The organism is Bradyrhizobium sp. SMVTL-02 (assembly GCF_051853005.1).
Taxonomy (GTDB): domain Bacteria; phylum Pseudomonadota; class Alphaproteobacteria; order Rhizobiales; family Xanthobacteraceae; genus Bradyrhizobium.
Window position 1 is genome coordinate 3063698 of sequence record NZ_CP182469.1, and the last position, 461373, is coordinate 3525070.

Sequence of the window (461373 nt, forward strand, 5' to 3'; positions counted from 1 at the left end):
CTGCTGTGTTCGGCACGGGAACTAGTGCCGGTATCGGGAATGCACTCAATACCGCGATGGGTCACGTCCTCGATGCGTTCGCTGCCGCGACCCCGTAAAGCGGCGGTCTGACGTTAGAGGAGGCACGGCCTCTGGCCCCCCGGACGATGGCACGCAAGAGTTCTGCGAGCCACCGCAGGAGCAGGCCGAAGTTGTAGCCGGCCGCGGTACCCTTTGTACATGGATGCGGCGAGCCGCCACGCCGGTGAGCTTCTCCATGTTGGCGACCACGGCCGAGCGTGTCTCCGTCGAAGGATTGCCGTGCAGCGCCTTGGCATAGAGCACGAACTGTCCGCCCTTCGGACCTTGCAGCCGAACTCGTAGGGCGCGCGGGCTTTCCCCTTGCCGATGCACTCGACCTCCGGCGCGTGTAACGCATAAGACGAACAGAGCGCGAGCTATGCAGGATTTTGGGTGACGAGGCGATCAGGCGGCGTGGTTTGCCGGCATGTGGATGACCTCGATGCCGTCGTTGAATCTGACACCTGCGATGAGCTTCGGCAACTGATTTGTGCCTTTGAGCCGCCGCCACTTTTTTGATGCGGCGATAACCAGCTTGAACACCATCAGCCTGGCGGTCGTTGAGGACAGCGATCCTTTCGTTCGCACGGTTCTGTGTCGCACGGTCGCGAACACGCTTTCGATGGGGTTGGTCGTGCGCAAGTGATCCCAATGCTCGGCAGGAAAGTCGTAGAAGGCCAGCAGCGCGTCGCGGTCCTTTGCGAGGCATTCGACCGCCCGGCCGTACTTGGTGCGGTATTTCTCGGCGAAGACGTCGATCGCCACTTCGGCGGCCGCCCGGTTTGGCGCCCAATAGACTTCGCGCAGGTCCTTCTTCATGTTGGCCTGCACCGAGAGCGGGACCTTGTCCAGGACGTTGACGGTCTTGTGCACCCAGCAGCGCTGGTGCCGCGTGCCGGGAAACACCTCGTCAAGCGCCTTCCAGAAGCCGAGCGCGCCGTCACCAACGGCAATTTCCGGGGCGATTTGCAACCCGCGTTGCTTCACGTCGATCAGGAGCTCACGCCAGCTCTGCGCGCTCTCCCGGACACCGACCTGAAAGCCGATCAACTCCTTCTTGCCTTCCGGCGTCGCGCCGATCAGCACCAGCATGCACTCGCCGTGGTCTTCCATGCGTGCCTGCAGGAAGACGCCATCGGCCCACACATACACGTACCGCCGCGCCGAGAGATCGCGCTTCTGCCAACGCTCATACTCGCCCTGCCATTCGGCCGTCAGCCGGGAAATCACCGCCGGCGACAGGTTCGGCGCGTCCTTACCCAGCAGGGCCGTCAGCGCCTCCTGGAAATCGCCCGTCGAGATGCCACGCAGGTACAACACCGGCAACAGCGCATCCAGGCTCCTGGTCCGCCGCGCCCATAGTGGCAGAATCGCCGAGCTGAAGCGGATCCGCTCGCCATCGCCGGCTGCACCGCGGTCCCGGATCTTCGCCCGTGCGACCTCGACCGGTCCGATGCCGGTCGCAATCGTTCGAGCCGGGCCGTAACCATGCCGCACGACACGGGCGCGCCCGTCGGCAAGCTTCAAATCTTTCACCGTGGCAAGAAACGTCTCGACTTCGATCTCCACGGCCTGCGCCAGAAGCTGCCGAGCACCAGCTCGCAAAATATTGGTCAGTGGATCGTCGATCTCGTCGGGCTGACGAAGGGCAACAATATTGCTAGTCTCGTTCATGGCGTATCGCTCTCCTTGAGAGGTTCTGGCAGGCTCGACACCCGCCTCGATACGCCGCCTATCTCATTCCGTCATCACCCAGCTTCACGCATAGCTCACAGAGCGCTAACTAACGCACAAAGGTCGCGTACCGGGCTCGACGCGGAGCGTGCAAAGCGGGCGTTCCAGCGCGCGGCAGGATCAATGATCGCGTGATGCAGTCGACGCGATGACTACCCTCGCGAGCCTGCTGCGGCTTCGAGCGAATAGATGGCCCCGCGCGATGATCTCAGCGGATCTCAAGCGCGCCCGGCGCCAACTCAAGTTCCTGCGGACGCGACTTGGCCGGATCATCCGCGACATCCGCAAGATTGGATGAGCGCGATGTTGGCGCCAAAGAACAAAGTACGCATCCGACAGGGGTCGTCTTGCGTGACGGCTGGTAATTCGCGAAGCGTGTGGCCTTAAGTCTAGCTTTAAGGTCATCAGGCGATGCGGGTCGAGGTTTTGGGCGGGCCGGAGCGGCGGCGGCGCTGGTCGCAGGACGAAAAGGCACGGATTGTCGAGGAGACGTTGGCGCCGGGCGCGAAGGTGACTGAGGTTGCGCGTCGCAACGGAGTAGCGGCCAGCCTGGTGTTTACCTGGCGTCGACAAGCACAGACATCGGAACAAGTTGTACCATCTTTTGCGCCCGTGCAGATCGCCGCCGCAGCGGCGTCGGCTGAGGAAAATCCGAAGCTTTTGCCTAGGGCTGATGGCCGAGTTCGCTCCGTGGCAGCCGCGCGTACTGGATTGATAGAGATTGATCTCGGCAACCGACGGTGCGTCCGGGTGGATGCGCACGTCGATCCGGAGGCGCTGGCGCGGGTCCTCAATGTGCTTGGACGCCGATGATTGCTATACCGGGGACTGTGCGAGTGTGGCTCGCGACAGGCTACAGGGATATGCGCAGAGGCTTTCCGTCGCTGGCACTCCAAGTACAGGAGGTGCTGCGCAAAGACCCGCTCAGCGGTCATCTGTCGTCTTCCGCGGTCGCCGCTCTGGCTACGCCATCTGCTGCTGATCGACGGCCGGAATTCGAGGCCGAGCTTTGAGCGGATCGGCCAGAAATTCCGCCAGCCACCTCGTCGACGCCGGCCATGGGCGGCCGCGTCCGACTCCGATAGCGATTTCCAAGGAGGAGAGTCTCCCGTCTTACTCAGCGGGCAGTTTCGATTATCTTTGCGGCAGCATTTGCCCGCTTGACGGCTGCGACTAAGAGGTCCGCGTCGGCCGGCGCGATCTGGCCCGAAAGCTGAGAACAATGCGGCCAACGTGGTGAGCGTAGTGGCGCCCCGAATGTCCTGAGTAACTCGGAAGGGGTACTCTGACCTCAGGCGCGTCGCCCCGTACAAGTACGGCAAAGCCGCCACAGGTAAGGTTAAAAAACGATTACCAGGTGACAGGTTTCGAGCCGGAGATTAAGATCAAAACGTTGGCAGGGGCTTTGTCTTGTCGGCGTATTTGTAAATTCACATTAGTAAGAAGGATACTCTCCTATGTTGAAGTACTACACCAAGACCACCGGAGCGTTGAAGCGTTTGTGGACGGACAAGGACGGCGTGGTGTCGTTCGAGTACATCATCGTCGCGTTTTGCGTCGTCGCCGCAGTAGCTGCTGTGTTCGGCACGGGAACTAGTGCCGGTATCGGGAATGCACTCAATACTGCGATGGGTCACGTCCTCAGTGCTTTCGCTGCCGCGACCCCGTAAAAAGGCGGTCTGACAGGGGGGCACGGAATCCCACTTTTGGGCGTGCTTGAATGTGCCCCCCCCTTTTCGGGGATGAATTTTGAATGTGCCCCCTTTTTTTCTAAGGCGTGCATTTCATGAGTTGGATTGCTCCCTCAGCCGCGTTTCTGGAAATCCTATTGTTGCTATATGTTGCAACGATCGATATCGCGACACGATCGATCCGAAATGAAATTTGTCTGGTGCTGGCGCTGCTCGGGATCGCCGGGCAATTTGCCAGCCCGATGCAGGTCGTGGAATCCCTGATCGCCGCGACAATTCTGTTTCTGGTGCTGATCATCATCTATCAGCGCGGATGGATGGGTGGCGGCGATGTTAAGCTGCTGGTTGCATTGGCGATTGGTCTCCCCTTGATGGGCGTGATCCAGTTGTTGACGATAACCGCGTTGGCTGGCGGCGTCCTTGCCGTGGTGCATCTGACGATGCGCCTCCTGCCAAATCCCAGGCTAGCGCCCGCCGGATCGTCGTTCGTACGTCGTGTCTACGCGATCGAACGTTGGCGCCATTTGCGCCACGCGCCGCTACCTTACGGGGTTGCCATCGCGTGCGGCGGTATTTGGACCGTTTCACAGGGGCTATGAACATGTCGTCTACGTTGCGTCTCTCGATTATCATGGTTCTTTTGCTCGCCAGCACCGCGCTCGGGCTTATTGCTTACAACATGAATTTGCCGAAAGCAGAGGCCCCGCTGGTACAGGTCACGGAGAAGGCGCCAGCGCCTCTCACTAAGTACCTGGTCGCGGCACGTCCGCTGAAGCCCGGTACATTGACACGCGACGACGATTTCCGCGCCGATCCGTTGGAGAGCGTTCCAACCGGGGCGATCCGAGATACAACGGAGGATAGGAGCAGGCTCCTCGGTTCTCTGGTTCGCAAGAACCTCGACACGGGCAGTCCTATCACATCAGAAAACGTGTTGCCGCGGGGAGATCGGGGTTTCCTTGCCAGCGTCTTGGAACCGGGTACCCGCGCTATCAGCATCAAGGTCGACGCCGAATCTGGCGTCTCGGGCCTAATCAAGCCAGGTGACTATGTGGATGTCGTGTTGACCCAGGTGGCCGCGCACGCGGATGTCGCGCGTCGCGCCCTGAGCGAAACCCTGCTCCAAAATGTTCGCATTATCGCGATTGACCAAGAGATTGTGCAAGGCGGCGGCGCCAATAACGCCACGGCCGCGAAGATTGCGCAAACTGTGTCACTGCAGCTTGCGCCTGAGCAGGTCAAGAAGGTTGCGGTCGCAAAAAATCTCGGATCGCTCTCCCTGGCGATGCGGTCAGCGGTCGAGTTACGCGATAGCGCGGACACTCGCACCATTTCCAGCTGCGATGTGTCGTCGGAAATAGCCCGGCAGAATGCAATTGCCGGCCAGAGTGCCGCGGTGGTGGTTTATGGCGGCGGCAAGGTTCAGGAATACACCGTCAGGAAACAAGATTCAAACGTCGGCTGCGGTGTGTCGGCAAACACGGCCGGCCAGAGTGCAACGGTGGTGGTTAACGCAGCCGATAAGGTTGAGGCAGTCAAGCCGGCGGAGAAACAGTGATGAGCATGGCAGTGGTCGATCCGCCGGAACAAGCTGCGTCTGTTGTAACGCGTAACCGAATTGTCTGTTTCGTGAATGACGAGTTGAGTGCAGCGGCGCTGCGCAAAGGGCTTGACGGCAGCAACTTGTCGATCAAGCGTGGCACCATCCGCAACGCCATACGGATGCTCGAGAGCGACACCGAGCTATTCGCGCTGGTGGTCGACATCAGCGGAATCGATGATCCGTTTACTGAACTGGAAAGGTTGTCCAGGGTCTGCCCACCCGATGTCCTGGTGGCCCTGATTGGTGAGAGCCGAGAAATCACTTTCTACCGCGAGCTTTTGGAACTCGGTGTGAGCGAGTACCTTCCGAGGCCACTCACGCGCGATTTGGTGCTAGACCAGCTACGCCCGAAGCTGCTTGGCGACGTGAGGCCCGGTCCGAGCGATCGCGGCGGGCATGTGATCTCCATTTGCGGCGCGCAGGGAGGTGCCGGAGCCACGAGTATCGCGATCAATCTCGCGCTGCAACTGGCTGAGACCACGAAGGCCAAGGTCGCGCTGCTCGACCTTCATCTACAAAACGGCGAAACAGCCGTGATGTTGGGTGTTCGGCCCGGGCCGGGGCTGCGCATCGCGCTGGAAAACCCGATGCGGGCGGACACGCTGTTCCTCGAACGCGCGGCAATCGAGATCAACGATCGCGTTTGTCTGATTTCCGCTGATGAGGACCTGGATGCGCAGTTGGACATCACGGAGGCGGGCGTCAGACATGTACTGGGTCTGCTCCGGCAGCGGTTCAATTACATCGTTGTCGATATACCAGTCCCGTTCGCGCCGTCCATCCATCCGGTGATCACCCAATCTCGCCACGTGCTGGTGCTGCTGGAAGCGGAGGTGACGGGACTTCGCAATGCCCATGCACTTCGCGCCGCCGTCACTAACATCGCTGGCAAAGATCGAGTCTTTACTTTGCTCAACCGTGCCAATCGTGCCGGCGGGCTACCGAGGGAAATGATTGTCAAGGCGTTAGGCGCTGAACCGGACATGGTGATCCCCGATTTAGGGAAGGGGATGACCCAGGCGGTCAATCTCGGAATTCCAGCACTGAAGCACGTCAGAGGACTGCGACGTCACCTCGCCCCGATCGTACGGGAGATCGCCGGTGTCGGCGCCCAGCGGAAAGGATGGTTGAGGAGGTTGTTCCGGTGACGAAAAAATTCGGTACGCGCGAAGAAGGTGGTACGCCAACGGCTACGCCCGCATTGATGCCAACAAGGCGCGACGAACCTTCGACCGAGCAGCCCGTGGTGCCGGCTCCGCGACGCGAAGGGGTCGTGATGCCCGCTTCGCTGCGCGAACGGGTCATTGAGCAGATTGAGCCATCGGTGGCGGCAACTGTTTCCCGCGATGTGCTGCGGCGGCAGATTGAGGAAATCATCCATGGCATCGCCAACCAGGAGCGGCTCGAACTGTCAGGCCGCGAGCAGTTTCAGCTAGCGGATGAGATAGCGGACGACATGACCGGCTACGGGCCGCTGCGTCCGCTGCTGATGGATCAATCGATCAACGATATCATGGTCAACGGACCAAGTAACGTTTATGTCGAGCGAAACGGCAAGCTGGAACGGGTCGCGATGCGATTCCGCGACAATGACCACATCGCATCGGTTGCGCAGAAGATCGCGTCGCAAGTCGGACGGCGCATTGACGAATCCAGTCCGATGGTGGACTGCCGCTTGCCGGACGGCAGCCGGGTCAACATCATTTTCCCACCACTAGCGATCCATAGCCCCTGCATTTCCATCCGAAAATTTCCAAGTCGCCGTTTAGATATTGCCGGAATGATCGAAAACGGCACAATGACTGCGGCGATGGGACGGTTACTGGAAGTTGCGGGCCGGTCTCGACTGAATATTCTGGTCTCCGGCGGCACCGGTTCGGGCAAGACGACGCTACTGAACGCCATGAGCCAATTCATCGATCACAGTGAACGCATTGTCACCATCGAGGATGCGGCCGAGTTGCAGCTTCGACAGCCGCACGTCATCAGCCTCGAAACCCGGCCGCCCAGCCTCGAAGGCACGGGGCAGGTGACCCAGCGCGATCTGGTGTGGAATGCGCTGCGCATGCGCCCTGACCGGATCGTCGTCGGCGAGGTGCGCGGCGCTGAAGCGTTTGACATGCTGCAAGCCATGAACACCGGCCATGATGGTTCGCTGTCCACGGTGCATGCTAACTCTGCCCGCGACGCCCTGACCCGTATCGAAAACATGGTGCAGATGGGACAGCCAAACTTGCCGCTGCGGGCGATCCGAACTCAGATCGTTGCTGCGTTGGACATCATCGTGCAAATCGAACGCATGCGGGATGGGCAGCGTCGCATTGTCCAAATTAGCGAGGTGATCGGCCTGGAAGGTGATGTGATCACCACCAATGACATCGCAGCGTTCGAGTACCAAGAGGAGGATGTTCACGGGCGAATTATGGGGAGCTATAGGTCCACCCACGCAACCCCAAAATTCAAGTCTCGTCTGACCTATTATGGGCTTGATCGAACTTGGGCTGAGGCAATGAGGCAACTATGATACCGTCGTTCGTGATCAACATTGTCCTGGGGCTGCTAATATGCGCAGCGGCCGTGTCGTTGTGGCTGGACGCGCGCGAAAGACGCATCAATCGTCAGCTCGCGATAGCTCTCCCGACGTCACATTCGGCGAACCTGCCCTCCATTCGTCGGTTACAGGCCGGGTCCCGGGGCCGGTTTCTGCACCGCTTAGCCAATTACAACGCAGAAATAGCCTACGCGTGGCACCCCGCTTATGTGCTGCTTGCCGGTGTCATCGCCGCAGCGGCAATCTTCTATGCCAATAGCCTGTTGAAGTTTCCCAATCTTTACGGGTCGCTCGCGGCTGCAATTGTGGCCATCATGGTAGTACGAGGTCTGCTTGGATGGCAGCAACGTCGCCTCGCCAAACAGCTTTTTCAACAGCTACCGGACACGATCCAGCTGGTGACAAGTACGGTTCGATCGGGGCTGCCTGTGAACGAAGCATTTCGCACCATCGCGCGCGAGATGCCACAACCAACCGCGGGGCAGTTTGCGATCGTATGCAGCGAAGTGAATCTGGGAAGACCTGCAGAAGAAGCCGTGGAGGCTGTCTATCGGCGAACGGGCGTTGTCGAGTATGGGATCTTTGCGGTGACACTTGCCGTCCAGCTCAAGACCGGCGGCAGTTTGAGCGAAACCTTACAGACGCTGGGAGACACGGTGAGGCAGCGTGTGGCGCTAGCGGCTCGCGCGAGGGCGCTGGCAGGAGAGGTGATCTTTTCCTCCCGCGCACTTTCGTGCGCGCCCTTGATTACAGGTGGGTTACTATACTGGATCAGCCCGCATACCATTGATCTGCTGTTCACTGATCCGACTGGAAACATGCTGCTGGCTTACGCAGTAGCCTCCGTGCTTATTGGCTCCCTGGTGATACGGTGGATGGTCCGAAGGGAAACAGAATTATGAGTTCTAGTCTCATTCCAATCGCCCTCGCCATAGTGGTTGCGACTGCCACCTTGGTGATGATTATCCGCGAAATGCACCTTCGTGCATTGAATACACGGGTGTCAAACGCCGTGCTGGGCCTTCCTGGCAAGTCAGCTCCGATCCAGGACATGACGGGTTGGTTTTCATCGCTCGGCATGCGGTATCGGCGCTTCTACGCGCCGGAAAACCTCGAACAACTACGAACGGTTCTTCAATCATCAGGCTTCAATCGCCATCGAGCCCTGCCGATCTGGATCGGTGTCAAAACTGTCAGCATGTACCTTTTCCCGATCATTGCCTTTTGCGTTGCTCAGTTTGCTGGGAGGCCACTAACGGATGTGCTGATCTTCACGCTCATTGGCGTGGTGATCGGAATTATGGGGCCGCGATTGGTTCTGTTGGTGATGCGACGACGTTTTGATGCCGCCATTCGGCTCGGCACCCCGGATATGATCGATTTGCTGGTCGTGTGCAGCGAAGCGGGAATGGGTCTGGAGAGTGCGCTGGAACGCGTGGCGCAAGAAATGAACGAGACTAATCCTGCCATGGCCCGGGTCGTATACGGTCTTCTCGATGATCTCCGGATGTTGGCAAATCGCAGCGACGCATTCGAGAACTTGGGAGTTACCTCTGATGGACTTCGCCGTTTTGGCACCATGATCAGCCAAAGCCTGCAATACGGAACGCCGTTAGGCCAAGCGCTACGCAGTATTGCGGAGGACCTTAGGCGAGAACGTATTACCAAGCTAGAAGAAAGAGCACATAAGTTGGGCGCCAAGCTGACGATTCCAATGGTGTTGTTCCTGCTTCCAGCCATGTTCGTCATTTTGGGTGCAAGTCCGTTTCTGCACCTCATACGTACGTTCTCAAGCATGGGTGGACATTGATGGTGTGAATATCTGCATCCTCTAAACTGGAACGAAGGTTTCAATTGCTATTGCTCCGGGATCCGAGGTCATCAGCGGCACTGTCTGTCGAGGTAGACTTATGAGCCATAGAGATTCTATCATAGCGGATGAACGGTTCCGGGGTTCGAAATCCCTGCTATCGGATCAACGCGGCGCCGTGGCGTTTGAGGGGATCATCGTTTACTTTTTCTTGGGGGTGAGCCTGCTTCTGCCGCTTGCCGACGTTGCTGTCGCTGGCTTTCAGTACATATCTGCGTGGCAGGCATTGCGTGCCTTTGGGCAAAATGTCTTGTACAACCCTCCACCTGACGTCACGAAGGCGTCCGCATGGACGACCGACGCGAAGGTAGTCGCCAGGGCAAACGCGAATACCGCTTTTCCAATCACCAATATTCAACTCTTTTGCGGTGATACAAATTCTGTGTGCTCCGCGGGCAACGTTGCTTTTCCTAGATACTCTTCGTACACGACGACCGTCTCCTTGGCGCCCATGGTATTAAGATCGGTGTTGTGCACGAGCGCTAGCGCCAATCCATGCTCGTTCACACTGGGTTACTCAGAACAGTTTGAATAGGTGTTCCATGAAGAGCTTGCTCCGTTGCCGTCGAGGTTCAGTCGCATTAGCAACCGTCGTCGCCCTGGTGCCGCTAATCGGAGTCGTCGCACTCGGGGCCGAGGCGGGGTCGTGGTACGTTACCAGGCAGCACGCGCAAAATGCCGCCGATGCGGCAGCCATCGGGGCTGTCTGGCGGCTGATATGCACTCAGCGTGGTTCCTGCACCGATACTAATTCGGTGGACTATCGCGGTAAGCAATTTGCAGCCCAGAACGCGTTCTGCAACGCCGGGGACACCACTGCCTATCCGGGTCGTAATTGTGTTACCACGCTCCCTACAGGAATCTCGCAGACTGTCCAGATCGCGGTCAACGGAAGTCAGGTTCAGGCCACTGTTAGCCAGCAACAGCCAGCGTACCTGGCAGCGGTGCTTGGCTTGTCAACTGTCAATATAGGCGCCACAGCCGTTGCCAAAATTCAAGTTTTGACGAACCCGTGTATTTTGTCTCTAACGGGTTCCGTCGATTTTCAGGGCAGTCCAAGCGTATCTTCTCCAAACTGCGGCGTGGCGTCGAACGATACCGCCTCAGATGCGTTTGTCTTTAAGGGCAACGGCGGGCTCAGCATCAACGCCCCAATGTTCTCCGCAGGTGGCTGTTCTCAGACGGGGGGAGCCCAATGCGATAACGTGAACCAACATGCGGCACCGGTACCCAATCCATTGAGCGGGTTGGATGCAGCGATCGCATCGCTGACAACCTCCAACTTCCCAGGGGGGCAGTGCAGCAGTTTAAAAGCGTATGATACGGGTAATTGTTACAACGCAGGCAACCAATCCTTAAGCGGTACCTTAACGGGCACCTACTACTTCTCTAGCGGACAGATCAGTATCGGGAGTGTAAGTGGAACAGCGACGCTGATACTATTTGGAAGTGCAACGTTGCCAAAAATTACCGGGAATCCAACTATCCAACTTACGGCGGTCAAAAACCCAGCGGTACCATCGGCACTATCGTCAGTTAGCGGGCTGATGATAGATCTTCTCATCTATGATCCCGAGACAGTCGCGTCAAATAAAAGCGTCACCATTCTGGGCAACGCCAGCAGCTACTTTAATGGCACCGTCTATGTGCCAAATTCTCCTGTGACATACGGGGGCAATAGCGCTGTGGGGACCCCCAACCCCGGCTGCTTCCAGGTCATAGCAAAAGCCGTTACATTGTCCGGAAACACTCAACTCGATAATTCGAAATGTATTTCGGATGGGGCCAAGACGCTTCAAGTCTTTGTACCGCGTTTGGTGCCATCATGAGAAAGCTAGATCAGCGCGGTGTCGCAGCGCTGGAATTTTGCCTTGTCGCCGTGCCGCTTTTCATTTTGATGTTCGTCATCTTCGATCTAGGACGTTATGCAATCACCATGCAGTCATTGCGGGCGCTCGCCGGCGCTGGCGCTCGGGCAATGATGATCAACGACTGCTACGTCAATAGCGTAATCAATAGAACGTCACCCACATGCAGCGGCGACCCCTTGCCGACCGATGCAGCCAAACAAGCCGTTGCCCCTTTTTTGTACGCCGGAGGTCTCACGCCGACGCTGAACGTACCAGCGCCCGCTGCGGGAGCCACTGCACTTACTGTTACGGCGTCTCAAACAGGTTTCACCATGCTGATGCCGATATGGGGTACGGCCTTAAACGCGCCGAGCGCGTCCACGTCAGTTCCGTTCTAGCAGCCTGCAGGCATCGTCCTGGAACCGAAATGTTAGAGAAACGCGGTTCTGAACAGTTTCCATCGATCAGATCGAGCTTCTGCCGGGGTTAGGCCGCCGAGCGGAGGGGCGGGAGGTAGCACTGGCCAAACAAGCCCTTTAACACTTAACACAAATTGGTGCACTAAGTTGGTCCGGCCGCCATCGGGCGACCGGCGCCAAGGCGCTCGCGCTGAGTACCCTGAGCCGGTTACCGAAAGTGGTGCTCGTTGGCAACATTGGAGAATTATCTCTGGTGTCACGCCAACCCGGTGAAGGTCTTCCCTTGCCAAATGACGCGCATGACGGATGATGATGCGCTGGAGTCGAACGGCGGGCACCCCTTGTGTGTCCTGAGCCGGCCCGGCTTTGTGCTTAATACCGGTGCCCGCAAGGTGATACGAAGGTAACAATTTATAACGGGACCGATTGTAAGCTCTACCACGCTGTGCGCGAAGGAGAGTTGTTAGGAAGTTGAAGGCCGGGGACGGCCGTGGTGGATTGCGGCGAGGGGGATTGGAATGGGTGGCGGTCACGTTGCGAGGAAGGAAGGACGAAGGCTTCTTGCCTTGAGCGTGATGGGTCTTGGCGCTGCACTTGCCGCATTTGGCACGGTGGACGGCGCGGGGGCGGCAGACCGGCAAGGCTCCTCCAGCGGCGTCTTCGTCAGCGAAATGGGCGACGTCCAGCGCGTCAAGGTGATCCTGAACAAGTCACGCACCTTTAGGGTCGACACAGCTTTTTCGACGATTGTATCGGGTTCGCCCGACATCGCCGAGGTGAGGTCACTGAGCGATCACGTGATCTACGTTCAGGGCAAGCAGCCGGGCTCCACGAACGTCATCCTGTTCGATAATTCGATGAAGCAGATCGGGATCCTGGACGTTGATGTCGTGGAAGATACTGGGAATTTGCAGCGCACTCTGCAGCAAACCATTCTCGCAACCGGCACCAGCGGCATCCGTGTCACGGTCTCGCCGGGCCAGGTGATCTTGAATGGAACAGCCGCGGACGCGGTCGCCGCCGAGCGCGCCGCGTCGATTGCTAGCGCTACCGTCCCGAAGGAATGGAAGGTCGTCAACGCCCTGAATGTGGCGAGCCCGCAGCAGGTCATGCTGGAGGTTCGCTTCCTCGAGGTATCGAGATCGGCTGGCCGCGAACTCGGGGTCAACCTTTATGCTGGGAATGGCAACCTAACCGACGTTGGAAACAGCGGAAAAGCCATCCCCCCTGGCTCCGCGCCGCTGGCCGCCCGGACTCCGCAGGGAGTTCCTCTGGTGGGCGCGACGGCGTCGCTGCTCGGTACTGCAACTCAACCATTCGGTAACTTGTTAACGAACATCCTGAAGCTGAATAACGGGACGTCCGTCGATCTGTTTGTGCAGGCTCTCGAGGAGAAAGGGCTGGTACGCCGCCTGGCCGAACCCAATCTCATGGCTTTGTCCGGGGACGCAGCACGCTTCCTGGCGGGTGGTGAATTTCCGGTACCGGTTGCATCCAATACCACAAACGGCTTTCCCACCACCACCATCGAATTCAAGAAGTTCGGCGTCGAGTTGGGCTTTGTACCGACGGTTCTCTCGCGCGGCGTCATTAACCTTCGTGTTGAGCCGTCTGTGAGCGAACTCGATTTCGCTAATGCCGTTCAGATCCAGGGAACGACGATCCCATCATTGACCAGTCGCAACGCGCGGACCACTGTTGAATTACGCGACGGGCAGAGCTTTGCGATCGCCGGCCTGCTGCAGACCCGAAATGCGCAAGAAGTCAACCAATTGCCGTGGATCGGTTCGGTGCCAGTTCTCGGCGCGTTGTTCCGAAGCGCATCCTATCAGCAGAGGGAAACGGATTTGGTCATCATCGTGACGCCGAGGCTGGTCGCGCCCGCCGTGCCCGGCCAGCAACTGGCCTCACCACTGGACTCGCGCCTGCCGGCCAGCGATGTCGACTTCTTCCTCAACGGACAGATGGAAGTGAAGAAGCGCTACAATGACTACGTCAATTCGGGCGGGGACCTTAAAGGTCCATATGGCCACATTATTGCGCCCGAGCTGCGCGCGCCGGCGCCCGCGGTTGCAGTCGACCAACCCGTTGTGAAGACCCTTAACTGAAGGACGACCAAGATGGGATGTACGGCGTTATTTGCGGTCTTCACGCTGGGGGCCTGTAACGGCCTTTCCGGTCATGACGAGGTGGATCGATACTACCAGCGCTCTGACACGATCACTCTGAGCGCCGGGGACGCCAAGCAAACTAACGCCGCGATCCACACCATCAATCCCTGGCCGAGCTACGTCGGTGATCGCCGGATCGTGTCCCAAGCGGCGAAGACTGATGGCGCTATCAGACGCTATCGTGTCGGCAACCAACCGCGCGATCCGTTGCCGGCGTTTGGCGGAGACGCGCCGGGCTCGGCGCACCCGCCGATGGGACTGGCCGGCGCAATTGGAGCAGCAGTGGATGCCAATGGTAGTAGCATTCTCGTTGGGAGCGGCAGTGGTTTGGCGGCTGCAGGAGCCGCGACCCAACGTTGAAGAGACCCACGGATTGTTCAATCGGTTTTTTGGGGCGGGGACTAGGTGATGCAGCGCCTTTTTGCTTGGCTAGCTTGCGCCTCGCTTGCCACGGCCTTGGCAGGTTGCGATACGGTGCAAGAATACACCGTGCGTGACGCCGCTGTCGTTGCGCCCGGCGCTCCAGCCGGTCCAGACCCCGTGCAGGAGCCGACCGACGTTAAATATTATCCTTCCGATGAACCTGTGCGCATGGGGTTGGAGCACTACAATCGCGGGAATTTCGGACTGTCCCAGCGCTATTTCAAGGAGGCGGTTGAAAAGGCGCCGAAGGACGTCACCGCCTGGATCGGGCTTGCGGCGAGCTACGATCGGCTGCGCCGCTTTGATCTCGCAGATCAGGCCTATGCACAAGCGATTCGGCTGGGCGGTGAAACCGTTCAAATCCTGAACGATCAGGGATATTCGTACATGCTGCGGGGCAATCTGACTGCGGCGCGGCGAAAGTTCGACAGGGCCTATTCGCTCGATCCGGGCAACCCCGTGATCGCCAACAACCTCGAGCTTCTCAATGGCAGCCGGCGGTTCATCGAAAGGCCGCCGAACAATCAGCCATAAGTTTCAATTATTCGTTTGATTTTTATTGATATGGGCAAAAGCGCGTGCCCGCGCCGGGGAACAATTAAGGCAACCTAAACGTTTTTGACGTAAGCCAGACGAAGCTTTTCTTGGCCTACTGGGCATTCGTCTCATGAATCGTCTTTTCAGGTTGCAATTCCTCGGACCGTTGGCGCTCTTTGTCGCTACGCTTTGCGCCGAACTGGCTGCGCTTGCTCTTCAATATGCCCCCAGCTCCGAACTTCTCTGGTTCATCAATCTGAGGATCTTCGGCATCTTTCAGCGCAGTGACGCACTCTTGAGCTACATCGTCACGATTGACGGGTTTCAGTTCTTCGGGATTGCGCTGCCGATTTTCCTGCTGGCCTGCCTTGGGCTCGCTGCCAGGTCCAGGCTCCCGTTCACGGTCGCAACCCACTTGAGCGTTGTCTATGCGGGCTTTTTGGTCCTCGCCTGGCAGGCTGGCGTCGTACCAACCACTACGCAGGCATCGCTCGGACCCATTGCGGTCCCGTCGGGCGCCGGCCTGTACGTGATGGCGACGATTTTGGGCACTTGTGTTCTGTCCTTTGCGATCACGCACCTTCTCTATTTCCTTCACGTGCGAAAGGAAATACACGCTTTGATAAGTTGGTTGCGAACTATCTCGTCTCGTCCAACAACCGCATGATGTCTTCGTAACTTCGAACTGAGTGGAGCCTCCGCGGTTCGGCCGTAACCGGCATGAGGCCCCACCTCGCCATTGCGCGTTTCGCCTGCGATACAGCCTGGCATGAACTGATCGGTGGAGGTGAAATGGACCCCGATTGTGGGACCACGTGCTTAGTTGGAAGGGGCTGCTCCGTTTGATAGACGGAGCGCATGATGACAACGAAGACGAGACGCAAGATCGACGCGGCACTGAAGGCAAAGATCGCGCTGGAAGCCGTGCGGGAGCAGACGACGGTGGCCGATCTGGCCCAGCGCTATGAGGTTCACCCGAACCAGATCTATGCCTGGAAGAAGCAGCTGCTGGACCAGGCGGCCCGGGCCTTTGACGCGGGTGTCGGGCGGGAGAGCGAGGACGCTCGCGAACGAGAGATCGAGAAGCTGCACGCCAAGATTGGACAACTGACAGTCGAGCGCGATTTTTTAGCGCGGAGGTCCGGAAGATGAGCACGCCGGACCGTCGAGGAATGCTCGATCGCGCCGACATGGCGCTGTCGATTCGCCGGCAATGCATGTTGCTTGGTATCGCCCGCTCTGGGGTCTACCGGCCGCCACGGCCGGCCAACGACAACGACCTCGCCCTGATGCGGCGCCTCGACGAGCTGTTCACCGCCTGGCCGTTCCTGGGCTCGCGGCGAATGACCGCGATGCTGAAGGCTGAGGGGCTTCAGGTCAATCGCAAGCGTGTGCAGCGGTTGATGCGCAAGATGGGCATCGCGGCGCTGGGACCAAGGCCGAACACGACAAAGCCGGCGCCGGGCCACAAGATCTATCCCTATCTGCTGCGCAACATGACGATCGACCGGCCAAACCAGGTGTGGGCGGCCGACATCACGTATCTGCCCATCGGCCGCGGCTTTCTTTATCTCGTCGCCATCATCGACTGGGCGAGCCGTGCGGTTCTGGCGTGGCGGTTGTCGAACACGATGGACGTCTCGTTCTGCGTGGCGGCTCTGGAAGAGGCGCTGGCGAAGTACGGCACGCCGGAGATTTTCAACACCGACCAGGGCAGCCAGTTCACCAGCGTGGCCTTCACCGGCGCGCTGGCGGCCGCAAAGATCAAGATCTCCATGGATGGCCGCGGTCGTTGGATGGACAACGTCTTCATCGAGCGGCTGTGGCGGTCTCTCAAGCATGAGGACATCTATCTCAAGGGCTATGCCGACGGCCGCGAGGCCAAGGCAGGGATCGCGAGCTGGATCGCCTTCTACAATGATCGTCGCCTTCATCAGTCCCTCGGCTATCGCACGCCGATGGCGGTCTGGCGCGAACGGATCCAGGCCGCGAAGGCTGTGGACATGGTGGACAACGCTGACGCGTTGACCACATGCCCACAGCAACAGCAGCAGACAGAGTCTCTGGCAGCGTGATAGAAAGGATCAGGAGCGGTCAGTTTCCAACTAACAAACCGGTTCAAGCGGTCCCGCTCCGCGGGTCCATTTCAGAGGTGCAGCGATGGCAAATGCCATGCAATGCGGTCTCACCAAACTTTAGTCGCGCCAGTCATCATCTTGTGCTGCTCGGCTTTGAGCATCGCCACTCTTGTGATGGTCGGGGCGTGGTGAGTTCGCTGGCGAAACGTACATGCGTGAGGAATTTACGTCTCTTGCCTTTCTGGCGGTTACGCTCGCGGGCATCGTCCTGCTCCGGTCTGCTCGCACTGATCATTTTGGATTAGAGCGCGACGAGACGCACTGTAGACTTAGTCAACGCACTGCCGGACCCAGTAACCACCGCTCACCCGTATCCATTGGCATGGACTAGGGGGAGGCTCTTTGACGATCGGCCAGCCGTGAATGTCGATATTTGTCGGTGCGGTTATGCCGCGCCAAAACACCGCGTTGGCGTCAGAGGAACGGAAAAGCAGGGCCGCCGCAAAGCAGGTCACGGCAACGCCGACCAGGAGCACTCGATGCATTGGTTCTATCCGCCGGAGCAATGAAGCCCCAATGCTACGCCGAGTCCGCGGTCAAGCCAAGAGGTTCCCACGTGTTTCGAAGGGAGGGGTACCGTCGAAAGCGCTATGGCGTTGGTGACGTGATCTCTTTTTAAAGGGCGCACGCCAAATGACACGTCGCGGGCCGCAACAGGCGATAGCGTTAACGCGCCGGCAAATGCAAGTGAGGTTATAATTGTCGAGATTCATCGTCTTGGGCTGCCCATTCTGGGCGAAACGCCCATCCTTCCGTGACCCCGATGGCGGCGGTCGACGAAAAACCAGCCGCCGTATGTTGAGTCCCATGCCGGATAGGTTGCATAGGCGAGAGCAGCTTGCTCGCGCTGAAGCCTAAGTCGCTCATTCTCGGCTTCGATTTGCTGCTTCTCGATCGCGCGCCGTTTTTCAAGCTGTGCTCTCTCAAGAGCGCGCTCGTTTCGTGCACGCAGCTCGGCATCGTCGAGGACCTCACCGCCAGGCCCATAGATATGCTCAGTATCCCCCGTGATCACCCGCACCTGCTGGGCAACCGAGGGCGATGCTACGGTTAGACAGGTCGCAATGAAGATTGCTGGCGGCAAGAGAAATACCCTTGTTGCGTCTTGAGTGAGCCGTTCCTTGGTCAAAATGTATCTCCGTAACCGGATCTGGCTTGCTTTCGTGCGGCAGCGCAGTATGTCGCGAGGGGGCTGAGCCGAAGTATTTTTTCCGAGTTGCGATCACTTTCGCTGCTGTGGTGATGGGCACTATAATTAACGGCCGACCTACCAGATTGCCGAAATGCGCGTCGAACAGTGGAATGGGATCAATCTCGGCAAATGCCACCTACTGAGGATGCATTGTTCCAATGGCCGGTTCGGACCGGTGACACCTTCGATGCCGTTCGACGTCGCTGCCGGATTGGCGAAGCCGTCGCCTCGTGCTCGGCGGTGGCCGCGCGAAACTAGCAAAGTCACTCCGCGAGCGCATCTGCTGGCGGCGTCGGATGGGAAGTTCTGATGCAAGCACCCCAGCATTGAAAGTCGTGCTTGTGCACGCCTTCACTTCATTCGTACGGGACTGTGATGCGACAAGAGTAAATCCCCGGCATCGTCCGTCACCCGACGGTCAAAACTACCCAGGATACGGATGCGGCAAAGAGTGCTTGCGAACTGATGCCCAGCGGCCAACTAAGCCTCCGCTTGGTGTGGGCCCATCTGTGAAAACGTTGCAAGGTCGTCAGGGGCTGCTTCGGAATCAACCTGTGCACGACCTGTAGGGGATCGGGCAACATGCCTGCGAGGGCGCCGAGCACGATCACTCCAATCGTTGCCGGCGTCGCGAAAAGCCAAATTGCTATTAATAGACCCGCGCAAGCATCGCAGCCGATAAGAGCCAAATCGCGGAATATGTTCTGATCTGCTAGCAGGCGGTGATTGTTGCCGCGGGACTTTGACGTGATCGCTCGAAGTGGATAATCCCAATGCGGGATCGCATCCATCGCAAAGTGGCTTGCGAAGGCCGCAACCGCAACCAGGATCGGGTGCGACGGGAACAGGCAAGCGATGGCGCCGCCGACAACTGCGTGGGTGCTTAAGATCATATCGGCTCGGCTCGTCTGGCCGCACGGTCGTGCAGCGATCTCCCTTGCTCCATCGTTTCGCATTCAGCCGAGTTCGTCCAGCCTGTTCTGCTCGGCCCGCGCGGGCGCCTTGGCCAGTTGCTTGGTTGTGGCACTGTCGACGATACCGGATGGAGCTTAACGATAGCTCCAATTGGCCGCGCGCTCTAGGGGTTTCTCGGGCCGAAGGCTAGTTTGATGCGTCGTCCCAATGAAAAAGCTCGCGCCGCCTGTTTTCCGGACCACTTTGCTCTTCTGAAATCCGGCGCGTTGGGGGTACTCCCTGGTTCACGCGCGCGAAGGAGCGGGAGGTTCGGCTATATTCTTGCCTGGTCGAGGTTGCCGAATCGGCGTCCTGGATAGTTCTAACCGTCGACTGAGGAATTAACGCGCGATGAGGGGAAGGACCGTGGATCACGACAAGCTCAACGATCGCCTCACGTATCTGGAAGGGCAGGTCTCGCGGTTGCTAGTTGCTCTTTGCTGCGCGCTTAGCGTCATCCTCGTGTTTATCTTCTATCAGAGAGCGCCATTTTCTTTCGATCAGGACGTGGGTGACGCCGTCGTAAGAATGATCGGTGCGGTCGCGTCGTCCTTCGTAGTGGGCTGGCCAATCGTGAGATGGGTCGTCGGCAAAAAGGAGCTATGCAGGATTTTGGGTGACGAGGCGATCAGGCGGCGTGGTTTGCCGGCATGTGGATGACCTCGATGCCGTCGTTGAATCTGACACCTGCGATGAGCTTCGGCAACTGATTTGTGCCTTTGAGCCGCCGCCACTTTTTTGATGCGGCGATAACCAGCTTGAACACCATCAGCCTGGCGGTCGTTGAGGACAGCGATCCTTTCGTTCGCACGGTTCTGTGTCGCACGGTCGCGAACACGCTTTCGATGGGGTTGGTCGTGCGCAAGTGATCCCAATGCTCGGCAGGAAAGTCGTAGAAGGCCAGCAGCGCGTCGCGGTCCTTTGCGAGGCATTCGACCGCCCGGCCGTACTTGGTGCGGTATTTCTCGGCGAAGACGTCGATCGCCACTTCGGCGGCCGCCCGGTTTGGCGCCCAATAGACTTCGCGCAGGTCCTTCTTCATGTTGGCCTGCACCGAGAGCGGGACCTTGTCCAGGACGTTGACGGTCTTGTGCACCCAGCAGCGCTGGTGCCGCGTGCCGGGAAACACCTCGTCAAGCGCCTTCCAGAAGCCGAGCGCGCCGTCACCAACGGCAATTTCCGGGGCGATTTGCAACCCGCGTTGCTTCACGTCGATCAGGAGCTCACGCCAGCTCTGCGCGCTCTCCCGGACACCGACCTGAAAGCCGATCAACTCCTTCTTGCCTTCCGGCGTCGCGCCGATCAGCACCAGCATGCACTCGCCGTGGTCTTCCATGCGTGCCTGCAGGAAGACGCCATCGGCCCACACATACACGTACCGCCGCGCCGAGAGATCGCGCTTCTGCCAACGCTCATACTCGCCCTGCCATTCGGCCGTCAGCCGGGAAATCACCGCCGGCGACAGGTTCGGCGCGTCCTTACCCAGCAGGGCCGTCAGCGCCTCCTGGAAATCGCCCGTCGAGATGCCACGCAGGTACAACACCGGCAACAGCGCATCCAGGCTCCTGGTCCGCCGCGCCCATAGTGGCAGAATCGCCGAGCTGAAGCGGATCCGCTCGCCATCGCCGGCTGCACCGCGGTCCCGGATCTTCGCCCGTGCGACCTCGACCGGTCCGATGCCGGTCGCAATCGTTCGAGCCGGGCCGTAACCATGCCGCACGACACGGGCGCGCCCGTCGGCAAGCTTCAAATCTTTCACCGTGGCAAGAAACGTCTCGACTTCGATCTCCACGGCCTGCGCCAGAAGCTGCCGAGCACCAGCTCGCAAAATATTGGTCAGTGGATCGTCGATCTCGTCGGGCTGACGAAGGGCAACAATATTGCTAGTCTCGTTCATGGCGTATCGCTCTCCTTGAGAGGTTCTGGCAGGCTCGACACCCGCCTCGATACGCCGCCTATCTCATTCCGTCATCACCCAGCTTCACGCATAGCTCGGCAAAAAGTCAGAATAACCGCTTGCCCGTCCGCACTGCTATGACCTGTCCAGCCCGTCCTGCTCAGCCAGCGCGAGCGCCTTCGGCCTCTTGCTCGACCGTGGTGCTATCAACCAGCTCGGGGCGCGTGCGGCGGCGGCTAGGAGGTCGTCCCAATGAAACATTTGGACGGCCGCACGTCCGGAAAGTCCGGCCCGATCTTGCCCTGCTCGAACGGCGCACGGAAGATGCCGTCCGATTGGCGGCGCAGGAGCTGCGCCAGGTTCTGTTTTCGTAGCAGCGACAGCCGCCGAAGATCGTCGCCGCCTCAGCCTAGGATGTCAAAGGCGTAGAGCTGAACCTCATGGTCATGCTCGCGCAAGTTTAGCGCGTTGGAATCGGAACTCCGGTCGACACCCAGCACATCAGCCAGCCGCGGGGAGCTTCTATCCTCGTTTGGTACGCGGCAGCTTGCTTGAGATAATCCTCCCGCACGGGGAGCACTTGTAAATGCGAATCCTGGGCCAATGCGACACGTCGGGCAATTCGCCCAGAAGCGACATTCGGCGCGAGCACTTTTCACAAACTGGACCCTGGACATCGTCGTCGTCGGAGCGCGTCATAAGAGAGCCGAAACCGGAAGAACTACTCCTATTAAACTTCGGACCGACCGTCGGCCAACCGAATTCGGAATAGTCCGTGCTTCTACTGCTTCTTAGGGCGAAGATGCCCGCTCCATGGGCGCCTGGGAGATGCCGTCCTGATCCATAAGGGCGCCTCCCACCCCGGCGATCCATGGTTGGGCGACGCTACACAATGCCTTTCAAGGCGTGCGATCTGGCGGGCTCCACAGGTCCATTGTTCGCAAATCGCTTTGCTCTCTGGGGCTCGGAGATATGGCACCATTCTTCCGGCGAACTCGCCCTGATGATCTTGAAGGGCCCCGACGTGTAACATCGTCGGGGCCTTTTGCTCGTCGCGTTCACCCGTTATTTCGCGGCCTGCTTGCTCGGATCATCGGCCGGATTGACATAGGTGATCGAGAACGGCCCGGGTCCGGCGATCTGTACCACGGTCTCCTCCGTGGTCCAGGCATAGTGGTTCATGCCTGCTGGCATTTCTGCAAAAGCTCCGGCCTTGAGGGACTGCCCTTTGTCCATATCGAGCTTATCGCCGAGACCGACACGGAAGTCGCCTGAGATAACCGTCACGAACTCGTCGGTGGGATGATTATGGGCTGGGACTTTATAATTGGCCGGCATCTTTAGCCGCATCGTGAACAGCCCCTCCTTGCTGGGATCACCAGCGACAACGGCGAGTTGCGCACCGGCCGGGATGGTCGGTGGTGCCGGACCCCACTTGATGTCGTCCACATTAACCGGAGGCATCATTTTCATCTCGGCGGCGTGCAATGCGGGCAAGATTTGAGCTGCTGCTACGACAGCAAGGCCAGAAGCAACAGTAAATGATACGATTGATCGCTTCATTCCTTCCCTCCTTGGCTTACGTCTCACTTCACTAAATCCAGAACTAGGGGGGCGGGCATCCCCACCTTCGAGCCCTCAATGGCCTCCACGCTCGATGACGCGAAAATCGAGGTCGTTATCATCCTACTATGTTTGGCCGGCACGGTCACTTGCGACTGCAACATCGGGGGCGATGTCGCTCGCCTCAGCTGTCGTCCATAGCTTGCTTCACCGCCGACGCGAGCACGTCAAGGTGTCCGGTGGGACCAGTTCCAGAATTAACCCGCAACAAGGACATCAAGCTTAATTCTAGAGCGTGATTGCGGCCGCGCTCCGGAGCCTTAGTGTCTCACACACCGGAAATTGCCTTGTCCGGTCCCGACCAGCGAACTGGCTGCACCAGTTCGTCACAGCTTGGCACGCGCGCATGAGAGAACAGCCAGAACGCGAAACGCTTGATCTCATCGAGATGCGTCGCCAACTTACGGCACTACGTTCAAAACACTCGGACAATCTTTTGATTGCGTCGCTACTGAACCGGTTTTTCGTGAAAGTCGCATTTCTGGTGGAGCCGGCAGACCTTGCGCAAGAGCAGTATCTCCTATCGGAATTCGAACGAACGTTGACGAAAGTCAAGCAGATCGCGGCACGGACGAAATCTAAGTAAGCCACATCGATTGCTGATCATCTATTCCGGCTTGCGGCTGCCGGCTATCTCTCGCGCAGACAAGCTAAACTCCAGCTCTCTGATCTGTTCGATCAGCAATTCGACAATCTGTTCATAGTCGGAGGGCAACAGCGAATTCACGCCGCGCAATCGCATCTGCTCTTGCAGAATGTTAGCCATCAAGGCTTTGACGCTCATGCGTTCTCGTCGAAGAATTGGATGTTCGCAAATCAATCGGAAGTAGATGCCAAAGATAGAGGTGCCAACGGCCAAACTCGCGCGTGATCACCGCCGGACTGCGGTCTCCAAGAACTCGTGCACAGAACTTGGCACCTCATCGTATTCGACAAAACGGCGGCGCAACTCGTCGGCAATATCCATCGTCACGTCACGGGACCAGCCCTCGGCGGTATTGAACGCAACTATCCGCACCGGGTGGCTATATTGGTCGTCCAACAGCCGGCGGAGAAGCGTCTCCCGATCAGCGCCTTCTTCGTCAGCCTCGCACCAGGCGCGCCCGAGCCTGCCAAAATCGTTCAGCACCAGATAGGTGTCGTGATCGACGCGAGGTACGATGGACGGCGAGCGAGGCATACACAGCAACTCACGCTGGGGTCGAACGGAAATTTAGCGTGTTCCCGGCTCCCTGTGTAGCTGGGCACTCGGAAATTCCGAGGTACAGGGGCTTTCCCCGGAGCTATGCGTGAAGCTGGGTGATGACGGAATGGGATAGGCGGCGTATCGAGGCGGGTGTCGAGCCTGCCAGAACCTCTCAAGGAGAGCGATACGCCATGAACGAGACTAGCAATATTGTTGCCCTTCGTCAGCCCGACGAGATCGACGATCCACTGACCAATATTTTGCGAGCTGGTGCTCGGCAGCTTCTGGCGCAGGCCGTGGAGATCGAAGTCGAGACGTTTCTTGCCACGGTGAAAGATTTGAAGCTTGCCGACGGGCGCGCCCGTGTCGTGCGGCATGGTTACGGCCCGGCTCGAACGATTGCGACCGGCATCGGACCGGTCGAGGTCGCACGGGCGAAGATCCGGGACCGCGGTGCAGCCGGCGATGGCGAGCGGATCCGCTTCAGCTCGGCGATTCTGCCACTATGGGCGCGGCGGACCAGGAGCCTGGATGCGCTGTTGCCGGTGTTGTACCTGCGTGGCATCTCGACGGGCGATTTCCAGGAGGCGCTGACGGCCCTGCTGGGTAAGGACGCGCCGAACCTGTCGCCGGCGGTGATTTCCCGGCTGACGGCCGAATGGCAGGGCGAGTATGAGCGTTGGCAGAAGCGCGATCTCTCGGCGCGGCGGTACGTGTATGTGTGGGCCGATGGCGTCTTCCTGCAGGCACGCATGGAAGACCACGGCGAGTGCATGCTGGTGCTGATCGGCGCGACGCCGGAAGGCAAGAAGGAGTTGATCGGCTTTCAGGTCGGTGTCCGGGAGAGCGCGCAGAGCTGGCGTGAGCTCCTGATCGACGTGAAGCAACGCGGGTTGCAAATCGCCCCGGAAATTGCCGTTGGTGACGGCGCGCTCGGCTTCTGGAAGGCGCTTGACGAGGTGTTTCCCGGCACGCGGCACCAGCGCTGCTGGGTGCACAAGACCGTCAACGTCCTGGACAAGGTCCCGCTCTCGGTGCAGGCCAACATGAAGAAGGACCTGCGCGAAGTCTATTGGGCGCCAAACCGGGCGGCCGCCGAAGTGGCGATCGACGTCTTCGCCGAGAAATACCGCACCAAGTACGGCCGGGCGGTCGAATGCCTCGCAAAGGACCGCGACGCGCTGCTGGCCTTCTACGACTTTCCTGCCGAGCATTGGGATCACTTGCGCACGACCAACCCCATCGAAAGCGTGTTCGCGACCGTGCGACACAGAACCGTGCGAACGAAAGGATCGCTGTCCTCAACGACCGCCAGGCTGATGGTGTTCAAGCTGGTTATCGCCGCATCAAAAAAGTGGCGGCGGCTCAAAGGCACAAATCAGTTGCCGAAGCTCATCGCAGGTGTCAGATTCAACGACGGCATCGAGGTCATCCACATGCCGGCAAACCACGCCGCCTGATCGCCTCGTCACCCAAAATCCTGCATAGCTCCTTTCCCCGAAGCATTACCCGGCGTCGTGGCACGGCGGCTCGATGTCCCCAGCGGATAGCCGGACCACGCTGATCCGACCCTGATGTCGGCTATCGCATTTCTTCAGTTCGTTCTCTAAGTTGAATGCGCTTTCGAGGCTAAGACGGTCTTGAGCGAATAACTTCTTCTATCGCAGTCAAGCGTCCTGGCGTTTTCACACACAACCTTCTCGCAACTCAGCCTGCCCCTGCGCCGCGACCGCCTCTTCCGGCGCGTGAGCGCACGTGGTTCCACTCTCAGGAACGGCATCAGTAATATTCGGAAACCAACTTTTCACCAATAATGATGATTGCGCCAGCTCTGAGATTGCAACCGGATTGTGGAGGCGATAAACTTCCGGGAGTGCTGCCGGAAATTGCACGTGCAGTGGATTGGGAATTGAAATGTTCAGTGCTTCGCTGTTTGAGAGAGCAAACTGTGCTGCCAACGAGGAGCGGCGTTCGGTCAGTCACCAGGAACGAAGGATTGCAAACAGGCTGCAGCTGGTCAACTGGTGTCTGGTGGCCGGAGGTGCGCTGGCACTTTGCACCGGGCTTGCCGTAACGACCTTCACGCTGGAAGGTTTGATGAGCAGGGAAGTCCTCACAGCGCCGGCACTGGCGATTGCGGGGGTGTGGCTCATGCAATGGCGCTGGGGCGAGCGGCCGGCGTCCGCCATGATCGCGTTTTCGCAAATGGGATGTTTCGTGATCTCCGCGGCGCCGCTGTCGTATATCGGCTTAGGGAGCGCGATGCCGCTGCAGGACGCGAGGTTCGCCGAGCTTGACCGATTGCTCGGCCTGGATTGGCCTGCATATTTCCACTTTGCGACAGCGCGTCCGGAATTGCTGATCTACGCCAAGCTCTTTTACGCAATGATCCTCGTGCCGGCCGTTGGCGTGCCGGTCGTACTGGGATTGACGCGGCAATTTATCCGCCTGCAGCAGTTCGTGACGGCGTCTACATTGGCGTTGTGCGTCGTGATTGTCGTCTCCTCCTTGCTTCCGGCGATCGGCACCTATTTCGAGTTCGGACTGCCCCCCGAGACCGAACTATTTGTGGCGAATGGATATGGAGGACAGGCGCGCGACATACCGATGCTGCGCGATGGCACGTTGCGAGCTCTTAACCTCGCGAAGCTCGGCGGCATCCTCACCTTTCCCAGCTTTCACGCTGCCATGGCGCTTCTCAGCATCTGGAGCTTATGGACCATCTGGTGGCTGCGTCCTGCCTTGCTGATACTGAATGTTGGGATGCTCGTCTCGACTCCGCTGGTCGGGGGGCATTACTTTGTGGATGTGATCGCAGGTGTTGCGGTGGCTGCGCTGACGATCCAGGCATCTAAACGCCTGACGGAAGTCGTCGTTGCAAGTCCACTCGCGCTCTCGACGCAGCCGAAATCGGAGATCACCGGGGCGACTGGTCGTTATTTCCTTGGCCGCTATATTTGAGCGGACTATTTCCTGGCGCGATACGCCTATGAACGTTTGCTTAAGTGTCCCATCCGCCGCTCGTCGCGCCAGAGCGGACCAGATTTGCTCGACCTGAGTGCTTCGCATTTTGACCCAAACCGTCCATTGACCAAACACCAGGCCATCCGGATTATTGGAATGGTTGGCTGGCAGCGGTGGTGTAAGACAATGCTGACGCAAATTTACGAAGTTGCGACACCTGCGCAAGCCGAGGCAATATCGGCGATCGGCGTGGATCATATAGGCGTGCTCGTAGGCGACGGTGCCTTCCCTCGCGAGCTTCCGGTTCAAAAGGCGTTAGCCGTTATGAAGATGATCCGCGCGCCCTCCGTGCTTTCCGCGCTGTTTCTCTCGGCCGATGTCGCCGTTATCGAACGGATGGCACGGCAGCTTGATCCGCCCATAGTCCATCTTGGCGCATCGAACGAATTGCTTACGCCTGATCTCGTGCTCGCACTTCGAAAGTCTCTGCCAAGGGCCAAATTCATGCGCAGCGTACCAGTTACGGGACCCGAGGCGCTAAGTATGGCGCAAGCATACGATCGAATTGTCGACTGGATCTTGCTTGACAGTCATCGCATAGGTGACTTGCAAATCGGTGCTCAGGGCATGACGCATGATTGGAGCATCAGTCGAAAGATAGTGGAGAGTGTTCGTACCCCAGTAATACTTGCTGGGGGCCTCGGACCAGATAATGTCAAAGAAGCTATTCGGTCGGTGCGGCCTGCCGGCGTTGATTCAAAAACAAGAACCGACCAAGAAGGCACTCACTCAAAAGACCTAGCGAAGGTGGAAGCCTTCTATCGCGCTGCGACGAGCGATTAAATTGCACGTCTCTTTCGGGCCCGAAGGCGAAGATTGTGACTTCGTAGGGGCGCGCGTCGGCATAAGCGGAATAGCGCTGCGAGGGCAGCCTTTGACGCGTAGCATCAGGGCTACGCGCATTAGCGCGATGCAGCAGATCCGATCTCCAGTTCAAGCTTAAAAATGCACAAATCTTCGCCTCAGGGGATTGTTTTGCTGCCCACTCTTAGTGCTATCCTCAGGCATTCTTTGGTTCAGAATATTTGAGGTAGTCATGAATCGGCTTCTCGCGCTCGCCGGAGCAGCGTTGTTGTCATTTGGTTGCGAAATAGCTGAAGCCCAAATCTCGCGGCAGGCGTTTTATTCGATCCCATCCGAGACCGTCTCGGCCGCAGATTTTCTGATGGGGAAGAAAGGCGCGCCTGTCGCGCTCGCAGGTCAATTGCGTTTTTCCAAGTCGGGTCCGGCGAAACAGCCTGTCGTCATTCTGCTTCATTCCGCGAGCGGCCCTATCACGGAGGGCGCGCCTTACGAGGAATGGCCGCGAGTCTTGAATGAAATTGGCATCGCGACATTTGCGGTCGATAGCTATGCCGGTCGCGGGCTGGTCAACTATCCAGCCGATCCAGGCAAGATATCCTTTCCGACGAGAATTGTGGACGCCTATCGCGCGCTCGAAGTTGTCGCCAAGGACCCAAGGGTCGATCCATCGCGCATTGCGGTAATGGGCTTCTCGCAGGGCGCAGCCGCCGCTCTCTATTCCGCCATGGCACGGTTCCAGAAAATGTACGGGAATCCGGACCTGCAATTCGTCGGGCACATTTCCGCGTACGCCATCTGCAATACGCGCTTTCGCGACGACGAGGACGTGAACAAGCCGATATTCATGCTGCACGGAGCAGCCGACGATCTGACTCCCATCGCGCCGTGCCGCGACTACGCGGAGCGGCTTTCGAAAGCAGGCAAGAGCGTGCGCCTCATCGAATACCCTGAGGCATTTCATCAGTTCGACGCCCCGATGTACCGAACCGCAGTCAAATCTGAGCAAGGGCCCACGACAAGGCGGTGTCGCCTTGCGGAAGGCGAGAGCGGCGCGATTCTCAACGAGGAGACTAGGCAGCCATTTACGCCGAGCGATTCCTGTTACGAAAAGGGCTTCACGGGCGGCTACTATCAGGAAGCAGCGGCGAACAAATCCCACGACGACGTGAAGGCTTTCTTGAAAGACCTCTTCCACCTGCAATGACCAACCTTTCGGTTCGTCAAGGTCCGCCGGAGAAGACGTCCGCCCCGTTGAGGTCTGGTTCGCAGAGTTCAGCAAACGCGAACTGCTCGGGTTGAGCTTTTCTCAATTTGACCCTGGGCGCGGAGCTTAGCGTTCTCATTCCGTGCCCACGTCGTCGCATTCTAGAAGCGGCTCGAAACGAACTAATTTATTTCGAGCAGCGAGAGCGCGAGTTTCGAAAGAAGGACCGAGAGCAGCGCGCTGCAGAGCAGCGGCTTTCTCTGGAGGAAATCAACGTTCACTGATTATGCCGCCTCAGCTGGCGGTCGCTTTCGTTTCAGCTTCACGTTGACATCCGCTGCTGGCCATCTGCGGAGTTGCGCTGCCTCTGACGAGGGTGCCGTCACCCTCCGTAGAGCGGACGCGGAACCGGATTCATCGGCATAGCGACGGCTTCTAGCTGGCCGACACAAGGTGGGGCGAGCGGGCGCGTGGCAACCTGTTTGCATTCGCGCCTTGAGGCGGGCGGATCGATGGTGGCCGAAAGCTTTCTTGTCTGATCTGCTACGCTTCAGCCATCCGCGACCGCGGAGCGCTCGCGGCAGTCCGAATGCCAAGCCGTACAAAAGGCGTCGGGGTGGGTTTCCCGTCCCTTCTCGGTGGCGGACAGCGATCACTGGAACTCCGTAGAAACCCGGGGCTGAAGGCGTTTTAAGCCGATGGTCCTTTGAGAAATGCCCTCCGAGGCAAGCCACATTAAAAAGCCAGTTAATGATTAAACAAAAGTAGCTGCCTACCGTCTGGACGAGCGCGCAAATTTGCGGCAGATTGCTCGCAAGCTAGTTAAGGGATCGTTAACTGCGCGTGCCGGCATCACGTGTCATCGGCTATCGGCACGGGCGGAAAGCGATCCCACCAAGAAGGTCTTTAAGCGCCGAAATTTTAACAACAGGTCATTTGCGACGTGTCCACGGTTTGTGGGGTCGAACACGAAGCGGGCAGGGGAAGACAGAGCGGACTCATTTCGCATTCGTTGATTGCCATCGAGCAGGTTTTAGGAGGCGGTGAACTGCTCCTGGCTGCAAGCGCCCAAACCGACTTCAACCGGGCGCGGCGACATCTGGTGTGAACTGAACTTATCCGAGCTGTTGCGCCTCTCCTCGCGTCGCTGACGCAAGGGAGTTTGAGCGTTGGGTCGCGTTAGCTTTGGTCCGCACGGGTTATCGAGCAGTACGCCGACAAACCCACATAGCAACTGGTTCCATCTTGAAGCAGAGCGTGGCGATGTCGCCGGCTCGTCATCTCTCAACCTGTTGGCGCCGCTTTGCGCGATCCCGACAGGCAAAAGCCCGAAAAAAATCTCTATTCAACAGAAACGCTAGACGACCTCCAGTCGAGTCGATCTGGCACGCAGAGTTTTTGAGTTCGAGGACAGCAATATGGCTATTCAGACCACAGGCACAGGCGGCGGCAGCACAACCTCGTTCAGCAATACGCCGCAGGCGCAGAGCGATCTATTTACGACTGCCCAAACCGGGCTGACGGAAGACAGTGTCGCGATCGTGTATCTGAATGTCATGGCGAACGACCTTGGTGGCAACGCCAAAACACTCTGGTCAATCGACAACGGCATTAGCACCGGTGGCTCTAGCCCGACTGACCTTTTGACACAGGATACTGCTCGTGCAGAGGCCACGAGCAGCGACTACAGTTTGAATGGCGCCCACATCTGGATCACATCCGATGGCCAGGTGGGATACGACACTCTTACCCTGTCCGATTCATTCAAAGCCTCACTGCAGGCGCGGCAAGCAGGGCAAATTCTCACCGACTCATTTACTTATGCTATCCGGCTCGGCAATGGCACTCTAAGCTGGACGACCGCGACCGTACAATTCGCGGGGATTAACGACGCGGCGGTGATCAGCGGCATCACCACCGGCTCGGTTGTCGAGGCTGGCGGCGTGAACAACGCCATCGCGGGGACTCCGATCGCGACTGGCACCCTGACCGACACTGATGTGGACAATGCCGCCAACACCTTCCAGGCGGTCGCCGCCGGCGCTGCCACGGACAATCATTACGGTACCTTCCAGATGTCGGCGGGCGGGGTGTGGACCTACACGCTCGATAATACAAGCGCTGCCGTCCAGGCCCTTAACGCGGGCCAGCACCTGACCGACACCTTCACGGTTCACACGATCGACGGCACCGCGCAGCAGATCACCGTGACGATCAATGGCACTAACGACGCGGCGGTGATCAGCGGCACCACGACAGGCTCGGTTGTCGAGGCTGGTGGCGTGAACAGCGCCATCGCGGGAACTCCGATCGCGACTGGCACCCTGACCGACACTGATGTGGACAATTTCGCCAACACCTTCCAGGCGGTCGCCGCCGGCGCTGCCACGGACAATCATTACGGTACCTTCCAGATGTCGGCGGGCGGGGTGTGGACCTACACGCTCGATAATACAAACGCTGCCGTCCAGGCCCTTAACGCGGGCCAGCACCTGACCGACACCTTCACGGTTCACACGATCGACGGCACCGCGCAGCAGATCACCGTGACGATCACCGGCACCAACGACGCGCCGGTTGCGCAGGCCAAGACGGATGCAGCCACCGAAGGTGGTGCGACCATCACCGGCTCCGTTGTCGCCACCGACGTGGATGACGGCGCCACGCTGACCTACAGCCTGACCGCGGCGGCTCCGGCCGGCCTGACGTTCAATGCCGACGGCGGCTACAGCTTCGACCCGACCGTGGCGGCCTACGACCATCTCAAGGCCGGCGCCACCCAGGACGTCGTGGTCAGCTACAAGGCCAACGACGGCACCGCCGACTCCAACATTTCGACGCTGACCATCACCGTCACCGGCACCAACGACGCGCCGGTTGCGCAGGCCAAGACGGATGCAGCCACCGAAGGTGGTGCGACCATCACCGGCTCCGTTGTCGCCACCGACGTGGATGACGGCGCCACGCTGACCTACAGCCTGACCGCGGCGGCTCCGGCCGGCCTGACGTTCAATGCCGACGGCAGCTACAGCTTCGACCCGACCGTGGCGGCCTACGACCATCTCAAGGCCGGCGCCACCCAGGACGTCGTGGTCAGCTACAAGGCCAACGACGGCACCGCCGACTCCAACATTTCGACGCTGACCATCACCGTCACCGGCACCAACGACGCGCCGGTTGCGCAGGCCAAGACGGATGCAGCCACCGAAGGTGGTGCGACCATCACCGGCTCCGTTGTCGCCACCGACGTGGATGACGGCGCCACGCTGACCTACAGCCTGACCGCGGCGGCTCCGGCCGGCCTGACGTTCAATGCCGACGGCAGCTACAGCTTCGACCCGACCGTGGCGGCCTACGACCATCTCAAGGCCGGCGCCACCCAGGACGTCGTGGTCAGCTACAAGGCCAACGACGGCACCGCCGACTCCAACATTTCGACGCTGACCATCACCGTCACCGGCACCAACGACGCGCCGGTTGCGCAGGCCAAGACGGATGCAGCCACCGAAGGTGGTGCGACCATCACCGGCTCCGTTGTCGCCACCGACGTGGATGACGGCGCCACGCTGACCTACAGCCTGACCGCGGCGGCTCCGGCCGGCCTGACGTTCAATGCCGACGGCAGCTACAGCTTCGACCCGACCGTGGCGGCCTACGACCATCTCAAGGCCGGCGCCACCCAGGACGTCGTGGTCAGCTACAAGGCCAACGACGGCACCGCCGACTCCAACATTTCGACGCTGACCATCACCGTCACCGGCACCAACGACGCGCCGGTTGCGCAGGCCAAGACGGATGCAGCCACCGAAGGTGGTGCGACCATCACCGGCTCCGTTGTCGCCACCGACGTGGATGACGGCGCCACGCTGACCTACAGCCTGACCGCGGCGGCTCCGGCCGGCCTGACGTTCAATGCCGACGGCAGCTACAGCTTCGACCCGACCGTGGCGGCCTACGACCATCTCAAGGCCGGCGCCACCCAGGACGTCGTGGTCAGCTACAAGGCCAACGACGGCACCGCCGACTCCAACATTTCGACGCTGACCATCACCGTCACCGGCACCAACGACGCGCCGGTTGCGCAGGCCAAGACGGATGCAGCCACCGAAGGTGGTGCGACCATCACCGGCTCCGTTGTCGCCACCGACGTGGATGACGGCGCCACGCTGACCTACAGCCTGACCGCGGCGGCTCCGGCCGGCCTGACGTTCAATGCCGACGGCAGCTACAGCTTCGACCCGACCGTGGCGGCCTACGACCATCTCAAGGCCGGCGCCACCCAGGACGTCGTGGTCTTCAATGCCGACGGCAGCTACAGCTTCGACCCGACCGTGGCGGCCTACGACCATCTCAAGGCCGGCGCCACCCAGGACGTCGTGGTCAGCTACAAGGCCAACGACGGCACCGCCGACTCCAACATTTCGACGCTGACCATCACCGTCACCGGCACCAACGACGCGCCGGTTGCGCAGGCCAAGACGGATGCAGCCACCGAAGGTGGTGCGACCATCACCGGCTCCGTTGTCGCCACCGACGTGGATGACGGCGCCACGCTGACCTACAGCCTGACCGCGGCGGCTCCGGCCGGCCTGACGTTCAATGCCGACGGCAGCTACAGCTTCGACCCGACCGTGGCGGCCTACGACCATCTCAAGGCCGGCGCCACCCAGGACGTCGTGGTCAGCTACAAGGCCAACGACGGCACCGCCGACTCCAACATTTCGACGCTGACCATCACCGTCACCGGCACCAACGACGCGCCGGTTGCGCAGGCCAAGACGGATGCAGCCACCGAAGGTGGTGCGACCATCACCGGCTCCGTTGTCGCCACCGACGTGGATGACGGCGCCACGCTGACCTACAGCCTGACCGCGGCGGCTCCGGCCGGCCTGACGTTCAATGCCGACGGCAGCTACAGCTTCGACCCGACCGTGGCGGCCTACGACCATCTCAAGGCCGGCGCCACCCAGGACGTCGTGGTCAGCTACAAGGCCAACGACGGCACCGCCGACTCCAACATTTCGACGCTGACCATCACCGTCACCGGCACCAACGACGCGCCGGTTGCGCAGGCCAAGACGGATGCAGCCACCGAAGGTGGTGCGACCATCACCGGCTCCGTTGTCGCCACCGACGTGGATGACGGCGCCACGCTGACCTACAGCCTGACCGCGGCGGCTCCGGCCGGCCTGACGTTCAATGCCGACGGCAGCTACAGCTTCGACCCGACCGTGGCGGCCTACGACCATCTCAAGGCCGGCGCCACCCAGGACGTCGTGGTCAGCTACAAGGCCAACGACGGCACCGCCGACTCCAACATTTCGACGCTGACCATCACCGTCACCGGCACCAACGACGCGCCGGTTGCGCAGGCCAAGACGGATGCAGCCACCGAAGGTGGTGCGACCATCACCGGCTCCGTTGTCGCCACCGACGTGGATGACGGCGCCACGCTGACCTACAGCCTGACCGCGGCGGCTCCGGCCGGCCTGACGTTCAATGCCGACGGCAGCTACAGCTTCGACCCGACCGTGGCGGCCTACGACCATCTCAAGGCCGGCGCCACCCAGGACGTCGTGGTCAGCTACAAGGCCAACGACGGCACCGCCGACTCCAACATTTCGACGCTGACCATCACCGTCACCGGCACCAACGACGCGCCGGTTGCGCAGGCCAAGACGGATGCAGCCACCGAAGGTGGTGCGACCATCACCGGCTCCGTTGTCGCCACCGACGTGGATGACGGCGCCACGCTGACCTACAGCCTGACCGCGGCGGCTCCGGCCGGCCTGACGTTCAATGCCGACGGCAGCTACAGCTTCGACCCGACCGTGGCGGCCTACGACCATCTCAAGGCCGGCGCCACCCAGGACGTCGTGGTCAGCTACAAGGCCAACGACGGCACCGCCGACTCCAACATTTCGACGCTGACCATCACCGTCACCGGCACCAACGACGCGCCGGTTGCGCAGGCCAAGACGGATGCAGCCACCGAAGGTGGTGCGACCATCACCGGCTCCGTTGTCGCCACCGACGTGGATGACGGCGCCACGCTGACCTACAGCCTGACCGCGGCGGCTCCGGCCGGCCTGACGTTCAATGCCGACGGCAGCTACAGCTTCGACCCGACCGTGGCGGCCTACGACCATCTCAAGGCCGGCGCCACCCAGGACGTCGTGGTCAGCTACAAGGCCAACGACGGCACCGCCGACTCCAACATTTCGACGCTGACCATCACCGTCACCGGCACCAACGACGCGCCGGTTGCGCAGGCCAAGACGGATGCAGCCACCGAAGGTGGTGCGACCATCACCGGCTCCGTTGTCGCCACCGACGTGGATGACGGCGCCACGCTGACCTACAGCCTGACCGCGGCGGCTCCGGCCGGCCTGACGTTCAATGCCGACGGCAGCTACAGCTTCGACCCGACCGTGGCGGCCTACGACCATCTCAAGGCCGGCGCCACCCAGGACGTCGTGGTCAGCTACAAGGCCAACGACGGCACCGCCGACTCCAACATTTCGACGCTGACCATCACCGTCACCGGCACCAACGACGCGCCGGTTGCGCAGGCCAAGACGGATGCAGCCACCGAAGGTGGTGCGACCATCACCGGCTCCGTTGTCGCCACCGACGTGGATGACGGCGCCACGCTGACCTACAGCCTGACCGCGGCGGCTCCGGCCGGCCTGACGTTCAATGCCGACGGCAGCTACAGCTTCGACCCGACCGTGGCGGCCTACGACCATCTCAAGGCCGGCGCCACCCAGGACGTCGTGGTCAGCTACAAGGCCAACGACGGCACCGCCGACTCCAACATTTCGACGCTGACCATCACCGTCACCGGCACCAACGACGCGCCGGTTGCGCAGGCCAAGACGGATGCAGCCACCGAAGGTGGTGCGACCATCACCGGCTCCGTTGTCGCCACCGACGTGGATGACGGCGCCACGCTGACCTACAGCCTGACCGCGGCGGCTCCGGCCGGCCTGACGTTCAATGCCGACGGCAGCTACAGCTTCGACCCGACCGTGGCGGCCTACGACCATCTCAAGGCCGGCGCCACCCAGGACGTCGTGGTCAGCTACAAGGCCAACGACGGCACCGCCGACTCCAACATTTCGACGCTGACCATCACCGTCACCGGCACCAACGACGCGCCGGTTGCGCAGGCCAAGACGGATGCAGCCACCGAAGGTGGTGCGACCATCACCGGCTCCGTTGTCGCCACCGACGTGGATGACGGCGCCACGCTGACCTACAGCCTGACCGCGGCGGCTCCGGCCGGCCTGACGTTCAATGCCGACGGCAGCTACAGCTTCGACCCGACCGTGGCGGCCTACGACCATCTCAAGGCCGGCGCCACCCAGGACGTCGTGGTCAGCTACAAGGCCAACGACGGCACCGCCGACTCCAACATTTCGACGCTGACCATCACCGTCACCGGCACCAACGACGCGCCGGTTGCGCAGGCCAAGACGGATGCAGCCACCGAAGGTGGTGCGACCATCACCGGCTCCGTTGTCGCCACCGACGTGGATGACGGCGCCACGCTGACCTACAGCCTGACCGCGGCGGCTCCGGCCGGCCTGACGTTCAATGCCGACGGCAGCTACAGCTTCGACCCGACCGTGGCGGCCTACGACCATCTCAAGGCCGGCGCCACCCAGGACGTCGTGGTCAGCTACAAGGCCAACGACGGCACCGCCGACTCCAACATTTCGACGCTGACCATCACCGTCACCGGCACCAACGACGCGCCGACGCTGTCAAATCTTTCTATCGCTCCGACCAGCATCGGATTCACGGCAACCGATCCGGATAACGCAACCCTCGCACTGACCAACCCATTCGCCAGCGCTTTTGCAAATCCGACCGTAGTGAGCGGATCGCTCACCAGCTTGACCCCTACCGCTCAATCTCCAGCTGTCTCGGGTACTTTGCAGGTGACCGACGGCACCGCCACTGTAGATGTGGTCGGGCTATTCTTGGGCACCAACGGTTCCGACAGCTTTGCTGCGACCTCAACTGCAACAGCGATATACGGCTTCGATGGTAACGACACCCTCACGGGGGGGACCGCCTCTGATTGGATCTTCGGTGGACAAGGGGACGATACGATAAAGGGGGGCGGCGGTAATGACACACTCGATGGGGAATCCGGGAATGATGTCCTCGACCTATCCGATGCTTCCGCAGGCCTTACGTTTACTTTCCACGGCGGATCAAATGGTGGTGCTTACTGGACGACTGGAGCTTTACCCGGAATCGGCAACGACAGTTATCGAAACTTCGAAGGTCTGCTGGGAACAGCCTTTAACGATTCGGTCACGCTAGGTGAATCACTTGTAGGGACGATCGACCTTGGGACCGGCACCGACAGCCTGACGCTGGCCAATGGGGGCAACACGCTGACGGTGAAGAACACCGAGACGATCACCGGCGGCACTGGCAACGACGCCATCGCGCTGGGTGCGGCCCAGGCCTCCGGGACGATTGACCTTGGGACCGGCACCGACAGCCTAACGCTGGCCAACGGCACCAACACGCTGACGGTGAAGAACACCGAGACGATCACGGGCGGCACGGGCGACGACACCATCACGCTTGGGGCGACTCAAACTTCCGGTACGATTGATCTTGTCAGCGGCACCGACACGCTGAATCTGGCAGCCGGCTCGAATACGCTCTCGATCTCGAATGTGGATACGGTCAACGGCAGCTCGAGCAACGACACCTTGACGCTGACGGCGGCGTTCACCGGCGGCACCATTGACCTTGCCGGCGGCACCGCTGACGTGTTGAACCTGGGTAACTTCACCAACACGCTGACGGTGAGCAACACCGAGACCATCACCGGCGGCACCGGCAGCGACGCCATCACGCTAGGTGCGGCCCAGGCCTCCGGGACGATTGACCTTGGAGCCGGCACCGACAGTCTGACGCTGGCCAATGGCGGCAACACGCTGACGGTGAAGAACACCGAGACCATCACCGGGGGCACCGGCAACGACGCCATCACGCTGGGTGCGGCCCAGGCCTCCGGGACGATTGACCTTGGAGCCGGCACCGACAGCCTGACGCTGGCCAATGGCGGCAACACGCTGACGGTGAGCAACACCGAGACCATCACCGGCGGCACCGGCAGCGACGCCATCACGCTGGGTGCGGCCCAGGCCTCCGGGACGATTGACCTTGGAGCCGGCACCGACAGCCTGACGCTGGCCAATGGCGGCAACACGCTGACGGTGAAGAACACCGAGACGATCACCGGCGGCACTGGCAACGACGCCATCGCGCTGGGTGCGGCCCAGGCCTCCGGGACGATTGACCTTGGGACCGGCACCGACAGCCTAACGCTGGCCAACGGCACCAACACGCTGACGGTGAAGAACACCGAGACGATCACGGGCGGCACGGGCGACGACACCATCACGCTTGGGGCGACTCAAACTTCCGGTACGATTGATCTTGTCAGCGGCACCGACACGCTGAATCTGGCAGCCGGCTCGAATACGCTCTCGATCTCGAATGTGGATACGGTCAACGGCAGCTCGAGCAACGACACCTTGACGCTGACGGCGGCGTTCACCGGCGGCACCATTGACCTTGCCGGCGGCACCGCTGACGTGTTGAACCTGGGTAACTTCACCAACACGCTGACGGTGAGCAACACCGAGACCATCACCGGCGGCACCGGCAGCGACGCCATCACGCTAGGTGCGGCCCAGGCCTCCGGGACGATTGACCTTGGAGCCGGCACCGACAGTCTGACGCTGGCCAATGGCGGCAACACGCTGACGGTGAGCAACACCGAGACCATCACCGGGGGCACCGGCAACGACGCCATCACGCTGGGTGCGGCCCAGGCCTCCGGGACGATTGACCTTGGAGCCGGCACCGACAGCCTGACGCTGGCCAATGGCGGCAACACGCTGACGGTGAGCAACACCGAGACCATCACCGGGGGCACCGGCAACGACGCCATCACGCTGGGTACGGCCCAGGCCTCCGGCACGATCAACCTTGGGGCCGGCACCGACAGCCTGACGCTGGCCAATGGCGGCAACACGCTGACGGTGAGCAACACCGAGACCATTACGGGTGGGACGGGCGCGGACAGAATAACCGTAGACGCGACAGATAGTACCATCAACACGGGCCAAGGCAGCGACACCGTCTTTATCAGTGCAGGGACGACACTACATACGTGGGCGGTCGATCTGGGAAGCGATTCCGTTACGGATAAAGTTGTATTTTCACATGCCTCTGTGGGCGTTGGCGATAACACCCTTGCTACAATTTCAAACTTTAATGTAGCGAACGACCAAGTGGCGGTCACGTTGAACAGCACGCAGATTGCAAATGGTGCTTTTCAAACGATCAGTTCGCTTTCTACCAATGCTACGGGACAAGTATTAGAAATTGTTACCAACACGAGTGCTTCGCTCACCGTTGATTCTGATGGCGGAGCCATCGAGGGCATTATCGCTTCGGCGATAAAAAATCTCGCAAAAGGGGATTATACCGTCGTTGTCTATTCCTCCAATCTCGGAACTGCTGATGCGGGCATCTATACAATGAATGTCCCGAACAACAGTGTGCAGAATGGCGACGCAGGAACCGCGGACTTCAGCATTGAACACATTATGACTCTCAGCGGGGTCGGTTTCGGGAATCTTGGAAGCACTAATTTCTCGGACAATACTCCGGCGCCTGCCGGTGCGGCTGGCTCTCCGATCAATCTGGGCTTGATTGATCCTGCGGCTGGTGTCAGCCCGGTTACAGTAAACATCGCTGGTGTTCCAATCGGCTGGAGTCTAAGCGAAGGAACACTCAATGCCGACCTGAGTTGGACAGTATCGACGTATGACGTTGGATCACTTTCTATCACGTCGCCGCTCGACTTCACTGGCGCTCTGTTGCTGAACATCACGGAGACTTGGTCGAACGCTGACGGTACCAGCGGATACGCCACGAGCGTTGACAATGTCGAAGCCTATGCTCCGGGCTCGCCTATCTTTGCGTGGTCCGGCAACGACACGCTCACCGGCTCGACCGGACAAGATCTTTTTGTCTTTTCGCAGCCGATCGGCAACGACGTCGTGCACACATTCGACGTCTCCTCCGACGTTATAGACCTGATCAGCTATGGCTGGCAGAGCTTCAACGACGTCCAGACCCACACAAGCGAGGATGCCAGCGGCAATGCCGTGATCATGCTCGCAGACGGCCAGACGATTACGCTGGAAGGCGTGCATACAAGCGACCTGACTGGGTCGAACTTCGAATTCGACGTCACTCCCCAGGTCGATAACTCGGGCGCGATGACGATCGGAAATGGCGCCATGCTGCCACTCTCCGGCGATATCCATAACACCGGCACAATCGAGCTCAACTCGAACGGAGATACAACCGATCTGCAGCTGATCCAACATGGCATCACGCTGCACGGTGGCGGCACCCTTGTTCTGTCAGACAGCAACGGCAACCTCATCGAGGGCACAGCCGCGGATGTCACCCTCACCAACGTGGACAACACCATCAGCGGCGCAGGTCATCTCGGCAACGGGTTCATGGTGCTGATCAACGAGGGCAACATCATCGCAACCGTCACCAACGCGCTGGAGATCGACACCGGCGCTAACACGATTACCAACTCCGGCACCCTGGAGGCGACCGGGACGGGCGGTCTGGTGATCGACAGTGCAGTTTCCAACACCGGCCTGCTCTGGGCCAATGGGGGCAACATCACCGCCCACGCCGATGTCAATGGCGGGTCTGCGCTGATTACCGGTTCAGCCACCCTTGAACTTGGTGGCGCGTCGTCAACCGGTGTCACGTTCGACGCGGTCGGCAATGGCCTGCTGCAGCTCGATCACGCCATCAACTTCTCCGGCCTGGTGTCAGGGTTCAATGCTGGCGATCAGATCGACCTGCACGACATCCTGTCCGCTTCCGGTGCATCGGCCTCGTACACCGCGAATGATGCCGGAACGGGCGGGACGCTGAGCGTGACCGACGGTGTCCATACCGCGAATATCGGGCTCCTTGGTCAGTACACCTCAGATGAGTTCGAGCTCGCAAGCGATGGAGCAGGTGGGACACTGATCAAGGTGCACGTCTCAGCGTAGATGCCGGGTGGGGCCATCTCGCGACAAAAATGGGTCGGCCTCACGTATTTCGTAATGTCGCGCTATCCCGGATCGTTGGCGGGACGATCCGATTGCCATCCTGGGAGCGCGGGCTCGACGGATCCTTCCACAAGCTCACACCCAGGACGCGGGTTTCGAAATGCGCACTTGGATCGATGAATTCCATTACGCCTGGGCACGCGCGTGAGTTTCCGTCCACAGCTGATGAGCGATCATGGTCGGCTCAATGCCCAGTCGTGCCCACCATTCCATCTCTTTGCTGGCCCGATGCAGTTCCCGGTGATGCGCCCGGCAGAGCGGCACCGTAAACTCGTCACTGACTTTCTGTCCCAGCCCGCGCGACTGGGCGAATCTCAGGTGGTGGGGGTCGCTCGGTGTGCGGCCGCAGACCAGGCACGGCTGCTGCGCCACAAACCGCAGATGGTGGCGATCGCGCTGGCGCAGGGGCTTCGGGATGGCGAGGCCGCCAGGCGTTGTGCTTCCGTTGAGCTGACCAGCCATTGGCTCAGGCTCCGCTTCCTTGCGCAGCTCGGCCAACCGGGCTTCGAAGGCTTGGCGGACGTCGTCTGCATCAGCAAGGCGCAACCTGCTGAGGCCTTTCCAGGCCCGCACCGCCCAATGGTCAAGCGCCGCTTCGCTGGTGATCAGGGCGAGTTGTGACTTGAGTTGTTCGGCGAGCTCCTTTGAGGCCTTGACCGATATGGTTGCGGGCAGCGCAGTTCCCTGTGCTCGAGCCTTTGGGGTGGAGGCGCCTTTCCCAACCGCGGCAGAGGCTGCGATCCTGCTGATTTGGCTGGGGTGAGCCGCTGACTCCGTCTGAAGTGGGCCTGCCAGGTCCGGCGCATCCAGATCATCCTCGCCGGCGATGCCGACCAGGCTGAACAGCGAATAGCGCCGGGCGTACGTGAGGGCGGCACCCATTCGGTGCGGGGCTGCGGTCTCGCCGACCGGGCACACCGGCCAGTCCGAGGCAATCCACTCGCCGGAGCTATGGATGAGGCTGGTGGTCAGCTTGACGAGCCCGGTGTCGGCCTCAATGTCGGTGGCCTGGACCGTTGCAATCTCCTGCTTGGAGAGGCATTTGCGCACGATCTCGAGCCCGCTCGCGAGCGAAGCATAGCGAAAGCTGCGGTTGTCCTCACGGGGGAACGGCGAGATGATGGTGGCTGATAGGGTCTTTTCAGGATTTTGCAGTTCGGCCTGAGCACGGGCCAGCGCGCCGGCAATCTGGCCGATGGTCTCACTTGCTTGGCGCATGGAGCGGCTCCTTTCGTGAGACCCGATCAGGTTTGTCGTTCCGCAAGTCGGATTCGAGCGATAGCAGGAGTCCGCCGATCTCGAGTTGGCGCCGCTGGTGATCGATCAGAGCCGTGAGCACCCGGTCGGATTGATGTTTGGCGCGGAAAGAGCCGAGCTTGGCCCAGAGCTCCATAAACAGTTCAAAGGCCTCAACGAGCTCCTCGGCAGGATCATCGGAAGGGTCGAGATGCGGAAACTCGAAAGGAATTTGGTAGGGCATCCGTAGCTCCTTTAGCTGGTTGTGATCAGGTCGAGGGTGATTGCCCCGGACTTTGACCGCCGGGCCCGAACCCCGTGTCCGCTCGCCTCCCTGGCATCCTCCGGGACCAGGGATTTCAGCTCACCCTTTGCCCGTTCATGGCCCAGCGCGGCCTCCCGGGTCTGTCGGAACAGGCAAGCAAACTCCGCCCAGGCGTTGGATGTCGTCATGTCGACGATCCGGAAGGCCTCGAGCCTCGGTCGGGGTGGCTCGATCCCGAACAGAGCAGGGGGCTCGCCGCGCTCCACGCAGCGCCAGAACTTCTTCTCGGCCGTGAGCAACAGATGCTGGTAGAGCGGATCGGCCGAGATGCTGATCTCCACCCATTTGCCACCGCCGGTGATAATGGATAGGACCGCGGCGCGGGAGGCCGTCACCCACATGTTGTGCTGCAGCTGCGCCATGTGCTTCTCGGCAGCCGCTTCTTCGGAGAAATTCCAGGGCAGCATGAACTTTGCCTCGAACACTGCCCCGGTCGCTTCGATCCGGCCGTCGAGGGTTGCCGCCATCCAGCGGTGCACCGGATGAAAGACTTGCCGCTGGGCATCTTCCACGGAATGCCCTGTGTTCTTCTCGTACCAGCGGCGATTAAGGCCTTCGGTGACACTGCCGAGCTGAACTAACAGATCGCCCGACAAGTCCGGGGGCTCTGCTTCTCCGCGCTTCTCGCGCCAAAGCCTAAGAAGATCTGCCTCGTTATCGCCCATGATGATGCGGGCGTCTGAGCCACCGACGAAGCATTGTCGGGCCAGTAGGCTAGTTTTCAGAAGCTTTTTCCCAAGAATCACAGCAAGCTCCTCCCAACATCAAACAGGCGATCAACATTAAATGTTGATATCCCAGAGCAGAGACGCCGTCAACATAAAATGTTGAAAAAGCTTTCTCCCCCTCAATGCCGGGCTGCTCGGTCACTTCTCGATATGACCCAACCTGAACTCGCCCGTCGAGCCAACGTGGGCTTGTCGACCGTGGTGGACTTCGAACGGGAACGGCGGAGTCTGTCGACTGAGGCGATAGAAAAGCTGCAGCAGGCCTTAGAGGCCGCCGGCATAGAGTTCATTGAAGAGAACGGTGGAGGCGCTGGCGTCCGTTTTCGAAAGCGTGCAAAGCCACAGCCCAAAACAAAATGAGCGGCTCTCGAACTGGCGCGTTCTGACGACGCCAGAGTTACGCGCCGCTTCGTGGGTCGCGACGCGGTTTCACTGTCCCAGCCGCGAGAGGCCGAACTCCAGGGTGATACCGTTACTGCAGGGTTAAGTTGTGACGGCTAGGGCCTCTTCTTGGCTGTGCATAATCCAGCCAAAACAAAACCCTTAGAATTGCATTTACCTTTGGTCCTTCAGGATCAGCATGAGCCTGACTCGGCAGTCAGGCGCTCCCGGGTGCGGCTGTGTTGGGAGTTTTGTTCGACGTTCGCTCGAACTGCTTGCAACCTTGGGAGCGCAAAAATGACGTACCACCGGAAGAAATCGAAATCGGCGCTCTTCGGACGCGACGCGCTCGCGAGTATCGATGCGGCTGAAGCGTTTGCGAAGCTGCATGCTGCCCTGATGGAGGAAGTCAAACCGACCGGCGTGATCGAGAATATGTATCTCGACACGGTCGCTGATTTGGTGTGGCAGATTGCCGAGCTCAGCTCCGCCGCATCAAACGAGATATCGCCCGCATCTCCTTTCAGGCCGCACTGGAAAACCTATTGAAGCAAGTGCTGCGCAATCCGGTATTCATACTGCGGGACGATGACGAGGAGAAGGCCTACCGGCTCGCGTCGCGCTGGTTTCAGCGTCGCGGTTCCAAGCGTGAGGTTCGTAAGATCTTGCGGGAGCGGGGCCTTGACGAAGAAGCCATCCATGCGGAGGCCTTTCGTCTTCGACTGGACGAACTTGAAAAAATTGAAAGCGCGATCGCGGATTTGGAACGGCGCTTTGACCGAACGCTGCGTCAGATCGCGCGCTACCGCAACGAACTCGCCGTAACGGTCCGGCGCAGCTCAGAGCGCGTGTTGCAACAAATCGATCTCAAAGCGTCTGGACCCGATGGTGGTGAGGAGGAGGCAGCAGACAATGACAACGGAGCATCAGCGAGCAGCCAATAGGCGCAATGCAAAAAGCTCGACCGGACCGCGCTCTGCAAACGGAAAGAGGCGGGCAAGCCGCAATGCGGTGAAGCACCGTCTCAGCGTCAGGTGCGACGATCCGAACTTTGCACGGCGGGTCGAGGCGCTCGCGCGCCAGATCGTGGCACAATATGAGGTGGCCGGCGGCGCGGACAGCGCATTGATCATGGCGTTGGCCCGAACCGCGGCCGAAGCGGAGCTCGAACGGCAGCGCGTTCAGGCCATCAGAGCTGAGTTTCGCAATCGGGCGTTTCTGTTCGGCAGCTTGGAGCCCCCGCAGTACTTCCGCAACGACATGGCGGCGGTCAAGTGGGCTCAAAGTATGTTCCGTTGCTTGATTTCGAAGGAGCAGCGACGGCGCCCCCGGCAGCCCAAGATGATCAATTCGGACGAGGACATGCCTACCCAACCGGCGGAGCGGATGGCCGAGGGCACCCGGCGTGTGCTCGACCACCTTCTGCGGTTGGACGGCTATGCAGCCAGAGCCATCGGCCGCCGCGACCGGGCGCTCAGAAGCATAACTCGGCAGATCGGGAGTGCGCGACAAACTCTGCAAAACGAACCCAATTAATACAGTGTTATCAAGGCTCCCGCGCGATGCACCTTCGAAAACCGGCGCTAAATTACTCCGTTTTCCTGAAAGGAGGAGAAAGCCGTCGCGTGGGGTAGGGTGACTTCTCGTTCCGCTGTCAGCTAGCCGCCCTTTTATGTCCGCCTCGGTCTACAGTTCGAGCACCACTACGCCCGAGACCGCATCCGTTACGCCGCGACCGTTGCCTTGATCTTCGCACGCTACGGAAGCTGTCGAGTGTCTCAGGCGGGGACCCTTTGTGCGTTGGTCCCTCGTGAAAACGCCAAGGGTATGCAGGTAAGTGCCTATCGTTGTACCACATGCCTCCAAACTAAGCGGGGCGGCTGACGCGCCATTCAGGTCGGGAGGCAGCACCACGACTGAGCAAGCCAGATCAGAGGCGGAGGTAGGCAAGCGGTCGCTTAAATTTGGCCTGTCTTGTGCGCGCAACATTCGTCTGCTTTGATGCCGTGTTGCCCCTTACATGAACATTATAGCTCCTGCCATGAACACGTTGAGTTCGCGCTGGCGCGTACACCAGACCAACATTCATCGCTATGAGAACATGCTCAAGACCCAGCTGAGCGATCAGGAGCGGCAGTTCGTGGAGACGCGCCTCGCGGAAGAGCGGATCGCGATTAGCGTGTTGGAGTTCTTGGACACGCCTGCGAACTCCAGCCGAAATGAGCAGCCTCTCGCGCGCTGACCCTATGTTGCAGCGGCGCCACATCTAACGGCACCGATAAAAGATCGGAACAGAGCTGCTAGCCGCCGTGACGCTAGCAGTGCCACGATTTTCGTTGATCAAGATCAAGATCTGTCTCCGCCGCCAGCTCAGCCTATGTGAGCTGCGCGCCCGACAGCATCGCTGTCCGATCTCTGTAGCGCATAGTTGCTCAAAGGAGTTTGCGGATGGGAATATTGGATCAATTGGGGGTCGGCGAGGGCCGCCTCAAGGAATACAGCGACTTCGTCAACCGCTACGAACAAGGCCATCCTTCACAGGGGTATTCGGATCAGGAGGTGCTGACGCGATATGGGGAGGTCGCACACGCCGCATCGGCCGACCAATACGCTCAGGCGGCACAGAAGGCCTTGAGCAAACTGTCTCCGGAAGAACGGGCGGACATCCTGAAAATGCTGCAAGAACGCGCCGCCGCTCGCGGGGTTGCCTTGCCGACACAGGTCCCTGCAGAGCCGAAGGAATTGGGCCAGGTGATCACCGATCTGCACGGCAAGCCCGGCCAGCTGCGCGACATGCTCGGTGCCAACGCCATTGAGGCCCAACAGCAGGGATCAGGTTCAAACCCGATCATTGAGGTTCTATCCTCCCCAGCGGCCAAAGCGCTGCTCGCCGGAATTGCGACGATGCTGATCAAGCGGGTCATGGCGAGATAGCCCGCCCCGTCGTTGAAAGAGGGAGGCCAAGATGCGCATCGATGACTTGCCCGAGAGCGAGCGCATTGAAGACCGTCGCGGCGGGGGATTACGTGGCCTTCCCGGAGGTGGCGGCGGGCTTGGTATCGGCACCATTGTCGTACTCGGCCTGATCGGTTGGGCTCTGGGCATTGATCCGCGCGTGCTGATCCAAGGAGCGGAAACAATATCGGGGAACGATAGCGCCCAGCAGCAAACCAGTGCGGCCCAGTCGGGCACGCCTTCCGATGAAATGGGCCACTTTGTTTCTGCGGTGCTCGGCAGCACCGAAGTGCAATGGACCGCCATTTTCTCTCAAGCCGGCAAACAGTACGAGCGGCCAACGCTGGTGATGTTCTCGGGGGCAACGACCTCTGGCTGTGGATCGGCACAATCCTCGATGGGGCCATTCTACTGCCCGCTCGATCACAAGGTGTATCTTGACACCAGCTTCTTTCAGGACCTGGAGCGGCGTTTCAAAGGCTGCGACGCAGGAAGCAAAAGCTGCCAGTTTTCTCAGGCCTATGTGATCGCCCATGAAATCGGGCACCACGTTCAGAACCAGCTCGGCGTCTTGGCCGGGGTGCAGGAGCAGCAGCGCGGGATGGGCAAAGCCGAGGCCAACGCCCTGCAGGTCCGGGTCGAACTGCAGGCTGATTGCCTCGCCGGGATCTGGGCCAATCGCGCGGAAGAGAAGTGGAAGTTTATTGAGCCTGGCGACGTTGAGGCAGCGATGCAAACCGCGTCAGCGATTGGCGATGATCGATTGCAGCGGCAGTCGCAAGGTTACGTCGTGCCGGACGCGTTCACGCACGGCACATCCGAGCAGCGCACCCGCTGGTTCATGGCTGGTCTAAAGTCTGGAGAAGTCGGCAGCTGTGACACCTTCCGTACCTCGCGGCTTTAGGTGACGTGTTATGCCGAGGGAGGCTACAGCCTAATGGAGGGTTGCACTATCATGACCGGCGGACCGCTTGAGCCGGGCGCCCCACTCCCGTGTCGCTGGTGACAAGGCCACGCGCTCAACATGTTGAAGGGCGATGACTTGGATGAGCACCTCAAGCAATTGTAAGATGAAGTCACCGCGCAAACCTCTCCCTCTGGCTGACTGCGTGCCCTTGAGGTATTCGAATTAACATTGGAGCGACCGGATGAGTGAACTTGTCGTCATTGCTTTCCCGACAGAGGCGAAGGCGGAAGAGGTTCGGCAGAAACTTCTCTCTATGCAGAAGGAGTACCTGATCGAGCTCAGCGATGCGGTGATTGCTGTGAAGGACGCTCAAGGCGCGGTGAAGCTGAATCAACTCCTCAATACGACCGCAGCCGGGGCCGTATCCGGCGCGTTTTGGGGCAGTCTCATCGGGCTGATCTTCCTATCGCCGCTTCTCGGCGCCGCGCTCGGTGCCGCGTCTGGCACGCTTGGCGGATACCTGACCGACGTCGGCATTGATGACAAATGGATGAAGGAAACCGCGGCCGCCATCCAGCCTGGCTCAGCGGCCTTGTTCGTGCTGGTGCGCAAAGTGACCGGGGATAAAGTGCTCGAAGGTCTCAGAGGTGAAGGCGGCACTGTACTGAAAACATCGCTCGATCACACCAAGGAGGCCGCGCTGCAAGCAGCCCTGGCCGGCGCTCAGGCGGCCGCGCCTCCCGCTCCCCCAGCGTGAATGGCTGCGCGCGAGCGCCCAAACGCGCCCGCCGAGCACGATACGGGCGCCGTCGAGAGCTGGGGTCGTTGGACTGGCTTCGGTATAGAGGCCGGCGCACTTCGGCGTCGGCCCGGTCTGCTCTTTGTCTGGATCTTGTCGGCGTTCCAGCCGATCGCGGGAATGTAGGTCGCGAGGACCGAGACAAAGAATGGAATCGCGGCTCACGTTCTCCACGGGCTGAAGCGCGCTCGCCTTCTTCCTTTTTTCGCTTCATCAGAACCGCGCCTTTTCACTTGATGATACGGCGTATGGCATGATCAAGCCCGAGCAGAGCCGCGGTGTCGTCCTGCGCCAGACTACTCGCCCATAGTTCCTGCGCAATCGGAAGCGGGGAGATCTGCTGATCGGCCCACCGCGCCCGCGCATTGCCGCCGGTGCAGGGCTTGATGATGCGCGCGACACCGGGGAACGGTGAACTCCTCGCTGACCTTGCGCCCGGGGAACGCCCTTGCGCAAACTTCAAATGATGCGGATCCGACGGGCTGCAGACAAGACACGGTTGGGCACGGACGAAAAGCGAGATATGGCGCGACAATCAGGATGAGAGCGGCGCGTCAATCAAGATGAGACAAGGCGGCCGAGATCGTCATGTCCACCCATTTGCCACCCCCGGTGATGATGGACAGCACGGCCGATCGAGAGGAAGGCCACCCACTATTGTGCTGCAGCCCGCGGCTTCTTCGGAAAAAATTCCAGGGCAGCATAAACTTGGCCTCGAACACAGCGCCGTCTTCGATGCGTCCGTCCGGGGTCGCCGCCATCGCCACGGTTTATTTGGCTTCCGTACCGATCTTGAGTGTTTCAGGTCGGATTGTAGACTTTGCGCCAGGGGAACGATGGTTCTTGATCTCCCTCATTAGCAGCAACCGTTTTGTTTGCGCGGCGTTCAGCAAGCCCTCGAACAAGACGAAGATCTCGCGCGTCTCCACGTAGACTTCGGCATTGATGGCCTCTTGATCGAAGCCGTAACGAGCAAGCCGCGTGTCGATCTCTGTTGCAGCGATTGGATCGGTCCGCCAGCTCAGTGCGTTTTGCAACGTGTAGTACTCCGCTTCCGCTTCGAACTGGGGGACGATTCCGATCATGTCGATGTGGCGAAGCGCTGCTTCAATAGCTTTTTGGCGATGCGTCTCAAGCAGCTTGTGGCGCAATAGGCGATAGCGTTGGATCTCCCAGGACAGTTCGGCGATATCGATGGCGAGCAGCCATTCGATGGCGGATCGCGGTGCTAGGTCGGCGAAGATGGCCTGCCGCAGCGCCTGGTAGTGCTCGAGGCTCTCGCCCGGCAGCAGCAAAGGCGGCGGCACCAATGCCTCAAACTCGACCGGTAGCGCGGTCGCAGTCAGCTGGTGCGTGGTAGGGAACGGCCAGTTCATGGCGAGGCCCCCGAGCCGAGTTGTGCCGGCAAAGCCGCGCTCGCCATTCCGGCTTTGGTTTGATCGTGGACTGGGCTAGCCGCCCACAGCTCCCGCGCGACTGCCAGCGGCGCGATCTGCAGGTTCGCCCACCAGGCGCGCTCGTTGCCGTGGCGGTGCAGCTCCTGGTGATGAACGCGGCACAGCGGCACCGTGAACTCGTCGCTGACCTTACGGCCGAGCGCCCTGGCTTGGGCGAATTTCAGGTGGTGAGCGTCGGTCGGCGTTTGCTGGCAGACTAGGCAGGGCTGCTCCCGGACGAACAACAGGTGCGCCTTGCTGCGCTTGCGGAGCAGCTCCTTGGGATGGGCGAGCCCAACCTCGTGGGCAGGTCGCAGAGATGGCTGCAGCCCGGCCTCGTTGCCCAAGGCAGCTGCCCCGAGCGGCTCTGCCGACGCGGGTTGCGCTCGATCTAACGCCGGCGCTTGCTCGGCCGTGGGACGGGCGGCGGCCTCCTCAAGCTTGCTCTGAAAGGCGGCTTCAACGAGCCGGGCGTCCGGTTCAAGAAGGGTGTTCTTGAGCGGGAGGGTGGCCTTGGCCCAACCCCAAGCGAGCTCACCAGCGGGCAGAGCTGCGAGCTGGCTCAGAAGCTGCTCCCGCAGCTCGGCAGATTGTGCTGGGCCCAGCACCGGCGGGCGATGCAGAACGCCCTTGGCCGGCTTGGGTTTGGCGCTCAGGGGCGCTTGCTGCGGCTCCGTGCCCGGCGGGCCAACGCTATCAGGCGCGTCCAGATCGTCCTCGCCGGCAATCCCGACCAGCGCGAACAGAGCATAGCGGCGGGCATAGGTCAGCGCTGCGCCCATCCGGTGCGGCGCCTCGACGTCCCTGACGGCGCAGACCGGCCAGTCCGAGGATCCACTCGCCGGAGGAATGGGCGAGCAGCGTGGTGAGATGGATGGTGCCGGTGGACGCCTCGACCCTGGTGGTCTGGATGATGGCGATCTCCTGTTGGCTCAGAGTTTTGCGCACGATCTCAAGTCCCGAGGCCAGCGAGGCGTAGCGAAAAGTCCGGTCGTCATCGCGTAGGAATGGCGAGCGGATCTGAGCGGTGAGGGTCTTTTCCGGGTTGGTCAGTTGGCCTTGCGCTTTGGCCAGCGCCACTGCGATCGCGCCGATATGCTCACTGGCCTGGTGCATGGACGCGCTCCATCTCAACCGGATCAAAGCTGACGGCGCCGGCCTTGGAGCGCTTGGCGCGAACGCCGTGGCCAAACGCTTCCTTGGCATCCTCCGGCATGAGCTTCTTGAGCTCGGCCTTGGCGAGTTCGTGCTCGCCATGCGCGTCCCGGGTGCGCAGATAGGTCGCCGCGCATTCGGCCCACAGATTGGAGGCGGTCATGTCGATGACCTTGACGGCGGCAAGCCGCGGGCGCGGCGGCTCGATGTTGAACAGGAGCGGCGGCTCGCCGGTCTGCACGCAGCGCCAGAACTTCTTTTCCGCCGTCAGCAACAGGTGCTGGTAGAGCGGATCGGCATGCACGGTGATCTCGACCCATTTGCCACCACCGGTGATGATCGAGAGCACGGCCGAACGGGCGGCGACCACCCACATGTTGTGCTGCAGCTGCGCCATATGCTTCTCGGCCGCAGCCTCTTCGGTGAAGGCCCAGGGCAGCATGAACTTGGCCTCGAACACCGCCCCGGCCGGCGCGACGATGCCGTCGAGCGTTGCCGCCATCCAGCTGTGGACGGGATGCCGCACCCGCTTCTGAATGTCGGTGATCGCCTGTCCGGTGCAGCGCTGGTACCAGCTGCGGTTGAGCTCTTCGGTGACGGTGCCGAGCTGAACGATCAGGTTCTGCGCAAAATCTTGCGGCGCGATCTCGCCGCGCTTTTCCCGCCACAAGCGAATGAGTTCGTCCTGATCATCGCCCATGTGCGCATTCCAGGGATGGTGATCAGGTGTTCCAGGCGATGGTGATCACGGATTCCAGCGATCGTGATCAGATGCGGAGGCGAACACGACTGACGGGTTTATGTGTGCTGGAAATGGTCTCCTGGTCAAGGCTGGCGGGTTGGTTCGGAGATCGTTCCGGCGGTCCATGGGAGGGCCCCGTGCGCGGCGCGGAGTGCCCCCATGAGCGACGGAGCGACGCGCGCGGGAGGGGCCTGTGGGCCGGCGGGGCGATCGTGCGCGAGGTGCTCACGGTTTTTTCTTTTCGCCAGCCTGACGCCGTAGACTGTCGCCTTTGAGCTCGAGGCGGTGCGCATTGTGAATGATGCGGTCCAATATCGCATCGCCAAGGGTGGGATCGGCAATGACGTCGTGCCATTGCGACACGGGGACCTGACTTGTGATCAACAAGGATCCCTTGTCGTAGCGATCATCGACAATCTCGAGCAGATCGCGGCGCTGGTCGGCGGTGAGCGGTTCGGGTCCCCAGTCGTCATATGTGGACGGCCTCTGATGGCAAGCACAATTTGGCACTTCGAACGACTTGGACGGCTGCGATCGTATGTCCGGCCTTTAGCGCGGATCATATCTCCGCTGGCCCTGATGAAGTCCGAGAACCAAGGGGTCACATCAAGGATGCGAGCTTTGAGGCTCACACGACTGGTCGGGTTTTCCTGGTTTTCGGTGGCGACCGTTGTCTTTCATCATGCCTTTCTTGCACTTACCAAGCTTATAACTCTTCGATGCGGCTGTCCGACACTCAAAGTTTGGCGAACATCTCGGTGCGGAAGCATTCTCCGGTTTTCATCATTGCCCAGATGATCCGAGCAAGCTTGTTGGCGAGGGCGACGGTCACAAGCCGCGCCGGCTTTTTAGCCAAAAGCCCGACAATCCAGTCGCGCAAGCCGCCGCGGCGTTTTTCCACAACGTTTAGAAGCGATGTTGCTCCGAGAACGAGTAACTTCCTTATATATCGATTACCCGCCTTGGTGATGGTTCCGAGAGTTGGTTTACCCCCGCTTGAAATTTGCCTGGGCGTCAGACCCAGCCAGGCAGCAAAATCCCGTCCCGAATTGAATACGCTTGGGTCTGGTACACTGGCTGTAATTACCGAGGCAACAAGCTTGCCAACGCCGGGAATTTCTCCGAGCGAACGGCTCGTCTCGCTGAGCGCGTGAGCCTTGGCGATCTCCCTCTCCAAATCATCGAGTGCGCCTCCGAGCGCATCAATTTGCTGACCGAGAACCTTCGCGGCCAGGACAGCGGCGTCGGGAAGAGTCGCGTCGCCTTCTGCGAGGCCTAAAAGCTCGTCGACGCGGCCGGTGCCCTTGGCGACGACAAGACCGAATTCGGCCAAATGGCCGCGTAGAGCGTTCACGCTCATCGTTCGCTGTTTGACCAGCAGCTCGCGCGTCTTGTGCAACATCAGGGTCGCTTGCTGATCAGCGCTCTTGATCGGCACAAAACGCATGGCAGGGCGCGAGACCGCTTCACAGATGGCTTCCGCATCGACGGCATCGTTCTTACCTCGTTTGACATAGGGCTTTGTGTAGGCCGGCGGCATCAGAGACACATCGTGTCCCATGTCCTTCAGTTCGCGCGCCCAATAGTGCGCTGAGCCGCAAGCCTCCATGCCAACGCGGCACGGCTCGATCCTCGAGAAGAACTCGCGCATCGTCCGGCGCGTCAGCTTGCGCTTTACGGCTGGTGCATCCTCACTAGACAGCGCATGAATCTGAAAATAGTTCTTGGCGAGATCAACGCCTATTCTAATAAACTTCATCTCGGACGGTCTCCCTTCTTTGTGGCGCTCTGGTGACCACGCCTTGGCACTATGATGCCGTTGAGGTGAGGCCGTCCACACCATCAAGGATGAGGAGATTGACGCGCTCGAGCGCGGCGATCAGGCGCGCCAGACGGCCTTCGCCGCGCGCCTGGGCGAGATCGGCGAACAGGCGGGATGTTCGCTTGTAGAGGACGGAGAAGCCGTCGCGGCAGGCCTTGTTGCCGAGCGCACAGGCAAGCCAGGACTTGCCGGTGCCGGTTGGGCCGACGATGACCAGGTGGTTGGCCTCACGGATCCATTGGCAGGTGGCGAGGGTTTGGAAGAGCGAACGGTCAAGGCCGCGAGCGGTGCGATAGTCGACGTTCTCAATGGCGGCGGCTTGCCGGAGCTTGGCACTGGTCAAGCGGCGCGTGAGGCGGCGGTTGTCGCGGGCGGTGACCTCGCGATCGACGAGGAGGCCGAGCCAATCGGCGTGCGGCATCTCGGCCGCCTCGGGGTTGTTCTGCAGTTCAGTGAGGGTATCGGCCATGGCGGCGAGGCCGAGGGCGCGCAAGCGATCGACGGTGGGGTGAATAAGCATGCTGATCTCTCCTGATCAATTGTAGTAGCTGCGGCCACGGATGTTGGCGTGGAAGAGGATGGGCGCCTCCTCGGCGGGAGGCGCGGTTCTGTCGGTGCCGTTCTTGAGGATGGCGGCGACCGATTTGTACGAGCGGGCGTTGAGCAGCAGGGCCCGGGCGCAGGCGGCGTCGACGCGTTCCTGGCCGTAGCGCTTGACCAGCCCGAGAATGCCGATCGCGGAGCGGAAGCCCTGTTCCGGATGCGGCCGCGACCGCAGGATGACGTCGATCAGGGTGTCGGCGTCGGGGCCGACCTTGGCGGCTTCGGAACGAATACGCTCATGGGTCCAGTCACGATAGCGGCGATGCGAACTCGGCATATGCTCGGCAATCGTGGTCGGGCGATGCGGCAAGGTGCTGCGCAGATGCGAGGCCACGCGCTTGCCACGGAGGAAGATCTCGACGGTCTTTTGGGTGATGCGAGCCTCGACCTCCTGATGCAAGAGGTTGTGAGGGACGCTGTAGTAATGCTTGGCGATCTCGACGTGATAATCGAGGTTGACCCGGCAGCGCTTCCACTCGGCATACTCGTACGGTTCATCCGGCAAGGGGGTGAGCGCCTGATGATCGAACTCTTCGAACAGATCGCGCCGACTTCGCCCCCAGCTCCGGAGAGGTCGATCGTTCAGCTCGACAAGGAGGCTGTGGATCGCCTCGTTGAGGGCGGCGAGCGAGAAGAAGCGGCGGTTGCGCAGACGCGCCAGAATCCATCGCCCGACGATTTGGACCCCGACCTCGACCTTGGCTTTGTCGCGCGGCCGATACGGCCGCGCCGGGACGATGGCGGTGCGGTAATGGCGGGCGAGATCGGCATAGGTCCGGTTGACCATCGGCTCGTGAAAGCAGGCCCGGGTGATGCCGGCCTTCAAATTGTCGCTCACCGTCTGCCGGGCCACACCGCCGAAAAAGGCAAAGGCCCGCACGTGCGAGGCGATCCAGTCCGGCAGGCTCTGGGTGAGGCTGGCCTCGGCGTAGGTGTAGTTCGAGGCGCCGAGCACGGCGACGAAGATCTGCGCGCTGCGCACCTCACCGGTGAGCCCGTCAACTACCTCCATGGTGTGGCCGGAATAGTCGACGAACAGCTTCTCGCCGGCGACATGGACCTGGCGCAGGGTCGGCTTGAGGCGGCCGGCCCATTCCTTATAGCGTTCGCAGAACCACGCATAGCTGAAGCTGTCGGAGTTTGCGTCGCAATACTCCTCCCACAACAGCATCAGCGTGACGTTCGGGCGCCGCAGCTCGCGATGCACGAGCGCCCAGTCCGGATGCGGACGCTCGTCGCTGGGCCGATCGGAAGGCGGCGGAAACAGGCGGTTCTCGAGCTGGACGTCGTCATCGAGCTCCGTTGGCAACGGCCAGGTCAGACCGGCGCGGCGGGCTCGGTTGACGTACTTACTGACCGTGCCCTGGGCCAGACCGAGGCTGCGGGCAACGGCGCGTTGCGACATGCCGACGCTGTAGTGCAGGCGTAGAACTTCGCGAATGTGGCGCATGGACAGTCTCTCTGTCGGCATCTCGATCCTCTGCGGTTGGGCAAAAGACCGAGCTACCCCGGTTGCAGACTGTCAGCGGTGGGCGCCTCCTGGTTGTCCCCGATCATGATCGCTGGAAATAGCGATCACGATCGGCTGGAAACGGTGATCACGATGCTCTGGAATGGGTGATCACGATGGCCTGGAATCGGTGATCACGATCGGCTGGAACGCGCACCCATGATAATGCGGGCATCCGAGCCGCCGATAAAGGCGCGCCGGTCGCTGGGATTGAACGTGATGATGCGATGTGGCGCCTCGGCGTCTTGCACTGAGATCGTGGCCATCGGTATCTCCTTAGGTTGACGCGGCCTGCCGCCGCACCAGCAAAGGCCCCGAACCTGCGGGGTGAGATACCGGGGCCATGCGCTGCGCCCGGTCTATTCAGTAACGCTCCTTTTGCCGCGGAATGCCAGTCCTTTTGCAGCAAGTTTGTTGCTCTTTTTGGCTAGAAAAATCTTGAAGTTACAAGAGGTTGGAGCGAGTTTTTGGGGTGTCGCGACAAGCACCGGCCACGGACCTCGGCGATGGCGTCACATCGACAAATCGAAGCCAATCGCAGCAATGCGAAGCGCAGCACCGGGCCCAAAACGGTGCATGGCAAGGCCAAGTCCAGCCTCAACGCCTTGCGCCATGGACTGGCCAGCACCTGCAAACAGGACGACCCAGCGTTCGCGACGCTGATGGTCGCAATTGGCTCGGGCCTCCGGTGCGAGATCGGATCGTATGCGGCAGCCGCCATTGCGGAGGCCAAGTGCAAGCTCTGGCGCGTGCGACGGGTCCGCCAGGCGCTGTTGGCCGCTCTATGGGATGGCCCGGCTGCGGATATCGTGCCGCGGCTCGACGGGCTTGAGCGCTATGAGCGCAGCGCGCTGGCCGCGCAGAAGCGCGCGGTGCGGTCGCTAAGGTCACGGGGCGGGTAGGTTTGCGAACCGGGATTGGCTTCGTTTTGGAGAAATCTCGAGATACGCCCCGGCCGTTGACGGGGCTATGGGTAATTATAGTCGTAGTCGCCTCGGGCGCCCGAAATGACGTCAAGTTGGATGGCATCGAACTCTCCCTAGGTTAGCATTGATCTGGGGAAATTCGCGCCCACCAAAGGGATGGGCCACCCCCCCCCCCGGCCCCTGCGGGAATTTCGCAGGTTGGAGCGCGCCTGCCGCGAGCACGCGCCAATCGCTCCCGTGGAGCTTGAGCGCGATGCTCTTCTGCCGGTGGCTGAGTATTACCGGAGCGCTATCGAGATTCTCCAAATACCGTCCGTCCCCGACCAGGCGTAGTTCTTTCACGATCGAAGCGCCGCCGACGTGAACCGGAAGACTCGATTGTGCGGTGGGCCGCGCGAACTTAGACCGGACAACCCTGAGCGCGGCACGCAAACTGCTGGAGCTCTCGCCAAGAGCGAGGCGGTCCAGGACGGCATCCATGTCGAGAAGATCAACGCGCCGTTCTTTCGAAGAACGGTTGCAAGGCGACGTGCTGACTCGGCGCCACCTTCAAGTTCGCCTTCCTGCTCGCGGCCGGCGGGCTCGTCGCATTGGCTACGCCACTCGGCACTGCCTTTCGTAATGCGGGTGAAGGAAGACGTAGGCGGCCAGACACCTTCATTATCAACGATATGGACCGGTGCATAGCGTGTCGCCAACCAGTGCTGCATCGGTTAGCGCTCTCTTTGGAAAACCATCGACTGATCTCCGGACTTCGCCAAGAAGCACAATCGCAGTTGCCCATTTTGGACACTTTGCCGGATTGACTTGAGGCGAGCCGAAGCCGCGTTTGTCCGGCATCACTAGCGCCTGGCTCAACTTCCACTCGATCTTTTTGGACGTCGTCGCAGATCGAGGGCAGACCGGAGCCGGCCGATGCTATTAGCGCCTGCTTTTGACAGACCCAACTTGTTCCCTTTCGCGACCACAGCGAAGATCATTCGTCAGGGAACGCGGTTTTGAGTATGGGTTCTGTGTTCTTGGTAGAGGATGAAGTCCTCATTCGGATGATGGTCGCTGATATGGTGACGCCTTGGGCACCCTGTGGTGGCGGAAGCCGGGCAACTGCCGTCAGCATTGGAGCTCGCCAACAAGGCCGTCTTTGGCGTAGCAGTGATCGATCTGATGCTAGGCAGGGACCACAGTGAGCCCGTGGCCAAGACTCTCATAGAACGCAATATTCCATTCGCGTTCGCAACCGGCTTTGGGACTCAAGGGGAGCTGAAGAATTTCGCGGACGGCCGTGGTTACAGAAGCCTTTCTGATAGAGCAGCTCCAACGCTGCTTGGCGGAATTGCCTCGCCGGCCTTCGAGGCGGAACTCATCTTAGCTCCGGACGTTAGGGCGAGTTTTGGTAAATCGATTTCGGACGATGCCGCGTTACTTCTTCAACATTACGCACGAGCGCTCGGTCACGGACCATGTGGGTGAAGAGTTGCCTGATCAGCATGCCGCGTGGAAAGAGGCCACGGTCATTGCCGGCCAGATTCTACAGGGGCTCGAAGGCCACCTGAGGCTCGGTCGCGAATGGCGGATGGAAGTCACCGATGAATTTCGGAATCCCCTTTTTGTGTTGCGCGTCAGCGTCGAACGCGCTGTTCCCTAAGGGACGACAATGACAATTCAGCCTTCGATGGCGCACGCGCTGGCGTGGGGTGCAGCCGCCCTAAGCTTGGCAGCCATCATCTCCATGAGCATGTAGGGGCCGGCTCGGTGGCCTTAAGATCCCCAGAGACGCGCAGAGCTGCACGTCCTCGTCGTGCGGGCGCGAGTGCAGGGCATAGAAGTCGGACACGCCGTCGACGCCGAGCACCACGGCCTCGCCGGCGGCTTGGCGAATGCTTATGCAATCTTGCGGGTCGGATTGGGACCCGCAAGATTGGGCGTCACGCTCTTTCCATCCGCCCCTATTGAGGCCATGCCTCAGTTCGCGCGTGACGGAAAGCTCGCGATCTTGCGCGTGAGCTGCCAAAGCTCAACAGCGTAGGCCTCCGCAAATTGCAGCGCACGCTGTTTAGCGGCTTCCTCGTTCGCGCAAATCAGCCTTATCGTTTGCACGATACGCCCGTCCGGGCCAAATAGATAGGCCGTAAACTCTTCCATGGAAGCTTCCCCGGTCGGCGCGGCCGCGCGCCAAGCTTTTGGGATCTAGAACAAGAACGAGTAGGCGGTCCCCGGTAACACAAGCCTGCATTGAAGCGCCGTCGCGCCGCAATTAGCACGAACCTTTTGGCTCGGTCTACTCTCCCTTGGCCCGTTCCTGCTCGATGGCGTTTTGCAGGCGTGGGGTCGGCCACGACTCACAGGTGAGCTGCTGTCCACTCGCATTTGGAATCGCGACATCAAAGTCTAGCGGAACGTTCTGAGGACCGGCCTCCCCTAGTTCGCATGCAAAATGTTCGGAATAACCAGAGGCAACAGCTCAATGATTTCAAGATGTCGATGAGCGTCCTTATTCAAAGCTTCATATCGTTGTCGCTGAGGACCGTGATGAACTTATCGCCTGGCGCGGCATCTCCCGGAAATTGCTGACGTATCTGATGGAGCAACCGCGCAGCGCCGACATCCTTTATTGAGAGCGAGAGTGTGGATCTGGCGCAGAAGTGCCTCCCAGCGGGTCATCATCACCTGGCCACCGTCGAGTTCAATTGTGATCTGCTCATTGGCAACCTTGCGGAACAGCATGGCGATCGACACCCGACGCACGGCTTGCCGAGGTCGTCCTGCTGCATTGCCGGAGTGGCCCTTCTTGAACCGGCTGCCTTTCGGCGGATTTCCGTACCCGGCGCTCATTTTGGATCTCTCAGTGCCGCATTCAGTTCGCCGATGCGCGCTTGCCAGTGGGGCCCGAAACGCCGTGCCGCCTCAGTTGCGCTGATGAGCTCGTATCCCGAGGCCCCCCGCGCCTCCGGCGCGAAGTATTCCGTGGCCATTTTCACAAGAAGTCGCGCCGTGCCAAGATCTCCTTTGATTGCCTTCGCGAACGACTGGCGAAATTGGATTTCAGCTTTTGTCATCCGTTTGCGCTTGCCCTTCTCGACCACAATGATCTCTTCGTTATCGATCGCCTCCAGCAGCTTGCCGGGCTGGAGCAGCTGGGGAACCTTTTTCCCTTTCCCGCTCGGATTGCCGGACCGGCCCTTCTGAAAGCGCGTCGCGACCGGCGGCTTTCCGTATCCGACCTCATATGTTTTTTTTCCGTCACCGGTCATCGCTGTGCTCCTTCTCGGCCTCGATGTGGCGGAAGAGCTTGCCATCCGAAAGCCGCACCGCATCGCGGCCGGTCAAATTCTGCCAACGCCGGATCGCAGTATCGACGTAGAGCGGATCGAGTTCGATCCCGCGACAGATGCGGCCGGTTCGCTCGGCGGCGAGCAGCGTCGTACCGCTACCCAGAAACGAGTCGAGCACAAGCTCGCCGCGGTTTGAGCAATCGAGCAGCGCATCCATTACGAGCTGGACCGGCTTCGCCGTCGGATGCAGCTCGAGCAAATTGTTGCCCTTGCGCGCCTGGGTACTGGCGCTGTTGTAGTGCCAGACATTGCTGCGGTTGCGCCCATATTTGCCGAGCTCGATATTGTTGGTGTGGCGCCCGGTGCCGGACTTGAAGACGAAGACAAATTCGTGCCGAGAGCGGTAAAGCGATCCCATGCCCCCGTTACTTTTCACCCAGACCACGATGTTTTTCAGCTCGCAATAGACACCGCGACCGGCCGCAAGCAAGTCGTCAGCATGTCGCCAATCCATGCAAACAAAGTGAATTGCTCCCTCTTTACTGTATCTTGCCAGCAACCCGCAGCTCTGCATCAGAAAGCGGGAGAACTCCTCCTGGCTCAGCTCTCCGGCGCCTTGAGCGAACTCGCGGTGACGGATCTTGCCCTTTCCAGAGACGTGACCGTTGATCGGGACATTGTAAGGTGGATCAATGAACACCAGGTGCGCGCGTTCATCCCGCATCAGGTTCTCGAAAGATGGCTCCGATATCGCGTCACCACAGAAGATGCGGTGGTTGCCAACTTGCCAAACATCACCTGGGCGACACACAGGCACGCCGGACGCTGCGTCAGTATCATCACTCGCCTCGAGGGTGACCCCGTCGTCAATCGTCTGAATCGCTTGATCGATCTCGGGCAAGGCGAACCCCGTGATCGAAAGGTCGAAATCAAGATCGAGCTCTTTCAGCTCTAGGAAATTCTCGCCGAGCAATCGTTCGTCCCAATGCGCATGCTGGGCCAGCCTGTTGTCCGCGATCCGAAGCGCCTTTAGCTGCGTCGCCGACAGGTGTCTGATCTCGACGACAGGCACGCGCGACATCCCAAGCTTTCTGGCGGCGAGTACCCGGCCGTGCCCGATCACCACCTGCCGGGTGTCGTCGACCACGATCGGCATGACAAATCCGAACTCGCGGATGCTGTCCGCAATCATATTGACCTGAGTTTGAGAGTGTTGCCGCGGGTTGCGGGCATCGAGAACGAGATCTTCCACCGCGCGATATTGGATTTGGATCTCGATCAAACCGGCGTTGGTCGCCGGATTGCGGCGGGTACCTGGTGCTGGTTTCGTTGTCCGGCGCCTCAAGGGGGGGCGCCCGGTGGGGTCTTGATTGGGGGATGTCATTTCTAATGCTCCGACAGATTTATCGAAGCACCCCAACTACCCCAGCAGCTGCGGTAGAAGTCTACAATTAATTCGCAACAATATTTCCTCGGCTTCCGACACGCCACAGCGTTCGTCCTCGGGGAACGGCCCAACGCGGTTTTTTGATCGGGCGACCCAGCATTTGCCGGCCAAGATTCATCCAGGCTAACCGCACATGCCGGCTGGAGCTGGCCAATTCGTTTGCCGCGCTATAGCGAGCTGCCAAGGTCGGCGCGTGTGTGATCTTGTGGCTTGCAAAAATGGTCCCGTTCGCGCCCGGTGAGCCGCCGGTAGCCAGTTGCAAGCGATGCCAGCTCTTCTTTCTTTTGGCATTTACCCGCGCCAAGACGCGTCGATCCCCGCCAACAACTGAAGCAATTCCGCCTTGAGCCGCTAATAAGCGACAAGCCCGGCTGATAGAGGGTGTTTTTCCGGTCCGAATTCTTTCGCAGATCAGGATAAGCTGAACGTTCACCCAGAGTAGGGCAAGAGTGTCCGGGGGTACGACAATCGATCTAGGTGGTCGTCCTCGACGGCGGTTAATTACCTCCTCCATAACTCCTCCCGGGTTGTCCGAACGGGTTCATCACCGAGATTTAGGATCGAAATCAAAGGATAAAAGATGCAAAGATTCGCTCGGCGATCGTTGTGGAATGGGTCTTGTCCGAAAGGCGGCGAAAGTATCCTTAAGCATTAGTATGCGATAAATAAAGCCACAAGTTGCAGACTTGGAATGTACTCTGCGTTGCACAGATCTGCACCACGGGTGCGCCAAAGCCCTCGCCGTTTCGCCGGGCTGCCGCGTATCAAGTTGGAAGACACCGTCGCCGCGGCGCAGGGGCTAGATTGGATGCGCATCGGCGTCGATTTTGCGGATGGCCTGCATTTGGCCAAGGCGGAAGGATGTGAAGCCTTCATCAGCTTCGATCGAGATTTCGTCAAGGCCGCTCACGCTCTTGGCAGCATCAAGGGGCGGACGCCGTAGCGGGCGCTGACAAAGAACCTGACGGCTTCCGCCAATTCATTTGAAAGTCTCTGCGCTCGCTGCGCTGAACCGCGCATCGCGGCTTGGCCCTTTGCAGCCGGGATCAATACCGTCATCTCAAATCTCGAGAAGACTTCTGATGAGGCCTTCATCGAGAATGCTGCCGACGATTGTCTTCGAATTCTAAACCGCCGCAAGCCTGCACCAATCGACGAGCTATTCTCTCTGGCTCCGTCACTCCTTGGCCGCCTTCATCCGTCCAACCAATAAATCCGCCAGTGACCACCCGGTGACCGAAGCCAGGGGTATGAGCGTGAGACTGTAGCCGCGGCGCCCGGATCTTCACGTCGTCTGTCAGTCGCCAATGCTCAATACCAGCGCTCAACAGCGGACCGTCTGCTCCAGGAACGGACAAATAGCCTTCGGGGATAATACGGCAGAATGGTTCCGCACTGGCCGGGAATTTGAATGAACGAAGTGTCTTCGTACACACGACATCGCTTCGTCGGGTAAATCGTGTCCGCCTGAGCCGTCATCGCAGATCCGAGGAGCGAAACGGCGACGAGATGTGAAGAGCATCTTCATCTGAACCACCTCAATCGGCGACGGTCCAAAAGCAACGCAGTACAATAGGTCGGATCTCTCTTTACCTCAACTCTAGCCGAGCTGAAGGCGCGCTGCACCACGGCCAAAACCGCGTCATCTCTCGTTGGGAGCATGAGCACGTCGTGGAGAATGTCCAGAAGCGGCTCGACGCTGATCCTCAGGCGATGCGCCGCCGTCGCGAGACGCTCGAGCACCCGTTCGGCACACTGAAGATGCGCATGGGCGCGACGCACTTCCTGACGAAGCGCTTGCCGAAGGTCGCCACTGAGATGGCGCTCCCCGTGCTCGCCTACAATCTCGCGCGCGTGATGAAGATCATGGCCACTGGTGCGCTGATTCGCGGCGATTCAGGCCTGAGCCAGGATCGCTGTCGCGTGCGTGCCACCCACCTCATCGTCAATCACAGCGGCTCGGCTCGGGCAAGCGCGCCGTCGCGATGATCGGTACTGTGGTACAGCGCTGCGGCTTGCAGCTCAATTGACATGGCGTTCGCTTACAAGCAAACGATTAGTCAGCTTCCCTGTCTAATGTGTCTTGGCAGCAACAGCCCGTGAGAACTTCGAGCCATCCATCCTCACGCCTTCGTTGTGGCAAATCCAAAAGGTTAAGTCGCTGCGGGATTGGGGCTCCCGGTTGAACACGGGGATCTGTGGCTAGATTTGAATGGGAGGCCGCGGCCGCGCGGCTGGCGACGTTGAAGATTTTGCAAGCAGGCTGTATTGCTGGCGCGCTGACGGCGACTTCGCTTGCCGCCCTTGGTCAGATCGCGGTATCGCGCCCGAGCATCGCAACGCCGAACGCGAGAGTTGCTGATGCATTCAGCGGCATCCCGCTGAATGTGACGATGGTCCTGACAAATGCCAGCGCGGCGTTTCCGACCCCGGTCATCGAGGCGAAATTCGATACAGGATTATCGGCTAATGCGATCGTTGCGGCGGGCTTCAGCGCCGCCGCGCCGGACTCGGTGCTGCCGTCCGATGTGGCCAGTTCGCAAGGGCCAATGTTGCAAGTCGCCAGCCTCGAGGCGGCGCTGCCAGAAAAGGACACAAGGCCACAGCAGGACCGTCCGCCGGCGGCTTCGCTCAATCCGGGCGAAGGCAAGCCGTCCTCTCTGAAGTACTACGTCTACTCGGAGATTCCGCCGCCTGAGAAACCCGCCAAGATCGCCTTGTCGGCGTTGAGCGGCGTTCCGCTTGGAACGCCCGTCCAGGAGATCGAACGTGCGGCCGAAGCGTTCGATGTCGATGTCAATTTCATGAAGGCGGTCGCCAAAATCGAATCCGATTTCAATCCCAAGCAACGCACCGGCTCCTATATCGGTCTCTTCCAGCTTAGCAAGTTTGAGTTCAGCAAATACGGATCGGGCGACATCCTCAATCCTCGCGACAACGCCATGGGTGCCGCCTACAAGTTCCTCAGCGAGGCCGCGCTATTCGAAATAATGACGCACAAGAAGGCGACCTTTTCCGATCTCTACCTGATCCACCAGCAGGGTTGGGAAGGAGCCGCACAACACATCAGCCATCCGCAGCGGATTGCCTGGAAGTCGATGTGCGCAACCCGGGAGGGCTCGGAAAAAGGCGAGCGATGGTGCAAGCGCGCCATCTGGGGCAACACGCTGCCGGCGGTCAAACGCGAATGGAAGTCGGTCGATAGCCTCACCTCGGGCGCGTTCGTGGCGATGTGGCGGGACCGCGTCGACACGCTCTATGCCCGCTACCCGGTGCTAACTGCGGCGGCCGAGCGCTCAAAATAGAACAGCTTGCGACCGCCCCCACGCACACGTCCTGGCCCACATTCGTTTCGTCGAGAAGGCTAGTCGGCAATCTACTTTTCGGCGCCGGGCAGGTTTGCGTTCCACGTAAAGACTGGGTGGTTGTTCGGCTCCGGCGGCCGGCGTTGATCCAAGCACCTCGAACAGTGCCGCTCCGAGGCCCGGCCTCCTAGATTATTCACAAGCAATCTCGCCGGCTTTTGGCCCGGGGCTGCTGTTCGGCAACGCGGCAAAGGTTGCCCGAAGCGGGACATTGCCCCTAGCCGACGAGCGGCCCGCCGTGCGTTGAAGCGGCGCTGCACTGACGCAGGCAGAATGCGACCTGGACATAGACGTGGAGGCGAGGTTGCGAGCGTCCGACAGGGATCTGGGCGAGAGCTCGCAGCACATCAACGGGGGCTGGACCCAGTGATGGCCGTGATCGGATCGAGAGGGATCGGTTGAAGAACGTCAGCTGTTTGGCGTCGTGCGCATCCATGAGCATCGCCAGCATCTTGCCGCGGAACAGGCGCGCCAACACGTTGACGTGGACGAGGAAGTTGGCGCGCGAGGCGATCCATCGTGCGACGTCGAACGAGAGTCCTCCGCGCGGCACGATCATGTGTACGTGTGGGTGATGGGTGAGCGCCGAGCCCCAGGTGTGGAGCACGGCCGTGATAACGATCCGTGCACCGAGACGTTTGGGTCAGCGGCGATGGCGAGCGTTGTCTCGGCCGCCGCCTTCATCAGCAGGTCGTAGATCACGCGCTTGTTCTGGTAGGCGATGTCGCGCAACTCGCTCGGCAGCGTGTACACGACATGGAAGTACGGCACCGGCAACAGCTCGGCTTCGCGGTCGGCCAGCCCTTGGCGTGACGCCGCAGCCTGGCACTTCGGGCAAGGCCGGTGGCGGCAGGAATTTTAGGCGATCTCCGTATGGCCGCATGCTACGTTCTCGCAGCGTGCGACATGCCCGCCGAGCGCCGCCGTGCGGCAGCGCTCGATGGCACTCATCACCTTCAACTGATCGAGGCTGACATGCCCGCGATTGGCCTCGCGCCACGCAGGTCGTGATCGCGGAGAATGTCCGCGAGCTCCAGAGCTGGTCGAGGGCCGATAAGGCCTGCCGGGTGCGGCAGTACCGGATTGGCGGAGCGGTCCGTGTGGAAAATCCAGCCTCTCTGGGGAAAACAGACGAATAGCCCTCGGCGTGTCTTGGCGGGTACAGGCGCTTGCCCCTGCAGGTTCTAGGCTGCTGTCCAGTGTGAGATCGATTCAATACTGAGCGAAGACGTTCTCAAGCACTATCGAGATTGCGCAAGCGACATTACGGACATCGCAGATCCGCTCGCGGACCGAGGCCCGCTGCACTGGTTCGGCCGTACGAAGAGCAAATGGTCGGAGACTAGGATGAAAATCAATTTCAAAGCTGCTGTGGCTACGCCGTTTTGCCCGTGCGAACTCTGCCTGGAGCCAATGAAGTTTTTGGGAGAGCACGGCGGCTCCCGGCTGTTTAGGTGCGATGAGTGCGCCCTCGTAAGCAACCAACGTGCAGGGGCTTTGCCAGCTCGGCAGCCGGAATTTGCGACGAGGAGACCGTCCATGTGGCGCTGACAGGAATGCCCTGAGTTTATACGATCACGCAAGCCATCAGTTCTTCGGCTGCACACTGGTCGGCCACTTGCGTGCATTTGACCGTCCGAGGCCAGAGATCGGCTTGGGAGAACGATTTCGACTAGCATTCAAGTCGACGTCCGCTCTCTGGAGCGAATTCGACGTCCAAAGGCTGTAGACCAAGTTTCTGATTTTGGAGAGCCTGTCGAAAATCGAGACGACGACCCGGACGTTGGCGGCCGGCAATCTTGACGTCGAGATCGAGGAGACCGAACGTCACGATGAAATCGGCATCATCGCGCAGTCGATGGTGGAGTTCCGCGACGGGCTGAAGCGCGCCAGGACCTTGCAGGCCGCGGAGGAGGCCGAACGCACCGCGAAAGACCGCCGCGCCAATCTGCTCGACAGCCTCGTAAAGCGTTTTGAACAGGCGATGCATCAGATCGTCGGCAGCGTCAGCACCGCCTCATCGGAGCTGGAATCGACCGCCAGCTCTTTGACCAAGACGGCCAACCACACCCAGCAGCTGGCGGGCGTCGTGACCGGTGCTTCGGAGAATGCCTCACCAATGTCCAGTCGGTGGCATCTGCGACAGACGAACTCACCGCCTCGATCCACGAGATCAGTCGCCAGATGCAGGAATCGACCCGGATCGCAGCCGCCGCCGTCGAGCAGGCCCGCGCCACCGACGACCGGATCAACACGTTGTCCGATGCGGCGAACCGGATCGGCGACGTGATCAAGCTGATCACGACGATCGCCGAGCAGACCAATCTTCTGGCGCTCAACGCCACCATCGAGGCCGTCCGGGCGGGAGATGCGGGTCGCGGCTTCGCCGTCGTGGCGCAGGAAGTGAAGGAACTCGCGGCCCAGACCGCGAAGGCAACGGGGGAGATCGGGGGGCAGATTACGTCAATCCAGAGCGCGACCAACGATTCCGTGGTCGCCATCAAGCAAATCGGCGATACCATCGCCCAGATATCCGGCATTGCCACCACGATCGCGGCCGCGATCGAGCAACAGGGCGCGGCGACCACCGAGATCGCCCGCAATGTGCAGAAGGCATCCGACGGGACCCGCGAGGTCTCAGGCAGCATCACCAAGGTCAATGCCGGCGCGCAGCAGACCGGCGCGGCGTCATCGCAGGTGCTGGCCTCCGCCAAGTCGCTGGCCGCCGAGAGCAGCAGGCTTCAGGCCGAAGTCGCGCAATTCCTCAGCGAGGTCCGTGCGGCTTAGCTCATAGCCGCGAGGCGATCAGAGCAGCAACTGACGATCAGCCGCGAGTTTCTGCTGATTGCCGACGACGTGATTGAATGAAGACGCTGTTGGCAGAGTGTATGAGTCCGGCATTGGCCCGATTGTTGCGTGAAGGCCGTTCGTGTCCCAACATCCCGCGATGACTCATGCACTTGACGCAATTGCGACACTATCGGGACAGACCTAGCCATACAGTGAGTCCGTGGTCGCCGTTTGAGCCAGCTGAAATGGACCCGCGGAGCGGGACCGCTTGAACCGGTTTGTTAGTTGGAAACTGACCGCTCCTGATCCTTTCTATCACGCTGCCAGAGACTCTGTCTGCTGCTGTTGCTGTGGGCATGTGGTCAACGCGTCAGCGTTGTCCACCATGTCCACAGCCTTCGCGGCCTGGATCCGTTCGCGCCAGACCGCCATCGGCGTGCGATAGCCGAGGGACTGATGAAGGCGACGATCATTGTAGAAGGCGATCCAGCTCGCGATCCCTGCCTTGGCCTCGCGGCCGTCGGCATAGCCCTTGAGATAGATGTCCTGATGCTTGAGAGACCGCCACAGCCGCTCGATGAAGACGTTGTCCATCCAACGACCGCGGCCATCCATGGAGATCTTGATCTTTGCGGCCGCCAGCGCGCCGGTGAAGGCCACGCTGGTGAACTGGCTGCCCTGGTCGGTGTTGAAAATCTCCGGCGTGCCGTACTTCGCCAGCGCCTCTTCCAGAGCCGCCACGCAGAACGAGACGTCCATCGTGTTCGACAACCGCCACGCCAGAACCGCACGGCTCGCCCAGTCGATGATGGCGACGAGATAAAGAAAGCCGCGGCCGATGGGCAGATACGTGATGTCGGCCGCCCACACCTGGTTTGGCCGGTCGATCGTCATGTTGCGCAGCAGATAGGGATAGATCTTGTGGCCCGGCGCCGGCTTTGTCGTGTTCGGCCTTGGTCCCAGCGCCGCGATGCCCATCTTGCGCATCAACCGCTGCACACGCTTGCGATTGACCTGAAGCCCCTCAGCCTTCAGCATCGCGGTCATTCGCCGCGAGCCCAGGAACGGCCAGGCGGTGAACAGCTCGTCGAGGCGCCGCATCAGGGCGAGGTCGTTGTCGTTGGCCGGCCGTGGCGGCCGGTAGACCCCAGAGCGGGCGATACCAAGCAACATGCATTGCCGGCGAATCGACAGCGCCATGTCGGCGCGATCGAGCATTCCTCGACGGTCCGGCGTGCTCATCTTCCGGACCTCCGCGCTAAAAAATCGCGCTCGACTGTCAGTTGTCCAATCTTGGCGTGCAGCTTCTCGATCTCTCGTTCGCGAGCGTCCTCGCTCTCCCGCCCGACACCCGCGTCAAAGGCCCGGGCCGCCTGGTCCAGCAGCTGCTTCTTCCAGGCATAGATCTGGTTCGGGTGAACCTCATAGCGCTGGGCCAGATCGGCCACCGTCGTCTGCTCCCGCACGGCTTCCAGCGCGATCTTTGCCTTCAGTGCCGCGTCGATCTTGCGTCTCGTCTTCGTTGTCATCATGCGCTCCGTCTATCAAACGGAGCAGCCCCTTCCAACTAAGCACGTGGTCCCACAATCGGGGTCCATTTCAAGCCCCCAAACGTCGCCATTTAGTACATAGGCCGCCTCAGTGGCGGCCTCTTTCATTTAAGAAACGTCGTCTCCTATCCGCCTCGAGCGGTGTCGGAATCCAAAGGGGCCACCTCTCGGCAGCCCCTTGCCGGTTGCAAATTGTTCGGGATGAAATACCAGCCCCGGCCCTCGTATTCCAACTGATCCAAGTCACCCTGTGGAGTCCGGGATAACACGGTGTTTCAATACCGGAACTTGTCTTCTGCCCCCAGTTACTCTCCCTATTTGACCTTAGGTTGGAGAGTGTGATTCGATCGTCTTAATTGGCCGGCTTGACCGTTTTCGGCTTTTGCCTAGATCAAATCTATTCCAACGCACAGATCCCAAGCTCGTGCTGAGCGATACGACCGAACCGGAAGCCCGAGGAGTTGTCGCTCAAGCTTACCAGCGAGGCGAGATCCGATGGCGTCGCATACGTTTTCCTTTTTCCGTGCTTCCGGAGAACAGATTCCATGTCGCCAACGAATTCCCTGTTCCGGTGGGGCGCATCGCGCCGCGTCGTTTTGGAATTTCCGCGGATTTTCAGGTGTTTTTTGCCAGTTCTCGTTGCGAACACGGCCCCGCGACGGGCATTTTCCCTGTAAACTTTCCTGTTGGCAGGGAAACGATAGTTTTGCTTTCCTTGATTAGCTTTTCGATTGGCCCGATCACAACATCAGCGTGATGGACGATGCCGAGCGCCTTGTAGGCGTCAGCGCCGAGCAGACATGATGCGATCTGATCTGACTAGGTCGGGGGCCGGAGCCCGGGAGAATTGACCCACTCATCTATGTGGGCCGCCGTGTCGGCTTGGTTGGCCTTCCTCTGAAGCTCCTCTCTGTCCTCGCCGGCAGGCTTTGTTTTCGCGCGCTCACGGCTCTCCTGCGTGACTTTCGAAAGCTGGTCTTGAGGAGAGACTGTCTGCCCAAAAACGTATCGCATGACGCTACTCCCGCGTTGGCGAAATCGCGACTTTCGAATTTACGGCTGACGTGATGCTGGTCGAACGAAGTTTCTACCTTCCTGCTCCCGAACGCCAGTTCTTTTTTAATCGGCTTCAAAAGAGGCGACCATTGGCACCTGCATGTTGTCCTTTGCCATCACGCATCTGCTCTATTTCCGTGCCGGTCATCAGGAAATCGGAGATCTGGTTCGCACGTTGCGAAGAGCTCGCATCGTTTACGAGCCCGGTCAATTGATCGCAGAACCCTTTGGCATGACGGCATTTTGCGTCTCGCGTTGAGCATTGATCGAAGCTGCGGGTCGTAAATCACGACCTTGTCCCGGAGGAGATGGTCGAGATCGACGGCGCTCGCATGCGGCGCCCGATCTTGACAACCATTAAAGCAGAAATAACGATCAGCCCGTCGCGTTCAGACGGACCGCGCTTGTTTCGGGTTTGTGCCGAAGGTGGCAAATGAGTACCGATAAATTACAGGCGTTGAGCGATACCATTGCCGGCATACTCAACGACCCGCCATCACCGGTCACTTATTTTGATCCCGAGCCCCATGACGAGGCCTCGGCCGGCGAACGCGCAGCAAAGGGTTTTGACGACCTTGCGCATGGCATTGACGCTCCGAAGGGAAGCTTCGGAAAGCTGAGCTCCCGCGAAGCCGGCATTTCAGGACATCCGGCGCCTGAAGCGCAAATTGAGAGCCAGCGCAGAGCTTCGGACCACGTCGATGTTGCGGCGGGCCCGGGACAACCATCGAAGCTGGAAGCCGCAAGCCTCCGGCGGAACCCTCGGGCACCGGGCGTCGACTTGGTTAGGCCGGCGGTCTCGGGCCGTCGGACTTCGCTGCGCCGCTGGGGTGCGTTCGTCCTGGCGGCGATCATGCTGGCTACCGGACTTGGTGTCACGGCTGTTGTCTGGTTGGGGCCGTCCGGAGACGCCGCGAAGGCGAATTCGCAAACCTCGCCTGCGATCGCGGCCGTGTCAGCGGCTCTACCGCCAGAGTTGGCGGCATTGCTGCAGTCGATGTCGCACGATCTCGCAAGTCTGAGAGGCGATATCGAGCAGCTGAAGCGTGGTCGCGAACAGATGGCCCGCGACAGCGCCGACTTCGGCGAGCAGTTCAGGGCCAGCCAGGATCAGTTGGGCCGCTCCGTCGCCAGGCTTTCCGATCAAGTGAAGGCTGGTCAGGAGTTGGCGGAGCGCGACAATGCGAACGCAGCCGAGCAGATCAAGGCTGTCAGGGATCAACTGATCCGTCTGGAGCAGAATGCGGCGCCCAAGAAGCTCACGCCTCCGCAGCCGCGCGTGGCAGGCTCCGCTGCGCCGGCCCCCGCGCCAACGGCCTCGTCGCCGCAGGCTGCAACGCAGCCGGCGGCCGCAAAACCAAAGCCGATGCCGACGCGGGCGGCTCCGCCAGCGGCCGTGCCCGCACCGCCTGCGCGCTGACCAGAGGTTCCACTGGCGGGCCGGGCCGTCCTGGCGCCTGGGCCGGACGTCAAAATATGGCAGTATGGTTCACCGTAGTAGAACGGAATCCACATGGCACTTCAGTACCGGTAGGGTGTTGATGCCGGGGCTGGCATTTCAGTACGGACAAGCATTTCAACCGGCAAGGGGCCGCTCTCTGAGCGGCCCCTTTCAGTTTGGCCAGGTCAATGGAAAGGAAGCCCGCCTCCGGCAAAAAGCGGTGGAGGCGGGCCACGTCCGTTTTGCGGCGCCGGTCCACCCGGGGCTGGCGAGGGCTCCGTCGCGCGCGAGTGGAACCCTAGCACCATGGAACCCTGCGTCGAAATCCGCAGGAATACCGAGGCATAAAACCAAGTTAAGCACTTTTACGGATGGCTGACGCCTGACGATCATGAATCCGGTTCGAAGAGGGGCGCTGCGACCGTTCCCATCGGCGGCTTCGTCCCAAGCCGAAGCAAGCCGGGGCTTGCGGTTGCGATTTGCCGAAATCCGACCGGCTCATTAGTCTTTCCTGAATTTTTGTCCGGCACTATCAGGACGACGCGCCAATTTCAGCGCCGTGTGCTTCGGCCGGCGGCCGAGGAGTGCCTGATTTCGCAAGGGCGTCTCGCGTCGGCGGGGCTGATTGGTCCGGCAGGCGGCGGGCTGCGACTCGATTGAATTTTCAAATCCGGGTTTCGTCCTGATATGTCTCATTCACTACCACCCGAAAAACGCGCAATGGCACGGGTCGAGTTCTCGCGCGGCGTCGACGTGCATATGGTGGCCATCGACGGAACGTGGAGCCGGCGATGTCAGATGACCGACGTGGCCGAAGCCGGAGCGAAGCTCAAGATCGAAGGATCGATCGAAGGTCTTGCGCTGAAGGAGTTCTTCCTGCTGCTTTCGACGACCGGGGCGGCCTTCCGCCGCTGCGAGCTGGCCTGGATCAACGGCGACCAGGTCGGAGTTCACTTCCTGCGCGGCAAGAACCTGAGCAAGCGGTGAGTTGTCGTGGAGGAACGTCGCAGGCAGCAGCGCGCGACAGTCGACGAGGTCGCATACATCGCCGGCGACGGATCCAGCATGCGATGCCGCGTGGTCAGTCTTTCCGATCTCGGCGCCGCCATCGAGATGGCGGACAAGGTCTACGTCAGATCCCGCATCAAGCTGATGCTGGAGAAGGATCGCATCATCCGGGATTGCCGTGTCGTCTGGTCCAGCGGAAATCGTATCGGAGTTGAATTCCTGGACTAGGATCACATGGTCGGTGCCTTTGGGTTCCCCAAAACCGTTCAGGAGAAAATCGGAACCAATGCCGGGTGCCGGGTGGGCCGGGCCCTTGCTCAACGACCAAGATTTAGGCTTGCATCGGGGGATGGCCTGGACAAGTGTGACTGATCCATGGGCACATTTTACCCTTCGGATGGCGAGAGAATTTAGGCGCATCGGTTTTTTGGATTTTACGAATGAGAACGCTGTTCATCATCCTCGGCATTTGGTTGCTGATCAACGTTCTCTTCGTCCTCGTGATGATCCCGCCGCGTAAGCCGCGGACCGCGAACGTCGCCGGCAGATCGCACGACGCCACCCCTGTCGCAGCCGGGATGAACTACGGCGCGGCCGAAACTCAGGACGAGAGCGTTTCGCTGCGCCATGTCGTCATCGCCATTGCGCTTGGCGCGTTCTTCTCGTTAACGCCGCCGCTGCTCGAAGCCTACGATGCAGTCAAGGGATTGGTCGGCAAGCGCCTGCCCGGATCGAAAGTGAGCCGGGGTGGACCCGATGGGGACGCGCAAGCGGGAGAGGGCTGACATGCCTTCTCTGCCTGCGCGGCGCTGGCGGGCCGCGCGGCAGCTCGGTCGATCACTTCACCAATAGGGGTTGATGCGATATGGCCGCGGATACTGGCCGCGATAGAAGATGATTCCGGGTCCAGCGACGGGTCGGTGTCGGAAGCGCGAATTGGAGAGGTCGACGGCGATCGCTCGCACGTCGTGGCCCACGAAAACGGGATACTCATAACTGAAGACGTAGCCGTCGTCCGCAACGGGCGCATATTGCCCATAGAAGGACGGGCCCTGGCCGTATCCAGGCCCCCACGCATTTTCGACGGTGGGAAGGCCGCCCGTTCCCATCCGCGTTCCGCCAGCAGCGGCCGGTCCTGATGTCATGAGGGTGCCGATCCCAAGAAGCGCGGCAGCCGCCAGGATGTAAGAAGTGCCTCGCATCGCGTTTCTCCTCAAATTGGTGTCAGAAACAGGAGTAGACACAGCTGAGGCTATCCGCTCTCGAATGATAACGGTAGCGATTAGGGGCGCGTGCCTGGCCCTGAGTTAGCAGTTGCAAAAACGATAACGCTTGCCTCGGTTAATCGGATCGATAGTCTTTGTCACTTTAAAGATGTTCATTTCAGCAGGGGCTTCGGGTGACAAACGATACCGCTGTGTTTGATGCGTTGCGCTTCGATCCACAAGAAGGCCAGATAGCGACCGGAAGGATAGGAACGCGCGAGGCAATTCTGCGAGACGGTCTGCTGATCGATCCATCCACGCTTGCTTATTGCCCGCATCAATGGATCGACGGCAGCGGTTACCTCGATCTCGATCTGACGAGGCAATTTCCTTACTCGCTCGCGCTCTGATGGACTGCGCTCAGTTCGGCCCAAGGACAGCGTCGATCTGACGGCTGTCCCTTCTGACGATGATGATGGTTCCGTTGCGGATCGCGAATCTCGCGCCCAGCAGTTTGGGCACTTTTTCGGTGACCGGCGAAGGGAAGGGGATCGTCGCTCCGGGAAGCGGATCGCCAACCGCCGGCGCCGCGGAGGATCCGGCGGCTGGTGCCGGTTTGATATAGTCGCGAATGAGTTGAATCTCCTCCCGCGACAGAGTGAGAGGCGCTTGCTGCAGCGGATTGTCTGCTGCCCGTTTGCTGCGTTCTTCCCGCGCCTTCTCGTCGGCCTGCCGTACTTTTTCTGCCTCGAACCGCGAAAGCCGCTCCTTCATCGGCGACAGCTCTCGCTGCAGGGAGGAGATCTCCGTCTGCAGCGACCTGATCTGTCGCAGGGCAATTACGGCGCCGGCGCAGATGATGACGACCAGCAGGCTGATGAGCGCAACGACGATTCCATTGACGCTCGTTCCCCGGCTGACCGTCCGCGCTTTCGGCAGATCCTCCTCGATGTGCCGCCGCCACAGCGCGGCCAGCCGATGCAGCAGCCGGGCAATTGCTTCGAACGTGCGCGCTCGCCAGTCGCCATTGTCCGGTGCAGGATCTGGTTCGCGTGAGGGGAGGCGGCGGGCCGTTGCGTCTGTCCCGGGAGCGTCCGAGCCTTGGCCGGAGTGGGGTTCGGTCTCCTCGCGGAGATCAGGATTGAGCATCCTCGAGCGCACTTCGGGGCCAGTCAGATGATCGGTGTTTTCAAGCGACTTCGACTGAGGCGACGACCGATCGGGCAGGGCCTCGATGACCGACCGGCCCGCTTGCGTGATCTCCAGGCTGTCGCCATTCACGACGGCAAGCCCGGCCTCGATCAGCTCGATTCCGGCGGAGACCTGCTGCTCTATCCGGTCCTCGATGTCCCCATTCTCGTCGTGCGCCTGGAGTTGCTGCTCGAGCTCGGCAAACGCAATCCGTCCGTTCGGACGACTCGCAAGTGCAGCAAGGATGGCGAGATTGGCTTGCACGGCGACCACGTTGATCAGGCAGGAGGCCGAAGCCGGCGAAACAAGCGAGCAACCCGGTCGGCGCTCAACTATTCGCCCGCGAAGGCCTTGATTGGAAACTCCCGCTTTGGCACTGTCGCGCATTAGCGCATGAAGATCGAGGGCAACATGCCGAAATTGCTGGCCGCAACCGCCATTTCCCTGACAGTTATGTTCGTTTCAAGCGCCGCTCACAGCGATCCCTATCCCTTCGGCGACGAGCCGTATCGTCTGGATTTCGGTCCCGCGCCGCAGATCGACGCAGGCTGCTGGAAGTGGAACTGGCAGCAGTATCAATGGAATAATTACTGCCCGGTCTACGTTCAGCCCAAGGCCTATATGCATCCGAGGCCGCAGGGGGCCGTGCTGCGTAGCAAGGGCTGATCGACTCGCCTTTTGCTCCTCGCCCTAGTGGGCGAGGGTGCAGGCGATCTGGCCGTGCTTGCCGAAGTTCAGCAGGGCATTTTCGCGGAAGCCGTCGAGCCAGATGCCCCGTCCGGCGTAGCGATAACCGACGCCCATTGGAATCAGCCGGACATGCGCACCGCCTCGCCCGGTGTGCAGGGAGGCCGTGACAACCTCACCGGCAACCGAGACCGCGATCGGGCAGAGCGGGTATTGCTTGCCATTCTCGCAGACAAACACCAGTTCGCTGCAGCTTCCGACCGCTGCGGGTGAGGCCATCAGGCCCAGATCGGCCGCGCTGGCCTGGGGCGCACCGATGGCCAGACCCAGAAAGGCCGCTGCCCAAAAAAATCCACTGAATCTGCTCTGCATCGCAGCCCCCAAAAGCGAGAAATATTCGACTAAAAGAGCAAAAATGGCCTCGAAGGTCAATCAGCGCGGGCTTGTTTTGAAGCGCGCAGAACCCTTCGCCGCGCGTGCGGCTCGTCTAGCGCCTGCCCGACTCGATTTAACTATCGGCGTGCCTCGCGGCCGGCCTTTCGGCAGATGAACTCCCCCCGGTGATCCGACCTGCTCCCTGTTACCGAAATGCCGCGCTCGCCGGAATTAATGTGCGTGAACTCGCGTTTAAGCTCTGCCATTGATGGTCCGTAATGGCGCGTGGTTGACCGACCGTCCGACACCGTGACAAGAAGTCGCGTGGGGAGCAGGCGTAGTCGCGCGCGATTCGAAACAGCAGGTCCGGCAAGCGGGTCTTCCGTAATTTGACGGAGCGCTCGCGATGTTAATGTTTGCTTTACGGCGGTGCCTGAACCTGAGGCGGTGCTTTTTGGCCGTGCGGCTATTCCTTGGGGGAGCAAGCGAGCAGGTATGGAGACCATGACCACAGGCCGGCGTTCAATCCTTGCGACCTCTTTCGTGCGTTGTGCTGCTCTGGCGCTTCTGATCACCTCGACCACCGCCGTGGCCAAGGCGGATGAATTCCAGGGGCCGACCTTCCGCAAAGGTCTTTGGCACTTCGTTCGTACGCTCGATATGGTCGCTCATCGCAAGCCGAAGCACCGGTTGCTCGAGCGGGAGCTGACGGCCTGTGTCGATCCGACCGTCTCCATGAAGGCGACGTTCTCCTCTCCCTCGGTCGGCAGCTGCGTCTCGGCGAGACCCGAAAAGAAGAACAATCAATACACTTTCGCGAACCGTTGCGATTTCATGGGGCCCGTCAGCACGGTGATCACGGTTCATAGCGAGGAGTCCTACACTGAGCAGAACGAGCTGAGTGAGGGGCAGATGCCGAGAGTCGAACTGGTCGTGGCACATCGGATCGGCGATTGTGGCGTGGGCGCTGAGCAGAGCTCGGATGCGAAGACGCTGTCGCACTGACGCTGCATCTCCGGTTTCCGCGCCGCACCAGCGGAGGGCCCTTGCGTCAATCTCGGAGACGCGGAAATATCGCCGCGTTCGGGGATGAGGCGCGTCATGAGGCCGTTGACTGCAATCGTCTGCTTCGTGGCGCTGTGCGCGCTGATTGACGCGCCGACGGCGCAAGACACCCGACCTCCCGCCGCACAATCCGGCCTGGGCGAGCTGGTCAAGATCGATTCATTCCAGGCAACGCGGCGGGCCGACAATTACGGAATCGCCAGCTTTGTGCTGTCCAACGGCACCGACAAGAAGATCGACAGTGTCGAGCTGACCTGCTGGATCGATGACGATCGAGAGCGCGCCACGACAGTTCTGGTGTGGGCCAACCAGCCCGTTCCCGCGCATGCGAGCTACCAGTTCAAGAACGTCAATATCGGCGTGGTCGGACCGAACTCGCGCAGCCAATGCGAGGTCACGCGAGTGGACTGAAATTCAAGCCCGGCCGAAGGCGCAATGTTGGGGCCAAACCCGCAATGATATTTTGCCCTAGATCTTCTGGCCGCCGGGGCCGGCGACGTTGACCGTAATCTTTTGGATTTCGGTCCGTCCGCCGGGATATTTGACCTCGATGGTCAGCGTATCGTCGCCGACAAAGTCCGGCGGCGATTTGTAGAAGGCCACGTAAGCCGGCACTTCCAGCGCCAGGCAGGCCTTGTAGTTGGTCGCCTTCACCTTGCCGGGCTTGACGACGACCTTTCCCGAGGTCGGGGAGGTTGCCAACCGGATGGTTGGCAACGGCCCGGACGTGCAATCGGGCCTGACGTTGATGTAAAGCCCGATTTGAGTGTCCTTGTTCGGCTGGGCCTTCACCGTGCGTTCGACCATCTGTGCCTCAGGCGCCGGCTGGGTTTGAGCGGCGGCGGCATGCAATCCGAAAGACCCAGCCAGCGCGGTCGTTACCAGGAATTTCCTCATCCTTTGCTCCAGCTGCCGCCGTCGGGCCTGAAGCGACAACGGAAAGGCGGCGTTAATCCGACCCGTTTTGCGACATGTCGCGGCCGCCGTCTCCTTTACCACATCCTGATCGAAAGTATTGATTAACCAAATAGTTTTCTTGACCGCCAACGGGGTTAACAATAGTTTAAAGCTACACTTCGACGTAAATTTGCCTGCAATTTTTCACTTCACGTCCTTTTGGCGGAGAGATTTCATGAATGAGCAATTTCGAGTTGCCCAGGCTACTTCTGGAAATTCGAACACCGCCTCGCCGCCACGCATTTTCAAGCTGACCAAGCCATTCGCCGATCAGGCGGTCGTTTTGAACCTCGGCTATGACCAGAAGGTTCAAGTCGACTTTTCGGCTATTGCGAACGAGAAAATTACGCTCGTTCATATCGGCGAGAAGCTGATCATTCTTTTCGACAACCATTCCACTGTAACGGTCGAGCCGTTCTTCGACTCCCGCCACGATCAACTCGGCAATCTCACCATCGAGGTCGCGCCAGGGCGCAATCTCACCGTCGGCGAGTTCGCCAGCGCCTTCCCGATCATCAATGATCCCTCTGCCGCTTCGGCCGTTCTCCCTGCCGCGGGCGATTCGCTCGGTCAGAACAATGCGCAGGCGAGCGGCGCGAACTTCAGCCCGTTCACGGTCGACCCCTTGCCGCCGGTGCCCACCAACATCCTGGCGCCCCAGGAGGAGCTGCCGGGCTTTCAGATCCAGCTTCCGACTGGCTTCATTCCGCAGACGCCCCTGCCTGAGTCTCCGACGATCGATCTGGGCACCCTGCCGAACCTGACGGTGGATGAAAGCTTCCTCACAGTGGCTACGAACGGCATCGCCGGCTCGGGACAAGGCCCGCTTGGCGTCACGGTCGCGAGCGGCTTGCTACCCTTCACGATCAATGCACCGGGCGGCCAGCAGTCGCTCACCTTTGCGCTCTCGATCAGCGCGCCTGGCGTCGACACAGGATTGATCGACTCGCAAACCGGCAATCACGTCTTCCTGTTCGTTGAGAACGGCGTCGTGGTCGGTCGCGAAGGCGCAAACGTCGGCACGGCGGCATCCGGGCTAAAGGATTTCACGGTTTCTGTCGACGCGGCTGGCAACATTACTCTGACCGACTTGCGCAGTGTTCACCAGGGGTCTGGTGAGGTCGGCGACGCCAACGAAGGAACGCAGCTGCCGGCCGGCGTGGTGACGTTGACCGCCACGGTGACGGACAACAGCAATCAGAGCGCGAGCGCGAGCGTCGACGTCGGTCCGCACCTGACGTTGCAGGATGACGGTCCGAGCATCTCGCCGAGCGGACAGACGCCGACGCTGACGGTCGACGAGACGGTGCTGGCGACGGATGCATCGGCGAACTTTGCCGGCGCGTTCACGCCGGTGTTCGGGGCGGACGGCCCGCTGGATGCCAACCATGACGGCGCGGCGGATGCGGGTGCGGTGACGTATGCGCTGGGGATCAGCGCGAGCGGCGCGGACTCCGGCCTGATCGACACGCTGAGCGGCAACCACATCTTCCTGTTCCTGGAGGGCGGGCAGGTTGTCGGCCGCGAAGGGACCAGCGCGGCAGCGGCGCAGGGTGTTGGGCCGATCGACTTTGTGGTGAGCGTGAGCGGCTCGACCGTGACGCTGGATCAGCAGCGTTCGGTGGTTCACCCCGACGCCACCAATCCGGACGACGGCAAGACGCTGTCGGCGGCGAACCTGATCACGCTGACGGCGACGGTGACGGACGGCGATCTCGACACCAAAACCGCGACGCTGAACATCGGGCAGTCGCTGAACTTCAAGGATGACGGTCCGAGCATCTCGCCGAGCGGACAGACGCCGACGCTGACGGTCGACGAGACGGTGCTGGCGACGGATGCATCGGCGAACTTTGCCGGCGCGTTCACGCCGGTGTTCGGGGCGGACGGCCCGCTGGATGCCAACCATGACGGCGCGGCGGATGCGGGTGCGGTGACGTATGCGCTGGGGATCAGCGCGAGCGGCGCGGACTCCGGCCTGATCGACACGCTGAGCGGCAACCACATCTTCCTGTTCCTGGAGGGCGGGCAGGTTGTCGGCCGCGAAGGGACCAGCGCGGCAGCGGCGCAGGGTGTTGGGCCGATCGACTTTGTGGTGAGCGTGAGCGGCTCGACCGTGACGCTGGATCAGCAGCGTTCGGTGGTTCACCCCGACGCCACCAATCCGGACGACGGCAAGACGCTGTCGGCGGCGAACCTGATCACGCTGACGGCGACGGTGACGGACGGCGACCTCGACACCAAAACCGCGACGCTGAACATCGGGCAGTCGCTGAACTTCAAGGATGACGGTCCGAGCATCTCGCCGAGCGGACAGACGCCGACGCTGACGGTCGACGAGACGGTGCTGGCGACGGATGCATCGGCGAACTTTGCCGGCGCGTTCACGCCGGTGTTCGGGGCGGACGGCCCGCTGGATGCCAACCATGACGGCGCGGCGGATGCGGGTGCGGTGACGTATGCGCTGGGGATCAGCGCGAGCGGCGCGGACTCCGGCCTGATCGACACGCTGAGCGGCAACCACATCTTCCTGTTCCTGGAGGGCGGGCAGGTTGTCGGCCGCGAAGGGACCAGCGCGGCAGCGGCGCAGGGTGTTGGGCCGATCGACTTTGTGGTGAGCGTGAGCGGCTCGACCGTGACGCTGGATCAGCAGCGTTCGGTGGTTCACCCCGACGCCACCAATCCGGACGACGGCAAGACGCTGTCGGCGGCGAACCTGATCACGCTGACGGCGACGGTGACGGACGGCGATCTCGACACCAAAACCGCGACGCTGAACATCGGGCAGTCGCTGAACTTCAAGGATGACGGTCCGAGCATCTCGCCGAGCGGACAGACGCCGACGCTGACGGTCGACGAGACGGTGCTGGCGACGGATGCATCGGCGAACTTTGCCGGCGCGTTCACGCCGGTGTTCGGGGCGGACGGCCCGCTGGATGCCAACCATGACGGCGCGGCGGATGCGGGTGCGGTGACGTATGCGCTGGGGATCAGCGCGAGCGGCGCGGACTCCGGCCTGATCGACACGCTGAGCGGCAACCACATCTTCCTGTTCCTGGAGGGCGGGCAGGTTGTCGGCCGCGAAGGGACCAGCGCGGCAGCGGCGCAGGGTGTTGGGCCGATCGACTTTGTGGTGAGCGTGAGCGGCTCGACCGTGACGCTGGATCAGCAGCGTTCGGTGGTTCACCCCGACGCCACCAATCCGGACGACGGCAAGACGCTGTCGGCGGCGAACCTGATCACGCTGACGGCGACGGTGACGGACGGCGATCTCGACACCAAAACCGCGACGCTGAACATCGGGCAGTCGCTGAACTTCAAGGATGACGGTCCGAGCATCTCGCCGAGCGGACAGACGCCGACGCTGACGGTCGACGAGACGGTGCTGGCGACGGATGCATCGGCGAACTTTGCCGGCGCGTTCACGCCGGTGTTCGGGGCGGACGGCCCGCTGGATGCCAACCATGACGGCGCGGCGGATGCGGGTGCGGTGACGTATGCGCTGGGGATCAGCGCGAGCGGCGCGGACTCCGGCCTGATCGACACGCTGAGCGGCAACCACATCTTCCTGTTCCTGGAGGGCGGGCAGGTTGTCGGCCGCGAAGGGACCAGCGCGGCAGCGGCGCAGGGTGTTGGGCCGATCGACTTTGTGGTGAGCGTGAGCGGCTCGACCGTGACGCTGGATCAGCAGCGTTCGGTGGTTCACCCCGACGCCACCAATCCGGACGACGGCAAGACGCTGTCGGCGGCGAACCTGATCACGCTGACGGCGACGGTGACGGACGGCGACCTCGACACCAAAACCGCGACGCTGAACATCGGGCAGTCGCTGAACTTCAAGGATGACGGTCCGAGCATCTCGCCGAGCGGACAGACGCCGACGCTGACGGTCGACGAGACGGTGCTGGCGACGGATGCATCGGCGAACTTTGCCGGCGCGTTCACGCCGGTGTTCGGGGCGGACGGCCCGCTGGATGCCAACCATGACGGCGCGGCGGATGCGGGTGCGGTGACGTATGCGCTGGGGATCAGCGCGAGCGGCGCGGACTCCGGCCTGATCGACACGCTGAGCGGCAACCACATCTTCCTGTTCCTGGAGGGCGGGCAGGTTGTCGGCCGCGAAGGGACCAGCGCGGCAGCGGCGCAGGGTGTTGGGCCGATCGACTTTGTGGTGAGCGTGAGCGGCTCGACCGTGACGCTGGATCAGCAGCGTTCGGTGGTTCACCCCGACGCCACCAATCCGGACGACGGCAAGACGCTGTCGGCGGCGAACCTGATCACGCTGACGGCGACGGTGACGGACGGCGACCTCGACACCAAAACCGCGACGCTGAACATCGGGCAGTCGCTGAACTTCAAGGATGACGGTCCGAGCATCTCGCCGAGCGGACAGACGCCGACGCTGACGGTCGACGAGACGGTGCTGGCGACGGATGCATCGGCGAACTTTGCCGGCGCGTTCACGCCGGTGTTCGGGGCGGACGGCCCGCTGGATGCCAACCATGACGGCGCGGCGGATGCGGGTGCGGTGACGTATGCGCTGGGGATCAGCGCGAGCGGCGCGGACTCCGGCCTGATCGACACGCTGAGCGGCAACCACATCTTCCTGTTCCTGGAGGGCGGGCAGGTTGTCGGCCGCGAAGGGACCAGCGCGGCAGCGGCGCAGGGTGTTGGGCCGATCGACTTTGTGGTGAGCGTGAGCGGCTCGACCGTGACGCTGGATCAGCAGCGTTCGGTGGTTCACCCCGACGCCACCAATCCGGACGACGGCAAGACGCTGTCGGCGGCGAACCTGATCACGCTGACGGCGACGGTGACGGACGGCGACCTCGACACCAAAACCGCGACGCTGAACATCGGGCAGTCGCTGAACTTCAAGGATGACGGTCCGAGCATCTCGCCGAGCGGACAGACGCCGACGCTGACGGTCGACGAGACGGTGCTGGCGACGGATGCATCGGCGAACTTTGCCGGCGCGTTCACGCCGGTGTTCGGGGCGGACGGCCCGCTGGATGCCAACCATGACGGCGTGGCGGATGCGGGTGCGGTGACGTATGCGCTGGGGATCAGCGCGAGCGGCGCGGACTCCGGCCTGATCGACACGCTGAGCGGCAACCACATCTTCCTGTTCCTGGAGGGCGGGCAGGTTGTCGGCCGCGAAGGGACCAGCGCGGCAGCGGCGCAGGGTGTTGGGCCGATCGACTTTGTGGTGAGCGTGAGCGGCTCGACCGTGACGCTGGATCAGCAGCGTTCGGTGGTTCACCCCGACGCCACCAATCCGGACGACGGCAAGACGCTGTCGGCGGCGAACCTGATCACGCTGACGGCGACGGTGACGGACGGCGATCTCGACACCAAAACCGCGACGCTGAACATCGGGCAGTCGCTGAACTTCAAGGATGACGGTCCGAGCATCTCGCCGAGCGGACAGACGCCGACGCTGACGGTCGACGAGACGGTGCTGGCGACGGATGCATCGGCGAACTTTGCCGGCGCGTTCACGCCGGTGTTCGGGGCGGACGGCCCGCTGGATGCCAACCATGACGGCGCGGCGGATGCGGGTGCGGTGACGTATGCGCTGGGGATCAGCGCGAGCGGCGCGGACTCCGGCCTGATCGACACGCTGAGCGGCAACCACATCTTCCTGTTCCTGGAGGGCGGGCAGGTTGTCGGCCGCGAAGGGACCAGCGCGGCAGCGGCGCAGGGTGTTGGGCCGATCGACTTTGTGGTGAGCGTGAGCGGCTCGACCGTGACGCTGGATCAGCAGCGTTCGGTGGTTCACCCCGACGCCACCAATCCGGACGACGGCAAGACGCTGTCGGCGGCGAACCTGATCACGCTGACGGCGACGGTGACGGACGGCGACCTCGACACCAAAACCGCGACGCTGAACATCGGGCAGTCGCTGAACTTCAAGGATGACGGTCCGAGCATCTCGCCGAGCGGACAGACGCCGACGCTGACGGTCGACGAGACGGTGCTGGCGACGGATGCATCGGCGAACTTTGCCGGCGCGTTCACGCCGGTGTTCGGGGCGGACGGCCCGCTGGATGCCAACCATGACGGCGCGGCGGATGCGGGTGCGGTGACGTATGCGCTGGGGATCAGCGCGAGCGGCGCGGACTCCGGCCTGATCGACACGCTGAGCGGCAACCACATCTTCCTGTTCCTGGAGGGCGGGCAGGTTGTCGGCCGCGAAGGGACCAGCGCGGCAGCGGCGCAGGGTGTTGGGCCGATCGACTTTGTGGTGAGCGTGAGCGGCTCGACCGTGACGCTGGATCAGCAGCGTTCGGTGGTTCACCCCGACGCCACCAATCCGGACGACGGCAAGACGCTGTCGGCGGCGAACCTGATCACGCTGACGGCGACGGTGACGGACGGCGACCTCGACACCAAAACCGCGACGCTGAACATCGGGCAGTCGCTGAACTTCAAGGATGACGGTCCGAGCATCTCGCCGAGCGGACAGACGCCGACGCTGACGGTCGACGAGACGGTGCTGGCGACGGATGCATCGGCGAACTTTGCCGGCGCGTTCACGCCGGTGTTCGGGGCGGACGGCCCGCTGGATGCCAACCATGACGGCGCGGCGGATGCGGGTGCGGTGACGTATGCGCTGGGGATCAGCGCGAGCGGCGCGGACTCCGGCCTGATCGACACGCTGAGCGGCAACCACATCTTCCTGTTCCTGGAGGGCGGGCAGGTTGTCGGCCGCGAAGGGACCAGCGCGGCAGCGGCGCAGGGTGTTGGGCCGATCGACTTTGTGGTGAGCGTGAGCGGCTCGACCGTGACGCTGGATCAGCAGCGTTCGGTGGTTCACCCCGACGCCACCAATCCGGACGACGGCAAGACGCTGTCGGCGGCGAACCTGATCACGCTGACGGCGACGGTGACGGACGGCGATCTCGACACCAAAACCGCGACGCTGAACATCGGGCAGTCGCTGAACTTCAAGGATGACGGTCCGAGCATCTCGCCGAGCGGACAGACGCCGACGCTGACGGTCGACGAGACGGTGCTGGCGACGGATGCATCGGCGAACTTTGCCGGCGCGTTCACGCCGGTGTTCGGGGCGGACGGCCCGCTGGATGCCAACCATGACGGCGCGGCGGATGCGGGTGCGGTGACGTATGCGCTGGGGATCAGCGCGAGCGGCGCGGACTCCGGCCTGATCGACACGCTGAGCGGCAACCACATCTTCCTGTTCCTGGAGGGCGGGCAGGTTGTCGGCCGCGAAGGGACCAGCGCGGCAGCGGCGCAGGGTGTTGGGCCGATCGACTTTGTGGTGAGCGTGAGCGGCTCGACCGTGACGCTGGATCAGCAGCGTTCGGTGGTTCACCCCGACGCCACCAATCCGGACGACGGCAAGACGCTGTCGGCGGCGAACCTGATCACGCTGACGGCGACGGTGACGGACGGCGACCTCGACACCAAAACCGCGACGCTGAACATCGGGCAGTCGCTGAACTTCAAGGATGACGGTCCGAGCATCTCGCCGAGCGGACAGACGCCGACGCTGACGGTCGACGAGACGGTGCTGGCGACGGATGCATCGGCGAACTTTGCCGGCGCGTTCACGCCGGTGTTCGGGGCGGACGGCCCGCTGGATGCCAACCATGACGGCGCGGCGGATGCGGGTGCGGTGACGTATGCGCTGGGGATCAGCGCGAGCGGCGCGGACTCCGGCCTGATCGACACGCTGAGCGGCAACCACATCTTCCTGTTCCTGGAGGGCGGGCAGGTTGTCGGCCGCGAAGGGACCAGCGCGGCAGCGGCGCAGGGTGTTGGGCCGATCGACTTTGTGGTGAGCGTGAGCGGCTCGACCGTGACGCTGGATCAGCAGCGTTCGGTGGTTCACCCCGACGCCACCAATCCGGACGACGGCAAGACGCTGTCGGCGGCGAACCTGATCACGCTGACGGCGACGGTGACGGACGGCGACCTCGACACCAAAACCGCGACGCTGAACATCGGGCAGTCGCTGAACTTCAAGGATGACGGTCCGAGCATCTCGCCGAGCGGACAGACGCCGACGCTGACGGTCGACGAGACGGTGCTGGCGACGGATGCATCGGCGAACTTTGCCGGCGCGTTCACGCCGGTGTTCGGGGCGGACGGCCCGCTGGATGCCAACCATGACGGCGTGGCGGATGCGGGTGCGGTGACGTATGCGCTGGGGATCAGCGCGAGCGGCGCGGACTCCGGCCTGATCGACACGCTGAGCGGCAACCACATCTTCCTGTTCCTGGAGGGCGGGCAGGTTGTCGGCCGCGAAGGGACCAGCGCGGCAGCGGCGCAGGGTGTTGGGCCGATCGACTTTGTGGTGAGCGTGAGCGGCTCGACCGTGACGCTGGATCAGCAGCGTTCGGTGGTTCACCCCGACGCCACCAATCCGGACGACGGCAAGACGCTGTCGGCGGCGAACCTGATCACGCTGACGGCGACGGTGACGGACGGCGATCTCGACACCAAAACCGCGACGCTGAACATCGGGCAGTCGCTGAACTTCAAGGATGACGGTCCGAGCATCTCGCCGAGCGGACAGACGCCGACGCTGACGGTCGACGAGACGGTGCTGGCGACGGATGCATCGGCGAACTTTGCCGGCGCGTTCACGCCGGTGTTCGGGGCGGACGGCCCGCTGGATGCCAACCATGACGGCGCGGCGGATGCGGGTGCGGTGACGTATGCGCTGGGGATCAGCGCGAGCGGCGCGGACTCCGGCCTGATCGACACGCTGAGCGGCAACCACATCTTCCTGTTCCTGGAGGGCGGGCAGGTTGTCGGCCGCGAAGGGACCAGCGCGGCAGCGGCGCAGGGTGTTGGGCCGATCGACTTTGTGGTGAGCGTGAGCGGCTCGACCGTGACGCTGGATCAGCAGCGTTCGGTGGTTCACCCCGACGCCACCAATCCGGACGACGGCAAGACGCTGTCGGCGGCGAACCTGATCACGCTGACGGCGACGGTGACGGACGGCGATCTCGACACCAAAACCGCGACGCTGAACATCGGGCAGTCGCTGAACTTCAAGGATGACGGTCCGAGCATCTCGCCGAGCGGACAGACGCCGACGCTGACGGTCGACGAGACGGTGCTGGCGACGGATGCATCGGCGAACTTTGCCGGCGCGTTCACGCCGGTGTTCGGGGCGGACGGCCCGCTGGATGCCAACCATGACGGCGCGGCGGATGCGGGTGCGGTGACGTATGCGCTGGGGATCAGCGCGAGCGGCGCGGACTCCGGCCTGATCGACACGCTGAGCGGCAACCACATCTTCCTGTTCCTGGAGGGCGGGCAGGTTGTCGGCCGCGAAGGGACCAGCGCGGCAGCGGCGCAGGGTGTTGGGCCGATCGACTTTGTGGTGAGCGTGAGCGGCTCGACCGTGACGCTGGATCAGCAGCGTTCGGTGGTTCACCCCGACGCCACCAATCCGGACGACGGCAAGACGCTGTCGGCGGCGAACCTGATCACGCTGACGGCGACGGTGACGGACGGCGATCTCGACACCAAAACCGCGACGCTGAACATCGGGCAGTCGCTGAACTTCAAGGATGACGGTCCGAGCATCTCGCCGAGCGGACAGACGCCGACGCTGACGGTCGACGAGACGGTGCTGGCGACGGATGCATCGGCGAACTTTGCCGGCGCGTTCACGCCGGTGTTCGGGGCGGACGGCCCGCTGGATGCCAACCATGACGGCGCGGCGGATGCGGGTGCGGTGACGTATGCGCTGGGGATCAGCGCGAGCGGCGCGGACTCCGGCCTGATCGACACGCTGAGCGGCAACCACATCTTCCTGTTCCTGGAGGGCGGGCAGGTTGTCGGCCGCGAAGGGACCAGCGCGGCAGCGGCGCAGGGTGTTGGGCCGATCGACTTTGTGGTGAGCGTGAGCGGCTCGACCGTGACGCTGGATCAGCAGCGTTCGGTGGTTCACCCCGACGCCACCAATCCGGACGACGGCAAGACGCTGTCGGCGGCGAACCTGATCACGCTGACGGCGACGGTGACGGACGGCGACCTCGACACCAAAACCGCGACGCTGAACATCGGGCAGTCGCTGAACTTCAAGGATGACGGTCCGAGCATCTCGCCGAGCGGACAGACGCCGACGCTGACGGTCGACGAGACGGTGCTGGCGACGGATGCATCGGCGAACTTTGCCGGCGCGTTCACGCCGGTGTTCGGGGCGGACGGCCCGCTGGATGCCAACCATGACGGCGCGGCGGATGCGGGTGCGGTGACGTATGCGCTGGGGATCAGCGCGAGCGGCGCGGACTCCGGCCTGATCGACACGCTGAGCGGCAACCACATCTTCCTGTTCCTGGAGGGCGGGCAGGTTGTCGGCCGCGAAGGGACCAGCGCGGCAGCGGCGCAGGGTGTTGGGCCGATCGACTTTGTGGTGAGCGTGAGCGGCTCGACCGTGACGCTGGATCAGCAGCGTTCGGTGGTTCACCCCGACGCCACCAATCCGGACGACGGCAAGACGCTGTCGGCGGCGAACCTGATCACGCTGACGGCGACGGTGACGGACGGCGACCTCGACACCAAAACCGCGACGCTGAACATCGGGCAGTCGCTGAACTTCAAGGATGACGGTCCGAGCATCTCGCCGAGCGGACAGACGCCGACGCTGACGGTCGACGAGACGGTGCTGGCGACGGATGCATCGGCGAACTTTGCCGGCGCGTTCACGCCGGTGTTCGGGGCGGACGGCCCGCTGGATGCCAACCATGACGGCGCGGCGGATGCGGGTGCGGTGACGTATGCGCTGGGGATCAGCGCGAGCGGCGCGGACTCCGGCCTGATCGACACGCTGAGCGGCAACCACATCTTCCTGTTCCTGGAGGGCGGGCAGGTTGTCGGCCGCGAAGGGACCAGCGCGGCAGCGGCGCAGGGTGTTGGGCCGATCGACTTTGTGGTGAGCGTGAGCGGCTCGACCGTGACGCTGGATCAGCAGCGTTCGGTGGTTCACCCCGACGCCACCAATCCGGACGACGGCAAGACGCTGTCGGCGGCGAACCTGATCACGCTGACGGCGACGGTGACGGACGGCGACCTCGACACCAAAACCGCGACGCTGAACATCGGGCAGTCGCTGAACTTCAAGGATGACGGTCCATCCAATATCATCCCCGGGATTGCTGTCGTAAAGAACGGTAGTGGCATTGCGACGGTGCAGTTAGATTTCGACACCAATACGGATAATAACTACGGCGCGGATGGTGGAACGGTTCGGTTCTCCACTTCGTTGAACGGACCGACGACACTCACGTCGAACGGCGCCACGATTAATGAGTCGGTATCGGGAGATGGGCATACTCTCACCGGCTATGTGGACTCCAATCACAACGGGTCCTTTGATTCGGGCGTTGACACCAAAATCTTCACTGTCACCTTGAATTTGGACGGAAGCGTCGCAACGGCATTCGATACCTATACGGTTCAGATGTTCGGAACGGTCGATAGCCCGACCCACATCGATTTCAGCACTGGCGGCTACAATTTTGTCGGCGGCAACAGCTCATGGGCTGAGTTTATTCCCGCAGGCGAGACGGTGGCCAATCCGATCGACAACAATAGCCTCGACCTGTTGCTCACGCCCGCGATCAATCATCTGCCGGACGGCACCGTCAACACCAATGCGAACGAGGGCGGTATCGGTAGCGGAAACAGCGTTGGCGCAAGTGAGACGTTCCGTATCGATTTCGTGATCGACTCGAGGGGAGATCCTGCGGATGGTGCCGGCAACTACAGCACGCCGGCCAACCGCGACCACGTTTTTGACGGTCACTACACCGTAAACGGCGCCAGTGCAGACTTTACCTCGACGACGGGAAGCACCGTCAACATCAAGACTTTTGATGATCCCGACGGAATCAAGAACAATATCGTGGGCGATGGCGCCGCAGATACCGTTACAGGCGTTTCGATCAAGTTCGGCGCAGCCACGTCTGGCTTGATTGATTTGTCGGCGCCAGGCCTTCAAACAGTCGCCGTTACGGTCGGAGGACATAACTACACGGTTACTGAAATGGCTGACGGGTCAGTTAACGTGGCCGGGGTATTCGGGAACAACACCGGCACGACAACTGTCGCGGTTTTCACCAGCACCGGTTACAACTCTGTTGAATATACGTATGTTGCCGATCAAACCTTCAAGATCGGCAACTTTGGAGCGGCTGCTCAAAGTACCGATCCTGTCAATCTCAATATCCCAGTGCAAGTTGTTGACGGCGATGGCGATACCGCGATTGGCAATCTCAATATTGAGTTGCTCTCGGGCACAGCGGCCACACAGGATCACCATGCTGACTCGGTGGGTGGCACGTTTACGTCGACCGTTGCATCGCCGAGCATTATCGGCTCGGGATTCAACGACACCCTCAATGGTGACGGAAACGCCAACATTCTCTACGGCGGAGCCGGCGTTGATATCCTCAACGGCAATGGCGGGAACGATACCCTGTTTGGAAATGCCGATGGCGATACCTTGAATGGTGGTGCCGGAGACGACACCTTCGTGTTGCAGGCCAAGAGCACGGGGCACGATACGATTGGAGATTTCCTGGTGTCCGGAAACGATCAGATCATCGTCGATATCGGCGGCGGTTTGACGATCGCGACAGCCGCCAGCGTCGACGCCGCAAACTTCCATACGGGAGATGAAAACGTTGCGGCAACCTGGAACGGCGGCACGGGCAAGGAGTTCGTCTACAATTCGACCAGCCATGAGCTCTGGTACTCGGCCAATGGTACCGGCAGCGACAAGATCGATGTTGCGCACATGAGCACCGGTGTTCCGTCCGCCACGAACGTTCACACGATCTGAGGCGACGGCTGCGACATGGTAAGAACCCCACCGAGATCGGTGGGGTTCTTTTTATTCGGGGAAATGCTGACAGGTCGTGATGGACGAGGTAACACGGGCGCGGCTTCGCCGCTAACGAGCATGCCCCCCGACGCTGATCCCCGCCAGCGGCAGCGGCATCGAGCCGGCGAGCTTCTCGCCGGCGGTTTTTCTTTGCCTCAAAGCAGCAGCGGCAGCGTGCTCAGCGATCCGCCGCCAGCCGCATCGACCGGCTCCGAGCCCGCCCAATCCGGGCCGGCGGCCGCCGGTGCCGCTTCGGCTGTGAGCGGCGCAGTCTTCGCGTAGGGCTTGGCAAACAGGTGCACGCCGTCGTGATTGATCGCGAACAGCGGCGCGAAGTTGAGCTCGCCGTTGTCCTCGCGCAGGCCCGCCCAGCGGTTGTCCAGGATCAGCCAGCGGCCGTCGAGACGCGCCGCGAGCACCGCGTGGTCCTGCCGGACCGTGCGGTCGCGGACGAGGAGCAGGCGCATGTCGGGGTCGGGGAAACCCGCTTCGCGCAGTGCGGCGTATTTGGCGATCGCATAATCTTCGCAATCGCCTTTGCCCGTCGCAAAGCTCGCCAGCGGCGAACTCCAGCGATCGAGCTCCCGATGCTGGAGGAGATCGCTGACATAGCGGATCGCGGTGTTGACGCCGAGATTGACTTCCTCGAGCTGGGCGCGCCCGGACTTCGCTTTGATCGCACCGACGAGCCTGAGGAACTGCGCAGCGTTAGGCGGGCAGCTTGCAGGAGCGGCCCCGCAGCGCTCGAGCACAGACTGCTCGCTCGCGATCTCTGCCTCGACCGCGCGCCATTTGCGCCAGATCTCGTTGTCAGGTGCCCGGAACGTGAAGAGGCCGAAAGGTTCATTGCCGAGCGGCGGTACGCCGGCCGGGGCGGTGGCCTCAGGCCCGGCGTCCGTCGCCGTGTGGGAGGAAGGCGTCAGCGTTGCGAGGCGCATGGCATTTGGCCCGCGGCCGCGCTCGCGGTCGAGCTTTGCCAGCACCGCGTTGATCGTGAAGAACGTCGCGGGCGCCTGAATGGTATCCGCTCCGGATGACGCGATTTCACGCGGTTCGGCTGGTTCGACCTCGGCTGCAAATGCGACCGAGATCGCAGCACCGCTGAGCGAAACCAGCACGGCCGCAAACGCCAGAATGCCCTGCCGTCGCCGTCCACAACGCGACTTCATTGACCGTCCCCATATTTCGGGACGTCGCCGGCGTCTTCACGCGCCTGGTCATCATCCCGACCTGTTTATCGGGAGCCAGCGTGCGCGTGGGCGCGCTTAAGTCGGGTTAAAACCGGGGAGGGGGCGGCCGGGAATGAGCCGGTGGGATGAATCGCGCCCCACCAGCAATGCTAAAGCTTGCAATCGCGCGTCAAGGACGCATTAAGCAAGGGGATCTGGCTAGCTAAAGGGGATGACTTAGGCCTCGACGCCGGTAGAACAGCTGGCGCTCGGGCGGCTGTGGCTCGGCTTTAAACTTCGCCCGCCAGTTGCCGAACGACTTGAGCGGGACGGCTTCCGCCTCGCAATATTGCCCGCTGATGAGTGGCTACTCTTCCAACGCCACGTGGTGCGCCCGCCAGAAAGCTTCGCTCTGACGCGTCCAAGTTCCGTTCTCGTCCACCATCTTGCTCTCCTCACCGGCCGACCGAGCACAAGAACAGATCGTGTTGACGAACCACAGGAAAAAGGGTGCGAGAAATCCCCGTGGGTCGGTCAAAATCCCCCTGGTATGGTCACTTGAAACTCCCCCACCTGATGTTCACCGTCAGCGCCGCTGAACAGCGGTAGCCGGTCAGGCAGGACGTTTATTTTCGGTCCCTTTAGCCAGCAAGGGGCCGGGGAGTTGAACGTCTTGAAGCCACACCTGCAAAGCACGGTATTTACGCTACTCGATCGCAACGCCAGCCAGCGCGAGATCCACAGGCTGACGGGGATCGATCGCAAGACGATCCGGCGTTACCGGGCGCTGCGGGCCGGTGCGGAGGCAAATTCCCCCGGGGAAGCGACCACCGGCCCGGTGAGCGTGGACGGCCAAATTCCTCCACCCCGACCACCGGCTTCTGGGGCATCAGGAGCGACGGTCACCAGCAGCCTGGCCCGTTCGGCTTGCGAACCGCATCGGACGTGGATCGAAGAACAGGTCCGCCTGAAGCGGAATGCGCAGGCGATTTACCAGGACCTTGTCGATCATTTTGGCTTTCCGTCCAGCTACCAGAGCGTCAAGCGGTTTGTGCGCACGTTGCGACACAGCGATCCCGAGCAGTTTGATCGACTTGAGTTCCTGCCCGGCGAGGAGGCCCAGGTCGACTATGGCGAGGGCGCTCTGACGATTGATCCCAGGAGCGGCCGGTACCGCCGTCCCCGCCTGTTCGTGATGACGCTGCGTTACTCGCGGCGCAGCTTCCGGCGGGTGGTCTGGAAGTCCAGCCAACACGTCTGGGCGCAGCTCCACGAAGAGGCGTTCCGGTATTTTGGCGGGGTCCCCAGCTATGTCGTGCTCGACAATCTGAAGGAAGGCGTCCTCAAGCCGGATTTGTACGAGCCCGAGCTCAACCCGATTTACAGCGCGATGCTGGCTCATTACGCCGTGGTCGCCGATCCCGCGCGTGTGGCCGATCCCAATCGGAAAGGATGCGTCGAGAGTGCGATTCAACATACCCAGGGCACCGCGCTGGCCGGACGGCGCTTCGAGACACTGGAAGCCCAGAACGAGTTCTTGAGGCACTGGGAGGAGAATTGGGCCTCCAAGCGCATCCACGGCAGCACGCGTCGTCAGGTCGAGGCGATGTTCCAGGAGGAGAAGCCACACCTGCGGCCGTTGCCAGTGGCTGCCTTCCGCATCTTCACCGAGGTCGTTCGGACCGTCTGCGACGATACCACCGTGCGTGTTGATAGCAGCTATTACGCCGCGCGGCCTGCGCCCATCGGCAGTCAGGTCGTGGTGCGGATCTACGCCTCCACGATCGAGATCCGTGATCGCCACACCCATGCGCTGCTGCGTGTTCATCCCCGGATGACGCACTCCGGTTCTGTCGTCCTGCCGACCAGCGAACGGCCGTTCAATCCGTCGCGGCAAACCGCCGTGCTGCTGGCGAGCGCCGAGCGCATCGGGCCGCAGACCAGGGCGCTGTGCCAGCAAGTGTTCGACACCGAGGGGCGCCCCGGACAGCGCGCGATGTGGGGCATTGTCGGGCTGGGCCGGAAGTATCCGGCACGGCTGGTCGAGCAAGCCTGCGCGCACGCCGTCGAGAACCGCATCTACCGCTACAAGCACGTGCGTGCGACCGTCGAGCGGTTGTTCGAACAGGCGATCGCGCAGGTTGGAGCGACGCCACAGCCGGCATCGTCGCTCACCCAGGATCATCCGCTGATCCGCGCTCCAGCCGAATACGGCGATCTCTTCAGCCGTGCCGTGCGGCACGATGCCGGCGACAATGGCCGGCAGGCCGAGGCTCACGGCGACCGCACCCCTGCAACCCGCGCTCGTGGCGCCTGCGCAACCCCGGCCAGCTCCGGCGCCACGAGCGCTCCCGCGGCTTCTCACCTCACACTGGAGACCAAACCACATGATGACCATGCCGGAAATTGAGCGTTGCCTGCGACAGCTGCGCCTGTCGGGCGTTCGCGACACGCTGCAGACGCGCGTGCTGCAGGCGCAGGGCGCCAACCAGCCATTCCTCGAGACCTTCTCCCTGATCCTGCAGGACGAACTGGACCGTCGTCAGTCCCGCCTTATCGAGCGACGATACCAGCAATCCGGGCTCGACGAAAAACTGACGCTCGCCGAGTTCGACTGGACCTTCAATCCCAGATTGCCGCGCCAGACTTGCTTCCAGCTCCACACCCTGGCGTTCATTGCCGCCGGCGAAAACGCGCTGCTTGTCGGCAAACCTGGCACCGGGAAGTCCTACATCGCCAAGGCGATTGCCTATCAGGCGATCCTGCAAAGCCACAAGGTCCAGTATCTTGAGACCGACGACTTCTTCCACCGCTACGCCATGAACTCCCCGGCACAACGCGAGGTCCGGCTGCGAACCATCATCGACTGCGATCTCCTCGTGCTGGACGATCTGTTCCTCGCACGCGCCATCCCTGACGACGCCGGCGCATTGCTGCAGACCCTGATCCATCAGCGCTACAAACTGCGCCGCAGCGTCATCGTTACCTCCAATCGCGTCGTGCAGGACTGGGGGACATACCTGGGGGACAACACCATGAGCACGACGATCCTCGATCGCCTGATGCATCATTGCCATCTGCTTGAGTTCGACGGACGCAGCTATCGGCTCAAAGAGGCCGCTGAAACTCTTGCCCGGGAAACAAAGGCAAACTAACAATCACCATGTCCTGCCTCGCGGGTGGAGGAATTTGACTGACCATACCCGGAGGAATTTGAAGTGACCCGCGGGGAAATGGACGCTTACCGAGATCCGATGGCGCCGCATACTTTTTCCGTGCTTCCGGTGAACAGATTCCCTGTTCGCCAACGAAAAATACCCTGTTCCGAGTGAGGCGCATCGCGCCGCGGCGTTTGGAATTTCCGAGGATTTTCAGGTGATTGCCAATTCTCTTGGCGAAGACGGCTCCGCGAGAGGCGTGCGTTTTCCCTGCAAATTTCCGTGTTCGCAGGGAAAGGATCTTTTGCTTTCTTGATTTAGTGCTCGCGCAGGGCCTCGTCCCGCAAGGTGCGGGCCGGCTTCAGGATGTAGTCGAGAACGCTCTTCTTGCCTGTCAGGATCTCGACCGTCGTGATCATGCCCGGAATGATCGGAAGCGGAGTTTCCTCCGTGCCGAGATGGTTCCTCTCGGTGCGAACCATGACGCGATAGTAGGTCTCCGGCCGTTGCGCCGCCTCTCCTTTGTCGTCGAGGATCGTGTCGGCGCTGATCCGCTCGACCTTGCCGGCAAGATGGCCGTAAACGGAGGAGTCGTAGGCGGAGATCTTGACCACGGCATCCTGGCCCGGGCGGATGAACGCGATGTCCTGCGGCCTTATCTTGCCTTCGACCAGCAAGGTATCGTCGAGGGGAACGATGTCCATGAGGTTCGCGCCCGGCTGAACGACGGCGCCGATCGTGGTGACGTTCAGCTTGTTGACGATGCCGCGAACCGGCGAACGCAGATCGGTCCTGCGCACCCGGTCCTGAGCGGACTTGATGTTCTCGTCGAGGACCGCGAGATCGGCCCTTGCCTTGGCGAGGTCTTCGTCCGCCTGCGCCCGGAAGGTCGAGATCGTGGTCGCAATCTTCGCCTTGGCTTCGGCGATCTGCCCTTTCGCTTCTGCGGATTGGCGCTCCAGCCGGAGCATCTCGATTTCGGGAACGACCTTCTGCTCGTACAGCTTGCGCGTCAACGCGAGCTCTCGATCGAGCAGGCCGGATGTCTGAGTCAGCCTCGTGATCTGCTGATTGAGAACGTCGACGTCCTGCGCCACCTTGAGCGCGCGCGTCTTGAATACGCTCCGTTCTGTCGTCACGGCAGCGGGGACAACGCCCTCGATCTGGTCGGGAAAGACGATCTCGTTACGGCCCTTCGCTTCGGCGTCGAGCCGCGCGAGGCGGGCCGCCATCGAGGCACGGCGCTCCCGTATCTCGCCGAACTCGGAAGCGAACTTGGTGTCCTCGATCCGCATCAGGGACTGCCCCTGCTGAACCACCGCGCCCTCCTGGACGAGGATGTCGCCGACGATCCCGCCTTCCAGGGATTGCACGACCTGGATCTGCCGCGAGGGCACGACCTTGCCATTGCCGCGCTTGACCTCTTCAAGCACGGCGAAATGAGCCCAGATCAGGAATGTGGAGAGGAGGGCGAGGAACGCCCACAGCAGCATGCGGGAGGTCCGCGGCGTTCTCAACTGAACGGCCGCGCGGATATCGTTGGCGTAGGCGAAATCAGCTGACATTGGACTTCTGCGCCGGCGAGACGTGTTGAACCACTCGGGGATTGACCGCCGGCTCGGCCGACGGAGTCTTGCCTTGCAACAGGCTCAAGACGTGATCGCGCGGCCCGTCGGCGACCAGGCGGCCGTTGTCGAACAGCAGCAGCCGGTCGACCATGGTCAGCAATGAAAGACGGTGCGTGGAGATGATGATGGTCATCTGCGCGTCGTCGAGCTTCTTCAGCCGCTCGAGGAACTCGCTTTCGCTGCGGACGTCGAAATGGGCGGTCGGCTCGTCCAGGAACAGGACCTTGGGCTTGCGGATCAAGACGCGCGCGAGGCCGATGGCTTGCTTCTGGCCGCCCGAGAGGCTGCGTCCGCCCTCGGCAATGGGCATGTCGTAGCCCATGGGATGACCTGCGATGAAGCTTTCGACGCCGGCCAGGCGCGAGGCCGCGAGCACTTCCTCGTCGGTCGCGGCCGGATAGCCCAAGGTGATGTTGTCGCGCAGCTTGCCGAAGAACAGATCGGTGTCCTGCATGGCAAAGCCGATACCGGCGCGCAGGTCGGCGGGATCATACTGGCGCGAGTCGACGCCATCGACCAGGATGCGGCCATCCTGCGCCTCGTAGAACGAGAGCAGTAGGCGCCCGACGGTCGTCTTTCCCGAACCGACGCGGCCGATGATTCCAACGCGCTCGCCGCTCTGGATCTTGAAGGTGACCTTGTCCAGCGCCTTTGCAGGCGCATTGGGATAGGTGAACGAGACGTTCTCGAAGCTGATGGTGCCCTGGTCGATCTTTCTGGCGACATAGGTCCGTTCCGGCGAACGTTCCCGCTCCAGGGTCATGAGCCGATCGATGGATTTGAGCGCCGAGAAAGTTTGAGTGCCACGGGTGATCACGGAGGCTATGCCCGCGATCGGCGCCAGAACCCGGCCGGCGAGCATGTTCGCCGCGACCAGTGCGCCGACCGTCAGGGTGCCGTTCTGGATCAGAAAGACGCCGATCACGATCATGAGCAGGCTGGTCAGCGTCTGCGCCGAGTTGGCTGCAGTCAGCGCCAGGGACGACCAGAAGTGCACGGCCTCGCCGGAGCGGGCCGTTGCTGCGACCGAACGCTCCCAGGCCGTCTGCATCCTTGCTTCACCGCCCGAGGCGCGCACGGTTTCGAGGCCCGCGAGCGATTCCACCAGCACGCCGTGGCGGGCCGCCGACTCGGCTTGCAGGCGCTTCATCGCCCGATTGAGCGGACGTTGCAGCACGAGGCCAATCCCGATCATGACGGGCAGCATCAGGAGCGGCACCCAGGCCAGCGGCCCCGCGACCACGAAGAGAACGGCGACAAACAGGATCGCAAACAGCAGATCGGTTGCCGAGACGACGCTGCCCGAGGTGAAGAACTCGCGAACGGAATCGAAATCGCGAAGCTGGTTGGCAACGATGCCGACGGATGTCGGCCGCTGCGACATCTTCACGGCCATGACGTGTTCGAAAATGTTGGCAGCAAGGACGACATCGATCGTCTTGCCCGTAACGTCGATCATCTTGCTCCGGACCATCCGCAGGATCAGATCAAAGACGATCGCAAGACCCATGCCGATCGAGAGCGCGATGAGCGAGGGGATCGCTCCGTTCGGGATGACCCGGTCATAGACGCTCATCGTGAAGAGCGGCATGGCCAGCGCCAGAATGTTGATCAGCAGCGCCGCCAGCGCGATGTGTCCGTAATTGCGCCAATGGGCCTTTACGACGGACCAGAACCAGTGCTGCCGGGGAAGGCTGCCGGCCGCAACGGCTCGCGGGTCCGACTCGGCGGCTGCCCGCACCAGAAACGCGTAGCCCGTATATCCCGCAGCAATGGCGTCGAGGGTCACCATCTCAGGCACATACGGCCGGTTGCTGGGGTCGATCACCCTTGCGCTACGCTTGGCCTCGTCGATGCTCAGCAGGACCAGCGTCGTGCCGTTCTTCATGATCAGCACGACCGGAAGGACGAGCGGCGGGATGTCGAGCAGCTTGCGTTTGGTGGCCTCGGTCTCAAGGCCTGCGCGGCGCGCGGCGCGTTCGTAGAGCGCGACCGACAGGCGCCCGTCGAGGATCGGCAGGCCGCCGAGCAGGCCGTCGCGTGTCACGGCTCTGCCGTGATGTCCGGCCAGAAAGATGAGCGAGTCCAGCAGGGGATCGCTTTGTTTCGCTGTGACTTGCGCGGCGCGCGCCGACGCTGCGGACACTTCGCCGATGTTGTCCGGGCGCGCACCTGGGGCCGAAGCCGTCTTTGTTTGACGAAACAACAAGCTGATATGCCTTAAATGAAAAGCGATGACGCGAACTTGGCAAAGTCGTCGCGAGACTACGACGAATGGCGAGTTAATTCATTTACTTATTTGGGCGGTCGGGATTAACGATTAACAACCGCGCGCCCGGAAGGCTATCCGTGCGTTATCGGGGGCGCATGAAATAGAAAAGCCCGCACAAATGTGCGGGCTTGCTCAATGGTGATTCGGCCGACGTTGCTATTTTGTAATCGGCGAGAATGCGGTCAGCAGCCAGTGGGGCCGCTCGGCCGCGGCATATGAGCTGCGCTGGTCGGCCGCGCTGTCGAGCATGATCGGCCCGCCGGAGCCTTGCCGCTGCTGCACAAACCAGGCCGACACGCCGGCAACCTTGGCTGACGACGGCTCACCGGACCAGCGATCGCCGAAAGCTGACGTGGCAGGCCCGGTCGCAGCATAGGACAGGCGGACGGGGGCTGCCGTCGGCGCGGGGACGGCAGTCCGCAGCGGCTCCGGACCGCTCTGCGGCAGCGTCCAGCGGAACGTCGGCGCCTTGTAATCCGGCAGGCCGAACAGGTTGAGATCGGTCGGGGCTGCGTCGACGGGCGGCGGCGCCTTCAGATACTCGATCAAGGTTCCCGTCGCAGCGAGCAGCTGGTAATCGGCGAACACCACGACCCCTCGCGCCGAGGTCAGCGAAACCTGCGCATTGAAGAACTGGTTCTGGGCGTTCAGGAGGTCGATGAGCGAGCGCTGGCCGAGCTCATACTCCTTCTGGAAGGCGGCAATGGTCTTTCGGGCGGCCTCCAGCTCGCTGGTCAGCGCCGCAATTCGGGTCTGGGTGACCGTACGGGCATTCCAGGCCTTGTCAATCGACTCATACGCATCTCGCTGCAGGCGGGCGTGCCGTGCGGTCGCTTCCGTGAACCGTTCGGCCTTTTCCGAGCGATTCCAGGCGTCCTGGCCGCCCCGGAAGATGTCCCAGGACATCACCACCTTGCCGCTGTAGTCCTCATGGGTGACGGCAGGCGAGCCCGGGGCCGCGACGTAGGGGAAGGAATTGTCGTAATGAGTCGCCCGACCCTCGAGATAGAATTTCGGGGCAAACAGGCCGTCCGTGGACTTGAAGGCGTGCTTGGCGGCATCGACATCGGACTGGGCCGCGTTGATCGTCGAGTTGAACCGCAGCGTCACCGCCAGCGCTTCATCCCGGCTGGCCGGGAGCCCCCGCAGCGGGCCCGGGAAACGCACGTTGTACGGCTCTATGCCGACGACCTTGCGGTACTTCGCCCGTGCGTCCTCGAGGCTGCGGCGAAATTCGGCGAGCGCCGCGCGAGCGCTTTCGACGCGTTCCCTCGACTGCTCGAGGTCGCCTTCGCCGGCCCGGCCGCCCGAAAACCGCGAGTTTACGTTCGAGAAGATCTTCTCGTGATTGGCGACGTTCTGCTGGGCCAGGCTCACCAGGCGCATATAGCGCACGACGTCGATGTAAGCTTCGGCGGCGTCGAGGGCGATGAGCTCGGTGCGTTCCTTGACGCGTGCTGCGGCGGCGTTCACCCGCGCATTCTGACGCCACACCTCGTGGATCGAGGTGAAACCATCAAAAAGGAGCTGCCGGACGACGACGGCTTCCTGGCTTCCGTTCCGCCACGGCCCGGACCCCGTCGTTGGAACGGCAATGCTCGGAGCTACGAAGCCGGGCGATTGATCGAACTTCTCCGGGCCGTAGCTGGCGTCGATGCGGATCTGCGGTAACAGCGTACTCTGGGTCTGGCGGAGCTCGCTTTCGGTTGCGCGGCGGTTGGCTGAAGCCTCGCCCACCCCCGGGTTGGTCTGCATCGCCTGTTTCAAGGCGTCGTTGATTGAAAATTGCTCGGCTTTCGCGGGGGCGACGGCCAGGATGATCGTTGCGAAGGCTAAATGCGCCGGCTTCATGGTCCCCACCAGAAAAGGCTTTTAACAAATATTATTGCGTGGGAACAATTAGCAAAATGCTACGGCCGCACCTATGACATTTCAGTCACAGCTTGTGGCAATCGATCCGACGTCTCTTGCGTGAACGACACAGTGCCCAGCCCCGGCGGCCCAATTAACTGCCTCAGGCGAGGAAACAGGGCCTTCTGCGGCGCACAAATTCCGCATCTAATCTGCGCCGTAGCAACCTGATTTCCCTGATCAATCGCGCTGCTGCTGTGCTGCAATGTGGCTGTCGTTCAATTGGTCCGTTCCGGGTGTTGCAGGCGGGCCACGACGTTATGCGCCGCTGGCTGGATGCGGCCTCCACGCCGCAGTTGGAAAGCGCCGGGTGGCCGCACCATCCGCTTTCGTCGATTCGGATCCGCTTGCCCTGATCCGCCCGCGCAGGTTGCCGGCAGGGCGATGTCCCCGGTTCCATCCTCATGGCCCGGGCAGTACGCCCCCGGGAATTACCGGCACGCGCATTCAAGTTAAGGGCGGGCAGCGACAGCAGCCATCCCGATGCAAACTTTGCTTAAGGTGTCAGACACATAGTGAATGCATTTCAGCGAAGAGGTTGAAAGGCATGAATTATGAATTCAGATCTTCGAGCCGAGGTGGAGAGCCTCATGCAAGATATCCAGAAGCGCCAACGGCACATTGAGGACCAAGTGTTTCTCATCAACATTCTCGAGCGGGACGGGCACATCACGCTCGACCAACAGGCCACCCTCGGATTTGAACGCAAGCAGCTTGCGCTTCAAATGGAGCGGCAGACGAACCTGCTCTTGAAGGCGCGGATCCGAGCCTAGCGCCATTCATTCTCAGGCAGGGCTCCCGGCGGCGGCTTGAGTTGCTCGAGCCCGTCGTCGATCGCCCCAATGTCCTCTTCCATCCGCTCGATGCTCCGGCTCGGATCGATGCCTGACACGGTCCGGAGTTGCTCGAGCAACTGGCGCCGATGCTCGCGCAGTTCTTCGAGCCCACGCCGGTCCTGCAGCACCACATGAGAGGCAACGATCAATTCTATGGATGATGGCAATGCAATACCTGTCGATTAAATGTTTCGATTAAAGCGTTTATCATAGAGCATTAGGTGAACCGGAACAGATCGTCTTCATCGACCTTAGGACGATGAGGATCTGCCGGAAGCATGTTGTCGTCTCGTTGGCGCAGATGCACAAGTCTCTTGCTCTTCGTCCGAAGGGCGCCATGGCCAGCCGGAAAAACCGCTCGATCCCTGCTCTCTGCAGGAGCGCACACGGCAGGACGGCGCGATTCGTCCGCGACGACGCATCGCGCTGGTTTCGGTGCTCGACTGCCGTGTCGAAGGATGTGCATCGCGCGGGCGGGTTCTTTACGGCCGGCGTTAAGATCATTAATTTCATTTCGCTATTTTTTGATTTGTTTTGCCCGGGTCAGCAGCCATTTCGCCAAGGCAATTGCAGACGATGTGTGATCGTTGCGCGATCTTCGACAGGAAGATTCAAAGATTCAAGGAACTCTTCGTTCAGCTGTCCGATTTCGATGACGGCCCGCTCGAGCAGATCATGTGGAGAATAGCGAGGCTCCGGAGCATGAAGGCTGCGCTTCATCACAAAGACGCACCGCCCGATCCTTCATGAGCACCGGGAGGGAAATGCAAAAACCGGTTGGCCGAGTCTGCGATTTCGTTGATCTAGGTCAAAGCAAATCCGCATCCTTGGTGAATCACGCAGAGTGTATGAACCAGCCCCGGCAGCTTCACCGGCCTGTTGAGATTGCGGGAAAAAAGGAAAAGCGTTCGCCAGAACGTTGATGAAGCAGCCTTCTTTCGAGATTCCACACAGCAATATCCGGCGAGATCATCGGGGCGCTTATCACTGCGTGCACGCTTCGATGGCAGGAGGGGCTTGGCAGGGTCGGGAAAAATAGGCAATATTCAATTTTTGGACTTTGACGTATGCCAGCTTATCTCGTCCGCTTGATCGACAGTCATCAGATCGTTGGCCTTTTCTCCGCCGATCATCCCAGAAGTCTTGCCCATTCAGTCCAGGAATGGACGGAGCGGGACCGTTGCGAATATGTCGAATTGCCAGCCGGCGGCCTGGTATGGGGGGAGGCTGCGGTTCGGGTGCCTATGAACCCGGGCATCGAGAGAGATGCCGACTGGAACTTGCCCGAATTGCCTTTCACGAGCGCGACCCTGTCTGAAACCTGGCTCAATGTGCTCTACGGCTACACGCCCGGGCTTCGTTGGACGAAATTCAGGGCCAGGAAGGCAGCGAAATCGACATCAGCCGAGCTTCCAGAGCCGGTGAGCTCGGCGCAGATCATTCCTCTGCGACCGCGCTCCCCGGCAGACGGCCAGGCGAGAAGATGAGCAATGACGGCTGAGAAGCTGCGTAGTCACGTCACCTACTTGACTGAATTGGGACCGGATTCCGAGGGGCGCGACGTTTTCGTGGGCCTCACTTACGGAGAAACTGTCTGGCTGATCGACTTTCGCGAGCGGCGTGCGCGCGGTGAGCCGGGATGGAGCCGGGATCACGCCGCTGCTCGCGAGCTGGCAGCAAGGCACAATACAGCACACATCGAGATCGTGACCGCACAGGCGGAAAAGCGTTTCGAAAATCCGACCATCCATTAAAGCGCGATGGGCCGCGCAGCCCCGTCCTGCGGATGCAGATCATCCGCAGGATTCATCTCGTGTCCCTTCATCTCGTATTCCTTTCGACGATCCTCAGCGGCAGACATATGTCCCGTTGACCAGCACGCGAACGCATGCCGTGCCTGCGGCGGCGGCGCCAACGGCCGCGGTCCCGACCACCGCGCGCCTGGTGGTCCGGCGTGCCACGCCGGCGACTGACACGGGAGTCAGGGGACGTCCGACCCGTGCATCTGCCTGGCTGAAGGACAGCGATGGTCCCTGGCTGGATGATCCATCGATCGAGACGGACATGCCTGCACCGACCAGGATGGTCGCAACAAGCAGCTTACCGAACATACCACACGTCATGACGACCTCCGTCTTTGCGGCAATGGTGTCGACTGACCCACGGGCCGGCGGGTGAACCGTTGATCAAGATCAAGGGAACGGTCCGAAATCCACCGAGGTCATCAGGTCAGCTTCAACGCCAGATGAATCGTCTGAGGATCCCGCTTCGCCGCAGGGCCGAAGCCGAGCCTCTCGAAGACGCGGCGCATCGCGGTATTGTCCGACAGGACCTCCGCGGTCAGCGCAGTCAGCCCGGCCTCGCGCGCGAGCGCGATGAGATGTTGTGCCAGCAGCGTGCCGACGCCACGGCCCTGCCAGGCATCGACAACGACAAAGGCCATTTCTGCGCAGCCGGGCGCCGCGACGACGTAACGGCCTCCGCCTATGATGACGTTGCGGCCCGCATCGTCCGCGCAGGCAACCAGCGCCACGTGAGTCTGGAAGTCGATCTCCATGAAATAGGCGCGCTCGCTATCCGAGAAATGTCGCTTCGGTGCAAAGAAACGACGCTGGCGTGTTTGCATGCTGGTCTGCTCCAGCGCATCGAGCATCCCGACCTCATCCTCCGGCCGGAGTGCCCGGATCTCCACCGGGGTTCCGTCACGTAGCGTCGCCCGGCAAGTGAAACTCGCTGGAGTCCCCATCGGGCGTCCTTTCCCCGTTCAGCCGTTTCGCCGATCGCCCCCTGGCCCGGATCGAGCCTGCAAAATGCACGTCGCCAGCCCTGCGCAGGGAACCTCGCGCTCCGTCGCCGACCGTTGACCTAAATCAACGTCGGCAATCCGCGCGCTCCTTGAATGGGCGGACGCGACGGCGAGGTCGAACATGACGATGGAAAATCTGAAACTGCCTGACGGCCCGATGTCGGGGCTTGTGGCCTCCGCCGTCGAATACATGGTCGATGCGGGGCAACGCAGTGTGCTGTTTCTGGACATCATGCGCCAGCGCGGCGACCAGTACCGCGAGCATGTCGCGCAGGTCGCGCCGCATGTGCTGCAATATGCTGCCGAATTGATCGTCGACGGCCGCACGCTGGAGGAGCCGGTCAACTACGCGCTCGTGCGCATCATTCCGCCCAAGGATGTCGAAATCGACATGAGCCGCCGGCCATTCGTGGTGGTCGATCCGCGGGCCGGCCACGGCCCGGGCATCGGCGGCTTCAAGGCCGACAGCGAGATCGGCGTCGCGATGAAGGCGGGGCATCCCTGCTACTTCATCGGCTTCCTGCCCGAGCCGATGCCGGGCCAGACCATCGAGCGCATCGCGCGCGCGGAAGCGAAGTTCATCGAGACCGTCATCAGCCGTCATCCCGAGGCCGACGGCAAGCCCTGCGTGATCGGCAATTGCCAGGCGGGCTGGGCCGTCATGATCCTGGCGTCGCTGCGGCCGGAGTTGTTCGGGCCCCTGATCATCGCCGGCGCGCCGCTGGCCTATTGGGCCGGCGTGCACGGCCAGTATCCGATGCGCTATTCCGGCGGCCTGCTCGGCGGAAGCTGGCTGACGGCGCTGACCAGCGATCTCGGCGCCGGCAAGTTCGACGGCGCCTGGCTGGTGCAGAACTTCGAGAACCAGAACCCGTCCAACACGCTCTGGACCAAGCAGTACAACGTCTATTCCAAGGTCGACACCGAAGCCGAACGCTACCTGGATTTCGAGCGCTGGTGGGGCGGGCACGTCAACCTAAATGCCGAAGAGATCCAGTTCATCGTCGACGAGCTGTTCATCGGCAACAATCTCGCCGCCGGCCGCATCGAGCTGTCGGACGGACAAAAGGTCGACCTGCGCAACATCCGTTCGCCGATCGTGGTGTTCTGCTCCAAAGGCGATAACGTCACGCCGCCTCAGCAGGCGCTTGACTGGATCCTGGACTGCTACGCGGACGTCGACGAGATCAGGGCGTATGGCCAGACCATCGTCTACACGGTTCACGACAGCATCGGCCATCTCGGCATCTTCGTGTCGGGCGGTGTCGCCAAGAAGGAGCATGCCGAGTTTTCGAGCAACATCGACTTGATCGACGTACTCCCGCCGGGCCTCTATGAGGCGACGTTCGAGGCGAGGGGCGAGGAGACGCTCAATGCCGATCTCGCGACCGGGCAGTGGGTGATGCGCTGTGAGGCGCGCACGCTCGACGATATCCGCGCGATGGGAGGCAATTCGCCCGAGGACGAGCGGCGGTTTGCCGCCGCCAAGCGCGTCTCGGAACTCAATCTGGCGGCTTATCAGAAGTTCGTCCAACCCTGGGTCAAGAAGATGGTGACCCCGCAAATGGCGGACTGGGCGCGCAACATGCATCCGCTGCGAATGCAATATGAGGCCTTCAGCAGCAAGAATCCCTGGATGTCCACCATCCAGGCGGCCGCCGATCGCGTCGAGGACAACCGCAGGCCGGTCTCGAAGGACAATCCGTTTCTGGCAATCCAGGAGCAGATGTCGAAGCAGATCGTCCATGCGCTCGATAGCTGGCGCGACGCGCAGGAGGCTCTGAGCGAGACCATCTTCCTCAATGTCTATGGCTCGCCCTTGCTTCAGGCGGCCGTAGGGGTCGATCCGAATTCCGTGCCCTCGCAGCGCCGCGAGATGTCGGCCGAGCATCGCGCGATGCTCGAGAGGCGCATCTCCGAGCTGAAATCGCGCATCGGCGAGGGCGGGCTTCGCGAAGCGGCGATCCGATCGCTGCTCTATGTCGGCTCAGCCCGCGGCATGGTGGACGAGCGCAGCATCGAGGCACTGCGGCAGATACGGCGGGACCATTCCGGCGCCCGGATGACGCTGCCCGAGTTCAAGATGCTGGTCCGCGAGCAGTTCTTCATGCTGCTGCTCGATCGCGAATATGCGCTGGCCGCGATCCCGAAATTGCTGCCCGACGACATGGGCCTGCGGCGCCAGGTCTTCGCCGCGATGCGCGAGGTGTTGTCGGCGAGCGAAGATATCACGGGTGAGCGCGCCCATCGTCTGAAGCAGATCGCCGGGCTTTTCGGTCTGGACGGAGAAGGGGAGCTGACCTCGACGGTCACCCCTTTCGACTCGAAAGCAGAAGCAAAAGCGTCGTAATCAGGATTGGCGGAAGCGGGAGTGACATGATGTCGGCCGACACGACGGGGGCACATTCCGGCACCAAATACGACCGCCTGATCGCGGCGGCAAAGGCGGGGGCGCCCCTGCCGACCATCGTCGTCCACCCCTGCGACGAGACCTCGTTGCGCGGTGCGGTCGACAGCGCGAGCGCGGGCATCATCCGGCCGATGCTTGTCGGACCCGAGCGGAAGATCAGGGACACGGCCGCGAAATTCGGCCTCGACGTGTCCGGGTTCGAGATTGTCGATGCCGCGCATAGCGACGAAGCCGCGGCCAAGGGCGTCGAGCTCATCCACGCCGCCAGGGGCGATCTGCTGATGAAAGGCAGTCTGCACACCGACGAATTGATGCGCGCCGTCACAGCCAAGGTCGGCGGCCTGCGCACCGACCGGCGGATCAGCCACGTCTTCGTCATGGACGTGCCGGCCTACGCCGAGACCATCTTCGTGACGGATGCGGCCATCAACATCTTCCCCGATCTCGACGCCAAGCGCGACATCATCCAGAACGCGATCGACCTCTACAACCAGGCCGGCTTCGGCAAGACCCCGCGGGTTGCGATCCTGTCGGCGGTCGAGACCGTGACCTCGAAAATCCCCTCGACCATCGAGGCCGCCGCCCTCTGCAAGATGGCCGATCGCGGCCAGATCACCGGCGGCATCCTCGACGGCCCCCTGGCGTTCGACAATGCCATCGACATGGAGGCCGCGCGGATCAAGGGCATCACCTCCGAGGTTGCCGGCCGCGCACAGATCCTGGTCGTTCCGGACCTCGAGGCCGGGAACATGCTGGCCAAGAACCTCGCCTATTTCGCCAAGGCCGACGGCGCGGGCATCGTGCTCGGCGCCCGCGTCCCGGTGGTGCTCACCTCGCGGGCGGATTCTCCGCGCGCGCGCATGGCATCCTGCGCGGTTGCCGCGCTCTATGCTCGCGCTCGGCGCCAGAAGGCGCCAACAGTGGCCGCGTGATGCCATGGATACGATCCTCGTCGTCAATGCCGGCTCCTCCAGCGTCAAGTTTCAAGTCTTTTCGATCGAAGGCGAGGGGACCCTTCGGCGGCAGATCAAGGGACAGATCGACGGCATCGGCAGCCGGCCGCGTCTGCGGGCCGGCGGCACGGGCAACGGCCCCTTGGTCGATCGCGCCTATCCGATCGAGACCGTGCCGGATGTGCCGGCGGCGATGGCTGTCGCCGGCGACTGGTTGCGGAACGAGTTCCGGGTCGCGCCGGTCGCGGTCGGCCACCGTGTCGTGCATGGCGGTCCGGACTATTCGCGGCCGGTCGTGATCGACCACGGCGTCGTGTCCCGCCTTGAGCGCTTCGTCAGTCTGGCGCCTCTGCATCAGCCGCATAATTTGGCGCCGATCCGCTCGCTCCTCGCGGACTTCCCGACGTTGTTCCAGGTGGCCTGCTTCGACACCGCTTTCCACCGCACGCATGACGCGGTCGCAGACCACTATGCCATTCCGCACCAGCTGCATGCCGAGGGCGTGCGGCGCTATGGCTTTCACGGCCTGTCCTACGAATACATCGCCCGGACGCTGCCCCATGTCGCGCCCGAGATCAGCAGCGGACGCGTGATCGTCGCGCATCTCGGCAGTGGCGCCTCGATGTGCGCATTGAAGGACGGGCGCAGCGTCGAAAGCACCATGGGATTCACCGCGCTCGATGGCCTGCCGATGGGAACGCGGCCGGGGCAGGTCGATCCCGGCGTCGTGCTCTATCTCATCTCGGAGAAGGGCATGTCGGCTCCGAGGGTGCAGGACTTTCTCTACCGCGAGTGCGGACTGAAGGGCCTGTCCGGCGTCAGCAATGACATGCGCGAGCTCGAGGCGAGCACCGATGCCCATGCAAGGCTCGCGATCGACTACTTCGTCTACCGGATCGGGCTCAGCGCCGGCATGTTGGCCGCGGCCTTGCAGGGTTTGGACGCCTTCGTCTTCACCGCCGGCATCGGCGAGAACTCGGCATCGATCCGGGCGCGCGTGGCAGAGCAGCTCGCCTGGCTCGGTGTGACCCTCGATGCCGACGAAAATGCCCGTCATTCGCGGCTGATCTCGCATTCCGGCAGTCGCATCCCCGTCTATGTCGTCCCGACCGACGAGGAGCTGATGATTGCGCAGCACACGCTGGCGATGCTGGTCAACGGCTCGTCGCAAAACACACGATCTGAGAGGGCGTCATGATCCCAGTATTCCCGGACAGCAAGGTGGCCCTGAAGGGAAAGAGGGGCCTGATCGTCGGCATCGCCAACGACCAGTCCATCGCCTGGGGCTGTGCGCGGGCGTTTCGTGCACTCGGCGCCGATCTCGCCGTCACCTACCTGAACGATCGCGCCAAGAAGCATGTCGAGCCCCTGGCGCAGGAGCTGCAGGCGCCGATCTTCATGCCGCTGGACGTGATGGTCGAAGGCCAGATCGAAGCGGTGTTCGAGCGCATTGCGGCCGAGTGGGGCCAGCTCGACTTCCTGCTTCATTCGATCGCCTTCTCGCCCAAGGAGGCGTTGCACGGCCGCGTCGTCGACGTCGGCCGCGACGGCTTCCTCAAGACCATGGACGTTTCGTGCTGGTCGTTCATGCGCATGGCCCATCTCGCCGAGCCGCTGATGAAGAACGGCGGCACTCTGTTCACCATGACCTATTACGGCAGCCAGATGGTGGTGGAGAACTACAACGTCATGGGCGTGGCCAAGGCCGCGCTCGAGGCGTCGGTCCGCTACATCGCGGCCGAACTCGGTCCGAAGGGCATCCGCGTTCACGCGATCTCGCCGGGCCCGCTGGCGACGCGCGCCGCCTCAGGCATTCCCGAATTCGACGAGCTCATGGACAAGGCGCAGTCGAAGGCGCCGTCGCGCAGCCTCGTCAGCATCGACGACGTCGGCAACGCCACGGCCTTTCTGGCGCTCGACGGCGCCAAGCTGATCACCGGCGGCGTGCTCTACATCGACGGCGGCTATCACATCATCGACTGACCCCGGCCGCGTGTCGTCACGCCGCCTTGGCAGCCAGTGGGCTGTGGGCTGATCTTGGCATCATGCCAGTGTTTTGCCCGACGGGTCAAACGGCTTTCGCCGGCAGAAAAGAGCCGGAAGAAAAAAGCGCAATGTCGTCAATGCCCCCGCTACTGTGCATGGGGTTGTTTTCGACCTGTTTGATTCAGCGATAGTGCAGGGCGATCAGCTCGGCGACGCAGGCGGGCTTGTTGCCCCCTTCGATCTCGATCACGAGGTGATAGTTGACGCGCAGCCCGTCCGGCGGCACGTCCTCGGCTTCGGCGACGGTGACGCGGCCGCGCAGCCTGGAGCCCGCCGGCACCGGTGCCAAATATCTGATCCGGTCGGCGCCGTAGTTCAGCGTGTTGCGCAGGCCCTTCAGGCCGATCACCGAGCGGATGAAGAGCGGCGCGAGCGCCAGCGACAGCAGGCCGTGGGCGATGGTGGTGCCGCCGGGCATCTCCCTGGCAGCGCGCTCCTGGTCGACATGGATCCATTGCTCGTCGCAGGTCGCCTCCGCAAACTGGTTGATGCGCTCTTGCGACACCTCGACCCAGTCGCTGACGCCGATCTCGGTACCGACGGCGGATTTGATCTCGTTGAAATCGCTGAAGACGCGCATGGTCACCCCGTCAGATCTTCATTTCCGGGACGGTGTCGGGAATGGCGAGCTCGGCCTCCGTCACCGCCAGGACCTCGCCGATGCTGATGCCCGGTGCCGTTTCCAGCAGCGTCGCCTTGCCATCGGGAAAGCCGATCACGGCCATGTCGGTGACGACGAGGTTCACCGGTCGTGCCGAGGTCAGGGGCAGCGTGCATTTGGCAACGATCTTCGACTTGCCCTTGGCCGCGTGCTGCATCGCGACGATGACGCGCTTGGCACCGCTGACGAGATCCATCGCGCCGCCCATGCCCGGGACCATCTTGCCGGGGATCATCCAGTTGGCGAGCAGGCCGTGCGCATCGACCTGAAGGCCGCCCAGCACGGTGACGTCGACATGGCCGCCGCGGATCAGGCCGAACGACATCGCGCTGTCGAAGGTCGCGGCGCCCGGAAGCGCGCTGATCGGGCGGCCGCCGGCATCGGTGAGCAGGGGATGCGCCAGGCCCTGCTCCGGTATCGGCCCGGTGCCGATCAGCCCGTTCTCGGACTGGAAGAAGACCTTGAGATCGGATGGCACGTAGTTCGCGACCAGCGTCGGGATGCCGATGCCGAGATTGACGAGATTTCCTTGGCGGAGCTCCTTGGCGACGCGCCGGGCAATGATGATCTGCGGATCCATGGGGTCACCCGTTCGCAATGATGTAGTCGACCAGCGGCGCCGGCGTGACGACGTGATCGGGTGCGATGACGCCGACGGGCACGATGTGCTCGGCTGCGACGATGACCGTGTCGGCCGCCATGGCCATGATCGGATTGAAATTGCGCGCGGTCAGCGCGTAGGCGAGATTGCCGAGATAGTCGGCGAGGAAGGCGTGGATCAGCGCGAACTGGGCGCGAATGGCCGTCTCCAGCAGAAACGGCTTGCCGTCGACCTCGATCTGGCGCTTGCCCTCCGCAACGAGGGTGCCGACGCCGGTCGGCGTGAGCACGCCGCCCAATCCGCAGCCGCCCGCCCTGATGCGTTCGACGAACGTGCCTTGCGGGACCAGATCGACCGAGATCTGGTTGCCGAGCATCTGCTGCTGGGCCTTGGGATTGAGGCCGATATGCGTCGCCGTCAGCTTCGAGACCAGGGTCGCATCGAACAGCTTGCCGACGCCCTTGCCGGGCGTAGCCGCGTCGTTGCAGATCAGGGACAGGCCTGCCTTGTTCTGCCGGACGAGTTCGTCCAGCAGACGTTCCGGTGTCCCGACGCCCATGAACCCGCCGACCATGACGCTCGCGCCGGACGGGATCATCGCGACGGCTTCTTCGACGGAAACGGCCTTCATGGTCGGACCTCCGGTCGGCAAGTGCAAGTTGAAGTGCGGGTCGATGTTGGCGGCGGGCGGTCTCGCGGCTTTGATCTGCGTCAAGGCTGCCGGCTCATTGCTGCGGGACGACGCCGATGCTTTCCAGCGTCTCGTTCCAGAGCCTGCGTACCTCGGCATGCCGCCGGTCAAGCGCTGCGCTTAACGCATCCCTGAAAGGAAGCAGATCCGGCTTCTTCAGGAACAGGATCTGCGCCTGCAATAGCCGGCCGCTCTCGAACTCGATGCGGCGCAGTGCCGTCACGAAAGCATCGTTGACATTGGCGTCCGTCGGCAGCAGGGCCGCGGGCCGGATCCCGGCGTGAACGGCGTGCGCCAGGACGGCGAGCTGGACCGCCTGCGCGCGGGCGTGATCGGCGATGCCTTCGATCGGTGCCGGGAGCCAGGCCATCTCCCAGGACGCGGCCAGGGGGCCCAGCGCGAGATCCGGGACCCAGGCCGTCGCACGCATCAGCAGCGAAACGATCTCGCTCTCGCGGTAGAGCTGGGCGTTCAGCTCGGTCTGCCAGACGGCGTCGAACTTCGCGGGAAGGGCGAGTGCGAATTGCCGCGCCAGCGCGCCATGGGCGGAGAGCAGGAATGCGGAGACCCGCGACTGCTGACGCGGTGGGACGCGGCCGTCGGCTTCCAGCGGTCCGAGGAAAGCGCTCATGTTGCCGCCCTCTGCACCGGGATCGCGCGCAGATGGTCGTAGCCGTCCGGAAACGGCGAAAAATCTCCGCCGGCCTGTTCAGGCGCGATCAGGACCCGCTTGTTGCCTTGCCAACGCCCGGCCATGACGTCCTCGGCAAAGCGCGCCAGCAGGTCTGCCGTAAGGGCCGCCTTTTCCAGCGTGAAGGCGTGATAGGCCTTCGGGATGATGACGAGGGCGCTGTCGGGAATCTCGACCCGCAGGGTCTCGTGCAAGGAGCGTGGCGTGAGGAAGTCGAACTCGCCATTCAGGATCATGGTCGGGACGGCGATGGCGGAGAGCTGAGGTGTCAGCGGCTTGAAGTCGAGAAAGGACTCCATCAGGTTCTGAAGCGCGTAGACGTCGTTCACCAGCCAGCCCTGCCGTTTCACGCTATCCAGCTTGTCCAGCAGCGGCTGCAGCCATTGATCAGAGAGGTTCATCGGCAGCAGCAGATCCTGGAGATAACTGGTGCCGCCGAGGATGAGCCCGGTGCGCAAGGCATTGCCGATCAGCAGCAGTTGCGGCGAAAGCTCTGCAAAGCAGCTCATCGGCACGAGGCCGGACAGCCGCGCGCCGTGCTCGATGGCATAGCGCAGCGCGATCAGCCCGCCAAAGCTGATGCCGCCGAGGAAGACCGGACCATCGCCGAGTTCGCCGATCAGACGATGCAGCACCGCGACGTGGTCGTCCTGGTTGATGAACAGCGCCGGCTTGTCGGAGGCGCCCTGGCCGAGCAGATCGAATGTTGCGACGCGAAACTGACGTGCGATCAGCGCGTCGCGATAGGCGCCCCAGAGCTCGGAGTATTGCGTGAGACCGTTAACCAGCACATAGGCCGGCGCACCCGCCGGCCCGTCGAGCTCATAGCGGATCCGATATGAGCCATGACTGAGGAAGGGCATTGCGGGCACCGGCCGGCGTGATGATGGCCGCGATCCTCGGCGCCGGCGCGCGGATTCCATTGAGCTAAATCAAACCTCCCGGGTGCATGCAACCTAGCGTGCGCGGAAAACACCGCCATGAGGGAGGTCGCCATGACCGGGAGAAGCGCGCTCGAGCGTTGCATCGTCTGCCTGATCTTGTTGCTGGTCGGCACCGCGCTTGCGGTAGCGCAGCCGTTCACGCGCCGCTCGTCGCAGATGCAGCATGACGGCCTCAAGAAGACCTATGAGATCGGCAATTTTCGCCTGGGCGGAAAGTACGACCTGGCCGATCCCTCGAAATGGGAGAATGGCGGCGAGGGCGGCGTGACGCTGGAGTCGCTCGGCGGCGGCAAGCTGCGCACCAGCTACATCGCGATCGGCAACGCGCGGCGCAATGCCGCCGGCGAGATCACCAATGCCGTCGTGATCAACTCCTATTATTCCGGCGACTCCACCGACATGTACGAGCAGTGGGTCAAAGGCGCCGCCCTGTCAGGCGGCGTCCCGGTCATCGGCCCTGGCCGGCCGATCGACACCGACCGCTATTACGTCATCATGGTCGATCCGCTCGGCACCTGGGGTGCGAGCAAGCCATCCGATGGTCTCGGCATCAAGTTTCCGCAGTACAGCTACTACGACATGGTGCAGGCGAACTACCGTTTGTTGCGCGACGAGCTGAAGGTCGCGCGCGTCGCGCTGGTCACCGGCGTCTCCATGGGCGGCACCCAGACCTATGTCTGGGGCGTGATGCATCCTGAATATGTCAGCGCGATCATGCCGATCGGCGGCACCACGCAGTCCGACGGCGAAGATCCCGTCGGCAACTGGACCTTTCAGATGATGACGGCCGCGATCCAGGGCGATCCGGTCTGGCAGGTGACCAAGGGTGACTATTACAAGCTGCCCAAGGAGAAGCACCCGGTGCCGGGCGTGGCCTTTGGCTGGTCGATCCTCGGCATGACGGGCTATGACTTCGCCTTCCGAACGACCCAGAACTGGGCGGCGGTCCAGCCCGAGATCTTCTACTGGGACCCGCCGAACGAGAAAGCCGGATTGAACGTCACGAACCGCGCCAAGCTCTATGACGCTGTCGATCTGGTCTGGCGCAACCGGGTCGGCGAGACGCACAACGTCAACCCGTATCTCGGCCGCATCCAGGCGCGCACGCTGGTGATGCACATCACCAACGATCTCTGGCTGAACTTCAAGCTCGCCCAGAAGGCGGTCGACCGCGTGCCCGGCGCGGATCTGATCGCCGAGGAAAGCCCGGTCGCCCATTACGGCGTGTTCCCGCTGATCAACAATCGGAAGAACGATCCGAAGTTCGTCGCCTTCATGGACGACGTCGCGAGCCTCGATCGCGCACAGAAATTCGTCGACAAGAATTATCGCGTGGCCGACGTTGCCCAGAACATCGACCCGAAGAAGTCGTTCTGGAAGGCGTATGTGACCTATCCCTATCCGGTCAAGTTCGGCAACGCCAAGGACAAGAGCGGCAATTCCTGGGAAATCGGGTACATGGACGAGTACGCCGGCACCGACAAGGATCCGAAGGTGCTCGTCATCATCCACGGCAAGGGCGCCTTCGGCGGGCACTACGGCAACATCATGCAGTATGCCTTGCGCAGTGGCCTGCGCGTGATCGTGCCCGACCTGCCGCATTACGGCATGTCTGGTCCCGGCAATCTCGACAAGAGCCCGGCGCGCACCATGCAGGACATGCGCGAGGTCATCTACGATCTCGTCGTCAACCAGCTCGGCGTCAAGAAGGCCTATTATCTCGGCCACTCGCTGGGCGGCCAATTCGTGGCGGGCTACGCGCTGACCTGGCCGGACGCGGTGCAGGGCCTCGCCCTGGAGGCACCCTCCGGTCTCGAGGAATATCCGCGCGAGATCACCATCGCCAAGGACAAGAAGGCGCCACTCTTCGCGGACGGCCTCGGCCGCGATTTCGACAAGTGGAAGCAGGTCTGGGACCAGACCGGCATCCTCGCGGCGGAGAAGGCGCGCGACGAGCAGAACATCCGTGACTTCTTCTACTTCAAGAAGCGTGATCCGAACACCGGTGCGGTATCGGCGGCCAAGAGCGGGTACTTCTTCAGCGACAGCGAATATGCCCGCTTGCACACCGAGCAGCGCGTCGGGCTCACCAAGGGCAACCCGAAGGAGCTCGAGCAATGGTGCAACGTCTTCATCTTCGACATCTACACGATCGGAGCGGAGCTCCAGCAGGATGATCCGAAGAATCTCTACGAGCGTATCACCCAGATCAAGGCGCCGATCTTCCTGTCATTCGGCGATAAGGAGCCGTTCATTCCGACGCCCGCTTTCAACGGGCTCACGGACCTCGGGCGCGACGTCATCACGCCATTCATGTCGCGGATGACCAATGCCGGCAACCGGCCGATCCTCAAGATCTATCCGGAGACCGGACATTTCATCCATACGGATAACCCGGTCGAGTTCTCCGTCGACGTGGTCGATTTCGTCACCAAGGGAACGGTTGACACGTCGTCACCGCTCGGCACCGACCGCATGATCAGGGGCGCGGTGGCGTCGGCGCTGCCGGTGGCGCCAACGCCTCCCGGCGCGGCGCCGACGGCGGGCCTCAACAAATAGGACGCAGCGATGCCACGGGTGCAGGCGGGCGAGGTCCAGCTTGGCTGGCGAGAGTGGGGAGAGGGCGACACCACCGTCGTCTTCATCCACGGCAATCTCGCCAGCAAGGACTGGATCGAGCTTGCTGCCCCGCTGTTTCCAAAAGGGCTGCGCGTCATCGGGCTGGACTGGCGCGGATGCGGTGACAGCGATCGGCCGAAGCCGAACGCGGACTATTCCAACTATTCCATGCAGCAGCATGCCGAGGATATGCTGGCGGCGCTGGATGCGCTGGAGATCGGTTACTGCCATCTCGCGACGCATTCGACCGGCGGCATCATCGCCGCGCGCATGCTGCTGACGCAGCCGCTGCGCTTCGGGCGGGTGCTCGCGCTCGATCCGGTGACGCCGCTCGGCATGGCCTTTGACGCCGACCAGCTCGGCCTGTTCCGGTCGATGATGACGAGCAAGGCATTGACTCGCACGATCATGGCGACGGCAGCGTCCTCGCTGTTCACGCCGGAAAGCATGGCGCCGAACGCAGTCCCGCGCTTCCGCGAAGGGGTGAGCGAGATCGAGGCGTTGTTCGACCGTATCATCGACCAGACGTTTGGCGTCTCGGAAGGAATCTGGATCGGCACCCCCGTCAACCTCACGCGCGAAAAGCAAAGCCGTGAGCTCGAGCGCCGCATGCCGGAACTGCGGCATCCGCATATGGTGCTGTGGGGGGAAAGGGACGGCTGGATTGCCCCGGACGATCTTCGCGCGATGGCCAAGGCGATGCCGGATTGCCGTCTCGTGATCGTGCCGGGCATCGGGCATTCGATGAATCTCGAACGACCGGCGCTCTATGCGGGTTATTTCGGCGCCTGGTTCGGAGGCTTGCCTTCCAGCTCCAGGTCCTGACTGATCTCACAACACGGGCGGTCCTGGCGCTGGCTCAACGCCAGTACAAGACTTCCCATCATCAGGCCGATCGCAGCGATCCAGCCACCAAGTGCGCGGACGGCAATGGTGCGCCAGCGGATGTTGCGCTGTCCGAATTCGTTCGCCCGAAGACCGCGGTCAGCCGCCGCCGCGGCCAGCATCTAGAAGGTGGCGCCCATTGCTGCGAGACGTTGATGCGCCCGGTCACGCGCGGCTTCGATCGGCTGCTGCGGTCCCGTGGTCGGACCGATCAGAACGAAACGGACATCGTTGATTCCGATGAAGCGCAGGATTTCCCGCAGGTAAGGCGTCGCCATGTCGATGCGGCCGCGGTTCATGCCGGTGGCAAAGTCGCTGCCGCTGGCGATGATCACCAGCGTCGGCCGATCCTGCAGCAGCGGCAGATAGCCCTGCAACGGATCGAACCGGAAGGTGAGCCCGGGCTGGACGATGATGTCGAACCACTGCTTGAGCTTGTAGGGGATGCCGAAGTTCCACATCGGCGTCGAGATCAGCACCCGATCGGCGAGCGAAAAGCGCAGCGCCATGCGCTCGGCTTCGGCAAAGCTCTCCCGTTGCGGGTCGGTGAAGGCCTGAGCCTTCATGCGCGCATATCTGGCCTCGACAATGGCGCCTGCGAATTCCGGCATCCGTTCGCGCCAGATGTCCACGACATCGATGTCCCAATCCGGCCGAGCCTTGCGGAAGCCGTCAAGAAAGACGCGCGCGCCGGCATTCGACTCGGACTCGGCGCGGGGCGAGCAGGACAGATGCAGGAGCTTTGCCATCTCATCCCAGCGCTCTGATGACGGCATCGGCCCTGGTCACGACGGCGACGTTCTGCATGGCAAAATTGATCGAGGCGTTGTGCCAGTCGGCATTCATGGTCGAGCAGCAGTCTTCGGGCACGATCATGAAATAGCCCTTGTCGGCGCCGGTCCGCGCCGTGTGCTCGACCGACATGTTGGTCCATGCGCCGGTATTGATGATCATGTCGCGCCCCGTGGCTTTCAGGATCGTCTCCAGCCGCGTGCCCTCCCAGGCGCTCATTCGCATCTTCTCGACGACGAAATCGCCGGGCCGCGGCTCGAGGCCGGAAACGGGCGCGGCGCCCCAGCTTCCGCGCACCATCGCTTTGCTGTCGACGAGCCCTTCGAACAGCGGGGCGTTGAGCGTTACGCCGGGCGCGCCAGGCTCGACGACGAACCAGACATGGATGATGGCGACCCCGCGCGCGCGTGCGGCTTCCGCAAGGCGCCGGACGTTCTCGACGACATGCTGTTGCTTCGCGTGACCCGGTGCGCCCGAATCGGCGAAGGCGCCGCCGTCCATGATAACGTCGTTCTGGAGATCCTGGATGATCATTGCGCAGCGCTGCGGATCGAGCCGCATCTCGCCCTCGGTGAGAACAGGTGACGCCGGCGATGAACTCTGGACCGCTGCGCTGCCGCCGCGACGGCCGCTCATATAGGGCTCGTGACGCGGGCCGACCCGGGTCGGGATCGCATACACCGAATGGGTCGAGGTGAGATAGAGCGTGCGGAAATCCGGCCCGCCCCAAGCGAGGTTCGCGACCAGCTCCGGCACGCGGACCTTGCCGAGCAGCTCGCCCCGCGGCGAATAGATCCAGACGCCGCCGGGGGCGGTGACCCAGACATTGCCGTGCTGGTCGCACTTCATGCCGTCGGGCAGGCCCGGCTCCAGCTCGGAGCGGATGCCGCTTGCGAACACGTGTGCGTTCGAAAGCGTACCGTCGCTGTTGACCTCGAACAGGCGGATCAGCGCCTGCACGGTGTCGTTGACATAGAGCAGCTTCTCGTCCGGCGAGAAGCACAGCCCGTTCGGCTGATCGAACAGGTTGCGGTCCACCACGAGCTTCGGCTCGCCGCCGGGCATGACGCGAAAGACGCCCTGAAAGCCGAGCTGGCGCGGCCGCTCGACGCCATAGACGGGCATCCGTCCATACCAGGGGTCCGAGAAATAGATCGCGCCCGATGAGTGCACGCAGACATCGTTCGGGCTGTTGAGCTCCTGGCCGCCGAAATGCGACGCGAGCACCTCGCGCCGTCCGTCCGGGCGCTCGCGGACAAGCGATGAGGTCGCGTGCTCGCAGACGATCAGATTGAGCTCGGCGTCATAGGTCATGCCGTTGCATTTGTTCGAGGGACGCTTGACCTCGACGATACCGCGCCGCGCATCCCAGCGCCGGCGCACGTCGGCCGGCATGTCCGAGAACAGCAGGTAATGATCGACCGGATGCCAGATCGGCCCTTCCGTGAAGTCGAAGCCGGTGCCGACCTGCGCGACCGGCGCATAGGGATCGATCAGGTTCTCGAACTCGCTTCGCAGGGTGACATGCGTCATCGGTCGATCCTCGGACGCATGATCCGGAAAAGTGTTGAGCGGTTTTCCGAAAGGATCATGCGCAAAAAAAGCCTCACGCCGGGAACCAGTTGCGCTGGGGCAGCGACTGTACGATCGGACCGGGAACCTGGTCATGCAGCCGACCCACGACATTGCCGCCTTCGATCTTGGCGGGCCGGTCGTGCACGGGGAGGAGGTAGCGCGAATTGCTGAGCAGCCTCTTGATCGCGGCCTTCTCCGCACGCTTGCTGGTGCCATGGTTGCCGGTGGTGCGCGGCTCCCAATCGTGAATCTCGTGGAAGGGCGTGACGATCTGGTCGTTGAAGTCGTAGATGACGTCGCCACAAATGGTGGCGATGCCATCGGCGGTGTGGACGATGATGTTCATCGAGCCCTCGGTGTGGGCGTTGGCCGCATCGCAATAGACGCCGGGCATCAGCTCGATCGGACCGGTGATCTCGAGGTCGAGGAAGCGCAGCGCGCTCTTGGTGTGCAGGCGGTCGATCAGGTGCTTGATGTCGGGCGCCGGATATTGCGGATGCATCAGGCCGGAGACGGAATATTCGAGCTCCTTGCGGTTGACGACGACGGTCGTGTTCATCGGGAACAGATCGTCCTTGCCGGCATGGTCGATGTGCAGATGGGTGTGGCAGACAAAGCGCACGTCGCCCATGCGTACGCCGTGGCGCGCGAGCTGGTTCTCGATCATGTGCTCATGGTACTGCAGCCCCCGCATGCCCAGCGTCTCCATGATCTGGTTGGAGCGATAGCCGGTGTCGACCACGACCGGGTAGGGGCCGCCGAGGATCAGGAAGCCGAGGGTAAGGACGCGGCGGGTGCGGCCGCAGTCGCGTCCGAGCACCAGGAAGCTCGATTCCAGCTCGATATCGCCGTAGTCCAGGATCTTGATCTCCAGCGCCATACGTTGCCCTCCTGTCTCGTTTCTTGTCTGTCAAAGCCGGTAGACGCGCGTCGCCGTCGTCCTGAAGATTGCGTCCTGCTGCTCCGCACTGAACGGGGCGGCGGCTGCGCGAAAGGCACTGACGAGGTCGCGATAGCTGGTCCATAATTTCTCGATCGGGAAGTTGGAGCCGAACAGGCAGCGCTCGGCGCCGAAAATCGCAACCGTATCGGTGAGCACGGCCGCGATATGGGCGGGATCGTTACGATGGATGAAGGTCCCGAGCCCGGACAGTTTCGAGACCACGTTCGGGCATGTGGCGAGGCGAGCCATGCCCGCACGCCAGGCCGCGCGGCCCGCCGGCGAGAGATCCTCCAGCATGCCGGCATGCTGGAGGATGAACGTCACCTTGGGGCAGGACTCCGCCAGCAGCGCGGCATCCGGCATCTGCGGCGTGAACACCTGCAGCTCGAAGCTCCAGCCGTAATCGGCGAGATGCGCGACGTTGCGACGGGTTACGGGATCGGCGCACAGGTCCGGACGAGCCGCGAAGCGGTACAGCGGGTTCTCGTGCCAGTGCAGCTGCATGCGCACGCCGCGCAGCAGCGGATAGCGCTTCAGGCTGTCGAGCTGCGGGCGCACGTCGTCGGCCGCGAAATTGGCGTAGGCGACGATGGCATGCGGCCAGCCGTGCTCGTCGGCCGTGCGCTGCACCCAGGCTGCTTCTTCCTCGAAGTGGTCTTGTGCCCAATTGGTCTGCACGTAGACGGAGCGCGTGACCCCGACGCCCTCGAGATCGGCGAGATACTCCTCGATCGGATAATCGCGGCGGATCGGCTCGTAGGGTCCGAAGATGCGCGGCTGCATGGGGCCGGTCAGCCAGGGCAGGTCGGCCTGCCGCCAGATGTGATGATGGCCATCGACAATACCGTTCACGCAACTCTCCTTCGTCCCAGTGCAAGGACATGGGCGACGATCGAGGCACTCGATCCGCCGTCCACGAGATCGTCGACGAAGCGTTCGATCGCGACGAGCGCTTCGGTCTGCGGGCGGAACGCGGGGCCTGTCGCGAGCGGCGTCAGCCAGCTCAGGCGCCAGGCCCGGCGCGACAATTTCGCGGCCGCGTCGCGAAGCGCGTCGGGCTCACCGCGCTCGAGCCCGTCGGACACGATGACCACGGCGGCACCGCGGGCGTATCCTCCGAACCGTGGCACAGCCAGGAACGCCTGCAGCGCATCGCCGATGCGGGTGCCGCCGTCCCAGTCGCTGACCAGATGCGCCGCGGCATTCATTGCCTGCTCCCGCCGCTTCAGCCGCAGAGCGCGGGTAACGCGGGTAAGCCGGGTGCCGAAGGTGAAGACCTCGACATTGGGCGCGGCCTGCACCAGCGCATGCGCGAGCTTCATGTTTTCCTCGGTGCGGCTCTTCATCGAGCCGGAGACGTCGATCAGCAGCAGCATCTTGCGTGGGCGCTGGCGCCGCTTCATGTGGCCGAGCCGCAGGATCTCGCCGTCGCTGCGGACGCTGTCGCGCAAGGTGCGGCGGAGATCGGCGAAGGGGCCGCGCCGTGCCCGCATGCGGCGGTGCCCGCGCCGCCGGGGCAGGCGCCGCGGGGCTTCGCGCGCCAGGCGGCGGAGCGGATCGGTCGTGGAGAGCTGGGCGAACCGGCGCTCGACCAGCGCCTCGGTGCGTGTTGCGGTCTGGCCTGATTCATTGGCGTCATCGGAGAAGAGGGGCTCCTCGTCGCCGCGGCCTTCCTCCTGGAGACGGACGGTCTCGTCATCCTCGCCGTCGTCAGTGTGCGCGATGGCCTCGCTGCCGCGGAAATGAAGGTCGAACAGCCGGTCGAAGGTGGCGCGGCGCTCGGGCGGCGGGGCGAGGGTGGCGAGGGCGGATTGCCTGATGTCGTCGAGGTCGCGCGGACCGAGCAATGCGATCGCGGCGAGAAAGGCGATGGTCTGCTCCGGCGCAACGGCGAAATCGTTGGCGCGCAGCAGCGCGACGAAGGAAATGAAGACGCGGGCGGGGTGCGGGAGCTGCAGCTCGGTGCTCATGCGGTCGCCTCCGCGAGCATGGCATCAAGCCGGGGGGCGATGAAGTGCAGGTCTTCCTCGTCCTTCAGCGCCACGCCGATCGACCGCCTGAAGGCGTCGGGCCAGCGCGCGCCGCCCTTGTTGAGCAATGTTGCGGCCTCGGCCCAATCGACGGCCTCGGCGATGCCGGGCGCCTTGCTCAGCGGCTCGCGGCGCAATTTCTCGACGGCCACGACGACGGCGCGGGCCGTGGCTTCGGCGACGCTGGAGGCGCGCATCATGATGATCCGCGCCTCCCGCTCAGCGGTGGGATAGTCGATCCAGTGATAGACGCAGCGGCGGCGCAAGGCTTCGTGCAGATCGCGCGTCCGGTTCGAGGTGAGCACGACGACCGGGCGCTCGGCCGCGCGGATCGTACCGCGCTCGGGAATGGATATCTGGAAGTCGGAGAGGAATTCGAGCAGAAATGCCTCGAACTCCTGGTCGGCCCGGTCGATCTCGTCGATCAGCAGCACGGTGGAATCGGGCGCGCGGAGCGCTGCCAGCATCGGCCGCTCGATCAGGAAGGTCTCGCCGTAGATGTCGATGCTGTCGTCGCCGGCCTGACGGATCGCAAGCATCTGGCGCGGGTAGTTCCATTCGTAGAGCGCGGCCGAGGCGTCGATGCCCTCGTAGCACTGCAGGCGCATCAATCGGCGGCCGAGCACGGCGGCGATGGCCTTCGCCGCTTCCGTCTTGCCGACGCCGGGCGCACCTTCCAGAAGAAGCGGCTTGCCGAGGGCGAGGCCGAGATAGGCGGCGGTCGCGAGTCCTTCGTCGGCGAGGTAATAGGCTGCCCGCAGCGCCTTCTCCAGCGCCTCCGGGCTGTCGATGCCGACGATGTTGCTGCGAACCGCCACGGCGTTTCCCTCAGCGCCGCGCCTGCGGTCGCGCCCCGCCCTGCGTCTTGATTGCCCGCAGCACCTTTTCCGGCGTGATTGGCAAATCGTCGATCCGCACGCCGACGGCGTTGAAGATCGCGTTGGCGACGGCCGGCAGCACCGGGTTGGCGCACATCTCGCCGGGACCCTTGGCGCCGAACGGTCCGTCGGGCGCGGGGCGTTCCAGCACGGCGATATCATGCGGGCAGATGTCGCCGGGACCGGGCATCAGATATTCGACGAAGTCGCGGGGGCCATGAACGGGATCGGGATAGTAAGGTTCGGGCGTCTCGTAGAGCGCGTGGCTGACGCCCATCCAGGCGCCGCCGACCAGCTGCTGCTCGACCAGGCGCGGGTTGAGGGCGCGGCCGAGCTCATAGGCGGAGTCCATCCGGACCATCGCTACCTCGCCCGTCTCGTCGTCGACCTCGACCTCGGCGACCAGACAGGCATGCGCGTAGCAGGTCGCCGGCGACATCTCGCCGGTTTCGGGGTCGACGTCGGAGAGCGGCACGAGGAAGATGCCGCGGCCGGAGATGGTCTTGCCCTGCTTGAACTGCGCCGCGATCGCGACATCCTTGGTCGATATCGAGCGATGAGGCGCGCCCTTGACATGGATGTTGCCGCGGCCGTCGGTTTCGAGATCTGCGGCGTTGACCTCGAGCTCCTCGGCTGCCGCCTCCATCATCACGCCGCGCGCCTCGCGGGCGGCGGCCATCACGGCGTTGCCGACGCGATGGGTGCCGCGCGAGGCGAACGAGCCCATGCAATGCGGGCCGGTGTCGGAATCGGCGGTGTCGACATAGACGTCCTCGACCGGTACGCCCAAGGTCTCCGCGCAGATCTGCCGTGTTACCGACTTCATGCCCTGGCCGAGATCGATCGACGACAGTGCCACGGTGAACTTACCGCTCGGGTTGGAATGCACCAGCGCCTGGCTCGGATCGCCGCCGAGATTCATGCCGATGGGATAGTTGATCGACGCCATGCCGCGTCCGCGATACGTGGTCATCTCAACGCCTCCTGGTGCCGAAGACAGAGGAGAAACGGGTCGCGCCATGCGAGGGCGCCGCTGGCCGTGGCGGCGGGGGCGGCGGAGCTGGTGGTGTCGGCTCGCGCGGTGGTTCGCGGGTGACAGTGGGCGGAATCCGGTCATAGCTGGTGCGTTGCTGCGCCGGGGCCGTTGGTCGGCTGCGCGAATCCGTGGGCGTTGGCGGGATCACAGCGCGGCTGCCGCCGCCGTCCTTGCGTGAGGAGGCGCGCTTGAACTCGTCGCGGATTGGCCACTTTGCTTTTTCGGCGGCGACCTGGACGCATTCGATCAATGCGGTGTTCTTGGCCTCGCGCCGGTGCGCCTTCATGTCGCCGTCGCGATAGGCATTGAGGATGCGGAACTCCATCGGGTCCATGCCGACGAGGTTGGCCAGCTTGTCCATCTGGCATTCGATAGCGAAGTCCATCGCGGTGACGCCGAAGCCGCGCATGGCGGTCGCGGGCGTGCGATTGGTAAAGACGCAATAGACGTCGCCATAGACGTTTGGGATCGTATAGGGCCCCGGCAGATGCGCGGCACATTTCACGGCGGCGTAGCTCGACAGCCGCGTATAGGCGCCGCTGTCGAAATAGGCGCGGATCTTGCGTGCGACGATACGGCCGTCGCGCATCACGCCGTCCTTGATGTAGATGCGTTCGGCGCCACGCGGCGGGCCGTACTGCATCTCCTCCTCGCGTCCGAACACGTAGCGGACGGGCCGCCCCGTCAGCATCGCGCCGAGGATCGCGAGCGGCTCGGTCAGGGTGTCGACCTTGCCGCCGAAACCGCCGCCCACGGTGCCGCCGATGAAGTGGAAGGTGTTGGAGGGCACGTCCAGGATCTTGGCGCAGGTGTCGACCGAGAAGAACAGCGCCTGGGTCGAGGTGTAGACGACATAGCGGCCGTTGGTGTCAGGGGCTGCGATCGCCCCGTTCGTCTCGGTCGGCGCGTGTTCGATCGGCGACATCTGGTAGCGCTGCTCGAGCACGTGGTCGGCGGTTGCAAGTGCCGCATCGGCGTCGCCGAAGCGCAGGCGCTGGTGATCGTAGACGTCGTGATAGGTGAACGTGTTCTTCGGATAGGTCTCGTTGACCACGGGCGCGCCGGGCTTCAGCGCGTCCTCGACGTCGAACACGGTCGGGAGCGGCTCATAGTCGATCCGGACTTTTGCGATCGCCTCGAAGGCCTCGCGCTCGCTGTCCGCAACGATGGCCAGGATCGGCTCGCCCTTGTAACGCACCTTATCGACCGCCAGCGAGGGCTCGTCGTCCTTGCCGAAGTTGATGAGGCTCAGCAGCGTGTTGTGGTTGCGCGGCACGTCCGCCCCGCGGATGATGCGGCGGACGCCGGCCGAGCGCTCGGCCTCGGTGGTGTCGATGCGGCGGAGCCTTGCATGCGCCTGCGTCGAGCGCACGACCTTCAGGTGCAGCATGCCCTGGAGCTTGTGGTCATTGAAATAGGTGGATGTGCCCGTGACATGGCCGAGCATGTCCTGGCGCTGGGTGCCCTTGCCGATTTCCTTTAAGTTATCGTCGCGCTCGTCGGCGAAGATGTCCTTGCGCAGTTCTAGCATGGTCGCGCTCCCTTACGCGCTGACCCGGCCGCCGGCGGCGGCGAGGATGGCATTGATGATCGGCCCGTAGCCGGTGCAGCGGCAGATGTTGCCCGAGATGGCTTCGACGACCTCCTCGCGGCTGGGCGAGGGATTGCGGTCGAGCAGCGCCTTGGCGGCCATCAGCATGCCCGGCGTGCAATAGCCGCACTGGGCGGCAAAATGGTCGGCGAAGGCGCGCTGCAGCGGATGCAGGTTCGGGCCCTGCTTCATGCCGTCGAGCGTCTCGACCGAGCGGCCCGCGACGGTCTCGGCCAGTGTCAGGCAGGACAGGTGCAGCTCGCCGTCGATCAGCACGCTGCAGGTGCCGCAGCCGCCCTGGCCGCAGCCGAATTTCGGTGTCATGTCGCCGATCAGCTCGCGCAGTGCCACCAGCAGATTAGTGCCGCCATCGACGAAGATCGCGACGTCGCGGCCATTGTGACGAAATTGCAGGGGGATTTTTGCCATTTCGATCTATTCCTGTCCCGACAGCAGACGCCGCAGATGCACGCCGACGATCTCGCGGCGGTACCAGGCGCTGCCGAGCGCGTTGTCCGACGGCGATGTTCCTTCGCTTGCCGCCGATGCGGCCGCCGCGATGGTCGCGGCATCCAGTGATCGGCCCTCCAGTGTGCGCTCGGCGGCTCGGGCGCGGATCTGCGTCGGCGCCATCGAGCCCAGGGCGATCCGCGCACCCGCAATCCGGCCCCCGCTGATGGGCAGATGCGCGGCCAGCGTGATCACCGCGCCGCCCTTCGGCTTGATCCGCGCGATCTTGCGATAGCGGAAGGCGTCCGCACTCGCCGGCCTCGTGCAGGAGACCGACAGCACCAGCGTGCCGGCCTGCCGGTCGCGCCCCTGCAGGAACTCTTCGATCGGGATGTCCCGCGCGCCGAAGCCGCCTGCGACAGCGACGGTGGCGTCGAGCGCCAGCAGCGCCACGGTAAAATCGCCGTAGGGACTTGGCGCAAAGAGGTTGCCGCCCACGGTTCCCATATTGCGCACGGCAGGGCCGCCGATCGAGCGGGCTGGGGCGTGCAGGAAGGCGAGGCCGCGCTCGGCGAGCACGCGCGCGAAGGTGACGCCAGCCCCGAGCGTCACGCGCGGGCCGGACGCATCGATCCTGGTCAGCGCAAGATCCTGCGCGCGGACGACGGTCGAGATCGAGACATCGCCTTCGTTTAGCGCCCGCATCACCAGTGTCCCGCCGCCGAGGTAGCGCGCGCTGCGATCCGAGGACAGCGCTCCGGCTGCCTCGCTCGCATTTGCAAAAGTCTTTACCGTCACGGCCATGGCTTAAGCGGCCTCCTTCAGGTGTCGCCGGATCGCTTCGAACCCGGCTTGGTAAATGTCTTCGGCGACCATGTGGGTGATGCGCTCCCGGTCTTCGGATCTTGTCGTGAACCGCGACTCCCAGTGCCAGAAGGTGCGGTCGCCATCGGTGACCGGCAGCAGGCGGACATGGGCGACGTAGTTGAACATCGGGATCGGCGTATCGAGCAGGCAATAGCTGCAGGTCTGTTCCAGGTCGGACAGGGCCAGCAATTGCTCGCGCAGCTCGGAGCCGTCCTTGAGCTTGAACCGCCTGACGCAGCCGATCTTGTCGGCGGACTGCGCGCGTTCGATCGAGGAGGTCGCGACCGCCGGATGCCAGCGATCGTGCCCGTTGAAATCGCGCAGCAGGTTCCACACCGTGTCGGTCGGCGCGTTCAGGATCGTGCTCTTGACGACGTGCGGCACGGCTAGCCCTCTCTCGTTTTCTTCATCTCGCCCCGCTTGCGGGGAGAGGTCGGCGCGAAGCGCCAGGTGAGGGGGAGGCTCCGCGAGTCCAACTGCTTCCGTCCCCGGAGAGGCTCCCCCTCACCCCAAGCCTCTCCCCGCAAGCGGAGCGAGGGGGCGCAGTGTGCCTTGATCGAAACGGGTCGGGTCACGTCAGCCTCCGAACACGCGCTTCAAGGCATCGAAGCCGCCCTGGAATACGCCGCCGCCGATATTGCTGACGAGCTCGGTCTCGCGTTCCGGCGCGCAGTCGAATTCGGCGGTCCATTCCATGAAGGTCTGGTCGCCGTCGGTGACGGGCGTGAGCCGTAGGGTCGCGACGTAGTTCTCGACGCCCATGGGCGATTCCAGGATAGAGTAGGTGCAGAACATGTCGTAGTCGGAGAGGCCGAGCAGCTTCTCGCGGATCCGGTCGCCGTTGCGCAGGCGAAAATCTCGCACACAACCGATCTTGTCGGAGGGCTCGCCGCCCTCGATCCGGCTTTCGGCGATCGCTGGGTGCCAATTCGGCAGGCCGTTGAAATCGCGCACCCGCGCCCAGACGCGATCGTTGCGGGCGTTGACGACGGTGGAGACGTAGACGCGGGCCATGGCGCGACCTCAGCTTTTCTTTCGCGGACCGCGCTCGGCCGGCGGCTCGCCGCCTTCGGCCGCTTGCGGAGAGGCCGCCGGTTTGTCGCCGCCACCGCCGCCCTTACGCGCGGCATCCTTGATGCCCTGCATGTCGCGGGCCTCGCGGATCAGGCCGGGCATCTTTGCGAGGCTGCCGCCCTCGACGCCGATATCGGACAGGATGGAGTCGATCAGGGGCGCCTGGACGCGGTAGCGTAGCGCGGAGTCGATCACCTCGTCGGTGGCGCTGCGGCCGCCATTGCCACCGCCGTGCCCGTTGCCGTTGAGGCCGTCGACCTGGAGGATGCGGATGCCCTCGATCTTCTCCATCGGCTTGACGCTCTCGCGCACGATCCCCTCGATGCGGTCGAGCAGCTTGCGGCGGAACAGCGAGTAGCGCGCCTGATCCGTCAGCACGTTCTCGGCCTCGTTGAGCATTCGCTGCGCCTCGGCTTCAACGGTGGCGCGGATGCGCTCGGCTTCGGCCGCGATGCGCGTCTCCTCCGCCTGCTTCTCGGCGAGCAGAACTTCGACCGTCTTGCGCCGCTTGGCGATCTCACTCTCGCGAGCGGTGACGACACGCTCGGCCGCTTCGGTGGCGCGCATACGGGCTTCCTCGGCGGCGGCGCGCGCGGCGGACTCCTCCAGCGATTTCTGATGAATGGCGATCGCCTTCTCCATCAGGACGGTCTCGACGTCCTTTTCGCGGTTGACTTCGAGCTTGCGCAGCTCGCGCTCGCGGCCGATGCGGGCCTCGTCCAAGCCGCGATCCGACGCGATGCGGGCGCGCTCGACCTCCTCGCGGGAGGCAATCTCGGCCTCTTGCAGGGATTGCACGCGGGCGACCTCGAGCTGCTCGATGGCGCGCCGACGCTCGATGCGGGCGGCTTCCAGCGCCTGCTCGCGCGAGACGTCGGTGGTCTCGACCTCCTTGCGTGCGACGATCTCGGCCTGCTTGACCTGGCGATCGGCGTCGATGCGTTCGGAGCGCTTGGTGGAAAGTGCGATGACGCGATCCTCGTCGGCGATCTCGATCGCCTTCTTCTGCTCGATGTTGAGCACCTCGCGCTTCTTCGAGGAGTTGATGCGTTCGGCCTCGAGCGCGAGATCGACCGTGATCCGCTGGCGCTCGATGGCGTCGCGCCGTTTCAGCTCGGCCGCTTCCAGGATGCCGGTCCGCTCGATCTCGAGCGAACGGGTGTCGCGCTCGGCCTGGATGCGCTCGGCCGCGACCGCCTTCTCCTGCGCAATGCGGGCTGCTTCGATCGCCTCGCGCGAGGCGATGTCGGCTTCCTCGACGGCGCGGTTGCGGGCGATCTCCAGCGAACGCACGCGCTCCTCCTGGGCGATGCGGGAGGCTTCCGTCGCTTCGCGGGCCGCGATGCCGGCGACGTCGAGCGTCTGGTTGCGCTCGATCTCCAGCTGCCGGGTGTTCTGCTCGGCCGCGATGCGTTCTGCGGCCAGCGTCCGCTCGCGGGCGATGCGCGCGGCCTCGACCGTGCGCTGGGCCTCGATCTCGGCCTCCTGGATGGTGCGCACCTGCTTGATCTCCAGCGCGCGGGTGCGCTCGTCGGAGGAGATGCGCTCGACGTTGACGGTCATGGTCTGGGCGATGCGGGCCTTTTCGGTGGCCTCGCGCGCGGCGATCTCGGCCTCGTCCACGGCGCGGGTGCGCTCGATCTCGCGGCGCCGCGTCTCCTCTTCGTTGGCGATGCGGGCATCGGTGACGACGCGATCCTGCTGGATCCGGGCCTTCTCGATGGCTTCGCGCGCGGAAATCTCGGCTTCCTCGACCGTGCGCATCCGCTCGATCTCGCGCTGGCGCACCTCGCGCTCGGAGGCGATGCGGGTGGTGTCGATCGAGCGCTGGTTGGCGATCCTCGTCTTCTCGATCTCCTCGCGCGCCAGCAGCTCCTTCTCCTCGATGGTGCGGCTCCGCTCGATCTCCTTCTGACGGGTCTCGCGCTCCGAGGCGATGCGCGCTTCCGCGATCGCCTGATCGTTGGCGATGCGGGCGCGCTCGATGGCCTCGCGCGCCGAGATCTGCGCCTGTTCGGCCTCGGTCTCGCGCAGCGCCCGCTCGCGGGCCACTTCGGTGCGCTGGAGGGCGCGGCGCATCTCGATGTCGCGCTCCTGCTCCAGGCGCGCGGTCTCGCTCTCGCGCTCGATCTCGAGCGCCTGCCGCTCGGCCTCCAGGTTGCGGGAGCGGATCTTGATCATCGAGTCCTGCTCGATGTCGTTGCGCAGCTTCCGCTTGGCCTCGATGTCCTCCATCAGCCGGGTCAGACCTTCGGCGTCGAAGCGGTTCGAGGGGTTGAAGAATTCGAGGTCGGTCTGGTCGAGATCGGTGATCGCGACCGATTCCAGCTCGAGACCGTTCAGCGCGAGCGCCTCGGCCGCGTTGGTCTTGACCCGTGCGACATAGTCGCCGCGCCGCTCGTGCATCTCCTCCATGGTCATTTCGGAGGCGACCGAGCGGATCGCGGAGATGAACTTGCCGGCGAGCAGGGCATGCAGCTGCTCCGGTTCCATGGTGCGGCGGCCGAGCGTGGCGGCCGCAATCGAGACGGCTTCGCGGGTCGGCTGCACGCGCACATAGAAGTCGGCCTCGATGTCGACCCGCATGCGGTCGCGGGTGATCACGGCGTCCTGCCGCGAGCGCACGATGCCCATCGGCAGCACGTTCATGTTGACCGGCGTGTAGTCGTGGATGAACGGCAGCACGAAGGCGCCGCCATTGATGACCACGCGTTCGCCGAGGAAACCGGTCCGGACAAACGAGGTCTCCTTGGAGGAGCGGTGGTAGAGCCAGTTCACGATATAGACGCCAACCACGATCACGACGATCGCGACGATCAGCCAGAGGATCAATTCACCGACCAGCATCCCTGACATTTTTTCCTCCCTCGAACCTTCGGCTTATCGCGCGCCGATGGCCTTGAATTGACGTACCTGTTCCGTCAGCGCCCGCTCCACGGGCAGCCGCTCCATCGAGGAGGCACCATAGAAGCCGTGGCAATGACGGGTGTTCTTCATGATGAAATCGGCGTCGGCGGGATTTGCGATCGGGCCGCCATGGGCCAGCACCAGGATGTCCGGATTGACGCTGAGCGCCGCCGTGGCCCAGATGTCGATCCGCTCGGGGCAGTCCTTCAGCTTTGGCGCGGTCTGTGCGCCGATCGTGCCGCCTGTCGTCAGCCCCATGTGGCAGACGATGATGTCGGCACCGGCGATCGCCATCGCGGCGGCCTCCTTCTCGCTGAATACGTAGGGCGTGGTCAGCATGTCCTTGTCATGGGCCTTCGCGATCATGTCGATCTCGAGCGCATAGGACATCCCGGTCTCTTCGAGATTGGCGCGGAAGGTGCCATCGATCAGACCGACCGTCGGAAAATTCTGGACGCCTGCGAAACCAAGTGCCTTGAGCTGATCGAGGAAGACGTCCATGTCGCGGAACGGGTCAGTGCCGTTGACGCCGGCAAGGACCGGCGTCTGACCGACCACCGGGAGGACTTCACTGGCCATTTCGAGCACGATGGCATTGGCATCGCCATAGGCCATCAGGCCCGCGAGCGAGCCGCGGCCGGCCATGCGATAGCGGCCCGAATTGTAGATGACGATGAGATCGACGCCGCCGGCCTCCTCGCATTTTGCCGACAGGCCGGTGCCGGCGCCGCCGCCGACGATCGGCTCGCCGCGCCTCGCCATGTCGCGGAACTTCTTCAGGAGGGCTGCGCGTTCAAACCTGGCCATCGGTCACCTCGCTAGTCTCCGTCGCGCAGCCATGCGGCCGAACAGCGTTCGGAACGCACTGACGATGGCGGCGGCGAACTCGGGATCGTTGATGTTTTTGGGCGTGCGAATGAGCTGACGATTGCCGGTCTGTCGCACGCTGCGCTCCAGCGCGCGGAACAGCGCGGCGTCGGCCTCCGGATCCCAGAACGGCTGGCCCCGCGCATCGAGCGCGGAGACGCCGCCCTCGGGCAGGAAGAAGCGGACAGGGCCGTCCATCTGGTTGAGCCGCTCGGCGATCCAGCGGCCCATGCGCTCGTTCTCCTCGGCCGTGGTCCGCATCAAGGTGACCTGCGGATTGTGGACGTGAAATTTGCGGCCGCGATAGCGCTCGGGAATGGTGTCGGGCGCGCCGAAATTGACCATGTCGAGCGCGCCGACCGAGCCGATGTAGGGAATCCGGCTGCGGATGATCGCACCAAAGCGATCTTCCGTCGCCGGGAACACGCCGCCCATCAGCAGGTCGCAGATCTCGGTCGTGGTGAGGTCGATGACGCTGGCGAGCTGGCCGGATTCGACCAGGTTTTCCATCGACCGGCCGCCGACGCCGGTGGCGTGGAAGACCAGGCATTCGAAATCGTCGCGCAGCTCGGCCGTGATCTTCTGCACCGCGGGTGTGGTGACGCCGAACATGGTGATGCCGACCGAGGGCAGGCCGCCAGCCTGGCGTGCCGTCGTGGCGCGTTCGTCGAGGCGCGCCTTGGCCATGCCGGCGAGCGCGTTGGCGCCGTTGGCCAGCACCGCGCGCGAGATCGAGTTCAGCCCCTGCACGTCCGTGACCGAGTACATCATCGTGATGTCGGCGGGGCCGACATAGGGTGCGACATCGCCCGAGGCGACGGAGGAGATGATCAGCTTGGGCACGCCGACGGGAAGGGTGCGCATGCCTGGCGCAACCAGCGACGCCGCGCCCGAGCCGCCGGCCGAGATCACGCCGGCAACGTTGCCCTGACGCCGCAGCCAGTTGGCGAACGCATCGGCCATCGCGGTCACGGCGGCGCCGCGGTCGGGGCCGAACACGGCGGATCCGCCGCGGCCGTGGTTCAGGGCAATCTCCTGCGCGGAGACATCGCAGCTGGAATGCTTGCCACTGGTCGAAACGTCGACCAGCCGCGTGCGAAGGCCGGTTGCCGCGATGATGTCGCGGATGAAGCGCAACTCGGTGCCTTTGGTGTCGAGGGTGCCGACGACCAGCACGACGGGCGGGCCGGCGGTCTGCGCCGCCATCGGCTCGCGCTTGCGCCGCGTCGTCTCCTCCAGCCGCGCGGCCTGCGTCGAGACCGTGCGGGCCGCCGCCTCGATGCGGGCGATCGGCGCCGGCTGCGACCATCGCGTCGGTGGCGTGGGATTGGAGATGTAGATGCGGACCGGTCCATCGCGCCGTGGCGTCGGCGCCGGTTTCGCCTCAGCCGGGGAGGCGGAGATGTCGACATCGGGCGCGAGCTCGGCGTGAAGGCCGACCCCGAGCAGGCGCCGCTGCAACTCGCGGTCGGCGGCCAGACGGCCGGAGTCGATGATGCGGTTGACGCGGCCGTTGACCATGATCGCGACATTGCGCGAGACCGCGGTGGCAACGCCGATGTTCTGTTCGATCACGAGCACGGACATGTCACCGTCCTCGCCCAGCTGCAGCAGCATCTCCTCGACCTGTGCGACGATGACGGGCGCGAGGCCTTCGGTCGGCTCGTCCATGATCAGGAGATGCGGATTGGTGAGCAGCGCGCGCGAGATCGCCAGCATCTGCTGCTCACCGCCGGAAAGCTGGCCGCCGCCATGATCCTTGCGTTCGGCGAGCCGCGGGAAGGTGTCGTAGATGCGCTCGACGGTCCAGGCGCCGGAGCGCAGCCCGCCGGCAAGCCGCAGATGCTCGTCGACGCTGAGCGAGCGCCAGAGACGCCGTCCTTGCGGCACATAGCCGACGCCGAGCCGCGCGATCTGGGCCGGCGGCCGCCGCGTGACGTCCTCGCCGCGCACGCGGATCGATCCGCCGCTCACGCCGACCAGCCCCATGATCGCCTTGCACAGCGTGGTCTTGCCCATGCCGTTGCGGCCGACGACGGAGAAAACGCCGCTCTCCAGCGTGACATCGACGCCTTGCAGCGCGTGGGAGTGACCGTAATAGACGTCGAGACCGCGGACTTCGAGCGCAGCGGGTGAGCGGCGGACCTCACTCATGGCCGCCTCCCAGATAGAGCTCCTGCACTTCGGGATCGGACTGGATCTCCTGCGGCAGGCCTTCCTTGAAGACGCGCCCGTTGTGCATCATCGTGACGCTCTCGACGACGCGCAGGGCGACATCCATGTCGTGCTCGATGATGATGTAGCCGATATGGGCCGGCAGGGAGGTCAGGATCTCGATCAGCTCGGCTCGCTCGGTCGGGGACAGGCCCGCGGCCGGCTCGTCGAACAGGACGAAGCGCGGCGCGCCGGCGAGTGCGAGCGCGATCTCGAGCTGGCGCTGCTGGCCGTGCGCCAGCTCGGCGACGCGCTGGTCCTTCACGGCGGACAGATGCACGGCCTGGACGAGGTTGTCCGCGGCATGCATCAGGGCGTCGTTCTGTCCCGGGCGCAGGAACGAGAAGCGCCCGCGCGAGACGCCACGGCAGGCGAGATAGATGTTGTCCTGCACGGTGAGGCCGGGGAACAGCGCCGAGATCTGGTAGGTCCGGCGCAGCCCGCGGCGGATGCGTTCATAGGGCGGGAAGTGCGTGACGTCCTCGCCGAAGAAACGGATGGTGCCGGAGGAGGGCGGGAAGTCGCCGGTGATGCAGTTGAACAGCGTGGTCTTACCGGCGCCGTTCGAGCCGAGCACGGCGCGCCGCTCGCCCGGACGAACCGTGATGGTGACGTCGGTCAGCGCTGCGAGCGCGCCGAACAACCGCGTCACGCCGCGCAGCTCGAGCGCGGCACCGGCACCGACGGCGGAGAGGCGCTGGGCGACGCTATCCATGGCCGCGCCCTCCACCGGAGCGGTTGACGTCGCGGCGCTGATGCTGGCGCCAGCGCTGCCACAGGCCGATGACGCCGTCCGAGGACCAGAACACGATGGCGAGGAAGCCGAGTCCGATCAGCAGGCGGAAGCGGTTGCCGTCGAGACCTAGCCTGATCAGAACGTCGAGCGCGAAGGTGCGCAGCAGCACGAAGATCAGCGCACCGATGAACGGGCCGATCGGGCGGGTGATGCCGCCGACCACGGCGATGATCAGCACGTCGATGCAGGCGCCGACGCTGACCGACCCCGGCGAGATCTGGCGATAATTCCAGACCTGGAGAACGCCGGCGAGCGCGGCCACGAAAGACGCGAAGGCGTAGGCGGCAACGCGATGGGCGTTGACGTTGAAGCCGAGCGCTGCCATGCGTCGCGGATTGTCGCGCACGCCCTGGAGCGCGAGCCCGAAGGGGGCGCGCGAGACATATTCAACCGCGAAATAGCAGAGCGCGGCGACCGCGAGCACGACGTAGTAGAAGGGAATGTCCGCGCGCCAGTTCACGCCCCAGAAGTGCGGCGTGGCCACGGTGTTGATGCCGGTATGGCCGTTGAAGATCGCCCAGTTCTGGTTGGTGAAATAATAGAAGGCAGCTCCAATCGCGAGCGTGATCATGATGGTGTAGATGCCTTCGGTGCGCACCGCGAGCGCACCGCCGAGCGTGCCGAAGGCGGTCGCCAATGCCAGCGCCATCGGAACGGCGAGCCACCACGGCCAGCCCAGGCTGATGTTGGCGTTGGCGCTGACGCCGAACACGGCGACCATGTAAGCCGAGAAGCCCGCGATGGTGAGCTGCATCAGACTGACCATGCCGCCATAGCCGGCGAGGAACATCAGGCTCAGCGCCATGGTGCCGAGGATCAGCGTGGTCGCGAAGATCTCGATCAGGAAGAAGCCGTTGGCCATCAGCGGCATGATCAGGAGAATGGCCGCAACGGCCCAGGCGGCGGGATTGTTGATCTCCGGCCATGTCCGCGCACCCTGCTGCGCCAGGTCGGGACGAACGGGGACGCGGGCATCGTGCGCGAGCGACATCTCAGCGCCTCGCCAACAGGCCTTGTGGCCGGATCGCCAGCACAAGCACCATGATCAGGAAGGTCACGACGATGGCGTAGGTCGGGATGTAGACCGAGCCGAGCTGCTCGGCGAGGCCGATGATCAGCGCTCCGAGCGCCGCACCGGGGATCGAGCCCATGCCGCCGACGATCACGACCACGAGGGAGGCCAGCAGGAAGCGGATGTCCTCCCCGGGCGACAAGGACTGGAAGGTACCGCCGACCACACCGGCGATGCCGGCAAGCCCCGCGCCGAATGCGAACACCAGCACGAAGACGAGCTGGATGCGCACACCGGTTGCGGCAAGGATATCACGGTCGTCCACACCTGCGCGGATGATCATGCCGATCCGCGTGCGGTTGAGCGCGAGCCACATCGCGACGCCGATGACCACGGACGCGACGAAGATCACGAGCCGCACCATCGGATATCTGAGATAGACCGGCTCGCCCGAGGACTTCACCGCCGTGACCAGCGGCAGATCCACGGGTCCGATCAGCCAGCTCGGGGTCTGGATCTGGTAGAAATCACCGCCGCAGGCCCACAGCATCAGATCGGCAAACACGATCGACAGCCCGATCGTCACCATGGTCTGCCTGAGGTCCTGGCCTTCCATGCGCCGGAACACGATCACCTGGAGCAGCACGCCGACGAGGGCCGTCAGGATGAAGGCGACGATGAAGCTGAGGATCCAGGAGCCGGTCGCCGTGCTGATGGCGTAGCCGACATAACCACCGAACAGATAGAGCGAACCGTGTGCGAGATTGACGTTGCGCATCAGGCCGAAGATCAGCGTGAAACCGCTGGCGACGAGGAAGTAGAGGCCTCCGAGCGTGATCCCGTTGAAGACGGCGTTGAGGAAGACCCGCTTGCGGCCGATCGCCTCTTCGAGACCCGGCGGCCAGACCGCGAAGATCAGCCAGAGTAGCACGGCGCCGGCGATGATCGTGATCAGTGCCCAGGCTGGATGGCGTTCGATGAAACGGCTCATGTGCGCCGTCCGCTTGTTCGGGCGGCACGCCGATGATTCATTGAATGCAGGTCGGACAGCCCTATAGCGGCTGCAGGCCTTGCCATGGACGTGCGCTCCCGTCGGTCGCGATCATCTCGGGATCGCGTTGCCGACATCCTAGCCGCGCGGCGAGGGCGACGTTTGATCGTGAGTATCTTTTCGTGCAGCGGTCAGGCGCGCAAAACCTTGGCCGCGCGACGATAATCGGTCGGGGCCATCCCGACATTGGCGGCGAAGAAGCGGGTGAAGCCGCTCTGCGAGGAGAAGCCGAGATCGAAGCCGATGTCGGCGATCGGCGTCTCGCTGGCCACCAGCGCCTCGAGCGCCTGTTCCATGATCAGCGTGTTGAGATAGAGGTTCGGTGTGACGCCGGTCTGGACGCGGAACAGCCGGTAGAAGTGTGGCCGCGACAGGCCGGACTCCCGGGCGATCGTATCGAGCTCGATCTCGGCGCCGGGACTCTCCGACATCATCTTGATGCATTTGCGCACGCGAAAATCGGTAACGGAGCCGGCGGCGCGCGGATCGCGCGCGATCTCGGCCTGCTGCCAGCTTTCGTCGTAGCAGATGTCGATCAGTCGCCTCAGCTCGGAATCGAGACTGGAGAGTGATGGTGCGCCGCACACGAGCGCGGCGGTCCTCTTGATGTGCTTGTCGAGTGCGGGCGTGCGCTTGAACTGGGTCCGGCCGAAACGCATGCGGTTGGTGCCCGAGGCGTCGGGCGCGAACCATTCAGCATTGACGTAGAGCACGAAGAAGATGGCACCGCCATCGAGATCGGTCGGCAGGAAGTTGTGCGGCTCCCACGGATTCACCGCGACGACGGAAGATTCGTTGAGATCGTAATGTCCGTCGCAAACATCGATGCATGCCGGCATGCCGCCGACATGGAAGATCAGATGACCTTCGCGATGGGCGTGAATATTGAAAGGGCGGTTCAACTGATAAACCGTCGCCCGGCCGAAGCGGCCGTGGAAGACCGCGAGCGCACGGCTCATGCCTTCCCCTCCCGAACGTTCTTGTCTTTTCAGCCAGCCTTCAACAACGCTGCCGAGAATGCAAGTGCGGAGAGCGGCCGCGTCAGCAAGTCGCTCCCCAGTTGCGCACTGCCGATGTGATACGTCAATACTTCTTACATTCCGGCACGGTGCGGCTCGGCAATCCGATCTTGGAGAACACCGCCGGTTCATAGCCGAGTGTCTGATTCACGTTCGGGATCACCTTCACCACCTTGCTGAACAACGCGCCCTTGCCGTCGTCGACGACTTCAGTCACGAAGTTGGTTCCAATCGCCTGGCGGTTGGAGTCGAGCTTGATCTTGCCGTTCGGCGCATCGATCTCGATCTTCGCCAGCGCAGCCTTGAACTTCGATTGGTTGTCGCTGAGATCGCCGTTGACCTCACGCAGCGCCAGGATCAGCGCCATGGTCGAGCCATAATAGTTGGTGGCCAGCAACGACGGGCTCGGGAAGCGCTTGTTCGGAGGGAAGGCGTCCTGATAGGCCTTCACGAATTTCTGCCAACCCGGGTCCTCCCAGGTGTCGGCCTGGCCGCTCGCCGCGATGGTGCCGATGAGGGCATTCTTGGCGTTTCCCTTCGACGACAAGATCGTCTGGTCGATCATGATGGAACCGCCCATCAGATGCGCCTTGCCGCCGGCCTGCTGATACTGGTTCAGGAAGTTGACGGCATCCGCGCCGCCGAGCCCGAGATAGATCGCATCGACGTCGTCGGGCAGGGCGGCGATGACCGAGGCGAAGTCCTTGGTGCCGAGAGGCACCCATTGCCGGTTGGTGACCTGTCCGCCCATGCCGCAGAACTCGAGCACCAGCCCGAATACCTGGGTGTAGATGAAGGAATAGTCCTCGCCGACGGTCGCGATCTTGCGATATTTCTTCTCGTCATAGGCGTATTTGCCGAGGCCGACCTGCCACTGCGCGCCGTCCATGTTGTAGCGGAAGAAGTTCGGGGCAGGGTCGACATAGGTGGTCTCCTGCGCGCCCGATGCCGCGTTGATGAAGGTCAGCTCGGGATGGGTCTTGGCGAAGTTCTTCACCGCGATGCCTTCGTCGCCGGAGAGCGGCGACAGGAGGATCTGCACCTTGTCCTGCTCGATCAGCTTGCGGACCGCGCGCACGGCGGAGTCCGGGGTCGCGTCGGTGGAGGCGACGATGAATTCAAGCTCCTTGTCGCCGATCTTCTTGCCCAGCACGCTGATCGCCGTCTGGTGGCCGCGCATGCCGTCCTCGCCGAGCACCGTGTAGGTCCCTTCGAGCGTCGCGGTGACGCCCACCTTGATTTTTTCCTGGGCAATCGCCGCGCCTGAAAGAAACAGGCTGCTCAGCGCGAGCAGTCCGATACTGCATTTCGACATTGTGCTCCTCCCTGTGTCGTCGATTTGTTGCCGCGCCAAATCGGCGCGTCGCCCGTGGCTGTCGAGCGGCCCGCGGCTTTGGAAGGAAGCTAGCCGAAGTCGAATGCGGTTCATGTGCGGACGCCTCGCTCGGTTTGACGGGCAGTCTCATTTTTGAATGTTGCGGCGCAGATGATTTCGCGCCGCAGCAGGGGGAGATCAATGCAGTGGGAGGGATCCGCGGCTCCCGGTTCGCGTCATGGGGCTGCGACCGGTCTCAAGCATGTCACACCCAGCGGCCATCGACGACGTAGTGTTGAACGGTGCAGGCAGAGGCTTCATCGGAGGCGAGGAACACGGTGAATTTCGCGACCTCGTCGGGGACGAGCCTGCGCTTCAGGCGTTGCCGGCTGCATCGGCTCGACCTCGCCCGGTGGCGTCATCGATCTCTCGAGCTGGCGTTCGGTCATGATCCAGCCCGGTGCTATCGCGTTGACGCGGATATGGAACGGGCCCTAATCGCGCGCCAGAGAGCGCGTGAGACCGACCACGCCCGATTTGCTGGCGGTACAATTCGCGTGCGAGGCGAAGGCCTTCGTCGGCCTTGATGTCGAAGAACACGACCTTGCTCTTTTGCTGCGCGAAGCGATGCACGATCGCAGCGCCAATTCCCGATGCGCTCCCGGTGACGAGAACGACCTTGGCCGGCAAGGTCAGAATAGATGGCGGCCATGGATACCTCTCGACTTGCTTGCGGACCGTGCGAAGCGCCGCCGCCGTTTGCCTCCGGAAATCATAGTCATTTCCGCTGTGAGGTTCATAGATCAGAATTTTAGTTGCGTACCTCAAAAATTGAAGGCAGGATTGCACTCAAAGAAACAGAACAAGCTTGGGAGGAATGTGATGAGGCTGCTCGGGAAGCTGGGACTCGCCGCCGCCGCATGCCTGCTCGGGGCCCATCTGGCCGCAGCCGACACAACAGTGAAATGGCTCCACATCGAGGCCAACCCGGCCCAGGTGAAAATCTGGGAGGAAGTCGCGCGGAGCTATGAGGCGACGCATCCGGGCGTCAAGGTCGAGATGCAATTCCTCGAGAACGAGGCCTACAAGGCCAAGCTGCCGACGATCCTGCAATCCAAGGATCGGCCCAACATCATCTACAGCTGGGCCGGCGGGGTGTTGAAGACGCAGATCGAGGCCGGCGTCCTCGACGACATCACCGATCAGGTCAAGGGTTACAGCGACAGCCTCACACCGGCCGCGCTCGCTGCCTTCACGAGCGGCGGCCGTGTCTATGGTGTGCCGACCGCGCTGTCGCAGGTCGGCTTCCTCTGCAACAAGGAACTGATGGCGAAAGCGAAGGTCGATCCCGGCGCTATCAAGAGCTGGGATGATCTGCTCGCAGCGGTGAAGACACTCAAAGCCGCCGGCGTCACGCCGATCGTGGTCGGCGGCGCCGACAAATGGCCGCTGCACTTCTACTGGACGCATCTCGCGGTGCGCATCGGCGGCAAGCCGGCCTTCGACGCGGCGCTGCGCGGCGAGAATGGCGGCTTCGCCGGCGAGACCTTCCAGAAATCCGGCGAGCTGTTCAAGCAGCTCGTCGATCTCCAGCCGTTCCAGAACGGCTTCCTCGGTTTCAAAAATCCGCAGGCGGTCGGCTATTTCGGGGACGGCAAGGCGGCGATGACGCTCGCCATCAGCACCGTGTATCATCTGCAGCGCGCGCTCGCCGCCGACAAGACGGGCCTCTCCGAGGACAAGATCTGCTGGTTCGACTTCCCGGTCGTGTCAGGCGGCAAGGGTGCCCCGACTGACACGCTCGGCGGCATCACCGGCTGGCTGATCACCAAAGGGTCGCCGAAGGAGGCGGTCGACTTCCTGAAATACTTCGTCTCCAGGGACGTGCAGACGCGGCTGGCCGCGGGCAACTTCATCATCCCGGTGGTACAGGCGCCGATGCCGGCCTCAACAATTCCTTCATGAAGCTGATCGCGGCCAATCTGGCGAAGTCGAACTATCACCAGAACTTCTATGACCAGAGCCTCGGCCCCTCGGTCGGCCGCGTCGTCAACGACGTCACCGCCGAGATTGCCGGCGGCAGCATGAGCCCGCAGGATGCTGCGAAAGCGATCGAGGCGGCCTGGAAGCAGGGCAACTGAAAGTGGCCCGGCGGATCGCGAGCTCGCCGGCCATCGGCGCTGTAGAGGCATCGTTCGCGCCGATCGCGGTCCGCGGCCCGCGCTGGGACGGCCGCTTCACGGTCCTGATCCTGTTCCTGCCGCCGGCACTGCTCTTGTTCACGCTGTTCGTGGTGCTGCCGATCGGCGAAGCGGCGTGGTACTCGGCCTTCAACTGGAACGGGTTCGGCAGGCCGACCAACTGGATCGGCCTCGACAATTACCGGTTCGTGCTGGAAACGCGTGCGTTCTGGCTCGCCTTGCGCAACAACGGGCTGATCATCGCAGTCTCGCTTGCGATCCAGCTGCCCCTTGCGCTCGCTCTCGCCCTGATGCTCGCGGAACGCTTTCGTGGCGCGGTGGCGCTGCGCATGCTGTTCTTCATGCCCTACATCCTGGCCGAGATCGCGACCGGGTTGATCTTCAGCTTCGTCTACGACGGCGATTACGGTCTTGTCGCCTCGATCTGGCGCACCTTCGGGGCCGAGCCGCCCCACCTGCTGGCCTCGACCGACACCGCGATGCTGGCGGTGCTGATCGTGATCGTCTGGAAATATTTCGGCTTCCACATGATGCTGTTCATCGCGGCGCTTCAGAGCCTCGACAAGAGCCTGGTCGAAGCTGCGCGCATCGACGGCGCGACCCGGACGCAGACCCTGCGCCACGTCGTCATCCCCTTGCTCCATCCGACCATCCGGCTCTCCGTATTCTTCGCCATCATCGGCTCGCTGCAGCTGTTCGATCTCGTCATGCCGCTGACGCGCGGCGGGCCTGCGGATTCCTCCAACACAATGGTGAGCTTCCTCTACAACAACGGCATCTCCCGGATGCGGGTCGGCTATGGCAGCGCCATCGGCGTCATTCTGTTCGTGATCTGCGTGACCTTTGCCTTCACCTACAAGCGATGGTTCATGCGCGATGAGTAGGACCGGCACTAACCGCGCGCCGTTCGATCCTGCGGCGTTGTTCAAGGCATTGTTCCTCGCCACCATCGCAGTGTTCGTGCTGGTGCCGCTGCTCGCGACCGTGCTCGGCGGGTTCAAATCGCTCGGCGAACTGCGCGTCAATCCGTTCGGCCTGCCGCAGCACTGGGAGTGGCAGAATTATGCGGACATCCTGTTCTCCGCGCGCTACTGGCAGCTGTTGCGTAACTCGCTGATCATCTCGGCGCTCGCGGTGACATTGACCCTGGTGGTGGCCTCGATGGCGGCCTTCGCCTTCGCCCATGTCAGGTTCTACGGCAGCTCGATGTTGCTGAGCTATTTGACGCTTGGCCTGCTGTTCCCCGCCGCGACCGCGGTGTTGCCGCTCTTCATCAAGGTGCGCGATCTCGGGCTGCTCGATACCTATTTCGGCGTGGCGCTGCCGCAGGTGGCTTTCAGCCTGGCGATGAGCGTGCTGCTGCTGCGCCGTTTCTTCAAGGACATCCCCTACGAGCTGCTGGAGGCTGCGCTGGTCGACGGCTGCAGCTACATCAAGTTCTTCCGCTACGTGACATTGCCTTTGTCGAGGCCGATCCTGGCGACCGTCGGCACGATCACCTTCGTCAACAGCTGGAACGCCTATCTGTTGCCGCTGGTGATGCTGAACACCGATGCGCTCTATCCCTGGCCGCTCGGCATCATGGTTTATCAGGGGGAGTATTCCTCCGAGTGGCACCTGATCCTCGCTTTCATCACGCTGACGATCCTGCCGACGGTCATTCTCTTCCTTCTGGCGCAGAAGCACATCGTCGCCGGCCTGACCGCGGGCGCGGTCAAGGGCTGAACGGCATCTCACGGAGATCATAATGAGAAAAATAGGCATCGGAATCGTCGGCTGCGGCAATATCAGTACCGCCTATCTGAAGGCGGCCCAGCGCTTCCCCGTCCTCGAGATCAAGGCACTCGCCGACATGCGCAGCGACGCCGCGGAGCGTCAGGGCGCCGCCTTCGGGCTGTCGGCGATGCGGGTCGATCAATTGCTGAGGCGCGACGACGTCGAGATCGTCGTCAACCTCACGGTGCCGCTGGCCCACACCGACGTCAGCCTTGCGGTGCTGAACGCCGGCAAGCACGTGCATTCGGAGAAGCCGCTCGGCATCAACGTCACCGAAGCGCGCAAGGTGATGGACCTTGCGGCGCAGAAGAACCTTCGCGTCGGCTGCGCGCCCGACACGTTCCTCGGCGGCGGGCATCAGACCGCGCGCAAGCTGATTGACGACGGCGCGATCGGCACGCCCGTGGCGGGCAGTGCCTTCTTCGGCTGCCCCGGTCACGAGCGCTGGCATCCGGCGCCGGGCTTCTATTATCTGCGCGGCGGCGGGCCGATGTTTGACATGGGGCCGTACTACATCACCGATCTCGTGCAGTTGCTCGGACCGGTCGCGAGCGTGATGGGCTCGACGGCGCGTCCACGATCGGAGCGGCTGGTCACCAGTCAGCCCATGAACGGGACGCTGATCCCCGTCGAGGTGCCGACCCATGTCGCGGGCACGCTCGAATTCGAAAGCGGGGCGGTCGTGTCGATCGCGATGAGCTTCGATGTCCCGAAGCACCGGCATGCGCCGATCGAGATCTATGGCGACAAGGGCAGCATGATGGTGCCGGATCCGAACCGCTTCGGCGGCGAAGTGCAGGTCGCCAGGACCGGCGGTGAGTGGGAGACGGTGCCGCTCACGCACGGTCACGTCGAGGGCGAATTCCGCTCCATCGGCGTCGCCGAGATGGCCTCCGCGATCCTGGCCAACCGGCCGCACCGTGCCAGCGGCGCGCTTGCCTTCCACGTGCTGGAGGTGATGGAGGCGTTCCTGACCTCCGCCGACGAAGGGCGGCGGGTCAAAATCGAAAGCCGCGTCGAACGGCCGGCGATGTTGCCGGCCGGACGCGAAACCGGACAGATCGACTGAGGACAGAGACATGCGCAAGGCAATGATTGTTTGGGGCGGTTGGCCGGGTCACGATCCCGATCTCTGTGCGTCGATGATCCGGGGCTGGCTGAAGGCCGAGGGCTTCGAGGTGCGGATCGAGACCACGACGGCGGCGTTCGCCGATGACGCGATCCACGATCTGTCGCTGATCATCCCGATCTACACCATGTCGAAGATCGAGAAGGCGGAGGCGCTCAATCTCTGCGCGGCGGTGCGCAGCGGCGTCGGGCTCGCCGGCCACCATGGCGGGATGTGCGATGCGTTTCGCGATTCGGTCGATTATCAGTTCCTGTGCGGCGGGCAGTGGGTTGCCCATCCCGGCAACATCATCGACTACAAGGTCGACTTGACGAAGCCGGAGGACCCCATCATGAAGGGTCTCAGCAGTTTCGAGCATCGTTCAGAGCAGTACTACATGCATGTCGACCCCGCCAACGAGGTGTTGGCGACGACGACCTTCACCGGAGAGCACGCACCCTGGATCGAGGGGGTGGTGATGCCCGTGGTGTGGAAGAAGCGCTACGGCGAGGGCAGGGTGTTCTATTCCTCGCTCGGCCACCGCGCCTACGAGCTCGACGTGCCGGAGATCCGAACGCTGATGATCCGCGGCATGTTGTGGGCGGCGCGCGAATGACAGCCGGCGCGGCCCAGCCGGTCGTTCGCGCCACGCTCGAGGATGTCGCGCGCGCGGCCGGCGTTTCGCTCGCCACCGTCGACCGCGTCGTCAACCGGCGCGAGGGCGTGCGCGCCAAGACGGTCGCCCGTGTCGAGGCTGCGGTGGCGAAACTCGGCTATCGTGCCGACGTCGCGGCGGCGCGGCTAGCGCGTGGTCAGAGTTTCCGCTTCGCCTTCGTGCTGCCGAGCGGCAGCAACAGCTTCATGACCAACCTGACCGAGCAGGTCCGGCGCACCGCGGAGTGGCTCGCCGGCCAGCGCGGCTTCATCGATATCCTCCATGTCGACGTGTTCGATCCGGATGTGCTCGCCGGCGCGCTGGAGACGCTCTCGCCGGCCTATCAGGGCGTGGCCGTCATCGCGCTCGACCATCCCAGGGTACGCGCCGCGATCGACGAGCTCGCATCGCGCGGGGTCGCCGTGGTGACCCTTGTGTCGGACGCGCCGAGCGCGCGCCGCCTCCATTACGTCGGAATAGACAATCCGGCCGCGGGCCGCACCGCGGCTACGCTGATGGGACGTTTCCTTGCCGGCGGCGAGGGGACGGTTGCGGTGATCGCCGGATCGTTGTCGCTGCGCGATCACACCGAGCGGCAGTTCGGCTTCCACCAGATCCTCTCCAGTGAATATCCGAACCTGCGCGCGCTCCCGGTCCTCGAGGGGCGCGACGACAGCGACCGCACGCGGGAGCTCACGGCCGCGCTGCTCGTGCGCCATGCCGATCTCCGCGGCATCTATTGCTGCGGGGCCGGGAACCGCGGCATTGCCGATGCGCTCGAGGCCTCGGGACGCGCGCGCGAGGTGGTCTGGATCACCCATGAACTGACCCAGCACACGCGGCGCTTCCTGGTCCGCGGCACGCTGGATGCCATCATCAACCAGGATCCCGGCCACGAAGCACGTTCCGCGGCGCGCGTCCTGCTCGCGCATTGCTCGGGCGAGCCTATCAGCCCCGACCAGGAGCGGATCCGCATCGACATTTTTCTGCGCGACAATCTGCCGTAACGAGCATATCCGCTGGCAAGCACCGTCTTTGAGATAGCGGTGGTAGCCATGCGATGCGCGGCGTTGAAAAAACGCATTGCCAGCAACATTCGGAAGAGCGGAGCTGTCAAAAGCAGCGCAAAACACCGTCCGCGAACCTGCCGGGCCGAGGTACCTCGTAATGGTGCTCATATCGGGGAGTGCGACAAGTCGGCATCTTCACGGGCTTCGACGGAGGCCTGAATATGCCGAGGTGGGCAAGAGAGGGATCAAATGCCCATCAAACAAAGCGAATGATGCAGTTGAGGCGGAGATGCGCGAACTTGTTGAAGCGGCACATTGCGAGACGGTTGAACTCAAGCCGTCACCCATCGAGCCGTCGTGGATCATTGAAGGCCACCCGGAAGCTCGTTCGCACCTGGTGTCGAAGAGCGCGTGCAAGACCGCGTGGACCATGATCTGGTCCTGCACCGAAGGCAAGTTCAACTGGCATTACGATTTCGACGAGACCGTCGTGATCCTGGAAGGATCAATCATGCTCGAGGTCGATGGTGCACCCCCGGCGCGTTATGGTGCCGGCGACGTGATCTTGTTCCGCACTGGTGCACATGCCAAGTGGCACGTCGAGGATCGTGTGAAGAAGGTCGCCTTCTGCCGGCTGAACAATCCAGCTCCCCTGGGCCTTGTCATCCGTGCTGCCAAGAAGCTCAAGTCACTGATGCCCGGCCACCCTGTGGCGTCGCGACTCAGTTGACGGACGCGAGGTAATTGCCGGACAGGAAAGGTGATGTCGTTCAATGGCGGCCCCACTTCTCTCGATCGAATTGGAATGATCCTGGAACGGGATTTGATCAGGGGCCGATCTTGACTCATCCATCAATCCGGTTTCACCGGGTCGATGTCGTCATCGATGGGTGCCACATAGTTCACGTGCAGCGTGATTGGAACCTTCGATCCGTCCAGAACCACGCGCAGGCTTTTCGGATAAAATCCGCTGCCGATGACGCGTCCGGTCTTTCCAGCCAGGCGAGCGCCGGCTTCAGCCTTTACCCGGACCCGCGAGCCCGGAGGAAACCCGAGACTGGTGCAGGCTGATTCCGGCATGACTTTCTCAGCAGTGAATGACACAGCGCTCGACGCTGCGAATTGGAAATGCTCCTAGACGCGGCGATGGTCGCCGACGTCATGCCGCTACTTACCTGTCACGGCTTGACGTAGGTCCAGCCCATCTCCTGCAGTTCCATCACGCGCACGACGCCCGATTTCACGATCTCCGCCTGACGAACAATGGGTATGTCCTTGTTCTCGGCCTTCTTCATCTTCTCCTGGGTGTTGCCGCAGGCCTTGAACGAAACCTCAGGCGTGCTCAGAGCCATTTCCTCGATGCGCGCTCTTACCGGCGAGGTGTCGTCACGCAGCATGTGCAGCCCGGGTCCAAACGTGACGACCTCGATCTTCACCTTCTCGCCCGCGTCCTTGTAGTATTGCGCCACGTTGGTCGCGTTGTTGAGCGCAAGATTCATCGCCGGGGCGTCATTGGTGTTTACCTGCAGGATCAAATGATGCTCTTTTGCCTTCGGTGCAGCCGAATCCTTCATATGGGCAAAGGCGTCCTGCGTTCGCCTTGCCGGCTTCGCCACGTGTCGTTTCGCGTGCGCAGCCCTATACTGGACTTGTTGCCCGTCCGCCGGCGTCCAATATCTTCCGCCTTGCTCCGCGGCCGCAAACGATGCAGAAGCCAGAATTGTAATTGCCGCCATCGAGAACACCTTGATATTATGTTGGAACGTCATCATCATCTGCCTCCATCGAGAAAGTCGTTTTCGCATGTGATCAATGACTCGGTGTCGCAAGCGCGCGCGGCCATTTGCATGCCGCTGCTATCTTCGCACGCGCTTCGTCCAACCCAGCGAGGGAGAACCATCCGTCATGGGCGGCGCCACCCCGTCGCGAGAACAGGACAAGGAGGTCCCCGCTGTCTGGAAGCGAGTGCACCAAGCGAACAACTTCCCCCGTGAACGCAACGCCGGGCCCGGAGGCCGGGACGGCTGCCCCGATTTGCATCGCCGGGTTATCATTGATGCGGTAAAAAATTGCATCGTCACCGCCTCCACGCGAGATGCCAGCCCCGGTGAGCACCAACTCGGTCCGGCCGCTGCGGCAGCGAATCGACAGTTGCATCGCGGACTCGTCGGCTCCGCCGCGTGACGAGGTCGTGGCGGTCGCGATCGGAGAGTAGTCTATCGGTGAGGTCGTCAGGCTGACGACCCAGCCGTTGTCGAGGGACTGACGATGCGGAGGCTCCGCGGTGCGGGTCAATTTGTCCAGGCACTCGAGGCGCTCCGTGTGCTGCTTCTGAAGGCACGAGCGAAGCTGGGTCATCGAATCCTGGGCCGACGCGATGCCGCCTGTAGCCCCGAGCACGATTGGAAGCAGGATCGCGGCGCGGTTCATTGCGATGCTTGTGTTGCGCGGTGCTGACGATCCAGCCACGCCTGCGCCGCAGGGACGCGTACGAGACCCGGAACCGTCGCAGCAAGATTGATGGATTTCCACTTGGGGTCGAAACCGGGGGCTTGCAGCCTGTCGATCCGGGAGAACAGGTGTTCGATGAAGCGCGAGACGCGCTCGGAGCGATTTGACTTGGCCGGCCAATTGAAGGCGACCAGAGCGGTCGGCACGGCGATCGTCGAAACCCGTTCGCCCGGCTTGATCAGATTGGGGTAGTCGGCCTCACCGAGGGAGGCGGGAAGATAGTAGTCCTCAAAACGGCCGTCATAGGGGAGGGACAGGAACTTGAAGCCCTGCTCCCAGCGGCCTCGTACGAAGGCATCCACCGGCTTGGAGGTAATGAAGACAACGGCTGCAATCTCACCCTTGCGCATTTGCTCGAGCGCGATCTGGTGCGGAATGAACGTCTTTTCCACCTCGAGCTTGAGGCGGCTGAAGATCAGTGGGCCCGAATAGGCCGCAGCGGTGCCCTGTGTATTGAAGTTGACCTTCTTGCCGGAAAGATCGCTCAAGCTCTGGATCTCCGGTCGAACGAAGATATGCAGCTCGGACGGGAACAGGTTCAAGACATACGCAACTCGTCGTTGGATGTCCGGCACCTGGCTCTTGTATTCCTCGAGCGCGTCGGAATTGATGATTGCGGCATCGATGCCCCGCAAATAGAGCAGGGAGTTCAGGTTCTCGGTGGCACCGCGCGTGACGACCGGCAGAACGTGCAGGTTATCCCCGTCGTCGACCACTCGCGCGATCTCTGCCGCCAGGCGGATCGGTGCCCCCTCGAGCAGGCCGCCGGCCAGGCCGACGGTCCAGGCGTTCATGGAGAGCACCTCGGGTCTTGGCTGCGAAGGCGCGGGCCGAACCGGCCGAGCATTGTGGGACTGCGAATTCAACGGCCGCGCGTCGGCCCAGGGCTGAACGGCTATGAGCGATGATGCGAACGCCGCAAGCAAGGCCAACCGACGGAATCCTATGAACGCTTTCATCGACGAACTCCCTTTACGCACGCTGCATCCGTGTTTTGGTCTTTCTATCGGCGCAACGCTTCGTATCGCGCTTTTGCTTCCTTGATTCCCCCAGCTTCGGCTCGAGCATAAAGATCTCGCGCTTTAGTGGAATCCCCTTGCGTTCCGTACGTTCCGAAATTCGGAAGGATCAGCGGATCGTAGGTTTCCGCGAGCGCGAAGCTTGCTTTCGCGCTCCCCATCTCAGCGGCGCGCTCCAGCACGATCCGGGCAGAGCCGATGTCTCCCTGTTCAAGTAGTGCGCTCGCGCGCGCGACCAATTTCTCCGCCTGCGCGCTGCTGTTAGACTGGACCTCAGCGTCGCCCTGGCTGCGCACCGGTATGGCCTTCTCTTGGACTTGTCTGTCTCCGACCGATTTCTGTTGGAGGGGCTTGTCGCGGACGAGTCCATCTTGCGGAGGCCGGTTTTGAATTGGCCGGGCCGGTGCCGACGACGGCTCCTCGCGCGCGGCCTTGCCGGTGGTAGCCGGCGGAGGCGCAGCGGAGAGAGTTTTCGCCGCAAGCGCGCCGTTATCTCGACGCGCCAATGCCAGATCCCTTTCCAACCCCGCGGCGCGCTCGCGCTCACGCTGCAACAGGCTCCGCAGCTCGGCCGATTCGCGCTCTCCTGCCTGCTTGATCCGTGCCACGTCCTCGCTCGCCTTGGACGCCCGTTCGGTCTGCGCGTCGAGCTCGCGGTTTGCTTTCGCAAAGTCCCGGGCCAGCTGTTCAGCCCGCTCGCGCTCCTGCCGCTGCGATTGCTCCAGCGAGGCCGTATTGCTCGCCGCCGTCTGTCTGAGCTGTGCCGCTTCCTCGCTGGCTTTGGCCGCTTGAGCTTCGTATGCGTAGACCTTGCTGCGAGCGATCGAGAGATCCTGCGCCAGCGCATCGGCTCTCTCGCGCTCCTTCTGCATCGAACGTCTCTGCTCCGCGGCGCCGGCCTTGGCTGCTTGCGTCAGCTTGGCGACTTCGTCGCTGGCATTTGCCGCCAGCGTCGTCTGCGCATCAATGTCTCGTCGCGCAGCTGCAAGCGCCTGCTCGAGCTGGCTGATCCGATCCCGCTCCTGTTTTACGAGGGTCTGCAATTCTGCTGCGCTGCTTTCTCCTGCCACTTTCGGTAGGGAGGCGTTTTCGTCGGCTTTCGCCACCGCTGCCGTTTGTACCTGGTATGCATAAATTGCGGTTCTTGTCAGAGAGAGATCCTGGTCAAGCGTCTCAGCCCCGGGGCGCTCTTTCTGCATCGATTGCCTCAAGGCGCTGACCTCCGCCGCCCGACTTCGCTGCGAAAGTTCCTCGTTTGCCCTTGCCGCCAGCGCAGACTGGGTTTCGGCATCGTGCCGCGCAGCTGCCAGATCCTGCTCCAGCCGCGCCGACCGTCCGCGCTCCTGCTCCACCGTCTTCTGGAACTCCGCGGCGCCGCGCTCGCCCGCCTGTTTCAGCCGCAACGTTTCCTCACCTGCTTTTGTGGCCAGAGCAGTCTGGGTTTCGAGATCGCGCCGCGCGGCTGCGAGATCCTGCTCCAACCGCGCCGACCGCCCGCGCTCCTCCTGGAGCGATGTCTGCAGCTCCGCGGCGCCGCTTTCGCCCGCCTGTTTCAGCCGGGACGTTTCCTCACCTGCTTTCGTCGCCAGCGCAGTCTGGGTTTCGAGATCGCGCCGCGCGGCTGCGAGATCCTGCTCCAGCCGCGCCGACCGCTCGCGCTCCTCCTGGAGCGATCTCTGCAGCTCGACGGAGCCGCTTTCGCCCGCCTGTTTCAGCCGGGACGTTTCCTCACCTGCTTTCGCCGCCAGCGCAGTCTGGGTTTCGACGTCGCGTCGCGCGACTGCGAGATCCTGCTCCAGCCGCGCCGACCGCTCGCGCTCCTGCTGGAGCGATGTCTGCAGCTCCGCGGCGCCGTTTTCGCCCGCCTGTTTCAGCCGGGACGTTTCCTCGCCTGCTTTCGCCGCCAGCGCACTCTGGGTTTCGACGTCGCGCCGCGCGGCTGCGAGATCCTGCTCCAGCCGCGCCGACCGCTCGCGCTCCTCCTGCAGCAACGTCTGCAGCGCAGCCGCGCCACTCTCGCCCGCTTCATTCAGCCGGGAAGCGTCCTTCAGTCGGGAGGCTTCCTCGACGGCCTTCGACGCCAGGGCCTTTTGGGTTTCGATCTCGCGCCGCGCGGCTGCGAGATCCTGCTCCAGCCACTCGGCCCGATCGTGCTCCTGCTCGAGACGTTGCAGCAACTCGATGTCGCGCCTCGCGAGGGCAAGTTCGCGGGTCAGTGACTCTGCCCAGTCGCGTTGCTGCTCTGGAGATCGTTGCGGAGTTGCCGTCTCGCCAGTCGTCGCTTGCGCAATCTGTATCGACTTGTTACTGCCGTCTGTGCGCCGCAGCAAGGTCTCGAACTCGTCAGAGCCGGGAGTGCGGGCAGTCGTCGCCTGTTGCGGATCTGCAAGGTGTCGCGGCTGAGCCGGCGACGCCTCCATTTCCAAGGACCATGTCATCGCGAGCATGACGGCCGCCATCCACAGGGGTGCACATCGTCCCAGCGTGAGGCAGATCTTCATTCCCCCGTTGAGCATGACCGTGCGGGCCATCTGCAATCACCTGTCGCGCGGCGATATGACATCCTTCAGATGTCTCCAGATGTCGCATTATGCCCTCCATCTGTAGGCGAATCATATAGCTCGCATGGAGGACCCTCCCCACCTCTTTTGAGTTAGGCTACGGATTGTGCCCGATCATTGAGGCTGGAGCCTGGGGCCGGCCATGCCCGGGCCTGCGAGGAGCGGCTTCCTGGATCGCCATGGCGTTCCCTCAATCCTGAGGAAAGCAGATGCTATTGTCTCCAAGAAACAGCGCATCACAACTGCCATGGATGGCTACTCCCTTTGCGGATCAGCCTTTACCAATCGCTATTTGAAATTGTATGTCGACCGTTCAATGATGTTTCGGATCTAGTCGGCGATGCGCCGATCCAGAGCAAGCGCGCAAGCCCGTATCGTTGCAGGAAGGCCACTTCCGGATTTTGGCTCGGTGTCCGATCCTTTTGGAGTACTCTCCTTTGGTTCACGCACATCAGGAATCCTGCATTCCTATGTCAGGAGCAGGTGCTAACCATTGGCGTGGTGTTCCACCGCAAAGCTGGGGCATGAACTTGGTCGAAAGGATTTCCGCAGCAGGACATCGGGATTGCTCCAGAGCAGCTAGCGTCGCTACGCTACCTGCAAACGAACACACCCTGCTGCAGTCCCGTATGCTCAGCCTGGAAACTGGCAGGATCTGGCTTGAGCTGGGAGCACTGCAGCCGACTGCATCGTTCGAGGTTGGCGGCCTCGGCGCGGCGTGGGGAGAATATTTGCTGAAAGATGCGATATCGACGTTGCGGTTTGCGCTGAGTGGAGGGAGCATGTTCTTGAAAATCAAGGCTCAGAAAATGGAGTGCCCCGGCTGGGACAATCAATCGAGGCGCGCTGGTGATTATTAGCGCTCTTCTTCGGCTCGTCGCGTGGGGGCTCGCGGCCGCTGTCACTTTCGTAACGCTAGGACCTCAGAACGTTCGGCCTCACCCTGTTCTCGGACAGCACGGCGATCACGCGCTCGCCTTCCTTCTGGTCGGGATTGCCTTCGGCCTGGCCTATCCGCAGCGGCGCTGCACTACTTCAGCGGTCGCCGTCACCCTGATCGGCCTGCTTGAGATCATGCAACTATGGGTGCCGGGACGGCACGCGAGGTTTGGGGATTTTGTTGTCGATGCGTTCTCGGCCTGCATCGGCTTCGCGCTGTCCGTCGCCGTCGACCGGATGATGGCGCAGCTTGGCAGAGATCCCGACCCGTTGACACGCGAACGTCCCTGACGGGCAGGCGGATCTGCCTCTCCCAAGCCTTCCTGCGAGGCACATGCCCCCGCCTTATGACGCCAACACAACCGACTTCGTGGACCAAGGCGAATTATCCGGGCTGAGAAAGCAGGGCGTTCGGCCGCTCGTGCGGAGCGGCTGGATCTGGTCGCTTTCGAAGCGAAGGCCCCGAAGCGAGCCGGCGAGCGCTTGGCAGTCGAACCGCATGTACATCGTCGGCGGTGCTGACCGCGAGGCGAGCGCGCGATAATCAACAGGTGAACTGCACCCCGTTTTGACCGGACAACGGCGTTAGCCGGAGGAGCTAGGCCTAGTCCTAGGCATACGCCTATGTCCGAGACGTTTTCGAAGGTGGAAGTCATCACCGGCGTTGCCCGCCGGCGGCGGTTTACGACGGAGCAGAAGCTCGTGGTCGTCAACGAGACGCTGCAACCGGGCATGTCGATCAGCTATGTTGCTCGTCGCCATGGGCTCTCCCCGAGCCTGGTCTTCCGATGGAGGAGGCTGATGAGTGAAGGGGGCAAGGAAGCGGTGCGGGCCGACGAGGATGTAGTCGCCGCGTCCGAGGTCCGGCGGCTCGAGCAACGGGTTCGAGACCTCGAACGCCTGCTGGGCCGCAAGACCATGGAGGTCGAGATCCTCAAGGAGGCTCTTGACCTTGCACGGGTAAAAAAACCGACCTTGCTGTCGCGATCGCAGGCACCGGAGGATACCCCGTGAAACGGATCGCAGAGACCCTCCGGGTGGCCGGTTCCAACCTGGTTGAGCGAGCGGGTGGCAGGCGTCCGAACCGCGGTCCCCAGACCCGCGCCGGGGATGCGGAGCTCACGTCTGATATCCGGCGCCTGGTGGATAGCCGCCCGAGCTATGGATACCGGCGGATCGCCGCGCTCCTCAAGCGCGAGCGGCGATCCGCCGGCCATGACCCCGTCAACGCCAAGCGCGTCTACCGGCTGATGAAGAAAAGTGGCTTGTTGCTGGCCCGGCATACAGGGCGCCGCCTCCCGCGGGCCCATGACGGAACGATCATGACAAGCCGCTCCAACGAGCGTTGGTGTTCGGACGCGCTGGAGTTCACCTGCTGGAATGGCGAGATCGTGCGGGTTGCCTTTGCCCTGGACAGCCATGACCGCGAGGTCATCGGCTGGGTGGCCACAACGGCCGGGATCTCCGGTGAGATGATCCGAGACATGATGGTCCACTGTGTCGAGCAGCGGTTCGCCGACATCCGGGCTCCACGCAAAGTGCAATGGCTGACCGACAATGGATCCATCTTCGCCGCTTATCGCACTCTTGAGATTGCCGCGGCCCTCAACCTCGAGCCCTGCTTCACGCCGGTCGAAAGCCCCGAGAGCAACGGCATGGCCGAGGCGTTCGTGAAGACCTTCAAGCGTGACTATGTTCGGGTGAACCCGATCCCTGACGCCAGCACCGCGCTGCAGCGGATCGACCAATGGATGGAGGATTACAACTCAGAACACCCACACTGGCTACCGCTCACCGCGGGAGTACATTGCATCACTCAAACCAGCCGAGTGTCCGGTCTAACGGGGGCAACTCCAACAGGCCTCAGTGCACGGGCGCGCGGGCGCCCCGCCGCCGCTTGGAGCGGTGCCGCGGATCGGTAAATTTGAGCTCGGCGACCAGTCGCCAGATCTGAACCTCGTGGCCGTCCGCCAACCGCCCGGCCCGCTCGGTTGCGGACGCGTCGTCTGGGCAGTGGAGGTTGACCACGCCCCCCAATTGGCCGTGTTCGTCCAGAACGAATGCACGATAGTGTGGCATCGGAAATCCCCACGCGAGAGCATCTTACCTGCAGCCTCGCTCTGCGGCGTGGAGATTTAGGGTCATTACGAGCTACCCCTCATGGGCGGTATGGTTGTCGCTGTGGCTCGACCCGACCCCGCTGATATAAATTCAGCCTGACAGGCGTCCGTTCTAGTCATCAGGCACAATTCAGCGGTGACGGCTAAATTGCCTGGACCGGCTCCCGGGTTTTCTCGCTGCCAAGGTAGCCGTCGGGGTTCTGCAATTGCCAACGCCAATGGTCCGCGCACATTTGCTGCAACGATCGGGTCGACTTCCAGCCCAACGCTTTCATCGCAAAGGTCGGGTCGGCATAGCAGACGGCGACATCACCGGCCCGGCGCTCCCTGATTTCATAGGGGACTGGTCGCCCGCTCACTGCTTCGAATGTACGAACGACGTCCAGAACACTGCTGCCGTTGCCCGTGCCAAGATTGACCGTGAGCAAACCAGGCTGGCTGAGGTGGCGCAAGGCACTCAAATGCCCGGATGCGAGATCGACAACATGGATGAAGTCGCGGATTCCGGTGCCATCAGGCGTGTCGTAGTCGTTTCCCCAAACCTGCAGCTTCTCCCGCCGTCCAATCGCCACCTGCGCCACAAACGGTACCAGGTTGTTGGGAATGCCCAACGGGTCTTCTCCGACGAGCCCGCTTTCGTGCGCGCCAACCGGATTGAAGTAGCGCAGATTGCCGATCCGCCAGTCGTCGTCTGACCGGCAGAGATCCTTCAGCATCTCTTCGATAACGAGCTTTGTGCGGCCGTACGGATTGGTCGGACCTAGAGGATGCGTTTCGTTCAGTGGGAGGTAACTAGGTGTCCCGTAGACGGTAGCGGACGAGCTGAAAACGAGCGTCTTCACATCCGCCCTCTTCATGGCCGACACGAGCCGCATCGTCCCCAGGACGTTGTTCTCGTAATAGGTCATGGGCCGTACGTTGGAATCGCCGACCGCCTTCAGGCCCGCAAGGTGAATGACCGCAGTCACTCCGCAGGTGCGGAGTACGTCATAGATCACGTCTTCATCCCGTATATCTGCGTGTCGAAAGACGAGCGAGCGCCCGCAGATGAATTGCACCCGCTCGAGCGAGGCCCTGTTGCTGTTGGAGAGATTGTCGAGCACGACGACATCGAGCCCGGCGTCCAGCAACGCGATACAGACGTGGGACCCGATGTAGCCGGCACCTCCGGTCACCAAGATCATCTCGGACATCTTCCGTTTAAGCCCACTATGCTCTTCGGACTCTACTGCAAGCGATGCTGTCGGAGGGCGCTCCGGATCGCCGGCAACGCGCGCAGCCATTGCCGGCCAACAATCATCTAGGTGATACTCGTCAGAGCCCAAGTGCAACAGCGCCGAAGTATTACCCCGTCAGGCACTTTACATCGTGACTCGGATTAGTGTGGAGCAGTGGCCTCATCGTTGGAGGCGGCGCTCCAACCCCGGATAAGCGCGGCCAGAGTGGGTCAAGCGCTTTGCGATCTCTGCACCGGAAAGGATCGCAGTAGCACAAACGAGCCCCCAGACTCCACAAACGAATCTTGCTTGTGCGAACTCAACCGTGGAGGTGATAATCAGCACACCTTGTAGCGCGACGCCTATGACGCCAAGCGAGAGCCAAACCAAATCGAGCTTGATGAGTCTTAGCAGGTGCAAGCCCAATGATGCGATGGCTATCAACGACGCAATCACACTGAAAACCTGAAATACCTTCAAAGGGACGCTTAGCAACTGCGATCGGGCCGGAGGAGGGGCGACGCTCGCCAGATCAGGAGATGCAGTTTCGCTTGTCCATCCGTCCTGTTCATTGAGCGCATTCCGAGCCCTATGCAGCATTTCCAGATCGGCCTTTGGCGGTGCAACAGCTGCCGGAATGGGCAGGGGGTTCTGCGTGACATATTGCTCGTAGTTCGTTCGCTGTTGTGCGGTGATGAACTGCCAATTGCTTATGAGTTTCCAATATTCTTGCGCAGCTTGATCCATTATGTTTCTTGTAAATGCAATTGGTGCGCCGGTGAAGCGGGCCACGATATAACACCAGAACGAGCGTCGTGACTCGGAACCAGAGGCATATCTATTGCGTGAGGCAATTCCTGGAACTAGTACTCGGTATCGGAGATAGTTGCTATATTCGAATTTTAAGATTGGCTTGAGTGATGAAGGAGCCACGTCGATATATTCGTTTACGGGTTCCAGGATCGAATTGATGAAGCTTTCATCGCAGCTACCGTTGGTGTTTTTGACAAAGGCTGGGTTGAACATAACTTTTTGAAACAGATCCTCTGCGAGAACGGATTGGCTATGGCGGTCGCCATAAAGTACTGAGTGAATTACCGGGGTTATTGCAAATCCGCATGCGGTTGTGCCCACTACGATACTTGCCTGGACCCAGCGCGGTGGATGCAGATCTTTGCCAACGGCAGCGATCATCACTAGCGCAGCCGGAACTAATGCGATGTTTACCGGCTTTACGCTCAATGCCGTGCCAGCGATTGTTGCTAGGAGGAGAAAGCTTGCTAGGCTCTTTCGTACAGCCGTAAGCAAAACGAGCGCTGTGAATAGCGTCGTCAAGGAGGCTGAAAGAGAATCGGCCCCAATCACTTTCGATAATAAAACGGGGGCAGGATAGCCGAACATCGCAAGTTCAACTAACAGAGCCACCAACATCGAGCGCGAAATGGAGTAACAGCCGAAAGCGAGAAATCCAGCTGATAGACAATAGATAAACAGTTGAATTTCTTTTATGCTTGAAAGGCTTCCAAACAGTGCTTTCACAGCAAAAAGGAAAATTGGATAGCCGACTGGCCGCTCCGTCGCGAAATCGAGATACGTTATTCCGTCAGGAGTGAGTAGCGGTCCAGGAGAAGGAAGATATTGATAGGCTGCAAAAGCGAGGGCGGGAGCTAATATCACCACGAGCCCGAGGAGTGTTCGATTGCTCATCGCGCGGCGTTCGCTGGGCGCGGGAATCTCCGACGCAAATGACGACGACTTCATAAACTATGTTCCCAGGTGCTCTTTACTCACGGGAGCTTAGGCAAATCGGATGCATGTAGTTTGGCAATTGAAGATACAGTGCGACATTTAAATTGGGTACCTCGTTGTGAGACGTCGAGGTTTTGTCGCGGCCAAGAGGGTCGACCCTGGTTAGTGCGTTTCTTGCTGGGAGAGCGGAGCAGAAGCAGCTCTCAGGCGGCTCGACCATGCGCCCTGATTTCCTAGTTGAACTAGCCCTACTTTCTCCATGTGAAGACAGACGAAACTGCGTAGTTCCAAACCGCTCCGACAATGGCGCCAGCTACCCCAGCGAGCAACCAGGTGATGTCCGCATCGTAAATGTAGATGCCAACTCCGACGTTGGCTACAGCTCCAACAAGACAAACCAAGTAGAATGAGAGCAGGCCATAGATGAAGCGGAGCCCTGTCAGACGCCGATCCCGGTAAGTGAAAAAATTGTTCACAGTGAAGTTGAATGTCATTGCGATGAGCACCGCAACGCTCTGCGCCAGCAGAAAGCTCAGGTCTAGGATCTTCAGGGATATGCCGAGAGAGGCGAGGTGAACGAGGAGGCCAAGTCCGCCAACTGCGACGAACAGGACGAAGCGAACCGGGATAATATGACCGAACAATTTGTCGGCGAGCAGCACAAGGTACTCCCAAGCGACGGCACTATCGAGCTTACTTTCGCCGAAGCTTCGAATGCGGAATTCATAGGGAACTTCGATGACTTTCAGCGGCTGAGGTGCGGAGGCGACCAAGTCAACCAGGATCTTGAATCCGATCGTCGACAACCTCGGCAGTGAGGCTTCGAAAGCCCGCCGCGAGACGACAAAGAACCCGCTCATCGGGTCTGAGATTTGGGTTTTGAGAACCAACCCCGCCAACCAAGTCGCTCCTCGGCTGATCGACTGCCGCTTCTGATTCCACTCTCCCATGCCGCCGTCTTGCACGTATCGAGAGCCTACGGCGAGATCGCATTCTCCTCTGGCGACAGCCTTCCAGAGCTGAGGCAAGATTGCCTCGTCGTGTTGCATGTCGGCGTCTATCACGCCGATCACGGACGCGGAGGACGCAAGCATCCCCTCCACAACCGCGGAGGAGAGTCCACGGCGACCAATTCGCTGCACCGCACGTATCCGGCGATCTCGACGAGCAATCTCCCGTACTTGATTGCTTGTGCCGTCGGGGGAATTGTCGTCAACAACGATCAGCTCCCAACGAATCCCGTACAAAGCAGCTTCGATCTTCTCAAGAAGTGGAACGATATTGTCCCTCTCATTGAAGGTCGGAACGATGAGACTCAACTCGATTTCTCGAACATCTTGGGATAAAAGTTGGTCCATCGACTTCAATCCCCAATGAATGCGGTGAGTAGTATGAGGTGACACTTCGTCAGCCCTGCCCAGAACATGCGCATGTGCGCGCTGTATAACAGGCGCGCTGTATAACAGGATGCTGATCAATGAGGCGGCTGTTTCCGGAGGATTATACCGGGCGCATCCGTCATGTCTACAAATGGAGCTCGTCGCCATGGAGAGTGCAGCTACAGGCCAAGGGATGTCATGCTAGAACAGGTAGCGCGCATACCCAAGTTTCGATCCTGCACACCAGGTCGAAAATAAGCAGTAACCCTCAGGAGATAGCCCGCTGGCGGCGCACTTCGAGCCCGCGCCGGAACTGCGAGACCATTTGGTTTGACCGGCCGACTTTGCTGGCGTCGTCGAACCTTGAACATCTTGCAGCGTTTGCGGTTTCCGGCGCGCTGTTCTGCTTGGCTTATCCACGGCGCACTCCAATTGTCCTGATCCGAGCGCGTTCGTGGCTCCAGCTTTGACCGTAATGCAGGCCCGAGCCGCAGCAGGGCCGTGCTGTGTCAGCATCGCCGTGGGGTTCGTGAGCGACTGGCCCGAGCCGTCGTGGGGTACCCCAGAAGGGTTCGCATCCGGGGCGAATTTTACAGTAGGACGAGTGCGTATGAGCCGCGCGATCCGGACTCTCCGCATCGCGGGATGGGCGGGGCGCTACGGCCTTTGATGCTGAAGGCGCAAGTTGAGCCTGACATTTGGAACTTGGGAATGGCTGGTCTGTCGGATTTGCCAGTAGTTCATAACGACGCTTCCAATACGGGACGCGCCGTGCATCAAGCGCCGTGTCATAGGAATCTGAGGTATGGCGTGCACAAGATCTCTTCTGCCAAGTTGACGGCCGTAGGGGTGATGCTTTGCGTACTAATTGCCTGCGTGGCTGAGGCCGTTTTCCTATTTTCGAGCATCTTCATGATGGGGCGTATCCCGATGTACGATGAGTTTGCGTCCCGGGATTTTTCGCAATGGAACGGCTTGGCAAAACAAGTTTGCTGTAGTGGTTCAGCAGTAGCTGTTGACGCGCCCAACTGGAAATCCAAAAGCGCCGTGAGATTCCAGATAAACTTCTATGAGCCCCTCGTTAAAGGCAGTCATCGATCCGAATTCCGATTGAGGGCAACAGAGTTTCACCAGCTCTATGAGTACGGATTCAAGATTTTTGTGCCCCCGGATTGGCAGTCCGATAATAATCAGGTTGCGGTGATGCAGATGCACAACGTCCCAGACAATTGGAAAGGTGAGTGGGGGCTCCCTCCACCGCTAGAATTGAGCTTGGATAACGATTCCTGGGTTCTCCGGACAGCTTCGGGGCGGGCTCCAACATGGCTCGATCGAAAAGGCGACATACGTCATGATACTCCGTGGTCGCAGCCGTTTGAACGCGGAGGATGGAGCGCTTGGATTTTTCGTACCAGGTGGTCGCTTGATGGAGATGGGATCATCGAGGTCGAAAAAGATGGTAAGGTGGTTTTCCAGAGGCACGGCGCCAACTGTTACGACAATCTATTGGCTCCCTACCTTAAATTTGGTGCCTATGCTCCGGCGTGGCTAAACCTGACTGTTCCGCCTGAAGCGAAAACCAGAGAGGTGTTTTTTACGGACGTTTTTGCGCGCGAGCTTTGAAAGTGTGGTGAGTGATGTCAGCAGGCTGTGAGTCGTTTGGGAGTTGCGGTATTCGGGCTAGATCACGGTTGTCGCGACTGCCGATGGGGTAATCCGAAAGCGCCCGCACGGAGGACGGATTTTACGGTAGGTGATTTGCAGAGGGTACAGCGGCCTTCGTCCTGAAGGCGCGCTCCGTAAAATCATGACGTAAAATCATGACGTAAAATCATGACGTAAAATCATGACGTAAAATCATGAATGGAAATCGGGATGGCTGGTCGGTCGGATTTGCCGGTAGCGATAGTGGGGGCGGGGCCCTTCGGCCTCTCGATTGGAGCACATTTGCGGTCCCGCGGTGTGCCGTTTCGGATCTTTGGTACGCCCATGCATCGGTGGCGCGCGCAGATGCCGCTGGGAATGTTTTTGAAGTCGGAATGGGACGCTTCCAGCATATCCGATCCGGCCGGGCGCTACACTCTGCGGCAATTCTGCGCGGAGACACGGCTGCCCTACGGGAATGCTCCGCTTCCGCTTGATACGTTTACCAGATACGCAATGGCATTTCAGCGGCATCTGGTTCCCATGGTTGAAGACGTATTGGTAACGGCGGTCGACAGAAGGCCAGACGGTTTTGAGCTGCGGCTCGCGACTGGAGAGGGCCTCCGGGCGAAGAGTGTTGTGATCGCGACGGGGTTGTCACATGCCGAGTACGTTCCCCAGAAATTGGCACAGCTGCCCCACCAGTTACGCTCGCACAGCAGCGCCCACCGCGACCTGAGCGCGTTCAAAGATCGCGACGTCGTCGTTGTGGGTGCAGGACAGTCTGCTCTCGAGACTGCTGCTCTGTTGAACGAGACACAGGCAAGAGTTAGCCTTTTCGTACGTGGGTCGTCGATCAGTTGGAGTCAGAGTCCCTTGCCCGATCAGCGATCACTCTGGCAGCGGTTGCGCCGACCCGCCTCACCACTGGGATCCGGGCTTAAAACGTGGTTCTGCGCAAATGCCCCGATGCTGTTTTATCACCTGCCTCAACGAACCCGTCTCGCTATCGTGCGGGGCGATAAGACGCACGAAATGTTGCTGGGGCCCGCTGGTGCATGGTGGCTTCGCGAGCGGGTGCTCGGTCGTATTCCGATCTTGCTCGGCCAATCCCTGCTGGGAGTGACGGCGAGCGGCGGGAAGGCGGTTCTCCACGTCACTGGACCAGATGGAAGGTCACTCGATCTCGCGGCCGACCACATCATTGCTGCGACAGGCTTTCGATTTGCCGCCGCCTCGCTACCGTTTCTCAGAGAAACACTGCTGCGCGATCTGCGTTGCGTCGAGCAGGTGCCCATCCTGTCTCCCCACTTCGAGTCCTCGATTCCAGGCCTCTATTTCACCGGGATCGCTAGCGCGTACAATTTTGGGTCGGTGATGCGCTTCTTGTGCGGATGCCAATACACGGCCGAAACTATCTGCCACCATATTGGCAGAAGCCAAGTGTCCTCTCGTTTACCCTACGTGATAACTTCCGAGCGCAACCCGAAAGTCTCATGATGGGGGCCGAATATGACCGCGCCGCTCCCTTTACTCATTTTGAAGACTACTGGACTTCAATCCGCGGATTGGGGTGCAGTTTCGCCTGTTCGTGGACGGCAATGGCGTCGATGTCGTGCGAGGGCTCTATCGTGATCTCACCGGACAGAACGTGCGCCGCTCAAGCCAGGTCGAGAATCGCGCCTTTGTCGTCGAGCCGTACGATCTCTGTGTTGGTGTGAACTATTGTTGGCGCGGCGACCTGCCGGTTGCCTCCTGGTTAGCTTCATTGAACGGTCGCAAGGAGTTCGCTTGGTTCAGTTGGGATGATCCGCTGCCCTTCCTCATTGCTTGGGCCCGCCCGACAGCGCAAGCCTAACCAGTTAATGTCAATCCGGCGGCACGGGTTATGGGCCAGGCTGCTGCATCTCGGATCTGGCGCGGCCGTGGTGGGACTAACGAAACGCCGGTGATTCATGGCTTCGGGTGTTCTGTGGCACCGGAGTCTGTTCGGAGCGCTGAGCTTCACGCGGCCGGAGCGGCCTATTCCGCGGCCATCGGATGCGGCTTCTCCTCGTGCAATCTGCGCGCCTCGTCGTGGCGGAAAAATGCAACAGTCGGCTTCAGTCCGTCTTGCAGCCGGATGGTCGGTTGCCAGCCCAATTCCCTCGTGGCGAGGGAAAGATCCGGTCGACGTTGCCTCGGATCGTCGCGGGGCAACGGTAAGTGAACGAGTTTTGACGAGGAGCCGGTTTCCGCAAGCACCAGTTCCGCGAGTTCTCGAATCGTGAATTCTTTGTCGTTTCCAAGATTAACTGGTCCGGTGAATGAAGCTCGGCCGTCCATCAGGCGCACGAGGCCATCAATCAGATCATCCACGTAGCAGAACGAACGAGTTTGGTTACCCTCACCGTAAAGCGTAATCGGCTCGCCGCTGAGTGCCTGAATAATGAAATTGGAAACCACACGACCGTCAGCCCGATGCATTCGCGGCCCGTATGTATTGAAGATGCGAGCGATCTTGATGTCGACGCCGCATTGCCGGTGATAATCGAAGAATAACGTTTCAGCGCAACGCTTTCCCTCATCGTAACAGGACCGAGGGCCGATGGGGTTCACATGACCCCAATAGTCCTCAGTCTGAGGATGAACGGCAGGATCGCCATAAACCTCGCTTGTCGAAGCCTGCAGAATTCGACATTTCAGCCGCTTGGCGAGGCCCAGCATGTTTATCGCGCCGTGTACCGACGTTTTCGTGGTTTGCACCGGATCGTGCTGATATTGGACCGGCGATGCGGGGCAGGCCAAATTGTAGATTTCGTCGACTTCGACGTGCAGGGGAAAGGTGATGTCGTGACGCAGAAATTCGAAGCGCGGGTTTGAGTGCAAATGTTCAATGTTGTGCTTGGTTCCCGTGAAGAGATTGTCCACGCATACGACCTCATGGCCGTCGGAGAGCAGTCGATCAATCAAATGGGAGCCCAAAAAGCCGGCTCCTCCGGTGACCAAAACGCGTTTGCAGCTGTCATAAGTGCGTCGCATAACAATCGCCTTTCGAAATGAATATGCCGACGCTGCACTGAGCCAGCATTCCAATTGCCAAGAATTGCGTTCCGGAGTCGCGTTGCCCGCGCTACCTCTCCCCAACGTGCAGCGAACCGCCCCCGGACACATCGCTCCGGGCCTTTCCAGATGGGACGCTTGAATTGGTTAGTTTACGGGGCGGCAGGTCTGGACCGTCCTGGTATCGGAGGGTGATTTCGACGGCGTCGCCCGGCTGCAGCTCTGTTTCTTCGCTTGCGGAAATCCGCTCCGGCCCATTCTCGCCCTTTCTGATGATATCGATGTCCGGCTTACTGCTGGCTCCTCGCACGAGTTGCGATCGAACCATCGCAGTGTACTGAAGCTTCTCGCCGACGCTCTGCAGCTTTTCGCGAATTTGGTTGAGCTGGACGCTGGTGTCTTGCAGTTCACGGAGCAGGTCGAGCCTTCGCTGATCGTCGAGCTTCGCCAGTTTTCTGGTGAACTCGTCCTGCTCCTTCTTGACTCGCATTAGTTGCGCAGAGGTCTGCAGCTTCCGGGTTGATGACAACAGCACCGCGCGACGGGCATCGGTGACGCGAGGGCTGATCAAGGAACCCTTACCGAATAGATCGGTCGCTTTCTGCAGTTCTTCGAGGTCCGATTGAAGTCCTTCTTCGTCTTTTTTCTGCTGCTCCGACAGCACTCGGATCTCGTCGTCTCCCTGTCGAACGCCGCGCTGAAGGTACGCCTTTTCGTGCTGATAGTCGCTCTGCTTCGTTTTCAAATATTCCGTTTCCGCATTGACGATTTCCGAAATCGCCGATCGGGCTATGGGCACGTCCGTCAAAATACCCGAACTGATCTGCGTACCCTCTCCAAGCTCGCTCTTGATGCGCCACATGCGCGCCTGTTCCTTGGCGAACTCCGTCCAAAGCGATCCATACTGGCTTCTCAAGTCCGCGGACTCGAGATACGGGTTGTTCATTCGGAAATGCATGACGTCATAGCCGCCCGCTAAGGCGACGAGCTGGCGCGCGGTGATGGATGGTCGGTAAGGGTACTCACCCGGTTTCGACACGTCCCCGTTGGCGTATATCGGCCTGTACTCCACCACGGTCGTCGTGACCTCATCTGCGCCTATCACGATGACGACCTCGCGGCCGTCCGGGGCCCGCTGGCGAAACACCTTGCTGGCCAGCGCGGCGCTGATTTTGGCGCGTAGCTGCGGTAGCGGCAGGCCGGCTACCGGAAGCGCTCCGACGAGCGGCAACGAAATATTCCCGTCCAGTTGTACAGCGGAGCGGTTCCGCAACTCTGGTAAGCCCGCCACCGCGACCTCAAGTACATCTCCAACGTTCACGCAATATTCAGCCTTTGCCTGAGTGACGGAAATTGTCAGGCCCGCGGCTACCAAGCCCCATTTGATGCAACGACCCAGATTACCGCCGAAGACATAAATATGGAACGCGCTCACCAGGTAAATTCCTTTTTGGGGCTGATCTCCAGGCAACGATCCGGACAGCCGATCCGCAAAGCTACGTTTGATTTTTCCGTTTCGAGCTGGCCCGTTCGGTCCCTTTCCTCGCTGACAATCCATCAGACCGTTGGGACGGGCACTCGGGTGGGTTGCTGCACGAACTTTATTCCTGCGCCGCCGCAGCTCAATGGACCATCGTAGTTACCTATTTATAGGCAATTCCCATCCCGTGGCTCGGACGGTACGGATTTGGAGGAGGGACGACGCGAGAGGGTGATTGATTGCTATGAATTATGCGTCCTTTACCAGTTTGGCGGCTTCCACCAAGCTTCCGGCACAGCCGGTCGATTGCAACATGGCGGGCCCGCGTGTCGGCAGAAACCGATTGGCTGCCCTGTTGGTGTTCGCAGCAGCTACCGAATTCATGCTCGTAGCCGTTGCGGCCTATTTGGCAGGGGGCGTCTATCTGTCTTCGCCAGACCCGGCCAAGTACATTCCGGAGGCCCTCTTCATTTCCACATTGAATTTGCTCGTTTCCATCGGCTTCCGGCATTATTCCCGGATTCAAGCGCAGCCGCGCCTCGTGTTCCTGTGGAACGGCGCCAGCGGCGTCCTCCTTGCGTTCTCGTTCTTCCTCTCGACGATGTTTCTGCTGAGGATCGCCGAAGATTACTCGCGCGCGACTGCCACGGCCCAGGCTCTGAGTGTCGTTCTCGCGGTACTCTGCGTACGAACACTATGGTTCTCGCTACTAAAGACTGCCGTCGCGGCGGGGCTGATCGATGCCAGACGCATCATTCTCATAGGCGACGCTGACCACTGCCAGCCTTTTTCCGCTCGCGCAAAGGCCACCGGAATTCGGACCATCGGCTCGTTCGAGTTTCCGATAATGAGCGCCCACTCGTCAGTACGGGCGCGCCCTGACGCCGTTCAAATGCTGCCCGATGCTCGCCAATTGGTTGCGGATTGCCGTCGACTCCGAGCCGATGACATCGTCGTTCTTATTTCGCAGCAGGACGTTTCGACGGGGCTCACTCTTGCGAGCGCGCTGTCGGACCTTCCAGTTGATGTTCACGTCATCCCCGTAGGATGGATCGATCTGATGCCCATGTCGCGGATTACTCAGTTCGGCAACATGGTGACGATGCGGATCTTCCAGTGCCCCCTTACTCCGTTCAACAGGGCAATCAAACGAGCTTTCGATGTTGTCGCCGCAATCACTGGGCTTGTTTTGACGAGCCCCTTCTTCGTCATCCTGCCGCTCGCGATCAAGCTCGATTCCCGTGGGCCGGTATTCTTTCGCCAGACACGGCACGGCTACAACAATGAGCCCATTCGCGTGCTCAAATTCAGAACGATGGCCGTGATGGAGGAGGGCGACAATTTCAGATCTGTCTCCCGACACGACCCGCGTGTGACCCGCTTGGGACGCTTCTTGCGCCGTACCAATATCGATGAGCTTCCGCAGTTGTTCAATGTCCTGGTCGGCAACATGTCGATCGTCGGGCCCCGTCCACATCCAACCGCTCAGAACGAGCTGTTCGCCGAGCTGATCGCGTCATTTTTCCGTCGCCACAACGTCAAGCCTGGCATTACGGGCTGGGCACAGGTCAATGGATATCGCGGCGACACCGATACTCTCGAGAAGATGCAGCGTCGTGTCGAGCATGATCTCTACTATATCGACAACTGGTCGCTTCTTTTCGATCTGCGAATCATCCTGCTCACGCTCTTCTCCAGGAAGGTCTACATGAACGCCTATTGAGAATTGAAGAATACAGAATACTCCGCCGATACGGCCGCGAGGCGATACGTAAATCGGTTGTCGCCATCCGGCCAGTTTCACCTGAACTGTTGTCTTGGTCTCCCGATATGCTGCACTTTGGAACAGATAGTCGTGTAACAAATCGCCGAAGCGCTTCCGAGCATGTGCTTTCTCCGGCCGAGTTCATCGCCGCATGTAACGTGTTCGTCCGCCGTCAGATGCCAATTCTGATATCTGCGCCGCTCCTGATCGTCGCCATCGCACTGCTGTACCTCGCTGTCGCAACGCCCAAGTTTACCGCCGAGGCGTTGCTTCTCGTTGAAGCCAAGCGATCAGACCAGTCGACCCCAACCCCCGGGGACGCCGGAATACAAGTGCCGATCCTGGATAGCCAGGTCGAAATTCTGAAGTCCGAAAAGATTGCGCTTTCCGTCATCCGCGATCTCAAATTGACGACGGATCCTGAATTCGTCGGCCCCGGCAATGGCGTGGTCGGAAGAGTCATGGGACTGATTTCGCTGATTCTAGGATCGGGGCCGGATACGGAATTTTCGCGTACGCGCCGCGCCCTCGAACGATTTGATCGCAGGCTCACGGTGAAGCGTATCGGTATCACCTACGTCATCAGCATTCAGTTTGAGTCGCCCAGTGCCGAACGCGCGGCCGAGATCGCGAATGCAGTTGCACGTGCGTACACGGCTGATCAGATGGAGGCAAATTATGAATCAGCTCGCATAGCAACGGAATGGCTTCAGGGACGCGTAGATGCGCTGCACAACAAGGCATCTAACGCGCAGCAGGCGGTGACGGATCGAAAGGCGGCGCAGCCGTCGTCCAACCAGGCCCAGCTGGAGCTCCGTGACCTGGAAATCTCTGCGCAAGCCTATAGGCGGCTATACGACACTTTCCTTCAGCGCTACCTCGAGTCGGCCGAGCAGCAGTCCTTCCCCGCTTCCCAGGGACGCCTAATGACCGTCGCTTCGCCTCCAGTGAGGCCCAGCTCACCCAAAACATTCCTCATACTTGCCGTCTCGATCGCTGGTGGGATTTTTGCCGGAATTGGCCTCGGCTTGCTACGCGATGTGTCTGACCAGACCTTTCGAACGCGGGACAAGGTGCTGGCTGAACTCGACGCAGACTGCATCGGGGTCATCCCGGCAGCTATCGCTGAAAGCCCGGCGAGTGGCCCGCGAAATGCGAAGGCGATTCCAACTCGCGCAAAATCAAGGACCATCGTTGGCGCCGACAGCCTCATGCGGAACATTGCTGACGCGCCGCGCTCTCAGTTCAGTGAATCGTTCCGGGCCGTCAAGCTCGCGGTCGACATCATGGCTCGCGGCGGAAAGCGGCTCCAAGTCATTGGCGTCACATCGGCGCTCCCCAACGAAGGAAAGTCGACCGTTGCCGCCTCTTTGGCGCAACTCATGGCACAGGGGGGAGATCGGACCATTCTACTAGATTGCGATCTACGAAATCCGTCGCTGTCATCCACGCTGGCCCCCAATGCTGCCCTAGGTATCCTTGATGTTACGTCTGGACGGGCAAGGCTGGATGACGCCACGTGGATCGACCCCTCGACACACCTGCACTTTCTTCCGGCGACGAATAGCTCACAGCTGGTTTACACGAGCGAGGTGCTCGCGTCCGAGGAGATGGGCGGGCTGTTCAAGACCCTGCGCGAGACTTACGAATACGTGATAGTCGACCTCTCGCCGGTAGCACCATTCGTGGATGTGCGCACCGCAGTGCATTTAATGGACTCGTTCATTTTCGTTATCGAATGGGGCCGCACAAACATCGATGTGGTAAAAAAGAGTCTCGATGTGGCCAATGACGTCTATGGCAACCTGATCGGCGTGGCTCTCAACAAGGCTGATATGAGTGCACTTAGACGTTACGGGGAAGTCTTTGAGACCTATCCCGAGCAGCACCCTCAAGAATTAAGGGTCTTGTAGATGACCGTGATGCCGCCCCCGCCAGCGAGTGCGACGTCAGCGCAACTGATTCGAAGCGCTGACGCGCGTCGCGGAGCAGGAGTTCAGCCTGCGATCCGGGATACGCGTCAGAGTGTATCCGTGGCAGTTGCGGCCCCAAAGCCAATCAATGTGTTTTTGGCAACACCCTTCGGAGCGCGCGGAGAGGGAGGCATTGACCGCCTTGCGGACGCAATTACCTCAGCGATCGCTCTACGTAGCGATCTCAATGTCCAGATTACACGTTTGACTACAAGAGGCCGCAGCGGCCTTCTCTTCTCTGCCGCTGTACTGTCATGGGCCGTCGCACGTTTATGCGCGGCGTCGTGGCTCGGCAGGGTGAGTGTACTCCACATCAACGCGGCTTCATACGGGAGTTTGTATAGAAAGGCGCTGCTCGCAGCGGTCGCACGCCGGCTGGGTGTTCCGTACGTGGTTCATCTTCACTCGGGAGCTTTCGACCAGTTCTGGCAATCGGCTGGGCCGTGGCTGGATCGGGTCATCGTCGGCTTTCTCCGAAATAGCGCTGCAATCATCGTGCTTGGGCGTTACTGGAGCGAGCTCATAGACCGCCGGCTCCCAGGGACGAAAGGCGAAGTCGTAGTCCTTCCGAACGCCACCGCATCCGTCGCGACAGCCACGGAAAGAGCCAAGGATGGACGGGTGCGAATCTCCTTCTTTGGAAAATTGGGAGAGATGAAGGGAACTCCGCAGCTGATTGGGGCGCTCGCCTCTTTGCGCGATCGAGCCGATTGGACTGCCACGCTGGCGGGGCACGGAGATGTGGCTGGCACGCGTGCAAAGCTGCTGGAGTTGCAGATCGCTGATCGCGTCTCGGTGCCCGGATGGCTTGCTCCCGCAGCAGTTGCCGATCTCCTGCGCCGGACGGACATTCTGGTACAGCCGTCATTCGTCGACAATCTGCCAATGGCCATCCTTGAGGCGTTCGCTCAGGGGATTCCAGTCGTGGCAACGCCGGTTGGCGTGGTGCCGGATGTTATTGTGCCAAATCTCAATGGGCTTCTTGTCCAGCCTGGTGACGTGCGAGGGCTGGCGGATGCATTGGCACAATTGATCGGAAATCCGGCTCTACGGCAGCGCCTTGGCGCTTCGGCGCAGCGCGACCACGCGGCTCGGTACGAAATGAATGGTTATCTTTCGCGTCTGGCAGAGATTTGGCGAGGTGCCGTATAGTTGGTCTTCACGTGTTTCTTCGTTCTTGTGGAGACCATTGGGCGGCGCGTCGATCAGCTTCAGGCGGCTCGCCATCTAATAGGATGCGCGTAATGTATCACATCGTCGGAGGCCGCGTGATTGAGCGAGCGACAGAATCACGATTCTATCGGCGAGCAGCTGTCGTGCTACTATATTGTCTCATTTTAGTGTTCATCTATCCGTTCATGCTGCTCATTTCCGACGTTGATACGTCCGTTCCCCTGGCGCTTCAAACTCAAAGCAAGACGATCTACTATCTTCGGTATTTCTTTCCGTTGCTGTGTATCGGCTTTGCTCTGGCATGTGGTGAATCGAACTTCCTTCTTCGCCTCTGCCCTGCGCTGATGCTCTATTGCGTACTTTGCCTCTTGTCGGTCGCGTGGTCTGAAGATCCGTATTCATCGTTCAAGTATGGCGTTCGATTGTTGTTATACGTCATTGCAGTCGCCGCGCTTTGCGAGGCGTTGAGACTGGAGATAGTGTGCCGCGTGATTCTGAGGATAGTTGCGTTCATTATTCTTTCAAGCGTAGCGATGGCGGTGTTAGCTCCAGGCTACGGAACACACCAGGCTAGCGATGCGTCTCAGAGCGTTCACGCCGGTCTATGGCGGGGGGTAACAAGCCACAAGAACGAGCTGGGTGCGATGGCCTCCTGCGCAACGATCGCGTTTCTCTTTTTCGGTCACCTCGGTTCGTCACTGCTGGGGGTTCGTCTCATATGCCTTAGCGCTTCGCTTGCGTGTCTTATATTTGCCGGCTCGGCGGGAGGACTAGTATCCGCGATCGTTGTGCTGATGATCTATTTCGTGATGTTCCTCACGTGGCGCTGGCCAGTAGCCTTTAGCTGGCTGTTGGTGTTCATTGTGGGAGGCGCGTCGGCCTTCGTCCTCTTGGCTGCGGACATCGATACGCTTTCGTTGATCGGCAGAGACAGCACTCTGACCGGTCGTACGACTATTTGGCAGACAGTACTTCCGATGATTGCTGATAGCCCGCTACTTGGACATGGCTACTACAGCGGACCAACTGCCGTCGCAGGTCCGCGCTTGGCCCAGTTGTTCGGGCCAGCTATCTCAGATCCTCACAACGGATATCTGAGTCTGTTGCTCGATACCGGAATGGTCGGTCTTTCTCTCTATTTGTATTCGGTTCTGTCGGTTATTCTTATGGGGACGGCTCGAGCCAAACATGAAGGGCGCGTACGGCAGGACTGCTTCATGTTTCTCTTGATAACTCCCATCCTGGGAATAGTGTTGGCGTTTTTCGAGGGACATCCTGTTGGAGACGAGGCCAGCATCGGGACTCTGAACTTCTTCAGTTTGGTCGCGACTTACTCTTACTTGAAGCAGTCTGAGGCCCGGCCCGAGGTTGCTCACGAGCGCGAGCCGGGTCGGAACGTCGGGGTGCTCATCTAGCGGGCTCCGCTAGCGCATGAAGACTGCTCTTACCTAGGAGGCCAAGTGATCGAGACCGTCGACAAGAACAACCCGGATCACATTTCTCCGATCGCTCCGAGGATCGATGCGGCAACCATTCGTCGTTATCGGGCCACGTATCAGTTGGGTGACGAGATCGGCGAATATGAAGTTAGGCGGCACTGGGAGGTGGAATCCGCTCTCTCGCGGCGGCTGCTTGCGTCGGATAAAAGCACGCGCTGGTCGGTCTTTCAGGAGTGCTACACTGAACTCTATTCGACGCTTCCATGGTTAAACGAAAGCGAGAGCGTGGCAGCGGATTCGCTGCGCCCATGGCTTAAACTGATTCCGAAACGGGCCAAGGTATTTGAAGTTGGCAGCGGCAAAGCGCATCTTCTAAAATACCTGGCGTCACAGGATTATGATTGCGTTGCCACGGAAATCACCCAAGAGAGGGGTGAGAAGCACGCAGCAGGCATGAGCAATTTGAAATGGCATATCACGGATGGCGTAAACTTAGCCAAGTTCGAACCTCCTTCGAGCTACGATGTCGTGATTTCAACTTCGGTCGTTGAGCATCTTCATCCGGACGACATGTTGGACCACCTCCGCAATGTCCGGGAGATTCTAAAGCCGGGCGGTTGCTATATTTTTGTTACGCCCCACGTAGGAGCGGGGCCTTCCGACGTTTCGAAAGTGTATGGATTTGACCGGGCCGTATGTATGCATCTGAAAGAGTATAATTTCATAGAGCTCGGAGAACTTCTGACTCGTGCGGGGTTTCTAGCGCCCAAGGCTGTTCTATTCCGTCAACGACCATTCAAGTTCGGACCATTTGCGAGCGGATTGTTTTTCAAGTATTGCTGTGCATGGGATCGGATGGCGCGCATATTAAGTCTTTCACCTAGGAATGAATGTTCGTTCCGGCGTGCATTGCGGTTGGCATTTGTGCCGACCGCGATTTGGCTGGCGGCCGAAAAGGCGCCGTCACGCAATTGAGAGTCAGAAGAGCCAACCAGAAATCGACGTCCCTCTGCGTGCTGACCTGCCACTGCATTTTCATCCAGCGGCAGTTAGAGTCTCGGGGTTTTGTACGCCAAGTGGCGCGGATGGAGCAACGGACGATCGGCGGAGCTGGTCGGGGTTGCGCAGCCGATCGTCCGTTGCGGTGAGGTGGGCGGCGTAGGCCGCGGGGGTCAGGTATTTCAGCGACGAGTGGGATGTAGTCGGCGACCCAGTTGGCGATCTTGGCGCGGGCGTCATCGAGATCGAAGAACAGGGTCTCGTTGAGTAGCTCATCGCGCATCCGGCCATTGATGGGGAAGACGGCCCCGCTTCCTCGGCGCCGGCGATATACTGGCGATGGACGAACCCGGTAACAGGAGCAATTCACCAATGGAAGTCGCGACAATTGGGTTGGACATTTCGAAGCACGTATTTCACATCCATGCAGTTGATGGCCAAGGCCAAGTGGCCGGTCGCCAACGCCGCCGGCGAGGCGAGATCGTGTCGGAGGAAGGATCCACCCAGAGAGTTGTCGATTGATCTGGTAGCTGACGAGCGGTTTGGACGAGCAATCGGACGGATCGAAGCCTCGTGACAAAGGTCGCTTTTGGCGGCCGAGCAATCCAGCGGGCCGTAACGTGAGTGAAGCCTGAGCACGCCTCGAAAGTTACGATGTGAATGCCGACCCGATCGTATGGCGGGGAAAGGCCGCGCTGACAGGGAAGCAATCGACGCATGCACCTGTCCGGTTCACCGGGGTAATGGGCACGGCACGCCGGAAAGGTAGTGCGGGTAATCGGGGGAGACCCGTCTTGGTCGAAGGTCGCACCTTCAGCATCGAGTAGTCGATGGACCGGACGGGAGTCGGACAGGGTCGTAGTACTGATGAAACCGGGTAATTCCGGCGGAGGAAAGGACCCTGACTTCAGGTGCGCTTTTGAAGATGGCGAGGGAATGGGTCGATTGGCGATGAGCCTACAAACGCCCGATAAGATCAGGAGCCTTCAGAGAAAGCTTTATTGCAAGGCGAAGGCGGCGCCTGCCTTCCGTTTCTATGTGCTGTACGACAAGATCTGCCGCGAGGACATTCTGAGCCATGCCTACAAGCTGGCCCGCGCCAACGCGGGTGCGCCAGGAGTGGACGGAACAACTTTCGAGCAAATCGACGCGTCGGGACTCGAAGCATGGTTGGCCGGCCTGCGCGATGAACTCGTCACGAAGACTTACCGGCCCGATCCGGTGCGGCGGGTGATGATCCCGAAGCCCGGCGGCGGCGAACGTCCGCTCGGTATAGATCGTGCTGGAACCGATCTTTGAGGCGGATTTTGAGGACTGCGCTTATGGATATCGCCCGCGTCGTAACGCGGTCGATGCAGTCAAGGAAGTGCACCGGCTTGTGTGCCGGGGCTACACGGACGTTGTTGACGCCGATCTGTCGAAATACTTCGACACGATCCCGCATTCGGACCTCCTCAAATCGGTGGCCCGACGCATCGTTGACCGGAATGTGCTGCGGCTGATTAAGTTATGGCTGCGAGTACCGGTCGAGGAGCGGGATAGCGACGGGAAACGGTGCATGAGCGGCGGTAAGAGCAACAAGCGTGGCACGCCACAGGGCGGTGTCATCAGTCCGCTGCTCTCCGTCATCTACATGAACCGGTTCCTGAAACATTGGCGTCTCAGCGGTCGGCGTGAAGCATTCCATGCCCAGGTTATCTCCTATGCCGACGACTTCGTCATTCTCAGCCGCGGCCACGCGGAGGAAGCATTGACGTGGACGAAAGCGGTGATGACCAAGCTTGGGTTGACGCTCAACGAGACTAAAACCTCGGTGAAGAATGCCCGATTGGAGAGCTTTGACTTCCTTGGGTACACGCTCGGACCCCGCCGCTTCCGCAATGGGGGACGGTGGTATCTTGGCGCGGCTCCGTCCAAGAAAAGCGTGCTGCGGATCAAGAGGAAGGTCAGCGTACTGCTGACGCCGGGCAACAAGGGCGCATGGCCCGAAGTACAAGCACGACTGAACCGCCTTCTGCGCGGCTGGTCCGCTTACTTCAGCTATGGCTCTCTTGCTACGGCTCATCAGGCCGTTGATCGACACGTCTTCGACCGCGTGCTCGCCTTTCTGCGCAGACGACATAAGACGCCAGGACGTGGCGTCAGACGGTTCTCTGATCAGATCTATGGGAACTCTGCCGTACTTGTGCTGAACCGCGTGCGCAAAATGTCGCCGACGTGCGCCTTGTGACAAAACCTGTCGGAAAGCCGGATGCGGGAAAACTGCACGTCCGGTTTGATGAGCGGGGAGAGGAAACGGAACGCGCAACAAGCGCATCACCGCGCCTCTCCTCGACTCTACTATGCGCATTCCAGGGATGGTGATCAGGTGTTCCAGGCGATGGTGATCACGGATTCCAGCGATCGTGATCAGATGCGGAGGCGAACACGACTGACGGGTTTATGTGTGCTGGAAATGGTCTCCTGGTCAAGGCTGGCGGGTTGGTTCGGAGATCGTTCCGGCGGTCCATGGGAGGGCCCCGTGCGCGGCGCGGAGTGCCCCCATGAGCGACGGAGCGACGCGCGCGGGAGGGGCCTGTGGGCCGGCGGGGCGATCGTGCGCGAGGTGCTCACGGTTTTTTCTTTTCGCCAGCCTGACGCCGTAGACTGTCGCCTTTGAGCTCGAGGCGGTGCGCATTGTGAATGATGCGGTCCAATATCGCATCGCCAAGGGTGGGATCGGCAATGACGTCGTGCCATTGCGACACGGGGACCTGACTTGTGATCAACAAGGATCCCTTGTCGTAGCGATCATCGACAATCTCGAGCAGATCGCGGCGCTGGTCGGCGGTGAGCGGTTCGGGTCCCCAGTCGTCATATGTGGACGGCCTCTGATGGCAAGCACAATTTGGCACTTCGAACGACTTGGACGGCTGCGATCGTATGTCCGGCCTTTAGCGCGGATCATATCTCCGCTGGCCCTGATGAAGTCCGAGAACCAAGGGGTCACATCAAGGATGCGAGCTTTGAGGCTCACACGACTGGTCGGGTTTTCCTGGTTTTCGGTGGCGACCGTTGTCTTTCATCATGCCTTTCTTGCACTTACCAAGCTTATAACTCTTCGATGCGGCTGTCCGACACTCAAAGTTTGGCGAACATCTCGGTGCGGAAGCATTCTCCGGTTTTCATCATTGCCCAGATGATCCGAGCAAGCTTGTTGGCGAGGGCGACGGTCACAAGCCGCGCCGGCTTTTTAGCCAAAAGCCCGACAATCCAGTCGCGCAAGCCGCCGCGGCGTTTTTCCACAACGTTTAGAAGCGATGTTGCTCCGAGAACGAGTAACTTCCTTATATATCGATTACCCGCCTTGGTGATGGTTCCGAGAGTTGGTTTACCCCCGCTTGAAATTTGCCTGGGCGTCAGACCCAGCCAGGCAGCAAAATCCCGTCCCGAATTGAATACGCTTGGGTCTGGTACACTGGCTGTAATTACCGAGGCAACAAGCTTGCCAACGCCGGGAATTTCTCCGAGCGAACGGCTCGTCTCGCTGAGCGCGTGAGCCTTGGCGATCTCCCTCTCCAAATCATCGAGTGCGCCTCCGAGCGCATCAATTTGCTGACCGAGAACCTTCGCGGCCAGGACAGCGGCGTCGGGAAGAGTCGCGTCGCCTTCTGCGAGGCCTAAAAGCTCGTCGACGCGGCCGGTGCCCTTGGCGACGACAAGACCGAATTCGGCCAAATGGCCGCGTAGAGCGTTCACGCTCATCGTTCGCTGTTTGACCAGCAGCTCGCGCGTCTTGTGCAACATCAGGGTCGCTTGCTGATCAGCGCTCTTGATCGGCACAAAACGCATGGCAGGGCGCGAGACCGCTTCACAGATGGCTTCCGCATCGACGGCATCGTTCTTACCTCGTTTGACATAGGGCTTTGTGTAGGCCGGCGGCATCAGAGACACATCGTGTCCCATGTCCTTCAGTTCGCGCGCCCAATAGTGCGCTGAGCCGCAAGCCTCCATGCCAACGCGGCACGGCTCGATCCTCGAGAAGAACTCGCGCATCGTCCGGCGCGTCAGCTTGCGCTTTACGGCTGGTGCATCCTCACTAGACAGCGCATGAATCTGAAAATAGTTCTTGGCGAGATCAACGCCTATTCTAATAAACTTCATCTCGGACGGTCTCCCTTCTTTGTGGCGCTCTGGTGACCACGCCTTGGCACTATGATGCCGTTGAGGTGAGGCCGTCCACACCATCAAGGATGAGGAGATTGACGCGCTCGAGCGCGGCGATCAGGCGCGCCAGACGGCCTTCGCCGCGCGCCTGGGCGAGATCGGCGAACAGGCGGGATGTTCGCTTGTAGAGGACGGAGAAGCCGTCGCGGCAGGCCTTGTTGCCGAGCGCACAGGCAAGCCAGGACTTGCCGGTGCCGGTTGGGCCGACGATGACCAGGTGGTTGGCCTCACGGATCCATTGGCAGGTGGCGAGGGTTTGGAAGAGCGAACGGTCAAGGCCGCGAGCGGTGCGATAGTCGACGTTCTCAATGGCGGCGGCTTGCCGGAGCTTGGCACTGGTCAAGCGGCGCGTGAGGCGGCGGTTGTCGCGGGCGGTGACCTCGCGATCGACGAGGAGGCCGAGCCAATCGGCGTGCGGCATCTCGGCCGCCTCGGGGTTGTTCTGCAGTTCAGTGAGGGTATCGGCCATGGCGGCGAGGCCGAGGGCGCGCAAGCGATCGACGGTGGGGTGAATAAGCATGCTGATCTCTCCTGATCAATTGTAGTAGCTGCGGCCACGGATGTTGGCGTGGAAGAGGATGGGCGCCTCCTCGGCGGGAGGCGCGGTTCTGTCGGTGCCGTTCTTGAGGATGGCGGCGACCGATTTGTACGAGCGGGCGTTGAGCAGCAGGGCCCGGGCGCAGGCGGCGTCGACGCGTTCCTGGCCGTAGCGCTTGACCAGCCCGAGAATGCCGATCGCGGAGCGGAAGCCCTGTTCCGGATGCGGCCGCGACCGCAGGATGACGTCGATCAGGGTGTCGGCGTCGGGGCCGACCTTGGCGGCTTCGGAACGAATACGCTCATGGGTCCAGTCACGATAGCGGCGATGCGAACTCGGCATATGCTCGGCAATCGTGGTCGGGCGATGCGGCAAGGTGCTGCGCAGATGCGAGGCCACGCGCTTGCCACGGAGGAAGATCTCGACGGTCTTTTGGGTGATGCGAGCCTCGACCTCCTGATGCAAGAGGTTGTGAGGGACGCTGTAGTAATGCTTGGCGATCTCGACGTGATAATCGAGGTTGACCCGGCAGCGCTTCCACTCGGCATACTCGTACGGTTCATCCGGCAAGGGGGTGAGCGCCTGATGATCGAACTCTTCGAACAGATCGCGCCGACTTCGCCCCCAGCTCCGGAGAGGTCGATCGTTCAGCTCGACAAGGAGGCTGTGGATCGCCTCGTTGAGGGCGGCGAGCGAGAAGAAGCGGCGGTTGCGCAGACGCGCCAGAATCCATCGCCCGACGATTTGGACCCCGACCTCGACCTTGGCTTTGTCGCGCGGCCGATACGGCCGCGCCGGGACGATGGCGGTGCGGTAATGGCGGGCGAGATCGGCATAGGTCCGGTTGACCATCGGCTCGTGAAAGCAGGCCCGGGTGATGCCGGCCTTCAAATTGTCGCTCACCGTCTGCCGGGCCACACCGCCGAAAAAGGCAAAGGCCCGCACGTGCGAGGCGATCCAGTCCGGCAGGCTCTGGGTGAGGCTGGCCTCGGCGTAGGTGTAGTTCGAGGCGCCGAGCACGGCGACGAAGATCTGCGCGCTGCGCACCTCACCGGTGAGCCCGTCAACTACCTCCATGGTGTGGCCGGAATAGTCGACGAACAGCTTCTCGCCGGCGACATGGACCTGGCGCAGGGTCGGCTTGAGGCGGCCGGCCCATTCCTTATAGCGTTCGCAGAACCACGCATAGCTGAAGCTGTCGGAGTTTGCGTCGCAATACTCCTCCCACAACAGCATCAGCGTGACGTTCGGGCGCCGCAGCTCGCGATGCACGAGCGCCCAGTCCGGATGCGGACGCTCGTCGCTGGGCCGATCGGAAGGCGGCGGAAACAGGCGGTTCTCGAGCTGGACGTCGTCATCGAGCTCCGTTGGCAACGGCCAGGTCAGACCGGCGCGGCGGGCTCGGTTGACGTACTTACTGACCGTGCCCTGGGCCAGACCGAGGCTGCGGGCAACGGCGCGTTGCGACATGCCGACGCTGTAGTGCAGGCGTAGAACTTCGCGAATGTGGCGCATGGACAGTCTCTCTGTCGGCATCTCGATCCTCTGCGGTTGGGCAAAAGACCGAGCTACCCCGGTTGCAGACTGTCAGCGGTGGGCGCCTCCTGGTTGTCCCCGATCATGATCGCTGGAAATAGCGATCACGATCGGCTGGAAACGGTGATCACGATGCTCTGGAATGGGTGATCACGATGGCCTGGAATCGGTGATCACGATCGGCTGGAACGCGCACTCTACTACGAAGAGGACAAGAATGACGCCGCTGACCCGGGCGCGATTGCGAAGCGGTCACCCGTCCCAATATGCGGTTCGTTCCCATCAAGAGCGGCGAGAACCAGGGCTTCTTGATGCTTCATCGTGCAAGAGGCTTATTGGTCCGCCAACGAACCATGACAGCCTGCGCCATTCGGGCTCACTTTGCTGAGTTCGGAATCATCGTCGGGCAAGGCCGGCAACGGGTGGATGGTCTGGTGGACGTGTTGGATGACGAGGAACTGACGCTACCGGCCCACGTCCGGATCGCACTAGCCGTCCTTGTGAACCAACTGAAGGAATTGGACCGGCAGGTCGAGGCTATCGAGCGCGAGCTGGCTCAGATCCAGCGCGTAAATCCGATGGCGAAGTTGCTGTCCTCGATCCCCGGGATCCGTCCCATAACGGCCACAGCTCTCGCCGCGACCGTACCGGACGCGACAATTTTCCGCTCCGGGCGGGAGTTCGCGGCCTGGCTTGGCCTGACGCCTAAACAGAATTCCACCGGCGGGAAGGACAGGCTCGGCCGCATAACAAAGCAGGGCGATTCCTATCTCAGGCACTTGCTTGTCATCGGGGCACGCAACTTCGTTCGGTATCCAAAGGCCCGGTCCGGGGTCGGTCGGAGCTGGCTGGATCGAAGCCCTTCTTGAACGGCGTCGGCCCATGGTTGTTGCCGTCGCTGTCGCCAACAAGTTGGCTCGGATCATCTGGGCAATGATGACGACCGGTGAGTTCTATCGGCCTAAGCTCGCGGCCTGAGCTGCCGCGCTTTTTTGGCCACCCTAAGGTGTGAGGGCAGATGACAGCGTGATGGAAACCGGCGGAGCTGGGGATCGAGAGAGCCCGAAGAGTTTTAAGCGCAACAAGCGCGACCCGTTGATGAGGCCTCGATCCGCGATCTCCATCAGGGCCAGCGGCCATCACCAAGCGAGCATGGCGTTGCAGGTGAATTCGGTGCCATGGTCGGACACGATCATTCCTGGCTTGCCGCGTCGCTGGACGATTGCCGTCAGTTCGCGGGCTACGCGCCGCCCCGAGATCGACGTCTCCGGAATGGCGCCCAGGCATTCCTTGGTGACATCGTCGACGATGTTGAGGATGCGGAAGCGTCGGCCATTGGCGAACTGGTCGTGGACGAAGTCCACCGACCAGCGCGCGTTCGGCCTCGCCTCGACCAGGATCGGGGCACGGGTCCCCACGGCCTTGCGGCGAGCCCGCCGTTTGCGGACGGTGAGTGAGCCCTTCCTCGTGGTAAAGCCGGTAGATCCGGTTGATCCCCGATGGCTCGCCCTCCCGCCGCAGCAAGACGAACAACCGGCGATAGCCGAAACGCCGCCGCTCGTTGGCGAGATCGCGCAATCGGCCACGCAGAACTGCGTCCGGCGGGCGGCTGGAGCGATAGCGGATCATCTTCCGATCCGCCCCCACAATCGAGCAGGCCCGCCGTTCCGACAGGGTCATGACGGCCTGCAGATGCGCGATCGCAGCGCGCTTGGCGGCCGGCCCTACCATTTTTTGAAAGGAGCTCGCGAAGTTGCGGCCGCATCGAGCATCTGCTCGGCCAGAAGCTTCTTCAGCTTCGCGTTCTCCTCTTCCAAGGCCCTCAGCCGCTTCGCTTCGGAAACGTCCATGCCGCCGAATTTGGCCTTCCAATTGTAGATCGTCGCCTCGGAAACACCGTGCTTGCTTGCCAGGTCGGCTGTCTTCGCCCCAGCCTCATGCTCCTTCAATACCGCGATAATCTGCTCTTCCGTGAACCGTGCTCGCTTCATCTGTCCGTCCTTCTTCGGGCCGGACTCTAACTCCTTCTGGAGGAAATACGCAGTGGCAGTCAGTGCCGCGTCTAATGTCCCGAGGATTTGGAATCGGAAGCAGCCATGCCTAAGGACACCAGGTGTTTCCGATGAGGCTGGCTTGAGCAGCGTCCCTAGAGTGGTTTTGCTTGCGGCGCATCAGCGGCGTAGTTGGCGGCCGACTAAGGTTTGCGGATCGCAAGTTCAAGGTACGGTTCATAAAACGCTATGGCGCGACCAGGATGAGAGCGCGTATTGCCTCACCTGTCGATGCTCCCGAGTGCGATCGGTTGCCTCATTTATTTTGCTCCCGGCTGGGGTTGAGGAGGAGGCCGGGTGCGGAGATGGCCGGGGTTTCGGAGCGCCCGGCCTCCTCCGCTGGCGTCTGCCACATCATTGGGTTGTTGTGACCTCGTGCCCCAGCAGCGTTTCCTCCGTAGGAACGAACAACAACGCGTTCGCTTGCTCGCCGCGCCAGGATTTAAGCCGACGTTGAAGCGTTCGAAGAAGCTTGTTCGGATAGGCTCCAGGATATTCCGCCTGCAACCGGGAGAGCAGTTCGCTACCAGTCCGCCAGGGCTCGGCTTCAAACCATTTTCGCAAATCTAGCGTTGCCCGGATGAGCGGGTCGGGCCGCCGCCGGCCTCTTTTCGCTTTCACGCCCCGTGGGTCGGTCAAAATCCCCCGGGTATGGTCACTTGAAACTCCCCCACCTGATGTTCACCGTCAGCGCCGCTGAACAGCGGTAGCCGGTCAGGCAGGACGTTTATTTTCGGTCCCTTTAGCCAGCAAGGGGCCGGGGAGTTGAACGTCTTGAAGCCACACCTGCAAAGCACGGTATTTACGCTACTCGATCGCAACGCCAGCCAGCGCGAGATCCACAGGCTGACGGGGATCGATCGCAAGACGATCCGGCGTTACCGGGCGCTGCGGGCCGGTGCGGAGGCAAATTCCCCCGGGGAAGCGACCACCGGCCCGGTGAGCGTGGACGGCCAAATTCCTCCACCCCGACCACCGGCTTCTGGGGCATCAGGAGCGACGGTCACCAGCAGCCTGGCCCGTTCGGCTTGCGAACCGCATCGGACGTGGATCGAAGAACAGGTCCGCCTGAAGCGGAATGCGCAGGCGATTTACCAGGACCTTGTCGATCATTTTGGCTTTCCGTCCAGCTACCAGAGCGTCAAGCGGTTTGTGCGCACGTTGCGACACAGCGATCCCGAGCAGTTTGATCGACTTGAGTTCCTGCCCGGCGAGGAGGCCCAGGTCGACTATGGCGAGGGCGCTCTGACGATTGATCCCAGGAGCGGCCGGTACCGCCGTCCCCGCCTGTTCGTGATGACGCTGCGCTACTCGCGGCGCAGCTTCCGGCGGGTGGTCTGGAAGTCCAGCCAACACGTCTGGGCGCAGCTCCACGAAGAGGCGTTCCGGTATTTTGGCGGGGTCCCCAGCTATGTCGTGCTCGACAATCTGAAGGAAGGCGTCCTCAAGCCGGATTTGTACGAGCCCGAGCTCAACCCGATTTACAGCGCGATGCTGGCTCATTACGCCGTGGTCGCCGATCCCGCGCGTGTGGTGGGTCAGCATCACGATCTTCCTTTCCTTCATTGATAATAGGCGCCGCCACGGATGTTGGCGTGGGAGGGCGTGGCTTTGATGGGCTCGGCGGCAGGGCTCGCGCGGTCCAGCCCGGATTTGAGGATGGCGCTCACGGAGGAGTAATTGATCGCGTTGATGGCGAGTGCCCTCTCACAGGCCGCTTCCAGCCGATTGCGCTCGTAGCGCCGCGCCAGGGCGATGATCCCCATGGCGGAGCGATAACCCTGCTCGGGATGCGGGCGCTCACGCATCATCCGCTCGACCAGGGTGGCGGCGTTGACGCCGACCCGCGCTGCCATCTTGATCAAACTCGCCGGTGTCATATTGGCGTAACGCTGATGGGCCTTGGGCATGTGCTCGTTCACGGTGACATGGCCGCTGCGCTGAGAGCGGCGCACATGGCTGGCGACACGCGTGTGATCCTGGAAGATCTCGACGGCTCGATACGTGAGCCGGACGTCCACCCGACGGCCGATCAGTCGGTGCGGCACCGAGTAAAAGGTCTTGTCGACTTCGACGTGATAATCGGGATGGACCTTCGCGGTTTTCCACTCGGCGTATTCGAATGGTTCGCTCGGCAGCGGCGCCAGCGCCTCGCGCTCGATCTCCTCGAACAGCTGCCGGCGGGATTTGCCGATATGACGCATCGGCCGATTGTTCAGCTCCTCCAGCAAACCGCCGATCGCGGCATTGAGATCGGTCAGGTTGAAGAACCGCCGATGGCGCAGCCGTGCCAGAATCCAGCGCTCAACAATTAGCACCGCGCCTTCAACCTTGCCCTTGTCGCGCGGCTTGCGGCTGCGGGTCGGCAAAATTGTCGTGTCGTAGTGCTCGGCCATGGCGGCAAAGGTTTGGTTGAGCGTCGGCTCGAACCATAACGCCTTGACGACCCCGGCCTTCAGATTGTCGCAGACGATCGCCTTGGGGACTCCGCCGAAGTACGACAGGGCCCGGGTCTGGCCTTCGATCCAATCTGGCAGTCGCTGACCGAAGCTCGCCATAGCGAAGGTCAGCGACGAGGCCCCGAGCACCGCGACAAATATCTGCGCCTGACGGATCTCGCCGGTTTGCGGATCGGTCACCTCCACCGTCGGGCCGGCATAGTCGGTCTGCATCACCGCACCCGCCGCGTGGCGGTGGCGGAAGGTTGGGTTCGCCCGCCGCCGATAGGCGTCAAACTTCTCGCAGAACCAAGTGTAACCGTAGCCGTCGGGATGAGCCGTCCGGTATTCCTGCCAAAGCAGCGTCAGCGTCACGCCCTTGCGCTTGAGTTCCTGCGCCACCCGTGGCCACTCAGGCTCGCTCAAGTCCTGCGGCGGTCGTCTGACCCGCCGGAACAAGGCCCGCTGTAACGCCGCCTCGCTCTCGCAAATCGGCGGCAGCGGCCAGCTCAAGCCCGCTTCGCGCGCCCGCAGCAGGTAGGTGGCAACCGAGGTCTTGCTGATCTGCAGCCGTTCCGAGACGGCCCGCACCGACAGGCCCTGCTCGCACGTCAGCCTCAGGATCGATCGTAGGTCCTTCACAGTGGTTCGTTTCGCTTGCTTCCGTCTCGGCATTGCCCCTCTCAAACTCAGCTTGAGAGAGAACATTGCCTGAACGGCGCTCCCGAAAACCAACCTCCCGCATCTGTCCGCGATTTAGCGGAATCCCTGTCCCGGAGTTACTGAAATCGCTGTCCGCGAATTACCGAAATCGCTGTCCGGGAATTGCCGAAACACGCAGTTTCGGCAATACTCCGGCTCAACGAGCTGGGGTGGGGTAGCAAACGGATTGGGCGATACTTCAAAAAGCTGGCCCTCCCGTCGGTGCTCAGAATACCAGTACTGACTGACATGCCTCCACTCCATTCCTTAGGGGTCGCGTACTGTTCGGACGTCGAATGCGCAGGTCCAAATAGGCCTTAGCCAAGGTTGCGCATGCTAGAGGACACGGGTGCGTATCGCACCATGCCTCTTGGAGTACCTACTTAGGACGGATCCTGATACCTAGATCGTTGCCGGGGCTCGCCTAGTTCATTCCGCTGATCGTATCGACAGCCCGCCTCAGAGGCCGGGGGCAGTGCCCGATGTCGCCCTCTTCGTCGCAGGGCTGGGGGTTCCGTTCTGCCTTTCCCTGATCGCGATCCCGCGCGGCTTCATCGTCAGGCCAGCGCTACATCCCGCTCATCAAGGGGCGATCTTTTTAGTAAGCATGTCTGAGTAGGCGCGCTCGCGTTCGTCCAGAGCCCGGCTATACGCCTGAAGCAATTTCGGCGCTTCGTAACTCCATGCAAACCTCTCCTCGATGCTCGTCCGACCGATGGCGCCCATGCGGGCGCACGCCCGCGGATCGTCCAGAAGAGCCAGGAGCTTTTCGGCAAAATCTATCGGATCGTTAGGCTTCGCATAGACTGAAGCGTCGCCTGCGCTAAAACGTCCTTCGGTAAGCTCGAACTGTACGATTGGTTTACCAAGCGTCATATACTCGAGGACCTTATTCATCGTCGATTTATCGGTCATCGCATTCACAGGGTCGGGGTCGACACACACGTCCGCCGTCGACAGGATCTCAAATAACGTATCGTCGGGAGCGCGGCCGGTGAACGTCACGTACTCGCCAAGGTCCATTTTCTCAGCCAGTGCTTTGAAATCCTGCAAGGCGGGTCCGCCTCCGATCAAGCAGAACTGCACGTCCCGACGGCCCAACTTGTGGATCATGTGAGCTGCGGCCTCGAGAAGCAGGTCTATTCCTTCTTGCGCACCCATTACGCCTACATAGCCGACAAGAAATCGCCGCCCAAAGCGCCATGACGGATTGGGCGCACGTGCCTTGACCCGGGCTAGATCCGGCCCGCTCCGCACGACGAAGACGTCTTCGGGGCGCCTTCCACCGCGTGCAATAGCGATCTTGCGGTAGCTGTCATTTGTGGAGATCACCACGTCCGCGGTCTTGAAGGTTAGCCACTCAATCAGTTTCAATGCGCGCCAGAAAAGGCCACGTTTGCCGAATTTGCTTTCGTACATCTCCGGCCCGATATCGTGATGATCGAATACAAACCTCTTCCCGAACAGCTTGAATGGGAGAGCCACGAGGAATATCAGGTCCGGCGGATCGCAGGCGTGAATCACATCAAAGCCGTGTCTAACGTGTATGAGCAATGCGAGCCGCATTTCGTGCATCAGCGCGGCCGAGTATTCCAAGAGGAAGCCTAAAGCGCCCTCTGCCTCCACGGGCAGCGAATGACGATAGATGTGAATCCCTTCCAGAAATTCGTACCGCTTGGTGTGTGCCTTCCCCTCAGGACAGATGACCGAGACGAGTGCGCCCGCATCGCGCAGTGTGCGTGCTTCCTGCCACACGCGTCGATCGAACGGTACCGGCAGATTCTCGACGATGATGAGCACCTTGCGGCCTGCCATCATTCCCTGCTCGATCCCGTTTGTATTCGACTGGACCGGTGCGAGGTCCGATGCGTCCCAGTTGGTGATTTGATCCATATGCCGGCCGTCCTGGGGGTCAAAGAGAGCTGATGTCCACGAACTTGGCGGGCCTTAGCGCCAGCTGTTTGGAAAGTCCGTAAGTGTCGATTACCAGGTCAAAGGTCCTTTGCTCGAGCTCCCCCTTGGATATGAGCAAATCGCCGATGCTCGGCAATTGCGAATACGTGTATCCGAGGTTTTGACCCATCAGCTGCTCCGGCTTGACTGAGACGTCATAGATCGAAAGCTCGTAACCATGTTGAAGAATTCGACGAGCGAGATCGATCTGCGCGCTTTCGCGCAAATCGTCGGAGTCCGGCTTGAACGCCAAGCCGATCATAAGAATGGCGGCCTTGGCGGGCAGGCCGTCAACACAACGGTGAAACAGGAACCGCTTATGTGCTTCATTGGAGCGCAGCAACGCATCGATCACATGGCTGTTCGCGCCCACGTCCTCCGACATGTGGTGCAGTGCACGTACATCCTTCGGCAAGCACGAGCCGCCGAACGCTCCGCCGGGTCTCAAGTATCGCGACGAAATGTTGAGCTTGTGATCGGCAACAAAGATCTCGTGAACCTTACTGACCTCGACCTCCATCCCCAGGCAGATGCGGGCGATCTCGTTGGCAAACGCCACCTTCAAGGCGTGAAACGAATTGTCCATGAATTTGGTGAATTCCGCCTCTCCGTACCGCGTCACGAAGGTGGGGGCGGTCATGTTATTATACAGCTCCTGCAACCGCCGGCATGGCCGCCCGTCGGCAGTGCCGATGACGATCTTGGGAGGCTCGAAGTAGTCTCTGATCCCCTCGGACTCGCGCAAAAATTCGGGATTGTAGACAACCTCCACGACTTGATCGACGGGGCAGCCGAGCACAGTTTCGAAGATGGGCCTGATCAGTCCACTTGTGGATCCTGGGCGCATGGTGCTGCGATAGACCACGGTGAGCTTGTCCGTGCGTCCGGCAAGCTTTACGGCGGTGGCAATTTGCCGGGTGACTTCCGCAACCATGGTCATGTTGTGAGAGCCATCCGGAGCGCTCGGCGTTCCGACACAGACCATGGCCACCTCGGCGTCAGCCAGTGCCGGCTGCGGGTCGGCGAGGATCGAGAGGCGGCCCTCGCGTACTCCAGCCAACAGTTGGGCGTCGACGCCCGGCTCATGGATGGGAGAGCGTCCCAACGCGAGAAGCTTTCTTTTCTCCTCATTGACCTCGACGCCGATCACGGTATGGCCTTGCCTGAGCAGGCAAGCGGCCACGGTGATACCGACATAGCCCATGCCGAAAATCGTAATATTCAATCGACCCTCCTGCGGTGCCCCTGGCAGGCAGCCGTCCGCGTGCGCGGCGAGATACGTCGGTCACGGCACGGTGCTTGATCTCGGATTTCACATTTCTCGGTCGGCTTTCGCAGCCTACTGAACGTTTTCATTTTGGAGGCGATCATGAGGCCTGCGCCCGTGCCTTTCCTTGAACACATCCACGCTGCCCCCGCGGGACCCTGTTTTCGAAACATCTGGAGGGGAAGTGGAAGGTCCACGTACAATAGTTGCAAAACTCGCCGCGTGGGTCTGCCAATTGGGATTACCCAACTCGGTCGTGCCTGTGGCTTAAGCTTATGGACGGTGCGCCGTCATCGACAGGGGACGGCAGCTCGAGGGACATAGCGCCGGGAGATCTGCCAGAGAGACGGACTAGGAGATCCTGCGAACCAGCCTTCGGCGAGAGGCTTAGCCTAGGCGGCGACGTCTTCCGCTCCGAAGGCCCTCAAAACGATACGTGCATAATTACTGGCGGCCCAGAAGGTCTTGGAAGACCTCCTTGTAGCCTTCGACCATACGATCGGCTGCGAAGTTCGTCGCAACAAACCTCGTTGCTGCAATCCCAAACGCCTTCCGTTTCTCGGGATCGAACAACGTCGCTAGTGAATCCACAAAATCGTCGGTATCCCCGACCGGAAACAGGAACCCTGTCTCTCCGTGACGCACAATCTCGGCAGCCCCACCAACATTGCTGATGACGACAGGGATGCCGAGCGCCATCATCTCCAAAGGCGCCAGAGGCAGGGTTTCCCCGAGACTGCAAAGGACGCCAACGTCGAACGCGCTGACATACGGCCGCACATCTTCCTGCAGCCCGGCAAAGACGACGTGCTCCGCCAGTCCACGTGACTTCGTATATTCCTCAACGTCGCGCTGCGTGGCACCGGATCCAACAAGAACCGCCTTCGCTGGAATTCCTCGGCTGCGAAGCATACGTATTGCGTCAACCAGCTGATGGTGATTCTTTTCTGGACGAAACCGCGCGCACATGCCGATCACGTAATCGAGCGGCCCGAACCCCATAGCCGACCGAGTCTGATCTCTCCATTGCTGCGTCGAGCGAGGCGAAAACCGCGACAGGTCTATGCCGTTGTGAATAACCGTCGCATGATCGGAACGGTAGCCGCGCTCTTCCCAAAGTCTGCGTTGATTCTGCGAAACGTAGATCAGAGCGTCTGCCCTCGCGAAAAGCGGCTTATAGAGCGTGTTCAGAACGCGATCTTTGAGGCGGAAAAGATAGGACGAGTGGAATATGGAAACGAGTTTGGCCCCTGATGGTGCCAATCTCTGCGAAATGAGTCCGAATAGTAGCGGCCGTTGGTTCACTGCAACGACAATATCGGGACGCTGTGTGCGAATGAGCCGCGACACTTTTCTCATCGTTCCGATGTTGTAGAGCTTGTTGCCATCGCAAGTGGAGACGGATATCACATCGGACCTGAACGGCGTCCCTGGCTCCTCTTTGAGACTTACGATTGTGCAGAGGTGACCTTGCGACGCCAGAGTATTCGCCAAGTGGAACGTATGATTCTCTGCGCCGCCACCGGGCTGAGCGACGTTCAGCACGAACATGATGCGCATCGTTTGACACTTTCCGGGGCTGCAGGGGTGGGCACGATCGTCCTGCCATCTGAGCGCCTCAACATTGACCCGCCCCGGCGCTATCTTCAGGTCTCCTCGTCCAGCGGAGGACGACGCGGCGGGTGCTGTAGTTGTCGACAGAATTTGATCATCGCGGTCCCTAGTGTCCCCAGTCAAGTCGATCTCCGTCCTCCGTCAGACCATCCCGGCACGAGACTACCTCAGTGCACCGAGGCGGGCGCCAGCCTCGTGCACGCCGTTTAAGTTGGCCTCAAAAGAGATTCGCGCCTCCAAGTGACAGCCGACGCCTATGCGGGGTAACGCGAAACGATTGAGGGGCCCGTCTCCCAGGTGGCCTTTTCGCGTCGTCACCGCCGTTGAAAAACCGACTCGTTCGGCAAGTTGATATTCGCGGGGCCCGCATGCGCGCGCGCCACCATACGGAAAAGCCAGGTGGCGAACAGGCCTTTCGATGAGGGTCTCCAGGTATTTGCGATTGTCTTCCAGCTCGGCTCGCGCGGAGGCGGGGTCGAGCGTTGCGAGCGCTGCGTGCGACGCGGTGTGCGCGCCGATTGACGCCAGAGGATGGCGTGCAAGGTCTTGCAGCTCCTGCTCGTCCATAAAATATGCATCGTTCAACGCGGGCAGCGAGATCCCGTATTTATGGAAGGTGCGTTCGAGCAGTGAGGCGCGGCGGTAGTCCTCGTGAACCCACTGGATTGCTGTCTTCAACCCGGCGGTCTTGGTGAGAAAGTTCGGACAATCGAACTCCGCCTCCATCGGATCGATCGCGACGCGGTTCTCTCGGCGAAAGACTTCTCGCAGCCCGAGCCACCACGTCTTCATGGTGCGAGTTGGGGCGCCCGATGGGACGTAGACCGTGAATGGTGTTTTGTTACGCTCCAGGAGCGGAAGCGCGACAGAACGGACGTCTCGATATCCGTCGTCAAACGTTACGACTGCGTATCTCGGCGAGTTCGGCTCGTTTCGCGCCAACGCCTGCAAACACTGATCAAGGCTGACGATGTGCCATCCCTGACGTTGCAGCCATTCAAGCGAATGCTGGAAGAGATCAACCGACGTGCCGGTCATTAGCTCTTTCCGGAAATCCCGCTGTATTTCATGGAACATCACTATGACCGCCCGACCGGCGAATAGTCGGCGGAGTACCGGCATGAACCCAGTCCAATGGATGCCGTACAGGATTCCGTCTTTTACGAGTTGCCTCATTTCGCCTCCACAAGACCCGCCATGCAGCTGAGCTCGTGTACGCGGTTTTGGTTAGCTCCACGGCCTTAGCAGATACTGCCATAATGAACTTGCGATCGATACCAAGAGGACGGCAAGCGGTGTTACCCTTTCGGGTTACCTATATCGACCCGGGACTTCCCTTGCGATTGGACGGCGCGCCAACCTATCTTCAGATCGCAATTCTGATGACCGGGAGACGTTTTTCTTTGGTGCGCGCGATCGGCCACGATCCGAGAGAATACGGTGCAAACCGGATTTCGCCTGACCGTCGACCCGGTCGACTGGCGACGCCGGATAGGCGTCGTGCAGACATCCGAGACGGGGCGGTGAGTGCAATCGTCAACGCGCGCAGGCCGGTCGCGGAAGGCGCCGGCTGGTCCGCGAACCCTAATCGGTCGACTCGTGTCAGCAATTGTTTGCAGGCACGCCGCCGACGGAATCGTCCTCGCTGCTCGCCGCTCGGCTCCCGCAGCACTGTGCCCCGGCGGGAATTTGTGCGCTCTCCCAGTTACCGAGTCCCCCCGAGGGGCGGAGGATCCCCTTTATGAAGGGAGCCCCCCTCAACGCCGCCGCCATGATGTACGCGAAAGTCGTGGGTTTCGCCGCTGGTATCGTGATCGCTCGGGTTATCGGAGCGACCCAGTACGGCATGATAAACGTTGCTCGCAGCGTGCTGGAAAGCTGCAGCATTGTTAGTCCCCTCGGCCTCGATGTCGCTATGCAACGTCATTTGGGATCGGCATCGGAACATCTTGCCGCGCGACTACGGCAACTGAGATTCTTCCGGCTCGTCACCTTCGGCCTTGCAGTTATTCCGCCTTTACTGGCAGCGACTGGTCTCAGCAGCTACGTCGAGGAGACGATCTACCGCTATCCAGACTTCGCAGATGTCCTTCTCGCAACGCTAATAGCGCTTCCTTTTGCAACGGACATCGCGGTGTTGGGCGGGGCTTATCGGGGTGTGTTGAATCCCGCGCCTTTCATGCTGGCAAACTTCGTGGTGCAGCCCACCGTCCGATTCATAATTATGGGACTGTTGTTTGTTCTTGGATACCGGTTATGGGCGGTCGTCGTCGCAACGTCTGCCTCATACGTTATTTCCTGGGCAGTGCTGGCCATTCTCGCCCGCAGGGACATGACCGGCAGCGATGATCGTCTGGACTGGACGGAGATCCGATCGGTTCTTCTATACGCGCCGTACCTGGGCGCTTCACTCGTTTTCGTCGTTTGGATCCGGAGCGCCGATTCCCTTTTTCTTGGTTATTTTGGGAGTGCGAGGGATGTCGGCCAATATGCGGCCATCCTGATGATCGCGCAGCTGATCGGTCTCGTTGGGGAGGCTTTGGGGCAAACTCTTGGGCCTCGTGTTGCGCTCCGTTATCGGAATAATGACTTCCCCGGGATGGAGCATCTTCTTGCCGAAAATATTCGTCGAATGACGCTGCTTTCGGCTCCGATATTCGCCGCTATTCTGTTTTGGGGCGATCGCATCGATCTGGTGCTGGGGCCCACCTTCGAAGTGGATGCTCGTGTGGTCGCCCTCGTCAGCGCAAGAATTTTCCTGCAGACGATATTCGGATACAGCGGGTTCGCCCTTTCTATGACCGGATGGCACGCTCGGGAGACCATGCTTTTGGGCTGCGGATTTCTGCTGTCGGTCATTTTGTGCGGGGTGCTGGTCCCGATGTTTGGACAATTAGGTGCTGCGCTGGCAAGCTTCGCGACCATGTCGACGATAAATGTGGTCCGTTATGCCGTCGTTCTCAGGATGTTCAGAATTCGGATTATCGGAGTATCTGTGGCGGCTACGACCGTATTGGCGGTCATGACGGCCGGTGCCGTGTGGCTCTTGCTGCAACCGGTTGATCACCGGACCTTAGCGTTCACGGTAGCTGAAGCAGCCGTGTTCCTGGTGCTTTTTGGAGGCACTGCATGGCGTCTGCTGATTACCGATCAGGACCGAGACTACATTTTCGCCCTCTTCGGACCATTTCGCGGATTGGTCAGGATCGTAAGATGAGAGTTGCGCTCGTATCATTGCATTACGCGGAATATTCGTCGCGCCTCGCGATGGCGCTGAGCCGACATCACGACGTCATGCTCATTCTGGATTCCACCAATGCTCGATACGAGCTTTCAAGCGCTCTGCGCGACGCAATCATAGAAGGCGGGCTGGTTCGCTGGTTTCCCCGTCAGCGGCGGCTCAATGCACCAATTGAACTGGTCAAGCTCGTGTGGACGTTGCGAAGCTTCCGGCCAGATGTGATCCATGTTCAGGAGATATATAAATGCATTCCGACCTGGGCGAATGACGTCCTTCGGTATTCGATACCCCTGGTGCTCACGGCACACGATCCCTTGCCGCACAGCGGACTTCTTGATCGAAGGGCCGCAGCAGCGATTACATGCCGCACACGATTGCGGGATCATGCGGATCGTCTGATTGTTCACGGAGACAGGTTGCGGAACGAGTGGCAAGAAAGAGAGCCTTCCCTCGGTCCGCGGCTTGCTTCGGTGCCGCACGGCGTTCTTGGCAGCATCGTTCCAGACGCGCTCTCGGAGCCGTCGACGTTCCTCTTTTTCGGGCGCATCGAATCCTATAAGGGCCTCGGGTATTTTCTCGCGGCGGGAGAGTTGCTGGTCGAAAGAGGATTGTGGCCTCGCTTGATTGTCGCCGGCACGGGTTCGGATCTCGAACGCCATCGAGCGCAAATCGGTGAAATGCCATGGGTTGAGCTGGTGGACCGGCGGTTCGATGCAGACGAGATCCCAGATTTGTTCGCGCGATCGAGTGCGATCGTGCTCCCGTACACTGACGCCACGCAGAGCGGCGTTGCTGCGATGGCCTTCGGATTCGGACGACCTGTCATTTCGACAAGGGTCGGCGGTCTGCCAGACGTGATTTGCGATGGATACAATGGTTTATTGGTTCCCCCTAACGATGCAGAAGCATTGGCCGAGGCGATGTCGCGGCTGATGGTGAGCGACGAGTTGCGTAAGAGCCTAACTGCGGGAGCAAGCGCCTATGGAAGCACTGAATTGAGCTGGGACCGGATCGCTCGACAGACCTCAGCGGTGTACGAGAGCGCCATCATCGCTCACCGTCGGTCGACTGCTTGCGCAAGGGGTAATGCCTTCTCGTGGAGGTGATGTTGCAGAGTTTCGGGCCACTCGCCTTCGGTTTCCTCGTGCTGCACCATGGAATGTCGTATCCCTTGGCTCCGGTAGCCACGACGGCCGCGAACGGCGCAGTAAATATGGTCAACGAGACGAGCGATCATTCAGCCGAGATCGTACGGCCGTTTCCGGCCAACGGTTCTACGACGAGTATCGATAACAACGTCTACACGACCCAAAGCGCGGATCGGAGCTGGAGCGTGAACTCCCTTGATGCTGACACACTCCGGTTCGAGGTGCGCTCTGGAGACCGTTGGGTTTCCTCAGACTGGGCCGACCCGGTGGGCGTTGAACGCAGTGAAATTGCTGGACAGAAACTGTACCCGCCCGGTGCGCAGATCGGGATCGCTTACGACTTCATGGTTGAACCTGGGCCGAGGAATTCTGCGAGCGGCCCCGGGCGTTTTCTGGTTTTCGGCCAAATGCACGAATTCAATGTAAACAAGTCTCCCCCATTCGCGGTTGAACTGGTGAACGGCGATCACATGGCGATCGACATCGGGACTGGCATTCCCGTATACCTATACGTTGACCCGGACCCGATTCAGCGCGGCCGTTACTATTCCATGCAAGTTCGGGTGAAGTTCGACAGCACCCGCGATGGAGTTCTCCAGGTCTGGCGGGATGGCGTTCAAATCGTCCACTATCACGGGCCAATCGGAACCGGTGCTCAAACGTATTGGAAGCAAGGGATCTATCGCTCGTCAGCTCGGGAAACCATTGCCGTGTGTTTTCGAGGCTTGAAGATCACGGCGGCCCCGATGTCGGTCCCTCGCTGATGAATGGCGGCGATCGCCTGGCGATGACAGCAAGCGTGACCCTCTCGCCTGTCCGTTAGATTTCGCGACCTGGCTGTTTGCGAGTGATTACCTGCCGTTCGCACTTCATCCCAGTCGCGACTTTTCGCAGCCGAGTGCCGCGAGTGCTGTTGCCGAAGCTCGTCGACGAGGCCGGCCAAAGCGCACTCTGTTTGTGGAGGTAATGAGATCCGAAGGCCGGCCGGCGTGTTGTGATCGATAAAATCAAGCGTGCGCGGGCGAATATGTGAGCGTTTGGGTGCTACATACAGGTGTATAAATCACATTTTGAAAGTTTTTTCGCCATTTTTAATTATTAACCACCGACGCAGCAGTCGGGGGGCAAGCAATCCAAAATTCCCAACTGCTTTGACATCCGCTCGCAGTCTGTGCTGCGAGCGCGCGGTATATCGCGCGGCTTCTCGCAGCGCGGCAGTGGAATTCCTATTTCAACCTCAAGAAGGACTATGGAATGGCACTTCCAGCACCTAAGGGGCACCCCTCAAGCCTTTGAGGGAAACGTCGTCGGCACGGCGTTCGGCATCCTACTGGCATAGCTACCACGCTGAACCATTCGGATCGAACCGGGCCAATGGGATCGTCGATGCTTGTCGTCTCACTGGATGAGATGAGCACAAGACGATTCAGTACATCTACGGAGACTCGAAAATAATGACGATCACGTCTTTCACACGGACCAACGACGGCACGGTCACGATCGATGGCAGCAATTATACGGTCCAGAACGCGAACCAGAGCTACAGTCTGAGCGAACCTGATTCCAATACACTGCGGTTTCAGTTGCAGGCCGGTGACTATTGGAACGGTTCGCAGCGCAGTGAAATTGCCGGGAGCACCATCTATGCGCCGGGCACCCAGATCAACCTGTCATATGACTTCATGGTCGAGCCTGGACCTGTGGACGATGCGACTGGTCCCGGGAAGTTCACCGTCCTAGGCCAGATGCATGAAAACAGCCTCACTGGTTCGCCGCCGTTCGCCGTCGAGCTGGTGAACGGCGACCACATGGCGATCGACATCGGCACCGGCAATCCGGTGTATCTTTATACCGATCCGAACCCGATTGTGCGCGGCCAATACTATTCGATGCAAGTCCAGGTGAAATTCGCGAATGACGGCAGCGGATTTCTCGAAGTCTGGCGCAACGGCGCTCAGATCGTCGATTATCACGGTCCAATCGGGAACGGTCTCGGGACTTATTGGAAGGAGGGCGTCTATCGCTCGGCATCCAGTCAGACGATGGCAGTCGATTACAGAAATCTGCAGATAACCACGGGAGCCGCGTCGGCCCCCACCGCTCCAGGATCGACCCCGACGGCCCCGACAGCCCCGACGACCACGCCGACCAGCCCAGCAACGTCGCCGCCCCCCTCCGTGACGAAGCCTGTCCTCACCGTTGCAAATGACTCGCTCTGGGTGGCGGGTCGAGGTGGTACCGTCGATCTCGGGACCAAGGTGACGACGACCGATTCCAACGACCGCGTGGCTCTGCACATCACGGGATTGCCGCGGTATGAATCGATCACTGACAACCTCGATGGCCAAACATTCCGCGGAAGTGACATCACGTTGGCGGCCGCGCAGGTCAACAGCGGGCTGACGCTGACCTCGACGTACAGGGGCGGCGGCCATCCGGTTGCGGCCCTTACGTTGACGGCAAGCGCGACGGATCCGTCAACCGGTGCGGTTGCAAGCTCTTCGCCGCAGACCATCACCGTGACGGACCCCCGACCTGCGACGGACGCGACCACGACGACGTCATTGCACGGCCATCACACTGGGATGGATCATCAGCCGGCCGCCGCCACGACGGCCGTGACCTCGACGACCTCGCAGAGCCTCGAGCCGACGGATCATCCGCAGGTGGCCGCTGCAAACACGGGATGGCTGGCAAACCGGGGCTTTGCGCTGCTCCAGCAGCATTTTGATCCGGCCGCCAGCAGCCTGGCGACGTCCGCTGCCCATCCGGTCATGGCGGCAGATCATCCGTCTGACACCGGGAGCGCGATGGCGTCGTTGGCAAGCCAGAGCTTTGCGCTGCTGAACCAGTGCCTGGCCGCTCACACCGGCCGGGTGGATTCCGGTCAGATCGTCGCGGCTGTATCGCAAGCGACCGGCTGGGGGTACGACGCGTTGCTGGCCAGGCCGCAACACTAAGGCCGAGCCGCACCCAGGCCCAGCGCCTGGGTGCGGCACCCGCAATGTTTTGGAATGCATGAGAAGGAACATCATACGCGGCCGGTAGCCGCGAAAGGTTGAGTATAAGATGGCGATCCAGAATGGAAATGCCCATGCCGGAGACCTCGGGCTTCGAGCCCTGTCTCTGTTCCTGCGCCTTCATGGCGTAAACGCCGAGCCCGACCAGCTCCGCGACCGTTGCGGAGACAGCGCAATCGGCATCAGTGCTATGCTTCGCTGCGCCCGCGATTTCGGACTGAAGGTCGCTTCGCGCACGACGCATTGGAAACAGCTCGCAGGCATTGGTCTTCCCGGAATCGCAGGGCTGCGTGATGGCGGATTCCTGCTGCTCGGGAAGGTCGAGAAGGACGCCGCGCTTGTGCTGCATCCGACCGCGGCACAGCCGAGGTTGATGCCGCGTGCGGAATTTGAAGAGATCTGGGACGGCCGACTGATCCTGAACGGATCTCAAAGCCTTGCCGACCGGGCGCGTCAGGCGTTTGCCGATCTGATCCCGCACGGTCGCGATGTGGCTGTCCGTGCCGGAGAAGCCCTGATGCAGGCATATGCCTTCGTGCGCCGCGATACGCGCGCCCAGAAGCCAGGTCCTGAGCCTGTGGACGGCGATGAGTCGGGACTCATCGCAATGGCGATAATGCTGCGTTGCCATGGCGTTGCGGCCGACCCGGAGCAAATTCGGCATCGCATGGGCACCTCGCGCGTGGGTGTGACCGAAATCCTGCGTTGCACCAGGGAATTCGGCCTCAAGGCCCGGGCACAACGGTCGAACTGGAGCAGGCTTGCCGTCACGCCGTTGCCGGCGATCGCGGCGCTGCGCGATGGCAGCTTCCTGATCCTGGGCAAGATCGTCGACGACACGGTTCTAGTTCAGCGTCCATTGTCTTCCCGACCTGAATCGATGACCCATGCCGAACTCGAGGCGATCTGGGACGGCGACATCATCCTGATGACCCGACGCGCGTCCCTGATGGATCTCTCCAGACGATTCGATATCGGCTGGTTCCTCGGCGCGGTTCACAAGTATCGCCGCCTTCTCGGCGAAGTGCTGATCGCCTCGTTCTTCCTTCAGATCTTCGCGCTCGTAGCCCCGCTGTTCTTCCAGGTCGTCATCGACAAGGTGCTGGTGCATCGAAGCATCAGCACGCTCGATGTACTGGTCGCGGGCCTCGTTGCGCTGACCTTGTTCGAGACCGTGCTCGGCACATTGCGCGTCTATTTGTTCGCGCACACGACGAACCGTATCGACGTCGAACTCGGCGCACGGCTGTTCCGTCACCTGATGGCGCTGCCAATCGCGTATTTCCAGACACGCCGCGTCGGCGACTCCGTTGCGCGCGTTCGCGAGCTCGAGAACATCCGTCAATTCCTTACGAGCTCGGCGCTCACCCTTGTTGTCGATCTCCTGTTCACGGTGGTCTTCCTTGCGGTGATGTTCTACTATTCGACGGCGCTGACATGGATCGTCCTGGCCTCGTTCCCGTTCTACATCGGGATCTCTGCCGGCGCCGCGCCGCTGTTTCGTCGGCGTCTCAATGAGAAGTTCAACCGTGGATCGGAAAATCAGGCCTTCCTAGTCGAGAGCGTCACGGGCGTTGAGACATTGAAGGCGATGGCGGTCGAGCCGCAGATGCAACGCCGTTGGGAAGAGCAACTTGCCGGCTATGTTGGGGCGAGCTTTCGTGTTCTCAGCTTGAACAACACGGCGAGCCAAGCGGTCCAGATGATCAACAAGCTGGTCACGGCCGCAACGCTGTACTTCGGCGCCAGATTGGTGATCGGCGGCGACCTGACGGTCGGCGAACTGGTCGCGTTCAACATGCTGGCAGTGCGGGTCGGCATGCCGGTGCTTCGGCTTGCGCAGATCTGGCAGGATTTCCATCAGGCGCGGTTGTCGGTCGATCGCCTCGGGGACATTCTCAACACCATTCCGGAGCCAAGCTTTAGTTCGGCCCGCGCCGGGCTGCCGCCGATCCGCGGCAAGGTCGTGTTCGACCACGCCACCTTCCGCTATCGCGCCGACGGCCCCGAGGTGCTGCACGATGTGTCCTTCAGCGTCGAGCCTGGCCAGGTCATCGGTATCGTTGGGTCTTCGGGCTCGGGCAAGAGCACCATCGGCAAGCTGATTCAGCGCTTCTACGTGCCGGAGAGCGGACGCGTCCTGGTCGATGGCGTTGATCTCGCGACCGTCGACCTGACTTGGCTTCGGCGCCAGATCGGCGTGGTTTTGCAGGAGAGCGTGCTGTTCAATCGCTCAATTCGCGAGAACATCGCGCTCGCCGACCCGTCAATGCCCATGGATCGCGTGATCGAAGCGGCTTCGCTCGCCGGCGCTCACGACTTCATCCTGGAGCTGCCGGAGGGCTACGACACCGTCGTCGGCGAACGCGGCAGCACCTTATCCGGCGGGCAGCGCCAGCGTGTTGCGATCGCTCGCGCACTGATCACCAACCCGCGCATCCTTATCCTCGACGAGGCGACCAGTGCGCTGGACTACGAAAGCGAGCGGGCCATCCAGCAGAACATGAAACGGATTGCCGCGGGCCGAACAGTGTTCGTCATCGCTCATCGGCTCTCGACCGTGCGCAACGCGAACCGGATCATCACGCTCGAGCACGGCCGGATCGTCGAGGACGGCAGCCATGATGAGTTGGTCCGCTCGAACGGACGCTACGCAAATCTCCACTACTTGCAGGCCGGTATCCATGACGTCCGCTAGCCGAAATATCGTTCCGTTCCCGAGAGCCGAAGTTCGACGGCGCGAGCATGAGATTGCGTTTCTGCCTGCGGCGCTCGAGATCGCTGAATCGCCGCCGTCTCCGATCGGCCGCGCGATCGGGGTGAGCATCATCGCAGTTTTTTGCATCGCGTTGCTGTGGGCATCCCTTGGTAGCGTCGACATCGTCGCTACCGCGACCGGCAAGATCGTGCCTGGTGGCCGCACCAAGCTGATCCAGCCGTTCGAGACGGGCGTTGTCCGCGCCATCCATGTGCGCGACGGGCAGAGCGTCAAGGCCGGCGCCGTTCTGATCGAGCTCGATCCGACGATGACGGAAGCCGATCAGGAGCGCCAGAGAAGCGATCTCGTTGCCGCCGAACTCGACGTCGCTCGGTTGCGCGCGGCGCTCACCGACGACCCGCTTGCCGCCTTCCGACCGCCGCAAGGCGCAAGCGCAGCCGAGGTCGACATGCACCGCCAATTTCTCATCAGCCAGCGCGCCGAACAGAGCGCCAAGCTCGCGGAGATCGAGCGCCAGCAAGGCCAGAAGGAAGCGGAACGGGCGACCACTTCGGCGAGCGTGGCAAAGCTTCAGGCGACGTTACCAGTGCTCCAGGAGCGGGTCGACATTCGCAAGAATCTGGTCGACAAGGCCCTGGCCTCGAAGGTTGTCTATCTCTCCGAGTATCAAGACCTAGTCGGCCTTCAACAGGATCTGGTCCTCCAGCAGAGTCGGCTCCGCGAAGCCGACGCCGCGATCGCCTTGCTGAAGGAAACGAAGGAGAGGACAGCCGCGGAGTATCGCCGAACCACCTATGACGCACTTGCGAAGGCCGAGCAGAAGGCGGCAAGCGCGACGCAGGAAGTGGTCAAGGCGGAGCGGCGGACGAAACTTCAGCAGCTGACGGCGCCGGTCGCCGGCACGGTGCAACAACTCGCCGTTCACACGGTGGGAGGCGTGGTGACGCCGGCCCAGACCCTGGCCATCGTGGTTCCGACCGATAGCCAGCTCGAGATCGAGGCTATGCTCTCCAATCGCGATATTGGCTTCGTTCATCCCGGACAAAAGGCGGAGATCAAGGTCGATACGTTCAACTTCACGCGATATGGGCTGCTGTCTGGAGATGTGCTCACCGTGTCGACGGATGCCATCACGCGCGACAGGCAGGGTGGATCGAACGAACGCGCGTTGGGGACCGTGCAAGGCAGCAGCGAACCGAAAGGCCAGGAGCTGGAATATGCGGCGCGCATTTCACTCGACCGCACACATATGCAGGTGGAAGACAAGCTCGTCAAACTCGGCCCCGGCATGGCGGTGACGGTGGAAATCAAGACCGGCGCACGCAGGATCATCAGCTACCTTCTTTCGCCGCTGGCGAAATACAAGCAGGAGGCGCTGCGGGAGCGGTAGAGGCAGAGGAAGCGAAGCATCATCGATAAGCATGCAGGCGCCTGGAAGCCATGGGAGCGAGCTAACTAGTCATCTCGAACGAAAGTTCGTTACATTAGTTGATGGTTCGACTCTCCATGACTTGGGCGGTGGGCATCCCGCGTCACCTCAAGGTGTACCTGGTCGGGGTCAAGCTGATCTGGCGGGTTGCGATGCGAGGGCGCCCCCGCAAGCTCTTCATGTCCCCTTCACGCCGACGACCGCGTCATGGATCAATCAGGTCGAGCTCCGGTTCGCTGAACTCACCAGAAAACAGATCCAATCCTGCTCCATTCGCAAGGCCGAGGTCGGCGCGGCGACTGTCCGGGCGGAAAGCGCTCGGGACGAGCGGCACAAGGGCAAGACGCTTCTGTATCGTGCGACCAAGCTCGACCGCGATGCATGTCCAGTTAAACCGCAGTGCTGTCCAAAAGAACCATCGCGCAAAGATCCCGCGCGACATACATGAGCACGCCCACGATGTTGCCCAACCGTTCGCTGGCACCGATGGCTTCGCGACGTCGCGACGTGAGCGCAAGAAGATCGAGAATGCGATTCGCACACTGGAAGCGCATCCTGAAGCCCGACCCACTTCGACTGCGACTGCGTGGCCCCCAAGGCGCCCAGGACGAGTTGTTGTGCTGCCATCGCTCAAACTCTGAGGCGCCTCGCATCGCTCCTTGCGCGACCACCACCCGCTCTGTGCATTGCGTAGCGCAGGAGTTGCGTTGAGACCGTCACGGTCGGCGGATCAAAGCCGGTCTGACTTACAGAATGGCCGAAAGACATCTGTCGGCTACAGCCGAGAGCCCCCGTGTTAGCACGACATCTTAAATCGGCGGAGCCCCGATGGTGCATAAAACAGTTGCATGGGGTTTCCCGCAATCACCTTGCGGAGTACTCACAATTCGCCGCCACTCAGCTACCGATGAGTCCCAATCAGCCGTTCCTATCACAACCCTTTTGCGTACACTTGGTCAAGGTGATGTCGGCACGAAATTGCCGCAGGAGAGCAACTTATGCGCGAAGTCGATCTTCCGGTGGCGGTCATCGGTGCGGGGCCATTTGGCGTCTCAACCGCGGCTTACTTGCGGTCGCGGAGCGTGGAGTTTCGTATTTTTGGCTCGCCAATGCATCGCTGGCGGACGCAAATGCCAGCAGGCATGTTCCTGAAGTCTGAAGGATTTGCTTCTAACCTCGCGGATCCGATCGGACGTTACACTCTGCAGCATTTCTGTGAAGCCGAAGCGCTGCCCTACGAGGGTGCACGCGTGTCACTCGAAACATTTACCCGATACGCCGTATCGTTTCAGCAGCGGCTCGTTCCCATGGTTGAAGATGTATTAGTCACCATGCTGGATCGACAAACCCACGGGTTTCGGTTGCGACTGTCCACGGGTGAAGAAGTGAGAGCCAAAAAGGTGGTTGTCGCGACTGGCCTGTCGCACGCCGAATATATCCCCGCTGAGCTGGCGAAATTGCCTGCACAATTGCTGTCGCACAGCAGCGAGCACCATCATTTAGACGCATTCAAAGGCCGCGAAGTCGTCGTCATGGGCAGCGGTCAATCCGCACTCGAGACGGCGGCTCTGCTGAACGAGGCGCAAGCGACGGTAACGCTGCTCGTGCGGCGCTCATCAATCGAGTGGCATGATAGCCCAACACGCGGGCAACGATCGATATGGCAACGACTGCGCCGGCCGGAGTCGCCGATGGGAAATGGGCTTAAACTGTGGCTCTGCGCCGCCGCTCCGATGGCGTTCTATCATCTGCCCGAGCAAATACGCGTGGATGTGGTGCGGACGTACGGGCAACGTCGGGGAACGCCTCTAGAGGTGCTTGGCCCGTCGGGTTCGTGGTGGCTCAAAGAACGAGTCGTTGGTCGTATGCCTATACTGCTCGGTCACGGCGTGCGAAAAGTTGAAGCGAAAGACAGCAAAGTGCTCCTGCACGTCGCGGACCCCGATGGAGAGTCCCGCCATCTCACTGCCGATCACGTCATTGCCGCGACCGGCTATCGCTATAATGTTGAATCCCTCCCATTTCTAAGTCGGAGGCTGATATCCGAGTTGCGCTGCGTGCAAGAGGCTCCGTCCTTGTCGCCCAACTTCGAATCCTCAATCCCGGGCCTCTATTTCACCGGCATAGCCAGTGCGTACAATTTCGGACCTGTGATGCGCTTCCTATGCGGCACTGACTACGCGGCCCGGCGCATCTCCAGCGACATTTCCCGTGCGCAAAAACATTCCCGGTCGTCAGTTTCTACCGCCCTTGCCTCCGCACGCAACCGAACCGCTTCCTGAGCAGATGGCGTGGGCGAACGAAGGATCGTCGCCGTTCCCGGTACTCGTCTTAAAGACCGGCCACTATGCCTTGAGCCATGGAGGCCTCGGTATAATTCGGAGCCTCGGGATGCTTGGAGCGCCGGTATTCTCAATTGTTGAGGATCGTCTCGCGCCAACTGCGCTCTGTAGATATTTGACAGGAACATTCGTCTGGGACACCGGCGACTTGCCAAGACCGCAGCTACTCGAAGGACTGGCAAAGATTGGACGACAGCTGAAACTGCCGACCGTCCTCATTCCAACGGATGATGGCGGCGCGATGCTGATCGCCGAAGAGGCTCTCACATTGCAGCGGTGGTTCTTGTTTCCGAAGCTGCGATCAGATCTTCCGCGGAACTTGGTTGACAAATCACATCTGCACACACTGTGCAAGCAGCTCGGGGTACCGTGCCCTCAAGCAATATCGCCCGTCACGATTTCAGAGGTCCACGAGTTTATTGAGACTGCAGCTTTCCCGGTTGTGGTGAAACCATCGAAGCCATGGCTCAATCCAAAGATCAAACCGTCCATCGTTTCCTCCCCTCACGCACTTCTAGATCTCTACCGCCGATCGGAAGCACAGCTTCCTGCCAACCTTCTGATCCAGGAATACATTCGTGATGGCGAGGATTGGCTCTTTAATGGATATTCTGACGCGAACTCGAAGTGCCTAGCCGGCTTTACTGGCAGAAAGCTGCGCTGTTATCCGCCCCGCCTCGGGACTGCAACGTTGTGCAGATCCGTCACCAACCAGGCGCTCCTCGAACAGGCCGAGGCTCTCGTCAAGGCGGTTTCCTATGCGGGTATAATGGACATCGACTATCGTTTCGATAAACGAGACGGTCAATACAAGCTCCTCGACTTCAACCCGCGTATCGGCACTCAGTTTCGATCGTTCGAGGATAGCGAGAGCATTGACGTCGCGAGAGCGCTTTATCGCGATCTCACAGGTCAGTCCGTGCGGAGATCGCCACAGATCGACGGGCGAGTGCTTGTTGTCGAGCCCTATGATTTCCTCAGCAGCATACACGACGTGTTGCGTCGCGAACTCTCGGTTACAGACTGGTGGCGATCATTCAAAGGCGCAAGGGAATTCGCCTGGTTCAGACGGAGTGATCCTCGTCCGTTCATCGTGATTTGGATACGACTCGCCATAGCATGCGGCGGGAAAGCAGTCCGTTTTTTGCATTTTCTGTTTCGGAGGTCGGAAGCCGAGGGCAGAATAACCCGAAGAGCGCCCCTTGGGTGACGCGCGCGCATCTCCTGTTTGACTAGATTGGACCGTTGCCGACACGAGCGAGAGCACAGGTTCCGGATGGCTGCGCGAAACGATTGTTTCTGCCGCCAGCTCCCCTCGGCTCCTGCAATCGCCGCGCCGCCATCGACCAAATGAGCCGAAAGCTTGGTGGACCCCAGCAAATTGGTGAAGGACGCACAACTCGTAGCAGTCAGCCACCCGATCACTCGCCGCTTGGCCTGAATCAGTACAGGCCGAGTGACTGGATGGAAATTGCCAATGACTGGATGGGACGGGCAATAAGTCGGTAACTACGATGTTCGATTGAGCCGCGACGGCGCGGCATTACATTCGGGCAGCCCTCGAAGCGCCCGTCCCAATGGTTCGATGGGGATGATCAATATCATAGAGGATCGATCAGTCGATTAGACAGAAGTTTTGCAGAACGAACCCAATTTTCTGCAATTGACTCAAGGGAGCGGACATCGTGGGATCTGGTTCGGAATACCGCCGTTCACACGTTGGGAGGCGTGGTGACGCCGGCCCAGACCCTGGTCATCGTGGTTCCGACCGAGAGCCAGCTCGAGATCGAGGCCATGCTCTCCAAATCGCGATATTGGATTCGTTCATCTCGGACAAAAGGCGGAGATCAAGATCGATACGTTCAACTTCACGCGATATGGGCTGCTGTCTGAAGATGTGCCCAGCGTGTCGACGGATGCCATCACGCGCGACAGGCAGGGCGGATCGAACGAGCGCGCGTTGGGACCGTGCAAGGCAGCAGCGAGCCAAAAGGCCAGGAGCTGGAATATGCGGCGCGCATTTCACTCGACCGCACACACATGCAGGTGGAGGACAAGCGGGTCAAACTCGGGCCCGGCATGGCGGTGACGGTGGAAATCAACCCCGGCGCACGGCAGCATCATCGGCTACCTTCTTTCGCCGCTGGCGAAATACAAGCAGGAGGCGCTGCGGGAGCGGTAAGGAGCGAGTTAATTCTTGCCAACAGCGGTGGCTCGACGTGCTCACTGGGAGAACGTCGACGCCGTCCGCGTGCTGTTCGCGCAAGGGCGGCAGGGAAGGTGTCCATGCCTGTCGTCGGTCGACGCAAACGTTACGGCTTGCACCCGCAATGGGAGCATTCCGAGGGGTTGGGGTCGTCTCCGGCCCCTTGGATTACTTGTACAAGCGGACCGCCCCGCTGGCGCCTCGATCAATGCCCTTGCGGATCCTCGCCGTGGCGTGATCAGACTGGGGGACCAAGGGAGGCGTCTGATTCAGATGATTTGTCTCGGGGATCATCTTGAGTGGCGCCACGACAGCTGCACCTGCATCGATAGCGGCTGGCGCGTGGTTGTTTGACGCTCGCACCTGCGATCCGTGATTCATTCCCCAGATTGCGGCCTGAGTCCGGTTCTGAACTCGTATCTTTCGTAGGATCGCCTTGACGTGGACCTTCACAGTAGCTTCGGCAATATCGATCTTGCGAGCAATGCCCTTGTTGGAATCGCCTTCAATGAGGCAAGACAGAATTGCCCTTTCGCGCGGCGAAAGCTGCGGGGAGATCGCGTCCTCCGACGTGACGAGGATGGCGTGCTCATTTTCGTTGAGTTGCGCCTTTTCTCGTTCGGGGTTGCCGTCAAGCGCGAACGACAGGAACGCAGGCGGGAAGACGGTCTCGCCCATGGTCACGAGTTCGACCGACTTGATGAAGGCGTCGCACGAATTGACGTTGACGAAGTAGCCATTGGCGCCTGCACGAAATGCGGAGGCAAGCTCAGCCGGCCGATAATTGTCCGACACGATTGCAATGGGCGCGTCGGGATAGCGATCTTTCAAATATCCGATCCGCGCTATCTCGAGGGCAAAATCATCGCCGCTGTTGATGATGAGAAACATCAGTTGTCCAGCTTGAAGCGAGCTTGGCAACTCCTCAGGGCTCGAAGCAGATAAGGCAATGCGAAAATTTGCCTTATGCAATATTCTGGCAATACCTTCTCGGATTAGAACGTTCTTTCCAAGAAGCACCATTCCGTAAATTTGTCGCCTCCTCATTGTCTTATCCTCCAGCCGACGCACTGACACAACAAAAACGAATTCGACGTAATCTCGCGGCGGGCGGACAGCACTTGTTGGTGCTCGTCTTCGCCCCGCTTGCAAACTTTTGAACTAATGAATTGTCGTTACTCCGAACGCCTACCCGGAACCGTCGGTAAAGCTATTACCTCCATGTTGTTGAAGCCTTTAAGAATGTTAAATGCGAATTCGCCGTAGCCCTATATATCCTTCGATATAGGTCTGCAGGGGGCGCCTCAGTCTGACTCGCAACGCTGCTCTTTTTGTGCAGTCTTTGCGCGAACGACACGATCTCGTTTACTCAAGGTAGAAAACGGTCGGCTTCGGGGCGCCATGCCGCCTCCGTGCGAATCCGGTTTGGACCAAATTTTGCAGCGTTCTGGGCCTCGGCAGTGTAGTCTAAAGGCGTTACGGACATCGGAAGCGCAGGTTGGTGCGCACAGCGTCGGAGAGCGAGCAGAGCAGCGCTCGAGGTCAACCCAATTTTGCGCTGCGATATGGACACGGTCGTATTAGACCAAATTTCGAGGGATCTGTGCTGCGTTTAAGGGAAATGGCAGCACGTTCGCGGTGTTGAAGTTTTTGGGGGCGTCGGGCTGAGGAGCGCCAATGCGACGTACTAATGTAGTCATTGCAGACCGGCATCCGGTCGTCCTCCAGGGACTGAGCAACGTGCTCGGTACCGCGGCGGACTTCAACATCATTGCTTCCTGTACCGACACTGCAAGTTGCATCCAGGCGATTTGTAACTTGGCGCCGGACATCGCGATTGTCGACCCCGGGTTGCCCGAGCTCGCCGCGCTGATAGTTCTTTCCGTCAATTCAGAAAATCGTTCGACTCATTTGGTGTTTTTCGCCTCTAGTGAGGATTGCGAATTGCTTTTGGATGCAGCCCCCTTTGCCTGCAGCATCGTCCTGAGGGACACGGAGCCTGAGGCGTTGGTGCAGTCGTTGCGGCACATTGCCAACGGCCGAAGCCCGCTGCCGTTGATGTCGTCCGAGTTGATTGCATTGGAAGAGCAGGGCTCGAATTGGGACAAGATGATGACGGCTCTGACAGACCGCGAGCGTCAGATCATGCGTCTGGTATCTGAAGGACTGTCGAATAAGGAAATCGGAAGACGGTTGAGCATTTCCGTCGGCACCATCAAGGTGCATCTTCACAACATTTTTCAAAAACTTGAAATCAGCAATCGGACGGTGCTTGCGGCGATAGCTATCGGTCAACATGATCGTCCGGCGGACGGAGAGCGCTAAGAGGATCGTCGCGGTCCGCCAAATCCCCATCACCCCTTCGATCGCAATGAGCAGCCGCCCTCGACCGGATGCGCCGGCCTGGCCCGACGGAATCTCGGGAGGGCGGCCCCAAGCCCGCTTTCGTGGCCGAAGGCCAAGTCTCCGTCGCGAGCGCGATAAGCCTCCGACAGCGGCGGCCGCTGCCCCCATGACGAGCTGAATGGGGTAATCCGGCAGGACCGTCAGTTCATCCGGAATGGCAGCCAATACAAGGAGAGAGAGGGCTATTCATTCGTCAATCTGCGGCTCTGGCTCGATCGTACTGGTCCGCTGTCAGGTAAAGCGTCGTCGCGGGCTATGCGAAAGGCTCCAGATAGCATCGCAGAGATATGCCGATTGGAATTCGGCAACTGCGGAGCGGCGGCCCTGGCCTTGCCTTCCTGCCCCCCAGTGGTCAGGGCCGTTCTCCCATCGGGCCTTGCCGGTAGGACGATAATTCCGTGATTCAGATGAAGGCCAGCACGGGGCGCAGCTAGATGTCCCTCGAGTTTCACCGTGCCGTCGCGGATATGGAGATCTGGAGCGCGACCGGCGACGGCTTTTCGTTTGTCATCACGTATGAGAGCCCGGCTGGCGTCGGTTTTCATGGGTGTGCAGGTTATGTGGCGTCATGGCGGCCGCTCTATGGGGGAAACGGCGCGATCAAGATCGGCGGTTCGGCGTTTCCAACTCTTGCGGAGGCCGAGAAGGCCTGCAACACGATGCTTGGACATCTGACGGGGTCTCCCTGAGTTGAATCGTGCAATCTCCACCAGCGAGGGGATGGCTCCAAGGCTGCGAGGAAGGCTGCCAACTTGACGCGGCGATCGCGCCGAATTCGTCGCGCACCGATCTTGCCAGGGCCCGGATCGCATCGATCAGCGCGAGGTCGCAGGAGCGGAAGTGCAGGCGTCGTTCCGCTTCCGGGACGGCAGCTCGCCCTCGCGGCGCGCCAGCGCGATCACGTCGTAGTCTCTGGATGCGACGAGCCTGCGCGCAATGGCCAAGCCGATACCGCGGCTGCCGCCGGTGACGACGACGTTACGCATCGGTGCGCGCCAGTTTCCCCGCTGCAGTGACCTCGAGGCGCTCGACGAAACGAATCACCGCGGGAACCTTCCACGCTGCCAGGCCCTCCTTGCATCGGCTGAGTATCTCTGCGCGGATGCTCTCGTGGCGCTTCTCGTCGGTGTCGCCCGTGAGGACGACATCGGCAACCACGATGGCGCCCGTGATCGGGCTCTTGCGCGATCGCGCCCGCGACATTTGAACACAGGCGTGCCGATTGATCACAGCCTCCACCTCTTCCGGATGGACCTTCAACCCCCCGATATTGATAATGCCGCCTCGCCGGCCGACGAAATGGTATCGTTCGCCGCGCAATTCGACGATATCGCCTGTATCGACGAATCCGTCCGCGTCGGCGAGCGGCGGCGCATCGGCTCCGACATAGCCGCGCGCGGTACGCTTGGAGCGAATCCGCAACGAGCCTTCGACCACCTTCATCTCTACGCCGTCCCGATTTCGCCCGATCAGGTGAGCAGGAAATCCCTCGTGCCCGTCGTCGACGCTAAACCCGACTCCGGCTTCGGTTGAGGCATAGGCATGACCGATCGACGCGTGCGGAAATGCCTGGGCCAAGCCGTCGAGCACGGCCTGGTCGGCGATTTCGCCGGACAAGCGGATATAGCGCGGCGAAAAGTTGGCAGCGGTGCCGCTCATCAGGAGCTTGCGCCAGTGCGATGGTGTGCCGGAGATGTGGCTGACGCCGCCCGCGCGCAGCCGCGCCACATGGGCCGCGATGGTTTCCCCGGGCTCGGATAACACCATCGATCCACCGCCGATCACGGCTCGCAGGAAGATTTGCAGGCCGCCGTAGCGGCGGATATCGTAGAACGTTGCCCAGATTGCGTCGCTGTGGCGGGCAGGCCCGTCGGCAATGATCGCGCCGGCGAGCCCGTCGAGTGTGTGTCGGACGATCTTCGGCAGCCCCGAGGTCCCCGACGTCAGCATCAACCATTCGGTGGGATGGTCGATCCTCGGTCCCGCGGCTCTCCGTTGGGGCAGGTCGATGCCAACGACACTGCATCCTCCAGCACAGTATCCGGACAGCGGTTGATCGGTGACGATGGTGTCGATCCCGGCCTGCTCGACGAGAGCCTGCAGGCGCTCCCAATCGAGATCGGGCGGGCATAGAAGCATGCGGCGTGCGACCCCGTCGAGCTCGATCAATGCAAGCGCGCACAACAACTGTCTCGATGTCGCAAGCAGCACCGAGCGCCCTGACAACTCGGAGCATTCGCCAGCGAGGCAGCTGTGCTCGATCAAGTCGGTCAGCGATACGCTCTGCCGGGCATCGGAAATCGTGCGGTTCTTCGGCCCCCGGTCAAGGTAGTGGCGCAGCGCGATGCTGTCAGGCGGGAACATTCTCATAAGCTTTGACAAACTCGCCGAGGGTGGACGGGAAGGCCGCGTCCTCGGCAACAGTGAAGGGATCAATACCGAGCTCGTCTTCCAGCCGCGCAACCAGGATGGCGAAGGCCAGCGAATCGAACCCGGTCTCGTTCAGGGACAGGTCGTCCTGAAGCCGCGGAAGCGTGACTTTCTGTTCTTCGGCGATCTGGTTCATTGCGGAGAAGATCTTCGTTCTGACTGACATGGTACACACCTCACATTTCAGCTTTCGGGCCGATGTTAGAGCCTGATTGCGCCCTCAATGATGCGCGCGTGGACGGCGCGGTCGATCGAACGATAGCGACCGGTCGCCGGATCGCGCACGAACAGAGGATCCTCCACCACCGAAGGATCGAACCCCTCGCGGACCAATCGCTGTTTCTTCTTCCTGAAAGTGTCGGTCGTATCCAGCGCCGGGCATAACCTGACGAAAGCCGGGATTGCGTAAGGCGGCAGGCGACAGGAAAGGTGTTCGTTGAACATTCCGAAATCGAAAGTTGGGTCCACCACCAGGGCCGCCATGCCGGCGCGGCCGTCGGTCCCGGACACCGCAACCCCATAGGTCGAGGCGTCGAGAACGCCTGGGCAGTCCGCGATTGCGTCGTTCACTTCGCTGGTCGCGACGTTCTCGCCCTTCCAGCGAAAGGTGTCGCCGACGCGGTCGATGAAGTGGAGGTAGCCCTGCGCATCGCGCATCATCAGATCTCCACTGCGGAACCAGGCATCCCCCATTGCGAAGACGTCGCGCAAAATCTTCTTCTTGGTCTCGGCGGGATCCGTGTAGCCTTCGAAAGGGCGGCCGTCGGAATTGGCCTGGCCAATACGTCCGACAGCCTCGCCGGTCTCGCCGGGAGCGCACGCGATGCAGAGCCCGGCCTCGTTACGGACCGGGCTGCCGCTGTCAGCATCGATCTTGACGATTGAGGTTGGAAAGCGGTGCGCCAGAACCGGCGGTACCCGGCCGATCGCGCCCGGCTTTCCGTCAACGTTGAACAGCGAAAAGTTACCTTCGGTTGCGGCATAGAATTCGAGAATCTGCGGGATCGCGAACCGGTCGACGAACATCTCCCAGATGTCGCGGCGCAAGCCGTTCCCGACAGCCAGCCGCAGCCGGTGCCGCGTCTCTTGTTCAGAGACTGGAGCCTTCAGCAAATACCGGCAGAGCTCGCCAATGTATTGGAAGACGGTGCAGTCGAACCGCTCGATGTCGCGCCAGAAGCCGCCAGCGGAAAATTTCTCCGCAATCGCGACGGAGCCGCCCGCGCAGAGCATGCTGCAGGGAGCCGCGACGCCACCCACGGAGTGATGGAGCGGCAGGCAATCGTAGAGACGATCGTCGGTGGATGCGTCCGTCAGTCCGGCAAACCACCCGCCCCAGGCGAGAATGCGGCGATGACTGACGTTCGCTGCCTTCGGCAGGCCGGTGGTGCCCGAGGTGTAGATGAGGAGCGCGCGTTCACCGATGGTGACGTCGCCACGCTCAGCGGAGGACAGCGGTCGTGGCTCGAAGGCGCTGAGCGCCGCATCCAGATCGTCGCGTTGATCTCCGGCGCCAAGGCTCCAGCATTGCGGCACGCGGCGCAGGTGGGGACGGGCGCCCTCGAAGGCATCCATGCAATCGGCAGCCAGGATGAGGTGATCGGCACAAGCGACGTCGATACAGTGGGCGAGCGACTGGCCCACCAGTCTGGTATTGATCAGCGCCACCGTTCCGCCGACGCTGCTGATACCGAGCCAGCAGGCGAGGTAGTCCGGCCGGTTCGGTGCCAACAGGCAGACGGTGCGGCCGGCCTGAAGGCCGAGGTGCCGTGCCCAACGCGCATACCGGTTGATCCGGCTGGTGAGTTCGCCATAGGTGAAGGATTGGCCGTCCGAGAGCAAGGCGGGTCGCCCGGGCTGCCGTTGCGCCCAATCCTCGACGATGTCGGCGAACAGACGATGCGGCTCGGTTTCGAGCCGCGCGGTCAGTGCGATGGCTTGCAACCAGGTCTTGGCCGCGGAGCGCCGCGGAACGTCGCGTCTGGGTGCGCGCTGGATCGCGGCCTCGTTTATGAATTGATCACGCGACTGGGCTGGATCGGTATGCTCGCGCACCTGCTCGATGCGACTTGCTCGGTCATCGAAGCACAATCTTTGTTCAACCGGCTTCATCCCGACCCGGATCCGAGTTGGTTGAGAATCATCCGCTCCATCGCTTTCACCGACTGGAAGTTCTCGGGTGTGATCTCGAGTTGGGGAAGGATGAGATCGAACTCGGCTTCGACCTTGAGCATCAGCTCGACCATCCCCATCGAGCTCAGTCCAATATCGACGAGTCGCGACTCCGGGTGGACCTCAGCGATGATTGCGTTCTGCTGGAGGACACTCCTGACGACCGATAGGACGCGGTTCTGAACATTGACGGCAAAGTCGTGCATCTCAGCCGGTCTCCTGCCGTGGCCAGGCGTGATCATATGGAAGGCGACGATACCTAATTGTACCTTTTGTATCTTCGGCCAACAGCTCTGCTTCGGAGGTACCTCGCCCGGGAGCGGAAGCTTCCTCATACCTACTTCTGCGCCAAGGACGTGGCGAAGGAACTGGTTTAGTTGTCGGCTTTTCATCGGAATCCCTCTCGACCCGGCTCGCAACATCCAATCATCACACCCATGAAGCGGGAGGCTCCGGCCCATGACTGTGCAGGAAGTTCAGTTCCGTAACAGCGCCACTGAAATTGGCCGAATTGCCTTCTCTCCCGCGGACTCCTCGTTCCGGCAGCGAACGGCAAATGTGGCGGAGGTCGCTGCGGCGGAGGCAGACTCCGTCGATCGCGAGGCGCGGTTCCCGCGGATGGCTATCGACGCGGCGCGGAAGGAGAGACTTCTGGGAGCTCAGATTCCAATCGAGTTCGGCGGAGAGGGGGCGTCGATCTCCGAAGTCGCGGAAATGTGCTACGCGCTCGGCCGCGCCTGCGCTTCGGTTGGGATGATCTTCGCGATGCATCAGACCAAGGTCGCGTGCCTGGTTCGCCACGGGGCGGGCAGTGGGTGGCACGAAAGTCTCATGCGACGCGTGGCTGCCGAGCAGTTGCTGCTGGCATCGTCGACCACGGAAGGCCAGAACGGCGGGAACATACGCTTCAGCTCGGCCGCAGTGGAGCGCGCAGGCACGGAGATTTCGCTGGTGCGAGACGCGACGGTGATTTCGTACGGCGCGGAAGCGGACGGCATCGTCACCGTCGCCCGCCGCTCCGAATCTTCTGCCGGATCCGATCAAGTGCTGCTGGCCATCACCCGTGATGATTATACGCTGGAGCGCACGCTGGGGTGGGAAACTCTAGGCATGCGCGGGACGTGCAGTGCGGGTTTCAAGCTGAATTTCAAGGGAACTTCCGACCAGATATTCCCCGTGGCATACGAAAAGATCCATGCGCAGACGATGACGCCCGTCGCTCATCTGTGCTGGTCTTCGGTCTGGGCAGGAATCGCGGCGGCGGCGGTGGACCGGGCGCAGCTGTTCGTCCGAAAGGCCGCTCGCGGGGCAGGCGGCAATACGCCGCCTGCTGCGGCGCACTTCACGTCCGCCAGGATGACCCTGACGAAATTGCGCGCGGTCATTGCGGCAAGTCTGCAGTTCTACGAAGCCCGCGGACGAGACGTGCGCGCGCTGTCGTCAGTGGACTTCCAGTCCTCGATCAATCTTCTCAAGGTGGAGGCGTCCGAGCTCGCGGTCGCGACCGTCATGCACGCCATGCGCACCTGCGGCCTGTCCGGTTACCGCAACGACACCGACGTAAGTATCGGCCGCCACCTGCGGGACGTGCTTTCCGCGCCGATCATGATCAACAACGATCGCATCCTCGCCAGCATCGGGCCGGCGACGCTCATGAGCACGATTCCAGACTCTCTGCGCGACTGATCTTCGTCTGAAAGGAAAAGGCCTGATGAAGTTGGCCATTGTTGAAGCACTGGCGGCCCCCACTTCCCCCAAAGCCGATCCGTTGGACCATCTCGCCGATGCGCTATTCCACGAGATGGGCTCCCCCGGCGTCTATGGTCGCACCGCACTCTACGAAGACGTCGTGGAGCGGATTGCCGCGGTGATCTCGCGGAATCGCGACCCGAACACCGAGGTGATGCGTTTTCCGCCCGTCATGAATCGGGCCCAGCTCGAGAGGTCGGGTTACCTGAAGAGCTTTCCCAATCTCCTCGGCTGCGTCTGTGGGTTGCACGGCCTGGAAAGTGAGATTGATGCGGCGGTCAGCCGCTTCGATGCCGGCGGCGACTGGACCACGTCGCTGTCGCCCGCCGATCTCGTGCTGGCGCCGGCCGCCTGCTATCCGGTGTATCCGATCGCCGCGAGCCGAGGGCCCGTGCCGGCCAGCGGCTGGACCTTCGACGTGGCCGCCGACTGTTTCCGCCGCGAACCTTCGCGCCATCTCGACCGGCTGCAGTCCTTCCGAATGCGGGAATTCGTCTGCATCGGTAGTGCGGATCACGTCTCGGCGTTCCGGGAGCGTTGGATCATACGTGCGCAGACGATTGCCCGGGACCTCGGGCTAACCTTCAGGATCGATCATGCCAACGACCCGTTCTTCGGCCGGGTCGGCCAGATGATGGCGGTGAGCCAGAAGCAACAGTCGCTGAAGTTCGAACTGCTGGTGCCGCTGCGCTCCGAGGAGCAACCGACTGCCTGCATGAGCTTCAACTACCATCGGGATCATTTCGGCACGACCTGGGGCATCGTCGATTCAGCCTCAATACCGGCCCACACGGCCTGCGTGGCGTTCGGAATGGATCGTCTGGCGGTCGCCATGTTCCATACCCACGGCATAGACATCGACCTGTGGCCGACCGCAGTGCGCGAGCTGCTGGGCTTCGCGCAGACCGACGGCCGAGCACCTTCAGCAAGCGAGGAGGTCCGATGCACCAGGGAAGTCGGGAGCTAGCCCGGGGCAGGAGGGCCGATGGACAAGCTACCATGAGAAGAGAAACTGTCGCCGTCCATGGCGGCTTCGAAGACGATCCGGCAACGAAGGCCGTTGCCGTGCCGATCTACCAGACGGCCTCCTACGCATTCGACAGCGCCGACCATGGCGCGGCGCTCTTCAACCTCGAAGTCGACGGCTTCCGTTATACCCGGATCGGCAATCCAACCAACGCCGTGCTGGAAAAGCGCGTCGCTGCACTTGAAGGAGGCATCGAGGCACTCAGCGTCGCCTGTGGGCAGGCTGCGGTGAACTATGCGGTCGTCAACATCGCCGAGATGGGCTCCAATATCGTTTCGGTTCCGCAGCTCTATGGCACCACGCATACACTGTTCGCGCACATCCTGCCGAGGCAAGGTATTGAGGTCCGCTTTTCGGAAGACGACCGGCCGGAAAGCGTCGAAAGGCTGATCGACGACGACACACGCGCGGTTTTCTGTGAGAGCGTGGGAAATCCGGCCGGAAACGTCTGCGACATCCAGGCGATGGCGGAAGTTGCGCACCGGTACGGCGTCCCCCTGATCGTCGACAATACCGTGCCGACACCGATCCTGCTCAGACCGATCGAATTCGGCGCTGACATCGTTGTGGAGTCGCTGACGAAATTCATGGGCGGGCATGGCACGACGCTCGGTGGAATCATCATCGACAGCGGCAGGTTCCCGTGGACCGAGCATCGCCGGCGCTTCCCGATGATGAACGAGCCGGAGAAATCGTATCACGGCCTGGTCTTTACCGAGCGCTATGGCGCCGCCGCTTACATCGCGCGTTGCCGCGCCGTTTCCCAGAGAACCACAGGCGCCGTGCTGGCCCCGATGAATGCTTTCCTGCTGCTCCAGGGCATCGAGACCGTTGCGCTCCGGATCGAGCGACACGTCGAGAATGGTGCCAAGGTCGCGCGGTTCTTGCGCGATGACGGCCGTGTCGGGTGGGTGAATTATGCGGGTTTTCCCGACAGCCCCTATTTTTCGCTGACGCAGAAGTATCTGGACGGTCGAGCGTGTTCGCTGCTGACTTTTGGTGTCGCCGGAGGCTTCGAGGCAGGCAAGCGATTCTACGACAGGCTGAAGCTCTGCAAGCGGCTGGTCAACATAGGCGATGCGAAAACGCTCGCCTGCCACCCCGCATCGACAACGCACCGGCAAATGTCCGACGATGAACAGGAGAAGGCCGGCGTGCGGCCCGAGATGATCAGGCTGAGCGTCGGGATTGAGCACATCGACGACATCCTCGCGGATCTCGATCAGGCGCTCTGCGCCGCGAACTTTTCGTCAAGCGTGAAGGCATTCGGATGACTGTCCTAATCGATATAGAGTCGCACGATCACCACCTCTTCTCCAGAGCGCCGAGCGGCGCGTGTGCGGCGGCGTCCTCGGCAGGCCGGGAGTGTCTCGACATCGGGCTCATCAACAACATGTCGGATGCCGCCTTGATGTCGACCGAGCGCCAGCTGTTCGACCTGCTTGATGCGGCTGCCGGACGACTTTGCGTCAGGCTGCACTTTTATACGATGGAGGCGACGCCCCGTTCGGAATGGGGGCGCGATTACGTGCGTCGATACTACCGTGGCACCGGCGATCTGCTGAACAGGAGCCTGGATGGAGTGATCGTGACGGGCGCCGAACCCAGGGCCGCCAGCCTCACGGAAGAGCCATACTGGACCACCTTCACCGAGATCGCCGACTGGGCGACCGAGAACACCGTATCGTCGGTGTATTCTTGCCTGGCTGTCCATGGGGCCGTCCTGCATCTGGACGGCGTTGCCCGCCACAAGCTGCCTGCCAAATGCTTCGGCGTCTTCGCTCAAACCAAGACGAGACATCATCCCTTGATGCAAGATGTGCCGAGGACCTTCCGCATACCGCACGCCCGCTGGAACGAGGTGCGGGAGGAGGATCTCTCGGACTGCGGATACTCGGTTCTCACCTGGTCGGCGGAGGCTGGCGCCGACTGCTTCGTCAAGCAGCAGAAGAACAGTTTTTTTGTCCATTTCCAGGGTCACCCGGAATACGAAACCCAGAGCCTGCTGGGTGAATTTCGAAGGGATATGGGGCGTTACCTTCGGGGAGAGAATGACGTCTGTCCGACGATGCCGAGGGGCTATCTGAACGAGGGTGCGGAAGAGATCCTGATCGCGTTCCGGCAGAAGGCCCTTTCCGACAGAAGCCCAGAGCTTTTTGCCCATTTTCCGGCCGATCAGCTGGCGAAGGACCTGAGCAACGTCTGGCGTCTTCCGGCCCATCGGATATACCGCAACTGGCTGCGCTACATTGTCTCGCAACGACGCTCACGCTCGGTGCGAGAAGCAACGCTCGCTGCAGCCGGAATTCCGGCACGTCGCCGCGGACGCAAGTTGGTTGCCGTTCGATCCGCTCGCCTGGCGCGCTCGCCAAACCCGGGGACCATGAGGCGGCTCGGATACAACGAGTGAGAGTCTGGATGATGATCCGGTGCCGTGAGATAGGAGCAGCCGATCTCGACGCCGTCGCCGATCTTCTGACAAAGGGCTTTCCGACACGCTCGCGCGACTACTGGATCAACGGGCTCAGGCGCTTGTCTGCGCGCGATACGCCCGGCAGCTTTCCGCGCTTCGGCTATATGCTCGAGCACGACCGGGGACCCGTCGGTGCTCTGCTGTTGATCCACACCGCAAGGAACGATGGCGGTCAAGTCTCCATCCGCTGCAATCTCTCCAGCTGGTACGTGGAACCTGCCTTTCGCAGCTACGCGCCGATGCTGACCAAGATCGCGCAGCGCCATGAGCACGTCACCTACGTCAATATCAGCCCGGCGCAATGGACCTGGAAAACCATCGAAGCGCAGGGCTTCCGCCGCTATTGCGGCGGCTTGTTCTTCTCCCTTCCGGCGCTGTCGCGTCCGGTGACGGGCATGCGCGTCGAAATCATCCGGCAGGACACGCAGGCGGTCGACGGTTTGCCCGAAGCCGACGTCGCGCTGCTCGCGCGGCACGCGGCCTATCGCTGCCTTAGCCTGGTATGTCGCGCGCCCGACGACCGCTGCGTTCCCTTCGTCTTGCAGTCCATGCGTCTCAAACAGCGGATCGCGCCTCCGGTGATGCAGCTCATCTACTGCCGCGACGTGGCCGACTATGTCGCCTGCGCCGGCACCATCGGCCGCTTTCTGCTCAAGAGGGGAAAGGTGGCGGTCGCTCTCGACGCCAACGGCCCCATGAATGATCTGGTCGGCATCTACAGCGAACGCGCTCGCAGATACTTCAAGGGTCCCCATTGCCCCCGGCTTGCCGATCTGTCCGACTCCGAGCTGGTGATCTACGGGCCGTGACTTCGTCGTTCCAGGACTGTTCCAACCGTTCGAGCGGTTTGGTGGTTTGGAAGTCGATACCCGGATCTTGCAGTCGTGCGCCGTCGCGGGTGAGCCAAACAACCCTGGAGCCTTGCTGACGTCGCGGTCGGCTGCGAAACCGGTCGCAGGAAAAGTCAGCAAGAGGTGCGGCATGTGCGCGAGGCCTCGTGGGATCCCCGGGCCGACACAAGGTTCAAGCGATAGATCCGGCGCGGTGTCGAAGAAACCGGCCAACTCCGCTTGCAATGTTTAGTAATTGGTGGTTCACTAAACAAATCGAGCCTGCCGGGCCTATAGAATCCGGGCGGCGCGAGGAAACGTCAGTTTAGTTGTTCAGCTCGTCATGGACTGTGTCGCTCTGCTCGAAGCATTCGAGCGGGTAGCAAAGCCGCGCGATGTCGATGGCCGGCCCACTTGGAGGGAACGTGCAATGAAACGAACGATGAAGACGCTTGTAGTGGCATGCGGGGCTGTTGCCGCCGCGTTCGGCGTCGGAGCGGGCACCACGCCCGCGCAGGCGCAGGGCAAGACCATCACGCTGTGCTGGGCCGCATGGGATCCCGCCAACGCGCTGGTCGAATTGTCGAAGGACTTCACCGCCAAATCGGGTATCGGCATGAAGTTCGAATTCGTGCCGTGGACCAATTACGCCGATCGATTTCTGAACGAACTCAATTCGCGCGGCTCGCTGTGCGACCTCATCATCGGCGATTCACAATGGATCGGCGGCGCCGCTGAGAACGGCCAGTACGTCAAGCTCAATGATTTCTTCAAGAAGGAAGGAATCAGCATGGACGACTACATGCCGGCGACGGTGGTCGGCTATTCCGAGTGGCCGAAGAACACGCCGAACTACTGGGCGCTGCCGGCCATGGGCGATGCGGTGGGCTGGACCTATCGGAAGGACTGGTTCGCGCGGCCAGACGTGCAGAAGGACTTCAAGGCCAAGTACGGCCGCGAGATCGGCGTGCCGAAGACGCTCGATGAGCTCAAGGACATCGCGCAATTCTTCCAGGGCCGCGAGATCGACGGCAAGAAGGTCTACGGCGCCTCGATCTATACCGAGCGCGGCTCGGAAGGCATCACCATGGGCGTCTCGAACTACCTCTACGACTACGGCTTCAAATACGACGATCCGAAGAAGCCCTATGCGATGGACGGGTTCGTGAACTCCGCCGGCGCTGTGAAGGGGCTGGAGGCCTACAAGGAGCTCTACAAGTGCTGCACGCCGCCCGGCGCCTCCAACTCCTACATGTCGGAAGGGCTTGATGCCTTCAAGTCCGGCCAGGTCGCGCTGCAGATGAATTTCTTCGCGTTTTTCCCCGGCCTCTACAAGGACCCGAATGTCGGCGGCGACAAGATCGGTTTCTTCGTCAATCCGGCGGGTCCCGCAGCGCAAGCGACGCAACTCGGCGGACAGGGCATCTCGGTGGTCTCCTACTCCAAGAACCAGGCCGAGGCGCTGCAATACATCAAATGGTTCTCCGGCGGCGACGTCCAGAAGAAGTGGTGGGCGCTGGGCGGCTATTCCTGCGCCAAGTCCGTGCTGAACGACCCGAGCTTCCCTGATAGCGCGCCCTTCGCCAAGGAGTTCCTGCAATCGATGGGCATGGTCGTCGATTTCTGGGCCGAACCGTCCTACGCCCAGCTGCTGCAAGCCGAGCAGAAGCGCGTGCATGACTATGTGGTGGCCGACAAGGGCACCGCTCAGGAAGCGCTCGATGGTCTGGTGAAGGACTGGAAGGCGATCTTCAAGGAAGAAGGCAAGAAGTTCTGACGCGAGCCGCCCGGAGCGCGTGCTCTCGCGCTCCGGGGGCTTTCGAGACGACCGGAATTCGTCGCAGTGTCGACGCCGGCTGCCAGGATCGGTTCACGCAATGAACGAATTGAGTGCCTCTTCGCGGATCACCTATCGGGCCGTCATGGTCCGGCCAGGCGTGGTGCGCCGTATCCGGGGCCTGTCGGACAGGACGCTCGCCTGGCTGTTCATCACGCCGACGATCGTGCTGCTGCTGGCGATCAATATCTTCCCGCTGCTCTGGACGATCTACCTGTCTTTCACGAACTACCGTGCCAACCGGGCCAACGTGCCGACGATCTGGCTCGGGACCGACTGGTACCAGTCGATCCTGACCGATCCCGACATCTGGGCCGCGATGCAGGTGACGGCGCATTTCGTGATCTGGACGGTGGTGATCGAGACCGTCCTCGGATTTGGCCTCGCCTACCTCATCGACAAGAAGTTCCGCGGCCACGGCGTGTGGACCACGATCATCCTGCTGCCGATGATGCTCTCGCCCGCTGTCGTCGGCAACTTCTGGACGTTCCTGTACCAGCCGCAGATCGGACTGTTCAATTACGTGGTCGCATTCTTCACCGGCCGCACCGCCTCCTCCTTCCAGATGCTGGGCGACGTCACGCTGAGTCCCTGGGCCATCGTCATCGTCGATGCCTGGATGTGGACTCCTTACGTGATGCTGATCTGCCTCGCCGGCCTGCGATCGATCCCCGATTACATCTACGAGGCGGCGGAAGTCGATCGCGCGTCGAAATGGCGGCAGTTCTGGTCGATCACGCTGCCGATGGCGCTGCCGTTCATCATGCTGGCCGTGCTGTTCCGCGGCATCGAGAATTTCAAGATGTTCGACATGGTCAATCTGCTCACCGGCGGCGGGCCGGGATCGACCACGGAAGTGGCCTCGATCACGCTCAAGCGGGCGGCGTTCGAGAGCTGGCGCACCGGCTATTCCTCGGCCTTCGCGATCATCCTTTTCGTGACGGTCTTCGGACTCGCCAACATCTATGTGAAAGCGCTGAACAAGGTGAAAAGCCGATGACATCAGCTACCGCAGCCCATTCGGTCGTCGAGCCGTCGGCAACGACGCGGCGCTTTGCCGGCTCCCTCGTCGTGCTCTACGCCATCATCACCATGATCCCGCTGGTCTGGATCATGCTCACCGCGTTCAAGTCGCCTGACGATGCGATCTCCTATCCGCCCAAGGTGGTGTTCAAGCCGTCGCTCGAAGGCTTCTGCAACCTGTTCACGACCCGCTCGCGCCAGACGCCGGAATTCATCCGCTCGCTGGGACCGCCGCAGGGCCTTTGCGATGACATCGCGCGCAGCCGCAACATGGTGGTCGCCGGTCCTTCGAACTATGTGCCGCGCTTCGTCAATTCGTTGATCATTGCGTTCGGTTCGACCGTCCTCGCCGTCGCGCTCGGCACCTTGTCAGCTTACGGCTTCTCGCGGTTCCGCGTGCCCCTAAAGGACGATCTGCTGTTCTTCATCCTGTCGACGAGAATGATGCCGCCGATCGCCGTCGCGATCCCGATCTATCTGATGTACCGCACCATCGGCTTGTCGGACACCCGGCTCGGGATGATCCTGCTCTACACCTCGGTCAATGTCTCGCTCGCGGTCTGGCTGCTCAAGGGTTTCATCGACGAAATCCCGCGTGAGTACGAAGAGGCCGCGATGATCGACGGATACACCCGCTTCCAGGCGTTCGTGAAGGTGGTGCTGCCACAGGCCACCACGGGAATCGCGGCAACCGCGATCTTCTGCCTGATCTTCGCCTGGAACGAATACGCCTTCGCGGTGCTTCTCACCTCGGGTAACGCCCAGACCGCGCCGCCCTTCATTCCGATCATCATCGGTGAGGGTGGACAAGATTGGCCCGCAGTGGCCGCCGGCACGACCCTGTTTCTGGTGCCGATCGTGGTGTTCACGGTCTTGCTTCGCAAGCATCTGCTGCGCGGCATCACTTTTGGAGCTGTCCGCAAATGACGATCCACGCCACCCCGTCCATTGCGCGTCGCGGTATTGCGGAGCGCCTTCTGCGCCGCGGCCCGCTCGAAGCCATCGCGACGACGATCATCGCCGCCGGCGTCGTGATGCTGATGCAGCCATTGTCTCTGACACTGTACTCCTGGTCGTTTGCGACGACCCTGTTCGGCACGGTGATGTTCACCATCGTGTCCAAGCTCCGGGAGTAGGGCGCGATGGCACAGATCAAGGTCGAGGCGCTCGACAAATCCTTCGGCGCGTTTCATGCGGTCAAGTCTGCCAGCTTCACGGTGGAGGACGGCCAGTTCCTTTGCTTGCTCGGACCGTCCGGCTGCGGCAAGACCACGACGCTCCGCATGATCGCCGGCCTGGAGCTGCCGACGGCGGGCACGATCCGGCTCGACGGCGAGGACGTGACGATGAACCGCGCATCGGCGCGCGACATTGCCTTCGTGTTCCAGCTCTTCGCGCTCTATCCGCACATGAATGTCCGGCGCAACATCGGCTTTCCCCTGAAATGCGAGGGCATCGGCGCGGCCGAGCGTGACCGGCGGGTCGTCGAGGCTGCGCGTATCCTGCGGATATCGCACCTTCTCGACCGCTCCGTCTCCGGCCTTGCCGGCGGCGATCGGCAGCGTGTTGCGCTGGGGCGGGCGATCGTGCGCAAGCCAAAGTGTTTTCTGATGGACGAGCCGCTCGGCGCGCTCGATACCGAGATGCGGGACGCCATGATTCATGAATTGCGGGCCCTGCATGACCGGCTTGGCGCGACAACCGTCTATGTCACCCATGACCAGCTCGAGGCCATGGCGATGGCCGACAGGATCGCGGTGATGAACAACGGCGTCGTCGAGCAGGTGGCGAGCCCGCGCGACATCTACGACCGGCCCGCTTCGCTGTTCGTCGCCGACTTCATCGGCTCGCCGCCCATGAATTTGCTGCCGTTCCGTGGCGGTCTGCGGACCGGCGCAGAGGCGATCAGGCTCGGGGAGCGCGAGGTGGCGATTCCCGCCGCGCGCGAGGCAGTGCCGGAAAGCGAGCTCGTGCTCGGGGTACGGCCCGAGCATGTGCGTTTTACCGATCGTGGCATGGTGCGCGGCGAAGTCTATGGCACCGAATATCTGGGCACGACGCAGATCGTGACCGTGGCGACGCGTTACGGCGCGCTCAAGGCCCGCTCACCCAGCAGCAGATCCTTCCGGACCGGCGAGACTGTCGGGCTCGACTTCCGGCCCGACACGCTGTCGATCTTCGACAAGGCATCCGGCCGGGCGATTCGCACCGCGCTGCATGAAGGAGGCGCGCATGGCTGAAGTCGAGATCAAAGCCGTCTCCAAGGCCTTCGGCAGGACCCAAGCCTTGAGCGATCTGTCGCTGACAATCGGCGACGGCGAGTTCGTGGCATTGCTCGGGCCGACCGGTGCCGGCAAGACCACCGCATTGCGCTTGATCGCCGGATTGGAGCAGCCGGATTCTGGCTCGATCCGCATCGCCGGGCGTGACGTGACCGGGGATGCGCCCGCGGACCGCGACGTTGCCTTTGTCTTCCAGCAATATTCGCTGTATCCGCACCTCACCGTGTTCGAGAACATGGCCTTCGCGCTGCGTGCGCCGACCCGCCGCGTGCCCGAAGCCGATATCCGTGCGAAGGTGCAGGAAGTGGCGCGCCTGCTTCATATCGAGACCAAGCTGGACAACAAGGCGACGCAGCTGTCAGGCGGGCAGATGCAGCGCGTCGCGATCGGCCGGGCGCTGGTCCGCTCGCCCTCGATCTATCTGATGGACGAGCCGCTCTCCTCGCTGGATGCCAAGCTTCGGGGCGAACTCCGCCTCGAGCTCAAGCGGATCCAGGTCGATCTCGGCGCGACGATCCTCTATGTCACCCACGATCAGACCGAGGCGATGACCATGGCCTCGCGCATCGGCGTGATCGAGGGCGGGCGGCTGATGCAGATCGGCACGCCGCGGGAGATCTACGAGAACCCGATCAACGCGCATGTCGCGGCGCGGCTGGGCCAGCCGACGATCAATCTGCTGCCGGCGGCGCTGTTCGCGGGGGCGCCCGTCGGCGTCGAGACGATTGGCGCGCGGACCGAGCACCTGACGATTGCTCGCGGCGGCGGCGACATATCGGCAACCGTCAAGCGGGTCGAGCACCTCGGCGACCAGAGTCACCTTCATCTCGATCTCGCGGGCCGGCCGGTTGTGACCCTGGCAGATCCCGAGGCGGGTTTTGGGGCCGGAGACGTCGTGTCGCTCCGTTTGAATGGACCGCTGTTTTTCGATGCGAAGGGCTGGAGGGTCGCGGCATGAGCCTTGATCGGGTAGCAAGGGAAAGATTGGTGCGAGCGCTGGCAGCATCCGTGATCGAGCATGCGGACGAGTTGACGAGCCTCGACCAGGCAATTGGCGATGGGGATCACGGCGTGAACATGAAACGCGGTTTCGAAGCTGTGCTCGCCGCATTGCCGGGCCTTGCCGACAAGTCGCTCCCCGAAATGCTGAAGACCATCGGAATGACATTGGTCATGAAGGTCGGCGGTGCGTCAGGGCCGCTGGTCGGAACTTTCTTCATGGAGCTGGGCAAGGCGTTTCCGGAACAGCCGAGCCGGGCCGATCTGGTCGCTGCGACGGAGAAGGCAATCGAGGCCGTCAAGGCGCGGGGCCGTTCGGAGGCAGGACAGAAGACGCTGCTGGATGTCCTGGTGCCGGTGCACGCGGTTCTCGCGGGAGGCGGTGATGCCAAGGCAATCGCAGCCGAGGCTGTGCAAGCGGCCGATCGCACCACGCCCATGCAGGCCATCCGCGGCCGCGCGTCGTTCCTTGGCGAACGTTCCATCGGTCATATGGACCCGGGCTCGCGCTCGGCGTCCCTTCTGATCGGCGCAGCGGTTGAGACACTGGAACTCGAGGCCAGAACATGAGCAACGTCGGAATTGTCATCGTGTCGCATTCGCCGAAGATCGCGGAAGGCGCGGCCGATATGGTGCGCCAGATGGTCGGAGACGCAGTGCCGCTGGCCTGGACCGGTGGCGATGTCGATGGCGGGCTCGGTACGAACGTTGCGGGAATTCTCGAGGCGATCGAGACGGCCTGGTCACCGGCGGGTGTTGCGATCCTCGTCGATCTCGGCGGTGCCGAGACCAATTCGGAAATGGCGGTCGAGATGCTCCCCGAAGACCGGCGCGCGCGCGTGCTGGTCTGTAATGCCCCGGTGGTCGAGGGGGCCGTGATCGCTGCGACCGAATCTTCGGGCGGCTCATCGCTTGCCGCCGTCAAGCGCAGTGCGGAGGAATTCTATGCATGATGCCAACGCCAGCCGGGCGGCCCAGACGTTTGTGCCGCTGACCGCTTCGGCGGTCCTCGTCAATCCGGTCGGCCTGCACGCGCGGCCGTCGGTGAAGCTCACGCAATGCGCGAAAGGCTTTGTCGCCAAGATCGAAATCGCGCTTGCAGCCGAGGGGCCCTGGACCGACGCCAAGAGTCCGGTGAAGGTGATGCGTGTGAAAGCGCCGCAAGGCGCAACGCTGCATTTCCGCATTGCCGGCCCTGATGGCGAGGCGGCGCTCGCGGCCATGCTGGCGCTGGTACATGACGGTTTCGGCGAGGCGTAGAATCGTGGGCGAGATTCACCTCACCGGCCATCCCGCCTCGCCAGGCCTCGCCATCGGCCCGGTCGCCGTGTTGACGAGTGCCGTGGCGAGCAGGGTGACGAAGGGCGATCCCGCGCAGGAGGCCGCAGCGCTGAAGGCAGCGATCGAGGGGGCAGCAGCCGAGCTTGCCGAACTGATCGCGACGGTTCATGGCGAGGCCGCTGAGATCCTGGAGTTCCAGGTCGCGATGCTCGGTGACGATGCGCTCGCGGAGGGGGCTTACGAGGCTGTTGCGGGCGGTACGGCTGCCGATGAGGCATGGCGCGCAGCACTCGACGCGGAGATCGCCGGCTATCGCGCAGCGGATGAGGAGTATTTCCGCGCCCGTGCCGCCGATCTCGTCGACATTCGCGATCGCGTGCTCGCAGGGCTGAACGGCGTAGACACGATCGCAAAAATCTCCGGCGATTCCGTCGTCACGGGCGATGATATTTCGCCATCGACCTTCCTCGCCGTGGACTGGACCCGTGGTGGTGCCATTGCGCTCGCTAGCGGATCGCCATCATCGCATGTCGCGATGCTCGCGCGATCGCGAGGCGCCCCCATGGTGGTTGGACTAGGTCCACTACCGTGGAACGGACAGCGGCCATCATTGGCTCTGGTCGACGGCGATACCGGCCGCGTGATCTTTGATCCCAAGCCGGAAACGCGCCGCCTGTTCGAGCAGCGCATGGCGGCGGCGCGTGCCGCACGGATCGCTGCCGACGCGGGCCGCCTCAAGCCGGCGCTGACCGCCGATGGAAGACGCATCGCCGTCCTTCTCAATGTCGCCGCGCCCGAAGACCTTGCGAGTCTCGATCCCGCAATCTGCGACGGCATCGGCCTCGTGCGCACCGAGTTTCTGTTTGAAGGATCGAGGGGCCTGCCCGGCGAGGACGCGCAATACGCCGTCTACCGCCGCATCATCGAGTGGGCCGCAGGACGGCCGGTGACGATCCGCACCCTCGATGCCGGCGGCGACAAGCCAATCCCCGGCGTGACGGTCGATGGTGAACGCAATCCATTCCTGGGCCTGCGCGGGATCCGGCTCTCGCTGGCCCGGCCGGAGGTGTTTCGCGTGCAGTTGCGGGCGCTGTGCCGTGCGGCCGTGCATGGGACGCTGAAGGTGATGCTGCCGATGGTCGCCATCCCTTCGGAGCTCGATCGCGCCAACGCCATGCTGGACGCAGAGTTCGCGGCCCTCGGCGCAGAGGGTATCGCCTGCGCCCGGCCGCCGCTCGGCATCATGGTCGAGGTCCCGTCGGCAGCGCTCTGCGCCGAGGATTTCGGCGCGGCGTTCTATTCCATCGGGTCGAACGACCTGACGCAGTACACAATGGCTGCGGCACGAGATATCGGCGCCGTCGCCGACCTCAACGATGCTGGTCATCCCGCGGTGCTCGCGCTGATCGCGCGAACGGTCGAGGCCGGCCGCAAACGGGGTGTCGAAGTCTCGCTCTGCGGCGATGCCGCGGCGGACACGCGCCTGACGAAGGCGCTGCTGGCGACAGGCTTGACGACCTTGTCGGTCTCCCCGATTGCGGTGGCGCGGCTCAAGGCCGCTATTGCCGGGGTGACCGCATGAGTGACGACGCAGGCGAAGACACAAGCCGGCCGGGCGACAGCAATGTTGCGGATTACAAGCTCATCCTGCGACGGGCGCTCGACAACCGGCCGTCCGGGACGCGGTTGAAGCTTGCGGCGGCGCTCGGCAAGAACCGCTCCTTCGTCAGCCAGATCACCAATCCTGCCTATCTGGTCCCGATTCCGGCCAAGCATGTCGCGATCATCTTCGAGGTCTGCCATCTCTCTGGTACCGAGCGGGCGGCGTTCCTCGAAGCCTATGGCCGCGCGCATCCGGGACGGCTGCGCGGCGCCCATCGTGAGGCGCGTGCGCGCACCGTGACAGTGACGGTGCCCGATCTCGGCGACGACAAGAAAAATCGCGCGCTGGAGCAGCTCATCATCGACTTCGCGGCGCAGCTCGCGCGCTACGCCGAAAGCATCGGCTGACGAATTCGAAACGCAAGAAAGATGACCGGGAGGACGCAATGAAAAAACTGATCAACAGCGCCGACACGGTGCTGGAAGAGAGTCTCGACGGGTTGGCGGCGGCACATGCTGACATCCTGCTGCTCGGCGCCGAGCGGAAGTTCGTGCGCCGCCGCACGCTAGCGCCGGGCAAGGTCGCGCTGATCTCCGGCGGCGGCTCCGGCCATGAACCGCTTCATGCGGGCTTCGTCGGCCATGGCATGCTCGATGCCGCCTGTCCGGGCCAGGTCTTCACCTCACCGACGCCCGATCAGATGATCGAGGCGGCGGAGGCCGTCGATACCGGCGCTGGCGTGCTCTTCATCGTCAAGAATTATGAAGGCGATGTGATGAACTTCACCATGGCCGCCGAGATGGCCGGGCGGGAGGTCGCAAGCGTCGTGACCAACGATGATGTCGCGGTCGAGAAATCGACCTACACGACCGGCCGTCGCGGAGTCGCGGGCACCTTGATCGTGGAAAAGATGGTCGGCGCCGCGGCCGAGAACCGAATGCCGCTCGCCGCGCTCAAGACGCTCGGCGATGACGTCAACCGACGCACCCGCTCGATGGGGGTGGCGCTGCTGCCGTGCACGGTGCCGGCGGCGGGCCGGCCGAACTTTACCCTGGCCGACAACGAGATGGAAATGGGCGTCGGCATTCATGGCGAGCCGGGTCGCCGCCGGGTGCCGCTGGGCTCTGCCGATGCGATTGCTGCCGAGATGCTCAACGCGATCTTGGGCGATCTCGCGCCGAGCAAGGGCAGTGAAGTGCTTCTTCTGATCAACGGGTTTGGCGCGACGCCGCTGATCGAACTGTATCTGATGGCCAACAGCGCCAAGCGCATCCTGGACGGAGCGGGGCTCACGGCCACGCGTTTCCTGACCGGTTCCTACGTGACGTCCCTCGACATGGCTGGTGCTTCGATCACCGTCTCGGTGCTGGACAGGCAGTCAAAGGAATTGTGGGATGCGCCGGTGCATACCTCCGCGCTACGTTGGGGTATCTGATGGACGGGAACGCTCGCGTAAGTTCCGACCGCTGGAACAATCGTCATCCGCGGCGCCGGTTAGGAGTCCCAGACCGACGGCGCGGGTAAGCGCCTTCGGTTTGCGACCGGAGGCGGAGCCATCCGTAGAATTCATGACAGCCCCGCGATCGAGGATCGCATGCGGAGAGGCGTCATTGACCGGAGTCGGCGATGCTCATCTGACTGCGGCCTGCACGCCCCGTTCGGCGCGGTGCGATGGCTCGAACCAGGGCGGGCGACTCGCCCGCGATCCGAAGCGCGAAATAGGCGATCGTCGCCTGTAGACCGTCCTTTAGCGCTACGCGAGGCCGCCAGCCCAGCGCGCGTGCTGCGGTGTCGATTGCCGGTTTGCGGCGCTTCGGATCGTCCTTCGGAAGCGCTTCGAAGCGCACAGGAGAGTTCGACGCAGTGTACGCGAGCACTTCCCGCGCGATGGTCTCGATCGAGACTTCGTGAGGGTTGCCGAGGTTGCATGGCCCGGTTATTGAAGCCGGACTCTCCATCAGGAGCTGGAGCCCGCAAACGAGATCGTCGACGAAGCAAAAGCTCCTGGTCTGCGTGCCGCTGCCATAGATCGTGATGGACTCGCCACGAAGCGCCTGAACAATGAAATTCGAGACGACGCGGCCGTCATTCTCCAACATGCGCGGACCGTAGGTATTGAAGATGCGCGCAACCTTGATCTCGACACCATGGGCACGCTGGTAGTCGAACATCAGCGTTTCCGCCGCTCGCTTGCCCTCGTCGTAGCAGGCACGCGGCCCGATGGGATTGACGTTGCCGAGATAGGATTCCGGCTGGGGATGCACTTCCGGATCGCCGTAGACCTCGCTGGTGGAGGCCTGTAGCACCCGGGCACCTTTGAGGCGCGCAAGCTCGAGCAAGTTGATCGCTCCGAGCACGCAAGTCTTCATCGTGCCGACCGGATCCTTCTGGTAGTGCCGGGGTGATGCGGGACAGGCGAGGCTGTAGATCCGGTCGATGTCGTCGTCGATATCGACGGTTTCGCGGACATCATGCTCGATGAAGCGGAATTTCGGATGGTTCAGCAACGGCCGGATGTTGTCGATCGTGCCGGTGAACAGGTTGTCGAGGCAGATCACCCGGCTTCCGTGCTGCAGGAGCGCATCGCAGAGATGAGACCCGATGAAGCCGGCACCCCCGGCGACCAGGACGATCGGGGAGCGCCGGGGGGCCTCGATGCGGGTTTGGAGTGTCATGATCCTTGTCCTTTCAGAGTTCGGCGACCTGCACGGGCCGGCTGGCGGGACGGCGTGCGGATTTGCGGTGGCGTCGCGCGGCCGCTTCGGCGTAGTAGACCTCGAGCTGCCGAGCCCGGTGCTCGGACGTGTGATCGGCGAGGACGCGCCGGCGCGCGTTCTCCGCGATTGCGAGCCGGCGCTCTTCGGGCATTTCGCGCAGGATCTCGATGACATCGCGCGGGGTTGACGCAAGAAGAATTTCCCGCGACGGCTCGAAGATCGTCTCGATCCCGGGCCATCGGTCGGAAATCACAGGCGTGCCGCAGGCGGCCGCCTCAAACAGCCGGACGCTCGGCGAGAAGCCCAGCACGCGCATGTCGGCGCGGGTCGCATTCAGAGTGAACCGTTGCTCCGCGTAGAACATCGGATGCTGCTTCGGAGCGAGATGCTCGATCCGCACGACATTTTCGGGCCAGTCGATACCTTCGGGATACTGCGCGCCGGCGACGGCGAATTGTTCCGATGGCAGCGTTCGCGCCGGCGACAACAGCAGTTGACCAAGGACGGGTTGCCGGTCCTCGCTGTAGGTGCCGAGATAGCCAAGCGCCCATTTCTTTTTTGCTCGTTGTGGGGCGTAGGCATCGGCGTCTGCGCTGCAATAGAGCACCCGCGCCAGCGGGCTGCCGTAGCGTTGCTGGATCATGTCGGGGACCGGACCTCCGGCAAACGACAAATAGAGATCGAACCGCGGAATCATGGAAGCGGAGAGATAGTCGAGGCCATGGTCGAGTTTTGCCAGTGTGACCGGCGTGTCGATGTCGTAGAAGGCCGTGATGCCTCGTGCATGGCTCGTGACCCATTCGGCGATGGCGATGCCATCGGGTACATAGGAGCCAATGATCACGAGATCGGCGCTCCGAATGAGCTGGCCGAAGCGGAGAGGAACATCCTTCAGCGACTGATAAAGCTCGACCGTCCAGGACGATGGCTTGGTGAGATCGCGATGCTCCCGGTACCAGGCAACGTCGCGTTCGAGGAATGTAACTTTGTGGCCTCGCCGCGCGAGGGCCTCGATCAGAGCGCGATAGGTCGTGGCATGACCATTGCCCCATGACGATGTGACCGAGAGACCGACGACGACGATGCTGAGGTTCATTCTGCTGCCTCGATGCGCGAGTTGCTTCCGACAAAGAGTTGATTGAACTGGCGGGCGCGATGCCGATAGGTGTGTTGGCTCAGGATGCGAGCGCGGGCACGGCTCGCAATCGCGGCGGCGCGATCGATGCTGAGGGCGCCGAGCTGGCTGGCCACCTCGGCTCCATTTGCGGCCACCAGCACTTCGCGATCCGGCTCGAGGAAGTGGTCGATGCCATCCCATTGATCGGTGATCAGGCAGGCGCCGGCTCCGATGGCTTCGAACACCCGCGTCGGCGGCGAGAAGCCGTAGCGCGCCATGCTGTCGCGATTGACGTTGAGCGTGGCAAGCCCGGAGCCGAAGAATGCATTGTGGTCGCCGGTGCCGACGTGGCCGACCTTGCGGAGATTGATCGTCGCGTTCTTGGTCTCCCAGCCGGAGCCGCCCAGCACGAACGCCTTGTTTGGCAGCTCGCGTGCGACATCGAGAAAGAAATGTTCGACGCGCTGTTCGCGGTCGGGCAGGCGATTTGCCAGGAGGCTGAGGTCGCAGAGGAAGTCCTGTCTGGGCGGAGCAGGAAAATGGGTCTCGGGATCGAGCGCGTTGTAGATCGGCACGCAGTCGCGCGCACCAATGGCGCGGTAAGCCACTACGACGCCGTCGCCGCCACCATAGGTCAGGACGATGTCGTAGGATGGAATCGCGCCTCGCAGATGATGCCCCGGATCGGCCGCCATGGCTTCGAGCGTAGCGGGGGCATCCACGTCCCAGTAGATCCGCATGGTTCGCGAGGGCAGGGCTGCGACCGCGAGCTCCAGCTCGCGATCGAAGACGCCGACGCCGCTGGCCTTGATCAGCATGTCGGCCGATCGCGCGGCCTCATCGAGCGAGCCACGCCAGCCGTCCGCCGTCGCGGGGTAGACGACGACCCTGGCCCAGTCGGGATCGGCGATGTCGCGATGGGCCTGCCGCTCGAAGGCGTCGGGCTCGAAGAAAGTGATGTCGTGTCCGAGCGCCGCAATCTGCTTGAGCATGCCGCGATAATAGGTGGCGGCACCGTTCCAGTAGGACGAGACGAGGCTGGATCCGAAGAAGCAGATCTTCATGCGGAGGCTCCGATGTATCGCAGAGGCTGTGACGAGCTGTCCGTCGCGCGGATAGACTCGACGACGCCCACAAGCTGTTGCGCGCGGTGCCGGCAGGTATGGCGCTCCCGGATGGTCCGCAGCCCCGTCTCTACCAGGGCGGCGGACAGCTCCCGATCGTCGAGGACGGCGCGCAGCGCGCGCTTCATCTCGGCGCCGTTGGCGGCTCGAAGATAGGCACCCTCCGGAAACAGACCTTCCGCATCGGACCAGGGAGCCGATACCAGGGGGATGCCGCAGGCGAGCGCCTCGAACACGCGGATGGTGGGGATTCCCGGGAGGGACCGCACATAGGGGCCGCGCGGAACATGGATGGTCGCGCGGGCGCCGGCGAAGGCGACCGGTGCCCAGTGTGCCGGCAGCCAGCCCCCGTGGCGGATGCCTGCGGCCAGGATGGTCTGGAGGGCCGCATCGGAATAACGCACGCCATAGACGCTTGCGCGCAGCTTCAGCTCGGCGACCGGGTCGATGAGAAATTCGCTGAGCTCGGCGCTGCGTTCGCCGTCGCCCCAATTGCCGATCCAGACCAGATCCTCGGTACATTCGACATTCGGCAGAGGATGGTACATCGCGAGGTCGGCACCCTCGTGCCATGTGTAGGCCCGATCGCCCCAGCCGAGCTTCACGTAGATCTGGCGAAGAACCTCGCCGAAGGCCAGCACGCCGTCGAATGCATCGAGGTCGAACTGCGCAAGTTCGTCCGGCGCGGTAACCGCGCGGTGATGGGTGTCGTGGAACAGCAGTGTGAAGGGAGCGCCGTGCGCGCGCCTATGTCCGATCTGCTCGAACACGTCAGGCGAATTCCACTCATGCACGACGACGAGATCGGCCCCTTCCAGCGCTTCGTCGAAGTCGAGCGAGGCGTCATAGCGGCGAATCGAGACGCCGGGGAAAAGCTGGCCGATGTCCTGCAGCGCCTCGCTGCCGCTCTCTCGAATGGCATTGAGCCGGCTCCAGCCGTCGATCGGCTCGAACACGACGACGTCGTGACCCAGCGCGCGAAGCTCGCGGGCATAGCCGCGCAGGAAGTGCGCGTTGCCATTGTTCCAGCAGGAGTTGAACGCGTGGTAGAACAGGACACATCTCATGCGCGCACCTCCATCCGGCCAGCTTGGGGTGACGCGCGATCGGAGGCGAGCAGCCCTTCGTAGAGCTTCAGATAGCCGCTGGTCGTTCGCGCCAGCGAATAGGTCAGGGAATGTTCGTAGGCGGCACGTTGCAGACGCGTCCTTTCGAGGTTATCCGCGCAGAGAGCAGAGAGAGCTTTGTGCAGTGCCTGACTGTCAGTGGGATCGAAGAACAGCGCGGCTCCGCGCCACAGCTCCCGGAACGTTGGAATGTCCGACACCACGAGCGCGCAGCCGGCGGCGGCTGCCTCGAGCACGGAAAGGCCGAATGGCTCGTAGAGGGCCGGACTTACAAAGATCGCGGCATGCTGGAGATGCCCACGCAAGGCGCTGTGCGGCAATTGACCGAGCCAGGTGAGGCCACTTGGCGAATCCGCACCGGCGGGGCCTGCGACCTGAATCGGCCAGCCCAGCCCCGGTGCCGCCGCCGCCAGCACTCCGATATTCTTGGCGCGATCCCAGAGCCGGCCGGCTGCGAAGATCAACTCTCGCTTTCGGCACGGAGAGCCTCCGGCAGCAATGCCGTTCCAGATCACGGCTCCGGGTGAGCGGGGCTGATAGATCCCCATGATGTCGTCGTGGAAGGACCGGCTCGGGCAGACCCAGGCCTGCGTGTTGTCGAGTGCCGCGGCGACCTGTTCCGTATAGCGCGTCCATCGTGGCTCGACGAGCCAGGCCGTATCGCGGCATGCCAGCGCCCAAGAGTTGACGCAGGAATGTGCCACGAGAACGGTCGGCGCGCGCCATGCGAGGGTGGCCTCTCGGAAACTGTTGAGATGGACGATGTCGGGCCGGATTCGCGCTTCAACCCTGGCGAAGACGCGGCCGGCGTTGGCGAAATCACGGCCTTCAGGGTCCTGCCATTCCAGGGCAAGGTTCGTGTCGATCAGGTGAACTCGGGAGCCGCGCAGCATCTCACGTTGATCGGCGCTTGCCGGCGGGCCCATTGTCGCGAGGGTGACGTCGGCACCGGAGGCGACGAGGCTCGAGGCGAGACCGCAGGAATAGGTCCACACGCCTCCCACGGCGTCGGTCGTCATCAGGATTCGGATATGCGACGGGCGGCTCATGACGCCACCGGATGTTCGAGGGCGTCGAGCGGCATCGGCCGATCGTTCTGGACGTCGCTGAACTGATCGAACACCCCGAGGTAGTGCCGGTGCGCGCGCTCCCAGGCGAAATCGTCCGCCTCGCCCCAGAGCTTTCGGTAGTCCGGCGAGCCGGGATAGGGGTAGAGCGGGACCGGATCATTGGCCCAGATGCCGGCATCCTGCATCTTGTGGCGCCAGCGCTGCACCACGGGGTCGTCGTCCTCAGGCACCTCGATCAGATTGGCCTGGACGAAGGGAACGTGGCGGCGGGCTTCGACCAGGCGGTCGGCGAGCTGGTCGGTGGTCATCCTGCAGTTCTTGGCGAGCGCGGCGCGCCCCTCGACGGTGAGACTCTCGATCCCGGCTTCGATCGAGACGCAGCCGGCGCGGCCGAGTAGAGCGAGCATGTCCGGCTTCCACAGATCGATGCGCGTCTGCACGCCGAACTTCAGCCCACGCGTGCTCAGACCCTCCAGCAGCTCGGGATTGGGGAGGAAGATCTCGTCGATGAAATAGACATATGCGACGCCTTGTCCCCGCAGGCGATCAATCTCATCAAGAATGATCGAGGGCGGCCTCTTGCGATAGGTATTGCGAAAATTCTCCTTGGCGCAGAACGTGCAATTGTATGGGCATCCCCGCGACGCCTCGACCTCCGCTCCGCGGCCCACCGGCTCGGCCTCGAAACGGTGATGATGGTGACGATGACGCCGGATCATCTCGTCCGGCCAGTCGAGAGCCGGTTGATCCCTGAAGTCGACGGCCTGCGGGCCGCCATTGATCCGGATCGAGGCACCGTCCGCAAAGCACAGGCCGGGAAAGTCCCGCTGGCCATTTGCCAGGCGCAGCAAGGATGCTTCGCATTCGCCCATCACGATGATGTCGACGGCGAGCTTCTTGAGCGCCGCGCGCGGGGTCGTCGAGCCGTGCGGGCCGACCGCGACCAGGGTCGGTGCAAGATCCCGCACCGCCAGTGCAAGCTCCTGCGGAACGCGCAATTCCGGCGGTGCGCAGCGCCAGAACAGGTAGGTCGGGGCTGTCGTGATGACGATCAGGTCGGGGCTGAACGCGCGTAGCTCTGCTTCTATGTCCTGGAATGACAGATCGAACATGTGTGCATCGAGCAGCAGCGTCCGATGCCCGGCCGCCTTCAGGTAATGCTCGGAGGTCCCGAGCTCGAGCGGAAGGTGGGGGGACCGGCAGCCGAAGTAGATGCTGCCGCGAAAATCCCAGTTCGGGTTGATGAGGGCCACGCGCGTCATGCGAGAGCCTCGCGGCTGCCGTGAGCTGCTCCGAAGCGCGTGTCCAGCCAGGCGTGGAGAGAGCGAAGGCCCTCGGTGACGGGGACCTGCGGCGACCATCCGAGCGCCGTCGACAGCGCACGCGTGTCGGTGACGTACCAGGGCTGATCGCCCGGACGCCAATCGGCAAAGCGGTAAGTGACCTCGCGGCCGGTCAATTCCGCAATGTGGTCGATGAGCTCGCGAAGGCTGACCGCATTGGCGGGGCCGCCACCCAGGTTGAACACGCGTCCGCGCGCGAGCGCGATCCGGTCGAGCACTGCGAGCCAGGCAGTGGCTGCATCAGACACATGCAAGGCGTCGCGAACCTGATAACCGTCTCCGTAGATCGTCAGCGGCCTGCCGCCGATCGCGCTCAGCAGGAAGTGCGCGATCCAGCCCTGATCTTCGGTGCCGAATTGGCGCGGCCCGTAGATGCAGCTCATGCGCATCACTACGGTCCGGAGTCCATAGACGCGCGCATAGTCATGAACATATTGATCTGCGGTGCCCTTGGAGCAACCGTAGGGGCTGTAGAAATCGAGCGGCGCGTTCTCGGAAATGCCCCCCGCCAGCAGGGCATTTGTGGGCGTATAACGGCGGCCAGTGAGCGCGATCTCGCTGTCCTCGATCAGGCGGCCGTAGACCTTGTTGGTGGACGCGAACAAGACCGGGGCGGTGCTGTTGTGCAGCCGAACCGCTTCGAGCACATTCAGGGTACCGCGTGCGTTGATCTCGAAATCGGCCGCCGGGTCGCTCACGCTGTCGGTGACGGCGACCTGGGCCGCCAGATGCAGCACGGCGCGGGCTTCACACACGGCATCGATCACGGGAATCGGCTCGCGAATGTCGGCCACCGTAATGGTGACGAGATCGCCATATCTGGACTTCAGCCATTGCGCGTTCTCGCGCACGCCGGCACGGGCCAGATTGTCCAACACCAGGACACGCTCGCCGCGGTTTGCCAGCCGGTCGGCAAGATTGCAGCCGATGAAGCCGCAGCCGCCGGTGATCAGGACGGGCCTGTCGTCTCGCTCATTCATCACGCAACCAATCCTCGTTGCAGCAGTTCCTGGGTCGCACGCTCGGCCTGGTCATCGGCGATTTGATCCGCGAGATATTCGGCGAGCTCCTCGAGGCCGTCCTTGAACGCCACGTGCGGCTCGAAGCCGAGGAGATCGCGCGATTTGCCGATGTCCGCGAAGCAGTGCCTGATGTCGCCTGCGCGGTACTTTCGCGTGATTTCGGGCGCGATATCGCTGCGGCCCATGACCTCGGCAAGGTCCTCCGCGACCGACAGGATGGTCCGGCTTTGGCCCGAGCCGACGTTGAACACATCCTGCGCATGCTGCGCTTCCAGCGCAATGCGGCAGGCCCGAGCGACGTCGTGCACGTGAACGAAGTCGCGCCGTTGCTCGCCGTCCTCGAACACGAGCGGCGGCCGTCCGTTGAGCAGCCGTGCGGCAAAGATCGCGAGCACGCCTGTGTATGGATTCGAGAGCGCCTGGCGCGGACCGAACACGTTGAAGAAGCGCAGCGCTACTGTCGGGATTCCATAAGCCTTGCCGGTGATCAGGCACATGCGTTCTTGCGCAAACTTGTTCAGGGCATATACGGAGCTGAGCGAGGGCAGTTTGCTTTCCGGCGTGGCCACAGGATTGAGCGGATGGCCTGCCGTGTCATGCAAGTCCCATTCACCTCTGCGCAGCTGCTCGATCGACCGTTCGTCGCAGGCGACGACGCTTTGATCCGGTCTGCGATAGAGGCCTTCGCCGTAGATGCTCATGGAGGAGGCGACCACCAGTCGCTCGACCGGGCGCCTGGACAGCGCCTGGAGGAGGACGGCGGTGCCGAGCTCGTTCGTCCGCACGTAAGGCTCGATGTCGTACATGCTCTGGCCGACGCCGACGGCCGAAGCAAGATGCAGGACCATGTCGGCACCGCGCAGGGCATGCTCGACGGCGCGACCGTCGGTGACGTCACCGATGATGAGCTCGGCGTCGCGGGCGAGATAGGAGGGGCGCTGGCGGTTGGCGCCGTGGACCTGTGGCGACAGATTGTCGAGCAGACGGACTTCGTAGCCGGCGGCGAGCAGCACATCCGTTGCATGAGAGCCGATGAAGCCCGCGCCACCTGTAATCAATACCCGCGTCATTCACCGCTCCGTCCAACGGTAAGACCGACCCGTTCGGGGTCAATCCGTGATGTGAGGTGAAGCGCGCTTACTGAGTGGTCGGACGACCCGCGCGCCGGTCACGTTTGGAGTCAGAAGCGATGCAAGGAATGTTCGTTCCTCGAAAATGTACAAACGAATATTTCTCTAACCTGGATCTATAACCCAGGTGAATCGGCGCGCTGCCGCCGGCTAGAAATGCGCGCCGTGCAGGGCTGCGGGCAGGCCGAGATGCCTTGCCGCGGTGGCGCCGATGTCGGCAAAGCCGGTCCGGGGGCCGATTGGCAAAGATGATTGCGTCGACCAGGCCAGGATCGGTATCTGCTCGCGGGTGTGATCGGTGCCGCTCCAGGTTGGATCGCAGCCGTGATCCGCTGTGATGATCAGAAGATCACTGCTTCGCAGGCGGGACAGCAACTCCGGGAGGCGATCATCGAAGGCTTCGAGTGCCGCGGCATAGCCGGACACGTCGCGCCGATGGCCATAGAGTGTGTCGAAATCGATGAAGTTGGCGAACAGCAATCCTCCGTCCGCCAGGCTCGCCAGCCCTTTCAGTGTGGCATCGAACAGCGCCATGTTGCCGTCGCCGCGCATGTTTCGGCCGGTCGCGCGATGGGCGAAGATGTCGTCGATCTTGCCGATTGTCACGATGTCACGACCGTCGCTTGCGGCGAGGTCAAGCATGGTGGTTCCGGGCGGCGGTACCGAAAAGTCGCGGCGGTGCGCCGTCCGCTTGAAGTCCCTCGCGCCTGTGCCGATGAACGGCCTGGCGATCACGCGGCCGATGTTGAGGGGATCGATCAGCCGCCTTGCAATCGCGCAGATCTCGTAGAGACGTTCGAGGCCGAAAGTCTGCTCATGCGCGGCAATCTGGAACACGCTGTCGGCGGACGTGTAGCAGATCGGCATCCCCGTCTGCATGTGACGCTCGCCGAGCTCGGCAATGATCTCGGTCCCGGAGGCGTGGCAGTCTCCAAGGATTCCCGGCAATCCCGCTTGCTCGCAGAAGGCCTTCGTCAAATCCGCGGGAAAGCACGGTGCCGTGCGCGGGAAATAGCCCCAGTCGAACGGAACGGGTACCCCGGCGATCTCCCAATGGCCCGAAGGCGTATCCTTGCCCTTCGAAATCTCGCTGGCGCATCCGAATTGCCGCTGCTGCGCCTGACCCTCCAGCCCCGGCGGTACGCGCCCCGTGGCGAGGCGGCAGGCCTCCCCGAGGCCCAGCGCCACGAGATTGGGAAGCCGGAGCGGACCACTGCGTGCGCTGCCGTCGGCATGGCCGGCCATGCAGGCTTGCGCGATGTGACCGACCGTGTCGGCGCCGTCGTCGCCGTAGCGGGCAGCATCCGGCGCGCCGCCGATGCCGACGGAATCCATCACCAGGATCAGGGCACGCATGTTGGCTCTCTGATGGGAGGATCAGCCGAAGCTGGGGAGGATGCAAGACCGGTTCTCGTACAGTATCGATCGACCATCGAGGCGCAGAAATCGGCAAATTCGTTGACGTCGAGCGGCGGGCTGGTGTGATGGGGCTCGACGCCCCGATGCTCGGGCGTGAAGCAGAACGTGACCGTAACCTGGAACTCGGCCAACGCCTCCATCTGCCGATCGAACCAGTCGAGCGCATTGGGACGGAAGCTGTCGGCCCATGACAGACCGGTCCGCAAGTGAGTCACGCCCAGCCGACGCATCCAGTGCACCGCGTCGTGCAGGCGATGATCCTCGAAGTGGAACCACTGGCACAGGCCCATGGCGGGCGCATAGGCGCCGAACAGATCGGAGGCCGCCTTGGGCGTGCCGTCCTCGCGCAGCAGGCCCATGTGGAAATGCCTGTAGTAGGAGGAGCCTTCGGCTTCCTTGTGCCGCGTCGTTGCTTCCCAGGCAGAGGGAAGGTCATAAAGACTGTACCAATGGATGCGCGGGGCACGGCCGATCAGCAGCTCGGCGGTGCGTGACAGGCCCCAGGCTTGCACCTCTTCGGCGCCGAAGGAGGAGACGCCGACCTCCGTCACCCACACGGGCAGGGTGGTGACCGCCTTGATCTCCTCGAGCTTGGCCGGCCACTCGCCGATCTGCCAGAGGTTCCAGTCAAGCGGAAACCCGTGCACGGCGACCGCATCGAAATGGTTGAGCACGCCGCGGCTCTGCATGTTGCGCATGAAGGACGGATCAATCGGCGAGATGCCGCCGAGCACGATGGGCAGTGCGGGACGCGTATTGCGGATCGCCTTGCCGGCGGCGGTCGCAAGGTTTGCGAACATGGCCCAGTCGGGATCGATCAGGAGATCCCAGTGCGACTTGTTGTTCGGCTCGTTCCAGATCTTGGCGGCTTCGATCATCAGCTCGTGCTCCGGGATGGATAGACGGGACCATCGATTTGAGGCCGCTCGGCGCGCTTGCAGAGATAGACTTCCTCTTCCGGATGCGCAGTGATGGCAAAGCCGGCGCTGCGCAGCATGGCTTCGACGCAGGCCCGGTTCGGCACCCACCAGTTGGTGGGATCGCCGGCATATTTGTGCTCGATGAAGTGCAGCCTGGGATAGCCGGCGCAATCGAACTGGTCGGTGGTCCAGAAATCGTAGTTCTTGTCGATCACGTCGACATGGCTGGCGCCCCGCTGCATCGATTGGAACAGCAGGAGATCCCTGGCAACGTGCTCGTGGATGAGATCCAGCGCCAGCAGCGGATGACGCAAGTGATAGAGCACGCCCATGAAGATCACGAGATCGAATTTTTCGCGGAGCTGTCCCACATCATAGGCCGACATCTTGCGAAATTCGATCCTGAGACCGTTCACGTCGGCGGCGAAGCGGGCCTGTGCCAGGTACTCCTCGTCGGTGTCGAGCCCAAGCACGCGCTCCGCGCCTCGCCGCTTCATCTCCATGGCATAGAAGCCGGCATTGCAGCCGATGTCGAGCACGGTCTGGCCTTCGAGCCGATCCGGGATGATTCCCGAGAAGCGCCGCCATTTCACATTGGGATAGTCGCCAAGGAAGTGGGTGGGGGCGGTCTGCACGCCGTTGAGGTCGAGGTTGTGAAACCACGGGCCGAGCGCGTCGACACGCCTGCGGATTTCCTCACGCGTGAGCAGCGCTCCAGTCATGCAGTCGCTCCATTGTCCATTGCATGGGTCGGTCGAGCCCCATCGGATGAGGCGCCGGCCCGCGACCGCGACCGCCCTTCGGTGCCGGTGCTTTCCGCGAGAAGAGCCATCGCGGTGCGATAGCCGTCGACGGTCCCGACATCGACATAGGATTCGCCTGCCTTGATCCCGATCCCGACGGCGCCTGCCTGGAGATAGGCGTTGACCAGCGTCCCAAAATACTCGTCGCGTCGATCTCGTTGGTTCCAGAGCGCGTGCAATTCGCGAAAGCCCGTGGCCGACATTCGGAATGCACCCCAGATCCACCGCGACGTTGGATTCGGCTGCTTGACCTGGATCTCCCGCACGCTGTCGCCATCGAGCACGACGGCGTCGAAGAATTCCGGGCGCTCGACGGGAAAGAGCAGGAAGGAGAGGTCCGCATCGGGCAAGGCCTGCAAAGCGGCTTTTGGAAACCAGACGGTGTCGGGCAGGCCGACGACGACGTCTTCATCATGGCCAACGACGGTGCCGGCCCTGAAGACGGCGTCGCACAGGCCGGAGGCGTCGGGCTGGACGACATAGGCGAGCTGGGCGCTGCCGTAGTGATCGCCGAAATATTCGAGAATGTCGGACTTGCCCGGTGAGATCACGAAGCAGATCTTGTCCGCGCCGCCGAGGATCAGGCGCTCCAGCAGATACTCGGAGACCGCGCAGGGACGCTCCGTGCCATCGTCGCGCCGGCTGCCGACGGGCAACAGCTCCTTGGAAAAAGCCAGCGGCTGGATACGACTGCCGCGGCCCGCGGCCGGAACGATGCCCCACATGTCAGGCCTCCTCGGATTGCTGGTGACGCGCGCCGCTGGATTCCGCCTGCTCGAGCAGCGCGGCCAGCTCGCGCGCGCGTTTGTCGGATGTGTGCTGATCCATCGTCCGCTCATAGGCGCCCCTGGCGATGGACTGGAGGTCTGAGTTCGACATCGCCAACGCGGCCAAAGTGTCCTGTGCATCGCGGGCGATCAGGATCTGCCTGCCGGGCGAGAAGAACTCTTCGATGCCCGGCCAGCCATCGCTCAGGAGCGGGACGCCGCAGGCCGCCGCCTCGAACAGACGGCCGGAGGGGCACCAACCCATCTCCGCCATGGCTTTGCGCGTCACGTTGAGCGTCAGGCGCGAGGACGCAAAGAAGGGCGCATGCTCCGATGGCGGCAGATGTCGCACGAAGTAGATGTTGGGCGACCACGGAAAATCGTCAGGATATTGCGCTCCACCGATCAGGAAACGCAGGTCTTGCCTGGCTCGTGCCGGCTCGACGAATAGCGCCTCGAGCCCGCGCTGCCGGTCTTCGGAGTAGGTGCCGAGATAGGACAGATCCGCGCGATAGTGCGGCTCGGGCGGCACCGGGCGGTGAATATCGCTATCGACGTGGCCGTACAGGGGACGCACGTCGCGGGCCCCAAGCCGGTCGCGAAACTCCTGGACGACGCGTGGTCCGCCGGTGAAGCTGAGGACGAGCGCGAAGTCGCGTAGACCTCGCGGACCGATGTAAGGAACGGATTCTCCCGCCATGAGCCGCGCCAGCGTGATCGGGGTATCCAGATCATAGAAGATGGGTAGGGCACGCCCTTCAGACATGATCAGATCGGTCGCCGCAATTGCGTCGGGACAGTACGACGTCACGATCGCAACATCGGCATCCGCGATGTCATTGCGGGCGAGGGAGCGGGTCTCCTCCCAATTCGAAAAAAGCCGCAGCTGCCCACCGGGCAACTCGTTGAAGTCCCGGGCACCGGCATAATAGGGCACGTCGCGCTCGTAGAAGACGACGATGTGGCCGAGACGCGTCAGATGCTTGCAGAGGCCGCGCCACAGGGTTGCGTGGCCGTTGCCCCAGGAGGAGGAGATGGTCAGGCCGAAAATGACGATCTTCACGCCGGCACCCGCTGGTTGATCCCGGTGATCCTGAAACCGCGTCGATCCGCACTGAGGGTGCTGACACTTGAGGGGTCGATCTTGATCGAAAGAAAGTCGTCGAGCCGCATGCGCGCGTAGTGCAGCAGCGCCGCGCGAATGGGCTCGGCGTGGCTGATTGCGATCACCGAGTCTGCAAGAGGATCAGAGCGAAGTTGCTGCAGATGGCGGACAACGCGATTCTGAAGCGAACGCATGCTCTCGCCTCCGGGCGGTCGAGTGGTGCCGCGGCGGCTGTTCCAGCGTGACCATTGCGGATCCTCGCCGAGCTCCTCGAAAGACCGGCCGGTCCATTCGCCATAATCGAGCTCGTCGAGAGCAGGAACGATCTCGACAGGCAATCCGAATCGCGCGGCCAGAATGCTGGCCGATTGGATGCAGCGCTTCTGCGGGCTCGACTGGATCAGCGACGGGCGGGGGCGGAGGTTGGCTGCACAACGGGCGATCTCCTCGCAGCCGAGGTCGTCGAGCGTGACGCCGCTCGTTCGGCCGCACAGCGTTCGACCGAGCAGGGCATGGTGACCGTGACGCACGAGATGAATGATCCTCGCCATCAGCTGTACACCTTGTCGTCGATGAAGGCGCGCGTCCGCCGGCCGGCCTCCTCATCGGTGAACTGCTGTGGCGGCGATTTCATGAAGTAGCTGGAGGGACCGGTCAGGGCGCCGCCCTGACCGCGATCCATCGCGAGTTTTGCGCAGCGGACGGCGTCGATCACCACGCCCGCCGAGTTCGGGGAGTCCCAGACCTCGAGCTTCACCTCGGCGCTCAAGGGCACGCCGCCAAACGTCGTGCCTTCGAGCCGGATGAAGGCGAGTTTGCGGTCGGTCAGCCAGGGGACATGGTCGCTTGGGCCGACGTGAATGTTATCGGGGTCCATCGGGACGTCGAACTGACTGGTGACGGCCTGCGTCTTGGAGATCTTCTTGGAGGTCAATCGCTCGCGTTCGAGCATGTTCTTGAAATCGGTGTTGCCGCCGACATTGAGCTGATAAGTGCGGTCCAGCCGCACGCCGCGGTCGCGAAACAGATTGGCGAGAACGCGGTGCAGGATGGTGGCGCCGACCTGGCTCTTGATATCGTCGCCGACGATCGGGAGGCCCGCGTCCTCGAACCGCCGCCGCCAGTCCGGATGGGATGCGATGAAGACGGGAATGCAATTGACGTAGCCGCAGCCGGCTTCGATCGCGCGCGCCGCATACCACTCGCTTGCGCGCTGGGAGCCGACAGGCAGGTAGGACACCAGCACGTCGGTTCGTGACGTCGCCAGGACCTCGGAAACATCCGCCTCCGGGACCTCGGCGACCGGAACGTCATCCTCGAGATAGTGCCCGATGCCGTCCATGACCGGGCCGCGCTGTACGATCACGCCGGTCTGATCCACCTCTGCGAAACGATGCGTGTTGTTCGGCTTGGCAAAGATGGCATCGGCGACGTCGCGCCCGACCTTGGCGGCATTGACGTCGAAGGCCGACGCGATCTGGATATCGCTGATGTGGTACCCGCCGAGATCGACGTTCATCAGGCCGGGCACCGGCTCGTTCGACTTGGCATTTCGATAGTAGGTGAGACCTTGGACGAAGGAGCTTGCGCAGTTGCCGACGCCGACGATGCCGACGCGCACGCGGCGCCTGTCCTGAAGACGGGAATGCATGGACGAAAACCTCCGGGAAGACGCGGGGCGTCAGCGTAAGTAGGTCGGCGAACGTGCCGGAAGGTATGTTCGTTCCTGCATTGGAGACGCGGTGCCGGCGGCGCGGATGGATTCCGGCCAAAAAATGCTTCAGGCTTAACCTGGGATAGAATCCGTCGCCACGCGAAGGGAACGAAGATCATCCAGGATGAAGATGAAGAAGATGATGCTGGCGTCTCGTTTCCCGTCAGCCGCGCCGCGACGTGAAGAACAAATCTTGCCGTTCCGCGTTTCACCGCAGATTGGTCCGATGCGATGCCGCGGCATCGCCGGGCCTGCCAGCAAGCGAGGTGCCACATGACGTCCAAAACCCAGAACGGCGAAGCCGAGCAGACCACCGATCACGCTGCGATCCGCAAATGGGTGGAGGAGCGCGGCGGCCAGCCGGCGACGGTCAAGGCGACCGAGGAGAACGGACATGCCGGCATCCTGCGCATCGATTTCGATCCGCCGGATGAAGCGCTCGACCGCATTGGTTGGGACGAGTTCTTCGACAAGTTCGACGAAGCCGGCATCGCTTTCCTGCACCAGGACCGGACCAAGGACGGCAAGCTCAGCCGATTCCACAAGTTCGTCCGCCGCTAGACGGATCGCCGGCGTGGCGAACGACTGGGTGGAGGCGATGCGCATGGGCGATTTCGCGCGCGCCTGGGCCATCAACGACCGCGACCTCGCGGCGGCGTCGCATCCGCCCAAGCATACCGGTCCGCGTCATCTCCAGCGGATCTGGCGCGGGGAGCCTCTCACGGACAAGCATGTGCTGGTCCGCTGCTATCACGGGCTCGGCGACACCATCCAGTTCCTGCGTTTCATGCAGCCTCTCCATGACGTGGCGCGCAGTGTCACGGTCTGGTGCCAGGCCGGACTTCTGCCGCTGGTGGAGCGCACGGCAGGCGTCGATCGCGTGCTTGCGCTCCACGAGGGAGCGCCCGGAGCGGACTTCGAGGTCGATATCGAGATCATGGAGGTGCCGCAGGCGTTGAGGGTCGGGCGAGAGCGGATCGAGATGCGCGCGCCTTATTTGACGCTACCGCCGCGCAGCGCGCCTGCCTCGCTCGACCGCGAAGGCCTGGCCGTCGGCCTGGTCTGGGAGGTCGGTCAATGGGACAAGCGGCGCGCAATTCCACCCGCCTTGTTGCGACATCTCGCCGTTCCTGGCGTCGCGCTTCACTCGCTTCAGGCAAATGCAACTATCGAAGAGCTCGCGCATATCGGCGCGCGGGACGTCGGCACGCCCGACATCGCAACCCTCGGCCATCTGCTCCGCCGGCTCGACCTCGTCATTTGCGTCGATACCATGATCGCACATCTGGCAGGCGCACTCGGATGCGAAGCCTGGGTGCTGTTGCATGCCGATTGCGACTGGCGATGGCCCTCATCCGGGTGCCGCTCGCTCTGGTATCCGAGCCTGCGGCTGTTTCGCCAAGAGACCGCCGGCGATTGGGGAGCTGTGATCTGGGAGGTGCGCGAAGCCTTGGAGCAGCGCGGGAGATCCGCGCAAAGAATCGCGTGAACGTCATCAGGCCAGCGCAACGGCGCCTTTGGCCGGTCCCAACTGTATTGGTCGCGCGTCTTGGTCGCGCGGCCGGATGCCGAGATAGGCGGGATCGAAGCCCGCCAGCCGGACCAGTCCCGGCCAGTCGGAAATCGTCAATGTCTTGCCATGCCATTGCAGCAGGTTGCAGCGGCGCAGCTCCTGGATGGTGCGGTTGGCATGGACCGGGGAGATGCTGCAGGCCGCGGCGAGGTCGGATTGGGTGAACGGCGAAGCCAGTCTGAAATCCTTGGCGAGCCCTACATTTTGCAGGCGCGTCGTGATCTCGCAGAGCAGGTGTGCCACTCGCGTCAGGGCGTCCCGACTGCCGAGGTTTATCGTCCAGTTGCGCTGAATGGCGTGGTCGCCAAGCAGCATCAGCAGGAGGGTACGCGACATCGCGGACGAGCGCGCCGATAATTCGCGAAAGAAGCGATGCGGCACCAGCGCGACCACAGCGGGGCCGAGAGCGATGAGGTCGCCGTCGATGCGGGGCCGGTACAGCGACTGGAGGTCGGGAATGTCGCCGGGGACCGAGATCGACGTGATCTGCCCGTTCGTTCCCTCGGGGTCCTGCCAGGACAGATAGCCCTGGAGTAGAAGGCAGCATTGATGGTTATCGTCGCCGTGGCGCAGGATAGCCTGATGCGAACTGAAGTGCGCGATCGTGCTCGGCATCTCTGCCAGGAGATCAAGATCGTCGACAGTTACGTCACCAAGACTCGCCAGATGATCGGCGAGCTTGGAGAAGGTAAATCCAGTCTGCATTGCTCGTCCGATCGCACGTCACCCGCGTGCACTTTGGGTCAAGTCGCAAAGGGGAGGCATTAACCTTTGATACATCCGTGCGGATTGTGAGGATGGATCGTCGGATGCGGGTCGACGCCCATCCGCCTTCGATGTTCCTCCGATCGGGGCCGAACCCCGTCGCGAGGAGCCAAGTGAGCTGATTGAGCGCCGCGCCGGGTCTGCGTTCTCGAGTCCATAAAATCTGGTCTTCTTAACATTTTGAAGTGCCGGAACCGGAGTTCGGCGCGAACTATGGACAATGCCGGCTGGGCCGCCCGGTCTGGCGCGTATCGGCCCCGCGCCATACCCTCCCGGCGGGGCCGTTTCCCTTGGACGTAACTGCAGGAAGCAGACGCAACCGCTACAGCAACGCTTGACGCCATTTGCCGAGGCCGCCCGGGGGCGGGCGCGCCGCATTGAGCGCTCCCGGCTGTCGACGACATGGAGGATGACGATGCCGCCATCAAGCATTACCGCGCATTCCAGATTGATCCCGATGGTCGCGTCTTCGGCTGTATCAACCTGGTGTGTGACGACGACGAGCAGGCCAGACGCGAAGCGGCTGCGCTCGTGCTGATTCATCGCATCGAGCTGTGGCGGCTGGACAAGCGGATTGCGAAATTCGAGCTGCCTCCGCAGGCCACGCATCAAGCGGCGGCTGGCCATTAGAGGCGGGGGAGAGCAGGCCCGGTCGTCGACAAAGATTGCTGTTTATGCTGCGTTGATCGGCAACATCCTCGTTGCCGTCACCAAGATTGGCGCAGCGCTGTGGACGGGAAGCTCGTCGATGGCGACCGAGGCCAAGCATTCGGTCGCTGTAGTTACGAGGAACGAGCGTCATGTCCGCGGACTTGGATGAGATCCGGACCGGAAGATGCTCATGCAAAGATCTGGCGCTGCCCCATCGACTGCCACCCTCACGAGGGTGACGGATGACATCTGGATTGCGGACGACGCGCCGATCAGCGTGGCCGGTCTGGTTCTGCCTGTTCGCATGACGGTCATTCGGCTGTCGAATGGTGACCTCGTGCTGCACTCGCCGGTACGATACTCGCACGCTCTGCGCGAAGAGCTCGAGCGTCTTGGTCCGATCAGATGCCTGCTGGCGCCGAATGTTGCGCACTGGATGTTTCTACCCGAATGGCAAAGTCAATTGCCGCAGGCAACGACCTTCGCAGCAAGAGGCCTCTCGGCGAGGAAGCAGGTACGAGAGGCAGGCCTTCGCATTGACCGGGAGCTTGGCGGTACCACCCCGGAAGAATGGTCCGCGGATCTCGAGACCATCGCCGTGAACGCGCCGATGTTCTCGGAAGTGGAGATATTCGACAGGCGGAGCCGCACATTGATCCTGACGGATCTCGTGCAGAACCTCGATTCCCATGATCTTCCCGCGTCAAATCAGGCGCTGTAGGCCTGCTTGGCAACGCCAAGCCTGATGGCAAGGCGCCGGTTTATCTGCGTCTGCTGTTGCGGCTCGGCGGCCGGTCGGTCCAGGCTGCAGCCGGGCGGCTGGTGAGCCTCGAGCCCGAACGGGTCATTTTCGCGCATGGCGACTGGTTCGACTCCGGAGCGACCGAGCAGCTCCGGAAATCCCTGCGATGGCTGCTCCCTGTGGGTGCCGAGCGAGCTGCGCCGCGGCCGATGGCGGGCACACGCGTCGTCATGACGGGGGCCTCCAGCGGAATAGGCCGCGCCGCCGCGCTGGCGTTTGCGCGGGCAGGTGCGAGCGTGGTTTTGGCGGCGCGGCGCGAGGAAATCCTGACGCGCCTTGCGGCGGAGTGCGAGGCGCTTGGGGGCCGTGCCCTGGCGGTTCCGACCGATGTCACCGATGCCGAGGCGGTGCAGCGACTGGCCCGGCAGGCCGAAGATGCATTCGGCGGGATCGACGTTTGGATCAACAATGCCGGCACGGGTGTGTTCGGGGCCTATCGGGACGCCGACCTCGCGCTGCATCGCCGGACCGTCGAGGTCAATCTGCTCGGAGCCATGAACGGCGCGTTCGCGGTGCTTCCGATCTTCTTGCGCCAGGACCGGGGCATCCTGATCAATAACATCTCGCTTGGCGGCTGGGCCCCGACGCCGTTTGCGGCCGCGTATACCGCAAGCAAGTTCGGCCTGCGCGGGTTCACGGCGAGCCTGCGCCAGGAGCTTGGCGCACATCCCAATATCCACGTCTGCGGCGTCTTCCCGGCGATGGTGGATACGCCGGGTTTCGTCCACGGTGCCAACATGTCGGGCAAGACGCTTGACCCTGGCCCGCTGCTCTACCAGTCCGAGGACGTCGCTCAGGCGTTCCTGGATCTGGTCCGCACGCCCCGTGACGAGGTCGCCGTCGGGTGGCCCGCACGCGCCGGTCAGATGGCCTATGCCATTGCGCCGAAATTGACCGAGGATCTGCTGGGAGGCGCATTCCGGTTTCTGCTGTCGCGCGCGCGGCGCGCACCGATCAGCGAAGGAACCATGATTGAAGCGTCTCCGCAGGGAAGCTCGGTTGATGGCGGCTGGCTGGCACGGAAGCAGCTTCCACCGGCCGGGGTCATCACCCAGGGGCTTGCGGTTCTTGCGCTCGCTGCGGGTGTGGCTCTCCTGGCCTCCGCGATTGCTCGTCCGCGTCGGCAGATCAGGACAAGGCGTCGCAAGGCGCCGGCAAGCCGGGCCGACGCATATCACGGCAGCGCGTAGGCCCGCACGTAATCGCCGAGTTTGGTTCCGAATGACCCGTGGCCGCCGCGGCTGCGAGGGCATGTCCATGTCCCAGAGATCATGGTGCCCGTTCTGGAAAGACCAGCGCAGTTCTACGATGCCGATATCGAGCGCGACCAAGATGTATGGAGTTCGTATGACCTACTTCAGCGTATAGAGAAACGCCGCGATGTCGCGCGCGTCCTTCTGCGGAATCCCCATTTTCGGCATCGCGTTGCCCGGCAACGCCCGCTGCGGATCCTCGATCCAGTCGGCCATGTTGTCCGGCGAGTTCTGGATGTAGCCGGCGATGTAGGTCCGCGTGCCGATCCTGTGCAGGGGCGGCCCGACATTGCCGTCGGCACCGGCGATGCCGGGAATGTCATGACAGCTGCCGCACTGGTATTGCTTGACGAGATCGGTGCCACGGCGCGCATCGCCCGTGAAGTTATCCGGACCGGCAGCCTTGCCCGGCTCGCAAGCCGCAGCCGTCACGGCCAGCAGCGAAGCGATGAGCAAGCGTGTCGTCGGACGCATCATCGGCTGCTCCCTTCCGATCAGGGCTTTTGGCCGAAATTGAAGGACTTGGTGGCGGACCACGGATCGGTGGTCGAGACCTGCTCGCTCGGGACTTGCTCCAATTCAGGCGACAGCGGATTTGCCGAGAAGGTGCGGCCCCATTGCCGGCTCGGCTCGTTGCTGATCTTGCCGATATAGGTGACGAGGTCCCAGATCACGCTGTCGGGCAGCACGCCGCCCCAGGCCGGCATGCCATTGGGGCGACCCTGGTAGATCGACAGATAGATGTTCTCGGGCTGCGCGCCATAGGTGAAGAGATTGTTGCTCAGCGCCGGCCCCATGCCGCCGCCGCCGTTCGGCGCGTGGCAGCCGACGCAATTGAAGTTGACGAAATAGGTCATCCCGCGTTGCTCCGCATTCGGATCGCCCTGGACCGGATTCTTGATCTGCGGCGGGTCTGGCTGTGCGCCTGGAACGAGAGTGGTTACGGGAACCTGCATGAACACGCCCGGCCGGCCGTTGCCGACGCTGCCGCCGAAATTCGGCCGCGGTGCCAGGGTCGGCATCTGCGCCTCCTGCGATTGCGGCAGGGTCTGCTGGGCAAGCACCGCATCATCCGGCACAGCCAGCAGGAGAAGCGACAGTGCACTTGCGCGCAGCGCTATGGCAGACATCATTCATGCCCTCCCGATGCCGTCACCGGCGCATCGATCAGAGGCACGCCATAGCTCCGCAACAGCGCAACAATCTCGGATCGATGCTCGTCGATGAACACGTTGAGCTGATCCCGTAACGCGTGATCCCCCTTGCGCACGCCCATCGAAATCGCGAACTGGAATTGCTGAGGCGCAAAGCGTTCGCCATCCTGGATCGGCGTGACCGTCAGCGGCACCCCGGAGAGGCCGGCGAAGTATCCGGCAAGCGGTCCCCAGGCCGCGGCGACATCGATCTCGCCGTGTTCGACGGCCTCGATCAGGCGGGCCGGCGGATCGGCCTTGCGGTAGTCGCCGTAGATCGAGTAGCCGCGGACATTGTCGACGATGCCGAGCTCGCCGAGTGCCTGCGCCGGCGGCGGATTGTTGCCGTCGTCGCCGACGAGGTGCACGCCGATCGCCAGGCGATGCAGGCGCGGATCGAGCAGGGAGGAGAGATCGAGATGCGCGTCCTGGCGGCTCACGAAAACATAGGTCGAGCGATAATATGGCTTCGTGGTCTCGGCGAGGTCGTAGCCGGACGGCAGGCCCATCACGACGTCGCATTTTTCCGCCTTCAGGGTGTTGCGGATGAAGCCGCGACGCTGCGCCCACCAGGTGTGGGACAGGGATCGTCCGAGCGCATCCGCCACCATCGACGCGAGCCTGTTTTCGAATCCGGCCTCCGCACTGTTGGAAAACGGCAGATTGTTGGGATCGGCACAGACGCGCAGCTCGCCAATCGGCGCGGCGGCTGCGGGCGATGTGATCCCGATCAGGCCGCCAAGCGCAAGGGCGGCACAATCAGCGCGGAGGTGCATGGCTGTTGTCCTGACCATTGGCGCCGCCGAGCTTGAACACCAGCAGCTCGCTGCCGCCGGCGGTGTAGAACGGCAGATCCTGCATTGCACCGGCGAAGCCGAGCGCGCTATTGCGTACCCGCTGGTCGACCTCCGCATTCGCCACCACGCCGGGCCAGCCGCCGACGCCGGAGAGGATCGCGATGTATTGCTGCCCGTCCGAGCCGCGATAGGAGATCGGCTGGCCGATGAACCCGGAGCCCGCGCGAAACTGCCAGAGCACGTTTCCGGTCTTTGCGTCGACCGCCTTGAACATGCGGTCCATCGTTCCATAGAACGCGACATCGCCCGCCGTCACCAGAGCGCCGCTCCAGACCGGCAGCTTCTCGTGGATCTCCCAGACCTTCTTGCGCGCGACCGGATCCCAAGCCATGAACTCGCCGCGATGTCCTCCGGGACCGGCATACATGTCGACGTCGGCACCGACAAAGGGCGTGCCGGCGATGTAGCCGACCTGCGACGCCTTGAAGTCCATGCAGAGATGCTGATGCGGGACATAGAGCAGCTTTGTGCGCGGCGACCAGGCGGACGGCTGCCAATCCTTGGCGCCCGGCGCACTCGGGCAGATGTTCTCGACCGTCTTGCCGACCAGCGGGGTCTTCTCCTCGTTGGGGATGATCTTGCCGGTCTTGAGGTCGACGCCCTCATAGGCGTTCACGAACTCAAATGCATCCGCCGAGATCACTTCGCCGGTGGCGCGGTCCATCACGTACATGTAGCCGTTGCGGCCGGGATGGATCAGCACCTTGCGCGGCTGGCCGTTCAGCTCGAGATCGACCAAGACGTTCTCGTTGATCTCGTCATGGTCGAACAGGTCATGCGGATTGATCTGATAGGCCCATTTCGCATGCCCGTTGTCCGGATCACGCGCGAAGATGGTCGTACTCCAGAGATTGTCGCCGCTGCGCTGGTTCGCATTCCATGGACTGGGATTGGCGGTGCCGTAATAGATCAGGTTGAGGTCGGAATCGTAGGAGATCCATCCCCACATGGTGCCACCGCCGACCTGCCAGCGGTCGGCAGGCCAGCTCTTGACGCCGAGATCCTTGCCCTTGAGGTTGTCGTAGAACGGCTTGAAATCGTCGCCGATCAAGACGTCCTTGTCGGGACCGGTGGCGTAGGCGCGCCAGGCGATGGCGCCGGTGTTCTCGTCGAGCGCAGTGACCCAGCCGCGCACGCCCATCTCGCCGCCGCTGTTGCCGATGAGGACCTTGCCCTTCACCACGACGGGCGCCATCGTAATGGTCTCGCCCTTGTTGATCTCGCCGAGCTTGGTGTGCCAAAGCTCTTTGCCGGACTTGGCATCGATGGCGACGGAATGATTGTCCAGCGTGTTGAGGAACACCTTGCCGTTGTCGAAAGCGAGCCCGCGATTGACGACGTCGCAACAGGCAACGCCTGCCGCCGCAGGCTCCGGCTTCGGCGCATACGACCATTTCAACTCGCCCGTGGTGGCGTCGAGCGCGAACACGCGGTTGGGGTAAGGGCCGGCATAGGGGCCGACCACGTACATGGTCCCGTCGACCACGAGAGGCGCCGCCTCCTGGCCGCGATCGGCGCCAACCGAGAACGTCCAGGCGAGTTGCAGACGCGATGCGTTGCCAGCGTTGATCTGATCGAGATCGCTATAGCGGGTGTTGGCGTAGTCGCGCGCCGCCATCGGCCATTGGCCGGGATCCTTCATGCGGCCGGCAAGATCGGACTGGGCAAAACCAGGCGAAAGCGACGCGGAGCACGCCCACAGCGCACTCAGCGTTCCCCACAGCAATCGCCTGAGGCAGGGCATTAACATAGGTGAAGATCTCCACGGCATTGATGAGGCCCTGCCGCGTTGCAGGCCGGTTTGCGAACGTACAAACGTTGCATGCGCGCTTGGTTCCTAGCGCTGCGAGACGCGACTACCTCACGACACTTCCCGAGACGCCGGCGCCGAGATCGACGGCGATCTGATCTTCCTTGCCGTCGCATTTGGGATGGCCAAAGCCCGACGAGCTTTTGCCATCCGGCCCGATGTCGTAGATGATCGCGTCCTTCATGTTCGGGCTGACGCCGGCCGGCACGTGATCGAGGCCGAGGAAGTGCCGCACGCGCCAGGCGACATTGTGATCCGCACAGGAGCTGTCGCCGCTGACGCCGAGCGCGCCGGCGATGCCGTTGCCGTCATACAACGCCAGCCCGCCGCCGAAGACGATGACGCCGCCGACGGGCTTGCCGACCATCGGATCGCGTGCGGTTCCGAATTCCTCCGGCGTACCCGCGTAGAGAACCTCCGGCGAAGGCGGATTGCTGAGAGCCGCGCCGAACAGGAAGCCGCCGGGCTGGGCGCCCGCGTAAAGGTTGGCGGTGGCCATCGCCTTGCTCTTCAGGCTGAACGCATTCGCGGTGTTCGCTTTCTCGGCGGCGATCGCGCGGCTGCCGAGCCACTGGTCGTCGACCTTGCTGCCGCTATAGGCGATCGCGCAGACGACACCCTGCCGGTTCACGACGGCGGCCCATTCGTTGTTGTCGAGGCCGCCATTGCTCGGACCGCCGCCGGGCTTGACGCTCTTCTTGAGAATGTCGGCGAGCTGATCATGGTCGACCGGGCACGACATTCCCGGGCGTGGTTGATCTTGCGCGATCGCGCCTTCCGGGGCCGCAAAGGCTACCGTGAGAATGACAGCCGCCATGACGGTTGGTTTGCCCATCTGGCCTCCAAGAGATTGTCGAAAGTCAGCAGGCGAACGTCGCATAAAACCTGCGGTTCCTATGTTCCTTCAACCGGCATGCCGAACTGTCGGCACGCCGGCATCCGCAGCGATCGTGGTCAGCCACCGATAACCGAAGAACAGGGCAGCACCCGTGTAGAGCATGCCCATCGGCACGCACATCAGGATGCCCGCGAGCTGCTGATCCTCGAGCGGCGACAGACCGAATTCACCCGCGAGGGCGCCCTGGCCTGGAATCCACAGGCGCGTCGAAAGCGTCAGGAGCGCTCCGAGCACGCCGGAATGAAGCACAGTGAGGAACAGGCAGGCAATCGCGATGCCGTCCCGAAGCCGCACGCTGCGCCCGACGCCGCGGCCGTGGAGAAGCACCCACCAGAACAACAAGGCGGTGGCAAAGAAGCTGATGTGCTGGAGGCGATGGATGGCGGTGTTTTCCAGCGCCCATGTATAGAGCGGCGGCGCATGCCAGGCCCAGAGGGCGAGGCCGTGCAGGGCCGTCGCGGTGACAGGATGGCTGATGACTGCCCACGGCCGCGCCACGATCGGCCAATTGAGACATCGGCCCGCAGCGGGACGTAGCGAAGCGGGCAGACTCCACATCAGCGCCCCGTTGATCCGGGCGAAGGCCATCAGCGGCGCGCCGACCACCATGAGCAGCTCGTGCTCGATCATGTGCGCAGTGAACAGACGCTCGCCAAGCCAGTGCAGCGGCGAGGTGAGGGCGAGCGCGACGATCAGCCATCCCGTCCAGAATGCGCCGACCTGGCCGAAGCTGACGCCGCGCCCGCCGCCGGCATGGTGCCAGAGCCGCTGCGTGCCGACGTAGAAGCCAATCCCAACCATATAAAGGGGTGCCAGAAGCCAGGGGTCGAAGCTCCAGAGCCGGCCCTGATCGACATCCGAGATGCCGTGCGCCATTGCCGGCGCCGCGGCCAGGCCAAGCAGAAGAGCCAGCAGGCTCAGCGCAGGCATGGGCTGATCATCAATGATGCCGCGAGCTGGTTCGCGATCACTAGCGCGAACAGCACGCCGGAGCCGACACCGAGCCAGGCCATGAACGTGCGGGGACCGCCGCCTTGCGCATCGGCCCATTCCGCGGCGGCGCCGCGCCGAACCGCAAGGGCCGATATCGCCGTGCCCGCGAGGGCGACGATGGCGAGGACGGCGCTCATGATCGTGCCGGTGAACTTCGTCGTCTCGCACGAGAAATGGGCGAGCGCATAGATCCCTTGCAGGTTGATGCCCCATGCGAGCGGTCCGAGCGCGACGCCGGCCCAATAGAGCAACTTCGGATGTCGTTCGGCAGCGGTCATAGGCGCGGCACCCAGTCGAGCAGAACGTAGAGCGGCAGCCAGGCCAGCACGACAAAGTTCCAGTAGAACACGTTGTCGGTGACGTCGCTGAACCGGCGCGGCCTGGCGTGGCGCGTGAACATCAGCACCGTCAGCACGATCGTGTCGCCGACATCGGTGGCAAGATGGGTCGTATGCAGTCCCAGGATCAACCAGACGACGGATCCGTAGGCCGAGTTGTCCCAGCGCGTGTTGAGATGAGCGAACTCGAAGCCGCGCAGGACCAATAATCCGAGACCGATCAGCGCCATCACGATGAGGCCTGTGCGTACTTTCGCAAGGTCCTGTCGATGAGCGGCGCGATTGGTCATCTCGTTCGGAATGATGCTCAGGAGATAGATGATGGTCTCGGCCGTGCCAGGCCAGAGATCGGGGGGCGCCGCTCCAATCGGCCAGTTCGGGTTGACGGCATAGAGATAGAGGTAGGCCCCGATTGCGATGGCGAATCCCATACCCTCGAGCGCCATGAACCCGATGGCACCCCACCAGGGGCCGCTGCGGGGGCCATAGCCATAGGTTGGCAGTTCGGCGACGTTGCGGACGATGGTTTGCCTCACTCCTCGTCCTCCTTGCTGCCGGCCGGCCAGAACCAGCCGATCAAGGTAATCGCCATGGGCGGCGTGCCCCACAGCACCGCCCAGGGCGTGAAGATCGAGCCGATGAAGAACACCGTCGTCGTAATCGCCGTCAGCAGCGGCCAGATGCTCGGCTCGGGCGACGCCTCGCGGACCTGCGGCTCTGCTTCGGCCAGCGAAGTCAGAAGCACTTCGCGGCGCTCCACGCTCAAGCCCGCAACGACAGGCAGGCTTCGATTGTCGAGCCAGAGCGGATCACGGTGCTTGAGCACGGGAATGCGGTCGAAATTCTGCGGTGGCGGCGGTGAGGACGTCGCCCATTCCAGCGTCGAAGCATCCCAGGGATTGTCGCCTGCGAGCGCGCCGCCGCGAAGACTGATGATCACGTTGACGAGCAGCAGCGCGAAGCTGAGCGCGAAAATCGCAGCGCCGCCGCTGGAGAGCAGGTTGAGGTGCGCCCAGTCCATGTCTGGGGTGTAGGTGTAGACGCGCCGCGGCATCCCGATCAGCCCGAGGATGTGCATCGGGAAGAACGCGACGTTGAAGCCGACAAAGGCCAGCCAGAAGTTCCAGCGTCCGAGCCGCTCGCTCAGCATCCGGCCGGTGATCTTGGGAAACCAGTAATAGACGGCGCCGATGAGCGGGAAGACCGCGCCACCGATCAGAACGTAGTGGAAGTGGGCGACGACGAAATAGGTATCGTGCACCTGTGTGTCGATCGGCACCGAGGCGACCATCACGCCGGAGAGGCCGCCGAGCACGAAGATCACGATGAAGCCGATCACGAACAGGAGCGGGGTGCGGTAGACCGGACGGCCGTCCCACAGGGTCGCCAGCCAGCAGAAGATCTGCAGCCCGCTCGGCACGGCGATCAGCATGCTGGACGCCGTGAACAGGCCGGCGCCGAGCTGGGGCAGGCCCGTCACGAACATGTGGTGGACCCACAGGCCGAACGACAGGAAGCCGGTGGCGATCAGCGAGAGGATGACGACCGGATAGCCGATCACCGGCCGGCGCGCGAATGTTGCGAGGATGGCCGAGACCATGCCGGTCCCCGGGATGAAGATGATGTAGACCTCGGGATGACCGAAGAACCAGAACAGGTGCTGCCAGAGCAGGGGATGTCCGCCCGACGAGGAATCGTAGAAGCGCGTGTTGACGAGACGGTCCAGGATCAGCGAGGTCGATGCGACCATGATCGAAGGCATCGCGAACATCACCAGGAAGGCCGTGACCAGCATCGCCCACACGAAGAGGGGGATTCGGTCGAGCGTCATGCCGGGCGCGCGCTGCTTGAACACGGTGACGACGATCTCCACGGAGACCGCGAGCGCCGCGACCTCGGTGAAGGTGATCATCTGCGCCCAGACGTCGGGCCGTTTCGTGGGCGTGTACTGCAACGAGGACAGGGGAACGTAGGCGAACCAGCCGACATCCGGACCGACGTTGAGCGCGAAGGAGATCCAGAGGAAGCAGCCTCCGAACAGAAACATCCAGTAGCTGAACGCATTGAGGCGCGGGAAGGCGATATTCCGCGTTCCGACCATCAGCGGTACGAGGTAGACGGCGAAAGCCTCCATCACGGGGACGGCGAACAGGAACATCATCGTCGAGCCGTGCATCGTGAAGATCTGGTTGTATTTGTCGGCCGACAGGAACGTCTTCTCGGGCCCGGCGAGCTGGATGCGCATCAGGATCGCAAGGATGCCGCCGAGAAGCAGGAACGCGAATGCCGTGACGATGTAGCGTCGGCCGACGACCTTGTGGTCGACCGACATCAGCGCGCCGAGCAGGCCGGACGGCGTGCGCCAGATGCTTTCAAGGCGCGCGGACAGCTCCAGGCCGCTCAACCCGTCATCCCGCAACGCGCGTTCTTCAGCTACCACGGTCACTTGAGTTGCTCCAGATAGTGGAGGATCGCGATGAGCTCATCCGATTGCAGCGGCATCTTCGGCATGTTGCTGCCGGGCTTGACGTGCTGGGGGTCGGCGATCCAGCCGCCGAGCGCGGCCGGGGTCATCGGCAGCGTTCCGGCTGCGACTGTCGTCCGGCTGCCGACGTGGGTCAGATCAGGGCCGAGCTGCCCGCCCGCGAGCGTGCCGCGGACGGTGTGGCAGAGCGCACAGCCTCTTGCGCGGAACAGCTGCTCGCCCTGCTTGCCGAGCGGGTCGGTCGGGCTGGTCGCACTCTGGTTCTCGTGGTCGCGCCAGCGGCCGAATTCGTCCGCCGACAGCGCCAGCACGGCGAACGCCATATGGGCATGCTGAAGGCCGCAGAATTCGGCGCACTGTCCGCGATAGACGCCGGCATTCTTCGCCGTGAATTGCAGCTCGTTCTTCTGCCCGGTGATGAGGTCCATCTTCCCGGTCAGGCTCGGCACCCAGAAGCTGTGGATCACATCGGCAGACTCCAGCTCGACCTTTACGGGCTGGCCGGTCGGAATGCGGATCTCGTTTGCGGTCACGAAGCTCTTGTCGGGATTGTCGTCCTCGTAGCGGACTTCCCACCACCATTGATGGCCGATGATCTTGAGCGTGAGGGCGTGCTCGTCCTTGGCGAAGACGGTGCGCTGACCGGCATAACTGACGATTGAGAGTCCAAGCACGACGACAAGGGTGGCGACTCCCAAGGCAAGGACGACGCGACCGGTCGTCTCTTCAAACGGCTGCTGCAGCGCGAGCGGCTGGTAGGCCGGACGCTTTCGGCGGAGCATGCCCACACAAAGCACGATCAGGACGGCGATCCAGACCACCGCCGCGATGATCAGGAAGATGAGGAAAGTCCGGAGGATCTGGTCGGACTGAAGCCCCTGCGGATCGAGCACGGACTGCCGGCCGGCGCAAGCGGCCAGCGGCAACGTCGCAAATGGCAGAGCCGTTCGTATCCGGAAAAGCATCGATGTTCGCCGTGCTCCCCTGTAGGCAGGGCGAACCGGTCAATCCTATGAAGGTTCCTATTGCAACGATCTGGTTGATTCACTGCCGCATCAGAACGGCCATCCTCTGGTCGCGATGAAGATTGCGGCATCAGCAGCGGCCATCAGCAACAGGATGATCAATAGGCTATCAGCGCTCCGGGCTGGATGATGGCGCGAAGGTCTTCAAGCATCTGTCGTCCTCGTCCGCCCTATCGCCTTGCCACGGGCTTTTGCGGATCGTCGGGGCGCACCGACGCCTCCCAAAAGCTGTCGACGCCGCTTTCCCCATTGGTTCGGTCCGGTTTCGGGCAATGCGAGCCTGCTGCGGTGGTTCCTTACGCAAACTGAGCCAGGTTACAAATTTGCGAGTCCTTCAAAATCTCCGGAAGGAAGGATTGGTGTCGGTGAGCAGATCAGAGTTTCACATCCTCAAGCCAAAGGAGATGGAAGGGCTGGCAGGCTTCGACCCGACCCATCTGCGTCTCAGTCCGAGCACTTAATTGAGCTTTTGGGCGCGCACATCGATGCGGTAGAGCGGATCACCCTCCCGGTAAACGACCAGTGACCAATCGCCGCCGTTGGAAGTGAGTGTCGATTTAATGTCCCGCACGGTGCGGACGGCCTGGTGCCATGCAGCTTCATCGTCTGGCAGGTCTTCACTATCAGAGAAATCGCCACCATCCGAGATCTTGAAGGAATAACGAACCATCCGGGTGAACGGCGGGAACATGGCTGGCGTTCCTAACCGTCGGCGTAGATCCGCAGCCGAGCGACGCGATTGAAGCAACGGATACGATTGGCGGCTTGGAACGCTTGCGGTCGCCTTAGGTTACCGGAGGAAATTCCGGAGCAGCTCCATGACCGAATATCCCAAGCCCCCATTCCCTGCCCAGCAACAACCGATGCCCGGTTCGACCCGCGCGATGAACCCGCGGCCGGATCATGGCGAGGAGAGTTACAAGGGGGCAGGGCGCCTTGCCGGCAAGAAGGCCATCATCACCGGCGGCGACAGCGGCATCGGCCGCGCCGTCGCAATTGCCTATGCCCGTGAGGGCGCAGACATCGTCATCGCGTATCTGAACGAGGATGACGACGCGGCTGAGGTCAAGACGTTGGTGGAGCGGGAAGGGCGCAAGGCCGTCCTGATTTCCGGCGACATCGCCGATCCCGACCATTGCCGGTCCATCGTCCGTCGCGCGGTCGAGGAACTCGGGGGAATCGACATCCTCGTCAACAACGCGGCCCATCAGGCGACGTTCGAGGACATCCAGGACATCAGCGACAAGGAATGGCAACGAACGTTCGAAGTGAACATCCATGCGATGTTCTATTTGGCCAAGGCCGCCGTCCCGCACATGCGGCCGGGCGGCGCGATCGTGAATACGGCGTCCGTGAACTCGGACATGCCTAACCCGACCCTGCTTGCCTATGCCACCACCAAAGGGGCCATTCAGAATTTTACCGGCGGCCTCGCTCAGATGCTGGCAAGCAAGGGCATCCGGGTCAACGCGGTCGCTCCGGGACCGATCTGGACGCCCCTCATACCGTCGACCATGCCCGAGGAGTCCGTCAAGAATTTCGGCAAGCAGGTGCCCATGCAGCGCGCCGGGCAGCCCGCCGAGCTCGCGACGGCCTATGTGATGTTGGCCGACCCGCTCTCGAGCTATACGTCCGGAGCGACCCTGGCGGTCACGGGTGGGAAGCCGTTCATCTGATCCCGCAAGATGCCTGTCTACAGGTGTTTTGCCCGACGGGTCAAGCCGACTTCGCAAAAACAGAAATAGGCTGCGAGGCCATTGATTCCGTTATCGCCCGCTACGGTGCATGGGGTTGTTTTCGCGTTTTTGTTGCAAGCCGCCCGATAGGAACCGCGCGGGCAGCGCGCGGTTGCTTCGAACCAGCCAAGCGAGGGTATTCTGATGGACCTGAGAGACGCCTCCGCAATGACCGAAGCATCCGGCCTTCCTGACGATCCCGGGATTGAGAACGGCTCGGCCGCATCCGGCGCCCCGAGAGTGCAGGCTCCGCAGTCTGAGCCGCCTGCGGCCGCAGCGCGCCTCGCCGGGCAACTGCGGGAGATCGCCAGGGCCGCACCGCTCCGGTCGCTGGCCGCGGCATTCGTAATCGGCGTCCTGGTCGTGCGGCGACGCTAGGCGAAGATAGGGAAGACAGGAACGTCTCTTCCGCCGACATGTTTTAAGCAGTCACGGAGAGATCAGCATGGATCAAGACGGTCACAACACAGTCCGGTCACGGCAGAAGAGCCCGGTCGGTTGGATGATTGGAGCAATCTTCGTCATAGCCGTCGTCGCCGCCGTCTTCTTCTACAATGGGCGGGACGTCGGTCATCAAGCCACCACCACGACGCGACCAACGCGCCGAGCGTCACGACGGGCTCCAACGGATCGACCACGTCCAGCAAGTGAGCGCAGACCCCACAAGGCAGGCCGTCGGGATAGGCGGCCCTTTCTATGGCCTCGGCTCAGCGCCTCGCAATTCCGGCACATCATCGTGCAAAAAAGGATGCGGCCCCGGCGTAAGGGAGGGTGCCGCCGGGGCCGCGCTCGCGCGCACGTCTGGAAGGAAACGGACCGAGGCGCGCGGTTGTCTAATGTCGCGGGACGTTGCCGTTCGACGGCGGGGTGATCTCGTTGCGCATGCCGCGCGGGCTTGATGCACCTTGTCCGCCGCGCTCCACATGAGAGATGCCGCCGCCGCCCGCCCCCGGTACCGCCCGAGCCGCCGTCTCCGCTCGGGTGTGGCGATCGCCGAATATCAGCATTATACGGAGCAAAGCGACGAGCTCGTGCGATGCGCTGGGGTAGGGTGAAGCTCCGGAGGGCCGCCTGACCCGCCAACAGCATCTCGACAGGAATGGCTGCTGACGGGACCTTCCTTGAAGGCAGATCCCGCCAGCCAGAAGCAGGCCTAGCGTTTATTCCGTCTGCTCGACGGCCGCGGGCATTTTCGCAACAGACATCAGCGAACGAGCGATCTGGTTCAAGAGCTGATCGGCGTTCTCTTCCTCGGCGAGGGACTTCGACAGCAGACTGACGATCGCGCTATGGCGCAATTGCTGAGCGAGATTGCGCGCGGTGGTGTAACCGGCGATCTCGTAGTGCTCGACCCGCTGCGCCGCTCCGATCAATGCGAGGTCGGCAGCAGCATCTTCCTTCTCTTCGCCTTCGTCCATGATTTCCTGACCTTCCTCGACCAGGCCCATCATGCCCTTGCAAGGCTTGGCGCGTGGGGACTTTCCGAGCATCTCGAAACACTCGTTGATCCGCTCGATCTGTGCCTCGGTCTCGGCGAGATGCTGCTCGAACAGCTCTCGCAACTGATCGAAGCGCGCGGCCTCCGCCATCTTGGGCAGCGTTTTTGTCAGTTGCTTCTCTGCGTGAAGGATGTCGCGAAGCTCGTCGATCAGGAGTTCGCCGAGACCGGCTTCGTCGACCGGCGGAGAGCTCTCGGTGAGGATGCCATTTGCCGGGCCGGGCTCACCGGCCTGGATGGCGGGCGAGTCGGTGAAGACCCATTCGCCTCCTTCATTCCACGGCCCGCGCGTGTCGATCTCGCCATGATCGCCGGTTCCCGTCGAATCGTTGAAGAACTGATCGACGAGGCCGGGTGTCGGCGCGATCCGGCCGATGCTGAATGCCGGCTTTGCCATGCTTTCCAGAGCCAGCGAGAACGCCTTCATGTGCGTGATCTCGCGGGTCATCAGGAACTGAAGCGCATCCTTGGTGCCGGCGTCATCGGTGAAATTGATCAGCCGTTCGTAGACGATCTTGGCCCTCGCCTCCGCGGCAATGTTGCTCCGAAGGTCGACATCCAGCTCGCCGGTGATCTTGAGGTAATCGGCAGTCCAGGCGTTGCCCTGCGAGTTGAACAGGTTCACGCCACCGCCTCCCGCGATTGCGATGAGCGGATCGGCTTCGGCAGCCTCGCGATCGAACTTCGCGGGCTTCAGATGCATGCGGGCTAGCGTACCGACGACTTCGAGATGGCTCAATTCCTCCGTGCCGATGTCCATCAGGAGATCCTTGCGATCCGGATCCTCGCAATTGATACCCTGTATGGAGTACTGCATGGCGGCGGCGAGCTCGCCGTTGGCGCCGCCGAACTGTTCGAGCAGCATATTGCCGAAACGGGGATCCGGTTCGTCGACACGGACGGTGAACATCAGTTTCTTGACGTGGTGGTACATGGATTGCCCTTAGGTTACGAGGAACATCCGTTCTCGAACCGACACGTATTGGCGTTGTTCCTATGTAGCTGCTGCGCCGGAGCTGGCGCGGGCTCGAGGCGGCGGCAGTAAGCTTGCTGATAGGAGCAAGATGGTCAGGAAGCGTCTGCGGGACGCACCGGCACGGTGAAGTGAAAAGTCGCTCCGCGGGGCAGGTTAGGTGTCACCCACAAACGTCCGGCATGAGCTTCGATAATCGAACGGCAGATGGACAGTCCGACCCCGAGCCCGCCCGGCTTCGTCGTGTAGAAGGGAGTGAAGACGCGATCGAGATCTTCCAATGTCAATCCCGGTCCCGAGTCCTGAACCTCGACAAGAACACGGTCCGGACCGACCTCACCCGTGGTGATAATCACCCTTCTGGCGTCGTCCGCGACGGTGCCCATGGCCTGGACTGCATTGACGATCAAATTAAGCACCACTTGCTGCAATTGGACACGATCGCCCTCCACAGGCGGTAAGCTGTCCGCAAGTTCCGCTTGTACCGAGACGCCGTTCTTCATCGCTTCGCCGCGGGTAAGCTCAACCACGTCCCGGATCGCTTCGTTGATATCCAATTTATCCTTCCGGGGCGGCGCTTTCTTGATGAGATCGCGAATTCGCTGGATGATGTCGCTGGCGAGCGCCGTATCGTTAATGACCCAGTCCAGTGATTGCCTGACCCTCTCGAGATCGGGTGGGTCCCTCTCAAGGAAACGCGCGGCCGCACCAGCATTCATGGATGCCGCGGCGACCGGCTGGCTTACTTCGTGGGCGATCGAGGCCGTGAGTTCGCCCATGGTGGCGAGACGGTTGGCATGCGCCAACTCCCTTTGCATCTCGCGCAGGGCCTCGGTGGCGCGCTTTTGTTCGGTGATGTGGCGTCCCACGCCGCGATAGCCGATGAACTGACCGGACTTGTCGAAAACCGGAATCCCGGAGACGGAGACGTAGCGCTTGCGGCCGTCCGGCGTCGGGCGCGCGAGCTCGAAGTCACGGAACGGCAGGTGGGCATCGAGCGTCTGCCGATGCATGCGCCAGGCTTCCTCGCCGGGTTCCAAGTAGGGCACTTCCCAACGCGTTTTACCAAGTTCAGAGCCCGACGCGGGAGCGTCTGTAACGGTTTCGGCGAACTCCTGGCGGATGAAGCGATGGTCCGCATCTGATTCCCAGTACACGTCGAAAGAGAACTGTACGAGAGTACGAAAACGCTCTTCGCTCTCCCGCAGAGCCTCCTCGGACCGTTTACGCTCCGTCAGGTCGACGACAAAGGAGACACCTTGATCCCGTTGCTCGTCGAACGCAGCCATTCCGATCAAGACCGGCACGCGGCTGCCGTCCTTGCGGAAATACTCTTTCTCGAACGGCTGTACGCTTCCCATCTTCTTGAGTTCCGGAATCCACCATCGTTCGTGCCGATCGAGCCATTCCGGCGGTGTCAGCGCAGTCCAGAGCAGGCGACCAGAGGCGAGATCCTCACGATCGTACCCCACGATGCGCAAAAACGCGTCGTTTGCCTCCAGAATGGGACCTTCAAGCTCCCAGATGATGATTCCAATGATGTTGGCGTCGACCAGGCGGCGGATCTTCGCTTCGCGTTCTCTGACATCGCGATACAGAGCCGCATTTTCCAGCGCGATTGCCGCTTGTGAGGCGAGCAGTGTTAGAACGGCCACTCTCGCAGGTGCGAAAACATGGGGCGTCAGTGTATTCTCAAGGTAGAGCACCCCGACAAGCTTCCCATGGTGGATCAGAGGCAAGCAAAGAATGGAACGAGGCTTGCGCTGACCAAGGTAGGGGTCCGTCGCAAAAGAAGGTTGGCAGGCGGCATCTTCGAGAACAGCGCACTCTCTGGTCCGCATTACGTAATAAAGAACGGATTCCGGAACCAGAGCCGCGGTCACCGCCGCATCGCATAGGTCGACGGTCACTCCGTCGCCGGTTACGGTGGCTTCCGCCTCGATGCGCGGCTCGTTGCTCTCGTGCGACAGGATCAACAGACCCCGCTCAGCGCCGGCTTGTTCGATGGCCGTGTGCATCAGGGTCTCGACGAGCTTTTCCAAGTCCATCTCGCCGGATACCGCCTCTGACACCTTGATCACGGTCGTGAGGTCGAGATGCTCGACCGGCGCCCCGATGGTGCTCATCGGGCCAGGCTCTGATCTCGCCTCCTTGAGATGCGGGTGGATATCCTCAAGTTGCCGCACTTTGCCGTCCGCCCCCCACCGAACATAGCAATCGCGCGCTTTTTGCAGATAGATGCGAGCAAACTCTTCGAAGCCACGCGTGCCGTAAAAGCGCGCGGCCATTTCGTAAGCGAGTCCCTCGTGGTGGACGAACCCGTTGCCGCGGGCGGACCGGATGGCTTGTTCGTAGAGACGCTCCGCGTCGAGTTCTCTGCCTTCGAGGCGGGCGATTTCTGCGCCGGCGAGTAGAGCGCGGTTCGCGAAGCTCTCAGGGCAATTCTGCGCCCACAACTCGAGCTGCCGTTGGTGGACCGTCAGCGCGTCAAAGTGCCCTTGCTGTTCTTCAGGGGGAGCCAAATCCCAGCATGCGGCGTGGGACAGTGCCGCATAGAACTCGTATTCCGCCGTTTCGAATAGCTGAGGTGGTGACCACGGTAGGCTCGGAGCCCTCGCTGCGGCGGCCGCGGCCGACACATAGTCGCCGGCAAAGAAGCACGCTTGCAGCTTGCGTATCCAGTACCAGCTCTCAGGCAATACGAGCGCCGGATCAGCAGCCAAATGCCGCTCGAACCGAAGCTCGTCGGACGGGTTGTCGTGAAGAGCGCCGAACCGCCGGGTCAAGCCACGCAGCATCCGGATCAGCCCAAGTTGCGGCCTTATGATGTCGCCGATCAGCCCAAATTTAGCCTCTTCGGTCAACCGCAATCCGTGCTCGGCTTCGCGTTGTGCGTCTGCAATCGGATCGCCCGCCGCGAGGAAATTCGTATTCAGGCTGGAGCAGCTGAAGGCAGCGAACGTGATGTCGCCACTGTTGCTCGCCGCGTCAAATGCGCGTCGAAACGCCTCTCGCGCGTGCTGGAGGGGCTTTGTCCATGAAAGGACGAGGTTGCCATAGTTCAGGTAGGTCCTCGCTTGAACGAGCGAAAATCCGCGGCGCTCGACCAGCTCAGTGCCGATACGGCTCAATCGGAGGCCCGCCTCATAGTCGTCGAAGCGGGCGCCGGCAATGGCGCCGAACATGACGTAGGGAACGCAGGAGGCATCGTTGTTCCCCCACTCAAGGCTCAAATCCACCGCTTTGATGACCACCAGCGAGCGAAGGTTCGTATCGGTGAAGAATGCAGGCGGCATGAGGGCCGTCAAAAGATCCAACAGGGCCAGTGCCAGCGCGTCGGTCATCAGCGGCAGATCCAGCACCTCCTCGATGGCTCGGTCTCCGAGGCGAGATCGGACGCGCTCGTATTCCCGTCGGACGTGATCATCGCTGGGGTGCGCCAGCCATCGAATCCCGAGTTGCTCCAGACAGCTGAGACCGGCGCCGACCGCGCGATCCGGCTTGCTGAGCGCCGTATACAAATCCACCAGTCGGCGCGCGACGACTGCAAGGTCGGTTGCATTCGAGATTCGCCTCGTCAGTTCCTGTAAGCGCTGTTCCGCCTCAACGACAGCGCCGGTCACGAACTCGCATTCGGCGCGATGCAACTCGAGCGAAAAAGCAAGCCGCTGGAAGCGCTCCCAACGGTCGTGCGGCAACAATGCCGCACCAGTTGCGGCGTAGTTGAGCGACGCCGCGTAGGCCGCCGACGCCCGCGCGCGCAGGCTGGCTGCCAGATTGAGCTCCGCAAGCTGCACGCGTTCATCTCGGGAGGTGATCAAGGCCGCGCCGCGGTTGAGCTGATTGACGATTGCGAAGATCGCCTTCTCGCGCTTCTCCCCGGATGTCTGCGCCAGCAATTGGCGCCCGATTCGCAGATGAAGCGCCGCGCGTTGATGCTCCGGGATTAGCGAATAGCAGGCTTCTTGTACGCGGTCGTGGACAAACCTGTAGCCGTCGGCCTGCTGCTCGATCAATTCCTGGCGGACCGCCTCCCAGAGCGCCGCATGAACCTGCTGCTCGGAGAGCCCGAGGACGACCGAGAGTGTCCTGGTTTCGGCGAAATTTCCGAGACAGGCCAACTCCCGCATCGTGTTCTGTGTGTCAGCCGGTAGCTGGGCGAGTTTTACGATCATCAAATCCACGACGTTGTCGGTGTGCCCCTTGGCGTGAATGCGATCCAGGTCCCAGCACCAGCACCTTGCGTCGTGATCAAAGCGGACGAGCCCTTCTGCGGCGAGTAGGTGGAGGAACTGATTCACGAAGAATGGATTGCCGGCCGTTTTATCGTGGATCAAATGCGCGAGCGGCGCCGCATGCAGCAAATCGCAGCCTAGAGCATCAGAGATCAGGCGCGAAATGTGTTCGCCGGCAAGCGGCGCAAGGATGATCTGTTGCAGGTTTGCGCCAGCGTTCTCTACGGCTTCAAGCCGATGCCGTAACGGATGGGCGGCGGTGACCTCGTTGTCCCGAAAGGACCCGATCAGCATCAGGTAGTGCAGATCGGTCCGGGTCAACAGATCCTCAATCAGATCCAACGTGGCGGCGTCGACCCATTGAAGATCGTCGAGGAAAAGCACCAACGGATGCTCGGAACGTGCGAATACCCCTATGAAGCGCCGCAGTACCTGATGGAAGCGGTTCTGTGCCTGCGGTGGCGGGAGATCAGGAACGGGAGGCTGCTCTCCAATGATCAGCCGCAATTCAGGAATCAGGTTGGCAACGAGTTGGCCGTTTGCGCCCAGCGCATTTTGAAAGGCTTGGCGCCAGTTCGCGAGTTCGACGTCATTCTTGCTTAGAAGAGACCTCACGAGGCTGCGAAATGCCTCGACCAGCATCGAATACGGAATATCGCGTTTGTACTGATCGAACTTGCCCGATGCGAACAGCCCGCGCGACGGAACAAGCCGGTGATGGAGCTCATTGACCACTGAGGACTTGCCCACACCGGAATAGCCGGAAACCAGCACCAATTCCGGCACGCCGCCCTTGAGCATCCGATCGAACGCGCCCAGCAGGAGTTCAATCTCGCGGTCTCTTCCATAGAGCTTTTCGGGGATCAGCAGTCGGTCGGGCGTGTCATATTGCCCGAGGGCAAAGTCTTCGATCCCACGTCCGGTTTCCCATTCATGCAGGCAGCGGCGTAGATCGTGCTCAAGGCCCGGCGCGCTCTGATAACGTTCCTCTGCGGACTTGGCGAGCAGCTTGAGCACTACGGCCGAGATTGCCGTCGGTACAGTGCTCAGGCGCTCGCTGGGCGGTACGGGCTTTCGGGCGATGTGGCAATGTACCCACTCCATCGAATGTGCCGCGGTGAACGGCAACGAGCCGGTCAGCATTTGGTAGAGCGTCACACCAAGCGAGTAGAGGTCGCTACGGAAATCGATCGAGCGATTCATCCACCCGGTCTGTTCGGGCGCCATGTAAGGGAGCGTGCCCACGATGAACTCGGGCGGCCCGGGCGTGCGTCGCTCCCGGACCAAGCGCGAAGCGATACCGAAGCCGGTGAACCGGATCCGTTCGTCGTCGCAGTTTACCAGTATATGCGCCGGTTTCACGTCCTTGTGAACGAGGCCCCGTTGGTGCACCTTGTTCAAGGCGCTCGCGATATCGATCGCCAGTCCCAAAAAACGCCCGATGTCCATGGGCGCACCAAGCAACTGCTCGAGTGGCCGGCCGCCAGGATACTCGAGCAGCAAAACAGGGTGACTGCCGTCGTACTCCAGCCCGAGCGGCCGCATTGCCCACGCGCCATCCAGCTGGTCCTTGAGTTCGAACTCGCGAGCGAGCCGATCGAGGATGCCGGACGAAGCGTGCTTGGCCCTGGGAAGCACCGCCAATACAGCTCTGCTGGTGTCGGAATGACATAAAGCCCGGCAAAAGATGCGGGCATCGTCCTCCCATAGCACTTGGAACCTGTTGTCCATGCGCGTCGAACCGAAAACGATGGGTTCAACCGGAAGCCTCCAAGTGACCCTATGCCGGGTGAGGAGGTGCTTTCCTAAGCCGTGAATCTGCCACAAACGGGCAGGTGTGCCCAGCCTAAGCTGGAGCTGCCAAAGCACCCGAAGAAGCGGCGCGGATCGTCTGCAGAGGTTTTCCCGCAATCATTGGTTTATGCCCGCTCAGCGCTATCGGAAAGAGCGCTTGATCGCCTCCATCTCGGACGGCCAGCTTCGCAAGGAGCTGTACCTGAACAACGGCCCGTCCACGATGAGGGCAACCGATCACAACGGCTACGACGAGCGCTCGGCGTTTCTATCAAGGCGGAGGGAGGGCGCTTCGGGTTCGGGAGCGGCACGATTGCGCAATCGTGCCTTATCACAGCCGAAACCAGTCGCCTGCGATACTCCTGCGACCACGAGATGAGAGGGGATGATCCCTTCGAAAGCGGGAGACGGAAATGACTGAGCACAGCAATCGCGAGCATAAAGAGCTGGACAACGACGCGATTAGGGGCGGCAACCGCATTGGCGATTTCTTCCGCGCCATCGGAGGCGCCATCGAACACGCTGTCGAGTGGGTCGGCCGTGCATCTTCGGCGCCCTGCAGGGGCCTGGCAATCTGCGCGGCCCGTTCGGGCCGGCGCAGCCGCCCCTCTGATCTCGTCCCTTCAGACTTGCTCACGAAGTAGAGGTCGCCCCAGTTGGCGACCTCTTTCATTTCCCGGCCTGTAATACTCCCCGCGCCACAACGTGAGCGATATCACGGTGCGAGAGAGGGGGATCTGCTCAATGTTTCCCAGCAACATTGAGGAGCACGACGATGAACAACGAACTGAGCTTAGCAGAACTGGAGATTGTCTGCGGCGGGGCTCGCAACAGCGACGATGCACGTGTGAAAGCCTTCCTGAACGCCTTCCACGATTCCTTGGAGGCGGGCCGGGCCGCGGCAACTCTCGAGCTGGCGCGAAGCCAGGGCTGCCTCGGTCCGACATTTGGCAAAATTTGAAGGGGCTTGATCATGGGTTCGGCGAGAGAATTGACTGACAATGATCTACTGAATGTCAGCGCGGGGATGAAAGTTGAGGATGGGACCAAGAATCCAGACGTCATCGATGCCCGAGGCGGTTCGATGGTGATCTATGGGATACGGCTCACCTATGATCTGAATGGGCACTGCACCAGCATCGCCCCGGTCAACCCGCAGAGGTGAAGCGGGAGCGTGCAGGCCTAAACCGGAAAACCGGCTTCCTCATCCAGCCTCAAAGTCGCGATCGAATAGAACCAAGAATCCCGGCAGTCGCATCCACGACTTGAAGCGCCTGCTGCGATTTGGCGAGGGCCAAAGCAGACTTGCCGCATTGATCGGGGAGCTGCGCGATCTTCTTGCGTTGGCTCGCGAGGATATTGGTGGATTGATCGATGGCGAACTTGACCACGTCGCGGATCGGATCGTTCTCACTGACGTCCGTCAGGTCCTTTTCGATTGTGATCAGATACTCGTAGCTGGAGAGCTCCTGAGAAATCTCGACGAGGTTTTGGATCGTGGACTTGACGCAATCTGCATCGACTGCTGAGATGTCGCTTCGCCTTGAGGTCTGGACGAGATCGCCCATCAACCCCGCGAACATCGGTCTCAATGTCTCGACCCTTTTCACATCGGCTTGGCTCAGGATGCCCGCCCCGCATACGCTGGTCGCGACCAGCAAGGCAATGCCTTGCGCCGCCAGTCCGACGGCCAGTCTGCGGGCCGCTGCAGATCGCGCGATTCTGTCCGTTTTCATCCGAACCGTCCGATGCCAGTCGCCAAGCTTAGCGCCGCGCGAAAGATCGCTCAATCGCATTCTCCGCGCGCATTCTCGGCAACTGCTACCCGGGCGTCCGGCGTGCTTGGTGCATTGTGTCGAAAATGGCTACGATGTATGGTCCAGGATTGCTTGAAGTACCATACGCTGATTTTGGCAGGCGGCAAGAACGGCTGCACCGGAGTTTTTCGGGGAGTAAGGAGTGAATAACAGCTCCCAGCGCATCTTCCGTGCCAGCGCGTTGCAACGTGCCGCCTCGCCGGAGGAGCTCGATCATCTCGTCGGCATCACCAAACCGTCCGACTGGATCGTGGTAGCGGTCCTGACGGTCGCGCTGGCCGGCGCGCTTGTCTGGGGCATTTACGGCCGGATACCGTCCCGAGTGTCGGGGCAGGGCATTCTGGTCGGAAGTGGGCGCGTTGTCGATGCGGTCTCGGCTGCGGAAGGCAGGCTTGCTTCGCTCGGCGTTGCCGTTGGTGATCACGTCGAAAGGGGGCAGGTGATCGCCCGGATCTCGCAGACCGATACGGAGCAGAAGTATCGCAACGCGGTGGAGACCTACAGGGAACGCGAGCGCGAGCGCGACGACATGGCCACGAGGGTGCGAGCGGAACTCGCAGCGAAGGCCTCCAATTTCGCAAAGCTCGAAGCTGCCTTCAACAAAGTCATCGAGGCAACCGACCAGCGTGTCCGGTTCCTCTCGATCGACGTGCAGAACCTCGAGCAGTTGATGGCGAAAGGTTTGACCACGCGGAAGACACTCGAGGACCGGCGCCTCGAACTGACCGAGGCCCAACAACGCAAAACGGATTCGCAGAACGAGATTCTCAAGCTGCACTCGCAGAAGACCGATCTCGAAACGCAGCGGCAGCGCGAACTGCAGCAGGCGGAGTTCGCTGCAAATAGCGCGCGCCGTGAAATGCAGGCGATCGCGGGAACCCTGGGGCGCAACTCGGAGGTCCTCAGTCCGATCGCGGGTCGCGTGCTGGAAATAAAGACCTCGACCGGCTCGGTGCTGGCCGTGGGCACGCCGGTCGTCCTGATAGAGGACGAAGGCGCGAGGCTCGAGGCGGTCGTCTATATCCCCGCCGACCAGGGAAAGAGTGTCAAGCCCGGCTTCCAGGTGCGCGTCGCGCCGAGCACCGTCAAGCGAGAGGAATTCGGGACGATGATCGGAGTTGTCTCGAGCGTCTCGGAATTTCCGGTGACGCCGCAGGGAATGACGGCAGTCCTGCACAACGATCAGCTCGTGAAAGTGTTTTCGCGTGACGGCGCACCCTACGCCGTGGCCGTATCCCTGGAGCAGGACGGATCGACGCCGAGTGGATATCGGTGGGCTGTCGGGACGGGGCCGGAGATACATCTCACCAGTGGCACGCTGGCCCAGGCCGAAATCACGACGCGAAGCCGCCGTCCCCTGGACCTCGTCGTTCCTTTGCTCAGAAAGCTGACCGGGATCGATGGATAAACTGCTCGAACGAATGGAAAAGCACACAGATCCCTGGCAGGACGCATGAATTGGCGCTTGCTTCGAACACGCACCAAGAGAACGCCGACGATCCTGCAGATGGAAGCGGCGGAATGCGGCGCCGCCTGTCTTGCCATGGTGCTGGCCTATCATGGCTCATGGGTGCCCCTGGAGCAGCTTCGCGTCGAATGCGGCGTGTCCCGCGACGGCAGCAAGGCCAGCAACATAGTCAGGGCGGCGAAGCGCTTCGGGCTGGCTGCCAAGGGATTCCGCCAGGAGCTGTCGACGCTGCCTGCAGCACCGCTGCCCTGCATCATCCATTGGAACTTCAACCATTTCGTTGTGCTCGAAGGTATCAAGGGCAATCATGCCTACATCAATGACCCCGCCTTTGGGCGGCGGCGTATCGGCATGGAGGAGCTCGACAGGAGTTTTACGGGCGTCGTTCTCACCATGGAGCCGGCATCGGGGTTCGTTCCGTCGGGAAGCAAGCCCGCCGGCCTGCGCTTGCTGCTCCGGGAACTGCGCGGCTCGAAGGCTGCCGTCGGACTTCTGGTCCTGCTCAGCTTCCTCATGGTCTTGCCCGGGATCGTTGCCGCGAGCTTTTCGAAGATTTTTGTCGACGACATCCTGATCCAGCATTTGAACGGATGGTTGCGGCCGCTACTGGTCGGCATGGCCGCTACGGCGCTTATCCGCACGGGTCTGACGCTGCTCCAGCAGTCGCTGCTGCTGAGGCTGCAGACGAAGCTCTCGGTGGTGATGATCAGCCGCTTCCTGTGGCGCGTGATGGCCTTGCCGATGGAGTTCTTCACCCAGCGCCATGCCGGTGAAATCGCCGCGCGGGTCGGGGCCAATGAGCAGATTGCGCGGCTTCTGGCTGGCGGCATCGCATCGAATGCACTGAGTCTGACGTCGGTGGTGTTCTTCGCGGCCGCGATGATGGTTTACGATCCGTGGCTTGCGGCGATCTGCATCGGCTTGTCGCTGCTGAACGTGCTGTCTTTGCGGATTTCCGCCCGGCGCAGAGAGGATCTCAGCCGCGGGCTGGCGCTGGAGCGCGGAAAGTTGCTGGGCGCGGTCGTCAGCACGGTGAGGTCCATCGAGACGATCAAGGCGAGCGGTCTCGAGGACGAGGCATTCGGGCAATGGTCCGGCATCCAGGCAAAGCTGCTGAACGCCGAGCGCGAGCTGGCGGCGTCCTCGATCGTTCTGGACATGATTCCGACCTTGATCTCCGGCCTGACCGTGACCGCGCTCCTGATCCTTGGCGGGCTTCGCGTCATCGAAGGCTCGTTGACGCTCGGCAGTCTCGTCGCGTTCCAGTCGCTGATGGCGAGCTTCTCGGAGCCAGTGGCAACGCTGGTCAACCAGGCTGGCGGCTTTCAGTTGATCAAGGGGGCGCTAGACCGCCTCGAAGACGTCTACAATTACCCGCTAGGCAGCGCGAAGAACAATGCTGTCCCAGCGCCGCTGCCCGCGAAGCTGGCCGGGCGCGTCGAATTCAGGAACGTGCAGTTCGGTTACTCGCTGCTCGAGCCGCCGTTGATTTCCGGTCTTTCGATCGTCGTGAGTCCGGGGGCGCGCGTCGCCCTCGTAGGCGCCTCCGGCAGCGGAAAATCCACGATCGGCCGGTTGACCTGCGGTCTCTACGCGCCATGGGACGGCGATATCCTGATCGATGGTGTAAAGCTTCAGGATATTCCGCCCGAGATCCGGGCCAACTCGATCGCCTACGTGGACCAGGACATCTTCCTGTTCGAGGGCACGGTGCGCGACAATCTCACGTTGTGGGACCCGACCACTCCCGAGATTGATCTGTCGAACGCTCTCAAGGAAGGCGAGATCCAGGACGACATCGCGATACGCGCAGGTAATTACGACGCGCACGTCAACGAGGCCGGGACCAACTTCAGCGGCGGGCAGCGCCAACGCATCGAGATCGCAAGGGCGCTCGTCGGCCGTCCCTCGGTGATCGTCCTCGATGAAGCGACCGCAGCGCTGGACCCGATCACGGAGAAATCCATCGACGACAATCTGCGCCGCCGCGGCTGCACCTGCATCATCATCGCGCATCGTCTCAGCACGATACGGGATTGCGACGAGATCATCGTCCTCCGCCAGGGCAAGGTTACGGAGCGCGGGACGCACGAGACCCTTCTGAGCTTGAACGGCGAATATGCGAGGCTGGTGGCGCAGGAATGACAGACCGGATCGAGAACCTGCTATCCGTTGCCGCTGTCGCCTCGTCGACAGAACTGCCGCTCGAACTGGCGCTCGACAGTCGTCGGCCTCTGCTGCTCGATCACCATGGCCATGCATTTCAAGTCGTCGCGGGCTGTGTGGATCTGTTCGCCGTCGACGTCAAGGACGGCAGTTGCGGCTCCAGGCATCATCTGTTCCGCCTTGAAAGCGGCGACATCGCTCCCGATCTGCCGGGGCTTGCCGCCGCATCCGCCGACGGGTTGGGCTTCATTGCGGTCGGCATCGAAGGGACACGCATATCGGTATTTCGCCGGACCGATTTGACGCAACCGGATGCGGCCCTGCGCTGGATCGATCGGCTCGCCCGCTTCGCCGCGGGATCGGCGCCGCGATGGCAGATGGCCGAACTGCCGGAGGCTGAGGGGGAATTGCTTGCGGGCGAGTCCCGCCGCAGTCCGATGCGAGGCCTGCTGTGGCTGACGGTAGTGCGTGGCTCGCTCAGGCTGATGGGCGTCGGCGAGCCCCGTACAGCGGAACATCAGCCGCTGCCTCTGACCTCAGCCCTGTGGGTCGAGGCCGGCGGGGAGGGCTGTGCTGTCAGCACGGTTTCAGAGCCGCGGGCTGCCGAGGCGTTCTGGTCGTCGATCGATCAGTTCCACCTTGATTTCGCCGCCTGTGTCCGGGAGATCCTGGGCCGCGATGCCGAGCGCGAGCGCGAACGTCTCGAAAGCCGTACCCAGCGCGCGGCGTCGCAGGCGGTGGAATCCTTCGATCGCCTCTCCGGCATCGTCGTGAGGCGCTTCGATCACGAAGCGGTCGACGCGCCCTACGCCGACAGGCTGGCCGGCGCCTGCCAGATCGTCGGAAGCGCGCTGCGGACGCCGATGGCGATCTCGGGGCGGGTTGAGGGCGGCGCACAGGATCTCGCCGCTCTGGCCGAGATCGCCCGGGCCGCCCGCCTGCGCATGCGTCAGGTCCTGCTCCGGCCGGATTGGTGGACATGGGACGCCGGTCCGCTGGTCGGCTGGCATGGTGAGGGGCGCGATCCCGTCGCTCTCGTTCATGAGCCCGCGCGCGGATATGTCATGATCGATCCGGTCACGAAGGCGCGACGGCCGGTCAATCGTTCGGTTGCCATGCAGATCGCGCCGGAAGCGGTCATGTTCTATCCGCCACTCCCTTTGAGATCGCTGAAGTTCCGCGACCTTCTCCAGTTCGCCTTGCGGCATGCGCGCGGAAACGGACTACGGATCGCGCTCGCGATCATCATCATCGGGCTGCTCTCCCTGGTGACGCCATTCATCACCAACATCCTCATCAGTTCGATCATACCTCGATCCGAGCTCGATCAGCTCGGCTTCTGCGCGCTGGCGCTGGCGCTGACGGCGCTCTCGATGGCTGCAATCCAGGTGATGCAGGGGTTTGCAATGCTCCGGATGGAGGCGATGATCGACTGGAGACTGCAGTCCGCGATGGTCGATCGTCTGCTCAGGTTGCCGACGGCGATCTTTCGAGAATTCACGGCCGGAGAGCTGGTTGACCGTGCGATGGGCATTGATGCGGCGCGCCGCGCTTTGACCGGTCGCGCGTTGCGCGGAATGATAGCCGGTTTGTTCTGCTTGTTCAGCCTCGGGCTGATGCTCTACTACGACCTCAAGCTGTCGCTGATCGCGATCGCGTTGACGGCTGTCAGGGCGATCGCCATCATCGGCACCAATCTGGTCCGGCTGCATTTCGAGGGCAAGCACTTCAACCAGCAGGGTAAGGTAAGCGGCTTCGTTCTCCAGCTGTTGGCGGGCGTCGCCAAATTGCGGGTATCGGCTGCGACGGACCGCGCGCTCGGGATTTGGTCGAGGCAGTTTGCTGCACAGAAGCAGTATTTCGTGTCGTCCCAGGTTGCCGGCAACGCGCTGGGCGCATTCGAGACGGCCTTTCCTACCATCGCGACGCTGATCATATTCGCTTATGCGTCCTATTCCGTCAGTACTCTGATGACGGACATCGGCACGTTCTTCGCTTTCTTCGCGGCCTTCGGTCAGACCCTCGGATCGGTGGGCGCCTGGGCGGCCGGCATCAGCGAGGCGCTGATTGCGATTCCGCCGCTGCGGCGGCTAAAGCCTCTCATCGAATGTCCGACCGAAGTCTCGGACGAGCGAAAATCTCCTGGAGAACTGTCTGGATCGATCGAGCTCGCCCGAGTGTCGCTGCGATATATCGAGGGCGGCCCGCTGGTGCTCGATAACGTCTCATTGAAGATTGCGCCGGGCGAATACGTCGCGGTCGTGGGACCCTCCGGCAGCGGGAAGTCATCGTTGTTCCGGCTTCTGCTCGGGTTCGAAAGAGCGGAAGCAGGCGCGGTATTCTACGACGGGAAATCGATCGACACGCTGGATGCCAGCGCCGTGCGGCGCCAGCTCGGGGTGGTCCTGCAGAACGCGAAGCTCGCGAACGGAAACATCTACGAGAACATCTGTGGTGGAATCCGGCTGCCTCTCGATCAGGCGTGGGAGGCGGCGCGCCTCGCCGGAGTCGAGGACGACATCAAGGCCATGCCAATGGGCATGCTCACGCAGCTTTCCGAGGGCGTCAGCACGCTCTCCGGGGGGCAGCGCCAGCGCATCATGATTGCGCGGGCGATCGCGCGGCGCCCGCGCATCCTTTTGTTCGACGAGGCGACGAGCTCTCTCGACAACCAATCCCAGGCGATCGTCAGTGACGCGCTGGAGAATCTCAACGTGACCAGGATCGTCATCGCGCACCGGCTGAGCACGGTGCAGCGCGCGGACCGGATCATCGTCCTCGTACAGGGAAGGATCGTCGAGGCTGGGACATTCAGCCAGCTGAGCAATGCGGCCGGCGTGTTCGCGTCCTTTGCAAAACGCCAGATGCTCTGATCGTATTCGTGCGTGGGTCGCATCGGCCTCTCGGTCGGGAGCGCAGTCCGGTTGACCGTCTCGTCGCAGAGAGACTCCGTTGTACGCGACGTCGGCCCGGACCTTCTTGCATACTACAAGACCGACGTGCACGCTTACGTGATGGTGTTGAAGAACATCAAGCGCGAGCTCTGTCGACGTCTCCTCAGACAAGACGACCGCCGCATCGCCGAGCTGTTTGGCCAGGGCGTCCCGCTTTGGGTCGCCACTCTACGAGCAAACTGTCCCTCGTCCAACGTGGATGGAATCTTGTTTGACGTTCATCACGTCGCCTGCTGGGTTCACGGCCAAGGAGGGACGGACCGCGTCCGCCGCTTCAGTTGACCGTTGAAACCGGTCGTTCTCTCGACAAGCACTCGTCGCCAAGTAGGGGCGCAGTCTGAGGCCGGTAAGCGCGCGTTATCCCGCCACTGCGCAGCGCATCGAGAATATGGGCCGCGAAAACACCGGCGCTCACCAAGGCCAGAAATGTTGCAAGCAAGCTCATAGGTCTTCCCTCGTGCTATTCCGCGTGATGCTTTTTGTTGAGCGAACCGAGAGCCGTCGCGTGGAGCGTCAGCCGCAGGATTGCGAGGATCGGTACAGATTCGGCACCGACCGGCACGCCAAGCGCTGTAATATGCTTGGCCGATGCTGGGCCACGCGACCGCTGTCACTCGGCCGCGATGCCAGCACCGCGACTGTAGCGGTCGCTCCGGCAACGAGTTCGCCGCGCTCGTCAGCGCGGATGAGCGCGATCCGGACCGGGACGCGTTGCGCCAGCCGCACCCAGTTGAAGGTCGGGTTGACGTTGGCAAGCAGGGTCGAGCCGTTGCTGCGATCGCGGTCTTCGATGCCGGCTGCAATGCTCTCGACCTTGCCCAGCAACGCACGGCTGCTTCCCATCAGCCGCACGTCCACGAGATCGCCGATATGGATGCGTTGCAGCTTGGTTTCCTCGAAGTAGCCCTGGACGTGCAGGGTGTCGGTATCGAGCAGCGCCATCACGCCCTTTCCGGGGCTGAGGTAGGCGCCCGGCCGCAGCTCGTTGTTGGTGACAATGCCGCTGACCGAGGCCCGCACCTCGCTGCGTTCGATGTTGAGCTTCGCAAGGGCAACATCCGCGACGGCTTGGTCATAGGCCGCCTGGGCCGAGCCTTGGATCGCGACGACCTGGTCCATCCGCTGCGTGGAAACCACGACGCCGGGCGTCAGCGCACTGTAGCGCTTCAGATCGGCATTGGCATTGTCGAGCGTGGCGCGCTTGCCTTCCTTTACCGCCTCCGCCTGCTTGAGCGCGATTTCATAGCGCGCCCGGTCGATCCGGAAGAGCACGTCGCCCTTTTGTACTTGCTGATTGTCTCGAACCAGGACCTCGCTCACAAAGCCGGAAACATCGGGAGCCACGGGGACCACGTCGGCCCGTACGTGCCCGTCACGGGTCCAGGGCGCATCAAAGTAGTAGTCCCACAGCTTGTAACCGGCCCAAAGTGCGACCAGCACGATGAGACCGGTCAGCGCGAAAGGACGCAGCGAATTGACGACGGTTTTCATGACACCAACTCCTTGGAGGCGAGGTGAGGAACGGGCGTGACGCCATCCGGTGCTTCTCGATCCCGGCGACGACTGCCGGCCTCGAAGCCGTGCATTCCCTTCTGCCATTGCAGGCCGACAATTGCCCCTTTCACGGGCTGCAGCAGAATGAGCGCCGAAAGCCCGGTGACGGGGAGCCAGATCAGCAATTCAAGCCAGGCGGGAGGTGAATAGGCGATCTCGACGGCAAGAAGCGCCGGCACGACGAGGTGGCCGACAACAGCGATCACCAGATAGGCCGGAAGGTCGTCGGCGCGTTGTGGCGTGTAATCTTCGCAGCAGACCTCGCAGTTGTCGACGACCTTGAGAAAGCGGCCGAACAGATGGCCCTGACCGCAGTTCGGGCACTTCATCGTGAACCCGCGCCATAGGGCTTTCTGCAACGAAACGGGTGCTGTCATGAGAATAACTCCGTGGAGCCCAAGACGAGGCCGGTGACCAGGCAGATGAAAAGCGCGAAATCAAACAGTGCGGGATGCCAGATCCATCGATAGAGACCGATCCGGGCAATCAGCTTGCTGGCGAAGCGCCCAAGCACGTAGGCAACCACGCTCCAGAGCAGGAGCGTCGGAACGAGCACGCCGAAAAGGTCAAGTTCGTATCTCATGCGGCGATCGTCCCAGATTCGATTTGCTGCGGTTGATAGGCCGGCGACTCCGGAAACAGCCCGGAACGAACGCCGGTGAGGCCGATCAGCACGTGATCGCGGGCTTCGCTTGCGGGCTCCCGCAGCGTCAATGCGATGGTGCTGTCGAGCTGTTCGACCAGCCGCCCCGGAAGCGGCCCCGCCGTATGGGTCCTGCAAATCGGGGCAAGGCGGGCAAAAAGCGCTTCGACTGCGGCTCTCGTGCAGCGTGACAGGCCAAAGCTCGCGCGCCTCACGCCGACAATGTTGAGCGCCGTCCGCAGTTGGCGAAGATTGGCGGCACCGCTCCTTGCATCGGCAGGAACGACGGTGATACGCGCAGCAAGCAGGGCGAGCCGATGCTGCATCAGACTGGCAAGCGCCAGGGGATCTTGCTCCGACGTCCGCTCGGCGACTGATGCAAGCGTGGTCCAATTGCTTCGCAGCAACCGGTTTGCGATCCAGTCAGCCCCGGCCAGGCGAACGATGCCGCAAGTCAAGCCGGTGAGCGCCACGCCCAGCATCAGCGCAATGCTGGAGTTGGCATAGGAGGTAAAGTCGGCCGAATAGGTCTCGGTCAAGGCCAATTGCACCGAGAGATAGATGGCAAGTATGGCGCCGAGGCGCGCGGTCGCGGGCCGCGCAGCCATCCAGCCGAACAGCACGAAAGTCGGCATCAATGCGACGATGAGCACCTCGAGAGTCGTAATCCGCGGCAACACGCCAAACAGGTAGATGCCATGGACGGCGATAACGATGAGGAACACGCCGTAGAAATTGCGGAACGCCGGAAGCGGATCGTCCACGCCGGCCAGAACGCTGCCGACGACGGCGGCGAAGAGCGGGGCGGCAACCCCGTCCGACCAGCCGGTCGCAATGGAGAAGCAACTGCAACAAAGCACCGCGAGGGCCACGGAGCCGGCCGCCAGGAGCGCAGACCAGTGGTCGCGATGCGGGACGGCAACCGCCGCGGCGCCATGAGAGAAGACGAGAGGAAGCGATTCGGGATTGCGCCCCTCGGAGATGGCCTCGCGCAGCAGCTGACAATCCTGCATGACGTCGACAAGGTTGCGCAGCCGGACCACGAGACCGGAGATCGCAATGTCGGTCCAGCCGGCATCTGCGTCCAGCACCGGGCGCATTTCATCGAGTGCTGTGCGCAGCGCGCTTGCTTCCCGTCCATCGCGCCCGCGCGCTTCGAGCCACGCCGCTGTCTTCGTGCACATGCAGGCAACGCGTGTAGCCGCCTCCTCATGCCGGTTGAGAGGCAGCTTGCGGTCTGCGATCGATCCGAGCAGCGGGAGCAGCGATAGCATATGCTGCCGGAGGCGCTGCAGCGCTCGCCCGGTATTTGCAGAAGCGGTCGCCTCATAGCCGAGATGGCGCCCGAGCTGGTCGATTTCGGAGGCCGCAGCGGCAAGACGCATGCGTTCGCTGTCACGCTCCTGATCGCTGCCACGGCCCGTCAGGACGTCCGCGGCGAGCCGGCGCGCGCCGGCGAGCCATGCATCGGTTTGTGCGGTGACCGCGGAGGCGACGCTGCGCGGCAGCACGAGCATCGCGACGACGCTCGCGCAGACGATTCCGAGCATGATCTCCTGCACGCGGGAAACGACGATGTCGAAGGCCGACTGGGGTGTCGAGACGATGGGAAATCCGAGCAGGGCCACGGTATAGCCGGCCAGCAGGAAGACGTAGCTGCGCGGCGTGCCGTCGATCAGCGAGAGATATAGAAAGATGCCGACCCACAGCGCGATGCACAAGCTGAGCAGCTCCGGCGCATTGGCGAGGTTCGGGACCAGCACGATCGTTCCCGCGCCGCCAATCAGCGTGCCCAGAATGCGATAGACGGCCTTGGAGTTGGTCGCGCCCGTGAACAGGTTCGAAGTGATGTAGACCGACGCCATGGCCCAATAGGGACGCGGCATGTCCAGCAGCAGCGCGATCGAGAACGCCAGCATCGCCGCCGCAAAGGTCCGCAGCGCGAAGATGAGGGCGGCATGTCGGTCCCGGAATGAGGCAATTTGGGTCATGGCGTCGTGGCGTCGGCGGACGGATGCTTCAGCAGTGAGCGATGATTCTGTGCGCGATGCATGACTTCGCATCGGCCAGCGAAGCCGTCGCAAATACGTTCGAAACGCATTGCTGCAGTCCTGAACGTTCCATCCCGCAGTCGACAGGAAGCGCCGACGTCTCGACGCCGCCGATGACGCCCGGTTTCAGAACCGTCACGAACACCATGAGGCACAGGATTTTGCCAGCGAACGCGGCGAGGCACAGAACGTCCTTCATGTCGGTCCCCGATCAATGGGTTTTGACTGCACTCGTCATAGGGGTTCCGGACCGCTGCGGCTTTGCCCGGATTGCCAATCGGTTTTCATTTGTTGCTGTCGGCACGGCGGCCGGAGCCTCTTCGACCGCCGCGAACGCATCGAGTGGACCGCGCTGCGCGGTCAGAGGTTCGTCTTCGCGAACGACGTTCGGCTCGGGTCTGGACGCAGCAGCGAGCGGCACTGCCGCATGCGCGGTGTCAAACACGACCCGTTCCGGCCATTTGCGGTCCGAACGAATGCGCAGATTGGCCTGTTCGCTCGGAGCGATCGCGGAATGCGAATGAACGGGGGGCGCCGGAAGCAACCAATCGGCCGCAACCAGCGACAGGAGCAGGGCGCTTCCCACCCACACAAAGTACTGACGTATCGGCATGGCAAGCGGTCTCTCAGTGGCTGATCACGGCGAGGATAGTCGCACGACGGCCCGCGGGCTTTGCATCGCGTGCTGCCGTCTTGTCATTTGTTGCGGCCGGCTGGCTCGTAAACGATATCCAGGCTCAGGCAAAAACCGAAAGCGACTGCCTGACGTTCGTCAGAGAGGATTTGGATCCTGGTGATCCCGCCGTTTGACGATATTGACCTGGCGCCTGCCCGGTCGCCTGCTTGAAGGCTCGCGTGAAATTGGCTTGGCTGGAAAAGTTGAGCGCCAACGCGATGTCCACCAAGGGCCGATCGCTGCGTACCAACAGGGCTTTCGCGCGCTCCAGGCGCTTGGTACTGACGTAGCGATGGGGAGATTCTCCGACGGCTTGTCGAAAGGCTCGCGCAAAATGGTATCTGCTTAGACACGCGATCGTTGCCATACATTCAAGGCTGAGATCGCCTTCCAGGTTCGCATCAATGTAGTCCAGCACACGAAAGAGTCTGCGCCGATCGAGCCCATGGTGAGTGCGGCGAGGAAAAAGCCGAGTGTGCGATGCGCTGGGCCGCCTTTGAAGCAACCTCGCCGCCAGACTGGATGCGAGGGCTTCGACGAGCAAATTGCCGGCGGAAGTTTCAATCTTTAGCTCGGAGGCGACGGCAAATCCGATCTCGGCCAGCAGCGGATCTTCGAAAGCTGTTTCGTAGCTCAGCGCGCCTATTGCGGATTCATCGGTCTCGTTGTCGAAATTGCTCGACGAGAAGCGGCTTAGCGGAAGATACATGTGCAAGAATTCCGGCAGATCTTCAGAGAAATCGACCACACCCTCCTGCAAGCCGGGAGGAGAGAGCCAAACCGTACCTCGCTCGGCGACTATTTGACTTTCGATGCCTGGCGCCTGCCGGGTGAGAATCGTCTGATTGCTCCGGGTGGCGACGCAAATCCGGATATCGGATTGTGGGGTCCTCCACGGGCCAACCCCTCTTTTGGCAGTGCACAATTCGGCGGTCAGGCCGGACCAGCCCCGATCCGCCGAAGATTGCAGCAACTTGCCTGGACATTCCCGCGCCCAAACGCCGCGGTGCGGCCACTGCTCGTAGCGGCCTGCGGCGGGCGCCTGCTCTGATTGCATCTCCATGTGGCGCTCCAGGATCGCATCCATCATTGTGCAAGGCTAACTTGGCATAGGCGCCGAAATTTGCTCGTTATCGGTTGTTAGAGGCTGTTAGTGTTTGCGAGTCTCACATCGCCAACAGCGGGCTCACACGAGGTAGCCGGAGACGCCGTCCCACAGCAGCTTGAGATGCCTTGTCATTGAACTCTCCTTGTCACTGTTGAGGACGGCGTTTCTCACGCCATCACCCAAGGAGATCGATTGGAGAGCCCGCCTGAGAAAGGAGCGTACGCGGAAAGGGTCCTTCCAGGCAGCGGAAGGCTCGCTCGATCTCCTCGCAAGCGAAGCCGTCTTCCGAAGTCCGGGGCGATATGGCAAAATCGGAAGGTATCCTCCCGAATTATGGAAGGGATCCGATGGATCGCCTGGAAGCGATGTCGACCTTTCTGACCGTGGTCGAGCAGGGAAGCTTGTCAGCAGCGGCGCGGCGATTGAAAACGCCGCTCACAACAGTCAGCCGCAACGTATCCGAGCTCGAGGCTCACCTGCGGACGAAGCTCTTCAACCGATCGAGCCGGCAACTGGTCCTGACGGACGCGGGCACGTCCTACGTTGCAGCTTGCAAGCGCATTCTCAACGATGTGAGCGAAGCGGAGCGTACCGCCTCTGGTGAGTACACCACGCCGACGGGTGAACTGGCCGTGACCACCCCGCTGGGCCTTGGGCGCATCATTCTGATGCCGATCATAGCGGACTTCCTCAAGACCTATCCGGACATCAAGGTGAGGATGATTCCCACCGACCAGAAGCTGAGCCTGGCCCAGGAGCAAATCGATGTCGCGGTGCGGATCGGCGAGTTGCCGGATTCGAGCCTGGTCGCGCTGCGGCTCGGCAGGACGCGCCGGGTGGTGTGCGCCAGTCCCGCCTATCTGGCGGCACGCGGAACGCCGCGCACGCCGGGAGATTTGGCCGGGCATGATTGCATCAGCTATCCCGGGTTCTCGCCTCCCGATGTCTGGGCATTCGTCAAAGGCAAGGCGACCATAGCGGCGCCGGTGCATACGCGGCTCACCGTCGGCAGCGCGGAAGCGGCTTGTACGGCAGCCCGCGCTGGCGTGGGAATTTCGATTGTCTTTGCGTACCAACTCGAAGCTGGTCCGGAAGCGGGAGCATTGACGACCGTGCTGGATGAATTCCAGCCACCATCGATGCCGGTCAATCTCGTCTACACGGCCAACCGATTTCTGCCGATCAAGGTCAGAGCGTTCCTGGACTTTGCAGCACCGCGGCTGAAGCGAGTTTTCGCGGAGTGAACCGAGGCGCTGCTCACTCCACTGTCGGGCTTCCAAAATTCGGAAGGATAACTCCCGGTTTTCCCGCCTGTTGACCCGGGCCTTTCGCCCCACCTCCCAGTCATGACCCGCCGGGAACGGCGTTACCAACTGGAGGCGAATATGGGTGAAGTCATCCAATTTATCCCGAAGGCCGAGCGTGAACGGCTCCGCCTGATACGAGAAGCCCGCGCGATCTACGACAGCGTCTTCCCGCCGGCCGATCCGGTCAGCGGGGAGCCCGACAACGCACCAATCGTCATCAACGGAACCTGGATTCATCGGGGCGGCGAACCGTTGTCGTGATCAACAACTTCGCTGTGCTCGATCGCCAATCATGAGGAGAAATCGCCATGTCAATCCGCAACACGCTTTTCGCCGCTGCGTTCGGTATCGCCTCCCTCACGGCCGCCCAGGCAGAAGGGCTGCGCCCAATCGAGGCCAAGAGCATCGACCTCGGCGCGATATCGGGGGTCGCCTACTACACTGTCGAGCGCGATGGCTTCCGCGTGGTCGCCACCCTGGCACAGGGCGAGACAGGAACACCGATCCGCATCGTATCTGTTCTTACACCTGGTCAGCGCGTGCGTCTCTCGACAGCGCAACCGGCGGGCGTGATCGAGATCAGCCGGGAAGGCGACAGCGTGCTCGTTCGCAAACTGAACACCGCCTCGAACTGAGCTTCGGCTCGTTGGCTGCGCTCGCCAAGCGGAGCGCAGCCAGGGAAACCGCACATGTCCACCGTCCATCTTCATCGGAGGACCACGGCGACACCCGAGCAGTACGTGGCCGGCCGTACTGATTTCGGCCCCGCCCGCTCGAAGCTCTTTGCCAACAGCAGCGATGCGTATCTCAAGCTGCATCATCGGACCGGCTCGCATGCCGATGTCACGGAAGGTTCGGGCGGGATCTGGGAGCGCCTGCACTACGACTGGTCCGATCCCGCCCGCGTCGTCCTCACGACGATCGACTCCAACGTCTGGGGTGGTGCGTCGGGTCACATCTACACCTTCACGCGCCGGCCCGACGGCACGACCGACGTCGATGTGGTCGTCATACGCGAGGGCAAGAACCTGATGGGGCGGCTGCTCGGCTTCGTACTCGGGACTATCGGCGGGGGAGTTTTGGAAAAGGCGTTTGAAAACTCCGTCAGAGCCATCGAAGCCCGGAACAGCAACGCTGGACGCCCAGACCCCGGCATTTCCGACCTCGCCGCCTAAGCAGTTGGATAGCACCCCGATGCCCTCGTCGCCGGCGCATGGTAGGATGTTGCCCAGAGTTCTGGTTGAAAGATCACCCCAACGGACTGCTCCGGAACGGGCAATGGCGAAACGGCTGAGGAAAACCGCGCCACCGCAGCGAAATCAGCGCGCGCACGCCCCGCGCTCGGGAGGACTGTCCCTGCTTGGGCGAGAAACTGAAATTGCTCTCATCGATCAGCTTCTCGACCGGATCCATGACGGCGGGGCCACTCTCTTTATCAGTGGGGCACCGGGAATTGGAAAATCAACGCTGCTCGAGGAGGCCAAAGTCAGGGCCCGTGATCGAGACATCGTCGTGCTGGGCATGACCGGCGTGCTCGCTGAAGTCAATCTGGCGTTTGCCGGACTTCAGCAGGCCTTGCGTCCACTCATGAAGCAGGCAAAGGCCTTGCCGCCCCGCCAGCAGTCTGCCTTGCTGAATGCGTTCGGCCTGGGCGAGGAATCTGCTGAACCACCCGATGTCTGGCTGGTCGCGCTTGCGACACTGACGCTGCTCACCGAGAGCGCAACTCACAAACCGATCCTCCTTGTTGTTGACGACGCGCAATGGCTGGATGAAGCGACGCGTGACGTGCTGTCGTTTGTCTCCCGGCGCCTGAGTTCGGATTCGATCGTTCTGCTGCTCGCTCTGCGAGAGGGTTTTTCTCTTCCATTTGGTGACGCCGACACATTGCGGCATGTCGTTTCTGCGCTCGGCGATGCCGATGCGGCCCGCCTGCTCGACATCCGGGCCCCCGGCCTTTCCGGGAAGCTGCGCGACCGATTTCTGAAGGAAGCTGCCGGCAATCCATTGGCGCTAGTAGAGTTGCCGCACAGCTTGCGAACTGAGGACGATGGGGAGGCTCCATGGCTTCCCTTGACGAAGCGACTTGAACGCACCTTCTCCAGCCGCCTGTCCGGACTTCCCAATGTCACTCAGATGCTGTTGAACGTTGCCGCCGAAAACGACGCAACGTCTCTCCACGAAATCCTGCGGGCGGGCGAAGTGCTGCTGGCCCAGAATACCGGGGTCGACGCCCTTGCGCCCGCCGTCTCCGCCCAGCTGATTGATCTCGATGCGATGCAGGTGCGGTTTCGGCATCCGCTGGTGCGATCCGCGATCCATCAAGCCGCCGACCTTGCAACGCGCCAAAGGGTTCATTCCGCGCTTGCGGCGATCATCGAGGATCAGGACCGCCGACTTTGGCATCGTGCTGCGGCGACAGTGGGGCCCGACGACGATCTGGCCGCCCATCTCGATCTCATGGCGAACCGTGCACAGAGCCGGGGCGCCAACACCATGGCCATCGAGGTTTTGCAGATCTCGGCAAAGCTGAGCAGCACGGCGAAGGCCAGGAGAGAACGATTTTTGCAGGCCGCCGAGATTGCAACCGACCTGGGACGGCCAGCGTTGCTGGAGCACCTGTTGCGGGGAGCCGAGGTTGAACCGTCGGACAAGCTGGGCACCGCTCGGGTCGGCTGGTGCCGCGAGATGAGTCAACCGCTCATGATCAACGATATCGGCAAGATTTCCGCGCTTGTAAATCTTGCTGATCAGGCGCGCGAGGCTGGCGCGAAGGACTTGGCGAGCAATCTTCTCTGGCGAGCGGCGCAACGCTGCTGGTGGAGCAACGCGAGTAGCGAGCTTCGCGCGAGCGTCCTCACCGAAGCAAGATCACTCGATTTGTCAGAGCTCGACCCACGTGGCATCGCCATATCCGCCTATTCCGAGCCGCTTCGACGAAGCGGCGAGGTATACGCGGGGCTGAAGGCGCTTTCGCAAAAGGGAGGCAACCATCCCCATGTTGCGCGGATCCTGGGAAGCACTGCGAACGTCATCGGCGCGTTTGATCTTGGCGTAAGTTTTCTGGCGGAGTCCACCGCGGGGCTGCGCAAACAGGCGCGAATCGGCAATTTGGCGCGTGCGTTGTTCGCTCAGGCATGGGCTGAAATGGAAGTCGGCGATTGGATCGGGGCGAGGCGCGAAGCTGAGGAAGCCGCCCGTTTTGCCGAGGAGACCGGATCTGCTGTATGGACGGCGGCGGCCACGATCGTGAAAGCACAACTGGCGGGGATGCAGGGCAGGCTTGAGCAAGCTGAGACATACGCGACGGAAGCGGAGCGCCTGGTCTTGTCGACTGGCGCCAGTTTCCTGCTTGCGATGCTGCAGCTGGGGCGCGGCAAAACGGCCATCGGTGCCGGTCGGCATTTGGAGGCCTTCGAGCATCTGCAGCGGCTGTTTGCGCCGGCCGATCCAGCTTTCAACTCTGGCCTGCAATTCTTTGCGCTGGCCGACTTTGTCGAAGCGGCCGTCTATTCCGACCATTGGCAGGATGCGCGCGAGCTGATCGATGAGGTCGAGAGCGTCTCCGCCCCGGATCCGGTGCCGTGGGTCGCAACGATGTTATGCTACGGCAAGGCGCTGATCGCGACGAATGAGGAGGCGGAGCAATACTTCCTGAAGGGGCTTGGGCCGGCTGCAAAAAATTGGCCCTTCCTGCGAGGGCGCCTGCTGCTCGGTTACGGCGCGTGGCTTCGCCGACAGCGCCGCTCTGCCGATGCGCGGGCGCCGCTGCGTCAGGCCCGCGATATCTTCGACGCGCTCGGCGCTTCACCCTGGAGCGATCGCGCGCGAGAGGAGTTGCGCGCAGCCGGCGAGGCAAGCCTTCGCCGGACGGCACAGGTCTGGGAAAGTCTGACCCCCCAGGAACTGCACATCGCACAGCTCGCGGCCCAGGGGCATTCGAACAAGATTATCGGGGCGAGACTCTACCTGTCTCATCGGACCGTCGGCTACCATCTGCAGCGGGTCTTTTCGAAGATCGGGATCACCTCGCGATCCGGCCTGTCGTCCGTTCTGGCGAGGGCCGGTAGCACGGCCCAGTGACCGGGTCCGTCATCAGACTGGTCATTTGACAGATGCCGCCCGCACCCTCGGGCATCTACCTTCCTTGCGTGGAAACCTGCGAGGAATGGTAGGAGGCCGCCTTGGACGTCAGATTGGAACAGCCACCCGCTGTGAACCGGAATGAACCGGAGCCTTGTTGCGACTCCTGGACGGCCGGTGGCCAAACCAGACTGGCACTGTCTTCGAAAGATCGTGGCTGGTCGTGCTTGTCAGCCGAGATGCGGTACCTTGGAAAGGGCGTGCATCCCTGGCGCGGTGCGCTGTTCGATATCGAAGTGTGCGTCGATGTCTGCGGCAATGGATCGCTCGTCACACGGCAGGCGACCGGAATCCAAGACTCGACTGTCGCTCTCCGGGATACGGTTTGGGTCACGCCCCCGAACTGGCATGAGGGCTTGATCGCGATCGCCAACGATCTGCCTGAGATCATGCATATCTATCTTCCTCCGAGCCAGTTCACCCCGGACAAGCTCGGCCTCGATATCGACGAGTCCGCGATCGGTGCGCTGAGATATGACAGAGCATTCCGGGATCCGCTGCTGGGCGAAATCGCCCGCGCCATTGTGTCGGAGCTGCAGGCGGAGACCTCCGCAGGCAGGCCGCTGGTCGAAGCGTTGGCCAACAGCATGGCGGCGAGGCTCATTCAAACACACGCCCGTGCGCCGGCCAGCACGTCCGCTGCTTCTCCAGCAAGTGAAGGTCTCGATCGTCGCAGGCTGGCACGTGTGCTGGATTACATCGAAGCAAACCTGGAAGGCGATCTTACTCTTGATGGCATGGCGTCAATTGCATGTCTGAGCCGATACCACTTTGCCCGTGCCTTCAAACAAGCGGTCGGACAAACTCCTCATCGCTACGTCAGCGTCAGACGTCTTGACCGCGCGAAAGCCTTGTTGACGCAAGGTGATCGATCGTTGGTGGATATTGCGCTGGCGCTCAGCTTTTCCGACCAAGCCAGTTTCACACGCGCATTCAGGCAAGCAACAGGACGCGCGCCCGGCCAATACCGCCGCGAGTTTGGATCGCGACAACACGATTCGTCGTCCGCTGTTATCAGGCAGGGTTTTCCGATGCTGGCGTGAATCGGCTCGCGGCATCACCAATCTCAAACACTCCGGCAAGCAATAAATGACAAAACGACAGCATGCGAAGCAAAGAATGCGGCGAACTCCTTCGCCATATTCGATTGCGACGATGAGGAGTTCCGTGATGAAGCTCATAGATGCGAGGGCATTGTCAGGTTTTGGTCGCAAGGCGGCTCAGTCAGCCTCCGACTTCGCCAGCGTCATTCACAATCTGATCATGGACGTGCGCGACAGCTACCGGCCCGAAATGCACTACATGCGCGGTCCTGGCCCAAGATGGCGGGCCAAGCATCAACCCTGGCAAAGCTCCGGTTCTGAAGCGGCACCGTCGGGCGGACACCATCAGTTGTCGCCAGTGTATGTACGCCGTCGCGGGACGGCCAACCCCACCCGATAGCCGGTCGAGGTCATGCAATCATGTTCGCGATAGCCGTGTACCTCCTTGCGGTTTCGCTCCTCCTCAACCTGGCGACACTCTCGAGAGTCGAATCCCCGGAGCGCGACCGCATCTTCGATGGAGCCTCTAATCGCGCTCGTTGGGTGGAAATCCGGGGATGGGTGCTGCTCGCTGGCGCCGGCCTTTGCATCGCATTGATGGCTGTGCTGAGTGGTTCGGTGCAAGCCGGCGTCGCCCTCGAAGAACGCAAACTGCCGATGAAGTTCACTTGGGTCGATTGCCAGCCGAATTGCCGGGGCTGGGTCAGCGCGACCGGTATCGTGACTGACGATAGTCCGGGGGATTTTGATGAATTCGCTCGTGGACGACAACTCGGCGGCGCTACCATCGTGCTGGATTCGAGCGGCGGTTCGGTCAACGCCTCGATCGCGCTTGGAAGGCGTTTCCGCGAGCTAGGGGCACTGACCACTGTCGGCGTCAGCGTTCAGGCCAATACCCAGAGTGCTCCTGTAGGTGTGGCGCCCGAAGCCTATTGCGAATCGATGTGCGTGTTTCTTCTTCTGTCGGGCAAGACGCGTTACGTGCCCGAGACTGCCCATGTTCGGGTGCATCAGATCTGGCTCGGCAACCGCGCCAATGACCCCAAGGCCGCAACCTACAGCGCGGACGATCTGGTGATCGTGGAACGCGATATCGGGCGTCTCGCCAAATACACCTTCGATATGGGCGGCGCGGGCGACCTGTTGTCGCTGTCGCTGAACGTGCCGCCGTGGGAAGATCTGCATGAACTGTCTCGGGACGAGTTGCGACTGACCAATCTCGTCACGACCGATTTGGTTGTTCAGGCGAGCAGCCCCAATGCAGCGGTGGTCGAGCCGACCCCTCAACCGCTGCAGGGTCGCTTCGGCAGCAGCGCGGTTGCGACCTCTCCAGAGCCGGCAAAACCTGTTAAGTCGGCGGAAGCTACGAGCCGCAGGGGTGGCGTGAGAGCGGCAATGACCCCGCCCGGGCAGGAGTAGCAGGTAGTCCCAGTCTTCAAGACCGCTAAGGCGTCCCGTTCCGGGTCGTACACGCGTCGTTGGTCGCGCTGTTCGGGAGATCGCATATGTCCTGCTGGCTCGCGGTTCGACCTGCGCGGGGCGGTAAAGCATGCTGGCCTCGGTCGTCCTCATCATCCGACGCCAGGGCTTCATCAAGGGGCTTGAACACTTGCGCTCCTTGCTCCGGACAGAACAGGTCTTGCGCGCGCGACCTCGGCATTTTGTGACTCCCCATTACCTCAGATAGTCTTGAGGGAGCGGCCATTATCCCGCATCTGCGTCTGCCGCCCCGCTCGCCAGCAACAAATGACAAAGCCACAGCACGCGATGCAAAGCCAAGGACCGCTCACTTCACTACGGTCGATGTGTTGAAACGAGATGCCTGCTGCAATCGCAGGCCCCGCATCGAACGGAGATCGAAATGGCAACCGCTACTGCGCTCAAGCATTCGGCAACGAAACAGCTTCCGCTGCCGAATGCCGACTTCTTTCAATTCGCTGAACTGCTCTCCGAGGAGGAGCGGGCGGTCGTCAAAAAGGTGCGCGACTACATGCAGACAGAGGTCGCACCCATCATCAACAAGCACTGGGTCGAGGACTCGTTTCCGTTCGAATTGCTGCCCTCCTACAAGGAGCTGAACATCGCCGGTCTCGGCATCAATGGTTACGGTTGTCCGGGCGGAAGTCCTGTCCTGTTCGCTCTGGTCGCCCTGGAGATCGCGCGGACCGACGTTTCGTTCTGTACCTTCCATGGTGTCCACACCGGTCTCGCGATGAATTCCATCTATCTCGCGGGCACCGAGGAGCAGAAGCAGAAGTGGCTGCCGTCGATGGCGCGCATGGAAAAGGTCGGCTGCTTCGCGCTGACGGAGCCACTGGTAGGTTCGGGGACCGGTGCCGGTCTCACGACCACGGCGAAACGGGACGGCGACACCTGGATCCTCAACGGCCAGAAGCGCTGGATCGGCAATGCGCCGTGGTGCGACATCTCGATCGTTTGGGCACGTGACGTCGCCGACGACCAGGTGAAGGGCTTCGTCGTCGAGAACAAGACGACGCCCGGTTTCAGCGTCGAGAAGATGCAGAACAAGATTGCGCTGAAGGTTGTGCAGAACGGTCAGATCACGATGACCGATTGCCGCGTGCCTGATGCGAATCGCCTCCAGGGAGGCAAGGGAACGTTTCGCGATCCCGCGCTGGTGCTGCGCGGCACCCGACATGGCGTTGGATGGGAGATCACCGGAGCGCAGATGGGGGCCTATGAAATCGCCCTCAAATATGCCCAGGAACGCCTGCAGTTTGGCAAGCCGATCGGCTCGTTCCAGCTGGTGCAGGAGTTGCTGGCGAAGATGCTGGCCAACATCGTGGCCTGCCAGTGCATGCTGTTCCGCTCGGTGCAGCTGGAAGCCGAAGGCAAGCTGACGGATGCGCAGGCCGCGATCGTCAAGGCATTCTGCACGAGCAAGGCGCGGGAAACGGTCGCCTGGGCCCGCGAGTTGCTGGGCGGCAACGGAATCCTGGTCGACTACAACGTGGCGCGCTTCTTTGCCGATACGGAAGCGATCTACTCCTACGAAGGCACCTATCAGATGCAGAACCTGATCGTCGGCAAGGCGATCACTGGCTTCAGCGCCTTCGTCTGATGTCGCGAACGGGCCGGCACTCGGCTGCCGGCCTCAACCTCAGCCAGGACCAATCAACATGTCAACATCAGCAATGACGCCGTCACTGGCGGTTTCCTCCAATGCTTCACCCGCGGGAGCATTGACGCTTGCGAATGTTCTCTACGAGACGCGCGGCGCGATCGCCTGCGTGACGGTCAACCGGCCCAAGGTCCTCAACGCCTTGAACCTGCCGACCTGGCGGGATTTGCGGACCGCATTCGAGGCGGCGCAGAATGACGCCGCCGTGCGTGGCGTCATCCTGACGGGCGCGGGCGACAGGGCTTTCATTGCCGGCGCTGACATCAGCGCCCTCGCGCAAGCCGCCGCGATCGACGCCGAGCGGTCCAGCCGCCTCGGACAACAGGTCCTCGATCTCATCGAGAATCTCGGCAAGCCGGTGGTCGCGGCGATCAATGGCTTTGCGCTCGGCGGCGGCTGCGAGACCGCGATGGCCTGCACCATCCGCGTCGCCGTGGAACACGCGAAGTTCGGCCAGCCGGAGGTCAAGCTCGGGTTGATTCCAGGCGGCGGCGGCACGCAGCGACTGCCCCGGCTCGTCGGCAAGGGCCGGGCGCTTCAGCTCATCCTGTCGGGTGGAACCATCAGCGCGCAGGAGGCGCATCGTATCGGGCTCGTCAACGAGGTCGTCGCAGCATCCGATCTGATCCCGCGCGCTGAAGCGATCCTGAACGAGATCGCCACGAACGCACCGCTCGCCGTCAAATTCGCGCTCGACGCCGCCAACAAGGGAATGGAGACGAGCCAGAGCGAAGGTCTCGCCCTCGAGGCCTCCTATTTCGGCCTGTGCGCGGGCACCGACGACAAGAAGGAGGGCACTTCCGCCTTTCTCGAGAAGCGCGCACCGCAGTTTCAGGGTCGCTGAACAACCAACCTATCCAACTCAGGAGCCATCAATGGCGAACGAAAATATCTTCTCTGGCTTGAAGGTCGTCGACCTGTCCAGCTTCGTTGCGGCACCAGGCGCGGCCGTAATCCTCTCCGACTTCGGCGCCGATGTCATCAAGGTCGAGCCGCCCCAAGGCGACATGTGGCGGCAAGGGCACCACACGCCGGTCCAGCCGCAATCCGAAGAGGCCTATCAGTGGCATCTTGCCAATCGCAACAAGCGCAGCATTGCGCTCGATCTCAAATCCCCGGGCGCGCAGCAGATCCTATTCGAGCTGGCCAATTGGGCCGATGTGTTCATCGTCAACACCCCGCACCATGCGCGAAAGAAGCTGAAGCTCGAATATGAGGACGTCGCGGGATGGAATCCGCGATTGATCTACGCTGATCTGACCGGCTTCGGCGAGAACGGACCTGACGCTGACCTGCCCGGCTTCGACGTCACGGCGTACTGGGCGCGCAGCGGCCTGTTGTCGATGACACGCGATGCCGGTGTGCCGCCGACCTGGCTGGTGGGCGGCAGCGGCGACAACGCCACGGCGGTCGGCCTCTATTCGGCGATCGTCACGGCCGTCTATCGGCGCGAGCGCACCGGCAAGGGTTCGCATGTCACGACCTCACTGCTTGCCCAGGGTGTTTGGTCGGCGAGCGTTTCGATCCAGGCGGCACTCGCCGGTGCGAAGTTTCCGCCGCGCCACGATCGCACGCATCCCGCCAACGCGGCGATGAACGTCTATCGGTCCTCCGATGAAACCTGGTTCGTTCTCATCATCACCCCCGACAAGTTCGTGACCGTCGTGAAGGCGATCGGCCGGGCCGATCTGCTGAGCGATCCCCGCTTCTCCAGTCCGGCGCAGATCCTGGCGAATATGACGCCGCTCACCGCCATCTTCGACGAGCTTTTCAGCAGTCGGACCATGTCGCACTGGCATTCGGTCTTCGCCGGCCTGAACGTCACCTTTGGCGAAGTCCGTGGACCGCAGGAAGTGATCAACGATCCGCAGCTCCTGGACAACGAGATCATCGTTCCGCTCAACGGCGCCGGCGGCAAGCTGACCTCGACCATCTCGAATCCGATCCAGGTGCACGGCGTCGCCAAGGCGGCGGCCCGGCGCGCGCCCGGCCTCGGTGAGCACACCGAGGAGATTCTTGGCGAGCTCGGCTTCGACGCCAACGACATCGACGGCCTGCGCGCGAGCGGCGCCGTGCCGAAAACGAAAGAGCACGCGATCTAACCGCTCCCGATGCGACAGAAGGAAGCACACAATGGGTGACATCATCACGGAAACGTCCGGCGGCATTCTCCGGGTCGAGCTCAATCGGCCGGCCCAGAAGAATGCAATGACGGCCGCCATGTACACCAGCCTCGCCGCCATCTTCCAGGAAGCTGACAAGGACGAGGCGATCCGGGTCGTGCTCTGGCACGGCGCCGGGGATGCATTCTGCGCCGGCAACGACATCGGAGATTTCCTCAAGAATCCGCCTGGACCAGGCGAGTCCCCGCAGACCGCCCTGATCAATGCGTTCATCGCGTTTGAAAAGCCGATTGTCGCGGCCGTGCGAGGCGCCGCGGTCGGCGGCGGCACCACCATGCTGACGCACTGCGACTTCGTCTACGCGGGCGAGAGCGCGAAGTTCAAGCTGCCGTTTATCGATCTCGCGCTGGTGCCGGAATTCGGCTCGAGCTTTTCGATACCGGCGCGCGTTGGGCAACTTCGGGCGGCGGAAATGGTCTTGCTCGGCGAACCGTTCACGGCCGCGCGGGCGGCCGAGCTCGGCATCGTGACCCGCGTCGTGCCCGATCGCGATCTTCTCGCGGTCGCCGCTGCCACCGCGCAGAAGCTCGCGGCAAAGCCGGCCGGTGCGTTGCGCGCCTCCAAGCAGCTCATGAAGCAGGCTTCGATCAACCAGCTCAGAGAGGCCGCGAAATTCGAGAGCCGCGAGTTCAGCGCGCGGCTGCGCTCCGCGGAAGCCACTGAAGCCTTCACGGCGTTCCGGGAAAAGCGGGCGCCGAATTTCACCAATCTGCCGAAGCCGCTCCCTGCTGAATAGACCAGCGCCAGCGAACCGACACAAAAGGACAGACCATGACCTTACTCCATGCCACGCAGACAAGAGCCGCATCGGGCGCGACCCGCTCGGGCCGGCTGTTTCTTCTCGACTTGAGCGGCGGCCGCGTCCTGTCGATGGATCCTGACGGCTCGCATTCCCAGCTCATCGCGGCCGACTGCCCCCATCCCGACGGGATTGTCGTCGACGTCGACGCGGGTCACGTCTACTGGACCAATATGGGTGCCGTTCCCGGCCGGAACGACGGCTCCATCGAACGCGCCGATATCGATGGACAGAACCGCAGGTTCATCGTTGCACCGGGCGGCACATTCACGCCGAAGCAGCTCCATCTCGATAAGGAGAACGGCAAGCTCTACTGGTGCGATCGCGAGGGCATGCGAGTGATGCGATCGAATCTCGATGGCTCGCAGATCCAGACGCTCGTCCAGACCGGGCAGGGCGACAATGACCGGCGCGATCAGAGCAGATGGTGTGTTGGGATCACGATCGATCCGGAACGTGGACAGATCTACTGGACGCAGAAGGGCGGAGACAACGCCGAAGTCGGCCGTATATTGCGCGCCGGGATCAACATCCCGAAGGGCGAGACGGCGGCTGATCGCAGCGACATCGAGGTCTTCTTCAACGGGCTCCCGGAGCCGATCGATCTCGAGCTAGATCTCAAGCATCGTATCCTCTACTGGACCGATCGCGGCAATCCCCCGCGCGGCAACACGGTGAACCGCGCGCCCATCGACGCGAAGCCAGCGCAGAATGTGCCGGAGATCGTGGTCTCGGACCTGATGGAAGGCATCGGCATCGCACTGGATGTTCCGGGCAACCGCATGTTCGTAACCGATTTCGCCGGCTCGCTCTATGCGGCGAAGCTCGACGGGACGGAGAAGCGGATGCTTCTCGGTGCCCAGGGAAATCTCACCGGCGTCGCCTACGTCGAAGTCTGACAACCAGATCGGAGCATACCCATGACCAGTACCAAACCCATTCGTCGCGTCGCAATCATCGGCACCGGCGTGATCGGCGCGAGCTGGGCTGCGCAGTACCTCGCCAAGGGACTTGAAGTCGTCGCGACGGACATTGCGCCCGACGCGGAAGCCGCGCTGCGGAAGTTCGTGAAGTCGGCCTGGCCGGCGCTCGAGCGACTTGGCCTATCGCCTGGCGCATCGCTGGCCAAGCTGAAGTTCACCGCCCACCTGGTCGAAGCGGTCGCCGGCGTTGACCTGGTCCAGGAGAACGGACCCGAGCGGCTGGAGTTCAAGCAGAAACTGTACAAGCAGCTCGACGAGCTGCTGCCGCCGGACGTGATCATCGCGTCGAGCTCATCCGGGATCAAGATGAGCGACATTCAGTCGGGCGCTGCTTTGCATCCCGAGCGTTGCGTCATCGGCCACCCCTTCAATCCGCCGCACCTGATCCCTCTGGTTGAGATCGTCGGGGGGACCAAAACCTCGGAACAGACAATCCAGCGGGCGATCGCGTTCTACAAGTCGATCGGCAAGAAGGCCGTAAGGCTCAACAAGGAAATGCCGGGCCATGTCGCCAACCGCCTGCAGGGCGCTTTGGCGCGGGAAGTCTACTACCTCGTTGCGGAGGATGTGCTGAGCGCGGCCGACGTCGACGACGCCTTGTCCTGGGGGCCGGGGCTGCGTTGGGGCATCATGGGCAACATGATGCTCAACCATCTCGGCGGTGGCCATGGCGGCATCGAGCATTTCCTTCACCAGTTTGCCGGTCCGCTGAGCGCGTCGTGGAAAACGCTCGGCTCGCCCGAGCTCACGCCCGAGGTCCGGAAGAAGCTGATTGACGGCGTTCATGCCGAGGTCGGATCGCGCACCATCGAAGAGCTCGAGGCAGAGCGGGACGAGATTTTGCTCGGTCTTCTCGAACTCCGCCGCAAGCGTCCGGGAATGTCGCGCGAGGGCGCCGAAGTCTAGCAGGGGATCGGCCACATCCTCGCAACGGCAAAATCGAAAACCACACCAACGACTGTGGCTTGAGGGATCGATCACCATGTGCATGCCCGCGATTCCGTTACCGCGCCTTCGGCTGACTTCGCGATCCGGCTGGGTGGATCGCCTGCCGCATTTCATCAGCCTGGCCAAGCCGCGCGTCATGGCGCTCGCGCTGTTCACTGCCTTCGTTGGGTTGATGATCGCACCGGTACGCCTGGAACCACTTCCAGGCGTCATCGCAATTCTGGCAATCGCAGCTGGCGCCGGTGCCGCCGGCGCATTGAACATGTGGTACGACGCCGATATCGACGCCGTCATGGCCCGCACCGCGATGCGGCCAATTCCCCGCGGCAAGGTCTCGAAGGCTGAGGCGCTCGTTTTCGGAACCATCCTAGGCACCATCGCCGTCGCGACACTCGCATTGGCGACGAATCTCGCGGCGGCCGCACTGCTCGCCGGCACGATCCTCTTCTATGTCTTCGTCTACACGGCATGGCTGAAGCGGGCGACGCATCAGAACATCGTCATCGGCGGCGCCGCCGGCGCGCTGCCGCCCATGATCGGATGGGCCGCGGCGACCGGGCAAGCCGGGCTCGAGCCGCTCGTGCTTTTCCTCATCATCTTTCTCTGGACGCCGCCCCATTTCTGGGCTCTCGCGCTCAATCGCACAGATGACTACGCCCGGGCCGGCGTTCCCATGCTGCCGCTTGTTGCCGGACGGGGCGCGACGGGCCGGCAGATCCTGATCTACAGCGCCTTGCTTGTCGTCGCTTCGGAGCTGCCTTGGGCACTCGAGCTTGCCGGCGCGATCTATGGCGTAATTGTCGCCGCCTGCGGCGCGGTTTTCCTCTGGCTCGCACTCCAGCTGAGCAGGAGCGCTGGAAACAATCGTCGCGCGGCGCACAGGCTGTTCGCCTTCTCCATCGCCTATCTGTTCCTGCTGTTTGCGACCGTTCTCGTCGATTACAGCAGCGGTTCATTCGCATCGATACGCTTGTCCTATGACGACCGGGGCCGCGTGTCTCCGCCTTCGATGCAACAGCCAAGCGCTGCGCATGACACGCGCACGTCTAGGGTTCGGGAGTCGTGAGATGCGGTACCGTTCGTTCACCCTGCTCCTGTTTGCTGCCGCGACGCTCGGCGGCTGCGATGGAGGCGTGCTGGATCCCAAGGGCCCGATTGCGCTTGCCGAGCGGCAGATCCTGTTCAATGCGACCGGCATCATGCTCGCGATTGTGATCCCGGTGGCCATTGCGACGCTTGGCGTGGCCTTCTGGTTCCGGGCATCGAACGAGCGCGCACGCTATCGGCCGGATTTTGTCTATTCCGGCCGCATTGAGATGCTGGTTTGGTCGATCCCGCTGATGACCGTGCTCCTTGTCGGCACCGTGGCCTGGATCGGCGCCTACGATCTCGACCCGCCCAAGCCGCTTGCCTCCGCCACAAAACCGCTCAAGATCCAGGTCGTCTCGCTCGACTGGAAATGGCTGTTCATCTACCCGGAGCAGGGGATCGCGAGCGTCAATCATCTGACGATCCCGGCCGGCAGACCGGTCAGCTTCGAGCTGACATCCTCAGGCGTCATGAACAGCTTCTTCGTGCCGCAGCTCGCCGGCCAGATCTACACCATGGCCGGAATGGTGACACGCCTGAACCTCGTGGCTGACCATCCCGGCACATATCGCGGGATGTCGGCGAATTACAGCGGCGCGGGCTTCTCCGACATGGTCTTCAAGGTCGACGCGGTGGCGCCCGACGACTTTGCGCAATGGGCTAATGCGACGCGCAGCGCCGGCCCGGTGCTCGACGCACAATCCTATGCCGCGCTGGTGAAGCCGAGCAGGGCGGTTGCGCCCTTTACCTATCGATCGGTTGCGGGCGGCCTGTTCGCTGACATCGCGAATGCCGCAATGGAGCCGGCCGCGGGTCTCTGCGTCGCTTATCCCAAATCCATGAGGGCAGAACGATGAACCTGTTGGGCAAACTCGATTGGACTGCCATTCCGCTTCATGAACCGATCATCATGGGAACGGTAGGAATCGTCGGCGCTGTCGTCCTGGCGGCTCTCGCATGGGTCACCGTCAGGGGACACTGGCTGTATCTCTGGCGAGAGTGGATCACATCGGTCGATCACAAGCGCATCGGCGTGATGTATATCGTCCTCGCGCTGCTCATGCTCGTGCGCGGTTTCGCGGATGGGATCATGATGCGGACGCAGCAAGCGGTTGCTGCCGGCGGTGCGCAGGGATATCTGCCGCCCGAGCATTTTGACCAGATTTTCTCGGCGCACGGCACGATCATGATTTTCTTCGTGGCCATGCCGCTCGTGATCGGACTGATGAATTTTGCCGTGCCGCTGCAGCTCGGCGTCCGCGACGTGGCGTTCCCGACCATGAATTCCGCGAGCCTCTGGCTGACTGCGACGGGAATCCTGCTGATCAACGTCTCGCTTTTCGTCGGTGAGTTCGCAAAGACCGGCTGGGTTGCCTATCCGCCGCTCAGCGAGCTGCAGTTCTCGCCGGGCGTCGGCGTCGACTACTACCTCTGGTCCCTGCAGATCGCGGGCATCGGGACCTTGTTGAGCGGCGTCAATTTCGTGACCACGATCCTGAAGATGCGGGCCCCTGGCATGAGCTACATGCGCATGCCGGTGTTCTGCTGGACGGCGCTCGCCTCGAATTTTCTGATCGTGGCTGCCTTTCCGGTGCTTACCGCGCTGTTCGCAATGCTGCTGCTTGATCGTTATCTCGGCTTTCACTTCTTCACGCTGGACGCCGGCGGAAATGCGATGATGTACGTGAACCTGTTCTGGGTCTGGGGTCACCCCGAAGTCTACATCCTGGTCCTGCCGGCATTCGGCATCTATTCGGAGGTGAGCGCGACATTCTCCGAAAAGACGCTGTTCGGTTACCGGTCGATGGTGGGTGCGACCCTGGCCATCTGCGTGCTCTCCTACACCGTGTGGCTGCATCATTTCTTCACCATGGGTGCCAGCGCCGGCGTAAACGCCTTCTTCGGCATCACAAGCATGATCATCGGGGTGCCGACGGGCGTCAAAGTCTTCAACTGGCTGTTCACGATGTATGGCGGTCGCGTCCGGTTCTCGGTGCCGGTGCTTTGGACAATCGGCTTCATGGTGACGTTCGTGTTCGGAGGCCTGACCGGAGTTCTGCTGGCGTTGCCGGCCGTCGATTGGCAGGTACACAACAGTGTCTTCCTGGTCGCCCATTTCCATCACGTCATCGTCCCGGGTGTCCTGTTCGGCGCGATTGCCGGCTACAATTACTGGTTCCCGAAGGCATTCGGCTTCAAGCTCGATGAGCGCTGGGGTATCGCGGCGTTCTGGTGTTGGTTCATCGGCTTCCATCTCGCCTTCATGCCGCTCTACGTGACCGGCCTCATGGGCATGACCCGCCGCCTGCAGCACTACGATGTCCTCGCCTGGCAGCCCTGGCTGTTGGTCGCCGAGGCCGGCGCCGTCATCGTGATGGCCGGCATCATCTGTCAGGTCGTCCAGCTCGTGGTGTCCATTCGCAACCGCGAACAGCTCCGTGATACGACGGGCGATCCGTGGAACGGCCGCACCTTGGAATGGTCGACCGCGTCACCGCCGCCCGCCTGGAATTTTGCGGTCCTGCCGCGTGTTGATGAGATCGATGCCTTCTGGGCGAAGAAGCAGCGCGTGCTCGCAAAGCAGGACTTGCGTCAGTGGCAGCGCAGCTACGAGCCGATCGAAGTGCCCAAGAATGGTTCAGCCGGATTTTTGACGGCGTTCTTCGCAACGGTCACCGGCTTCGCTCTGATCTGGCACATCTGGTGGTTGGCGGGCCTCGGCCTTCTCGGCGCGGCCGTGACGTGGCTCGCCTTCATGTTCCGCGGGGAGGACGAGGTCGAGATTTCGGAAGAACAGCTCGACCATTTCGATCGGGCACATCAGGTGGAGGTCTCGCTATGAACGTCCTGGTCGATGCAAATGCTGTCCGCACCGGCGAGCCGATTAATGTTAGCGAGGCGGGACTCGCACCCAAGCGAATCGTCGCCGGCTTCGGGTTCTGGATCTTCCTGCTGAGCGACATCGTGATGTTCTCGGCGCTGTTTGCGAGCTATGCCGTGCTCGCAAAGGCGAGTGCGGGCGGCCCGACCGGCGCCCAGTTGTTCGATCAACGCAACGCCGCGATGGAGACCGCCCTTCTACTGCTCTCCAGCTACAGCTGTGGTCTGATGTCGTTGGCCATCAATTCGCGCCATCAGCTCGGCACCTGCCTTGGTGCCGTGGTGACGATCCTCCTGGGGGCGGCATTTCTCAATCTCGAATTCCGCGAATTCCAGGACATGGTTGCGGCGGGGGCGTCACCGCAACGTAGCGCATTTCTTTCCGCCTTCTTCACGCTGGTCGGTTGTCACGGACTGCACGTAGTGATCGGACTGGTCTGGCTCGTCCTCATGATGGTTCAGCTGTCGCTAAGGGGATTTCAAGCCGTCGTGGTGCGCCGCCTGCACTGCTTCTCGCTGTTCTGGCACGCGCTCGACATCGTCTGGGTCCTGATATTCACGATTGTCTACCTGATGGGAGTCCTTCCATGACTGAAATGCGTTGGGACGTTGCACCGGGAGACAGGCCAGCCATCCCGGCCGCGGAGCGAAGCGCCTCTGCGGGCGTTCTCGTGTACACGATCGGCCTGCTGCTGGCAGCGATCCTGACGGCGACGTCCTTCTGGGTGGCCAACACTTCGGCGATCTGGGCTCCCGGCGTGCCGGCCGGGCTTGCTGTCCTGGCCATCGCTCAGATGGGGGTGCACCTGGTTTTCTTTCTTCACATCACCACGGGAGCGGACAGCACTCACAATGTCCTGGCGCTGGCATTTGGCGTGCTCATCGTATTTTTGGTTCTCGCGGGGTCGCTCGTGATCATGGCGAACTTGAATGAGAACATGATGGCGCACGGCGAGGTGATGAATTTGCAAATGCGACGCTGAACGATATGGATGCTTCCATCATCTCTGCACTCGCGGCTCTCTCCGGCGCAACTATTGGCGGCCTGACGAGCGGGGTGGCGAATTGGCTGAATCACCGAAGCCAGATCCGCGCGCAATGGCTGCTCCATGAGAAGAACCGGCGACAGATACTCTATCGGGATTTCATCGAAGAAGCCGCGAGATGTCACATCGATGCGCTTCAGCATCATGAGGTCGGCGATGGCGCCCCGGGACTGGTTGCGCTGTATGCAAAGCTCAACAGGATGCGGGTGCTGTCCTCGAAGCCGGTCGTGCGAAGCGCCGAGCACATCGCCAAGACGATCATGGACACCTATCTAGAGCCGGACAAGAGTTTCGGCGAACTGCGTGACATGGCAAAATGCGGATCCATCGATCTGCTGCGCGAATTCAGCGAAGCCTGTCGTGAGGAGTTCGACGAGATGCGCGACCGCCAGCTTTGACCGGGGATACGGGCAGTGGCACCCTTGAGAGGCACCATCCCGCCTGTCCAGCGGAACCGTCGCTCGCATCGAATGTCACGGGCCTCCTGGGCGGATACGTCGGCCTGCTGTCGACAGCAACCCATGACAAAATCACGGCAACCAGAGCAAAGCCGTGGCCGGTGAAATCCTGCATAACGGATTGGTACCGGTCGAAGGAAGTCGGACATGACCCAGGTATATTTTCACCGCTCCACGACGAAGAAGGTTTTTCTCGATCACCACGGCGCCGTGGTGAGCGATCTCGCTGAGGCACGCGATCACGCGACCCGGCTCGTGCAATCCTTCATCAAGGAGCACAGCCTTGAGGATTGGCGTGACTGGGTCCTGCATGTCAGCGACGACCAGGGCGATGAGCTGTTCGTCGTGCCTTTCGTCTTCGTACTTGGCAAGCCGCATTGAGGTCAGCATGGGCGCAATACGATCGCGACAGCGCTGCTTCGCCGAAGGGTGAACGAAGTCGCGAGAAGAGTGCAGACTCATCGGGATGGCTCACGATCCGTATCGGCCCGAGCGTCACCACATGCGCGGGCCAGGCCCAAAATGGTTCGCCAAACATGGCGGATCCGCATCCGTCACGATTTTGCGGAACGCAAGCGTTGAGTTCCCGGCGCGTCTCTCCTCCCTGTCCCTCGCCGGGCTTCCCGCGGCCGGTCCTTTCCCCTCCCGAGGACCGGCCGCCCCTTCTTGGCCCGATCCGAGAAACAGCATTGAGACGCGAACTCAACAACGCGAATGACCAGGACACCTGGAGCGCACAATGAAGAAATGTCTCACCCATGCGATCGCCGCGAGTTGCCTGACGGCTTCGTATCGGCCGCACAAGCCCACTCGTCCTCTGACGGGTCATGGGACTTCGCCCGTAATCTCATGGCTCCGGATCGGCCGGTTGTGCGATCCAATTTCGTCATCTCCTTCACGCGCTATTAGGCCTTTTCCTAACTAAGCTCACGTCAACCGTTGGATTCAAGCCGACTTCATTGGCCCAGCCGATTTCAGACTGCGGTTGAATGTGCGTCGTCTTTGGCGTTCTCTTTGTGTCGATGCGTCTTGCGAAGAAATCGCTTCACACGTGCGACTGAGAAGCTGGCGTTCGCTTGAGAGGCAAAGCGACCGTAAGGGGGCGGAGGAAAAGTGGATAACGCTTCGAGAGAGGCAGTCGGACTATGCAACGCGTCACGCAGCGTCGTCGGTTCATTCTGATCTCTGATACGTCGGGCCGCGATAACAGTGATCTGCCTCATCGATTCAGACCTGTGGGGCCTAGAGTGACTACGTCCGCTTCGCTCCAATAGCGACCAAGTTCGTGCGGCAGCGCGATATGTCGCGATGGGCCACACGAGCGGTTTAGTCCTATCGCGCTGAGCGGAAGCGCGTGACAAGTTGTCAGGGGATCTTTCCGCGCGCCTTGTTAGCGGCAGACCACCGCCGCTCGATCTCTTTTACAGCCCTCTTCATGCTCGCCAGATACTTCTTGGCTGCCATTTCAGGAGTCATCGAGGATGAGAAGAAGATCAGATTGAGACTGCCGAGAACGGGCCCCCCGCTTGGAATGGCCAGTGCGATCGCACTGATGCCCGCCTCCGATCCACCAACCGACGATGCGTAGCCGTCCTTCTTTGTTTGCGCTAGAATATCGTTGATGAAGCGGTTGTCCTTCGCCAACGCCGCGTCTTCCTCGACCAGCGATGCGGTCAGGTCCAGCATTTCACGCCGTAGCGTCGGCTCGGAGGCGGCCAGGATGGCCTTCCCAAGCGCACTGCGCACCAAGGATCTCCTCCTTCCGACCATTGAGCGATGAACGGAGAACGGACTGAAAGGATGCGTGCTCTCCCGGATGAGCACCGAGCCAAGCTCGAAGACGCCGAAGTCACTGGGCCATGAAACGTCATCCAGAAGACCGAACATCGCGGGCAGAGCCGCCTGGCTCGATAAGTCGCGCGAAGACACCCCTTCGCTCAAGGCGCGCACCTGCGGCGTCAACGCGAACAGCGCGTTCGTCTCGTCCAAGGTCACGTAGCCATCTTCGCGTAACGTATCGAGCAAGCGATAGCAGGTTGTCCGGTTGAGGCCGGTCCTCTTCGCGAGCTGCACGACGCTCGACGGCCCGCTCGCGTTGAGCTCGTTGATCAGGGCCAACCCTCGGGAAAGTGCCCTGACGTTGCGAGCATGATCGCCTCCAGTCGTGTTCGCAGTGCGAACATTTCACAGACCGACATGGAATCATAGTTCAATCTGAGGCAATCCATCGCCCGCACGCCCAAACAGGCGGCGACGGGAGGAAACGATGGTTCATTCAAGCTTCTATTTGTCCGCGGCCGTGTGTCTGGTCTTGGTGGCGCCAGCGGCGGCGCAGACCACCCGAGGCACTCCGAACCTCAGCGATGGCAGGGTCAAGATCGGCGTTCTGACCGACATTGCCGGTCCGACATCCATGGCGAACGGCAAGGGTTCGGTCGTCGCCGCCCAGATGGCTGCCGAGGACTTCGGCGCTGGCCTGAACGTCGAAGTGATCTCGGCCGACCATTCCGGCAAGCCCGACATCGGATCCCAGATCGCCGGCCGCTGGTTCGACGTGGAAGGCGTCGATGCAGTCGCGGACATGCAGGGCTCGCCGATCGGCTTCGCCGTGCAGAACATGGCCGCGCAGAAGAGCAAGATCATGCTGCTTTCGGGATCGACCTCCTCGGACTTCAACGGCAAGGCCTGCTCGCCGCTCACGGTCCAGTGGACGGTCGATACCTACAATCTCGCAAAGGGCGCAGCCAAGTCCGTGATCGAGGCAGGTGGAACCAAGTGGTACTTCCTGACCGTCGATCAGGCGTACGGCAATGCCTTGACGCGCGATACGTCAGAGCAAGTCAAGCTCAACGGCGGCCAAGTGGTGGGCAACTCCGTGTTTCCGCCGAACACGTCCGACTTTGCATCCTTTCTGCTGACCGCCTCCAGCGCCGGCGCCAATGTCATCGCGATCGCGGCTTCCAGCGGCGATACCGTGACCGCGCTGAAGCAGGCCGATGAATTCGGGCTGAGCGCGAAAGCCAAGATCGTGCCGCTGCAATCGGTGCTGACGGACGTGCACGCGGTGGGCCTGAAGATCGCGCATGACGCCTACGAAGTGTCCCCGTTCTACTGGGACCGGACGTCCGAAACGCGCGCTTGGGCCGAGAAATTCTTCACGAAGGCGAAGCAGATGCCGACCGGTTTCCACGCCGGCGTCTACTCCTCGGTCGCGCACTACTTGAAGGCAGTGAAGGCGACCGGCACCGACGACGCACCGACCGTGATGAAGCAGATGGAAAAGGAGCGGGTACACGACTTCTTCGCGGCCGACGGCTACATCCGCGAAGACCGCAAGATGATCCACGACATGTACCTGCTCCAGGTGAAGAAGCCCGGAGAGAACAAGGGCGATTGGGATCTCTACAACGTCATGCAGACGTTGCCTGGTGAATCCGTCAACCGCCCGCTTTCCGAAAGTCCATGCCCGCTGGTGAAGAAGTAGGCCGCCGCAGCCAACCGTTCGACAACTCAACTCGGCGTTCGAAGGAATTCGACCATGTCAGTCGCCATCGTCTGCGCTTCCCATACTCCTCTGATGTACAAGGGGCCTGCCAGCAATGAGACCGAGCAACGCGTCCGAACCGCGTTCGGACGCCTCGGAAGCTTCGTGAGGGAGTTCGCGCCGGACTACATCGTCCAGTTCGCGCCTGATCACTTCAACGGCTTCTTCTACGACCTGATGCCCTCGTTCTGCGTCGGAGCCGGCGCTGTGTCCCTGGGCGACTGGGGAGGCGGGACGGGCCCGCTGGACGTTCCGGAGAAAACGGCGCTCGAACTCATCGACCATGTGCGGGCCGAGGATTTCGACGTCGCGGTGTCCTACCGCATGCCGGTCGATCACGGCTTCGTCCAGTTGTGGGAAGCGATGCTCGGGGACTTCAAGTCCATCCCGATCTTGCCGATCTTCGTGAACGCCGCCGCGCCGCCGGTGCCGACCTATCGCCGGGCCCGCCAACTCGGTGAATCCGTCGGCCGCTTCGCGATGCGGTCCGGCAAGCGGGTGCTGTTTGCCGCGTCCGGTGGACTGTCGCACGATCCACCGCTTCCATCGATCAAGGATGCACCGCCCGAAATCCGTGAACGCCTGATCAACGGCCGGAATCCGACGGCCGAGGCCAAGGAAGCCCGCGAGAAGCGCGTGCTCGAGGCGGGTGTTCTCGCCGAGGCGGGCAAGGGGCCGTGCCAACCGCTCAATCCCGAGTGGGACGCGGAGTTCATGGACATCCTTCGCAGCGGCCAGATCTGGCGCGCGGACGCCCTCGACACCGGCAAGGTCCGTGACGTCGCGGGGCGCGGCGCCAACGAGGTGCTCGCATGGGTCGCCGCCTTCGGGGCCTTTTCCACGGGCGGCCACTTCAAGATGGAGCAGGAATTCTACGAAGCGATTCCGGGCTGGATCGCGGGCATGGCGATGATGGCGGCGAGGCAGGCCGACGGCGCTCATTGATCGACTAAAGCCCGCGCGAATGCGGGCATCGCGGAGCAGGCAAATGGCATACGAAACGGACGTGCTCATCATCGGCGCCGGCCCCACGGGCTCGACGACCGCCCTGGCGCTCGCCAATTGCGGCGTTCGCAGTCACATCGTCTCGCGCGGCAACTGGATGGCCGACAGCCCGCGCGCCCACATTACGAACCAGCGCGCCAACGAGGTCTTCCGCGATCTCGGGATCGCGGAAGACGTCGCCCGGTACGCGAGCCCCTGGGAGCTTATGGGCGACACGACCTTCACGACCAGCCTGGCCGGCTCCGAGCTGATCCGGATGCGGACGTGGGGGACCGGCGATGATCGCCGCGGCGATTATCTGCGCGCAAGTCCCTGCGGCATGGTCGACATCATCCAGCCGCTGCTTGAGCCAATACTGTTCCAAAAGGCGGCCGAGAAGGGCGCGACCTTCGCGTTCAACACCGAATACATCCGTCATGAGCAGGATGCGGACTGGGTGACGGCCACGCTGCGCGATCGCCTCGACGGGCGAGAGTACACCGTGCGCGCGCATTACATGGTCGGCGCGGACGGCGCGCGCTCGATGGTGGTGGACCATCTGGGCTTGCCGATCGAAGGCCAGATGGCGCGCGCCGGCACCGTCTACACCGTCTTCAACTGTGACCTGACCAGATACAGCAAACATCGGCCGAGCATCCTGAACTGGATCGTGACGCCGGATGCGAGCTTCGGCGAGATCGGCATGGGCCTGCTGCGGGCCGTGCATCCGTGGACGCAGTGGATCGCCGGTTGGGGTTTCGACATCAGCAAGGGCGAGCCGGACTTATCTCCGGAAGCGATCATTCCGAAGATCAAGGTTCTGATCGGCGACCCGTCCGTCCACATCGACATCGTGCGCACATCGATCTGGTACGTGAACCAGGCCTACGCGACCCAGTATTCGAAGGGCAGGGTGCACTGCGGCGGCGACGCGGTCCACCGGCACCCGCCGTCGAGCGGATTGGGCAACAACACCTGCGTCCAGGATGCCCACAACCTCGGTTGGAAGCTCGCCTACTCGGTGAAGGGCTGGGCCGGTCCGAAGCTGCTGGAAAGCTACTCGCAGGAGCGGGCGCCGGTCGGAAAGCAGATCGTGCTGCGGGCGAACCAGTCCCGGCTCGATTACGCCCCGCTTAACGCGTGCTTCAGGGTGCAGGGCGCGGAGAACCCGGTTGCTGCAGGCATCGCGCGCTTCCGCGATCCGGGTCCGGAAGGCGTGGCCGCCCGGAAGGCGGCCCAGGCGGCGCTGGACCTGAAGCAGACGGAGTTCAATGCCCAGGGCACTGAGATGAACCAGCGGTACGAATCCTCGGCCGTGCTTCCCGACGTCGATGCCAAGCCGGAGGAGTGGCGGCGAGATCGCGGCCTCTACCATCAACCGACGTCGCGCCCGGGCGCCAAGATCCCGCATGCATGGCTCGTCGATCGTGACGGCTTGCGCGTGTCGACACTCGACGTGACCGGAAAGGGCCTCTTCACCGTCGTGACCGGCCTCGCCGGCGCGGCATGGAAGGAAGCAGCGCTGCGCCTCGATCTGCCGTTCCTCCGCGTCGTGGTGACGGGCTCGCCGGAGGCGCAGGACCTCTATTGCGAGTGGCAGCGCATCCGGGAGATCGAGGAAGCCGGTGTTCTGCTTGTCCGCCCGGACGGCGTGATCGCCTGGCGCGAAGTGGAGGGGACGTCCGACGCGAGCGCAGCCTTCGACCGGCTCAGCGCAGCCATCCGGAAGGTCCTCGATCTTCAGGACCTCTCGGCCATCCCGCGCGAGAAACGATCCTCTCCGTCGAAGCCCAGCGGCACGCCGCTTTTCGCCTGACATCAACGAACGAGATCAAGCTATGAGCGACACAAGACCAGAGAACTTTTCCAGCGTCTGGGCCGATCTGAGGGGCGTTTCCTTCAAACAGCACTTCATCGACGCCGGCGGAATTCGGACCCGCTGCATCGAGTCGGGCGACCCGTCCAAGCCGCTCGTCCTGGCGCTGCACGGCGTCGGCGGCCACGCCGAGGCACATTCCAGAAACTTCGGTCCGCACGCCGATCACTTCTGGTTCGTGGCCATCGACATGCTGGGTCACGGTTGGACCGACAAGCCGGCTATCGACTACCAGGTCAAGGACTACGCTGACCATGTGCTCGCCGTCCTCAAAACGCTCGGCAGAGATAAGGCGATGATCAGCGGTGAATCGTTGGGCGGCTGGGTCGCGACATATCTGGCCGTGCATCGTCCGGCTGCGGTCGAGAAGCTTGTCCTCAACACCGCCGGCGGCTGGACGGCGCATCCCCAGGTGATGGAGCGGCTGAAAAAGCTGTCCAACGAGGCTGCATCGGATCCCTCCTGGGAGCGGATAAAGGCTCGCCTCGAATTCCTGATGTGCGACAAGAGCATGGTCTCGGACGATCTGATCGAGACCCGCCGCGCCATCTACGCGCAACCCGGGTTCGCCGACACGATGAGGCGGATCATGTGTTTGCAGGAGATGGACATCCGCCGGCCCAACATGATCACCGCCGACCAATATCGCTCGATCAAGGCGCCGACCATGGTCGTGTGGACCTCGCACGATCCGACTGCGACGCCCGAGGAGGGCAAGCAGATCGCGGACATGATTCCGGGCTCGAAATTCGTGGTCATGAACCGCTGCGGCCACTGGCCCCAGTTCGAGGACGCCGAGCAATTCAACCGGCTCCACATCGAATTCCTCCGGACCGGCAAATAAGGATCGTTCAGATGGACCAGCAAACCAAGCACAGCGAACTCGCCGCTCAGATCCGCGCCGCTTACGCAGGCAGCCCGATCGCTCCCATTCGGCCGCAGTTGGCGGACCTCGACGTCGATGGAGCCTACGCCATCCAGCAGGAGAACACCGCGCATTGGGAGAAGGAAGGTCGCCGCGTGGTCGGAAGCAAGATCGGGCTGACATCGCGCGCGGTGCAGAAGCAACTCGGCGTCGACCGGCCGGATTTCGGAGTCCTCTTCGCCGACATTATCGTGGGCGAGGACGAACCTGTCGCTGCGGGGCGCGTGCTTCAGCCGAAGATCGAGGCGGAGGTGGCTTTCCTGCTTGATCGGGACGTCGATGTCGACGTGCCCACGGTGGCCGACGTTCTCAGGGCCGTAGCCTACGCGATGCCGGCCCTCGAGATCGTCGGCAGCCGCATCACCAATTGGGATATCGGAATCGTAGATACCGTGGCCGACAACGCGTCATCGGGCCTCTTCGCCCTCGGAGGACCCGTGCGCCGGCTGGATGGCTTGGATCTCCGTGCCCTCCAGATGCAGATGACAAGGAAGGACGAGATCGTATCGAAGGGGACCGGCGCGGCCTGTCTGGGCAATCCGCTCAACGCGATGGCCTGGCTCGCCGGCGAGCTTGCCCGTCGCAAGCGGCGGCTCCGCGCCGGCGACGTCGTGCTCTCCGGAGCGCTCGGTCCGATGGTTCCCGTGAACCCAGGCGATGCTTTTGAGGCCAATATCGCCGGGCTTGGTACGGTCTCGGCGCGGTTCGCCTGAGCACATCCAAAGAAACGCAAATGAAGCTCGTTAGATTCGGAAATCCAGGCGCCGAAAAGCCGGGGCTCATCGACGATCAGGGGCGCCTGCACGACCTGTCGAAGGTCATCAGCGACCTCACCCCCGCCAACCTGTCGCGTTCAGCGCTCCGAACGATCGCCGCTATCGCTCCCTCCACGTTGCCGCTCGTCGCCGACGGGCCGCGTTTTGGCGTGCCGGTTGCAGGCGTCGGAAAGTTCATCGCGATCGGTCTGAACTATGCCGATCACGCCGCGGAGGCGAACCTTCCGCTGCCCTCCGAGCCCATCGTGTTTCAGAAGGCGATCACCTCGCTCTGCGGACCGAACGATGATGTCGTTCTGCCGAAAGGGCTCGAAGAAGTCCGACTGGGAGGTGGAGCTCGGAATCGTGATCGGGACGCGAGCATCCTATGTCGAGCGCGCCGATGCCCTCGACCACGTCGCCGGCTACTGCATAGTGAACGATGTGAGCGAGCGCGAGTACCAGATGGAACGCGGCGGCACGTGGGACAAGGGCAAGGGCTGCGATACCTTTGGTCCTGTAGGACCGTGGCTGGTGACCACGGACGAGATAACGGACCCTCAGGCGCTTGACCTCCGGCTCGACGTCAACGGGCAACGCATGCAGGCTGGCAACACCCGGACGATGATCTTCGACTGTGCCGAGATCGTCAGCTACGTCAGCCGCTTCATGACGCTGATGCCCGGCGACATCATTGCGACCGGTACGCCGCCTGGCGTGGGCATGGGCAAGAAGCCCGCTGCGATCTATCTCAAGCCGGGCGACGTCGTGACGCTCGGCATCGAGGGGCTCGGAACGCAACGCCAGCAAACCCGCGAATGGTCTCCCGGCGCGGGGGCGCGGTCGTGACCGTCTACAGCGGAAGATTCAAAGGACGAACCGCGGTCGTCACCGGCACTGCGTCCGGCATCGGTCGCGACGTGGCTCGTCGCCTGGCGGACGAAGGCGCCCGGGTCTCCATGTGGGACCTGAACGGCTCCGTCCTCGCCAAAGCAGCGGCGGAGGCCGGCGCGGTACACACGCAGTCGGTCGACATCGGGGAGGAAGACGCCGTCGATGCGGCCATGCGGCGGAGCATCGACGATCTGGGCGGCCGGCTCGACATTCTGGTAGCCAGCGCCGGCATCACGGGACCGAACGGAGCCGTGAAAGACTATGCCGGCAGCGATTGGCGCAAGGTCTTCGACGTCAACGTCAACGGAGCTTTCTACTGCAACCGCGCCGCTGTCCGCGCAATGGAGAAGAGCGGCTACGGTCGCATCGTCAACGTCGCCTCGGTCGCGGGAAAGGAAGGCAATCCGAACGCATCGGCCTATAGCGCGTCCAAGGCCGCCGTGATCGCGCTCACGAAATCGCTGGGCAAGGAAACGGCCACGACCGGCATCCGCGTCAACTGCATCACGCCGGCGGCCATTAGAATGCCTCTGTTCGACCAGATGACGCCCCAGCACATCGATTTTATGCTGTCGAAGATACCGCTCGGGCGGTTCGGTACCGTCGAGGAAGCGACGTCGCTAGTGGGCTGGCTCGCGAGCGAAGAATGCTCGTTCGGTACGGGTGCGGTGTTTGATCTGTCTGGCGGCCGGGCGACATATTGACGGAATCGTCCTTCGGACGCGTCAGAGTGCCTTTGCTACTGATTGCATGAGGCCTCGAAACCAGGAAAGAGCCGGATCGTCCTCCCATCAGCATCTCGATGGGCGGGATCTCGAAGGGGGCATTGACGATCCTCAGGTCATACGTCTTCGAATACATTTCCGCATGGCGGCGATGGCAGGTCAGGATCCGCTCGGTGCCCTGGACGAATTGAAGTCCCATCCGGAAATAGGAAACGACCAGTTCGATCTTCCGAATGTTGCCGCGATGCTTCAGGAACCATTCGTCCTGGGTCGATATCCTCCAATCGCCCAAATTCACCGGACGTGCCCCAGGCGCTTGTACTGTTCGAACGTCATTCGCCTGCCGATCTTCGGGTTGCGCTTCCATACGACGCACGTGAAGTCCTCGGTATAGAGCAACGCGCGCTGGGATGACGATCCGAAGCGTATCCTTTAGGCGTTATGAGGAGATCCAGATTGCCCTGTTCGAAATCGGTTACGAAGCTTCCGCTCAGGGGTTTGATCTCGACCGACATTTCCGGCGACTTGGACGAGTAGGGCATCTATACAGTCATGCCGCTCACTGCACTTTCGCGATGTTCTGCCAGATAGCGAACCGGAGGCTTGCCTAAGGTTTTTCGAAACATATTGACGAAACTGCTTGCGTTCTCGTATCCGAGCTCCAAGGCGACTGTCTTGACGCTGTCGCCGCGCGCCATTCTTTGCAATGCCAGGATAACATGAAGCTGGTGGCGCCAGCGTCCGAAGCTCATTCCGATTTCCTGTATGAGCAAGCGGCTTAAGGAGCGCTCGCTCATGCCGAGCGAATTTGCCCAATTGCTGAAGGAGTTTTTGGCGCTTGGATCGGCAATCAGCATTTCGGCGAGACGCCGAAGGCGCGCCTCGCGTGGCATCGGCAGGTTCAGGCTGCTAATCGGCGCATCGGACAGCTCGTCCAACAACGTCATCACCAGTCGATCCTCGCGACCTCCGAGTGGATAACACTCCGGAAGCTTGGCCACTCTGAGGATCAGCTCCCGGATCAAGGGTGAGATCGAGATCGTGCAGCACGTCTCCGGGAGGCTCTTGGCGGCGCTCGGTTCAATATACAGGCAGTGGCATTCTACGAGACCGGCGCCACGAGCCGAGTGCGCCAGCTGACCGGGGATCCATAACGCGCATCCCGGCGGTACTAACCAAACCTTGTTGGCCGTCTCGCAGCAAAGAATGCCCCGCTGGGAGTACAGTAGTTGAGATTTGCGATGCTGGTGCCGAGCATAGGTCCAATCATTCGACAGGATTCCGCTTCGGAGTGCAACGGCGCGGGGTACGCGGTCGACGTCGGTGTCAACAAAGCGATGAAGCATCTCGCCGCCTTTCAAAATCTTGTGTCGGCGACGTGCGTGCCGAGATGTTCAAACTCGACCATCGCAAATCGACAGGGGACCGGCCATCCTAAACGCGACTTTTTTGAGCTAATCTAGACCGGCTGTCATCGAGGCCTAGGTGCCGGCTCAAAAGTCGGATTCATTGACGAGATTTGCAGGCGCATGCGCAATTCGCAGCAGCCGCCAGGAGGCGCGAGCTGCATAGATTCCGGGCAGAGCCACAGAGACAATTGCGGTCGCTGCTATATGAAACCCGTCGCGCATGCCGTCGAAGACGCCGCCCGCGACGCTGGTGACCATCAGAAAGCCACCTAGCAGCAAGGAACCAAGAATCGCGGCGCGCCGCCGCGTGACGAGAGGAAGTAGGGCAGGAATGATCCATATCGAACATGCGATGCCAAAGTACCAAAGAGCCATCGCATCGAACGCCGTTGGCGCCGTGCCGGAGCCGTCGACCTGATGGTTAACCCATGTAAGGATTTGGATGACCGCGTAGATCGTGTTTCCGAGGCCACAGACCGACCACAGCAACGCCACCTTTTGACGGGCAGATCGAGCGGCGAGTTCATTCGTCAGATCAGTCATCGCCGTAATCCTCGAAGTCGACATTTTAATTTGCATCGTGGGTTCGTGCGGAGGGTCGGCCGCCATCACAGCTCCGCCCATCGTCTTAGAAGATTGTGATAGACGCCGGTAAGCATGAGGATGCCTTGTGCATCGCTGGATACGGATTTGCGCAATTCAACAATGCCCCGGTCCAGATCATAGAGCGTTATGCGAAGCCCCTCCTCCTTGATCATCGATTGAGTCCAGAAGAATGATGATAAGCGCGCACCTCGGGTGATCTCGCTCACGCGATGCAGGCTCCCCGATGGATACAGGACCATGCTGCCGGCCGCCAATTTGACGGCGTGAACGCCGTAACTGTCTTCGATGATCAGTTCGCCGCCGTCGTAATCATCGGGAGCTGTGAGGAAGAGAGTTGAAGACAGATCGGCGCGCATGCGAATGCCGAGTCCGGGCGCGGATCGCACTGCGCCATCGACATGGGCATCAAAGAACATCCCGGTGTCGTATCGATTGAAAAGCGGCGGCAGGACGCGCAGGGGCAGGGCGGCACTGTTGAACAGTGCATTCCGGCCGAGCGCCCGCAGGATGATGTCGCCGGCCTGGCGAGCCTGAGGCGAGTCCTCGGGGACCTGAGCATTGCGCTTGGCGCGCGATGCCAGCTCACCTGCCGTTGCCCTTCCGTCGATCCAATCAGCGGCTTCGATGATGCCGCGGACGGACTCGACTTCGTCGGCGGATAGCAGGTTTGGGATTTCGATGAGCATTTTCTTCAGAACCTGATCGCTGCGGTGAGGGTGACGCTGCGGCCTGCGACGGGAGTTGCGTAACCGTTTCCGAAAGCCGAACTGTAGGTCAGCTTGTTCGTGAGATTCGTGACCTTCAGCGCCAGATGGTGCCGGTCGTTGGGATCGTAGGAGAGCATCCCATCGATGGTGGTCGCTGCCGGGATCACCATCGAATTGAGGTTGTTGAGGTAGTAGTCCGAACGATAATTGAGCCCGCCCCCGACAAGCATATGACCCGGCACGTTCGGCAGCAGGGGAGCGATGTCGTAGGTGGTCCAGATCGCCAGGCCATGCTGAGACACGTACGGGACCCGGTTGCCTGCGGCCGAGACAGGCGTGAAGGGGCTGATCGACGAGGCGATGATCTTGCTGTCCATATAAGAATAGGACGCCTGCACATCCCAGTTTGCGGTCAGCTTGCCAGTCAATCCGAGTTCGACTCCCTGGACTTGCACCTTGTCGTCGGTCGTCGTCTGTATTCCCGATACCTGGTCGGTATAGGACGCGTTGTTCCTCTCGACGCGGAACAATGCTGCCGTCACGCCGAGCCGGTCCTCGAACAGGCCCCACTTCGCACCGACCTCGAAGGTCGTATCCGCTTCCGGCTGGAGGTTTGCAGCGCTTGGCGCCTGAGACAGGCCGAGCGATGAACTCAGCGAAGTGATGTTGTTGCCCGGCGGCGTGAACGAACGTGCATAGCTGAAGTAGTAACTTTGATGCGTGGTGGGCTCGAAGATCAGGGATGCTTTTGGGCTGGCGAACTCGGTCGTCGTCGCAAGCGGAGACGCGCCTGCCTGGCCGTCGACCCGATAGTGGTCCCATCGAACACCTGCCAGGATCGAGAGCATGGGCGTCAACCACATGCGGTCGCTCATAAAAGGACCAACGTCCCAGCTCGTGGCCGACAATTGATTGCCCGGCGAGACCGTCAGTGCAAACCCGGGTGAGTTCGCAAAGATGATTGAGAAGAGTCCCTGCCGGCTCGGGGCCCGAAGGAAGGTAAAAGTTGGTCGTCGCATGTTGAGAATAGGCGTCAAAGCCAACGACGAGCTTGTGCCTGAACGGTCCGGTGTCGAAACGCATCGTGGCAGTCGTTACGTTTTCCCCGCCGTGACTGACCTGCTTGGTCCCGCCCACGGACCAGATTGTGTAGGGCGTCGCCAGACTTCCGGCGAGAACGTCCGTTGCGCAGCTGCTTGGAAACGGGAAGCCGGGCGAGGCGCACAGCGCAGGCGTAAACTTCAGGTCACGTGTGTAGTACCCCACACGCGTGTCGTTCGTGAGCGTGAGCCAATCACCGAATTCGCCCTTGTAGAGAGCGGTAGCAACGTCGGCCGTTGCGCTGTCGCGATCGCTTTCCCGTCCGAAATAATTCGAGCGCGGAACCCCGTACTCCGTCACCGGCCTTCCGATCACGCCGGGTGCACTCACGATGGGGACGCCGAAATCAGGGCGCTGTACGCTCTGCTGATGCATGTAGTTGACGATCAGGGACTGCTCGGTGCCGAGGCCAAGTCCTAGCGAGCCGAGGAAGCCGCCCCGGTCGGAATAGACATGGTCGCGATCGACAATATCCTGGCCGTTCCCCATGGCGATGAATCTCAGCGCCGTCGTGTCGTCGATCTGCTTGTTGATGTCCAAGATGCCGCGTCCGTACGGGCCCGTCCCAGCCGAGGCCTCGAACGTTGATTGGTCGCCGAGATGGGCCTTCTTGCTTTCGATCTCGATGACGCCGCCCGTCGTGCCATTGCCGAAGCTCTGGGACGAGGGTCCCTTCAGCACCAATACGTTTTCGGTTGCAAAACTATCGCGCACATAGGAACCAAAATCGCGCAAGCCGTCGACATACACATCGCCAGAAGCGTCAAAACCCCGGATGCGGAACTGATCTCCGTTGATGCCACCGCCGCCTTCTCCGGTGGCGACGGTGATTCCCGGCACATATTGGAGCACCTGATTGATGGTGGCTGCTTGCTGCTGCTCGATGACAAGGCGCGGTATGACGGTGATGGTTTGCGGCGTGCTTTGTAGAGAATCGGAAAGACGGCTGAGACCAGTCGTTCGCTGCAGCGAATTCCCAGGCGAAAGAGCCGAGGACGCAGCCTGCGGACGCGGTTCGGCCGGTTTGCTCGGATGGCTGGCCGAGATAGGTCTCGAGGCCTGCTTCGAGCCGGCGCTCGACGCTCGTCGCCGCTTGGTAACAGGAGCCTCCACCTCGACCGGTGGAAGCGCTGTAGCCTTGTCCGCCGGCGCCGACGTCGGTTGATCGTTCTGGCCTTCCGCGTTGGCGGCGGTAACGAATAGAAAGCCGTTTGCAAGGCTCGCTGCTGCCCCAAGTCCGGAAAGTGCTGGTCGCAAGGTTTCGATGATGGTCACAGAGCCCCCTTCGAGCAGGATGATGTTGAGTTGGATGGTCTTGCGATGCGGCGCGACATCGCTGCGATACGGCCGTCGAGATAGCCAACGAGGCCTCGGCCGATCGACGCCTCGGGACAACTCGGCGAATCCGGACGTCCATCGGTTGCCGGTAGCTCTGAGAGCCTCCTGGCGTCTTCAAGGTCAGAGGGTGTGGCTGCAGCGTCGTTGAGTGCGGAGGCATACGCCTGCACATCGGCGGCACTGCCGGAAGCTGCTATGCGCCTAAGTGCCTCGAGGCCATGCCGGCGTAGCGCAAGTTCGCCGCGCGCCAGCAACAGCGGCGCAATGCGCCGGCGAAAGCCGTTATCGCTGCCGGAGATCGACCGTCCCAGCCAAACATCGGCACCGTCCGCGTCACCGCCAGCGTGCAGGATCGTGGCCAGATTGTACTGAGCCCAGTGGTCGCCAAGCCCAGCGGCACGTCGGTACCAGTGCAAGGCGCCTCTCGCATTGGCCGGCACGGCCCAGCCTTCTTCGAGAAACCGGGCCAGAGAATTCATTGCCTTCAAGTTTGCCTTGGAGGTGCCGCCTTCCGCTGCCGCCCTAAAAAGCTCGAAACTCCGCGGCCGATCCGCCGGATTTCCGCCGCGCATCAGCATCTGCGCCAGATTGACCTGGCCCCAGACGTGGCCGGCTGCTGCGGCCAGCTCGAAAAATTCCGTCGCGAGCTTCGGATCTGGCTCGACACCCCAGCCTTGTTCGTAGCACCGGCCAACCATATTTTGTCCATCGCAGTCCCCGGATCGGGCGGCACGTTCGAACCAGACGAAGGCAGCCGTCGGATCACGCGTTACCCGCGTCCCATCGAGCAGCAACTGGCCCCACACGATCTGCGCGGGAACGATATCGGCCTCGGCTGCTGCCTTGATCCACTGCGTCGCATCGTGGGGATTGCTGACGAGCAAGTCACGCAGCTGCGCCTTGCTCAGACGCCGCGCGCGAATTTGTAGGAGCGGTCGGGGCAGGGCCATTGAGGCGTACGGATTTGGAGGCCTCTTGGACAGGCGCTCGGTAACAGCTCCGGGCTGTGGGTGCATTGGCATCGTGCTTCGCTTGGGCCAGGCCGTTGTTTAACCGAATGGCTACAGCAGCCCGGTGCGGCGCTGCATCGTGCAATCCGGCCAGACCATTGCTCAATTCGGCCAGCCGCCAAGAATTCGTCCAAAATGCCGCCAAGGCTTGGCAACCAAGGCCTGGCAACGCAGTACCTGGTTGCCGGTCGCAGTGATTGTCTCTTTTGGGTAACGCTTTGGCGCTTTAGATGAATGAGTTGAGGCATCATCCAAACTATCGTCACTGGTCATGCGCACGCGAATTGAACCACGCTGCGCAAACCGAACCGATAGGGATGATGATGCTGTTGAATACCGCGACTTTTCCGATTGTAAGGTTATCTTACGATCAGGGCTCGGCCGGAACGGCTGACGAGGCCTTCGCTGCCTTCGAAGCCCTGCTCGATCGCGGCAAGCCCTTCGTCATCATAGGACAAGGGGCAAACGCCGACATCGACGAACACGAGCACGATCCGGGTGAGCAGAGAAGGCTTGCGCTTTGGTCAAAGAAGCACAAACCGCGATTGCGCGAATTTGTGAAAGCCCTGATCTATGTTGAGCCCTCAAGGACGAAGCGGCTCGGCATGAAAGCCTTCCAAATGGTGTCAGAGAAGTTTTGGGGATACCCGATGCTGGTCGCCGCTTCGGAGGCAGAGGCGCTGGAGATGGCGCAAGCGCTGCTGCAGTCCGCGTCTCCAAGCAGGCGACCGGGTCGGGCAGGCTGAAGATCTGTCCAGACGACCTGTTGCCCTCGGACGAGGAGGCCCTCTGAACTCTCGCTTCGACAGCGATTGCTCTCGAAAGCGACGTTGCTCAGCGTCGCGACGTTGGCTTGACCAGAATGCCGTTCCGGACCAGCCGTCACGAGCCCGGCGGCGGTTGCTGCGTATCGGATCTGTCAAGATGAAGAGATTAGATCGCGTGTTTCAGGACTTCGTGGATGCGATCGAGCTGGCGCGCAACGACGTTGAGTTTGAGCGTACGGCGGCGCGCACAGCGGTGTGTCTTGAGCTTTCGTTGGTTTGCCGCGCGAACGGGGCTCGATCGTATCGACGTAAAAGCGGGCGACAGTCTCACAGGCGTCCACCGGCGTATGCTGACGCTGAACAGCGGCCGCTATGCGCTGATCGAGCGATCCCATGACTTCGCACTGGTTCCCTGGCGGCCGGTGCTGGAAAGGGCGCGCGGGCAGTTTGTCACCGCTAGCGTGGGCGGTGAGGGCATATCCTGGTCGATCGGCATCAAGCGCGGGATCGGGCGCTAAGGGCCTGGGCTGCCGGCAGGCGCGAGCCCATTTCTTCGGCGAGGCGGTTCGCGCAAAGCTCTCACAATCGCGCGCAACATGCTGAAGCTCTTGATGGTTATACTAAGTTCGCGAAAATAGTATAACCCGCGCTGAGGCCTCGGCGTCGGGGACCGGTGGCTGCCCGGGTGGACAATGATCGCCGGGACTGAACGGTCCAAGGGATGCGCCCGCCGCAACCAACAGCATTCAAGCGACGAGCGAGTAACTTGTACTTCGGCCTCCGCCCTCGTCCTTGGCGAGAATGCCCTGATCAACGAGGTCCCGAATGTCGCGCAAGGCAGTGTCGGGCGAGCACTTCTCGATCTTTGCCCATTTGCTCGATGTCAGCTTGCCCTCGAACCCGTCCAGCAGGCGGTTCAACATATCGCGCTGCCGCTCATTGATCCGGGCCGTGGCATGCCGTTTCCAGAAGTCGGCTTTTTCAAGCACCGCGGCCAGAATGGTCTCAGCGCCAGTGAAGGCGCGGTCGAGGCAGCCCAGGAACCATTCAAGCCACGAAGTGACATTGAGGTCGCCTTTCTGGGTGCTCTCCAGCATGTCATAGTACCTTTTCCGCTCACTGCGTATCTGGGCGGACATGCTGTAGAAGCGCTGCGGAATTCCCTCAGAGCGGGCAAGGGACATGTCGGCGATGGCGCGCGCGATCCGTCCATTGCCATCCTCGAAGGGATGGATCGTCACGAACCACAGATGCGCGATCGCTGCCTTGATGACGGGATCGATCTTCTCCTCCGTGTTGTACCATTCCAGAAACGCGGTCAGGCGGTCGGCGCCTCGTAATGGACGCGTTCACGCCCGTAGTCGCCCACGCATCGAAGCCCGTCAGCTTGAGAAGCGGCACCTTCTGATCGTTGCCGTCCTTCGCTCGCGCCGAATTCGATGAGTCGCTCGCGATCGAGTTTGGGCAATTTTACTGTCCCCAAGGCGTCCTTTAGGGCTTCTAGCACGGCGGCCTTGGAGCGACGGGGAGGGCGGCCGACCTCGTGCATGTCCTCGATGTGTAGATCGATGATGTCGCCGAAGGTTTTTGCTTGGACAGCGGCGCGGGGTTTTGGCGATCCGCTGCGGTCGATATTGCGCTCGATATCGAGCGCCCAGTCTTCGCCATCCTTGCGCCGGCGGAAGGTCTCTGACACGTAGCGGTTCTTGCGGCGGACCTGGACGCGCCAGTTCCCGGAAGGCAATTGAGTGAAGCTGGCCATGACCGTGTGCACTCCCCAATTCGTGTGCGCTACGTGTGCACTGAGAGGTCAAAACAGGTTGCAATTTCGACTAGTTTGGAGTGCACATGTTCCGGGTTTCATCCTCTTGAGAACGTAGGATAAAGTATTGAAATCGCAAGACTATCGCTTTTCTGTGGCTCCGATGATGGATTGGACCGACCGGCATTGCCGGGTGTTCCACCGACACCTCACCCGAGGGGCGCTGCTCTATACGGAGATGCTGACGACCGGCGCCGTCATTCACGGTGACCGGGAGCGGTTGCTCGGGTTCGATGCGATCGAGCACCGGGTGGCGCTGCAACTCGGCGGGTCGGATCCGCGCGAGCTCGCGCTGGCTGCGCGGATCGGCGAGGAATTTGGCTACGACGAGATCAATCTCAATGTCGGTTGTCCGTCCGACCGGGTGAAGGACGGTCGCTTCGGCGCCTGCCTGATGGCGGAGCCGGAGCTCGTGGCGCGATGCGTCGATGCGATGAAGCGGGCGGTTGCCGTTCCCGTCACGGTGAAATGCCGCATCGGCATCGATGACCAGGATCCTGAAATGGCGCTCGATACGCTCGCGCGCGCGGTGGTTGCGTCCGGCTGCGACGCGCTGATCGTGCACGCCCGAAAAGCCTGGCTCAATGGATTGTCGCCGAAGGAGAATCGCGACATCCCGCCGCTTGATTACGATCGCGTCTATCGTCTCAAGCGTGCGATGCCGGAGGTGCCTGTCATCATCAACGGCGGCATTGCAGGCATCGACGAGGCGAAGGCGCATCTGGCGCATGTCGACGGGGTGATGCTCGGCCGTGCCGCCTATCAGGAGCCGTGGCGGCTGCTCGCGGTCGACCACGAGATTTTCGGCGCGCCGGCGCCGCACGCGACCATGCAGGACGCGATCGGAGCGATGATGCCCTACATCGAGGAGCAGCTCGCGCGCGGTACGCGGCTGCAAGCCATCACGCGACATTTCGTCGGTGCCTTCCACGCGGTGCCCGGAGCACGTGCGTTCCGCCGGCATCTCGCCGAGCAAGGTGTGAAGCCGGGTGCAGGTCTCGACGTGCTGCGTGATGCGATCGGGCGCGTCGGTGTGCGCGTGCCGGCGGAGGCGGCGGCGTAGTCGCATCCGTCACGAAGAATGAACCGGATCGCAAGATCGGGCCCTTCGTCGATCCGCAATCAGCGAACAGGTCGAAATGATAGTTCACGCCAGCGCGGAAGGTTGTGGAATTTCGCAGCGTTCCAATCCGGCAGATCGTCGTGTTTGAACCCGGTGTAGAGATACTCCGCTTCCGGCCAGATCGTGGCTGGGATGGAAGGATCAGTCGACCGCGGTGCGCGGGCGGCGGTGGCTGCTCTGCAGTTCGGGATAGCCGGTGAGCATCAGCTTGTCGGCGCGCACGCCCCAGCTCTCCAGGCGGTCGAGGAAGCTCATGCCGAGCAGATTGGTCTTCATCTGGCCGCGCTGCACGACGAGGGCCGGCACCGATTTCTCGACGAGATGGCCGACAGCGAGGCGATCGAGCGTGAGCCGAGCCGCCTTGGTGTGGCCGCCTGCGGTCTCCAGGTCGACGTCGTATTCGAGCATTTCGAGCGGCAGCCCGATGGCTTTCGCTGTTTCCCAGGTCAGCACCACGGAGGTCGCGCCGGTGTCGATCACCATCGGCGCGGCGACGCCGTTGATCTTCGCGCGCAGCGCGAACTCGCCGCCCTGGCCACGTGGGATCTGTACGGCCGGGGGCGGGACGGCGGTCTGTCCGCGGAAGATGTGCGACACCTTGTGGCTCGCGCGGGTGATCTGATCAGGATCGCCATAGGCGACGACGGCCCCCGCTGTGCCGGCGAGCATGATGAGGACGAGGAGGAAACGGATCATTGCGCACCGCCATAGGTGCGCAGGTCGATCAGCCGCGTTTCGGCGATCCCGCGATCGGCTGCAGACCGGCGTCCGCCATGCGTGCCGGCAACAGCGCCATGACCGAGAGCCGTTCCGCACTTTCCATCGCGTGCCAGCGCGCGATCTCCGGCAAGGTGCGGCCGCAGCCGAAGCACAGCTTGGTCTTGGGATCGATCATGCAGACGGCGACGCACGGCGTTTCTTTGCTCATTCGGACATAGTGGAGGATTGTCGGGCATGTCTGCAAGCATCTGGTTAAGAGCCGGTGCCTGCGCTCATGATCGGCTTGTGGCGCGGACGGCGCTTCTCGTCGGCGACAGTGGACCCTTCCGGCTGGAGCGGCGGAGAATCGTCCGACAGCGGCGCCAGCGCGCTCATGACCCGCTCCGGCGGGAAGGTGACGATCACCTCGGTGCCGATGCGCAGCTTCGATTTCAACGTGAATGTGCCGCCATGCAGGTCGATCAGGTTCTTGGCGATCGGCAGGCCGAGGCCGGCGCCCTGTTCGGCCGACTTGATCGAGTTGGAACCCTGGCCGAAGGAGGCGAGCACCACCGGGATCTCGTCCTCGGGGATGCCGGAGCCGGTATCCTTCACCGAGAGATATTGTCCGCCCGACGCGGTCCAGCCGGCCTTGAGCCAGATCTCGCCGCCTTGCGGGGTGAACTTGATCGAGTTGGAGAGCAGATTGAGCACGACCTGGCGGATCGCGCGCTCGTCGGCCCAGAGCCGCGGCATGGCCTGCTCGAACACCTCGTGGATGGTGATGCCGCGGCTGGAGGCACGCAGCTTCATCAGATGATGGCAGTCGGCGACGATGCCGACCAGCGACACCGCTTCCTCGTTGAGCTCGTAGCGGCCGGCCTCGATCCGCGACAGGTCGAGGATCTCGTTGATGAGGTTGAGCAGGTGCACGCCGGAATTATGGATGTCCGCCGAGTACTCCTTGTAGACCGGCACCGCATGCGCGCCGAATATCTCGCTCTTCATCACCTCGGAGAAGCCGAGGATGGCGTTCAGGGGCGTGCGCAGCTCGTGGCTCATCTGCGCGAGGAAGCGCGACTTGGCGACGTTGGCGGATTCGGCGCGGTGGCGGGCTTCGTCCGAGATTGCTTTCGCCTGTTCGAGCTCGCCGATCAGCGCATCCTTCTCGGCGCGCGCCTCGAGCGTCGCGAAAGTCGAGGAATGCAGGCGATGCGCCAGCAGCACGAAATAGCCTTCTGCGGCAATCGCCAGCGCGGCCAGGATGTAATTGTCCAGCGAGCCTGTCATCGCGAAGCTCAGTGCCATCGCGACCGCGACCGGCGCGGTGGCGGCGAGGGCGGCGATCGGCAAGTTCGCGGCCAGCATGCTCGATACTGCGATCACCAGCAGCATCAGGAACATCATCAGCGTTTCCGTGACCATGTCGAGCACGGGATGGATCAGGATCGCCATCCAGCACAGGCCATAGAGCAGGTCGAGCACGACGAAGCGGGTCCGCCAGGCGCGCGTCGCTGCGGGCGAAGCGGATTCGGCCAGGAAGCGCCGGCAACTGCGGACCATCGCGCCATGGATGCAGAGCATGCCGGTGGTCCAGAGCGTAGCCGGGATCGGCTGCATCCACAGGCCAAACAGCACGCCGGTCGCAACCACCAGCAGCATGACGACATAGGAAGCCGATAACCGCGTCTGGGCATATTGGCGCAGCATCTCGGCGTCGAAGGCCGGCCGGGTTCCGCTGGTCGACGTTAACTTATCGCGCGCCTCGCGCACCCGCTGCGCGGCAGCCCTTCGGCTGCTCGCCGATGGAGCGCTCACCGGCTCGGCCGGAAGCTGCACGACCTCAGGCTTTTCAGCGGGGTTACTCATCGAACAACAACGATTCCTGCCCGCGCCGGGCGCGGGCCTTCTGCATTGTCTATCTCTGGCAAGAAATCCTTAAGAGGTGACTTAAGGAGCTAAAGAATTACGTTAACCCCGCGTTAATTTCGAGCTCGGCCCGCAGCGTCTCAGTGCAGTGCAGCGTGCTGGGCGACGTAGACCGCGGCGCCCGCCAGATAGCCCGCCAGCGCGGGAGGGGCGATGCTGCGGGCGTACCAGAGGAACTCGATCCGCTCGAGGCCCATGGCGGCGACGCCCGCGGCCGAGCCGATGATCAGGATCGAGCCACCGGTGCCGGCGCAATAGGCGATGAACTCCCAGATGAAGCTGTCCGCCGGATAATGCGCGAGGTCGTACATGCCCATGGTCGCGGCGACCAGCGGCACGTTGTCGATGACGGCGCTGAGCAGGCCGAGCACGATCACGATGACGTCCTGACGGCCGAGCGCGCTGTCCAGCCAGCGCGCCAGCAGCGACAGCAGGCCGGCATGCTCGAGGCAGGCGACTGCGAGCAGGATGCCGAGGAAGAACACGACCGAGCTCATGTCGATCCGGGTCAGCGCGTGCGCCAGCGTGAGCGGCTGGCGCACGTGCTCGTCCTTGTGGCGATGCACGATCTCGCCGACCAGCCAGAGCACACCGAGCCCGAACAGGATGCCCATGAAGGGCGCCAGATGCGTGACCGCCTTGAACACGGGCACCGCGATCAGCGTGCTGAGCCCGAGGTAGAACATCAAATTGCGCTCGAAGCGGTCAACGGACAGCAGGCCGTCGTCTTTCGGCGGCGGTGCGATGCTCTTGCCGCGAAGCGAGAGGCTGATGAAGGCGAGCGGTACCAGCAGATTGAGCAGCGAGGGCAGGAACACAGCGCCCATGATCTTCAGCGGCGTGATCTGCCCGCCGATCCACAACATGGTCGTGGTGACGTCGCCGATCACGGTCCACGCGCCGCCGGCGTTGGCGGCGATGACGATGAGGGAGGCGAACAGCAGGCGGTCGTGGCGGCGGGCGATCAGCTTCTGGATCAGCGAGATCATGACGATGGCGGTCGTGAGATTATCGAGGATCGCGCTGAGGAAGAACGTCACGAAGCCGATCAGCCAGATCAGCGTGACCTGGCTCGTGGTGCGGATCAGCGAGGTGATGACCTCGAAGCCGTCATGAGCGTCGATCACCTCGACGATGGTCATGGCGCCGATCAGGAAGAAGACGATCTGCGCGGTCGAGCCGACGGACTCGTCGAGCTGGCGGCCGACCAGCGCGTGGTCGCCGGTTGCGACCGCGTAGATGGTCCACAGCAGCCCCGCGCCGAGCAGCGCGGTGGCGCTCTTGTTGACGCGAAGCGGGTGCTCGAGCGCGACCGCCGCATAGGCCAGGACGAAGATGGCGGCGATCGCGATCAGCAAGGTCGTTTCAGATCGTCAGCTATCAGCGATCGAGGCGGGCGAGCAGGCTCGACGTATCCCAGCGCTTGCCGCCCATCTTCTCGACCTCGGCGTAGAACTGGTCCACCAGTGCGGTGACGGGCAGATTGGCGCCGTTGCGGCGGGCTTCGGCCAGCGCGATCGAGAGGTCCTTGCGCATCCATTCGACCGCAAAGCCGAAATCGTACTTGTTCTCGTTCATGGTCTTGTAGCGGTTTTCCATCTGCCACGACTGCGCGGCGCCCTTCGAGATGGTCTCGATCACGGCCGCGACGTCGAGGCCGCTCTTCTTGGCGAAATGGATGCCCTCGGAGAGACCCTGCACGAGGCCTGCGATGCAGATCTGGTTGACCATCTTCGTCAGCTGGCCCGAGCCGGCTGGCCCGAGCAGTTTGCACATCCGCGCATAGGCCCCAGTGATGATCGGCTCGGCGCCGGCATAGACGTCCTCAGCGCCGCCGCACATCACCGTCAGCACGCCGTTTTCCGCTCCGGCCTGGCCGCCGGAGACGGGGGCGTCGATGAACTTGAATCCGGCCCTGGTGGCGGCTGCATCGAGCTCGCGTGCCACCTCGGCGGAGGCGGTGGTGTGGTCGACGAAGGTTGCGCCCTTCTTCATGCCGGCGAACGCGCCATCCGCGCCGATCGTGACCGAGCGCAGGTCATTGTCGTTGCCGACGCAGCACATCACGAAATCCTGACCCTCGGCGGCGGCCTTCGGGGTGGCCGCGGTCTTGCCGCCGAACTTGTCCGCCCATTGCTTCGCCTTGGCCGCGGTGCGGTTGTAGACGGTGACCTCATGGCCCCCTTTTTTCACGAGGTGTCCGGCCATGGGGAAGCCCATCACGCCGAGACCGAGGAAAGCGACTTTAGCCATGTGTGGTACCTTGTCCGTAGTTGGGTTTTACGGTTGTAGCCGGGCGAGGGGCGCCCAGGCGGCATCTTCGGGGTTCCGCCCTGGAGCGGATCGGCCGCACCATAAACCGTTAGGGGCGGAGGGCAACGCCTTCGTTTGGCGCCCTCCTGTGCTAGGATGGCGGGCCTGAAGGACTTCAAAACAAGGGAGCGAAACATGGCATCGGGCTTGGGCGGCGTGAGCGTGGGTGTGCTCGATCATTTCAACATAAGGACCCGGAATTTGGCCGACACGGTCCGCTTCTACGAGGACGTGCTGGGTCTGGAAAAAGGCGCCCGGCCGAATTTCGCCTTCCCGGGGGCCTGGATGTACAGCGAGGGCAAGGCGGTGGTGCACCTCGTCGATATTTCGCCGACCTCGGAGCCACAAAAACCGGATTCCGGCGTTGTCCACCATGTCGCCTTCGTCAGCCGCGGGTTTGACGGCATGAAGCAGCGGCTGACGTCCAAAGGGATGAAGTTCGACTCCCGCCAGGTGCCCGGCGGCGACCTCTGGCAGATCTTCGTCCACGACCCCAACGGGGTCATGATCGAGCTGAACTACGAGGCGGCCCTGGAGCAGGGCGCCGCGCCCGCCGAGATGGCTGACGATATCGGCAGGCAGTAGCCTTTTGGGCGTTTCCGCTCTAATGGGGCATCCTGAAGCCTTGGGCGTGATCTGACCTGATCATGCCCCGTTTGGGAGATGCGCTTTGAGCGTGACGCAGCAACAGGTTCTCGACAGCCTCGCCCGGATCAAGTCGCCGCGCGGGGTTGCGCTCACCAATGCCAATGTGCTGAGCCCGATCAGCGCCTCCGACGGCAAGGTGTTCTTTTCGATCAATGTCGATGCCGCCGAGGCGCGGGCCTGGGAGCCCATCCGGGCCGAGGCCGAGGCCGCGGTGCGCAGCCTTCCCGGCGTCACCACCGCGATGGTGGCGCTGACCGCCGAACGCAAGGCGGGCTCGGCGCCGCCGCCTCCGCAGCCCAGCCGCGGCACGCCGGGCGTGCAGCCGGTCCATGCCCACAAGCCGCCGCCGCAGGGTGGTGCTCAATCGCCGATGGCGCGGCAGTCGGAGATACCGGGCGTCGCCGCCGTCATCGCGGTTGCCTCCGGCAAGGGCGGCGTCGGCAAGTCGACCACCGCGCTCAACCTGGCGCTGGGCCTGCGCGACCTCGGCCTCAAGGTCGGGCTGCTCGATGCCGACATTTACGGCCCCTCGGTCCCGCGGCTGACCGGTCTGCGCGACAAGCCGGAGCTGGATGGCGAGCGCAAGATGATTCCGCTGCGGCGCTTCGGCCTTGCCATCATGTCCATCGGTTTCCTGGTGGAAGAGGAGACCGCGATGATCTGGCGGGGCCCGATGGTGATGTCGGCGGTGACGCAGATGCTGCGCGACGTTGCCTGGGGCCAACTGGACGTGCTCGTCGTCGACATGCCGCCCGGCACCGGCGATGCCCAGCTCACGCTGGCGCAGAACGTGCCGCTGAAGGGTGCCGTGATCGTCTCGACGCCGCAGGACCTGTCCCTGATCGACGCCCGGCGGGGGCTTGCGATGTTCAGGAAGGTCAACGTGCCCGTGCTCGGCATCGTCGAGAACATGAGCTATTTCCAGTGCCCGCATTGCGGCGCGAAATCCGACATCTTCGGCCATGGCGGGGCGCGGCACGAGGCCGAGAAGCTGGGAGTACCGTTCCTCGGCGAGATCCCCCTGCACATGGCGATTCGCGCCAGCTCGGACGCCGGCAATCCCGTTGTCGACAGCGAGCCGGACGGCCCCCATGCGGCGATCTACCGCGCCATTGCGGGACAGGTCCGCGACCAGCTCAAGGGCGTCATCGCCGCGGCCTGAGGCCGTCAGGCGGTTCATCGGGGCATGCGACTTTCGTAGAGCACCGTCATGCCATTGTCGCGTTCCGAAAGCGCCCCTTCCGTGTTAAAGGCCCACGGCAGTCAAGGCCCCTTCGGATCGACGCGGGCCCAACGCGTCGCCGGAATGAGCGGCGGCACAAGAGAAGTTAAGGGGAAACGCCCCAGCAAGGAGAGACCTGAAGATGAAGCGTCGTGATTTTCTCAAAGTGTCGGCAGCAGGCGCGGCGGCGACCGCTGTGGCTTCGCCGGCGATCGCGCAGTCCTCGCCCGAGATGAAGTGGCGCCTGACTTCGAGCTTCCCGAAGTCGCTGGATACCATCTATGGCGGCGGCGAGCAGCTGGCGAAGTATGTCGCGGAGATGACCGACAACAAATTCCAGATCCAGGTGTTCGCCGCCGGCGAAGTTGTCCCGGGCCTCCAGGCGCTCGACGCGACCTCGAACGGCACGGTCGAGATGTGCCACACCGTCTCGTACTACTACGTCGGCAAGGACCCGACCTGGGCGATCTACGCCTCGGTGCCGTTCGGCCTCAACGCCCGCCAGCAGAACTCCTGGTGGTACCAGGGCGGCGGCATGGAGCTCGGCAACGAGTTCTTCAAGAAGTCGAACGTGATCGGCTTCCCCTGCGGCAACACCGGCACCCAGATGGGCGGCTGGTTCCGCAAGGAGATCAAGACGGTTGCCGACCTCTCGGGCCTCAAGATGCGCATCGGCGGCATCGCCGGCCAGGTGCTGCAGAAGGTCGGCGTGGTCCCGCAGCAGCTCGCCGGCGGTGACATCTATCCGGCCCTTGAAAAGGGCACCATCGACGCCGCCGAGTGGGTCGGCCCTTATGATGACGAGAAGCTCGGCTTCGCCAAGGTTGCCAAGTACTACTACTATCCGGGTTTCTGGGAAGGCGGTCCGATGGTCCATGCCTTCACCAATCTGGAAAAGTGGAATTCGCTTCCGAAGAACTACCAGGCGATCCTCACCAACGCGGCGGCCAATGCCAACAGCTGGATGGCTGCGCGCTACGACCTGCAGAATCCGGCGGCGCTGAAGCGTCTGGTTGCCGGCGGCACCCAGCTTCGTCCGTTCAGTAACGAGGTGCTGGAAGCCTGTCTCAAGGCGACCAATGAGCTGTGGGCGGAGATCTCGGCCAAGAACGCCGACTTCAAGAAGTCGATCGACGCCATGCAGGCCTACCGCTCCGACGAATATCTGTGGTGGCAGGTCGCCGAATACACCTACGACAGCTTCATGATCCGCTCGCGCACCCGCGGCTGATCGTTCGAACCGGTCGCAAGTGGGGAAAGCCCGGCCTCCAGGAGAGGCCGGGCTTTTTCTTTGCCGGACGGGTCGGAAGGGCCAAACAAAAATCGAAAACAACCCCATGCACAGTAGAGGCGGGGCCAGGGCACGTTGTCCTGGCTACGTGGCTAATCGTCTGACATGTCAGGAGAATCACCGCGACCGGCAATCATGGCGCGGCCGAGGCCAATGCGGAGATTTTTGCCTGGCGCGACCGACCTCGCCATTTGGCGCGCGTCTGCTTCCAATCGTCATTGCGAGCGTAGCGAAGCAATCCAGAGTCCCTCCGCGGAAAGATTCTGGATTGCTTCGCTGCGCTCGCAATGACGAGTGGATGGAGTTGACTGGATGGAGAAGGTCAGCGACGAACAATATCGCAGGGCGTCGAGCTTCCCGCGGCATAGCCTGCCGCTGACACGCCTCAAGGCGAAGGGCCGGCGGGCTTGCGCACGGGAGCACGCCCAAACCTGTCGGTCGGGATCAATAAACCGGGAGGTGTGAAGCGGCTCACATTCATCCCGGAGGATTGGTTCTAGAAAAGCTCAGGAGCCGGCAAGCCACCGCTCCGCGCCAATGGCCGCGATGCGGTGTGCCAGCAGCGGCTGGGGCGCGCAAACCACGAGCGGCAGGCCTGAACTCAAGTTCCAAGTCGTTTTGACGATCATTCGATTCAATCGGGCGCCCTCCATGCGGTGAGCGTCGCGGCTGAGGGTTGCGTCGTGGCGAAAGTGGTTTTCAATCTGACCATTGAAGATTGTGGCGAAAGTCATTGCCGCATCGTAGCCGACTACAATTCATCGAGCCGCGAGATTGAAGTCGAAAAGCTCAAGCCGAGCTTCCGCCAGAATTTGAGGCCGTTGCAGGAAGCAATTCTCCAGTCCGCTGCCGCGCGCAACGCGAATGCGTCCGCGACGGGCGGCGGTGATGAAGCGAGACCCGCCTTGCGTGAGGCCGCCGGAGGTCTGACCTCGGGGTCGGACGAGCGGATCGTGCAGGAGATCGGATCGCAACTCTTCGAGTTCATCTTTCAGCGCAAGATCCTCGAGCTCTATCGGGAATGTTCCCAGGCGGCGCGAAAGGACGATCAGCCCTTCCTGATCCGCCTGCGGGTCACCGACCCCACGCTCGCCTACGTGCCGTGGGAGACGATGTACGACAAGAAGAACCGCTTCTACGTGACGACATCGCAAAGCACGCCATTCATGCGGGCCGTCGACGACTATGGCGAAGAGCGCCGGGTGAGCGCGGCAAGGCCGATACGGATGCTCGGCATGGCCGCGCGGGTCAAGGTCCTGAACGGACTGCCGCTGGACGAGATCGAGGTCGATGCCGAGCAAGTTGCGATCAAGAAGGCGTTGAGCGAGCTGAATGATGGCAAGAGGCTGAAACTGTCGTGGATACCCTCGGCGAAGGCGCGGGATCTCAACCGCCGGTTCCTGAGGGGAGACGAAGGCAAGCGGTGGGACTTGTTTCACTTCATCGGTCATGGCGGCCATGATCCCGAGCGGCAGATGGGCTTTATCGTGGTTCAGGAGGAGGGCGGGCCGAAGGGGAAAAGGCTTTATGCCGACTCGCTGAAAGAATTCCTGACCCAGCCCGGTCAAACGCCGAGTCTCGTCGTCCTGAACTCCTGCAGCGGCGCGCAGGGCGAGCCGGGCTCCCTGTTCTCGAGCACCGCCGCCGAGCTCATTCAGGGCGGCGTGCCCGCCGTGATCGCCATGCAGTTCGAGATCAGCGACAATATGGGGCTCGCCTTCGCCGATACGTTCTACACCTATCTGGCGGAAAACGTCTCGATTCAGGCCGCGCTGGCGCATACCCGGGCCGAATTGAAGGCGCGGCAATTCGCGGAATGGATTTCGCCAGTCCTGTACATGCGCGGCCTCGACGGAGAAATTTTCGTGGACCGGGCCGGATCGGAGTGAGTTTTCATCCATGCATGGCCTCGACCCCTCGATCGTAGCTCTCGGCCTCGGTGCGATTGCGATCTGCGTCGTCAGCGCGATCGACTTCCACGCTCCTTTCGATACCGCGGACATCCGCTTTGCCGTGATGCGCGATCGTTATTATTTCGCGGTCTTCGCCTACGTCACGATCGCGGTGATGTTCTATTTCTTCGTCGCGATCCTGATGTCGCGCGGCGTCGGACTGCTCGTTGCGATACCTGCGACGTTCGCCTTCATGGTGCTGGCGCCCCATTTGCCGGTGCTCGGCTGGGTGATCGATTTCCTGCGGCGCATGATGCAGACATTGGCACGCTACCCGCAGGCCGTGGAGACCGTCATCGTCGCCATCGCGCGGTCACCCATCAAGGTGACGGAGCGGGCGAGGCCGGAGTTGCAGCGCGAGCTCGAAGGCTACGGCGTTCCCGCCGGGCTGATCGAGAAGGCGCTCAATGACGACGACCAGGTGCTCGCCCCCGGCGCCGCGACCATGATCAAGCAGGTTGCTTCCCTTCACACCAGTTTCGTCGACCTGCGCAACAACAAGCGGTTCAGGAGATTCTTCCGCGCCCGGAAAGCCGCCTTCGAAGAGATGGAAAGGCAATATCGGCGCATGCTGCGACGGTCGGCCCGTGCCCTCCTGCTGACGGACGACATCACGGTATCGGCCCTGGACGCGGAGGAGCTGCTGTACGAGATTTCCGACTTCATCTCCGAGGAATGCGAGGATCTGCGTGTCGCGTACCAGCGCCGGTTGGCCGAGGCGACGTTGTCCGTGGTCGACAGGCGCGATTCCCGGACGGAGCTGATCTCCAGCTTCGGGTACCAGACCGTTCTCCCGCAGCCGCTGCCCTTTGCGCCGCTGGTGATCATCTTCGTGCTCGACTTCGTGGTCTCCGTCGCGCCGCTGTTCTTCATGAACCTGTCGAAGAATTACGAGGTCGGCTCGTTGACCGGAGGCCTCTCCTCCGCCGCACATGCGGTGGCGGTGATGATCTCGATCTTCTTTGCGGTCTATCCCAAGGCCTCGACGAATTTCGCGCGTCCCTCGCTGTATGCCTTGCCCTGGCGCTCCTACATCGTCTTCGGCGCGCTATCCTATTCGCTCGGCAACGTCGTCCTCTGGATCACCTACAGCGTGATCCCGATCGCGCCCGGCTGGCTGGCAAGCGGTCATCCGCTTGCGGCGAGCTCGCTGGTGTCCCTGGTCTTCCTGGTCAATACGCTGGTCCTGAGCATCCTTCTCGACGTGCGGCTGAGGGCCGGTGGACTGGATTATCACGAGGCGAGGCTGAAGGACGGCGCCGCCCATGCGGTGGTGATGGCGTCCGTCATGCTCTGCGTTCTCGTTGGCTTCACATTGGTAAGCAGACATTTCGGTCTGAACATGCCGTACATCTCCTGGCTGGTCTACGCCGCCATCGTCGCCCTTTTCGGTGTACTCGGCTTCGTCATGGGCTATCTCGTGCCGTCGACCGCGGAAGCCTACATCGAGGCCAACAAGCTGATCCGCAAGTCGTCGGCGCTTGATGGCAACCGGCTCGAATGGGCGGCGCCGGTCTCTCAGCCGAGCACGCAGCTCAGATCCTGATCTCACGCCGGGCCGCAAGGTCCGCGCGGCACGCGAGGACGCGACGAAGCAGACCGTCTAGACAGGGGCGAAGTCATGGCTGAACTCGAAGTGGCGACCGGGATCGTGGTTCGCAGTCCCGACGATGTCGAAATCAGGATCGTTCAGAACGGTCCGGTCCGCCGCGGAATTCGCCGGGGCACCGCCAGCCAGGTCGATGGCGCCGATCAGCTCAAGGTGGCGTTGTCGGGGGCCGACTTCACCATTGCGGCCGAAGTCGAAATGGTACCCACGCGCCCGGGAACGCGGGCGCTGCGACGGGACGCATCGACGCCGACGCAGATCGAGGTCGAAGTCGGCCCGTCTGAAAGGGCTATGGTGCTGATCGAGGGCGCCGGCGGAGTTTATGCCTGGACCTATCCGCAAGCGGCGGGGCAAGTGCCAAGGTGGCGTGGAGGTGCACAAGTTCTGGTATTTCCGCTCACGGCCGCCACGAGGGGATCGGCGCCGGGCGTCGCTCCCGCAAGCGGCAAGCGCGGTCCCGTTCTCGACTGGATCTCCGACAAGCTGATTGATCCAGTGCGTGCCTATGTGCTGAAGTTTGCCGCCAGAACCGCGATCGATGTGGCGACCGACCATATCGAGGGCGACCGGGATGAGGGCATCGTGGTGATGGCCGGCCTCGATCCGGCCGCATGGACGCCGGCGCGGTCGGCGCGGCATCGGCTGCCGCAGGACCGCCCGCTGAAGGTCCTGCTCATGGTGCATGGCACGTTCTCGTCGACGGCGAGCGGATTCGCACAGCTTGCCGGCTCTGACAGCGGGAAGACGTTTCTGTCGAAGGCCACCGCGCATTACGACGTCGTCCTCGGTTTCGATCACAGGACCCTGACGGTCGCACCGGAGGAGAATGCGGCCGCTCTCGTTGCCGCGCTGCAGGCGCTCGGCATCCCCAAGAATTCCTCGATCGACGCCGTCATCCACAGTCGCGGCGGGCTGGTCTATCGCTTGGCCGAAAACCTGCTTGCGGGTGAGCGGCCGGACGTCCGCCTCGGCAAGGCGATCTTTGTCGGCTGCACCAATGCCGGAACGCATCTGGCCGAGCCCGAGAACTGGGCGGCGATGATCGACCTCTACACCAACGGGATCATGGCCGGCGTCCGCGCGGTTTCGTTCCTCGCAGGCGGCGCTGCGCTGAGCCCCATCGTGTCGCAGGGGATCAAGACCGTCGGCCGTTTCGTCCAGGCGTTTTCCGAGGTCGCCATCGACGAGGGCCGGGTGCCCGGACTTGCCGCGATGCGGCCGACGAGCGATCTCGTCAAAGAGTTGAACGGAGCGGACGGTCCGCTCGACAGGCTTGCGGCCTATCATGCGATCACGTCGAATTTCGTCGCGCAGATCGCACCCAGGAAGGGCGTGACGAAGGAGTTTGCCGAGTTCATCGCCGATCGCGTGACAAATCGCCTGTTCCAGCTCGACAACGACCTGGTGGTGGATACGGCGTCGATGACGTCATTCGGGACCCGTGGCCCGCGCCTTGCGAAAGACGCGACGTTTGCTTTCGGCGACACGGACGATGTCTTCCACACCACATATTTTGCGACCGATGTCGTGCCGGCGAAATTGAGCGAGTGGCTGGGTCTTGGTGCAGCTCGTCCCGAGAGCGTCCCGGCACAAATCGATCTGCAGCAGCCGCCGCCGCGGCGATCGAGGCGGGGCGTGGGGTCTATCGTCCAAAGCCCCCTTGAATCGAGTTCGGCCGCGGGCGAATGGCAGAGCCCCGGATCCGGCTCCATGACGGACACGCTCACATTGCGACGGACGCGATCGCGCTCCGCTCCCTCGGCGAAGCCACCCAGGCCACGAGAGGCGCCTGCCATGGGTGACACGCCGATCGCGGCATCGACGTCGCAGGGGGCACGGACCGCGGCCTGCTATTTCGCGGCGGAGATCGAGTCCCATCCGCCGCCGAAGAAACCGGTCCCGCTGTTCGTCACGGTCTCCCGAGAGAAGATCCAGGCCGCGGAGAGCCCGGCCTCGGCCGCATCGGATGCGCCGGTCAATGTCGATACGGCACGCGCGATCGTCGTCGAGGTCATCGCGCGCAAGAATTGCCGGGTCATCGGAGAGAGCAGCGCCGAGATCGACCTGCCGCGGGATCAGCGGGCCGAGTCGCTGCGCTTCGTCGTGGAGGGCACGGCGGAAGGCGCAGCCGACATCCTGGTCGAAGCGCGGCAGGGACCGCGCATCCTGGCCTCATTCACCCTGGCCCCCGTGTTCGTCGATGCCGACAGCAAGACCTTGCGCCGGAGCCAGGTCGGATTGTCGATGGCGGCGCATCCGGACGAGCCGGCGGTGCTGCGGATCTACGAGATCGTGGACAGCGGCAAGGTGACGCTGCGTTTCGATCTCGCCTGCGTCGATCCGAACATCGCGGTTTCGGAATCGCGCACGCTTCCGGGCGGCTTTTCCCGCGACGTCTATGTTGCGGAGATCTTCAAGGGCATCGAGAGCGCGTGGCTCGCAACGAACCGCCTGTACGACCAGTTCCTGTCGCGCCTGCAGGCCAACGGAATCGTCATGGCCAACGAGCTATTGCCGGACAAGGTCCGCGAGGCGTTGTGGATCCATCGCGACGCGATCCGCGCGATCCAGGTCATCTCGGAGGAGCCGTTCATTCCCTGGGAGCTGCTCTACATCAACGATCGCAAATCCGGGCCGGACGGCAAGGGCTTCCTTGCCGAATGGGGGCTGGTGCGCTGGCTGCACAGCACGCCGTGGCCGGGTCCGCAACTCGCCATGCGCAATGATCGCGTCAATTACGTGATCCCGGCCTATGTCGATCCCGCCCTGCGGCTCGAAGGCGCCGATGCCGAACGCCAGATGCTGGCCAAGCTGTTCGGCAGCCCCCGCGAGGTGACGGCCGAGAGCATCGCCGTGACGAGCTTCCTGCAGAAGGATGCGGGGGACTGCGACGTCCTGCACTTTGCCTGCCATGGCGAGGCGGCCCAGCGGGCGGTGATGACGGCCGACCTGTTGATGACAGGCACCAAGGTCGACGGCAATTTCGCCCAGGACTCGCTCTCGGCGGATCAGGTCAAGGCGTATGCCCGCTTCGCGCAGAGCGGACCGAATCCGATGGTCTTCATCAACGCCTGCCAGACCGGGCGCGGCGGGCGCGGCATCGGCGGGGGTGTCGCCGGTTTCGTCGACGCATTCCTGCGGCCGTACTCCGAGCGCGGCGCGGGCGCGCTGGTTGGCGCGCTCTGGTCGGTCGACGACAAGCTGGCCTACAGCTTTGCCGAGGCGTTCTATCGCTCGCTCAAACAGGGGCAGACGCTGGTCGATGCCGTCCGCGCCGCACGCGAGGCCGCCAAGAACCGGAAGGAACTGACCTGGCTGGCCTATTCCGTGTACGGCAATCCGTTCGCGCGTGCCTCGGATGCGCCCTAGATAGAAGCCGGGATCGATCCGTCGCCCTCTGCGCGTGGAGCTCGCGCCGGAGCGGCTTACATGAACCTGACAGGGGCGGCAGGCCGGCCTGTCGGGCGCTTTTTCGCTGGCCGAAACCGGACGAATGGGGAATAGAGCACGGGATGCGGCGCGAGCCGTGCTGGGACACCGGTTCATCCGGCGGGAAATGCGATGCGCCTTCTGATCGTCGAGGACAATGCCGAGCTGTCGCGGCTCGTCGCCGCCGGATTGTCGGCGGCCGGCTATGAGAGCGACATCGTGGGCAGCGCGGCCGAGGCGCGCGAGGCGGTCAGCAGCGTCAGCTATGCTGCGATGATCCTCGACCTCGGCCTTCCCGACGGCGACGGCCTGTCGGTGCTGCGCGAGCTGCGCCGGCAGATGGAACCGCTGCCGGTGCTGGTGCTGACGGCGCGCGGCGGGCTGCAGGACCGCGTCAACGGCCTGCGCAGCGGCGCCGACGACTATCTCGCAAAGCCGTTCGCGATGGAGGAGCTGGTGGCGCGGCTGGAGGCGATCCTGCGCCGGCCGGGGCAGCTGCTCGGCCGCTCGCTGCATCTGGCCAACCTCGTCTACGACACCGAGAGCCGCCAGATCTTCGTCGACGACCAGCCGCGCATCATCTCCGCGCGCGAGACCTCGGTGCTCGAGATCCTGCTGCGCCGGCAGGGGCGGGTGGTGCCGAAGAAGAACGTGGAGGACCACATCTTCGGCCTCGAAGGCGAGGTCGCCTCCAACGCGGTCGAGGTCTACGTCTCGCGGCTGCGCAAGCAGCTCGCCGAGCACGGCGCCAAGGTCGTGATCCACACCATCCGCGGCGTCGGCTATTTGATGGCCGAGGAGAAATAGCGTGCTATCCGTCCGGTCATCCGCCAGGCCGACGTTTAAATCGCTGATCTCGCGCATCGTGTTCCTGCACATCGTCGCGGTCGCGGTGGTCGCGATCTTCCTGCCGCTGGTGCTGTTCTGGTTGCTCAACTCGGAGGTCGACCAGCTGCACCGCGACGCGATGCGGGCCCAGGCCGAGGTGCTCGCCGAGCGCATCGTCCCGCAGGCGGACGGCACCTTGACGTTCATTCTGCCGGACAGCCTGCGAGGTCTCTATTCGGAAGCCTATGGCCGCTATCTCTACGACATCCGCGACGAGGACGGCCGTGTGCTGTTCTCCTCCCGCCGCAAGGCGGGCGCCGCGACACCGGCGCCGCCGCTGTCGGAAACGATTTCCGGCGCCGGCGTGACGCGCGTCATCGAGGGCAAGACGGTGCGCATCCGCGTCGCCGAGGACCTTTCGCATCGCGACGTCATCATCGACGACATCATCTCGAACTTCTTCCGGCGCGTGGGCTGGATCACCATCCCGATCCTGCTGGTCCTGCTTGCCACCGACATCATCATCTTCCGCCGCGCGATCGCGCCGCTGTGGAAGGCCTCGGAGAAAGCCAGCAATATCGGTCCGGCGCGCACCGACATCCGCCTGCCGACGGAGCAGATCCCGCGCGAGATCATGCCGCTCGTCACCGCCGTGAACCAGGCGCTCGACCGCCTCGAGGACGGCTTTCGCGTGCAGCGCCAGTTCACCGCGGATGCCGCGCACCAATTGCGCACGCCGCTGGCGATCCTGCGCACGCGGATCGAGACGCTGCATGACGGGGCGGCGAGAGAGGCGCTGCATGCCGACATCGAGAGCATGAGCCGCATCGTCGCCCAGCTCCTGGAGATCGCCGAGCTCGACACGCTGGTGCTCGATCCCGGCGAGACCGCCGATTTGCGCGCCGTGTGCACCGAGGTGGTGGGTTCGATCGCGCCGTTCGCACTCGCCCAGCACAAGGACATCGCGCTGAAGGGCACAGATGCGCCGGTGCTGATCCACGGCAATGCCGAGATGCTCCAGCGCGCGGTCTTCAACCTCGCCGAAAACGCCATCAAGTTCACGGCGAAGGACACCGCGGTCGATGTCGAGGTCGGCGAGGACGGCTCCGTACGCGTGCGCGATTGCGGCCCGGGCATTGCGGAAGTCGAACGCGATTTGATCTTCCAGCGCTTCTGGCGCGCCGACCGCCAGCGCAGCGACGGCGCAGGCCTCGGACTATCGATCGTCCGCGGCGTCGTGGACGATCATGCCGCGACGGTGGCGGTGGAAAACCTTCCCGGCGGCGGCGCGGAGTTCACGCTGCGGTTCAGGTTGGCGGAGCAGGGCGCTTTACCTTCTGTGGGAGAGGGTGGCTCGCCGCGATAGCGGCGAGACGGGTGAGGTGTTGTCACCGAGAGTCCCACTGTCATTGAGTGCGCCGAGACAACCCCTCATCCGGCGCTTCGCGCCACCTTCTCCCACAGGGGGAGAAAGAGCAGTCCATAGCGCTCCATACAGCTCCATGCAACTCCACTAAACGATTGTAGTTGCTGAATTTATCTCCACTGCGCTACAGTGTACTCCATACTCCTCCACTCCCATTCTGGGGACATTTTGAGGGACACCAAGGTAGCAATGGCCCGCCGCACACGATCTGCATTTCTGGAAAACCGTACTGCTCGTTTGAAGCTCGCGAGACGTAAGAAGCCGTACACAGCTCTGATCGCGCCCGGCATCTTTCTCGCCTATCGCTGCAACGCAGGCCCTGGAACGTGGTCAGTGAAATGCCATGGCTGGCTCAAACGCTTTGCGCTCGCCGACGACCGCGAGGATGCCAACGGCGAAAGCGTCATGACGTATTGGCAGGCGCTGGAGCGCGCCAAGACGCTGGCGCGTGCCGGCGAAGGCAACAGTGACCAGCCGATCAGCGTCGGCGCGGCGATCGACGCCTATGAAGCTGACCTCGAAACCCGCGGAGGCCGCAAGTATAACGCGACCCAGCTCCGCCTGCATCTCAGCGACACGCTGAAGGCCAAGGCCGTCGCGCTGCTCACCGAGCGGGAACTGAGAGATTGGCGCGCCGGTCTGGTCAAGGGCGGGTTGAAGCCATCATCTGCGGATCGCATCGGGCGTGCGCTCAAAGCGGCGCTCGCTCTCGCCGCTCGCACCGACAAGCGCATCGCCAACACGGCTGCGTGGCAGAATGGATTGAAGAAATTGCCGGACAGCGAGGTCGCGCGCAACGTGATCCTGCCAGATCACACGGTAAAGGCTCTGGTGAGCGGTTCGTATGACGAAGATCGTGACTTCGGGCTGTTGGTCGATGTGTTGGCCGAAACCGGCGCTCGGGAAAGTCAGGTCTTCCAGCTAACTCCCGCTGATCTGCAAGATCATCTGACCGCTCCGCGCTTGATGATGCCAACCAGCCGAAAGGGCAAGAACCGCAAGATCGAGTATCGGCCGTTGCCGATCTCGACGCGGCTGGCGAAGGCGCTACGGCAGCAGGCGAACGGCCGGGCCGCGCACTCGCCGCTGTTCAACAAGATGTGGAACTTGGCCAGGACTTTCCGTTCGGTCGTCGAACGTCTCGGGCTTGGGACCGAGGTGACGCCGTACGCGCTGCGGCATTCGTCAATCGTCCGGCAATTGCTGAGCTTGGTGCCAACCCGCGTTGTCGCCGCGCATCACGATACGTCGATTGCGATGATCGAGCGAAACTACAGCCGTTACATTCTTGGCGATTCAACCGAGGCGCTCACGCGCGCGGCATTGCTCGATCTCGGCGCGCCGGCAAACCTGGCAGATGTTGTTCCGCTGGCACGGCTCGCGTCATAATCACTTTGACCGAATTGATCTCTCATTGCATCCTGGTGCGCTGGGTCCGGCTGCGCAGCGTAACGTCAAGATATTTGACGCATTGCCGCGTTGCCCACCTACGGAAGCAACGTTGCGGAGGCGTCATGTCGCGCGACCCCCGGCTCGAACTCGTTCTTGAAGGCCTTAAGAGACTTGTTCGCGAAGAGAACCGGCACTCTGATCCGCCATCAACGCACTACATCCCTCACGATGTGGTCTGGTGGTTCGTCCGGCTCCTGAGCGGCGATGAAACCAGCCTCCGCAGAGCGTTTGGTTTGCTCCGGCCACCCGGCCGCCCAGTCAATCCAACGCCGAAGAAGTACTTTCGTCGCGCGGCGAAGGCCTGGACGTTGAAAATGCAACGCGAGACGTGGGTCGAAATCAACAACGCGGTCTTCGCAGACAGAGCAGAGCCACCGGACGAGCGGCATGTCCGAAGGCTTGTCACCCGGCACAAACCGCTCCTCATAAGAAGGTCGCTTCGCCGGCGGTGGCTTGCGCGGTCTGAAGAGCGCAAGCAGACGGCTATTTTGAGGAACTCGAGAAAAGGAAAGCCGGACTCTAATTCGGGGTAATTACGGCCCAAGCCAGCACCCCCCTTCTGGGGCATTCTCCGCATCATTCCGGACAAAGCCTCAGAGGGTTTTCCATGACCACCACCGCCATTCCAAAGCCGCCAGCTATTCCATCGCCCATGTTCTCGGTCGCCGAAGCGTGTGAATACCTCAAAGTTCGTAAGTCATTCTTGTACGAGCTGATCCGCACCGGCGACCTGCGGGCACGCAAGCTCGGCTCGCGGACGGTCATCTTGCGGGCTGACTTGGACGACCTCATCGAGAAACTCCCGCAGAGGCGCAACCGCGATGCACTCGGTCCCAAGGTGAGCGCAAGCTCGTGCCATCGCACGATCCCCGCACAAACGAAGTGACCGACGCCGCAAGGCAGCGCCGGCCGGAATTGGATCGCGTCGTGACCCCCGAAATCTAATCCTGTCTGCCAAGCGGCGTCGGCCCTCAACTGAGGAGTCGAGCATGCCAAAATTCCGCACCCAGTGCGCAGCTGTCGGGTCGCCTCCACTGCCAACGCCGCGCCTGGCGCTCAGTATTCCCGAGTTTTGCAAGGGTGAAGGCCCACGCGAGATGAAAGTCGGAACGCGCACGCGATCTCGTTTGAGTCTGCGGCGGCGGAATGGCGTCGCGAGCGGGAAACTAAGCACACGCGCGACCGAACGAAATGACCGACGCCGCGGAGCAGCGTCGTCGCAATTGGATCACGTCGGCTAGCCAACCAGTTGCCGAGTGACGTCGGCCCGCAAACCAACGGAGCACACAAATGTTGACCCCGAAACTCACCCCCGCTCAGCAAAGGCGCATGCGGGAGCTCGACGATGCCATCGAGCGCATCGAGCAAAACGATTTGAACTACTTTGCGCGATTTCCGAACCGAAAGCACCGCGTCGGCGAGCCCGACCGCGCCGAGATCGAGCAGCCCGAGTTGATCGGGGCCGGCATCATGCTGAGCCCAGACAACCAGCACTATCGGGCCGTTCGCTATCTGACCCCTTATTCTTGGCTCAGCCTATCGGTTGGCGGTCCAGCGGAGGTCGATCCGGACTCCCTTGACGAGGAGATGTCGCGGGCGATTTTCAAGTACGCTGCGCCCGACGAGCTCCGGATTTTCCTGCGGGGCGGACACACCCGCGCGGAAATGTTTGCGATCATCCAGGCACTGAATGAATGCCGAGCCGATCGCCCGTGCACCGGGTGGCCATCATGACCGCGCTCAAGCTCACCATCGGCCTGACCTCTGCGCCGTTCGATCGCGTTGCCCGCGTGTCATATGAGGGACAGGCGCATTTCGGAGAGACTGGACCCGCCGGAGAATGCTGCCGTGGCTGTCAGTTCTGGGATCGTCGCACAGATGATCGCGGCATCCACGCAAAACCGGCCCGCTGCAAGAAATTCACGAGGCTGACAGGCAAGCCGGGTGCTCCTGTTCCAGCGGATGCGGCGGCTTGCAGGTACTTCTCTCGGTTCGTGCCGTGACCATCGAGGGCAGCGCGTGATGGACAGCCTCAACCCCGACCGCCATCAAGGCGCTGAAATGAGCGCCGAACTCACACATCCCGGGGTCCCTGGCGTTCGCGCTACAGACCTGCCGATTGCCAAGGTCGATGACGCTAACCCGCTTGATATTCCCGCTGATCTGCCGCCGGCTGCCAATGAGTGCGAACCAAATCCAACGAAGCATTTACCCGATACGGCGCCGTTGCGCTTCGCTGTCGTCCAAAATGCAACGCCTGCTGTTGAACCAGAATCCGCCCAGATCACGCTGATCACAAAGCGCGATGAGCCATCTCTCATGTCGAAGCGAATTTCGCTCGACGCGGATGACAACTTCAAGAGCGACGGTTCAGCGTGCCTGATGGTCACGGGCACAGCCGAGCGCACGTCTGCGCAAACGGCGGCCGACCTCGTGCGAACCATTGCGAGCTGTCGCTCCGATCAGGCGATCGCTCTTGGGGCCCTGAAGGCGGATCTTCCCGACTCAGTCGCCGTGACGATCCCGAAGAGGCTCGACAAGCACCCCGGCGCCATCACCCGGTCGCGCAGCTACATCGACTATCGGCCTGGTGTTCCTGCCTGGTGTCTGATCGATTTCGACACCAAGGGTATGCCGGATGAGGTCGAGACCAAGATCGAAGCCGCCGGCGGCATGTGGAACGCACTGTTGACGGTGGCGCCGGAACTCGCGCGCGCTGCGCGTGTCAGCCGGGCAAGCACGAGCGCCGGCCTGTCTCGCAGCGAGACCGGCGAGCCGATCGCTGGTTCAAACGGTATGCATCATTATGTGCTCGTCCACGATGGCGGCGACATTGAACGCTTTCTAAATGACCTGCATCATCGCTGCTGGCTGCACGGCTTCGGTTGGCATCTGATCGGCAAGGCTGGCCAGCTGCTCGACCGCTCGATTGTCGATCGGATGGTCGGCTTCGGTGAACGCCTCTGCTTCGAAGGCGCCCCCCTTATTGTTCCACCGCTGACACAGGATGCAGCGAAGCGTGTGCCTGAAGGGTTCGAGGGGGATGCCATTGAGTCGACTCGGGCGGTGCCCCAATTGAGTGAATACGAGCGACACCTCGTCAAGGAAGCCAAGACTAAAAGCGCCAAAGCGCTGGGCAAATCTGCGGCAGGGGTTCGCACCAAGCACGACAAGGAGGTCGCCGAGAAAATCTCGGCCAGATCCGGGATGTCCCTCGCGACGGTGCTGCGCCTGGTCAAGGCACGGCATCGTGGCATGCTCTACCCGGATGTCGAACTGGAATTTGACCATTTAGGCATCGTCACGGTTGGAGCCATGCTGGCCGACCCGGACCGTTATGTCGACGAAACGCTCGCTGATCCGATTGAGGGCGTCGATTACGGTCGCTGCAAGGCCATGGTAATGCGGGACGAGGATGGCGCCCTGTTCATCCATAGCTTCGCCCACGGCCGTTGCATCTACCACCTACGGCACCATTTGAGATCGGCGAAGGCGGCGTTTGAGCAAATCGCAGGTGGCGGCCTCGACGACGCCATGGCGATCTTCGCCCAAGCTGACCTTGAGGACGACGAGGTTGATGCGTTCGCCAAATTCGTGGCGGAAAAAACAAAGGCAGGCATTCGACCCATTCGAGCTCGGTTCAAAAAAGAGCGCGCCGAACGCGAGGCCAAGGCGCGCATCGCCTCGATGGACGCGAAAGCTGATGGCCGCATGATCCGACTGTGCCCCGAGCACGACGGCGAGCTGTTGCCCGAGGTCACGTTCCTGGACGAATTGCTGGCGAAAGACAGCAGCGCCGAGCCGCCGATGCGCAACGCATCGGGCACTCTCGTGCGAGTCGAGGTCAAAAAACCCTGGTCGCTTCACACGCTGACGTCCGATGGCGCCAACACGACCAGCGAAGACGCCGAGGCCATGACAGCGCCGCCGGAGCCCGTGCTGGTCGAACTGACGCCGACCTGCGTCGAGCTGCTTGTCGAGCAATATGTGCGTTGGCTCAAGATCAAGAAGGGCGGCGACTATTTCGCGGCTCTGCCCATGCCGTTCATCAAAGCGATTATGGAGTACCCGAGCAGCGCGGTGCCCATCGTCCGTGCGATCAACACGTCCCCGCTCGTCACCGCGTCCGGCGATCTGATTGATGGCGCTGGTTTCGACCGCACCACCGGGCTGTTCCACCGGATCGATCCGGTGCTGCGCAAGTGCGTGCCTGAGAAGAATCCAACCGACGAGGAGATCAAGCAGTCGCTGAGCTTCCTGTTCGACGAGTGGCTCGTCGATGTGGCCCTTGATGCCGCCGGCAAATGCGCGGTGGTCATGTGGGCGCTAACGCTGCTGCAACGCGCGCTGCTGCCTGAGCGTCCTGCGTTCTTTGTGACGGCTAGCCAACGGGGCGGAGGCAAGACGACCTTGACCAGCATGATCGCCGTTGCCGCGCTGGGACGTCGCCCTGCGGCGGCGAGCTGGTCGGAGAGCGCCGAAGAGCGCAGGAAGGCTCTCTTCTCCTACCTTCGGCAGGGTGTCGCGATGATTATCTGGGACAACGTCCCTCGCGGCGCGACGATTAGTTGCCCGCACATCGAGGCGGCACTTACCGCGCCGGAAATCAGCGATCGTGTGCTAGGGGTTTCCGATTTCGAGACGGTGCCGGCGACGACAATCCAGGTCTTCACCGGCAATTCGATCGCGCCGCGTGGTGACATGGCAAGCCGGTCGTTCGTCCTGTCGCTGAACGTGGATCGGCCCGACCCCGAGAACCGCGAGTTCAAGCACGCGGACCCGCTGGGATGGACGGAAGCGAACCGGGTGAAAATTTTGTCCGCCTTCTACACGATCTTGGTTGGTGGGATCTTGCAACGCCCGCAGGGACAGGTGGCCAAAACCCGCTTCAAATCGTGGTGGGGCTTGATCGGCTGGCCGGTGGAATATGCGGCGGGCCTGCTCGACATCAAGCTGGATTGCAGGGAGTTGCTGCGCTCGGGCGAGGCTGAGGACGAGGAAGCGAGCGCCGCGTCGCGTGCGATGACCATGATGAGCAAGCGTTTTCGGGACAAGAAGTTTAAGGCCCAGCAAATCGTGTTGTGGTTGAGCACGATGAACTCGGAGGTCGAGGAAAGTGCGGCCCAGGCGCAGGAGTTTGCTGCTGCGCTCTGCGAGCTGGCGGAAAAGCCTCTCGAGAAGCCGACAGCCCCGGTGATTGGCAAGCTGTTCCAAAAGCACCTTACAAATCGGCCCGTATGGATTGATAACGGCAAACGGAGCGCAATCCTGCGCAAAGACCCCGATCACCAGGCGAACCAGTACTGGATCGAAATTCAGCAGCCTACCGAGCACGCGCAGATGCGAGCAGAGGCCGAGCTCCGCACATCTCACGATGCGGATCAAACCTCTAGCTCGTCTCAAGGCGAGGGCACGGCTCAGAGCGATCTCCTCTTCTGATGAAGGCGTGAGTACGGCCGGAACATAAAAGGGAGACCAACTTGACGCCGAGAAAACACTGGGATGAATATGACGTCTGCGTCGAATGGCAGACCAGGGTCAGCGACGCGGCACTTCCATTCGAGGCGCGCTGGACGGAGGCCGCCTTGCGTCGGATTGACCCTGTGTTGCATGCCCGATTCCGCAAGCAGCGGGAGCTGTTCAATTCGGCTCTGGAAAGCGGCACCATCGACAAAGTCATAGAGCTTGGCGCCGCGACAGTGCGAGCCTACGTGGCCGTGGTCGCCGCGATGGAGGCGACCGGCGCCCCAGATGACGCCTACCAAATCGGCCGCGGGCCGAACGGCCTGACCATCGCAATCGGCCCGAAGCCATGCTGCGCCCGGCTGCAGGAATTGTATGGCAATACAGTCCAATGGTTCTCGCCAGATGAGATCGCGGCCATCATCGAAATGGACGCGCGGTTTAAAAAACTTGCGGAGGTCAAACGGGCGTTCCCTGGAGCCGAGATGAAGGGTTGAAGTCGGCAGCCGGGCGCCAACTGGACGCACCTCTGGAGCGGGCCGCGAACCGGGAGGTGCAATGTCGGGGAAAGAGGGGAAAGAGGGGAAAGTTTACAGCCTCGTTGGTGGAAAAGGAAAGAACTTTGGGAGAGTGCCTTTGCATTTCAATCAGCTTAGGGGCGGAGAGCGGTCAAAACATCCCCCACATTCCCCTCTTTCCCCACCGCCGGCCAGTAAACTTACACAGATGGAAGCCAACGCGTCGGGATCACCATCGCGCCCGCAAGGATCGACGGACGCATCACACAGCACGAGCATTCGCCGCTCAGGACGAACTGCGCTATACTTGCTTCACACCCCAATGAGCCGGTCGGATTGTCACTGAGCCGAAAGCCTGGGTGCAGTAGGATCGCTCTGGACGCCAACAGGAGGGGGTACTCACCCGATAAGCCGTTGCCACGCAAAGCGATACCAGCAGACATCCGGTCATTGTGCCGGGCATATACGGCGGAGGCGATTCGTCACCTCGCCGCGATCATGCGCCAGCCAGAGTACCCTCCGGCCGCACGCGTGCAGGCCGCCAACGTCCTGCTTGATCGCGGTTGGGGCAAAGCCGTTCAGCCGATCGCCGGCGAGGATGGCGAGCCGCTTCGCGTCATCATCAGGCAGATCGCCGATGCGGCTGAAGTCAATCCTGTGCCGACCAACACAACTGCCGGGCTGGTAAATTGGAGCAAACCCCCGCAACCTCACGTCGGCGAGGGCGACCGCGACATCCGTGTCGTGATCCGGCAGATCGGCGAGGTCAAGAAGGATTAACCTCGACCTGCCAATCCAGAGGCTGGGCCAACATCGAGGCTAGATTTTGAATCGGTCGGCTCGGCTGCGAGCCAGGTCGACCCGACGGCTATTGCAGCGCCCGCCAGATAGTGGCCTCACCACATTCGTACTCACGCGCCAGCTCGGCGATGGTCTCACCGGCAGCATAACGCTCAGCAATGCGACGGCGCTGGCAGGGATCGAGAGATGAGGGGCGACCGAACTTGGTGCCTTTGCGCTTGGCCCGCTCGATACCTTCCTCGCAGCGTTCTCGGATGAGCTCGCGCTCGAACTCGGCAACGCCGCCCAGAACCGTGATCATCAGTTTGCCTGCTGGAGTCGTGGTGTCACACCAGCTTTCCCGGAGCGAAACGAACTGCGCTCCCTTCTCTTCGATAACTTCGTGCAGGATATTCCAGAGATCCCGGACCGAGCGGGCGATGCGGTCCACCTTGGTGATGACGATGGTGTCGCCTGGCTCCAGCCGACGCAGGGCCCTCTCCAGTTCAGGACGGGCTCGGCTCTTGCCGGACAACTTGTCGCTGAATATCCGCTCGCACCCTGCGGCCTTCAGCGCCTCCACTTGGCCCGCATAGTCCTGGCCCTTTGAACTGACACGGGCGTAGCCATATCGCATCGCCTGATCCCTTTTTTTGAAAGCTTGAGTTTCGGAATCTAAATCGCGCGATGAATCAGCGTCAATCAACATCATCCAAAACGTACACTTTTTGAAATTCGAGAGCGCGGGTCGCAATGAACCACTTCGTCAGTGCCTTCTGCGTGGCCTTGCGCGGCCCGCTGATGCGACTATTCTGTACCCTCGCAGCGCCCACGAAGTACTGCCAACGCATCAGGGCGCCTCCGACGCGATGTGGTGAAAATCTGCAACGCGCGCTCGCAGCGGCAAGTGATAGACAGGATCAACGCTGGCTTAAGGGGGTGGGGGGCCCTCGGGGGCATATAGTCGCGATTGCGACGCACAGGGTACCGGTACCGGTTAATAGGCAATATACCCGCGCTTGCTTGTCGAAGGGCAGTAAGCCGAGCGTTGGCACGACCACATGCCCATCTTCTCACCGACAGTAAGATTGAGAGAGGCTCAACGCGAGCAATTCGCGTCCGCTGGACCCTGCGAAGCAGACCTCAACAGGGCCAGTCGTAGCTTCTCCGATGGCCACAAGCTGACGTATGACCGGTTCTGGTGCGAGACCTTGGCGACAGAAATTCGCTCCGGTGCAAACTCGACGTTGCCACAGCCGAGCCGACATTAACCATATGGGGGATCGCGCACTAAGGACCCCTGAAGGTTAGTGCGCCTTTAACATTTTTGCGCCAGAGATAGACCTTAGCGCGGAAATCAATACGCAAAGCGAATGACGGCGGACATTCATCCTCTGAGGTGGATTGTTGAGAACGCTTCTCGTGATCGCGCTCGCGGCGACCTTGGTCGGCTGCAGCCGTCAACCATCATACCAAGCGGCCACCAGAACGGCGGCTCATCAGCCGATCGAATTCGCGTCATTGAAGACCGATCCGGCGACAGAAACCAAGCTCAAGAACGAAAAACCGCCCCCTCTTCGGGTCCATGACAGGGTTGCCGGTTTCATCGCCAAGAAAGCAAAACCTGCAAGCATCAGAGCAAAAACTGAGCCTACGGCAACTCGCGTCCCGCTCCCACCTCCCTCATTGAGGACGCAACTCGAGCCGAAAAGCAAAGCCGATGCGGATTTGGGTACGATAGGGCAGCCCTCTGTGGGTCTCTCTCCGAATTCTAAAAGCAGAACCATGCAAGAGCAGGTGGCGGCTGCGACCGAGGTCGCGGAGCGAATGACGGCAAATGTCGAACCCACGGACCTCCTGGTTGCCGTTGTAATGGCTCGTCCGGAGATCAAGTCGGTGGCCGATCTTGCGGGTAAAACTGTTGCGATGGATGAAAGGTATTCTGCATCCAGCGTTGATGTTTGGGTCGGGTTTGTGGTGGCAGGCGTCTCCGTCAAAGTGAGTGCAGGACACAGCGCGGCGATCGATCGGCTCAGCAATGGCGAGGTGACGGCTGCTGTGCTGGCCCTCGTGTCTCCTGACGGAGCGGACGGGTTTCCTGAAATCGCTGGCTTCAAGATTTTTCGCGTCCCGCTTTGGCCATATGCTTCGAAGGCTCGGCCTTAACCAATGAATCTTCAAACTCAAAGCCTTTGTTGCGATGACGCCCAAAATCCCGAAATCCAAGCTAAGGGTTTGTGACAGTCGCACGAGCTGGCGGCTCGCCATGAGGCATCAGGCGGTGATCGTGATGCTGATCTGGTGGAACGCCGATTGCGCAAGCGGCCGCGCCAACCGTCGCGCTGCTCGCCGTGCCGAACTTCCGTTGCGGGTCAATCGCGACGCTTTTGCCCGGTTTAAGCTAGGTCCGGTCTACCCCTGACAGCCGCGTCAACTCTCGCAGCGCACTGGCTTCTCCTCCGCGCCCGGATGGCCGGGCCGCCCCCCAGAGCCGGACCCGGCGACGGCCCGGGCAATGCATTGCGACGGCCGCAATAGCGGACGCATTCCCCTTATGGCTTGAGGTTAGGCTCGCCACAGTGCTGGACCCACTGCGGCGGCATTTATGAAAAAGGCAATACCAAAGATGCATGGCGGAAAACGACCTGGCGCAGACAGGAAGCCTACGGGAGCTATGCAGGATTTTGGGTGACGAGGCGATCAGGCGGCGTGGTTTGCCGGCATGTGGATGACCTCGATGCCGTCGTTGAATCTGACACCTGCGATGAGCTTCGGCAACTGATTTGTGCCTTTGAGCCGCCGCCACTTTTTTGATGCGGCGATAACCAGCTTGAACACCATCAGCCTGGCGGTCGTTGAGGACAGCGATCCTTTCGTTCGCACGGTTCTGTGTCGCACGGTCGCGAACACGCTTTCGATGGGGTTGGTCGTGCGCAAGTGATCCCAATGCTCGGCAGGAAAGTCGTAGAAGGCCAGCAGCGCGTCGCGGTCCTTTGCGAGGCATTCGACCGCCCGGCCGTACTTGGTGCGGTATTTCTCGGCGAAGACGTCGATCGCCACTTCGGCGGCCGCCCGGTTTGGCGCCCAATAGACTTCGCGCAGGTCCTTCTTCATGTTGGCCTGCACCGAGAGCGGGACCTTGTCCAGGACGTTGACGGTCTTGTGCACCCAGCAGCGCTGGTGCCGCGTGCCGGGAAACACCTCGTCAAGCGCCTTCCAGAAGCCGAGCGCGCCGTCACCAACGGCAATTTCCGGGGCGATTTGCAACCCGCGTTGCTTCACGTCGATCAGGAGCTCACGCCAGCTCTGCGCGCTCTCCCGGACACCGACCTGAAAGCCGATCAACTCCTTCTTGCCTTCCGGCGTCGCGCCGATCAGCACCAGCATGCACTCGCCGTGGTCTTCCATGCGTGCCTGCAGGAAGACGCCATCGGCCCACACATACACGTACCGCCGCGCCGAGAGATCGCGCTTCTGCCAACGCTCATACTCGCCCTGCCATTCGGCCGTCAGCCGGGAAATCACCGCCGGCGACAGGTTCGGCGCGTCCTTACCCAGCAGGGCCGTCAGCGCCTCCTGGAAATCGCCCGTCGAGATGCCACGCAGGTACAACACCGGCAACAGCGCATCCAGGCTCCTGGTCCGCCGCGCCCATAGTGGCAGAATCGCCGAGCTGAAGCGGATCCGCTCGCCATCGCCGGCTGCACCGCGGTCCCGGATCTTCGCCCGTGCGACCTCGACCGGTCCGATGCCGGTCGCAATCGTTCGAGCCGGGCCGTAACCATGCCGCACGACACGGGCGCGCCCGTCGGCAAGCTTCAAATCTTTCACCGTGGCAAGAAACGTCTCGACTTCGATCTCCACGGCCTGCGCCAGAAGCTGCCGAGCACCAGCTCGCAAAATATTGGTCAGTGGATCGTCGATCTCGTCGGGCTGACGAAGGGCAACAATATTGCTAGTCTCGTTCATGGCGTATCGCTCTCCTTGAGAGGTTCTGGCAGGCTCGACACCCGCCTCGATACGCCGCCTATCTCATTCCGTCATCACCCAGCTTCACGCATAGCTCAGCCTACGGGTCGAGAGCCCTCCCGCACATTCCGCCTATCGGACGAATTTATTGCTAGTGTTGACGCATGGGTTGCGCGGCAGGATGACAAACCGGGCCGCTCTGAGGCCATCCGTCGGCTGGTCGAGATCGGGTTGAAGAAGGGCAAGTGAAATGCGCGAAACGCGAATGCTGACCAAGCTCGCCAGTGCGCTCTCCGACTGGCACCTGCGGTAGGCCGAATACCAGCACGAGGTCTGGGAAGCTAGGCTTACCGGCAAGAGCCGCGCGGAGATTCGCGAACGCAGGCTGCTCAAGGGCGATGACGCCACGCCGCGACCGGCGCGCGGATTCCGGCCTAGGCTGATCGAAATCGCGCGGAAGAAGTAAGATGGATGGTTTGGATCCGAGAGATTTCGTCTGGCGGGTCCTGTTCTCGATCGCCGCTACTGCGATCGTGGCTGGCGGCGCGATGGTCGCCATCAAGTACCTTGCGGGATTGTACAAGTAACGACTGCCGGTCAAAGCCGGCCGGTCATGCCGCTCGAAACCGCGCGTTAAGCTTTAGCTTCGATAGTGAGTTGGCGCGGAAATAGTCATGCGTGCCGCGCTCGGAGACCCACAGAACCCCGTCCGGTTTGGCCGCCGGGCGGGGGTCCCATCTTGTGTATCGACGGCGAGAGCGCAGATCAGACCACCGCTTAGCGCCTCAATCGAATTAAGCCGCGGCGCGGATATCAAGCTTAACGCGCGAGTCTGGTTGCGACTTGCGCGCCGGCGGCTAAGGTAGGCCCCATCTGGGCAATTGCCCACGATCCGGGCCGCCCAGCCGGAGCACGCGCATGACCGTCATCGCGGCGACGATCGGGATCTGGGTGCTTTTCAGCTTGGTTTTCACCCCGCTTTTTACGTGGGCCTTTTTCCGCGGCGAACGCAACCATAGGGCGGCCACTGAGGGTGAAGGGAAAGTCCTGAAATTTTTCGCAGACACTCCGCAATCGTCCGGAGGTGGCGGCGCGCAGTCGAGACAGTGAACGGCCTCAATAGCCGGACTGATGCGAGTTTGGGTTTGATGGGATGCGACGGATCGCGATTCGTCTTTGACGATCCGCGAGCGCAAACGAAAGGGCCCAGCCTTCGTCCGGGCTTCAAGGGCTGGGGGCCTCCTCGCGCTTGAGCGCGTTGCGCTCGGGTTGTAATGGGCCCTCAAGTCATTTCGGTATAACCCAGTGCCCGCTGGCATGGAGCATGCTCACTGTGCCATCACTATTAAAGAATAAAGTCCCTAAAGGGGTTACCGCCCGGCGCACGGCCGCCAGAGACGCTTCGTGCATGCGTCGCTCGGCGAGCTCGAATGGCCGGCGCGCCCCGCGATTGGCGGTGAGGACGCAACCGCTCTGGTCAAGCATCAGGAGGGGCTCCACCAGAGTGTCAACGATCCCTTGGGCCTGGACGTGCTCGCTATTGACGTTGCCGGGATCGGTACGGATCGACCACTTGTCTGTAACCGCACCTTCGGCATCGGAATTCGATAACCTGCGGACTTGACCAGTGCGATAGCCGAAATTGGGCCGCCATTGGCCACGCCTGACATTTAGGACAAGCAACCAAAACGCCGTCGGGATCAACCGCTCGCACGCCTCGTACAAGTGGCCCCGGTAGCAATCAACATTGCCCCTCTGGCTTCGTTCCGACCGCAGGGATCGCCAGCGTAAACCAAGCTCAAATTGACTCGCGCTTCAGGTCAATTAGGCGCATATTCGTCCCATCACCGTTCGACACCCTGGCATTTGCCGGTGACTGAGAGTGTTGCGCTCCCGCCTATGCATAGGGAGGCACCATGGCCCAACCTCAACGCCCGCCGCCTGCCATTCCACCGATCCCGTTCCAGCGCCCCGTCTGTCCAAGGTGCAAGGCTTCGATGATGCTCGTCAGCATTGAGGCAGAGGGCCCAGGCGTCGACTTGCACAGGTTTCAGTGCGCTCTCTGCAATGACGTACTTACAATCCGCGCCGCCTACGAAGATCCGATGCATTCCCAAGGCCTTGGCCGGTGGCTGCAAGGTGATTTGCACTCGCCGAAGTAAGCGCGGGCCCGGACCGGGATTCTTCTTTCCGTGAGATCAGGTTTCGTGAGCAACGCCCGTGCCAACCGATATCGTAAATTAGCCGTCGCTTCTGGCGATAAGGCTAACACCGACCTGCTGCTTAAACTCGCAGACGAATGCGATCGGGGGATCCTCTGCAGCACTGAATGGCGGTCAGCCCGGCTATCCTACAGTTACCGGGGTCCACCAAAAGCAGAGGATCACAAGCAACGGTTCGCGTGGGACCCATTAGATGACGGTTGAAAAACCGTATAAGCCGCCCCGACGAACCAAAGCGGCCCCGTTTTCTGCTACCGTCTCAGCCGTCGGGCTGCGCGTACGCTTTCCACACCCACGACCCGCAGTAGTTCGGCTCCGGCTCGAGCCCCTATGAATCGATAATTTGCGAGGCGCTTGGCAGGCCCGCTTTCCTATCCGCCGTGAGAACCCGACACCGGCCGGTCACCGCCCGGTCAAGATCACCTTCGGTGAACATGCGCGAGATGGCGTGCGCGGCGACCTGACACGAGTTTGGCGCCGGTAATCAAGCATGCGAATGGGGCTGGCTCGAGCTGCTGCACGAGAGCGGCTCTTATGTCCGGATCTTGAAGACGGAGGCCTAGTTGAGGCGGCCTGCCAATACCGATCTGCTGCGCAATGCGGCGTGAGCTTCAAGAACTCGTCGCTAATCGCCGAGCAGCACCTGCGCGACAAGGTTGTCCTGCCGGGTCACCCAGTAATGCGAAACAATTGCGCCATGCCGTGGTCGTGCCGTTTGACCGGCCTAATTGACGAGGGCGGCTGACTGCTGCCTGAGGATCAGAGCCGAGCACAGCTCGACCAGATCCGAGTTCGGATACGTGGTGCCGGGAAGCGAAACCCATGCCTCGGGGAACAGCTTTCGCCTGTCCCAAGAATCGGCCTTGGCCAGCGCAAGCTTCTTGTCGGCAACATCCGCAAGGGCGCTGAACTTGTCCGCACAGATCGGTCCGAGGGCCGCGATGACCGCCGTCTCCACCCGCTTGCCCGCGAGCTTGTCGGCGCCGCCGGCCGTAACCCAGCCGAAGCCGTAGCCTGCCCAATTGAAGCCGATGACGACCGTCGCGATGGCACCAATCCTTGCACGAGGCGCTTGCGCGACTCTCCCTGCAAGATTCAGGGTAATTGCATGTGTTTTCCTTTTCGCCCGACTTGTTTCGGAGCGAGGACAACGGACACCCGGATGGGTCCCGGTCGTTCAGTTGTAAGGAAGGCTCGCCCGCTTTGAGCTGGCGTTTCGATCACGACCACCGTGAGCTTGTGCGGGCGCTCTATGTCTACTTTCGCCTCAATTCGAAGCCGGGATTCGTCGGCCCTGGCTCACTGCTTTGTTGGCGCGGCGACCCACCAAGATAGCCGCCATCGCGCTCGCCTGCCCGCATGGCGTGGTGCTTTCCCAATTGGGACACACAATTTCAAACTTAGGACGGAACGATTCATCGACCGGGTCCTTGGTCCTCAGCAATCGGCGACACGATCCCCCCTGATACGATCCCCGAGAGCTAAAGCCCCGACCGGTCGACATTTTGCCCAATGCCCGGCGGAAGGTTTGAAGCGGCCTCAGATGCTCTCGCACTGAGGCCGTTTCGTGGGCGCTCGCGAAGAGGAATGACGAAACAGACAACGCAACGCCGCCAAGCGTTGAAACGTTCGCTGGCGGCGCTGCGCCTCTTTCCCGGGAGGGACTAACAAAATCCCGGGTTGGTCTGGATAGCTGCGCGAAGGTTCAATCGCGGGGGAATTCAGGACGCTGGAAGCGCAGGCCGCCTTTTGCGCTTCACGTTGGAGCGCACAGTCCTGGCGAAGTCAGCCACTTATTGACCTCAATGGCAGCATCTATTTGGCTTGCCTTCCGCAAGAGCTCGTCGCGACGGATGTTAAGGGCCATGCCTTCAGCTTGTTTGCGCAAGCTGATTGCCTCCTGCGCTAAACGGTATTCGAATGTCGACGATTGTTCGGGCCGTTGGCTAACCAGCATGGTAGTGCTCCCTGTGGGGTTGGGCGGGAGCGCAAACCGGCGTTCTCAGTCACCGATGAAAGCCACGGTCCGGGCGGTGATGGAAGCAGCAGACTCCCTTTCAGTTCGTGAGTCGAGTCAAATCGAATTTGGACAACCGTGGAACTTCGACCCAGGATACGATCCACTCTGTTAGGCTGAAAATGCCGCAACTCACCGCTGGCAAGAAAGCGATGGCTATTGCGGCCGAGGGGGCGCATGCTGCTCTGCGGGCAGTGCCGGCGTTTTGCGAAAGGCAGGCGCGCATGACCATCCGTTCCCGACGTGAAGTCGTCACCTTCAACCATCCCTTCCGAATCAAGGGTATCGATCGCCAGTTGCCGGCCGGCGCCTACGAGGTCGTCACCGATGAGGAGATGATCGAGAGCCTTTCGTTCGCGGCGTTCCGCCGCGTCGCTACCATGATCAAGGTGCCGGCGGAGGGCTCGCGCGGGTTGACAATGGAGGTGGTCTCGATCGCCCCGATCGATTTGTCGGACGCGCAGCGCATCGACGCAAGCATCTGATGGCTGACTAACCTTCGACTCGACAGCCATCGCGGAAACTGCAGCGGCTCGTTTCAGCCATTTGACTTGGAGGAACCACCTTGCTCAGCTTGAGTCGATCCGGGTGCGGCAGCCGGTTTCAGTTATGAAGGACCTCACGAAGGAAACAATGGATTTCGCCGCCGCGCGGCACCTCGCGGAGGGCTTCAACTTCCGCGCCTACACTCCGCATAAGATCGCCCATGAGCTGCTGCGCTGGGATCAGGCATTCAAAGACGTCGATTACACGGAGCTCGTTGCGGCTGTGACGCTTTGGCAAAGTAGCACGCGCGACTAGGCAATGGCGATGAAAATGGATTGCGGCAGGAGCACAAGCCGGGATGGCGCGGGTCCGCGGAGGAGGACTACCCCTGAATTACCATTGCCGCGACGATCAACAGCCCGAAAAAGATCGGCAGCAAAACCGGAGGTACGAGCCACTCACGAACTCTAAACCCAGCAATGTTCGACATTTCGGACCGCCCGTCAGAACGGCGGGAGCGCAACACTCTCTCAGTCACCGATAGCAGCCAGGGGGACGCGCGGTGATAGGGGTCATATGGTGAGGCCCGATTGAATAGCGAGGCCCGTGGCAACTTATTTGTGGCAAGCCGATTGTAATCCGACTACAGAGCAGCCATTTAATGCTTAGCACAGCCCGGAGTGTATTTCCTCGCTCCGCGAAGCTTTGGGCTTGCCAACTCTCGACAGCGATGTTGGCAGCGGTGCATCGTCAGCATCACGACTGAACGTCGAGTTTTCCTCGATGTACATCGCGCAGAGCACGCAGATTGTTACACTCGATCGGACCACCAATGATCGCGTTTCCAAATAATAGTCGTTCATATGACAGAACGCGGCGTGCCGTGCATTTTTGGGGATACGACAGCGCGATTGAGGCATCATTTTTCATAGAGGAAGACGCGTTGAGGCAACTTCAACCTGATGCTCGCGCCGACGAATCGGGCTTCCTGAGCGCGTTTGATTCCAATCGTGATGTGATATGTGCCGCCGCCGCTAAGGTGTACGTCCGAGGCAGCAGGGGCTCCGATGATCTGGTCGCCGCTAATTTTTGGAGAGGCTTCTGAATGGAGCCTTACCGTGACGTTCGAGCGGCACGTGGCAAGCAATATTCCAGATCGATCCAGCGAGGTGAGACCATGGACAAATTCAAGATAAGGGTCGCACGCATCGAGATGATTTCATCGAATGAACGAGGCGAGGATATTCGTTTGACGTTTCATTTTGAAGGCCATCAGACCAGTTTTGCCTTGCCAATCTTCCTGAACTCTCGTGAATTTGACGACACCGAAATCGTCAAGGTCGCCCGAAGCAAGTTACATGAGGTCTTCCAGCAGCTTTGCAGTCAGTGCGAGCATTGGCAGTTAACGGACGGCGAGCGTCGCGAGCTCGCAAGGATCAATGTGCGGCCAGCAACGCTGGTTACACAAAGCCAGGTGCCGTCGTTGAATTCGAAATGAGCTATTGTTACTCACCGCGACGTTCGTAGGATCGCGAGCCGCCCCGCATGCACGGGAGCGCGCGATGACTGTTGCGTGAACTGGGCCGTCCGGCATTCTCTCGGTCGTGGCCTTTGTGTCCGGCTCAAACTGGAGCGTGGCGGTCGCCGCTGCCGCGCCGCTGTCCCGAGGGGGCCTCGGCCATCGCCTGCTTGCCACGCGCAATTCCGCGATACATCCCGGCGCCGCGCCGCTCGATCTCGGAATAGGCGATTTCCTTCGGAACCAGCCGTGCCCGCGCCGCCGGATCGAGAAAACAGATGTACCGCATCTGGTAGCCATCAAGCGGCACGCCCTGGCCCGACCATGAGCCACCAGTCGAAATGCGCGGCCGGTTCTTGCCCGTCACTTGCGTCATCTTGTGAGTGACGGTGCCGTCGGGCAGGACGCAGGAGGCTCTTGTTCACCTTGATGCCGGTCAGCACAAAGCCCGCCGCGCCATAGATTGTGCCGTCGCCGGCAACCGTCGGCGAACGAGATCACCCATTCGACGTGCGGATAGTGCTTTTTTGATCATACGCATCGCGACCGACAGCGCGCGGCTCTCGCTATTGCGCGGCAGCGCCTCCGAGAACGCCAGCCGGTTCAATTCAAGGAAGCCGTTCCACGCTGTCTCGCGGACCAGTCCTTGAATGTTGCCCTTGTCCATCGACGGGCGAAGGTCATTGCGCCTTCAAGGCGTCCGCCGAGAAAAGACGCCGAGCGCGAGGAACGCGTTGTTGACCGTCTTGTGGCTGTAATGGAGCCGGATGATTAGCGCGTCCGCGTCGCGCTTCGCGATCGGCGCGACGTGGATTTCTTTAGCCTGTCCCATGGCTTCTCACTGAGTTCGTAGCGCATCATTCGTAACCGGTATGAGCTCCCACGTCCGCTGTGATCAGCGGGCGCGTGCGTAGCGGATCGGCATCCAGTATTGGCGCAGCGCCTCGACGGCCGCTGGAATATCGAGGTGGGCGTTGCGGAGAAAGTCCTCGGTCTCGCGGCCGCTTCGCGGCGGTCCGAGCAGCGGACGGCCCTGATCGTCGCGACAGTGCAGCAGGACGGGTAGCAGCAGGCCGTGATTGACGTTGCTGGTGTCCAGCAACGGCGCCCACGCCGACAGCCTGAGCCGCATCGCGACATAGAAGCCCTGGCACCAGGGACGCGCATCGATATCGCCATTGACTTCACGCCGGTGCATCGGCGCGAACTGGCGAGGCGTGGTCGAAAGGGTCTGGCTGATCTCGTTATGACGCAGCGCAACGGCGGAGATCGCCGCGAACTCCGGAGTGCCGCCGTGGTTGAAAGCATCGGCATCGATGGCGAGCAGCGGGCAGATCCAGTCGAGTGGGCTCATCGACACTGGTCCAGCCACGATCGCGGCGACGTAGCCGTCGAGCATGGGAAGACTGGTGGCGGCAGGATGCTGATCGACGCGAGCTTGGAGCCATCTCTCGAGTTCCGCAAGCGGCATCGCGGCGGCGGCCATCGACGACGATGTTTTATGGCGACGTGGGCTCATGCGGCAGCTTGTGCGACGCGCTCGCGTGCCGCCTTCCAATTCCAGGCAAGCAGCTCGTGCAGCTGATGGCTCTTGGTTCGCCCTGAAACGATGCGTTCCAGCACGTCGTTCAGATAGGCCTGCGGATCGAGCTCATGGAGTTTTGCCGTGTTCACGAGCGACGCCAGGATTGCCCAGCTCTCAGCACCGCCGTCGCTACCGCTGAACAATGAGTTGCGTCTCCCCATGGCAATCGGGCGCATGGAACGCTCGACCGTATTGCTGTCGACCTCGACGCGGCCGTCGCGGAGAAACAGCGTCAACCCGTCCCAGTGATTGAGCGTGTAGTTGATCGCCTCCGTCAGCTTCGACTGCGAGAAGAGCTGGTCGACCATGGCGGTCAGTCGCGCCTTGAGCGCTGCCATCAACGGTGCGCTCCTGGTGCGGCGGGCGGCCAGCCGCTGCTCGGCGCTGCTGCCGCGGATCTCCGCCTCGATAGCATAGACCGCCTGCAGGCGTTCGATCACCTCGTGCGCGAATGGCGACTGCATCATCTTGTAGATCTCGACGAATTTGCGTCGGGCATGGGCGAGACAAAAAGCAAGCTGGATCGCGCCACCATGGCCGCGGGCGAGCGCCTTGTAGGCGGCATAACCATCCACCTGCAGAATGCCGGAAAAATCCGTCAATTGTCCGGCGATCTCCTCGGTGCCGCGGCCGTCGGCGAACACGTAGGCGACCGCCGGCGGCGAAGGGCCACCCCATGGCCGGTCATCCATGGCATGCGCCCAGAACTGGCAGATGCGGGTGCGATGTCGTCCGGGATCGAGCACGGGCATCGGGGTCTCGTCGCAGAACACGCGCGGCGAGGCCTGAATTGTGCGCAGCTGGAGCTCATAGAGGCTCTTGAGCCACCAGGCTGCACGCTTCACCCAGCCGGCAAGCGTCGCCCGGTCGAGATTGACGCCCTGGCCGGCCAGAATCTGCACCTGCCGATACAGCGGCAAATACCAGGCGAACTTCGAGACCACCACGTGAGTCACGAGCGCGGTCGAGGCCATGCCGCTCTCGATCAGGCGCGGCAACGCCTTCACCTGGACCACGCCATCGGTGCAGCTGCGGCAGCCGTATTTGGGACGGATCGTGCGCAGCACCCGCAAGATCGCCGGGATGATGTCGAGCACCTCGCTGACGTCCTCACCGATCTTGTGGAGCTGACCCTGGCAGCACAGGCAGGCCGTCGCCTCCGGCTCCAGCACCTGCTCGCAGCGCGGCAGGTGCTTTGGGAGTGCGCCGATGTTGCGGCGCGCCTTCTTGCGCACCTTGCCGGGCGGCTTCGCCGCAGGCACATCGTCGTTGGCCTGCACAGGCAACGTGGCATCGGTCTCGAGATCGCCCAGCTCAAGCGCGAGTTGCTCGTCCACGAGCACCGCAAGTCGCTCTGAGCGCTTCCCGAAGATCATCTCCTTGAGCGTCTGCATCGCCACACGCAGCTTCTCGTTCTCGGCGTCAAGCGCGAGCACCATCTCGGTCAGAGCTGACGGATCGGTCGGCAGAGCGTCGGGGCGAATCGCCATGATCGAACGATACATGCGCACGCTACACGCTCCAGCGAAATCCTCACCTCTCAGCCGACAACGGCCGGCTGCTTCACAGGCTTGGGTGAGACACGCGTCCACTCAAGCCCGTCGAGCAGCATCGCGAGCTGCGTCGCACTTAGATGCACCACACCGTCGCGGATCGGTGGCCAGGTGAAACGCCCCTGGTGCAACCACTTCGTCACCAGCACCATGCCGCTGCCGTCCCACGCCAGGAGCTTCACTCTGTCCATGCGTTTGCTGCGGAACACGAAGACGTCGCCACAATACGGGTTCGCACGCAGCGCTTCGCTCACCAGCGCCGACAGCGTGTGCACCGACTTGCGAAAGTCGACCGGCTGCGCCGCCAGCACCACCTTGAGGTCGGAGCGTAGTGCAATCACCGGATGCCCCGAAGCGCCGACAGCACCGTCGAAAGTGTCGCCAGCTCCACGCCCGGCTCAACCCGGATGCGAACCCCACTCAGCTCGATCTCGATCACCCCGCAGGCCTTCGCCGGCGGCGCGGCGATCTCGAAAGGCCTCGTCTGTGATGGCGAACTGCGCTCGGACTCGCCGGCCGTCTCGCCGTCGCTCTCGGCACCAATTTGGATCGGCACGAAGCTCGGCGCCTTGCCGGCCACCGCCGCCGCAACCTGGCGTCGCCACACCGTGAGCAGCCCGCGGGAAACGCCATTGCGCCGCGCCACCTCGGAGATGTTCGCACCCTCCTCAAAGCTCTCCGCCGCGATCCGCGCCTTCTCCTCGCCCGTCCATCGTCGCCGCCGGCGCTCCCCGGTGATCACCTCGACGCGACGATAGGAATCGCCTTCCTGCCTGGCATCAAGCATGGCATTTGCCATCGTTCCACCTCCACCGAACCGCTCATGCCAGGCTGTATCGCGCGCAAGCCGAGGGATGGCTAGGTGGGGGCGTCACGCCGGTTACCATCATTCGAGGCTCCGGTCCGGGAGTTACGGCAGTACCGACAACCCACAACGGCCCGTCGCGGAGGCGCCAAGTAACCAATCTGCTTCCCATGCGCGAATGGGTAAGCCCTAGCCTCCTCAGATCGAATTGCGTGGCGCTCTAATTCGGACTCGCTATTGCCACCGATTAAGCGCAACATGGCTTCATTGCTGGACCTGGCAAAGGCACACCGGCACCTGAGAGACCAATCGCGCTCCCGTCTAACAGCGACAGGAGGGCGATGTGGTCCAGCCAGACAGTCCAAGACACCTTAAGGATCGCCTTGCGTCCACCGGAGAGATACGCCGGAGGCTAGAGAGCATGGCGCTCGATACAGGTGGCTGGCCGCCACGCAAGCGGAGGCCGGGGTTATCACCACCGGCCGTCCAACTGGCGATGTAGCGAATCACATGACCCGAGCCGTTAAATTGTCGGTCTTGCGCCAGCATCCGACCTTCCGCGATCTCGAACCGGAGGCGCTCGACCAGCTGTGCCGCTACGCCAAGCACACGATCCTGCAGCGAGGCGCTACGCTCTTCGCCAAGGATGATCCCGGCAACAGCCTTTACGCTGTGATCAGCGGCACGGTGAAGATCAGCGTGTCCTCGCCCGACGGGCGAAATGCGATCCTCAATCTAGTCGGGCCAGGCGAGCTGTTCGGCGAAATGTCGGTACTGGATGGACAACCACGGTCGGCTGACGCTACCGCAAATACCAATTGCGAGATTTTCGTCATCGACCGCCGCGACTTCCTCCCATTCATGCGAAGTCAGCCCACGCTCGCGGCGAAATTTATCGAACTCTTGTGCACGCGCCTGCGTTGGACCAGTGATCAGGTCGAGCAAGTCATTCTGCACGATCTGCCGGGGCGACTGGCCAGCGCCCTGCTGGGCCTGGTCGGAAAGCGCAAGTCAGCCCCCGAAAGCCATACTATTCCCATCACGCAGCAGGAAATCAGTGAGATGGTCGGCATGACGCGCGAAAGCATCAACAAGCAGCTGCGGGCGTGGGCCTTGCGCAAATGGGTTCGTCTTGAACACGGGGCGATTGTCGTCCTCGATGCGGTGGCACTGCGGGAACTCGCCGAAGCAGGAACGCGCGGCGGCGTTTTGATCGCGGCGGTGCCGAGCCGGAAAGAGGCCGCCTGGCAGCCAGATTTCGGACCGGCGAAGAAAAAGTAGGAAACGGGCCCGCCGAAGGAACGATTCTGACTAACCGCCAGTTGCCTCCTATCACCGGCCAAAGGCTTGTAGGCATCGGTGGCTGAGAGACCGAGCGCGCTCCCGCCTGCACAGTAAGGCGCAGCGCCATGCCCCATTCTTCACCTGAAGCGGTCGGTATCACGGCACGCATTTGTCTTGGCATCACGATCTTCAGCGCCTCTCTGCTCGTCGCGCTATTGCTTACAAGCACCTTCATCCTGCGGTAAGGCCGTCTCAGATGGCTAACCTGTGTTAATCGCCAGTGCCTAGAGCATGTGTGTAGTAGGTACTTCTTCAAGGTCCACAGCTCACGGCCCAGCACCGATGACACGGGAGGGGGGGTGCTTGCCGGACGACGAAGCGGCTTGGCATAAGGCTACGATATTCGCCGGCGAGATCCTGAAGGACATCGAAGGGAGGTTTCGCCCGGAGCAAGTATGGTTGCTAGAGGGTGACAGACGAAGCCGGCAAGCCGATCTTGTTCATCAACATTGGATCTAGGAAGATGAAGTAGGGCCGCCTCAGTTTGGCGCCGCTTTCATTCTCCTCCTGCCAGTTCCGCTGCTGTGCAGGTTTTTGGACGCCGGCAACAAGGTGGCTGCGCAAGCTCACTGGCCGGCGTCCAAAAAGCGCCAAGGCACGAAGTCGCGGGAAGTTAGGCACCGGCGGAGCAGCGAGTGCTATGAGGTGCTCGACCTAGGAAAATTCGAAGAGTAGGGGTCTCGATGTGCGCACAACTTAAGCGGCTTGGCACGAGTATTGCTAAATGGGGGATTTAATCTTCTTGGCCCGTGCAATTTCAAATAGTTGCGCGTGGCGGAAATGGCACATCTGACAACCACTGCGCGATTGATCGCTCGATCGGTGTCTAGCGGCATAGGACGAGTCAATTTCTTGCGACCCAAAAGATGCACGGCACATTCAAGCAAACTGCATTGCGCTCGATGTGGCTCGCCAGGTGCTGGCCCGGAGATGATCTGCTGGTCTTGACCATACTGAGCAGGCGGTCGCGACGCGAGTCGATCGTGTTGACCCTAGCCACCCCGCTACTGCTGTCCTTTCGACCAACCACCGGCCCCTCGGCTCTTGCTCCCGCGCAGCGGGCTGGAGCGCAGCGACTTTGTGCCCTGGGCCCGTTGCCGACCTGCGCTCGAAGAGCCGAAACGTCTGCTTGCAGGAGATGAGCCGACCAAGGTGAAGCAGCCCGCCAAGGGCAGCTTTTGTGACCACAAGCGCCCGTCTCGCGGTTCGCAATTTATATGGTTGGCCCCAGCTCATGGAGCTGTGCCAAACGAGTGATTGAGCACGGACAAGATGGCGGTTGACGCGATTAACCTACTTGAATGCTGAGCAGGGAACTTTTGTTGTATAGGCGTATCACCGACTGCCAATCATCGGGCGCGGCGGGCGCTCCCGCCTGTCAACGAGGACACGGGCCTATGGAAGTGTCACTAGACCCGCCGAAAGGCTCAAAGCCGAGGCGCACGGTCGCCTGCCCAAACCACGGCAGTGAGCACCTTAGCGTGTATCTCAAACTCCAGGACATTCCCCGAGGTGGCACCGTCACAGTCTACCGCTGCTCCGATTGCGGTCGGTTAATTTGGGACGATTAAACCATGGCCCAAGAAACGCCAGCGAAGCGGGCGGTCCGCCATAGGCCGCTGACCATCGATGAATTGCAGCAGTTGGCCCGCGAGGACATCGAGGAACATCGGAAAATCGCAGACAGTTTCCGCCGTCAGATGAACTAAGGCTGCGTCAGTTGGTGGCCTTTTTCTTTCAAGCTCACGTTGACTTGCGCTTCTGGCCGTTGCCGACCTTGCAGCGAAGCTCGCCAGCCGTCAGCTTTTGTGAGGAGCTGACACTGAGCCTGTTTTGCTATCAGCGAATCGCCGACGCGAGACCTTCGAGGATTCCACGGGCACATTCGATTGAAAAATCATGCCCCGCCCGATGGTAGGACGGGCTTGCATGCATCATGTAACCGTGGAAGCCGCCGGGAAAGACGTGCACTTCGACGTTTTCCATGCACGTCGCCAAATCACGATAGGCATCCAGCACCTCAACCGGCGCGCGATCGTCCTTGTCGCCCCAGATGAAGCAGACTGGCTCGCGAACACCGACAAGCTCCTCGCGATAGTCCAGCATCTGGGATCCATGGCAGCAGATGCCTGCCACATAGCCAAGTCGCTTCGGCCCGAGGATCGCATACGGACCGCCGTAGCAAAATCCCATGACCGCAGCTCGTCCATTGAATTGCGGAAGCGTTCGGAGGTGCCTCAAGGTATCGGCCATGTCGTCTTCGCCCACCCGGATTTGTTCGGGACGTGGCTGCGAGCGCTGGGCCGCGCGTTGGTCACTGCGAGAAAGCGGCCCGGGGATTGAACGCCAGAACAGGTCAGGCGCCGCAACAATGACCCCGTATGCCGCCAATTTATCGGCGATCCCGCGTATGTCGCCGTCTACGCCATGAACGGCGGAAGCAATTACAACCGCGGGAACCAAAACTTCGGCCCGTGGCGTGACCAGGTAGCAATCAAATTCGCGCCCGCTTTTCGAGGGGATCTTGATCGTGGCCTTCGCAAGTATGCCGTCCATCCAAGCCCCCGACTTAAGCCGCGGCCCGCGCAAGCGTATCGATGTAGACCAAGGTATTCGCCAAATGGGCTTTGCCGGTCCTGATGTGTTCAGCGCGGCTGCGAAGGCGGCAGTCTTCAGGTGAGCGGGACAAAATCGTGCTCCCCCATTCCCTGCAAGACCAGAAATTCAGCGGAGGTGTCGCCGGCATTAGCGACAAGGTGAGGACGTCCAGGACGAACAGAGTATGTCATGCCGGCTGTCAGGCTCACCTCTTCTTTCGGCTGGCGCGCAAGAACACGTATTGTTCCGCTGATCACGTAGAAAGTATCCTGCGCTTCCGTGTAAAAATGCCAAGGTATCATTTGAGTCGGACCGATCTGGATCTCGGCGATGCGGAAACCGGGCCGGGCGCCGTGATAGGCGCGCCGTTCGACCTCATACAACTTGCCTACGACATTTGTCGGCTGCTTCATTTGAACTCTCTCCATTTCTACTCAACGTGGCGCGCACTTATTCCGGCTTGATATTGGCCAGCCGGATCACTTTGGCCCACTTCCGGGTTTCATCCGAAATTAGCTTGCCAAAATCGGCGGGTGAGCCGCTAAGCGCAGTGCCATCAAGGTGGGCAAGCCGCGCCGCGAAGTCGGGATCAGCAAGTGCGGCGTTGATCTCCTTGTTGAGGTTATCGATGATCTCGGTGGGCGTGTTCCTAGGGGCTCCGAGACCAAATACTGAGCTTGCCTCATATCCGGGAACGAACTCGCCTATCGTCGCGATATCGGGTAGCGCGTCCGAGCGCGTCGCTGTCGTTATCCCGAGCGCGCGCAGCTTCCCGGTCTCGATATACCCGATCAACATGGCGATGTTCGTGAACAGGACTTGCACTTGACCACTGAGTAATTCGGTTAGCGCGGGCGCCACGCCGCGATAGGGCACATGCTGGATATCGAGGCCGCCGGCCTCTTGCTTGAACAACTCGGCGGTGATGTGGGTGATCCCGCCGACGCCGCCCGACCCGTAGAACAGCTTGCCCGGGTGCGCCTGGGTATAATCGATGAACTCGGGAAGCGTCTTGGCCGGTACCGAGGGATGGACCACCATGACGAGGGCACCGCGGATCAAGCCGGCCACGGGTGCAATGTCCCGAATGAAATCGAACTCGAGCTTGTCGTAAAGCGTGGCGTTGATCGCGTTTGGCGTGCCGACGAGGAGGAGCGTGAGACCGTCTGGAGCTGCGCGCACGACCGTCTCGGTGGCGATATTGCTGCCGGCGCCTGGCCGATTTTCGATGATGAACGGCCGGGCTAGCCGCAGCGACAACCATTGTCCGATCAGGCGCGCGAGGATGTCATTCGGGCCGCCAGCAGCAAAGCCGACAATGATATGCACCGGCCCTGAGGGATAGGAATGGGCCCCAGCAACCGACGAGAGCGCGGGGAGCGCAGCAACGCCTGCTGCAAGGTGGAGGAATCGGCGTCTGGAGTGTGTCACAAGCTTGCTCCTCCGATATGCGGCCCGCTCTCAACCGCCAACATAGTTGATGCCGCCATACCTGCATAAGGCTATTGTCGGATGAGATCATCTCAAATCGGAAATGGGTGAGCTTCATGCAGATGAGCGATCGCATCGGAAGGCGGATGAAGCTGCAGGACCTGCATGTGCTCATGACGGTGGTGCAGGCCGGCAGCATGGGTAAGGCGGCGCTGATGCTCAACACCACCCAGCCCAATGTTTCGCGATCGATCGCGGAGCTCGAACATGCGTTCGGCGTCCGCCTTCTGGATCGGCACCGGCGCGGCATCGAACCGACGGTATGCGGCCGCGCCCTGCTCGATTGTGGCACCGCCGTCTTCGACGAGCTGCGCCAGGGCGTGAAGACCGTTGAATTCCTGGCCGACCCTACTGCCGGAGAAGTGCGGATAGGAAGCACCGCCTTTCTGGGGGCGAGCTTCGTTTCCGCGCTTATTGACCGGCTCTCTCGGCGTTACCCGCGGATCCAATTTCAGCTCGAGACCGGCTACATAGAGACATTGCACCGTGACCTCCGCGAGCGCAAAGTCGATCTTTTGATCGTGCGCAGCGGCGGCGAGCTCGCTGACGAGCGGTTGCATTTCGAACCCCTATTTGAGGATAGTTATGTCATCGCGGCGGGTGAAAAAAATCCATGGGTGCGGCGGCGTAAAATCCAGCTTTCCGATCTGGCGGAGGAGCGATGGGTCCTGCCTCCGCGAGAGAGCGTGATCGGATCGATCATCGCGCAAGCCTTTCGCGGCAGCGGATTTGAGTATCCGCGCGCCACAGTGATCACAGATTCCCCTCATATGCGGGTCAGCCTGCTGGAGACGGGGCGGTTCATGACGGTCTTCCCGGCTTCCGCACTGACATTTCTCGCCAGGGGGGTCAAGATCCTATCCGTCGAGCTGCCGGCGGCGCGTCGACCAAACGGAATGGTCACCGTCAAGGATCGCGCTGTCAGCCCGGTTGTGCAGCTCGTCATTGACAGCGCCCGTGAGCTTGCAAAGCCAGGGACGAAACGGTGACAAGCCGTATGTCCGCTCGCCGACGACAATCCGTGTCCCTCTATACGTCCGCGATCAGGATGAGAGCGGACTTGTTGTGCTCGGGGGTGAGTGTTTCCCGTTCCGGACCTCACGCCGTGCTTCGGACAATGCCGGTGCTCGTCTGAGGTTAGACAAATAGCTTCACTCTTGACAGCTCACAATAATAAGTATTCTTTTCATAAGAAATCTTACAGGTTTGCGAGTATGGGCCAGGCGCGTTCGGAACGAACTGAAAGGTCGCCGGTCTTGGGCTCTCATCGTGTCCCCGCCCATTTGGCGCGCCGCTTTAATCAAATTTGCCTTGGCGTAACTGCGGAGATACTCGCTGCGCAGAATTTAACGCCTTTGACGTTTGGCGTTCTGGCCGCCGTCCTGGAGGAACCGGGTAGCGGCCAACGGCAGCTTGCGAACCGGATGGGCGTCGATGCGGTTAGCTTTGGCCAAATGATCGACTTTCTGGAGCAGAAGGGTCTCGTCAAGCGCGAGATAGATCCTGATGACCGACGAGCGCGCCGTCTGTATGTCACAAAGCGTGGATTTGACTTACGTCGGCGGCTGCGCCCAGTCCTGCTTGCCGCACAGGAACGGTTATTGGCTCCGCTCTCAAAATCGGAGCGCGTCGCCCTGATCGATATGCTTGTCCGGGTAATCGAAGCCAACGACTCTTACGCCCGTCCCGGCAATGGTCGACGAAAGCCGAGCCGTAGATCAGGCACATGATCGCTAGAACAGGAGCCAAGGCCATGACCATTTGGCGACAGCTGACGACGATCTTGCTTTCCAGGTCACGACCTTCAGATCAGCGAATCTGTGCGCCGGGGGATTGCGAGGCAATGTCGCCGAACGCCGCGGCCTGGCTATTGGCATTTGTTTGTCTGGTTCTTGCCTTTCCCGTTTCCGCTCATGCGGGCTGGCCTGAGCATCCCGTGAAGTTGATCGTCACGTTTCCGCCGGGTAGTGCCAATGATGCGGCCGCTCGAATATTTGCCGATGGGCTTTCCAAGAAATGGGGCAAGCCGGTTGTCGTCGAGGATAGGCCAGGTGCCGAGGGCACCATTGGGGTCGGCGCTTTCGTCGCGAGCCAAGATGACCATACATTGCTTTATACCGTTGCCGGATCAGTAACTGTCGCGCCATTGCTGATCGATCACCTGACCTACGACGTCGATCGGGATCTGGTGCCTGTCGCGGCCACGACGGCGATCGTTCTAACCCTTGCCGTAACCAACGATCTGCCGATCCGCAGCATCCCGGACTTGATCAACGTAGTGAGATCGAACCCAGGCACATATGCCTGGGCGTCAGGCCCGAGTTTACCGCGATATGTATTCGCGGCATTTCTGAAGCGGAATGACCTGGTCATGAACTTCGTCAGCTATAGGGATGCTTCGCAGCCCCAAGCAGACCTTGGCGAGGGCCGGATCCAGGTCCTGGTGACATCGCTGGCGGCCTCCTCCTCTCCAGTCCAGAGCGGAAAGGCGCACTTTCTCGCGGTGATCAATCCGACCCGGGCCGCCGCATTGCCAGAACTTCAGACCGCACGTGAGCTCGGCCATCCAGAATTGGAAATTGATGGCTTGGCCGGATTTTTCGCGGGAACGGTTATGTCGACAGAATTGCGCAATCGGATCGCCGCGGATGTGGCCGCCGTCTGTCAGGAGCCGGAGGCCCGCCGAAAGTTGGAAGCCGCCGGTCATAACGTGCTTGGCGGTACGACTGGCGAGTTGAAGGCCGGAATTGCCCAACAACGAGCCTGGCTCAACGAAGTTACCAGGATCATCGACGTAAAGAACGCCCAGTAGTCGCGGCAGAGCGGACCAGATTTGCTCAACCTGAGTTCTTCGCATTTTGACCGGAGCGGATATGCCGAAGTAGGCGCTCAACGGCAGCGTCACCGTCGATGGCGCCGACGGAGCCTCTCATTTAGGAGGGGACGAGAACGGGGCGACCAGCGTATTGTGGAAGGCTGCGATTTGCCATACTCCTGCGTCCTTGACGAAGACGCGCAAGCTTAGCTCCTGATGCGGAGGCAATGCATGGCCATCTGGAGCAACTAGGCCGCTCAGCTCGTTGGTTACATTCGCGAGCGCAACGTCGGGCCGTATGAATCTTACGCTGACATCAATGGTTCGCTGCGTTGCGTTCTTCGCTCTGCTCGAGAGTATTGCAGATAATCCTTTCTCAATTCCGGCTTGGCCGTTCATCATATCACCCCGGACGCTGACAAATCGAGCGTCCGGCGCGTACATTCGGGCAGCAGCCTTCCCGTCGTGATTGTTGAAGCCCTCGGTCATTTCCACAATGACTTTGCGAATGGCCTGGTCGTCTTCGTTCCCGCCGATTTGCTGTGCATCCGACATTGATGCTATCCCAAACGTGGCGAGGCCGATCGCGATAATAGCGGCAAGAGCATTCATTTGTTTCATTTCTGCTCCTTCCGGCGGCCGAATACCTGTACAGTTTTGCCTTCGGTCAATGCCGAGGCGTAGCATCAGGTATCTGCCGACAGGAGCCGCAAGTCTGCGCGTCGGCACAGCAAAAATGCGGGTAGGCAGATGTTTGATTGGGACGACCTTCGCTATTTTCTGGCGCTCGCGCGAGGTGGCAGCATTGGGATCGCCGCAAAGGCATTGGGCGTGAATCAGTCAACCGTCCAACGCCGTCTACGGGCGCTCGAAGTGGCTCTCAACTGCTCGCTTGCTGAGCGGCAGGCCGGTGGATACCGACTGACGGTGCATGGCCAACAGCTATTGGCCCATGCGGAACAAGTAGAAACGACCATCGATACGTTACAACGCCAGTCGGCAACGCTCGACAATCGCACGGCTGGCCTAGTCAAGCTCACGAGCCACGTGACCGTGGGTCAGCGCATCATGAAATCTGGCTTCCTTGATTGCTTTCATTCGAGGCATCTAGGCATCACAATCGAGTTGATCATGGAGCAGCGCAAACTCGATCTTTCGAAGGGCGAGGCGGACATTGCGATCCGAGGCGGACCTCTTGATGATGACCCCGCGCTGGTTGGTCGAAAGATCGCAGAGGTCCCATGGGGAATTTACGCTAGCCATTCATTTATCGATCGCCACGGCCGGCCGGCTACGCCTGCCGACATCGACGGCTTCAGCATCGTTGAACTGGTTGATGAGATTGAGGCATTACCGGCGGCGCGGTGGATGAAGTTGCACGCGCCGGCGGCGAGAGTCGCGGCACGATGCAGCAATATTCCCAGCGTACACCTTGCAATCAAGTCTGGCGCCGGTATCGCTCCTTTGCCGGCAGTGTTTGCGGCCGCAGACGATGCGCTTGTCTGCGTGCTCGGTCCATTGCCTGAATTAAACTATCCATTGTTTCTTCTTGCACACCGGGACCTTCGTAAAGTACCGCGCGTCAATGCTGTTTTTGAGTTTTGCCTCAGCGAACTGAAGTCAGTCCTAATGCGCGGTGAGATGAAATGAGCGTTCGGCGACTTCCGCGTTTTGACCCGACTGCGAAGTTCGGTAGGCCTCTAAGAAGGTCCGCTTGTCAGGGGAGACAGGAAATCGGCGAGTCCCCGGTCCGACCGACGCAAATGATGTAAGCGGGGCCTCGAATCTGAAGGATCTTCGTTATGTTACATCGTGCGCACCGCAATTTCTGAGATATCATCCCTTTGCGGGAAGTCTCGTACTCGGATGCATCTTTACTGTGTGCGGGCAGCAGCAGGAGGTGAGACCATGGCGACCAATGCTTTGTCGGACCTTACGCGGCTGATTAATGGTTATCAGATTTCGCAGGCTATTCACGTGGCGGCCCGCCTTGGCATAGCCGACCACCTTCGGCGCGGGCCGCTAAGCAGCAACGAACTTGCTCAGCTCAGCGGATCGCATCCGAGGACACTTTATCGGCTCTTGCGGGCGCTGGCTTCAGTCGGTGTTTTCCATGAGACCGAGAACAAAAAGTTCTCGCTAACCTCGATGGGCGAGTGTCTTCGTTCCGACTCGCCGACTCCACTCGATGGCTGGGCTGCATATGTCGGCCGACCTTATGCCTGGCAGGCCTGGGGCCATCTTGAACACAGCGTCCGCACCGGCGAGAGTGCCTTTCGGCATCTCAATGGTCAGAGCGTGTGGGAGTATCGCAGCACCCGTCCAGATGAGAACGCGATCTTCAATCGAGCCATGACGGCCAATTCTCGCGGCGCCATCGAAGCTATTATCGCCGCCTATGATTTCAGCAGCTTTCGTCACTTGGCGGATATCGGGGGTGGTGAAGGCCAACTGCTGGCGGGAATTCTCGCCGGAAACAAGGGCCTGCGAGGAACGCTGTTCGATCAGCCGCACGTGGTAGGCAAGGCGGCCGAAGTTCTGAACCAACATGGTGTCGCCGACAGATGCGAAATCGTCGCAGGCAGTTTCTTTGAAACCATCCCGGAGGGGGCTGACGCCTATGTGATGCGAGCGGTTATCCACGATTGGGACGATGATGAAGCGATTTCTATCCTGAAGACCTGTCGCCGCGCTATGACGGCTGATGCCAGATTACTCCTCATTGAACGTGTGGTGGCCCCCCCGAACGAGGGGCCGATCTCGAAATTCAGTGACCTCAATATGCTCGTCATGCTCGGGGCCCTTGAACGGAGCTACGACGAGTATTCCGCGCTATGTCGGACGGCCGGATTTGATATACGCGGCACTGCTCGCGCAGGCTCCTACTTCCAGGTCATGGAGGCAGTGCCCACTTAGACTGAACCGGTGCGGGTGCTTTCGCGCCGGCTTCCTGCAGCGCGGAAATGGCCCATCCACGAAGGGTCCTTAGTCGTTCATTCGTCATCAGCATAGCGTTGGCTCCTGCCGGGGCGAATCCTTACGACCCCGTGCTCGTTCCGGGCGGTTAGCACGGGGCGGGGATTCACAACCGGCAGGGCTGAGGCTTGTCCACCTGTTCCGCACCATCTGTGGAGAACGCTACGCTTTCAGCGCGGGGTCTTCCTTCAAGCCAGTCGCCACGATCTTCAACGCGCCATCCGGCAGCGGCCGTTGCAGCGCCTTGGCTTCGTCCCACGGCGCCCGCATCCACACATCGTACTCCTCGGTCGTCGTCAGGATCACCGGCATAGCCTTCGGGTGCACGCGCTTCACCTCGGTGTTGGGTTCGCAGGTCAGGAACCCGAAGACGTCTATGCGCCTTGCGAACGCTCGTCCAGTTCGTCCAGATCCCGGCGAAGGCCGCGAGGGGACGAGACATCGAGAGCGAACCACACAGGGACCTTTTTGCCATTACTCGCGATCGGCGCCTGACGGCGAATTAACGGATCAGTTGGTTTGCGGGTAACCGCCTTTTTTGTCGAACCGGAACAACAGCAAATATACGGTCGGCACAAAGAACAGGGTCAACAGCGAAGCGATCGCGAGTCCCGACATCATCAGCACGGCCATCGGCTGCCATAGCGCGCCGCCCGCAATCGCCATCGGCGCCAGCCCGAGAACTGTGGTCGCGGACGTCAGCAGAATTGGACGCAGGCGCTTCTCCGACGCGCTAACAATCGCATCTCGCAAATCCAGCTTCTCGCGCTCAATGTCGATCTGGTCGATGAGCACGATCGCGTTGTTAATGATGATGCCCGAAAGACTGATGATGCCGAGCGTGCCGAAGAAGGAAAGCGGTTGTCCGGTCAGCAGCAAGCCAAAGGGGATACCGATCAGGATCAGCGGTATGGTGATGAACGTCAGGAGTGTGCGGCGGAAGGAGTTGAATTGCAGGATGATTGCAAGAATCATGACGCCGAGGGCTACGGGAAATCCGGCGACAAGCTTCTGGTTGGTCTCCGCGCTCTTTTGGATCTCGCCGGCGATATCGATGTGATATCCGCCGCTGAGATCCAGCGACTGCAACGCGGGACGGATGGAATCCAGGAGTTGCCCGGCCGTCAATGACGCGCTCCGCGCCGTGACCGTAATGGTCCGTTCCTGGTTCTTGCGGCGGATCCGCGCAACATCGAAGCCGGGTTTCAGCCTCGCGATTTGCGCAAGCGGAATGAGAGTCCCATTTTTCGCAAAGGTCGCGCTGGTAAGGCCTTCGAGGCTCTCGGAAGTATGGGCGGTGGCCCGGAGCACGATCGGAATGAGGCTATCGCCTTCGCGATAGATCGACACCGCGGCTCCGCTGAAATAGGTACTGAGGAGCTGGGCGATTTCCTCCGAGGTTATTCCAAGCTGGCGCGCGCGATCCTGGTCGATATCGATCACCACCTTGATCAGCTTATTTCCCCAATCGTCCTCGTTGTCGCGGATCCCGGGAGCTGCGTGAAAGAGCGATCTCACCTTCTGGCTGAGCGCCAGCAGGCGCTCACCGTCGGGGCCCGAAATCTCCACTTCGACGATGCCCGATTCCACCGAGCCCATCGCCAGCCGCTTGATCTTGAACCTGGCTTCCGGGTGGTTGGCATAGAGATAGCTCCAGGCACGATCTGCCGCCCTGATCGCGTTCTGATAGTCACTGGTGTTCACCAGGAAGAACGCTGCAGCCGGGTCGGGCGCCACGGGCGTCAGCGTCAGATAGAACCGGGGCCCGCCATCTCCGACATAGAGAATACTGCTCGTAATCTCCGGATTTTGCGCCCTCTCTCCGAGCCATTTCGAAATTTCCAGTGCACGTGCTTCGGTCTGCGAGATGTCCGTTCCGTCGGGCATGTTCATATAGATGAGAAACTGGTTGCGTTCGCTCAGCGGAAACATCTGCTTCGGCAGCCGGCCGAACTGGGTCAGCGCCAGCACGACCAGGACAATGCAACCGATCAACACGACAGGCGAGAAGCGGAGGGCCGACTGCAACATCGCACCGTAGAGACGTTGCAGCCGGGACGGCGAAATCTCTTCGTTGCCGGGAGCACGCCCGCGGCCGATGAACCAAACCGTGAGCGCGGGCAGAATGTAGAGTGCGGAAATCCAGGAGCCGGCCAGTGTCAGGGCGACGACCGCTGCGAGCGAGAACGCATATTCACCGGATGATCCCGGCAGAAGGAACAGCGGCAAAAAGGCCGCAATCGTCGTGATCGACGATATCAGCAGTGGAAAGGCATACTGCTCGCCCGCCGCAAGACCCGCGCCCTGAGCGGGAATTCCGCGGTCAATCCGGCTGACGATGTCCTCAACCATGACCACGCCATTGTCGACCAGCAGACCAAGCGCGATGATGATGGCGGCGATGGAGACTTGCTCGAGCGCGAGCCCAAGCACTCGCATGCCGATGAGCGAGAACATCACGGCGAACGGGACGATCATCGCTGCAATCACCCCTGCGCGCAGGCCCAGAAACAGAACCACCAGCGCCGCAACGACGATGAAGGTCTGTGCGACGTTCGACAGCGCCGAGTTGACGGACGCGCGGACCTGTTCGGCCTGGTAGGTCGCAAACTCGATCGCATATCCTATCGGAAGCTGCTGCTCGTAGTCTCGCGCGGCCGCACGCAAACTGCGGCCGAGCTGCGTGACGTCCTGATCGGGTTGCATGACCACGCTGAGCACCACTGCAGGCCGTCCGTTGAAGTAGACGGGCTTGATCTTGGGCGAAGCATAGCCGCGGTGAACGGTCACGAGGTCGGCGAGCCGCACCAAATTGTCGCCTGTGCCGACTTTCGTCAGCATCGTCTCGATCGCGCGGACGCTCGGAAAGTCGCCCGACGTCTCGAGCAGCAGGCGTGTGCCATCGGCGTTGACGGCTCCGGATGGCAGCACGACGTTTTGACTCTGGAGGTCCTTGATCAAGGCGTTCACCTGAACGCCGACCGCGGCGAGCTTTCGCGTGTCCAGCTCCAGCCAGACTCGCTCGTCCTGGACACCCAAGAGATCGATCTTGGAGATTCCCGGGAGCTGATAGAGCTTCTTGCGAAAGTCCTCCGCCATGTCCTTCATCTCGCGCTGGGAAAAGCCCTCGCCAGTGATTGCGATCGTCGCAACGGCGACATCGCCAAAGTCGCTGTTGACGAACGGACCAATCACGCCGTCCGGTAGTTCGACCTTCACGTCGCCCATCTTGTCGCGAAGCCGCTGCCAGGCTGCGTTGACGTTGCCAACCTCATCCTTCAGGTCCACGTAAATCGTGAGCGCCCCTTCGGTGGCGAGCGTCCTGATGTCCTTGACCTCGGCGAGCTCGCGGATTTTGCGCTCGATCGGGACAGCAACCAGATTTTCCATGCGCTCCGGCGCCATGCCTTGGAAAAGCGCCGACACCACTGCGGTGCGGATGACGATGACCGGGTCCTCGCGCTTTGGGAAGTTCGGATAGAGAACGACCCCGGCGAGCAGCAGGCAGATCATGACGGCGATCGTGAACCGCGACCGCGCAAGGCCGAATAGCGTGAGGAGATTCACGGTGCCTACTCCTGCACGGGGAGAAGTTTTACTTTCTCGCCATCCACCAGGTAGGACACGCCGGCGGAGGCGACGATGTCGCCCGCGCCAAGTCCCTCGGTGACGACCAGATGATTGTCGCGAACTCCGCCGACTTTGATGCTGTGCTTTTTAACGGTCGAGCTGCCGCCGTCATAGAGAAAGACGGTCGCCGTACCCTCCAACTTGCCCTCCGGAGCAAGGACGCTGAGCGGCACCAGGAAGCCGCTTCGTCCGCCGCTCAACGGCTCTTCGATCGTGACTTCCGCCGACATGCCGGCATTCAAGCCGGCAACGTTGTTGTCGAGCCTGACGACGACCGGAAAGGCCGAGACCTGCTCCGCTTTGGATCCGAGCTCTTTGATATCACCCTTCAGGGAAAGATCTGGCATGTCGGCGACTTTGACGGCGACTGGCTGACCGACCCGCAGGCTTTGAAAGGTCGCCGCAGGCGCCAGAAACGACATTTCGAAACGATCATCGCTATACAGGGTCAGGATCGGCTGTCCGGGCGCGACTTGAGCGAAGGATTTGACGTCGACGCGGGCAACGGTGCCGGAAAACGGCGCTGGAAGCTTGCTCCGGTCCAGGTTGTGATCGGCCAGGTCAAGCTGGCGTTTGGCCTGATCCAGTTGTGCCCGGGAGGTCAGTAGCGCAGCTCTTGATTGATCGAAGACGGCCTGGGCCGTGACGCCTTTCTTGAGCAGCTCCTCCTTGCGCTGGAAGTCCGCTTCCGCGTTGTCTAACTGTGCTTGTGCCTGCTGCACGCCGGCGCTCGCTTGCTCGACTTGCGTCTGCAGCGAACGGGGGTCGATTTCTGCCAGCACCTCGCCCAGCGCCACTTTTTGGCCGACGATGAGAGTGACCGCTTTCAACTGGCCTGCGATCTCGAATGACAGGCTGCTGACGTCTGCCGGCTGCAACACGGCGGGAAAGCGGCGGACGCGGTTCTCAGCCTTGGCCGCGACCTTGAAAGCGCGAAGACCGCGTACGGGCTGCTCGGTTGCCCCTCGGTCTTTCTCACCGCAGCCTTGCAGCCCCAGCACAAGGGCCGCGCAGATCAGAAGCCGCAGAGGTGGTCGATGCATGGTCGGCTCCGTCTGAGGCGGCGGGTGAGGCGACGTCCGCGCGTTGCATTCTTCCCTAAAGGATGTCGCCTGCCAAGGGCGCCCGATTCCAATAATGCGCCCCTTACGTGCTGGCTCACGAGCCCGCTGAACGAGAGAAATTGCTTTAGCGTTGATCTGCGTCAATTCCCACGCATTGCAGTGCGAAGTTCAGGAAGAGATGCAATCCAGGCATTGAAAATGCCTAGCCGAAGCGAGAGCATGCGCAATCCCCCGACCACAGTGGAGAGATCCATGGCCATCACGGAAGCTAAAGTGAATGCGGCTCAACAGGCATGGTGCGATGGCTTGGTCGAGATTGGAAAAGTCTACAGAGCATCAGGAGATGTTCGCGCGACGGCAACGAGGTTGGTCGAAGAACTCTACGACTATCGGGACGGTGTCGTGTTCTTCAAGCCGACATTGGCCCACGGCGCGCACACATTTCGTAGCACGGCTCAAGGAGCGGTGTCATACTTCGTCGGTGGCGATCCCGAGTTTCCCAACGACAAGGGCTTTGCCCTGAAGCCCTGGGCGCGCGCCTGGTACGACAACAACGCCGCCGAAAATGGCATTCAGATTCACGGAATGATCGCCATCACGATGGGTAACGTCTATGCGGTCGATTATGAGGGAAATGAGATCATGGTCGACAAGACATTCGTGTTCCGCCTCTGCAGCGACGGCAAACTGCGGCTTTGTGCTCACAAATCGGCACTGCCTTACGTTCCCGAGGCCTGATTGATTGCATACCACTCGCGAGGGTGAACTCGCCGGCTCTGTCCGGGGGTTGGAAAGGGGGGATATTGTCAGGGCTCGCGGTCACGCGTGGTGATATTTTCGGCGGCATAACTGCCGGCATCGTCGCCTTGCCGCTTTGCCTCGCGTTCGGGGTTGCCTCGGGATTGGGGCCGGCCGCTGGATTATACGGCGGCATTATCCTAGGCATCGTCGCCGCGGTGGTGGGTGGCACACCCGTCCAGATCTCCGGGCCGACGGCACCCATGACGCTCATTGCCGCGAGCATTGTTGCGGCAAACACCGTGCCCAACGGGACGCTGCAGCTTGCGTCGGTCGTCGGAATTTTCTGCCTCGCAGGTGCGTTGCAAGTCGCCTTCGGGCTCGCAAGGCTCGGAAATTACATTCGCTTTCTGCCATATCCGGCGATTTCTGGCCTGATGACGGGCATCGGCATCATCATCATCATTCAGCAGATATTCCCGATAGCGGGCCTGCAGTCGCCGTCGTCCAGTCCGGCCGAAATCCTGAAATCTCTGGGGGCCCTCACGAAAGGTGCTCGCATCGATGCCTTTCTGCTGGCGGCGGCGACCATTGCGATATCATTCGTTCTCCCAAGGTTTTTCTCGGCTGTCCCACCGTCTCTCGTCGCATTGATCCTGCTGACGGGCCTGGCGGTGGCTTTCGGTCTTTCGGTGCCGACGATCGGAGACATTCCCAAGGGGCTGCCGGACTTTGTCCTGCCCCAGCTCAACATCGCCGATCTCAAGTTCGCTTTTGTCACCGCCTTTCAACTGGCATTCCTCGGCGCGATCGATGCTTTGACGACGTCGCTCGCCGCCGACAACATGACGAGGACGCATCACGACAGCAATCGAGAGCTCATTGGACAGGGCGCCGGTAACATCGGGGCGGCGCTGTTCGGCGGCATTCCGGGCGCAGGCGCCTTCATGCGAACTGCCATTAACGTTCGCGCCGGCGGACGGCATCGCTCCTCGGGCGTGATCCACGGTCTATTCCTGCTGGCCGTTCTCCTCGGCCTGTCGAGCGTGGTGCGGTACATTCCTCATGCCGTCCTGTCGGGAATTCTGGTCAGCGCCGGCTTGAGCATCATCGACTATCGCAGCCTCGGTCATTTGTTCCGCGCACCGCGCGGCGACACATGGGTCATGCTGATCGTGGTTGTGCTGACGATATTCACCGATCTGATCACGGCGGTCGGCACCGGCGCTGTGCTTGCGTCCCTGATCTTCATGATCAAGATCGCGCGCACGATGGAACAGAGCACGACGCTGACGCTGGTCGAGGACGAACTATGGCAGGATGAACTCGAGATTCCGGACGCGCTGAAGCAACGGCTGCTAATCAAGCACGTCACCGGGCCGTTGTTCTTTGGTTTTGTCTATGCGTTTCGGCGAATTGCCGAGCGGGCGTCGGACGGAAAGATGCTCGTGCTGCGGATGGAGCGCGTGACCTATATGGATCAATCCGGAATCTACGCGCTCCAGGATGTGCTGGTTGACCTGGAAGCCGCCGGGCTGAAGGTGTTCGTTGTCGGACTTCCTCGAGATCAGATCGATCAGCTCGAGGCGATGCATATTGTTCCGGATCTCTTGTCTGAAGGGGACATCTTCCAGAATTTCGACAGCTTCAAACAGAGGCTCCCGGCCATAGTTGAAGAGCTCAACACCGAAGCAGGACGGTCGTTGAAATCCTTGGGAGGCAACCAATAGCGTTATGTCAGCCGCCTGCGGTGAATGTCTGCTTATGTGCCCACCGTGGACGTGCATGAGACCGGTGGTGATGCCCGTGTTAGCAGTGAAGCGGACGTCGCAACCGTGATCGTCAGGCGACGAGGCGAAGCCCAGCATCAGCGGGCTTACCGACGATCCGCCGCAGCTCCGCCGTTACGCCATTTAGCACCGCGCGCTTCTCCTTCATCCGCTTCGAGTGATTGTAGACCTTGCCCGTCACGGTCGGCACGACAACATCGGACTACTTGCTGGGGTCGTGATCGAGGCACTTCGCGATCCATGCATCGTCGAAGCCGAGATCGCCTGCCAACGTGGCCGCCGTCCGGCGCAGATCATGTGGCGTGAACGGCTTGAGGCCGAGCAGTTCACAAAGGCCGGCAGTCTTCGTCTTGTCCTTGTTCTTCTCGTGCTTGGTGCCGCGCAGGGCGTCGGCCATCGCCTTGCGGTGGATTGGCTGGCCTTTGTACATGGGGCTCTCGAACACAAACTGCTGATCATCTGAGGCGAGGGCCTCCTTGATGATCTCGACGGCCAGATCCGACGACGGCTGCTGGATCACGCGCCGCTTTTTGACCCGCTTGAGGGGGGACGTCGAAGCGCGGATGCTCGCCGTCGAGGTCGAACAGCTCATCCCGGTGCGCCCCGAGCAGTTCACGTGAGCGCAGCATGGTGACCAGCTCGAACTTCAGCGCCAGCCGCGTCCGGCGATCATAGGGGAGGTCGTCGCGGTCCAGACCATGCCAAAAGATCCTTATCTCGTCCTCGGAGAGGACGCGGGTGCGGGGATGTTCGGGGTCGAGTTTGGGTAGGTTGACCGCAACGGTGAACCCAGACACTAGCCATTGTTACGAGCGGCTATGCCGACGCGTTGGCCAGAAGGAGACCTTTTGTCCGGGAAGCACCGGACGGTGATCGCGCCGCCTTCGACGGCAGGCACGGTGCGATGAAGCTGGAGGGATGGCGCCGCTGCAAGGCTCACAGGTCTCTAGCGGGGAAGTTCGCTTCTGAGTAATCGCCCGCCGCAATGCGTGCATCCCGCTCCTTTTGGGCCGTCAGTCCGACGTCGATCACATAGAGTAAGTTGATTGCGCCTTTATGGCTTATTGCATGGCCAAAGCTCGTTTCAGATTTTAGAAGTGACGCGCAATCGCATTCAGAACCGCTTCAAATGAGTTTAGTGCGTCGCTCACCTCCCTGATCTGTACGTCAGGAAGCGGTTTGGCGTTCCCCCCTAACGCAAGGTCGAGGTCGCGGTGTGCGATGTGGCGGTTTCGCCAGTCACGGGCGAATGCCGCTCCGGCAAGAGCCGTTCCACACCGCTTATCCACTTCATGTTTCAGTTCGGGATCGTCCATTAAACCCGGCAGGTTGAGGAGCGTGAGGTTTGATTTGTCTTTCCTGCCGAGCGAGATTGGCGGGTCGGTCAACCGTGCGATGTGTAGGAACACAGCTTCCCTCAACCGGTCTTGGATCATTCGGAAAAAGGACGGCGCTGCGCTGTTTAGCAGATCAATCCTGCTTTTCTTTTTCCCAAATAGCTCGACGTACTCAAGCCATGTGAGATGCAAATGCGCGATTTCCTGCCAAAGCTCAGCGTACTGCGTGCCGAGCGGTACACCCATTTCAGCGATGCATTCTCGCTTCGCTTCTGCCGCAGATTGCTTATTCATTCGAGGTCCTCAAGGAAAGGGTTGTTGAGTTGCGCTTGCGCCGCGCGATCCTCTTTGTCCGTCCCGCGCCTGACGATCATCAGTGCATCGTCCCGCAATGGCCTCTGCAACGCCTTCGCCTTTCACCCACACTACGTGTGCTCAACCGCGATCAGTCGGAAGTTCGATTTCAAACACTGATCCCTTCGGATCGGATTTCACCAGTCGTAATGTTCCGCCGTGACCTTCCACAATGGCACGGCTGATGGCGAGGCCCAATCCCATGCCCGCCGCCTTCTCGGTGAAAAACGCATCAAAGATGCGATCCTGATCTTCCTTCGCGATGCCGGTGCCACTGTCGCTTACGGACAGCACGACGGTTGACCCGTTGTCAGCTTCCATTGAAATGGTCACCTGTCGATTATCGGGGGCCGTGTTGGCCATGGCATCGATTGAATTCCTGATCAGGTTCAGAACCACCTGCTGTAGTTGAATAGGGTCGGCCCGCACAATAGTCCGACCCCCACGGAAATCAGTCGATACGGCAGTGCCGCTTGCGAGCAGGTCATGCTCGGACAGCGTGACTGCATGCCGAATGAGGGCTTCGAGGTGTACAGGGACCACCCGGTTGCCCGGCTCTCTCTTGAACAGCGCGCGAATGCCCGAGAGAACCTCATTCACCCGTAGGGCGTCTGCCTCAATATCGCTAAGAATGACCCCGACCTCCGCAAGTCCGGGCGGCGTGGAACGAAGCTGAGCGAGGGCAGCATCAGCGTTGAGGGCGATCGCACCGAGCGGGCTGCGCACCTCATGCGCGATCGCTGAGGTGGCCGCGTCCACGCTCATCAGCCGGTTCGTGCGTTCCCGGCGCAACAACGAGAAAGCATTGGCCAAGCGAGAATACAGCACTGTCATCTCGGTCAGAAGAACGCTCAACAGCACAAAGCTTGCAAAAAGCGCAAAGCCGCGCGATGCGTACCAACCTAAAGAAAATCGTACCGAGCTGGCAAGCATAGCCACCACAAAATTAGGCATCCATGCCATCAGGATGACGGCCAGCCAGATGTCGAGGATTGTGCGCTTGCGGACCAGCAATACCACGAGGACGATGGCGTACCAGAGTAGCAAACCGAGGTTTACTTGGTTGCCCAGCCGTGTTTGCAGGGTGACGCTGTCCCGGTAGAAGACCGGCAGACTTCCAAGCCCCGCTGTAGCAAGCCACGCCAATCCGGCCACCACAACGAATACGCTGACGATCGTTACGCCGATAGCCGCCTCACCGGGCCGATCCAGTTGCATGCTGCGAACCGGCGCATCCTTCGAAAACGCGTAGATCAGGATGCCGAGCGGGTACGTCAGATGCCAGAAAACGAAGAACCAAGCAGAGGTGTTGGTCCCGTCGCCGATGAGGCCCGTCGGCGCATAGCCGCCCGGAAAGCTAAGCGTCTGCAGAAACGCAAATGACGCGCTGCAAAGATACGCGGCTGCAACAGCCAAGAGCGCTCGCTGTGGCAGGATCACATATTGCGCGAGCAGCAGTATCGCCGTGATGAGGTCAGCCGTTGCCAAGACCGTTTGCAGAACGGGGACAAAAGCGTCAACGCGGCCAAGGGTCCTATTAGCAAACGGCGCGACCACTGCAGTAACGACGATCAGTGCAATCACAACGCTAATCGCCGCTCGGCGCTGCTGCGCTGTCGCTGGGACCGTTGCAATCGCAGGCGGAAAATCCCGAACTACCGCAGCAGGGTCGAAGTGACCACCTTTTAAACTGTTCGGCATCGCACTCTTTCAAGATCGGGCTCACGACCGAACACATGATGCCGGAGATCGAAGCCTACTTTCCAGTATTCTTCGGGCGAAGGTACACGCAGGACGCCGTTGCGCTCGCCATGAAACCTCACCACCCCGTGCAGGCTATCACACCAACCGATCCTCAGCCCTGCTGATCCAGCGGCGGTTCACCGCGTTCGTTAAGCGCCAGCGTCACGAGCGACAGCGCCAGCACGCGAGACGACGCAGCGATGGCCAGCACGGGCGGCGGCAGGCGTGCGGGCAGCGCACCGTCAGCGCGACGGCGCGGCACCGCGAGCGCGCCAGCTTCAGGCAGCGGCATCGGGCGCGCGGCGGCACCGGCATCGGCAGGCATCAGAGGGCCGCAGGGAGGGCCGCACAGCGAGGCCGGAACGTCGGGCGGCAGGCCCCCGCGCCAGCGCATCCACAGAGCCGCAGCGCGAAGGCCGTAGAGCGCGGCTGGGCGACAGGTTACAAGGGCACCGGGCGAGGGCGCGCGGGGCGCGCCATTCGAGGAACCCCGTACAAGGGACACTATACGGACACCACTTTCCGTTTTGCCCGCGCGATCAATCGGTTACATAGATCCTCACTCTCCCACAGGGGGAGAAGGAAGAAGGCCGGCCCTACTTCACCTTGCCGGTGGACAGATCCATGATCATGCGCGTGGTCAGGTAAAGACGCGGCACGATGGTGTCGAGCTTGACATATTCGGCATCGTTGGAATGCGCGCCGAAGCCCGAGAGACCCATGCCTTCGATCACCGCGCCCCTGGTCTTGAGCGCGGCAAAGGCGGCGTCGGTGCCGCCGCCGGTCGCTTTCTCGTCGATCTGGAGAGGCATTCCGAGCTCCCCGTAGATCGTCTTGCCGTAGGCCGCCACGCGGCGCGAGGCGTCGTTGGCCTCGAGCGGCGGACGGCGTACCTCGAATTTCAGCTCGACCTTGGAATCGGGCAGCAGGCGGTTCTTGATCTTCTCCTGCAGCGCCTTTTCCAGCTCGTCGAAATCCGAGACCTTGAGCGCGCGCGCATCGGCCTGGGCCGTGGCTTCGGCCGGGATCACGTTGCGGTTGGTGCCGGCCTTGGAGACGGTCCAGTTCAGCTTCAGGCCTTGCTCGGGCTTGGAGAGGTCCTTCATCTGAAGCACCTGGTGCGAGAGCTCGTAGAGCGCGTTGATGCCGCCCTCAGGCCTTGAGCCGGCGTGCGACGACTTGCCGATCACCGAAAGATAGGCCGAGCCGATGCCGCTGGTGGCGAGCCGCAGCGTGCCGTCGGTGCCGCCGCCTTCGAACGAGAACACCACGTCCTGATCCGAGGCGAATTTCGTGATGGCGCTGCGCCAGCCGGGCGAGGAGATCTCCTCGTCGCCATTTGTGAGCACCGTGAGAGTGCCGTATTTCCTGAAGTTCAGCTTCTGCAGCATCGCCACGGTGTGGAGAATGAGCGCGACGCCCTGCTTGTCGTCCGCAATGCCGAGGCCATAGGCCTTGTCACCGTCGATGCGGAACGGCTGGTCTTTCAGCATGCCCTTCAGGTACACCGTGTCCATGTGGGCGATCAGCATGATCTTGCTGCTGCCGGTGCCCTTGAACACGGCGTGCACGGCAGGACCGATCTTCTCGGGCGTGTCGTCGAGGCGATAGATGTCGGTGGGCTGCAGGATCTCCACGGCGCCGCCGAGTTGCCTGAGCTGGTCGGCCACCCGCGCGGCGATCTGGTTCAGGCCGTCGATGTCCCTGCTGCCGGATTCGATGCTGACGAGATCACGCAGCGTGTCGAGCAGCGGCTGTTGCTCCTTCTCTGCCAGCGCGTGGACGTCGGCCACGGGCTCGGCGTGCGCGTCGGTCGGGGCACATGCCAGCCACAGCGAGGCGATCATTGGTGCGACGAGCGAGAGAACAGGGTGCGATCGGAGCATGCGCGGCGGTCCATCGGTTGAAGAAGGAGCCGGTATGCCTGTGTTTGTCGCGATTGTCACGCGGCGGCGATGCTGCACCCTCTCCCCCTGCTGGCCACAAGGGGGAGAGGCAGCTCGCGTTCGCCACTTACTTCTGCGGCGGTCCCAGATCCAGCGGCGGCAGCTCGATCTGCGGGACCTCGATCTTGACCTTGTCGAGATCGACGTTGAGCGGCTTGTCGAGCAGGCCCGTCACCACGGACGGGAAGATGATCACCAGCAGCACCATGATCATCTGCAGGCCGATCCAGGGCATCGCGCCCCAATAGATGTCGGAGCTCTTCACTTCCTTCGGCGCCACGCCGCGCAGGTAGAACAGCGCGAAGCCGAACGGCGGATGCAGGAACGAGGTCTGCATGTTCACGCACAGCATCACGCCGAACCAGATCAGCGCCGCGTCCGGTCCAACGACGGGAGCGAGGATCTTCTGCGCGATCGGCGCGATCATCGGCAGGATGATGAAGGCGATCTCGAAGAAGTCGAGGAAGAACGCCAGGAAGAAGATGAAGAGGTTGATGAAGATCAGGAAGCCCCAGACGCCGCCGGGCAGGGAGGTCAGGAGATGCTCGAGCCAGACGCCGCCGGAGACGCCGAGGAACACCACCGAGAAGCAGGTCGAGCCGATCAGGATGAAGGTGACCATGCAGGTGAGGCGCATGGTGGATTCGTAGCCCTGCTTGATGAGGTCGCGCAGGTCCGGGATGCGCGCGGCCTGGAAGCAGATCCATGCCACCGCGAAATAAGTCACTGCGAAGGCGAGCTTGAAGATCAAATTCTCGCTGAACAGCATCGCGACGATGGTGCCGATGCCGGCGGCGACCACGCCGGTGACCAGCACCTTGCGATCGTTCGAGGTGAAGTCCTTGTGATGGATCGCGGCTAGCACGATGGCGCCGACCGCGCCCATTGCGCCGGCTTCCGTCGGCGTCGCAAGGCCCATCATCATGGTGCCGAGCACGACGAAGATCAGCACGGCCGAGGGGATGATGCCCATCAGGCACTTCTTCCACAGCGCCCAGCCGGTCAGCGTGCGGGCCTCCTTTGGCACCGGCGGAACGTGGTCCGGCTTGATCAGGCCGAGGATGAAGGTGTAGCCGGCGAACAGCATGATCTGGAACACCGAGGGGCCCCAGGCGCCGAGATACATGTCGCCGACCGACTTGCCGAGCTGGTCGGCGAGCACGATCAGCACCAGCGAGGGCGGCACCAGCTGCGTGATGGTGCCGGAGGCCGCCAGGACGCCGGTGATGTAGCGCATGTTGTAGCCGTAGCGGATCATCACCGGCATCGAGATCAGCGCCATGGCGATCACCTGCGCCGCAACCGTGCCGGTGATGGCGCCGAGGATGAAGCCGACGATGATCACGGAATAGCCGAGGCCGCCGCGGACCGGGCCGAACAGCTGGCCCATGGAATCCAGCATGTCTTCGGCGAGCCCGCATCGCTCCAATATCGAGCCCATGAAGGTGAAGAACGGGATCGCGAGCAGCAGCTCGTTGGAGAGCACGCTGCCGAACACGCGGCCGGGAATCGCCTGCAGGAAGTTGAGGTCGAAGAAGCCGAGATGGATGGCGAGGAAGCCGAAGGACAGGCCGACCGCGGCAAGCGTGAACGCCACCGGGAAGCCGATCAGCATCGCCAGAACCAGGCCGCCGAACATCAGCGGCGGCATCATTTCCAGCGTAATCATTGGGTCGGCCTCTCGTACTTGGCGTCGATCGTCACATAGCCCTGCAGAGCCGCGATACGCTTGATGACTTCGGAAACACCCTGGAGCGCCAGCAGGACGAAGCCGGCGGGAATCACGAACTTGATCGGCCAGCGGATCAGGCCGCCGGCATTGCCGGACATCTCGCCGACGTCATAGGCCTGCATGAAGAACGGCCAGGACAGATAGGCGAGCAGGAGACAGGCGGGGATCAGGAAGAACAGCGTGCCGATCAGGTCGAGCAGGAGCTGGCCGCGCTCGGACAGCAGCAGATAGAAGATCTCGACCCGGACGTGCTCATTGCGCTTGAAGGTGTAGGACGCGCCGAACATCACCAGGATCGCGAACATGTACCATTGCAGCTCCAGCCAGCCGTTGGAGGAGTAGCTGAAGGCGTAGCGGATCATGGCGTTGGCCGCACTGACCAGGCAGGACAAAAGCACCAGGAGGTTACAGACGTAGCCGATCTTCTCGTTGAGAAGGTCGATGGCGTTGCTCACCGCCAGCAATGGACGCATCTTATTTTTTCTCCGTCGCGGTCTAACTTCACGGGAGCAGCATCAGCACGCTTCGCTCGGTCCGCATGCGAAAAAGCACGCGACCGCACGGTTCGTTTTCCGAAAAGCGTTGCGGCGTCAGTCCTCCCCTCGTGCCTTGCCGTCTTGACCGCGACCGCCAACGGGGCGGGCCGGCTTATTGTTGCCGGGCAAGCAAAGGCGGTCGCACCAAACCAGCGGCTTCACCTGCCGTCAATCGGAAAATGGACAAGTTGACGCCGGCTCAAAAGCTTAAGGGCGCGAAAGCTCGGATTAGCGGCGACCGGCCTGGAAGGCCTTCATCCGGCCGATCAGGAATCTGAGCAACTGGCTGACCGCGTTCGGCAACTCGCGGCCCAACCGGGTGATGATGTGGGCTTCTGCCGAGGCGAGCAGCGCATTGTCGACCGGGAGGGCGACCAGCGATCCGTCCTCGAGGTCCGCTGCCACCGAAAACGCCGGTAGCAGGGTCACGCCAAGGTCGGACCGGACGAAATCTCTCAAGATGCTGATCGAGGTCGTGGTCAGCTTCGGCGAGAGGCCGATCTTCTCGGACGTTTCGGCCATCGCGAGCAACTGACGCGTGCCGTAACCCGCATGCATGATCCCGAGCGTGTGCCTGGCAATCTCCCGGAGCTTGACCGGGCGGCGCAGCTTCGCAAGCGGATGGTCGGGGCGGGCGATCAGGCAGATCGGCTGCCGGATGCCCGCGCAGGAGCGGATTCGCGGATCCTGGGGCGGATGATAGACGAGCCCGATGTGGCAGCGGTCGTCGGCGATGGCGCGAATGACATCGCTCGTGCCCGCCAGTTCCAGCGAAATGGTCAGCCGTGGATGCTTGCGCCAGAACTCGCCGAGCGCGCCACCCATGAGATCGGCGACAAAGCCCTCGCCGAGCACGAGGTCGATGTGACCGCGGTGCAGCCCCTGAAGTTCCCGCAAGCGGGCGAGGGTGTCGTCGCGGTCCACGGTGTGGCGTCGATAATGCGCGATCAGAAGCTCGCCGGCCTCGGTCGGCCGCACGCCCCGGCTATGGCGATCGAGCAGGGCGGCATCGAGCTCCCGTTCCAGCAGGGCGATCTGGCGGCTGACCACCGACGGGTTCACCCCGAGCGCGTCGGCCGCGGCGCGCACGGCGCCGCAGCGCGCGGCCTCGAACAGATAGCGAAGCCGGTTCTCGTCGAGTGGATTGCTCATGCCCAAGTGTTGCTCATGAGGCAACATTAGGCAACCGCGCCGCTGATGCCCAGTCCGGGGCCGGATCCGTATGGTTTTGCCTGAAATCGTAGGGTGAGGGACACAACATGGCGGTCGTCGGCGTCGTTGGGCTCGGGAATATGGGGCGCGGCATGGCGCTCTCGCTGCGGCGGGCCGGGCATGAGGTGCTCGGGACCGACTCCTCGGAAAGGACGCGTAGCGCGCTCGCATCGGAAAGTGTCGCGGTGTTCGAGAGTGTCGGGCCGCTTTGCGCGCGCGCTGATCTGCTCATCCTCTCGCTGCCGACCGCCGAGATCGTCGATGCCGTCGTCGCCGGCGAGGGCGGAATCATCGCCCATGCACGGCCCGGACTGCGCGTCGTCGACACCTCGACATCCCACCCGGAAACGACCCGCCAACTTGCTGCGGCGCTCGCCGCGCATGGCATGGCGATGATCGACGCGCCGGTCAGCGGCGGCCCGAAAGGCGCCATCACCGCCACCATGACCATGGTGATCGGCGGCGCGGACGCTGACGTGGCCGCGGTCGAGCCTGTCCTTGCCGACATGAGCGCGAAGCGCGTCCACGTCGGATCGGTCGGAGCCGGTCACGTCTGCAAGCTCATCAACAATCTGCTGTGCGCGGCGCATCTGTTGACCGCCGCCGAAGCGATGAGCATCGCGCGCGCGGCCCAGGTCGATCCGGCCCGGCTGCTCGAAGGCCTCAATGCCGGCTCCGGCCGGTCCGGCGTCACGCAGGTCAATCTGCCGACCTGGGTTCTGAATGGCGCCTTCGATTCCGGCTTCACCATGAAGCTGATGCGCAAGGACGTGCGCCTGGCGAGCCAGCTCATCGGCGAACTCGCGCTCGACCTGCCGATTGCCGCGGAGGCCGCGCGGATCTGGGCGCAAAGCGCCGCTTCGATCGGCGACGGCGAAGACTTCAACAGGATCGTCGAAACTCAGCTCGAGAGGATGTGAGCGACACATGACCCCTTTCATCGAAACCCGGTTGCGCGATGCGCTCGCGCCGTTCTGGCCTGATTGCGGGGCGATCGGTTCTCACGTCGCGGGCCGCGCCGTCCCTGGCACGGGCGAGGTGATCACGGTTGATGATCCCGCAACCGGCGCGCCGCTCTACGCCTATCGCGATGCCGGCGAGGGGGTCGTCGCCGAGGCGGTTGCAGTGGCCGTCACGGCGCAAGCCGGCTGGTCTCGGCTCACCGGCGCGGCGCGCGGGCGCGTCATGCAGGCGATCGCGCGGGCCATTGAGGGCAAGGCCGAGGAGCTGGCACGACTCGAGTCGCTCTCGGCGGGCAAACCGATCCGCGACACGCGTGTCGAGGTCGCCAAGGTCTCCGAGATGTTCGAGTACTATTCCGGCTGGGCCGACAAATTCCACGGCGACGTGATCCCGGTGCCGTCGAGCCATCTCAACTACACGCGGCGCGAAGCCGTCGGCGTGGTGCTCCAGATCACGCCCTGGAATGCGCCGATCTTCACCTGCGGCTGGCAGGTCGCACCCGCCATCGCCATGGGCAACGGCGTGCTGCTGAAACCGTCGGAGCTGACGCCGCTCACCTCGATGGCAGTCGCGCTTCTCGCAGAACAAGCGGGATTGCCGGTCGGACTCGTCAACGTGCTCGCAGGCTACGGCCACACGACGGGGCAGGCCGCGCTTGGCCAGCCTGCCGTGAACAAAGTCGTGTTCGTGGGTTCAGTACCGACCGGCCGGCTGATCGCGGAAGCCGCGGCCAAGCGGCTGCTGCCCTGTGTGCTCGAACTCGGCGGGAAGTCTGCGAACATCGTATTTGCCGACGGCGACCTCGCGCGCGCCGCGATCGGCGCCCAGTCGGCGATCTTCGCTGGCGCCGGACAGAGCTGCGTCGCGGGCTCGCGGCTGCTGGTCGAGCGCTCCATCTATGATCGCTTCGTCAAAATGGTCGCCGATGGGGCTGCGAAGCTGAAGCTCGGCGCGCCTGGCGCGGCGGAGACGGAGGTCGGGCCGATCAACAACGCCCGCCAGTACGCCCGCGTGCTCGGCATGGTGAAGCAGGGCCTCGAGGAGGGCGCGAAGCTTGCGACCGGCAGCGACGGCAGCCCCGCGAAGGGCGGCTTCTTCGTCGCGCCGACCGTGCTGCGCGACGTCAGCAACAGCATGGCGGTGGCCCGTGACGAGATTTTCGGGCCTGTCGTCGCCGCGATCCCGTTCGATTCCGAGGAGGAAGCGATCGCAATCGCCAATGACAGCGATTTCGGTCTGGCGGGCGCGGTCTGGACGGGCGACGTCGCACGCGCACACCGGGTCGCCGCGCAAGTCAGGGCCGGGACCTTCTGGATCAACTCCTACAAGACGATCAACGTCGCCTCGCCCTTCGGCGGGTCGGGCATGAGCGGCTACGGCCGTTCGAGCGGTGTCGAGACACTGTTCGAATATACCCAGGTCAAGAGTGTCTGGGTCGAGACCGCGGCCGAACCGGCGGTCGGATTCGGCTACGCGCCGGGGATTCGGGAGTGATGTCGTCGGTTATGGTTTGAGCACGTAGATCTTGCCGGGGCGATCGGGCAGGCTTGAAAAACGCTCTCAGCGGCGGCAATCTCCACCTGACTGATGCCTCGATCTGGAGAATCTCGGCTTATGCCGACCGATGCGAGGATCGACGATGAAGCCGCGGCTTATCATGGGGCTTGCCGTTGTTGCGGGCGTCGCCCTGGTGCTCGGCGTCGCCTGGGCCGCCATCCTCTGGACCCGCCCGGAGCCTATTCGCATCGCGTTCGCCAATTCGCTCTCTGGCCCATCCGCCCCGGCCGGGACGGAAAGCCTGATCGCGATGCAGCTTGCAATCGACGAAGTGAACGCCAAGGGTGGCGTCAACGGACGGCCGATTGAACTCGTTCTGTTCGACGACGCAAGCGATCCAGCCGTGGCGCGGGCGAATGCGCAGGCGATCGCCGACAGTCCATGCGTCGCTGTGCTCGGCCATTATCTCAGCTCCGCATCGCTCGCGGCAGCGCCGGCATATAAGGATGCGCGGATTCCGGCGCTCACGGGAAGCGCGGCCGCCGACGATCTGACATCCACCAGTGACTATTATTTTCGTGCGCTCTCGCCGGTCTCCGCACAGGCGCGCTCGATCGCGGAACATCTGCGGGCCGTGATGAAGGAGCCAAGAGTCCGTCTTGTTCACACGCGCGATTCCTACGGCAAGAGTTTTGAGCGTGGATTTGCGGCGGCCTATCCTGCGGAGCAGTTGCGTGTGTTCGGACTGGACCTCTCAGCCGGTCAGATCCGATCGACGGATGAGGCGCTGGACGCTGCCGCGCAGGAGCCCGGTCCCGGTGTCATCGTCGTCGGCGCGGCCGCCGACTATATCGCAGACATCGTCAAGGCGCTGCGTCGCCGTGGCATCAAGGGGACGATCATCACAACCCAGGGCGCGGGCCGCGAAAGCTATCTGAGAAATTTCGTCAACGAGCCCGAGGAACAAACGCGTCCGGGTTTCTTCAGTGAGAATCTGTATGCGGCATCGTCGTTGATTTTCGACAGCGCCGGCGTGGCGGCGCAGGCTTTCGCCGCCGACTACAAAGCTAGAGCGGGAACCTCCCCAAGCTGGGTTGGCGGTGGCTCGTACGACGCCGCGCGCCTGATGATCGACGCGCTGAGACGAGCTGCCGTCCATCGCCAGTTTATGGGGCAGGGGATTCAGAAACCATCCGACAGCAAGGTTGCGGATCGCGACCGGGTGCGCCTCGCACTGGCCGCCATCGACAGTCCGAAATCGGCGGTCGTCGGGCTGACGGGACGGCTCTATTTCAACTCTAACCGCGACATCCCGCGCCCGATCCGAATGGGTTTCTTCCGTTACGGTCGGTTCGTCACGGCGCCGCTGCAACTGGTGCGCATCGATCAGCCGGATGGAATCGATCTCGACGCCGAACGGGAGAAGGGCCATGTCATCGCGTTCGAGCGTCGGCGCTATTGGATTCAACGCGTCGTTTACACCGGCATCGACATCATTCGCGTCAGTCGAATCGACGTGAAGCAAAATTCGTTCAACGTCGACTTCTATCTCTGGATGCGGTTCGCTGGCGACGATGAGGCACAGACGCACGTCGAATTCCCGGCCTTGCTGGATCGCGGGGCATTCGATGCAGCTCGGCCGATTCAGGCTGGACAGGAAGACGGCCTGAGCTATCGGCTCTATCGCATCAACGGCGATTTCAAGGCCCGTTTCGATCTCCATGATTATCCGTTCGACACGCAGGAATTGCGTCTGCATTTCCAGAACACGGAACAGCGGCGGGAACTCATCACCTATGTCATCGATCGGTTCGGCTTGCGCCTTGCCGACGACGGAAGCTCGCGGGCCGAGGACGGGGCCTATTCCGGACTTCCGCTCTGGCGATTTCTCGGACTGAAATATTTCGTCGAAGCCATGTCCAGCGGATCGACGCTCGGCAAGGCGTCGCTGTTCGATGCCGAGGCAATGACGGAATTCGCAGGATTCGATGCGACCATCGTACTGCGTCGCAGCTCCTCCATCTACATGCTGAAGAACCTGCTGCCGATGTTCTTGCTCGTGCTCGTCGTTTTCGCGACGCTGTTCTTTCCCGAAACCATGTTTCGTGAACGCGTGACGATCCCGGTGACCTCCATCCTGGCGAGCGCAGTGCTGCTCGTAGCGGTGAGCAGCCAGATCGGCGATGTCGGATACACGGTGGTGGTCGAAGAGATGTTCTACATTTTCTTCGTACTATGCCTGATGACGATATTGGCGGGCTACAAGCACGAAAAATTTCGGGCCGCCGGCCGAAAACGCTCCGCTGTTGTTCTGGATCACGCAGCGCAGGTCATCTATGCCGGGACGGTGCTCGCTGTCATCGTCGTGCTCTATCGGCGTTATGCCTCGTGACGCCTAATGCACTGACGCGGCGCTCCGGGGCCGGATCATGCTTCAGCCGCCGGTGACGCTCATGTGCCTGGAGACGCTGGGGCGGTTGTGACGACGGTCGATGATGAAATCGTGGCCCTTGGGCTTGAGTCCGATGGCGCGGTCGATAGCATCCGCAAGCAGCATGTCGTCATCCGATGCACGCAGCGGCTTGCGCAGGTCCGAGGCATCCTCGTGGCCGAGACAGGTGTGCAGCGTCCCCGTGCAGGTGATGCGCACGCGGTTGCAGGATTCACAGAAATTGTGGGTCATCGGCGTGATGAAGCCGAGCTTGCCGCCGGTCTCGGCGACGCTGACATAGCGCGCGGGCCCGCCGGTGCTCTCGGCAAGATCCGTCATGGTGAATTGCTGGGCGAGGCGCGCGCGCACCAGCGACAGCGGCAGGTACTGGTCGATGCGGCCCGAGCCGATCTCGCCCATCGGCATCACCTCGATCAAGGTCAGGCCCATGCCCTTGCCGTGGGCCCAGCGCATCAGCGAAGGCAGCTCGTCCTCGTTGAGGTTCTTCAGCGCGACCGCGTTGATCTTCACGGCGAGGCCAGCGGCCCGCGCGGCCTCGATGCCTTCCAGCACCTTGTCGATCTCGCCCCAGCGGGTGATCTCGCGAAACTTCTGCGAGTCGAGCGTGTCGAGCGAGACGTTGATGCGGCGGACGCCGCAATCGGCGAGCTCCCGGGCATGCTTTGCCAGCTGCGTGCCGTTGGTGGTCAGCGTCAGCTCGTTCAGGGCGCCGCTCTCGAGGTGCCGCGACAGCGAGCGCACCAGCGACATCACGTTGCGGCGGACCAAGGGCTCGCCGCCGGTGAGGCGCAGCTTCTTCACGCCCTTGGCAATGAAGGCCGAGCAGAGCCGGTCGAGTTCCTCCAGCGTCAGCAGGTCCGCCTTGGGCAGGAACGTCATGTCTTCCGACATGCAGTAGAAGCAGCGCAGGTCGCAGCGGTCGGTGACCGAAACGCGCAGATAAGTGATGGTCCGCCCGAACGGATCGGTCATCGCGCTCGACAGCGCAGCGCGGGGGCTAGCAGAAGATCCGTTCATACCAAATGCCTTGTCACTTACGGCAACGGGGCACCTTTGCTTCGGCGGTGCTCTGGAAGCAATCTAAGCACCGGACGCGGCTAGGACAATCGGGTGGTATACGTTACCCAGCGCTTGCTCGCGTTCGGACCGGGACACGGCGAGCCGGCTGTGGGTGCGGCAACAGCCGGCGCCGCGGCTGCTGCGACGAACCGCCACATCGCGGGCGGCCCTTAGGGACGTCGCTGGGGCGGGCAACCGGCGCGTCGCGCATAGTTAATTCGTAACGCGCGACATCTTCGCGTTTTTTTGCTGTGATTTCAGTTACTTGACGAGCTCCAGCCCGTCATCAGGCTGCTGGCGGCCGCTGGCAGGTCGCGCATGTGATGGATCAGCCGGTCCGGCTTGAGCTCCGCGATCGGCACGTCCGTGTAGCCGAAGCTGACCCCGATCACGGGCACCCCGGCCCGCCGGGCGACCCCGATATCGGTTCCGGCGTCGCCGACCATGATGCTGGATTTCACGTTGCCGCCGGCCCGGGCCACCGTCTCCCGGAAGATGGTCGGATCGGGCTTCTGAACGCCAAAGGTGTCGGCGCCGCAGATCGCCGCGAAGCGGCGGCTCAGGCCAAGCTGGTCCAGGAGGCGCCTGGACAGCCATTCCAGCTTGTTGGTGCAGACCGCGAGGCGATGACCTTGCGCCGCAAAATGGTCGAGCGCTCCCTCGAGGCCCTCAAAGGGGCGGGATTCGACGGCAATATGCTCGGCGTAATAGCCGATGAAATCTGCCGTCATACGGTCCATGTCGGTCGGGCGGACGGTGCGGCCCTCGGCCTCCAGACCCCGCTCGATCAGCTTGCGGGCGCCGGCGCCGATCATGTTGCGGGCCGAGGCCATCGGCACGGGTGGCAGGCCTTCGCGGTCGAGCACGTAGTTCAGCGCGGTGATCAGGTCGGGCGCCGTATCCACGAGCGTGCCGTCGAGATCGAAAACGAGCGTGTAGGACGAGGTCATGGCGGGCGAGGTCATGGCGGGCGAGATCATGGGCCAAGCGCTATCGGGCCGGCCGGATCGGCGCAAGGGCAGAAGCAATAAGTTCACCTTATAAGATCGGCGCAGAGGCCTGTTCCGGCGAGGAAAACGAGGCTACATAGGCCGCACTCTCAAAGCCGGAGGCGGGCGCAAACGTGAACATGGACCAGTTGAAGCGGCAGGCGGCGGCGCGTGCGCTGGAGGAGGTGCGTGACGGCATGCGGCTCGGGCTCGGCACCGGCTCGACCGCAAAGCACTTCGTCCAGCTGCTCGGCGAGCGAGTCGCCGCCGGGCTCAAGGTGATCGGCGTGCCGACCTCCGAGGCGACGCGCGCGGATGCGGAACGTTGCGGCGTGAAGCTGACCACGCTGGATGAGATCGACCATCTCGACATTACCGTGGACGGCGCGGACGAGATCGATCCCGAGCTCAATCTGATCAAGGGGGGCGGCGGCGCGCTGCTGCGCGAGAAGATCGTGGCCGCCGCCTCGGATCGCATGATCGTGATTGCGGACGACAGCAAATGGGTGCCGACGCTCGGCAAGTTTCCGCTGCCGCTCGAGGTCATCCCGTTCGGGCTTGGCGCGACGCGCCGCGCGATCGAGAAGGCATTTGCGGACTGCGGCGTTTCCGGGCAAATGGCGGTCCGCAAGGCCAAGGACGGCCACGTTTTCGTCACCGACGGCGGCCACTGGATCGTCGATGCCGAGCTCGGGCGGATCGCGGATCCCGCCAGCCTTGCCAAGGCGTTGAGTGCGATTCCCGGCGTGGTCGAGCATGGACTGTTCATCGGCCTGGCCAGCTCGGCTGTTTTGGCCGGCGGCGAGGGAATTCGCGTGATTGAACGGCGTAAGCCGAAAGGAGACTGGAAATGAAGAGCGTTTTGAAATTGTTGCCGGCCGCGGCGATTGCTGTGGCGCTTTCGGCTGCTTCGGCCATTGCCCAGCAGCCGGCACCGGCAGCGCCCAAGGCTGCGGCACCGGCCCAGCCGAAGGCCTCGCCGGCGGCGATTGCCGCAGCCCGTGAGATCCTGCAGATCAAGAATGCCACCGGGATGTATACGGGCGCCGTGCCCGGCCTCGTCGAGAAGACCAAGATCGCGCTGATCCAGCAGAACCTGAACTATCAGAAGGACCTCAACGAGGTCGCCCCGATCGTGGCCCAGCAGCTCAACGGCCGCCAGAACGAGATCGGCGAGGGCATGGCGCAGATCTACGCCAGCGAGTTCACCGAGCAGGAGCTGAAGGACCTCGTCACCTTCTACAAATCGCCGCTGGGCAAGAAGCTGATCGACGCCGAGCCGCGCGCCATCGGCCTCTCCATGGCCTTCATGAACTCCTGGGCCCAGAACTTCTCCGAGACCGTGATGGGGGCCTTCCGCGCCGAGATGCGCAAGCGTGGCAAGGAAATCTGACAAACACTATCTGACCAGAATCCTGATCGTGGTCCAGCAGAGGTCGGAGTGGACAATGGCTGAATTCGACGTCGACCTCTTCGTCATCGGTGGCGGCTCGGGCGGCGTGCGTGCCGCCCGCATCGCGGCCGGCCACGGCGCCCGCGTGACGATCGCGGAAGAGTACCGCATGGGCGGCACCTGCGTGATCCGCGGCTGCGTGCCCAAGAAGCTGTTCGTGATCGGCTCGCATGTCCGTCACGAAATCGAGGACGCCGCCGGCTTCGGCTGGACCATTCCGTCCATGAGCTTCGACTGGGCGACGCTGATCGCCAACAAGGACAAGGAGATCGCGCGGCTGGAGGCGGCCTATACGACGAATGTCGAAAAGTCGGGCGCGCAGATCGTCAAGAGCCGTGCGATGATCGAGGACAAGCACACCGTCCGTCTGCTCGAGAACGACAAGAAGATCACCGCAAAATACATCCTCATCGCCACCGGTGGCGCGCCCAACCATGGCGCGGCGATTCCCGGCATCGAGCACGTGATCTCGTCCAACGAGGCGTTTCATCTCAAGAAGCTGCCGGAGCGGATCGTGATCCAGGGCGGCGGCTACATCGCGCTGGAATTCGCCGGCATCTTTGCGGGCTTCGGCTCCGAGGTCACCGTGATCTATCGCGGCGACAACATCTTGCGCGGCTTCGACGAGGACGTGCGCGCCCATGTCCGCGCCGAGATGGAGAAGCAGGGCATCACCATCCTCACCGGCTGCACGGTGACCAAGGTCGACCGCCACGGCGAGGATTTCACCACTCATCTGTCGAACGGCTCGAGCATCGCCTCGGACCAGGTGATGTTCGCGATCGGCCGCCATCCCAACGTCGCCAATCTCGGCCTGGAGAACGCCGGCGTCGCCATCAATCCCAGGAATGGCGGCATTGCGGTCGATCATTTCTCCAAGAGCTCGGTCGACAGCATCTACGCGATCGGCGACGTCACCCACCGTTTCAACCTGACGCCGGTCGCGATCCGCGAGGGCCATGCCTTCGCCGACACGGTATTCGGCAAGCGCGAGGTGCAGGTGGATCACGCCAACATCCCGACGGCCGTGTTCTCGCAGCCGGAGGTCGGCACGGTCGGCCTGACGGAAACCGAGGCGCGGGCGCAATTCAGCCACGTCGACATCTACAAGACGACGTTCCGCCCGATCAAGGCGACGATGTCCGGCCGCGACACCCGCGTGCTGATGAAGCTCGTGGTGGACGGCTCGTCCGACCGCGTGCTCGGCTGCCACATCGTCGGCGATTGCGCCGCCGAGATCACGCAGGCCGTTGCGATCGCGGTGAAGATGAAGGCGACCAAGGCGGATTTCGACGCGACCATCGCGCTGCATCCGACCGCGGCCGAAGAGCTCGTCACCATGCGCACCCCGACCGCGCGGCACGTGCGACAGGCGGCGGAGTAGGGCCGGCGGCACGAGCGCCCTCAACCGAATAAGCCGGCGCGCGCTTTCCCTCTCCCCTTGCTTGTGGGAGAGGGGGGCTCGCCGCGGAGCGGCGAGACGGGTGAGGGGTCTCGCTCCTCACGAACGCTGCTACGAGGGGAGAGAACCCCTCATCCGGCGCTTAGCGCCACCTTCTCCCACACGGGAAAGGAAGAAAGCCGCGGGCGTCTGCTGCGACGCGCTTCAGCTATACAGATATCCGACCGGCTTGCCTTCGGTGCGCAGGGGGCGGACGTCTCTGTGGGTGATGATCTGGCCGGCGAGGCCGTCGATCTCGTCGCGTTGCGTCGGCGTCCAGCTGCGCAGCTCGTTCATGCCCTTGAGCAGGCCGAGGCGGAGGACCTGGGTGTTCTCGCCGACGCCGATGAGGCTGATCGATTCCTTGCCCGCCGTCACCACGTCGCCGGCGGAAAGCTCAAAGCTCTCGCCGGACTTCTTCCTGAATTCTGCGGCGCCGCGAATGACGCGGTAGATCACGACCTCGCCCTTGGCGAAAAAGGCCGGGTCCGCGGCGATCGACGCGCTCTTCGGCAGCAGCGAATGACTGCTCGGATCGGTTGCGATGATGTGGCCGGTGACGAGATGACCGCTGGGAATCTCGATGCCGATATCGCGCACGTAGACCGGCATGGTCGATTTGACCGCACCGCCGGTGAGCGGCTTGAACAGCGCGTCCAGCGCGAGGGGATCCTGAAGCCAGAAGCCGGCATCGGCGGGCCGGTTATGCAGCGGATGGCTCCAGGCCACGCGCGGCGTTTCGTCCTCATTGATCTGGTCCGGGCCGACAATGGTCGGGTTTGGAAAGGTGGTGGGATCGGTGATGAAGGCTTCGAGGAATTTGCCGGAATAGCCCATCGAGATCGGATCGGGCACCACCGTCTGCGGCGTCTTCAGGTTCTCTTCAGTCGACAGCCCCGACCAGGTGTAGAATAGCTGGCGATGCACGATCGCGCTTTGCAGCATCACCGCGCCCGGACCGACATTGTAGAAGCGGCCGTCATAGTCGAAAGTGAATGCGCCCGATGTGACCAGCACGAGCTGGAATCCGCCGGGCGGAAGATGAAGGTGGAAATCGGTGGGGCCGGTGTCCGGCCGGTAGATCGGCAGGTTGGTCGCGACCTCGTGCAGCAGGAAGGTTTCGTTGTTGGCGTGAAAGCCCTCATTGGCGCGGTTGTAGAGTGCCTGCGGCCGGTAGGTTGCCTCGAACTTGGCATTCTTGTCGCGGTCGATCGCGACGAAATCCCTGTCATTCAGGCGAAGGGGTGAACCGTTCGGGCGGGTGAGGCCGGTGAATTTGAGGTCGCCCGCAGCATGCACATTCATGGCATTCTCCGATGTGAGGCCGTCATCCCGGAGCTGGGCGGACGCATCTTGCTGCTCCTGTCGTGGGAGGGCAGGGAAGCCGGCGTGACGATGTCTTGCGAATTTTGGGCCAGTCGGCGTGCGGCGCAGCGCGCGGGCTCCGCGGCTTCGCGCGGCGAGAGAAAAATCGAAGTTGCGCCTGAGCTTAGATCGCGCGGTTGACCAGCCCGCGACGCCCGTTCGCAAAACCCGCAAGTCCGATCGAGGGACGCATTTTGGCTAATTTGGCGGCATCTCCTGCAAAGGTCATGCAGTCGTGCAGGCCGCGAGCACAGGCAAACGCCGGCGGCTCAGCCTCGTGGGCGGCTCATTCGAACGACCGACGAGCCATCCGCTCCGGCTTGCCCGGCATCATGTCCGTGCGCATGAAACTCTCCCATGTTCATCGATGATCACGTCTACAGATCGATCACGACATCGCCTTGGGGGCGTGCGCAGCAGATCAGGACATTGCCGTCCGCCGGCCCGTCGAGCGGATCGGGTACGTAGCTGACCTCGCCGGCGACAAGCCCGCTCTCGCAATTGTGGCAGACCCCCGTGCGGCACGACCAGCGCACGGGGACGTCGCAAGCCTCTGCCAGCTCGAGCAGGCTGGCATAGGATGGTGCCCAGCCGACATTGAGGCCGCTCCGCGCGAAAGACACCATCGGTCCCGGGCCGGGTGCTCCGACCGGCAAATGTGCTTGCACTCTCGGCGCAGCGGCAATGCCTGGTGTCAGCGAGGGCTTGCTGCCGAACAGCTCGGTGTGGATGCGATCGGATGCGACGCCCAATTCGGACAGGCCGGCCGTGAGGTCGTTCATGAAAGCGGCTGGTCCGCAGAGATAGAAGTCGGCGTCGCGCGGGACGTTGAGCTGTTCAAACAAGCGCCGGTCCAGATGTCCGGTGCTGTCGAAATCGATACCCAGGCGATCGGCCGGATCGGGCGCGCTGAAGCAGATATGGCTGTGATGGTGCGTAATCCCGGCCAAGAGTTCGTGCGCCTCGGCGGCGAAGGGATGCTCGCGGCCATTGCGGGTGCCGTGCAGCCACCAGACGTCCCGCGTCGCGCCTTCCGCGGCCAGCGCGTGCAGCATCGCGGGCACCGGCGTCACCCCGATGCCGGCGCTGAGCAGGACGACGGGCCGGGTATCCTGCCGGAGCGTGAAACTGCCGCGGGGCGCACCGAGCTCGACGACGTCGCCGGTCTTGAGTTCGTCGGCGACATAACCGCTGGCCGCGCCGTGAGTCTCCCGCTTGACGCTGATGCGATAGGACACGGCATCGGTGCGGCGCGACAGCGAATAGCTGCGCGTCATCGCGGATGGCCCGAGCCGCACGATGACGAACTGGCCGGGCAGGGCAGTGGCGACGGCGCCTCCGTCGGCGGGTTCGAGGATCAGCGATGTCACAGTGCTGCTCTCGCCGATTTTGTGCGCGACGCGGAACGGCCTGAAGCCACGCCAGGCAGGTGGCGGGCTCGCGGCCGGGCCGAGCCCGTGGTTTCCCGAAGCCGGTTTGTCCTTCTGTTGCTCGAGCAGCGCCGCAAAGGAATGATTCCAGCCGCGGCTCAGCGCCGGAATTTTCAGCGCGCGTTCCAGGCGCTCGCGCGGATGAGGCGGCAGGTAAAGCAGCGCGTTGACCTCGGATACGCTCATACTCTCGGGACCGCTCGTGACCTGCGTGATCTCGTCGCCAGCCTCGACGTCGCCCTCCTCGATCACACGAAAATAGAAGCCGGGTCGGCCGTGCTTGACCAGCAGCGAGGGCATGTCAGGCTGGTCCATGCGAATACCGAGCCGGTAGCAGGTGACGCGCGGCTGCGTGACTTCGAACAGGGCCGAGCCGATCCTGTAGCGGTCTCCGATGCACACGTCGGTGTCGGCGAGTCCTTCGACGGTGAAATTCTCGCCGAACTGACCATGAACGAGGTCCGGTCGGCCCAGTTGGCCCTGCCAATAGCGATAGGATTCGACCTGATAGACGAAGACGGCGCGATGCTCGCCGCCGTGACCCGCGGTATCACCCTGGCCGTCGCCGTCGATGTTGAGCCGGCGTACCCTGCGCGGTCCAGAGACGGGACTCTTCCAGATGCCGGTGTGGACGGTTCTGCCTTGCCAGGCGACGTCGCGCGGCAGGCCGACATTGACGGAAAGCAGACGGGCCATGGACATTCCCCTGCGGAACCAGCGCGGCTGCGCAACCCGGCGAATTCCAGATTGCCGCAGCGTCAATCTGCATCCAGATCGGGGTTTTGGCCCGTTAGTGGTTGTTAGACGTTGCTAGAGTGCCTTGCGACCGGCCGTTGGGCGCCGATTTGAAGAGCCAAGGCGGGAGACGGGAGAGACGCGATGGATGATCAAGCGACGCTGGCTGCGCTCCGGCGCCATTGGGACGCCTCGGATGCGAACGATTTCGAGGCCGAGCACGACCTCTATTGCGAGGATGCCGTGCTCGACTATCCGCAATCGGGCGAGCGCATTCGGGGCCGCAGGAAGATCCAGGAGAGCCGTTTCGTGCAGCCGAACAGAAAGCGCTTTGCGGTCCGGCGGATCATCGGCGGCGGCGACCTCTGGGTGAGCGAGTTCGTCCTGAGCTATGACGAGGCGCCGTCCTACGTCGTGAGCATCATGGAATTCCGCGACGGGCTGGTCGCGCACGAAACGCAATATTTCGGCAACCGGTTCGATCCGTCACCGTCGCGTGCGCATCTTGTCGAGGTGACGAGGTAGAAGCGACGCTGTCGGCCACTCCGTCATTGCGAGGGCAGCGATCCAGAGTCTTTCTGAGGAGGGATTCTTGATTGCTGCTGCGCTCGCAAGACGATGTGGAAGCGCGTCCGAACGCGCGCACCGTTGCTTGGCCAAGCATGGCAACACGGAACCGATGCGGCGGCTGGTCGCAGTCGCTTCGCCTTGATTCCGACAGAGCGATCTTTATTTCTGAGGCGAACAAGAATCCGGGCCCCTCTGGCGAGGACGCCGACAGATGTCGGCAAACCTCGCGATGTCGGATGACCTGTCCCGCGCGAATGCGATGGATCGGCCGACTGTCGGGCCTTCTCGAGTTCCTTCCGACCCGCCGTTCCCATCGCAGCTCCGCGCGGCCATTTGCGCAAAACGAGGAGCAACGATGTCTGACGCCAAATTCTCCCATACGATCGAGATCACCGAACCGTCCAGCCTGAACGAGCAGGCCGCGGCGGCGCTGGTCATTGCCGGCGCGCTCGTCGCAGTGGCCGACCGCCGCGTTTCGCCGGTCGAGCGCGACGAGGTGATCGGCTTCATCAGGGCACGCGGCTTGGCGCCGCATATGAGCGACCAGCGGCTGCTTTCGATGTTTGACGAACTGGCGGAACGATTGGAAGAGCCGGACTTTGCCAATGTGGTGATCGACACGCTGCGGCCGGTTTCGAACATGCCGCTGTCATCGCATCTGATCGAGCTGTCGGAGCGCGTCGCGGCCGCGGACGAGGACGTGCATCCGCATGAGGTGCAGGCGATCAAGCTGCTGCGGCTTTTGACGCTGGTGCTGCCGCGCGCAAAGCAGGTCGGGACGGATGCGGTGAGCACCGCCCCAAAGGAGTGAGCATGAGCACGGCATCGGATGAGCACACGACCGGGACCGCGGGCGCCGCCAGCCAGATGGCCGGCGGCGATCCGCGCCTCGACAAGCTCGTCCATCGGCTGCCGCCGCGCATGGGCGACGCCGTCTCCTATCTGCTCAAGCCGTCCAGCCGTTGGGTGCGAATCCCCTCGGGCGCGCTGCTCGTCGTTGGCGGCGTGCTCTCCTTCCTGCCGGTGCTCGGCATCTGGATGCTGCCGCTCGGCCTCGCGCTGCTCGCCGAGGACGTGCCGGCGCTGCGTTCCTCCCGTTCCAAGGTCCTCGACTGGGTCGAGCGGAAGAAGCCGGGATGGCTCGATCCGTCCACAGCGAAACATGATCAATCATGACTGAGTTCATCACCACTGAGGCGCTGACCGCCCTGCTTCAGGTCGTCCTGATCGACCTCGTGCTCGCCGGCGACAACGCCGTCGTCATCGGTCTTGCCGCGGCCGGCCTTCCGGCCGATCAGCGCCGGCGCGCCATCATCGTCGGCATTGCCGCCGCAACTGGCTTGCGCATCGTGTTTGCCGGCATCGCGACCCAGTTGTTGCAGGTGATCGGCCTGCTGCTCGCCGGTGGCGTGCTGCTGCTTTGGGTGTGCTGGAAGATGTGGCGCGAGCTGCGCGAACAGTCGCATTCGGGCGAGCTCGCATTCAACCATGGCGGCGGCGCCGGCGCAGCGCCGGTGCAGCGAAAGACCTTCGGCCAGGCCGCGGTGCAGATCGTCGCCGCCGACGTCTCGATGTCGCTGGACAACGTGCTCGCGGTCGCGGGCGCCGCGCGCGAGCATCCCTACATCCTGGCCTTCGGCCTGTTGCTGTCGGTCGCGATGATGGGCGTTGCCGCCGACCTGCTCGGCCGGGTGCTGCAGAAGCAGCGCTGGATAGCCTATGTCGGTCTCGCCATCATCGTTTACGTCGCCTTCGAGATGATCTATCGCGGCTCGCTCGAGCTTGCGCCTGTGATCGCGAGTCTCTAGGCGCGAATCCTTGAAGCGAAATTTGCTGCCTGCACTTGCGGAGTGATCAATGAAGTCTGAACCCAAAGCACATTTGGTTGAGCCGTCGTCGCGGCCCCAAATCGGCCCATTCGCCCAGCTGATCTTCGGCTCGCGCTGGCTGCAGGTGCCGCTCTATGTCGGCCTGATCATCGCGCAGGGCGTCTACGTGCTGCTGTTCCTGAAAGAGCTCTGGCACCTGGTGGCGCATTCCTTCGACGCCAGCGAGCAGCAGATCATGCTGGTCGTGCTCGGACTGATCGACGTCGTCATGATCTCGAACCTACTGGTGATGGTGATCGTCGGCGGCTATGAGACCTTCGTTTCCCGGCTCAACCTGAGCGGTCATCCCGACGAGCCGGAATGGCTCAGCCACGTCAATGCCAGCGTGCTCAAGATCAAGCTGGCGATGGCGATCATCGGCATCTCCTCGATCTCGCTGCTGCGAACCTTCATCGAGGCCGGCAATCTCGGCACCACGCGCAGCAATTTCACCGAGAGCGGCGTGATGTGGCAGGTCTTGATCCATCTGACCTTCATCATCTCCGCGATCGGCATCGCCTGGGTCGACCGCCTCAGCGACAACGGCCATCGCAAGGCGGCAGGCCACGGCTGAGCGCGGGCGCACCCGACCGGACGTCACGGCGTTTGAGGATGGGCCGCGTTCTCGCGCCGCTCGCGCTCGCCCAGTTCGCGCACCAGCTCCTGAAGGAAGGATTCGGTGTAGGCGGGTAGCGTCCGCTCGGCACGGACATAGATGCCGAGATCGGACCAGACCGGGCTGCCGGCATTGTCGAGCGGCAGGAAGACGAGCTGGCCGTCGCGCGACAGCCTGTTGATGCCGAGCTGGGTCTGGAAGGCGACGCCGACACCGCGCGCGGCGAGCTCGCGCATCAGGTCGATCGAGTTGGCCTGGATCGCCGGCTCCGGCGTGTCCGAGAGCTGCGCGATCAGCGGCTGCAGCAGATGATAGATCGACAGCTCGGGCAGCGCGTTGATGACGGGGAAGGCGAGGCATTGCTCCAGCGTCACCGTCTTGCGGCGCGCCAGCGGATGCTCGCGTGCGACCACGGCGCCGAGACGAAACCGCTTCAAGGCAACCTGCCGCAGATCGGGCGGGTGGCGGAGTGCCATGGCGATGCCGATGTCGGCTTCGCCCCGGCTCAAGGACTCCAGCACGTCCGACGATCCCTTCACCTCGGTGGCGAAGCTGACGCGGCGGGCGCGGCCGCGGTGGGCCGCGATCAGGTCCGGCAGCACGGATTCCGTCAGCGATTCGATGCAGGCGATGCTCACGGTGCCGCTCCAGGCGCCGGACAGGGACGCGACGTCCGAGCGGAAGCGGTCGAGGTCCTGGAGCACGTTCATGACATGCCGGGCCAGCATCTCGCCGACCGTCGTCAGCGTCAGGCCGCGTGCATTGCGCTCGAACAGGGGTGATCCAACCTCTTGCTCCAGCTTGAGAATCTGGCGGCTAACGGCCGAGGAGGCAACGTTCAGGACCCGTGCCGCGGCGCGGATCGAGCCGGTGCGGCGGACGGCGTGGAAGTACTGGATGGACGGTGAGTGAAAGCGCATGGGACCCCCGGGTCCAACTATAGCCGTTGCCGAAACGGCAGCAACATGTACGAAATTCTCTGCTTTTCGAGAGCGCTGCTCGTCCCTAGGTTCGCCGCCGGTTCGGCCGCCCATTCGGGAGGCCGCCGGCCTTCCGCAACGGCACCGTCAGGGGATCGGGGTGAACGAGAACATCGCTTGCGAGCTGGAGCCCGGGCCGGACACCCGTCTGGTCGATCGGCGTCGGGCAGCCGCCTATGTCGGCGTGACCGCCGGGCGCTTCGAGCAATTGGTGCGCGACAACGTCGTGCCGCCGCCGGTCATGGTGGACAACAAGCGGCGCTGGCCAATCGCCTTGCTCGATGTCGCGAGGGAAGCCGTCGCCAGCAGCATGCCGTGCCTGCCGCAGGTGATGACCGACGCCGCGCCGGAGGCGCTCCCTTGCGAGCGCGATCCGGCGCCGGCCGCGCATGAATTGCCCGATCAGGCCTGGTTCGAGCAGCGCGCGCGATTCGTGCAGCGTGTGCGCCGCTCGCTGCTCTCGGGCAACGAGATCCGCCTGCTGCGCGAGTTCAAGCTGCTCAAGCAGAACCAGATCAGCATGTTCGGCTATTACGGCAGCTTCGAAGCGCTGATGGTGCGCGGCTACATCGTCGAGATCGATCGCAAGCCGCCGTCGAGCCGGCCGCTGGTGACCTATCGCCTGACCGAGCGCGGCGAGCAGGTGATATCGGCGCTGAAGGACGAGCCGCTGATGTGAGCGGCCGCTGGTTCGAGATGTTCCGGTTGGACGCGTTACGACTTCCGCGAACGCGAGAGGTCGCTCCTCAACGCCTCCAGCTCCCTGTGGACCGCGCGCGCGGCGTCGCGCTCGATCTTGCGGTAGCGCGCGACGAGCTTCTCGCCGAATGGCGTGAGCATCGCGCCGCCGCCGTTCTTGCCGCCGGCCTGCGGCTCGACCACGGCATGCCCGCAGATGCGCTTGATCTCGTCGACGAGGTCCCAGGCGCGCTTGTAGGACATGTCCATGGCCCGGCCCGCCGCCGAGATCGAGCCTTGGTCGCGAATCTGCTCAAGCAGCTCGATCTTGCCGGGGCCGATCCGGTCCTCGTTGTCGAGGTCGATGCGAAGGCTCAATTGGGGAAGCGGTTTGGCGCTGGCGCGCGGCATGACGAGGACTCTTGGATCAATTCGCAACCGAGATTGCCACTCCTGCCTGCGGTGGACAAGGTGAGCGCGCGGCCCGTCATCACCTCACGGCGTGCATCTCCAGGAACGCCTTCACGCCGGTCACGGTGCCCGTATCCGACGGCACGTAGCCGGGCAGGGTGGCGACGGCGGCGCGGAAATCGGCGCTGCGGATGATCTCGAGGATGCGCTGCATCGGGGCGGTATCGAGGAAGGCGCGCTTGCAGACGAAGAAGTAGTCCTCTGTGAGGAGGCGGATGAAGTCGAGGCCGAACTGTCGCGCGGCCGCCTCGACGCCGAAGCATGCATCCGCCATGCCGCTGGCGACATAGGCCGCGACGGCGGCGTGGGTGAACTCGATCTGCTGCGCGCCGTTGATCCTGCTTTCGTCGATGCCGTTTGCGGCGAGCAACTGGTCGAACAAGAGCCGCGTGCCGGAATCATTGTCGCGGTTGACGAAGCGGACGTTCGGCTTGGTGAGGTCGTGAAGCGACGCGATGCGCAGCGGATTGCCGCGGGCGACCATCAGGCCCATCTCGCGCGTGACGAAGCTGATGATGCGGTCCTCGCGCGGATCGAGCCATTCGCGCGCAGCCTTGATGCCCTGGGCGCGCAGCGCGCCGTGCGGCAGATGCAGGCCGGAGAGGTCACAGGCGCCTTGCGCCAGCGAGACCAGCGAGTGCTGGTTGCTGACGTAGCGGAGATCGACGCCAATGCCGGGCTCGCGATCGAGGAACTCGCGCAGCTTCGCGACCGCAAAGCCGTGGCTGGCATGGACCCGGATCACGGAGGGGCGCTGCTCGAGGAACGGCTTGATCTCGCTGGCGAGCTCCTGCGCCAGGTTTTCGAGCTGTGGCCCGAGCCGTGCCTGCATGCGCTCGCCGGCCCACACCAGCCGCTCGCCGAACGGCGTGAGTTTCGAGCCCCTGCCGCGCTGGGTCTCCACAAGGGGAGTTCCGAAGAACTCGGACCATTGCTCGATCAGATTCCAGACATGGCGATAGGAGAGGTGCGCGTCGCTGGCGGCGCTGGTGATCTTGCCGGTCTTCCGGATTTCGTTGAGCACGCCGAGCATGACGCCGACGGTGCGCGGGCTGCCCTCCCGGCGAAACCGCCAGACAGCCTCGATCTCGATCTGGAGCATTGGCTTCCTTATGAACCAGGCTTCATATATTCGGCGTCCATCTGCAGATCATATCATATTTACTCCGGCCAACATGCGCCTATTCTGGCATACCAGAACAGGAGGAAATATGATGTCGGTTGCATATGACTTCGCACATTCGCCGGCCACCGAGTTCATGGCCCGGCCACAGCATCTGCTCATCGACGGCCGCCGCGTCCCCGCCAGCTCCGGCCGCACCTTCAAATCCCTCAATCCGGCCACCGGGCAGGTCATCGCCACCGTCGCGGAGGGTGGCGAGGCCGATGTCGAGCATGCTGTGGCCGCGGCGCGCAGGGCCTTGGAAGGCCCGTGGCGCACGATGCGCGCCTCCGAACGCGGGCAAATCCTGCTGCGCTGGGCGGATCTGCTCAAGGCACACGCCGAAGACATCATCGAGCTCGAATCGATTGATGCCGGCAAGCCCATCGCCGCGACGATGCGCCAGGACTTTCCGGCGGCCGTCGACACGCTGATCTATTACGCCGGCTGGGCCGACAAGATCAGCGGCGACGTCGTGCCGGTGCGGGAAGACGCGCTGACTTACACCATGCGCGAGCCGGTCGGCGTAGTCGCGGCGATCGTGCCGTGGAATTTCCCGCTGATGATCGGGATGTGGAAGCTGGCGCCGGCGCTCGCCTGCGGCTGTACCATCGTGATGAAGCCGGCCGAGCTGACCTCGCTCTCGGCGCTGCGCATCGCCGAGCTTGCACTCGAAGCCGGGCTGCCGGCGGGCGTGTTCAACGTCGTAACCGGCCCCGGCCGCGTCGTCGGCGACGCGCTGGTCAATCATCCCGATGTCGACAAGGTCACCTTCACCGGCTCGCCCGGTGTGGGGCGCGGAATCATGAAAGGCGCGGCCGGCAACTTCAAGCGCGTCTCGCTCGAGCTCGGCGGCAAATCGGCCAATGTCATTTTCGACGATGCCGACCTCGAAGCAGCGAGCAAGGCGGCGGCCTCCGGCATCTTCTTCAATGCCGGCCAGGTCTGCTCGGCCGGCTCTCGCGTGCTGGTGCAGGAGAAGGCCTATGACGAGGTCGTCGAGCGACTGGCTGCGCGCGCCAAATCGCTCAGGATCGGCGATCCGCTCGACCGCAAGACGGCGCTCGGCCCCGTCATCTCCGAGAAGCAGATGAAGTCGATTCTCGACTATGTCGATATCGGCCAGCGGGAGGGCGCGAGCCTCGTCACCGGCGGCACGCGGGTCGGCGAACGCGGCTACTTCGTCAGCCCGACGGTGTTCGCGGATGTCGCGCACGAGATGCGGATCTCGCAGGAGGAGATATTCGGACCCGTCGTCAGCGTCATCAAGTTCAGGGACGAGACCGATGCGCTCAGGATCGCTAACGGCACGGCCTACAGCCTCGCCGCGGGCGTCTGGAGCCGCGACAACGGCAAGCTGCAGCGCTTCGCCAAGCGGGCGCGCGCAGGCACGGTCTGGATGAACACTTATGGTTACACCGACGTGCGCCTGCCCTGGGGCGGCGAGCGCGATTCCGGCCTCGGCCGCGAGCACGGCACCGCCGCGCTCGACAATTTCACCGAGCCCAAGGCTGTCTGGATGCATCTGGCCGTCTGAGTACCTCCCGATCGGCCAATCCTGGGCCCGCCTGATCGTCCGGTCAGGCGGGCTCTTTTTTCAAGATCGATAAAATTGTCTGCATCCGGCTCAGCGGCCGCAAACCCTCTCGACAAGAAGCCTGGCGCCTTAAACCAGAACTTTGGAACCGACCTGCATCCTGCCCGCAAAAGGGCAGGGCATCATCATGTCAGTCTTCAGGGAGATCGTCGTGGCGGTTGCGGGAGTGTACGCGCTCCTGTTCGCCTGCGACGCAGTGTTCGGCGTCGGCGAGGCGCGATTCGACGACGCCTATTACAGCGCCAGCTTCTACGCACCCAAGCCGAAGGAGTTTCGGTTCGCGAGCGACACGCCGCCGGCGGTCCGCGTCAGCGACGCGTTCGCGCAATTTGCGCCGGGCGATGCCAAGCCGAACAGGCGCTACTCGTCGCTGACCACGATCATTCGCTGAAGCAGCTCAGCCGCCCTGGAGCCAATCCGCGAGGCCGCGCCATAGCGTGTCGCGGTGCGCGGGGCCGAAGAAGCCGAAATGGCCGATGGCTTTCGCGCCGACGTCGGACGGTTTCACCGTCAATACCTCCGGCTTGATCGCGGTGAATCCGCCTGTGAGCAGTGCCGCGTCCATCGACGGAAGATGTCTTGCCGGTTTCCTCGCTCCCCCAGCAAGTGCGAATTCGGCTTTGGCCGCAAGGGTTTGCAATGCGAAACGGATTTACAACTGGCGATGTCGTGCCAGCCTGTGTATAAGGCGGCCCTCGCAACCCCTAGATCAGGTTGTGCTTTTTGCTTCACGGAGAGATTGCGATGTCCGAGCGGTGGACGCCCGAGTCCTGGCGCAGCAAGCCGGTGCTACAGGTGCCCGACTATCCCGACGCCAAGGCCCTGGCCGACGTCGAGGCGCAGCTTGCGACCTTTCCGCCGCTGGTATTCGCGGGCGAGGCGCGCAATCTGAAGAAGGCGCTGGGCCGGGTTGCGGCCGGGGAGGCCTTCCTGCTCCAGGGCGGCGACTGCGCCGAGAGCTTTGCCGAGCACGGCGCCAACAACATCCGCGACTTCTTCCGCGTGCTGCTGCAGATGGCGGTGGTGCTGACCTACGCCGGCGCCGTTCCCGTGGTGAAGGTCGGCCGCATCGCCGGCCAGTTCGCAAAGCCGCGGTCCTCGCCGACCGAGAAGGTGAACGGTGTCGAACTGCCGAGCTATCGCGGCGACATCGTCAACGACATCGCCTTCACGAAGGAAGCGCGCGTGCCGGATCCACAGCGCCAGCTGATGGCCTATCGCCAGTCGGCCGCGACGCTGAACCTGCTGCGCGCCTTCGCCACCGGCGGCTACGCCAATCTCGGCAGCGTGCATCAATGGATGCTCGGCTTCCTCAAGGATAGTCCGCAGTCCCGCCGCTACAAGGAATTGGCTGACCGCATCTCGGAGGCTCTAAATTTCATGCGCGCGTGCGGCCTCGATCTCGAGGCCCATCCCGAGCTCCGCTCGACCGATTTCTACACCAGCCACGAGGCGCTGCTGCTCGGCTACGAGCAGGCCATGACGCGCGTCGATTCCACCACCGGCGACTGGTATGCAACTTCGGGCCACATGATCTGGATCGGCGACCGCACCCGCCAGCTCGATCACGGCCATGTCGAATATTTCCGCGGCATCAAGAATCCGATCGGGCTCAAATGCGGCCCGTCGCTGAAGCCCGACGAGCTGTTGAAGCTGATCGACGTGCTCAACCCCGACAACGAGCCCGGCCGGTTGACGCTGATCGGCCGCTTCGGCTCCGACAAGGTCGGCGAGCATCTGCCGAACATGATCCGCGCCGTGCAGCGCGAGGGCAAGGTGGTGGTCTGGTCGTGTGATCCCATGCACGGCAACACCATCACGTCGACGTCGGGCTACAAGACGCGGCCGTTCGACCGCATCCTGTCCGAGGTAAAGTCGTTCTTCGCGATCCACGCCGCCGAAGGCACCCATGCCGGCGGCGTGCATCTGGAGATGACCGGCAAGGACGTCACCGAATGCCTCGGCGGCGCCCGCGCGATCACGGACGAGGATCTCAACGACCGCTACCACACGGTCTGCGATCCGCGCCTCAACGCCGAGCAATCCATCGACATGGCCTTCCTGGTCGCCGAGCTGCTGAAGCAGGAACGCGCCGGCAAGACCAAGCCGATGCCGGCCGCAGCGGGGCTCTAGGACCTTGCTGCGAATCTGGAAGGCCACGATCAATTCCCGCAACGGTCTGGCTTTTGCGTTCCGTTCGGAGCAGGCCATCCGCGAGGAGATATTTGCGCTGCTCCTGTCGCTGCCGCTGGCCTGGTTCATCGGCGCGACAGTGATGCGCGCGGTCGAGCTGATCTGTGCGGTCGCGTTCGTGCTGACGGTCGAGCTGCTCAACACCGCGATCGAGAAGCTCGCCGACCGCCTGACCATGGACCATGACAAGCAGATCGGGCGCGTCAAGGACATGGGCTCGGCGGCCGTCGGCGTGGCGCTGCTGATGGCGGGCGCGTTCTGGATCTTCGCCATCGTCGAGCGGTTGGGTTTCGTCTAGCCACTGGAAGCGGAAAAGGGCGCCATGACCGAACGTCTCAACGCATTCGCGGTCACGCTCGCCCAGCTCAATCCGACCGTGGGCGACATCGAGGGCAATGCCGCGAAGGTGCGTGCCGCGCGCGCGCAGGCCAAGTCGGACAGTGCCGATCTCGTGCTGTTCCCGGAATTGTTCATCGCCGGCTATCCGCCGGAAGATCTGGTGGAGAAGCCGGCGTTCCAGGCGGCCTGCCGCGTCGCGATCGAAGCGCTCGCGCGCGAGACCGGCGACGGCGGGCCGGCCATGCTGATCGGCACGCCCTGGGTCGAGGACGGCAGGCTCTACAATGCCTGCGCGCTGCTCGACGACGGCCGCATCGCTGCACTTCGCTTCAAGTGCAATCTGCCGAATTACGGCGTGTTCGACGAGAAGCGGCTGTTTGCGCGGGGACCTGCGGCCGGCCCGGTCACGGTGCGCGGCGTTCGCATCGGCGTGCCGATCTGCGAGGACATCTGGCTCGAGGAGTCCGAGGACTACGAGAACGTGATCGAGACGCTGGCGGAGACCGGCGCCGAGATCATTTTGGTGCCGAACGGCTCGCCTTACGCCCGCGACAAGAGCGACGTACGCCTGTCGGTCGCGGTTGCGCGCGTCACCGAGAGCGGCCTGCCGCTGGTCTATCTCAACCAGGTTTGCGGCCAGGACGAATTGGTGTTCGACGGCGCGTCCTTCGCACTCAATGGCGACCTCTCGCTTGCGGCGCAACTGCCGGCGTTCGAGGAGAATATCACCACGCTCCGCTTCACCCGAAACGGCGATGACTGGCGCTGCACGGGGCCGATCGCGGAGCAGGTCGAGGGCGACAAGGCCGATTACGCCGCCTGCGTGCTGGGCCTGCGCGACTATGTCGGCAAGAACGGTTTTCCGGGCGTGCTGCTCGGCATCTCCGGCGGCATCGATTCCGCGCTGTGCGCCGCGATCGCCGTCGATGCGCTCGGCGCCGACCAGGTGCACGGCGTGATGCTGCCTTATCGCTACACGGCGGCACACTCGATCGCTGATGCCGGCGAGCTCGCCGGCCATCTCGGCATCCGCTACGAGGTGCTGCCGATCGCGGAAGCCGTGACCGGATTCGAGACGATCCTGTCCGGCATCTTCAAGAACCTGCCGCCAGATATCACCGAGGAGAACCTCCAGGCCCGCACCCGCGGCACGCTGCTGATGGCAATCTCCAACAAGACCGGCCTGATGGTGGTGACGACAGGCAACAAGTCGGAGATGTCGGTGGGCTACGCCACACTGTATGGCGACATGAACGGCGGCTTCAACCCGATCAAGGACATCTACAAGACGCAGGTGTTTCGCTTGGCGAGCCTTCGTAACGGCTGGAAGCCGGATGGCGCGCTCGGGCCCGCGGGCGAGGTGATCCCGCCCGATATCATCACGCGTCCGCCGACCGCGGAACTGCGCGAGAACCAGACCGATCAGGATTCATTGCCGCCTTACGACGTGCTCGATGCCATTCTCGAACGTCTGGTCGAGCGCGAGGAGCCGGTCGAGGCGATCATCGCCGCCGGCTTCGACCGCGACACGGTCACCCGCATCGACCATCTGCTCAACGTCGCCGAATACAAGCGCCGCCAGGCCGCGCCCGGCGTGAAGGTGACACCCAGGAATTTCGGCCGCGACCGCCGCTATCCCATCACCAATCGCTTTCGCGACAGGGGTGAGAAGCTGCCGGCCCCGGACGAGACGCTGGTCTCGCGCGGAAGCAAGGCATCGATCGACGCGTTCGAGGGCTGAAGTCCCACTGAGCGACGGCCGGCCTATGACGGGGTCGCGAAAAACAGCACCCGCAGGAAGTGCGTGTATTCGGATTCGAGCACCATGATCGACACGAATACCATTACCGCGATCGGCGGCAGCAGGATGGCATAGGCCAACGCCAGCCGCTCCCAGGCCATGTGCATGAACACGGCGACGATCAGGCCGGCCTTCAATATCATGAACAGCAGGATCAGAGACCACCTCAGATAACCGTGCAGGCCGAAGTAGTCGACGAGATAGGAGCACGTGCTGAGGACGAACAACCAGCCCCAGACCACGAGGTAGAGCTTGATCGGGTGCTGTTGACCCGTGGCATGAACGGCTCCCGTTGCGACTGCGCCATGCGCCGGAGCGTGGAGCTGACCTTCCATGTGTACCGCCGCGTTTGTCATGCGCCGACCTCACCAAAGGTAGAAGAATGCAAAGATGAAGACCCACACGAGATCGACGAAGTGCCAGTACAGGCCCGTGATCTCGACGATCTCGTAGTACCCCTTGCGGCTCGTGAAGAAACCGCGCCTCTCGACATCGAAGTCTCCCCGCCAGACTTTTCGCGCGATCGCGATCAGGAACATCACGCCGATCGTCACGTGAGTGCCGTGGAAACCCGTGATCATGAAAAAGCTCGAGCCAAACTGCGCCGCGCCCCATGGATTACCCCAGGGCCGAACGCCCTCCATGATCAGCTTGGTCCATTCGAAGGCCTGCATTCCGACGAAGGTTGCGCCGAAGGCCGCAGTGACCAGCATCAGGATTGCGGTTCTCACGCGATCGCGGCGGTAGCCGAAATTGACCGCCATCGCCATTGTTCCGCTGCTGCTGATCAGCACGAAGGTCATGATGGCGATCAGGATCAGGGGGATGTGCTTGCCCCCGATATTGAGGGCGAAGACCTCGCTGGGGTTCGGCCACGGCTCGGTCGTCGACATGCGCGCCGTCATGTAGGAGAGCAGGAAGCAACTGAAGATGAAGGTGTCGCTGAGGAGGAAGATCCACATCATTGCCTTGCCCCAGGACACGTTCTTGAACGCGCGCTGGTCCGACGCCCAGTCGGCGGCGATGCCGCGCCAGCCTTCAAGCCGCGCACTCGATTGGGCAGAATTTGTCAGCACGGTCTCAGCCATCTTGTGTTGCCTCCCTAGCTCAGCAACCGGCGGCAGATGTCGACGAAATCATCGGTCCAGCCGGTGAGAAGACCGAGCAGGACGAGCCAGACCAGCAGCAGGAAATGCCAGTAGATGGCGCACAGTTCCACGCTCAATCGCATCTCGGCGATCTCGGCGCCACGCCACATCCTGGCTGAGGTGCGGCCCAGGGCCACCAGGCCGCCGGTCAGATGCAGCCCGTGAACCGCGGTCAGCAGGTAAAAGAAGGCATTCGCCGGATTGGATGCCACGAAATATCCGGCAGCCCCGAGCTGGTGCCAGGCCAGGAGCTGTCCGGCGAGGAAGATCACGGCAGATGCTCCGCCAGCGAGCAGACCGATCATGACGCTCTCAGGGTCGTGTCGCCGAGCAGCCACGTACGACCATTGCAGCGCGACACTGCTCAGGACCAGCACGCCCGTGTTGACCCACAGCAGCCGCGGGACCGGCAGGGGCCGCCAGTCCACCACGCTCATGCGCATCGAGTAGGCACTGATGAAGAGGACGAATAATGTGCTCGCGACAGCGAGGAACACGCCAAGTCCGACCTTCACTGCCGGCCAGGTCATGGCATCACCGCCGGGGAAGTCGCCGACCGCGCCTTCCTCCAGCCAAGGCTTGGCCATCAGCCGCTGCTGCGACAGCCACCATCCGGCGATCACCGCAAGCACAGCCAGGAACAGGATGATGGCGCTCACGAAGCAGCTCCCTGAACGAGCTGCGTCGCGCGTGGCGGCTGGTTCTGCGGAATGAAGTCCTCCGCGGCGCCGGGCACACTGTAATCATAGGCCCAGCGGTACACGACCGGGAGCTCCTTGCCCCAGTTGCCGTGTCCTGGAGGCGTCTCCGGCGTCTGCCACTCCAGCGTCGTCGCGCGCCACGGATTGCCGCCCGAGGGCTCACCTTTGAACAGGCTCCAGGCGAGATTGAACAGGAACACCATCTGGCTGAAGCCGACGGTCAAGGCCACCACGGAGATGAAGGCGTTCAGCGAATGGGCCGAGGACGGGATAAACGTCGTATCTCCGAGTTCGAAATACCGGCGCGGAACCCCGAGCAGTCCGAGATAGTGCATCGGGAAGAAGATCAGGTAGGCGCCGAGGAAGGTGACCCAGAAGTGAAACTTGCCGAGGGCCTCGTTCAGCATCCGCCCCGTGACCTTGGGGTACCAATGATAGATCGCGCCGAGCACGACCATGATCGGCGCCACCCCCATCACCATGTGGAAGTGCGCGACCACGAACATGGTGTCCGAGAGAGGCACGTCCACGACGACGTTGCCGAGGAAGAGGCCGGTGAGCCCGCCGTTCACGAAGGTGATGATGAATCCCAGGGCGAACAGCATCGGCACCCTGAGGTGAATGTCGCCGCGCCACAAGGTCAGCACCCAGTTATAGACCTTGATCGCGGTGGGGATGGCGATGATGAGCGTCGTGGTGGCGAAGAAGTACCCGAATTGCGGGAACATGCCGCTCACATACATGTGGTGCGCCCAGACGATGAAGCTGAGCGCGCCGATGCCCACGATCGCCCAGACCATCATGCGGTAGCCGAAGATGTTCTTGCGCGCATGGGTGCTGATCAGATCGGAGACGATGCCGAAGGCGGGGAGGGCGACGATGTAGACCTCGGGATGGCCGAAGAACCAGAACAAGTGCTGGAACAGCAGCGGGCTGCCGCCGCCATATTTCGACAGCGTGCCCATCTCGACGAGCGACGGCATGAAGAAGCTGGTTCCCAGCAGACGGTCGAGCAGCAGCATGACCGAGGCAACGAAGAGGGCAGGGAACGCCAGGAGCGCCATGACGGTCGCCGTGAAGATGCCCCACACCGTCAGGGGCAGGCGCATCAAGGTCATGCCGCGGGTGCGCGCCTGGAGCACGGTCACCACGTAATTCAGCCCGCCCATGGTGAAGCCGATGATGAACAGGATCAGGGACGACATCATGAGAATGATGCCCCAGTCCTGCCCGGGCGTTCCGGAGAGGATTGCCTGCGGCGGGTAGAGCGTCCAGCCAGCGCCGGTGGGTCCGCCGGGCACGAAGAACGTCGAGGCCAGCACCAGGACCGCGAGCAGGTAGACCCAGTAGCTCAGCATGTTCACATAAGGAAAGACCATGTCCCGGGCGCCGACCATCAGCGGGATCAGGTAGTTGCCGAAGCCGCCAAGAAACAATGCGGTGAGCAGATAGATCACCATGATCATGCCGTGCATGGTGATGAACTGGAGGTACTGGTTGGCATCGATGAAAGAGAAGGTGCCGGGGAATCCCAGTTGCAGCCGCATCAGCCAGGACAGCACCAGGGCCACCAGCCCGATGGCGGTTGCCGTCAACGAATACTGAATGGCGATCACCTTGGCATCCTGCGAGAAGACATACCGTGTCCACCAGCTCCTCGGATGATAGAGCTCGACGTCGGGTACTTCGGCGGGCGGGACGCCTGCGATCCCTTCATATGGAATATCGACCATAGAAACCTCCTCGGTCGTTTCCATCGGGGGTGAGGGGTTGGCCTCATGCACCCGATTCGGCTTCGCGGCGGCAGCTTGCTACTTGCCGCCGGATTGGTACGTCGCCTTCACGACGGCTCTTGCAGGCGACAATTCGGCGAACGTCTTCTGTTGCTCCAGCCAGGCGTGATATTCACGCTCTTCGTCGACGATGACCTTGGCGCGCATCTGATAGTGAGCAGCGCCACAGAGCTCCGCACAGAGAACATCGAACGTCCCGGTTCGGATCGGCGTTATCCAGAAATAGGTCACCATGCCTGGGACCATGTCCATCTTGGCCCGGAATTCGGGCACGTAGAAATCGTGCAGGACATCGACCGAGCGGAGCAGAACCTTGACCGGCTTTCCCACTTGAAGATGCAGGTCTCCGTTCTCGATCACGACGTCGTCCTGCGCGTGGGCGTCGTCACGATTGAGCCCCATCGGGTTGTCGGAAGCGATGTTGCGGACGTCGGATGTGCCCAACTGCCCATCCTTGCCCGGAAGGCGGAAGCTCCACTGCCATTGCTGGCCCATGACCTCGACTTCGGTGGCATCCGCAGGCACCGTCACGAACTGGTGCCAGACCACGAGGCCGGGCGCCAGCATGGCCGCGACACCGACGCCGGTCCCGACAGTCAGCCACCACTCGAGCCTCTTGTTTTCCGGATTGTAGTCAGCCCGTCGTCCCTCTTTGTGGTGAAAGCGGAAGACGCAGTAAGCCATGAAGGCAATGACTGCGACGAAGACGAAGCCCGTGATCCAGAACGTGATGTTGATGGTGTGGTCGATATAGGCCCAGTTCGTGGCGATCGGCGTCCACCACCACGGGCTGTAGATGTGAAACAGCACCGAGCCGATTGCGACCAGAAGCAGTATCAGTGCGACAGCCATCCTGATCCATCCTTGCCATCGAAGGCTATGGATACGAATCCGGGGCGGAGCTCATGTCTGTCGCGATGGCTGGCCTTTCTCGGTTGGCAGTCATGCCATCGCCGGCCTTTTGCCTCGCCCATTCCACCGGCCGCGAAATCAAGAGAAAGCGCTCGCGACCAAACTCCAAGGGCGTCTGCGTCTAAAATGATACCGGCCTAATCCGGCGTCAATAGAGCAAAGTAGGTGCCCCGACGTGGCGTGGTCGCCGTCGCCGGCAAGCCGACAACGCACCAAGTGCGTATGTTGGGTCTCGGTGATGCAACGCACAAATCCGTGCTGATGCACAATTCACCGAACCGTGAGCGCAGCCGTGCCCCGCGCGCGCTAAGCTCGCAAGGCAGGTCGCGACGGGTTCCGTCCGGCCAGGCTCTGTTCGCTGAACCTGGGTTGCCGTACCCGACCATCGCGTTTCCTGCTCGTCAGGCGGACACGCGTGGCTGAAGAGCGCGTGTTATCGAAATCGCGATTTTCAGCACGGGAGGGTCCGTTCATGGCCACTCTGTACTCCCCCGACATCATCAGGCGGCACGTCTTCGGCGAAGCGGCCTCCTATCCCATACGCAAGATCACCTTTTCGGACCTGACCGAGGCGCTGCGCCTGGGTTGGGAGGATTTCCAGGCGATGCCGAGTCACGCGATCGTCGTGTGCGTGATTTATCCCGTTCTCGGTCTCGTCCTGTTCAGGATGGTTCTCGGCTATTCGGTGCTGCCGCTCCTGTTTCCGCTGGCCGCCGGCTTTGCCTTGATCGGGCCCTTCGCCGCGATCGGTCTCTACGAACTCAGCCGTCGTCGCGAGCGTGGCGAGGAGGTCGATGCATCGGATGCGTTCAAGGTGCTGCGCGCACCGTCGTTCGGTGCCATGGTCGAGCTCGGCGTGCTCCTGCTGGTCCTGTTCGGGGCCTGGATCGGTGTCGCGAACGCAATTTATGTCGCGATCTTCGGTCACGCGGCGGCTGCAAGCATTCCCGACTTCGCAACGCGCGTGCTGACCACACCGGAAGGCTGGTCGCTCATCCTCGTCGGTTGCGGTGTCGGCTTCCTGTTTGCGGTTGTGGCCTTGTGCGTCAGCGTCGTGTCGTTTCCGTTGATGCTCGATCGGCATGCGACTGCGATCGACGCGATCCGCACGTCGCTCCGGGCCGTGGGCACCAATCCGGTTGCGATGGCCGGATGGGGCCTCATCGTGGCGGCGCTGCTCGTGATCGGCTCGCTGCCGCTCTTCGTCGGTCTCGCCGTCGTTCTGCCGGTGCTCGGTCATGCCACCTGGCACCTCTATCGGCGGGTGGTCGAGCCCAATCCGAATCCACCGGACGAGCTGCCGCCGCCCCCGAAGGGAAGGCGCTACGCAGCGGACTTTCCGGCTAATCTCTTCCCGTGGAGCCGCGAGGGCGAGTAGCAACGGCGAAACGGCCGCGCTTGGCGGCCGTCTTCACAGCGCATGACGGTTAGGACCTAGTCGTCCGTTAAGAAGGCGAATTGAGCGGGGCGGGACGGCCGAACGTGCGCCATAGCTGGAGCAGGATGAGGCACAAGAGTTCTCTGAGCCAGGCGAGGATGCGGCGGAAGTTGTGGCCCACGGCTGAGAGGATGACGTTAGCCGCATCGCCGGCGCGGCCTTTGAGGTAGCAGCGGCCGAGGTGACCATCGGCCTTCAGGTGTCCGATGATGGGTTCGATGGCGGAGCGGCGGCGCAGCTCGCGCTTGATGACACCGAAGACGCCGCGCTTCTGGCCGGAGATGAAGATCCGTCGGGGATTTTGTGCGTCGTGGCCGCGGTATCCCTTGTCGACATAGGCCCGCTCGATCGCGCAGCCGGTGAGTGTCTCGGTGCGGTCGATGACGTCCCGCAAGGTGTGACCGTCGTACGGGTTATCGGGTAGCGCCCTGGCGTGCAGCACGAACAGGCCCCCGGGAGAACGGCGGTTGTTGGTGACGATGGAGGCTTTGACGCCGATCTATGGACCACGCCCGCGTTGCAAGAGGAATCGACAAAGGGATGAAGCGGTTTGCGCCAATCTATCCGGCTTCAATTTGGGGCTGTTGCCCCGAGCCATCATGGATATCCGCTCACTTCTGTCCTCAATAACTCGCCGGCCTCAAGAAGGGCCATGGAGTCGAACCAGGCTTCAGAAGTGTCGGTGGAACCGTTTCTCCATTCGTCCTTTCCGTCTCGCAAACCTCGGCGGGTTATTGTGCCTTCTGATCCCGACCTTGGATTTTCCTTTCCGGCCCTGTTTCTTATGCGGTGCGGCCCAGGAGGTTGGCGTCGTAGTCACGGCCCTTTGCGAGCATGCTCCAGGCCATGCGCGCAAGTTTTGCGGCCAGGGCAACAACCAAGACATTGGAGTGGAGCCGCTTCGACGCTGCCTCTAACCAGGCTGCGAAGCCATGCCGAGGCCAACTCTGACGCTGCAGAAGTACGGCTCTGGCACCTTGAATAAACAGCGTTCGCAGGTACCGATTACCGCGCCTCGATATGCGCCCGAGAATGGTTCGATCGCCGGTCGAGATTTGCTTTGGTACCAGACCAAGTCATGCTGCAAAGTCTCGGCCTTTATGGAAGGCATCACCGGTTCCGATGGCGGCGACCATCGCGCTTGAGATGATCGGCCCGACGCCGGGCGCACTCATTAGGCGGCGACAGTGTGGATCTTGATCAGCGAGTTCGTCGATTTCTTTCGTCATTGACGCGACCCGTCGGTCGAGATAGCGCCAGTCCTCGGCCAAGTCCTGAATGAGCTGGATCACGCGAGGCGATAAGTTGTCGTTTGGCGCTGAGAGAATCTGAGGAAGTGCCAGTCGGAGTGCTGCCGCTCCCTGCCGCACTGGTAGCCCTCGCTCAAGCAAAAAGCCCCGGATTTGATTGATGACCGCCGTTCTCTGCGTCACCAATCGACTGCGAACTCTGTGTAGTGCCTGTAAATCAAGTTGTTCGGCTGACTTCACTGGAACGAACCGCATTGTCGGCCGCTGAGCGGCCTCGGCGATCGCTTCAGCATCCCGAAAGTCATTCTTGTGACCCTTGAGGTATGGTTTGACGTACTGCGCCGGCAAGAGCCGTACTTGATGGCCTAATTTCTCGAGCCTGCGCCCCAGATGATGTGCGCCTGCACACGCCTCCATTCCGATCAGACAACGCGGAATATTGCCCAGCGACTGGTCAAGCTGATTTCTCGACCGCTTCTTGCGTAGCGTAATTGCGCCTGTGGCATCGAGACCGACGACGTGGAATGTGTTCTTCCCGAGATCGATGCCGATTGTGACAAGGTTCGTATTCGACATGGCTTGCGCTCCTGCTGCTGCCCCCCGCCGGGCTGCACGTTGCCGCTGAGAGCGGGCGTGGTCCATGCCATTAACTCGTAAGGCGCGGCTGCTTTGCCCTTGCCGATGCACTCCACCTCCGGGGCGTGGAAGGAATAAAGCTTGAAGCCGCGCTGGCGTTGCTGCTGCGAGCGGATCTGCGAGGCCCGGCTGAGCGGGAGGGCGAACGTGTTCTCAAGCACAGCCTGACCTTCGATCTTGCGGCGGATATCGCGGATGATCCGGCCCAGTCGGCTGCGCAGGATGCGCAACTGCCGCTGATGCCGCTTGAATTGCTTGGCATGGCCGTAGCGTCCCGCCATCATTGTCGCGGTTTTGGCAATGCGCAGATAGGACTGCCGCAGCTTGACCCCGTGCTTCCTCGCCAGACGGTTGAGCCCCTTGATCGCCGCGTGCAAGAGCTTGGCATCGGTCGGGAAGGTGATCGCCTTCGGCTGCACGGTGGTATCGACTGTGACCCGCTTGATGTCCTGGCTGCGTAACGCGCCGGCCTCGTGTGCCACCCGCAAGCTCTCGGCCAGCAACAGCTCCAGCTTGTCGCCGAGCCGCTTGCGCCAGTGGCTCAGGTCCGAGCGCTCGTGCGGGAATGCGTGCTGGAAGAACTCTTCGCCGGTGAAGTACTGGAAATATGGGTCGTGGACCCAGCGCTCGCACACCCCCTCATCGGACAGCCCGTAAATGTGCTTGAGCAGCAACAGCCCGATCATGAAGCGGCTCGCGATCCCGGGCCGACCATTCTCGCTATAGAGCGGCGCGATCTCGCCGTCGATCCAGTCCCAATCGACCTTGCCGGCGAGCTGAACCAGCTCGTGCTTCATATTGATGATTTGGTCCAGCCTGGCCCGGAACAGATCGCCCGATCCCGTCGTCCTGTGCTTCTTCGGTCGCATCGCCACCTCCGATGTGATGACGGAATCATGGTTGGCGATTCGACGGAATCTTGAGGGTTCTGTGAGGTCGCGTGGCAGGCGCGAGCCGCGCGCTCTGTGGTGCGTGCGACCTCATAGAAGCCGGATTGAACGAAGCTGCGGAGTTGTGGGCGCTATGGGAATAGTGCAGCGGGTGCGGCTGCGGGGAACGCTCGCCTGTGGTCGCCGCGCGTCCGCGAGTCATTCATCGGATGTGAGGGGCCCGATTGATCGGGCCAAGGGCGCGATCCAGCGAGCGATTTGCAGCGCTGGGATGCGCTACCGAACGATTGGCGGGGTGTTCGGTGACGAGCGCGGCCACGGCGACTTCGGACGTTGCCACCAAGAAGGTGATTACGGAAGGGGTGGATGGTACAGACGCTGGTCATGACGTATCACAATGAAACGGCTGGTCGCGCGCGCAGGCTCGCGGGACGATATCGACGCGCCGCATGGTGCCGCCACAATGCGGGCAGACGGGGATCTCGCATTTGGTGAGGGGATCGGCGCCGGCTTCTTGATCAGTCGGAGCGTTGCGGACAGCAAGGAGTTGACGGCAGAAAGCGATTTTATCGTTGCGTCCGCCATTGGCGAGGAAACCATAGTGGCGGATGCGGTGGAAGCTGTCCGGCAGGGTGTGCAGGAGAAAGCGACGAATGAACTCATCGGCCTTAAGCGTCATCACTTTGGTTTTACGATTCTGCCGATAGTCCTTCCAGGCAAAGCTCACCTTGCCGTCGGCAAGCGAGATCAGCCTACTGTTGGCGATGGCGACGCGATGCGTATAGCGGCCGAGATAAGCCAGCACCTGTTCGGGCCCACCGAATGGCGGCTTGGCATAGACGACCCAGTCGGTCCATCGAAGTTGAGCGAGGCGCTCGGCGAATGCGGCGGGATCGGCGAGACGGGCGAGATCGCCAAAGAAGCCCAACTGGCCAGCCGCGAAGGCAGCTTGCAGCTCTTGCAGAAACAGGCGGCGGAACAGCCTGGAGAGGACGCGCACCGGCAGGAAGAAGCCGGGCCGGCAAGCGACCCAGTGTGTGCCGTCGAGTGAAGGTCCACCACCAGGCACGACGCAGTGGATATGCGGATGGTGTTGCAGGGTTTGACCCCAAGTATGGAGGACGGCGGTCAGACCGAGCTGAGCGCCGAGATGCTTGGGGTCGGCCGCGATGGTGGTGAGCGTCTCGGCCGCGCAGCGGAACAGAATGGCATAGACCACCGCCTTGTTCTGGAAAGCAATCTCTCTGGCCGGCGCCGGCAAGGTGAAGACGACGTGGAAGTATGGCACGGGAAGGAGTTCGGATTGTCGCTCGGCAAGCCATTGCGCGCGCGCCGAGCCTTGGCACTTCGGGCAATGCCGATTGCGACAGGAGTTGTAGGCGATCCGGGTGGCACCGCAGTCGTCGCATTGCTCGATGTGGCCGCCAAGCACAGCCGTCCGGCATGCCGTGATCGCGCCCATGACGCGCCGCTCGACGCGACCCAGATGTCCGGCACGAGCTTGCCGAAACGCTTCGCCGTGGCGGCGGAAGATATCCGCCACTTCCAGAACTGGAGTCATCAGGTCCGCTCAGCCGGGCGGCACGACCTCCAGGCGGAGCCGGTCAAGCGGACTTGGCGTATTGCTGATGGTCTTTGTGGCGACTTGGGTATAGCGCGCCGTGCTCTGCAGACTGGCATGGCCGAGCAGCACCTGGATGATGCGCACGTCGGCCCCGTTCTCCAGGAGATGGGTCGCGAATGTGTGCCGCAGCGTATGCACTGTCACCGACTTGCTCAAGCCGGCCGCCGTACAGGCTGAACGGCAGGCGGCGTGCAGCACGTTAGGGACGAGCGGACGCTCGTCGTCGCGGCCGGGAAATAGCCATCGTTTGGGCCGAGTGAGCCGCCAATACGTCCGCAGAATCCTCAAAAGCTGCGGCGAGAGCATAACGTAACGGTCCTTGCCGCCCTTGCCGTGCTCGACCCGGATCAACATCCGCTGGCTATCAATGTCGACAACCTTCAAGAGGACCACTTCCGATACGCGCAAGCCTGCGGCATAGACGGTGGTCAGCGCGGTACGGCTCTTGAGGCTTGGGATTGCTTCCAGGAAGCGCACGACCTCGTCGGCGCTCAGCACCACCGGCAGTTTGCGCGGTTTACGCGCATAGGCGATGCGCTCCGGAACGGTGTCATGACCCAGCGTCACACCGTAGAAAAACCGCAGTGCGCAGACGATCTGGTTCAGCGCCGGCCAGGACATCCCCGTCGCAACCAGATGAACCTGGAAAGCACGGATATCCTCCAGGTCGAGGCGGTCAGGAGAACGACCGAAATATCGGCTCAACTTCGCTACGGCGTTGAGGTAGGATTGCTGCGTCGCCGGTGACAGATTGCGGACCGTCATGTCCTCGATCATGCGGCGGCGAAGTGGGCTGATCTCAGCCATCGGAAAACCTCCTGTCTAAAGGGTTGGGCTTCGAAAACCCGCAATCCTCTCAGACAGGAGGCAATCCTTGCTATGCCTCCCTACATGCCGCGCCAGCGGCTTCGTTCAATCCTGAAAATGAAATTGCAAGGTTCCGACGCCCGAAGCATCAAACCCCTGCAAACGCAAAACAGTCCACAACGACAAATGCGATTCTAGCTCAATCGCTTAGCCACTCTTCACGGACGACTACTTCTGCTGCTGCGGCAGAAAGGTCGGGCCGACCGAGCGGATCGGCTTGTTCTCCGAACTCGGCGCAGCCGCGGCCGTATCCGCTGGTGCTGTCGCAGCCGGTGCATTGGCCGTCGTCGGCGCAGGCGCTGTGCCCTTCTTGGCGCTGGCAGGCTGCGGCGCGCCCTTGTTCAGGCGCTGCTGCTGCATCTTCCTGGCGCTCTCTTCGGTGACGATGATGTCGCCCTGCTGCTCGATGGTCGCCTTGTCGTCGGCCGATTTCAGCGCATCGGCCCAAGTCTGTCCGGCCGCCTTGCAGGAGCAGGACGGGTTGAACTCGCTGCGGAATTTGAAAGCCGTCGGCAGCGCAGTGTAGGGGTGGCCGCCGATCGAGACCGCCGAGTTCATGTCCTCGCCGGGATTGCGGTGGGTGTAGAGCGTGGCTTCCGCGGCCGGGCACAGCGCCTTGCAGGTCTTCTCGTCGTCGGAGAAGCGCGCCGGCACGGTGGCAAACGAGATCGGGAAATACGCGCCGTCGCAGGTGCGCACGCACACGGTGCGATACGTGCCGGATGGCGGTCCGAGATCCGAGGGCGGCACGGCTTGCGGATTGTTTGGATTGTTCGGGTTGTTGCCGCCGTTGAAGAGGTTGCTCAGGAAGTTGCCGCCGCCCTGCGACTGCGCGGCGTTGGCATATTGCGGGCCGCAATTGTTCTGCGCCAGCGCCATCAGCACCGAGCGGCGCTGGTTGTCGCGCTCCGGGCTGAAGCCACCGGCACCGCCGCGCAGGCGCTCGAGGTTGCCGGTGATCTGGTCCAGATTGGCGCGCATCTGCTGGATCTGGGTGTTGACCGGGCCGCACTGCGCCTGCTGGCCGTTGAACAGCGAGAAGAAGCCGGAGGAGTCGCAGCCCATGCGCTTGGCCTGCATGGTGACGCGGTCGAGCTCGGCCTGCTGCTTGGCCTGGGAATCCTGATAGCGGCGGATCTGCTCTTCGCGCGCGGGATCGCCACCGCCGCCGCCATGGTCGAGCGCGACGAGCTGGCCTTCCAGCCTTGCGCACATCGGATTGGGGCCGAGCCCGTTCTGGCTGGGCTGAGTCGGCGGGCCGGGCGGGCCGGCCTGCGCGAAAGCGCCACTGGCGAGCACGACGGTGCCGAGGAGCACGGTGCAGGCAAGGAGGGAGCGGGCACGGGAGACAGACAAAAATTCAGGCATATCCGCCATTCTAGCGAGGTCACGGCCCGGCACGATCTGGGGGCCGAAGCGCGCCCTCCAATAGCCGCTTCCTGCGGCATCGTCACGTCGTTTCAGGGGGCCGAAGGCTGGTCCTAAGGTCCGCCAGCTCCGAGGGAATTCAGCGCTGGCAGGTGATTGCGACATATTCGTCGCAATGGCCATGGGAGCAGTTTGCGCCGGTTTTGGGGACAGAGCCGGTAATTTCGTCGGGATCGACCCGGCGATAGCTTGAGGCCTGGGCAAAATTCCGTGACTGGCAGTAGGTGCGCGCGACCTGCGCCCCGCATTTGTCGCCCCTGGCGAGGCACTTGTCGACGCCGTAGCCGTCCGCCTGGTTGGCAATGATGAAGACGCGGGTCTCGGCGAATGCGCCGGATGCCGCGAGGAGGGAGGCACAGGAGACGAGCACGAACAGCAATCGCATGGGAGTACCGGGGGCTGGAGACCGCCCGCTCTTAATAAACTCAAAAGGTTAAGGGGAGTGGAACCATTGCGGCTGGCCGGCGCGATTGCGGGAGGAAAACGGCATTTCCGCGGCTCCCTTGACGTCAGGGGCCATCGTGGCCCATATGTTCCCGCATGAACGGTCTCCTCGCCATTTGCATCATTTGCGAGATTACGAGCTAGCGATTCGCTGGCTGGAGCCGTCTTTTCTCAAACACATTGAGAGCACTGGACGCCCGGCCGCGCAACGGCCCGGTTCTCGCATTCGCATGTCGTCGCGGCAAATTGGGTTGCGAATGCGAGAACCGGACCGCTGCAAAGAAATGAAGTTTTTGTGCCGCTTGCGATTTGAAGTTCCTGGTCGAGTTTGCTGCTATCGCTGCAGGAACTTCAAATCGCATTCGGCACTACGACAGGTGTCCATATGGAATTACGCCTTTACGATACGTTGACGAGGGAGAAGCGGCCGTTTGTGCCGCTCGATCCAAGGAACGTCCGCATGTATGTCTGCGGGCCGACCGTCTACGACTTCGCCCATATCGGCAATGCGCGGCCGGTGATCGTGTTCGACGTGTTGTTTCGGCTGCTGCGCCACGCTTATGGCGAGGCGCACGTCAAATATGTCCGCAACATCACCGACGTCGACGACAAGATCAACGACCGCGCTGCGCGCGACTTTCCCGGCCTGCCGCTGAATGAGGCGATCCGCAAGGTCACCGAGGAGACCGGGAAGCAGTTTCACGCCGACGTCGATGCGCTCGGGTGCTTACGGCCGAGCGTCGAGCCGCGCGCGACCGAGCATATCGCCGAAATGCGCGAGATCATCGAGAAGCTGATTGCCGGCGGCTTTGCCTATGCCGCCGAGGACCACGTGCTGTTCTCGCCGCAGGCGATGAACGCGGCCAATGCCGGCCTGCCGCGCTACGGCGCGCTGTCCAATCGCTCGCTGGACGAGATGGTTGCCGGCGCCCGCGTCGATGTCGCGCCCTACAAGAAGGGCAACACCGACTTCGTGCTGTGGAAGCCGTCCAAGCCGGGCGAGCCATCATGGCCGTCGCCGGCCGGCATCAATGCCGAAGGGCGGCCGGGCTGGCACATCGAGTGCTCGGCCATGGCCTGGAAGCATCTCGGCGAGCACTTCGACATCCACGGCGGCGGCATCGATCTCGTGTTCCCGCATCACGAGAACGAGGTGGCGCAGACCTGCTGCGCGTTCCACCAGGAGCGCATGGCGAACTACTGGATGCACAACGGCTTCCTGCAGGTCGAGAGCGAGAAGATGTCGAAGAGCCTCGGCAACTTCATCACGATCCACGAGCTGCTCGAGGACTGGCCGGGCGAGGTGCTGCGGCTGAACATGCTGAAGACGCATTACCGCTCGCCGATCGACTGGACCTTGAAGTCGGTGGAGGAGAGCGCCAGGACGCTCGACGACTGGTATCGCGTCGCCGCCGACGTGGTGCCGGGCGAGCCGGCTGCGTCCGTGGTCGAGCCGCTGCTCGACGACCTCAACACGCCGCTGGCGATCGCGGCGCTGCACGGCCTGCGCGGCGAAGCCGCTGCATTGGCGGGCTCGTTGCGGCTGCTCGGCTTCCTGTCGGAGAGTGCCGCGCAATGGGAAAGCCGCAAGCAGCGGGCGAGCGGCGTCGACGCCGCTGAAGTCGAACGCCTGCTCGCGGAACGAACGGCCGCGCGTGCACGGAAAGACTTCAAGGAGTCCGACCGCATCCGCGATCTGCTCGCCGGGATGGGCGTTGCGATCAAGGACTCCAAGGACGGGACCACCTGGGAGGTCGCGCGATGAAGCGGCCCGACACGCCTTTTCCGCGGCACTGGCTCTATTACATCGCGCTGAAGATCCTGCTGCTCGGCGCCGCGGTGGCGATCGTGCTGAAACTCTATGGGATGTGGTGAGGACGATGGGACAGACTTTGCCGAAGCCCGCACTTAGGCCCTTCCTGCCCGATGACGTGCCGGTGCTCGCCGCGATCTTCGCCGCCAGCATCGAGGAGCTGACCGGCGACGACTACAGCGAGGCGCAGCAGCAGGCCTGGATGGAGGCGGCGGAGGACGAGGAGTTCGGCAAGCAGCTCGCGGCCGACCTGACGCTGATCGCGACGCTCGAGGGCTCGCCCGTCGGCTTCGCCTCGCTGCGCGGCACCGATCAGATCCGCATGCTCTACGTGCATCCGGCCGTGGCCGGGCAGGGCATCGCGACCATGCTGGTCGACGCGCTGGAGAAGCTTGCCGGCGGCCGGGGCGCCAAGAGCCTGACGGTCGATGCCAGCGACACTGCGGAAGGCTTCTTCGCCAAGCGCGGCTACACCGCGCAGCAGCGCAACAGCGTCACCATCAATGACGAGTGGCTCGCCAACACCACCATGAAGAAGACGCTTGGAGCTGTGCCATGAGCAAGGAGCGTCTCTATCTGTTCGATACCACGCTGCGCGATGGCGCGCAGACCAACGGCGTCGATTTCACGCTGGCCGACAAGCGGATCATCGCGGCGATGCTCGACGATCTCGGCATCGACTATGTCGAGGGCGGCTATCCCGGCGCCAATCCGCTCGACACCGAGTTCTTCGGCTCCAGGCCGAAGCTCAAGCACGCGCGCTTCACCGCCTTCGGCATGACGCGGCGGGCAGGGCGCTCGGTCTCCAACGATCCCGGCGTCGCCGGCTTGCTAGAAGCCAAGGCCGACGCGATCTGCTTCGTCGCAAAATCCTCCGCGTATCAGGTCCGCGTCGCGCTGGAGACGACCAACGAGGAGAACCTCGCCTCGATCCGCGACAGCGTCGCGGCGGCGAAGGCGGCGGGCCGCGAGGTCATGCTCGATTGCGAGCATTTTTTCGACGGCTACAAGGAGGACGCGAGCTTCGCGCTTGGCTGCGCCAAGGCCGCCTATGAAGCCGGCGCGCGCTGGGTGGTGCTGTGCGACACCAATGGCGGCACCATGCCTGATGAGGTCGAGGCCATCGTCAGCGACGTGACCAAGCACATCCCCGGCGATCACGTCGGCATCCACGCCCATAACGACACCGAGCAGGCGGTGGCGAATTCGCTCGCCGCGGTGCGCGCGGGCGCGCGGCAGATCCAGGGCACGCTGAACGGCCTCGGCGAGCGCTGCGGCAATGCGAATCTCTGCTCGCTGATCCCGACGCTGAAATTGAAGAAGGGCTTTGCCGACGTTTTCGACATCGGCGTCACGTCCGAGAAGCTGACGACGCTCGTGAAGGTCTCGCGCACGCTCGACGACATGCTGAACCGCGTGCCGAACCGGCATGCTCCTTACGTCGGCGAGAGCGCCTTCGTCACCAAGACCGGCATCCATGCCTCCGCCGTGCTGAAGGATCCGCAGACCTATGAGCATGTGTTGCCGGAGCTGGTCGGCAACCATCGCAAGGTGCTGGTGTCCGATCAGGCCGGTCGCTCCAATGTCATCGCCGAACTCGACCGCGCCGGCATTGCCTATGAGAAGAGCGATCCGAAGCTGACGCGGCTCGTCGAGGAATTGAAGGAGCGCGAAGCGGCGGGCTACGCCTATGAATCCGCCAACGCCTCGTTCGATCTTTTGGCGCGCCGCACGCTCGGCAAGGTGCCGCATTATTTCGAGGTCGAGCAGTTCGACGTCAATGTCGAGCAGCGCTACAACGCGCTCGGCGAGCGCGTCACGGTGGCGCTGGCCGTCGTCAAGGTCGACGTCGCGGGCGAGCATCTGATCTCGGCCGCGGAAGGCAACGGCCCGGTCAACGCGCTCGACGTTGCCTTGCGCAAGGACCTCGGCAAGTACCAGAAATACATCGAGGGGCTCACGCTGATCGATTACCGCGTGCGTATCCTCAATGGCGGCACCGGCGCGGTCACGCGCGTGCTGATCGAGAGCGAGGACGAGAACGGCGACCGCTGGACCACGGTCGGCGTGTCCCCGAACATCATCGACGCCTCGTTCCAGGCGCTGATGGATTCGGTGATCTACAAGCTCGTGAAATCGGGCGCACCGGCGTAGGATGACGGCGTAGGGGACGGTGGCGCCGCAAACGCCGTCATTGCGAGCGAAGCGAAGCAATCCAGACTGGCTCCGCGGAAAGACTCTGGATTGCTTCGCTTCGCTGGCAATGACGAGGGGAGGGAGCACGGCACATGATCGACCACATCTCCGTCGGCGTCAGCGATCTCGATCGCGCTGCAAAGTTCTACGAGGCCGCACTCGCAACGCTCGGCCTCGCGCGTCTCGTCACGCGGCCGCGGACGGTGGGCTTCGGCAAGGCCTATCCGGAGTTCTGGATCAATTTGCGCGAAAACATGCCGCACGTCGGGCCGGAGAGCGGCGTGCACATCTGCCTGCGGGCGAAGACCACGGCCGAGATCGACGCCTTTCACGCAGCCGCGCTGTGCGCCGGCGGCGCGTCCGACGGCGCGCCGGGCATCCGTCCGCACGACCGCGTGCGCTACTACGCGGCATTCGTCTTCGATCCCGATGGTAACCGGATCGAGGCGGTGACGTTTCCGCAGGAGTAGCGCATGATCCGGAAAAGTGTGCGGCGGTTTTCCGAAAAGATCATGCGCCAGCAAAAAGCTCTTACAGCTTGCGCGCGACTTCCGGGGCGAGCTGCTTTTCCGCCTCGGCGATCTGTGCCGCGGCCGCTTTCAGCTTCGGCAATATCTCCTCGACGCGATCGGCCTTGATGATGTCGACCGAGAGGCCGGCGCGGATGAACTCGGTCTGGCGCATGTGCGACAGCAGCGAGAACAGCGGCTCCCAGAAATTGTCGATATTGGCGAGCAGCACCGGTTTGGCGTGACGGCCGAGCTGTTTCCAGGTCAGCTGCTCCACCAGCTCCTCCAGCGTGCCGACGCCGCCGGGCAACGCCACGAAGGCGTCGGAGCGTTCGAACATCAGCCGCTTGCGCTCGTGCATGTCGGGGGTGACGATCATCTCCTGCACGCGCGTCAGCGCGTTCTCGCGCATCCGCAGGAATTCGGGGATGATGCCGGTCACGGTGCCGCCGTGATCCAGCACGGAGGTCGCGACCGAGCCCATCAGGCCGAGCGAGCCGCCGCCGTAGACCAGGCGGATGTTGTTCTCGGCGAGGGCCTTGCCGAATGCCTTGGCGCCTTCGGTGAAGCGGGGATTGGTTCCAGGGCCGGAGCCACAATAGACGCAGACGGTTTTGATCGTGCTCATTGGTGCCATGATGCATTGCAGCGAAGAGGCGTCAAGCCCAATCGGTGATTCGGGCTGCCCGGAAATCTACCGGTAAATGGCGAGAAACAATCGAAGATTCGCCATCTGGCGGGGTGCGCGGGCATCGGGAAGGCTCTATATGACAAGCGAAAATCGTTAATCGCAGCGACGCCCGCATCCGGCGGGCCTTCAGGTTTCTTGATGGACCAATCCCAATCGTTCGACGGCGCCGACGTTCCTGATCCTCCCGCCGGGGGATCGCTGGAGCGGGCCACGCTGATGGGCACGCTGGCGCATCTGTGGCCCTATATCTGGCCGGGCGACCGTTTCGACCTGAAGATGCGGGTGGTCTGGTCGCTGGTGCTGCTGCTCGCGGCCAAGCTGATCACACTCGCGGTGCCGTTCAGCTTCAAATGGGCCACCGACGCACTGACCGGCGCCAACACCGCGCCGGTCGCGGCCGACAATTGGCACCTCTGGGTGATCGCCTCGCCCTTGCTGCTGACCGCGAGCTACGGCGTGATGCGCATCCTGATGGCGGTGCTGACGCAGTGGCGCGACGGCATCTTCGCCCGCGTCGCCATGCACGCGGTGCGCAAGCTCGCCACCATCACCTTCATCCACATGCACGAGCTGTCGCTGCGCTTTCACCTGGAGCGCAAGACCGGCGGCCTGACGCGCGTGCTCGAGCGCGGCCGCGAGGGCATCGAGGTCATCGTACGGATGGTGATCCTGCAGCTGATCCCGACCATCGTCGAGGTCTCGCTCCTGATGGCCGTGCTGCTCTGGCAGTTCGACTGGCGCTACGTGGTCGCGACCCTGATCACGGTCGCGGTGTACATGTACTACACGTACATCGCGACCGAGTGGCGGATCGGCATCCGCCGCAAGATGAACGATTCCGACACCGAGGCGAACACCAAGGCGATCGACTCGCTGCTCAACTACGAGACCGTCAAATATTTCGGCGCCGAGGCGCGCGAGGCGCAGCGCTACGACAGGTCGGTGGAGCGTTACGAGGAGGCGAGCGTCCGCACCTACACCTCGCTCGCGGTGCTCAATACCGGCCAGGCCGTGATCTTCACGATGGGACTGACCGCGACCATGCTGATGTGCGCGATCGGCGTGCGCAACGGCACCAACACGGTCGGCGATTTCGTGCTGGTCAACGCCATGATGATCCAGCTCTACCAGCCCCTGAATTTCATGGGCATGGTCTATCGCGAGATCAAGCAGGCGATCATCGATATCGAGAAGATGTTCAATGTGCTGCGGCGCGAGGCCGAGATCAAGGACGCGCCCGGCGCGCAGCCGCTGGCGGTATCCGCCGGCAGGGTGCGGTTCGAGGACGTGCGCTTTGCCTACGAGCCGATGCGGCCGATCCTGAAAGGCATCAGCTTCGAGGTGCCCGCCGGCAAGACCGTTGCCATCGTGGGTCCCTCAGGCGCAGGCAAGTCGACGATCTCGCGGCTCCTGTTCCGCCTCTATGATGTTTCCGGCGGCAAGATCTTGATCGACGGCCAGGACATCCGCGAGGTCACGCAGGCCAGCCTGCGCGGCGCCATCGGCATGGTGCCGCAGGACACCGTGCTGTTCAACGACACCATCCGCTACAACATCCGCTACGGCCGCTGGGACGCCAGCGACGCCGAGGTCGAGGAGGCGGCGCGCCTCGCGCAGATCGACCATTTCATCCGCATGGCGCCGAAGGGCTACGAGACCCAGGTCGGCGAGCGCGGCCTGAAACTGTCGGGCGGCGAGAAGCAGCGCGTCGCGATCGCGCGCACCGTCCTCAAGGCGCCGCCGATCCTGGTGCTTGATGAAGCGACCTCGGCACTCGACACCCACACCGAGCACGAGATCCAGGGCGCGCTCGACCGCGTCGCCAAAAACCGTACCTCGCTCGTGATCGCGCACCGGCTCTCGACCATCGTCGGTGCCGACGAGATCATCGTGCTGGACCAGGGCCGTATCGCCGAGCGCGGCACCCACGCAAGGCTGCTCGCGCAGGGCGGCCTTTACGCCAGCATGTGGAACAGGCAGCGCGAGGCCGAGGCGGCGCGCGAGAAACTGGCCAAGATGGCCGATTCCAGCGAGGCGCCCAACCGGGAGCCGCCGCCGGTCGCCGACGTCCTGACCACGCCTGCGGCCGCGGAGTGACCTTGTCTCCGATCCCAACTCTGGCCTAAACAAGCGCCGATCGCGCGGCACGTCCCGCGTGCCAACAACCCCAGGCGGCAGATAGCGATGTCCATTCTCGATTCGATCCAGCGTCAGATCCCGCCGATCCACAAGGAGGGCTATCCCTTCATCGGCGGCTTTGCGCTGGCGAGCCTGATCCTGTTCTGGCTGTGGTCGCCTTTGGGGTGGATCGGCACGATCCTGACCGTGTGGTGCGCGCTGTTCTTCCGCGACCCCGTGCGGGTGACGCCGGTGCGCGAGGGGCTCGTGGTGTCGCCGGCCGACGGCCGCGTCTCGATGATCACCATGGCGCTGCCGCCGGCCGAGCTCGGGCTCGGCGACCGGCCGCTGCCGCGCATCTCGGTGTTCATGAGCGTGTTCAACTGTCACGTGAATCGTAGCCCGATCGCGGGCAGGGTGGACCGCATTGCCTACCGGCCAGGCCTGTTCATCAATGCCGAGCTCGACAAGGCGAGCGAGGACAATGAGCGCAACTCGCTGGTGATCTCGACGCCGACGGCGCGGATCGGCGTGGTTCAGATCGCAGGCCTCGTCGCTAAGCGCATCGTCTGCTTCGTCAAGGAGGGGCAGGCGATCGGCGCCGGCGAGCGCTTCGGCCTGATCCGCTTCGGCTCCCGACTCGACGTCTATCTGCCGGTCGGCACCAAGGCGCTGGTCTCGGAAGGCCAGACCGCGATCGCCGGCGAGACCATCTTGGCCGACCTGGCCGGCGAGGACCCCAGCCGCGCCTTCCGCGCCAATTAACCAAAGTCGGTCCTTGCGGGCCTTCCGCCGCAATGGCGGAGGGGAACGGGGCTTGCTATATCTCGCGCTAGGATAAGGACGAGCCATGACGCCCTATGACGTGAGAGATCCCGATGTCCGCCGCCGGCGGTTCCGTCCCATTCCGGTGCGGATGCTGGTGCCCAACGTCATCACGCTGCTGGCGATCTGCGCCGGCCTGACCGCGATCCGCCTGTCGATCGAGGGGCGGATGTCGCTCGCCGTCTACGCCATCGTGTTCGCGGCCGCGCTCGACGGCATCGACGGCCGCATCGCGCGCATGATCAAGGGCCAGTCCAAGTTCGGGGCGGAGCTCGACAGTCTTGCCGACTTCGTCAATTTCGGCGTCGCGCCGGGCCTGATGCTGTATTTCTGGCAGTTGCACGAGCTTGGCAATGCCGGCTGGATCGCCGCGATGGTGTTCGCCATTTCCGGCGGCCTCCGCCTGGCGCGCTTCAACGCCACCATGGACGATCCGAACAAGCCGGCCTTCGCCGCCAATTTCTTCACCGGCGTGCCGGCGCCGGCCGGCGCGATCACGGTGCTGCTGCCGATCTATGTCGCCTTCCTCGATCTCGGTCGGCTGCCCGCGGCAGTGACGGCGGCCTATACGCTGCTGATCGCCTTTCTGATGGTCTCGCGCCTGCCGGTGTTCTCCGGCAAGACCAAGCGCATGCGCGTGTCGCCAGAACTGGTGCTGCCGGCGTTCGTCGCGGTGATTGTCTTCGTTGCAATCCTGATTGCCTATCCCTGGCAGGTGCTGTCGATCGGCACGGTGCTGTATCTTCTCGCTTTGCCGCTCGGCTACAAATCCTATCGCGACCAGGCGCGCGCGATGGATGCCACGGCGCCTGCGGGAGGCGAGATCTCCTCGCCGCCGTCGGCGCCGACGCTAGCGAAATTGTCGGAGCCGCCGCACGACGACGACCGGCCGGGACGGCTGCACTGAGCAGCCACACGCGGATATCTGCCATGAGACCCTCCGAGTTGGGTTGAGGCCTGATCTCGGCTATATCGCCCTGTGCCGGCGGCATCGCGCCGACAGCGACCGCCAATCTGGGAGAGAACGCCGTGACTGATAAAGCGACCGGGCCGCTGCCCGCTTCCGTCCTCGAAGCGCTGGGCCGCTACGATACCCCGACGATCTGCAATGCCATGGAGATCGTGGCGCCCGAGCGGCGGCTGATCGGCTACACCACCAAGCAACTGGTCTGCCCGTTTCCCGACCTGCCGCCGATCGTCGGCTATGCCCGCACGGTCGCGATCCGCTCGGTGCTGAAATCCTCGCTCCCCGCCGAGGAGCAGTCGAAGCGCCGGATCGAATATTACGAATATGTCGGCACGGGTCACGGTCCGCGCATTTCGGTGATCCAGGACATCGACAGTCCCGATGTCGGCTACGGCGCGTTCTGGGGCGAGGTGCAGAGCAACGTGCACAAGGCACTCGGCTGTCTCGGCGTCATCACCGACGGCTCGATCCGTGACATCCCGCAATGGGCGCCGGGCTTCCAGGCCTTGGCCGGCTCGATCGGTCCGTCGCACGCCTGGGTGCATGCCGAGAGTTTTGGCGGCGAGGTGCGCGTCGCCGGCATGACCGTGAAGTCCGATGACCTCATCCACGCCGATCAGCACGGCGCGATCGTGATCCCGCTCGACGTCGCCGCAAAGCTGCCCGAGGCCGCCGAGCTCTGCGGTCGCCGCGAGACGCCGATCCTGGAGATCGCCCGCAGTCCCGACTTCTCGCTGGAGAAGCTGAAGGCCGCGCTGAAGCGTTCGGCGGAAATCCACTGACAGGTGATTGGGCGGATCTACGGCCGCGTCGCCGGCCGTGGATCGCCTTGTTCGGTCAGAAACAGGGCGACCTGATCGGGCTCACCGAGCACTGCAGCGGCGCATCCAATCAGGGTGAAGCCGCCGGCAAGGTCCCACAGTGTAATGTCGTCCGCGCTGTCGGCGCTGTGAATCAACCGTGCTGCGATTACGGCGAAGGCAGCTTCGACAAAGAGCAGGATGCTGAACGCCGGCAGCACGAGTTCCGGTTCGAGCAGATGGAGCGCCAGCAGCGCCGGCAACGCGGTGAGAAGACTGAACAGCGTCAACATCGCAAAACGGCTCCCGCGATGGAGCAGGTCGCAGGGCCAGAAGATACCAAACGACCGATCGCCTCGATGTGGCGCAGGGCCGCAGCCGGAGCGTCGTTTCAGCGCGCCCGCTTATGGTTAGCGAAGTGTTGAAATTCCTGGACGGCAATCGCAGCGCCGGAGCGCACACTGTCCCGACTTAACCTTTACGCGGCTTTAAGGGCGGCGCTCTAGGGTTTGCGAGCGGTTCGGGGTTGGGCCGCGCCAGCGGCCAGGACGGCCGTTGTTGCGGACGCGTTGGAGTCTCCCATGGATATCATGACGGGCGTTGGGCTCACGGCGGGCATCATCGTCATCACGGCGATGATCCTCATGGGCGGCGACCTGCACATGTTCATCTCCGAACATGCGATGATCATCATCTTCGGGGGCTCGATCTCCGCGACCATGATCCGCTTTCCGCTCTCGGCGCTGCTGCACGGCCTCCCGCTCGGCGCCAAGTTCGCCTTCACCATGAGCCGGCTGTCGGCCCACGACCTCGTCGACGAACTCGCCCGCATCGCCGAGATCGCCCGCAAGCAGGGCCCGGTGGGCCTCGAAAAGGTCGAGACCGACGAGCCGTTCCTCGCCAAGGGCATCCGCTACGTCGCCGACGGCTACGACCTCGACTTCATCCGCGACAATCTCGAGCGTGACCGCGACAACTTCCTGATGCACCTCGACGAGGGCAGCAAGATCTACCGTGCCATCGGCGACTGCGCCCCGGCGTTCGGCATGATCGGCACGCTGATCGGCATGGTGCAGATGTTTGCCAACATGACCGATCCGTCCAAGCTCGGCCCGTTCATGGCGACCGCGCTGCTCGCCACGCTTTACGGCGCCCTCGTCGCCAACCTGTTCTGTCTGCCGATCGCCGACAAGCTGCACGGCAAGCTGCTGGACGAAGAGACCAACCGCACTCTCATCATCGACGGCATCCTGATGATCCGCGATTCCAAGAGCCCGACCTTGGTGCGCGAAATGCTGCTGGCCTATCTGCCGGAGAAGCATCGTCACGCCGAGGGCGAGCCGGTGCCGGCCTAAGGCCGCTCCCCGGGATCAACCGAGATGGCCAAGAAGAAGCGCGGCGATGCTCACGGCGGCGGTCACGGCTGGTTCGTGACCTTCGCCGATCTGATGGGCCTGATGATGAGCTTCTTCGTGATGCTCGTCGCGTTCTCGACGCAGGACGCCAACAAGCTGAAGATCGTCGCCGGCTCGATGCGCGACGCCTTCGGCGTGCAGAGCGAGGCGCGCTACGCCGGCATCGTCGAGTCAGACGGCCTGCCGACACGCCCGCGGCTGAAGAACGTCGATCACATCCAGCCCGAGGATGCCTCCAACACGCCGACGCCGGACCAGGAGGATCGCGACCGCACGTCGGGCGCCAAGATGAAGATCGACCGTAATTTCGCGCTGGCCGCGGCCTCGCTGCGGCAGGCCCTGCAGGACATGCCGGAACTGACCGAGATGTCCAAGCACATCATGTTCGAGGAGACCAAGCAGGGCCTCAACCTGGAGATCGTCGATCAGGACGGCCGTTCGATGTTCGCCGACGGCTCCAAGGTGCCCTATGACCGCACCCGCCGTCTGATCGAGAAGCTCGCGGTCCCGCTCAAGGCCACGCCGCTCCGCGTCTCCATTGCCGGTCACACCGCGGCCGGATTCGTGCCGACCCGCAGCGATTACGGCGCCTTCGATCTGTCGGCCGACCGCGCCAATGCCGTGCGACAGATCCTCGAGCGCGAGGGCCTGCCGGCCTCCCACATCTTCGCGGTCTCCGGCAAGGCGGACACCCAGCCACTGTTTCCGGACGATCCCTCGCTCGCCGCCAACCGGCGCGTCACCATCACGCTGATGCGCGAAGATCCGCCGCTGCCGCCGAATTTGAAGCCTTAGGGCATCATCCGGAGAAGCGGGCGCCGAGTCTCCCACGCGACAAACGCGGGACGCTTTTGCGCGGGGATCATGCCCAAACGATAAGCCCCCTTGCGCTACCATCGTACCTGAGACATCTCGTCGCGCGGCGCCGAGTGTGGCCGCGCCTTCGCAGCAGCCGGCTCCGCGCCTGCTATGCTGTACCGATTGACAGACGCGCAGGAAGCGTCAAAAGGCGCCGGATCAAATTCAGGGACGAAGCGTTTTCCATTCTCATGGCGGCGAGCATCACACAGACCGAGGCCCATGAAGGGCCGGTCACCTCGGGTTTTTGGGCCCTTACGCTCGGGAGCATCGGCGTTGTCTTCGGCGACATCGGGACCTCGCCACTCTACGCATTCCACGAGGCGGTCAGGGGCGCGGCTGGCGGCGAGTCGGTTTCGCGCGTCATCGTGCTCGGCGTGCTCTCGCTGATCCTGTGGGCGCTGCTGATCGTCGTGACGGCCAAATACGTCCTGCTGCTCTTGCGCGCCGACAACAACGGGGAGGGCGGCACGCTCTCGCTGATGGCCCTTGGGCAGCGCGCGCTGGGCCGGCGGAGCTGGTTCCTGCTCGCCCTCGGCGTCATCGGCGCCTCCATGTTCATCGGCGATTCCATGATCACGCCGGCGATCTCAGTGCTGTCGGCGGTTGACGGACTGAAGCTCGCGACGCCTGCGTTCGAGCACTACGTCGTACCGCTCACGGTCCTGATCCTGGCGCTGCTGTTCGCGGTACAGAGCAAGGGTACGGCGCTGGTCGCGTCCGCCTTCGGCCCGGTGATGGTGGTCTGGTTCACTGTCCTTGCGGTGATGGGCGCGGTCCACATCGCCGACGATCCGTCTGTGCTGGCAGCGATCAATCCCTATTACGCCCTGCAATTCCTGCTGACGCACGGCACGATCGGCCTGGTGACATTGGGAGCGGTGTTCCTCGCCGTGACCGGCGGCGAGGCGCTCTATGCCGATCTCGGTCATTTCGGCCGCAAGCCGATCCAGTCGGCCTGGATGTTCTTCGTGCTGCCCGCGCTGCTGATCAACTATTTCGGGCAGGGCGCGCTGGTGCTGTCCGATCCCAGCGCGATCGAGCACTCGTTCTACCGCATGGTGCCCGAGAAGCTGGTGCTGCCGCTGGTCGGGCTTGCGACGGCCGCGACGGTGATCGCGAGCCAGGCGGTGATCACCGGTGCCTATTCGCTGGTCTATCAGGCGGTGCAGCTCGGCCTCTTGCCGCGGTTCGAGGTGCGCTACACCTCCGAAACCCATGCCGGCCAGATCTACCTGCCGCGCGTGAACCGGCTGCTGCTGATCGGCGTGATGCTGCTGGTGCTGCTGTTCCGCACGCCCAGCGGGCTCGCCTCGGCCTACGGTATCGCCGTGTCCACCACGATGGTTGCCGACGGCATCATGGGCTTCATCGTGATCTGGAAGCTGTGGAACTGGCGCGCCGCGACCGCTTCGCTCGTGATCCTGCCCTTCGTCATGGTCGACATGACCTTCTTCAGCGCGAACCTGCTCAAGCTGCTCGAGGGCGCCTGGGTGCCGCTGCTGTTCGGCGTGGTCATGGCCGGGACGATCTGGACCTGGCGGAAGGGCACCGGAATCCTGATCCAGAAGACGCGCCGCATTGAGGTGCCTCTGGATGAGCTGATCCGCAGCCTGGAGAAGCGGCCACCGCACATCGTCAAGGGCACGGCGGTGTTCCTGACCAGCGACCCCGCTTTCGTGCCGACCGCGCTGTTGCACAATCTCAAGCACAACAAGGTCCTGCACGAGCACAACGTGATCCTGACCATCGAGACCGCGCAAACACCGCGGGTCGATCTGTCCGAGCGCTTCCGCATGGAGAAGGTCAGCGACAAGTTCTCCAAGGTCCGGTTGCGCTTCGGCTTCATGGAGCAGCCAAATGTCCCCAAGGCCCTGGCCATCGCGCGCAAGCAGGGCTGGCAGTTCGACATCATGTCGACGTCGTTCTTCGTGTCGCGAAGATCGCTGAAGGCTTCGGCGCAGTCGGGCATGCCGCTCTGGCAGGACCACCTGTTCATCGCGTTGAGCCGGTCCGCCAACGATGCCACCGACTATTTCCAGATTCCGACCGGGCGGGTGGTTGAAGTCGGAACCCAAGTGACTATCTGAAAACGCAACTGCCGGACCTATGCGAATTTTGCATGGCTAGGGCCCAAAATCGGGCTAGGCTATGCCGGCAGCGCAGGACTATAAGCCGCGCGCTCTTCCGCCCTTGTGCAGTGAAGCATTATTAGAGGCCATCGGGCTCTCCCATGACAAGCGACGTAGCAGTTCCCGCCCCGGAAACGGCGGCGGCCAATGGGCATGGCGAAGCCCACACGACCGCCAGTTTCGGCGCCCTGACGCTCGGCAGCATCGGTGTCGTCTATGGCGATATCGGCACCAGCCCACTCTACGCGTTCCGCGAGGCGGTGATGGCGGCTTCGGGCGCGGAAGGCGCCCCGACGCCGGCGGCCATTCTGGGCGTCGTCTCCCTGATCCTGTGGGCGCTCATCGTGGTGGTGACGCTCAAATACGTCGTGATCCTGCTCCGCGCCGACAACAACGGCGAGGGTGGCACGCTGGCCCTGATGGCGCTGGCCCAGCGCGCGGTCGGCGCCGGCGGGGCGACAATCGTCCTGCTCGGCATCATCTCCGGCGCGCTGTTCTACGGCGATGCCGTGATCACGCCGGCGCTCTCGGTGCTGTCGGCGATCGAAGGTATGAAGGACGTCACCCTGACGTTCGAGCCATACATCGTCCCGCTGACCGTAGTGATTCTGGTCTGCCTGTTTGCGGTGCAGTCGCGCGGCACGGCGCGCGTTGCCGCCTTCTTCGGTCCGATCATGTGCGTCTGGTTCGCGGTGCTCGCGGCCGCGGCGATCCACCCCATCATCGAGCAGCCGCAAATCCTGTTCGCGCTGAACCCGCTTTACGCGGTGTCCTTCATGCTCCACCACGGCATCATCGGCTTCGTGACGCTGGGCGCGGTGTTCCTGGCAGTGACCGGCGCCGAGGCGCTCTATGCGGACCTTGGCCATTTCGGCAAGCGGCCGATCCAGACCGCCTGGCTGTTCATCGTGCTGCCATCGCTGGCGCTGAACTATCTCGGGCAGGGGGCGCTGGTGCTCGGCGATCCCGGCGCGATCGTCAGCCCGTTCTTCCAGCTCTTCCCGCAAGGCTTTTTCCGCGGCAGCATGGTCGTGCTGGCCACCATGGCAACCGTGATCGCGAGCCAGGCCGTCATCACCGGCGCCTATTCGCTGACGCGGCAGGCGATCCAGCTCGGCCTGCTGCCGCGCTTCGAAATTCGCCATACGTCTGAAGCCCATTCCGGCCAGATCTTCATCCCGCGCATCAACCAGCTGCTGCTGGTCGCGGTGGTGCTGCTGGTGCTGCTGTTCCGCTCCTCCAGCGCACTGGCCTCGGCCTACGGCATCTCCGTCACCGGCACCATGGTGGTCACGGCGATGATGGGCTTTGTCGTGATCTGGAAGGTCTGGCGCTGGTCACCCGTCGCAGCCGCCGCCCTGATCGCGCCATTCCTGTTCCTCGACCTGACCTTCCTCGCCGCGAACCTGCTCAAGGTGTTCGAGGGCGGCTGGGTGCCGCTGGCGCTCGGCGCGGTCATGATCATCCTGATGTACACGTGGCGGCGCGGCAGCAGGCTTCTGTTCGAGAAGTCGCGCAAGCTCGAGTTCCCGCTCGCCGACCTCGTGGCCATGCTGGAGAAGCGGCCGCCGCAGCGGGTGCCCGGCACGGCCGTGTTCCTGACCTCGGACCCGCTCAGCGCCCCGACCGCGCTGATGCATAGTCTGAAACACTACAAGGTGCTGCACGAGAAGAACGTCATTCTCACCATCGAGACCGCGCAGACCCCGCGGATCGATCCGGCCGAGCGCGTCAGGCTGGAGCAGATCTCACCGACCTTCTCCAAGGTGACGCTGAAGTTCGGCTTCATGGAGTCGCCCAACGTGCCGAAGGCGCTCGCCATCGCCCGCAAGCTCGGCTGGCAGTTCGACATCATGTCGACCTCGTTCTTCCTGTCGCGCAGGGCGCTGAAGCCCGCCGCCCATTCCGGAATGCCGCGGTGGCAGGACCGGCTGTTCATCTCGCTGAGCCGCTCCGCCAACGATGCCACCGACTATTTCCAGATCCCGAGCGGCCGTGTCGTCGAGGTCGGCACCCAGGTGACGATCTAGCCACCGCTGTCGTCGCCCGGCTTGACCGGGCGATCCGGTGTCCTAGAGGCGGAGCGGCTAGAGCCGAGAAGCCGCGGCGTACTGGATTCCCCGCTTTCGCGGGGAATGACACCGAACGCGTGGTGGGAGTTGAAGCAGGAGCTTCAGGCATCCCGAAAGCTGCACTTCAAGTCGCTGCGATTTAGCTTTAACTTGCGCAGCGCAGCTCAAGCCTTTGTAGCGCTTGATTTTCGCTTCCCGAGAGGCGAGGTTGCCGCGCGCCGGGATCGCCCCGGCATGCGCCTTGCGACGTTGGAGGATGAAGTGACAAACCAGGTACAGGATCTGACCCCGGACGAGGTCTCCAAGGGTGTCGCGGAAGGGCGCTATCTGCTCGTCGACGTCCGTGAGCCGAACGAGGTCGAGGCCGAGGCCTATCCCTACGGTGTCGTGGTTCCGCTCTCGACCTTCGACCCCAAGGCGATCCCCGATCCGCAAGGCAAGCAGGTCGTGTTCGCCTGCCGCTCGGGCAAGCGTTCGGTGACCGCCTCGCTGGCGGCGCAGGCGGCGGGCCTGCCTTACGACAAGCACCTGGCCGGCGGCATGCTCGGCTGGAAGGCGGCGGGTCTTCCCAGCAAGGTCGGTGGCTGATCGGCCCCGATGTCTAACAAGATGTCCAAGAGCTCGTCCCTGAACAAGGTCTTCGCCGACCTTCCCGTCACCATCTTCGAGGCGATGTCGCAGGCCGCGCGCGACAACAACGCCATCAATCTCGGCCAGGGCTTTCCCGACGATCCCGGTCCCGAGGACATCCGCCGGGCCGCGGCCGAGGCCTCGCTGAACGGCTACAACCAGTACCCCTCGATGATGGGCCTGCCGGAGCTGCGCCAGGCGATCGCGACCCATTACGGCCACTGGCACGGCCTCAAGCTCGATCCGATGAGCGAGGTGATGGTCACCTCCGGCGGCACCGAGGCGCTGACCTCGGCCATCCTCGCGGTGGTGCAGCCCGGCGACGAGGTGGTCTGCTTCCAGCCGGTCTACGATTCTTACTTGCCGATCATCCGCCAGGCCGGCGGCATTCCGCGCCTGGTTCGCCTGGAGCCACCGCACTGGCGGCTGAATGAGGACATGCTGAAAAGCGTGTTCAATTCAAAGACCAAGGCGGTGCTGTTCAATAATCCCCTGAATCCATCGGCGGTGGTGTATCCGCGCGAGGACCTCGAGCTCTTGGCGCGCTACTGCCAGGAGTTCGACGTCATCGCGATCTGCGACGAGGTCTGGGAGCACGTCACCTTCGACGAGCACAAGCACATCCCGCTGATCACCATCCCCGGCATGCGCGACCGTACCATCAAGGTCGGCTCGGCCGGCAAGATCTTCTCGCTGACGGGCTGGAAGATCGGCTTCGTCTGCGCCGCGCCACAGCTGCTGCGCGTCGCCGCCAAGGTGCACCAGTTCCTGACCTTCACCACCGCGCCGAACCTGCAGGCCGCGGTCGCCTACGGCCTCGGCAAGTCCGACGAGTATTTCCTGTCGATGCGCAAGGACCTGACGCGGAGCAGGGACCGCCTGACCAAGGGGCTGGAGAGCCTCGGCTTCCCGGTGCTGAAGTCGCAAGGCACCTATTTCCTCACCGTCGACCTGTCGCCGCTGGGGCTGAACGAGAGCGACACCGAGTTCTGCTGGCGCATCGTGAAGGACTACAAGGTCGCCGCGATCCCGGTCTCGGCGTTCTACGAGCAGGACCCCGTGACCTCGGTGGTGCGCTTCTGCTTCGCCAAGAAGGACGAGACGCTCGACACCGCATTGGAGCGGTTGTCGGACGCGGTACGTGGACGCAAGAGGTAGACAGAGATGACGAACGTCAGCCGCCCGGGGTTTTGTCTTGGTCTTGCCATCGCCGCGCTGACGTTGCTTTCGCCTCCGGCAGGCGCCGAGGAGCGCGTCGTCAACTTCTACAACTGGTCCAACTACATGGCGCCGGATGTCCTCGAGAACTTCACCAAGGAGACCGGCATCAGGGTGGTCTACGACACCTTCGATGCCAACGAGACGCTGGAGACGCGGCTGATGGCCGGCAAGTCCGGCTATGACGTCGTGGTGCCCACGGCGTATTTCCTGCAGCGCCAGATCAAGGCCAACATCTTCCAGAAGCTCGACAAGTCGAAGCTGCCGAACCTCGCCAATGCCTGGCCGGTCGTGACGCAGCGCCTCGCGACCTACGATCCCGGCAACGCCTACGCCGCCAACTACATGTGGGGCACGACGGGCATCGGCTACAACGTCGACAAGGTGAAGCAGATCCTCGGCCCCGATGCCAGGATCGACAGCTGGGACATCGTCTTCAAGCCGGAGAACCTCGCCAAGTTCAAAGACTGCGGCGTGCACATGCTCGACTCCGCCGACGACATCTTTCCGGCGGCGCTGAACTGGCTCGGGCTCGATCCGAACTCGTCCAAGCAGGCCGACCTCGAGAAGGCCGCCGACGCCGTCGCAAAGGTTCGCCCGTCCGTGCGCAAGTTTCACTCGTCGGAATATCTCAGCGCGCTCGCCACCGGCGAGATCTGCTTCGTGGTCGGCTGGTCCGGCGACATCATGCAGGCCCGTGCCCGCGCGGCCGAAGCCAAGAGCGGTGTCGAGATCGGCTACACCATCCCGAAGGAGGGCGCGCAGATGTTCTTCGACAATCTCGCGATCCCTGCGGATGCGAAGAACGTCAGCGAGGCCTACGAGCTGATCAACTATCTGTATCGCCCGGACGTCGCCGCGAAGAACTCGGCCTTCTTGTCCTACGCCAACGGCAACCTCGCCAGCCAGAAGCTGGTCGATCCGAAAATCCTGAACGACAAGAACATCTATCCGGACGAGGCGACGCTCGCAAAACTGTTCGTCATCACGGCGCGCGAGCCGGCAACGCAGCGCATCATCAACCGGCTCTGGACCAAGGTGAAGACGGGGCGCTGAGCTTTGCCGTCATTCCGGGATGGTGCGCAAGCACCAGACCCGGAATCTCGAGATTCTCAGCTGCGCAAGGGCGCAGCGTAGTTCGATGCTTTCGCATCGCCCCGGAATCCCGACAATGGAGCGTCTATCGCCACCTTCTGTGCAGCCATAGCCATTGCTCGGGATGCTCGCGCACCCAGCTTTCCACCACGCTGGTGATCGCCTGCATCGTCCCCTGGACGTCGATCTTGCCGTCGGCATCGCGGACCGGCTGGACTTCTTCCGTCAGCTCGCCGCGGAAGCGGCCGCCGGGCAGGCGGATGATGCGGACGCCGTGGATCGGGCATTCGACCTGGCGGAGCAGGCGCGCCAGCATCGGGTTGGCGCGGGTCTTGCGGCCGAAGAAGGTGACCTCGACGCCGCCGGTCAGGTACTGGTCGATCAGCATGCCGACGTGCTTGCCGTCCTTCAGCGCCTGCGCGAGCCGCAGCGGCGCATCGCGGCCGGCCGGGATCAGCGTGCCCATGTTGACCTGGCGCATCTCCTGGATGATGCGGTCGGCGGAGGCGATGTTGGGCCGGCGGTAGAGGATCGCAGCGTCAAGCCCGTGCGCGACGGCGGCGAGCGCCGGCAATTCCCAATTGGCGAGATGGGCGGCAAAGATCAGCGCCGGCTTGCCGTCGTCGCGGATCTGGTCGAACAGCTCGATGCTGCGGTTCGGGATTTCCATCCGGCTCCTTTCCGGATGCTCGCGGTCGTAGTCCCAGACGTGGTCGATATGGGCGAACTCGGCGCCGACGCGGCCGAGATTGTCCCACACGCCCGTCAGGATGTTTTCGATCTCTTCGGGCGACTTCTCCGGAAAGGCCGCGGTGAGATTGGCGCGGCCGATGCGGTGCTCGCGCAGGCGCGGCCCGATCGTCTTCACGACGCGTGCGAAGAAGTCCGAGGTCTTGACCGGATCGAAATAGCGCGTGGTGCGCAGCATGCCGACCGTGGCGGCGCCGATCAGGCTACCGCCGATCGACTTGGCAGCCGCCTGCGCGCGGGCCTTCGTGCTCGCAGTCAGCAGCGCCATGCGTCCGGTCAGGCCGGTTCGCGGGTCAGGATCAGCGAGGCGTTCTGGCCGCCGAAGCCGAACGAGTTCGACATCACCGCGGTGACGCGGGCATCGCGCGCCTTGTTGCCGACGACGTCGAACAGGATCGTGGGATCCGGGGTCTCGTAGTTGATCGTCGGCGGGATGCGCTGGTGCTCGAGCGTCAGCAGCGAGAAGATCGCCTCCACCGCGCCTGCCGCGGAGATGGTGTGGCCGACCATCGACTTGTTGGAGGTGACCGGAATCTTCTGCGCGAGCTCGCCGAACACGGCCGATGTCGTGTTGAACTCCATCTTGTCGTTCTCGGGCGTCGCGGTGCCGTGCGCGTTGATGTGGTCGATCTGGTCCGGCGTCATGCCGGCATCGGCCAGCGTCTTGTTCATGCAGCCGATGATCGGCTTGCCATCAGGAGACGAGCGGGTGCGATGGAAGGAATCGGTCAGCTCGCCGCAGCCGGCGATCACGCCGAGAATTTTTGCGCCGCGCGCGGTGGCGGCTTCGTAGCTCTCCAGCACCAGCGCGCCGGCGCCCTCGGCCATGACAAAACCGTCGCGGTTCTTGGAGAAGGGGCGGGAGGCCGCCTGCGGCGGATCGTTCTGGGTCGACAGCGCCGAGAGCAGCGAGAAGCGCACCAGCGCCTCAGGATTCACGGTGCCGTCGGTCGCAACGCACAGCGCCGCATCCGTCTCGCCGCGGCGGATCGCCTCGACCCCGAGCTGGATCGAGGTGGCTCCGGAGGCGCACGCCGTCGACAGCGAGATCGGCGATCCCTTGGTGCCGAAGGTCTCGGCGAGATAGGCAGCAACCGAGCCGAACATGAAACGATGATGATAGGCGCTGTACTTGCCGCCGCCGGAAATGCGGAGCAGATCGTCGTAGCTGATGTCTTGCCGGCCGACGGCGCGACCGAGCTCGCGACGCTGCGGCCATTCGACCTCCACCGGCGCAACCGCAAGGAAAAGCGGACCCGGGAAATCGGCCTTGGCGCCGATGCCGGCCTGCTCCAGTGCTTCCTGCGTTACGAGCTCGGCCATCCGCTCGGACAGGGCGGTGGAGGAGAAAGGATCGGCGCTGACGAAATCGACGGTGCCGGCCATCGTGGTCTTGAGGCCGTCGATCGGAAAGCGCGTGATGGTGCGGATGCCGGATTCGCCGGCGACGAGCTTCGCCCAATTGTCGGCCTTGCCGGCACCGAGCGAGGTCATGATGCCCATGCCGGTGACGACGACGACGGGACGCCCGAGTTTGTCGCGTGGTGCAGTCATGTCGATCCCCGCTTGAGCTGATTAAACCGCCTCGACCAGCGCCATGCCTTCGCCGCGCCAGTGTCCGGCTCCCACCACCACGATCTGGGTGGGTGCGCCGTGCATTTCAATCTCGGTCCCCGTGGAATCATTCGGCGGGAACAGCGCGCCGCGCGAGATCGACAGTGCGGCGAGGGCAATGCCGAGCGGAAATTGCGTTTCCATGGCGTGGCCGAACACCGTTCCGGTCGAGCGCACCGGGAAGTCGGCATGACCCTTCAGGAAGTCGCGCTCCTCTGACGTCGCAGGCTCCGCGCCGGTCGCCCCCGTGATGATCGCGCCCTTGCCCTCGCGTTTCGGCAGCTTGGCCCAGAGCTTCTCCAGCGTCGCGGCAATGTCGCCCGGCTGCTTGCGGCGGGCGAGATCGGCGACGACGCTCGACAGCTTCGCATAGGGCTTTGCGCCGCGCGCTTCGGCGTGGGCCTTGGATTCCAGCACCAGGAACGCGCCGGCCGAGCCGAGCGCGAAGCCGGCGTGGTCCTTGCGGGCCCACACCGGAGCGAACTTGTCCTTCAGGTTGAAGTCGCCGAATTCGTAGAGGACGAGCAGGTCCTTGCGTTCGCCATTGTGCGAGCCGCCGACCAGCGCGATGTCGCTCTCGCCCGAGGCGATGCGCGCCAGCGCGATGCGGGCGGCGTCGGCGCCGGCGACCTCTTCGCCCATGAAGGTGCGCGAGGTGCCTCCTAAGCCGTGCACGATGGCGATGTTGCCGGCGAGCAGGTTGGAGAGCTGGGCCAGGAACAGCGTCGGCCTGAGATCGCTCATCAGCCGCTCGTTGAGGAAGCCCGGCGCGTTGGCGCCCTTGGCCTCGGCGGTGAGAATGCCGCTGTCGACGTTGAGGTCGCGCTCGCCGCCGCCGGCGGCCACGACCATGTCGATCTTCGACAGAATGTCCTTGTTGCCCTTGATGCCGGCGGAATCGAGCGCAAGACCGGCGGCATAGGTGCCGATGCGCTGCCAGGCTTCCATCTGGCGCTGGTCGCCCTTCTTCGGGATCTGGCTGTCGAAGGACACCGGCATCAAGGGATGCACGATGTAGGGCGCAAAGCCCTTCTCGTCGACATTGATGCGCTTCTCCTGAAGCGCGGCCCAGTGGGCGTCCAGGCCCTCGCCGAGCGAGGTGGCAAGGCCAATGCCGGTGATCCAGACTTCCGTCTGGCCGGGCTTCGAAGCGGTGTCAGTCATGGCGATACGGCCTGTTGCGGAAAGCCGACGCGCTCGGCGACTTTCGCCATGTATCCGCGCATGTCCGCATTGGGGAAGGGGATCAGCGTGAAGGTGAGCGAGGAGTTCGCGCGCAGCTTGCCGTCGACCCTAATCCTGGCTTCGGTCATGGCATAGCCCGAACCCTCGTGGGTGAGGCTCGCCTCGATGCTCATGAGATCGCCGGGGAACACCGAGCCGCGGACCTTGCCTTCCCTCACGGCGGCCAGGATCGGCATGCGCTCGAATCTGAACACGCCGAGTTGAAGCCAGCCCGAGGCCTGCGCCATCGATTCGATCAGGAGCACGCCGGGCATCAAGGGATAGCCCGGGAAGTGCCCCTCGAAGATGGTGCTCTCCTTCGGAACCTGGGCTTCGACGACGATCTTCTTCTCGTCGACGTTGAGGTCGACGATGCGATCGATCATGTGGAAGTATTCGAGTTGCATGACCGCCCGATTAGGCGCTCGCGCCCTTGGCGGCAACCAGCTCGTCGATGCGCGCGCACAGATTCTTCAGCACGAAATATTGTTCGGTGGTCGCCTTGCCGTCGTTGACCTCCTGGGTCCACTTTTCCAGCGGCAGCTTGATGCCGAACTGCTTGTCGATCGCGAAGGCGATATCGAGGAAATCGAGGCTGTCGATGCCGAGGTCATCGATGGCATGGCTATCCGGCGTGATCGTGTCGCGCGGGATGTCGCAGGTTTCAGCGATGATCGTGGCGACCTGATCGAATGTGGAAGACATCACTAAGCCTTTGATATATTGCGGATATTTTTCAGATATTCCAGAGTGGCGCGATGGGAGGGCATCGCGCCCCTGATGACGCCCTCAAACCCCCCTCTGGCCGGGTCGAAAGCCCGTATATCGGAGCGCCGCCCTGAGTTCAATGGAGCCGGGCGGGCCAAGGGGGACGGCTGCGACAGGGCTGGGGACGCCGGCGGCACCGCCGCCGGCCGGGGGCCTAGATATGCGGTGTCGTGATCTTGACGCAGTCGCGGCGGCCCATCAGCACGCAATCCTGGGTCCGGCGCAGGTCGGCGATGCTCACTGCGAGCCAGATCCCGATCGCGGTCAGCGCGATGGTGAAGGCGAGCGCGGCAATGTTGGCGAGCATGCGGCGGCGGAAATCGTCGGGCTCGGCGCGGGGCCGCTCGTACCGCGACAGGTCGAGCGGCTGGGGCGTGACCCGCAGCGGCTGCACAGTGCCATTGCCCCGGTGGACGGCCGGGTTGGACGAGGTGCGCGGCCTGAACTGGAGCACCCGGTGCTCGTCATCCGAGCTTATGGGCCGCTGGGTTTTCATGGTGCGGGGATCACTCCGAAGCAGCGATTTTTAGATAGCACACGTGATGAAAGCGTTGCAGAAAATCTTCTCAACGCAAACGTGCATTGCGCCATTGCACTATCTTTCATGAACGCACCCGGCGCCCGCCGTCCAGCTGCCGACAGGACGTCCGGGTTGCGTTGCAACAAGCGTAGCGACGGGCGCGTTGCGCGCTCCCGTGAACATCGTCTTGTGATCTTGACGTCCGCCTCGAACGCATTTTGCCGCTGCAGAGCCCATGGTAATCAGGGGAACCGGACCCACCGGCTGCATCCATGCGAGGGGCTTTCGACCATGACCACGACCAACGCGCGCGAACCGAGAGTGCATCCGGTGCCGATCCTGTCGCTTCGGCCGACGCAGATGACGGTCGGCATGCGCGAGGTCAAGGAGAAGCGCAAGCGCTGGCGCGAGCACGGCAAGAAGAAGCAGTCCGATCTGCTCGGCACCCATATGATCCCCGTCGTGCACGGACCTGACGAACGCTATTACGTGATCGACCATCATCATCTCGGCCGCGCACTGCACGACGAGGGCATCAAGGAGGTGCTGGTGACCGTGGTCGGCGATCTGCGCATGGTCGAGCGCGAGGCGTTCTGGGGCGTGATGGACAACAAGCGCTGGGTCTACCCCTACGACGCCAAGGGCGAGCGGCGGTCGTTCCGCGATCTGCCGAAATCGGTCGCCGATCTCAAGGACGATCCCTTTCGCAGCCTTGCCGGCGAGCTGCGCCGCATGGGCGGCTTTGCCAAGGACACCACGCCGTTCTCCGAATTTCTGTGGGCGGACTTCCTGCGCCGAAGGCTGTCGCGCAAGGCGGTGGATGCCGACTTCGACAAGGCGCTGGAGAAGGCCCTGGCCGCAGCCAAGAGCAAGGATGCGGTCTATCTGCCCGGCTGGTGCGGGCCGGCAGACGATGATTGAGCCCAACCGCTCACGTCGGTCGCGCTGGAAGATCTCGGCTCCGGGATAGGCGCGCCGCGCGTAGGTGACGACCAGCGCGCGGTCCTGGGTTGCAGGAACGGTGTTCGGATCCGGCACGATCCGACGATGAGGGGCCCATAGCTGTCGTGGCGGCCTTGCGATTCGCGATCGTGATCACAGCGGCAAAATTCCCGATTCCGCTCACGCCCGCTGCAAAATGACGGCGACACTTGTCGGTCGGTTACGGCATGCGGCCCGATAAGCCGGCTCTCATCACACCCTGTTGAGTGAAGTCATTTTCCGCGGCGACGAAACCGTCCTGAAACAGAGCCGTCCCAACTATCCCGGTATCGAGCTCACACAGGAGGCAGAAATGCGCCGTTTGTTTTTCGCAATCGCGTTGCTCGCCGTCGCCTCAGCAGGAATCTCGGCTTCATTCGCCGCCGTCCATCACGCCAGGACACTGACATTTGCCGAGCGCTTTGCCCCCGCACTCGAGTTGATGGGGAAGCAATAGCCGCCTGGCGCCCGCGGACGTACCGCGAAGCGGTGTGATCACTTCGGATGTTGCGTCTCGGCGGAACAGAGTAGCCGTTCGAGTTCCGCGGCGGCTTCACCATCGCGCGCCTTTTGCAGCAGCGAGTGGCGCTCTGCACCGGGCGGCAGCTTGCTTGCGGCGGCGCGGGCGTCCTGGGTGAAATTGTTCAGGCGCTCCTGCAGCGAGAGGGCCGGTCGCGTTCGGTTGCGTTTCTTGGTCATGAGATGCCCTTTCCGCTGCAAAGACAACCATGGCCGCGCGAGCGCTGTCCTTAACTTTTGTTGGCAACCGACCGCGGGCGTTCCGTAGAACCGCACCGAGATCGGCTCACGCTGCTCGATGAGCGGAAATTATTGGAACTGGCGGATTTCGACGGCCGTTAGTTGCACCAGCCGCCAACGCTTTGAGGCGCCCGATGCCGCGATTGCATTTCGACATCCACGAGAACGGCCGGGTGTTTCCCGACGAGGACGGGCAGGATTTTGCGAACGAGAACGACGCTCGCAAGGAGGCGCTCATGACCGGCGCCTCCATCGCCCGCGATGCCTTCGTCTTGGGCAGCGCGCGGCACGTCGTCGTCGACGTTCGCGAGGCGGGTGCGCCGTTCCTGAAGGTGTCGATCATGCTCGATGTCGAGGAAATTCAGGCGTGAGCCGTCGAAGCGTGGCGGTGCGAACCTGCGGCAGAGCGCGTATGCGATCTTGACGTATCGCAAAGAGAGGCTGTCGGCGGTGGGTAAGGTCTGCTTGCATGACTGCCGAACCAGCGTTGCGCTCCCGCGTAGGCAAATGGACTCCGGATCATGCCGACCTGGAGACGCCATCATGAGTTTGATCCTTCGCATTCTGTTCGTTCTCGCCGGAGCCATCACCGCGCTCTTCGTCGCGCGGGACGCGCTGAACTTCACCATCATCCAGACCTTCGTCGCCATCCTGCTCGTGACCGCCGTCCTGCTCGCGGGAAGTCTCTGGAGCCTGCGGCGGAAGACGTGAGCGGCAAGGCGAGTGCGCGTCCGGCCGGACTGAGCGAGACCGAGGCCGAGGCGCGGCTGAAAGAGGACGGGGCCAACGAGTTGCCCCGGCCCGAACGGCGCAGCCCCTTGCGCATCGTCGCGGAAGTGCTGCGCGAGCCGATGCTGCTGCTGCTGCTTTGCGGCGGGCTGATCTATCTCGTGCTCGGCGATCTCAAGGAAGCGCTGATCCTCCTGGTCTTCGGTGCGATGTCCATCGTGATCACGGTGGTGCAGGAGAGCCGGACCGAGCGCGTGCTGGACGCCCTGCGCGACCTGACCAGCCCGCGTGCGCTCGTGGTGCGGGACGGCGCGCGCCGGCGAATCCCGGGCCGCGAGGTCGTGCGCGGCGATCTCCTCGTCCTCGGCGAGGGCGATCGGGTTCCCGCGGATGCCGCGCTCGTGGAGGCCCACGATCTGCAGATCGACGAGTCCCTGCTGACCGGCGAGTCCGTGCCCGTCCGCAAGCAGGCGGCGGACCGGATCGCAACAGCCGGTCACCGTCCGGGCGGCGAGGATCAGCCCTTCGTCTATTCCGGCTCGCTCGTCGTGCGCGGCGAGGGGCTGGCGCTGGTCGAGGCGACCGGCCCGCGCAGCGAGATCGGGAAGATCGGATTGTCGCTGCGCGGCCTGCAGGCCGAGCCGCCCCGGCTGCAGCAACAGACCGCGAGGCTGGTGCGGCTCTGCTTCCTCGGCGGCGCAATGGTCAGCCTCGCCGCCGTCGCGCTCTACGGTTTCCTGCGCGGGGATTGGCTGCAGGCGCTGCTTGCAGGCATCGCCATCGGCATGTCGATGCTTCCGGAGGAATTCGGCGTCGTACTCACGGTCTTCATGGCGATGGGCGCGTGGCGGATCTCGCAAGCCCGCGTGCTGACAAGGCGTGCCGCCGCCATCGAGGTCCTGGGGTCTGCGACCATCCTGTGCACCGACAAGACCGGAACACTGACGCAGAACCAGATGTCTGTCGCGGAATTGCGGCTGCTCGACGGGGCGCGGATGCGTCCCGCGGCTGGAGAGGATCGCGCCAGGCCGGAATTTGTCGAGCTGGCGCGCTGCGGCGCCATGGCGAGCTCGCCGGAACCGTTCGATCCGATGGAGAAGGCGCTGCACCTTTTCGCGCATGACGCCTTGCAGAACGGCGATGCCGTGGATGGCGAGCGGACGCTGCTGCGCACCTACGGCCTGCGCCCAGAGCTGCTCGCCATGACCCACGTCTGGTGGATAGCAGGCCGGGCGGATCTCGTCGCGTGCGCCAAAGGTGCGCCCGAGGCGGTCGCGCGCCTGTGCAGGCTGAACCATGCCGACCAGGAGCTGGTAGGAGATGCCGCCAGCGCGATGGCAAAGGACGGGCTTCGAGTGCTGGGCGTGGCCGCCGCGGTCTGCGATGACAGCTTGCTCCCGCAGTCACAGCAGGCGTTCGCGTTTCGATTTGTCGGCCTGGTCGGGCTTGCCGATCCGTTGCGGCCCCACGTCCCGGAGGCGGTTCGCGAATGCCGTGCGGCCGGAATTCGCGTCGTCATGATCACCGGCGATTATCCGGCAACGGCCGTTGCCATTGCGAACCAGGCCGGCCTCGACGTCCAGGATGTCATGACCGGGGATCAGGTCAGGCTGGCCGATGATCCTGAGCTTGCACAGCGCGTCAGGCATGTGAGCGTGTTCGCGCGGGTCCTGCCGGAACAGAAGCTGCGCATCGTCCAGGCGATGAAGGCCAATGGCGAGATCGTGGCGATGACCGGCGACGGCGTCAACGACGCGCCATCGCTCAAGGCCGCCCACATCGGCATCGCCATGGGCGGGCGTGGGACCGACGTCGCACGGGAGGCATCATCGATCGTGCTGCTCGACGACGATTTCGGCTCGATCGTCTCGGCCATTCGTCTGGGACGCCGCATCTATGACAATCTGCGCAAGGCGATGGCCTTCATCTTCGCCGTGCATGTCCCGATCGCGGGGCTTGCGCTGTTGCCGCTGGTGTTCGGGCTGCCGCTGATCTTCAGTCCGGTGCACATTGCGTTTCTGGAGCTGATCATCGACCCCGTGTGCTCGCTGGTGTTCGAGGCCGAGCGTGACGAGCGCGATGCCATGACGCGCCCGCCGAGGCGCGCGGACGCCGAGCTGTTCTCCTTGGCCCTGGTCGGCTGGAGCGTTCTTCAGGGCGCGCTCGCCTTCGCGCTGACGGCGGCCATATTCCTCGGCGCGCTGCGCTCCGGCGTTGTCGCCGACGAGGCGCGGGCGCTCGCCTTCGTGACGCTCGTGGTCTGCTTCGTTGCGCTGGTCCTGGTCAACCGGTCCTTCAGCGCCTCGTTCGTGTCGGCTTTCTTCCGGCCCAATCCCGCGCTGGCCTGGATCTTCGCAGCGGTCGCCGCCGTTCTCGCCGCCGCGCTGCTCTGGCCGCCGGCCTCCAGCCTGTTCCGCTTTGGTCCGTTGCATGCCGATGATCTGTTGATCACGCTTGGTGCGGGACTGCTGCTGCTGACGGTGCTCGAAGCGCTGAAGCCGCTGTGGACGCGGCGGCTCCGGTTCTAAAGCATGATCCGGAATAGTGCGAAGCGGTTTTCCGAAAAGATCATGCGTAAACAACAACCTAGAGCTCGATGACGATTCATCCAAATCTCCTCGCGCTTTAGGACACATCGGGAGAGCCCGGCCTCTGCGGCGCATCGGTTTCGCGCGTCTCTTGCTTGCCACCGAGCAGCCGGTGCAGCCAGTGCTCGGTGCGGTTGCCGACGGTGAGGATCAGGAAGGCCAGCGTCAGCGCCGTGCCGACGATCGGCCACTGGCCGACGCCGCAGGCGATGCCGAGGCAGGCGGCGAGGAAGGTGCAGGCGGCGCTGGTGAGGCCGCGGACGCGAAACCTGTCGCTGTCGTGGACGATGACGCCGGCGCCGAGGAAGCCGATGCCGGTGAGGATGCCCTGGATGACGCGGCTGGCCGCATCGGTGATCCTGCCGGTCTCGGCGGACTGCACGGCCAGCAGCACCACGGTCGCGGTCGAGAGCCCGACGATCCCGAGCGTCTTCAGCCCGATCGGCTTGCCGTGCAGGTCGCGATTGAGGCCGATGGCGCAGCCTGCGAGCGTGGCGACGCCGAGGCGCAGCAGGATCTCGGGCCAGTCCAGCACGGTCATTTTTTCGGCAGGCGTCCCATCAGATAGAACTCCTCGTTCGGCCGCATGCCCGTGAAATTCGCCAGGCGGTTGGACAGCGCGAAGAAGGCGGAGATCGCGGCAATGTCCCAGATGTCGTCGTCGCTGAAGCCGTGCGGCTCTAGCGCGGCGAAATCCTCGTCGCAGACGCGCTGCGCATCGGCGGAGACCTTCATCGCGAAATCGAGCATCGCCTTCTGGCGCGGCGTGATGTCGGCCTTGCGGTAATTCACCGCGACCTGGTCGGCGATCAGCGGATTCTTGGCGCGGATGCGCAGGATCGCGCCATGCGCGATCACGCAATACTGGCACTGGTTGGCGGCCGAGGTCGCCACCACGATCATCTCGCGTTCGGCCTTTGTCAGGCCGCCTTCCTTTTCCATCAGCGCGTCGTGATAGGCGAAGAAGGCGCGGAACTCGTCGGGGCGGTAGGCCAAAGTGAGGAACACGTTCGGCACGAAGCCGCTCTTTTCCTGCACGGCGAGGAGACGGGTGCGGATGTCCTCGGGAAGCGTATCGAGGGCGGGAGCGGGGAAGCGTTGCGCGGCGGTTTTTGTCATGTGCATGGATTCCGGCTGGGGGCCGGCAACCATAGTCGATGCGGTCGGTGAGCTCAACGTGCAGGCCGTTCTGGCCGTGACGAATGTGCGAGTTATGACCGACGCTCCATCCGCCGTCATTGCGAGCGCAGCGAAGCAATCCAGAATCCCTCCGCGGAAAGACTCTGGATTGCTTCGCTGCGCTCGCGATGACGGGGTGGAGAAAGCGTTGGCTTACCGCAGCGGCTTCTTCAGCAGGGAGAAGCGATCGGGATCGAGTCCCATCGAGGGCTGCAGCATCGGGGTGTCGAGGCTGGACATCGTCTTCGTGGGCGGGGCCGAGAACACCGGATCGTTCGGCACGTCGCGCTGCGAGGTGGCGCCGCGCCAGCGCTCCAGCACGGCGCCGACGAAATGCATGTCGTGGCCGGATGTGAGAGAAGGAACGCTGCTGATCGTGGCCTCGCCGCGCGGCAATTGGTGCGGCGGCACTTCCTTGAAGCGCAGACGCGTCGGCAGTGCGACGCCTTCGCCGAACGCCAGCACCTCGCGGGTGCCGAGCGAGGGCACGAAGGACAGCAGGTTCGCGGCGGCATCCGACACCGCCGCGCGCAGCAGCGCCTGGTCGCGGTCGTTGGCAAGACGCATCGTGAACAGCGTGTTGCACTGGGAGATGATGGTGGCGTCGAGCTCTGCGGGGCGTTGCGTGATGAGGCCGAGATAGACGCCGTATTTGCGGCCTTCCTTGGCGATGCGCGACACCGCCTTGCGGGTCGGTCCGAAGCCGACATTGCGGTCGGCGGACGCGTAGCGATGCGCTTCCTCGCAGACGAACAGCAGCGGCGAGACGCCGTCGCTCCAGAGGCCGAAGTCGAAGGCCATGCGGCAGAGCACCGACACGACGGAATCGATGACCTCGGCCGGGAAGCCGGCGAGCTGCATCACCGTCATCGGCTTGCCGTTGGCGGGCAGGCGGAACAG

402 protein-coding genes and 29 pseudogenes (2 of these 431 only partly in view) are annotated in these 461373 nt (G+C 62.4%); 224 read left to right on the forward strand and 207 right to left on the reverse strand.

Annotation, left to right across the window (positions count from 1 at the left end; translation table 11 throughout):
- Positions 1–98 carry the 3' portion of a hypothetical protein gene (locus tag ACNJYB_RS14235; protein ID WP_439374533.1) on the forward strand. Its footprint begins 115 nt before the window's first position, so the window shows 98 of its 213 coding nt (coding positions 116–213); its start codon lies beyond the left edge, outside the window; the stop codon is at positions 96–98.
- Positions 99–465: 367 nt separating this feature from the next.
- On the opposite strand, the gene ACNJYB_RS14240 is transcribed toward ACNJYB_RS14235, so the two are convergent.
- Positions 466–1734 (reverse strand): IS256 family transposase, encoded by a 1269-nt coding sequence (locus ACNJYB_RS14240; RefSeq protein ID WP_439370872.1) that lies wholly within the window; start codon positions 1732–1734, stop codon positions 466–468.
- A 471-nt stretch (positions 1735–2205) separates the two neighbouring features.
- Here ACNJYB_RS14240 and tnpA (ACNJYB_RS14245) point away from each other — a divergent pair, with 471 nt between their 5' ends.
- The 14 genes from tnpA (ACNJYB_RS14245) (at position 2206) to ACNJYB_RS14310 (ending at position 14906) form a co-directional block, all read left to right on the forward strand.
- Positions 2206–2607 (forward strand): IS66-like element accessory protein TnpA, encoded by a 402-nt coding sequence (gene tnpA, locus ACNJYB_RS14245; RefSeq protein WP_439374534.1) that lies wholly within the window; start codon positions 2206–2208, stop codon positions 2605–2607.
- 50 nt (positions 2608–2657) lie between these two features.
- Positions 2658–2807 (forward strand): hypothetical protein, encoded by a 150-nt coding sequence (locus ACNJYB_RS14250; RefSeq protein WP_439375551.1) that lies wholly within the window; start codon positions 2658–2660, stop codon positions 2805–2807.
- Between the two features lie 444 nt (positions 2808–3251).
- On the forward strand, positions 3252–3464 hold the full coding sequence (locus ACNJYB_RS14255) for a hypothetical protein (RefSeq protein WP_439374535.1): 213 nt from the start codon (positions 3252–3254) through the stop codon (positions 3462–3464).
- A gap of 116 nt (positions 3465–3580) precedes the next feature.
- Positions 3581–4084, forward strand: coding sequence for an A24 family peptidase (locus ACNJYB_RS14260; RefSeq protein WP_439374536.1), 504 nt, complete (start codon positions 3581–3583; stop codon positions 4082–4084).
- A gap of 2 nt (positions 4085–4086) precedes the next feature.
- Positions 4087–5043: a Flp pilus assembly protein CpaB gene (gene cpaB / locus ACNJYB_RS14265; protein ID WP_439374537.1), complete on the forward strand. Its 957-nt coding sequence runs from the start codon at positions 4087–4089 to the stop codon at positions 5041–5043.
- Positions 5043–6236, forward strand: coding sequence for an AAA family ATPase (locus ACNJYB_RS14270; protein ID WP_439374538.1), 1194 nt, complete (start codon positions 5043–5045; stop codon positions 6234–6236). The genes cpaB and ACNJYB_RS14270 overlap by 1 nt, the downstream gene beginning before the upstream one ends.
- Positions 6212–7612: a CpaF family protein gene (locus ACNJYB_RS14275; RefSeq protein ID WP_439374539.1), complete on the forward strand. Its 1401-nt coding sequence runs from the start codon at positions 6212–6214 to the stop codon at positions 7610–7612. Before ACNJYB_RS14270 ends, ACNJYB_RS14275 begins: the two co-directional genes overlap by 25 nt.
- 11 nt (positions 7613–7623) lie before the next feature.
- The gene (locus tag ACNJYB_RS14280) at positions 7624–8541 is read left to right on the forward strand and encodes a type II secretion system F family protein (RefSeq protein ID WP_439374540.1); all 918 of its coding nucleotides are present in this window, start codon (positions 7624–7626) and stop codon (positions 8539–8541) included.
- A complete protein-coding gene (locus ACNJYB_RS14285) occupies positions 8538–9449 on the forward strand; it encodes a type II secretion system F family protein (RefSeq protein WP_439374541.1) in 912 nt (303 codons plus the stop codon). The genes ACNJYB_RS14280 and ACNJYB_RS14285 overlap by 4 nt, the downstream gene beginning before the upstream one ends.
- A 602-nt stretch (positions 9450–10051) precedes the next feature.
- Positions 10052–11338, forward strand: a complete 1287-nt coding sequence (locus tag ACNJYB_RS14290) for a pilus assembly protein TadG-related protein (RefSeq protein WP_439374542.1) — start codon at positions 10052–10054, stop codon at positions 11336–11338.
- Positions 11335–11757 carry a TadE/TadG family type IV pilus assembly protein gene (locus ACNJYB_RS14295; RefSeq protein ID WP_439374543.1) on the forward strand — a complete coding sequence of 141 codons (423 nt, stop codon included), beginning with the start codon at positions 11335–11337 and terminating at the stop codon, positions 11755–11757. The genes ACNJYB_RS14290 and ACNJYB_RS14295 overlap by 4 nt, the downstream gene beginning before the upstream one ends.
- Before the next feature lie 539 nt (positions 11758–12296).
- Positions 12297–13886 carry a type II and III secretion system protein family protein gene (locus ACNJYB_RS14300; RefSeq protein ID WP_439374544.1) on the forward strand — a complete coding sequence of 530 codons (1590 nt, stop codon included), beginning with the start codon at positions 12297–12299 and terminating at the stop codon, positions 13884–13886.
- A 12-nt stretch (positions 13887–13898) separates the two neighbouring features.
- Positions 13899–14309, forward strand: a complete 411-nt coding sequence (locus ACNJYB_RS14305) for a hypothetical protein (protein ID WP_439374545.1) — start codon at positions 13899–13901, stop codon at positions 14307–14309.
- A gap of 48 nt (positions 14310–14357) precedes the next feature.
- The gene (locus ACNJYB_RS14310; protein WP_439374546.1) at positions 14358–14906 is read left to right on the forward strand and encodes a tetratricopeptide repeat protein; all 549 of its coding nucleotides are present in this window, start codon (positions 14358–14360) and stop codon (positions 14904–14906) included.
- Positions 14907–15021: 115 nt separating this feature from the next.
- Here the strand turns inward: ACNJYB_RS14310 and ACNJYB_RS14315 are convergent, their stop codons facing one another.
- The gene (locus ACNJYB_RS14315) at positions 15022–15489 is read right to left on the reverse strand and encodes a hypothetical protein (protein ID WP_439374547.1); all 468 of its coding nucleotides are present in this window, start codon (positions 15487–15489) and stop codon (positions 15022–15024) included.
- Positions 15490–15770: 281 nt separating this feature from the next.
- Here ACNJYB_RS14315 and ACNJYB_RS14320 point away from each other — a divergent pair.
- Positions 15771–16984 (forward strand): IS3 family transposase gene (locus ACNJYB_RS14320; RefSeq protein WP_439375484.1). Its coding sequence is split into 2 segments (ribosomal slippage): positions 15771–16047 and positions 16047–16984, totalling 1215 coding nucleotides; the frame shifts between segments, so codons are not numbered across the junction.
- A 772-nt stretch (positions 16985–17756) separates the two neighbouring features.
- Here ACNJYB_RS14320 and ACNJYB_RS14325 read toward each other — a convergent pair.
- Positions 17757–18176 (reverse strand): hypothetical protein, encoded by a 420-nt coding sequence (locus ACNJYB_RS14325; protein WP_439374548.1) that lies wholly within the window; start codon positions 18174–18176, stop codon positions 17757–17759.
- A 470-nt stretch (positions 18177–18646) separates the two neighbouring features.
- Positions 18647–19132 (reverse strand): hypothetical protein, encoded by a 486-nt coding sequence (locus ACNJYB_RS14330; protein WP_439374549.1) that lies wholly within the window; start codon positions 19130–19132, stop codon positions 18647–18649.
- 427 nt (positions 19133–19559) lie between these two features.
- Between ACNJYB_RS14330 and ACNJYB_RS14335 the strand changes: the two genes are divergently transcribed.
- On the forward strand, positions 19560–19853 hold the full coding sequence (locus ACNJYB_RS14335; protein ID WP_439374550.1) for a hypothetical protein: 294 nt from the start codon (positions 19560–19562) through the stop codon (positions 19851–19853).
- Here the strand turns inward: ACNJYB_RS14335 and ACNJYB_RS14340 are convergent.
- The 5 genes from ACNJYB_RS14340 to ACNJYB_RS14360 all read right to left on the reverse strand — a co-directional run bounded on the left by ACNJYB_RS14340 (position 19822) and on the right by ACNJYB_RS14360 (position 23893).
- The gene (locus ACNJYB_RS14340; RefSeq protein WP_439370872.1) at positions 19822–21090 is read right to left on the reverse strand and encodes an IS256 family transposase; all 1269 of its coding nucleotides are present in this window, start codon (positions 21088–21090) and stop codon (positions 19822–19824) included. The genes ACNJYB_RS14335 and ACNJYB_RS14340 overlap by 32 nt on opposite strands.
- 1065 nt (positions 21091–22155) lie before the next feature.
- Complete coding sequence (locus ACNJYB_RS14345; protein WP_439374551.1) at positions 22156–22653, reverse strand: cupin domain-containing protein; 498 nt, start codon at positions 22651–22653, stop codon at positions 22156–22158.
- Between the two features lie 328 nt (positions 22654–22981).
- Positions 22982–23113: a hypothetical protein gene (locus tag ACNJYB_RS14350; RefSeq protein WP_439374552.1), complete on the reverse strand. Its 132-nt coding sequence runs from the start codon at positions 23111–23113 to the stop codon at positions 22982–22984.
- 207 nt (positions 23114–23320) lie between these two features.
- Positions 23321–23497, reverse strand: a complete 177-nt coding sequence (locus ACNJYB_RS14355) for a hypothetical protein (protein WP_439374553.1) — start codon at positions 23495–23497, stop codon at positions 23321–23323.
- An 87-nt stretch (positions 23498–23584) separates the two neighbouring features.
- Entirely contained in the window at positions 23585–23893 is a 309-nt protein-coding gene (locus tag ACNJYB_RS14360; protein ID WP_439374554.1) for a hypothetical protein, read from the reverse strand.
- Positions 23894–24090: 197 nt separating this feature from the next.
- Between ACNJYB_RS14360 and ACNJYB_RS14365 the strand changes: the two genes are divergently transcribed.
- From ACNJYB_RS14365 to ACNJYB_RS14390, 6 genes and pseudogenes are all read left to right on the forward strand, one after another.
- Positions 24091–25359 carry an IS256 family transposase gene (locus tag ACNJYB_RS14365; RefSeq protein WP_439370872.1) on the forward strand — a complete coding sequence of 423 codons (1269 nt, stop codon included), beginning with the start codon at positions 24091–24093 and terminating at the stop codon, positions 25357–25359.
- A 454-nt stretch (positions 25360–25813) separates the two neighbouring features.
- The gene (locus tag ACNJYB_RS14370; RefSeq protein ID WP_439374555.1) at positions 25814–26860 is read left to right on the forward strand and encodes a phosphatase PAP2 family protein; all 1047 of its coding nucleotides are present in this window, start codon (positions 25814–25816) and stop codon (positions 26858–26860) included.
- Positions 26861–26944: 84 nt separating this feature from the next.
- Complete coding sequence (locus ACNJYB_RS14375) at positions 26945–27706, forward strand: phosphoribosylanthranilate isomerase (protein WP_439374556.1); 762 nt, start codon at positions 26945–26947, stop codon at positions 27704–27706.
- A gap of 253 nt (positions 27707–27959) precedes the next feature.
- Entirely contained in the window at positions 27960–28931 is a 972-nt protein-coding gene (locus ACNJYB_RS14380; RefSeq protein WP_439374557.1) for a dienelactone hydrolase family protein, read from the forward strand.
- A gap of 1556 nt (positions 28932–30487) precedes the next feature.
- Positions 30488–30805, forward strand: a pseudogene (locus tag ACNJYB_RS14385) (VCBS domain-containing protein); the annotation flags it as partial.
- A gap of 24 nt (positions 30806–30829) precedes the next feature.
- Positions 30830–41065: a beta strand repeat-containing protein gene (locus tag ACNJYB_RS14390; protein WP_439375552.1), complete on the forward strand. Its 10236-nt coding sequence runs from the start codon at positions 30830–30832 to the stop codon at positions 41063–41065.
- 186 nt (positions 41066–41251) lie between these two features.
- Here ACNJYB_RS14390 and ACNJYB_RS14395 read toward each other — a convergent pair whose 3' ends face one another.
- From ACNJYB_RS14395 to ACNJYB_RS14405, 3 genes are read right to left on the reverse strand one after another with little or no spacing between them, the layout of a single operon-like run.
- Positions 41252–42343 carry an ERF family protein gene (locus tag ACNJYB_RS14395; RefSeq protein ID WP_439374558.1) on the reverse strand — a complete coding sequence of 364 codons (1092 nt, stop codon included), beginning with the start codon at positions 42341–42343 and terminating at the stop codon, positions 41252–41254.
- A complete protein-coding gene (locus ACNJYB_RS14400; protein ID WP_439374559.1) occupies positions 42327–42605 on the reverse strand; it encodes a hypothetical protein in 279 nt (92 codons plus the stop codon). Before ACNJYB_RS14400 ends, ACNJYB_RS14395 begins: the two co-directional genes overlap by 17 nt.
- An 11-nt stretch (positions 42606–42616) precedes the next feature.
- The gene (locus ACNJYB_RS14405; RefSeq protein ID WP_439375553.1) at positions 42617–43351 is read right to left on the reverse strand and encodes a YqaJ viral recombinase family protein; all 735 of its coding nucleotides are present in this window, start codon (positions 43349–43351) and stop codon (positions 42617–42619) included.
- A 213-nt stretch (positions 43352–43564) separates the two neighbouring features.
- Here ACNJYB_RS14405 and ACNJYB_RS14410 point away from each other — a divergent pair, with 213 nt between their 5' ends.
- The 7 genes from ACNJYB_RS14410 to ACNJYB_RS14440 all read left to right on the forward strand — a co-directional run bounded on the left by ACNJYB_RS14410 (position 43565) and on the right by ACNJYB_RS14440 (position 48414).
- Positions 43565–43774: a helix-turn-helix domain-containing protein gene (locus tag ACNJYB_RS14410; protein WP_439374560.1), complete on the forward strand. Its 210-nt coding sequence runs from the start codon at positions 43565–43567 to the stop codon at positions 43772–43774.
- A 318-nt stretch (positions 43775–44092) separates the two neighbouring features.
- Positions 44093–44344, forward strand: a complete 252-nt coding sequence (locus tag ACNJYB_RS14415; RefSeq protein WP_439374561.1) for a hypothetical protein — start codon at positions 44093–44095, stop codon at positions 44342–44344.
- The gene (locus ACNJYB_RS14420; RefSeq protein WP_439374562.1) at positions 44341–44739 is read left to right on the forward strand and encodes a hypothetical protein; all 399 of its coding nucleotides are present in this window, start codon (positions 44341–44343) and stop codon (positions 44737–44739) included. The genes ACNJYB_RS14415 and ACNJYB_RS14420 overlap by 4 nt, the downstream gene beginning before the upstream one ends.
- Positions 44708–45331, forward strand: coding sequence for a hypothetical protein (locus ACNJYB_RS14425; protein WP_439374563.1), 624 nt, complete (start codon positions 44708–44710; stop codon positions 45329–45331). Before ACNJYB_RS14420 ends, ACNJYB_RS14425 begins: the two co-directional genes overlap by 32 nt.
- A 912-nt stretch (positions 45332–46243) precedes the next feature.
- Positions 46244–46729, forward strand: a complete 486-nt coding sequence (locus tag ACNJYB_RS14430) for a hypothetical protein (protein ID WP_439374564.1) — start codon at positions 46244–46246, stop codon at positions 46727–46729.
- Between the two features lie 31 nt (positions 46730–46760).
- Complete coding sequence (gene ypfJ / locus ACNJYB_RS14435) at positions 46761–47654, forward strand: KPN_02809 family neutral zinc metallopeptidase (protein ID WP_439374565.1); 894 nt, start codon at positions 46761–46763, stop codon at positions 47652–47654.
- 244 nt (positions 47655–47898) lie between these two features.
- Positions 47899–48414 carry a DUF1269 domain-containing protein gene (locus tag ACNJYB_RS14440; RefSeq protein ID WP_439374566.1) on the forward strand — a complete coding sequence of 172 codons (516 nt, stop codon included), beginning with the start codon at positions 47899–47901 and terminating at the stop codon, positions 48412–48414.
- A gap of 596 nt (positions 48415–49010) precedes the next feature.
- Here ACNJYB_RS14440 and ACNJYB_RS14445 read toward each other — a convergent pair.
- The 9 genes and pseudogenes from ACNJYB_RS14445 to ACNJYB_RS14485 form a co-directional block, all read right to left on the reverse strand.
- Positions 49011–49223: a hypothetical protein gene (locus ACNJYB_RS14445; protein WP_439374567.1), complete on the reverse strand. Its 213-nt coding sequence runs from the start codon at positions 49221–49223 to the stop codon at positions 49011–49013.
- A 3-nt stretch (positions 49224–49226) separates the two neighbouring features.
- Entirely contained in the window at positions 49227–49832 is a 606-nt protein-coding gene (locus tag ACNJYB_RS14450; protein WP_439374568.1) for a hypothetical protein, read from the reverse strand.
- Positions 49829–51008 (reverse strand): annotated as a pseudogene (locus ACNJYB_RS14455) (ERF family protein). The gene ACNJYB_RS14450 and the pseudogene ACNJYB_RS14455 overlap by 4 nt, the downstream one beginning before the upstream one ends.
- Complete coding sequence (locus ACNJYB_RS14460; protein ID WP_439374569.1) at positions 50992–51747, reverse strand: YqaJ viral recombinase family protein; 756 nt, start codon at positions 51745–51747, stop codon at positions 50992–50994. The pseudogene ACNJYB_RS14455 and the gene ACNJYB_RS14460 overlap by 17 nt, the downstream one beginning before the upstream one ends.
- Before the next feature lie 267 nt (positions 51748–52014).
- Positions 52015–52260: pseudogene (locus ACNJYB_RS14465) on the reverse strand (ATP-binding protein); the annotation flags it as partial.
- A 265-nt stretch (positions 52261–52525) separates the two neighbouring features.
- Positions 52526–53548 (reverse strand): IS110 family transposase, encoded by a 1023-nt coding sequence (locus tag ACNJYB_RS14470; protein ID WP_439373148.1) that lies wholly within the window; start codon positions 53546–53548, stop codon positions 52526–52528.
- 49 nt (positions 53549–53597) lie between these two features.
- The gene (locus tag ACNJYB_RS14475; RefSeq protein ID WP_439373472.1) at positions 53598–54131 is read right to left on the reverse strand and encodes an ATP-binding protein; all 534 of its coding nucleotides are present in this window, start codon (positions 54129–54131) and stop codon (positions 53598–53600) included.
- Between the two features lie 15 nt (positions 54132–54146).
- On the reverse strand, positions 54147–55685 hold the full coding sequence (istA, locus tag ACNJYB_RS14480) for an IS21 family transposase (RefSeq protein WP_439373471.1): 1539 nt from the start codon (positions 55683–55685) through the stop codon (positions 54147–54149).
- A gap of 173 nt (positions 55686–55858) precedes the next feature.
- Positions 55859–55990: a hypothetical protein gene (locus ACNJYB_RS14485; protein ID WP_439374570.1), complete on the reverse strand. Its 132-nt coding sequence runs from the start codon at positions 55988–55990 to the stop codon at positions 55859–55861.
- A 240-nt stretch (positions 55991–56230) separates the two neighbouring features.
- On the opposite strand from ACNJYB_RS14485, the gene ACNJYB_RS14490 reads away from it, so the two are divergent.
- From ACNJYB_RS14490 to ACNJYB_RS14500, 3 genes and pseudogenes are all read left to right on the forward strand, one after another.
- The gene (locus tag ACNJYB_RS14490) at positions 56231–56626 is read left to right on the forward strand and encodes a hypothetical protein (protein WP_439374571.1); all 396 of its coding nucleotides are present in this window, start codon (positions 56231–56233) and stop codon (positions 56624–56626) included.
- 1028 nt (positions 56627–57654) lie between these two features.
- Positions 57655–57954, forward strand: a pseudogene (locus ACNJYB_RS14495) (response regulator).
- A gap of 107 nt (positions 57955–58061) precedes the next feature.
- Positions 58062–58295 (forward strand): DUF6894 family protein, encoded by a 234-nt coding sequence (locus tag ACNJYB_RS14500; RefSeq protein ID WP_439374572.1) that lies wholly within the window; start codon positions 58062–58064, stop codon positions 58293–58295.
- A gap of 317 nt (positions 58296–58612) precedes the next feature.
- Here the strand turns inward: ACNJYB_RS14500 and ACNJYB_RS14505 are convergent, their stop codons facing one another.
- From ACNJYB_RS14505 to ACNJYB_RS14520, 4 genes are all read right to left on the reverse strand, one after another.
- The gene (locus ACNJYB_RS14505; RefSeq protein WP_439374573.1) at positions 58613–58792 is read right to left on the reverse strand and encodes a hypothetical protein; all 180 of its coding nucleotides are present in this window, start codon (positions 58790–58792) and stop codon (positions 58613–58615) included.
- A 393-nt stretch (positions 58793–59185) separates the two neighbouring features.
- Positions 59186–59482: a DUF5681 domain-containing protein gene (locus tag ACNJYB_RS14510; RefSeq protein ID WP_439374574.1), complete on the reverse strand. Its 297-nt coding sequence runs from the start codon at positions 59480–59482 to the stop codon at positions 59186–59188.
- Positions 59479–59901 (reverse strand): DUF5681 domain-containing protein, encoded by a 423-nt coding sequence (locus ACNJYB_RS14515; protein WP_439374575.1) that lies wholly within the window; start codon positions 59899–59901, stop codon positions 59479–59481. Before ACNJYB_RS14515 ends, ACNJYB_RS14510 begins: the two co-directional genes overlap by 4 nt.
- The gene (locus ACNJYB_RS14520; protein WP_439374576.1) at positions 59891–61306 is read right to left on the reverse strand and encodes a site-specific DNA-methyltransferase; all 1416 of its coding nucleotides are present in this window, start codon (positions 61304–61306) and stop codon (positions 59891–59893) included. Before ACNJYB_RS14520 ends, ACNJYB_RS14515 begins: the two co-directional genes overlap by 11 nt.
- A 754-nt stretch (positions 61307–62060) precedes the next feature.
- Here ACNJYB_RS14520 and ACNJYB_RS14525 point away from each other — a divergent pair.
- The 3 genes and pseudogenes from ACNJYB_RS14525 to ACNJYB_RS14535 all read left to right on the forward strand — a co-directional run bounded on the left by ACNJYB_RS14525 (position 62061) and on the right by ACNJYB_RS14535 (position 64674).
- Positions 62061–62312 (forward strand): hypothetical protein, encoded by a 252-nt coding sequence (locus ACNJYB_RS14525; protein ID WP_439374577.1) that lies wholly within the window; start codon positions 62061–62063, stop codon positions 62310–62312.
- Positions 62313–62941: 629 nt separating this feature from the next.
- Positions 62942–63256 (forward strand): annotated as a pseudogene (locus ACNJYB_RS14530) (transposase); the annotation flags it as partial.
- 311 nt (positions 63257–63567) lie between these two features.
- Positions 63568–64674, forward strand: coding sequence for a transglycosylase SLT domain-containing protein (locus ACNJYB_RS14535; protein WP_439374578.1), 1107 nt, complete (start codon positions 63568–63570; stop codon positions 64672–64674).
- Between the two features lie 460 nt (positions 64675–65134).
- Here ACNJYB_RS14535 and ACNJYB_RS14540 read toward each other — a convergent pair.
- Positions 65135–65789: pseudogene (locus ACNJYB_RS14540) on the reverse strand (IS91 family transposase); the annotation flags it as partial.
- A 1075-nt stretch (positions 65790–66864) separates the two neighbouring features.
- On the opposite strand from ACNJYB_RS14540, the gene ACNJYB_RS14545 reads away from it, so the two are divergent.
- Positions 66865–67521 (forward strand): methyl-accepting chemotaxis protein, encoded by a 657-nt coding sequence (locus ACNJYB_RS14545; RefSeq protein ID WP_439374579.1) that lies wholly within the window; start codon positions 66865–66867, stop codon positions 67519–67521.
- Positions 67522–67839: 318 nt separating this feature from the next.
- Here ACNJYB_RS14545 and ACNJYB_RS14550 read toward each other — a convergent pair.
- Positions 67840–69053, reverse strand: a protein-coding gene (locus ACNJYB_RS14550; protein WP_439375554.1) for an IS3 family transposase whose coding sequence is annotated in 2 segments (ribosomal slippage) — positions 67840–68777 and positions 68777–69053 — 1215 coding nt in all. Because the reading frame shifts where the segments join, the coding sequence is not laid out codon by codon here.
- 1510 nt (positions 69054–70563) lie between these two features.
- Here ACNJYB_RS14550 and ACNJYB_RS14555 point away from each other — a divergent pair.
- The 4 genes from ACNJYB_RS14555 to ACNJYB_RS14570 all read left to right on the forward strand — a co-directional run bounded on the left by ACNJYB_RS14555 (position 70564) and on the right by ACNJYB_RS14570 (position 73364).
- Complete coding sequence (locus ACNJYB_RS14555; protein WP_439374580.1) at positions 70564–71550, forward strand: hypothetical protein; 987 nt, start codon at positions 70564–70566, stop codon at positions 71548–71550.
- Between the two features lie 741 nt (positions 71551–72291).
- Positions 72292–72558 (forward strand): PilZ domain-containing protein, encoded by a 267-nt coding sequence (locus ACNJYB_RS14560; protein WP_439374581.1) that lies wholly within the window; start codon positions 72292–72294, stop codon positions 72556–72558.
- Between the two features lie 6 nt (positions 72559–72564).
- The gene (locus ACNJYB_RS14565; protein ID WP_439374582.1) at positions 72565–72807 is read left to right on the forward strand and encodes a PilZ domain-containing protein; all 243 of its coding nucleotides are present in this window, start codon (positions 72565–72567) and stop codon (positions 72805–72807) included.
- 212 nt (positions 72808–73019) lie between these two features.
- Positions 73020–73364, forward strand: coding sequence for a hypothetical protein (locus tag ACNJYB_RS14570; protein ID WP_439374583.1), 345 nt, complete (start codon positions 73020–73022; stop codon positions 73362–73364).
- Between the two features lie 57 nt (positions 73365–73421).
- Here the strand turns inward: ACNJYB_RS14570 and ACNJYB_RS14575 are convergent, their stop codons facing one another.
- A complete protein-coding gene (locus ACNJYB_RS14575) occupies positions 73422–73781 on the reverse strand; it encodes a hypothetical protein (protein WP_439374584.1) in 360 nt (119 codons plus the stop codon).
- 197 nt (positions 73782–73978) lie between these two features.
- On the opposite strand from ACNJYB_RS14575, the gene ACNJYB_RS14580 reads away from it, so the two are divergent.
- Positions 73979–74194 carry a hypothetical protein gene (locus ACNJYB_RS14580; protein ID WP_439374585.1) on the forward strand — a complete coding sequence of 72 codons (216 nt, stop codon included), beginning with the start codon at positions 73979–73981 and terminating at the stop codon, positions 74192–74194.
- 10 nt (positions 74195–74204) lie between these two features.
- Here ACNJYB_RS14580 and ACNJYB_RS14585 read toward each other — a convergent pair whose 3' ends face one another.
- Positions 74205–75239, reverse strand: a complete 1035-nt coding sequence (locus tag ACNJYB_RS14585) for a hypothetical protein (RefSeq protein WP_439374586.1) — start codon at positions 75237–75239, stop codon at positions 74205–74207.
- 129 nt (positions 75240–75368) lie between these two features.
- Here ACNJYB_RS14585 and ACNJYB_RS14590 point away from each other — a divergent pair, with 129 nt between their 5' ends.
- Positions 75369–75641 (forward strand): hypothetical protein, encoded by a 273-nt coding sequence (locus ACNJYB_RS14590; protein WP_439374587.1) that lies wholly within the window; start codon positions 75369–75371, stop codon positions 75639–75641.
- 24 nt (positions 75642–75665) lie between these two features.
- On the opposite strand, the gene ACNJYB_RS14595 is transcribed toward ACNJYB_RS14590, so the two are convergent.
- A complete protein-coding gene (locus ACNJYB_RS14595) occupies positions 75666–76094 on the reverse strand; it encodes a hypothetical protein (protein WP_439374588.1) in 429 nt (142 codons plus the stop codon).
- A gap of 438 nt (positions 76095–76532) precedes the next feature.
- Here ACNJYB_RS14595 and ACNJYB_RS14600 point away from each other — a divergent pair, with 438 nt between their 5' ends.
- Positions 76533–77042: a hypothetical protein gene (locus tag ACNJYB_RS14600; RefSeq protein WP_439374589.1), complete on the forward strand. Its 510-nt coding sequence runs from the start codon at positions 76533–76535 to the stop codon at positions 77040–77042.
- Positions 77043–77138: 96 nt separating this feature from the next.
- Complete coding sequence (locus ACNJYB_RS14605) at positions 77139–77513, forward strand: hypothetical protein (RefSeq protein WP_439374590.1); 375 nt, start codon at positions 77139–77141, stop codon at positions 77511–77513.
- Between the two features lie 57 nt (positions 77514–77570).
- On the opposite strand, the gene ACNJYB_RS14610 is transcribed toward ACNJYB_RS14605, so the two are convergent.
- Entirely contained in the window at positions 77571–78149 is a 579-nt protein-coding gene (locus ACNJYB_RS14610) for a hypothetical protein (RefSeq protein WP_439374591.1), read from the reverse strand.
- Positions 78150–78234: 85 nt separating this feature from the next.
- Between ACNJYB_RS14610 and ACNJYB_RS14615 the strand changes: the two genes are divergently transcribed.
- On the forward strand, positions 78235–90888 hold the full coding sequence (locus ACNJYB_RS14615) for a DUF5801 repeats-in-toxin domain-containing protein (RefSeq protein WP_439374592.1): 12654 nt from the start codon (positions 78235–78237) through the stop codon (positions 90886–90888).
- A 197-nt stretch (positions 90889–91085) separates the two neighbouring features.
- On the opposite strand, the gene ACNJYB_RS14620 is transcribed toward ACNJYB_RS14615, so the two are convergent.
- On the reverse strand, positions 91086–92099 hold the full coding sequence (locus tag ACNJYB_RS14620; RefSeq protein WP_439374593.1) for a transglutaminase-like cysteine peptidase: 1014 nt from the start codon (positions 92097–92099) through the stop codon (positions 91086–91088).
- 628 nt (positions 92100–92727) lie between these two features.
- Between ACNJYB_RS14620 and istA (ACNJYB_RS14625) the strand changes: the two genes are divergently transcribed.
- On the forward strand, positions 92728–94509 hold the full coding sequence (gene istA, locus ACNJYB_RS14625; RefSeq protein ID WP_439375470.1) for an IS21 family transposase: 1782 nt from the start codon (positions 92728–92730) through the stop codon (positions 94507–94509).
- Positions 94487–95254 carry an IS21-like element IS1631 family helper ATPase IstB gene (istB, locus tag ACNJYB_RS14630; protein WP_271608671.1) on the forward strand — a complete coding sequence of 256 codons (768 nt, stop codon included), beginning with the start codon at positions 94487–94489 and terminating at the stop codon, positions 95252–95254. The genes istA (ACNJYB_RS14625) and istB overlap by 23 nt, the downstream gene beginning before the upstream one ends.
- 320 nt (positions 95255–95574) lie before the next feature.
- On the opposite strand, the gene ACNJYB_RS14635 is transcribed toward istB, so the two are convergent.
- From ACNJYB_RS14635 to ACNJYB_RS14645, 3 genes are all read right to left on the reverse strand, one after another.
- A complete protein-coding gene (locus ACNJYB_RS14635; protein WP_439374594.1) occupies positions 95575–96822 on the reverse strand; it encodes an HlyD family type I secretion periplasmic adaptor subunit in 1248 nt (415 codons plus the stop codon).
- Positions 96812–99031 (reverse strand): type I secretion system permease/ATPase, encoded by a 2220-nt coding sequence (locus ACNJYB_RS14640; protein WP_439374595.1) that lies wholly within the window; start codon positions 99029–99031, stop codon positions 96812–96814. Before ACNJYB_RS14640 ends, ACNJYB_RS14635 begins: the two co-directional genes overlap by 11 nt.
- A gap of 282 nt (positions 99032–99313) precedes the next feature.
- The gene (locus ACNJYB_RS14645; protein WP_439374596.1) at positions 99314–101008 is read right to left on the reverse strand and encodes a TolC family outer membrane protein; all 1695 of its coding nucleotides are present in this window, start codon (positions 101006–101008) and stop codon (positions 99314–99316) included.
- A 650-nt stretch (positions 101009–101658) separates the two neighbouring features.
- On the opposite strand from ACNJYB_RS14645, the gene ACNJYB_RS14650 reads away from it, so the two are divergent.
- Positions 101659–101841 (forward strand): hypothetical protein, encoded by a 183-nt coding sequence (locus ACNJYB_RS14650; RefSeq protein WP_439374597.1) that lies wholly within the window; start codon positions 101659–101661, stop codon positions 101839–101841.
- Here the strand turns inward: ACNJYB_RS14650 and ACNJYB_RS14655 are convergent.
- Positions 101838–102053 (reverse strand): hypothetical protein, encoded by a 216-nt coding sequence (locus tag ACNJYB_RS14655; RefSeq protein ID WP_439374598.1) that lies wholly within the window; start codon positions 102051–102053, stop codon positions 101838–101840. The two genes, ACNJYB_RS14650 and ACNJYB_RS14655, sit on opposite strands and share 4 nt — an antisense overlap.
- 918 nt (positions 102054–102971) lie before the next feature.
- Here ACNJYB_RS14655 and ACNJYB_RS14660 point away from each other — a divergent pair.
- The gene (locus tag ACNJYB_RS14660; RefSeq protein WP_439374599.1) at positions 102972–103391 is read left to right on the forward strand and encodes a hypothetical protein; all 420 of its coding nucleotides are present in this window, start codon (positions 102972–102974) and stop codon (positions 103389–103391) included.
- Between the two features lie 3 nt (positions 103392–103394).
- Positions 103395–103658, forward strand: a complete 264-nt coding sequence (locus tag ACNJYB_RS14665) for a hypothetical protein (protein WP_439374600.1) — start codon at positions 103395–103397, stop codon at positions 103656–103658.
- Between the two features lie 93 nt (positions 103659–103751).
- On the opposite strand, the gene ACNJYB_RS14670 is transcribed toward ACNJYB_RS14665, so the two are convergent.
- Positions 103752–104027, reverse strand: coding sequence for a hypothetical protein (locus ACNJYB_RS14670; RefSeq protein WP_439374601.1), 276 nt, complete (start codon positions 104025–104027; stop codon positions 103752–103754).
- A gap of 101 nt (positions 104028–104128) precedes the next feature.
- Complete coding sequence (locus ACNJYB_RS14675; RefSeq protein WP_439374602.1) at positions 104129–104557, reverse strand: GNAT family N-acetyltransferase; 429 nt, start codon at positions 104555–104557, stop codon at positions 104129–104131.
- Between the two features lie 274 nt (positions 104558–104831).
- Between ACNJYB_RS14675 and ACNJYB_RS14680 the strand changes: the two genes are divergently transcribed.
- The 4 genes from ACNJYB_RS14680 to fabI are packed head-to-tail and all read left to right on the forward strand — an operon-like array spanning position 104832 to position 110056.
- Positions 104832–107060 (forward strand): DUF3141 domain-containing protein, encoded by a 2229-nt coding sequence (locus ACNJYB_RS14680; RefSeq protein ID WP_439374603.1) that lies wholly within the window; start codon positions 104832–104834, stop codon positions 107058–107060.
- 29 nt (positions 107061–107089) lie between these two features.
- On the forward strand, positions 107090–108052 hold the full coding sequence (locus tag ACNJYB_RS14685) for a phosphate acetyltransferase (RefSeq protein WP_439375555.1): 963 nt from the start codon (positions 107090–107092) through the stop codon (positions 108050–108052).
- Positions 108053–108056: 4 nt separating this feature from the next.
- Positions 108057–109271 carry an acetate/propionate family kinase gene (locus tag ACNJYB_RS14690; protein WP_439374604.1) on the forward strand — a complete coding sequence of 405 codons (1215 nt, stop codon included), beginning with the start codon at positions 108057–108059 and terminating at the stop codon, positions 109269–109271.
- On the forward strand, positions 109268–110056 hold the full coding sequence (gene fabI / locus ACNJYB_RS14695) for an enoyl-ACP reductase FabI (protein WP_439374605.1): 789 nt from the start codon (positions 109268–109270) through the stop codon (positions 110054–110056). The genes ACNJYB_RS14690 and fabI overlap by 4 nt, the downstream gene beginning before the upstream one ends.
- A gap of 184 nt (positions 110057–110240) precedes the next feature.
- Here the strand turns inward: fabI and ACNJYB_RS14700 are convergent, their stop codons facing one another.
- The 5 genes from ACNJYB_RS14700 to ACNJYB_RS14720 form a co-directional block, all read right to left on the reverse strand.
- Positions 110241–110699 carry a MaoC family dehydratase gene (locus ACNJYB_RS14700; protein WP_439374606.1) on the reverse strand — a complete coding sequence of 153 codons (459 nt, stop codon included), beginning with the start codon at positions 110697–110699 and terminating at the stop codon, positions 110241–110243.
- A 10-nt stretch (positions 110700–110709) separates the two neighbouring features.
- Positions 110710–111360 carry a 3-oxoacid CoA-transferase subunit B gene (locus tag ACNJYB_RS14705; protein ID WP_439374607.1) on the reverse strand — a complete coding sequence of 217 codons (651 nt, stop codon included), beginning with the start codon at positions 111358–111360 and terminating at the stop codon, positions 110710–110712.
- 4 nt (positions 111361–111364) lie between these two features.
- Positions 111365–112012 (reverse strand): CoA transferase subunit A, encoded by a 648-nt coding sequence (locus tag ACNJYB_RS14710; RefSeq protein WP_130371794.1) that lies wholly within the window; start codon positions 112010–112012, stop codon positions 111365–111367.
- A gap of 94 nt (positions 112013–112106) precedes the next feature.
- Positions 112107–112703, reverse strand: a complete 597-nt coding sequence (locus tag ACNJYB_RS14715; RefSeq protein WP_439374608.1) for a hypothetical protein — start codon at positions 112701–112703, stop codon at positions 112107–112109.
- Positions 112700–113626, reverse strand: a complete 927-nt coding sequence (locus ACNJYB_RS14720) for an alpha/beta fold hydrolase (RefSeq protein ID WP_439374609.1) — start codon at positions 113624–113626, stop codon at positions 112700–112702. Before ACNJYB_RS14720 ends, ACNJYB_RS14715 begins: the two co-directional genes overlap by 4 nt.
- 132 nt (positions 113627–113758) lie before the next feature.
- Here ACNJYB_RS14720 and ACNJYB_RS14725 point away from each other — a divergent pair, with 132 nt between their 5' ends.
- Both ACNJYB_RS14725 and ACNJYB_RS14730 read left to right on the forward strand, forming a co-directional pair.
- Complete coding sequence (locus ACNJYB_RS14725; protein WP_439374610.1) at positions 113759–116266, forward strand: alpha/beta hydrolase; 2508 nt, start codon at positions 113759–113761, stop codon at positions 116264–116266.
- 9 nt (positions 116267–116275) lie between these two features.
- Positions 116276–117151 (forward strand): alpha/beta fold hydrolase, encoded by an 876-nt coding sequence (locus ACNJYB_RS14730; protein WP_439374611.1) that lies wholly within the window; start codon positions 116276–116278, stop codon positions 117149–117151.
- On the opposite strand, the gene ACNJYB_RS14735 is transcribed toward ACNJYB_RS14730, so the two are convergent.
- The 23 genes from ACNJYB_RS14735 to ACNJYB_RS14845 all read right to left on the reverse strand — a co-directional run bounded on the left by ACNJYB_RS14735 (position 117103) and on the right by ACNJYB_RS14845 (position 140477).
- The gene (locus ACNJYB_RS14735; RefSeq protein WP_439374612.1) at positions 117103–117333 is read right to left on the reverse strand and encodes a hypothetical protein; all 231 of its coding nucleotides are present in this window, start codon (positions 117331–117333) and stop codon (positions 117103–117105) included. The genes ACNJYB_RS14730 and ACNJYB_RS14735 overlap by 49 nt on opposite strands.
- On the reverse strand, positions 117334–117960 hold the full coding sequence (locus tag ACNJYB_RS14740) for an FMN-dependent NADH-azoreductase (RefSeq protein ID WP_439374613.1): 627 nt from the start codon (positions 117958–117960) through the stop codon (positions 117334–117336).
- Between the two features lies 1 nt (position 117961).
- Complete coding sequence (locus tag ACNJYB_RS14745) at positions 117962–119536, reverse strand: isochorismatase family protein (RefSeq protein ID WP_439374614.1); 1575 nt, start codon at positions 119534–119536, stop codon at positions 117962–117964.
- Positions 119537–119609: 73 nt separating this feature from the next.
- Positions 119610–120458 (reverse strand): MBL fold metallo-hydrolase, encoded by an 849-nt coding sequence (locus ACNJYB_RS14750; protein WP_439374615.1) that lies wholly within the window; start codon positions 120456–120458, stop codon positions 119610–119612.
- 30 nt (positions 120459–120488) lie between these two features.
- A complete protein-coding gene (locus tag ACNJYB_RS14755) occupies positions 120489–121373 on the reverse strand; it encodes an amidohydrolase family protein (RefSeq protein ID WP_439374616.1) in 885 nt (294 codons plus the stop codon).
- Positions 121370–122491: a vWA domain-containing protein gene (locus tag ACNJYB_RS14760; protein WP_439374617.1), complete on the reverse strand. Its 1122-nt coding sequence runs from the start codon at positions 122489–122491 to the stop codon at positions 121370–121372. The genes ACNJYB_RS14755 and ACNJYB_RS14760 overlap by 4 nt, the downstream gene beginning before the upstream one ends.
- Positions 122488–123369 carry an AAA family ATPase gene (locus ACNJYB_RS14765; RefSeq protein ID WP_439374618.1) on the reverse strand — a complete coding sequence of 294 codons (882 nt, stop codon included), beginning with the start codon at positions 123367–123369 and terminating at the stop codon, positions 122488–122490. Before ACNJYB_RS14765 ends, ACNJYB_RS14760 begins: the two co-directional genes overlap by 4 nt.
- Before the next feature lie 10 nt (positions 123370–123379).
- The gene (locus ACNJYB_RS14770) at positions 123380–124402 is read right to left on the reverse strand and encodes a xanthine dehydrogenase family protein molybdopterin-binding subunit (RefSeq protein WP_439374619.1); all 1023 of its coding nucleotides are present in this window, start codon (positions 124400–124402) and stop codon (positions 123380–123382) included.
- Between the two features lies 1 nt (position 124403).
- The gene (locus ACNJYB_RS14775) at positions 124404–125996 is read right to left on the reverse strand and encodes a xanthine dehydrogenase family protein molybdopterin-binding subunit (RefSeq protein WP_439374620.1); all 1593 of its coding nucleotides are present in this window, start codon (positions 125994–125996) and stop codon (positions 124404–124406) included.
- A gap of 12 nt (positions 125997–126008) precedes the next feature.
- The gene (locus ACNJYB_RS14780; RefSeq protein ID WP_439374621.1) at positions 126009–126485 is read right to left on the reverse strand and encodes a (2Fe-2S)-binding protein; all 477 of its coding nucleotides are present in this window, start codon (positions 126483–126485) and stop codon (positions 126009–126011) included.
- A 6-nt stretch (positions 126486–126491) separates the two neighbouring features.
- On the reverse strand, positions 126492–127310 hold the full coding sequence (locus tag ACNJYB_RS14785) for an FAD binding domain-containing protein (RefSeq protein WP_439374622.1): 819 nt from the start codon (positions 127308–127310) through the stop codon (positions 126492–126494).
- Positions 127311–127313: 3 nt separating this feature from the next.
- Positions 127314–127757, reverse strand: coding sequence for an SRPBCC family protein (locus ACNJYB_RS14790; RefSeq protein WP_439374623.1), 444 nt, complete (start codon positions 127755–127757; stop codon positions 127314–127316).
- Positions 127758–127949: 192 nt separating this feature from the next.
- Positions 127950–128387 carry an SRPBCC family protein gene (locus ACNJYB_RS14795; RefSeq protein WP_018643039.1) on the reverse strand — a complete coding sequence of 146 codons (438 nt, stop codon included), beginning with the start codon at positions 128385–128387 and terminating at the stop codon, positions 127950–127952.
- A gap of 9 nt (positions 128388–128396) precedes the next feature.
- Complete coding sequence (locus ACNJYB_RS14800; RefSeq protein ID WP_439374624.1) at positions 128397–131303, reverse strand: flotillin domain-containing protein; 2907 nt, start codon at positions 131301–131303, stop codon at positions 128397–128399.
- A 24-nt stretch (positions 131304–131327) separates the two neighbouring features.
- A complete protein-coding gene (locus ACNJYB_RS14805; RefSeq protein WP_439374625.1) occupies positions 131328–132161 on the reverse strand; it encodes a phosphoenolpyruvate hydrolase family protein in 834 nt (277 codons plus the stop codon).
- A gap of 3 nt (positions 132162–132164) precedes the next feature.
- On the reverse strand, positions 132165–134375 hold the full coding sequence (locus ACNJYB_RS14810; protein ID WP_439374626.1) for an ABC transporter permease: 2211 nt from the start codon (positions 134373–134375) through the stop codon (positions 132165–132167).
- Positions 134368–135150 (reverse strand): ABC transporter ATP-binding protein, encoded by a 783-nt coding sequence (locus tag ACNJYB_RS14815; protein ID WP_439374627.1) that lies wholly within the window; start codon positions 135148–135150, stop codon positions 134368–134370. Before ACNJYB_RS14815 ends, ACNJYB_RS14810 begins: the two co-directional genes overlap by 8 nt.
- Complete coding sequence (locus tag ACNJYB_RS14820) at positions 135143–136222, reverse strand: branched-chain amino acid ABC transporter permease (protein ID WP_439374628.1); 1080 nt, start codon at positions 136220–136222, stop codon at positions 135143–135145. The genes ACNJYB_RS14815 and ACNJYB_RS14820 overlap by 8 nt, the downstream gene beginning before the upstream one ends.
- Position 136223: 1 nt before the next feature.
- The gene (locus ACNJYB_RS14825; protein ID WP_439374629.1) at positions 136224–137234 is read right to left on the reverse strand and encodes a branched-chain amino acid ABC transporter permease; all 1011 of its coding nucleotides are present in this window, start codon (positions 137232–137234) and stop codon (positions 136224–136226) included.
- Between the two features lie 191 nt (positions 137235–137425).
- Complete coding sequence (locus ACNJYB_RS14830; protein ID WP_439374630.1) at positions 137426–138253, reverse strand: helix-turn-helix domain-containing protein; 828 nt, start codon at positions 138251–138253, stop codon at positions 137426–137428.
- Positions 138254–138377: 124 nt separating this feature from the next.
- The gene (locus ACNJYB_RS14835) at positions 138378–139628 is read right to left on the reverse strand and encodes an ABC transporter substrate-binding protein (protein WP_439374631.1); all 1251 of its coding nucleotides are present in this window, start codon (positions 139626–139628) and stop codon (positions 138378–138380) included.
- Positions 139629–139893: 265 nt separating this feature from the next.
- Positions 139894–140007: an SDR family oxidoreductase gene (locus tag ACNJYB_RS14840; RefSeq protein WP_439375556.1), complete on the reverse strand. Its 114-nt coding sequence runs from the start codon at positions 140005–140007 to the stop codon at positions 139894–139896.
- Positions 140004–140477 (reverse strand): SDR family NAD(P)-dependent oxidoreductase, encoded by a 474-nt coding sequence (locus tag ACNJYB_RS14845; RefSeq protein WP_439374632.1) that lies wholly within the window; start codon positions 140475–140477, stop codon positions 140004–140006. Before ACNJYB_RS14845 ends, ACNJYB_RS14840 begins: the two co-directional genes overlap by 4 nt.
- Before the next feature lie 33 nt (positions 140478–140510).
- Here ACNJYB_RS14845 and ACNJYB_RS14850 point away from each other — a divergent pair.
- The 7 genes and pseudogenes from ACNJYB_RS14850 (at position 140511) to ACNJYB_RS14880 (ending at position 147108) form a co-directional block, all read left to right on the forward strand.
- Positions 140511–141769: pseudogene (locus tag ACNJYB_RS14850) on the forward strand (extracellular solute-binding protein).
- Between the two features lie 2 nt (positions 141770–141771).
- Positions 141772–142713, forward strand: a complete 942-nt coding sequence (locus tag ACNJYB_RS14855; protein WP_439374633.1) for a carbohydrate ABC transporter permease — start codon at positions 141772–141774, stop codon at positions 142711–142713.
- Complete coding sequence (locus ACNJYB_RS14860; protein ID WP_439374634.1) at positions 142706–143554, forward strand: carbohydrate ABC transporter permease; 849 nt, start codon at positions 142706–142708, stop codon at positions 143552–143554. The genes ACNJYB_RS14855 and ACNJYB_RS14860 overlap by 8 nt, the downstream gene beginning before the upstream one ends.
- A 22-nt stretch (positions 143555–143576) precedes the next feature.
- A complete protein-coding gene (locus tag ACNJYB_RS14865; RefSeq protein WP_439374635.1) occupies positions 143577–144674 on the forward strand; it encodes a Gfo/Idh/MocA family protein in 1098 nt (365 codons plus the stop codon).
- A 10-nt stretch (positions 144675–144684) separates the two neighbouring features.
- Positions 144685–145329 (forward strand): ThuA domain-containing protein, encoded by a 645-nt coding sequence (locus ACNJYB_RS14870; RefSeq protein WP_439374636.1) that lies wholly within the window; start codon positions 144685–144687, stop codon positions 145327–145329.
- Complete coding sequence (locus ACNJYB_RS14875) at positions 145326–146375, forward strand: LacI family DNA-binding transcriptional regulator (protein WP_439374637.1); 1050 nt, start codon at positions 145326–145328, stop codon at positions 146373–146375. The genes ACNJYB_RS14870 and ACNJYB_RS14875 overlap by 4 nt, the downstream gene beginning before the upstream one ends.
- A 292-nt stretch (positions 146376–146667) precedes the next feature.
- Positions 146668–147108, forward strand: coding sequence for a cupin domain-containing protein (locus ACNJYB_RS14880; RefSeq protein ID WP_439374638.1), 441 nt, complete (start codon positions 146668–146670; stop codon positions 147106–147108).
- 122 nt (positions 147109–147230) lie between these two features.
- On the opposite strand, the gene ACNJYB_RS14885 is transcribed toward ACNJYB_RS14880, so the two are convergent.
- From ACNJYB_RS14885 to ACNJYB_RS14905, 5 genes are all read right to left on the reverse strand, one after another.
- Positions 147231–147458, reverse strand: a complete 228-nt coding sequence (locus ACNJYB_RS14885; RefSeq protein WP_439374639.1) for a hypothetical protein — start codon at positions 147456–147458, stop codon at positions 147231–147233.
- A gap of 98 nt (positions 147459–147556) precedes the next feature.
- Complete coding sequence (locus ACNJYB_RS14890) at positions 147557–148150, reverse strand: DsrE family protein (protein ID WP_439375557.1); 594 nt, start codon at positions 148148–148150, stop codon at positions 147557–147559.
- Between the two features lie 37 nt (positions 148151–148187).
- Positions 148188–148808, reverse strand: coding sequence for a hypothetical protein (locus ACNJYB_RS14895; protein ID WP_439374640.1), 621 nt, complete (start codon positions 148806–148808; stop codon positions 148188–148190).
- Positions 148805–149848 (reverse strand): TAXI family TRAP transporter solute-binding subunit, encoded by a 1044-nt coding sequence (locus ACNJYB_RS14900; protein WP_439374641.1) that lies wholly within the window; start codon positions 149846–149848, stop codon positions 148805–148807. The genes ACNJYB_RS14895 and ACNJYB_RS14900 overlap by 4 nt, the downstream gene beginning before the upstream one ends.
- Positions 149849–149892: 44 nt before the next feature.
- On the reverse strand, positions 149893–152439 hold the full coding sequence (locus ACNJYB_RS14905; protein WP_439374642.1) for a hypothetical protein: 2547 nt from the start codon (positions 152437–152439) through the stop codon (positions 149893–149895).
- Between the two features lie 659 nt (positions 152440–153098).
- Here ACNJYB_RS14905 and ACNJYB_RS14910 point away from each other — a divergent pair.
- The 3 genes and pseudogenes from ACNJYB_RS14910 to ACNJYB_RS14920 all read left to right on the forward strand — a co-directional run bounded on the left by ACNJYB_RS14910 (position 153099) and on the right by ACNJYB_RS14920 (position 155250).
- Positions 153099–153329 (forward strand): hypothetical protein, encoded by a 231-nt coding sequence (locus ACNJYB_RS14910; protein WP_439374643.1) that lies wholly within the window; start codon positions 153099–153101, stop codon positions 153327–153329.
- Complete coding sequence (locus ACNJYB_RS14915; RefSeq protein ID WP_439375558.1) at positions 153325–153699, forward strand: VanZ family protein; 375 nt, start codon at positions 153325–153327, stop codon at positions 153697–153699. The genes ACNJYB_RS14910 and ACNJYB_RS14915 overlap by 5 nt, the downstream gene beginning before the upstream one ends.
- A 333-nt stretch (positions 153700–154032) precedes the next feature.
- Positions 154033–155250 (forward strand): annotated as a pseudogene (locus ACNJYB_RS14920) (IS3 family transposase).
- Positions 155251–155671: 421 nt separating this feature from the next.
- On the opposite strand, the gene galE reads toward ACNJYB_RS14920, so the two are convergent.
- The 3 genes from galE to ACNJYB_RS14935 form a co-directional block, all read right to left on the reverse strand.
- Entirely contained in the window at positions 155672–156712 is a 1041-nt protein-coding gene (galE, locus tag ACNJYB_RS14925) for a UDP-glucose 4-epimerase GalE (RefSeq protein ID WP_439375559.1), read from the reverse strand.
- 213 nt (positions 156713–156925) lie between these two features.
- Positions 156926–158506 (reverse strand): hypothetical protein, encoded by a 1581-nt coding sequence (locus ACNJYB_RS14930; protein WP_439374644.1) that lies wholly within the window; start codon positions 158504–158506, stop codon positions 156926–156928.
- 236 nt (positions 158507–158742) lie between these two features.
- Entirely contained in the window at positions 158743–159852 is a 1110-nt protein-coding gene (locus ACNJYB_RS14935; RefSeq protein ID WP_439374645.1) for a glycosyltransferase, read from the reverse strand.
- A 732-nt stretch (positions 159853–160584) separates the two neighbouring features.
- Here ACNJYB_RS14935 and ACNJYB_RS14940 point away from each other — a divergent pair.
- From ACNJYB_RS14940 to ACNJYB_RS14950, 3 genes are all read left to right on the forward strand, one after another.
- Positions 160585–161496 carry a polysaccharide lyase gene (locus tag ACNJYB_RS14940; RefSeq protein WP_439374646.1) on the forward strand — a complete coding sequence of 304 codons (912 nt, stop codon included), beginning with the start codon at positions 160585–160587 and terminating at the stop codon, positions 161494–161496.
- Between the two features lie 252 nt (positions 161497–161748).
- Entirely contained in the window at positions 161749–163017 is a 1269-nt protein-coding gene (locus tag ACNJYB_RS14945; protein WP_439374647.1) for an NAD(P)-binding domain-containing protein, read from the forward strand.
- 73 nt (positions 163018–163090) lie between these two features.
- The gene (locus ACNJYB_RS14950; protein WP_439374648.1) at positions 163091–163375 is read left to right on the forward strand and encodes a hypothetical protein; all 285 of its coding nucleotides are present in this window, start codon (positions 163091–163093) and stop codon (positions 163373–163375) included.
- A 164-nt stretch (positions 163376–163539) separates the two neighbouring features.
- Here ACNJYB_RS14950 and ACNJYB_RS14955 read toward each other — a convergent pair whose 3' ends face one another.
- Together ACNJYB_RS14955 and ACNJYB_RS14960 are read right to left on the reverse strand one after the other, a co-directional pair.
- On the reverse strand, positions 163540–164538 hold the full coding sequence (locus ACNJYB_RS14955) for a UDP-glucuronic acid decarboxylase family protein (RefSeq protein WP_439374649.1): 999 nt from the start codon (positions 164536–164538) through the stop codon (positions 163540–163542).
- Between the two features lie 91 nt (positions 164539–164629).
- Entirely contained in the window at positions 164630–165994 is a 1365-nt protein-coding gene (locus tag ACNJYB_RS14960; protein WP_439374650.1) for a polysaccharide biosynthesis/export family protein, read from the reverse strand.
- A gap of 289 nt (positions 165995–166283) precedes the next feature.
- On the opposite strand from ACNJYB_RS14960, the gene ACNJYB_RS14965 reads away from it, so the two are divergent.
- The 5 genes from ACNJYB_RS14965 (at position 166284) to ACNJYB_RS14985 (ending at position 173364) form a co-directional block, all read left to right on the forward strand.
- Positions 166284–167762: an undecaprenyl-phosphate glucose phosphotransferase gene (locus tag ACNJYB_RS14965; protein WP_439375560.1), complete on the forward strand. Its 1479-nt coding sequence runs from the start codon at positions 166284–166286 to the stop codon at positions 167760–167762.
- Positions 167759–169717: a Wzz/FepE/Etk N-terminal domain-containing protein gene (locus tag ACNJYB_RS14970; RefSeq protein WP_439374651.1), complete on the forward strand. Its 1959-nt coding sequence runs from the start codon at positions 167759–167761 to the stop codon at positions 169715–169717. Before ACNJYB_RS14965 ends, ACNJYB_RS14970 begins: the two co-directional genes overlap by 4 nt.
- Before the next feature lie 9 nt (positions 169718–169726).
- Positions 169727–170929, forward strand: a complete 1203-nt coding sequence (locus ACNJYB_RS14975; protein ID WP_439375561.1) for a glycosyltransferase family 4 protein — start codon at positions 169727–169729, stop codon at positions 170927–170929.
- Between the two features lie 92 nt (positions 170930–171021).
- On the forward strand, positions 171022–172365 hold the full coding sequence (locus ACNJYB_RS14980; protein WP_439374652.1) for an O-antigen ligase family protein: 1344 nt from the start codon (positions 171022–171024) through the stop codon (positions 172363–172365).
- Positions 172366–172410: 45 nt separating this feature from the next.
- Complete coding sequence (locus ACNJYB_RS14985; RefSeq protein ID WP_439374653.1) at positions 172411–173364, forward strand: class I SAM-dependent methyltransferase; 954 nt, start codon at positions 172411–172413, stop codon at positions 173362–173364.
- 60 nt (positions 173365–173424) lie between these two features.
- Here ACNJYB_RS14985 and ACNJYB_RS14990 read toward each other — a convergent pair.
- Positions 173425–173692: pseudogene (locus ACNJYB_RS14990) on the reverse strand (integrase core domain-containing protein); the annotation flags it as partial.
- Positions 173693–174255: 563 nt separating this feature from the next.
- On the opposite strand from ACNJYB_RS14990, the gene ACNJYB_RS14995 reads away from it, so the two are divergent.
- Both ACNJYB_RS14995 and ACNJYB_RS15000 read left to right on the forward strand, forming a co-directional pair.
- Positions 174256–174687 carry a hypothetical protein gene (locus ACNJYB_RS14995; RefSeq protein ID WP_439374654.1) on the forward strand — a complete coding sequence of 144 codons (432 nt, stop codon included), beginning with the start codon at positions 174256–174258 and terminating at the stop codon, positions 174685–174687.
- The gene (locus ACNJYB_RS15000; protein ID WP_439374655.1) at positions 174668–175618 is read left to right on the forward strand and encodes a reverse transcriptase domain-containing protein; all 951 of its coding nucleotides are present in this window, start codon (positions 174668–174670) and stop codon (positions 175616–175618) included. The genes ACNJYB_RS14995 and ACNJYB_RS15000 overlap by 20 nt, the downstream gene beginning before the upstream one ends.
- 379 nt (positions 175619–175997) lie before the next feature.
- Here ACNJYB_RS15000 and ACNJYB_RS15005 read toward each other — a convergent pair.
- The 4 genes and pseudogenes from ACNJYB_RS15005 to istA (ACNJYB_RS15020) all read right to left on the reverse strand — a co-directional run.
- Positions 175998–176243 (reverse strand): annotated as a pseudogene (locus ACNJYB_RS15005) (ATP-binding protein); the annotation flags it as partial.
- 265 nt (positions 176244–176508) lie between these two features.
- Complete coding sequence (locus ACNJYB_RS15010) at positions 176509–177531, reverse strand: IS110 family transposase (RefSeq protein ID WP_439373148.1); 1023 nt, start codon at positions 177529–177531, stop codon at positions 176509–176511.
- A gap of 49 nt (positions 177532–177580) precedes the next feature.
- A complete protein-coding gene (locus tag ACNJYB_RS15015) occupies positions 177581–178114 on the reverse strand; it encodes an ATP-binding protein (RefSeq protein ID WP_439373472.1) in 534 nt (177 codons plus the stop codon).
- 15 nt (positions 178115–178129) lie between these two features.
- Complete coding sequence (istA, locus tag ACNJYB_RS15020; RefSeq protein ID WP_439373471.1) at positions 178130–179668, reverse strand: IS21 family transposase; 1539 nt, start codon at positions 179666–179668, stop codon at positions 178130–178132.
- 213 nt (positions 179669–179881) lie between these two features.
- On the opposite strand from istA (ACNJYB_RS15020), the pseudogene ACNJYB_RS15025 reads away from it, so the two are divergent.
- A pseudogene (locus tag ACNJYB_RS15025) lies at positions 179882–180646 on the forward strand (IS110 family transposase); the annotation flags it as partial.
- A gap of 164 nt (positions 180647–180810) precedes the next feature.
- Here the strand turns inward: ACNJYB_RS15025 and ACNJYB_RS15030 are convergent.
- A pseudogene (locus tag ACNJYB_RS15030) lies at positions 180811–181659 on the reverse strand (IS3 family transposase); the annotation flags it as partial.
- A gap of 414 nt (positions 181660–182073) precedes the next feature.
- A pseudogene (locus ACNJYB_RS15035) lies at positions 182074–182355 on the reverse strand (ISNCY family transposase); the annotation flags it as partial.
- A gap of 93 nt (positions 182356–182448) precedes the next feature.
- Between ACNJYB_RS15035 and istA (ACNJYB_RS15040) the strand changes: the two are divergent.
- A pseudogene (gene istA, locus ACNJYB_RS15040) lies at positions 182449–183252 on the forward strand (IS21 family transposase); the annotation flags it as partial.
- Between the two features lie 29 nt (positions 183253–183281).
- Here istA (ACNJYB_RS15040) and istA (ACNJYB_RS15045) read toward each other — a convergent pair.
- The 5 genes from istA (ACNJYB_RS15045) to ACNJYB_RS15065 form a co-directional block, all read right to left on the reverse strand.
- Complete coding sequence (gene istA / locus ACNJYB_RS15045) at positions 183282–184832, reverse strand: IS21 family transposase (protein ID WP_439374656.1); 1551 nt, start codon at positions 184830–184832, stop codon at positions 183282–183284.
- A gap of 609 nt (positions 184833–185441) precedes the next feature.
- Positions 185442–186752 carry a glycosyltransferase family 4 protein gene (locus ACNJYB_RS15050; protein WP_439374657.1) on the reverse strand — a complete coding sequence of 437 codons (1311 nt, stop codon included), beginning with the start codon at positions 186750–186752 and terminating at the stop codon, positions 185442–185444.
- 19 nt (positions 186753–186771) lie between these two features.
- Positions 186772–188037 carry a nucleotide sugar dehydrogenase gene (locus ACNJYB_RS15055; protein WP_439374658.1) on the reverse strand — a complete coding sequence of 422 codons (1266 nt, stop codon included), beginning with the start codon at positions 188035–188037 and terminating at the stop codon, positions 186772–186774.
- Between the two features lie 486 nt (positions 188038–188523).
- Positions 188524–189639 (reverse strand): glycosyltransferase family 4 protein, encoded by a 1116-nt coding sequence (locus ACNJYB_RS15060; protein WP_439374659.1) that lies wholly within the window; start codon positions 189637–189639, stop codon positions 188524–188526.
- Positions 189640–189855: 216 nt separating this feature from the next.
- The gene (locus ACNJYB_RS15065) at positions 189856–190731 is read right to left on the reverse strand and encodes a polysaccharide deacetylase family protein (RefSeq protein ID WP_439374660.1); all 876 of its coding nucleotides are present in this window, start codon (positions 190729–190731) and stop codon (positions 189856–189858) included.
- Between the two features lie 703 nt (positions 190732–191434).
- On the opposite strand from ACNJYB_RS15065, the gene ACNJYB_RS15070 reads away from it, so the two are divergent.
- The 11 genes and pseudogenes from ACNJYB_RS15070 to ACNJYB_RS15120 all read left to right on the forward strand — a co-directional run.
- The gene (locus ACNJYB_RS15070) at positions 191435–192910 is read left to right on the forward strand and encodes an oligosaccharide flippase family protein (protein WP_439374661.1); all 1476 of its coding nucleotides are present in this window, start codon (positions 191435–191437) and stop codon (positions 192908–192910) included.
- Entirely contained in the window at positions 192907–194040 is a 1134-nt protein-coding gene (locus ACNJYB_RS15075) for a glycosyltransferase family 4 protein (RefSeq protein WP_439374662.1), read from the forward strand. Before ACNJYB_RS15070 ends, ACNJYB_RS15075 begins: the two co-directional genes overlap by 4 nt.
- A complete protein-coding gene (locus ACNJYB_RS15080) occupies positions 194040–194846 on the forward strand; it encodes a heparin lyase I family protein (RefSeq protein WP_439374663.1) in 807 nt (268 codons plus the stop codon). The genes ACNJYB_RS15075 and ACNJYB_RS15080 overlap by 1 nt, the downstream gene beginning before the upstream one ends.
- Positions 194847–195536: 690 nt before the next feature.
- The gene (locus ACNJYB_RS15085) at positions 195537–197042 is read left to right on the forward strand and encodes a heparin lyase I family protein (RefSeq protein WP_439374664.1); all 1506 of its coding nucleotides are present in this window, start codon (positions 195537–195539) and stop codon (positions 197040–197042) included.
- Positions 197043–197151: 109 nt separating this feature from the next.
- Positions 197152–199800 (forward strand): type I secretion system permease/ATPase, encoded by a 2649-nt coding sequence (locus ACNJYB_RS15090; RefSeq protein ID WP_439374665.1) that lies wholly within the window; start codon positions 197152–197154, stop codon positions 199798–199800.
- Entirely contained in the window at positions 199787–201211 is a 1425-nt protein-coding gene (locus tag ACNJYB_RS15095; protein WP_439375562.1) for an HlyD family type I secretion periplasmic adaptor subunit, read from the forward strand. Before ACNJYB_RS15090 ends, ACNJYB_RS15095 begins: the two co-directional genes overlap by 14 nt.
- Before the next feature lie 217 nt (positions 201212–201428).
- Positions 201429–201551, forward strand: a pseudogene (locus tag ACNJYB_RS15100) (IS630 family transposase); the annotation flags it as partial.
- Positions 201552–201602: 51 nt separating this feature from the next.
- Positions 201603–201944 (forward strand): annotated as a pseudogene (locus tag ACNJYB_RS15105) (transposase); the annotation flags it as partial.
- 304 nt (positions 201945–202248) lie between these two features.
- Entirely contained in the window at positions 202249–203532 is a 1284-nt protein-coding gene (locus ACNJYB_RS15110; protein ID WP_439374666.1) for an NAD(P)-binding domain-containing protein, read from the forward strand.
- Positions 203462–204802: a carboxylate--amine ligase gene (locus tag ACNJYB_RS15115; RefSeq protein ID WP_439374667.1), complete on the forward strand. Its 1341-nt coding sequence runs from the start codon at positions 203462–203464 to the stop codon at positions 204800–204802. Before ACNJYB_RS15110 ends, ACNJYB_RS15115 begins: the two co-directional genes overlap by 71 nt.
- A gap of 482 nt (positions 204803–205284) precedes the next feature.
- Positions 205285–205774: pseudogene (locus tag ACNJYB_RS15120) on the forward strand (HlyD family efflux transporter periplasmic adaptor subunit); the annotation flags it as partial.
- A 192-nt stretch (positions 205775–205966) separates the two neighbouring features.
- On the opposite strand, the gene ACNJYB_RS15125 reads toward ACNJYB_RS15120, so the two are convergent.
- Positions 205967–206689, reverse strand: coding sequence for a LuxR C-terminal-related transcriptional regulator (locus ACNJYB_RS15125; RefSeq protein WP_439374668.1), 723 nt, complete (start codon positions 206687–206689; stop codon positions 205967–205969).
- A gap of 786 nt (positions 206690–207475) precedes the next feature.
- Between ACNJYB_RS15125 and ACNJYB_RS15130 the strand changes: the two genes are divergently transcribed.
- Positions 207476–208123 carry a LuxR C-terminal-related transcriptional regulator gene (locus ACNJYB_RS15130; RefSeq protein ID WP_439374669.1) on the forward strand — a complete coding sequence of 216 codons (648 nt, stop codon included), beginning with the start codon at positions 207476–207478 and terminating at the stop codon, positions 208121–208123.
- A gap of 515 nt (positions 208124–208638) precedes the next feature.
- Positions 208639–208893: a hypothetical protein gene (locus tag ACNJYB_RS15135; protein WP_439374670.1), complete on the forward strand. Its 255-nt coding sequence runs from the start codon at positions 208639–208641 to the stop codon at positions 208891–208893.
- Between the two features lie 73 nt (positions 208894–208966).
- On the opposite strand, the pseudogene ACNJYB_RS15140 reads toward ACNJYB_RS15135, so the two are convergent.
- The 5 genes and pseudogenes from ACNJYB_RS15140 to ACNJYB_RS15160 all read right to left on the reverse strand — a co-directional run.
- Positions 208967–209190 (reverse strand): annotated as a pseudogene (locus tag ACNJYB_RS15140) (SDR family NAD(P)-dependent oxidoreductase); the annotation flags it as partial.
- Positions 209183–210568, reverse strand: a complete 1386-nt coding sequence (locus ACNJYB_RS15145) for a class I adenylate-forming enzyme family protein (protein WP_439374671.1) — start codon at positions 210566–210568, stop codon at positions 209183–209185. The gene ACNJYB_RS15145 and the pseudogene ACNJYB_RS15140, both read right to left, overlap by 8 nt.
- The gene (locus tag ACNJYB_RS15150; RefSeq protein ID WP_439374672.1) at positions 210555–210800 is read right to left on the reverse strand and encodes an acyl carrier protein; all 246 of its coding nucleotides are present in this window, start codon (positions 210798–210800) and stop codon (positions 210555–210557) included. Before ACNJYB_RS15150 ends, ACNJYB_RS15145 begins: the two co-directional genes overlap by 14 nt.
- 35 nt (positions 210801–210835) lie before the next feature.
- Positions 210836–212746, reverse strand: coding sequence for a long-chain-acyl-CoA synthetase (locus ACNJYB_RS15155; RefSeq protein ID WP_439374673.1), 1911 nt, complete (start codon positions 212744–212746; stop codon positions 210836–210838).
- On the reverse strand, positions 212743–213012 hold the full coding sequence (locus ACNJYB_RS15160) for a phosphopantetheine-binding protein (protein WP_026311989.1): 270 nt from the start codon (positions 213010–213012) through the stop codon (positions 212743–212745). Before ACNJYB_RS15160 ends, ACNJYB_RS15155 begins: the two co-directional genes overlap by 4 nt.
- Positions 213013–213265: 253 nt before the next feature.
- Here ACNJYB_RS15160 and ACNJYB_RS15165 point away from each other — a divergent pair, with 253 nt between their 5' ends.
- From ACNJYB_RS15165 to dhaK, 17 genes are all read left to right on the forward strand, one after another.
- Positions 213266–214492, forward strand: a complete 1227-nt coding sequence (locus ACNJYB_RS15165) for an acyl-CoA dehydrogenase family protein (protein WP_439374674.1) — start codon at positions 213266–213268, stop codon at positions 214490–214492.
- A 25-nt stretch (positions 214493–214517) separates the two neighbouring features.
- On the forward strand, positions 214518–215522 hold the full coding sequence (locus ACNJYB_RS15170) for an amino acid--[acyl-carrier-protein] ligase (protein WP_439374675.1): 1005 nt from the start codon (positions 214518–214520) through the stop codon (positions 215520–215522).
- A gap of 32 nt (positions 215523–215554) precedes the next feature.
- On the forward strand, positions 215555–216856 hold the full coding sequence (locus tag ACNJYB_RS15175) for an O-acetylhomoserine aminocarboxypropyltransferase/cysteine synthase family protein (protein ID WP_439375563.1): 1302 nt from the start codon (positions 215555–215557) through the stop codon (positions 216854–216856).
- On the forward strand, positions 216853–217992 hold the full coding sequence (gene metA, locus ACNJYB_RS15180) for a homoserine O-succinyltransferase MetA (RefSeq protein ID WP_439374676.1): 1140 nt from the start codon (positions 216853–216855) through the stop codon (positions 217990–217992). Before ACNJYB_RS15175 ends, metA begins: the two co-directional genes overlap by 4 nt.
- Positions 217993–218000: 8 nt before the next feature.
- Positions 218001–218864, forward strand: a complete 864-nt coding sequence (locus ACNJYB_RS15185) for an acyl-CoA acyltransferase (RefSeq protein ID WP_439374677.1) — start codon at positions 218001–218003, stop codon at positions 218862–218864.
- Between the two features lie 463 nt (positions 218865–219327).
- On the forward strand, positions 219328–220662 hold the full coding sequence (locus ACNJYB_RS15190) for an ABC transporter substrate-binding protein (protein ID WP_439374678.1): 1335 nt from the start codon (positions 219328–219330) through the stop codon (positions 220660–220662).
- 100 nt (positions 220663–220762) lie between these two features.
- Complete coding sequence (locus ACNJYB_RS15195; RefSeq protein WP_439374679.1) at positions 220763–221722, forward strand: carbohydrate ABC transporter permease; 960 nt, start codon at positions 220763–220765, stop codon at positions 221720–221722.
- A complete protein-coding gene (locus ACNJYB_RS15200; RefSeq protein ID WP_439374680.1) occupies positions 221719–222672 on the forward strand; it encodes a carbohydrate ABC transporter permease in 954 nt (317 codons plus the stop codon). The genes ACNJYB_RS15195 and ACNJYB_RS15200 overlap by 4 nt, the downstream gene beginning before the upstream one ends.
- Positions 222669–222881 (forward strand): hypothetical protein, encoded by a 213-nt coding sequence (locus ACNJYB_RS15205; RefSeq protein WP_439374681.1) that lies wholly within the window; start codon positions 222669–222671, stop codon positions 222879–222881. Before ACNJYB_RS15200 ends, ACNJYB_RS15205 begins: the two co-directional genes overlap by 4 nt.
- 6 nt (positions 222882–222887) lie before the next feature.
- Entirely contained in the window at positions 222888–223985 is a 1098-nt protein-coding gene (locus tag ACNJYB_RS15210; protein WP_439374682.1) for an ABC transporter ATP-binding protein, read from the forward strand.
- Positions 223978–224985 carry an ABC transporter ATP-binding protein gene (locus ACNJYB_RS15215; protein ID WP_439374683.1) on the forward strand — a complete coding sequence of 336 codons (1008 nt, stop codon included), beginning with the start codon at positions 223978–223980 and terminating at the stop codon, positions 224983–224985. Before ACNJYB_RS15210 ends, ACNJYB_RS15215 begins: the two co-directional genes overlap by 8 nt.
- The gene (gene dhaL, locus ACNJYB_RS15220; RefSeq protein WP_439374684.1) at positions 224982–225596 is read left to right on the forward strand and encodes a dihydroxyacetone kinase subunit DhaL; all 615 of its coding nucleotides are present in this window, start codon (positions 224982–224984) and stop codon (positions 225594–225596) included. The genes ACNJYB_RS15215 and dhaL overlap by 4 nt, the downstream gene beginning before the upstream one ends.
- Positions 225593–225979 carry a dihydroxyacetone kinase phosphoryl donor subunit DhaM gene (gene dhaM, locus ACNJYB_RS15225; protein ID WP_027557143.1) on the forward strand — a complete coding sequence of 129 codons (387 nt, stop codon included), beginning with the start codon at positions 225593–225595 and terminating at the stop codon, positions 225977–225979. Before dhaL ends, dhaM begins: the two co-directional genes overlap by 4 nt.
- The gene (locus tag ACNJYB_RS15230) at positions 225972–226286 is read left to right on the forward strand and encodes an HPr family phosphocarrier protein (RefSeq protein ID WP_439374685.1); all 315 of its coding nucleotides are present in this window, start codon (positions 225972–225974) and stop codon (positions 226284–226286) included. The genes dhaM and ACNJYB_RS15230 overlap by 8 nt, the downstream gene beginning before the upstream one ends.
- 4 nt (positions 226287–226290) lie before the next feature.
- Positions 226291–227889 carry a phosphoenolpyruvate--protein phosphotransferase gene (ptsP, locus tag ACNJYB_RS15235; RefSeq protein ID WP_439374686.1) on the forward strand — a complete coding sequence of 533 codons (1599 nt, stop codon included), beginning with the start codon at positions 226291–226293 and terminating at the stop codon, positions 227887–227889.
- Positions 227886–228317: a hypothetical protein gene (locus ACNJYB_RS15240; protein WP_439374687.1), complete on the forward strand. Its 432-nt coding sequence runs from the start codon at positions 227886–227888 to the stop codon at positions 228315–228317. The genes ptsP and ACNJYB_RS15240 overlap by 4 nt, the downstream gene beginning before the upstream one ends.
- 38 nt (positions 228318–228355) lie before the next feature.
- Positions 228356–229345, forward strand: coding sequence for a dihydroxyacetone kinase subunit DhaK (dhaK, locus tag ACNJYB_RS15245; protein ID WP_439374688.1), 990 nt, complete (start codon positions 228356–228358; stop codon positions 229343–229345).
- 172 nt (positions 229346–229517) lie between these two features.
- Here dhaK and ACNJYB_RS15250 read toward each other — a convergent pair whose 3' ends face one another.
- The 15 genes from ACNJYB_RS15250 to ACNJYB_RS15320 form a co-directional block, all read right to left on the reverse strand.
- Complete coding sequence (locus ACNJYB_RS15250; RefSeq protein ID WP_439374689.1) at positions 229518–230585, reverse strand: UDP-glucuronic acid decarboxylase family protein; 1068 nt, start codon at positions 230583–230585, stop codon at positions 229518–229520.
- A gap of 13 nt (positions 230586–230598) precedes the next feature.
- On the reverse strand, positions 230599–231723 hold the full coding sequence (locus ACNJYB_RS15255; RefSeq protein ID WP_439374690.1) for a CgeB family protein: 1125 nt from the start codon (positions 231721–231723) through the stop codon (positions 230599–230601).
- Positions 231720–232808, reverse strand: coding sequence for a CgeB family protein (locus tag ACNJYB_RS15260; protein WP_439374691.1), 1089 nt, complete (start codon positions 232806–232808; stop codon positions 231720–231722). The genes ACNJYB_RS15255 and ACNJYB_RS15260 overlap by 4 nt, the downstream gene beginning before the upstream one ends.
- On the reverse strand, positions 232805–233935 hold the full coding sequence (locus ACNJYB_RS15265; protein ID WP_439374692.1) for a CgeB family protein: 1131 nt from the start codon (positions 233933–233935) through the stop codon (positions 232805–232807). Before ACNJYB_RS15265 ends, ACNJYB_RS15260 begins: the two co-directional genes overlap by 4 nt.
- A complete protein-coding gene (locus ACNJYB_RS15270; protein WP_439374693.1) occupies positions 233932–235044 on the reverse strand; it encodes a glycosyltransferase family 4 protein in 1113 nt (370 codons plus the stop codon). Before ACNJYB_RS15270 ends, ACNJYB_RS15265 begins: the two co-directional genes overlap by 4 nt.
- Positions 235041–236327, reverse strand: coding sequence for a TIGR04295 family B12-binding domain-containing radical SAM protein (locus ACNJYB_RS15275; protein WP_439374694.1), 1287 nt, complete (start codon positions 236325–236327; stop codon positions 235041–235043). The genes ACNJYB_RS15270 and ACNJYB_RS15275 overlap by 4 nt, the downstream gene beginning before the upstream one ends.
- The gene (locus ACNJYB_RS15280) at positions 236324–237388 is read right to left on the reverse strand and encodes an NAD-dependent epimerase/dehydratase family protein (RefSeq protein WP_439374695.1); all 1065 of its coding nucleotides are present in this window, start codon (positions 237386–237388) and stop codon (positions 236324–236326) included. The genes ACNJYB_RS15275 and ACNJYB_RS15280 overlap by 4 nt, the downstream gene beginning before the upstream one ends.
- Positions 237388–238500, reverse strand: a complete 1113-nt coding sequence (locus ACNJYB_RS15285; RefSeq protein WP_439374696.1) for an NAD-dependent epimerase/dehydratase family protein — start codon at positions 238498–238500, stop codon at positions 237388–237390. Before ACNJYB_RS15285 ends, ACNJYB_RS15280 begins: the two co-directional genes overlap by 1 nt.
- A gap of 210 nt (positions 238501–238710) precedes the next feature.
- The gene (locus tag ACNJYB_RS15290; RefSeq protein WP_439374697.1) at positions 238711–239916 is read right to left on the reverse strand and encodes a phosphopentomutase; all 1206 of its coding nucleotides are present in this window, start codon (positions 239914–239916) and stop codon (positions 238711–238713) included.
- Positions 239904–240857 carry a beta-xylosidase gene (locus tag ACNJYB_RS15295; protein ID WP_439374698.1) on the reverse strand — a complete coding sequence of 318 codons (954 nt, stop codon included), beginning with the start codon at positions 240855–240857 and terminating at the stop codon, positions 239904–239906. Before ACNJYB_RS15295 ends, ACNJYB_RS15290 begins: the two co-directional genes overlap by 13 nt.
- Positions 240857–241621, reverse strand: coding sequence for a TIGR04290 family methyltransferase (locus tag ACNJYB_RS15300; protein WP_439374699.1), 765 nt, complete (start codon positions 241619–241621; stop codon positions 240857–240859). Before ACNJYB_RS15300 ends, ACNJYB_RS15295 begins: the two co-directional genes overlap by 1 nt.
- Positions 241618–242427, reverse strand: coding sequence for a sugar phosphate nucleotidyltransferase (locus ACNJYB_RS15305; RefSeq protein WP_439374700.1), 810 nt, complete (start codon positions 242425–242427; stop codon positions 241618–241620). Before ACNJYB_RS15305 ends, ACNJYB_RS15300 begins: the two co-directional genes overlap by 4 nt.
- A 1-nt stretch (position 242428) precedes the next feature.
- Positions 242429–243532, reverse strand: coding sequence for a CgeB family protein (locus ACNJYB_RS15310; RefSeq protein ID WP_439374701.1), 1104 nt, complete (start codon positions 243530–243532; stop codon positions 242429–242431).
- Entirely contained in the window at positions 243529–244125 is a 597-nt protein-coding gene (locus ACNJYB_RS15315) for a histidine phosphatase family protein (RefSeq protein ID WP_439374702.1), read from the reverse strand. The genes ACNJYB_RS15310 and ACNJYB_RS15315 overlap by 4 nt, the downstream gene beginning before the upstream one ends.
- Complete coding sequence (locus ACNJYB_RS15320; RefSeq protein WP_439374703.1) at positions 244125–245225, reverse strand: inositol-3-phosphate synthase; 1101 nt, start codon at positions 245223–245225, stop codon at positions 244125–244127. The genes ACNJYB_RS15315 and ACNJYB_RS15320 overlap by 1 nt, the downstream gene beginning before the upstream one ends.
- Positions 245226–245412: 187 nt before the next feature.
- Between ACNJYB_RS15320 and ACNJYB_RS15325 the strand changes: the two genes are divergently transcribed.
- From ACNJYB_RS15325 to ACNJYB_RS15335, 3 genes are read left to right on the forward strand one after another with little or no spacing between them, the layout of a single operon-like run.
- The gene (locus tag ACNJYB_RS15325) at positions 245413–245565 is read left to right on the forward strand and encodes a hypothetical protein (protein ID WP_439374704.1); all 153 of its coding nucleotides are present in this window, start codon (positions 245413–245415) and stop codon (positions 245563–245565) included.
- Positions 245562–245849: a hypothetical protein gene (locus ACNJYB_RS15330; RefSeq protein ID WP_439374705.1), complete on the forward strand. Its 288-nt coding sequence runs from the start codon at positions 245562–245564 to the stop codon at positions 245847–245849. Before ACNJYB_RS15325 ends, ACNJYB_RS15330 begins: the two co-directional genes overlap by 4 nt.
- 13 nt (positions 245850–245862) lie before the next feature.
- Complete coding sequence (locus ACNJYB_RS15335; protein WP_439374706.1) at positions 245863–246777, forward strand: hypothetical protein; 915 nt, start codon at positions 245863–245865, stop codon at positions 246775–246777.
- 6 nt (positions 246778–246783) lie between these two features.
- Here ACNJYB_RS15335 and ACNJYB_RS15340 read toward each other — a convergent pair whose 3' ends face one another.
- The gene (locus ACNJYB_RS15340; protein WP_439374707.1) at positions 246784–247566 is read right to left on the reverse strand and encodes a Crp/Fnr family transcriptional regulator; all 783 of its coding nucleotides are present in this window, start codon (positions 247564–247566) and stop codon (positions 246784–246786) included.
- Positions 247567–248028: 462 nt separating this feature from the next.
- Between ACNJYB_RS15340 and ACNJYB_RS15345 the strand changes: the two genes are divergently transcribed.
- The 3 genes from ACNJYB_RS15345 (at position 248029) to ACNJYB_RS15355 (ending at position 250269) form a co-directional block, all read left to right on the forward strand.
- Entirely contained in the window at positions 248029–248256 is a 228-nt protein-coding gene (locus tag ACNJYB_RS15345; RefSeq protein ID WP_439374708.1) for a hypothetical protein, read from the forward strand.
- Between the two features lie 256 nt (positions 248257–248512).
- The gene (locus ACNJYB_RS15350) at positions 248513–248998 is read left to right on the forward strand and encodes a DUF4336 domain-containing protein (RefSeq protein WP_439374709.1); all 486 of its coding nucleotides are present in this window, start codon (positions 248513–248515) and stop codon (positions 248996–248998) included.
- 56 nt (positions 248999–249054) lie between these two features.
- On the forward strand, positions 249055–250269 hold the full coding sequence (locus tag ACNJYB_RS15355; protein WP_439374710.1) for an SDR family oxidoreductase: 1215 nt from the start codon (positions 249055–249057) through the stop codon (positions 250267–250269).
- A 48-nt stretch (positions 250270–250317) separates the two neighbouring features.
- Here the strand turns inward: ACNJYB_RS15355 and ACNJYB_RS15360 are convergent.
- The 12 genes and pseudogenes from ACNJYB_RS15360 to ACNJYB_RS15415 all read right to left on the reverse strand — a co-directional run.
- A pseudogene (locus tag ACNJYB_RS15360) lies at positions 250318–250410 on the reverse strand (hypothetical protein); the annotation flags it as partial.
- A gap of 21 nt (positions 250411–250431) precedes the next feature.
- Entirely contained in the window at positions 250432–250809 is a 378-nt protein-coding gene (locus tag ACNJYB_RS15365) for a c-type cytochrome (RefSeq protein WP_439374711.1), read from the reverse strand.
- A 17-nt stretch (positions 250810–250826) separates the two neighbouring features.
- The gene (locus ACNJYB_RS15370) at positions 250827–251462 is read right to left on the reverse strand and encodes a c-type cytochrome (protein WP_439375564.1); all 636 of its coding nucleotides are present in this window, start codon (positions 251460–251462) and stop codon (positions 250827–250829) included.
- A complete protein-coding gene (locus tag ACNJYB_RS15375; protein WP_439374712.1) occupies positions 251462–252301 on the reverse strand; it encodes a substrate-binding domain-containing protein in 840 nt (279 codons plus the stop codon). The genes ACNJYB_RS15370 and ACNJYB_RS15375 overlap by 1 nt, the downstream gene beginning before the upstream one ends.
- Positions 252285–254132, reverse strand: a complete 1848-nt coding sequence (locus ACNJYB_RS15380; RefSeq protein WP_439374713.1) for a methanol/ethanol family PQQ-dependent dehydrogenase — start codon at positions 254130–254132, stop codon at positions 252285–252287. Before ACNJYB_RS15380 ends, ACNJYB_RS15375 begins: the two co-directional genes overlap by 17 nt.
- 106 nt (positions 254133–254238) lie before the next feature.
- Positions 254239–255027 (reverse strand): heme-binding protein, encoded by a 789-nt coding sequence (locus ACNJYB_RS15385; protein ID WP_439374714.1) that lies wholly within the window; start codon positions 255025–255027, stop codon positions 254239–254241.
- A gap of 69 nt (positions 255028–255096) precedes the next feature.
- Complete coding sequence (locus ACNJYB_RS15390; protein ID WP_439374715.1) at positions 255097–256020, reverse strand: cytochrome c oxidase assembly protein; 924 nt, start codon at positions 256018–256020, stop codon at positions 255097–255099.
- Positions 256008–256361, reverse strand: a complete 354-nt coding sequence (locus ACNJYB_RS15395) for a hypothetical protein (RefSeq protein ID WP_439374716.1) — start codon at positions 256359–256361, stop codon at positions 256008–256010. The genes ACNJYB_RS15390 and ACNJYB_RS15395 overlap by 13 nt, the downstream gene beginning before the upstream one ends.
- Positions 256358–256957: a cytochrome c oxidase subunit 3 gene (locus ACNJYB_RS15400; protein WP_439374717.1), complete on the reverse strand. Its 600-nt coding sequence runs from the start codon at positions 256955–256957 to the stop codon at positions 256358–256360. Before ACNJYB_RS15400 ends, ACNJYB_RS15395 begins: the two co-directional genes overlap by 4 nt.
- Positions 256954–258867 carry a cytochrome c oxidase subunit I gene (gene ctaD, locus ACNJYB_RS15405; RefSeq protein WP_439374718.1) on the reverse strand — a complete coding sequence of 638 codons (1914 nt, stop codon included), beginning with the start codon at positions 258865–258867 and terminating at the stop codon, positions 256954–256956. The genes ACNJYB_RS15400 and ctaD overlap by 4 nt, the downstream gene beginning before the upstream one ends.
- Positions 258864–259871: a cytochrome c oxidase subunit II gene (gene coxB, locus ACNJYB_RS15410; RefSeq protein WP_439374719.1), complete on the reverse strand. Its 1008-nt coding sequence runs from the start codon at positions 259869–259871 to the stop codon at positions 258864–258866. The genes ctaD and coxB overlap by 4 nt, the downstream gene beginning before the upstream one ends.
- A gap of 517 nt (positions 259872–260388) precedes the next feature.
- Positions 260389–260622, reverse strand: a complete 234-nt coding sequence (locus ACNJYB_RS15415; protein WP_439374720.1) for a DUF6894 family protein — start codon at positions 260620–260622, stop codon at positions 260389–260391.
- Between the two features lie 127 nt (positions 260623–260749).
- On the opposite strand from ACNJYB_RS15415, the gene ACNJYB_RS15420 reads away from it, so the two are divergent.
- Positions 260750–261607, forward strand: a complete 858-nt coding sequence (locus tag ACNJYB_RS15420; RefSeq protein ID WP_439374721.1) for an SDR family oxidoreductase — start codon at positions 260750–260752, stop codon at positions 261605–261607.
- A gap of 1220 nt (positions 261608–262827) precedes the next feature.
- Here the strand turns inward: ACNJYB_RS15420 and ACNJYB_RS15425 are convergent.
- Together ACNJYB_RS15425 and ACNJYB_RS15430 are read right to left on the reverse strand one after the other, a co-directional pair.
- Positions 262828–264099, reverse strand: coding sequence for a DUF892 family protein (locus ACNJYB_RS15425; RefSeq protein WP_439374722.1), 1272 nt, complete (start codon positions 264097–264099; stop codon positions 262828–262830).
- Between the two features lie 134 nt (positions 264100–264233).
- The gene (locus tag ACNJYB_RS15430; protein WP_439374723.1) at positions 264234–270104 is read right to left on the reverse strand and encodes an AAA family ATPase; all 5871 of its coding nucleotides are present in this window, start codon (positions 270102–270104) and stop codon (positions 264234–264236) included.
- Between the two features lie 476 nt (positions 270105–270580).
- On the opposite strand from ACNJYB_RS15430, the gene ACNJYB_RS15435 reads away from it, so the two are divergent.
- The 3 genes from ACNJYB_RS15435 (at position 270581) to ACNJYB_RS15445 (ending at position 271332) form a co-directional block, all read left to right on the forward strand.
- Entirely contained in the window at positions 270581–270811 is a 231-nt protein-coding gene (locus tag ACNJYB_RS15435) for a hypothetical protein (RefSeq protein ID WP_439374724.1), read from the forward strand.
- Positions 270812–270942: 131 nt separating this feature from the next.
- The gene (locus ACNJYB_RS15440; RefSeq protein WP_439374725.1) at positions 270943–271128 is read left to right on the forward strand and encodes a hypothetical protein; all 186 of its coding nucleotides are present in this window, start codon (positions 270943–270945) and stop codon (positions 271126–271128) included.
- Between the two features lie 12 nt (positions 271129–271140).
- On the forward strand, positions 271141–271332 hold the full coding sequence (locus tag ACNJYB_RS15445; protein WP_439374726.1) for a hypothetical protein: 192 nt from the start codon (positions 271141–271143) through the stop codon (positions 271330–271332).
- A 49-nt stretch (positions 271333–271381) separates the two neighbouring features.
- Here the strand turns inward: ACNJYB_RS15445 and ACNJYB_RS15450 are convergent, their stop codons facing one another.
- Positions 271382–271957, reverse strand: a complete 576-nt coding sequence (locus ACNJYB_RS15450) for a hypothetical protein (protein WP_439374727.1) — start codon at positions 271955–271957, stop codon at positions 271382–271384.
- A gap of 208 nt (positions 271958–272165) precedes the next feature.
- Between ACNJYB_RS15450 and ACNJYB_RS15455 the strand changes: the two genes are divergently transcribed.
- From ACNJYB_RS15455 to ACNJYB_RS15465, 3 genes are read left to right on the forward strand one after another with little or no spacing between them, the layout of a single operon-like run.
- The gene (locus ACNJYB_RS15455; protein WP_439374728.1) at positions 272166–273392 is read left to right on the forward strand and encodes an NHLP bacteriocin system secretion protein; all 1227 of its coding nucleotides are present in this window, start codon (positions 272166–272168) and stop codon (positions 273390–273392) included.
- A gap of 45 nt (positions 273393–273437) precedes the next feature.
- Complete coding sequence (locus tag ACNJYB_RS15460; RefSeq protein WP_439374729.1) at positions 273438–275597, forward strand: NHLP family bacteriocin export ABC transporter peptidase/permease/ATPase subunit; 2160 nt, start codon at positions 273438–273440, stop codon at positions 275595–275597.
- On the forward strand, positions 275594–278491 hold the full coding sequence (locus tag ACNJYB_RS15465) for an NHLP bacteriocin export ABC transporter permease/ATPase subunit (protein ID WP_439374730.1): 2898 nt from the start codon (positions 275594–275596) through the stop codon (positions 278489–278491). The genes ACNJYB_RS15460 and ACNJYB_RS15465 overlap by 4 nt, the downstream gene beginning before the upstream one ends.
- Before the next feature lie 594 nt (positions 278492–279085).
- On the opposite strand, the gene ACNJYB_RS15470 is transcribed toward ACNJYB_RS15465, so the two are convergent.
- From ACNJYB_RS15470 to ACNJYB_RS15500, 7 genes are all read right to left on the reverse strand, one after another.
- Positions 279086–280063 carry an efflux RND transporter periplasmic adaptor subunit gene (locus tag ACNJYB_RS15470; RefSeq protein WP_439374731.1) on the reverse strand — a complete coding sequence of 326 codons (978 nt, stop codon included), beginning with the start codon at positions 280061–280063 and terminating at the stop codon, positions 279086–279088.
- Positions 280060–280503, reverse strand: coding sequence for a DUF983 domain-containing protein (locus tag ACNJYB_RS15475; protein WP_439374732.1), 444 nt, complete (start codon positions 280501–280503; stop codon positions 280060–280062). Before ACNJYB_RS15475 ends, ACNJYB_RS15470 begins: the two co-directional genes overlap by 4 nt.
- On the reverse strand, positions 280500–280709 hold the full coding sequence (locus ACNJYB_RS15480) for a DUF1656 domain-containing protein (protein WP_439374733.1): 210 nt from the start codon (positions 280707–280709) through the stop codon (positions 280500–280502). The genes ACNJYB_RS15475 and ACNJYB_RS15480 overlap by 4 nt, the downstream gene beginning before the upstream one ends.
- Positions 280706–282760 carry an FUSC family protein gene (locus ACNJYB_RS15485; RefSeq protein ID WP_439374734.1) on the reverse strand — a complete coding sequence of 685 codons (2055 nt, stop codon included), beginning with the start codon at positions 282758–282760 and terminating at the stop codon, positions 280706–280708. Before ACNJYB_RS15485 ends, ACNJYB_RS15480 begins: the two co-directional genes overlap by 4 nt.
- Before the next feature lie 28 nt (positions 282761–282788).
- Positions 282789–283019 carry a hypothetical protein gene (locus tag ACNJYB_RS15490; RefSeq protein WP_439374735.1) on the reverse strand — a complete coding sequence of 77 codons (231 nt, stop codon included), beginning with the start codon at positions 283017–283019 and terminating at the stop codon, positions 282789–282791.
- Positions 283020–283031: 12 nt separating this feature from the next.
- On the reverse strand, positions 283032–283433 hold the full coding sequence (locus ACNJYB_RS15495; protein WP_439374736.1) for a hypothetical protein: 402 nt from the start codon (positions 283431–283433) through the stop codon (positions 283032–283034).
- 124 nt (positions 283434–283557) lie between these two features.
- Positions 283558–284559, reverse strand: a complete 1002-nt coding sequence (locus tag ACNJYB_RS15500) for a helix-turn-helix domain-containing protein (RefSeq protein WP_439374737.1) — start codon at positions 284557–284559, stop codon at positions 283558–283560.
- 392 nt (positions 284560–284951) lie between these two features.
- On the opposite strand from ACNJYB_RS15500, the gene ACNJYB_RS15505 reads away from it, so the two are divergent.
- The 20 genes and pseudogenes from ACNJYB_RS15505 (at position 284952) to ACNJYB_RS15600 (ending at position 305006) form a co-directional block, all read left to right on the forward strand.
- Positions 284952–285848 carry a LysR family transcriptional regulator gene (locus ACNJYB_RS15505; RefSeq protein WP_439374738.1) on the forward strand — a complete coding sequence of 299 codons (897 nt, stop codon included), beginning with the start codon at positions 284952–284954 and terminating at the stop codon, positions 285846–285848.
- A gap of 141 nt (positions 285849–285989) precedes the next feature.
- Positions 285990–286172 (forward strand): hypothetical protein, encoded by a 183-nt coding sequence (locus tag ACNJYB_RS15510; RefSeq protein WP_439374739.1) that lies wholly within the window; start codon positions 285990–285992, stop codon positions 286170–286172.
- 47 nt (positions 286173–286219) lie between these two features.
- A complete protein-coding gene (locus tag ACNJYB_RS15515) occupies positions 286220–286546 on the forward strand; it encodes a hypothetical protein (protein WP_439374740.1) in 327 nt (108 codons plus the stop codon).
- A 54-nt stretch (positions 286547–286600) separates the two neighbouring features.
- Entirely contained in the window at positions 286601–287086 is a 486-nt protein-coding gene (locus tag ACNJYB_RS15520; RefSeq protein WP_439374741.1) for a hypothetical protein, read from the forward strand.
- Between the two features lie 103 nt (positions 287087–287189).
- On the forward strand, positions 287190–289994 hold the full coding sequence (locus tag ACNJYB_RS15525) for an ATP-binding protein (RefSeq protein ID WP_439374742.1): 2805 nt from the start codon (positions 287190–287192) through the stop codon (positions 289992–289994).
- 260 nt (positions 289995–290254) lie between these two features.
- Positions 290255–291097 carry a helix-turn-helix domain-containing protein gene (locus ACNJYB_RS15530; RefSeq protein ID WP_439374743.1) on the forward strand — a complete coding sequence of 281 codons (843 nt, stop codon included), beginning with the start codon at positions 290255–290257 and terminating at the stop codon, positions 291095–291097.
- Between the two features lie 420 nt (positions 291098–291517).
- The gene (locus ACNJYB_RS15535; protein WP_439374744.1) at positions 291518–292516 is read left to right on the forward strand and encodes a hypothetical protein; all 999 of its coding nucleotides are present in this window, start codon (positions 291518–291520) and stop codon (positions 292514–292516) included.
- A 442-nt stretch (positions 292517–292958) separates the two neighbouring features.
- On the forward strand, positions 292959–294179 hold the full coding sequence (locus ACNJYB_RS15540; protein ID WP_439374745.1) for an acyl-CoA dehydrogenase family protein: 1221 nt from the start codon (positions 292959–292961) through the stop codon (positions 294177–294179).
- Positions 294180–294237: 58 nt separating this feature from the next.
- On the forward strand, positions 294238–295083 hold the full coding sequence (locus tag ACNJYB_RS15545; RefSeq protein ID WP_439374746.1) for an enoyl-CoA hydratase-related protein: 846 nt from the start codon (positions 294238–294240) through the stop codon (positions 295081–295083).
- Between the two features lie 31 nt (positions 295084–295114).
- Positions 295115–296341: a CaiB/BaiF CoA transferase family protein gene (locus tag ACNJYB_RS15550; protein WP_439374747.1), complete on the forward strand. Its 1227-nt coding sequence runs from the start codon at positions 295115–295117 to the stop codon at positions 296339–296341.
- 31 nt (positions 296342–296372) lie between these two features.
- Positions 296373–297158, forward strand: coding sequence for an enoyl-CoA hydratase (locus tag ACNJYB_RS15555; protein WP_439374748.1), 786 nt, complete (start codon positions 296373–296375; stop codon positions 297156–297158).
- A gap of 35 nt (positions 297159–297193) precedes the next feature.
- Positions 297194–298120, forward strand: coding sequence for a 3-hydroxyacyl-CoA dehydrogenase (locus ACNJYB_RS15560; protein ID WP_439374749.1), 927 nt, complete (start codon positions 297194–297196; stop codon positions 298118–298120).
- Between the two features lie 21 nt (positions 298121–298141).
- Positions 298142–299110 carry a 3-hydroxyacyl-CoA dehydrogenase NAD-binding domain-containing protein gene (locus tag ACNJYB_RS15565; RefSeq protein WP_439374750.1) on the forward strand — a complete coding sequence of 323 codons (969 nt, stop codon included), beginning with the start codon at positions 298142–298144 and terminating at the stop codon, positions 299108–299110.
- A 133-nt stretch (positions 299111–299243) separates the two neighbouring features.
- Positions 299244–300092, forward strand: a pseudogene (locus ACNJYB_RS15570) (heme o synthase); the annotation flags it as partial.
- A gap of 127 nt (positions 300093–300219) precedes the next feature.
- Positions 300220–301098 carry a ubiquinol oxidase subunit II gene (gene cyoA / locus ACNJYB_RS15575; RefSeq protein ID WP_439374751.1) on the forward strand — a complete coding sequence of 293 codons (879 nt, stop codon included), beginning with the start codon at positions 300220–300222 and terminating at the stop codon, positions 301096–301098.
- 2 nt (positions 301099–301100) lie between these two features.
- On the forward strand, positions 301101–303083 hold the full coding sequence (cyoB, locus tag ACNJYB_RS15580) for a cytochrome o ubiquinol oxidase subunit I (RefSeq protein WP_439375565.1): 1983 nt from the start codon (positions 301101–301103) through the stop codon (positions 303081–303083).
- Positions 303080–303712 carry a cytochrome (ubi)quinol oxidase subunit III gene (locus ACNJYB_RS15585; protein ID WP_439374752.1) on the forward strand — a complete coding sequence of 211 codons (633 nt, stop codon included), beginning with the start codon at positions 303080–303082 and terminating at the stop codon, positions 303710–303712. The genes cyoB and ACNJYB_RS15585 overlap by 4 nt, the downstream gene beginning before the upstream one ends.
- Entirely contained in the window at positions 303709–304104 is a 396-nt protein-coding gene (cyoD, locus tag ACNJYB_RS15590; RefSeq protein ID WP_439374753.1) for a cytochrome o ubiquinol oxidase subunit IV, read from the forward strand. The genes ACNJYB_RS15585 and cyoD overlap by 4 nt, the downstream gene beginning before the upstream one ends.
- 5 nt (positions 304105–304109) lie before the next feature.
- The gene (locus ACNJYB_RS15595) at positions 304110–304565 is read left to right on the forward strand and encodes a hypothetical protein (protein WP_439374754.1); all 456 of its coding nucleotides are present in this window, start codon (positions 304110–304112) and stop codon (positions 304563–304565) included.
- 207 nt (positions 304566–304772) lie between these two features.
- Positions 304773–305006, forward strand: coding sequence for a DUF6894 family protein (locus ACNJYB_RS15600; RefSeq protein WP_439374755.1), 234 nt, complete (start codon positions 304773–304775; stop codon positions 305004–305006).
- A 984-nt stretch (positions 305007–305990) separates the two neighbouring features.
- Here ACNJYB_RS15600 and ACNJYB_RS15605 read toward each other — a convergent pair.
- Positions 305991–306743, reverse strand: coding sequence for an IclR family transcriptional regulator domain-containing protein (locus ACNJYB_RS15605; protein ID WP_439374756.1), 753 nt, complete (start codon positions 306741–306743; stop codon positions 305991–305993).
- Positions 306744–306891: 148 nt separating this feature from the next.
- Between ACNJYB_RS15605 and ACNJYB_RS15610 the strand changes: the two genes are divergently transcribed.
- The 7 genes and pseudogenes from ACNJYB_RS15610 to ACNJYB_RS15640 all read left to right on the forward strand — a co-directional run bounded on the left by ACNJYB_RS15610 (position 306892) and on the right by ACNJYB_RS15640 (position 314307).
- Complete coding sequence (locus ACNJYB_RS15610; RefSeq protein ID WP_439374757.1) at positions 306892–308109, forward strand: ABC transporter substrate-binding protein; 1218 nt, start codon at positions 306892–306894, stop codon at positions 308107–308109.
- 54 nt (positions 308110–308163) lie between these two features.
- On the forward strand, positions 308164–309114 hold the full coding sequence (locus tag ACNJYB_RS15615) for a 3-carboxyethylcatechol 2,3-dioxygenase (protein ID WP_439374758.1): 951 nt from the start codon (positions 308164–308166) through the stop codon (positions 309112–309114).
- A 43-nt stretch (positions 309115–309157) separates the two neighbouring features.
- Entirely contained in the window at positions 309158–310969 is a 1812-nt protein-coding gene (locus ACNJYB_RS15620; protein ID WP_439374759.1) for an FAD-dependent monooxygenase, read from the forward strand.
- Positions 310970–310991: 22 nt separating this feature from the next.
- Positions 310992–311873: an alpha/beta fold hydrolase gene (locus ACNJYB_RS15625; protein WP_439374760.1), complete on the forward strand. Its 882-nt coding sequence runs from the start codon at positions 310992–310994 to the stop codon at positions 311871–311873.
- Positions 311874–311884: 11 nt separating this feature from the next.
- Complete coding sequence (locus tag ACNJYB_RS15630; RefSeq protein WP_439374761.1) at positions 311885–312667, forward strand: 2-keto-4-pentenoate hydratase; 783 nt, start codon at positions 311885–311887, stop codon at positions 312665–312667.
- Between the two features lie 20 nt (positions 312668–312687).
- Positions 312688–313558: pseudogene (locus ACNJYB_RS15635) on the forward strand (fumarylacetoacetate hydrolase family protein).
- Positions 313555–314307, forward strand: a complete 753-nt coding sequence (locus ACNJYB_RS15640; protein ID WP_439374762.1) for an SDR family NAD(P)-dependent oxidoreductase — start codon at positions 313555–313557, stop codon at positions 314305–314307. The pseudogene ACNJYB_RS15635 and the gene ACNJYB_RS15640 overlap by 4 nt, the downstream one beginning before the upstream one ends.
- Before the next feature lie 563 nt (positions 314308–314870).
- Here the strand turns inward: ACNJYB_RS15640 and ACNJYB_RS15645 are convergent.
- The 5 genes and pseudogenes from ACNJYB_RS15645 to ACNJYB_RS15665 form a co-directional block, all read right to left on the reverse strand.
- Positions 314871–315275, reverse strand: coding sequence for a helix-turn-helix domain-containing protein (locus ACNJYB_RS15645; protein ID WP_439375566.1), 405 nt, complete (start codon positions 315273–315275; stop codon positions 314871–314873).
- Positions 315276–315395: 120 nt separating this feature from the next.
- A pseudogene (locus ACNJYB_RS15650) lies at positions 315396–315674 on the reverse strand (AraC family ligand binding domain-containing protein); the annotation flags it as partial.
- Between the two features lie 147 nt (positions 315675–315821).
- Positions 315822–316280, reverse strand: coding sequence for a hypothetical protein (locus tag ACNJYB_RS15655; RefSeq protein WP_439374763.1), 459 nt, complete (start codon positions 316278–316280; stop codon positions 315822–315824).
- A 65-nt stretch (positions 316281–316345) separates the two neighbouring features.
- Positions 316346–317029, reverse strand: a complete 684-nt coding sequence (locus ACNJYB_RS15660; protein WP_439375567.1) for a Fe2+-dependent dioxygenase — start codon at positions 317027–317029, stop codon at positions 316346–316348.
- A 5-nt stretch (positions 317030–317034) separates the two neighbouring features.
- Positions 317035–318069, reverse strand: a complete 1035-nt coding sequence (locus tag ACNJYB_RS15665) for a TonB-dependent receptor (RefSeq protein WP_439375568.1) — start codon at positions 318067–318069, stop codon at positions 317035–317037.
- A 535-nt stretch (positions 318070–318604) separates the two neighbouring features.
- Here ACNJYB_RS15665 and ACNJYB_RS15670 point away from each other — a divergent pair.
- Positions 318605–318739 carry a hypothetical protein gene (locus ACNJYB_RS15670; protein ID WP_439375820.1) on the forward strand — a complete coding sequence of 45 codons (135 nt, stop codon included), beginning with the start codon at positions 318605–318607 and terminating at the stop codon, positions 318737–318739.
- Between the two features lie 99 nt (positions 318740–318838).
- On the opposite strand, the pseudogene ACNJYB_RS15675 reads toward ACNJYB_RS15670, so the two are convergent.
- Together ACNJYB_RS15675 and ACNJYB_RS15680 are read right to left on the reverse strand one after the other, a co-directional pair.
- Positions 318839–319426 (reverse strand): annotated as a pseudogene (locus ACNJYB_RS15675) (TonB-dependent receptor plug domain-containing protein); the annotation flags it as partial.
- A complete protein-coding gene (locus ACNJYB_RS15680; RefSeq protein WP_439374764.1) occupies positions 319423–320439 on the reverse strand; it encodes a tetratricopeptide repeat protein in 1017 nt (338 codons plus the stop codon). The pseudogene ACNJYB_RS15675 and the gene ACNJYB_RS15680, both read right to left, overlap by 4 nt.
- Positions 320440–320729: 290 nt before the next feature.
- Here ACNJYB_RS15680 and ACNJYB_RS15685 point away from each other — a divergent pair, with 290 nt between their 5' ends.
- Together ACNJYB_RS15685 and ACNJYB_RS15690 are read left to right on the forward strand one after the other, a co-directional pair.
- Positions 320730–321245: a hypothetical protein gene (locus tag ACNJYB_RS15685; RefSeq protein ID WP_439374765.1), complete on the forward strand. Its 516-nt coding sequence runs from the start codon at positions 320730–320732 to the stop codon at positions 321243–321245.
- Positions 321246–321460: 215 nt separating this feature from the next.
- Positions 321461–321784 carry a DUF3363 domain-containing protein gene (locus ACNJYB_RS15690; protein ID WP_439374766.1) on the forward strand — a complete coding sequence of 108 codons (324 nt, stop codon included), beginning with the start codon at positions 321461–321463 and terminating at the stop codon, positions 321782–321784.
- Positions 321785–322012: 228 nt separating this feature from the next.
- On the opposite strand, the gene ACNJYB_RS15695 is transcribed toward ACNJYB_RS15690, so the two are convergent.
- The 3 genes and pseudogenes from ACNJYB_RS15695 to ACNJYB_RS15705 all read right to left on the reverse strand — a co-directional run bounded on the left by ACNJYB_RS15695 (position 322013) and on the right by ACNJYB_RS15705 (position 323028).
- Positions 322013–322507, reverse strand: a complete 495-nt coding sequence (locus tag ACNJYB_RS15695; protein WP_439374767.1) for a Fic family protein — start codon at positions 322505–322507, stop codon at positions 322013–322015.
- Positions 322508–322588, reverse strand: a pseudogene (locus ACNJYB_RS15700) (hypothetical protein); the annotation flags it as partial.
- A complete protein-coding gene (locus ACNJYB_RS15705; protein ID WP_439374768.1) occupies positions 322585–323028 on the reverse strand; it encodes a hypothetical protein in 444 nt (147 codons plus the stop codon). The pseudogene ACNJYB_RS15700 and the gene ACNJYB_RS15705, both read right to left, overlap by 4 nt.
- A 163-nt stretch (positions 323029–323191) precedes the next feature.
- Here ACNJYB_RS15705 and dusA point away from each other — a divergent pair, with 163 nt between their 5' ends.
- On the forward strand, positions 323192–324151 hold the full coding sequence (dusA, locus tag ACNJYB_RS15710) for a tRNA dihydrouridine(20/20a) synthase DusA (RefSeq protein WP_439374769.1): 960 nt from the start codon (positions 323192–323194) through the stop codon (positions 324149–324151).
- 201 nt (positions 324152–324352) lie between these two features.
- Here the strand turns inward: dusA and ACNJYB_RS15715 are convergent, their stop codons facing one another.
- From ACNJYB_RS15715 to ACNJYB_RS15735, 5 genes are all read right to left on the reverse strand, one after another.
- Positions 324353–324907, reverse strand: coding sequence for a TIGR02281 family clan AA aspartic protease (locus ACNJYB_RS15715; RefSeq protein ID WP_439374770.1), 555 nt, complete (start codon positions 324905–324907; stop codon positions 324353–324355).
- A gap of 28 nt (positions 324908–324935) precedes the next feature.
- Positions 324936–325139: a DUF1289 domain-containing protein gene (locus tag ACNJYB_RS15720; RefSeq protein ID WP_439374771.1), complete on the reverse strand. Its 204-nt coding sequence runs from the start codon at positions 325137–325139 to the stop codon at positions 324936–324938.
- Positions 325140–325183: 44 nt separating this feature from the next.
- Positions 325184–326779 (reverse strand): sensor histidine kinase, encoded by a 1596-nt coding sequence (locus tag ACNJYB_RS15725; protein ID WP_439374772.1) that lies wholly within the window; start codon positions 326777–326779, stop codon positions 325184–325186.
- 140 nt (positions 326780–326919) lie between these two features.
- Complete coding sequence (gene nhaD, locus ACNJYB_RS15730) at positions 326920–328197, reverse strand: sodium:proton antiporter NhaD (RefSeq protein ID WP_439374773.1); 1278 nt, start codon at positions 328195–328197, stop codon at positions 326920–326922.
- Between the two features lie 22 nt (positions 328198–328219).
- Positions 328220–329092, reverse strand: a complete 873-nt coding sequence (locus ACNJYB_RS15735) for an NAD(P)-dependent oxidoreductase (RefSeq protein ID WP_439374774.1) — start codon at positions 329090–329092, stop codon at positions 328220–328222.
- A 195-nt stretch (positions 329093–329287) separates the two neighbouring features.
- On the opposite strand from ACNJYB_RS15735, the gene ACNJYB_RS15740 reads away from it, so the two are divergent.
- The 3 genes from ACNJYB_RS15740 to ACNJYB_RS15750 all read left to right on the forward strand — a co-directional run bounded on the left by ACNJYB_RS15740 (position 329288) and on the right by ACNJYB_RS15750 (position 332253).
- Positions 329288–329737, forward strand: coding sequence for a VOC family protein (locus tag ACNJYB_RS15740; RefSeq protein WP_439374775.1), 450 nt, complete (start codon positions 329288–329290; stop codon positions 329735–329737).
- 85 nt (positions 329738–329822) lie between these two features.
- Positions 329823–330962, forward strand: coding sequence for an Mrp/NBP35 family ATP-binding protein (locus ACNJYB_RS15745; RefSeq protein WP_439374776.1), 1140 nt, complete (start codon positions 329823–329825; stop codon positions 330960–330962).
- A gap of 202 nt (positions 330963–331164) precedes the next feature.
- Positions 331165–332253, forward strand: a complete 1089-nt coding sequence (locus tag ACNJYB_RS15750) for a TRAP transporter substrate-binding protein (RefSeq protein ID WP_439374777.1) — start codon at positions 331165–331167, stop codon at positions 332251–332253.
- Positions 332254–332819: 566 nt separating this feature from the next.
- Here ACNJYB_RS15750 and ACNJYB_RS15755 read toward each other — a convergent pair.
- Positions 332820–333047: a hypothetical protein gene (locus ACNJYB_RS15755; RefSeq protein WP_439374778.1), complete on the reverse strand. Its 228-nt coding sequence runs from the start codon at positions 333045–333047 to the stop codon at positions 332820–332822.
- Positions 333048–333218: 171 nt separating this feature from the next.
- Here ACNJYB_RS15755 and ACNJYB_RS15760 point away from each other — a divergent pair, with 171 nt between their 5' ends.
- From ACNJYB_RS15760 to ACNJYB_RS15820, 13 genes are all read left to right on the forward strand, one after another.
- Positions 333219–334202, forward strand: coding sequence for a CHAT domain-containing protein (locus ACNJYB_RS15760; protein ID WP_439374779.1), 984 nt, complete (start codon positions 333219–333221; stop codon positions 334200–334202).
- 10 nt (positions 334203–334212) lie between these two features.
- The gene (locus ACNJYB_RS15765) at positions 334213–335811 is read left to right on the forward strand and encodes a hypothetical protein (protein WP_439374780.1); all 1599 of its coding nucleotides are present in this window, start codon (positions 334213–334215) and stop codon (positions 335809–335811) included.
- Positions 335812–335886: 75 nt separating this feature from the next.
- Positions 335887–339243: a CHAT domain-containing protein gene (locus ACNJYB_RS15770; RefSeq protein ID WP_439374781.1), complete on the forward strand. Its 3357-nt coding sequence runs from the start codon at positions 335887–335889 to the stop codon at positions 339241–339243.
- 192 nt (positions 339244–339435) lie between these two features.
- Positions 339436–340110, forward strand: coding sequence for a response regulator transcription factor (locus ACNJYB_RS15775; RefSeq protein ID WP_439374782.1), 675 nt, complete (start codon positions 339436–339438; stop codon positions 340108–340110).
- 1 nt (position 340111) lies between these two features.
- A complete protein-coding gene (locus ACNJYB_RS15780; RefSeq protein WP_439374783.1) occupies positions 340112–341497 on the forward strand; it encodes an ATP-binding protein in 1386 nt (461 codons plus the stop codon).
- A gap of 249 nt (positions 341498–341746) precedes the next feature.
- Entirely contained in the window at positions 341747–342946 is a 1200-nt protein-coding gene (locus ACNJYB_RS15785; RefSeq protein WP_439374784.1) for a site-specific integrase, read from the forward strand.
- A gap of 125 nt (positions 342947–343071) precedes the next feature.
- A complete protein-coding gene (locus ACNJYB_RS15790) occupies positions 343072–343542 on the forward strand; it encodes a hypothetical protein (RefSeq protein WP_439374785.1) in 471 nt (156 codons plus the stop codon).
- A gap of 74 nt (positions 343543–343616) precedes the next feature.
- Positions 343617–343895, forward strand: coding sequence for a helix-turn-helix domain-containing protein (locus ACNJYB_RS15795; RefSeq protein ID WP_439374786.1), 279 nt, complete (start codon positions 343617–343619; stop codon positions 343893–343895).
- A 404-nt stretch (positions 343896–344299) separates the two neighbouring features.
- Positions 344300–344743, forward strand: coding sequence for a hypothetical protein (locus ACNJYB_RS15800; protein WP_439374787.1), 444 nt, complete (start codon positions 344300–344302; stop codon positions 344741–344743).
- Positions 344740–345012, forward strand: coding sequence for a hypothetical protein (locus ACNJYB_RS15805; RefSeq protein WP_439374788.1), 273 nt, complete (start codon positions 344740–344742; stop codon positions 345010–345012). The genes ACNJYB_RS15800 and ACNJYB_RS15805 overlap by 4 nt, the downstream gene beginning before the upstream one ends.
- Positions 345013–345031: 19 nt before the next feature.
- The gene (locus ACNJYB_RS15810; RefSeq protein WP_439374789.1) at positions 345032–348448 is read left to right on the forward strand and encodes a hypothetical protein; all 3417 of its coding nucleotides are present in this window, start codon (positions 345032–345034) and stop codon (positions 348446–348448) included.
- A gap of 41 nt (positions 348449–348489) precedes the next feature.
- The gene (locus tag ACNJYB_RS15815; protein ID WP_439374790.1) at positions 348490–348969 is read left to right on the forward strand and encodes a hypothetical protein; all 480 of its coding nucleotides are present in this window, start codon (positions 348490–348492) and stop codon (positions 348967–348969) included.
- A 435-nt stretch (positions 348970–349404) separates the two neighbouring features.
- Positions 349405–349770: a hypothetical protein gene (locus tag ACNJYB_RS15820; RefSeq protein WP_439374791.1), complete on the forward strand. Its 366-nt coding sequence runs from the start codon at positions 349405–349407 to the stop codon at positions 349768–349770.
- Positions 349771–349858: 88 nt separating this feature from the next.
- Here ACNJYB_RS15820 and ACNJYB_RS15825 read toward each other — a convergent pair whose 3' ends face one another.
- Positions 349859–350482: a recombinase family protein gene (locus tag ACNJYB_RS15825; RefSeq protein WP_439374792.1), complete on the reverse strand. Its 624-nt coding sequence runs from the start codon at positions 350480–350482 to the stop codon at positions 349859–349861.
- Between the two features lie 695 nt (positions 350483–351177).
- Here ACNJYB_RS15825 and ACNJYB_RS15830 point away from each other — a divergent pair.
- Positions 351178–351936, forward strand: coding sequence for a hypothetical protein (locus ACNJYB_RS15830; protein ID WP_439374793.1), 759 nt, complete (start codon positions 351178–351180; stop codon positions 351934–351936).
- Positions 351937–352470: 534 nt separating this feature from the next.
- On the opposite strand, the gene ACNJYB_RS15835 is transcribed toward ACNJYB_RS15830, so the two are convergent.
- Positions 352471–353739, reverse strand: coding sequence for an IS256 family transposase (locus tag ACNJYB_RS15835; protein WP_439370872.1), 1269 nt, complete (start codon positions 353737–353739; stop codon positions 352471–352473).
- A 918-nt stretch (positions 353740–354657) separates the two neighbouring features.
- On the opposite strand from ACNJYB_RS15835, the gene ACNJYB_RS15840 reads away from it, so the two are divergent.
- Positions 354658–354849, forward strand: a complete 192-nt coding sequence (locus ACNJYB_RS15840; protein ID WP_439374794.1) for a hypothetical protein — start codon at positions 354658–354660, stop codon at positions 354847–354849.
- Positions 354850–355143: 294 nt separating this feature from the next.
- Positions 355144–355350 carry a hypothetical protein gene (locus tag ACNJYB_RS15845; RefSeq protein ID WP_439374795.1) on the forward strand — a complete coding sequence of 69 codons (207 nt, stop codon included), beginning with the start codon at positions 355144–355146 and terminating at the stop codon, positions 355348–355350.
- Positions 355351–356685: 1335 nt separating this feature from the next.
- Here ACNJYB_RS15845 and ACNJYB_RS15850 read toward each other — a convergent pair.
- The gene (locus tag ACNJYB_RS15850; protein WP_439374796.1) at positions 356686–356919 is read right to left on the reverse strand and encodes a hypothetical protein; all 234 of its coding nucleotides are present in this window, start codon (positions 356917–356919) and stop codon (positions 356686–356688) included.
- Positions 356920–358202: 1283 nt separating this feature from the next.
- Here ACNJYB_RS15850 and ACNJYB_RS15855 point away from each other — a divergent pair.
- From ACNJYB_RS15855 to ACNJYB_RS15870, 4 genes are all read left to right on the forward strand, one after another.
- A complete protein-coding gene (locus tag ACNJYB_RS15855; RefSeq protein ID WP_439374797.1) occupies positions 358203–358463 on the forward strand; it encodes a hypothetical protein in 261 nt (86 codons plus the stop codon).
- A 148-nt stretch (positions 358464–358611) separates the two neighbouring features.
- Complete coding sequence (locus tag ACNJYB_RS15860) at positions 358612–358779, forward strand: hypothetical protein (RefSeq protein ID WP_439374798.1); 168 nt, start codon at positions 358612–358614, stop codon at positions 358777–358779.
- A 517-nt stretch (positions 358780–359296) separates the two neighbouring features.
- Positions 359297–359569, forward strand: coding sequence for a DUF1488 domain-containing protein (locus ACNJYB_RS15865; protein WP_439374799.1), 273 nt, complete (start codon positions 359297–359299; stop codon positions 359567–359569).
- Between the two features lie 72 nt (positions 359570–359641).
- Positions 359642–359962: a hypothetical protein gene (locus tag ACNJYB_RS15870; protein WP_439374800.1), complete on the forward strand. Its 321-nt coding sequence runs from the start codon at positions 359642–359644 to the stop codon at positions 359960–359962.
- Between the two features lie 124 nt (positions 359963–360086).
- Here the strand turns inward: ACNJYB_RS15870 and ACNJYB_RS15875 are convergent, their stop codons facing one another.
- The 7 genes from ACNJYB_RS15875 to tnpA (ACNJYB_RS15905) form a co-directional block, all read right to left on the reverse strand.
- Positions 360087–360350, reverse strand: a complete 264-nt coding sequence (locus ACNJYB_RS15875; RefSeq protein ID WP_439374801.1) for a hypothetical protein — start codon at positions 360348–360350, stop codon at positions 360087–360089.
- Positions 360351–360419: 69 nt separating this feature from the next.
- Positions 360420–360650, reverse strand: a complete 231-nt coding sequence (locus ACNJYB_RS15880) for a hypothetical protein (RefSeq protein ID WP_439374802.1) — start codon at positions 360648–360650, stop codon at positions 360420–360422.
- A 24-nt stretch (positions 360651–360674) separates the two neighbouring features.
- Entirely contained in the window at positions 360675–360815 is a 141-nt protein-coding gene (locus ACNJYB_RS15885) for a hypothetical protein (RefSeq protein ID WP_439374803.1), read from the reverse strand.
- A 63-nt stretch (positions 360816–360878) separates the two neighbouring features.
- Positions 360879–361502: a UPF0149 family protein gene (locus ACNJYB_RS15890; RefSeq protein WP_439369411.1), complete on the reverse strand. Its 624-nt coding sequence runs from the start codon at positions 361500–361502 to the stop codon at positions 360879–360881.
- Complete coding sequence (tnpC, locus tag ACNJYB_RS15895; protein WP_439375492.1) at positions 361499–363058, reverse strand: IS66 family transposase; 1560 nt, start codon at positions 363056–363058, stop codon at positions 361499–361501. The genes ACNJYB_RS15890 and tnpC overlap by 4 nt, the downstream gene beginning before the upstream one ends.
- Before the next feature lie 50 nt (positions 363059–363108).
- Positions 363109–363462, reverse strand: coding sequence for an IS66 family insertion sequence element accessory protein TnpB (gene tnpB / locus ACNJYB_RS15900; RefSeq protein WP_027577378.1), 354 nt, complete (start codon positions 363460–363462; stop codon positions 363109–363111).
- Complete coding sequence (tnpA, locus tag ACNJYB_RS15905) at positions 363459–363920, reverse strand: IS66-like element accessory protein TnpA (RefSeq protein ID WP_439369410.1); 462 nt, start codon at positions 363918–363920, stop codon at positions 363459–363461. Before tnpA (ACNJYB_RS15905) ends, tnpB begins: the two co-directional genes overlap by 4 nt.
- A 516-nt stretch (positions 363921–364436) precedes the next feature.
- On the opposite strand from tnpA (ACNJYB_RS15905), the gene ACNJYB_RS15910 reads away from it, so the two are divergent.
- On the forward strand, positions 364437–365207 hold the full coding sequence (locus ACNJYB_RS15910; protein ID WP_439374804.1) for a Crp/Fnr family transcriptional regulator: 771 nt from the start codon (positions 364437–364439) through the stop codon (positions 365205–365207).
- Positions 365208–366844: 1637 nt separating this feature from the next.
- A complete protein-coding gene (locus tag ACNJYB_RS15915) occupies positions 366845–366979 on the forward strand; it encodes a hypothetical protein (RefSeq protein WP_439374805.1) in 135 nt (44 codons plus the stop codon).
- A 130-nt stretch (positions 366980–367109) separates the two neighbouring features.
- Here ACNJYB_RS15915 and ACNJYB_RS15920 read toward each other — a convergent pair whose 3' ends face one another.
- The 3 genes from ACNJYB_RS15920 to ACNJYB_RS15930 all read right to left on the reverse strand — a co-directional run bounded on the left by ACNJYB_RS15920 (position 367110) and on the right by ACNJYB_RS15930 (position 369299).
- Positions 367110–367826: a dienelactone hydrolase family protein gene (locus ACNJYB_RS15920; protein WP_439374806.1), complete on the reverse strand. Its 717-nt coding sequence runs from the start codon at positions 367824–367826 to the stop codon at positions 367110–367112.
- 116 nt (positions 367827–367942) lie between these two features.
- On the reverse strand, positions 367943–368281 hold the full coding sequence (locus ACNJYB_RS15925; RefSeq protein ID WP_439374807.1) for a cupin domain-containing protein: 339 nt from the start codon (positions 368279–368281) through the stop codon (positions 367943–367945).
- Positions 368282–368318: 37 nt separating this feature from the next.
- Entirely contained in the window at positions 368319–369299 is a 981-nt protein-coding gene (locus tag ACNJYB_RS15930; RefSeq protein WP_439374808.1) for a Bug family tripartite tricarboxylate transporter substrate binding protein, read from the reverse strand.
- 116 nt (positions 369300–369415) lie between these two features.
- Between ACNJYB_RS15930 and ACNJYB_RS15935 the strand changes: the two genes are divergently transcribed.
- From ACNJYB_RS15935 to ACNJYB_RS15945, 3 genes are all read left to right on the forward strand, one after another.
- On the forward strand, positions 369416–370348 hold the full coding sequence (locus ACNJYB_RS15935) for a LysR family transcriptional regulator (RefSeq protein WP_439374809.1): 933 nt from the start codon (positions 369416–369418) through the stop codon (positions 370346–370348).
- Positions 370349–370573: 225 nt separating this feature from the next.
- On the forward strand, positions 370574–371089 hold the full coding sequence (locus ACNJYB_RS15940; RefSeq protein WP_439374810.1) for a MarR family winged helix-turn-helix transcriptional regulator: 516 nt from the start codon (positions 370574–370576) through the stop codon (positions 371087–371089).
- Positions 371090–371202: 113 nt separating this feature from the next.
- On the forward strand, positions 371203–372171 hold the full coding sequence (locus tag ACNJYB_RS15945) for a Bug family tripartite tricarboxylate transporter substrate binding protein (RefSeq protein WP_439374811.1): 969 nt from the start codon (positions 371203–371205) through the stop codon (positions 372169–372171).
- Between the two features lie 117 nt (positions 372172–372288).
- On the opposite strand, the gene ACNJYB_RS15950 is transcribed toward ACNJYB_RS15945, so the two are convergent.
- Positions 372289–372795 carry an SgcJ/EcaC family oxidoreductase gene (locus ACNJYB_RS15950; protein ID WP_439374812.1) on the reverse strand — a complete coding sequence of 169 codons (507 nt, stop codon included), beginning with the start codon at positions 372793–372795 and terminating at the stop codon, positions 372289–372291.
- Between the two features lie 129 nt (positions 372796–372924).
- Here ACNJYB_RS15950 and ACNJYB_RS15955 point away from each other — a divergent pair, with 129 nt between their 5' ends.
- Both ACNJYB_RS15955 and ACNJYB_RS15960 read left to right on the forward strand, forming a co-directional pair.
- Entirely contained in the window at positions 372925–373824 is a 900-nt protein-coding gene (locus ACNJYB_RS15955) for a LysR family transcriptional regulator (protein WP_439374813.1), read from the forward strand.
- A 258-nt stretch (positions 373825–374082) separates the two neighbouring features.
- The gene (locus tag ACNJYB_RS15960) at positions 374083–375090 is read left to right on the forward strand and encodes a methyltransferase (protein WP_439374814.1); all 1008 of its coding nucleotides are present in this window, start codon (positions 374083–374085) and stop codon (positions 375088–375090) included.
- A 222-nt stretch (positions 375091–375312) separates the two neighbouring features.
- Here the strand turns inward: ACNJYB_RS15960 and ACNJYB_RS15965 are convergent.
- From ACNJYB_RS15965 to ACNJYB_RS15975, 3 genes and pseudogenes are all read right to left on the reverse strand, one after another.
- Positions 375313–375626: pseudogene (locus ACNJYB_RS15965) on the reverse strand (SOS response-associated peptidase family protein); the annotation flags it as partial.
- Between the two features lie 34 nt (positions 375627–375660).
- Positions 375661–378663, reverse strand: a complete 3003-nt coding sequence (locus ACNJYB_RS15970) for an efflux RND transporter permease subunit (protein ID WP_439375569.1) — start codon at positions 378661–378663, stop codon at positions 375661–375663.
- Positions 378664–378722: 59 nt separating this feature from the next.
- Complete coding sequence (locus ACNJYB_RS15975; RefSeq protein WP_439374815.1) at positions 378723–379823, reverse strand: efflux RND transporter periplasmic adaptor subunit; 1101 nt, start codon at positions 379821–379823, stop codon at positions 378723–378725.
- 273 nt (positions 379824–380096) lie between these two features.
- Between ACNJYB_RS15975 and ACNJYB_RS15980 the strand changes: the two genes are divergently transcribed.
- Both ACNJYB_RS15980 and ACNJYB_RS15985 read left to right on the forward strand, forming a co-directional pair.
- Entirely contained in the window at positions 380097–380582 is a 486-nt protein-coding gene (locus ACNJYB_RS15980; RefSeq protein WP_439374816.1) for a phosphoribosyl-AMP cyclohydrolase, read from the forward strand.
- A 65-nt stretch (positions 380583–380647) separates the two neighbouring features.
- On the forward strand, positions 380648–382312 hold the full coding sequence (locus ACNJYB_RS15985) for a SulP family inorganic anion transporter (RefSeq protein ID WP_439374817.1): 1665 nt from the start codon (positions 380648–380650) through the stop codon (positions 382310–382312).
- A 112-nt stretch (positions 382313–382424) separates the two neighbouring features.
- Here the strand turns inward: ACNJYB_RS15985 and ACNJYB_RS15990 are convergent, their stop codons facing one another.
- On the reverse strand, positions 382425–382562 hold the full coding sequence (locus ACNJYB_RS15990) for a hypothetical protein (protein WP_439374818.1): 138 nt from the start codon (positions 382560–382562) through the stop codon (positions 382425–382427).
- A 12-nt stretch (positions 382563–382574) separates the two neighbouring features.
- Positions 382575–382892 carry a tyrosine-type recombinase/integrase gene (locus ACNJYB_RS15995; protein ID WP_439375570.1) on the reverse strand — a complete coding sequence of 106 codons (318 nt, stop codon included), beginning with the start codon at positions 382890–382892 and terminating at the stop codon, positions 382575–382577.
- Here ACNJYB_RS15995 and ACNJYB_RS16000 point away from each other — a divergent pair.
- Entirely contained in the window at positions 382849–382992 is a 144-nt protein-coding gene (locus tag ACNJYB_RS16000) for a hypothetical protein (protein WP_439375821.1), read from the forward strand. The genes ACNJYB_RS15995 and ACNJYB_RS16000 overlap by 44 nt on opposite strands.
- Before the next feature lie 471 nt (positions 382993–383463).
- Here ACNJYB_RS16000 and ACNJYB_RS16005 read toward each other — a convergent pair whose 3' ends face one another.
- From ACNJYB_RS16005 to ACNJYB_RS16035, 7 genes are all read right to left on the reverse strand, one after another.
- Entirely contained in the window at positions 383464–384003 is a 540-nt protein-coding gene (locus ACNJYB_RS16005; protein ID WP_439374819.1) for a hypothetical protein, read from the reverse strand.
- Between the two features lie 141 nt (positions 384004–384144).
- Complete coding sequence (locus ACNJYB_RS16010; RefSeq protein ID WP_439374820.1) at positions 384145–385764, reverse strand: MASE4 domain-containing protein; 1620 nt, start codon at positions 385762–385764, stop codon at positions 384145–384147.
- A 154-nt stretch (positions 385765–385918) separates the two neighbouring features.
- Positions 385919–386131, reverse strand: a complete 213-nt coding sequence (locus ACNJYB_RS16015; RefSeq protein WP_439374821.1) for a hypothetical protein — start codon at positions 386129–386131, stop codon at positions 385919–385921.
- Positions 386132–386402: 271 nt separating this feature from the next.
- A complete protein-coding gene (locus tag ACNJYB_RS16020) occupies positions 386403–387692 on the reverse strand; it encodes a M20/M25/M40 family metallo-hydrolase (protein ID WP_439374822.1) in 1290 nt (429 codons plus the stop codon).
- Positions 387693–387819: 127 nt separating this feature from the next.
- Entirely contained in the window at positions 387820–389421 is a 1602-nt protein-coding gene (locus tag ACNJYB_RS16025; RefSeq protein WP_439374823.1) for a TRAP transporter large permease, read from the reverse strand.
- Positions 389418–389957 (reverse strand): TRAP transporter small permease subunit, encoded by a 540-nt coding sequence (locus ACNJYB_RS16030; protein WP_283080164.1) that lies wholly within the window; start codon positions 389955–389957, stop codon positions 389418–389420. Before ACNJYB_RS16030 ends, ACNJYB_RS16025 begins: the two co-directional genes overlap by 4 nt.
- A gap of 291 nt (positions 389958–390248) precedes the next feature.
- Positions 390249–391172, reverse strand: a complete 924-nt coding sequence (locus ACNJYB_RS16035) for a LysR family transcriptional regulator (RefSeq protein ID WP_439374824.1) — start codon at positions 391170–391172, stop codon at positions 390249–390251.
- A gap of 107 nt (positions 391173–391279) precedes the next feature.
- Between ACNJYB_RS16035 and ACNJYB_RS16040 the strand changes: the two genes are divergently transcribed.
- The 3 genes from ACNJYB_RS16040 to ACNJYB_RS16050 all read left to right on the forward strand — a co-directional run bounded on the left by ACNJYB_RS16040 (position 391280) and on the right by ACNJYB_RS16050 (position 396084).
- Positions 391280–392152: an NAD(P)-dependent oxidoreductase gene (locus ACNJYB_RS16040; RefSeq protein ID WP_439374825.1), complete on the forward strand. Its 873-nt coding sequence runs from the start codon at positions 391280–391282 to the stop codon at positions 392150–392152.
- 7 nt (positions 392153–392159) lie between these two features.
- On the forward strand, positions 392160–393689 hold the full coding sequence (locus tag ACNJYB_RS16045; RefSeq protein ID WP_439374826.1) for an aldehyde dehydrogenase family protein: 1530 nt from the start codon (positions 392160–392162) through the stop codon (positions 393687–393689).
- A gap of 145 nt (positions 393690–393834) precedes the next feature.
- Positions 393835–396084, forward strand: a complete 2250-nt coding sequence (locus ACNJYB_RS16050) for an ABC transporter substrate-binding protein (RefSeq protein ID WP_439374827.1) — start codon at positions 393835–393837, stop codon at positions 396082–396084.
- A gap of 42 nt (positions 396085–396126) precedes the next feature.
- Here the strand turns inward: ACNJYB_RS16050 and moaA are convergent, their stop codons facing one another.
- Positions 396127–397161 (reverse strand): GTP 3',8-cyclase MoaA, encoded by a 1035-nt coding sequence (moaA, locus tag ACNJYB_RS16055; RefSeq protein ID WP_439374828.1) that lies wholly within the window; start codon positions 397159–397161, stop codon positions 396127–396129.
- Between the two features lie 299 nt (positions 397162–397460).
- On the reverse strand, positions 397461–398153 hold the full coding sequence (locus tag ACNJYB_RS16060) for an HAD-IA family hydrolase (protein ID WP_439375571.1): 693 nt from the start codon (positions 398151–398153) through the stop codon (positions 397461–397463).
- Positions 398154–398326: 173 nt separating this feature from the next.
- Between ACNJYB_RS16060 and rpiA the strand changes: the two genes are divergently transcribed.
- From rpiA to gor, 3 genes are read left to right on the forward strand one after another with little or no spacing between them, the layout of a single operon-like run.
- Positions 398327–399046, forward strand: coding sequence for a ribose-5-phosphate isomerase RpiA (gene rpiA, locus ACNJYB_RS16065; RefSeq protein ID WP_439374829.1), 720 nt, complete (start codon positions 398327–398329; stop codon positions 399044–399046).
- Positions 399043–399585 (forward strand): DUF2059 domain-containing protein, encoded by a 543-nt coding sequence (locus ACNJYB_RS16070; RefSeq protein ID WP_439374830.1) that lies wholly within the window; start codon positions 399043–399045, stop codon positions 399583–399585. The genes rpiA and ACNJYB_RS16070 overlap by 4 nt, the downstream gene beginning before the upstream one ends.
- A gap of 55 nt (positions 399586–399640) precedes the next feature.
- Positions 399641–401029 carry a glutathione-disulfide reductase gene (gor, locus tag ACNJYB_RS16075; RefSeq protein WP_439374831.1) on the forward strand — a complete coding sequence of 463 codons (1389 nt, stop codon included), beginning with the start codon at positions 399641–399643 and terminating at the stop codon, positions 401027–401029.
- A gap of 222 nt (positions 401030–401251) precedes the next feature.
- Here the strand turns inward: gor and ACNJYB_RS16080 are convergent, their stop codons facing one another.
- Both ACNJYB_RS16080 and ACNJYB_RS16085 read right to left on the reverse strand, forming a co-directional pair.
- A complete protein-coding gene (locus ACNJYB_RS16080) occupies positions 401252–402391 on the reverse strand; it encodes a hypothetical protein (RefSeq protein ID WP_439374832.1) in 1140 nt (379 codons plus the stop codon).
- 437 nt (positions 402392–402828) lie between these two features.
- Entirely contained in the window at positions 402829–404577 is a 1749-nt protein-coding gene (locus tag ACNJYB_RS16085; RefSeq protein WP_439374833.1) for an MOSC domain-containing protein, read from the reverse strand.
- Positions 404578–404760: 183 nt separating this feature from the next.
- On the opposite strand from ACNJYB_RS16085, the gene ACNJYB_RS16090 reads away from it, so the two are divergent.
- From ACNJYB_RS16090 to ACNJYB_RS16110, 5 genes are all read left to right on the forward strand, one after another.
- Positions 404761–405141 carry a nuclear transport factor 2 family protein gene (locus ACNJYB_RS16090; RefSeq protein WP_439374834.1) on the forward strand — a complete coding sequence of 127 codons (381 nt, stop codon included), beginning with the start codon at positions 404761–404763 and terminating at the stop codon, positions 405139–405141.
- A 400-nt stretch (positions 405142–405541) separates the two neighbouring features.
- Entirely contained in the window at positions 405542–405997 is a 456-nt protein-coding gene (locus ACNJYB_RS16095) for a TerB family tellurite resistance protein (protein ID WP_439374835.1), read from the forward strand.
- A 2-nt stretch (positions 405998–405999) separates the two neighbouring features.
- Positions 406000–406362, forward strand: a complete 363-nt coding sequence (locus tag ACNJYB_RS16100) for a hypothetical protein (protein ID WP_439374836.1) — start codon at positions 406000–406002, stop codon at positions 406360–406362.
- Entirely contained in the window at positions 406359–406994 is a 636-nt protein-coding gene (locus ACNJYB_RS16105; RefSeq protein ID WP_439374837.1) for a TerC family protein, read from the forward strand. Before ACNJYB_RS16100 ends, ACNJYB_RS16105 begins: the two co-directional genes overlap by 4 nt.
- A 49-nt stretch (positions 406995–407043) precedes the next feature.
- A complete protein-coding gene (locus tag ACNJYB_RS16110) occupies positions 407044–407628 on the forward strand; it encodes a TIGR00645 family protein (RefSeq protein ID WP_439374838.1) in 585 nt (194 codons plus the stop codon).
- Between the two features lie 23 nt (positions 407629–407651).
- On the opposite strand, the gene ACNJYB_RS16115 is transcribed toward ACNJYB_RS16110, so the two are convergent.
- A complete protein-coding gene (locus ACNJYB_RS16115) occupies positions 407652–408590 on the reverse strand; it encodes a LysR family transcriptional regulator (RefSeq protein WP_439374839.1) in 939 nt (312 codons plus the stop codon).
- A 160-nt stretch (positions 408591–408750) separates the two neighbouring features.
- On the opposite strand from ACNJYB_RS16115, the gene ACNJYB_RS16120 reads away from it, so the two are divergent.
- On the forward strand, positions 408751–409329 hold the full coding sequence (locus ACNJYB_RS16120) for a hypothetical protein (protein WP_439374840.1): 579 nt from the start codon (positions 408751–408753) through the stop codon (positions 409327–409329).
- A 35-nt stretch (positions 409330–409364) separates the two neighbouring features.
- On the opposite strand, the gene ACNJYB_RS16125 is transcribed toward ACNJYB_RS16120, so the two are convergent.
- Positions 409365–409739 carry a winged helix-turn-helix domain-containing protein gene (locus ACNJYB_RS16125; protein WP_439374841.1) on the reverse strand — a complete coding sequence of 125 codons (375 nt, stop codon included), beginning with the start codon at positions 409737–409739 and terminating at the stop codon, positions 409365–409367.
- A 79-nt stretch (positions 409740–409818) separates the two neighbouring features.
- A complete protein-coding gene (locus ACNJYB_RS16130) occupies positions 409819–410901 on the reverse strand; it encodes a substrate-binding domain-containing protein (protein WP_439374842.1) in 1083 nt (360 codons plus the stop codon).
- Positions 410902–411013: 112 nt separating this feature from the next.
- Here ACNJYB_RS16130 and ACNJYB_RS16135 point away from each other — a divergent pair, with 112 nt between their 5' ends.
- Together ACNJYB_RS16135 and ACNJYB_RS16140 are read left to right on the forward strand one after the other, a co-directional pair.
- Positions 411014–412498 (forward strand): aldehyde dehydrogenase family protein, encoded by a 1485-nt coding sequence (locus tag ACNJYB_RS16135; RefSeq protein ID WP_439375572.1) that lies wholly within the window; start codon positions 411014–411016, stop codon positions 412496–412498.
- Positions 412499–412685: 187 nt separating this feature from the next.
- The gene (locus ACNJYB_RS16140) at positions 412686–412949 is read left to right on the forward strand and encodes a hypothetical protein (RefSeq protein ID WP_439374843.1); all 264 of its coding nucleotides are present in this window, start codon (positions 412686–412688) and stop codon (positions 412947–412949) included.
- 6 nt (positions 412950–412955) lie between these two features.
- On the opposite strand, the pseudogene ACNJYB_RS16145 reads toward ACNJYB_RS16140, so the two are convergent.
- A pseudogene (locus ACNJYB_RS16145) lies at positions 412956–413111 on the reverse strand (alpha/beta fold hydrolase); the annotation flags it as partial.
- A 191-nt stretch (positions 413112–413302) separates the two neighbouring features.
- On the opposite strand from ACNJYB_RS16145, the gene ACNJYB_RS16150 reads away from it, so the two are divergent.
- Genes ACNJYB_RS16150 through ACNJYB_RS16160 form a run of 3 tightly spaced genes read left to right on the forward strand, consistent with a single transcriptional unit; the run spans position 413303 to position 416831 of the window.
- Complete coding sequence (locus ACNJYB_RS16150) at positions 413303–414691, forward strand: class II 3-deoxy-7-phosphoheptulonate synthase (protein ID WP_439374844.1); 1389 nt, start codon at positions 413303–413305, stop codon at positions 414689–414691.
- Between the two features lie 4 nt (positions 414692–414695).
- Positions 414696–415049 (forward strand): diacylglycerol kinase, encoded by a 354-nt coding sequence (locus ACNJYB_RS16155; RefSeq protein WP_439374845.1) that lies wholly within the window; start codon positions 414696–414698, stop codon positions 415047–415049.
- A gap of 24 nt (positions 415050–415073) precedes the next feature.
- Positions 415074–416831 (forward strand): NAD+ synthase, encoded by a 1758-nt coding sequence (locus ACNJYB_RS16160; RefSeq protein ID WP_439374846.1) that lies wholly within the window; start codon positions 415074–415076, stop codon positions 416829–416831.
- 23 nt (positions 416832–416854) lie between these two features.
- Here ACNJYB_RS16160 and ACNJYB_RS16165 read toward each other — a convergent pair whose 3' ends face one another.
- The 5 genes from ACNJYB_RS16165 to ACNJYB_RS16185 form a co-directional block, all read right to left on the reverse strand.
- The gene (locus tag ACNJYB_RS16165; protein WP_439374847.1) at positions 416855–417247 is read right to left on the reverse strand and encodes a cytochrome C oxidase subunit IV family protein; all 393 of its coding nucleotides are present in this window, start codon (positions 417245–417247) and stop codon (positions 416855–416857) included.
- 9 nt (positions 417248–417256) lie between these two features.
- Positions 417257–417979, reverse strand: a complete 723-nt coding sequence (locus tag ACNJYB_RS16170; protein WP_439374848.1) for a heme-copper oxidase subunit III family protein — start codon at positions 417977–417979, stop codon at positions 417257–417259.
- A gap of 14 nt (positions 417980–417993) precedes the next feature.
- Positions 417994–418698, reverse strand: a complete 705-nt coding sequence (locus tag ACNJYB_RS16175) for a cytochrome c oxidase subunit 3 (RefSeq protein WP_439374849.1) — start codon at positions 418696–418698, stop codon at positions 417994–417996.
- Positions 418695–420473 carry a cbb3-type cytochrome c oxidase subunit I gene (locus ACNJYB_RS16180; RefSeq protein WP_439374850.1) on the reverse strand — a complete coding sequence of 593 codons (1779 nt, stop codon included), beginning with the start codon at positions 420471–420473 and terminating at the stop codon, positions 418695–418697. The genes ACNJYB_RS16175 and ACNJYB_RS16180 overlap by 4 nt, the downstream gene beginning before the upstream one ends.
- Positions 420474–420551: 78 nt before the next feature.
- Positions 420552–421385, reverse strand: a complete 834-nt coding sequence (locus tag ACNJYB_RS16185) for a cytochrome c oxidase subunit II (RefSeq protein WP_439374851.1) — start codon at positions 421383–421385, stop codon at positions 420552–420554.
- A gap of 532 nt (positions 421386–421917) precedes the next feature.
- Between ACNJYB_RS16185 and ACNJYB_RS16190 the strand changes: the two genes are divergently transcribed.
- Positions 421918–422823, forward strand: a complete 906-nt coding sequence (locus tag ACNJYB_RS16190; RefSeq protein WP_439374852.1) for a DUF2189 domain-containing protein — start codon at positions 421918–421920, stop codon at positions 422821–422823.
- A 67-nt stretch (positions 422824–422890) separates the two neighbouring features.
- Here the strand turns inward: ACNJYB_RS16190 and ACNJYB_RS16195 are convergent.
- From ACNJYB_RS16195 to ACNJYB_RS16225, 7 genes and pseudogenes are all read right to left on the reverse strand, one after another.
- Positions 422891–423379 (reverse strand): annotated as a pseudogene (locus ACNJYB_RS16195) (IS5/IS1182 family transposase); the annotation flags it as partial.
- A 286-nt stretch (positions 423380–423665) separates the two neighbouring features.
- A pseudogene (locus tag ACNJYB_RS16200) lies at positions 423666–424709 on the reverse strand (IS110 family transposase).
- A 23-nt stretch (positions 424710–424732) separates the two neighbouring features.
- Positions 424733–425638: pseudogene (locus ACNJYB_RS16205) on the reverse strand (IS5 family transposase); the annotation flags it as partial.
- Positions 425639–426041: 403 nt separating this feature from the next.
- The gene (locus ACNJYB_RS16210) at positions 426042–427223 is read right to left on the reverse strand and encodes an IS91 family transposase (protein ID WP_439375460.1); all 1182 of its coding nucleotides are present in this window, start codon (positions 427221–427223) and stop codon (positions 426042–426044) included.
- A gap of 6 nt (positions 427224–427229) precedes the next feature.
- Entirely contained in the window at positions 427230–428090 is an 861-nt protein-coding gene (locus tag ACNJYB_RS16215) for a tyrosine-type recombinase/integrase (protein WP_439368084.1), read from the reverse strand.
- 228 nt (positions 428091–428318) lie between these two features.
- On the reverse strand, positions 428319–429527 hold the full coding sequence (locus ACNJYB_RS16220) for a DUF2865 domain-containing protein (protein ID WP_439374853.1): 1209 nt from the start codon (positions 429525–429527) through the stop codon (positions 428319–428321).
- Between the two features lie 130 nt (positions 429528–429657).
- Positions 429658–429963, reverse strand: coding sequence for a hypothetical protein (locus ACNJYB_RS16225; RefSeq protein ID WP_439374854.1), 306 nt, complete (start codon positions 429961–429963; stop codon positions 429658–429660).
- Positions 429964–430407: 444 nt separating this feature from the next.
- On the opposite strand from ACNJYB_RS16225, the gene cysS reads away from it, so the two are divergent.
- The 4 genes from cysS (at position 430408) to ACNJYB_RS16245 (ending at position 434501) form a co-directional block, all read left to right on the forward strand.
- Entirely contained in the window at positions 430408–431787 is a 1380-nt protein-coding gene (gene cysS, locus ACNJYB_RS16230) for a cysteine--tRNA ligase (RefSeq protein ID WP_439374855.1), read from the forward strand.
- Positions 431788–431902: 115 nt separating this feature from the next.
- Complete coding sequence (locus tag ACNJYB_RS16235) at positions 431903–432394, forward strand: GNAT family N-acetyltransferase (protein ID WP_439374856.1); 492 nt, start codon at positions 431903–431905, stop codon at positions 432392–432394.
- Positions 432391–433989, forward strand: coding sequence for a citramalate synthase (gene cimA, locus ACNJYB_RS16240; RefSeq protein WP_439374857.1), 1599 nt, complete (start codon positions 432391–432393; stop codon positions 433987–433989). The genes ACNJYB_RS16235 and cimA overlap by 4 nt, the downstream gene beginning before the upstream one ends.
- Positions 433990–434123: 134 nt before the next feature.
- Positions 434124–434501, forward strand: coding sequence for a VOC family protein (locus ACNJYB_RS16245; RefSeq protein WP_439374858.1), 378 nt, complete (start codon positions 434124–434126; stop codon positions 434499–434501).
- A 61-nt stretch (positions 434502–434562) separates the two neighbouring features.
- Here ACNJYB_RS16245 and ACNJYB_RS16250 read toward each other — a convergent pair whose 3' ends face one another.
- Positions 434563–435168 (reverse strand): TIGR00730 family Rossman fold protein, encoded by a 606-nt coding sequence (locus tag ACNJYB_RS16250; protein ID WP_026312401.1) that lies wholly within the window; start codon positions 435166–435168, stop codon positions 434563–434565.
- 201 nt (positions 435169–435369) lie between these two features.
- On the opposite strand from ACNJYB_RS16250, the gene ACNJYB_RS16255 reads away from it, so the two are divergent.
- The 4 genes from ACNJYB_RS16255 to ACNJYB_RS16270 all read left to right on the forward strand — a co-directional run bounded on the left by ACNJYB_RS16255 (position 435370) and on the right by ACNJYB_RS16270 (position 439923).
- On the forward strand, positions 435370–437328 hold the full coding sequence (locus ACNJYB_RS16255) for an ABCB family ABC transporter ATP-binding protein/permease (RefSeq protein ID WP_439374859.1): 1959 nt from the start codon (positions 435370–435372) through the stop codon (positions 437326–437328).
- Between the two features lie 87 nt (positions 437329–437415).
- Positions 437416–438114 carry a phosphatidylserine decarboxylase gene (locus ACNJYB_RS16260; RefSeq protein WP_439374860.1) on the forward strand — a complete coding sequence of 233 codons (699 nt, stop codon included), beginning with the start codon at positions 437416–437418 and terminating at the stop codon, positions 438112–438114.
- Between the two features lie 85 nt (positions 438115–438199).
- A complete protein-coding gene (locus tag ACNJYB_RS16265; RefSeq protein ID WP_439374861.1) occupies positions 438200–439081 on the forward strand; it encodes a CDP-alcohol phosphatidyltransferase family protein in 882 nt (293 codons plus the stop codon).
- A 122-nt stretch (positions 439082–439203) separates the two neighbouring features.
- A complete protein-coding gene (locus tag ACNJYB_RS16270; protein ID WP_439374862.1) occupies positions 439204–439923 on the forward strand; it encodes an RraA family protein in 720 nt (239 codons plus the stop codon).
- Between the two features lie 17 nt (positions 439924–439940).
- Here ACNJYB_RS16270 and ACNJYB_RS16275 read toward each other — a convergent pair whose 3' ends face one another.
- Positions 439941–440234, reverse strand: coding sequence for a hypothetical protein (locus tag ACNJYB_RS16275; protein WP_439374863.1), 294 nt, complete (start codon positions 440232–440234; stop codon positions 439941–439943).
- Positions 440235–440522: 288 nt separating this feature from the next.
- Between ACNJYB_RS16275 and ACNJYB_RS16280 the strand changes: the two genes are divergently transcribed.
- The 7 genes from ACNJYB_RS16280 to ACNJYB_RS16310 all read left to right on the forward strand — a co-directional run bounded on the left by ACNJYB_RS16280 (position 440523) and on the right by ACNJYB_RS16310 (position 449322).
- Positions 440523–441296 carry a motility protein A gene (locus ACNJYB_RS16280; RefSeq protein ID WP_080138159.1) on the forward strand — a complete coding sequence of 258 codons (774 nt, stop codon included), beginning with the start codon at positions 440523–440525 and terminating at the stop codon, positions 441294–441296.
- A gap of 24 nt (positions 441297–441320) precedes the next feature.
- Positions 441321–442151 (forward strand): flagellar motor protein MotB, encoded by an 831-nt coding sequence (locus ACNJYB_RS16285; protein ID WP_439374864.1) that lies wholly within the window; start codon positions 441321–441323, stop codon positions 442149–442151.
- A gap of 254 nt (positions 442152–442405) precedes the next feature.
- A complete protein-coding gene (locus ACNJYB_RS16290) occupies positions 442406–444304 on the forward strand; it encodes a potassium transporter Kup (RefSeq protein WP_439374865.1) in 1899 nt (632 codons plus the stop codon).
- A gap of 143 nt (positions 444305–444447) precedes the next feature.
- A complete protein-coding gene (locus ACNJYB_RS16295; protein ID WP_439374866.1) occupies positions 444448–446376 on the forward strand; it encodes a potassium transporter Kup in 1929 nt (642 codons plus the stop codon).
- A 303-nt stretch (positions 446377–446679) separates the two neighbouring features.
- On the forward strand, positions 446680–447006 hold the full coding sequence (locus ACNJYB_RS16300; RefSeq protein WP_439374867.1) for a rhodanese-like domain-containing protein: 327 nt from the start codon (positions 446680–446682) through the stop codon (positions 447004–447006).
- Between the two features lie 21 nt (positions 447007–447027).
- Complete coding sequence (locus ACNJYB_RS16305) at positions 447028–448206, forward strand: aminotransferase (RefSeq protein WP_439375573.1); 1179 nt, start codon at positions 447028–447030, stop codon at positions 448204–448206.
- A 6-nt stretch (positions 448207–448212) separates the two neighbouring features.
- Positions 448213–449322: a polyamine ABC transporter substrate-binding protein gene (locus ACNJYB_RS16310; RefSeq protein ID WP_439374868.1), complete on the forward strand. Its 1110-nt coding sequence runs from the start codon at positions 448213–448215 to the stop codon at positions 449320–449322.
- 124 nt (positions 449323–449446) lie between these two features.
- Here ACNJYB_RS16310 and ACNJYB_RS16315 read toward each other — a convergent pair whose 3' ends face one another.
- The 6 genes from ACNJYB_RS16315 to ACNJYB_RS16340 form a co-directional block, all read right to left on the reverse strand.
- Positions 449447–450379, reverse strand: coding sequence for a lipid A biosynthesis lauroyl acyltransferase (locus ACNJYB_RS16315; RefSeq protein WP_439374869.1), 933 nt, complete (start codon positions 450377–450379; stop codon positions 449447–449449).
- An 8-nt stretch (positions 450380–450387) separates the two neighbouring features.
- Positions 450388–451665, reverse strand: a complete 1278-nt coding sequence (locus tag ACNJYB_RS16320) for a beta-ketoacyl-ACP synthase (protein WP_439374870.1) — start codon at positions 451663–451665, stop codon at positions 450388–450390.
- A 21-nt stretch (positions 451666–451686) separates the two neighbouring features.
- Complete coding sequence (locus ACNJYB_RS16325; RefSeq protein ID WP_439374871.1) at positions 451687–452889, reverse strand: beta-ketoacyl-ACP synthase; 1203 nt, start codon at positions 452887–452889, stop codon at positions 451687–451689.
- A complete protein-coding gene (locus tag ACNJYB_RS16330; protein WP_439374872.1) occupies positions 452886–453356 on the reverse strand; it encodes a 3-hydroxyacyl-ACP dehydratase FabZ family protein in 471 nt (156 codons plus the stop codon). The genes ACNJYB_RS16325 and ACNJYB_RS16330 overlap by 4 nt, the downstream gene beginning before the upstream one ends.
- Before the next feature lie 10 nt (positions 453357–453366).
- Positions 453367–453654, reverse strand: coding sequence for an acyl carrier protein (locus tag ACNJYB_RS16335; RefSeq protein WP_007592476.1), 288 nt, complete (start codon positions 453652–453654; stop codon positions 453367–453369).
- A gap of 217 nt (positions 453655–453871) precedes the next feature.
- Positions 453872–454213 (reverse strand): hypothetical protein, encoded by a 342-nt coding sequence (locus ACNJYB_RS16340; protein ID WP_439374873.1) that lies wholly within the window; start codon positions 454211–454213, stop codon positions 453872–453874.
- Between the two features lie 315 nt (positions 454214–454528).
- On the opposite strand from ACNJYB_RS16340, the gene ACNJYB_RS16345 reads away from it, so the two are divergent.
- Positions 454529–455158: a ParB-like protein gene (locus ACNJYB_RS16345; protein WP_439374874.1), complete on the forward strand. Its 630-nt coding sequence runs from the start codon at positions 454529–454531 to the stop codon at positions 455156–455158.
- Between the two features lie 283 nt (positions 455159–455441).
- The gene (locus tag ACNJYB_RS16350; protein WP_439374875.1) at positions 455442–455675 is read left to right on the forward strand and encodes a hypothetical protein; all 234 of its coding nucleotides are present in this window, start codon (positions 455442–455444) and stop codon (positions 455673–455675) included.
- Between the two features lie 38 nt (positions 455676–455713).
- Here ACNJYB_RS16350 and ACNJYB_RS16355 read toward each other — a convergent pair whose 3' ends face one another.
- The gene (locus tag ACNJYB_RS16355) at positions 455714–455917 is read right to left on the reverse strand and encodes a hypothetical protein (protein WP_439374876.1); all 204 of its coding nucleotides are present in this window, start codon (positions 455915–455917) and stop codon (positions 455714–455716) included.
- A gap of 194 nt (positions 455918–456111) precedes the next feature.
- Here ACNJYB_RS16355 and ACNJYB_RS16360 point away from each other — a divergent pair, with 194 nt between their 5' ends.
- The 3 genes from ACNJYB_RS16360 (at position 456112) to ACNJYB_RS16370 (ending at position 459234) form a co-directional block, all read left to right on the forward strand.
- Positions 456112–456348, forward strand: a complete 237-nt coding sequence (locus tag ACNJYB_RS16360; protein WP_439374877.1) for a DUF6894 family protein — start codon at positions 456112–456114, stop codon at positions 456346–456348.
- A gap of 172 nt (positions 456349–456520) precedes the next feature.
- Positions 456521–456688 carry a hypothetical protein gene (locus ACNJYB_RS16365; RefSeq protein WP_165405372.1) on the forward strand — a complete coding sequence of 56 codons (168 nt, stop codon included), beginning with the start codon at positions 456521–456523 and terminating at the stop codon, positions 456686–456688.
- Complete coding sequence (locus ACNJYB_RS16370) at positions 456685–459234, forward strand: HAD-IC family P-type ATPase (RefSeq protein ID WP_439374878.1); 2550 nt, start codon at positions 456685–456687, stop codon at positions 459232–459234. Before ACNJYB_RS16365 ends, ACNJYB_RS16370 begins: the two co-directional genes overlap by 4 nt.
- Before the next feature lie 97 nt (positions 459235–459331).
- Here ACNJYB_RS16370 and ACNJYB_RS16375 read toward each other — a convergent pair whose 3' ends face one another.
- The 3 genes from ACNJYB_RS16375 to ACNJYB_RS16385 form a co-directional block, all read right to left on the reverse strand.
- Positions 459332–459835 (reverse strand): MgtC/SapB family protein, encoded by a 504-nt coding sequence (locus ACNJYB_RS16375; protein ID WP_439374879.1) that lies wholly within the window; start codon positions 459833–459835, stop codon positions 459332–459334.
- Positions 459832–460413 (reverse strand): peroxidase-related enzyme, encoded by a 582-nt coding sequence (locus ACNJYB_RS16380; RefSeq protein WP_439374880.1) that lies wholly within the window; start codon positions 460411–460413, stop codon positions 459832–459834. The genes ACNJYB_RS16375 and ACNJYB_RS16380 overlap by 4 nt, the downstream gene beginning before the upstream one ends.
- Positions 460414–460626: 213 nt before the next feature.
- Positions 460627–461373, reverse strand: the 3' end of a protein-coding gene (locus ACNJYB_RS16385) for an ATP-binding protein (protein WP_439374881.1). Its footprint extends 993 nt past the window's final position; only the last 747 of its 1740 coding nucleotides appear in the window; its start codon lies off the right edge, out of view; it ends in the stop codon at positions 460627–460629.

What these genes read in the sequence shown, in the direction of transcription:
- ACNJYB_RS14240 (WP_439370872.1), bottom strand. Translation starts at nt 1,734, where the DNA reads ATGAACGAGACTAGCAATATTGTTGCCCTTCGTCAGCCCGACGAGATC.
- tnpA (WP_439374534.1), top strand. Translation starts at nt 2,206, where the DNA reads ATGCGGGTCGAGGTTTTGGGCGGGCCGGAGCGGCGGCGGCGCTGGTCG.
- ACNJYB_RS14250 (WP_439375551.1), top strand. Translation starts at nt 2,658, where the DNA reads ATGCGCAGAGGCTTTCCGTCGCTGGCACTCCAAGTACAGGAGGTGCTG.
- ACNJYB_RS14255 (WP_439374535.1), top strand. Translation starts at nt 3,252, where the DNA reads ATGTTGAAGTACTACACCAAGACCACCGGAGCGTTGAAGCGTTTGTGG.
- ACNJYB_RS14260 (WP_439374536.1), top strand. Translation starts at nt 3,581, where the DNA reads ATGAGTTGGATTGCTCCCTCAGCCGCGTTTCTGGAAATCCTATTGTTG.
- cpaB (WP_439374537.1), top strand. Translation starts at nt 4,087, where the DNA reads ATGTCGTCTACGTTGCGTCTCTCGATTATCATGGTTCTTTTGCTCGCC.
- ACNJYB_RS14270 (WP_439374538.1), top strand. Translation starts at nt 5,043, where the DNA reads ATGAGCATGGCAGTGGTCGATCCGCCGGAACAAGCTGCGTCTGTTGTA.
- ACNJYB_RS14275 (WP_439374539.1), top strand. Translation starts at nt 6,212, where the DNA reads ATGGTTGAGGAGGTTGTTCCGGTGACGAAAAAATTCGGTACGCGCGAA.
- ACNJYB_RS14285 (WP_439374541.1), top strand. Translation starts at nt 8,538, where the DNA reads ATGAGTTCTAGTCTCATTCCAATCGCCCTCGCCATAGTGGTTGCGACT.
- ACNJYB_RS14290 (WP_439374542.1), top strand. Translation starts at nt 10,052, where the DNA reads ATGAAGAGCTTGCTCCGTTGCCGTCGAGGTTCAGTCGCATTAGCAACC.
- ACNJYB_RS14295 (WP_439374543.1), top strand. Translation starts at nt 11,335, where the DNA reads ATGAGAAAGCTAGATCAGCGCGGTGTCGCAGCGCTGGAATTTTGCCTT.
- ACNJYB_RS14300 (WP_439374544.1), top strand. Translation starts at nt 12,297, where the DNA reads ATGGGTGGCGGTCACGTTGCGAGGAAGGAAGGACGAAGGCTTCTTGCC.
- ACNJYB_RS14305 (WP_439374545.1), top strand. Translation starts at nt 13,899, where the DNA reads ATGGGATGTACGGCGTTATTTGCGGTCTTCACGCTGGGGGCCTGTAAC.
- ACNJYB_RS14310 (WP_439374546.1), top strand. Translation starts at nt 14,358, where the DNA reads ATGCAGCGCCTTTTTGCTTGGCTAGCTTGCGCCTCGCTTGCCACGGCC.
- ACNJYB_RS14330 (WP_439374549.1), bottom strand. Translation starts at nt 19,132, where the DNA reads ATGATCTTAAGCACCCACGCAGTTGTCGGCGGCGCCATCGCTTGCCTG.
- ACNJYB_RS14340 (WP_439370872.1), bottom strand. Translation starts at nt 21,090, where the DNA reads ATGAACGAGACTAGCAATATTGTTGCCCTTCGTCAGCCCGACGAGATC.
- ACNJYB_RS14345 (WP_439374551.1), bottom strand. Translation starts at nt 22,653, where the DNA reads ATGAAGCGATCAATCGTATCATTTACTGTTGCTTCTGGCCTTGCTGTC.
- ACNJYB_RS14355 (WP_439374553.1), bottom strand. Translation starts at nt 23,497, where the DNA reads ATGAGCGTCAAAGCCTTGATGGCTAACATTCTGCAAGAGCAGATGCGA.
- ACNJYB_RS14360 (WP_439374554.1), bottom strand. Translation starts at nt 23,893, where the DNA reads ATGCCTCGCTCGCCGTCCATCGTACCTCGCGTCGATCACGACACCTAT.
- ACNJYB_RS14365 (WP_439370872.1), top strand. Translation starts at nt 24,091, where the DNA reads ATGAACGAGACTAGCAATATTGTTGCCCTTCGTCAGCCCGACGAGATC.
- ACNJYB_RS14370 (WP_439374555.1), top strand. Translation starts at nt 25,814, where the DNA reads ATGTTCAGTGCTTCGCTGTTTGAGAGAGCAAACTGTGCTGCCAACGAG.
- ACNJYB_RS14380 (WP_439374557.1), top strand. Translation starts at nt 27,960, where the DNA reads ATGAATCGGCTTCTCGCGCTCGCCGGAGCAGCGTTGTTGTCATTTGGT.
- ACNJYB_RS14395 (WP_439374558.1), bottom strand. Translation starts at nt 42,343, where the DNA reads ATGCGCCAAGCAAGTGAGACCATCGGCCAGATTGCCGGCGCGCTGGCC.
- ACNJYB_RS14400 (WP_439374559.1), bottom strand. Translation starts at nt 42,605, where the DNA reads ATGCCCTACCAAATTCCTTTCGAGTTTCCGCATCTCGACCCTTCCGAT.
- ACNJYB_RS14405 (WP_439375553.1), bottom strand. Translation starts at nt 43,351, where the DNA reads ATGGGCGATAACGAGGCAGATCTTCTTAGGCTTTGGCGCGAGAAGCGC.
- ACNJYB_RS14410 (WP_439374560.1), top strand. Translation starts at nt 43,565, where the DNA reads ATGACCCAACCTGAACTCGCCCGTCGAGCCAACGTGGGCTTGTCGACC.
- ACNJYB_RS14415 (WP_439374561.1), top strand. Translation starts at nt 44,093, where the DNA reads ATGACGTACCACCGGAAGAAATCGAAATCGGCGCTCTTCGGACGCGAC.
- ACNJYB_RS14425 (WP_439374563.1), top strand. Translation starts at nt 44,708, where the DNA reads ATGACAACGGAGCATCAGCGAGCAGCCAATAGGCGCAATGCAAAAAGC.
- ACNJYB_RS14430 (WP_439374564.1), top strand. Translation starts at nt 46,244, where the DNA reads ATGGGAATATTGGATCAATTGGGGGTCGGCGAGGGCCGCCTCAAGGAA.
- ypfJ (WP_439374565.1), top strand. Translation starts at nt 46,761, where the DNA reads ATGCGCATCGATGACTTGCCCGAGAGCGAGCGCATTGAAGACCGTCGC.
- ACNJYB_RS14440 (WP_439374566.1), top strand. Translation starts at nt 47,899, where the DNA reads ATGAGTGAACTTGTCGTCATTGCTTTCCCGACAGAGGCGAAGGCGGAA.
- ACNJYB_RS14450 (WP_439374568.1), bottom strand. Translation starts at nt 49,832, where the DNA reads ATGAACTGGCCGTTCCCTACCACGCACCAGCTGACTGCGACCGCGCTA.
- ACNJYB_RS14460 (WP_439374569.1), bottom strand. Translation starts at nt 51,747, where the DNA reads ATGGGCGATGATCAGGACGAACTCATTCGCTTGTGGCGGGAAAAGCGC.
- ACNJYB_RS14470 (WP_439373148.1), bottom strand. Translation starts at nt 53,548, where the DNA reads ATGAAGTTTATTAGAATAGGCGTTGATCTCGCCAAGAACTATTTTCAG.
- ACNJYB_RS14475 (WP_439373472.1), bottom strand. Translation starts at nt 54,131, where the DNA reads ATGCTTATTCACCCCACCGTCGATCGCTTGCGCGCCCTCGGCCTCGCC.
- istA (WP_439373471.1), bottom strand. Translation starts at nt 55,685, where the DNA reads ATGCCGACAGAGAGACTGTCCATGCGCCACATTCGCGAAGTTCTACGC.
- ACNJYB_RS14485 (WP_439374570.1), bottom strand. Translation starts at nt 55,990, where the DNA reads ATGGCCACGATCTCAGTGCAAGACGCCGAGGCGCCACATCGCATCATC.
- ACNJYB_RS14490 (WP_439374571.1), top strand. Translation starts at nt 56,231, where the DNA reads ATGGCGTCACATCGACAAATCGAAGCCAATCGCAGCAATGCGAAGCGC.
- ACNJYB_RS14500 (WP_439374572.1), top strand. Translation starts at nt 58,062, where the DNA reads ATGCCGCGTTACTTCTTCAACATTACGCACGAGCGCTCGGTCACGGAC.
- ACNJYB_RS14505 (WP_439374573.1), bottom strand. Translation starts at nt 58,792, where the DNA reads ATGGAAGAGTTTACGGCCTATCTATTTGGCCCGGACGGGCGTATCGTG.
- ACNJYB_RS14510 (WP_439374574.1), bottom strand. Translation starts at nt 59,482, where the DNA reads ATGAGCGCCGGGTACGGAAATCCGCCGAAAGGCAGCCGGTTCAAGAAG.
- ACNJYB_RS14515 (WP_439374575.1), bottom strand. Translation starts at nt 59,901, where the DNA reads ATGACCGGTGACGGAAAAAAAACATATGAGGTCGGATACGGAAAGCCG.
- ACNJYB_RS14520 (WP_439374576.1), bottom strand. Translation starts at nt 61,306, where the DNA reads ATGACATCCCCCAATCAAGACCCCACCGGGCGCCCCCCCTTGAGGCGC.
- ACNJYB_RS14525 (WP_439374577.1), top strand. Translation starts at nt 62,061, where the DNA reads ATGTACTCTGCGTTGCACAGATCTGCACCACGGGTGCGCCAAAGCCCT.
- ACNJYB_RS14555 (WP_439374580.1), top strand. Translation starts at nt 70,564, where the DNA reads ATGAGTACCGATAAATTACAGGCGTTGAGCGATACCATTGCCGGCATA.
- ACNJYB_RS14560 (WP_439374581.1), top strand. Translation starts at nt 72,292, where the DNA reads ATGGCACGGGTCGAGTTCTCGCGCGGCGTCGACGTGCATATGGTGGCC.
- ACNJYB_RS14570 (WP_439374583.1), top strand. Translation starts at nt 73,020, where the DNA reads ATGAGAACGCTGTTCATCATCCTCGGCATTTGGTTGCTGATCAACGTT.
- ACNJYB_RS14575 (WP_439374584.1), bottom strand. Translation starts at nt 73,781, where the DNA reads ATGCGAGGCACTTCTTACATCCTGGCGGCTGCCGCGCTTCTTGGGATC.
- ACNJYB_RS14590 (WP_439374587.1), top strand. Translation starts at nt 75,369, where the DNA reads ATGAAGATCGAGGGCAACATGCCGAAATTGCTGGCCGCAACCGCCATT.
- ACNJYB_RS14600 (WP_439374589.1), top strand. Translation starts at nt 76,533, where the DNA reads ATGGAGACCATGACCACAGGCCGGCGTTCAATCCTTGCGACCTCTTTC.
- ACNJYB_RS14605 (WP_439374590.1), top strand. Translation starts at nt 77,139, where the DNA reads ATGAGGCCGTTGACTGCAATCGTCTGCTTCGTGGCGCTGTGCGCGCTG.
- ACNJYB_RS14615 (WP_439374592.1), top strand. Translation starts at nt 78,235, where the DNA reads ATGAATGAGCAATTTCGAGTTGCCCAGGCTACTTCTGGAAATTCGAAC.
- ACNJYB_RS14620 (WP_439374593.1), bottom strand. Translation starts at nt 92,099, where the DNA reads ATGAAGTCGCGTTGTGGACGGCGACGGCAGGGCATTCTGGCGTTTGCG.
- istB (WP_271608671.1), top strand. Translation starts at nt 94,487, where the DNA reads ATGATGACCATGCCGGAAATTGAGCGTTGCCTGCGACAGCTGCGCCTG.
- ACNJYB_RS14635 (WP_439374594.1), bottom strand. Translation starts at nt 96,822, where the DNA reads ATGTCAGCTGATTTCGCCTACGCCAACGATATCCGCGCGGCCGTTCAG.
- ACNJYB_RS14645 (WP_439374596.1), bottom strand. Translation starts at nt 101,008, where the DNA reads ATGAAGCCGGCGCATTTAGCCTTCGCAACGATCATCCTGGCCGTCGCC.
- ACNJYB_RS14650 (WP_439374597.1), top strand. Translation starts at nt 101,659, where the DNA reads ATGCAAGATATCCAGAAGCGCCAACGGCACATTGAGGACCAAGTGTTT.
- ACNJYB_RS14660 (WP_439374599.1), top strand. Translation starts at nt 102,972, where the DNA reads ATGCCAGCTTATCTCGTCCGCTTGATCGACAGTCATCAGATCGTTGGC.
- ACNJYB_RS14665 (WP_439374600.1), top strand. Translation starts at nt 103,395, where the DNA reads ATGACGGCTGAGAAGCTGCGTAGTCACGTCACCTACTTGACTGAATTG.
- ACNJYB_RS14670 (WP_439374601.1), bottom strand. Translation starts at nt 104,027, where the DNA reads ATGACGTGTGGTATGTTCGGTAAGCTGCTTGTTGCGACCATCCTGGTC.
- ACNJYB_RS14675 (WP_439374602.1), bottom strand. Translation starts at nt 104,557, where the DNA reads ATGCTCGATGCGCTGGAGCAGACCAGCATGCAAACACGCCAGCGTCGT.
- ACNJYB_RS14680 (WP_439374603.1), top strand. Translation starts at nt 104,832, where the DNA reads ATGACGATGGAAAATCTGAAACTGCCTGACGGCCCGATGTCGGGGCTT.
- ACNJYB_RS14685 (WP_439375555.1), top strand. Translation starts at nt 107,090, where the DNA reads ATGTCGGCCGACACGACGGGGGCACATTCCGGCACCAAATACGACCGC.
- ACNJYB_RS14690 (WP_439374604.1), top strand. Translation starts at nt 108,057, where the DNA reads ATGGATACGATCCTCGTCGTCAATGCCGGCTCCTCCAGCGTCAAGTTT.
- fabI (WP_439374605.1), top strand. Translation starts at nt 109,268, where the DNA reads ATGATCCCAGTATTCCCGGACAGCAAGGTGGCCCTGAAGGGAAAGAGG.
- ACNJYB_RS14700 (WP_439374606.1), bottom strand. Translation starts at nt 110,699, where the DNA reads ATGCGCGTCTTCAGCGATTTCAACGAGATCAAATCCGCCGTCGGTACC.
- ACNJYB_RS14705 (WP_439374607.1), bottom strand. Translation starts at nt 111,360, where the DNA reads ATGGATCCGCAGATCATCATTGCCCGGCGCGTCGCCAAGGAGCTCCGC.
- ACNJYB_RS14710 (WP_130371794.1), bottom strand. Translation starts at nt 112,012, where the DNA reads ATGAAGGCCGTTTCCGTCGAAGAAGCCGTCGCGATGATCCCGTCCGGC.
- ACNJYB_RS14715 (WP_439374608.1), bottom strand. Translation starts at nt 112,703, where the DNA reads ATGAGCGCTTTCCTCGGACCGCTGGAAGCCGACGGCCGCGTCCCACCG.
- ACNJYB_RS14720 (WP_439374609.1), bottom strand. Translation starts at nt 113,626, where the DNA reads ATGCCCTTCCTCAGTCATGGCTCATATCGGATCCGCTATGAGCTCGAC.
- ACNJYB_RS14725 (WP_439374610.1), top strand. Translation starts at nt 113,759, where the DNA reads ATGACCGGGAGAAGCGCGCTCGAGCGTTGCATCGTCTGCCTGATCTTG.
- ACNJYB_RS14730 (WP_439374611.1), top strand. Translation starts at nt 116,276, where the DNA reads ATGCCACGGGTGCAGGCGGGCGAGGTCCAGCTTGGCTGGCGAGAGTGG.
- ACNJYB_RS14735 (WP_439374612.1), bottom strand. Translation starts at nt 117,333, where the DNA reads ATGCTGGCCGCGGCGGCGGCTGACCGCGGTCTTCGGGCGAACGAATTC.
- ACNJYB_RS14740 (WP_439374613.1), bottom strand. Translation starts at nt 117,960, where the DNA reads ATGGCAAAGCTCCTGCATCTGTCCTGCTCGCCCCGCGCCGAGTCCGAG.
- ACNJYB_RS14745 (WP_439374614.1), bottom strand. Translation starts at nt 119,536, where the DNA reads ATGACGCATGTCACCCTGCGAAGCGAGTTCGAGAACCTGATCGATCCC.
- ACNJYB_RS14750 (WP_439374615.1), bottom strand. Translation starts at nt 120,458, where the DNA reads ATGGCGCTGGAGATCAAGATCCTGGACTACGGCGATATCGAGCTGGAA.
- ACNJYB_RS14760 (WP_439374617.1), bottom strand. Translation starts at nt 122,491, where the DNA reads ATGAGCACCGAGCTGCAGCTCCCGCACCCCGCCCGCGTCTTCATTTCC.
- ACNJYB_RS14770 (WP_439374619.1), bottom strand. Translation starts at nt 124,402, where the DNA reads ATGACCACGTATCGCGGACGCGGCATGGCGTCGATCAACTATCCCATC.
- ACNJYB_RS14775 (WP_439374620.1), bottom strand. Translation starts at nt 125,996, where the DNA reads ATGCTAGAACTGCGCAAGGACATCTTCGCCGACGAGCGCGACGATAAC.
- ACNJYB_RS14780 (WP_439374621.1), bottom strand. Translation starts at nt 126,485, where the DNA reads ATGGCAAAAATCCCCCTGCAATTTCGTCACAATGGCCGCGACGTCGCG.
- ACNJYB_RS14785 (WP_439374622.1), bottom strand. Translation starts at nt 127,310, where the DNA reads ATGGCCGTGACGGTAAAGACTTTTGCAAATGCGAGCGAGGCAGCCGGA.
- ACNJYB_RS14795 (WP_018643039.1), bottom strand. Translation starts at nt 128,387, where the DNA reads ATGGCCCGCGTCTACGTCTCCACCGTCGTCAACGCCCGCAACGATCGC.
- ACNJYB_RS14800 (WP_439374624.1), bottom strand. Translation starts at nt 131,303, where the DNA reads ATGTCAGGGATGCTGGTCGGTGAATTGATCCTCTGGCTGATCGTCGCG.
- ACNJYB_RS14805 (WP_439374625.1), bottom strand. Translation starts at nt 132,161, where the DNA reads ATGGCCAGGTTTGAACGCGCAGCCCTCCTGAAGAAGTTCCGCGACATG.
- ACNJYB_RS14810 (WP_439374626.1), bottom strand. Translation starts at nt 134,375, where the DNA reads ATGAGTGAGGTCCGCCGCTCACCCGCTGCGCTCGAAGTCCGCGGTCTC.
- ACNJYB_RS14815 (WP_439374627.1), bottom strand. Translation starts at nt 135,150, where the DNA reads ATGGATAGCGTCGCCCAGCGCCTCTCCGCCGTCGGTGCCGGTGCCGCG.
- ACNJYB_RS14820 (WP_439374628.1), bottom strand. Translation starts at nt 136,222, where the DNA reads ATGTCGCTCGCGCACGATGCCCGCGTCCCCGTTCGTCCCGACCTGGCG.
- ACNJYB_RS14825 (WP_439374629.1), bottom strand. Translation starts at nt 137,234, where the DNA reads ATGAGCCGTTTCATCGAACGCCATCCAGCCTGGGCACTGATCACGATC.
- ACNJYB_RS14830 (WP_439374630.1), bottom strand. Translation starts at nt 138,253, where the DNA reads ATGAGCCGTGCGCTCGCGGTCTTCCACGGCCGCTTCGGCCGGGCGACG.
- ACNJYB_RS14835 (WP_439374631.1), bottom strand. Translation starts at nt 139,628, where the DNA reads ATGTCGAAATGCAGTATCGGACTGCTCGCGCTGAGCAGCCTGTTTCTT.
- ACNJYB_RS14860 (WP_439374634.1), top strand. Translation starts at nt 142,706, where the DNA reads ATGAGTAGGACCGGCACTAACCGCGCGCCGTTCGATCCTGCGGCGTTG.
- ACNJYB_RS14865 (WP_439374635.1), top strand. Translation starts at nt 143,577, where the DNA reads ATGAGAAAAATAGGCATCGGAATCGTCGGCTGCGGCAATATCAGTACC.
- ACNJYB_RS14870 (WP_439374636.1), top strand. Translation starts at nt 144,685, where the DNA reads ATGCGCAAGGCAATGATTGTTTGGGGCGGTTGGCCGGGTCACGATCCC.
- ACNJYB_RS14875 (WP_439374637.1), top strand. Translation starts at nt 145,326, where the DNA reads ATGACAGCCGGCGCGGCCCAGCCGGTCGTTCGCGCCACGCTCGAGGAT.
- ACNJYB_RS14880 (WP_439374638.1), top strand. Translation starts at nt 146,668, where the DNA reads ATGCGCGAACTTGTTGAAGCGGCACATTGCGAGACGGTTGAACTCAAG.
- ACNJYB_RS14885 (WP_439374639.1), bottom strand. Translation starts at nt 147,458, where the DNA reads ATGCCGGAATCAGCCTGCACCAGTCTCGGGTTTCCTCCGGGCTCGCGG.
- ACNJYB_RS14890 (WP_439375557.1), bottom strand. Translation starts at nt 148,150, where the DNA reads ATGATGACGTTCCAACATAATATCAAGGTGTTCTCGATGGCGGCAATT.
- ACNJYB_RS14895 (WP_439374640.1), bottom strand. Translation starts at nt 148,808, where the DNA reads ATGAACCGCGCCGCGATCCTGCTTCCAATCGTGCTCGGGGCTACAGGC.
- ACNJYB_RS14900 (WP_439374641.1), bottom strand. Translation starts at nt 149,848, where the DNA reads ATGAAAGCGTTCATAGGATTCCGTCGGTTGGCCTTGCTTGCGGCGTTC.
- ACNJYB_RS14905 (WP_439374642.1), bottom strand. Translation starts at nt 152,439, where the DNA reads ATGGCCCGCACGGTCATGCTCAACGGGGGAATGAAGATCTGCCTCACG.
- ACNJYB_RS14910 (WP_439374643.1), top strand. Translation starts at nt 153,099, where the DNA reads ATGCTCAGCCTGGAAACTGGCAGGATCTGGCTTGAGCTGGGAGCACTG.
- galE (WP_439375559.1), bottom strand. Translation starts at nt 156,712, where the DNA reads ATGATCTTGGTGACCGGAGGTGCCGGCTACATCGGGTCCCACGTCTGT.
- ACNJYB_RS14930 (WP_439374644.1), bottom strand. Translation starts at nt 158,506, where the DNA reads ATGAAGTCGTCGTCATTTGCGTCGGAGATTCCCGCGCCCAGCGAACGC.
- ACNJYB_RS14935 (WP_439374645.1), bottom strand. Translation starts at nt 159,852, where the DNA reads ATGGACCAACTTTTATCCCAAGATGTTCGAGAAATCGAGTTGAGTCTC.
- ACNJYB_RS14940 (WP_439374646.1), top strand. Translation starts at nt 160,585, where the DNA reads ATGGCTGGTCTGTCGGATTTGCCAGTAGTTCATAACGACGCTTCCAAT.
- ACNJYB_RS14945 (WP_439374647.1), top strand. Translation starts at nt 161,749, where the DNA reads ATGGCTGGTCGGTCGGATTTGCCGGTAGCGATAGTGGGGGCGGGGCCC.
- ACNJYB_RS14955 (WP_439374649.1), bottom strand. Translation starts at nt 164,538, where the DNA reads ATGCGACGCACTTATGACAGCTGCAAACGCGTTTTGGTCACCGGAGGA.
- ACNJYB_RS14965 (WP_439375560.1), top strand. Translation starts at nt 166,284, where the DNA reads ATGAATTATGCGTCCTTTACCAGTTTGGCGGCTTCCACCAAGCTTCCG.
- ACNJYB_RS14975 (WP_439375561.1), top strand. Translation starts at nt 169,727, where the DNA reads ATGCCGCCCCCGCCAGCGAGTGCGACGTCAGCGCAACTGATTCGAAGC.
- ACNJYB_RS14980 (WP_439374652.1), top strand. Translation starts at nt 171,022, where the DNA reads ATGTATCACATCGTCGGAGGCCGCGTGATTGAGCGAGCGACAGAATCA.
- ACNJYB_RS14995 (WP_439374654.1), top strand. Translation starts at nt 174,256, where the DNA reads ATGAAACCGGGTAATTCCGGCGGAGGAAAGGACCCTGACTTCAGGTGC.
- ACNJYB_RS15010 (WP_439373148.1), bottom strand. Translation starts at nt 177,531, where the DNA reads ATGAAGTTTATTAGAATAGGCGTTGATCTCGCCAAGAACTATTTTCAG.
- ACNJYB_RS15015 (WP_439373472.1), bottom strand. Translation starts at nt 178,114, where the DNA reads ATGCTTATTCACCCCACCGTCGATCGCTTGCGCGCCCTCGGCCTCGCC.
- istA (WP_439373471.1), bottom strand. Translation starts at nt 179,668, where the DNA reads ATGCCGACAGAGAGACTGTCCATGCGCCACATTCGCGAAGTTCTACGC.
- istA (WP_439374656.1), bottom strand. Translation starts at nt 184,832, where the DNA reads ATGCCGAGACGGAAGCAAGCGAAACGAACCACTGTGAAGGACCTACGA.
- ACNJYB_RS15050 (WP_439374657.1), bottom strand. Translation starts at nt 186,752, where the DNA reads ATGGATCAAATCACCAACTGGGACGCATCGGACCTCGCACCGGTCCAG.
- ACNJYB_RS15060 (WP_439374659.1), bottom strand. Translation starts at nt 189,639, where the DNA reads ATGCGCATCATGTTCGTGCTGAACGTCGCTCAGCCCGGTGGCGGCGCA.
- ACNJYB_RS15065 (WP_439374660.1), bottom strand. Translation starts at nt 190,731, where the DNA reads ATGACCGGCACGTCGGTTGATCTCTTCCAGCATTCGCTTGAATGGCTG.
- ACNJYB_RS15070 (WP_439374661.1), top strand. Translation starts at nt 191,435, where the DNA reads ATGAAGGGAGCCCCCCTCAACGCCGCCGCCATGATGTACGCGAAAGTC.
- ACNJYB_RS15075 (WP_439374662.1), top strand. Translation starts at nt 192,907, where the DNA reads ATGAGAGTTGCGCTCGTATCATTGCATTACGCGGAATATTCGTCGCGC.
- ACNJYB_RS15080 (WP_439374663.1), top strand. Translation starts at nt 194,040, where the DNA reads ATGTTGCAGAGTTTCGGGCCACTCGCCTTCGGTTTCCTCGTGCTGCAC.
- ACNJYB_RS15085 (WP_439374664.1), top strand. Translation starts at nt 195,537, where the DNA reads ATGACGATCACGTCTTTCACACGGACCAACGACGGCACGGTCACGATC.
- ACNJYB_RS15090 (WP_439374665.1), top strand. Translation starts at nt 197,152, where the DNA reads ATGGCGATCCAGAATGGAAATGCCCATGCCGGAGACCTCGGGCTTCGA.
- ACNJYB_RS15095 (WP_439375562.1), top strand. Translation starts at nt 199,787, where the DNA reads ATGACGTCCGCTAGCCGAAATATCGTTCCGTTCCCGAGAGCCGAAGTT.
- ACNJYB_RS15110 (WP_439374666.1), top strand. Translation starts at nt 202,249, where the DNA reads ATGCGCGAAGTCGATCTTCCGGTGGCGGTCATCGGTGCGGGGCCATTT.
- ACNJYB_RS15125 (WP_439374668.1), bottom strand. Translation starts at nt 206,689, where the DNA reads ATGTTTCTCATCATCAACAGCGGCGATGATTTTGCCCTCGAGATAGCG.
- ACNJYB_RS15130 (WP_439374669.1), top strand. Translation starts at nt 207,476, where the DNA reads ATGCGACGTACTAATGTAGTCATTGCAGACCGGCATCCGGTCGTCCTC.
- ACNJYB_RS15135 (WP_439374670.1), top strand. Translation starts at nt 208,639, where the DNA reads ATGTCCCTCGAGTTTCACCGTGCCGTCGCGGATATGGAGATCTGGAGC.
- ACNJYB_RS15145 (WP_439374671.1), bottom strand. Translation starts at nt 210,568, where the DNA reads ATGTTCCCGCCTGACAGCATCGCGCTGCGCCACTACCTTGACCGGGGG.
- ACNJYB_RS15150 (WP_439374672.1), bottom strand. Translation starts at nt 210,800, where the DNA reads ATGTCAGTCAGAACGAAGATCTTCTCCGCAATGAACCAGATCGCCGAA.
- ACNJYB_RS15155 (WP_439374673.1), bottom strand. Translation starts at nt 212,746, where the DNA reads ATGAAGCCGGTTGAACAAAGATTGTGCTTCGATGACCGAGCAAGTCGC.
- ACNJYB_RS15160 (WP_026311989.1), bottom strand. Translation starts at nt 213,012, where the DNA reads ATGCACGACTTTGCCGTCAATGTTCAGAACCGCGTCCTATCGGTCGTC.
- ACNJYB_RS15165 (WP_439374674.1), top strand. Translation starts at nt 213,266, where the DNA reads ATGACTGTGCAGGAAGTTCAGTTCCGTAACAGCGCCACTGAAATTGGC.
- ACNJYB_RS15170 (WP_439374675.1), top strand. Translation starts at nt 214,518, where the DNA reads ATGAAGTTGGCCATTGTTGAAGCACTGGCGGCCCCCACTTCCCCCAAA.
- ACNJYB_RS15175 (WP_439375563.1), top strand. Translation starts at nt 215,555, where the DNA reads ATGAGAAGAGAAACTGTCGCCGTCCATGGCGGCTTCGAAGACGATCCG.
- metA (WP_439374676.1), top strand. Translation starts at nt 216,853, where the DNA reads ATGACTGTCCTAATCGATATAGAGTCGCACGATCACCACCTCTTCTCC.
- ACNJYB_RS15185 (WP_439374677.1), top strand. Translation starts at nt 218,001, where the DNA reads ATGATGATCCGGTGCCGTGAGATAGGAGCAGCCGATCTCGACGCCGTC.
- ACNJYB_RS15190 (WP_439374678.1), top strand. Translation starts at nt 219,328, where the DNA reads ATGAAGACGCTTGTAGTGGCATGCGGGGCTGTTGCCGCCGCGTTCGGC.
- ACNJYB_RS15195 (WP_439374679.1), top strand. Translation starts at nt 220,763, where the DNA reads ATGAACGAATTGAGTGCCTCTTCGCGGATCACCTATCGGGCCGTCATG.
- ACNJYB_RS15200 (WP_439374680.1), top strand. Translation starts at nt 221,719, where the DNA reads ATGACATCAGCTACCGCAGCCCATTCGGTCGTCGAGCCGTCGGCAACG.
- ACNJYB_RS15205 (WP_439374681.1), top strand. Translation starts at nt 222,669, where the DNA reads ATGACGATCCACGCCACCCCGTCCATTGCGCGTCGCGGTATTGCGGAG.
- ACNJYB_RS15210 (WP_439374682.1), top strand. Translation starts at nt 222,888, where the DNA reads ATGGCACAGATCAAGGTCGAGGCGCTCGACAAATCCTTCGGCGCGTTT.
- ACNJYB_RS15215 (WP_439374683.1), top strand. Translation starts at nt 223,978, where the DNA reads ATGGCTGAAGTCGAGATCAAAGCCGTCTCCAAGGCCTTCGGCAGGACC.
- dhaL (WP_439374684.1), top strand. Translation starts at nt 224,982, where the DNA reads ATGAGCCTTGATCGGGTAGCAAGGGAAAGATTGGTGCGAGCGCTGGCA.
- dhaM (WP_027557143.1), top strand. Translation starts at nt 225,593, where the DNA reads ATGAGCAACGTCGGAATTGTCATCGTGTCGCATTCGCCGAAGATCGCG.
- ACNJYB_RS15230 (WP_439374685.1), top strand. Translation starts at nt 225,972, where the DNA reads ATGCATGATGCCAACGCCAGCCGGGCGGCCCAGACGTTTGTGCCGCTG.
- ACNJYB_RS15240 (WP_439374687.1), top strand. Translation starts at nt 227,886, where the DNA reads ATGAGTGACGACGCAGGCGAAGACACAAGCCGGCCGGGCGACAGCAAT.
- dhaK (WP_439374688.1), top strand. Translation starts at nt 228,356, where the DNA reads ATGAAAAAACTGATCAACAGCGCCGACACGGTGCTGGAAGAGAGTCTC.
- ACNJYB_RS15250 (WP_439374689.1), bottom strand. Translation starts at nt 230,585, where the DNA reads ATGACACTCCAAACCCGCATCGAGGCCCCCCGGCGCTCCCCGATCGTC.
- ACNJYB_RS15255 (WP_439374690.1), bottom strand. Translation starts at nt 231,723, where the DNA reads ATGAACCTCAGCATCGTCGTCGTCGGTCTCTCGGTCACATCGTCATGG.
- ACNJYB_RS15260 (WP_439374691.1), bottom strand. Translation starts at nt 232,808, where the DNA reads ATGAAGATCTGCTTCTTCGGATCCAGCCTCGTCTCGTCCTACTGGAAC.
- ACNJYB_RS15265 (WP_439374692.1), bottom strand. Translation starts at nt 233,935, where the DNA reads ATGAGATGTGTCCTGTTCTACCACGCGTTCAACTCCTGCTGGAACAAT.
- ACNJYB_RS15270 (WP_439374693.1), bottom strand. Translation starts at nt 235,044, where the DNA reads ATGAGCCGCCCGTCGCATATCCGAATCCTGATGACGACCGACGCCGTG.
- ACNJYB_RS15275 (WP_439374694.1), bottom strand. Translation starts at nt 236,327, where the DNA reads ATGACGCGCGTGGCCCTCATCAACCCGAACTGGGATTTTCGCGGCAGC.
- ACNJYB_RS15280 (WP_439374695.1), bottom strand. Translation starts at nt 237,388, where the DNA reads ATGAATGAGCGAGACGACAGGCCCGTCCTGATCACCGGCGGCTGCGGC.
- ACNJYB_RS15285 (WP_439374696.1), bottom strand. Translation starts at nt 238,500, where the DNA reads ATGACGCGGGTATTGATTACAGGTGGCGCGGGCTTCATCGGCTCTCAT.
- ACNJYB_RS15290 (WP_439374697.1), bottom strand. Translation starts at nt 239,916, where the DNA reads ATGCGTGCCCTGATCCTGGTGATGGATTCCGTCGGCATCGGCGGCGCG.
- ACNJYB_RS15295 (WP_439374698.1), bottom strand. Translation starts at nt 240,857, where the DNA reads ATGATCGAAGCCGCCAAGATCTGGAACGAGCCGAACAACAAGTCGCAC.
- ACNJYB_RS15300 (WP_439374699.1), bottom strand. Translation starts at nt 241,621, where the DNA reads ATGACTGGAGCGCTGCTCACGCGTGAGGAAATCCGCAGGCGTGTCGAC.
- ACNJYB_RS15305 (WP_439374700.1), bottom strand. Translation starts at nt 242,427, where the DNA reads ATGTGGGGCATCGTTCCGGCCGCGGGCCGCGGCAGTCGTATCCAGCCG.
- ACNJYB_RS15315 (WP_439374702.1), bottom strand. Translation starts at nt 244,125, where the DNA reads ATGGCGAGGATCATTCATCTCGTGCGTCACGGTCACCATGCCCTGCTC.
- ACNJYB_RS15320 (WP_439374703.1), bottom strand. Translation starts at nt 245,225, where the DNA reads ATGCATTCCCGTCTTCAGGACAGGCGCCGCGTGCGCGTCGGCATCGTC.
- ACNJYB_RS15325 (WP_439374704.1), top strand. Translation starts at nt 245,413, where the DNA reads ATGAAGATGAAGAAGATGATGCTGGCGTCTCGTTTCCCGTCAGCCGCG.
- ACNJYB_RS15330 (WP_439374705.1), top strand. Translation starts at nt 245,562, where the DNA reads ATGACGTCCAAAACCCAGAACGGCGAAGCCGAGCAGACCACCGATCAC.
- ACNJYB_RS15340 (WP_439374707.1), bottom strand. Translation starts at nt 247,566, where the DNA reads ATGCAGACTGGATTTACCTTCTCCAAGCTCGCCGATCATCTGGCGAGT.
- ACNJYB_RS15345 (WP_439374708.1), top strand. Translation starts at nt 248,029, where the DNA reads ATGGAGGATGACGATGCCGCCATCAAGCATTACCGCGCATTCCAGATT.
- ACNJYB_RS15365 (WP_439374711.1), bottom strand. Translation starts at nt 250,809, where the DNA reads ATGATGCGTCCGACGACACGCTTGCTCATCGCTTCGCTGCTGGCCGTG.
- ACNJYB_RS15370 (WP_439375564.1), bottom strand. Translation starts at nt 251,462, where the DNA reads ATGTCTGCCATAGCGCTGCGCGCAAGTGCACTGTCGCTTCTCCTGCTG.
- ACNJYB_RS15375 (WP_439374712.1), bottom strand. Translation starts at nt 252,301, where the DNA reads ATGCACCTCCGCGCTGATTGTGCCGCCCTTGCGCTTGGCGGCCTGATC.
- ACNJYB_RS15380 (WP_439374713.1), bottom strand. Translation starts at nt 254,132, where the DNA reads ATGTTAATGCCCTGCCTCAGGCGATTGCTGTGGGGAACGCTGAGTGCG.
- ACNJYB_RS15385 (WP_439374714.1), bottom strand. Translation starts at nt 255,027, where the DNA reads ATGGGCAAACCAACCGTCATGGCGGCTGTCATTCTCACGGTAGCCTTT.
- ACNJYB_RS15390 (WP_439374715.1), bottom strand. Translation starts at nt 256,020, where the DNA reads ATGCCTGCGCTGAGCCTGCTGGCTCTTCTGCTTGGCCTGGCCGCGGCG.
- ACNJYB_RS15395 (WP_439374716.1), bottom strand. Translation starts at nt 256,361, where the DNA reads ATGACCGCTGCCGAACGACATCCGAAGTTGCTCTATTGGGCCGGCGTC.
- coxB (WP_439374719.1), bottom strand. Translation starts at nt 259,871, where the DNA reads ATGCTTTTCCGGATACGAACGGCTCTGCCATTTGCGACGTTGCCGCTG.
- ACNJYB_RS15415 (WP_439374720.1), bottom strand. Translation starts at nt 260,622, where the DNA reads ATGTTCCCGCCGTTCACCCGGATGGTTCGTTATTCCTTCAAGATCTCG.
- ACNJYB_RS15420 (WP_439374721.1), top strand. Translation starts at nt 260,750, where the DNA reads ATGACCGAATATCCCAAGCCCCCATTCCCTGCCCAGCAACAACCGATG.
- ACNJYB_RS15425 (WP_439374722.1), bottom strand. Translation starts at nt 264,099, where the DNA reads ATGTACCACCACGTCAAGAAACTGATGTTCACCGTCCGTGTCGACGAA.
- ACNJYB_RS15430 (WP_439374723.1), bottom strand. Translation starts at nt 270,104, where the DNA reads ATGGACAACAGGTTCCAAGTGCTATGGGAGGACGATGCCCGCATCTTT.
- ACNJYB_RS15435 (WP_439374724.1), top strand. Translation starts at nt 270,581, where the DNA reads ATGACTGAGCACAGCAATCGCGAGCATAAAGAGCTGGACAACGACGCG.
- ACNJYB_RS15440 (WP_439374725.1), top strand. Translation starts at nt 270,943, where the DNA reads ATGAACAACGAACTGAGCTTAGCAGAACTGGAGATTGTCTGCGGCGGG.
- ACNJYB_RS15445 (WP_439374726.1), top strand. Translation starts at nt 271,141, where the DNA reads ATGGGTTCGGCGAGAGAATTGACTGACAATGATCTACTGAATGTCAGC.
- ACNJYB_RS15460 (WP_439374729.1), top strand. Translation starts at nt 273,438, where the DNA reads ATGAATTGGCGCTTGCTTCGAACACGCACCAAGAGAACGCCGACGATC.
- ACNJYB_RS15465 (WP_439374730.1), top strand. Translation starts at nt 275,594, where the DNA reads ATGACAGACCGGATCGAGAACCTGCTATCCGTTGCCGCTGTCGCCTCG.
- ACNJYB_RS15470 (WP_439374731.1), bottom strand. Translation starts at nt 280,063, where the DNA reads ATGAAAACCGTCGTCAATTCGCTGCGTCCTTTCGCGCTGACCGGTCTC.
- ACNJYB_RS15475 (WP_439374732.1), bottom strand. Translation starts at nt 280,503, where the DNA reads ATGACAGCACCCGTTTCGTTGCAGAAAGCCCTATGGCGCGGGTTCACG.
- ACNJYB_RS15480 (WP_439374733.1), bottom strand. Translation starts at nt 280,709, where the DNA reads ATGAGATACGAACTTGACCTTTTCGGCGTGCTCGTTCCGACGCTCCTG.
- ACNJYB_RS15485 (WP_439374734.1), bottom strand. Translation starts at nt 282,760, where the DNA reads ATGACCCAAATTGCCTCATTCCGGGACCGACATGCCGCCCTCATCTTC.
- ACNJYB_RS15490 (WP_439374735.1), bottom strand. Translation starts at nt 283,019, where the DNA reads ATGAAGGACGTTCTGTGCCTCGCCGCGTTCGCTGGCAAAATCCTGTGC.
- ACNJYB_RS15495 (WP_439374736.1), bottom strand. Translation starts at nt 283,433, where the DNA reads ATGCCGATACGTCAGTACTTTGTGTGGGTGGGAAGCGCCCTGCTCCTG.
- ACNJYB_RS15500 (WP_439374737.1), bottom strand. Translation starts at nt 284,559, where the DNA reads ATGGAGATGCAATCAGAGCAGGCGCCCGCCGCAGGCCGCTACGAGCAG.
- ACNJYB_RS15505 (WP_439374738.1), top strand. Translation starts at nt 284,952, where the DNA reads ATGGATCGCCTGGAAGCGATGTCGACCTTTCTGACCGTGGTCGAGCAG.
- ACNJYB_RS15510 (WP_439374739.1), top strand. Translation starts at nt 285,990, where the DNA reads ATGGGTGAAGTCATCCAATTTATCCCGAAGGCCGAGCGTGAACGGCTC.
- ACNJYB_RS15515 (WP_439374740.1), top strand. Translation starts at nt 286,220, where the DNA reads ATGTCAATCCGCAACACGCTTTTCGCCGCTGCGTTCGGTATCGCCTCC.
- ACNJYB_RS15520 (WP_439374741.1), top strand. Translation starts at nt 286,601, where the DNA reads ATGTCCACCGTCCATCTTCATCGGAGGACCACGGCGACACCCGAGCAG.
- ACNJYB_RS15525 (WP_439374742.1), top strand. Translation starts at nt 287,190, where the DNA reads ATGGCGAAACGGCTGAGGAAAACCGCGCCACCGCAGCGAAATCAGCGC.
- ACNJYB_RS15535 (WP_439374744.1), top strand. Translation starts at nt 291,518, where the DNA reads ATGTTCGCGATAGCCGTGTACCTCCTTGCGGTTTCGCTCCTCCTCAAC.
- ACNJYB_RS15540 (WP_439374745.1), top strand. Translation starts at nt 292,959, where the DNA reads ATGGCAACCGCTACTGCGCTCAAGCATTCGGCAACGAAACAGCTTCCG.
- ACNJYB_RS15545 (WP_439374746.1), top strand. Translation starts at nt 294,238, where the DNA reads ATGTCAACATCAGCAATGACGCCGTCACTGGCGGTTTCCTCCAATGCT.
- ACNJYB_RS15550 (WP_439374747.1), top strand. Translation starts at nt 295,115, where the DNA reads ATGGCGAACGAAAATATCTTCTCTGGCTTGAAGGTCGTCGACCTGTCC.
- ACNJYB_RS15555 (WP_439374748.1), top strand. Translation starts at nt 296,373, where the DNA reads ATGGGTGACATCATCACGGAAACGTCCGGCGGCATTCTCCGGGTCGAG.
- ACNJYB_RS15560 (WP_439374749.1), top strand. Translation starts at nt 297,194, where the DNA reads ATGACCTTACTCCATGCCACGCAGACAAGAGCCGCATCGGGCGCGACC.
- ACNJYB_RS15565 (WP_439374750.1), top strand. Translation starts at nt 298,142, where the DNA reads ATGACCAGTACCAAACCCATTCGTCGCGTCGCAATCATCGGCACCGGC.
- cyoA (WP_439374751.1), top strand. Translation starts at nt 300,220, where the DNA reads ATGCGGTACCGTTCGTTCACCCTGCTCCTGTTTGCTGCCGCGACGCTC.
- ACNJYB_RS15585 (WP_439374752.1), top strand. Translation starts at nt 303,080, where the DNA reads ATGAACGTCCTGGTCGATGCAAATGCTGTCCGCACCGGCGAGCCGATT.
- cyoD (WP_439374753.1), top strand. Translation starts at nt 303,709, where the DNA reads ATGACTGAAATGCGTTGGGACGTTGCACCGGGAGACAGGCCAGCCATC.
- ACNJYB_RS15595 (WP_439374754.1), top strand. Translation starts at nt 304,110, where the DNA reads ATGGATGCTTCCATCATCTCTGCACTCGCGGCTCTCTCCGGCGCAACT.
- ACNJYB_RS15600 (WP_439374755.1), top strand. Translation starts at nt 304,773, where the DNA reads ATGACCCAGGTATATTTTCACCGCTCCACGACGAAGAAGGTTTTTCTC.
- ACNJYB_RS15610 (WP_439374757.1), top strand. Translation starts at nt 306,892, where the DNA reads ATGGTTCATTCAAGCTTCTATTTGTCCGCGGCCGTGTGTCTGGTCTTG.
- ACNJYB_RS15615 (WP_439374758.1), top strand. Translation starts at nt 308,164, where the DNA reads ATGTCAGTCGCCATCGTCTGCGCTTCCCATACTCCTCTGATGTACAAG.
- ACNJYB_RS15620 (WP_439374759.1), top strand. Translation starts at nt 309,158, where the DNA reads ATGGCATACGAAACGGACGTGCTCATCATCGGCGCCGGCCCCACGGGC.
- ACNJYB_RS15625 (WP_439374760.1), top strand. Translation starts at nt 310,992, where the DNA reads ATGAGCGACACAAGACCAGAGAACTTTTCCAGCGTCTGGGCCGATCTG.
- ACNJYB_RS15630 (WP_439374761.1), top strand. Translation starts at nt 311,885, where the DNA reads ATGGACCAGCAAACCAAGCACAGCGAACTCGCCGCTCAGATCCGCGCC.
- ACNJYB_RS15645 (WP_439375566.1), bottom strand. Translation starts at nt 315,275, where the DNA reads ATGACGTTGTTGGACGAGCTGTCCGATGCGCCGATTAGCAGCCTGAAC.
- ACNJYB_RS15655 (WP_439374763.1), bottom strand. Translation starts at nt 316,280, where the DNA reads ATGACTGATCTGACGAATGAACTCGCCGCTCGATCTGCCCGTCAAAAG.
- ACNJYB_RS15660 (WP_439375567.1), bottom strand. Translation starts at nt 317,029, where the DNA reads ATGCTCATCGAAATCCCAAACCTGCTATCCGCCGACGAAGTCGAGTCC.
- ACNJYB_RS15665 (WP_439375568.1), bottom strand. Translation starts at nt 318,069, where the DNA reads ATGCGACGACCAACTTTTACCTTCCTTCGGGCCCCGAGCCGGCAGGGA.
- ACNJYB_RS15670 (WP_439375820.1), top strand. Translation starts at nt 318,605, where the DNA reads ATGGTCGCGATCGACAATATCCTGGCCGTTCCCCATGGCGATGAATCT.
- ACNJYB_RS15680 (WP_439374764.1), bottom strand. Translation starts at nt 320,439, where the DNA reads ATGGCCCTGCCCCGACCGCTCCTACAAATTCGCGCGCGGCGTCTGAGC.
- ACNJYB_RS15685 (WP_439374765.1), top strand. Translation starts at nt 320,730, where the DNA reads ATGAATGAGTTGAGGCATCATCCAAACTATCGTCACTGGTCATGCGCA.
- ACNJYB_RS15690 (WP_439374766.1), top strand. Translation starts at nt 321,461, where the DNA reads ATGCGATCGAGCTGGCGCGCAACGACGTTGAGTTTGAGCGTACGGCGG.
- ACNJYB_RS15705 (WP_439374768.1), bottom strand. Translation starts at nt 323,028, where the DNA reads ATGGCCAGCTTCACTCAATTGCCTTCCGGGAACTGGCGCGTCCAGGTC.
- dusA (WP_439374769.1), top strand. Translation starts at nt 323,192, where the DNA reads ATGATGGATTGGACCGACCGGCATTGCCGGGTGTTCCACCGACACCTC.
- ACNJYB_RS15715 (WP_439374770.1), bottom strand. Translation starts at nt 324,907, where the DNA reads ATGATCCGTTTCCTCCTCGTCCTCATCATGCTCGCCGGCACAGCGGGG.
- ACNJYB_RS15720 (WP_439374771.1), bottom strand. Translation starts at nt 325,139, where the DNA reads ATGAGCAAAGAAACGCCGTGCGTCGCCGTCTGCATGATCGATCCCAAG.
- ACNJYB_RS15725 (WP_439374772.1), bottom strand. Translation starts at nt 326,779, where the DNA reads ATGAGTAACCCCGCTGAAAAGCCTGAGGTCGTGCAGCTTCCGGCCGAG.
- ACNJYB_RS15735 (WP_439374774.1), bottom strand. Translation starts at nt 329,092, where the DNA reads ATGGCTAAAGTCGCTTTCCTCGGTCTCGGCGTGATGGGCTTCCCCATG.
- ACNJYB_RS15740 (WP_439374775.1), top strand. Translation starts at nt 329,288, where the DNA reads ATGGCATCGGGCTTGGGCGGCGTGAGCGTGGGTGTGCTCGATCATTTC.
- ACNJYB_RS15750 (WP_439374777.1), top strand. Translation starts at nt 331,165, where the DNA reads ATGAAGCGTCGTGATTTTCTCAAAGTGTCGGCAGCAGGCGCGGCGGCG.
- ACNJYB_RS15755 (WP_439374778.1), bottom strand. Translation starts at nt 333,047, where the DNA reads ATGACTTTCGCCACAATCTTCAATGGTCAGATTGAAAACCACTTTCGC.
- ACNJYB_RS15765 (WP_439374780.1), top strand. Translation starts at nt 334,213, where the DNA reads ATGCATGGCCTCGACCCCTCGATCGTAGCTCTCGGCCTCGGTGCGATT.
- ACNJYB_RS15770 (WP_439374781.1), top strand. Translation starts at nt 335,887, where the DNA reads ATGGCTGAACTCGAAGTGGCGACCGGGATCGTGGTTCGCAGTCCCGAC.
- ACNJYB_RS15775 (WP_439374782.1), top strand. Translation starts at nt 339,436, where the DNA reads ATGCGCCTTCTGATCGTCGAGGACAATGCCGAGCTGTCGCGGCTCGTC.
- ACNJYB_RS15785 (WP_439374784.1), top strand. Translation starts at nt 341,747, where the DNA reads ATGGCCCGCCGCACACGATCTGCATTTCTGGAAAACCGTACTGCTCGT.
- ACNJYB_RS15790 (WP_439374785.1), top strand. Translation starts at nt 343,072, where the DNA reads ATGTCGCGCGACCCCCGGCTCGAACTCGTTCTTGAAGGCCTTAAGAGA.
- ACNJYB_RS15795 (WP_439374786.1), top strand. Translation starts at nt 343,617, where the DNA reads ATGACCACCACCGCCATTCCAAAGCCGCCAGCTATTCCATCGCCCATG.
- ACNJYB_RS15800 (WP_439374787.1), top strand. Translation starts at nt 344,300, where the DNA reads ATGTTGACCCCGAAACTCACCCCCGCTCAGCAAAGGCGCATGCGGGAG.
- ACNJYB_RS15805 (WP_439374788.1), top strand. Translation starts at nt 344,740, where the DNA reads ATGACCGCGCTCAAGCTCACCATCGGCCTGACCTCTGCGCCGTTCGAT.
- ACNJYB_RS15810 (WP_439374789.1), top strand. Translation starts at nt 345,032, where the DNA reads ATGGACAGCCTCAACCCCGACCGCCATCAAGGCGCTGAAATGAGCGCC.
- ACNJYB_RS15825 (WP_439374792.1), bottom strand. Translation starts at nt 350,482, where the DNA reads ATGATGTTGATTGACGCTGATTCATCGCGCGATTTAGATTCCGAAACT.
- ACNJYB_RS15835 (WP_439370872.1), bottom strand. Translation starts at nt 353,739, where the DNA reads ATGAACGAGACTAGCAATATTGTTGCCCTTCGTCAGCCCGACGAGATC.
- ACNJYB_RS15840 (WP_439374794.1), top strand. Translation starts at nt 354,658, where the DNA reads ATGACCGTCATCGCGGCGACGATCGGGATCTGGGTGCTTTTCAGCTTG.
- ACNJYB_RS15855 (WP_439374797.1), top strand. Translation starts at nt 358,203, where the DNA reads ATGACCATCCGTTCCCGACGTGAAGTCGTCACCTTCAACCATCCCTTC.
- ACNJYB_RS15860 (WP_439374798.1), top strand. Translation starts at nt 358,612, where the DNA reads ATGGATTTCGCCGCCGCGCGGCACCTCGCGGAGGGCTTCAACTTCCGC.
- ACNJYB_RS15865 (WP_439374799.1), top strand. Translation starts at nt 359,297, where the DNA reads ATGATCGCGTTTCCAAATAATAGTCGTTCATATGACAGAACGCGGCGT.
- ACNJYB_RS15870 (WP_439374800.1), top strand. Translation starts at nt 359,642, where the DNA reads ATGGACAAATTCAAGATAAGGGTCGCACGCATCGAGATGATTTCATCG.
- ACNJYB_RS15880 (WP_439374802.1), bottom strand. Translation starts at nt 360,650, where the DNA reads ATGGACAAGGGCAACATTCAAGGACTGGTCCGCGAGACAGCGTGGAAC.
- ACNJYB_RS15885 (WP_439374803.1), bottom strand. Translation starts at nt 360,815, where the DNA reads ATGGGACAGGCTAAAGAAATCCACGTCGCGCCGATCGCGAAGCGCGAC.
- ACNJYB_RS15890 (WP_439369411.1), bottom strand. Translation starts at nt 361,502, where the DNA reads ATGAGCCCACGTCGCCATAAAACATCGTCGTCGATGGCCGCCGCCGCG.
- tnpC (WP_439375492.1), bottom strand. Translation starts at nt 363,058, where the DNA reads ATGGCGATTCGCCCCGACGCTCTGCCGACCGATCCGTCAGCTCTGACC.
- tnpA (WP_439369410.1), bottom strand. Translation starts at nt 363,920, where the DNA reads ATGGCAAATGCCATGCTTGATGCCAGGCAGGAAGGCGATTCCTATCGT.
- ACNJYB_RS15910 (WP_439374804.1), top strand. Translation starts at nt 364,437, where the DNA reads ATGACCCGAGCCGTTAAATTGTCGGTCTTGCGCCAGCATCCGACCTTC.
- ACNJYB_RS15915 (WP_439374805.1), top strand. Translation starts at nt 366,845, where the DNA reads ATGGCCCAAGAAACGCCAGCGAAGCGGGCGGTCCGCCATAGGCCGCTG.
- ACNJYB_RS15920 (WP_439374806.1), bottom strand. Translation starts at nt 367,826, where the DNA reads ATGGACGGCATACTTGCGAAGGCCACGATCAAGATCCCCTCGAAAAGC.
- ACNJYB_RS15925 (WP_439374807.1), bottom strand. Translation starts at nt 368,281, where the DNA reads ATGAAGCAGCCGACAAATGTCGTAGGCAAGTTGTATGAGGTCGAACGG.
- ACNJYB_RS15935 (WP_439374809.1), top strand. Translation starts at nt 369,416, where the DNA reads ATGCAGATGAGCGATCGCATCGGAAGGCGGATGAAGCTGCAGGACCTG.
- ACNJYB_RS15940 (WP_439374810.1), top strand. Translation starts at nt 370,574, where the DNA reads ATGGGCCAGGCGCGTTCGGAACGAACTGAAAGGTCGCCGGTCTTGGGC.
- ACNJYB_RS15945 (WP_439374811.1), top strand. Translation starts at nt 371,203, where the DNA reads ATGTCGCCGAACGCCGCGGCCTGGCTATTGGCATTTGTTTGTCTGGTT.
- ACNJYB_RS15950 (WP_439374812.1), bottom strand. Translation starts at nt 372,795, where the DNA reads ATGAAACAAATGAATGCTCTTGCCGCTATTATCGCGATCGGCCTCGCC.
- ACNJYB_RS15955 (WP_439374813.1), top strand. Translation starts at nt 372,925, where the DNA reads ATGTTTGATTGGGACGACCTTCGCTATTTTCTGGCGCTCGCGCGAGGT.
- ACNJYB_RS15960 (WP_439374814.1), top strand. Translation starts at nt 374,083, where the DNA reads ATGGCGACCAATGCTTTGTCGGACCTTACGCGGCTGATTAATGGTTAT.
- ACNJYB_RS15970 (WP_439375569.1), bottom strand. Translation starts at nt 378,663, where the DNA reads ATGATCTGCCTGCTGCTCGCCGGGGTCGTTCTCTATCCGAACTTCCCA.
- ACNJYB_RS15975 (WP_439374815.1), bottom strand. Translation starts at nt 379,823, where the DNA reads ATGCATCGACCACCTCTGCGGCTTCTGATCTGCGCGGCCCTTGTGCTG.
- ACNJYB_RS15980 (WP_439374816.1), top strand. Translation starts at nt 380,097, where the DNA reads ATGGCCATCACGGAAGCTAAAGTGAATGCGGCTCAACAGGCATGGTGC.
- ACNJYB_RS16005 (WP_439374819.1), bottom strand. Translation starts at nt 384,003, where the DNA reads ATGAATAAGCAATCTGCGGCAGAAGCGAAGCGAGAATGCATCGCTGAA.
- ACNJYB_RS16010 (WP_439374820.1), bottom strand. Translation starts at nt 385,764, where the DNA reads ATGCCGAACAGTTTAAAAGGTGGTCACTTCGACCCTGCTGCGGTAGTT.
- ACNJYB_RS16015 (WP_439374821.1), bottom strand. Translation starts at nt 386,131, where the DNA reads ATGCCTGCCGATGCCGGTGCCGCCGCGCGCCCGATGCCGCTGCCTGAA.
- ACNJYB_RS16020 (WP_439374822.1), bottom strand. Translation starts at nt 387,692, where the DNA reads ATGCTCCGATCGCACCCTGTTCTCTCGCTCGTCGCACCAATGATCGCC.
- ACNJYB_RS16025 (WP_439374823.1), bottom strand. Translation starts at nt 389,421, where the DNA reads ATGATTACGCTGGAAATGATGCCGCCGCTGATGTTCGGCGGCCTGGTT.
- ACNJYB_RS16030 (WP_283080164.1), bottom strand. Translation starts at nt 389,957, where the DNA reads ATGCGTCCATTGCTGGCGGTGAGCAACGCCATCGACCTTCTCAACGAG.
- ACNJYB_RS16035 (WP_439374824.1), bottom strand. Translation starts at nt 391,172, where the DNA reads ATGAGCAATCCACTCGACGAGAACCGGCTTCGCTATCTGTTCGAGGCC.
- ACNJYB_RS16040 (WP_439374825.1), top strand. Translation starts at nt 391,280, where the DNA reads ATGGCGGTCGTCGGCGTCGTTGGGCTCGGGAATATGGGGCGCGGCATG.
- ACNJYB_RS16045 (WP_439374826.1), top strand. Translation starts at nt 392,160, where the DNA reads ATGACCCCTTTCATCGAAACCCGGTTGCGCGATGCGCTCGCGCCGTTC.
- ACNJYB_RS16050 (WP_439374827.1), top strand. Translation starts at nt 393,835, where the DNA reads ATGAAGCCGCGGCTTATCATGGGGCTTGCCGTTGTTGCGGGCGTCGCC.
- moaA (WP_439374828.1), bottom strand. Translation starts at nt 397,161, where the DNA reads ATGAACGGATCTTCTGCTAGCCCCCGCGCTGCGCTGTCGAGCGCGATG.
- ACNJYB_RS16060 (WP_439375571.1), bottom strand. Translation starts at nt 398,153, where the DNA reads ATGACCTCGTCCTACACGCTCGTTTTCGATCTCGACGGCACGCTCGTG.
- ACNJYB_RS16070 (WP_439374830.1), top strand. Translation starts at nt 399,043, where the DNA reads ATGAAGAGCGTTTTGAAATTGTTGCCGGCCGCGGCGATTGCTGTGGCG.
- gor (WP_439374831.1), top strand. Translation starts at nt 399,641, where the DNA reads ATGGCTGAATTCGACGTCGACCTCTTCGTCATCGGTGGCGGCTCGGGC.
- ACNJYB_RS16080 (WP_439374832.1), bottom strand. Translation starts at nt 402,391, where the DNA reads ATGAATGTGCATGCTGCGGGCGACCTCAAATTCACCGGCCTCACCCGC.
- ACNJYB_RS16085 (WP_439374833.1), bottom strand. Translation starts at nt 404,577, where the DNA reads ATGGCCCGTCTGCTTTCCGTCAATGTCGGCCTGCCGCGCGACGTCGCC.
- ACNJYB_RS16090 (WP_439374834.1), top strand. Translation starts at nt 404,761, where the DNA reads ATGGATGATCAAGCGACGCTGGCTGCGCTCCGGCGCCATTGGGACGCC.
- ACNJYB_RS16095 (WP_439374835.1), top strand. Translation starts at nt 405,542, where the DNA reads ATGTCTGACGCCAAATTCTCCCATACGATCGAGATCACCGAACCGTCC.
- ACNJYB_RS16100 (WP_439374836.1), top strand. Translation starts at nt 406,000, where the DNA reads ATGAGCACGGCATCGGATGAGCACACGACCGGGACCGCGGGCGCCGCC.
- ACNJYB_RS16105 (WP_439374837.1), top strand. Translation starts at nt 406,359, where the DNA reads ATGACTGAGTTCATCACCACTGAGGCGCTGACCGCCCTGCTTCAGGTC.
- ACNJYB_RS16110 (WP_439374838.1), top strand. Translation starts at nt 407,044, where the DNA reads ATGAAGTCTGAACCCAAAGCACATTTGGTTGAGCCGTCGTCGCGGCCC.
- ACNJYB_RS16115 (WP_439374839.1), bottom strand. Translation starts at nt 408,590, where the DNA reads ATGCGCTTTCACTCACCGTCCATCCAGTACTTCCACGCCGTCCGCCGC.
- ACNJYB_RS16125 (WP_439374841.1), bottom strand. Translation starts at nt 409,739, where the DNA reads ATGCCGCGCGCCAGCGCCAAACCGCTTCCCCAATTGAGCCTTCGCATC.
- ACNJYB_RS16130 (WP_439374842.1), bottom strand. Translation starts at nt 410,901, where the DNA reads ATGCTCCAGATCGAGATCGAGGCTGTCTGGCGGTTTCGCCGGGAGGGC.
- ACNJYB_RS16135 (WP_439375572.1), top strand. Translation starts at nt 411,014, where the DNA reads ATGTCGGTTGCATATGACTTCGCACATTCGCCGGCCACCGAGTTCATG.
- ACNJYB_RS16140 (WP_439374843.1), top strand. Translation starts at nt 412,686, where the DNA reads ATGTCAGTCTTCAGGGAGATCGTCGTGGCGGTTGCGGGAGTGTACGCG.
- ACNJYB_RS16150 (WP_439374844.1), top strand. Translation starts at nt 413,303, where the DNA reads ATGTCCGAGCGGTGGACGCCCGAGTCCTGGCGCAGCAAGCCGGTGCTA.
- ACNJYB_RS16160 (WP_439374846.1), top strand. Translation starts at nt 415,074, where the DNA reads ATGACCGAACGTCTCAACGCATTCGCGGTCACGCTCGCCCAGCTCAAT.
- ACNJYB_RS16165 (WP_439374847.1), bottom strand. Translation starts at nt 417,247, where the DNA reads ATGACAAACGCGGCGGTACACATGGAAGGTCAGCTCCACGCTCCGGCG.
- ACNJYB_RS16170 (WP_439374848.1), bottom strand. Translation starts at nt 417,979, where the DNA reads ATGGCTGAGACCGTGCTGACAAATTCTGCCCAATCGAGTGCGCGGCTT.
- ACNJYB_RS16180 (WP_439374850.1), bottom strand. Translation starts at nt 420,473, where the DNA reads ATGGTCGATATTCCATATGAAGGGATCGCAGGCGTCCCGCCCGCCGAA.
- ACNJYB_RS16185 (WP_439374851.1), bottom strand. Translation starts at nt 421,385, where the DNA reads ATGGCTGTCGCACTGATACTGCTTCTGGTCGCAATCGGCTCGGTGCTG.
- ACNJYB_RS16190 (WP_439374852.1), top strand. Translation starts at nt 421,918, where the DNA reads ATGGCCACTCTGTACTCCCCCGACATCATCAGGCGGCACGTCTTCGGC.
- ACNJYB_RS16215 (WP_439368084.1), bottom strand. Translation starts at nt 428,090, where the DNA reads ATGGCTGAGATCAGCCCACTTCGCCGCCGCATGATCGAGGACATGACG.
- ACNJYB_RS16220 (WP_439374853.1), bottom strand. Translation starts at nt 429,527, where the DNA reads ATGGCGGATATGCCTGAATTTTTGTCTGTCTCCCGTGCCCGCTCCCTC.
- ACNJYB_RS16225 (WP_439374854.1), bottom strand. Translation starts at nt 429,963, where the DNA reads ATGCGATTGCTGTTCGTGCTCGTCTCCTGTGCCTCCCTCCTCGCGGCA.
- cysS (WP_439374855.1), top strand. Translation starts at nt 430,408, where the DNA reads ATGGAATTACGCCTTTACGATACGTTGACGAGGGAGAAGCGGCCGTTT.
- ACNJYB_RS16235 (WP_439374856.1), top strand. Translation starts at nt 431,903, where the DNA reads ATGGGACAGACTTTGCCGAAGCCCGCACTTAGGCCCTTCCTGCCCGAT.
- cimA (WP_439374857.1), top strand. Translation starts at nt 432,391, where the DNA reads ATGAGCAAGGAGCGTCTCTATCTGTTCGATACCACGCTGCGCGATGGC.
- ACNJYB_RS16245 (WP_439374858.1), top strand. Translation starts at nt 434,124, where the DNA reads ATGATCGACCACATCTCCGTCGGCGTCAGCGATCTCGATCGCGCTGCA.
- ACNJYB_RS16250 (WP_026312401.1), bottom strand. Translation starts at nt 435,168, where the DNA reads ATGAGCACGATCAAAACCGTCTGCGTCTATTGTGGCTCCGGCCCTGGA.
- ACNJYB_RS16255 (WP_439374859.1), top strand. Translation starts at nt 435,370, where the DNA reads ATGGACCAATCCCAATCGTTCGACGGCGCCGACGTTCCTGATCCTCCC.
- ACNJYB_RS16260 (WP_439374860.1), top strand. Translation starts at nt 437,416, where the DNA reads ATGTCCATTCTCGATTCGATCCAGCGTCAGATCCCGCCGATCCACAAG.
- ACNJYB_RS16265 (WP_439374861.1), top strand. Translation starts at nt 438,200, where the DNA reads ATGACGCCCTATGACGTGAGAGATCCCGATGTCCGCCGCCGGCGGTTC.
- ACNJYB_RS16275 (WP_439374863.1), bottom strand. Translation starts at nt 440,234, where the DNA reads ATGTTGACGCTGTTCAGTCTTCTCACCGCGTTGCCGGCGCTGCTGGCG.
- ACNJYB_RS16280 (WP_080138159.1), top strand. Translation starts at nt 440,523, where the DNA reads ATGGATATCATGACGGGCGTTGGGCTCACGGCGGGCATCATCGTCATC.
- ACNJYB_RS16285 (WP_439374864.1), top strand. Translation starts at nt 441,321, where the DNA reads ATGGCCAAGAAGAAGCGCGGCGATGCTCACGGCGGCGGTCACGGCTGG.
- ACNJYB_RS16290 (WP_439374865.1), top strand. Translation starts at nt 442,406, where the DNA reads ATGGCGGCGAGCATCACACAGACCGAGGCCCATGAAGGGCCGGTCACC.
- ACNJYB_RS16295 (WP_439374866.1), top strand. Translation starts at nt 444,448, where the DNA reads ATGACAAGCGACGTAGCAGTTCCCGCCCCGGAAACGGCGGCGGCCAAT.
- ACNJYB_RS16305 (WP_439375573.1), top strand. Translation starts at nt 447,028, where the DNA reads ATGTCCAAGAGCTCGTCCCTGAACAAGGTCTTCGCCGACCTTCCCGTC.
- ACNJYB_RS16310 (WP_439374868.1), top strand. Translation starts at nt 448,213, where the DNA reads ATGACGAACGTCAGCCGCCCGGGGTTTTGTCTTGGTCTTGCCATCGCC.
- ACNJYB_RS16315 (WP_439374869.1), bottom strand. Translation starts at nt 450,379, where the DNA reads ATGGCGCTGCTGACTGCGAGCACGAAGGCCCGCGCGCAGGCGGCTGCC.
- ACNJYB_RS16320 (WP_439374870.1), bottom strand. Translation starts at nt 451,665, where the DNA reads ATGACTGCACCACGCGACAAACTCGGGCGTCCCGTCGTCGTCGTCACC.
- ACNJYB_RS16325 (WP_439374871.1), bottom strand. Translation starts at nt 452,889, where the DNA reads ATGACTGACACCGCTTCGAAGCCCGGCCAGACGGAAGTCTGGATCACC.
- ACNJYB_RS16330 (WP_439374872.1), bottom strand. Translation starts at nt 453,356, where the DNA reads ATGCAACTCGAATACTTCCACATGATCGATCGCATCGTCGACCTCAAC.
- ACNJYB_RS16335 (WP_007592476.1), bottom strand. Translation starts at nt 453,654, where the DNA reads ATGTCTTCCACATTCGATCAGGTCGCCACGATCATCGCTGAAACCTGC.
- ACNJYB_RS16340 (WP_439374873.1), bottom strand. Translation starts at nt 454,213, where the DNA reads ATGAAAACCCAGCGGCCCATAAGCTCGGATGACGAGCACCGGGTGCTC.
- ACNJYB_RS16345 (WP_439374874.1), top strand. Translation starts at nt 454,529, where the DNA reads ATGACCACGACCAACGCGCGCGAACCGAGAGTGCATCCGGTGCCGATC.
- ACNJYB_RS16355 (WP_439374876.1), bottom strand. Translation starts at nt 455,917, where the DNA reads ATGACCAAGAAACGCAACCGAACGCGACCGGCCCTCTCGCTGCAGGAG.
- ACNJYB_RS16360 (WP_439374877.1), top strand. Translation starts at nt 456,112, where the DNA reads ATGCCGCGATTGCATTTCGACATCCACGAGAACGGCCGGGTGTTTCCC.
- ACNJYB_RS16365 (WP_165405372.1), top strand. Translation starts at nt 456,521, where the DNA reads ATGAGTTTGATCCTTCGCATTCTGTTCGTTCTCGCCGGAGCCATCACC.
- ACNJYB_RS16375 (WP_439374879.1), bottom strand. Translation starts at nt 459,835, where the DNA reads ATGACCGTGCTGGACTGGCCCGAGATCCTGCTGCGCCTCGGCGTCGCC.
- ACNJYB_RS16380 (WP_439374880.1), bottom strand. Translation starts at nt 460,413, where the DNA reads ATGACAAAAACCGCCGCGCAACGCTTCCCCGCTCCCGCCCTCGATACG.